Consider the following 461,373-nt stretch of genomic DNA (forward strand, 5'->3'; position numbering starts at 1 on the left):
TGGGCAAAGAAGGCGTTTTACATGGTAGCAGAAGTATTTTAATGCAAACTGAAGATGGGCAGGTGGTAGAACCACATTCGGTTTCGGCAGGATTGGATTACCCTGGCATTGGACCACAGCATGCACATTTGTTTAAAACAGGCCGTGGCCAATATGTTTCCATTACCGATGAAGAAAGTTTAGAAGCGGGTTTGCTTTGCACCCAATTAGAAGGGATTATCCCGGCGATTGAAAGTGCACATGCATTGGCTTACTTGGAAAAAATGGAATTTAAAGGTGGCGAAAACGTAGTGGTTTGTTTATCTGGTCGTGGCGACAAGGATCTGGACACTTATATTAAATATTTTAATCTTTAGAAGAATCGTCATTGCGAGGCACGAAGCAATAACGGAAAAAGAAAAAACATGAACAGAATCAAAAAACTCTTCCAAGAGAAGAAAAATATATTATCAATTTATTATACCGCTGGTTATCCAAATACTGGCGATACTATTCAAATTGCCGAAGCACTGGAGAAATCGGGGGCAGATATGCTCGAAATCGGTTTCCCTTATTCCGATCCAGTTGCCGATGGACCGGTTATCCAGGCCAGTAGCAAACAATCGCTCGATCAGGGTATGACACTTAAGCTGCTTTTCGAACAGTTGAAAGACTTGCGCAAGAAAGTTACCATTCCTGTTTTGTTAATGGGCTACGTGAACCCGGTTTTGCAGTTTGGAGTAGAAAAATTCTGCGAAGCCTGTGCCGAAGTAGGGGTAGATGGCTGTATTGTTCCCGATCTGCCAATGGTAGAGTATGAGGAGTTCTATAAAGATTGCTTCGAAAAACATAACCTGAGCAATGTATTTTTAATTACGCCCCAAACGGCTGAGGAACGGATCCATAAAATTGACGGTTTAACTAATGGATTTATTTATTTGTTGTCCTCATCAGCCACAACGGGTAAAAACCTGGAAGTGGGTAATACTACTGAGGCTTATTTTAGTAGGATTAAAAACCTGAATCTGAAGAACCCAACAATGATCGGTTTCGGGATCAGCGATAAACAAACTTTTGATAAAGCCTGTTCTTATGCCAACGGAGCTATTATTGGTACTGCTTTCGTTAAAGCCATCGCTGATGGAAATTTAGAAGAAAGTGTGAGTAACTTCATGAAGAAGTTTAAAGCTTAGCGGTTAGTGCTTTTTTATCAATGAATCGTCATTGCGAGAAGGCTTTTTCAGCCGACGAAGCAATCTTTAAAACGAGGGTTCACTAGCATGAAAGATTGCTTCATCGTTCCTCTTCGCAATGACGATTACTCTTGTGGTTCGTCACCCTGAACTTGTTTCAGGGTCTTAGTTGTTAAAACCTATAATAGTTTGCCATATAGGGCATGTAAGAACATACATATAGGCTATGGCGCTTATAGGCACTTTATATCTTATAGGATTCTGTTTTGGTCGTTATTTCTCACAATCTGTCACCCTGAACTTGTTTCAGGGTCTTAGTTGTTAAAACCTATAATAGTTTGCCATATAGGGCATGTAAGAACATATAGGCTATGGCGTTTATAGGTACTTTATATCTTATAGGATTCTGTTTTGGTCGTTATTTCTCTCAATCCGTTACCCTGAACTTGTTTCAGGGTCTTTTATTTAAGATTAAATTTTCCCCGATTCAGTTTTTTTGTACATTAGTATTATTAAAATCTCTTTATAAAATATAACTCAAACAGAATTCAATTCTGAAATTCCCTTATTGTTCTGATAACAGGGGAACAAGCCATTATTTTCCAAAATTTTATAAAGAACATTATGCAAGATTTAAAAATTGCTTTAATCGGTGCTACAGGTAAAGCTGGTACTTATATTTTAAAAGCGCTATTGGCGCAAAAATTCAAGGTAAAAGCCTTGGTTAGAAATCTAGAAAAACTTCAGGTCCATCACGCCTCTCTTGAAGTTACAACAGGCGATGTTAGCGATGCCCAAGCAGTATATCATTTTATAAAAGGTTGCGATATCGTTGTGAGTGCCTTGGGGATGGGACAACCAGCCAGCGAAAAAACAATCTTTACGCAATCGACAGGTAACATCCTAACGGCGATGAAAGGCCTTGGTTTGCAACGTTATATCGTGATTACAGGTATTAACGTAGATACACCTTTTGATGATAAAAATGCAAAAACCAGATTTGCTACCCAATGGATGTATGAGAATTATCCGGTTTCTACAGCAAATAGGCAAAAGGAATACGATATCCTGGCGGAAAGTGATCTGGACTGGACCTTGCTCCGTTTACCTTTGATTATCCAAACCGACGAAAAAACGGACATAGGAACAAGCTTGATTAATTGCATTGGTGATCAGATTAATGCAGCTAATATCGGCCAGTTTATAATTGATCATTTAGAGGGCGGTAAGTTTGTAAAACAGGCACCTTTTATCTGGAATAGTTAGATTGTTTTGCCACGAAGGCACCAAGACACCAAGAAATAAACTTCGTGTTCTTTGTGTCTTCGTGGTTAGTAATGCTCAAAGCGCTACAATTAATGACAGCTGAGTTTAAACGATTATTCAAAAGATTTAAGCATGGATTCTATTTGCTGGTTGATTTTTGCAATGTCAGCATCATATTTATGCGAATTTTCGTCTACAGCTTTATACATCAGTTCGTAAGCCTTAATCCGTAAATTGCAATATTCTTTTAAAGTCTTATCGCGCTCCCTAACAAATGGTGGAAGGTTCAATTGCTCTAAACTGTCCAGTAAACTGATGTTTTCATTCCAGTAATAAATTCCGCGGTCGCGGATTTCGTATAATACATCTTCCTTTTTTGCATCTGCTTTAAGCGTATAAACGCCAAGGGCCATTGTTTCCAAAGTTCTGAAACGCTCAAATCTTTTGTCGTATGTGGTTAAACTTTCTGTATTCGGGATCGATTTAATCACACCAAAAGATGAAAAAAGCATTAATATACATAATGCAGCAATAGATACAATCCCTAATGACGGCTTTTCAGGGTTCCTTAAGCTGGGAGTTAAAGCATAGCCGATTACCAGGCCTGAAACCAATCCGCCGATATGGGCCGCGTTATCAATGCCTCCTTTCATACCATAAGCGAGGTTATAAACCACAAAAATGCCGATACTCGTTAACAATTCTTTTCTCGTTTCTTTTTCGATCAGATCAGTGGTAAGTAAAGCAAGAAAAACACCATACAAGCCAAAAATTGCACCAGAAGCACCTGCACTGATCGTTTGTTCGTGCCACCAGGTACTTGCCAGGCTGGCTCCTATACCCGTTAATAAGTAAGCAGCAATAAACTTGCTTTTTCCAAGCATAGGTTCCAACAGTACACCAACATAAACTAATGCGTACATGTTAAAAAGAAGATGTAATATACCGATATGTAAAAAGCAATTGGTGATTAACCGCCAATATTGCCCTATGGAAATTAGTGGACGGAAATTGGCGCCCCAGTTAATGAGGATTTCAGAACTTGGCGAAAAAATGTTTGCGCCACCGATAGCCATCAGAATAAAGATCAGAATATTTAGGTTGACCAGTATTGGTGTGAAGAAAAAATCCCTTTTAGGAATAAACAGCGAAAAGAAATTTTTAACCTTTTGTGTTGCAGATTCTGCAGGAATTTTTAATAGATCAGCAGCAGATAAATCAAGCGAATTGTGTAATTCCTGCGATTTAACCGAAAGTTCATCAGGTGAAATTTCTGCCTGCACAGTATCAAAAGCAGCTAGAAAAGCTTGAACGTTCTTTTTGTTCTTATTAAAATCAATCATTTCGCCTCCAGTCGATTCACTCGAAATGGTGGCCGTTTGTTCTTCAATAATCAGTTTGATTTCGCTGCTTGAGTTAATGGCGGAAGTACTGCTTTGTGCAATAAAGCCGCTTGCACTTTGATAGTGAATGCTCCAGTTGAGCCGTGCTACTGCCTCGGTGGCTATTGTTAAAAATTCTTGTGCTGTTAGTGCATGAAGTGGAATTTCTTCCTGGTACTTAGGTGTAATGCCTATGGCCATATAAAGAGAGTTAATGTTTCAAGTTCACAAATATAAACGATTGATTTATATTATATAAGTTTTAAGCCGGCCTGGCCACTATTTAAACAATAGACTTAAACTAATCTCTATTGGCACTAAGAGAATTTATTACCTAGGGATTAAGAAACGATCAGCTTTGTGCTTTAGCGCCTTTGTGGTCAATATTTAGGTGATGGTTTCTCCAATCCTCGTAACTCATTTCAAATTTCACTTCTCCTTTATTTACAACGCCCACTTTTTTCCAGCCTTGCCGGGTATAAAATTCTTCAGCACGGGTATTGGGCGATGTACCCAGCCAAACCGGCTCACGCGTTTGATCGAAATACCAGTCCATCATCAAGCGGTGCAGTTCTTTGCCAATGCCTTTGCCTTCAAATTCTGGTCGCAGGAATAAGGCCCAGATGTTACGCTCCTTTAAATCTACGATGGAGAACCCAACTATTGCTCCGTCTATTTCGCAGACCCAGCCTTTACCGCGTTGCGTAATAAATTCTTCGCAATCTTTGTCAGTAACCAGCGCCGGATCTGACAAAATGTTCTCTTTTACCGTATGTCTGACAATTTGTATGGCAGTTATGTCAGTTGTTTTTGCAGGGCGGAAAATCATGGCCTATTATTTTATTGAAATTAACTTAAGTAAAAATGTTCGTTTAAACACTTTAAACATTAATTGTAAGGCATAAAACTAGGCAATAAAATGTTTATGACAAATGAATGATTGTCAATTCTGCAATTGGTTCTACATTTGCTTAACGGTGTTAGATTATTTACACCTTATATTCTGAGTGATGGGAAGTAAAGAGAGAATTCTACGTTTAAAAGATGAAACCAGAACAAAAATTCTGGATGCTGCCTTGAATATTGTTCAAACAGAAGGCTGGCAGGCATTGAGTATGCGTAAAATTGCCGACCAGATTGAATATACTGCACCAATTATTTACGAGTACTTTTCTAACAAGGACGGTATCTTACTGGAACTTACCAGAAGGGGATATTTAATGTTGGCGAAAGATATCCGAGAAGCCAGGGATAAACACGAATCTCCGGAAGATAAAATGGAAGCCATGTGGATTGCCTACTGGAACTTCGCCTTTGCCCACAAAGAATTTTATCAATTGATGTACGGGGTAGATATGGTTTGTTGCAGCGTTAAAAAGTCGATGCCCGAAGCCGAAAACGTGGGGGGATGTTAGGGGATGTAATCGAATCTTTATTCGAGAAAAAACCAGTATCTGAAGATGATATCTGCATGAAGTATTACACTTACTGGTCCATCATCCACGGTTTAATTTCCATCAACCTGGTTCGCCCCAATGGCAGAACTACCGACGAGTTAAACCAGCAAATTTTAAAAGATGCCATCAAGGGCATTACATTATCTATTAATAGTTAATTTTTTTTTACACGATAATTTAACACTGTTAAATTATTATACACCATAAGTCCAATTAAATTTAATCATATGAAATCTCTACATCGCTTGTACCCTTTACTTAACGCTGTTAAACAGTTTAATAGTATTAAGTTATTGTTAACAATTTCTCTACTATCTATAATTCTGGTGAGTTGTAAGTCGTCTCCTGACCAGGCTGCAGCTGCACCACCGCCACCAGCTTTACCTGTAAGCGCAATTAACGCGAGCACAGAAACTACGTATATTGAATATCCGGCTTCTATTCAGGGGGCTGTTGATATCGATGTGCGTCCGCAGGTAAGTGGTTACTTACAAAGTGTTTTGGTTAACGAAGGCGCTTATGTAACCGCTGGGCAAACCCTGTTTAAAATTAACGAAAACCCTTATCGCGAGGCTTTAAACAATGCTAAAGCGAGTTTACATGCAGCAGAAGCCGCTATCTTAAACGCTCAGTTAGAGGTTGATAAGTTAACACCACTTGTTCAGAATAAAGTTGTTTCTGATATTCAGTTAAAAACGGCAAAAACAGCTTATAAAATTGCGCAGGCAAATGCCGAACAAGCTAAAGCCAGTGTTGCTGCAGCACAGATAAACTTAGGTTATACCAATGTTAAGGCTACTGTTAGCGGTTACATCGGCCGTATTCCTAAAAAACAGGGAAGTTTAGTTTCTCCGACAGATCAGGTTGCTTTAACACAGTTATCCGATATCCACGAAGTGCATGTTTATTTCTCCCTTGCAGAAAACGACTTCAACAGTTTTAATGCAAACTACCCGGGTAAAACACCTGCCGACAGGATTAAACATTTGCCAGCGGTAGAACTTTTATTGGCTGATAATTCTGCCTATCCAATTAAAGGCAAGATCGATATGATCGATGGTCAGTTTGATAAAAACACAGGTGCCATTACGCTTAGGGCAAGTTTTCCTAATGCAAGTGGCGTTCTTCGCTCGGGTAATACCGGTAAGATCCGTTTAGGTTTGCAGCACGATAATGCTATTCTGGTGCCTCAGTCATCAACGGTAGAAATGCAGGATAAAGTATTTGTATTTACTGTAGGCGACAGCAGTAAGGTGAAAAAACAAGCTATTACCATTGTTGGTAAAGCCGGCGAAAATTACCTGGTTAAAGACGGGGTAAAAGTTGGCGACCAGATTGTGTTAAGCGGCGTTGATAAATTACAGGAGGGCATGGTGATCCAGCCTCAAAAAGCAGCAGATAAAGTAGCTGTTGCAAAAACAAAAAATTAATAAGACCTAAAATCTAAAAAGTCATGTTTCAGAAATTTATAGACAGGCCTGTACTTTCGACTGTTATTTCCATCTTACTGGTAATAGTTGGTATACTTGGCTTAACAAAGTTGCCCTTAGAGCGCTTTCCAAATATCGCACCTCCGTCGGTATTGGTAACAGCGGTGTATCCTGGGGCCAATGCCGAAACGATTTTACGTTCGGTAACTCCTTCATTGGAGGAAGCAATTAATGGTGTGGAGAACATGACATACATGACCTCCAGCGCCAGTAACGACGGTACTTTGGCTATTACAGTTTACTTTCAACAGGGTACCAATCCCGATCAGGCAGCTGTTAACGTGCAGAACCGGGTTTCGCAGGCCACAAGCCAGTTACCTGCAGAGGTTGTACAATATGGTATCACCACCACCAAACAGCAAAACAGCTTTATTGGCGCTATCGGTGTTTACTCAGAAGATCCTAAAAAATACGATGCCGTTTTTGTGAATAACTATGCGCAGATCAATATCATTCCCGAACTTAAACGTATCCCGGGTGTAGGTTCTGCCAGTGTATTTGGTGGTATTAAAGATTATTCAATGCGTATCTGGTTAAACCCAAGTCAATTGGCCACTTACAAAATTACACCCAATGAAGTGATCACCGCCATTCAGGACAAAAACCTGGAAGCAGCACCTGGTCGGTTTGGGGAAAGAAGCAACGAAGCCTTTGAATATATCATTAAATATAAAGGTAAACTGACCAAACCAGAGGAATATCAGAATATCGCGATCCGTTCTAATGCTGATGGTTCTATATTACGTTTAAAAGATGTAGCCCGTGTAGAATTGGGTGCTTATAGTTATGGTAGTGTAAACCGTTTAAACGGACATGATGGTATTACCATTGGTATAATCCAGTTATCAGGCTCAAATGCCAACGAAATCCAGATTGCCATTGATAAACTGATGGCAAAACTATCTAAAGATTTCCCTGCAGGTATTAAGTTCAATCAGTTTTACCGTACCAAAACCGATCTTGATGAATCCATCAATCAGGTGGAGCACACTTTGATAGAAGCCTTTTTACTGGTATTTATCGTTGTATTTATCTTCCTTCAGGATTTCAGGTCTACTTTAATTCCGGCTATAGCCGTTCCGGTTGCGATTATCGGTACTTTCTTTTTCATGCAGTTGTTCGGCTTCTCTGTTAACCTTTTAACCCTGTTCGCGCTTGTACTGGCCATAGGTATTGTGGTAGATGATGCGATTGTGGTGGTAGAAGCGGTGCATGCCAAAATGGAAGAAAACCCTTCGCTTAGTCCGAGGGCGGCAACTACCGAGGCGATGAATGAAATTACCGGGGCCATTATATCGATTACATTGGTAATGGCGGCCGTATTTTTACCGGTTGGTTTTATGACCGGCTCAACAGGTATTTTCTACAAACAGTTCGCCTTAACCATGGCTATTGCCATCATTATATCGGCTGTTAACGCCTTAACCTTAAGTCCTGCGCTGGCGGCCTTATTTTTAAAGAACAAACATGCCGAAGGTGGACATAACGCACCTAAAAAAGGTTTTGTAGAAAAGTTTTATGCAGGTTTTAACGGTGGCTTCAATTATATGACCAACCGTTATGTTGGCGGCTTAAAAGTGCTTATCCGCAACAAATGGATCAGTATGGGCGGGCTTGCCTTAATCGTTCTGCTTACCATTTTCCTTGTAGGCAGAACAAAAACAGGCTTTATCCCGACAGAGGATCAGGGTTTTGTGGCTATCGCGGTTGCCAGTCCATCGGGAACATCATTGGCCAATACCAATAAAATATTAAAACAGGCCGAAGCAGAGTTGAGAGCAATGCCATCAGCAAGATTTGTGATGTCGTTGGCTGGTTATAACTTTTTAACCGCATCAAACAGTCCTTCAGCCGGCCAGATTTTCTTATTGTTAAAACCAAACGAGGAAAGAGGGGCGGTTAAAAATATCGATGAGATACAAAATATCGTAAGGGCTAAAATGGCAGCCATATCTGCCGGTACCTTCTTTGTATTCAGTTTCCCTACGGTTCCGGGCTTTAGTAACGTAGAGGCCATGAACGTAATGTTACAGGATAAAACGAATGGCAGGCTGGATAAATTTAGTGGTGTAGCAAATAACTTTATCGGAAAGTTAATGGCGAAACCGGCTATTGCTTATGCTTTTACTTCTTATAAAGCAGATTATCCGCAGTTACAATTGGATGTTAACGACGAAAAAGCCGATCAGTTGGGCGTAAGCAAAAAAGATATCCTACAAACCATGCAGACTTATTTTGGTACTGCGCAGGCATCAGATTTTAACCGCTTTGGTAAATATTACCGGGTAGTGGTTCAGGCTGATGTGGCCGACAGAACCGATCCGGCAAGTATCGACCGTGTGTTTGTTAAAAACAAAAATGGAGAAAGTGTGCCGATTAGTACCCTGGTTAAATTAACCCGCGTATATGGTTCTGAAACGGCTTCGCGTTATAACCTGTTTAACTCTATCGAGGTAAATGCGATCCCTAAACCGGGCTTTAGTTCTGGTGATGCGATTAAAGCGATAGAAGAAACTGCCAGAGAACAATTGCCAACGGGTTATGCTTACGAATTCTCCGGACAAACACGTGAGGAGATTTCTTCAGGCGGACAGTCTACTATAATCTTCCTACTTTGTTTAGTGTTTGTTTACTTCTTATTATCAGCACAGTACGAGAGTTACATCTTGCCATTGGCAGTAATACTTTCTATCCCTACAGGTGTATTCGGTGTGTTTGTGGTATTGGGCTTAACCGGTATCGAAAATAACATTTATGTACAGGTAGCGCTGATTATGCTGATTGGTTTGCTGGCTAAAAACGCCATCCTGATTGTGGAGTTTGCCGTGCAGCGACGAAAGGCAGGTCTCAGCTTGGTTGATTCGGCTATAGAAGCAGCGCGATTGAGGATCAGGCCAATTATTATGACATCACTTGCCTTTGTGTTTGGTTTATTCCCGATGAGTATTGCAACAGGTCCATCGGCTCAAGGTAACCACTCTATCAGTATTGGTGCTGCAGGTGGTATGGTATCGGGTGTAATTTTAGGTTTGTTCATCATTCCGGTACTGTTCGTCATCTTCCAGGCCTTACAGGAAAAAATATCAAAAAAATCAAGAAATGAGGTTGTTCACCACAATGGAGAACCTGTAAATAATAATCATGTAGTTTATGAAACGGTTTAATATCATTACCATCCTGCTCCTTGCTTTAATCTGGAGCGGATGTTCGGTTTCGAAAGATACAGCCTTACCCAATATTGCGCCAGGCTTATTTAGAAACAGTTCACCACAAGACTCTTCGAGCATAGGCACAATGCCCTTAAAGAGTTTTATCAACGACCTCACTGTTCAAAATTTAATTGATACAGCTTTGGTTAAAAATTACGATATGCAGATTGCATTGAAAAATATCGATGCAGCCGAAGTATTGTTTAAACAATCGAAACTGGGTTATCTGCCTGAACTGAAACTGCAGGTGTCGGCAAATTCAAGCCGTCCGAGCGATAACAGTTTAAACGGATTAAGTCTGAACCAGTTTACAGGCTCAACACACATTGAAGATTACAATGCAAACCTGGGTTTGGTTTGGGAGGCCGATATCTGGGGCAAAATCCGCAACCAAAAGGCTGGCGCTTTAGCCAGTTTTTTGCAGACAGAAGAGGCACGTAAAGCCGTTCAAACGCGTTTGGTGGCCAATGTTGCACAAGGTTATTACAATTTGTTAATGCTTGATGCACAATTGGAAATTGCCAAAAAGAACTTAAAGCTGAACGATAGCACGCTGAGGATTATCAATTTACAGTTTGATGCCGGACAGGTAACTTCGCTGGCCATACAGCAAGCCCAGGCACAACAGCTGGTTGCCGCGCAGCTAATTCCCCGTTTAGAGCAGGGTGTAACCTTACAGGAGAATGCTTTAAGCGTACTGATTGGTACTTTGCCTAAAGCCATTAACCGCGAGAGCCGTTTAGATAAAATGAATATCCCACAGAACCTGAATGCAGGTTTTCCTTCGTCGATGTTAAGCCGCAGGCCTGATATTAAAAGTGCCGAACTGGCTTTAACCATTGCCAATGCAAAGGTTGGTGTAGCGAAAGCCAGTTTATATCCATCGTTGGTGATTACCGCAAGCGGAGGCATCAACTCTTTTAAAGCAAGCAACTGGTTTAATGTGCCGGCATCTTTATTCGGATTGGTTGGGGCAGGGATTACACAGCCGATTTTTCAGAGAGGACAGCTGAAAAGCAATTTAGAGCTGGCTAAAATCGACCGTGAGAAATCGGTGATCCAGTTCCGTCAGTCGGTATTGAATGCTGTTGGCGAAGTGTCTGACGAGTTAACGAAAGTAGAGAAGTTAAAAACGCAATACAGCATAGCTGAAAAAAGGACACAAACTTTGCAACAGGCCTCGCGCAATGCCAATTTGTTGTTTAAAAGCGGTATGGCCAACTACCTGGAGGTAATTACGGCGCAAGGCAATTTATTGCAGAGCGAACTGGAGTTAACCACCATTAAAACAGAGCAGTTAAATGCTGTTGTTGGTTTGTACCGCTCGTTAGGGGGTGGGTGGAATTAATTGAAATATCTAAACCTATAAGGTCTTAAAGACCTTATAGGTTTGTGTATAAATTTAGGCACTAAGGGCGCGATGTTCTTGGTGCTTTTTTGTTAATAAATGTTTCTATGGCGCTTTGCTATATCATCCGATCGTCATTCCCGCGCAGGCGGGAACCTTAAAGCGCTTTTAATTTTAAAACTATGGGTGGGAACTCCCCTCCTTCAGGAGGGGTTGGGGGAGGTTTTGCCTTCCGCACTATCTTGCCTCGGCTCACCGCCGCCGAGGGCTCTTACTTTTGGCTTGGCCCAAAAGTAACAAAAACCCAAGGCTTGCATCCTTTCTTGTAAAAACCTACGGAAATCTTAATTGCGGCAGTATCGAGGCTCTTAGGCCTGGCTTATCCCCATCGCTCTCGCTTTGATCCTGCCTTAGGTTGTGGGTTATGAGGGGGAGTGCAAAGATTTCCGTGCTTTTTCCGGCGGAAATCTGCCAGGCCGGATAGCAGGGTGCAGATAGCATGGAGCATATTGCAGGATGCGGTAATTTGTTTTTTAGCCCTTTCCCTTTCAGGGGAAAGGTGACGATAGGTGGATAGGGGTTTAAGGCGCTCGCTATAATCCGATCGTCATTCCCGCGCAGGCGGGAACCTTAAAGCGGTCGCTATGTTGCTGCCTTCTGCCCGGGCTTGCCTCGGCTCACCGCCGCCGAAGGGCTCTTTCTTTATCCTTGATGATAAAGAAACAAACAATCAAGGCTTGGATCTGATGTCGGATAAATTCGTCAAAGCTTTTTTGGTCGTCAGCACAAGCCCCCGATGAAAAATCGGGAGGGCGTGCTGCCTCAAGGTAGTAGTAGGTTGAAAGGAGGTGCAAAAGCTTTAACGTTTTCTCCTTCCATCATATCCCAGGCCGGATAGCAGGGTGCAGATAGCATGGAGCATATTGCAGGATGCGGTAATTTGTTTTTTAGCCCTTTCCCTTTCTGGGGAAAGGTGCCGATAGACAGATAGGAGTAAGGCGCTCGCTATAATGCGGTCGTCATTCCCGCGCAGGCGGGAACCCTAAAGCGCTTTTAATTTTAAAACTATGGGTGGGAACTCCCCTCCTGAAGGAGGGGTTGGGGAGGTTTTGCCTTCTCCACCATTTCCATACCCCAATACCGACACAACTGTGCTCCAAAATAACTCTAGGCTATCTTTCTCTTCACCTTTTATTTAGCTATTGTTAACCCGCAAACCGAAAGCGATGCAAGTCTTTAGTATCGCTGACCTTTAACGTGGCGCTGTTTCAACCAAAGCAAGTCCGAAGCAGTAGGCAAGTAGGTGTACGGCAGGGTGCAGGCAAGCCTGGTCGAAAGGTGGCCTAAACGTGGGGTAAATGTGGCGTAAAGGTGGGCTTTGGAATATTTTTTTTGGGATTTTTAGTCAGATTGACTAAATTGGGTGATCATCCCTTTTGTTTAACCTAATATACTAAAATTATGGCTATCCAAAATGGAATTATCAAAATTAATGGGCAACTGGGCGATCTTGTTTTTTACAAACGCGGAAGTAAGGATGTTGTCAGACAAAAAGTTGCGCACAAACAACAAACCGAAGCGAGCAAAAAAAGCAGTCGCGATTTTGGCACGGCCAGCAGAAATGCCGCTTATATCCGTAAAGCATTTGCACCGCTCGTAAAGCTTTACGCTTATGGCGATCTCCTCAACCGCTTGAACAAACGTTTTATCGAAATCTTTAAAACCATCCCGGCCGAACATGCAGGTGATAAAAGGTTGATTAATGGTGATATCACTTTGCTTAAGGGTTTCGAATTTAACAGCAGCAAGCCCCTCGGAACTTTATGGCTTAGCGAAACCGATTTGCGCATAGAACCCGATGGATTAGTAAAATTGATGCTGCCTAAGGGCGAAATAAAAAACCTCCTGAAACCGCATCCTAAGGCTACCGAAGCCCGATTGCAGGTGATGGGCTTTTATTTCGAACTGGATGCTAACGGTGACTACGAAATTATTGAAGTAAATGACCTGGTGATCCCTTTAAGCAACAGCCATTTTCCGAAAACAATCTTGACCTTACACCTAAATCACCAGGGTGATAAAGCCTTGATTTTCGCCATGGGCATTTCATTTTTTACGGGTGCTGCCCGCTATGCCGACCGGCGTTATTATGCGGCTAAAATTATTCACGCCCTGCATTTAAAGGATGGCTTGGTCGTCGATTTTGTGGGGCAACCTAAAGTGGAAAGGGAGGTAGTGGAGCAAGGAAATAAGTTAAGCTGGGTGGTTGAGGAAGGTTGAGTTTGCTGTTATTTTAAGCTGAATTTTTAGGTATTTAATCAGGTTGGTGGTGCTGTGAATCTGTACCTGAATTATTTAATGCACCGATGAGTTTGGTCAATCTTGAAATATTTATAGGATTGCACTTCCCAAATCAACAGTATATTCTTAAATTGGGCATCATTAGCCTTATGACCGAAGAGATAACAGCAGCATTACTAAAGTTTAGAGACGAGCGCGATTGGGCGCAGTTTCACAATCCTAAGGATTTAGCCCTTGCCTTAAATATAGAAGCGGCTGAGTTGCTTGAGCTATTTTTGTGGAAGAATGCCGAAGATGCTAATGTTGATAAGATAAAAGAGGAACTGGCAGATGTTTTCTCTTACGCGTTATTGTTAGCCGAAAAATATAATCTGGATGTTAAGCAAATCATTCTGGATAAAATTAAACTCAACGATAGCAAGTACCCAGTAGATAAAGCAAAGGGAACGGCTAAAAAGTATAATGAACTATAAATGAGTAAACGTTATCTAATTAGCACCTCTAAATTTTCCGAAGAAAGTTTAACAGATATAAGTTTAAAACATCAGAATTTTTTATCCTGGCCATTAGTTTACTTTTTAAGTGAAAACAATGAGCATGAAGCTTATGTTGGGGAAACTACCGACCTTGTTAGTAGGATGAAAGCCCATTTAAAAAGCAATCGTAAAAAAAAACTTAACTCAGTACATTTAATTTCTAGTAATCTTTTTAACAAATCTGCAACGCTAGATATTGAATCGAATTTAATAAAATACATAGCTGCCGATGGCCGCTATAAGTTACAAAATGGTAATTTAGGCGTTATTGACCATAACTTTTACCAAAAGAAGGAACTATATTGGGATATTTTTAAAGATATCTGGTCTGAACTCCGAACGTTGGGTATTACCAGACATTCTTTAGAATACATAGATAATAGTGATCTTTTTAAATATTCGCCTTATAAAAGTTTGTCGGAGGATCAGGTTAGTAGTCTAAAAGCGATACTTAAATGTTTGTTGGATGATCGGGCAAAGGTGAGTTTAATTGAAGGTGGTGCTGGAACAGGAAAGAGTATTTTAGCTATATTTTTATTTAAACTCTTAAAAACAGATACCGAAGATTTTAATTTTACTGATTTTGACGAGAATGATCTGGAACTTTTTGATTTGTTTAAAAAAGTTAAGGAACAATACGGTCATTTGGAAATGGCTTTAGTAGTGCCTATGTCCTCGTTTAGAAAAACAATAGAAAAAGTTTTTAAAGGGATTAAAGGGTTAAAATCAAATATGGTTATCGGGCCTGCTGATGTGGCTAAAAAGAAATATGATTTATTAATTGTTGATGAATCACATCGTTTAAGGCAAAGAGTGAATTTGGGCGCTTATTTTGGTGCCTTTGATCAAAACTGTGAAGCACTAGGTTTCGATAAAATGACGAGTTCTGAGCTGGACTGGGTTTTAAAACAAGCCGATAAAAGCATCTTATTTTATGATGAGCAGCAAAGTATAAAACCTTCTGATGTGTCGACCATTGCTTTTAATAATTTAAAACAAAAAGCCGGTATCCGTTACGAAATATTGAAAACTCAATTTAGGGTAAAGGGTGGTGCAGAATACGTAAAATTTATTCAAGGTTTGTTTACTGAGCAAAATAAGGCATTAAAACCTTATACACCTGGTTTAAACTATGAGTCATATCTCTACGAATCTCTAGATGATATGGTGAATGACATCAAATTGAAAGATCAGCAATTTGGCTTATCCAGATTAATTGCAGGTTTTGCCTGGAAATGGATTTCAAAGAAAGATAAAAGCAAATTTGACATTGTTATCGAGGATACAAAGTTGCAATGGAATGCCGTAACCGTTGATTGGGTAAATACACCAAATGCCATAAATGAAGTTGGTTGTATACATACTATTCAAGGTTATGATCTAAATTATACTGGCGTAATCATTGGGCCTGAAATTAGCTATGATCCTATAACAGAAAAACTAATTATTCATGATCAACTATATCAGGATAAAAATGGCAAAAACTCTATTAAAGATCCTGAAATATTAAAAAACTATATTATTAATATTTATAAAACCATTTTTTTAAGAGGAATTAATGGAACTTTCGTTTACGTTTGCGATCCAGTACTGCGTAACCATTTTAAAAAGTTTTGGCGATTAAAAGAAACCATAGCTGAAGTTAAGCCGCTAAATATATATCCGAACAAAGCCAACGGGCAATGCATTCCTTTTTATGATTTAAATATTGCTGCGGGTTCATTTTCCTATTACCAGCAAGTTGAAAATATTAGCTTTTTGGAATTGCCTGAAAGCTTAAAGGCAAATGCCGATCTATTTGCTTGCAAAATTGTTGGCGAATCTATGAATAAAATTATCCCTAACGGATCAATTGCGTTATTTAAAAAATATAGTGGAGGCTCACGTAATGGATTGATTTGCTTAGTCGAATCAACCAATATATATGATAAAGATTTAGGCGGTCAATATACTATTAAAGAATACAGAAGCAAGAAAGCCCAAACTGATGATAGTTGGGTGCATGAAGAAATTACCTTACATCCTTTATCTACCGATGAGTATTTTAAGCCCCTTGTTTTAAGAGATGAAGAAACTATTGATTTAAAGGTTATAGGGATTTTTCAAAAAGTGTTGCCTTAACAGATTATTTTAAATAAAAATTTTCTCTCCGATACGGAAACCCGTAATTTTTACCTCTCGCGGCCCGCTATCTTGGTGCCATGAAAAGATTTTATTACATCCTGTTTTTAAGTATAGGTATACTGGCCTGTAGCAAACAAAATGAACTAGGACGAGATACAGATACCGAAACTTATACCCCATGTGGCACATATAAATCAGGCCAAAAATTATATCAGGGCTCTAAAGGCGGGTGCTTTTACTATAATAGTAAGGGGAATAAGGAATATGTAGAGCGGAGTGCGTGTAAGTGTTAGTAAATCTTTATATTTTAAGAAGTGATTTTGGAAATTCAACTTATTCGTTTATCTTGTGATATCTAAATAATTCTAGCTCTGTTCCCTTCGTATTCTATCAAAACCTTCTTTATAAAAAATCATATAATAGTGTATCGTCATAAGTGATGATTGTTAGCTTCTAGTTATTTTAAATACTATGTCGTTATAATTCATGCCACCAGTGCATTTGTGTACACTATTAGTTAACCAACGTTAAACTAAAAGTGGATATTATGTCCGAGACCAAGAATGTATTTATTAGCCATCATCATAAAGATGATAAATCAGTAACTGATTTTACGAATCTATTAGGAGGCAAGAATTATAATATTAGGAATAGTTCTATCAGAATTAATAAAGAAAAAAATAGGGAGCGGTTAGAAAAAAAGCAAATACCTCAGCAAACCTTAGAGCGACTTTTAAGGATGAAAATGCGCTGGGCAGGAACCGTAGTAGTATTAATTGGTTCGCAAACTCACTCAAGAAAATGGGTGAATTGGGAAATAGAACAGGCCGCCAAGTTAGGTAAAAGAATCATCGGTGTTTTTATGCAAGGTGGTAAAGATGCTGATATGCCAGAGAATTTAGAAAAATTTGGTGACGGTGTTGTTGGGTGGAATTCAAATAAAATAATAGATGCTTTAGAGGGTAAAGATGTTGGATGGTGTAATTCTGATGGTGCGCCTAGAAAGCCAGAGAATAATGTTATAAGAATAGGTTGTCAATAATGGCAGTTTATGCATATAAGATTACTAGGGATTATGGATTTGCTCCAAATCCATTTGGAGCATATTGCTCTTTAGCTTGTTGTAAACCACACATTAGAAAAAAAGCTAAGATAGGTGATTGGATTATTGGTACTGGTGCTGTAGAAAATGGATTGTTAAATCATCTAATTTTTTTAATGAAAGTAACGGATAAATTAACTTTTCAAGAATATTGGTTGGACGAAAGATTTAATTATAAAAAACCTGTTTTAAATGGAAGTTTGAAGCAAATTCATGGAGATAATATATATAGTAATAAAGATGGAGTTTGGATTCAGTCAGACTCACATCATAGTCTACATGATGGACTGCTTAACGAAAAGAATTTAAAGCAAGACTTGAGTGGGGAATATGTCTTGGTATCAGATCATTTTGTATACCTCGGAGATAAATATTTCAAAGTTCCTAACGAATATTTAGATATATGTCCCGGTATTAGACATAGAGATTATATAACCGTTCATAATGAGCAATTGGCTAGAGAATTTATAGACAAGGTAATTAGTAAATATGATTTGGGCTTAACTGGTTTGCCTCTTAATTGGAAAGAGTATGGACAAAAGAGAATTTTTTAAAGATGGCACTAAATAGATATTATTATCCAACAAAATATGAATCTAGAGCAAAGGTCATTTCTTTAGGGGTAAAGTGTGTATTTATATCACATCAACAGAATGATAAGGATGCCGCTAGAAAAATAGCAGATTATTTAATTAATGCAGGAGTTGATGTTTACTTCGACGAGTATGATGGTGATTTAAGAATTAGTCATCAATCTAATAATGCTAGAGCCGTTACTGATTCTATTAGAAAGGGAATAAATAATAGTTCGCACATGTTAGTTTTAGTATCTCCAAATACATTGCGATCTACTTGGGTTCCTTTTGAAATAGGCTATGGTTATGATAAAACAGATTTAAGTGTGCTGTGTCTTAAGGGAATTCCAAAAGGCTCTTTGCCAGAATATATTAGAACAGCTAATATTATCCGAGATATATATGATTTTAACATTAAAATCAGTAATGTTTTAGAGAAAAGCCAATCGTTGTTAGAAGAAACTAAACTGATGAGTTCTTATGCAAATTCGGCAAATCCTCTTTCCAATGTAATGGATGCTATGATAAATGATCCGTATAATTAATTTGAAATAGAGTAATATGGCTAAATGGGCAGATTATTGTGTTAGCAAATTATCATTAAATGAAAATGGATTTATTGATAATATTATTTATTGTGAAGATTTAGGAGATTCTTTAGGTTACAAGTTTGAAAGAAATAGAAGCTGGATGGTAGAACAGGTCTCGAAAGGTAAAACATTTTGTTCTATAAAGAGTAATGAGAAAGGTGGATGGAATAATATTGGACAGTTTTCGTATGATGGAAACATCTTTAGTTGGAAGAAAGTACCTAAAAATATTACTCAAAGAAAGACATTCATAAGCTATTACCATTACGAGGATCAAGATTACAAGGAGAAATTTAAGAATTTATTTGGCGATTTAATTACTCATAAATCTGTAGAAGATTGTGATATAGATTCTGATAATTCTGATGGGTATATAAAACAGTTAATTCAGAAAGGTTATCTATCAGACACAACTGTTTTAGTTGTTTTAATAGGTCCAAATACAAAACATAGAAAACATATAGATTGGGAAATCTCTGGTGCATTAAATTACAAAGTAGGTGATAAGTATTCTGGTATTTTAGGATTGAAGCTACCAAGTCATTCTGATTATGCAACTGGACACCATCATTATGATCTATTGCCTGATAGGGTATCTGATAATCTTAAATCAGATTATGCTATAATAAGAGATTGGACAGATGATAGAGTAAAGATGCAAGAATATATCGAACTCGCTTTTGAAAGGAGATATACTCACTCTGATAATATAGATAATACCAAAAAACAAATGACAGAAAATACAAATGAGTAAATATGAAGTATCCTTTAAATATATATATAGTTTGGCATCCAGACTCATTGGTTGGAGAAGCTATTGCAAAAGAGTTATATAACACTTTTTGTAGAGATTATAAAACCCCTCTTTCTAGAGGTTTGGGTATCCCGGTTTACTTTAGAAGCGCAAAATTAGATAATAATAAGCCCGTTGCTGTTGATTTTTCAGGCGCTGAAAAAAATGCAGTCATTTGTTTAATTGATGATGTTTATTTTTTAGATGATTATTTTAAACAATTTACTTCTGAAATAGTAGGTAAACTTGACGATAATAATAGAATTTATCCCATTAAACTATTTGAAAAAGCCCATAGTATTGGATGCGGGCTATCTAACTTACAATTTGTAGATGCCATGGTTTTCTTTAAAGATAAGCTAGATTTTCAGAGAGAAGAAGATTTATCAAAAGCTATTAAAAAGATAAAATCGGAAGTATTGCATGATTGTGCTAGATTGTTAATGGAATACCATCCAATTTTTAAAGACAAAGAAAAACATAGAATTGGTTCTCCTGTTAAACTTTTTTTAAGTCATGCGAAATATGACGGACAAAGTACAACTATTAAGTTCAAGCAATTTATAGAGAATAATCTCAAGCTAGATGTATTTTTCGATACGGTTGATATTGCAAATGGTTACGACTTTGCTAAACAGTTTGAGCAAGAGATTTTAAATTCTGCACTTGTAGTTTTTCATACTGATGAATACTCTAACAGAGAGTGGTGCCGTAGAGAGGTTCTCATAGCCAAGAGGCATAAATCTCCTATTGTAGTAGTACATAAAATCACAGAAGGAGAAAAACGGGCTTTTCCATATTTGGGGAACGTGCCAACGACCGTGTTGAATGATAATGACGAAGAGTTGAGTTTTTACAATATAGTGTATTTAACACTATATCAGGTGCTTAATAATCTATATCAGTACAGATTACTTTCGAACCATAAAGTACTTAAGGATATAGATGCAGAAATAAAAGTGATAACTTCTCCTCCTGAACTATTCAATTTTGTAGACATAAAAGCATATCAGAAAGAGATTGATAAGAAGTTAATTATCTTATATCCAGATCCTCCATTGGGTTTAGAAGAGTTGTCTATCTTAAATGAAGTGGATTCTGATGTAGAGTTTATAACACCTATTAATTTGCATTAATATTATGGACGAATTAAATATTACGGGAATAGACAGTGCTTTAGTTGACGAAAAATTTGCCGCTGTCGACAAATATTTGCAGTTAAAAAAGAAGAAAATCGCCATTTCAGTTTCTATAAATGAAGATTTAGAACTTTTAGGATTTTCTGAGCAACATTTAAATGATATTTCTATTGAAATTGCTCGTTATATTATTGCAAATGGAGGCACAGCACTTTATGGAGGAGATTTAAGGATAAATGGATTTACGTACTATTTCTCTGAGCTAGCAAATTTTTATAAAAAGAATGATGATCCCTCATCGGGGTTTATCAATTATTTTGCGCCTCCAAATTTTAAACAATTAGATAGAAATGCATTAATAGAGTTTAAAGCAAAGCAAATTGGAGTTAAAAAGGTTGAATCTGGGGAAGGTATTATATTTGATGAAAGTATCAAATATAATCCAAATACAGTTGTAGCGGACAGATATCTCTACGCCGAATGCTATAAACGGATGAGAATCAAGATGGCTAAGGACAGTGTCGCTCGAATTCTTGTAGGGGAAAATCAAGTAATTACGTGGGATATATTCCAGGAGTAATAGAAGAAGCATTATTGACATTAAGGGAAAACAAACCTGTTTATTTAGTAGGCGGATTTGGGGGAGCAACGTTACATCTGATAAACCTAATAAAAGGAGAAGAAGTTAAAGGGCTTACAAATGAGGAACAATATCAGGGCGACTTTCTAAAAAGCTTCCAAGAATTTGTAAAAGATAAATGCGAATATTCTGACTTTGAAAGTCTGAAGGCAGAATTTGAGAAATATGATTTAAATAAACTTTCAGAACTTAATAAACTTAGTATTGAAGAGAATGAAATCTTATTTTCTAGCAAAAATATTCACGAAATAGTTTTTTTATTGATGAAAGGACTAAAGGCTATTAAAAATTAACAGCATCACAATTATGGAATTTTCATCATATCAAGAACAAGCAAAAAAAACTATACAAGAATATATTCAGGGAAAGGAAGCTAATAAACTAGTTCCCTTTTTAGGGCTAATCGGTGAGGCAGGCTCTGTAATTACAGAACTAAAAAAAAGTCTAAGAGATGGGAAAGCTTATACTAGTTATAATAAAAAGCTTAAAGAAGAGCTTGGTGATTTGTTATGGTATATAGCTACAATAGCTACCGAAAATGGATTGAAGCTTGATGAAATAGCATCAGGAAATCTCTTAAAGATTAAGGATAGATTTGATATTGATCAATCCGAGAATTTTATTATATATGATGAACAATATCCAGAAAGTGAGCGTTTTGCTAGAGAATTCGAAATCCAGTTTGATGTGATTAATGAGGGAGGAAAAGAAAAGGTTAAAATTACCAATAATACAACGGGAGAGCAACTAGGAGATATTATCTCGGATAATTCCCATCAAGATGATGGGTATAGGTTTCACGATATTTTTCATTTTGGATATGTAGCTTTTTTAGGTTGGTCGCCCGTTGTGAGAAAACTAATGAAGAATAAAAGAAAAAGTGATAGTAATACAGATGAGATAGAAGACGGAGCAAGGGCAGCTATTACAGAAGAATTAATTAGCCTTTACATTTACAGTCATGGCATGGACCACCAATTGTTCAAATATAGTAATAGCGTTGATACAGAAGTTTTAAAAACTGTTCAAAAATTAGTTAGTGGTATAGAGGTAGAAAATTGCACACAGAAGCAATGGGAAACTGCCATTATAAACTCATATAAAGTTTATGATGAGTTAAGAAAAAATGGAGGTGGCAGAGTATTAGTAAGCATTAAAAATAGAAAACTTACTTATTTGGGGAAGAACTAAATTCCTACATTTGAATAAATTCATATATACCGTTGATACTTAAGAAAAAATCGCAACCGAAGCCAAGTGTAGTTTTTGATACTTACTGGAAATTTGCAACTGAACGTCAAAATATCTTTTTTAATAGGATTGCAAAACAAGAAGTTTTAACTGATGATCCAATATTTCTAAGGCATAAATTTACGAATGTTTATAGAGCATCTGATAGGGTTAGTCAATATTTGATAAAAGATATTATCTACCAAAAAGAAAATTATTCTCGACAAGATATTCTTTTTAGAATTATACTCTTTAAAATATTTAATAAAATAAGTACTTGGCAGCTGCTTGAGGAAGAGATCGGAAATATCTGTGTTGAAACATTTAATTTTAACGAGTATTGTACTATTTTAAGCGAAGCGAGAAAAGCAAAAGAAGCTATTTATTCTGGCGCTTATATTATGACCTCTGGTAAAAGTATTTTCGGCTATGACTTTAAGCACGAAAACCATCTAAAATTAATAGAACAATATATATTAAAACCTAGATTTTTGGAAAGTATTCAGAATTGTAAAACGTTAGAAAGCTTATATTCTCTGTTACGAGATTTACCCACTATAGGTAATTTTTTAGCTTATCAATACGCAATAGATATCAACTACAGCGAACTGACTAATTTCAGCGAGATGGACTTTGTAATGCCTGGTCCGGGTGCTAAAGATGGGATTAAAAAATGTTTTACTAGTTATGGTGATTACTCAGAGGCTGACATCATACGTTGGGTTACAGATAATCAAGAAAGGGAATTTAAAAGGCTGGATTTGGATTTTAAGAGTTTAGGGCTACGGCCTTTGCAGTTGATTGACTGTCAGAATTTATTTTGTGAGACCGATAAATATGCTAGGGTAGCTCATCCAGATATTATCGGTTATTCCGATAGAAAAAGGATTAAGCAGGTTTATAAGTCAAGCAAGAATGAAATAGAATACTTCTATCCACCTAAATGGAAATTGAAACTTCCTTAAGTGGCGGTACTTAGATTTTTTTCCAACAGGATTCGGACATGTAGTGCTCACTTCTAGAAACAAGCATCTTCTATAAGCTTACTATTTATCTCCTAATTTAGAAAATCCAACAATTCCTTTGGGTCAATCCCCAAACCTTTTGCTAAAGAAAGTAATGTAACCAGAGAAGGTGCTGTTTCACCTTTTTCAATTCTATGAATTTGACTATAATCTATGTTGGAAAGTTGCTCAAGTACACGTAGACTAATCTTTTTCTCATTCCTAATATTTTTCAAATGAGTGCCGAATAATTTAAGTATTTCTTCTTTTTTGAGTTCTTCCACGTAACAAATAAAAAGAAACTATATAATTTATTTGTGGGATTATTTGCATACAAAATAATTACTTTTTATATTTGGTATAGTTAAAATAGGTATTAATAAAAGTCTTGTGATTACAAAATCTGACGCCGTTAACACAAGACAGCAGATTAATGCCCATATCTATGTGTAGATGTATATATTTGTACATCGAAATAGATGTGGGGCTGCTGTAAAACCATGTTAACGTAAGGCGTCAGAAACTTTAGTGTAATCATGGTAAGCAGTCCCACATTTATTATTTGGGGCTGTCCTGCCCAACAAGACTCGTAAAACCATACGAGTATGATGACTAAACCCATTACCATTGCAGGGAAACCGCTTTCGCGGTTTTATCAGTTGCCTTTAGAAAAGGGGAGCAGGGTGTTAAGCTTAGCGGTGCTGGATCAGGTAGCTAGCGGATTGCACAGCACCTTTGGCATAGGTAAAAAGCCTGATCTGCCAGTTATACAATCGCTTTCTTTTGATCAGGGTTTGTTAGTCGTTAATGTTATATTAGGTAAGGAAGATGTAGCAAGGGTTTACATTGGGGTAGAATACGATTGCCTGTTGGTGAGCTGTAGTGTTGATACTGATGAAACCTACCTTGGGCATTATGCTTACCTTACTTTGCGGGCCATGATGCGGAGCGGTTACTGCGATTTTCAGGAATATTACTGGCCGGCATGTTTTGCTTTGGGTACCAAGCGGTCGAGCTATGTAGATGTGGTTAAAAAACCTGGCGGTTTTACCATCACCTTGAAGAAAAAGTTTAGCGGTTTGTTTAGGCCTGGTGATGATTTGCCGGATGTTACGGAACGTGTGGTGGTACCGCGTGAAAGGCTGTCGGGTAAATATGTTATGGCACGGTTGGCCCCGGTTAGCATTGGCTATTGTTTTGCCAATACCGATCTGCAGCATTTCCACAGCAACCATTATCCTTTTTTAATTCCTTATGTTTTTGCAGCCACGGCTTACCTTAAAACGGTAAAATCTTTTAAACGTTTCGTGTTAAATCCGCACGATGTGGATGGTATAAGCCTCTCGCCCCAACAGGAGGAACTGAACAGTATTTGCTTCGCCATGAAACCGCTAGCGGCCATACGCTTTAGCGCCAATGGCCACCTGCCCGAAACTAATGCGATTAATGATGCCAACCAGCTCATGCTTTTTAAGTTATGGAACAAGGCTTTGCCATTATTGATGCAGCAGCATTTTACACATTATTGCTATACTTATGGCATGCGCAATGTTACCGGCAAACCTGTAACGCGGGATATGAAACTGGTTGAATTCTCGATGGAGGTACCTGTTTTAAGCTTTGTATTAAAAGATGAGGGTGATTATTATGAACTGCAGCTTAAAATTAAGGTGAAAGGGAAAAGCCTGCATCTGAACAGGGATCAACCAGGGTTATTTTTGGTTTGCGATAGGGCTAAACCGTATTTATGGTATTTGCTTAAGGCGGAAATGGATTATAAACTGGTTTGGTTTTTTAGCAGGGTAAATTTTAGGGTGCAGGTACTGAAAGGGTATTATAAGGAGTTTTTTGAGGGGTTTGTTGAGGGGATGGAGAGGTGGTATGAGGTGAAGAGGGGGTAAGGGGGGCATCATTAATACGGTCGTCATTCCCGCGCAGGCGGGAACCTTAAAGCGGTCGCTATGTTGCTGCCTTCCGCACTATCTTGCCTCGGCTCACCGCCGCCGAGGGGGCTCTTTCTTTTGGCTTGGCCCAAAAGAAACAAAAACCCAAGGCTTGCATCCTTTCTTGTAAAAACCTACGGAAATCTTTATAGCGGCAGTATCGAGGCTTTTACCATTGCTTATCCCATCGCACCCGCTTTGATCCTGCCTTGGGCTGTGGGTATGAGGGGGAACTGCAAAGATTTCCGTGCTTTTTCCGGCGAAAATCTGCTAGGCCGGATAGCAGGGTGCTGATAGCATGATATATAGGGATAATTTCTAATACGGTCGTCATTCCCGCGCAGGCGGGAACCTTAAAGCGCTTTTAATTTTAAAACTATGGGTGGGAACTCCACTCCTCCAGGAGGGGTTGGGGGAGGTTTTGCCCTCTGCTCGGGCTTGCCTCGGCTCACCGCCGCCGAGGGGGCTCTTTCTTTTGGCTTGGCCCAAAAGAAACAACCTGAGCGCAGCGAAAGCATGCCTACCTTAACAATAAACAAGGCATAACTGAAAGGCTTGGATCTGATGTCGGATAAATTCGTCAAAGCTTTTTGGGTCGCCAGCACAAGCCCCCGATGAAGGATCGGGGAGGGCGTGCTGCCTCGGGGTAGTGGTAGGTTGAGAGGAGGTGCAAAAGCTTTAACGTTTTCTCCTTCCATCATTTCCTAGGCCGGGTAGCAGAGACAGGCATACGTATATTGATTCCTCTGGAGATTTGAGGGGTCGTTGTATCGTCATTGCGAGAAGGCTTTTTCAGCCGACGAAGCAATCTTTATAGCAGGGATCACTAGCAGGAAAGATTGCTTCGTCGTTCCTCCTCGCAATGACGAACTTTTTATACAAAACCTCTTATTGGTATTAACCTTGCGCTGAACGACACCAAAATGAATTCGTGATAGATTTCAGTCATTTTCACTTCGCGTTCTTTGCGAAAAACTTTGCGTTCTTTGCGGTTAAATATTCACTTAATCTTTATAACGAATCTAAAAAATCTAAATACAAAGGAATGCTTTCTTCTACCCATTTTTTTGATGTGTTATGCTCCATTCCATAATAAGCAAACAGGGGACGGTAATCGGCTTTTACATATTCAAATGAAAGTTCGAACGGACGGGTTAATTCTGCTAATGTATATTTATACTTTTCTGATGGACGCAGTTCGTGTTCTTCAACGCCCAAAGAAATGGCCAGGGCAATTTTCTTGTCAGCCAATTTATAACCGCTTTTGCTGCCGTAGGCCCATCCATGAGTGAGCACTTCATCCATCCATTTTTTTAAAAGTGGGGGGCAATTGAACCAATAATAGGGAAACTGGAATACGATTTTATCATGTTGTTCAATCAGCTGTTGTTCTGCCAGTACATCAATCTTTTCATCAGGATAGGCCTCATACAGTTGATGGACCAGATATTTATCAGGGTATTGAGTTAATTCTTCTATCCACCGTTTGTTGATTAGGGAACTTTTAATATCGGGATGTGTTACGACGATTAGTGTCTTCATTTTTACAAATTTTGATGATTATAAAGCACAAAAATAGAGGCATAACCGCTTATTTTGTACATTAGCGACCAATTGTAAGGTACTATAAAAAATGTAAGCATGTCTAAAATCAAGGAAACCTCTACCAACTACGCTAACAAACAAGCTTTAGCTGATGAGTGTTTAGAAGTTTATGCGGCCAACATTATTGGCGGGCAATGGGCTTTAGTAATCTGTTCGTGGTTAATGAACGGTAAACTCAGATTCGGAGAGTTAAAACAACGTTTGCCCAATATTACCGAGCGAATGTTAACCTTACAGCTACGCAAATTAGAAACAGATAAAATTGTTAAGCGAACCATCTACGCCGAGGTTCCGCCAAGGGTGGAATATGAACTAACCCCCATTGGCCTTGAATTGAGGCCGATTATTAATGAACTGGAAAGCTGGGGCGTAAAGCATAAAAGTCTGCTAGGGGAGTTTTGATCTGGTTTATTTAAGCGCAGCATCCAAAACGCGATGCTTATCTATTTTATTCGAAGCGCATATCTTGAGGGTAAAGCGGAAGGTTTGAAAATGATAGGTGGATAGGGAGTTAAGACGCTCGCTATTATACGGTCGTCATTCCCGCGCAGGCGGGAACCTTAAAGCGCTTTTAATTTTAAAACTATGGGTGGGAACTCCCCTCCTTCAGGAGGGGTTGGGGGAGGTTTTGCCCTCTGCTCGGGCTTGCCTCGGCTCACCGCCGCCGAGAGGGCTCTTTCTTTTGGCTTGGCCCAAAAGAAACAAACCTGAGCGCAGCGAAAGCATGCCTGCCATTAAATAACAAAGACAAAGGCATAACTGAAAGGCTTGGATCTGATGTCGGATAAATTCGTCAAAGCTTTTTTGGTCGTCAGCACAAGCCCCCGATGAAGAATCGGGAGGGCGTGCTGCCTCTGGGTAGTGGTAGGTTGAAAGGAGGTGCAAAAGCTTTAACGTTTTCTCCTTCCATCATTTCCTAGGCCGATAGCAGGGTGCAGATAGCATAGGGCATATTGCAGGGTGCGGTACTTTGTTTTTTAGCCCTTTCCCTTTCAGGGGAAAGGTGCCGATAGTCGGATAGGGGGTAAGGCGCTAAAAAGTAACGCTTACACTTCGCGTTCTTTGCGAAAAATTTTGCGTTCTTTGCGGTTAAATATTCGCTAAATCCCTCTTCACCGATTTCAGAAACACAAAACCCACCACACCGGATAGGATCGAAGCGGTTAGAATCGCAAACTTCGCTTCCGAAACATGCAGCACCTCGCTAAAAGAGAGTAGGGCAATAAAGATCGACATGGTAAAACCGATGCCGGCGAGCATGCCCAAACCTAAAATGTGTTTCCAGCCTGCTCCGGTGGGTAAATCGGCCCATTTTAATTTCACGGCTAACCAGCTGAAAAAGGTTACGCCGATGGTTTTACCGACAAATAAGCCAACGATAATACCGAGACCGAGGGGTGAAACCAGTCCGGCGAGCATTTCTTTTTGGAAAGTGATGTTGGTATTCGCCAATGCAAAAATGGGCATAATGATGTAGTTTACCGGAGTGGTTAAAAAATGCTCCAGTTTTTCTAAAGGTGATTCTTCATCCGTTTCGTTGGTAGGGATGGTGAAAGCCAGTAGTACCCCTGCAATGGTGGCATGGATGCCCGAGTGGTGGATGAAATACCAAAGGAATATGCCCGGGATAAGGTAAAATACCAGTTTCTTTACGCCGAAATAATTCATCAGTCCTAAAAGAACAAGGATACCCCCAGCCATGGCCAGGTATTCGAAATGAATCTGGTGGGTATAAAAGATCGCGATGACAAGGATGGCACCAAGATCGTCGACAATGGCTAAAGCAGCCAGGAATATTTTTAAACTGGTGGGTACGCTTTTACCCAACATGGCGATAATGGCGAGGGCAAAGGCGATGTCGGTTGCCATGGGGATACCCCAGCCAGATGCCGAAGCTTCGCCTTTGTTGAATAAGGCATAAATCAAAGCTGGGACCAACATTCCGCCCAGGGCCGCAATTACGGGTAAGGCGGCGCTTTTAACAGAAGATAATTCGCCTTCTACGAGCTCGCGTTTGATTTCGAGCCCTACGAGCAGGAAAAATATTGCCATTAAGGCATCATTTATCCAGGCCAGGATGCTATAGTTTACCGGACCAAAACCCAGTTTAATTTCGAGGAAGTTGATAAAAGTATCTTTAGCAGATGAATTGGCAATAATTAGGGAAATGGCAACGCAGATTAATAATATAAATCCGCCGATCTGTTCTGAGCGGAAAAATCTTTTAAAAACGTCCAGGTTGATGAGTTTTGCCATGAAGGTAAAAGTAGTGAAATAAGGGGGAAAGGGGTGGTTTTTGTGAGGAAATCTGTTATTTAATGATGCGGTTTTAGGTTGCTATTGGGAGTTAACTAATACGGTCGTCATTCCCGCGCAGGCGGGAACCTTAAAGCGCTTTTAATTTTAAAACTATGGGTGGGAACTCCCCTCCTTCAGGAGGGGTTGGGGGAGGTTTTGCCCTTCGCGCAGTCTTGCCTCGGCTCGCCGCCGCCGAAGGGGCTCTTTCTTTTGGCTTGGCCCAAAAGAAACAAAAACCCAAGGCTTGCACCTTTTCTTGTAAAAACCTACGGAAATCTTGATAGCGGCAGTATCGAGGCTCTTACCCTGGCTTATCCCATCGCACCCGCTTGATCCTGCCTTGGGCTGTGGGGTTACGAGGGGGGACTGCAAAGATTTCCGTGCTTTTTCCGGCGAAAATCTGCTAGGCCGGATAGCATGATGCCAATGGCATGGCGCATATTGCAGGGGGCGGTAATTTGTCTTTTAGCCCTTTCCCTTTCAGGGGAAAGGTGCCGATAGGCGGATAGGGGGTTAAAGCGCTCGCTATAATACGGTCGTCATTCCCGCGCAGGCGGGAACCTTAATGCTTTCGCTATTCTGCTGCCCTTTTTTCTATTTTGCCTACTTCACAGTCTTGCCTCGGCTCACCGCCGCCGAGGGGGCTCTTTCTTTATCCTTGATGATAAAGAAACAACCTGAGCGCAGCGAAAGCATGCCTACCTTAACAATAACAACAAACAAGGCATAACTGAAAGGCTTGGAACTGATGTCGGATAAATTCGTCAAAGCTTTTTTGTCGCCAGCACAAGCCCCCGATGAAGGATCGGGGAGGGCGTGCTGCCTCGGGGCTGTGGTAGGTTGAAAGGGGGGGCAAAAGCTTTAACGTTTTCTCTTTCCATCATTTCCTAGGCCGATAGCAGGGAGCAGATCGCATGGTGTACATTGCAGGGTGCGGTAATTTGTTTTTTAGCCCTTTCCCTTTCAGGGGAAAGGTGCCGATAGGCGGATAGGGGGTAAGACGCTCGCTATAATACGGTCGTCATTCCCGCGCAGGCGGGAATCTTAATGCTTTCGCTATTCTGCTGCCCTTTTTTCTATTTTGCCTACTTCACAGTCTTGCCTCGGCTCGCCGCCGCCGAAGGGCTCTTACCTTTTTCTTGATAAAAAGGTAACCAAAAATCAAGGCTTGGAACTGATGTCGGATAAATTCGTCAAAGCTTTTTTGTTCGCCAGCACAAGCCCCCGATGAAGAATCGGGGAGGGCGTGCTGCCTCTGGGTAGTGGTAGGTTGAAAGGAGGTGCAAAAGCTTTAACGTTTTCTCCTTCCATCATTTCCTAGGCCGTATAGCATGGTGCCAATAGTATGGAGCATATTGCAGGGGTGGTAATTTGTTTTTTAGCCTTTCCCTTTCCGGGGAAAGGTGCCGATAGGCGGATAGGGGGTAAGGCGCTCGCTATAATACGGTCGTCATTGCGAGGTACGAAGCAATCTTAATGCGGTTGCTATTTACTTGCCCAGGCTCGGGCTTGCCTCGGTTAGCCACCGAAGGGCTTTTACTTTTTCCTTGATGAAAAAGTAACAAACCTGAGCGCAGCGAAAGCATGCCTGCCTTAAAAAACAGCAACAACAAGGCATAACTGAAAGGCTTGCATCCGTTTTTTATGTGATTATATTGTTTTTTATAGGCATAAAAGATTGCTGCGCAATTCTTGTAAAAACCTACGGAAATCTTGATAGCGGCAGTATCGAGGCTCTTTCCCTGGCTTATCCCATCGCACCCGCTTGATCCTGCCTTGGGTTGTGGGGTTACGAGGGGGGACTGCAAAGATTTCCGTGCTTTTTCCGGCGAAAATCTGCTAGGCCGGACAGCATGATGCCGATAGTATGGTGTACATTGCAGGGTGCGGTAATTTGTCTTTTAGCCTTTCCCTTTCAGGGGAAAGGTGCCGAAAGGCGGATAGGGGGTAGGCGGATTGGTGGGAATGCAATCTATAAAAAAGCCGCAGATATTTAAATCTGCGGCTTTTCGTTTGTTGCATTAAGATTCCCGCCTGCGCGGGAATGACGACCCTTCTTTTAAAAGAAAAATTAAGGCTTCTTGCCAATATTAACCCTGATATTTATTTCAAAATCGCCATCGGTATAACCACTGATTGCGGAAGTTGCGGTGTTGTAATAAGCCATAAAATATAAGGTCGATTTGTAATTCATGCCAAAACCGAAGGTAGCATTCTGGGTATTGTGGTACATGGCCATGGCGTACAGTTTATCGTTGGCAAAATTGGCATTCAAGCCGGCATCCCATAAATTTTTGTAATTTTTTATACCCCTGAATACACCTTTTGGCTCCAGGCTGATTCCGTTTATACCCGATCCCAGCATGAACTTATAACTCACCGCCGAATAAAACGTGGGTTTATCAGCAAAGTTTAAATCATCTTTTCTGAAAACAGAACGCATGTTGGGCACGGCACCTTCAACGGTTAATCCTTTTGAGGTATATGAGATACCGAAATCGCCATCTAAATAATATCCCCTGTCGTTAAAACGGGCAATGGACGGATCGTTAATATCGCTGTTTCTTACACTACTTAAATCCAGTTTATCCTGACTGGCGCCAAAAGAGATCCCGAAGTTTAGTTTCTGATCGTCGCTGTTTAAGGGCAGGTGATAGGCAAAGGTACCCACGGCTTTGGTACGCTGGATTCCGCCCGATTTCTCGTTGTAGATGTTTACACCCCAACCCACTTTGTTTACCTGCTGATCTAAAGTTACACTTTGGGTAATGGGGGCACCCGGAATGTTCGACCATTGTTTGCGGAAACTGCCGTTAATGTTAAAACCTTCGTTAATACCTGCCATTGAGGGGTTAACCAGGTAACGGTTCTGGAAATATTGTGCATTGAGTGGAAGGATCTGTGCTTTAACAGATCCGAAAAATAATGTGCTTGCAGCAAATAGAAACGTTACGCGACGCATTTGCTTTATGTTTTTTGTAATTGCTCTCATGTCTGTAATTAGTCTCTAATGATGTTGATAAAACCTTTGAATGTACCGATGCCGCTACCTAAATCGATGATGTAATAGTAGGTTCCTTCGCTCAGCGGACTACCGTTTATGGTTCCGTCCCAATCGTTGGCATAGGTATGTTTGGTATATAGAATCCGCCCGGCCTTATCGAATATCTTCAAGGTATTGTTCGGATAATAATCGATGTTCTTCACGATAAATTTATCGTTATACCCATCACCATTAGGCGTAACTACAGTACTGGCTTCGAGTTTATAATCGTCTATTACGGTAATGGCAATGCTTTGATCGCTCACACAACCGCTGGCATTGCTTACGGTAACACGGTAAGTACCACTCTGTTTCGGTCGGATGGTTAAGGCAGGCGTGTTTTGTCCGCTAATGATATCCGAGCCTGTCCAGCTGTATTGCGTACCACCGGTAGCCGTTAAAACGATGGCATCACCTTTAGAAATCGATAAACCTTTGTTGCTGCTGACGGAAACTACTGGTAAAGCATTTACCGTTACGGTTGCTGTTCCGGTTTGTAATTGATTGGCATAAGCATCGGCCACACTTACTAAAGTGTACGTAAATGTACCTGCGGCATTGGTTGGTACACTAACTGTAGCGGTAGTAGCATTGGTGCTTACGGTGCGGTTGCTGCCTCCGTTTACGGTATAAGTAAAGGTGTAAGGTGCTGTGCCAACCGAACCTGTGAAGGTGATGTTTGGTGATGAACCGAAGTTACATACGGATGTAGTACCTGCAATGGTAGCTACTGGTAATGGACGTATAATTACGGTTGCCGAACCCGTTTGTGGCTGTGCACAGTTTACATCGGCCACGCTTACTAAATTGTAAACAAAGGTTCCGACTGTTGAAGTTGGTGCAGAAACGGTTGCCGTATTGCCTGTTGAAGTGACCGTTCTGTTTGCTCCGCCATTAATATTATAGGTGAAGGTATATGGAGCGGTTCCGTTGGCACCGGTGAATGTAATATTAGGTGCTGTGGCCAGGTTTGGTACCGCTGTTGAACCTGAGATACTTGCTGTAGCCAAAGACCTCACAGTGATGGTCGCTGTTCCACTTTGTGCCTGGCCCGCGTTTACATCGCTAACATTTAATAAGTTGTAGTTAAAAGTACCTGCAACGTTTGATGGAGCGGTTACCGTAGCGGTGGTATTTGTACCGGCAGTACTAACCGTTTGGCTTGTACCACCATTAATATTATAGGTAAATACATAAGGCCCTGTTCCGTTACCACCTGTAAAAGTTACGGTTGGTGCAGCTCCGTTTAAGCATAAAGCGGTAGTTCCGGCAATGCTGGCTACTGGGATAGGATTGATCTTAACCGTGGTGGAGATGTTTTGAGGCTGTGTGCTGTAAGCATCTGTAATGCTGGTAACGGTATAAACAAAAGTACCTACGGTATTGCTTGGCGGGGTAATGGTTGCCGTACCTGTTGTTGATGTTAACGTTTGGTTTACCCCACCATTAATGTTATACGTAAAGGTAAATGGTGCAGTACCTGCGGTTGCGGTAAAAGTAATTGCCGGAGCAGTGGTATTAAGGGGGATAGAAATATTGCCGCTTAATGCTGCAACTGGTTTAGCATAAATATGTAATTTGGCTGGCGTATAGTTAACCGTGTAATTGCTGCTTAAAGCCAGCGTTCCCTGTTGAATGTCATAATCGCCTGCGGTTTCGCCCGCCACACGGCTTAATGTGCCTGTAAAAGCATCGGTACCAATCAGTGTAGGTGTGGAAACATAGGTAAATGCCGGATCAGCTGTTCCTCCTACCTTGCTTTTGGCATCTGCGGTTACCGTAATGGCTTTAGGGGCAATGGTTAATACCTGTTGTTTGGCAACTGCGGGTTAAAGAAAGTATCGCCCGGTTGATTGGCCGTAATGGTTACCGTACCTGCTTTTACAATGTGGATATCGTTATTGCTGATGGTGGCAATATTGGTATCGCTGCTGGTATATTCGATGTTAATGGCTGTATTGTCGCTCGTAGCCCCTGCAACTAAATCAGGATCGCCGTAAGTAGCCGTTCTGGTGGCGGCAAAGGTAATATTCTGGTCTTTCTTAACCGTTGCATCATCCCTGGTATACCAGATGGGAGAGGTAATGATCCGGCTTCCGTCTGCTTCTACAATATCGGCATAATAATAACCTGTGGCCAGGTTGGCCAGGGCATTATCGGTATAGGTTAAACTTGCAGTTGGGCTGGTGGTTAATTCTACCGGATTAATGCCGTTTCCAGGTGTACCATATAAAATTTTAATGCTGGTTACAGGGCTGGTGGTTATTGAACTTACGGAGATCTGCGGCGCACCGGCGGTTTTAAATACACTGCCTACAGGTTGTTTGTTAATGGTAAAAACAATTTTAGCTGCCGAATCTTGTGAGGCATAAAAACGCATCTTTTTAATGGCATCCAATAAATCGTTCTCGGTAAGGGCAGGGGCCATTACCACCAATCTGGAGCGGGTGTGCTTACCAAAAGTCATGTTGTGGTTATCATGATCGATGGTTGCACCAAGGTGGTAGCCCTTAGCCAGCATGCGGTTATAATAACTTAAATAACTCATCGAGCTGGCGGGATCGGAATAGGTAACATTGGTCGAAAATGCAGGACCACTTTCTAAGGCTGCACCTACAATGGCGCTATCGGCACTTAAATCGTAAGTGGCCGAGATGTTGTTAAAATCGGTCGTATTAGGGTGAGCCAAAGTAGCTATGGCATTTAAACCATGGCGGTTAATGATCCTGAATAAACCCGCAGGACCTGTATAAGTGCTTTTAGGTACATAAATCTGGTTTTCGCCCGGCTCCCAGCCGATCAGTGAATCGATACCATACACAATTACGTGTCCGCCGCCACTAATTACGCCCCATTCCATACCGTGCATGGCAACGAAAGTAGAAGTGGTTGCATTTTTGGCTGCAATGATACCCGGTTGCCAGTTGGCTAAAGACATACCGGCCTGTGTGTGGTTATGCTCCGATATCCCAAGGAAATCGAGTTTCATTGCCGTTTTGGCAAAAGCATAATCATCTTCTGGTTTTTTGGTTAAATCGTCTTTATTTCCGTCAGAATAACTGCTGTGGCTATGTAAGTTACCATAATAGAAATTGAGTTTGTTTACATCAAGGATACCGGTTTTAAAGTTTCCTAAAAGGGGCTGTGTGGTTAAATATAAAGGCCCACCGCTGCAGGCACTGTTTACGGCATAGGTGAAAAAGTAATAATTGGTGTTCTGGGTTAAACCATTTCTGACAAATGAAGTGCCCGTTCCTCTTTTCACCACGATACCACCACCTAAAGCATCGCCTACATTATAAACCGTTTGGTTTACCGGTGCTGCGGTTAAGGTATTGCTGGTACTCATCACCACCAGGTATTCATCAGCTGCGCTGGCGGCGGTGAAAGAGGCCTGGATAAAGTTATAGTTGGAAGAAGTAATGGTAAAACTTGTAGGCTGTGCGGTTGGCGTGGCACAGGGCAATAAGGTTTTAGTGCTTTGTGCTGCGGTTAAAATATTGGTGGTTAAATATTTCGGTCCGCCGGTACAAGAAAGGTTGTTCAATGGAACAATAAAATAGTTGTACGTAGTAGAACTGTTTAAACCGTTATCGGTAAAGGTATTGCTTACAATTTTATTGATTACCGTGCCCCCACCTAAAGCAGAACCAATGGCATAAGCGGTACCATCAACAGGAAGCGCGCTTAAAGTAGCGTTTAAACTTCTGATGATCAGGTATTCGTTGGCATCGGCCGATTTGGTAAAGGTTGCGGTGATGCTGCCTGTGGTAACAGCACTAAAAGTTAATGCAGTTGCAGGGCTGCTTGGTGCCGCGCAGGCAGGTAAATTAGGTGGGAAATGTACCCCCAACCTATTGGCATCGTCATCATCAATGGCATTTTGAACGGTAGCTAGCGGTGTTCTGGTCCAATCGTTGTCTATGTAGGTAGGACTAGGTGCAGTTACATTTAAACTTCTTACATAAGAAACATCTTTGGCGTTAACCCCCTGCCCAAAAGCATCGATAATGTTGTTATTGGCATCTAAAAGGGCCACACCATCGTTGCCGTTAAAGTTGATTACGGTATTGCTGTTTAAAATGGCACTGGCAGGAGTTAAATAAGGAACTTCGGTACCATTACCTGTATTGCCCAAAAGTACGGAGCCGTGGGCCGGGATGGTAAAGTTTAAATTTACAGTTTGCGATGGTGCTCCTGTGATGTTGATGTTACCCGCATCGCCAGAAATATTGTATAGCGCTAATTTTAACTGTGGCGATGCGGTATTAATTGGTGCATTGCTCAAATTGGTTAATTCGATCCATTTGTTTACCGAGGTGCCTTCGTAATATTGACTGATGATTACAGGTGCGCTCACCAAGGGCGGGTTAGCAGTTGTGGCATCAACCGAAGCCACTGTAGTTTGTAAATTACCGGCAGCATCTTGCGCCACTACATATAAAGTATAACCAGTGCTTATTGTTAAACCGGTGATGGATGCGCTGGCATCGGTATTGGCCGTATTGGCAAATGAGCCCGATTTTAAAGCGGCAGCGCCCGTTCCGTCCTGTGCGGCTTTTACCTGTGCGGGTGTTGGGGCAGTACCTCCTGAAAGGGCCAAAACATAATAGGTGGTACCGGCCTCGTTAATGTTGTTTGCAAAATCGACTGAGGTAGTGGTAACCGTTGTGGTTTTTGGGTAAGTTGCTGTGGTTACAGGAGGAGTGATATCACCCGCTACACCTGTACCGCTTAAGGCAACACTTACAGCTGTTGCACCAGTGCTGGTAATTTGAACATTGCTTGCTGATGGACCAGTAACCGTTGGGCTGTAGCGTACATAAACCGTTGGCGAAGCTGAAACTTCGGCCACGCTATAGGCAATAGCCGTAGTAAAAGTGCTATTGTCTTTAGATACTGTAAAGGGTAAAGTTGTGGTAATATTGGTGTTTGCTGTGGTATTGCTACCGCTTAAAGTAAAACTCTGCGCAGTAGAATTTGTTGCTATCGTTTGGTTTCCAAATGCCAAACCGGTAGGCGATGTTGATAAAACTGGTGTAGCAGGTCCGCCGCTTTTTGGTGTGATGCTAAAATTGTCGATGGTATAAATACCGTCGCTTCCTGAATCATCAGTATCTGTCCAGCGGATATAAAGTGTGGCGCCATTTGCCCAGGTAATGGTGGTGATACTTCCAGAAATAGCCGTTTGATTTGCAGGTAGGTTCCCATCAACACCAGCCGCCACGGTAGTTGTGGTTAACTTTTCGTTAAGGTCCATGCCGGTGAGGGGTAGCCAGGTGGCCAATGCATCGGCAATGCTTGTGGCATTGAAACTGTATTCGAAATTTAGTTTTTCGTTAACTGTAGCTGATGAACCGCTTCTCCACTGTTCCATCACACCCGATAAATCGATTGAAGTTACAGTTGCGCCGGTGTTATTCTGGAATCCGGCACCAAATCTTGGTACCAATGAACCAGAAGCCAGGCTTCCTAACGAACGGTCGGCCGCTCCGGCTGTTCCTGCGTTGTAAGCAGCGCCAGCATTTGAAGAAGCGGTGTAAACCGATAATGTTAAGGCCGAACCAACGGCTGCACCGCTTGTGCCACCGGCTTTAACGGCGCTCCATCCGGTAACTGTTGATGTCCCGGTTGCAGTCATGCCATCAAAATTTTCTAATTTAGCTGTATTTATTGTCGTTAGTGAGACTTGGGCAGATAAATAATTCGAGAAAATCAGAAAAAATAAAATGAGAAGTAAAGGTCTTTTCATATAATAAGTTTTGTTTACAACAAATGTATATGCAAAAGCCTTATAATCAGATTAACTTAATGTTAATTTGGGCGATTGTGGAAAAATAAACATAATAAGGGATAATTTTTTGATTGGGACGACGTTGTCCTGCGAAAATCTGCCAGGCCGGATAGCAGGGTGCAGATAGCATGATATATCGGGATAATTTCTAATACGGTCGTCATTCTCGCGCATGCGGGAACCACGACGTGCTCAGCAAAGCTAATCTTAATGCACTCGCTATTTTCTTGCCCTTCGCGCAGTCTTGCCTCGGCTCACCGCCGCCGAGGGGCTCTTTCTTTTGGCTTGGCCCAAAAGAAACAAAAAACCAAGGCTTGCATCCTTTCTTGTAAAAAGCTACGGAAATCTTGATAGCGGCAGCATCGAGGCTCTTACCTTGGCTTATCCCAGTGCACCCGCTTGATCCTGCCTTGGGCTGTGGGTTAATGAGGGGATTGCACAGATTTCCGTGCTTTTTCCTACGAAAATCTGCTAGGCCGGATAGCAGGATGCAGATCGCATGGGGCATATTGCAGGGTGCGGTAATTTGTCTTTTAGCCCTTTCCCTTTAAGGGGAAAGGTGCCGATTGGTGGATAGGGGGTAAAGCGCTCGCTATAATACGGTCGTCATCCGATAGCTATCGGATCTCGCGCAGGCGGGAACCTTAAAGCGGTCGCTATTCTTGCCCCTTGCGCAGTCTTGCCTCGGCTACCGATGAAAAATCGGTACAGGTCTACCGACGCCGAGGGGCTCTTTCTTTTTTCAGTTTTGTATATGTTTTTATAGGTCTTCAAGCTTGCTTCGCAGGTTGGCTTGATAGAAAATGAAATTACAAATATGATACAACCTGCTTTAAGCACTAAATATTATTCATCTTCGGAGCGCCCGCCCACTTTGTTACTAAGCCGGATTGAAACGGAAAGCCCGCATCCCGATTTTAATCGGGGAGGACTTGAAGTGTAAAGCAGGGCTGGAGGCCGCAACAGAGAACTGAAATCGTCACTTCCAAAAAAAAGTAATCTAACAGGCCTGATAAAATAGGCGATCTGGCTTATACGATAATAAGCTTACAAATACTCCTCAATATTTCCCTTACCCTCACGGATCACTTCGAACTCTCCTGTTGTACAGTCGATTACGGTAGAGGCTTCATTATCACCAAAACCTCCATCGATGACCAGGTCGACTAAATCTTCATATTTTTCGTGGATCAATTCCGGGTCGGTAGAATATTCAATTACATCATCATCATCCTTTATGGAAGTAGATAGGATAGGGTTGCCCAATTCTTTAACAATACAACGGGCAATGTTATTATCGGGCACACGGATACCCACCGTTTTTTTATTGGAACTTAATAATTTGGGTACGTTGTTGTTCGCGTTAAAGATAAAGGTAAACGGCCCGGGCAAAGCTTTCTTTAACACCCTGAACGTGGTATTGTCAATCGGTTTAATGTAATCGGATATATGCTTTAAATCGTGACAGATAAAAGAGAAATTGGCTTTTTCGGGTTTAATACCACGTATTCTGCATATTTTTTCGATGGCTTTCGGGTTGGTAATATCGCAGCCTAAACCATAAATGGTATCGGTAGGGTAGATGATTAAACCACCTTTCTTCAATACTTCAACAACTTGTTCAATGGCTCTTTCGTTGGGGTTTTCTGGATAGATCTTAATAAGCATAGCGTAAAAATAACAAATTAATGGTGTCAGTTGTTTAATAATCCTAATCTTTGTACCAACAAAACATATGCTAATCTATTATTATGAGAAAAGCTTTCGTCGCAATTGCCGCATTTTTAGTTGCCCTGACCATTATGCTGGGCCTTTACCATCCTTTTTTGTGGTGGACATTCATTTTTACAGGTCCTTTTGTCATTCTTGGTGTATACGATTTATACCAGCCCAAACACAGTATTGTAAGGAACTACCCGGTTTTTGGGCGTTTAAGGTATTTTATGGAGGAGTTAAGGCCGAAAGTTTACCAGTATTTTGTAGAAAGCGATACGAACGGTACGCCTTACAGCAGGTTAAACCGCTCTTTAATCTATCAACGTGCAAAAAAAGATAACGATACCATTCCATTCGGAACGCAGTTAAATGTTTACGACAATGGCTACGAATGGTTAAGCCATAGTATTGCGGCCATTTCTCACCACGAATTAAATTTAGATCCGCGAGTTATTGTTGGCGGACCAGATTGCAAAAAACCTTACTCTGCCAGTATTTATAATATATCGGCCATGAGTTTTGGCTCATTAAGTCAGAATGCCATTCTCGCTTTAAACGGTGGTGCTAAAATGGGCAACTTTGCCCATAATACCGGCGAAGGTGGAATAAGCGATTATCACCGTCAGCCAGGTGGCGATTTAATCTGGCAGATTGGTACCGGTTATTTCGGTTGCCGTAATGCCGATGGTACCTTTAATTACGATGCTTATGCCGAAAGGGCACAAACCGACCAGGTAAAAATGATCGAAATAAAACTTTCGCAAGGTGCTAAACCTGGGCATGGTGGGATGCTGCCGGCCAGTAAGGTAACACCAGAAGTCGCCAGGATTCGTTTAGTGCCCGAAGGTAAAGATGTATTGTCGCCACCTGCACACTCGGCATTTAACACTCCGATCGGTTTATTGGAGTTTGTGAAGAAACTTCGTGATTTATCGGGCGGTAAACCTGTAGGATTTAAATTGTGTATCGGTCGCAAAAGCGAGTTTTATGCCATTTGTAAAGCCATGGTAGAAACCGGAATTTATCCTGATTTTATTACTGTTGATGGTGGCGAAGGCGGAACAGGTGCTGCCCCACAGGAATTCTCAAATTCGGTAGGTATGCCTTTGCGCGAAGGTGTGGCATTCGTATATGATGTTTTGAATGGTTTTGACCTGAAAAAACACATTAAAATTATTGCCTCGGGTAAAGTGGCAACAGGTTTCGATCTGGTTAAAAATATAGCATTGGGTGCCGATATGTGTAATGCTGCCCGCGGAATGATGTTCGCTTTAGGCTGTATCCAGGCTTTAGAATGTAACAGCAATACCTGCCCAACAGGTGTGGCTACGCAAGATCAGAGCTTAATGAAAGGCCTTGTGGTAGAAGATAAAACCGTTCGGGTTAAAAACTTCCATAACTTAACTGTGGCCAGTGCCGTTGAATTATTAGGCGCTGCGGGTTTAAGAGAGCCGCATCAGTTAAGCAGGGCATACATCAATAGGCGAGTGAGCCCAAGTGTAATGCAAAGCTATTTGGAAACTTTTCCATATATCCCGGCAGGTAGTTTATTAAAAACGCCATATCCAACACGTTACGAGCTGGGTATGGCGCTGAGCACTTCGGCCAGTTTTGCACCAACCGATTATAAGGTTTCGGCGGTAGATTATGCACATGCCAACCCGTACGGTGATACGATGCATGATGATGGGCGATAAAGGCGAGGGATAACTTACGAAGTTTAAAAACAGACTAAGCGTAGGTAGAACTTCGGAAGTCTGGCATATGGCAACTCATTGGTTTTTTGGAAAGCAGGGGCAGTGGTGCTTGGGTTTGGGTAGTCCTGCTTTTTGCTACAAGTCCTCACTCGTTCCTCGCTCCGGGCTTTTCGCGTCAATCAGGTTTAGGTGGCCAGAAATGAAGGGGTATTAATGGATTAATCAGCAAATGTCTGTACAGAATGATTTCTGATTTTTAAACCATTTCTAATCCCTTGGATAATGTCGTATCATCAATTAAACTTAGATATTGTCAGTCTGAGCTTGTCGAAGACCTTTACCTGTTTCAACCCTAATAGTAATTTTGCTAACCATATAATTGTTATTTTAAATCATTTACCGTTGCATTTGGGCACCGGGCAGATAAAAAAATAATATATTGTTTTTGATTAATCAGGTAAAATGAAAATTGAGCATTTAAAGCCTTTTGACGGACAACACTGCGAAACCACTGCAACGGGAACCTTATTGCTGCAACTGGGGATTGAACTCTCTGAACCCATGCTTTTTGGACTTGGTGAAGGGCTTGGGTTTATCTATTGGAATATGAAAACAATGGATTTTCCATTTATAGGAGGAAGAATAAAAACCGATCTGCTTACACAAAACATCGCTAAAAATTTAAATCTCGAATTAACTGTTAAGGAAACTTCTTCAAAACAAAAAGCCTGGGATAATGTAAAGCAGCTTCTTGATAAAGGGCAGGTTGTAGGACTGAAATTAGATTGCTACCATTTGGAATATTTTTCGAACCCTTTTCATTTTGCAGGACACTACGCTGCAATTTATGGCTATGACGATGAAAATGCTTTTTTAGTGGATACAAGACAGCAAGGTGGGGAGGTAAAAACTTCTTTAGAAAGTTTAACATTGGCGAGGGCTGAAAAAGGACCTATGGCTTCGAAAAATCTGTATTATACACTCAAACAGACTAAGAAAAGGAATAATCCAGATCTGAAAGAGATCATACCAATAGCGATTAAAAATAACGCCATCGAATACCTGAACCCACCCATTACGAATATTGCCTATAAAGGGATTTTGAAAACAAGTACTGAAATTGTGAAATGGTTTAATGCGAGTAAAAACATTGTGCATGAATTTAAACTATCTGCCATGATTATGGAAAAAGCAGGAACAGGTGGCGCATTGTTCAGGAATTTGTATCGTGATTTTTTAAAAGAAAGTTACGAATTGCTGAAGCTTGATAAGCTAAAAACAGGATGGGAGGCATTTGCAGAAATTGCAGCACTCTGGACAACTGTATCACAGCTATTCGAAAAAGTAAGTGAAACAAAAGATTTTAAATACATTGAACAAGCATCCAATATCTTAAAGATTATTTCGGAAAAAGAGAAAAAGACAATGGAGATGTTGGCCACCATATAGTTATCCAGTTGGCAGCAGATTAGATATACCAAAACAATAAATCTCAAACTTTAATGCAGAAATTTTTAGGTAAAAAAAAGGAGTCGAGTTTTTAAAACTCGACTCCTTTGAGAATGGGTTATTTATTTTGCCTAAACCCTAAACCTTCCTAAAACTCTGCGTTTTTCGGGAATCTAGGGAACGCAATTACATCACGGATGTTCGTCATTCCGGTTACGAACAATACCAAACGCTCGAAACCTAAACCAAAACCCGAGTGCGGAGCTGATCCAAAGCGGCGGGTATCTAAATACCACCACAGTTCCTCTTGCGGAATGTTTAAAGCTTCCATGCGTTGTGTTAAACGGTCTAAACGTTCCTCACGTTGCGATCCGCCAATCATTTCGCCAATACCCGGGAATAAGATATCCATTGCCGCCACCGTCTGTCTGCCTTCAGCATCTGGTTCATTCTGGCGCATATAGAACGATTTAATATCAGCAGGATAATCTGTTAAGATTACCGGTTTTTTAAAGTGTTTTTCTACCAGGTAACGTTCGTGCTCACTTTGTAAATCGGCACCCCATTCATCAATCAGGTATTTAAATTGTTTCTTCTGGTTTGGTTTAGAAGATTTTAAGATCCTGATCGCCTCCGTATAGGTTAAACGTTCAAATTCATTGGCCAAACAGAAATCCAATTTCTCCAACAAGCTAAATTCGCTGCGCTCGTTCTGCGGTTTTTGTTTATCCTCTTCAGCTAAACGGGTATTTAAGAATTCTAATTCATCTTTGCAGTTGTCTAAAGCATATTTAATCACATACTTCATCATATCTTCAGCAAGTTGCATGTTGTCTTCTAAATCAGCAAAGGCAACTTCAGGCTCAATCATCCAGAATTCGGCCAGGTGACGCGTTGTATTCGAGTTTTCTGCCCTAAACGTTGGGCCGAAAGTATAAATCTTTCCGAAAGCCATTGCTGCCAATTCACCTTCCAACTGACCGGATACGGTTAAGTTGGTTGCCCGGGCGAAGAAATCCTGTGAGAAATCTACTTTACCATCTTCGGTGCGTGGTGTATTGTCGAAATCTAAAGTGGTTACTTTAAACATCTCACCGGCACCTTCTGCATCACTAGCGGTAATTACAGGCGTGTGCATATACACAAAACCGCGTTCGTTGTAGAATTGATGGATAGCGAAAGCCAAAGCGTGGCGTACCTTAAAAACGGCATTAAAAGTATTGGTACGGAAACGCAGGTGTGCAATTTCGCGTAAAAACTCTAAACTGTGTTTTTTGGGCTGTAATGGGAATTTTTCAGGATCACTATCACCCAAAATTTCTACACTGGTAGCCTTAATCTCTACGGTTTGACCTTTACCAAGCGATTCGACTAATTTACCTGTGGCAGAAATGGCCGCGCCGGTTGTTATTCTTTTCAACAGCTCATCAGGCAAATTATTAAAATCGATTACAACCTGGATATTGCTCATGCAAGACCCGTCATTTAATGCAATAAACTGATTATTACGGAAAGTTCTAACCCATCCCATAACCGTTACTTCTGTGTCAAATGCTGTCGACTTTAATAAATCTTTAATTTGCTGTCTCTTAATCATATTGTTATTTGTAAAAGGCGCAAATTTAGAAAAAAAATGTATCAGTTAGCAGTTTTCGGTATACTGTTTTCAGTTTTTTAGATTGGGTAGCTGTCAACTGCGAACTGTCAATTGCAAACTGCCTACTGTTGTTGCTGCTGCTGTTGTTGCTGTATCGCTTCCATATATTGCTGATAGCTATTTTTCGTTCTGGCTGTGCTTATAGTTTCCGAAGCTTTGGTATAGTTTACCTCTTTTGGCTGGAAGTAAGTTTCATTATCATTGAAATCTTCATCGTTATAACCTACTGATACATTCACTTCCATAATATGTTCGAAACCACCTTTGTAAACGCCTTTTACGGGTGAGCAATCGGCGAAATTCCGGCCTACTGCCAGGCGGACATGGTTTTCGTTAGCAATACAATTATTGGTAGGATCTAGGCCCAGCCAGCCATATTCTGGTAAATAGGCCTCGGCCCAGGCATGGGTAGCACCTTCGCCACGCATACCATCCCTGTTGGGGCAGATATAACCGCTCACATACCGTGCAGGGATTCCGGTTAAACGCAGCATAGCTGTTAATACATGGGCAAAATCCTGGCAAACTCCTGCTTTAAGATTTAAAATTTCATCAATGGTGGTATCAACCGCTGTTACACCTTTAATGTATTCGAAGTTGTTGAAAACGTGCGCACAGTACCTGATAGCGGTTTGGTAGGGGGTATCTTCGGTGCCTTTAATTTCTAAGGCTGTTTCCCTTAACTGGGTGATACCATCAAAACTTTCCTGCCGTAAATAATCAATATAGGGTACTTCAAATTTTAAGGCGCTTAAACTGTTCCATTGCTCGCTACTAAACATATCATCTTGCGGTAATGGCTTCGGAAAGGTTTCTACAGTTACCTTCGAAAAGATTTTAAGTTGGGTATGGGGTTCGTTTTGGGTAAAAGTGCCTACTTCGTTGCCGTAATAATCGATAAAAATTTCAATTTCAGGGCCTCCGGATATATTCAGGTCGTGTTTAACCACTTTTTGAAAATCATCTTTAATCGGAAAAAGGATAATCTGGTTAGCGCTATCGCGCACCGGCGATTCGTATTTGTAATTGGTGATATGTTTGATTTTGAAAATTGGCATATAGGTTTTTGTTATTTATATGTTACCGCAAGTTAATGGAGTAAAAATAGGTGTAACGGTTAAAAAATAGTACCTGTGTTAATCTATGGTTAAAAATTTAGTTGTTTATGAATTTGCGAAATAATATTCATTTAACAGGTTTCCGATACCGAAAAGCTCGGCCCTGATCTCGGTAAGGTAATGATGCAATTGCTCTTCGTTCATGGTATTTACCGAGCTATAGGTAATCATACTTTTTAAACGCCCTATTTTAAAAGACAGGTTGTTGTAATGTTCGATATTACTTTCGCTCTTTAACCGGTTAAAATATCTTTCAATATTATTCATGGCGTATAATGCCGACCGTGGAAAATCATTGTTGAGCATAGCCAGCTCAATGATGTTTTTTGCATCGAAACCCTGCCTGTAGGTTTTAAGATAAAGTTCATAACCGCCCAACGAAAGTAGTAAATGTTTCCAGTAGGATATATCGGTCAATAGATCAGGGTTACTGCTTATCGAGCTGAATTTAATGTCCAGAATATCAATCGATTGGATGCTTCTTTCCAGGTGTTTGCCAATATTCATAAAACTTCTGCTTTCTCCGCGCTCCATTGCGCTATCGGCCGTTCCGTTATACAGCATTACCTGTTTAATCAAGATATCTAATGCGGTAACAGGATCGTCTTTTTGTACATACCACAATAGCTTTTCATCTTTAACAGTGTGGTAGTATTCGTTCAGGCATTGCCATAAATCTTTTGGGATATGTTCCTGAACGCTCCGTGCATTTTCCCGTGCCAGGGTAACGATGTTTAAAATCGAATTTGGGTTTTCGCGGTTTAGCAGGAGGTATTCTATCACCGCCCGGCTATCGTGCTGTATATTCAATAGTTCATTTTCATCATCTGACGAAAAAATCCTGATTACGGGCTTCCAGGTAAATTCCTGTATCGTGTCTTGTGAGGAAGCGTAATTTATTTTTAACATGCGCAGCATACCGTCGCTTCGCTCAACATATCTGCTTAACCAATATAAGCTTGATGCAACTCTACTTAACATATTCTGTATTCTAAGAAGTTAAAACCCATGTATCTTTACTGCCACCGCCCTGCGAGCTGTTTACCACCAGTGAACCTTCTTTTAAGGCTACCCTGGTTAGTCCGCCGGGAACAATTGAAATGCCATCTGGTCCGTTTAAAGCAAACGGGCGGAGATCTATTCTGCGCGGAGCCAGTTTTCCGTTAATAAAACACGGCGCAGAAGATAGGCTGATGGTAGGTTGGGCTATAAAGTTGCGTGGGTCTTTCAGTATTTCAATTTTGTATTCTTCAGTTTCCTGCTCACTGGCGGCATGCCCCATTAACATGCCATATCCACCGCTTCCATTGGTTTTTTTAATGACCATTGTATTGATGTTTGCGAAAACATAATCAAGCTCATCTTTATTGCTGAGCTGGTAGGTGGGCACATTCTTTAATATGGGCTCTTCGTTCAGGTAATACCTGATCATATCTGGCACATAGGTGTAAACAGCTTTGTCGTCGGCTACGCCATTGCCTACTGCATTAATAATGGCTACATTACCTTTGCGATAAGCGCCCATCAGGCCTGCCACGCCCAGCACGCTATTCGGATTAAAAACCAGTGGATCGAGATAGTCATCATCTACACGACGATAAATTACATCCACCTGCTGCAGGCCAGTAGTGGTTTTCATAAATACCTTTTGGTTTTTAACCACCAAATCGCGCCCTTCTACCAATTCTACCCCCATTAAACGGGCCAGGGTAGTATGTTCGTAATACGCAGAATTATACATGCCCGGACTTAGCAGCACAATTGTTGGGTTTGAAACCGCCCTGGGAGAGAGGCTCATTAAATTTTTATATAATATAGCAGGATATTCGGTTACGCTCCTAACGCCACATTGCGGAATAAGATCGGGGAATAGCCTTTTGGTAATTTCCCTGTTTTCGAGCATATAACTTACGCCTGATGGTGTCCGAAGATTATCTTCGAGTACATAAAATGTTCCGTCGTGATCTCTGATCAGGTCTATTCCGGCAATATGGATATAGATATCGTGTAATACATTTACATTGTGCATCTCTCTTAAAAAATGCGGGCAAGAATAAATTACATTTATAGGTACAATCTGGTCTTTTAAGATAAATTGATTGCTATAAATGTCTTTTAAGAAAAGATTTAGCGCCTTTAACCTTTGTTTTATTCCTTTTTCTATGAAAGACCACTCTGTTGAAGTGATAATTCTCGGGATAATATCAAAAGGAAAGATTTTTTCGATGCCTTCGCCACTATCATAAACGGTAAAGGTAATACCCTGGCTCATAAATAGCTTTTTAGCGAGTTCTTCCTTTTTGTTCAGGTTCTCGAGCGACTCTTTAGAGAAATTGCTGATAAAATTTGCATAGTGATTTCTGTAATTATCACCATTTAGAAACATTTCATCGTAAGTTTTGGGATGATTAAAGTAATTTTTTATAAAATCTTCTATCATTTTGCTTAAATATTTCCTTAAATTATGATTTTGTAAGAATAAAACTATTTTTTTTGTGATAAAATTTAATATTAATGTGTTTTATGTTTGTTTGTTTTGGTTTTTGTGTCTGAATTTTAGTGTTTTATGTATTTTTTATTAAAAATTTTAATTTTTTTGATAAAAATACTTGCTAATATGAATAAAGTTTGTACTTTTGTAATGCTCGTTAATTATTATTATATATTTGGTTTAAAAAAAGCGCTGGTAACGGCGCTTTTTTTATAAAACTTTCAAGACTTATTCATAATCAACATAAACCAAACAATTTAAACCAAGAAAGCTCCAGTTTACTGGGGCTTTTCTTTTTTATTATCGGTCATGGTCTCGATCCGATAGCAATCGGATGAAGTGTAGCGAAATGGAGCGTTCTCAAAGAAAAGTCGTCATTGCGAGAAGGCTTTTTCAGCCGACGAAGCAATCTTACAGCTATGGATTGTAGCGATCGTAGTAAGATTGCTTCGTCGTTCCTCCTCGCAATGACGACTCCTCGCGGCTTGAAGTACCGGAAATGAAAATCATTGCATAAAAAAAAGCTATCCTGATTTTAATCGGGATAGCTTCCAGTATATGTTTTGTTGTTGTTATTCTTCTGAGTAGGTAATTTTATTTACGTGTTTATCAATTTCCCATCTTCCTGTGCCTTCTTCACCAATCACTTCGAATAATTCTAATGCCCTACGCGCTTTGTATTCTTCTTCGCGTTGCTCTTTCAAGAACCAGTTTAAGAATTCCATGGTTACAAAATCCTGTTCTTTATGGCATTTAGCAGCCAGGTTTTTAAAACTTTGGGTAATGGCGATTTCTGCTTCTAAAGCATCCTCGAAAACTTCTCTAAATCCGGCAAAATCAGTTTTAATGCCTGAAACTTCTGGAGATATTGCATTTCCACCCATATCCAAAACATATTTGAACAATTTTAATTGGTGTACTCTTTCTTCTTCAGATTGCTTTAAGAAATAATCTGCTGAAAAATCGAACCCATTTTGGTCGCACCAAGATGACATTGCTAAATATAGTGATGAAGAGTGAGCTTCTTTTTTGATCTGCTGATTTAATAATGTTTCTATATCCTGTGATATTAAACATTTAATGCGCATTAAGTCTTTCATAATTTTCTTTGCTTAACTAATGATACAAATGTAACATCAAATTAACCAAATGGTGTGATTTATTTGCTATATGAAATTAGTCTAAATTGCTGATAATTAGTTATTTGTAATCAGTTTAAATAAGGCGGCTAAGAGGGGAAATGTCCGAATAACGCGAAACGGATTGTGGTTGAGGATCAGAAGGATAGTGGGCAGTTTTAAGTTTTTAGTTTTCAGTTGGCAGTTTTACTCTCAATCGTCATCCTGAGTTTATCTCAGGATCTTTTTGGTATGAGATAGATACTGAAGCAGTCCGATAGTTCGGGTTCAGTATGACGCTTCGATTGGAATTGAGCGAAAAATGGATGTAATTAATACAGTACAGTTTTCAGTTGGCAATTAACAGTTGACAGTTTCATGTAAGCAGTTAACCAGTTTAGACAATTAACCGATTAACCAATTTATGCAGTTAAGCTATTAGCCAATTTTAACTAACCAATGAACTAATGACTAATGAACCACTGACTAACGACTAATAAACCAATCTATACAGGCAGTCGCTAATGATATGGTTAAGCTTAAACATGGTAAAAGTACCTTGTAGTAAATCTTTTAAAGCGATGATTTCTAAAGCACTTAATAAATAGATGTGTTCGCAGCCATTAAAGGTAACCAATTCGAAATCGGCTTTGTGTGTATTTAGCAGGAGTGCTTCAATATCAATCTGTTCTACAACAGCTTTTAATTTTTGAAGGGACAGGCAGTTGAAGCGTGCAAACTTGCCGCCAAAATCTACATAAAAGCAGTTTAACTTATCTGATTGATAAATAGAACCATGTGTATTTGAGAATACGTTAACCAGTTCATTAATATCGATACATGCTTTTTCCATCGGTTACAAAAATTGGCATTATTTAGATTAAATACAAATAAAAACGAAAATAAATTTGAAGAGCGCTGAGCATGGAGCGTTTAGCGGTGCAAAATTGTATGGGGGTAGGGTGTTATTTGAGCTTAAAGACCATGTGATGGTATAGTCCACCCATAAATTCTTTTTCATTCTGCACCGAAAAGCCCATTTTTTCGTAAAGCTTTAATGCGTTTTCGTTATTCTGTTCTACCAATAAACCAATGGCGTGGTGGTCAAGTTGTTTAGCCCAATCAATTCCTGCTTTAATGAGCTGTTTCCCTATTCCCTTTCCCTGGGCCAGTGGATTAACACTGATGGTATCGAGGTAAAATTCCCCGCTTTGTGTCTCGGTACTTGGGTTGTTGTTATTTGTCTGGTAATGTTCAGCCAGGTAGGCTAAAAAGGGCTGGCGAAGCATTAGGAGTTTTTCGCCATCATAGGCATTTAAAGAGCCTAGAATTTTGCCTTCATTTTCAAAAACCAGGGTATTCTCGTAACTGTATTGGTTGTTCTTTTGTTGGAAAAAATGTTTAAAGATCCGATTAATTATTTCATCATCTTCTACATTGGTTAATTTCTTCGCCAGCTTGCCCATCGCCTGGATAATCAGCGGTACAACTTCTTCTGTATCTGCGGGCTTGGCTGGTCTGATCATCTAAATATTACTTAGGTTAAAGGTTTCTGCCACGCGTATGCCTTTTTCTGTGCGCTGTAGGGTGCAGCATTCGTTAATGGGATCGTGTTCTAAGAATAATATATAATTGTTGTTAACAGCTTCTTCTAAAAAGGCCTGCTTTTCGGTTAAGGTTTTTAAAGGAAACATATCATAAGCCATTACATAGGGCAGGGGCAGGTGGCCAACAGAAGGTAAAAGATCGGCCATATATACGATGGTTCTGCCTTTGTAGCTGATTTTGGGTAACATCATAGCATCGGTATGGCCGTATGCAAAACTGATATTGATGTCTTTTTGCCATTCGATATTTTCTTTTTCGGCTACAAATTTAAGCTGTCCGCTTTCCTGGATTGGAAGGATGTTCTCCTTTAAAAAAGAAGCTTTTTCCCTTGCATTCGGCTCTACAGCCCATTGCCAATGTTTTTCGTTGCTCCAATATGTGGCGTTTTTAAAGGCTGGTATCAGTTTCTCGTTTTCTCTTACAATGGCCCCACCCACATGATCGAAATGGAGGTGTGTGAGGAATACATCAGTAATATCGGCTGTACTGAAGCCTAATTGTACCAGCGATTTTTCCATCGAGTCGTCCCCATGCAGGTAGTAATGACTGAAAAACTTTTCGTCCTGTTTGTTTCCTATCCCGGTATCCACTAAAATTAATTGATTGCCTTCTTCGATCAATAAACAACGCATGGCCCAGGTACAGAGGTTATTGGCATCGGCCGGATTGGTTTTTTGCCAGATTACTTTGGGCACTACGCCAAACATGGCACCGCCATCGAGTTTAAAAAAGCCTGTGTTTATGGTATGGAGTTTCATTTTTGTAGTATCAAGTGATTTGTAGTATCAAGTAATTAGTATCAAGTAATTTGTAGTATCAAGTAATTAGTATCTAGTATCAAGTAGTATCAAGACTGGAATTGGCTAAAAATACAAAAACCCTTCAGTTTTAACTAAAGGGTTTTTGTTATTTGGATCATGGACTATAGACTTTTGACTACAGACTCAAGACCTATAAGTGTATTACTTCTCCGTATGCATCAGCAGCAGCTTCCATAATAGCTTCGCTCATGGTAGGGTGAGGGTGAACTGATTTAATCATTTCGTGTCCGGTTGTTTCTAATTTACGGGCCACTACAATTTCGGCAATCATTTCGGTCACGTTGGCACCAATCATGTGTGCACCTAATAATTCGCCGTATTTGGCATCGAAAATTAATTTTACAAAACCATCTTTTGCACCGGCAGCACTTGCTTTTCCTGAAGCTGAGAACGGGAATTTACCTATTTTCAATTCGTAACCTGCTGCTTTTGCTGCTTTTTCGGTATAACCTACTGAAGCAATTTCTGGTGTGCAATAGGTACATCCCGGGATATTGTTGTAATCTAAAGGCTCTACATGCTGACCCGCAATTTTCTCCACACAGATAATGCCCTCTGCAGAAGCCACGTGCGCTAAGGCTTGTCCGCCAACTACATCGCCGATTGCATAATAACCTTTAACTGAAGTGTTATAGAATTCATCGGTAACGATTTTACCTTTTTCGGTTTTTATGCCGGTTTCTTCTAAACCAATGTTTTCGATGTTGGCCACAATGCCAGCGGCTGAAAGCACGATATCGGCCTCGATAGTCTGCATACCTGAAGCTGTTTTAACCGAAACTTTGCAGCCTGCACCGCTGGTATCAACAGATTCGACACTGGCTGATGTCATGACATCGATACCGGTTTTTTTCAGGCTGCGTAATAATTGTTTAGACACATCTTCATCTTCTACAGGAACAACGTTATCCATAAACTCTACGATGGTTACTTTTGTGCCCATGGTAGCATAGAAATAAGCAAACTCTACACCAATAGCGCCAGAGCCTACCACTACCATGCTTTTTGGTAATTCGGGAAGTACCATGGCCTGGCGGTAGCCGATAATTTTTTTGCCATCCTGTTTCAGGTTAGGTAATTCCCTTGAACGGGCACCTGTAGCAATGATGATATTTTTAGCACTTAGTTCCTGCTGAGAACCATCGGCACCTTTAACTTCTAATTTGTTTCCTGGTTTTACTTTACCAGTGCCCATAATGACGTCAATTTTATTTTTTTTCATTAAAAATTGAACGCCTTTGCTCATGCCATCGGCTACACCACGGCTACGTTTTACCACAGCAGCAAAATCGGCAGTAGCACCCGAAGTAGTAATTCCGTAATCAGCAGCATGATTAATATATTCGAAAACCTGAGCACTTTTTAAAAGTGCTTTAGTAGGGATACAGCCCCAGTTTAAACAAATACCACCTAATGATTCACGCTCAACAATTGCAACTTTTAGTCCCAATTGAGAAGCTCTGATTGCAGCTACGTAACCACCTGGGCCGCTGCCTAAAACAATAACGTCGTAATTCATCTGTTTTTTAATCTATTTTAAAGAGATTTGTTTTTAATTGTTTTGTATTATCTGTAATCGTCTGGCTTCATCCCTTAATAGCGGTTACCTATATTCGGATTACAAAAAGTTAAAAGATCTTCATCCTGCAACAATCGCTCAAAACTAAAAAAAAAATGTCAATTGGCTAGCTCAATGTTGAGGTAACCGCTAAAATTTACAATGATTGAATATTGTTTTGACCCCGATGTTTAAAAATGACGGCTACAATTAGGTGGGTTTGCAGAATAATATATGGATAAGCTGACGAAAACTTGGATAATAGCTATGTTTATGATTAAAAAAATGTTGTGGATATGTATTATTTAAAAAATACCAATGTTAATATAAATTTCATGCTTAAATTATAAGCAACTGTTGGTTTTATTATTAAAAATTTAGTTTTATAAACAATGTATTGATAAACTGAAAGTTATAATTCATGTAATATGTGTTAAATGTTGAAAAGTTTTGCCTGACTTAATAATTATTTAACATTGGATGTTAAAATGTGTTAAATTTTATTAAGACATTTGCAGCAATAAAATCCCCTTTTAGATTATTATTCAACAACAAAAAACATTTAAAAAACAAAGTATGAAGAAATCTTTACTTTTAAGATTAGTACTGGTTATTGTTGCATTTGTAGGTATTACATTGGGTGTTAACGCACAGGTAACCACATCATCAATGACAGGAACTATTAAGGACGCCAAAGGCGCCTTGCCTGGTGCAAGTGTTAAAGCAACACATACACCAACTGGGACTGTTTATTCGGTATCTACAAACAACGATGGTCGTTTTACCATCGGTGGTATGCGTGTTGGTGGTCCTTATACCATTGAAGTAAGTTTTGTTGGTTACAGGCCAGAGAAACAAACTGAAGTTTATTTGAAAATTGGTGAACCTTATTTGTTAAATTTAGTATTAACTGATAATAGTTCAACATTAGCCGAAGTTAAAGTTGTTGGTCAAAGTGCTAACAGTATTTTAAATTCAAATAAAAATGGGACTTCAACTGTAATTGCTAGGCAACAAATTCAATCCTTGCCAACAATTACTCGTAGTGTTAACGATTTAACCCGCTTAACACCACAGGCTAATAGTACATCAATTGGTGGCGGTAATTACCGTTCAAACAACTTTACTGTAGATGGTGCTAACTTTAATAACCAATTTGGTATTGGTCAGAATATCCCCGCCGGCGGTTCGCCCATTTCAATTGATGCATTAGAGCAGATTTCAATCAACGTAACACCTTATGATGTTCGTCAGACTGGTTTTACTGGAGGTTCTATAAGTGCTGTAACCCGTTCTGGTACGAATACCTTCCAGGGTAGTGCTTTTTATACCATGCGTGGTGAAGAACAACAAGGTAAAAGAATCGGAGAAACTTATCGTATTCCAGATGCAGCAATTCAGAAATTAGATGAAAAAAACTTTGGTTTTAGTCTTGGTGGTCCAATTATAAAGGATAAGTTATTCTTTTTTGCTAATTATGAAAAGAAACACACTATCCAGCCAGGAACAACAAGAATTGCATCTTCTCCTTCATTGCCTTATGGAGCTCCAGGTACCCCTAATACTGTTGTGCCAGCTAGTCAATCGCTTTTGAACGAAATTTCTTCATATTTAGATGCTAAATATGGTTATAAAACAGGACCATATCAAGGATATTCAAATGTAAGTGATAACGAAAAAATGTTTGCCCGTTTAGACTGGAACATTACTAAAAATCATCGTTTTAGTGTTAGGTATAATCAGGTAGAAAGTCAAAGCCCTTCTCCAGCTAGTACATCTGTAACCAACTCAGGAGTTACTGGCGCGTTGAGTTATAACAATAATAGGTCGGGTACTGCAAATAATGCTGGATTACCTTTTTATAATTCTAACTATTACCAGGCGGCAAACCTATATTCTGCAGTGGCAGAGTTAACGTCGAACTTTGGTAGCAAACTAACAAATGTTGCACGTGCTACTTACTCGCACCAAAACGATCCAAGAAATTCAGATAGTTCTCCATTTCCTTTAGTTGATATCTTGGATGGAACCCAAAATGCTTCAAATGCAGGAAATGTTTTGACCACTTTTGGGTATGAACCATTCACTTACGGGAATTTAAGAGATGTTAAAGGATATACTTATTCTGATGACTTGAGCTTAGCTTTAGGAAAGCATAATATTACCTTAGGTTTGCAAGCTGAATTCAGTACTACCAAAAATGGATTTCAGCGTTTTGGTACTGGTTTCTACACTTTCAAATCATGGGATGACTTCAAAAATGGAGCTAAGCCGCTGCAATATTCTGTAACTTATCCATTAACTGCTGATGGTTCTCAAGCTTTCCCTAGCTTTAAGTTCGCTCAATATTCAGCCTATTTACAAGATGAATTTACCGTTTCTGACCGTTTAAAATTAACAGCCGGCTTGCGTATTGAACAAGCAACTTATCCGGATGCTCCAGAAATTAAAACGCACCCTCTTGTAGCTGCTCAAACTTTCCATGATGGAAGAAAAGTAGATACAGGTGTTTTACCAGAAAATAGATTATCATATTCTCCACGTTTTGGCTTTAACTGGGATGTGATGGGAGATCGTTCATTCCAAGTTCGTGGAGGTACAGGTATTTTTACCGGTCGTGTTCCATTTGTATGGATTGTATCACAATCAAGTGATGCAGGTTTGTTACAGTATTTACAAACTTACTCTAGTCTTAATGGTGGGGCTGTTCCTTCATTTAATCCAAGTATTGCTCCAAATTTACTTACAGCAACTAAGCCGGCCGCAGGGACTAGTATCCCAGGAACCATTAGTATTATGTCACCGGATTTAAAATTCCCTCAGACTTGGAAATCAAGTTTAGCATTTGATGTTAAATTGCCTTGGGGAATAGTAGGAACATTAGAAGGTATTTATGGTAAAGATTTAAATGTCGCTGTCGCTAAAAACATCAATCTGGTGAATCCAACTGCAACCAATATTGCTGGTTATCCTGATAATAGACCATTGTATCCAAACTCTGTTGCCGGAAGACAAGAAGTAGATATTAATGCAGCTGGTATCCCTACTGCTAATGGAACATCTTCATTAAATGTTACCGAGATGACAAATGCAAAAGGTGGTTATAACTGGATGATTACTGGTCAGTTAACTAAGCAGTTTAACAGCGGAATATCAGCAATGATTGCTTATACACGTTCAGATCAACGTAATTACGGTGATGGTGGTGGGGATCAGCTAGGTAACTTATGGTCAATTCCTGCTACATCTACTAATCCAAATATTCCAACATTAAGTTATTCTCAAAACTTAAATCCAGATCGTATCATTGCAAGTGTTTCATATAGAAAAGAGTATCTTAAAAACTTAGCTACTTCATTCTCATTGTTTTATGAAGGATCTCAACAAGGAAGATATTCATATGTATATGGTGCTGATTATAATAGAGATGGTGTTTCTGGAAATGACTTGATTTATATTCCTAAAGATGCATCTGAAATAAATTTTGTTGCTGTACCGGCAAACTTAGTAAGTACCTCTACTGTAACTAGAGCATATCCTAGATCATATACTGCAGCAGAACAAAGTGCTATTTTTGAAACTTATATAGCGCAAGATCCATATTTAAGTAAACATAGAGGAGAATATGCACAGCGTAATGCTGCAACTTCTCCATGGAGAAATCAATTCGATTTAAGAATTACTCAACAAATCTTCAAGAATTACGGTAAGTCAAAAAATACTTTTGAATTTACAGCAGACATTTTTAATGTTGGTAATTTGTTAAACCGTAAGTGGGGTAATGTAAATTTTGTTAATAATGCTAGTATTTTGGTTCCTCAAAATGCATCAGCGATTAATGATACTACTAAACCAACATTTATTCTTGCTGCTGCCCAAGGTGATATAGTTAGAAATACTTTTGGTACTTCTCAAACTATTTCTTCTACTTATTATATGCAATTTGGTGTTCGTTACATTTTTAACTAACACTCAAAATGATAAACGTCAAAGCCCCGATCATTCGATCGGGGCTTTTTGTTATAAAGCTGAATACTAATGGGATTTATTGAAGCAAACTATTCAGATTACTATCCTACCTCTTTTTTAACCTTTGCCGGCACACCCGCAACCATCACATGTGGCGGAACATCTTTTGTAACACAAGCGCCAGCGGCTACATAGGCTCCTTTTTCAATGGTTACGCCTGGGATTACCGTTGCGCCAGCACCTATAAAAACACCTTCGTTAATGTTTACGTTTCCGGCAATGGTTACGCCGGGAGAAATGGTCACGTAGTTTTCTACTATGCAATCGTGGCTGATGTTGCAGTTGGAATTAACAATACAGTGGTTACCGATACGCACATTTGCATTGATTACACAGCCTGGTGCAATACAGTTGCCATAACCAATTTTAATAGAGGGACTGATATAATTGTGCCGATGGATGATATTGATGAATTGATAGCCTTTGTTTTCTAATGGCTTAATGATCGATTTTCTTTCATAAGTGCCTATTGCACCAATTAATGCAATATGTAAAGCAGCAGGATGTTTTTCTAAAAAGGATGGTAAAAAAATAACTGGCTTGGCTATATTTGGATGATTAACGGCATTATCCAGGTTTATTACATATCCTGCTAATTGATATTCGTTATTGCCGTTTAAATATTCGCTAAGCTCTGTAGCATGTTTGCCTGCACCAAGAAGATATACATTGATCATAACATTATTCCTGTTTGGAGTAATTTGTTTAAATCCAATATACATTTATATCAGCAAAATTAAATGATGTATCGATAAAGATATAATGTTGAGCGACAGGTATTTTAACGAATGTATTTTTAAAATGATATTTCATGTAATAAAGTAACTACTTGATGTAAAAAAATAACCGCCTTAATAGTTGATAACTATTTTTATAATGGAAAACAAAAAAATCTATCTATGAAACATACACTCTCTCAGAAAAAGATCTTTTCATTGAACTAGAATACCTTAGAACCGTTTTTTAAACAGTTTATCCCTTCAATTCTAATTCTCTTTTAATCCCTAAACTTTTGTGCTTTTATAGTAGGCCAGCCATTGTTTTACGTAATAATTAATCAACATGAATTAAAATTAAAACATCTAAACATGAAAAAAGTCTATTATGCTATTGCAGCGCTTATTGTCTTTATCAGTGCCTGTAAAAAAGAAGCTTCTGTTAATGAGGCACAATCACAAAATACTCCGGGTAAAGTAATTACCTATCATTTAAAGAACGGTGGGCAGGTTACTGCTCAAATTAACAACAGAGGAGAATATGTTGTTGGGGGCGATGTTATTTTATCAAAAGACCAGATCGCTTATTTAGAATACAATAAAGTATCAAGCGATAAAACATCCACTCCAAGAAGCACTTTTACCACTGAATTTCAAAAGCTTTGGCCTGGTGGCGTAGTTTATTATACGATTAGTAATACTATCAATAGTAGTAATATAGGACTAGCTATAAATGAATGGGAGTCTAATACCTCAATTCGTTTTATTCAACGTACTAATCAAACAAATTATGTGGATTTTAGTTATCCACCTACTCAGGGTTCTGGCTCATCTCAATTAGGGATGATTGGGGGTAGACAAGAAATAAAACTAGTGAACAATGCGAGTTTTAGGACGGTGGTACATGAAATAGGACATGCGGTTGGCTTAATGCACGAACAAACCAGATCAGATAGAGATCAATACATTAATGTTAATTACGGAAACATAAATAACGATTGGAAGTCTCAATATGATATCTACAATTTGGGAGCTGGCTATCAAACAGGAACTTTTGATTTTAATTCTATTATGTTATATCGCTCTTATGCAGTTGAAGCCAGCGTAAACGGAAATCCATCACCGCAAATGACAAAAAAAGATGGCTCTACATGGAGCGATAGCTATTACCTTTCGCAAGGAGATATTGATGGTGTTAATTATTTATATATGCCAATTAATATTGATATGTTTTATACTGATGAGTATGTAAACGAGCAAAATGAGTATGTAAATCGGTCTACTCGTCAGGCAAAGATTAAATTTTATGATATTAATTTTAACCAGATGGGGTTACCTAAACCAATTAAAATCAAAATTGTATCAACTAGGAAAGAATATAATAATCATAATTATGTTTATGAAGTTCAAGAATCAATTCAGACACTCTCGGTTAATACACAAGAGTATTTTTTAGGTACAGAAATTTTTCAAGAACAATATGATCAAAACATGAATGAAGTGGATGGGTCTTATAGTATAACTTATTACGCAATTAGAATCCAATGATAATTCCATTTTTATTCTAAATTCAAGATCAAAATATTAAGCTAAATATCTTAAATAATGAGAGATAATTTAGTGTCGCTTTGTTTTAAATAAGGCTTTTACTATATTTTAGTAGGATTGAGTTATCATTCTAATAGGTGTATTTTATTGATATCTGAGGTTGCAAAGAGAGGAAAGTACCTTTCATAAATTTGTAGACCGTGAATAACAAAAAAGGGCTGAAATACAATTTCAGCCCTTTTTTGTTATTTTTTATTCCTTAATTATAAACAAAAGTACCCTTTTCGCTTTCGATAGTCACCTGTTTCTGATCGCCTTTTTCTACGCGGCCGATAATCTTCGCATCGATATTAAAGCTTTTTGATATTTCTATAATGCTTTCGGCGATTTCTTGTGGTACGTAAAGTTCCATTCTGTGTCCCATATTAAACACTTTGTACATTTCTTTCCAATCGGTACCCGATTGTTCTTGTATCAGTTTAAATAGTGGTGGAACAGGGAATAAATTGTCTTTTATAACGTGAATATCATCATTGATGAAATGAAGCACCTTGGTTTGTGCGCCACCACTGCAGTGCACAATACCATTGATCTGGTTACGGTAGCTTTCTAAAATCTTTTTGATTACCGGTGCATAGGTACGGGTAGGAGAGAGTACCAGTTTACCAACGGTTATTTTACCAAAACCATCGATTTCAATTTCGTCGGTTAGTTTTTTACCGCCCGAAAAAACCAGGTCGAAAGGCACTGCCGGATCAAAACTTTCAGGATAGTTATTGGCAATAGACTTCTCAAAAACATCGTGACGGGCAGAGGTTAAGCCATTTGAGCCCATACCGCCATTATATTCGGTTTCGTAAGTGGCTTGTCCGGAAGAAGCCAGTGCCACAATTACGTCACCAGGTTTAATATTATCGTTACTGATGATCTCTTCGCGCTTTAAACGGCAGGTCACTGTAGAATCGACAATAATGGTCCTCACTAAATCGCCAACATCGGCAGTTTCGCCGCCGGTAGAATAAATTGAGATGCCTTGCTCGCGCAGATCGGCTAAAATTTCTTCCGTTCCGTTAATTACAGCAGCAATTACTTCACCAGGAATCAGGTTTTTATTGCGGCCAATGGTTGATGACAGGAGGATATTATCGGTAACACCAACGCAGATTAAATCGTCGATATTCATGATAATGGCATCTTGAGCAATCCCTTTCCATACGGAGATATCGCCGGTTTCTTTCCAGTATACGTAAGCTAATGATGATTTGGTGCCTGCGCCATCGGCATGCATGATGTTACAGTAAGACGCATCACCACCTAAAATATCAGGAATGATTTTGCAGAATGCTTTTGGGAAAATTCCTTTATCGATGTTTTTGATGGCATTGTGCACATCTTCTTTTGAGGCAGAAACGCCACGTTGATTGTACCTGTTATCACTCATGTTGGCGCAAAGATAAGGTTTTAAGGGGAAAGACTAAAGCTAAATACGTAAGGTTTTTTATGGCTAAATGGCAAGGCTTTTTTGCGCCTTAGGCACCAGGGTTTGTTTGCCACGAAGGCACAAAGATTTAAAGTTGTAAAAGGGATGGTTTCATTTTTTTTGAAAGTGATGTCCGTTTTTCATGGCGGTCTGCAGCCCCGCTTTTCCTCCTGCCGTTTTAAATTTCTTAGATTAAAAAAAACTGTCGATTAAAACGGCATCCGTTCAATCGGGCTTAGGGTACTGAGAATTGCGCGTGATGGCGGTTTTTTTCCTTGCACGAGCCTATGTTAAATAAACCTGATTGCATGGATGCTGTAAACGGTGGATTTAAAAGTTGAAGAAAATTTTACAGCAGGAAAGAAAGCAGGACTGGATTAACCAATGAGCACTGGGACTGCTTTCCTGGAAAAATATTAGCTTACTAAGCCACTAACCATGATGAAAATAATGTAATTGGAAAAGGTTTTGGAAGTGAGCGTTAGTTTTTCATGGCGGTCTGCAGCCCCGCTTTCCCTCCTGCCGTTTTAAATTTCTTAGATTAAAAAACTGTCGATTAAAACGGCATCCGTACAATCGGGCTTAGGGTACTGAGGATTGTTCGTGATGGCGGTTTTTTCCCTTACACGGGCCTATGTTAAATAAACCTGATTGCATGGATGCTGTAAACGGTGGATTTAAAAGTTGAAGAAAATTTTACAGCAGGAAGGAAAGCAGGACTGGACTAACCGATGAGCACTGGGACTGCTTTCCTGGAAAAATATTAGCTTACTAAGCCACTAACCATGATGAAAATAATGTAATTGGAAAAGGTTTTGGAAGTGGAAGGTAGTCTTTCATGGCGGTTTTCAGCCCCGCTTTTCCTCCTGCCGTTTTAAATTTCTTAGATTAAAAAAAACTGTCGATTAAAACGGCATCCGTACAATCGGGCTTAGGGTACTGAGGATTGCGCGTGATGGCGGTTTTTTTCCTTGCACTGGCCTATGTTAAATAAACCTGATTGCATGGATGCTGTGAGAGATGGATTAAAGAACTGAAGTGAAGTTTACGGCAGGAAGAAAAGCAGGACTGGATTAACCAATGAGCACTGCTATTGCTTTCCATAAAAAAGAAGCTATCAGATCCACTGTGAATAGATCCTGAAACAAGTTCAGGATGACGGTATGTAGGAATTTCAATTAAACGATTAACCAGTTTGCAATTTTCAGTTGTTAAGATGACCGGACCAATTGAACCAACAAAAAAGGGCGTAAGGTTTAACCTCACGCCCTATACCTTAAACCTTACGGCTTAAAATCTATTTCATGAATAATAATTCTCTGAATTTTGGTAAAGGCCAAACGCTGTCGTCAACAATTTGCTCTAATTTATCAGCGTGGTAGCGGATGGTATCGAAGTAAGATTTAACTTTCTCATCGTAGGCAATCGCTTTTTCGCGGGTATCTTCGATTTTGTTGGTTAATTTACGTTCTTCTAACATCGCATCGATATTGGTTTTCACAATTTCTAAATGCTCTGATAATTTTTTCACGATATCAAGAGAAACTTTGCTGTCTACACCGATTGCTTTTAATCCTTGTACGTTTTCGATCAAAGCGTTTTGGTAAGCAATTGCAGCTGGGATAATGGCGGTGTTAGCCACTTCGCCCATTACGCGTGCTTCGATCTGTAATTTTTTATAGAAGTTTTCTAACATGATTTCATGACGGGCATGAATTTCACGTGGGCTGTAAATACCTGTTGTTGCAAATAACTCAGCTGATTTTTCAGTTAAGTAAGCATCTAAAGCTTTTGGTGTAGTTTTGATGTTTGATAAACCGCGTGCAGCAGCTTCATCTTCCCACTCCTGGCTATAACCATTACCTTCGAAACGGATATTTTTAGATTCCTTGATGTATTTTTTGATCACGGTTAATAAAGCAATGTCTTTTTTATCACCTTTTTTGATCAATTTATCCACTTCAGTTTTAAATTTAACCAATTGCTCGGCCATGATCGCATTTAAGATCGTCATTGGAGCAGAAGAGTTTGCTGAAGATCCAACAGCTCTAAGCTCAAATTTGTTACCTGTAAATGCGAAAGGAGAAGTACGGTTACGGTCGGTATTATCTAATAAAATCTGAGGGATTTTAGGGATACCTAACCAAAGTGCGTTATCTTCTTTGATTTTTTTGCTGATACGTGAGTGCTCAATCTCATCTAATACATCATTCAATTGAGAACCTAAGAAGATAGAGATAATTGCTGGTGGCGCTTCGTTAGCACCTAAACGGTGATCGTTGCTTACTGATGCAATACTTGCACGTAATAAATCGGCATGCTCGCTAACTGCTTTAATGGTATTTACAAAGAAAGCAAGGAACATTAAGTTATTTTTAGGTGTTTTACCTGGTGCCAATAAGTTTTTACCGGTATCGGTAATTAGCGACCAGTTGTTGTGTTTACCTGATCCGTTGATACCTGCATATGGTTTTTCGTGTAATAAAACACGGAAGTGGTGACGGCGGGCAACTTTCTCCATCAAATCCATCAACAATTGGTTGTGATCGATAGCTAAGTTGATTTCTTCATAAATTGGTGCACACTCAAATTGAGAAGGGGCAACCTCATTGTGACGCGTTTTTAATGGAATACCTAATTTTAAGGCTTCGTTTTCGAAATCTACCATGTAGCTGAATACGCGTTCAGGGATAGAACCGAAATAATGATCTTCTAATTGTTGGCCTTTAGCAGACATGTGTCCGAATAAAGCACGGCCTGTTAACAATAAATCGGGACGAGCATTGAACAATGACTCATCAACCAAGAAATATTCTTGTTCGATACCTAAAGAAGCATTTACTTTAGTAATGCTTTTATCGAAATACTGGCAAACATCAACAGCAGCTTTATCAAGCGCAGCTAATGCTTTTAATAAAGGTGCTTTATAATCCAAGGCTTCTCCGGTATATGATACGAATACTGTAGGGATACATAGTGTTTTACCTGCTTTGCTTTCCATGATGAAAGCTGGAGAAGAAGGATCCCAAGCAGTATAACCACGAGCTTCGAAAGTATTACGGATACCACCGTTAGGGAAACTAGAAGCATCTGGCTCTTGTTGAACTAATGCGCTACCTGCAAATTTTTCGATAGCACCATCGCCGCTTGGCTCAAAAAACGAATCATGTTTTTCAGCAGTTGTGCCAGTTAATGGCTGGAACCAGTGCGTGTAGTGCGTTGCGCCAGCGCTCATTGCCCAAGCTTTCATAGCTGTAGCAATTTGGTTAGCATCGTCAGAATTGATTAACTCACCCTGGTTGATAGATGAAATTAATTTTTCATACACGTCCTTAGATAAGAAATCTCTCATTTTTTTCTTATCAAATACATTCGAGCCGTAAAAATCAGAAATTTTCGCTGAAGGAGATTTAACTTCAGGTGAAATTCTGTTTTGAGCCTCTTTTAATGCGATGGTTCTTAAGCTTTTCATTAATTTGTTATGTTTTTTGTCAAAAATAGTATATTTTATTAATTTCAGTAAAAGAATCGTATTATTTTTATCAATTTTATTGAAAATGAAATAAAAAAATGTTTTTCGGATGAAAAATTTCATTTTTTGTAAAGAAAATAGATTTTTCGAATGTTTTATGGAATTGAGGATTTAGCTGCATCATGCTATAAAAATAAAAGCTATGTTCAACTCCTCAATTAACGTATACAAAACCGAGTGGCTCGATCTTGTATTTGCAAACCGCAACAAAAACTATGGCGCTTATGATTTAAGATCGAAATCTTCATCGATTATGACGAGAGCGCTTTTCGTATCTGGAAGCCTTTTTGTACTCTTGTGTTTCTCTCCCTTAATCTATGCAAAGCTCTTTCCTAAGGAAATTATCGTAGAGACTCCGCCAAAGGTTGTCAATTTAACTGATGTGATCCATCAGATGAAACCAAAAACTCCCGAACCAGAGAAAAAAGTGGAGCCTGCAAAAGCTGATCCGGTAAAGGTTAAAACAGTAGCAATTCCATCACAAGTGGTGGTGGTTAATAAAATAGAGCTTCCTCCTCCTCCAACAGTTGATGATATAAAATTGGCAGTGATCAGTACCAAGACACAGGATGGGGTAGTGGCTCCCGCCGCAGTAGTAACCGACAATAAAGGTAAAGGTAGTGGTGATGGCTCAGGAACAGCTAAAGAAGGTACAGGAACACCCGAAGATAAAGAGATTTATTTAGGTGCTGATGAATACCCTGAATTTAACGGTGGTGCCAAAGCCTGGTCTAAATATATGGAACGTAATTTAAGGTATCCATCAAGAGCACAGGAAGAAGGTGCCGGAGGTAAGGTATATGTAAGTTTTGTGGTAGAGAAAGATGGCTCGATTACCGATGTAACTGTAGTTAAAGGGATTGGGTTTGGTTGTGATGAAGAAGCGATTAAAGTGATTAAAAAATCACCACTGTGGAAACCAGGGAAAAATAAAGGGGTTCCGGTGCGTGTAAGGTATAATATGGCAATTAACTTTCAGATTTCTAATTAAGCCGCTCCGTATGAAAAAGCCCGTTTTAATATTGATATTTATTTGCTTCGCAACACTTCATTTAAGTGCTAAAGTTGTAAGGCATGTAGATACTGCAAAAATATATAGCGTTAAACTGGCGAATACCGATTTGAAAAATGGAAAGATTAAATTTCTAATCCGTGGTGGTATAGTAGCTACATATATTAAAGGACAGGAACTATTTGAAAAGAAATATGGTGTAGATTATTATGATTTTGGATGTGTAATGCCTTCAGGCTTTTCTATTGAGGATTATAATAAAGTTGTGGCTTCTTTTATGGACAGGAAATATGGAAAGGTTTGGCGCAAAGAAGTAAGGAAGGATATTCGGGGGATTTAGCGGAGATAAATTCGTCACCCTGAACCCGTTTCAGGGTCTATCAAGGAAAGATGCTGAATCAAGTTTAGCACGACGACTAAATAAATTTTCTATTAATGCGCTCTCAGAAAAATGTGAGGTTGGGTAAATTGAAACGGTTTAGGCGAAAGCTTAGACCGTTTTTTTTGTTTCCGCGATTTTATTATTGCTTTTTTTTGGAAAGCAAGGACAGCACCTTTTTGTAATTGTAGTCCCGCCCTTTATTTCAAATCCTCGCCCTCGTGCCTCGGGCTGCGGGTTTTTCACTTCGGTCGGGTTTAGGTGGCAAGGCCGGTAGCAGCTATTAAAGATTTAATCCGGGTGTAGAAAACAGACCTTATATAGAAGAACAAACCTTTGTTCAATAAACCTGACAGAGCGGTTAGCCCACAGTGAAGCGCAGCGGAACGAGGAAATAAGCGATGGCGGGAGTACAGCAGCGATGAAAAGCAGGACGCTCATTTCATCATGAAGAAATCATTTAGAATAATACAAGAAAACCGTTATTTCGACTGAAGCTTATCGGTTTTTGTAAACAAAAAATGGATGATGGTTTTTTATTCCATCATCCATTTTACATCTTCTATCAATTGATTATCCTTGTTGTTCAATCCATTTTCTGGCATTTACAAAAGCTTCCATCCATGGCGAAACTTCATCTTTGCGGCCTTGCGGGTAATTTGCCCAGTGCCATTGGAACAATGAACGCTCAATGTGCGGCATCATGACCAGGTGGCGACCACTTTCATCGCATAACATTGCGGTGTTGTAATCTGAACCATTCGGACTAGCGGGATAAGTTTCGTAAGCATATTTGGCTACGATTTTATATTGATCTTCTGCATATGGTAGTGAGAATCTGCCTTCGCCATGTGATACCCAAACGCCTAAAGTGCTTCCTGCCAATGTAGATAACATAACCGAATTATTTTCCTGTAAGGTTAAAGAAGTGAAAATACTTTCGTGTTTGCCACTTTTGTTATGCAACATTTTAGGTTTATCGGCGTGGTCTTTATTAATTAAGCCCAGCTCAACAAATAACTGACAGCCATTACAGATACCTACAGATAAAGTATCGGGACGGGCAAAGAATTTTTCTAAAGCAATTCTCGCTTTTTCGTTGTATAAAAATGCACCTGCCCAGCCTTTAGCCGATCCAAGAACATCAGAGTTAGAGAAGCCACCTACTGCACCAATAAACTGAATATCTTCTAAAGTTTCTCTTCCGGTGATTAAATCGGTCATGTGTACATCTTTCACGTCAAAACCTGCTAAATACATGGCATTGGCCAATTCGCGCTCTGAGTTACTTCCTTTTTCGCGGATAATAGCTGCTTTTGGACGTGGTTTGCTGGCATCGATTATCGGTTTCTTACCATCAAATTGCGTTGGGAAAGTATAATTTAAAACCTGGTTTTTATAATTGTCGTAACGCTCTTTAGCTAAGCCATTACCAGTTTGTTTGCTATCTAATAAATATGAAGTTTTGAACCAAACATCGCGTAAATGATCAATATCAAAACTGAAGCTGTCTGCACCATTTTTAACTTCCAATTTAGCTGATGTATTTACTTCGCCAATTTTGTGGAAAGCAACACCTGCCTGTGCGAAAGTTTCTTCAACCGAAGCATCAGCCTGGAAAACGATACCAATGTTCTCTGCAAATAATACTTTAATGCTATCGGTTTCTGCCAGTGAAGATAAATCGATCGATGCACCTAAATTGCGATCGGCAAAACACATTTCCAATAGGGTAGTAATTAAACCTCCGCTACCAATATCGTGACCGGCCTGTATTTTATCAGCCTTAATTAATTGCTGTAGTGTATTGAAAGCTGTTTTAAATTGATCAGCTTGTTTTACATCGGGGTTTCAGTGCCGATTTTGTTTAAAATCTGGGCAAAAGATGAACCACCTAATTTATAAGTATCATTTGAAAGATTGATGTAATAAACCGATCCACCATTTTTTTGTAGCACCGGTTCAACCACTTTGGTAATGTCGCTACAATTTGCTCCGGCAGAAATAATTACAGTACCAGGTGCAATTACATCACCGTTTTTGTATTTCTGTTTCATTGATAAGGAATCTTTTCCGGTTGGAATATTGATTCCTAAATCGATGGCAAAATCAGAACAGGCCTTTACTGCGGCATATAAACGGGCATCTTCACCTTCGTTTTTACAGGCCCACATCCAGTTGGCAGAAAGTGAAACACTTTTTAAACCATCTTTTAAAGGGGCCCAAACAATGTTCGATAATGATTCGGCAATGGCATTGCGGCTACCAGCTGCCGGATCGATCAAAGCCGAAAGTGGCGCATGACCAACCGAAGTGGCAATACCTTCTTTACCCTGAAAGTCTAAAGCCATTACACCACAGTTGTTTAGCGGCAATTGTAATGGTCCTGCACATTGCTGTTTGGCTACACGGCCACCCACACAACGATCTACTTTATTGGTTAACCAATCTTTAGCTGCAACCGCTTCTAATTGAAGCACCTGTTCTAAATAGGTGTTTAATTCAGTTTTATTATATTCAACAGCTTTGTATTTACGATCAATGGTTTGATCGTCCATTACAATTTTTGGAGAACTTCCGAACATGGCAGCCAACTCTAAATCCATTGGTTTTAAGCCTGTTGTTGCCGATTTAAAGGTAAAACGGTGATCGCCGGTTACTTTACCTACGGTATACATTGGTGAACGTTCGCGGTCGGCTATTTTTTGTAGGGTTTCGATATGGTCGTTACCGATTACCAATCCCATTCTTTCCTGCGATTCGTTACCGATAATTTCCTTAGCCGAAAGGGTAGGGTCGCCAACTGGCAATTTATCAAGGTCTATTAATCCACCGGTTTCTTCAACCAGTTCTGATAAACAGTTTAAGTGGCCGCCCGCACCATGATCGTGGATCGAAATAATTGGATTATGATCGCTTTCTACCAAACCACGTACTGCGTTTGCGGCACGTTTTTGCATCTCAGGGTTCGACCGCTGGATGGCATTTAATTCAATACCGCTTCCGTGCTCGCCAGTATCTGCAGATGAAACTGCTGCACCACCCATCCCGATTCTATAATTTTCTCCACCTAAGATCACGATATTATCGCCTTCTTTGGGTTTAAGTTTTTGTGCCTGGCTGGCTTTGCCGTAACCAATACCGCCGGCAAGCATAATTACCTTATCAAAACCCAGTGTACGGTTATCTTCTTCGTGTTCGAAAGTTAAAACCGAACCTGTAATTAGCGGCTGACCGAATTTATTTCCAAAATCGGTAGCACCATTTGATGCTTTGATCAGGATATCCATTGGTGTTTGGTACAACCATTGTCTTTCTTCAACACCTTTTTCCCATGGGCGGTTATCTTCCAAACGAGAAAGTGCAGTCATATAAACTGCAGTTCCTGCCAAAGGCAAAGAGCCTTGTCCGCCTGCCAAACGGTCTCTGATTTCGCCTCCAGAACCTGTTGCAGCACCGTTAAAAGGCTCTACAGTAGTAGGGAAATTGTGTGTTTCTGCTTTTAGGGAGATGACAGATTCGAAATCGCTTGTGGTATAATAGTCAGGCTCATCGGCACGTTTAGGTGCAAATTGCTGTACTTTAGGGCCTTTAATAAAAGCTACGTTATCTTTATAAGCAGAAACAATATCATTTGGGTTTTCTTCTGATGTTTTGCGAATCAACTTAAATAAAGAAGTAGACTGCTCTACGCCATCGATTACAAATTTGCCATTAAAAATTTTATGGCGGCAGTGTTCCGAATTTACCTGAGAGAAACCAAAAACTTCAGAATCGGTTAATGGTCTTTCTAGTTTTTGTGCTAACGTATTTAAATATTCAACTTCCTCATCACTTAAAGAAAGTCCTTCCTGTTTATTATAGGCTGCAATATCGGTGATTTCTAAAATCGGCTCAGGTTTGATGTTGATGGTATAAACCTCTTGATCGAGCTTGTTGTATTTTTGAGAAAGCATCGGATCGTAATCAGCAAAACTTTCGTCAACCTGCTTAAATTCTTCAATTCTGATGATTCCCTGCATGTCCATGTTTTGGGTAATCTCTACTGCATTGGTACTCCATGGAGTAATCATTGCTGCCCGTGGCCCAACGAAAAAGCCTGCTAAAGCTGTTTCTTGCGAGATTTTGGCGCCGCCAAATAACCATTCGAGTTTAGTAATATCAGTGGTAGAAAGCGTTTTGTCTGTTTGTAAAACAAAAATCGCCTGCGATTGACTAAGGAAGAAATGAATCATGCTTTTTTTTTGAAGTTGCAAAAATAGCGTTTTTATATCAAAAAACTGGTGTACTATGGTGATTGAATGAGAGAATTTTGAAGATAAAATGATTAAAGGTGAATTATTGAATGATGGAGTTTTGGGTGGGTGGTACCTTAATGAAAAGATTTTGATTAACTGATGGGTATATTTTGCAACTTTGCTGGTAATTCAATCATACACTCATTAATTCAATCAATCGTTATTTATGCTACGTATCCATCATATTGCCATTATTTGTGCTGATTACGAGAAATCGAAAGATTTTTATGTGAATAAGCTGGGTTTTACTGTTTTGGCAGAGGTTTATCGGGCTGAAAGGAAATCGTATAAGTTAGATCTTGCCGTAAATGGTGTATACCAGATCGAGCTGTTTTCTTTTGAAAATCCTCCTGCGAGGCCATCGCGGCCAGAGGCGCAGGGTTTACGCCACCTCGCCTTTGAGGTAGCGGATATTGAAAAGGAAATTTCACGGTTAAATGATCGGGGAATTGTTACCGAACCAATTCGTATTGATGAATTTACGGGTAAGCGTTTTACTTTTTTTGCTGATCCGGATGGTTTGCCTTTAGAATTGTACGAAATTTAGGATGAGTATTTTCAAGTTCAAACAGTTTGAAGTTGACCAAAGAGGCTGCGCCATGAGGATTAACACCGATGGCGTATTGCTTGGTGCAACAGTTAAGCATGCTTCGCCTACAGCTATATTGGATATTGGAACAGGTACCGGTGTGATTGCCCTGATGTTGGCACAGCGTTTTCCTGAAGCAAACATACATGCTGTAGAAATCGACCAGCAAGCTGCGGAAACCGCTGAAAAAAACTTTCAATTTTCAGCTTTCAGTGAGCGGTTAACCATTAAGCACACATCAATTGAACAATATGAGTATGCTCAGCAATTCGATTTGATTGTCTCTAACCCACCTTTTTTTGTGAACGATTTAAAAAGTGAGGAACTTAGAAAAGGAATAGCCCGGCATGCAAATGCAGGCTTTTTTGGCATGCTCATTAAAAAATCGAGTGGGTTATTGGCAGATGAAGGTATGATTTGGCTGATCCTTCCAGTAAAACAAGCCGATGAGGTTATTGGTATTGCTGCACATTATAATTTATCGCTCGCGGAGCGGATCCATATCCATTCTGATCAAAGCAAACCAACCTTTAGACAGATGATCTGTTTGAAAAAAGGTGAAGCGGTTTTGAAGGAAAATCATTTTTATATTTATGAATCTTTAAAACAGCATACGCAGGAATATAAGCTTTTGCTCAGAGATTTTTTTATGGCTTACTAAGAAAATAGTTGAATTTAATCATTTTCTGATGTAATCCTCATGATCATTTGTAATTTAGGCGTATAAATTATCTCACCTAAATTAAAATGAAACGTAGCCTAAATCTGTTCTTATTGTGCTTAATGGCACTATCTGCTCTTGCTCAGTCGAAAAAACAAAAAACAGTAGATCCTTTAAAAGGGATTGATACATTATTAAACAGGATATTGAAAGATCAGCAGGTGGCTGGTTTTGCGGTAGCTGTGGTAAAGGGCGATCAGGTAATCTACAGTAAGGGTTTCGGTTATCGTGATGTGGAAAATAAAAAACCGGTAACCCCAAATACGCTTTTTGCCATTGGTTCGAGTACAAAAGCCTTTACGTCAGGTCTTGTTGGTTTGTTGCAAAAAGAGGGAAAGCTTTCTTATGATGGTATTGCAACCTCTTATTTGCCTCAGTTAAAGTTTTATAATGATAATATGAACAACCAGATTACTGTGCGCGATATGATGTGCCACCGCACAGGTTTATCGCGTTATGATCTGTCGTGGTTTATATTTAATACTTCCAACCGCGATAGTATTATACAAAGGGTGCGATATATGGAACCGACTGCTGCTGTGCGTGAAAAATGGCAGTATAATAATTTTATGTTTTTGGCACAGGGCATGATTGTTGAAAAACTGACCGGAAAAACATGGGAGCAGAATATTAAAGAAAAGTTTTTTGATCCTTTGGAGATGAACCATTCCAATACCAATATTTTTGAGTTTGAAAAAGATAGCGAAGCTTCGTTGCCCTACACGATAAACAATAAAGGCGCTATCGAAAAGATTGATTATTTCAATATTGACGGAATGGGGCCTGCCGGAAGTATAAACAGCAGTGTAAACGATATGACGCACTGGTTAAAAGTGTGGATCAGCGGCGGATCTTATAAGGGGAAAGAGATTCTGCCTACTTCTTATATAAGAGAGGCTGCAAGTTCTCAAATGGTAATGGGGAGTGCTTTACCCGAAAAGGATAAGGATATTTACCTGTCTACCTATGGTTTTGGCTGGATGATCAGTTCATACCGTGGGCACTATATGGTAGAGCATGGCGGTAATATCAATGGTTTTTCGGCAAGTGTATCCTTTTTTCCGACCGACAATTTGGGTATTGTGGTGTTAACCAATCAAAATACCTCAAGTGTTCCGGAAATCGTATACAGTAGTATTGCAGACAGGATGTTAGGACTGAAAAATATCGATTGGAACGGTAGGACCAACAAAGAAAAAACTGCGGCGAAAGAAAGGGAGAAGGCTGTGAAAAAAACGGTTGAAAATGCAAAAGTTTTAAACACCAAACCTTCACATCCCTTAAAAGATTATGATGGTTTGTTTGATAATCCTGCTTATGGTGTAATTAATGTAACGTTCAAAAATGATTCACTTATTGCCCTGATGGGTAAAGAGAAACTTTTGCTTAGGCACTATCATTACGATGTGTTTAGCATTAGTGGTATAGATAAAAACGGTAAAATTGACACAGCAGAAAGTGATCTGCGTTTTAACTTTATTAGCGGGCAGGATGGCAAGATAGAGGGGATTAGTATTCCGCTCGAACGGGGAATGAAACCTACTGTGTTTGCGTACAGGGCAAGGGCAGTTGAATTAAGCGCAACAAGTTTAGCTGGTTACATTGGCAACTATGGGGAGAATGGAATGAGTAAAGTTTATTTAAAAGGTAAAGTTTTATTTGTTTCGGTACCTGGCCAGCCAGAGTATGAAACCATTTCTGTAGGAAACGATACTTTTAACTTTAAAAATCTGAAAGGATTTAGCCTAAAGTTTGAAAAGAAAGAAGGAACAGAAAAGGTTATATCTGTTTCGTTTATCCAACCTAATGGAACATTTAAACAAGTAAGAAAAGATTAAATAGCCTGATTTGACAAGTAACCGCTTGAATGTTTATGTGTTTTTTTAGCTGGCGTAAAAGTAATTAGCTAAATTTTTATTGTTACGGATGGTAATATCCTATAACTTATAAATGATGATTTCTTTGGTTTTGTTTATTACTTATGTTGAAAAAACGCTTTTTTCTGATTTTTTTATGCGTGCTAAAAATATTTTTGAGGTTAGTAAATGTGTAAAGATGGAGGGTATTAACTTTACAAAATGAAAAAAATAGGATTAATTTCTGATACCCATGGTTTTTTGGATGAAGCGGTTTTTAAACACTTCGATGGAGTGGATGAGATTTGGCATGCCGGCGATTTTGGACCCGATGTTGCCGAACCTTTGGCAGCATTTAAACCTTTGCGCGGGGTATTCGGAAATATAGATGACGCAGCGATCAGATCTGAATTCCCGAACAAAATCGATTTAGCTGCGAAAGGGTTGATGTTTGGATGACGCATATAGGTGGATATCCAGGAAGATATTCATCTTATGTGAAGCCAGAAATATACACTAACCCTCCGAAATTATTTATTACCGGGCACTCGCATATTTTGAAAGTGATGTATGACGATAAAATAAAATGTTTGCATATAAACCCTGGTGCAGCGGGAAAACATGGCTGGCACAAGGTGAGAACCTTGGTTAGATTTTGCATTACTGATGAAAATATTCATACCTTAGAGGTCATAGAATTATCAGGTAGATAATGTAAAATATACACTAAGTATGGTTTGTGGCGTAAAAACACTAGGGCAATTTATTATAGAAAAACAAGCAGATTTCCCTTATGCTAAAGGAGAACTTTCGAGGTTATTGAGGGACATTGGTATTGCTGCAAAAATTGTAAACCGGGAAATTAATAAAGCTGGCCTGGTTGATATTTTAGGCGATATGGGAACCACCAATATTCAGGGCGAAGAACAAAAGAAGTTAGATGTTTATGCCGATGAACAGTTTATTGCAGCTTTAACCAGTGGTGGCGAATGCTGCATTGTGGCAACTGAAGAAGAAGACGAAATTATCCATATCGAATCGCCGGTATCTCAAAATGCAAAATACATTGTCTGCATCGATCCTTTAGACGGTTCATCTAATACTGATGTGAATGTTGCGGTAGGAACTATTTTTTCTATTTACAGGCGAAAGTCAGTAGAAGGCCGGGCCAGCTTGGCTGATGTGCTGCAAAAAGGCACAGAACAGGTTGCGGCTGGCTATATCATTTATGGTTCGTCTACTATGCTTGTTTACACTACAGGCAAGGGAGTGAACGGTTTTACGCTCGATCCATCGATCGGTGAGTTCTGTCTTTCGCACCCACAGATGAAAATTCCTGAAACCGGTTATATGTACTCTGTAAACGAAGGGAATTATGTACATTTTCCGGATGGGGTAAAAAAATACATTAAATATTGCCAGGTAGAGGATGAGGCTACCAAACGCCCATATACCTCGCGTTATATTGGCTCAATGGTAGGCGATATTCACCGCAATTTAATTAAAGGTGGTATTTATATTTATCCAACAACTGCGCGCTCACCAAATGGAAAATTACGTTTGTTATATGAATGTAACCCAATGGCCTTTATTATAGAGCAGGCAGGGGGGAAGGCCAGTACGGGGTTCGATCGTATATTGGATATTCAGCCAACCGAATTGCACCAAAGGGTGCCGGTATTTATCGGGTCGAGAAATATGGTAGAAAAAGCTGAAGAAATGATGCTTTTATATACGGCCAAATCAATTTCGCTCGAAGCTAAAGCAGAAAATACGCTGCAGGATTTGGGTGTAGTTGGTGGAGTTGATTAAACTCCTTTAGCTCTTTCTACTTCAAATACGGTATCTATAGCAAGATTCTGTTTGTCTTGCGAGGCAAAAACCGCTAAACGGTCGCAACGCTCATTCTCCGGATGGTCGTTGTGGCCTTTAATCCAAACGAATTTCACTTTGTGAAGTTTGTACAGTTCAAGGAATCTCAGCCACAGGTCTTTGTTTTTTTTATCCTTAAAATTTTTGGTTACCCAGCCGAAAACCCATTTCTTCTCTACTGCATCTACTACATATTTCGAATCGGAATAAACGGTTACCTGTTGGTTTAAGCTTTTTAATGCTTCTAATCCTTTTATTACAGCCAATAGTTCCATACGGTTATTAGTGGTCATTCTAAAGCCACCGCTTAATTCCTTGTAATGTTGTCCTGCCCTTAAAATTGTACCCCAACCGCCTGGTCCGGGGTTTCCGCTAGCTGCTCCGTCTGTATAAATTTCGATCATAAACGCTGTAAAGTTATGTTTTTAGGTTTAAAATTGCTTGTTTTATCTACATCTCGAATTTTGTTTCAATTTCAAATAATTGAATGTTAAGGAATTAAAAATTTGTTGTAAAAACTTTGAAAAAAATATTTGCAGGAAATATTAAAAGTCGTACTTTTGTGACATCAAAAAAACGGTGGCTGTAGCTCAGTTGGTTAGAGTATTGGTTTGTGGTGCCGAGGGTCGTGGGTTCGAGCCCCATCAGCCACCCCAGTGGGGCAAAGATTTTTTCGAAGATTTTTGCCCCATTTTTTTTGCTCCTAATTCTTTGTTTTTCAGATAGATATGCTCGGCAACTTCATTGGCTAAAAGTGTTCGATATCAGTCTCCATCGTATTCCATTTTTTCAGGAAAAAGCGTACCTATCAAGTATCTCTTCTCTTCTACACTAGAATTTTCATAAAAAAGATCTAATTGCTTTAAATTGTTAATAGCGCACTCTGCTACAGGTTTAATGTTTAAAATTTCTTTATTCTTCGTGTTTATTAAGACCCCAGAAAGATTGCTAAAACATCAGTCATTTTGGAGAAGAGTATGCTCAGGATATTGAAATAAAAAATCTATATATACCGATGACGTAGTAAGTATAAACATCGTTGGAAAATATATCTGCATTTTACATACAAATAAAGATAGCCAACGGATGCTGCTTTTTGATTCTATAGCTATTGACGACGTGGCTGTGGTTGAGACTTTTTGATTGAAATTATTCAATAAAGCTATGTGAAAAAGAGTTTCTGTTTTTTAATATGCTTTACCCTTGGTTAAATTAAATACTGAGGTTCTTTTTAAAATCTGATGGGCTGATTTTAATAAAACGTTTAAAGTTTCGGTTAAAGTTGGTGAGGTTATTGAAGCCGCTTTGAAAGCAGATCTGTGAAATGGACAAGTGATCGTTATATAGCAGTTTACAGGCATGACCGATCCTTATTTCGTTTACAAAATGCGTAAAGGTTTTTTGGGTTCTACCTTTAAAGTATTTGCAAAATGCCGTAACGGTCATGTTTGATAATGCTGCAGCTTTTTCAAGCGTAAGGTCCTCCGTAAAATTATTCATTATATAATTGTAGATCTTGTCTATGCGTTGTACATCCTTTTGATTATAAGGGTTGCTATATCCTATACTTGAAAGACATTTATATTCCTTGGTTTCCGATAGCAGTTCTAGTATTGTAAGTAAGTGTATGATTTTTTTTAGTCCGCTGCTAAGGAGTAATTCGTTCAATATTTTTACCACCTGCTTATGTGAGGTTCCTGATATATGTATACCTCTGTTAATGTCTTTAATCAGTTCGTTGAATTTAGTGGCCTCATTGGAATTTAAAAAATTATCATTTAACCAGTCCAGCCTGAAATAGGTGACGATCGCTCTTACCTCTTTTGTCGATTCAGGAAGGTAATACTCTTTATCATTATACATTACATGAGGCAGATTGGGTCCCATGATTACCAAGTCACCTTTAACAAAGTTTTCAATGCTGTCCCCAACGATTCTTCTGCCATTGCCTTTGTTAATCAGTACCATTTCGTATTCGTTGTGAAAATGCAATGGGTTACTGAGATTTTTGACATTCACCTCTTTCACAAAGATGGTATGCTGTAGGACTGTTTTCGTTTCGATCAGGAGTGGCTGCATAACCTAAATTTGGCAATTTTATTTTGATATACCAAAATAATGGATAATATGGTGTCAGTTTCTGACAATGTAGGTAGAGTTAGTGGTTCTTAGAGATGATAACTTTAAACATCTGTTCATTAGGTTATATAGAGATATAGGCCGGACAATCAACTATAACTAAAAACCAAACATTATGATTCATTTACGTTTACTATTATTTTCCGTTTTTCTTACCTGCAGCATTGTTCAGGCTCAGGTAAAGATCATCACGGGGAGGGTGTTGGATAAAACTAGCAATACACCAATACCAGGTGTCTCCATTGTTGTTAAGGGGACGAAAACAATAACCCAATCTGATGCCAAGGGGAATTTCACCATTGCTCCCGGATCAATTCAGTCACCCGTATTAGTATTTAGCTATGTAGGCTATGATAATCAGGAAGTTGAGATAGGGAATAGGGCAGAAGTGGATGTTTATCTAACAGAAGCAAACAAAGGCCTGAATGAGGTAGTTGTAGTAGGTTACGGCACCCAGAAAAAGGTTAATCTTTCGGGAGCGGTAAACACAGTAAATACAAAAACGCTTGTTAACAGGCCGGTAACCTCTTTAACAAATGCTTTACAGGGTGTTGTACCAGGCGTAGCCATTAAATCTTCTCCAGGCGATTTAGGAAGCGACTTAGGTAGCATTAATGTACGGGGACGTGCAAATTTAGGGTCATCTTCTCCATTATTTGTAGTTGATGGTGTGGTAGTTACACAAGGAGATTTTGCCCGTATCAACCCTAATGATGTGGCCGCAATTTCGGTATTAAAAGATGCTTCTGCATCTTCAATATATGGTGCCAGGGCAGCTAACGGTGTAATTCTTGTAACAACCAAAAAAGGAAATGGTGCGCCAGCAATTAGTTATAACGCGTACTACGGTAGACAATCGGCCACTTATCTGCCTGATTATACCAATGCTTATAATTATGCCATTTTACGCAATGAAGCAGAAACCAATTTGGGCAGAACACCACTTTATGATGCAACAGCTTTACAAGCAATACAAAGCCAATCCAATCCGGATCTTTATCCTAATACCGATTGGTATGCGTTAATCTTACGTAAAAGTGCGCCAATGATGGAACACCAGTTAAGTGTATCTGGAGGTGAAAAAACAAAGTATTATTTAAGTGGAACCTATTTTGACCAAAACTCCTTAATTCCGGGCAAAGATTTAAAACGCTACTCGTTAAGGGCTAATACGGAAACCCAAATTAGCGATAAATTTAAAGTCGGCAGTAATTTATCATTTATCAGGGATGGATATAGTAATGATAATTTAGAAATAGGTTTTACCGGTATTGGTAGATCTATTCCGCTATCTGTAGCTAAACAAAGTAATGGCGAGTGGGGTAGCGTAACCGCTGGAAAAGAAAATGCGACCATAGCTGGTCAAAATCCATTACGTTTATTGCAAGATGGTGGTCGAACAAACTACAACACCAATCGTTTTATCGGTAATTTAAATGGAACCTACACACCAGTTAAAGGTTTGGATATCTCTGGTTTGTTTTCTTACAATGCATATAACTACTTCAATAGTTCTTTTGTCAATACCATAGACCCTGTTACAGGATTTATTACCAAAAAATCTTTAGGGAGTACTGCTGTATTAACCAACCAGTTAACTGAAGCATGGCAAAGCACCTCAAATATATTATCTCAGGCTACAGCCAGTTACGAAAAAAATATAGACAAACATTATTTTAAGGTTTTGGCTGGAGCATCTTACGAAAAGGCACAAAAAAGAACTTTGAGGATTATTCGTAAAGGTTTTCCAAATAACGACCTGAATGCTATTAATGCCGGTTCTACGCTTCCCGCAAATACAACAGCATTTAATGATTTAGGTGATAATGTAGCTGGAGTGGGAGAAAGTGCATTGGCATCTGTATTCGCGCGTGTAAATTATGCTTATGCTGATAAATATTTGTTTGAAGCGAGTGCGAGAAACGATGCTTCATCAAGATTTGCTCCTGGTCATCGTGCTGCGTGGTATCCATCAGCGTCGGTAGCCTGGCGGATATCGCAAGAAGATTTTATGAAAAATCTTACTGCTGTTAATGAATTAAAATTACGTTTATCAGCAGGTAAGCTGGGTAATATTAACAACGTAGGCAATTATGATTTTTATGATGGGTTAAATGTCGGTAGTACAGTAATTTTGGATCAATCGAAACAAGATGGGGTAACACCTGGTAAATTGGCAAACCCATTATTAAGCTGGGAAAAACTAACCACCTATAATGCCGGTCTAGATGCAACTTTATTTAAATCGCTTACCTTGCAGTTAGACGTATTTAGCCGCATTACCAAAGATATTTTATTGCCAGATCCAAATATTCCGGCTGAAGCAGGTTTAGGGGATGGAGAATCGCCATCTGTAAATTTAGGCCAAGTTAAAAACAACGGATTTGAACTTTCGTTGAACTACAACGGAAAAATAAACGATTTTGGCTATTCTATAGGCGGTAACGTAAGTAAAATATGGAATAAAGTAACCGATTTGGGTGGTGCAAATGAAACCGCTCCAAGCGGTTATTACATTAACAGGATCGGCCAACCGGTAGGTTCATTCTACATGTGGCAGGCTGAGGGCTTATTTGTTAACCAGGCCGATATAAATAGCCATGCAAAACAAGCCAATAACCCAAAACCGGGAGATATCCGATACAAAGATCAGGACGGTAATGGCGTAATAGATGGTAACGATAGAGTAATTAACGGTAATGATGTACCATACTTTACCTATGGTTTAAATCTGTCGGCCAATTACAAAGGTTTTGATTTCAGTGTATTAACGCAAGGGGTGAGCAATGTAAAAGTTTACTTGGAAGCTGAGGCTTCACAAGCCTTTTTTAATGGCGCAGGTGTTAAAAATTATGTTTTAGACAGGTGGACAGTGAGTAACCCTGATCCTAATGCGGCATACCCAAGGGTAACCAACGATACCCAGAACTTTGGCATGTCTAGTTTTTGGCTGTTCGATGCTTCATACTTTAGGGTAAAAGCAATTACTTTAGGCTATACCATTCCTCAGAATATATTGGATAAAGCGAAAATCAAAGGATTAAGAATTTATGCATCTAGTAATAATCCTTTTACCATTCGTGGTGATAAAAGGTTAAAAGATTTTGATCCTGAAGCTCCTTCAGCTAGATCTGCATACCCGTCTTTAAAAACATTTTCTGTCGGCTTAAATTTAACTCTATAATCATCATGAAAAAATTTATATATAAATCGCTTTTCGCTCTTACAATTTTAGGAGGCTGTAAAAAGTCGATAGACTTTGTTCCGCAGGATAAACTTTCCGCCGGTACTTTTTGGAAATCGCAAAATGATGTGCAGCTTGCTTTAACGGGCTGTTACGGATATCTAGCCAATGCTTATAACTATGCATATGACGATGGTGCCGCTGATAATGCATATTGTCAATATCCATGGGAAAGCAACGCCACCCGGATATCTGCGGGCAACATTGATGCGACATTAGATGCCGGGTATAATAGCCGTTACGTTTTTATACGTCGCTATAACTATTTTTTAGATAACATCGGTAAAGCGACCATGGATGAAACAGTAAGAAAACGTTTTATTGCCGAAGCTAGGGTTTTAAGGGCCTTTACTTACTACGAACTGGCACATTATTTTGGGCCAATACCTTTATTAAAAACAGCATACACAGATCCTGAAGAAACGGCTGTAGTACCAAGCCCCGCTGCTACTGTAATCCAATTTGCAATTGATGAGATTAAAGCCGTTGCAGCCGATTTACCAGCGAGTTATGCCGGTGGTGCACCAAATCAAACCGGCCGTATTACCAGCGGCGCTGCTTGGGCTATATTAACACGTATTCAATTAGAATATGGCAAATATGATGATGCTGTAGCAAGTGCCCAAAAGGTAATGGCAGCAGGTTACCAGCTTTTTAGAAAAACCGTTTTAAGTGCTAACGATACAAAGGATGATTATAGCACATTAATAACTTTTGCCGATGATGCCGCTAAGCAGAAATTTTATAAGGGGCTGGCCAGTTATCAACAACAATTTTGGGCAGCCAATGAAGGTAACAAGGAAGCAATCCTCGTATCACAGAATATTCAGGAAAACCAAAGTTATGCACCTTATGGTAACGGCTTAAGAACTTTATTAGCTACCGCAAATATGGGTGGTTGGAGTTCTATTACGCCTATTCAAAGTTTGGTTGATTCTTACTGGAAAAGTGACGGTACAGCTTTTACACCGCCAACACCAGAGCAGAGGGCCGCCGATTTTAACATTAAAAAAATGCCAACAGCTAGCTACATTAATGAATTTAAGAACCGTGATACCCGTTTGTATGCCAGTATATTATTTCCTGGAGCAACCTGGAACGAATACAAAGATGGGTATGTCTTTACCTGGGCTGGCGTGGCGGGTAGTGAAAGCTCGACCGGTTACAATTTTAAAAAGTACTTAGATCCTCCTTCACTGGTAAGTGGTTTAGAATTTGATGCACCGCAGGATTATAGCATTATTAGATACGCTGAAATACTGCTGGCCTATGCAGAAGCTAAAAATGAAGTAAGTGGTCCGGATGCAACTATTTTTGCCGCTTTAGATGATATACGCGATCGTGCAGGCATGCCTCCGATAAATCAAGCTGTTAACAATACAAAAGAAAAACTAAGAGAAGTTATCCGTAACGAACGAAGAATAGAATTGGCAGGCGAAGGACAAAGGTTTTTCGATATCAGACGCTGGAATATTGCGGCGAATGTAATGAAAACCCCTAAAGATATTGCTAATGTAATTGTTCAGGAGCGTAATTGGAATCCTAAATTTATGTTAATGCCTTATCCGCAAGCGGCTTTAGACAGAAATACAAATTTAAAAGCGCAACAAACAGCTAAAGGTTATTAAACACTGCCCAATAAATAAACAATGATGAATAGCGGCCAGTTCTTTACTGGCTGCTTTTTTACCAGATTTTGATTGCGCACAGTCACTTATTAGTAATAGATGAATTATTAGTCATTACAATTACTTTTAATATCAATTTCATGGTAAAAAAAATAATAATAAGTAATAACTATGCCTGAATGTTTTTTTAGACATTATACATTTTTGGCTAGTTAATATTAATATGATACAATAGAATCATCCCAATTTCTACAAACAAAATGACAATCAATACTATGGAGTGGCAAAATGACGACGAACTTTTTAAGACCATAAAAACAGAACTTTATACAGCTGTTATTGGCGATATCATGGATAAAATGGGCCTGCTAGATCAGTTTTTACCTCCTCAGATACAACCTTTACACCCTGATATGTTTGTGGCAGGAAGGGCTATGCCTGTATTGGAGGCCGATGTATTAGAGTGTGGGCAGTATGACAGTAATAACCCTATCTTAAAAAAGCCATTTGGTTTAATGCTCGAAGCACTTGATGATCTTAAAAAACATGAGGTGTACATCTGTACAGGCTCTTCTCCCAATTATGCACTATGGGGCGAACTGATGAGTACAAGAGCACAGATTTTAGGTGCAGCGGGTGCAGTTGTAGATGGCTACTCGAGAGATACCAAAGGAATATTGCACCTCAATTTTGCATCATTTTCTTATGGTAATTATGCACAAGACCAAGCACCGCGGGGTAAAGTTATCGATTTTAGGGTACCTATAGATATTAAAGGTGTTTTGGTTAATCCTGGCGATATTGTAATTGGTGATATAGATGGTGTTTGCATTGTGCCAAAACAACACGAAGTAGAAGTGGTAACCCGAGCACTTGAGAAGGCTAGGGGAGAAAAAATGGTGCAGAAAAAAATTCTAGAAGGCATGAGCGCTAAAGAAGCCTTTGATAAATACGGTATTATGTAAAAGTAATTCAAAGATAAATCAAACGCATACATGAAATTATTTTATAAAATTTTTACCCCCATGTCCAAACCAAACGATCGACAATTAAATGTCCTATGGAATAATTACAGCAACTTAAATGCAATTTGCGATTGTAGAATGTACTACAAAATAGTAGTCACCTTTATTTTGGTATGCTGTACCGCTTTACCGCTATTGGCACAAAACAGTGGCATAGCTAGTGCACTTTCGCCAATTCCATCGTCGCTGCTCAACAGCAATAAGCCTGTTATTTCTTTAAATGGCGATTGGAAGTTTGAACAAACCAATAAAAAAGGAAGTATTAAAGTGCCAGGGGAGTGGGTAATGCAAGGCTATACGGTAAACACAGGAGAAACGGCTACTTACACCAAAACATTTTCGATACCTAACAACTGGAAAAGGAATCGCATTAAGCTGCGTTTTGATGGGGTAAGTTCTCACGCAATAGTTAAAATAAATGGTAAACAATTAGCAGAACACGAAGGGAGCTTTGTTCCCTTCGAAATCGATATTACCGATGCACTTAAAAGTGGCGAAAATCTGCTCCAGGTGGATGTACAGGCCAATACCATCAGCGATATTTTGGCCTGTACCTCTCAATATGCGGTACATACAGTAGGGGGGATATTACGCAACGTAACTTTGTTTGCCCTGCCAGACGTTAATATAGCCGATTTTACGGTGGTAACTACACTTGATAAGAACCATAATAATGCTATTCTTAACCTTAACGCTTTGGTCAATAATCAGGGGCAAAAGGCCACATCAGGAGAGATGATCTACACACTAACGGATGCTGTCGGAAAAAACGTCGCTGCGGTTAAAACCCTGTACCAGCAGTATCTGGTCATAAATCGACTTTGATTCATACCGATATTCCGGTAAAAAATCCAATTAAATGGAATACCGATAAGCCATATCTATATACTTTAACCACAGCATTAATTATTGACGGAAAAACGACCCAGAGCCATCACCAAAAAATAGGATTTAGGCAGGTTGAGGTAAAGGGAAATCAGGTATTCGTAAATGGAATGCCAATTAAATTAAGAGGAGTTAACCGCCATTCGGTGCATCCACTTACCGGGCGGGCAATAAGCGATGATCTGGAATTGAAAGATGCTGAATTGTTTAAACAGGCCAACTGTAATTACATCCGTACCTCTCACTACCCACCAAGCGAAAGGTTTTTAGCAATAGCAGATAGTCTTGGTCTGTTTGTAGAGAATGAAAGTTCTTTAACCTGGATACAGCACCATGCATCCCCAATTTGGAAATTATGGAATTATAAGGACGAAAAATTTTATCCTTATATGCTTGCGGCGAATATCGAAAAAATGCAGGCTGGCAAAAACCATGCATCGGTTATTATCTGGAGTTTAGGTAATGAGAGTTACTGGAGCCCGCTATGGGATAAAGTTTATCGAGAAGCTAAAAAATTAGATCCTACACGCCCTATTTCTTTCCACGATCAATGCTGGGGTGGTTTCAATAATGGAGGCAATAAAGTTGATATAGCCAATTACCATTATCCGGGTATTAATGGACCTAAAGCAACGGATACAATGAAAAGACCAACTTTATTTGGCGAATACGCCCATTTAAGCACTTATAACCGCCGCGAATTAATAACCGATCCAGGTGTAAGGGCAAGTTATGGTCCTTCACTAGTTAAAATGTACGATAGCATGTACGTGCATAAGGGCAATTTGGGTGGTGCCATTTGGAGCGGCATTGATGATACTTTTCACTTGCCTGATGGCAATATTGTAGGTTATGGCCCCTGGGGGCCAATTGATGCATGGCGCAGACCAAAACCCGAATATTGGGGGATGAAAAAAGCCTATGCCCCGGTAGTAGTGAAAAATGTGCTCCGGCCAGCCATTAAAAATGGTAAATTGGTGCTGGAAATAGAAAACCGTCATGATTTTATTTCACTGAGTGATGTAGATATTAATGCTAAGGTTGATGGTGTACCAGTTAGGTTAACATCATCTATCAAACCGCATGGCGAAGGCCTGTTGCATGTCCCTGTAAAAGATGGAACAAAAGAAGTATATATCTCATTTAAAGACCCTTCAGGTAATGTGGTGAATGAAGAACTTATTGTTTTAAAACCGACCGAAGAAAAGGTAAGTGAAGGCAAGCTGGCATTGTCGTTTACAGAAAATGAAATGGCCTATTTTGTAACACAGGGAGATGTAAATTATACCATTAACAAAATTACTGGTGTAATATCTGGTGCAACAAACAAAGGCATAAAAGTTTTAGAACAGGGCCCTGTATTTAGTGTGGTGGCCATGAACAGTGAGGATGGTGGTAAACCCAATGTAGCTGGCGAAACGTATCAGAATAACATCTATCCGATTAAAAATTATCCATCGTACACCATTTTTGCAAATGCGATTAAGGTAGATCAGACGAATGATGCAATTATCTTCACTATAAAAACAACATATACCAATGGTGATGGTAATATAACTTATACCTTTTTTGCCAATGGGAACACTCAGGTAGGTTATGAAGTGAAAACTACTTTGGAAAAACCTTATCAATATGGTATGCTTTTCCAGCTACCCAACACTTTTGACGAATTAAGCTGGAAACGCAAAGGCGAATTTACCGTCTACGCAGCAGAAGATATTGCCCGCAATAACGGAACGGCTAAATTAAATGCGAAATGGTTACCCGCTGTAGAAGAGTTTGGAAAGCCTGCCGCTAAACAATGGAAAGATGATGCTAACGAAATGGGTTCGAACGATTTTAGATCAACTAAACAACAGATACTTCAAACCCAGTTAAGTAATGGAAGCGAGGGGATAGTGATTAAATCCAATGGTAAACAGGCATCGAGAAGTTGGTTGCAGGACGAAAAAATCCAGTTATTGATAGCAGATTATTGGAACAATGGCTCTGAACCTTTTTATGGTTCACCTTTTACTGATGGACGAACCAATATCAAGGGGAAAATGTTAAAAGGAAGTGTGAATTTTAGGCTGCAGTAAAAATCGTCATTGCGAGAAGGCTTTTTCAGTCGATGAAGCAATCTTGCAACTATCGCTGTGTGCGCTTTAAGATTCTCGCCTGGCTGGAATGATAATTAATAAAATAATATGTTAGTGGCCGACAAGCATAGGAGATGAAAAACAACAATTAAAAGTTGGTAGTAACGCTAACAAAACAAAAATAAAACCACAATAAGATGAAAATAACAGATGTAAAAGTATGGCTGGTTGAGGGCGTAAAATACAACTGGACATTATTAAAAATATACACCGATACCGGGCACACAGGCGTAGGCGAGGCCACAAACTGGCCAGGCAGTCCGATTGTTTTTGAAGCAACCAAACACGTAGGGCAGCGTATTATTGGCTTAGATCCGATGAAAACAGATTTTATATGGACTAAACTCTATAGAGATTTAAACTGGATGGGACCATTTGGTGCCAGCATGTGCGCCATTAGCGGGATAGATATGGCTTTGCTCGATTTAAAGGCAAAAGTGTTGGGGGTACCTTGCTATGAGCTTTTAGGTGGCGCTTTCAGAAAAGACATTTTGCTTTATGCCAACTATTGGTTTACAGGTGGCGGCCACAATACAGAAGATTACGCTGCTCAGGCCAAAAAGGTTAAAGAAGCAGGTTTTACAGGCTTAAAATTCGATCCATTTGCACATACCAATTATTTGTATGGCGAAGATCTATCCTCAAATCTTCAGCTTACGGCTCCTCAACAGGATTTGGCATTCAACGTAAGCAAAGCGGTACGCGATGCTGTTGGGCCTGAATTTGACATCATGATCGAAACCCACGCCATGTTGAATTACCGTGTGGCTGTAACTATGGCCCAAAGGCTTTCGGAATTAAATATTACCTGGTACGAAGAGCCTGCTGGACCAGAAAATGCCAATACCTTAAAGGCCATGAGAGATCGGATCCCTTCCAATGTTTCCATTTGCGTAGGCGAACGCCACTATACCCGCCATGGTATCCGCGATGTATTGGAAAAACATATCTGCGATATTATGATGCCTGATATTACCCGTTGCGGAGGCCCTTCGGAAATGAAACGTATGGCAACTATGATGGAAGCGTATAATGTGCTCCTGGCACCGCATAACCCAAACGGACCGCTATCTACCTTGGCCTCGGCACAGGTTTGTGCTTCGGTACCAAACTTTTTCAGACAAGAATTTATGTTTAACGATGTGCCTTGGCGTGATGAAGTGATTTCGCATCCAATTGCTGATATGGTACAACAAGGACATTTGAAACTGAGCGACAGGCCGGGTTTAGGCGTTGATCTAATTGAAGAAGAAATGGAAAAACACCCCGGCATCTTAACGCCAAGGGCTGGTTTTTATGTTTAAATATAAATACCTACCAGGTTTTTAACTCCCGATAGGTTTTAAAATGGATTTTATGGCACTAACAATAGATTTAAAAGGAAAAACAGTCTTGGTAACGGGTGTTACTTCGGGTATTGGTTTGGGCATTGCCAAAATGATGGCCAAAGCGGGCTGCACCGTTATAGGTTGTGCGGAACAAAGTGAAATAAGTGATGTAGCCCAGCATTTTTTGGCTGAAATGAATTCCCTTGATGTAGAAACCGATTATTTTAAATCTGATATAACATCAATTGAAGATATAGAGTCGCTGGTTTCAGACATTACCATTAATTACGGACGCCTGGATATTTTAGTTTCAAATGCAGGTCAGAATGTGTTTAAGGGTTTAGAAAATTGTACAGAAAATGACTGGCAGTTTAATTTGGATTTAAACCTGTCTGCACATTGGCGCCTGGCCAAACACTGCAGGTCTTTATTATCGGCAAACAATGGAGTAATCATTGTAATGGTTTCTAACCATGCTTTTGCCAGCATTCCGGGGTGTGCGCCATACAATATTGCTAAAACGGCTTTAACAGGTTTAGTCAGAAGCCTGGCTATTGAATGGGGGCCCGATATCAGAACGGTCGGTATTGCGCCAGGTTTTATCGATACGCCAGGCAATCAGCAATGGTTTAACTCCTTTGAACAGCCTGATGAAGAAAGACAGCGTACCATAAACCTGCATCCCGTAAAAAAATTAGGTACAGTAGAAGAGATTGGAGGATGGTGCGTGTTTTTATCAAGCGAATACGCTGCTTTTGCATCTGGGACTACCTATTTAATTGACGGAGGCCGAAGTGCAATGATGCAGGACAATTGATTTGAGATTTGCAATTTGAGAAAAAAGGGATACTTAAATAGGGGTAATTTTTTAGTAATACGATGGATATTTGGAAGCCAGATGTGCTTTATAAAGCAGGTTTAATTTTAGGAGAAGGTGCTCGCTGGCATGCCGAATGGCAAAAATTCTTGTTTATCGACATCAAAGGCAAATTAATTGGTACCTGCAACCCGATAGATGGAAAAGTAGTAACCCACAAAATATCTGCTATGCCCGGTATGCTGGCACCTGCCGAAAATGATCAACTCTTAGTGGCTTTACAAGGTAAAATTGTGTTACTTAATTTAGCAACAGGTAAAACGGTAAATCTGGCAAAATTTAAAGAGGATGCCGAAAACCGAAGTAACGATGGTGCCTGTGATGCTTTAGGCAGACTTTGGGTGGGAACAATGGATGTTACAGCCAAACATGGTGCCGGTAATCTTTACTGTTACAATGGGAAATTAGTAAAGAAAATTGCAGGTACAAGTGTATCTAATGGCATATGTTGGTCGCCAGATAACCGCACCTTATATTACGTAGATAGTTTTCTGTACCACATTAAAGCCTTTGATTATGATTTGGCTACTGGGAATATCAGCAATGAAAGAATTGTGGTAGAAATAACTGGTCCCAATATGCTGGCTGATGGGATGTGTATCGATAATGAAGGAATGCTTTGGGTAGCCATTTGGGGGGGCGGTTGTGTAAATAGGTATAACCCACTTAACGGGGCCTGCATAGGGAAGATCGAAATCAATGCACCTAATGTAACCAGTTGTGCTTTTGGTGGCAAGCAAATGAATCAAATGTTGATTACGACAGCAAAAGATGGACTAAGTGCAGAAGAATTAAAAAAATACCCGTACAGCGGATCCTTGTTCATGGTAAAATTAAATGTATCTGGGCTGCCAACAGCTTTTTACAAACAACTATAGTGATCGGTATTTTACCGGAACACAAATAATACTGACCAAATAATACTTCCTATTTTGTTATGAAACTAGAATTTATAGATTACCTGATTATTGCCATTTACTTTGTAATTGTAATGGGCATTGGTTTAGTGCTCAAAAAGAAAATAAAAACAGGTAACGATTTTTTATTAAGCTCACATAATATACCACTATGGATTACCTGCTTAGCATTTATCTCCGCCAATTTAGGTGCGCAGGAGGTTTTGGGCATGGCCGCTAATGGTGCAAAATATGGTTTGTATACCATGCATTTTTATTGGCTCGGTGCTGCTCTAGCGATGATTTTTTTAGGGGTTTATATGATGCCGTTTTACTATGGTAGTAAAGCCCGAAGTGTACCCGAATATCTGAAATTACGGTTTGATGAGAAAACCAGGACTTTTAATGCGCTTACTTTTGCTGCAATGACCGTCTTCTCTTCTGGCGTTTCATTGTATGCACTGGCCATGTTGATGGAGGTTATTTTAGGCTGGGATTTTGATTTCTCGATTTGGCTAGCGGCAGGTGTTGTGTTAATTTATACCTTCTCTGGAGGATTAACCGGTGCAATTTATAACGAAGTTTTGCAGTTTTTTCTGATCATTATTGGTATAGCACCATTGGTTTATATTGGTTTAGATAAAGCGGGTGGGATTGCTGGTATTATTCAGCATGTTGATGATGCGAAGCTTCATGTTTGGAAAGGTCTAGACAGTCCGGCAAATAACCCAATGGGTGTAGATGCTTTTAGTATGATTTTTGGATTGGGCTTTGTTCTGGCCTTTGGCTATTGGTGTACTGATTTTTTAGTGGTACAACGTGCCATGGCTACCCGAAACCTTAATGAGGCACAGCGTACACCTATTTTGGCCGCCTTCCCTAAAATTCTGATGCCTGCAATTGTGATTCTTCCGGGGATCATTTTATTAGCCTTGCAAGGTCAGTATACAGGGTTCGAATTGCCCGTTAATGTAAATGGTGATAAAGATTACAATATGGTACTGCCTTTATTGTTGCAGAAACTTTATCCAAGTGGTTTGCTTGGTTTAGGCATAACGGCATTAATTGCTTCATTCATGAGCGGTATGGCGGGCAATGTGACGGCTTTTAATACGGTATTTACCTACGATATCTATCAAACCCATATCAAGAAAAAAGCTTCTGATTTACACTATTTAATGGTTGGTAAGGCTACTACCATTGCCGGAATCCTCATTTCTATCGCTACGGCTTACGTTGCCCGAGGTTTTAACAGCATTATGGATTTATTGCAACTGGTATTCAGTTTCGTTAATGCGCCCTTATTTGCCACTTTCTTTTTGGGCATGTTCTGGAAACGTACTACAGGTCACGGCGCCTTCTGGGGATTGCTTTTAGGTACAAGTGCTGCAGCAATAACACACGGTTTATCGGTGGCAGAAGGCAAAGGTGGATGGCTAGTGCATTTATTTGACTTTTATTCGGCAACTGGGCAAGCCTTTACCATTGCTTCGATCTCATTTACGGTATGTTTAGCATTTACCATTGTAATTAGCTTATTTACCAAGGCAAAGGACGAGAAAGAACTGGTTGGCCTGGTTTACAGCTTAACACCAAAACAAGATTTAAAGAGCAAAACCTGGTATACTAATCCATTGTATTTGGGAGTTATTGTGTTGATTATTACGGTAGTATTTAATGCCATCTTTTTTTAATAGACACATCAAAATTCAAAAAAGCTGATGTTTCCATCAGCTTTTTTGAAATATTAGGTTTTATTTTTTGACAAATATCTTTAGCTATCGCTATTTCCTGCACCATGTAAGTAATAAAAGAGCTATATAAGTAAAATAATACATTTTGTGGTATCAACATTTTTCGGACGATCAACCGTCAATAGGTCCGTTATCCTTTGTCCTTTAAATTTCTGAGGTAAGTCATCATAATTGACTTCAAGGGCCAAATGACTTAAATCGGTGTCTTCCACACCGGTGTATTTGATCGATGGCGCGAAGTCTATAGGAATGGGAAAACGCTCAATGCCCCAGTTATCCAGTTCAAGTTGATAGGGCGGTTTCCAGGATGGACCGTCAAATGCCGGCTTGGCTTGCGCATATGTTTTTGAGCACAGGCAGCCGAGGAGCAATACAAGAAAATAACTGTTAATCCGATTCATGTTTTTTTGATTTGAAGTACCAAAAACTCTTCTCTGATTTTTTTATGACAAACTCTTAAAATAAAGATAAGAAAATAGCCAGAATCTGCATGGAATAAATATCAGATCAAAACCAAAACCGGGTGGCTAAGAGTGAAACTGTTTTCATATTGTTGATCCTTGTGATGATTGCCCTTTCCCATTGTATTGGAAATAAAGTATAGATCATTATGATTTTGTGAAGTCAGTTGATGCCGCTACGATCCCTTAGGTTTAGATATCAAGGCTGATGTTTCCATTCGTTGTAACATTAGACCGAAAGGGTGTCAAACCTTGGGGTGTAATTGTTTATGAATCAGATTTTTGAATATAAACGATCCCGTTTTTGTGTCAAAACCCACCTAAATCTTGTTTCAAGTAAATGTTAAACCTATCGACCAGTTCAAAAATTATCAGAAATATTAATCATCCACTTTTTAAGTAATACTTTTCTAGATTTTCTTTTAGCTCTAATTTTCTTCTTTTTGTCGATAACTTTTGGGATTAACGCTTCTTTTTCTTTTCTCAATTTTATTAATCTTCCGAGTTCATCATACTCTGTCATCTTAGTGTCTAGTTCTGCTATTCGCTTTAAATCAGCAATAAATTTATTGCTTATCCGAACTTTTGCCGACCCGTAAAGGGGCAAAGATTTTTTTGAAAGTTTTTGCCTCTTTTTCCGTCTTTAACTATTTGTTTTTCAGGCAAATATACTGGGTTGTTTCGTTGGCTAAAAGTGTTCGATATCAGTCTCCATCGTATTCCATTTTTTCAGGAAAAAGGCAGTAAACTAGGTATCGCAGATTACATAGCGGATAAGCCTGAAATCGATCAGGCTTATCCGCAAAAAAAAATTAATAGCCTGGGTTTTGAATCAGGTTCGGATTTCCAAGTTGGTTATCAGGAATGGGAAATAGCAGATATTTTGCTTCGCTGGCGGGTTTTTCCTGCCAGGCGGTCAGGAATTTCCCGAAACGGATCAAATCCTGCCTTCTAAAACTTTCCCAGTAAAGTTCCCTTCCTCTTTCATCAAGGAGATTATCTAAAGTAAGGCTGGTAAATGCAGAGGCTCCCCTTGTGGTTCTGATCAGGTTAACGATGGTGAGTGCCTGAGCTGTTTGCGAGGTGCGAAGCATAGCTTCCGCTTTCATTAACAATACATCGGCATAGCGATAATAAACCCAATCATTATCAGGTTTCTTAGAGCCTGTATTGGCATAATCGATTGGATATTTGATTACCCTTATCCCCGCAACTTCCAGGTGGTTCGGATCACGTTCGATGATACTCACCTCAGGAGTGAGAGCTAATGGATTGCCTTTCCTGTCTTTCAGCGCTACCCCGTTCTGATCAAACTGCTGGCCGACTAAAAAACCTACCCTGATGCCTGATACATTGGTTTGCCCGGCATAAGTGCCACCTCTTCTGGTATCGCTTGCTTCGAATTTATTGTAGAAGTTGGATAGGGTAGAAAAACCGTTATAGCCGTTCGGATTTTGGTTGTAATGGAGGGTACATTTCCACATCCCATCCAGGTCGCTTCCCGAAGATCCTGCAATATTCTGCGCGGTAAATATATTTTCTTTCGATAGAATATCATTGGTAGGTGCAAAATTGTCGAAGTAATTTGCCGTCAGTGTATAACCCCCTGTTGCTATTTCATCTGCAAGCGATATTACCTTTGCCATATCTGCAGCATCAAAAGTTGGTGCAGCGCGATTTAAAAAAGCACCCTTGTTCAGGTATACTTTCATCAGAAGTGTTCTGGCGGCATTTTTGTTTGCCACATTTGCAGGTCCGGCAGGTAGGTCCGGGATTATTGCCGTCAGCTCGCTGATTAGGTAATTTACCTCATCAGCTGCATTTCTAACCCTGGATGGTTTGGTCACGTCTTCACCTGGGTCCCGATAAGGTACCTGCCCCAGCCATCCAATATAGAAAATTGGGCAAAAGCACGCAAGAAACGAGCCTGTGCTGCCTGGCTTGGTGTAGGGTTGCTACCCAAAACACTTGTTGCAACATAGCTGATGCTGTTTAAGTCTCTAAATACATCAGAAATCCTGGAATGATCGGGAGCCCATTTATGCAGATGCAGTGCGCGCCAGGCACCGTTATCATCCCAATCGCCTGCCCGCGTAGGTACTATTGTCTCATCTGAGGTTACTTCCTGCAGGGCAGACCAGTTCCATGGTGCCTGATACGGGCCGATCATGGCAGCATATGTCGCGCCCAATACACTGGCAACATTCCCTGATGTTACCCCCGAATTGCCCACCTGGCCATTCAGATCTTCGTTTAGTTTGGTACAGCCCGATAAACTTAAGGTAACCGCTACAAAACCGATAATATATTTATTTTTCATGTGCTTACAATTAAAAATTAAAGAGAAAAATTAACACCAAAATTGAAAGTCCTGGCAGTAGGGTAGGCCGTATAATCTATACCGGCAGAGGGCACTCCACTTACACTTTTGTTTACGTTTACCTCAGGATCGAAACCCGTATAGTTGGTAATTACAAAGAGGTTTTGTCCGTTAACATAGATGTTCAGGGATTTGATCGACTTGCCGATGTTGCCGATATTATAACTGATGGTTGCATTGGCCAGTTTTACATAGTCTCCTTTTTCGATATACCTTGATGATGCTGCAATAGGGTTGGCAAGTGATTCTGTAATGGATTGGTTAACCAGTGCAGCGGAAACATTGCGCGTGCCTAAATTTGAAATGGCCAACACCGAATTTGCCGTATTATTGTAAATGCTCTGACCGAATGCGCCGTTAAAGTTGGCCGAAAAAGAAAGTTTCTTATACCTTACATTTGTGCTTAATCCCATAATTACCTTAGGGTTGGGGTTGCCTACATAATAATTGGTAAAACCATCATCGGTATACTGGGAGAATCCATTTGCGTCTAAACCGTTATACTGTCTGGTAACCATTGCAAACAATGGCAAGCCGTTTTGGATTACTTCAGTAGTTACCCCGCTCAAACCCTGGCCGTTTAGTGCACCTGTTTTGATAATTCCCGATATGTTCTGGACTTTGTTTTTAATGAAAGTTGCATTACCGGCTAAACTCCATGTAACGTTGTCGTTGTCGATAATCGTTCCATTAAGGCTCAACTCCAGCCCTTTGTTGATGATCTGCCCAGGCAGGTTGACCCATGTAGGTACATTCCCCCCGACAGCAGGTACGAACGAAATCTGGGGAAATAACAAGTCGTTGGTGGTTTTGTTAAAATAATCAATGGATCCGGTAAGCTTATTTCCCAGAAAACCAAAATCAACCCCAACGTTTGCCTGTTTGTCAGATTGCCATTTTAGGTTCGGGTTTGCATTGTTAATGGCAATTAAGGTCGGCTGGCCATTGGTGTTGCCAAAATCATAACGTTGTTGTGCAGATCCTGATGGGAAATCCTGGTTACCGGTCTTGCCATAACCAACCCTGAATTTCAGCTGGTCTAACCAGCCAGCATCACTAAGGAATGCTTCTTTTTTGATATCCCAGGCAGCGGCAAAAGATGGGAAATAACCATAACGGTTAGATTTTCCGAATTTGGTCGAACCATCTGCCCTGAAAGTAGCTGTTAATATATATTTACTGTCGTAATTGAAGATCGCCCTTGCAAAATAAGACTGTAATTGGGTTGTGGGATTGTTAAAAGCCGCAAATGTACGGTTTGCAGGCGCGGTAGTCTGGAATGCATCTGTATAATCCGCCGCGATATCGCCAAAGCCCGTAGCGGTATTGATTGTTCCTTTATTGATGAAATTTGAATATTCATAACCGATGATGGCATTTAGATTCAGTTTGTTTACAACTTCTTTGTTAAAGTTCAAGGTGTTTGTGAACTGCTGGGTAATAAGTTCGGTGGTTGAATAACTTGCAAAACCGCCAAGGAAATTACCATCTGGCTGTATGCCCTGTAAGTTAAGAAAACTTCTTGTCGACGCCCTCCTTATCCCGCTACTGTAATTTACGCTTGCCAGCATCCGGTATTCCAGCCATGGGGCGATTTTGTAATACGGAGAAACACTGCCCAAAATGGTAGATACCTTGGTCTTATCACTGTTTGCGGCCAGGGCAGCAAGTGGATTGATAGTTGTAGAGCCATAATCTATGAACAGGCTACCATCCGGTTTGTAAAACGACTGTGTGGGGTTCCAGGATAAAGCCTGACTGATCAGACTACCTGTAAAACCCGCATCAGTAGTGATTGGGGCAATATTCTCTAGGTACTGGTTGCTGATCATGTTAACATCCAGCCCCAGTTTTTTACTTTCCAAAAATTTAAAATTACCGTTAAAGCCTGCGCTGTACTTTTTAAAATCGGTGGATCTGATAATTCCCTGTTGGTTCTGATAGCCCAGTGATGCACGGAAAGTATTCCCGTTGCTGCCCCCGCTAATGCCTACAGAATAATTCTGATTGTAAGCCGTACGGGTAATGGCATCCAATGCATCTACGTTAGAGCCAAAATCGCCAGCGGTGAGGTTGTATTTTTTCAATGCTGCCCGGTATTCATCCCCGCTTAAAACATCTACCTTTCTGGCGATACTGCCAACGCCGGCGGATGCGCTGATATCAATTTTCGTTTCTCCCGATTTTCCTCTTTTCGTGGTAATTAAAACCACACCGTAAGCCGCACGCGAACCATAAATGGCAGTTGCCGATGCATCTTTAAGGATTTCCATCGATTCGATATCGGCCGGGTTGATAAAGTTTAAAGGGTTGCCATCCGGGGTGGTTCCGGTACCTGCGCTGGCAGTTAAACCTGCAACACCCGCATTGGTTGATGGCCTGGCCGATCTTCCGTCCAAAGCAACACCATCTACCACATACAGCGGCTGTCCGGTACCGGTTATAGCAGAGTTTCCTCTAATACGGACAGTTGATGCACCGCCTGGCTGGCCACTATTGTTGATCATCTGCACACCGGCAACTTTACCCTGAATCAATTGATCAGGTGCATTTAGCGGCCCTTTATTAAAATCTTTTGCCGAGACAGTTGTGGCAGCCCCGGTCAAATCATTTTTCCTTACTGAGGCATAACCCACAACTACAACTGCCTCCAGGTTATTTAAGGACGCCATGGTGATATTGATCACGGTTTGGTTATTAATGCTTACTGTTTGGGTTTCCATACCTACAAAGCTGAAAACAAGCTGTGAAGAGCCCGCTGGGGCAGTGATGGAATATTTTCCCTCAGTATCTGTCTGTGCCTTTGCAGTGCCTGGTTTTACCTGTATGGTTACACCGGCCATAGGTAATTTATCACTGTCGAGCACGGTGCCTTTGATTACACTTTGTGCAAAAGCCGATGCGCTGAGCAGCAGCATGCAGCAACTTATCACAATAAGTTGCTGCAAAAAATACAATTTGGGTTTGTTGGATTGAACGGCCCAATTGCTTTTTGGTAAAGTAATGTTCATAGTTGATTTATGATTTTGGTTAGAAAAATTAACTGATCTTATTAAGGTGGTCAGTTAAACCTAAGGTGATTTGTTTTTTCTGCTCTTGTTCATGATGTTTAGTTTTAGTTAGTTAATATTGTGTTTGCCTAGATTTTAGCAATGTGCTCGGTTTTGTAAAGTGCTCCAGCGCTTTCTATTTTTTTTCTGGCAATTGAAAGCGCATGATCTATGCACTTTTCAATGGATTTTTCCTGGATGAAATGAGATAAAAAACCTGCCCAAAATGCATCTCCTGCGCCTGTAACATTTACTACCGATGGTACGGTGAGTGCCGGTTTGTGGATCCATGGGCCATTTTTCGCTTTATACCAAACGCCATCTTTTCCACAGGTAAGGCAGATTACCAGAGCATTTAGCCCATTAAGTGCGTTGATTGATTCTTGTACAGTTAAATTCCTATCCAAAAATCTTTCCATATCATCCATACTGATCTTTAACAGTGGTTTAAAACCGCATATCTGATCAAACACTTCCCTTCCGTTATCGTCATTCCATATGGCGGGCGAATAGTTCCAATCTATTGAGACATACTTACCAGAACGGTATGCCTTTGCAAAGGCTTCCAGTATATGGCTTTTAGCGGGTTCCTTGCTCAGTGCAAAGGCCGTTGTATGGAGCAATGCTGAGGATTCGATCAGTTGATCATCAATCCGGGCAATATGCATGTCGGCATGGCGATAAGCAATAAAATCAGGCGTTCCGGTGCTTTTTCCAACCAGTACGATACTGGTCTGGTGTTTGGGTATGCGTTGTAAATATTTAGGAGATAGCCCCGCCATTTCCATTTCATTGATGAGGTAATCACCCAATCCATCTTCACCCACGCAGCTAACCAGCTCGGTATGGTTTCCGAGCCATTTTAGGTTAGCACTTAAATTGGCCGGGCTCCCACCTTGGTTGATTATAAAATTGGAAGCGAAAGCCAGCGATTCGATGTTGTTTTCTGAAATAAGGTCTGCAAGCAGCTCCCCAATCACCAGGATCGTTTTTGCAGGCGTATTGTTTATGAGGGCATCTTTCATGTTAGTCGGCAAATAAAGTTTTAAATAATTCACTTGTTGCTGCCTGTTCGGCAATAATTGCCCCTGCAGCACTCCAGGTGCAGTTGGGTACCCCACAAGGTTTTTGGCTTACCCCATGCAAGCATTCGTTAAATAAGCTGTCTTTAGCATTAGCTGCATGGATATTCAATGTGATTGCTTTAGCAAATTCAGTTTCACCATGTTTTGCCAATGCTGCTGCCAAGCAGCCATTCCAAACGGGCCATAGGCCCCCGTTATGAAAATAATCAGGGTGATTTCTAAAGCTGTAGGCATAGTTGTTTTTAAGCTCGTTCATATCTGCATCCGTATCCCTAATAGCTGGATAAAATGATGGTAGAAGTAGGTTTTTTTGCTGGTAAAGCGCTTTAAAGTAATGGATTACAGATTCGTTTTGCTTGGTGTCTCCCAAATTCAGTAACAGGGCGAAAACGTTCGCCTGTAAATCGAAATAGGTATAAATTCTGGATGGGTTAAAACCCATTAACCAAAAATGGTCTGGACCATCTTTCATCTGATGATTTAAATTTACCGTGTAACTGATCTGTTGATCGTTATGTTTCCAATAATTCTGTCTGATGGTTTTAATAATATGTGCGCTTTTATCGGTCCATTTTTTGTTTCCGCTGATGGACGAAGCCAGTTTCAGTGCCCATACCCTTAAAAGCTGGTCAAAGAGAATATAACCGTGTTGGATATACTCATCTGCCCAGTCTCCACTTTGTGGCACATACATTAAATGTTTACCGTTAAATTCCCAGGCCTCCATTACCTGAAAACATTTATCGATTTCATTTTGATATTGCTCATAAAGTGCTTTTTCACCAGTACAGATGGTATAGGCACAAATACCGATTACTGCCCATGCTGGGTTATCCGCACGGCCTGTTGTACCACCAAAACTCACCGATCCGTCAGCAGGGGAGACATTGGATGGCATAAAACCGTTGGTGTGCTGATTGCTGAAGAGCGTTTTAATAGTTAATTCTGCTGTTTCAATTAATTTTTTCTCGCCCGTAAGCATTGCTGCAACGGCCGTAATTACACCATCCCTGGTCCACACGCGCTTGTAGTTATCATGTTCCTGCACGGCAGCAACAAAGCCAAAAGGTGTTGACGCCTGGTGCAAAAGGTTTATGGCTCTATGGTATGCAATTTGATCAACCATTATTTAAAGTTTACTTTCTGTTTTTTTTATCGATAAAACCATTACGCCGCTAATGGCAATAAGCACCCCGGCAAATAAAATGGCATTTCCAGGGTTGTATTGCAGCAGGTAACGGTAGATGTATTTGAAACTAATGGTTTCCAGTAGCATCGGTAAAACAATAAACATGTTCAGTATCCCCATAAAAATGCCCGTTTTTTCTTTTGGGATACTTCCGGCCAACATGGCATAGGGTGTGCCCATCATACTTGCCCAAGCAATCCCCAGGCCTATGATCGGTATAAATAATAGCCCCGGATTACTGACCGTAGGCAAGGCCATTAAGGAGAGGCCTCCCAGGACAAGGCTTAAAAAGTGGACTTTCCGTGAAGTAATTTTTCTGGCAAAAAAGGCCAATGGGAAAGCCACCAGGAAAGTAACCACATTATAACCTCCATTTACCGTTCCGGTGAGCAGTTGGGCAGACGCAAATCCATCTGATGCCGGATCTGTGGTCTTATAAATTGTTTTAGCGAGGCAGAGCGTAATAAATTGCCAGTAAACAAACATGCCGTACCAATTGAAGAGATAAACTATACCAAGTTTCCGCATGGTGATGGGCATCACTTTAAATGCAGCAATAATATCTTTGAAAATACTGGCCACCCCGTTTGGAAGTTGTTTGATTCTTTGAATTTCTGCATCGGGGAGCGGTGCTTCCTTAGTTGTTAAACAGCTAAACATAATCGAGCCGATTGAAACAATGCCGCCGATAAAAAAAGCAGCATAAGTAGTATAGGGAATATGGTTTGAACTTCTGTCGTTTATGCCCAAAATGCCAAGGGTTATTAAAATGCCCGGGGTAAGGTTGGCCAGGGTTATGCCCAATCCGGTAAAGAAACTTTGAGTTAAAAAACCAAGCGCATGCTGCTCTGGTGGAAGTTTGTCGCTCACAAATGCGCGATAAGGTTCCATAGTGATGTTATTGCCGGCATCTAAAATCCATAAAATACTGGCCGCCATCCATACCGAACTGCTGTAAGGCATGGCAAACAGACAGATACTGCAGATTATTGCACCGATAAGGAAATATGGTCTTCTGCGGCCAAACCTGCTGGTGGTTTTATCACTCATGGCGCCGATTATCGGTTGAACAAGCAGACCGGTCATCGGTCCGGCTAAATTTAATAGCGGAATCTGGTCAGCATTGGCACCGAGGTAAGAATAGATCGGCGTCATATTGGTCTGCTGTAGGCCAAAACTGTACTGGATCCCAAAAAAACCGAAATTCATGGCGATAATGGCACCAAAATTTAGTTTGATTCCTGATGAAATACTTTTTGCCTTTTTTTCTGTAGCTACAATCATGGGTTTTTCTAAATGTTAATTGATTTTATACACTACAGATTGCCACGGTAACAGATCGATTTTGTGATCCTTTATTTCGGCGGTTTTATAGTTGCTGAGTACCAATTTGGATAAACTCGTATTGATGCCCTTATCAATCGGATAATTCACATTATGGTTGGAGAAATTTAAAATAACCAATATCTTTTCGTTCCCTTGGCTCCGGAGATAACAGTAAACCTGCGGATGATCGATATCATAGATCTTATACGATCCATAAATGAGGGCAGGAGAGGATTTACGGAGTGCAACTACCTTTTTGAAATACGCCAGCACACTGTTCGGGTCTCTTTCTTCGCGCTGTGCATTAACTTCTTTATAGTTTGGGTTCACCTTAATCCACGGTTGTCCTGTGGTAAAGCCTGCATTTTCACTGGCATCCCACTGAAAAGGAGTGCGTGTATTATCCCTTGAAATGAACTTTTCTTTATTCATAAATGCATTCAGGTCTTCTCCTTTGGCAAGCACATTCTTATAGGCATTTAAAGTTGCAATATCCCTGAAGTCTTCAATTTTATCGAACCTGATATTCGACATGCCCAATTCATCACCATTAAAATAAAAAGGGGTACCGCGCATGGTCATAATCAAAGTGCTCAATAGTTTAGAAGAAGTTTCCCTAAACGCCGGGCTGTCATTTCCGTATTTACTTACCATTCTTGGCACATCATGGTTTGCAAGAAAAATGGCAAGCCAGCCTTTATTGGCAAAAGAACTGTCCCATTTAGTGAAAACTTTCTTTAGGTCAGGTAAGTTGTAGCCTTTGGGATCGTTCCCGATATCCATTACTTCAAAATGGTAGGCCATATTCAATTCTTTTCTGTCTTCATCTACAAGTGAGTGTGCATCTGCCAGGGTACTTCCTGCGCCTTCAGCAACGGTCATTACGTTATATTTGCCAGTTACTGAATCGTTCATCTCACGAAGATAGCTGTGAAGGTTAGGGCCCATACCATAGTATTTGATGATGTCTTTTTCATAACCATCAGGGTATTTTTTCCATAGGGTATCCTTCGAAACATATTGAAATGCATCCATACGAAGACCGTCAATTCCCTTGTCCAGCCAGAACTTCATCATGTCGTAAATTTCATTTCTGAGTTTGTGGTTCTCCCAGTTTAAATCTGGCTGCTTTTCAGAAAAATAATGAAGATAATAGGAGTCCGTTATCTGATCATATTTCCAGGCATTGCTGTTTACATCAAAGAAACTGTATCTGGGGGTTGGTTTGCCTTTTTCTGCAGTCCACCAATGGTAGTAATCCCGATAAGGGCTGGTTCTTGAAGATCTTGACTGCTTAAACCAATCATGCTCGTCGCTGCTATGGTTAAGCACCATATCCAGTACCAGTTTAATATTTCTCTGGTGTAAGCCCTTTAAAAGTCTGTCGAAATCGTCCATTGTGCCGAACTCTTTCATGATGTTTCGGTAATCACTGATGTCGTACCCATTGTCATCATTGGGAGAAGAGAAAATAGGATTTAACCATACCACATCTATTCCCAAGCTCTTAATGTAGTCTAGCTTAGAAATAATTCCGTTCAAGTCACCGATTCCATCGCCGTTGCTATCCTTAAAACTCCTTGGATAAATCTGATAAACTATAGCCTCTTTCCACCATGTACGGTTTTTGATTGCTGTAAATGGCGATTCTTTCCTTTGGTTTGGTACACCAGCTTTTGGTATTTGCCCAAAAAGAGTTATTGAAACTGCCACAAATGAAAAAATTAAAAAGGATTTTATATATCTCATAACTTATTTCTTGAATACAGTTTTTGTTAAATTACTAAAAATGTAGTACATGTAAGTATGTATTGTATTTATTAATTTAACTTGTCTGTAACTTTTGCTTTGTCTATTTTAAAGCATAATAAATAGTATTGTTACTTGGTTAGTAAATCGGGTTGATTCAGCTTAATTGCTGCTGTATAAACATTTCCACGATCTTATAACGAAGATAGTGCAGATCAATAGTTTTAAACCTGGATTTAGGGGTAAGTCGACTGCAAACGTTTGCGGAAACATTTGCGGAAATGTTTGTTGTTGAAAACTTATATTTGGGTAAAAAAATATATGACGATGAGGCTGAACCCTACGCTTAAAAAAATTGCCGAAAAATTAAACGTGAGTATATCAACGGTTTCAAGGGCACTTAAAGATCATCCAGATATTTCCCCGGAAACAAAAAGGAAAGTGAATGAACTGGCAAAGCTGATCGAATATGATCCCAATCCATATGCAGTTAACCTCCGTACGCATAGCAGCAAGGAATTTGCTATTGTTGTGCCGAGTCTCTCCAATTATTTTTATCATTCATTTATTAGCTCAATAGAAGAAGATGCACGGATTTATGGCTATTCAGTTATTATTTACCGCTCTTCCAATGATCCGGCAATAGAACTCGAAATATTAAAAAGCTGTAGGCATAAAAGGGTATCAGGGATATTTATAGCCATAACTGCTCAGACAAAGGATATGGAACCTTTTCTCAAACTTGATGTACAGGGAATCCCTGTTATTTTTTTTGATAAAGTGCCAAATTACGAATCCTGTAATAAGATATGTGTAGGTGATGCCCATGCTGCTGAACTGGCTGCGGGTGAAATTTTAAAAAAAGGTAAAAAAAACATCATGGCAATTTTTGGCGATCGGAATATGTCGATCACCAAAACGCGTTTGGAACGGTTTACCGCCTGCATATATGATCGAGATCCCGATATTTCTTTAGAGATTATTCATGCCTCGAGTTCAGAAGAAACTGAAAAAAAAGTATTGAAAGCGCTTTCCACAGGTATAAAAAAAGAGTTTGTGGTTTTCTGCATGAGTGATGAGATACTGGCTGGAGCAATGAAGGCGATCCAAAGAATAGGGGTTAAAGCGCCCGAAGATTTAGGGGTTATTGCCATAAGTGATGGAATGATCCCGCAAATTTTTTATCCCGAAATCACTTATGCCGAAACCAGCGGATTTAAGCTTGGTAAGCTGGCTTTTAGTAGAATGATGAAATGCATTGCCGGTAGTTCATTCGTGCAAACCATAATTGATGAATCAATTTTGGTGCCAGGAGGCTCACTCTAATTTGTATTCTGCAATGCAACAAGCTTTGCTAGCTGGATACCTACTGTCCTTTGTACCGTTCTGCTTTTTTACCCATAAGTGGCTTTTGGCGAAATCATAAGGTATTTTTCGTCAATTTCAACACTCTTAACACTGTTTTCGAAAGGAAAAAATATTTCAGATAAAGACCAACTCAGTATCTTGCGGACAAAATGTTAAGCTATAATGAATGTATTTCTCTTTTTATAATGTGCATTCATCTGTTGGTATAGGCTTATGTTTTGTTTGGTGCCGCTCGTCGGTATAAATGAGGTGCTCGCGAGTAGAGAACTGGCGACCCTCTTTATGAAATACGGACTTGTTCAATTCTCAAGCAAGGTTTTGAAGCGATTGGTGAGCTTATAGCTTTCCGGATGGTCGTCGTTTTCATCTTCAAGCTGCTGCCTTTTATAGCTTCTTTTCGCTTCTAGTAACAATAAATACAAATATATCTTGATTGCCTTTTCCCTTCCTACTTTTTCACCCTGTAGTTCATCATTTATTTTCATCAGCAGTTCAAGCATTACATCCAGTTCTTCAGCTGCGACCTGAAAAACAGGTTTGCCAAAAGAATGGTAAAATGGAAACTCATCGGCTATTTTAATGGCAGGAATTATATCGTTCAGAAAATCGGAATTAAAAAGTATATAATAACCGAACGCGTCCGATGCAATATTTTTTTTTGAAAAAATCTGGTTGGGAAACGTGAACGCTAAGGTTAGGGGTTGATGGCGAAAATTCTCTAAACCAATCTTCATATCCAGGGAACCTTTGACGGTAATGCTTACACGATAAAAATCTGATTTTAATGGCCCTATAGAATTTACAAGACCTTCACTGGAATACATTTCAAAGCCGCGTACAATTTTAGAATCCTGAATATGGTTGTAACCAAAAGGAGAAGTTTTTTCTTTTTCCCTGTGAACAGTTTTAAAATTCTTTAGGTCATACTTAGGAATATCTTTGATAAAGTTTTTCATGACTCATTTTTATTCGTTTTTCGTTTATCAAAAATACCATTATTTTATTCGACCTTTTACGGCTATTTAATGAACTGTCTTGTTCTAGATTTACTGGACGAATAATTTTGGTTCTTCTAGGTAATTGCCAGGCAATCAAATTCGCGTACAGTTTAGTTCGAAACGGACTGATTACTTTTGTTGAAATACACACCCAAAAATACCAGTTGAAAAATGAACAAACGTTTGCGTATTTCATTATCAAAGCAATGTGTTAATTTGTTTGCGGTTTTACAAGCCACTAGGATAATTTAGGATCTAACTTTTTGTTATTGTTGCAGATACACGTGAGTAGCTGCAGGGGAGTAATCTCTCTGGCAATCTTTGCCCCAACTTAATTGGCAGATACGAAGTTTGTCACGGATCAATTTATTAACAAAAATTTAATGTTCCGGTTTAATCCTCTAAACCTAGTAAAGCCGTAATTTCCCACTTTAGTTACTTAAAAAAAAATGGAAAAAATCAATGCCCTGAAAACCGGATCTGATGTTGCTTTCAAAGCAGTATTCGAAAGCTCATGGGAAAAGGTCTATCGTTATTTAGTAAACAAAACAAGGGATGCTGACCAGGCAAAAGATCTGACACAGCTGGTTTTTATCAAGCTATGGACCTACCGGATCAGTTTGTCAGATGAAATTCCATTAGATACCCAAATATTCCGCAAAACAAAACAGGTACTGATCGATTGGCTAAGGGCAGAAATGCGAAAAAGGGAATATATTTTCTCAAATTCCCCTGAGGCTACAGATAGTAGCTGGGACCAGATCAATCATCAGACCGATATCACAAACCATCTTTATTGGGCAATAGACAAACTACCGCCAAAGAGAAAAGAAATATTTGAGCTAAGGCATATACAAGGTTATTCCTATAAGGAAATAGCAGAAAAGCTCGGTATTTCAACAAAGACCATAGACAGCCAGCTGGTTAAAGCCAATATCCAGCTGCGCAAGATTCTGCAACTCTCTATCTGGGCAGCCATCACAGGTTCTGGATTTCTAAATTAATTTTTTTTAATCCCCGGTAGGGAGATCGTCAAAGTCCAGCGTACATGTATCTAAAAAGCTTCACATGGACCAAATAGAGCTGATCAAAAAATTCTTAAGAAATGAATGCAGCAGAGAGGAAGAGATTCTTATTGACCGCATCCTCATGGAAAATCCCGATTTAGTTGACGAACAGCTAAACGCCAAAGAATGGGATAAAGCCGAAGTCCTTTCCGGCAAATCCGATCAGCTAAAAGATGAAATATGGGCTGGCGTTTACGCAGCTACTCGTCCAAGAAAGAAAATAATACAGTTATGGAAACCGCTAAGCCTTGCGGCAAGTCTCGTACTGGTTTTGGGCTTAATTTATTTTCGCTTACCCTCAGGCGATAAAAACCACGGCGATATTACCAATAGCCAGTTAGCGCTAAAGACAGCGAGCAATAAAACAACTGGATACCTGAAGTTTAGCATGCCTGATGGTAGCATAATCACCTTGTCCCCAGGTGCAGCTATTTCATATCCGGAAAACTTTGGTAGCAATAGAAAAATATTTTTAAAAACAGGAAAAGCAGCCTTTGAGATTGCAAAAGATAAGGTGCATCCATTCACTGTATGGGCAAAAAATATTGCCACCACAGCCCTGGGTACGAAATTTACAGTTGCCGAGTTAAAAAGCGGCGTTGATGTTAAACTCTATGAGGGGAAAGTGGTAGTAGATGCCTTTGATCAAAAGAGCAAGAAACGTTCAGACTTTTTAAAGCCCGGCCAGCGCTACACCACTAGTTTAGATAAGAAAACCCAGAGGTTATCAACCTTTAGCGGAGATTTCGATGGTGCTATAGACAAACGCCTGGGGGTGATCAGTAATCTTGTTCCCGGGCTTTGGCTAAGGGTATGAGGATCGTAAATACCCCGCTAAGCGAGGTGTTTAAACAGATGGAACTCGCCTATCAAATCAAAATAGATTTCCAACAAAGCGAGGTCGAGAATAAATACTTCACAGGAAGTTTTAGTGGAAAGGAAACCCCAATGGAAATTTTAAAAATCATTGCTTCCATAAACGAAATCACCGTTCAACGCGATGGATTAGGATATCAGATCCGTGGCCAAATAGAAAAGGCTAGTAAACCTGAACGTTAGCAGCTCGGAATCATAAGCCGAGATAGCAGCCAAACCAGAAACCAAAAAAACTATAAATAAGACTAATGAAAACCCGAAGAAAAACGAGGTGGAAGCAGATCAATTGTCTGCTATTGCTCATGCTATGCCATCTTTGCCTATATGCACAGAAAAATCCAAAAATTACAGGTAAGGTTCTTGATGATAAATCGCTGCCCATACCTTTCGTCACAGTTAAAATCATAAAGGATACTGATACTACCAAGCAGACGAAGGTATTAACAGATTCTCTGGGTGTCTTTTCATTTTCCAACCTGCAGCCCAATGCCAGCTATTCCTTAATTTTTTCCAGTATTGGATTTGAAAACCAGCAGCTCAAAAACCTGAAAGTATCAGCGCAGGGAAACAGCTCAATAGTTATACGGCTGGAAACAGCGGAAACTACCAAACTTAGCGAGGTAGTAGTGGTTGGCTATGGGACACAGAAAAAAGTAAACCTGACGGGCGCAGTAAGTGTAGTTGATGGAAAAGCGCTACAAAACAGACCGGTAAATAATGTCAGCCAGGCACTCTACGGCAATACACCCGGGCTTACCATAGGCTATGGCAATAACGGATTTGAACCAGGTGCTGCCCCGTCGGTTCAGATCCGCGGACAGGGCTCCCCTTATGTGCTTATAGATGGTACCGTTGGAGATATCAATGCCCTAGACCCAAATACCGTAGAGAGTATCTCGGTATTAAAAGATGCAGCTGCATCAGCCATATATGGGGCCCGTGCGCCATACGGCGTCCTGCTGATTACCACAAAATCAGGAAAAGCCAACCAGGCTCCACAGATTGATTTCTCCATCAATGGCGGACCAACTACTATTATTAATAAACCCCGTATGGTTGACTCTTATACCTTTGCCAGAGCTATTAATGAAATGCATGATAACCAGGGCGTGGCCAGGCTATTTACAGGATCCACAATAGATAGGATTATCGCTTATATCAATGACCCTACACTTCCCGAGACAGTCCCCGATGCCTCAAACCCGACCAAGTGGTCAACTTACCAGCTGTCAAATGGCAATAACGACTGGATAAATATTCATTTTGGTTCAGGCTATAGGACACAGGAAAACCTTTCAGTCAGAGGCGGCTCAAAATCCATGGCCTATTACCTGTCTGCAGGGCACGCCAGCGAAAAAGGACCGTTAAAAATGGTCGATGATAAATATGGCCGTTATAACCTTACGGCAAAACTTGACGCCGATATCACCCCATGGTGGAAAATTAGCTCCAATACCCGCCTGACGAACGAAAACCGAGACAGGCCTATTTACAATGGCGAGGGAGGATATGGTATGATCATCCACCAGATATTCCGCACACATCCAGAGGTTTTCCTCAAATCACCAAACGGATATTACTCACAACTATCCCGCATACCGCAAATGCAGGCCGGATACGAACGCTTTACAGATAACGAGCTCATGCAGCGCCTTGCAACTGAAATCCGACCAGCTAAAAATTGGTCTATAAACGCAGATTATTCCATCAATTATAACGTTAATAACTTCGAAGGCGCAAACCTGGTTGCCTATGAAGACCAGGTAGACGGTAGCTTACTACCCATATCGCTCACAGTGCCGTCCTCTATCTCGAAAGATAAAGCAAATACCACATATAAAGCGCTAAATATCTTCTCGTCCTATAAATTTAATATTGGTCCAAAGAACTGCTTTGAGCTAATGGGAGGATATCAACAGGAATCTAATAAATATGATTACCTAAGCGGATTAAAAAGAGAGCTGATAACAAAAGAGGTTATCTCTATCACTACCGCCACCGGCGAGATGCAGGTATCAGATGCCATATCACATTGGGCAACCCAAGGCTTTTTTGGACGGCTAAACTATAATTTCAATGATAAATACCTGCTTGAATCAAACCTTAGGTATGATGGAACCTCAAGGTTTGCCGATAGCAAAAGATGGGGCTTTTTCCCTTCGCTGTCAGCAGGATGGGTAGTATCCAATGAAAAGTTCTGGTCAGCCTTTAGCGGTAAAATCCAATACCTGAAATTGCGTGGATCATGGGGAATGCTCGGCAACCAAAATGTAGCCTCATATCAGGATCTTGCCCTAATAGGGGTTAGGACAAACCTGGACTGGATACTCAATGGCAAAAGATCTGCCTACACGCTAGCCCCAAACCTTATCAATCCATACCTTACCTGGGAATCATCCAGAACTACAGACTTGGGAATTGAATTCTCAGTTCTCAACAACAGGTTAAAAGTAGAGTTTGATTACTATCGCCGCTTAACATTAGATCGATTAGGTCCTGCCAAAGCATTGCCCGCAGTGCTGGGAGCAGCTGTCCCACGAGAAAATAATTCAGAGCTACAAACAAAAGGCTGGGATTTGAGCATCACATGGAAAGGAAAAGCCGGCAGCGACTTCAACTATTCGGTTACCGCAAATGTATTCGATAACATCAATACGGTGAGCAAATACCCAAATCCTACGGGAATTTTAACCACCGATTACACCGGAAAAAAAGTAGGGGAGATCTGGGGATACCAAACAGTGGGCTTAATCCAGAGCCAGGCACAGGCCGATAGGATAAACAGCAGCAAATCGCAGAACTTTATTAACGGCCAGCTATGGAGAACAGGCGATGTCGAATACCAGGATTTAAATGGCGACGGCATTGTCAATAACGGAAAGAATACGACGGGCGATCATGGAGATCTAACGGTAATTGGCAACAATACGGCCAGATACCAGTTTGGATTAAACCTCTCGGCAAGTTATAAAAACTTCGATCTGGGTGTTTTCTTTCAGGGGGTAGCTAAAAGAGACTTATGGTTAAGCGGCAATATCTTTTGGGGATTCAACCAGTGGAACCAATCCTCGTTGTTTCCAAACCATTTGGATTATTACCGCGATAGTGAGGCATCCAAATACTCTGGACTCGGAGTAAACACCGATGCCTACTTTCCACGTCCTTATAGTAATGCAGCCCAGTATGCGAAAAACCAGCAGATACAGACACGTTATCTCCAAAATGGCGCATACATACGCTTAAAAACCTGCAGTTAGGTTATACCATGCCTGAAAGCCTAATGCGTTGGGCAAAGCTAAAAAGAGCCCGGATATACTTCTCGGGAGAAAATATTTACACCATTTCAAAGCTGCCCATAGGTTTTGATCCAGAGACGGCAGCCCTGGGTGAGCTTGGCAATGGAAAGAGCATGTTTTCTCAGGCCATCTGGGCTTTCGGACTGAATGTTTCATTTTAAGGATCGGCTAAAACAAACAGCTAAAAAACAAGCGACAAACAAAACTGACCAAGACGGCTATTCATTAGGCAATGAAAAATAAAAAAGTTATAAGATGAAAAATAAAACGCTAATCATACTCAATGTGGCGATGCTGCTGCTAGCCGCATCTTGCAGGAAAGACTATTTAGATAGGCCACCGCTCACCCAGATAGAAAACGAGGCATATTGGAAGACAGCCAGTGACCTGGAGAAATATACGCTACAATTCTACAATACCTTTCCAGGCTATGGAACGGTAGGGAGTTATATGGGCTATATCGGCTGGGACGGAACAAGAGGATCTGACACCCAGATTTCGGCATCACCGAGCACGCTTTGGAATGGAACGAACCAACCGGTGACTGCTACTGGAAACTGGAGTTGGGAGAACATCAGAAGCGTAAATATATTTTTTAAAAACTACCGCCGCGCTCAGGAGCCATTCGAAAAGATCAAACACTTTGTAGGCGAGGCCCATTTTTTTAAAGCCTGGTTTTATTTTGAAAAAGTCCGCCAGTATGGCGATGTACCCTGGTTTACGGAGACACTGGATATGGAGTCTGAAGGTTTATATAAAGCAAGAGACCCAAGAACATTAGTAATTGATTCAATTTTAGCTAACCTGGATAAAGCCATCGAATACCTCAAGCCCATCTCGCAGGCGGATGGCGGAAACAACAGACTTTCGAAAGAAGCCGCCTTACTTTTCAAATCCCGGGTAGGCTTATATGAGGGTACATGGCAAAAATATCATAAAGGCACCGCCTTTGGAACAACAAATGCGGACCCAAATAAGTACTTAAGGGCTGCAGTAAATGCCTCAGAAGAGTTAATGGTTGCCAAATACGGCAGAGCGCTTTATTCCAACAATAATCCAGACAACGACTATTGTAAACTGTTCTCATTAATCAACCAATCAAACAATAAGGAAGTTATTCTATGGAAAGCCTATTCAGCGAACCTCCAGTCATCGCATTCCTTTCAGATCTATGTATCTGACCGTACCGCAGGGATCAGCATTACCTTACAGCAGGTCTATCAATACCTTGGTAAAGATGGCAATCCTTATGATTATTTCACAATCGGAAAAACCACTAAGGGAAGCGGCTTTTTATCTAAGATAGCAAGCGAATGCGACCCCCGCTTGAAGCAGACCATTTGGACCCCGGGGGAGACCATGTGGGACAATAGCTTCGGAAAAGGTATTTTTGATAAACCCTTTTTAGATAAATCAGGCGAAACGCTAAACAACACAGGTTTCCAGATCCGAAAAGGAAACGACCCCAAAGACCCGCAGGCAGGCAGCGGCGTTTCATGGAACACCAGTTGTGAAACAGGAGCAATTCTTTTCCGCTATGCCGAGGCCCTGCTTAATTACGCCGAAGCCAAAGCCGAACTATCAGAGGTCGTAGATTATTCAAAATCCATCAACCTGCTAAGATCCAGGGCAGGCATGCCCAATTTCAAGGTACAGGCCGATCCCAATAGATCCCGTTATGCCGATTATGGATATACCATAACAGACGAACTACAGGAAATACGCAGGGAACGCACTGTAGAGCTAGGTGCTGAAGGCTTCCGATTTGACGATATCAGGCGATGGGCTGCCCATAACCTGCTAAAAGGCAAACGCCCAAAGGGCTACCCTTACCAAGCCAGTGAGTGGACTGGAAAAAACATCAGCTATAAAGCAGACGCTGATGGATTTCTGGATCCTTTCGTTTCGCAAATGACCAACGGTTATGGCTTCAATCCATCCAGAGATTATCTGGAATGCATTCCACTAAACGAAATTACCTTGAATCCAAAACTTAAACAAAATCCGGGATGGTAAGCACTATGAAAAGAAAAGAAACAATAAAAAACAAAGAAACTCATCAGGCAGGTCAGGTCAGGCAAAGCGCACAAATGGGCAAAACCAAACAAATAAATGAAATGCCCTGCAAACAGAATCCCTTAAGAGTATTAATGCTAATGCTCTTTTGTATCTGTTTGCTCGTTCCAGGCGCCAGTGCACAGAGCGAAAAGCCAGACTTAAGCTTCGGGATCATCGCCGATATTCAATACGCCCAGGCAGCTAGCCGCGGAACAAGATTTTATAAAAATTCACTATCAAAACTCTCCACTGCGATAGGGGAACTCAATAAAGAGAAGCTTGCTTTTCTCGTTAATTTGGGCGACGTGACGGATAGAAACCCAGAAGACCTTAAGCCGGTACTAAACGAGCTTGATAAGTTCTATAACAAAGTCTACAACCTGGTTGGAAACCATGATTATGCCGGGATAGAGAATAACCAAAGTCTTTACAAGGCATTAAACATGCCAGGGGAATACTACGCCGTTAAAAAAGAGGGATGGCGTCTGCTGATGTTAAACACCAACGAGCTTTCCAGTTATGCCAATATAAAAGGCACTTGGAAAGAAGCCGAATTCGATTCGCTCTCAGTAAACGCAAGAAAAGCAGGTAGTAAAAATCTGGAGTCTTACAATGGAGCATTAAGCAGCAGACAAAAGTTATGGTTGGAAAACAATCTGCAGCAAGCGGTATCAAAAAATGAGAAAGTAATCATTTTTTCACACCACCCTTTTAGCTGCGCGGATGGCCTGGAAGTCATCAATGGAAAAGAACTAATCACTTTGGTTTCCAGATACCCCTGTGTAAAAGCACTCATTGCTGGCCATCACCATACCGGTGGATATTGTGAAGAATCCGGCATTCCTTCTGTCATTGTCGAAGGGATGGTAGAAACAGAACAGGAGAATGCATGGGGCGTAGTAGAGCTATATAAAGATAAGATAATGATAAAGGGAAAAGGCAGAGTGACTTCTAGAACCATTGAATTTAAATAATAACCATAATAACCAATAAACAAGAACCAAAATCAAAAATCAAAAAACAATGTTAAACAAAAACCTATTTAAAATCTACAGTGTAGTTTTTGCACTAACACTTCTTTTTACAGCCTGTAAAAAGAATGTATCCGAAAGTCAAAACGAGCTATCAGGGCCTGGAAAACTATCAGCCAAGCAAAGTTCGCAAACGCTAACCGCAGGCCCGGCAATAGTAAGTGCCCACCGCGTAAACGACTTAATCAAGGTCGATGAGATTAAAAACGCCGGAATTAACAGTCTGGAAGTAGATATTTTTGTCGGCACTAAAAATGGTCAGCCAACTTGTTTGATCGGCCATGAGGCAGCAACAGCCACTGGCCAAACTTTGCTGGAATATTTTGCAAACCTCAATCAAAAGATGAGCGGTTTTGAATTCGTGTGGTTAGATTGCAAAGACCTTAATAGTACAGCCAATGAACAGCTTTTCAAAACCACGCTTGAGCAACTGGATAACCTCTACGGAATCAAAAATAGAGTCCTGGTTGAAAGCCGTTACATCTCTTATTTGGTTAATCTAAAACAGGACGGCTGGAAGGTAAGCTATTATTGCAATTGGGAAGATGTGTATGGAAAACCAGCCGCACAGCAACAAACCGCAATGGCCGGGATGTACAGCCAGCTTACTACCTATGGTATAGATGGCATTAGCTACGATGCAGCGGCCGACGATCCTATGAAAAACTATTTTTCATCTAAAACCATAGGGGGCGTACCCGTTAAAATGTATGCATGGGCGCTCTCAAGATATTACGGCGAGACAGACCTTACAACAAAATTAGCTGGCTACAGCCATTTGAGCGTATTATTAATTGCATTTTACCCTCAGCAGATTACATTAGTTAATGGCGCAAATTATAAGCTTGTATCTGCTTTGACTAATGAACCTAGCAAAGTGGTCGACGTTAATGACAGCCCACCTGTTAACGGATCAGATGTATCGCTCTGGACAAACAATTATCCTACATCAAACAACCAGGTATTTAAGCTTAGATCATTAGGCGGAGGATATTACGCCCTGAAAAGCCTTGCAGATACCACAAAAGCCCTCAATGTACTTGGTGGAGGATCAGCCAATAGTACGGCAGTACAGGTGTATGATTTTACCAATACCACAGCCCAGCGTTGGCAGATCAATTATGCCGGCAGCGGATATTATAACCTTACTCCAGCCTGTGCCTCAGGGAAAAACCTCGATGTAAACGGAGGAAGTACAGCCAATGATACCCCAATCCAGATCTACAGCGCACATACTTACAATTCACAGAAATTTAGATTAGTAAGGCAATAACGGCAATTTACATCTAAAACGCCTCCACAAAACGAGTCTCTACCGGGTCAGCAAAACTCGGTAGAGAATTTTTGAAAATTTCATGGAAAGATAGCTAGTAGAGAAGATTCACCAAATTCCAAAAGCTTCGCCCAAAGGTTTATCAAGCGTCTTACGCTGTACCATACTGAATTTACATACTTTCGCCGAAATAAACAGCTACCTTTCTTCATCAAAATATCTAATAGTGATAAAATAATATACCTTGTCCTTTTTCAGGTTAGCGGGAACTAAGACTTAAGTTGTACTTATTATGCTACGGGTAAAAAACTGATTAAAATAAGTGGGGTAAGTGCAGGGTCGATTAAACGGGGTATCATAGTGTTCCAGCATAACTGGACGGTTTGATAATCGCCATGGATTAATACGATGGGTTTGCCCTGTCCGTAAATTTCGTAGTACAGCTTAAGCCCATTAACAGGAGCATAACCAGAAGTATCCGGTTATTGCGCGTGAGCTTTTGTATCATGGAGTTTACATTAATTAAGTTCATTAGTGCTAACATGATTATTTTAATTTTCTGGTTTTATTTGATGGGTTTATATTGCATCCACACAATGTCACAGGTAAATGCTCTTGATTGCAACATTTCCAGGTTTACTCTATCTATAAATGGGGTTAAACCTTTGCCAATCGCTGTGGGATGAAAGTACAGGTTATATTCGTCAATCAGGTTTTCCTGAATGAGGCTTGAAACAAAATAGTTACCGCCGTACACGATTATATCGCCTTTGTTTTGCCTTTTTAATGCCTTAATTTCTTTAGCAATATTATTCCTGGTTATTCTGGTGTTTTTCCAATCATTTCGTTGAAGTGTCTTTGAAAAAACAATTTTCAAACAATCGTTCATCTTAGCCACAAACCCGGGGTCTTCTCCTAAGGGGTCAGTTTTTCTGGCATCCCAGGCCGGAATAAATTCTTCTGCCAACTTTCGCCCCAGTAAAATGCAGTCAACTTGGGCGGTTTGTTGGTTTAGATGTTTTTTTAACTGATCATCAAAATTCCAGGTCATCCAATCCGTTTCGCCATTAGGTCCTGCACAATATCCGTCAAGAGATAGTTGCATTTGTAGTTTCAGTTTACGCATAACGCATTAATTAAATAGTAATCATGTTAAATTAAGCCAAGATCATGTGATGGTACATGCAAAAGCAATAGCAAACTATAGGTGTAAAGTACGCAATAAAGAACTGTGCTACGGTTTAGACTTTATTTATTAGCAAGCTTACTTTTTTAGATAGAATAACCCCCACACCAACTGAGGTTAACAATATGATGGTACAGTATACAGGATCTGGCTTTACCGTCATTAAGAAAACAATGCCAAACAGGATGCTTGTTCTTAACCAGATGGACAGCCGTAGTTTATTGGTGTTTCCGAAAAAACCGATCAGATTCCCGTCAGCATTTTTGATCATTTTCTTGGCACTTTTCATCCTTTTTTCAGTAAACGACCCGCTTGTTAACGCTATAAGAAAGAAGCCAATCAGACCCGATATTACCCAGCTGGTACCCTCCCAAACAGTAGCAGCCATGTATATGCCTGACAGCAGTGTCATTGCTGCACCTATACCAGCTATGGATAATTTTGTGTAAATAGTAACCGCTTCTTTTATTTGCTCGTTTGTAGCGGCGTTACTAAGTTTAAGGATACAAATCCATTCTACACCGAGGCCAGCAAAAAGGAGCAGCACCCCGGATATATGGATAAACAGAACGATATTGTAAATCATGATTCGTTTTTTTTAATTGTGAAAAATCTTAAAGCAATTACTTATAGCTCCGCGCTATCGACTTGTTGAAGCAAGAGCTGTAAATCGGTAAACACCCAGCGTTCCTGCACTTTATCGTCGGCTATCCTGTAAATGGCTATGCCGTTTAAAGTGATGGGTTTACCTGTGGCAGCGATACCTTCAAAATCACCTTCCTGTGTGCCCTGCAACCGCCACCGAACTGCTACCTTATCATTTTCGGCAATTATGTCTTCTGTATGGTAGCTGGCATCGGGCAAGGTTACTTTAATTTTTGAATAGAATGCCTTAAAAGACTGGGGCCCGGCAGGTGTACCTTTCGGCCAATCGTGGGAAATAAAGTTTTCTGCAACTAATTCATCTACCATGGGCATATTCCAGTCTACCAAAACATCTTTGTAGAGTTTTAGGATGATCGCCTTGTTTTTCTCTGTGATATTGTTTGTTTTCATAAAAAAAAATGATTTGTGCTAACTTTTAATTTATCCAACCGGTTTACTCATTAAGCAGGCTACAGTATACAGTTTAGGTAGCATTACAACAGTCAGCTTTATATGAATACTGGGGCGTCTGCATGCTTAACTGATACAGATAGTCACTCCCGGTTTTTCAGATAATTATTAATATCACAAAATTAGAGGGGGGAAGGGGAGAAAATTGTATAATCCTGCTAACTTTTCATTGCAAATGACGGGCGAACCCCAAACATTTTTTTAAAGGTTTTGATGAAGTGTGATGAGTCTGTAAAACCGGCATGGTGTGCACTTTCTGTAAGGGAACAACCAGTTCGGGATTTTATTGCCGCTATTTCTATCTTTTTCCACAGGATGTATTGGCGAATGGATATATTCATATCTTGTTTGAAGATATGAGCCAACCTGCTTTCTGAAACAAACACCTGGCGGGCAAGCTGGTCAATGCTCCAATCTTCTTCGGCTATGTGCTCATGTATCAGCTTTATACATTTGCTGGTGTAATCGCTTATCTTTTTATCGCTTTTTTTATCGAAACCAGGTAGTGAAAATTGTCCACCGCTTTTATAGTGGTCAATTTCTTTCGCATCGAAAACAACAATAGGCCTGTTTTCTAAATTATACAGGTTGATCAGGTGTTCTCCAACTGTAGTGGTTGGGTCAATAAAATAGATATACGATTCACCATGCGAGCAGTCAAACACATGCGGCGTGTTGGGTGATATAATGGCAGCCTGGATGTTTTTAAAATCCTGGTCCCCGGTGGATATATTCAGGGAACCCGAGTTGGCAAAAGCCAGTTCCAGTGCATAATGCGAATGCATTGCTGCGCTGTAGTTTTTTTTAGAGAAGGAAACAATCCCGTCGTCTATGAAAGTAATTGCCATACAGGGTAAGGAAATTTTAATACACGAAGGTACTCTTTATGCCGCGTATTTTTTAGGAAATAAGATGGCGTATTTCTTTCCTGAACAATCTGGATATTAGGGAGAAGTAATGTTGAAAATTGACAGGATTGTACAATTTTCCCACTTATAAACTGCCGTATTTTGCAAAATAGTCTTTTGTTAAAAAAAAATCGTGATATGAAAAAAATAATTATTGCTGTATTGATGGGGTGTTTGTTCCAGGTAATTAAGGCCCAGGAACCCGGCCAGAGTTTGGTTGGGATTTATAAGTCAACAACAAGTCGGGCCTGTATTGTGCTCTATATGTCCGATACACGGCTCCGCGCCAAAGCCTATGAAGATTTGGCTATCATAAAAAGAAATGTTTACACCAGGGAATACCTATCGGGATTGCTGGCCGACAAAAATTGTCCTGATTTTATAGTCAGCTACAACGAATCCGTTTTTGAAAATTTACTTAGCTGGAATGACCCGATAGAATTTACAATTCCTCAAAACAATGCGATTAACAAGGCGATATTAATTTTTTTTACCCATGCCGGTACGAAGTTTAAGCCATTAAAAATAAGATTGTGACGGTTCAAGGTTTTAAGTTTATCAATGTCGGACTGATATCGGGAAATTCAGGTCGGAAGATTTATCGTGTGAATATTTGTAAAGCTCAATTAAAAATCCTTAAAATTAAATGCTTTAGGAACCCACTGCGGGGTTTGATATTTTTTTATCGATTTTTGTTAGTTGCGCCTCAGTTCTGACAATGTAGCCTTCACATTCTTTCTTAAATCAGATGCTGCATCATTGGAGAGCGTAAGAATAGTTTCTACTTTTGATAAAAATTCAAGTTTTGACAGGCGGTTATTGCTTATATTTATCTATTGAACACCATTTAATATATAGCCGTGTATATGATGAATTTGGAAAACAAAAGACAAGAAGGTTAGTTCTATTTCATCAGCACAGCCCCAAAAACTAGCTATGCCCCAAAATTTACCATTGAAAAATATAGAAGCTATAAGACGTGTATTGCCAATGATATTGGCTACAGCCATTTTTATGCAGATGCTCGATTCGACCATACTCAATACATCTCTGCCTGCCATTGCAAAGGATCTCCATCAATCTCCATTGAATATGCAAAATGCCATTATTGGCTATGTATTAACCCTAGCTGTTTTTATGCCAGTAAGTGGTTTCTTATCCGATAAATTTGGTACAAAGAAAGTGTTTATTCTGGCCTTAGTACTTTTCAGTGCGGGGTCACTTTTTTGTTCGCTTTCTGGAAATCTAACTCAACTGGTAATTTCAAGAATAATACAGGGCGTGGGGGGAAGTCTGATGACACCGGTTGGGAAATTAGCGCTGGTTAAGAGCTTTCCAAAGAAAGATTTATTGAAAGCAATGAATTTTGCAATTATACCCGCACTCATCGGACCTGTTTTAGGCCCACTTGTTGGGGATACATGGTAGATTATCTATCCTGGCACTGGATATTTTTGATTAATATACCGATGGGAGTTTTGGGTATTGTGCTCAGCTTGCGATACATGCCTGATTACAGATCTGCTGTGATTGATTTTGACTTGCGGGGCTTTTTAATTTTTGCTGCTGCATCATTATTGCTCTCCATTTCTCTCGAACTCCTTGGGGATGTTGTTTATACTACACCTGCCTTGGCAATTTTGTCACTTGGTGTGTTAATGCTTTATTTTTATTATCGGCATGCTGTAACAGATAATAATCCTATTTTTCCATTGAACTTATTTAAGGTAAGAACTTTTAGGGTAGGCATACTTGGTAATCTTGCTACTCGATTAGGTATCAGTGCAATACCTTTATTGTTACCCATGATGATTCAGATAGCTTATGGTCGATCTGCAGTAGTTTCAGGCTGGATTATAGCACCAATGGCACTAACTGCTATTATTGCAAAATCGCAGGTAATAAAAATTTTAAATAGGTTTGGTTACAGAGCAACATTGATGGCCAATACTTTTATAATCGGGAGCCTGATCTGTGCGATGGCTATACCTGCCATCAGTTCGTCCATTTATTATTATGTACCAATCATTGTGATCATGGGTTTTTTTAACTCTATTCAATTTACAGCCATGAACACCATTTCAATTGCTGATCTGCGTGAGTATCATACCAGTAGTGGTAATTCTTTAATCTCCGTCAATCAGCAACTTGCAATCGGGTTTGGCGTTGCCTTCGGACTAATTATCTTGAAGTTATTTCGCGGGGACGTAAAGCTTATACATGATGATATCCATAATGCATTCAGGTATACCTTTCTTGTAGTAGGTATTTTGACCATACTATCGGGCCTTGTATTTAGAAGGTTACATTTTAAGGATGGTGAGAATTTAAAATAATTGCAGTAAGGTTATTTGGCCCGACTTTTCCTTTTTAAAGTTAACTTTGGGCGAATTAAATATTTTGTTTCTTTTGTAGTTTATAAGAACTTCAAATTCCCTTTAATCAAGCCTGCTACGAGCCCATGTCGCAAATTTTCCGCCAGCATTTAGAAAAATTCATCAAGGTCTCAGACGATCAGTTCAATGAAATCATGGGATATTTCGAAACCAGGATAGTTGTTAAAAAAGAAAATGTACTAGTAAAAGGAAAAATCTGCAAGCATCATTTCTTTGTGCTGGAGGGACTTTTGCGAAAATTCTACATTAACGAAAAAGAAGCCGAACAGACTGTAGAATTTGCCATCGAAACCTGGTGGATTACAGATAACATAGCCTACGAACGGCGGGCAAAGACACAGGCTAACGATCAATATAGGTTAATTGGTGTTATTTGAGGAATTCTAAAAATTCAGAAAGAAATATTTCAGGGTTTTCTTCAACTACCCAATGTGCAGTATTGGGGATGCGCACAGCAGTAACATTTGTTGCTACCTCCTTCATCATTTCCTCCATTATAGCGCCGCTTGTACTTATTGCACCGCCAACTGCTAATACAGGTATCGAAAGTTTTCCATTTTTAGCCAAATATGCACGGTTGTCTGTAACATCCTGATCAAAGGCTCTATATACTTCCAATCCAGCTCTGATTGCCCCTGGTGCAGCGTAAGCAGTGGTAAATATATTAATATCGTTATTGTTAATAGCGTCGGTATTGTATATTCTGTAGTTGAAAAAAGATTGCAGGTATTGTTTTTCACGCCCTGATATTAGCATTTCGGGCAAATCGGGTACATTGTGAAACGCGAAGTGCCATACCCTGTGATCTGTTCGTATCACATCAAAAGCCTTTGTGCCTGGCAAGGGAGCATCTATAACTACGAGGTGCGATGTATGTTCCCTGTATTCCTGTGCATAAGCGTAAGCAACCATCAATCCAATGTCGTGTCCCACCAGGATAGCCGGGCCTTCTATTTTAAGATGTTCTTTTAAAAGATAGTGAATGTCGCCGGCCATTGTCCGTTTATCATAACCAGAAGCAGGCCGCCATGAATCGCCCGCACCGCGATAGTCAACCGCTATTACCCTAAAGCCAGCTTCTGCCAATTTGGGGATAATGAAACGCCATTCCCACCATGTTTGCGGAAAACCATGAATGAGAATAATTACACTTTCTCCATTTCCAGCTTCAACATAATGGATGCGCAATGTATTATCAATCACTGCCATTCCGTGCCTTACCGCTAAATTATTCGAATCTTTTTCTGTCATTACGGATTAATTTATAACAAAGGTCGCAGATCAATTGTCTAAATTTGCTTTACTTTCTAAGGAATAACTACGCTAAACTTTTGAATCGAAGGTTTTTAATTTTTAAATATGCAGGCAGACGAATTACACCATGCGATACTAAATGAATTGCAACTTGATGCAAGAATGAGCAATGCCGAAATTGGCAGGAGGGTTGGTCTTTCGGCTCCGGCAGTGGCAGAAAGAATAAAGCGGATGCAGGACGAAGGGATAATAAAAGGGTTTTTTACAAGCATTGAGTTTTCAAAACTGAACTATTTGCAAAAAGTGCTGATTGCTGTAAAATTACCGCCTGTTCAAGTGAACGTTTTTTTAAAGGAAGCAAAAAAAATTGAAGGAATAACCAACGTAGTTCATACCACTGGAGAATATTGTTTTTTTGTGAGTATGACCCTCAAATCTACAGAAGCGCTAAACACTGCGTTAGACCGGTTAGGGAAACTTGGGGCAACCATCACGTTTTCAGTTTTATCAACCCCGATTGAACATAAATCAATTAATTTACCAACAAAAAAATAGGTTTGTACCTGATTATTATCCTCAGGTAATTAAGGAACTGCGCGAACAGGGAATGATCGGCCAGGCCATTGTGAATGTAAAGGGAAGTACGACACTATTCCAGATAGAACAGGAGGTAGGTAGGATTGAGGAATACATTACCATCATGCCAGTAGTGGATATGAAAAGAGCTGATGCTTCAGCAATTATTGTAAGTTATAACCCCCATCAAAAAACATTATTTAAGCTAACTTCAACACGGATACCTGAAACGAGTTTAAGGTGACAACATTGCGTTAAAATTATCTGCCGAAGACTTTTAAGGCATATTATTAATCGAGTTCGGGTTAATAGGCTATAGACTGCGGTTTGCTATTGCTAAGGAAAAGTAAAAGAATATTTTAAACCCAATCCGTTATCACCTATTAAGTGGAAGTTGATTCGGAGAGACTCCGTATTTCTTTTTGAATATATATGAAAAATGGGAAAGGTCTTCAAAACCGACTTCGAGGTAAATCTCAGTCGGTTTTTTCTTTTTCTCGGCCAAATGATAGTAGGCCAGTTCCAACCTTTTATCTGTTAGCCATTTTTGAGGTGTGGTATCAAACAGCTTTTTAAAATCCCTGTTGAATGTTGATAAACTTCGGCCGGTTAAGTAGCCTAGTTTTTCTAAAGGCATATTGAACATAAAATTGCGCTGCATAAAATCGACCAGGTCGATCTTACCTGGAGCATCAAAATTGGCAAGGATACCGTCTACGCTGGGATCGATCAACCGCAGGATATTAATGGCCTCTTCAATTTTAATGGTAGCCAGACTTTCTGGAAATTCATCCTCCATATCAAAATAAGGAATCAGCGAATTCAGGCAGCTTTCCAGTAGTGGATGGTTGTTAAAACGGTATATTTTCTGCTGTGGTTGTATACTCTTTTTATACTCGGTTTTTTCATAGAACTTCTTCAGTCGCTCGGTCGACAGATGCATCACCACAGTTTTATGTGGTAGGCCATTTTTCGGATAGTTGATAATCGTGGCCAGTTCGTTTCTTGGAATCAGGAAAGTATCACCCGTTTTAAAAATGAAAGTCGATTCCGCCTGAATGATTTTGGTTTCTCCGGAAATGAACCATACCAGCATATGGTCGTCAAACATCAGGTCGGATTTAAACAGCTTATCTTCATAGCTGGAAAGTTTGATTTCCTTGGTCAGGTATTTGGATATATGTTCCATTGTGATAAAGTTATTGGTTTTTGCGCTATTTCCATCATATGCACTGGCCGCCATCGATCAGATACTCCGAACCCGTAATGAAGGAAGCTTCATCACTTGCAAGGAAAGCTATCAGTTTGGCCACTTCTTCTGCCTTCCCAAACCTGGCTAGGGGAATAGTGCCGATCATATGGTCTTCCATAGACTGGGTCAACTCAATCTTATCCATGATCTCTGTTGCTACTGGTCCTGGACTAACCGCATTTATCCTGATCTTACGGGCAGAAAGTTCCAATGCTGCTATTTTCATGACCGCATTTAAGGCTGCTTTACTTGCTGCATAAACAGAAGCCTGGGGAGGGGAGATGTGCGCCGAGGTGGAGGAAAGCAAGATTACAGATGCATTTTCGTTTAAAATTGGGATGAACTTGCTTAAGGTAAAATAGGCACCTTTGAAATTAACGTTCATTACCTCGTCGAAAATAGCTTCTGGCATGTGCTCAATCGGCGAAAATTTGGTGACACCTGCATTTACCACCAAGATATCGATCTTGCTGAATCTTCCGCCAACTGCTGCGGCCAGCGCTTCGATATCCGTTAAACTTGATTGATTTGCAATAAAGCCTGTTACCCTAAGGTCTGATGCTGCCTTTTCTACTGCATCTTTTCTTCTTCCGGTAATGATCACCTGTGCACCGTTTTCTTTCAGCTGTTTGGCTGCAGCATAACCAATACCACTGTTGCCACCTGTAATCAGGGCGACTTTTCCTGTTAAGTTTTTCATGATCTGGTTAATTTAAATTCAATGCCTGTCATTTTTTCTGTTAATTCCCATAGTCTTTTGGCGCTACTTTCATCCAGCGAATAGTCCATTACACCACTTTGATGCAATTTAGCGTTGGTTTGAATGGAAGTATCGTCTGATAACAATTCAGCGATATCAGCATCTTCACAGTAAACGCCGCCAATGTGATTAAGCAATGGGCTGGTGGCTACCCATACCGAAGTTGCAGCACCCTGTGGAATAGTTTTAAGGCTGGCCAATATTTCTGGGCGGATGTTCCCGTTTTCATCAAAAAAGCCCATCTGTTTAAATAATTCTATGTCGGCATCTCTGGCCAGTTCAGTTCCGGCAATCGATCCAGGATGCAGCGAGTAGGCCCTTACCTGATGTGCTTTTGCACGGTTATCCAATTCCAGAGCAAACAGGTTACTGGCTGTTTTTGACTGGCCATACCCAAGCAGTGTTTGGTACTCCCTTTGTTCGAAATTGGGATCATCGAAATTAAAAGCTGCCATATGATGCCCCAGTGAGGAAACATTAACTACGCGAGCGCCTTTAGCGTTCTTAAGTGCCGGCCATAGTTTTGCAACCAGTTGAAACTGTCCAAAGTAATTTGTTGAAAGTTGAGATTCAAATCCGCGGCTATCCCGTTGTAAGGGCACCCACATGATTCCAGCATTGTTGATTAAAATATGGAGCGGTCTGCCTGTTGCCAAGAATTTTTCAGCAAAAGCATGAATAGTTTCGGGCTTTGCAAGATCCATTGCCTCAATTTCTACGTTTGGAATACCTTCCAGGTTTTTCTTTGCTTTTTCAATATCTCTGGCTGGTACAATCACAGTTGCTCCTGCTGTTGCCAATACTTTTGTAGTTTCCAGACCGATACCGGCATTACCGCCGGTTACAATGGCAATTTTTCCTTTAAGATCAATGCCTTTGATGACTTCTGTTGCTGTAGATGTGGCGCTAAAACCTGAACCCAGTGGGTGTTGTAATGCGCCTTGATAATTGTTTGTTTCCATTATTAATTTAATTAAATGTATAGGACAAATTTAGGCGGCTATCCTTAAGCAGATTTTGTTTAGCGTGTCAATTTACTTTGTTTAGAAGGTCAGTTTTTTTGTTTAGCGTGTCAGATATAGGATGATTTATGACCAGGCTACTTTTCTGCTTTCAAGATTCGAAAAACTGTCTTTTTCAATCAATTCACCTGCAAAGTGGTTTTAATTACGCAGAACAAAACGCTCGGATTACCCTTGGTAGGGGGGTAAATTTTAGTATTCCAGCTGTGTAGCACATTTTGACTCTGTTTTAGGATGAAGTGTAATAGCTAAAATAACATGAGTTCAGGATAAAGAAATAGTTAAAAAACAAGAGTAAAAGGTGTTGTTTTTGTATTTTTTAATATTTGAAAATCAATTTATTAACAATTAAAATTTAGCTTAGGTAAGCACAAAAGGACTTTTCGAAACTGCGTTATAAAATTGAAAACGGGACCAGATAGATGGAGGTTCAATGATTAAAATCTTCCGCTTACAGTTGGTTCAGCCTTGAATAAAAGTGAGCTATGAGTGGATAAAACACCCAGTGTGGGCCCTTCATAGGGCAAAGAATATCCAAAGATCTTTTGTCCTTTTTTATTGTCCCAAATTTTCAGCTTGATCCCAAATTTGGTTTTACAGGCTATAGGAGCTTTAACTGCAGGTGCTACTACTAACAAGGTTAGCTAAAGCAGTTTAAAGGATTTTGTATTTGCCCAAAAAGCAGGTGCGAAACATCAAACGACCAACTTCCATTTTAATTCAAAATTGTATTAATCACTAAATCTGGCCGGAGTCGTTTCTATAAAACCAATACTGCTTTCTAATAATGGATAAATTTACACAATCGTTTGCGCAAAAAAAATACAAATATATTGTTGTAAATTTAGCTTACTATAGATTTTTAAAGAGTTTGATTGTAAAACTTATGGAGCTTTATGAGTATCAATATGATCATAGTTCAGACGTGAAACGTTTGATTAATTAGTATTATTACAGTGTCTATGCCCAATAGAAGTTCTTTAAGCGACAATGAGTTAATTGAGTTGATAAAAATTGGCGATCAAGCAGCATTTGCTGAAGTTTATGAAAGATATTGGACAATGTTATTTTTGCATGCCCGCAACCTTTTAAGGCAAAATGAGGAGGCTGCAGATATTGTACAGGAGTTGTTTACAGGTTTATGGTTAAAGTGTAGATCGTTGGAACTGAATACTTCTCTTTCTTTTTATTTATATAAGGCGGTTAGAAATAAGGTTTTCGATCACCTTAAGCATAAAAAGGTGATGAATGATTATCTAAAATCTATAAATGATTTTATGCTTGAAGAACATTTTACTTCTGATCATTTATTAAGAGAAAGGGAATTGGGTATTATTATTGAAAATGAAATTAATGCACTTCCTTCAAAAATGCGTGATGTATTTGTACTGAGTCGCAAGCAACACCTTTCCTATCAACAAATTGCAATTGAATTAAAAATTAGTGAGCATACCGTTAAAAGTCAAATAAGCAATGCTTTGCGGATTTTACGAAAAAAAGTTGGTGCATCTTCATTCTTAATCTTCTATCTAATACATCGTTAGATTATTTTTTAATCTTTTTTTAACATTCATCTCATACTCGGGTAAAAGTAAATCGTCTTAACGTGAAATTAAGCGAGAAACTTTCTGATGAACCAAATAGAACTACAATCTTTACTCGAAAAATATTTAAAAGGAAACTGTACTCCTAACGAAATTGTATTGCTAGAAAGTTGGTATCTCGCTAAATCCAAACAAGATAAATTACCAATAGAGGAGAAAGAACTCCTTTTATATAAGGAGCTGATCTGGCAAAATATTCAGCCGAATATAGATGTTATAGAAAAGCCGGCAACAAACCATTATCGCTTTTGGATAGGAATATCTGTGGCCGCCTCTATTACTTTTGCATTATTTATTGGAGGTTATTATTTAATTAGATATCAATCAAAAGAACGCGCCAGCGCGCAATTAAAGCAAGATATTTTACCGGGAACAAATAAAGCAATACTGGTTCTTTCAAATGGCAAGCAAATTAGCTTAGCCAGTGTACAAGCAGGAGTTATTGCACAGGAAGGAAGCATTACTGTTAAAAAACAGGGCACAAATATTTTAAGTTATAAACAACTTTCCAGTGGTAATATTGGTAAGTCGCTTGCTTACAATACAATAAGTACTCCTAATGGTGGCCAGTGGCCTGTAATTGAACTGCCAGATGGAACAAGGGCCTTTCTCGATGCCGCATCATCCATTTCTTTTCCAGTGTCTTTTAGCAAGGAGCGCAAAGTTGCCATTACCGGGCAGGTCTATTTTGAGGTAGTTCATGATTCGAAAAAACCTTTCCGCGTAACCGTTAAAGGTATAACTATTGAAGATTTAGGTACATCTTTTAATATAAATGCATATGATAACGAATCTGCGATTAAAACAACCTTAATAGAAGGGAGTGTAAGCGTTGCGAAAAGAAATCAAACATTAATAATAAAACCTGGAGAGCAGGCGCTAGCATCCGCCGGAAATGAAAACATTCTAGCTAAGCAAGTAGACGTTGATGAAATAATTGCCTGGAAGAATGGATTATTTCAGTTTAACCATACGAATATTGATGTGGTTATGCGACAGATTGCAAGATGGTATGATGTAGAAATTGTTTATAAAGAAGATGTTTCTGACATCTCTTTTACAGGTAGCCTCTCTCGCAACTTAAAATTATCCAAATCGTTGCAAATACTCAGTATTACTGGCCTTCACTTTAAAATAGAAGGCGAAAAAATTATAATAACAGCCTAACTTAAAAACAACTAAACTAACCAAAATAAGAACTATGGAAAAATAAATACCAAACAAGTAAAGGTTAAAGAAAAATACCGGAAAGTGGTGGAACACTCCCCGGCAAAAGATCTGAGTTAACCTTCCTGTTTCGTTTGAGCTAGAACAGGTAAAATTATAGAGCAATATCCCTAAACATTAACCCAAACCGAACAAAAGTAATGAAAATTTTCTCATTCAATTTGGTCATAGTACGCCTATGGCTACCACCCAAGCTATTAATGGTTATGAAATTAACCCTTATAATATTAATGATAGTGCTTACACAGGTAAGTGCGAAAGTATTTAGTCAGCAGATTTCGCTAAATGAAAAAAATGTGCCTTTAAGTAAGGTTTTGGAATCTATTAAAAAACAAAGTGGATTTTTAGTGCTTTACCAGGATCGTGTAATGCAAAAGGCTAATCTGGTAACCGTTCGTAAAAAGAATATTTCATTAAAGGAGGCACTTGACCATTGCTTTTCGAACCAGTCTTTAACTTATGAAATTTTAGAGAATACGATTATTGTTAAGTATAAACCTGCAGTAGAAAAAAATAAGAATCAAGAGCCTGTTAACGCTAGGTTAAACGTAAAAGGAAAAATAGTTGATGAAAGTAATAACCCTTTACCGGGTGCAAGTATTAAAGTAAAAGGTACAACCATCTCAACAGCTTCAAGTTTAAATGGAGAATTTGCGCTGAATAACCTGTCAGAAGATGCAGTTCTTGTGATTTCTTTTTTAGGTTATAACACCAAAGAAGTTCCTGCCAAAGCAAATCTTGGTACTATACAACTTGTTCCATCTCACTCTAGTTTAAATGATGTTGTGGTGGTTGGTTATGGTACTCAAAAAAGACTAAATGTTACCGGATCTATTGCCCAGGTTAAGGGGACTGAACTGGCAAAAGCACCTGTAGCTAATATTAGCAATTCGCTTGTTGGGCGTTTACCGGGTTTAAGAGCCATTCAAAACAGTGGAGAACCAGGGAATGATGGCAGCACAATAGATATACGGGGTTTTGGAGCCGCACTTATCATTGTAGATGGTGTGCCAGCAGATTTTTCTCAGATAGATGCAAATGAAATAGAAAGCTTTTCAATTTTAAAGGATGCATCAGCCGCGGTATATGGTGTAAGGGCTGCTAATGGTGTAATATTGGTTACAACCAAAAAAGGAGAAATGGGAAAACCACGCATAAACTACACAACCTATTATGGGTTGCAAAATAATGCTACAAAATACCCTGAGCTGGCCGATGCAGGTACTTTTGCCGAGCTTAGTAATGAAGGTGCCGTAAATGCATGGGTAAAATTAAATAATCCTTCGGCCGCTTTATCATTGCCTTTTACAAAAGAGCAGGTAAGTCAATATAAAAACGGCACTTTACCATCTGCAGATTGGTTTAATTCTACTATTCGCAAAAATGCACCTCAATACTATCAAAATTTAAATGTAGATGGAGGAACGGAAGATGTTAAATACTTTTTTAACGTTGGCTACCTAAATCAGGACGCTATATGGAAAAGCAATTCTACCCAGTTTAAACGGTACAATATTCGCAGCAACATAAGTGCTAAGATTAATAAACGCCTTACCGCCGAACTTAATCTTAGTGCCCGATTAGAAGACCTTAAAACACCTGGTGTATCTTCTGGCTCAATTATGGCTACACTTAAAAGAGAAAGTCCTGTTTTTCCTATTTATGCTAATGATAATACCGATTATTTGGCTCCCTCTAATGTACAGCAAAACTCTCTGGCTCAGTCTGATAACAAAATATCAGGTTATGGCACAGATCGTACAAAGTTTTTTTCGGGCATTGCCAGGTTAACATACGATTTACCATGGGTTGATGGATTAAATGCAAAGGTTACTTATTCTTATCAAAATTCGGATGAGGCTTATAAAAGCTATATAAAGAAGTATAATTTATATAAATACAATACCGTTACTAAGACTTACGATGTTGATTATACAGCTAATGATCCAAGTAATTTAACTGTAACTGATAATCATAATGATAACCAGGCCTTACAGCTATCTTTAAACTATGTCAAAAAATTCAATAATAAACATAATGTTTCGGGTTTGCTGTTATTTGAAAGAACGCAAACAAACAGTTCTTTTCTTTCAGCATACAAAGAATTTCTGTTAGATAATTTAGATGAGTTATTTGCAGGTGTATCTAATAATCAGAGCAATGATGGAAGCTCTGCACAAATTGCACGTGAAGGTTACGTAGGAAAGTTTAATTATGATTACTCAGGGAAATATTTGATTGAACTGGGGTTTAGATATGATGGAACTTATAAAGTAGCACCAGATCATCGATTTGGTTTTTTTCCAAATGTTTCTGTCGGATGGAGAATCAATGAAGAAAACTTTCTTAAAGACAATAAAACTATTGATAATTTAAAGCTTAGGGCTTCTTTCGGAAAAGTGGGAGATGATGGTGGAGATAACGCAGGGGCAGCTAATTACATTATACCATTTCGCTATATCCCGGGATATAATTATCCAAATAACAATTATATTTTCGGCACTCAGCTTATTCCTGGTTTAACAACCAGCGGTTTAACCAATCCATTACTTACCTGGTATACTTCTTATACGAGCAATTTAGGAGTTGATGTTTCTTTATGGAAAGGAATGTTAAGCGCTTCTGTTGATGTTTTTTACCGTAAAAGAGCAGGGTTGCTGGCTACACGGGTTTTAAGTTTGCCTAATACATTTGGTGCAAGCTTACCACAAGAAAATCTTAATGGCGATAATACCAGAGGTTTTGAAATTGAGGTTACACACAAAAATAAAGTTGGAGATTGGAACTATAGCATTTCGCCAAACTTAACATTTACGCGTAGTAAAAATGGTTATTTAGAGCAGAGTCCACAAACCAGTTCACTTGGTAATTATCAAGGAAATATGACGGATAGATGGATTAATATACTAAGGGGTTACCAGGCCATCGGACAGTTTCAATCTCAGCAAGAAATTAATACTGCACCTGTACAGGACACTCAAGGCAATAAAACCCTTTTGCCGGGAGATATTAGATACAAAGATTTAAATGGCGACGGTGTTATAGATAGTAGAGATCAAACTGTAATTGGCAGAGGCGCAACGCCCGAGATATTTTTCGGACTTAATCTTAACGTTAATTATAAAGGTTTTGATCTTTCGGTATTGTTACAGGGTGCATCAAATTTTAACAGGTATTACAGTGAAGAGTTGCAAAATCCGTTTTTTAACAATGCCAATACCTTATCTATGTTTAGTGATCGCTGGCATAGGCAAGATCTTTACGATCCAAATAGTGCCTGGGTTCCTGGAAAGTATCCTTCAACAATGATTTCGGGATCGCCAAATAATCAGCTTTTTTCTACTTTCTGGTTGCAGGATGCTACTTATTTAAGAATAAAGAATGTGGATTTTGGTTATACTTTTCCTAAAGAATTAATTGGAAAAATTGGCATGCGCAAGGCAAGGATATATGTGTCAGGTCAAAATGTATTAACCTTTAGCAAGGTTAAGTTTATTGACCCTGAGCAGCCTAGCGGAAGAGGTAATTTTTATCCTCAGCAAAAGTTATGGTCGTTAGGTTTAAATGTTGGTTTTTAATCAGAAAATTATGAAAAAATTAAAATATATAGCCTGTTTTTGATATTGCTAACAGGTATAATATCTTGTAAAAAAGACTTTTTAGATAGAGAACCGAAAAATTTGGTTTCAGAAAATGTTGCTTATGGAAGTATAAGCGGTGTTACTGCATTAACCGTAACACTGTACGATGGCTTGCCAACAGAAGATTTTGATTACACTGTGAGCGATGAAGCTGGTTTTCCATCAACAACTACCGATGAGGCTGTACGATCTTATGTTTGGGGCAGTATTAACAATGCTGTTATGGGAAACTGGTATGGCAATTGGAATTATTCGAGAATAAGAAGAGTAAATGATTTTATAGAAAAAATACCAAATGCAGCTATAGATAATGATTCGAAAAAGCGCTTTTTGGCAGAAGCAAGGTTTATCCGTGCTTTTGAATACTTTTCTTTAGTAAAACGTTATGGAGGTGTTCCGCTGGTTACCAAAGTACAGGAATATAAAACCGGAGATGATGTAGCGGGTTTAATTGTTCAACGAAGTAAAGAACAGGATATTTATGATTTCATCTCAACCGAATTAGATGCTGTTGTTAACGATTTACCAGAAGATTATGGCAATGACCCGGCTAATGCTTTCCGCGTAAATAAATATGCTGCACTTGCTTTAAAATCAAGGGCGATGCTTTATGCCGCATCAAGTGCTAAATACGGAACAGTTCAGCTTAACGGATTGGTAGGAATTACACCAGGTTTAGCCAACGCTTACTGGCAGAAAGCTATGGATGCAGCCGATTTAATTATTAAATCAGGTAAATATGAATTATATGATGTTAATGCAGATAAAGCGGCCAATTTCCAGCAGTTATTTCTAACATTGGGTAGTTCTGAAGCTATTTTTACAAAGGTTTATCAATCGCCGGATAAAGCCCATAGCTTCGATTTTTATAATGCTCCGCAAAGTTTCAGGGTAGATTATGGAAATGCAACTAACCCAACCCTCGAAATGGTTGAGGAATTTGAATATAAGGATGGCTCTCCTGGTATATTGAAAGTAAATGATGCTGCAGGAAATCCGATTGTTTATAACAAACCTGCCGATTTATTTAAAGATAAGGATCCAAGGATGTTTGCTACAATTTTAACACCTTTTGATTCGTGGCAGGGTGGAGTGGTCGAAATCAGAAGAGGAGTAATTGATAATGGAGTAAAGAAAACATCCGAAAGTCTGTCAGCAGTTTATCCGGCTGGAGGTACTTTTAACATTGTTGGTAAAGATGGCCCTTTAACCACCAATGACCCTACTAAAACAGGGTTTTATATTAAAAAGTTTATGGATCCTGTAAACCGTGTTCCTTATGGAAGGTCTACCACGCCGTGGATGATTTTTCGCTATGCTGAAGTGCTGTTAAATTATGCGGAGGCTGCTTACGAACTGGGAAACAGTTCTGCAGCCATAGATGCTGTGAATCAGATCCGTAAAAGAGCTGGAATAGCTACAGTAGGTTCCATTACGATAGATAAAATCAGGCATGAACGGAAAGTAGAACTTGCGTTTGAAAATCATCGTTTCTGGGACATTCGCCGATGGCATAATGCAACCACAATCTTGACTAATACACAATTTCATGCCCTTTACCCGTGGATTATGTGGCAAAATGGAGTTGATCCGGGCAATATGAAATATACTTTCGAAAAAGCAATAGCTCCAAAACTTACACGTACTTTTCCTGAAAAATTATATCTGGAGCCAGTGCCACAGCAAAACCCGCCATATATTCAAAATCCAGGTTATCAATAAGATGAAAATATTAAAAGATATAAAATGAAAAAATTATTTATATGCTTCTCTTTTTTATTGGTCGTGTTTTTAAATGCGTGTAAAAAAGACAACTACAAATCGCCAGATGCAGAACTTTATGGAAATATTGTTGATGCAACCACAGGTAAAAATGTACCGCAACAAACAAATGTAAGTGGCGGTTATCTACAACTTTTCCAAACAGATTATCCTAAACCAACCGCAATACAAACGGCGTTACATGTTGATGGGAGTTATACCCGCGGATTTATGTTTAGCGGTCATTACAAAGTAGTACCAACAGGTCCTTTTTTCTATCGGGATACACTAAATGTAAATGTAAATGGATCAACTAGGCTGGATATAAAAGTGATTCCATACCTTACCGTTACAAGTGAATTACTTAGTAAAACGGCTAAAAGCATTACCATTAGGGTGAAAGTTACCCAGCCCGCGCAAAACACTCAAAAAATAGCCAGAATACTGGCTGTTGCGGCAACATTTAATACAGTTGATGTTAATAACTATAATAGCAACAGGGGGCTAACCAATACGGAAGCCATTGATAATGCAGTGGTTGTAAATACGAGTTACGATTATACCATTACAGATTTAAAACCTGGTACCCTTTATTATGTTCGCGGTGGGGCCAGAACAATAAACACCGGAAGTTATTATAATTATGCACCTATGTTAATGGTCACAACTAATTCCCAATAAATTAGCAGCTCAAATGTAATGAGCTTCGTAAAAAGAGCTCATTACTTTAATTTTTAGGCTTCATTGGGCATTCTGTTTACGATGGATTAATAATTCTTCAGTCTTCGTGGAGAATGGGCTTAATTCTTGCTGCTTTAAAATGGATGTTTTTATTATACTGAGTAAATTGCCTGCACATAAATATGACCAGTTATGCTTTGCTCACTTAACGTTCGGGACCCATATGAATATGAATGATTAGCATTCAGAACTTAACTATTGAATGCGTATCTGATAAAATACCTGAAGTTGTATTTTTTGATACCATTCGCTGTCTCTCCAATTAAATAGATCTTCTAGCTAAAATTTAACTGCATTCCTTTATCTTTGCCGCGAATTTAATATTCTTAATTGTGATTAATGTAAATAATATCTCCGTTTCATTCGGTGGAACTACCCTTTTTAGCGACGTAACCTTTTCGATAAACGAGAACGATAAAATCGCTCTTATGGGTAAAAATGGTGCAGGCAAGTCGACCATACTAAAAATAATTGCTGATGTAGCTAAACCTACTTCTGGTAGTGTAACAGGTCCGAAAGAAGCTGTGATTGCCTATTTGCCCCAACATTTGCTCACTCATGATCATGTTACTGTTTTTGAGGAGACCATGAAAGCTTTTGCAGAGGTAAACCAGATGCAAAAAGAGCTTGATGAGCTGAATGAGCAGCTTACTATCCGTACCGATTATGAAAGCGACGATTATATGAAGCTTATCGAGCGTGTGTCGGAGCTAAGCGAGAAATTTTATTCTATTGAAGAAACCAATTATGATGCGGAAGTAGAGAAAGTATTAAAAGGTTTGGGTTTCGAACGCAAAGACTTTACCCGCCAAACGTCTGAGTTTTCGGGCGGGTGGCGAATGCGTATTGAGTTGGCTAAGATTTTATTAAAGAAACCTGATCTCATCTTATTGGATGAGCCTACCAACCATATGGATATCGAAAGTATTCAATGGTTGGAAGATTTCCTGATCAATTCGGCAAAAGCCGTAATGGTCATCTCACACGATCGTACATTTGTAGATAATATTACCAATCGTACCATCGAGGTAACCATGGGCAGGATATACGATTATAAAGCCAAATATACCCATTATCTTCAACTGCGTGCTGAGCGCCGTATACACCAATTAAAGGCTTACGAAGAGCAGCAGCGTTTTATTGCCGATAATCAGGAATTTATCGATCGCTTTAGAGGAACATATTCTAAAACCTTACAGGTGCAATCGCGCGTAAAAATGCTCGAGAAACTCGAAGTAATCGAAATTGATGAAGTGGATACATCGGCATTAAGATTAAAGTTTCCGCCATCACCGCGTTCAGGTCAGTATCCGGTAATGGTAGATGAACTGACCAAAACTTATGGCGATCATGTGGTTTTCGAAAAAGCATCTATGGTGATCGAACGGGGAGAAAAAGTGGCTTTCGTTGGTAAAAACGGCGAAGGTAAATCGACCATGATTAAAGCCATTATGGGTGAGATTGATTTTGAAGGTAGTTTAAAGGTTGGGCATAATGCTAAAATCGGGTACTTTGCACAAAATCAGGCTGCTTTACTTGATGAGAACCTTACGGTATTCGAAACCATTGATCAGATTCCATTAAGCGATGGCACGATAAAAATCAAAGACCTTTTAGGTGCCTTTATGTTCAGCGGCGATGATACCACTAAAAAGGTTAAAGTACTTTCTGGCGGCGAGAAAACCCGTTTGGCCATGATTAAATTGTTGTTAGAGCCTGTAAATGTATTAATTCTGGATGAGCCAACTAACCACTTGGATATGAAAACCAAAGATATTATTAAAGACGCGTTGAAAGATTTTGATGGTACTTTGATTTTGGTATCGCATGACCGGGATTTCTTAGATGGATTGGTACAAAAAGTATTTGAATTTGGGAATAAACGTGTGCGTGAACACTTTGAAGATATTAAAGGGTTCTTAGCTTATAAAAAAATGAATAGCTTGAAGGAAATTGAGCAAAGTTAAATAGGGTTTCCAACACTGTATTTTAAAAGCAGTTCTGAAAAGAGCTGCTTTTTGTTTTCAGGCAGGGGCTAGCCTCATAAAAATAAAACTTAACAAAATAACTAGCTACACTTATGGAAAACAAGCAGTTCTGAAAAGAGCTGCTTTTTGTTTTCAGGCAGGGGCTAGCCTCATAAAAATAAAACTTAACAAAATAACTAGCTACACTTATGGAAAACCGGATTGATGAAATGCTAAAAAAATATAACTTGAACAAAGCAAACAGTATTTTATCTTTTTTAGATGATTTTAGAGATGAGGCTGAGGTTAGGGGATATTGTATGAGGGTTTTACAGGCTTATTCTGATTTGAAAAAAGAAGACTGGATAATCGGAATAGAAGGAGGAGACTACATTTACAGTTTTGATGGCCATTTGATTTTTATCACAGATGATATCTGGAGCTTTAATTTAGTGGCAACGCAACCCGTATTGGAATTGTTGGCGGGAAAAATGCGAATGCTGAAGCAATCGGGGCTTTGAAATAGGTAGCGTAAGCTAAAGGAAAAAGAGTCGTCTTAAAAACTTTTCCCTTTTTTATCATTTTTAAGCAAATGGCATATTTGGAATCAATAACTTCTTCATGTGCATTTTTAATTAAAACACTTGAACACTTTATTCAGAAATAAGATTACTATTTAGCGCTAATCGATGCTTTTAGTGGGATTTCTAAATTTTTTATAGCACCAATTGGAGCAATCTTAATTGATCTGTTTCCTTTGGCTAGGTAGAAATAATAAATACTATTTGTGCTAATCAAATAAATGTCTTCAGATTCGCCGTTCGAATAATTCAGTTTGCGGTCGTATTTGAGTTCGTTTTTGCTGATGTGTTTCGATAAGTTTTTCCCTTGGCCAAGTCCAATTCCCAAAAACAGTGATAGTAGCCCAATGGCAAAAACAATAGTGAAAAGTTTCGAAAAATGATTTCCTACTTCCTCTTCACTAAGTGTTTCAGGATTTTTTAGGCCAGAAAGATTTTGTGCCCACTTTTTATCCCTTCGCTTTGCCAGATAGGTTGGGTAAGCATAAGCGAGGATAATAAAACCTGTTGTAACGATTAATACCACCGGATGAGATGTTAATGTTGCCACCGGACTGATTAATACATCCATAATTGTAGTGTACTTTAAAATGTTTATACCAATCTGATAGTAAAAAATGCTTTCTTTTAATATACCCATCACCACAAGGAACAGGTAACCATATGGTAATAACTTTTGTAAGTTTTCTGAGAGTTTCATTTGCTAATGATGTTATTTAGTCTAGAGGCAAACTTTATTTTGAATGCAAAATAGAAAAAATAACTGTTCCATTGGTTGTTTTGTGTGACAAGCAAAATTATGGGTCAAGATGATTTACTTTTAAAGCTGCTATCATTTATTGAACTGGGATGGAACAAGCGCAACAATTTCTTCTTTTGTAACTCCTCCCACCTGCTTAACGTCTGTTTGGGCGGCAGAAAAACGATCTATGGTTAAATTTGTTGCTTTGCCCATAACCAATGTATGACGATTGGTACTCCCTTTGAGTTTTAATGTACTATTGTCGAGGATTTCGGTATATAAGCCCTCACTACTGGTGTCGATGTCGGCAAAGGCATTTTCCTTAAGAATGATCTGGAGAAATTTGGTGCTGAGTTTAACTCCTGTTTTCACTACTGCATTTTGATCAGCCTCGATGCGATAGATATCGTTTACATAAACAACAAGTTTACACTTTTCATTATGGAGGTTGGTAATACGTAATACTTCGCCCTGCTGGATAACTTTCACATTTCCAATGTTATCATCTGCATAAGATATTCCGATGGTGGGCTGCTGCACCAATATCACTTCTACATTGCCTTTTATCACTATCTTTCTAAAGTTTTGAATCTTGTAAAGGATCGTTCTGTTTTTTTCTGTAGCCCTTAAGTTGTTAGGAAAGATAGCCGTTAAGGTTATCACGGCAGATACCATGGTGATTAGCGTTTTAATTGAGGTTTTCATTGTGTTTTTAATTAAATGTTAAATTTGTTATGCTCATGGTGGTGTGCTCATGCGAATCAGTTTGCACCAATATGATTCAGTTTCGTGGTTAACCAAGCTGATGCCAAAAAGCGAATATCTCCTTAATCGCTCTCTAACAGTTGTTTTTGCTTATTTATGTTTAAGTTGTGTTCATTTCCGAACAGTCGATGTGCGGCAGCGAACACCGCAAAACCCTTTATTCACTGTGTTAAGTCAATCTGGAATTACTATTTCAGTTGTTAAGCACAGTACATATAGGATTATATTCATTATTTTAGTGAAATTTAGGGTATATTGAGTCAGTTGTTTTGAGTAAAAATTACGATGTCAGTAAAAATTAATCGCCAAACACAGCAGAAATTTCAACAATTGCTGGTTATTATTCTTTCCTGGATGATGACTGGAGTTGTAATTGCTATTTTTGAGGATCTTGTACTGCATACCCGAAATTCTTTAGGACCAGTACCTGGTTATACATTAATTTCTTCAATTGCACTAAATGCAGTTATTGGCCTGTTTGGAGCCCTGTTAGGGGGGAGTTTGCTTGTATTCTTTGTAAATGTAAAATACAACGATAAGCCTTATGGTTATACCCTTTTAATTGTGGCCGGATCTTTTTTAGGTGTTATTTTAATCGTAAACGAAATACTGAGTCTTTATGAATTAGGGGATTCAAAAAGATTTTTGAAAAATGGATTGGTATGGGCCATTGTGGTTTCCATTACACAGCTGCTGCTACAGATAAACAGTAAGTTTGGACAAGGGATTTTCTGGGATATTATTAGTGGAAAATACAATACACCTAAAGAAGAATCACGGATTTTTATGTTTCTCGACTTAAACTCATCAACCGCAATTGCCGAAAGTCTTGGAGATAAAAAATACCATGAATTGCTAAAAGATATATTTATAGATATTACCAATCCTATTTTAGAAAACAGGGGAGAAATATACCAATACGTAGGCGATGAAGTAGTAATTGCGTGGCGCTATGATGAAGGGTTAAGAAACAATAAATGCATCAATTGTTTTTTCGATATTAAAGCGCATCTGTCTTTTTTGAGAGATAAATACATTGGAAAGTATGGTTTAATACCTGCTTTTAAAGCAGGTATTCATTGCGGAAAAATTATAGCAGGCGAAGTGGGGATTATAAAACGGGATATTACCTACTCTGGTGATGTACTGAACACCACCTCAAGAATCCAGAATATGTGTAAGGAGTTTAATCAAGAAATGCTGGTATCAATAGCACTGATTGAAGAACTTCAGTTAACAGATCATTATACCACCCAAATGTTAGGTGCAATTAAACTCCGCGGAAAGGAAAAAGAAATGCAGCTGGTAGCAGTAAAGCCTGTTTAATACACCCAATTGGCAACTACAAATTGAAGGATAGCTTTAATATTTTGTCTTATTTCTTGTACTGTTAACGTTTTTTTTGATTAGAAATGTCGGTATTGTTTTTTTTTAAAATGTATTTATATGTTATTAAAACGATTTATGTGTGTTGCAGGCGTATATTATTTTTTTATGATAATATTTTATAGTAAGAAGACAGGATAGTACAGGATGGGAATTTTGTTCCACCTTTATATATTTATGAAATAATTTACTAACCAAATAACTTTTTAACCAACTATTTAATTAACGAACGTTAATACATTTTATGCAATAAAAATCTACTCACCCCTTTAAGTCAGTTTGCGCATTTTTTTAATTTCTAATTGATTTAGATCCATAGCTTTTTATTGCCCAGTATTTTAATGGCCGTTTATCCAATGAAATTGCTATGAGTAAAATTTTACAGAAATTTTTAATCGTTAATTTGACGATTATATTCATTCTCAGCGCTTGCCGGAAAAAAGAATTTGATGAGTTCTATGGCCGTCCTGAAACGTTAGCCGATCCAATTTATCAGCAACTTCAGGCCAAAGGGAATTTTACCAGATTTTTAGATTGTATCGATAAATCGGGCTATAAAGAAACCTTAAGCAAAGCTGGTTCGTGGACGGTTTTTGCGCCAACAGATGCAGCTTTTGCCACCTACATGTCTGAAAATAACTTAACAGAGATAAATGCAACACTGGCTTCGGCAATCGTGCGTTATTCAATGACTTATGACGGGGAGAAAGTAGAACGTTTAAGCGATAATTTAACGGCAAAAGGGTTTGTTAAAAATGTTGGTTTTAGGCGACGTACCGTTTATTACGATTTTGTTTACGATGGGATAGACAATGATGGTAAAGCAATAAAGGTAATTGCGGGTAACCGTAATGGAAGTTATTTGCCAACTGATTTTAACAATAAAAACCTGCCCTTTTTCCTTACACCCTTCGTTACTTTTGCAGGAATAAGTGCTTTAGATTATAACTATTTTTACCCCAATACCGAGTTTACCGGAAAAAATGTGGGTCCTGGAAAAATTATTGAGCAGGATATTGTAGCCGAAAATGGTGTAATCCATATTGTAGATAAGGTGCTTACCCCACCTCAAAGCATCGATCAATATATCAGCACTAAAGCACAGTATGGCGCCTTCAAATCCCTTTTAGACAAATATGTAAGCTATAATTTAAATACTGATATTACCCATCGTTACCAGGTATTAACAGGTAAAAGCGATAACGTTTATGCGAAAAACTATAGTGCATTGCTTGGTTTTTCGCCCAATAACGAGAATTACCTAAAAGAAGATGCCAACGATGCACAGATTGGGATGTACACCATTTTTGCACCAACTGATGATGCGGTAGAGGCTTATGCAAAGGTGCTGTTAAAATATTATGCAAAAAACAGGTTACAGCCCGGAAACTACAAGGCACAGCTGAACGAACTTTTTTCTTTAAGGTCTGATATCATCAGGGATTTTATCAACTCCCATTTATACAGAACTACGGTATGGCCAAGCAAGTTTAATGCGGTTAACAGCTTTTTGGGCGAAGCGACCAAACTTACGCCTGCCAACGTGGTAGATAAACAATTTTTAAGTAATGGATTGTTTTATGGTGTAAATGCTGCTCAAAATGCCAATGTATTTTCAACAGTTTATGGTAAGGTAAATTTAGATCCTACCTATTACATTATGAAACAGGCGCTTGATGTATTGGGTTATGCCATTCCAATTAAAACAGCCTCTTTAAAGTATATTGTTATTCCCATTCCCGATGCCACTTTGGTAAGTTTAGGATTTTCATACGATCCCTTTTATCCTTCAGCACCTATTAGGGGCGACCTCAATATTTTAAGGAGATTGCTGCAAACGCATATTATCCCTCTGGGCGATCGTGCTGTGCCAAATTTTGCCACATCATCTGGTATTTTAGAAACTTCGGGTGGCGAATACATTAAGTACAATAATGGGTTTTTCTCTTCAGCAGGTACAGAAGATTTACCAGCCGCTGCCGATAAAAGCATTAAGATCGATTCGGTTGCCACTGCTGTTAATGGTGCTGATGCCTATGCTGCCAAAGTACTCATGTATACCGTACTTCCGGTAAGCAAGCATATCGAAAAATATGGCACGCTAACTACCGATCCTTATTATTCTTTCTTTCAATATCTTAAAAATAATGTAACCCTTTATACGGCTGCTACAGGTGCAATCCAGGGGGTTACTGATGGAACTCCTTACACCGTTTTTATCCCAACAAATGCGGCTGTACAAGCTGCGGTAACCGCCGGACTATTACCAAAATTAGCCAATGGAACGCCTAACTATGTACCAACAGATCCTGTAGAGATTAGTAAGGTATCGAAATTTATCCAATACCACATTATTAAGAATACAGTAGCTAGCGATGGACAGAAGACAGGTTCTTTTGAGAGTTTGCTTAAAAACGATTCGGGAGATGCAGTCAAGGTTACTGTATCAACCAATACCACAAACACACTCACGCTAAGAGATGTAACCAATACTTCTGTAAATGTTTTACTGGGCACAACCGATAGAAGCAACGTGTTATCTAACAGAACGGTGATCCACCAAATCAATTCTTATTTAAAATATCAATTCTAAACCGAGATGACTAAAAGATATAATTATAGTTTTTTTATTTTACTATGCTGTTTGTTGGTATCGTCGTTAACCTATGCACAACAAATTAACTATGTAAAAGGTAAGGTTATTGATAAAAAAGATAAACAGCCCATTATTGGTGCATCTGTTGTAATTGTTGATAAAGATAAAAGGGTAATTAAAGGTGTTTCAACAGATATTGATGGAAATTACTCTTTACCGGTAGCCGATAAAACCTATAGGATCTCGGTTTCCTATATCGGTTACAGGTCTTCAGCACCTATTAGTATTGATAAGGCAGTAATCAATTTCCAGCTTGAACCTTCTGAAAATCAGATGGATGAGGTTCAGATTGTTTCGAGAGCAAAAACGAACAACGGAAGTGGAATGACCATCGATAAACGCGATCAGACCTCGGCTACGGTTACCATAGATGCTAAAGAACTCGAAGACCTCCAGTCGGCATCAATCGATCAGGCCCTGCAAGGCCGCATGGCAGGGGTTGATATAACAGCCAGTACAGGTGATCCTGGTGCGCCGATGCAGATCCGTATCCGCGGTACATCTTCTATTAATGGTGCTACCGATCCATTAATTGTATTGGACGGTATGCCTTACGATATTACCATTCCTTCTGATTTTAATTTTGCCACCTCTGATGAAAATAATTATGGTCAGTTATTAAATATTGCCCCTTCTGATATTAAGGAAATTAGTGTGCTCAAAGATGCTGCAGCTACAGCTGTTTGGGGATCGAGGGCAGCAAATGGAGTATTAATTATTACCACAAAAAGAGGTTCAATTGGTCCACCAGCTATTTCCTATAACTTTAAAGGTTCATATTCTAAACAGCCAAGTCCGATCCCGATGTTGGATGGTAACCAGTATTCATCACTCGTTTTAGAAGAATATTATAATGCAGGCCGTCAGTTCTCCACTTCAGAATTTGCAAAGCAATTTCAATATGATCCGAACGACCCTTATAATTATTATAACTACAGCAACAATACCGATTGGTTGTCGGCCATTACCAGGGTAGGTTACTTGCAAGATCATAACCTGTCTATTTCCGGTGGTGGTGAAAAAGCCAGGTACCGTGCTTCGGTAAATTATTTTAACCAAACAGGTACTACCATTGGCACCGATTTAAACCGTGTTTCGGCTAGGGTGAACTTAGATTATATGGTGTCGAACAGAATCAGGTTCAGTTCTGATATTTCATACACGCACATCGATCAGAATGGGCTTTTTACGCAGAATGTAAGGGATGTAGCTTATACTAAAATGCCTAACCAGAGCATTTATGAGTACGATGAATATGGTAATTTAACTTCAAACTTTTTCAGTCCTGCAGCAACCGCACAAGGTTCATTCTTCTATAATTTTGATAATAAAAAGGTAACTGGAACTTTTAACCCTTTGGCCATGGCTACTGCGGGCAGTAACCATCAACTAGGTGAGCGTATTACACCAAAATTTAGTTTACAATACGAAATTTTGCCAAGTGTGTTACGTCTGAACGGAAGTTTTATGGTAAATATCAATAATACCAAGGTAAAAACTTTCCTTCCACAGATTGCAACAGGTCGTCCTTATACCGAATCGGTAGTTAATACGGCCTCAGATGCTGATGGCGATTCATTTACCATGAACACCAGTATGACATTGGCCTATACGCCGAAATTGAACGATAAACACGATATCATAGGTTTTTTACGCTTTGATAGTGAAGATAGCCGTCGCACAGGTCAGTACCTGTTTTCAACAAATACGGCCTCATCGTATTTATCCGATCCTTCTGTTGATAGCCGTACCAATTATACAGGTTCTGCAACCTCGTCTTTAGGTCAAACCAGGTCAGTTGGTTTATTGGCTAACGTTCAATACAAATTTTTAGACCGTTATATTATTAATGGTAGTATCAGGGGCGATGGTAACTCCAGGTTCGGTGCAGCTAACCGTTATGGTATTTTCCCTTCGGTTTCTGGCCGTTGGCGCATATCGGGCGAACCTTTTATGAAAAAGGCAAATAAATATATAGACGATTTTAGTTTAAGAGCCAGTTACGGTAAAAGTGGTAACGTTCCTCGTAATGATTACTCTTACTTTAATATTTATCAGAATTATGGTTTTAGCTATCTGGATAATGCTGGCGTATATTCTACCAATATGGAATTAACCGATTTAAGATGGGAAACCGTTACCCAATCCAATCTTGGTGTTACCTTAAATTTATTTAAAAATTTAAATATCGATTTCGATTTATACCGTAAACGTACTACCGATCTGTTTTATCCAGGTTTGCAGGTAGCGAGTTATAATGGTTATGGTGGTGTTGATATGAATGTGGTACCATGGATAACCAGGGTTGGGAAGTAAACCTGAATGCTACTGTTATCAAAAAGAAAAAAATAAGATTAGATCTCTCTTTCAATATTGCACATAACGAAAACGTAATTCGTGAGGTTTCGCCTTTATACCCAAGAGAAAACAAGGCTAAGGTAACCAGCAACAACGTTTACAAAGTATTTGTACAGGAAAATAATCCTTTTGGCTCGTTTTACGGTTTCAAGTTTAAAGGTGTATATCCGGATAAAAACTCAACAGTTGCATTGGATGAGAACGGGAACCAGATTGTTGGGCCGAACGGCGATAAAATTTATATGCGTTTTGCTTATCCATCTATCGATTATGTTTTCCAGCCAGGCGATGCTATGTATGAAGACATTAACCATGACGGGAACATCGATTATAAAGATATTGTATACCTGGGTAATGGTAATCCCAAATTAACCGGGGGATTTGGATCTAACCTTACCATCAACGGAAACCTTCGTTTAGGCTTTAACTTCACTTTTCGTACCGGTTACGATATTATTAACGGTACTAAAATTAACACCACTAATATGTACGGCTTTAATAACCAAAGTACAGCGGTACTACGCAGATGGAAAAAAGAAGGAGATATTACCGATATGCCCAGGGCCATGTACGGTGCGGGGTATAACTTTTTAGGTTCCGACCGCTACATCGAAGACGGCTCGTTTTTAAGATTGAGCTCTGTGGTGTTAAGGTACGATTTTGCCAAAAAACTTTATGAAGCGCTTGGGAATGAAATCGCTTACTACAAACCTTACCGTTCAGAATATTTTAACATTTACCAAATATACTGGTCAAGACCCTGAGGTGCCAATTAAGTTAAATGGGTCGAACACGGTGATAGATAATTCTACCACGCCACCAATTAAAACAATCACTTTCGGTTTAACTGCTAATTTTTAATTCAAAACTGATGAAAAATATTTTATATAGCACTTGTTTAGTAATGATGCTGGTGATGAGCAGCTCTTGCAACAAATGGCTCGATCTTCAACCCCGAGATGGGATTACCAGACAGGAATTCTGGAAAACAAAAGAAGACGTTTTAGCGGCAGTTTCTGGTTGTTACACCTCTTTACTGGCACCTCCTCCGGGTGTTGGTGATAAATCTTTGTTGGAATACATGTTTATGTACGGTGAGCTTAGGGCCGATATGATTGCTGGTGGGCCTAGTATTACAACGGAAGAAACGGATATTATTAATGTAAATATTACCCAGGATAATACAACAGCAAGATGGGCAGCATTTTACCGTACCATTAACTATTGTAATACGGTACTAGATTTTGCACCTGGCGTTAAAGCTACCGATCCTACTTTTACCGATGAGGCATTGAACGGTTACGTGGCAGAGGCCCTTACGTTAAGAAGCCTCATGTATTTTTACCTGTTGCGTACTTTTAGAGATGTACCACTAAAATTAACCGCCACCGTAAAAGATACCGATTTACAGGATCTCCCGAAAACCAAACAGGCCGATATTTTAAAACAGATTGTAGCCGACTTAAAAAAAGCAGAACAGGGAGCGGTTACCACTTATGGTAGTACCAGGTTTGATAAGGCTAGGGTAACCAAATTTACCGTAAATGCTTTGTTAGCTGATGTGTACCTGTGGATGGAAGATTACCCGAACTGTATTGCAGAGTGCAATAAAATCATCAGTTCGCAAAGATTTGCCCTGGTTGGTGCTGCCGGCTGGTACAATAATGTGTTTTTTAAAGGTTCATCCATCGAAACTATATTTGAATTTGACCAATCGATAGAAAATCCGTTTTTTACTTTATTGGTAACTCCCAGACGGCGTTTTATCGGTTCTCCGTTTTTGAGTACCGAAATCTTTATTCCAGATGATGTTGATCCGGATAATAATTATGATATCAGACCGGGCTCTTATTATAATTCGGCTTTTACCATTCAAAAATATGGTTTAGAAAACCCTTCTTACGTAAAATGGCAGGCATACCGTTATTCCGATATCATGATGATTAAAGCCGAAGCTTTGGCCTTAACAGGAGGCGGTGTAGAAGCTTTGGCATTGGTTGATGAACTGCGATCAAGACGTAATGCTGTAAATGCTACGAAAGTTACTGTAGATCCTTCAGAAACTGAAGCTTTGTGCGATTATATTTTGGCTGAGCGTGCCAGAGAATTTGCTTTTGAAGGCAAAAGATGGTTCGATCTTTTACGCCATGCCAAACGTAACAACTATAGCCGCATTGATATTTTGTTAGATCTTGCTGCCAAAACAGTATCACCTACACTTCAACAATCGGCCATTACAAAATTTAGAGATCCCAATAGCCATTACTTGCCGATTTATCAGAGTGAGTTGTTTACAGATCCTAATCTGGTACAAAATCCATTTTACACTAAATAGAATAAGTGATATGAAAGTGAAATTAGACATCCGAAACATTACCTATTTGGTTATACTCAGCGCATTTATAATTTTCGTGCTTAATGCCTGTAAAAGAGAAAGTTTAACATTAAGTACTACTGATGATGTTAACATTACCGGGTTTTTGGAGAAAAATCCCGATAAATTTTCTTTGTTTACCCAAATCTTAGAAAGATCGGGTACAAAAGGTTATTTGGCAGCTTATGGTAAATACACCATATTTACGCCTGATAATAATGCCGTTAACGATTGGTTGAAAAGTTTAAATAAAACAGCAATCGATCAATTATCAGCTACAGAACTGAAAGACGTTGTTCGTTTCCACGTTTTGCCTGATACCGTTGCTACAGGCAAATTTACCGACGGGAAGTTAACCCAGATCACCCTCTATGGTCAGTATCTGCAAACAGGTGTTACGTTTAAAGATGGTGTAAGTAGTTTTATCATCAATAAACAGGCATTGATTACACAATCTAATGTTCGCGTAGGCAATGGAATTATCCATGTTATCGATCATGTATTAATCCCTTCAACTAAAACACTGGCTTCCACCATCGAAAGCAATAACAGATATGGTATTTTTACCCAGGCTTTAAAAGAAACAGGTTTTTACGACTCGTTAAACTATGTACAATCGGCAATTCCTGATACTACACGTCGTTTTCAGACGGTAATTCTCGAATCCGATTCGGCATTGCAAGCTGCGGGTTTTAACAATTATGCTGCTTTAAAAGCCAAACTTTCAAAAACAGGCAATCCGAAAAGCCATACCGATAGTTTGTGGATGTATGTAGCTTACCATATTTCAACCGGAGCAAGTTATACACCTGATATTGTTTCTTCACCTTCATTGACAACGTTGGTGCCAAGCGAAATTATAACCACCAAATTAGTGGGAACGAAAATCTTATTAAATGATGATGAATTTAATGGGGTGATAGAACCAGGTGTAGAAGTAAACAGAACTTTTAGCAATGTTACTACTTCGAATGGGGTTTTACACGAATCGAAAGGTTTTTACAAAATTAAACCGAGGGTTCCTACTGGTGTTTTCTTCGATATAGGCGATCAGCCAGAGTTGAAATTATTAGCTGCCTGGCGGGCACCCGGACAAAGCATTCCGCTTTTACAAAATGGAAAGTTAATTACTGCAGGTATTAGACTTGATGCTTACCGGTCAAACACAATAGGCCCTGTATATGCTGTTTCTTCAACACCAATCGGTGCATCTGATGGTAGGAGTTATGCCAATAGAGATGTAATTCAATTTAACCCAACCACCAGTAATACCGCACGTTCTATCTGGATGGAAATCAGAACCCCTATGCTGGTAAAAGGTAAATACAAAGTTTGGATCTGTTATACCTACAATGGCTCCGGGCCGCTTACACAGGTTGGGGTAGATGTAGGAACAACACAAGAACAATTATTGCCAAACTTAGTCGATTTCGCCCAAACATTAGTTAGTTCTGGTGTACCTACCGCCAATGCTGCTTTGGCCTCTGCAGATGGATTAATGTTAACCAACGGTTTTAAACGCTATATGGCTACAACGGCTGATGTAAGTAGCGGTGTAAATGGTTTACAGCCCATCTCACAGAATAATTTATGGTCGGTTATGGTTGGTAAATTGGCCGGTGTAGTAGATATTAAAACAACAGATAAACATTGGGTTAGGTTTACTACACTGCGTGGTAATGGAACCGGAGTTATGAATATGGATATGATTCACTTTATCCCGATTGATGATGATCAGAACTATCCAAGATTTAGTCCGTCGGGCCTTATTTATAAACGACCATAACTAATTGAGCCATTGAACTAATAATAAAAATAATGACTAGAAAATATATAATATATGTTGCCCTGCTCAGTATCTGCACAGTTTTGTATTCCTGTAAAGATAACCTGGAATTGCATAACGAGCTTACCAATGTAGATAACAGTTTAGATCTTGCTCAAAAGCTCGATGCTCAGGCTAACCTAAGTGTTTTTAACGGTTATGTTAAAACTACGGGTTATGATAAGGTGCTTGCAAGTGCACAAAATTATACGGTTTGGGCACCAACCAACCAGGCTTTAGCCAATTTAGATATGGCAATTATTTCTGATCCTGCAAAATTGAAAGATTTTGTAGCCAACCATATTGCGCTATCTACTTATCCGCTAAACAAAGAAGGCGATACCACAAGGTTAAAACTGCTTAACAATAAGTTTGGTGTTTTTACCAGCACAAAATTTGAAGAAGGCACTGTTTCGGGCGCTGGCCAGTTTGTAAAAAATGGGGTGTTATATGCCGTAGATCAAGCTGTTCCAACCAAACAGAATATTTGGGATTATATGCTAACCAGTACCGATGGTACTTTGCAAAAAACTATATCAATAATCTATCGGTTACCGTTATCGATACTGCAAACGCCACTATTATTGGTTATAACAATTTAGGTAATCCCATTTTTGCACCTAACCCGCCAATGATATCCAGAAACACTTATTGGGTAAATGTAGCCGATCTAAGAGATGAAAGTCAACAATATACTTATTTTATACTACAGGATGCCGCCTTTACAGCCGAATCATCAAAACTTTCAACCTATTATCCAAGTATAAATCCGAATTTAAATGCTTCGTTCTTTCTGGTTAAAGATTTAACCATAAAAGGAGTTTATCCGATTGAAAAGTTGCCAGATACACTTATCTCTTTAAAAGGGGTAAAAGTGCCAATCAATAAAGCCAATATTATCCGTTCCTATCGTGCCAGTAATGGGATGGTGCATGTGGTAAATGCATTGCCTTTCCGTTTAAAAGATAAAGTGCCAGAATTTAAAATAGAAGGTGAAAAACCACAGTCTTTCAATGCTGCTCGAACGGTTTTATACCGTACCAAACTTGATAATTTAGGGAAAACCTTTAACGATATTGAGGTTTACGACCATAAGTATGCCGAATTTGGTGTGTTTTATTATAAAGCCAATCTACCGGTTGTAAAATACAAAGTATATGCAAGAGCTATTTCTGGTTTACCCGGCGACCCACAGGTAACGGCATTTACGCAGCGTTACTTCTTTTATAACCCTGCCACATTAAGTTATACTTTGTTTTATACCCATTTGGTAAACCCCTTAACCTATAACGAAGCCTACTTAGGCGAATATACGCCTTCAGACTTTGGCAATTTTCAAGTGAGGTTAACCGCTGCAAACAGTACGAGTGTAAATGTAAGTACACTCATATTGGATTATCTCCGCTTCGAACCAGTTTTACCTTAATTATGAATCTTGCTTTCAAAAAAATACTATGTATAATTTTACAACGATAAAAAAAGTTTGGGGCATATTGATTTGCTTACTGGTGTTTGGCTTAGCCGCACAGGCACAGGAAGTAGATTCGATGAAAACCGAAACGGATACCACTACCATAAAAGTAAAGGCCCGCGCAGTTAAGGGTGAAAAAATAAGGGGAGTTGTACTCGATGGAAATACCAATAAGCCTTTAGTGGGCATTAACATTACAGTTACAGGATTTAATGCCGCCATTACCGACGAAAAAGGAAGGTTTACAGTAGTGGTATCCGATTACAAGGCCAGTATTATTATTTCGGGCAATGGTTTCCAAACTAAGGTACTACCCGTTTACAAAGACAAAGAAATCAGAACTAAACTTTACCCGCTATCATTTACCTCGGTTTATAATGAGGTGGTTACGCCTATAGGTAATGTTTCCCAGGCACGGGCAATACCAGCCGTAAGTAATGTAAGTGTGCAGGGCAATTGGGCAAGTAACTCCGAAAGTGTAACGAGTTACATCCAAGGCAGGGCCGCAGGGGTTAAAGTTACCAGGCGTTCCGGAACACCTGGAGTAGGTGCCGATGTGCTCATCAGAGGATTTAATTCTTTGTACGCTACAAATCAACCTTTATATGTGGTTGATGGGATGATTTTCGATGCCAATAATTACGGTACTTCGCTCATTAAAGGTCATGTTAACAACCCGCTTCAATTTATCGATGTTCGGGATATTGAAAATATCAGTATCATTAAAGATGCAGCTTTGGCAGCAACTTATGGGGTAAAAGCGGCAAATGGAGTGGTATTAATTACCACCAACCGGGCGCACGATCTGGCCACCAATATCGATTTTTCTGGTTACGCAGGTTTCAATTTCAAACCTAAAAACTTACCGGTAATGGGAGCATCTGATTACAGGTTATATCTTTCTGACATCTTAAAAAGCCAGGGATTAAGCAATAGCGCTATTGCTTCAAAACCTTATATGAACGATAGTCCAACCAACCCCGATTATTTTAAATACCACAACGAAACCAATTGGCAGAATGAAGTATTAAAAAGCAGTTTCGATCAGAATTATTTTTTAAAGGTAACCGGTGGTGATAATATTGCGAAGTACGCACTTTCTGCCGCTTATGCCAGAGATAGGGGCGTAATTGATAGCACCGATAATTTAAAATACAGCACACGCTTTAACAGTGACTTAAACCTGACCAAAAAGCTGCAGGGAAGCACCAGTTTATCGTTTACCTATACCGAGCAGCGCTTAAAAGATCAGGGAATTGCGCCCGTAACCAATCCGCTGTTCTTAGCTTTGGTTAAATCGCCTTTTATGGCCAGGAATGAAATAAACTCAGCTGGGGCCGTTTCGCCAAATTTAGCCGATTATGATACCTTACAGGTGAGTAATCCAAGAGCCTTAATCGAGAAGGGGCAAAATTTGAAAAAGGCTTATCGGTTTTATGGTAACATCAACTTCGATTTTACTTTCAACAAAAACTTTAAACTATCTAACCTCAGCGGTGTAACCTACGATAAAACACAGGAAACACTTTTTATTCCAAGAAAAGGAGTAACCAACGATACACTTTCCAATTATGTAGGTGATAGCCGTTTAGGTACACAGGTAGGAAGATTTTTCAATGTGTTTAACGATCTGCGCTTAACTTACGATCAATCTTTTGGTTTATACAGCAAACTGCATGCAATTGTAGGTACACGTTATTCGCGGAGCGAAAGCGAGCAGGACTATGCTTTGGGTTTTAACTCGGCAACAGATGAGTTGATCAGTATTGGGAACAGTAATGCGGCTTTTAGAACATTTGGTGGCGATATAGGGAAATGGCGTACGCTAAACAATTACCTGTCTGCCAATTATAGTTATGCCGATAAATACCTTGCTAACTTCTCCATGGCTGTTGATGGCTCCTCGCGCTTTGGTGCAAAGACCGGTCAGGGTTTCTTAAACTTCGACAATGGTTTGAGAATCAATGGAAGCCGTTATGCCGTTTTACCTGCTATTGGTGCTGCCTGGATAATCTCTTCAGAGAAATTTATGCGCAATTTACACCGTGTTGACCTGTTGAAATTAAGAATGAGTTATGGTTTAGTTGGAAATGATGATGTAGGGAATTATACGGCAAGAAAATATTATACCACTCAAAATGTATTGGGTATTAGGGGTATAGTAACAGGTAATTTTGCCAATCCCAATCTGCAATGGGAAACCGTACGCAAGTTTAATACTGGTATTGATGGTTCCTTTTTTAGCGAACGCCTAAGCATCAGTTTAGATTATTGGAGAAACAGCACCAAAAATATGTTAAGCTATCAATTGCTAAGCGTTGTTACGGGTACTGCTTCTTTTATCAACAATAATGGTGGCATGCAGACAAATGGTTTAGATTTAGCCTTAAATGGCCGGATTCTAAATAAAAAAATAAAATGGGATGCAGGTTTAACCATCGGTACATCAACCAATAAAATTACCAGTTTACCTGATGGAAATTCAGTGATAACCAGTTATGCAGGCGGTGCTTATATCAGCCAGGTTGGTCAGTCGGCCAATCAGTTTTACGGTTATAAAACCAATGGTGTTTTTGCGACCAATGCAGAGGCCGCCGCCTCAGGCTTATCTAGCCGCAACAGTTCTGGAGCGCTGGTACCATTTACAGGAGGTGATGTTAGATTTATCGATAATAATGGCGACAAAATCATTGATGATGCCGACCGCACCGTTATTGGCAATCCTAACCCTAATTTATTTGGAAGTCTTAACAATACCTTCACTTACAAAAACTGGAGTTTAGATGCTTTAATCACTTTTGTTAGCGGTAACGATGTTTACAATTATACCAGGGCACAGCTTGAATCTGGAAGTACTTATTATAACCAAACACCAAATATTAGCAACAGGTGGAAAGGTGATGGACAAATTACATCAGTACCAAAGGCTGCTTATGGAGACCCGGTGGGGAATGCCCGTTTTTCTGACCGCTGGATAGAAGATGGCTCTTATTTACGTTTGAGAACCGTTAATGTAACCTATAACGTACCCTTAAAACTGAAGGCCATTAAGTACGCGAAAATTTATGCTACGGCTAATAACCTATTTACCGTAACCAATTATTTAGGCTATGATCCAGAATTTAGCAACTCAGGAAGTTTATTTAGCCAGGGTGTAGATACCACACTTGAACCGCAGTTCAGGTCATTTCAACTAGGCGTTAGAGTTGGTTTATAATTAAGAAAGATATACTCATGAAAATGAACATAAATAAAAAAATTGCATCCCTTTTACTGTTGGGTATTTTATCGGCAGGTTCGTGGTCTTGCAAAAAAATGCTTGACGTACCAACCGAAGATAAATTGGATAGTGTAAATGCTTTTAAAACAGTATCCGACGCAGATGCTGCGGTTATTGGTATTTACGGTCAATTTTTGGGCTTGGAAAAACTCTACATCCTGCAGAACGAATTGCGTGGCGATTTAATGGATGTTACCTCCAAATCAAGTACCGATTTGCAGGAACTATCATCGCATACTGAAACAAAAAACAATCAATATGTTGATCCAAGGCCATATTATCAGGTGATTGTGAATTGTAACGATGTGCTCAAGAACTTTAAAATGATGGTCGATGATCGCCGGATGAGTGTTGATGATTACAACAAACGCTACTCAGATATTGCCACATTAAGGAGCTGGATTTACCTGCATTTAGGTATTCAATATGGCAGCATACCTTATATTACCGATGCGATTGAAACAGTAGATGACTTAAAAAACCTGTCTAATTATCCGAAAACACCATTTGACCAGCTCTTGGATAAATTAATTGCCTTTAACGAGAGCCTGCCATATAAGGAAGCTTATGCATACCCAGCAGGAACATCCTTGCTGGTTACCATTGATGCTAACAGTACCCAAAAATTGTTTGCTTCTAAAGCCTTTCTGTTAGGCGATCTTTATTTGTGGAAGGGAAATTACATTAAAGCGGCAGAAAATTATGCCAAATTGATGAATGCTGAAAACAATAACGGAAATGATAACTTTAGATTTAATTTTTATAAAATCAATAACTCCGGAGATCCTGCTTATGCGAATTTAGCCATCTTATTTAGCAGAAGCGGACAAGATCCTACTAGTTTAATCAACAGTGTAGATGCTGGCTGGAGGGCTATCTTTGGTTTGCCAACAACTTCAAGCGCGTGGAGTTCGGAATGGTTTTGGGCTATGCCTTACAATACCGCATTTAAACCTGTAAATCCTATGATTGATTTATGTTCGCCGTTAAAAAGTTATCAGATTAAACCCTCGCAAGCTGTAAAAGATCTCTGGAACAGCCAAATTACCTATGGTGGTGTTCCATTCGATCCAAGAAGCAAATTATCATTCAATACTTCTGCAATGGGTGATGAAATTACCAAACTAACCGATAATGGCGGTAAATGGGGGATTTATAGAGCACCTTTATTACACCTTCGTTTTTCTGAAGCGGCTAATAGAGACGGACAGACCAAGTTGGGCTGGGCATTGTTAAACACGGGGATTAGGAATACTTATTACGTAGGTACCATTACTGCCGGAGCCCAAGCGCCTGTTTCGGTAGCGGAGTTAAATACTATGATTACACCTTATCCGCAAACTTCACCTTATTATTTCGATGCCAGAAAAAATAACGATGTTTCGGGTACCTGGTACCGTAACTGTGGCATTAGAGGTAGGGCAGTAGTAAATGCTATCGATGTAAGTTACCAAACGGATATGGTTGGTTTAGAAGGCAAGTTAATTGATGAAGCTGCATTAGAGCTTGCTTTTGAAGGTAATCGCTGGCCAGATTTAGTTCGTATTGCCCGCAGGCAGAATAACCCGGCCTTTCTTGCAGATCGCATTTATCAAAAATTGTTAAAAGCAGGCAATCCTAATGCCAGCCTTACCAGGCAAAAATTAATGGATCCGGCTAATTGGTATTTGCCATTTGATTGGAAATAGAAAAATATAATAAGCAGATAATCTGACTAGATCATCTGCTTATTATGTTTAAAAAGCTTCGAGACTCAAAATCTGCGCCTTGTACGCTGCCGGGAGAATCAAGTTTCTTAAAGGTTTGTTTATCTTCAGTTTCCTACTTAATTTGTATAAAGTAAGTATTGGTTTAATCGGTTTTCCTTCCCCCAGTTTAAGTAATTCATTTACTTTGAATGGAACGATGAGTGCCTGAATTTTTCGCATTAAAGAATATCGCAGAGAACCCAGGTGTTTTTTATACTGATCATAAAGATCATGAGAAAAGCAGCTATAAATTAAGTTTTCCTGCAGCTGTTGCTCATGCATCATTTGCCATGCCGCAAAATCGGTTGGGAGCCCGTTTATTTCCATGCGATGCCCAACTCGATAGAAAGTAGTAAATATTTCCTCTTTTTCTGTTAGCGTGAGTTTTCTTTCCAGCACTTCGAAGGCTCGGATAGAATAGTCAATCAGCATAAATAATACATCTCTATAGGCCCAATCTGGAATTTTAGCACTTCTTCCTGCTTCAACATGCTGATGGATCATGGTAATCTGATCTATCGCTGCATTGGCTTCAGCTAAAGTGGAAAATACGATTTTTTGCGCGTAGGCAACAGTAGAAAACAATCTTCCCAACGGATCTTTAGGCAGTTTGCCTGTAAAATACAACCAATCAACAGCTTTATTCAGGCTAAATTCTGCTGCGGCGCCGGCAAAAATAAAAAGAACAACATCTGTGTTGCCCCATATTTTCCTTACGATAGAATGTTTACCTACAAAGTTCATAATCCATAATGCTCTTCTAATATTTCAATTTTTTTGATGTTGATACGGCATAGTATCAGCGGGATAATGCCAATGATGCCAAAAGAACAGTCTATCATTTGCCAAAATATTGGAATGTGACGAATATTTCCGGCAATTAAGGCCAATGGAATAATCGCGATACAACAAATGATACCAAATTCGATTACCCATTTGTTTTTGATAGGATCTTTTAGTGGGCCGATAAAAAGTACGGCCAGCATGATGTGTGCAAAAGCTAACCAATCAGTGCCATAACTTAAAAATGGATAGTGCAGGTTTGTATTTTTAAGAGCCTGATAAACCGCTCCAAGCCAGATTTGAAGACTACGTGGTAAAATTGCACCGTATTTAATTAGATAAGCCATTTCTGTCTCTAATGGGAAAGCGGTTAATCCGCTTATGGCCAACCCTGTAATGATCGTATAGACATATATTTTTGAACGTACTCTTAATTTTAATTCTTCGGCGCCCATGTGTCTGTTAGTAAGGGAGTGGAATAGATGTATTTTTGTTTTGTAAAGTACTTTGTATTTCAAAGTAAAAGCTAAAAATTGAATATTCCAAAAAAAGTTAAAGATTTTCGACACAATGAATTTTTTATCTTCTGTATCCAGTTGGAAATAGAAGCTCAGTTCAGCTTAGATCTTGTAGAGTAGGGAGGCGATTTATTGCAAGTTTATACTGAGTAATAATATGCTTTTTAAAAAGCAAAAGCGCCAGCATCGCGCTGGAGCTCTTGTTATCATTAACTAAACTAAATTAACGCATTGCTTCTCGCAATTGTTTCATTCGTTAAACAAATATCTGTCACATTGACAATTAAAACGAAGATGGCTGATAAATACGGAAAATGTCCTGTTGGATAAGTTTTTGCGGAATTTAATTCTGCTGGTAGTTTTAATTATACTTACGATCGAAATTTTGTTCTTTTTTTTGTGCGCTGCTTAAGGGTTTAATGGAGCGTATTTTATATATTTGGATATTCATTATAAACTAAGCCTAGAAAAAAAATAAATAGACTAACCACTATAATGGAATTATACACCCCTGACCAAACTGACAGAGATATTTTAACACTATTACAAAAAGATGCAAGGCTAACCTATAAGGAATTGGCTGCTATGCTGCATTTGTCAAAATCGCCCATTCAGGAACGTGTAAAACGCTTAGAACGTTTAGGATTTATTTCTTCGGTAGTGGCATTAATTGATCCCAATAAATTCGAGAACTGTATGATCTGCTATTTGCAGGTTCAGCTTACCAACCATTCTGTTAATACCTTCAGGTTATTTCAGCAGGAAGTAAGCAAACTCGATGAGGTACTGGAATGTTACCATACTACCGGAGGCTTTGATTTTATGTTAAAAGTTGTTGCAAGAAATATGATTGCTTATAACGATTTTCTGATTAATAAATTCGGTCGTTTGGATAATATTGGTACTCTTAATAGTTCACTTGTAATTACGCAGGCTAAACGCGAAACCGCTTTGCCTGTATGACAAGATCATTAAGTTTATACGTCAAAAAAGCACCCCAATTTTAATCTGAAGTGCCTTTTTGATTTTTATAGCTTATATAACCACATTGATCTGTACATTAATATTACCACGGGTAGCTTTAGAATACGGACAGGTTTGGTGCGCGGCCTCAACCACTGTTTTTGCTTCTTCGTAAGTAAGTCCGGGTAAAACTACATTTAATCTTGCCTGAAGGCTAAAACCACTATCGGCCAAAGCCAGATCAACTTCTGCATCGATTGCAGCATCAGCAGGAAGTGCAATTTTAAGTTGAGGCGCATTATGTTTCATGGCACCAATAAAACATGCAGCCCAGCCTGCAGCAAATAATTGCTCAGGGTTGGTTCCTTTTCCTGTACTGCCAGGAGATGATAGTGCGGTGTCAAGCGCTCCATCACTACTTTTTGCGAAGCCCTCGCGGCCACCACTTACATGAACTTTTCCAGTATAAAGCACTTTGTTGATGACTACATTTAAAGTATTTGCGGATTCGATTACATTTTGATTTTTCATTTTTTTAAATTTTATTGTGAATATTTAAATTTTTAAGGCGAATAGTTTAGGCCATCATTGCCGCTTGGATAATGGCATCTGCAAATGCTTTAGGTGCTTCCTGAGGAAGATTATGGCCAATGCCAGCACTAAGATTGTAGTGTGCATATTTACCTTTAAACTTAGCTGCATAATCACTTGGATTACCATGTGGCGCGCCATTGGCATCGCCTTCTAGCGTAATGGTCGGAACTGTTATTGCTGGAAATGTGGCTAATATTTTTTCATATTTATCGTATTTCGCTTCCCCTTCTGCCAGCCCCAATCTCCACCTGTAATTATGGATTACAATAGCAACATGATCTGGATTATCCAGTTCAACTGCCGACTTTTCGAAAATGGCATCAGTGAATTTCCATTCTGGAGATGCGGTTTGCCAGATCAGTTTTGCAAAATCTTTTCGGTTAGCTTCATATCCTAAACGGCCGCGTTCAGTTGCAAAATAGAATTGATACCACCATGATAATTCTGCTTTAGGCAACAGTGGTTTTTGGTTTACTTCCTGGCTTCCAATAAGGTATCCGCTTACGGAAACCATTGCTTTACAGCGCTCAGGCCATAATGCTGCCATAATATTTGCCGTTCTTGCTCCCCAATCAAAACCGCCAATTACTGCTTTATCTATCTTTAAGGCATCCATTAAGGCAATAATATCTGCAGCAATGGCCGATTGTTGTCCATTTCTTGGCGTTTTTGGTGAAAGAAACTGTGTACTGCCATGGCCACGAAAGTGTGGAACAATTACCCGGTATCCTTCTGCAGAAAGCAAAGCTGCTACATCAGCATAACTATGAATTGTATAGGGCCATCCGTGTAACAGTATAATGGGCTTGCCATCTGCTGGGCCACTTTCTGCATAACCCATATTTAGCACGCCTGCATGAATCTGTTTTATCGTATCAAAAGATGTATTGCTGTGCGTTTTATTATTGTCGGTTTTGTTTTTGGTAGTTTCTTTGGCATTCAAAAGGTTTAACCCCCCAAGTTCTGCCACGGCCACGGTTAAAGCGGCTAGACTTAAAAAGCGTCGGCGGCTATAATTATTTTGATTTTCCATTTGTTAAAATTTGTTGATAATTAATGTTTTACTCCGTTAGGTATGTCAAAATTAATGCGGTTGGAAAGAGGAGATTAGCCTTTTCGGGATGAAATAGACAAATTAGGTTTTGATTTATACATTTTTAAGCCTGGGCAGGACTGTAATTGAATCCAAAGGGATGGTCATCATTTTGTGTCGGCTATCGTGTTGATACATTTTTATTGTTAACCTCTTATACGTTTTGCTAATTACTTTAACCAAACACAGATCTTACCGAAACAAAAAATACAATTCTTGTGCTGATTTAAATCTGTATTGTCTACTTAAGCGCCAAATCTGTCTGGTTCAAGCCTAAAATTGTTTAACTATAAGATTTGTGTGATTATTTTAGGTGAAAAAAGAAGAGATGCGTGTGGTGCAGCCATCATATTTAAAAAAATATTATTTTTGATTATCCCAACCTACCTAATTAGCCTGGCTAAAAACTGCTATGACCAAAAACCCTTTAAAGATTTCGCCTGCTATTATATGGGTAAGTTCTATTTTTCTTGGACTTTTATCTTCCGTTCCCCAAATAGCAGAGCATCATTTTAACGCTGCCGAAGCCGCTGTTAATGCAGGTATTACTTCAGTATTCGCATTGTTGATGTGGTATTTGAATATTTATATGCTGTCGCGAAAGAGCAGCAGGCCTAACAAACAAGGGATTTCCTACTCCAGGTTATTTAAAAGTCTTTTAATTGGTATTGGCGTTATGCTTTGCCTTGCATGGATTCAGCAATTGATCCTTTCGCACATTAATTTCGGTCCGGTGATGTTGATGGTTGAAGTAAGGGGAATATTGATCAATTTAATTTTTTATATGTTTCTCCATCTGTTACAGCAAAATTACGAAAATCAGCAGGTGAATATGGAATTAGAGAAGATCAAAAGTGATAGTTTGGGCGCTCAGTACGAATTGCTTAAACAGCAGGTTAATCCTCATTTCCTTTTTAACAGCCTCAATACACTAAAGGCTATGGTAGAAATCGGCGATGAAGAAGCTGTCGATTTTATCCTTAAGCTTTCTAATTTTTATCGATATACCCTCGAGAGCCGTAAATTAGACCTGATTCACGTTTCGGAAGAAATGGAAATACTCAATGCATATCTATTTTTACAACAAGCAAGATTTGATGGTGGTTTTAGTTTTACTTCTACTTTAAATGAAGAAATATTGCACACCTTAATTCCTCCCTTTACGCTGCAGCTGTTAATCGAAAACTGTATCAAACATAATGTAGTTTCGCTGGATAAACCTTTACACATCAGCTTGTATGCCGAAGATGGGCAAATTATTTTGGAAAACCCTATCCGTTTAAAAACAGCCAATAACAACTCGTTGGGAGTTGGACTAAAAAATATCACATTGCGCTATCAACATCTTCTCGAAAAGCCAATCGAAATTATTAACGATGGACAAATTTTTAAAATTAAACTCCCATTAATTCATGAACATCATCATCATTGAGGATGAGCTGAAAACAGCTAAATCACTCGAAAATATAATTTTGAGCCTGAGGCCCGATGTGAAAATACTAGGGCACTACCAGAGCATCGAAGGATCGGTAAAAGCGTTGTCAGAACAGTCACAGCCCGATTTGATATTTATGGATATTCAATTGGCAGATGGATTATGTTTTGAAATATTTAAACAGGTTAAAGTAAATAGTCCCATTGTGTTCTGCACAGCCTTCGATGAGTACTCATTAGAAGCTTTTAAGCGTAATGGAGTAGATTATGTGTTAAAACCATTTTCTAAAACAGATATTCAGGAGGCTTTTCAAAAGGTAGACGGTCTTCAGAATTTTTTTCAGCAAAAGGTAATCCCTGATTTAAGTAATTTATTGACAAAATTGAGCAGCCCAGCAGGAAAAGAGAGCTTTTTAGTCTTTAAAAACCAGAAATATACCACTGTTCAGACTGAGAATATTGCTTTCTTTTATATCAGGAATGATGCTTCAACCATTATGTGCTTCGATAAACAAGAGTTTGCATTAAGTCAATCTCTTGATCAGATTATGGCAATGGTATCGTCTAAACAGTTTTTTAGGGTTAACCGCCAATATTTAGTGAACTTTAAAGCCATTAAAGAAATAGAACATTATTTCTTAAGAAAATTGTTTGTTAAGCTGGTGATTGAAACTCCAGATAAATTGCTGATCAATAAAGAAAAAACACCTGCTTTTCTTTCCTGGATGGAAGATAGGTAAAGAAAAAACATGTTCATCAGCAATTAATAACAAGCTTGGCCAGAAACAGATATCCGTTTCTGGCCTTTTTTCTTTAGGACATACTCGTAGCTAATTTGTCTTACTTATCGGCTCCCTGTCTAACCCTTCCACCAATTTGTCTGGTTCGGCTATTTTCCATCCAATTTCAGGCATACTACCCGCTTATTTTTGATAAAAAAGAATAGAAATTATGAAAACACTTAAAAGAATAGCGATCGTAAATGCGGTCATTGTAGTAGTAATAGCACTTAGCGCATTTATTTGGGTAGGATCTGCACAAGAAAAAAAAGTAGAACAGCCCGTTGATGGAAAAGGCTTTGCCGTTTTGGAATTATTTACGTCTGAAGGATGTTCAAGCTGTCCGCCAGCGGAAGAACTGTTGACCAAAATAGAGAAAGAATCTAATGGGAAACCGGTGTATGTACTTGGATATCACGTCGATTATTTTGATAATTTAGGCTGGAAGGATGTTTTTGGGAGTCCGGAAAATACAAAAAGGCAAAAAAAATACAGTGCCTGGCTAAATGCACAGGTTTATACGCCTCAATTGGTTATTAACGGCGCTCAAGAATTTATAGGATCCAATGAAAGTGACGTAAGGAATGCCATTAACAAACAGCTTCTGAATACACAGCATAAAGCCAGTTTAGCCTTCAATACCAAGAGAGATGGAGAGGTATTGACAATAAATTATGAAGCCAAAGATACTCAGGCTAGCGACGATCTTCTTTTTGCATTGATACAAAAGAGCGGTAGCACCGATGTACAGCGTGGAGAAAATGCAGGACTTAAATTATCTCATATCCAAATTGTACGGAAAACCTTAACAATGTCTCTAAAGGATGCAAAATCTGGAACAGTAGTATTGAATATCCCTAGAGGCAGCGGTGCTGAAAAATGGGAGGTAATCGGAATGGTTCAGCACAAAACAACAGGCGCAATTTCGGCAGTAAATGCATCAACAACTTTTTAATCATACTTATCATCATGGAAAATCATCAAAATACCACAACCAACAGTTTATTAATTGGATTGGCAAGCTTAATGTCGACACTTTTTCTGGTTAGCCCTCCATTTGAAAAAAATCCACAGCAATGTGAAATGGTGCAAAGCATCGGAAAGAAAAAACAGAAAGAACTGGAGAATGAGCCAGTTGTATAACATAAATCCAGTCGCAAATTCATAAACAACGTTTATTAGTTAGGAGGTCGCCATATACTTGGCGACTTTTTTATTTAAAAATAATTCACGCTGTGCTTTAGCATCAAACAAAGAGTAGTAAAGCGCTCGAGACCTTGGAGGTTTAGCTTTTGTGTAGATTACCGATTCTGGGCCAGGTAAATTTCTCACTAATAAAAAAGGCGCTACTAGCGCCCTTTTTATATGAAAAACTGATTTAATTAGAATTTATTCAAACCTTAAATAGCAGTTAAATTTGAATATTTGATAGGATAAAGTTTTTGGAACATCACATAGGTTATTGTAACTATAGCAAAGGCTATAATGGCATCGGTAGTGGCTAGCGGACCGATCACAATGAGTTTTGAGCAGAATGCAAAAATGATATCAAAGAATATCCCTGCAAATACCCATTCTTTTAACCTTAACAATTTGTTGGGGATTAGTAGAACTGCGATTCCGGCTAATTTAGCAACCCCAAGTACATAAATAAAGTATGCAGGATATCCCAGTTGTAATGTAATGTCCCAAACAATAGGATTTTTTGTGAGTTCACAAACTCCGCTGGTGCCAAACCATAACGAAGTTAGTGAGGCGCCGATCCAATAAATAGTTTTTGTCGTTTTGAGTGTCATAATATTTTTTTTTAGTGTTACCCAAAAATGTTGCATAAACATTCCAAAAACCAGTTGAATGGATCTGAACCAGACAAATTAAATCCTGAATTAGACAATTGAATGATTTTTTTAAGCCATTGGTTTGAGATACGTTTTTAACTTAAAGAGCTTCTTAATAAAAATGTCCAGGTGAAGTCAGATATTTGTTACGGATAAAATCCTTCTGAATATTTACTTTAGTTCGATATTGGATATTCGTTTACTGTTTAAGTAATTATTTCCATCAATATTTTTAGAATTGAAATTAAATTAACATCATAAATTAATCAACTAATGTCGAATCGAAACAACGTAGCCGATACTACTGGAGCCTTAACAGATGCCGGGATAAGCCAGGATAAGAAAACATTTTTACAATCGCTCACCGAAGATTGGTGGGCAGTTATACTTGGGGCAATTATTATTGCCGCTGTACTTTACTTAACCAACAGCGGCACTGTAATCAGTTTACCTGCATTTAAATGGGCAAATAGTGAAGATCTTTTGGGTAAGGTATTATCAGCAGCTAACTTATTGTTGATTGTTGAAATGGGTGCAGTTTTTCTGACCTTAGCTTCAATAGCCATAGGTTTATCAGGAGGTAATGTTGCAAGGTTTGCTGGCGGTTTTGCTGTGATCTATTTTTTTGCTATCCTTTCCTTTATTATAGGGGGCAATAAAAGTGTATCCTATTTTGGGTTAGAATATGTGGTATTTGCATTACTTATTGGTATTGTATTGGGTAATTTAATCAGGTTGCCGGATTGGCTAAAAGAAGCGGTGCGGTCTGAGTTTTATATTAAAACAGGTTTGGTGATATTGGGTACCACTATATTATCCGCCGATTTAATTAAGGCAGGTTTACCCGGTATAATACAGGCGGTTATTGTAGTTACCGTAGTTTGGTTTTTTTCGATGTGGTTAAGTCGCAAGTTAAAAGTTGATGATGAATTTGGCGTAATATTGGCCTCAGCAGTATCTATTTGTGGCGTTTCTGCGGCTATTGTAGCTGCTGGAGCCATTAATGGCGATAAACGTAAATTATCTTACGTAACTACTTTAGTATTAATCATGGCTATCCCGATGATGATTATTTTGCCTTGGGCAGTGAAGTATTTTAATATACCAGAGGTGATTGGTGGAGCATGGCTAGGTGGTACTTTAGATACAACGGCAACAGTAACTGCTGCAGGCGATTTGGTTGGACCAATTGCCGTTAAAGCAGGGGTTATTGCCAAGTTTTCGCAAAATGTTTTTATTGGTGTTGCTGCTTTTTTTATTGCAATATGGTGGGCCTATAAAAAGCCTAAAGGTGAAGATGGAGTGCCCTTCAAAGCAGAGCGTCCGGGATTGAAAATTGTGTGGGAGCGATTCCCGAAATTTGTATTGGGTTTTGTTGCAGCATCTTTGGTTTTTTCTTTTCTGTTATCGGCCACAACTGCTAAAAGTGTTGGGCCAACCTTAAACGGCTTACGCACAGTATGGTTCGCAATCGCATTTATTTCGATTGGTATGGAAGCTAAATTTTCATCGCTGGTAAAACTTCAGGGCGGAAAACCTGCATTTACATTTGTTACTGCACAAATATTCAACATATTCTGGACACTCTTGTGGTCGTATATTTTATTTGGCGGGTATCTACTCCCTGTGCCTGATTTTAAATAGGCGAGGAGCTAAATTGTCAACGAACTGGATTTAAAAACTGCACCATGGTCTAAGTTATTTTGGTATTCGATTGTGATATGCGCTTCTGTTTATTCAATTTCCTCCAATCGTTTATTCTGTTAAAACAAAATTTAATGGTCAGATTATATTATCTTTAATAAAAATTCTCAAATGCTCATCAGTTAGTTATCCGGTTAGTTAGGAGAATCCTGAGATCTAATTTTTTTTAACCAAATCATTTTAATAATATGAGAACTACGAAACTTAGCTATTCAGCTTTTTTTATTTGCCTGATTTATATTGGTTTTTGTGGTTTTATTTCTGATAAAGAAGAATATCCGCGTTTAGGTATTGTATCTGGTTTAACACAGGACAGTTTAGCGTATGCCGCAGGTTTTAAAATGATAGGCGAATCGGTTCCGAAGATACTGTCACCCGCATTAACAGATGATCAGTTTAATGCCAATTTGAAAAAGATTAAAGCCGCAAAATGTAAAGTGTTAACCTGTAATCTTTTTTATCCGGCGAGCATAAAAATAGCTGGACCTGAGGTAGATGAGGCAAAGGTTTTAACTTATACCGAAACTGTTCTTTCAAGAGCCGAACAGGCAGGGGTTAAGTTTATTGTGTTGGGCAGCTCGGGTGCGAGGAGCATTCCTACAGATTATGATATCGTTAAGGCAAAAACTGATTTTGTTAGTTTATGCAAAAAACTAGCACAAATTGCCGGGAAATATAAGGTTACAATTTTGTTAGAAAACCTCGAAACTACCGAAACAAACTTTATTACTTCGCTAAAGTCGGCAGCAGATATTGTAAGGAAGGTTGATCATCTAAATTTCAGACTTAATGCCGATATATTTCATATGATGCGTGAAGGAGAATCTCCAAGTGAAATTATTGAAGCTGGTACATTGATTGGATTTTCGGAGGTTGCTGAAAAACAAAACAGGTCATTACCAGGCGTTATGGGCGATGATTTTAAACCTTATTTAAAAGCTTTGCACAAAATAAATTATAGGGGTTTCATCTTTATAGAAGGAAGCATCAAAAATGCGGCTACCGAGATGCCATTGGCTTTCAAATATCTTTCGGCTCAGATTGCAGAAGTGTATTCAGAAAAAAAAGTGGATTGATTCAGTGCCAACCTCTTCTGAAAAAAAAAGCTGTTATTTAGCTAATGATACCAATGATTGGGTGCTTGACTTTTCTGCAGCTTTATCCACATTTGGTAAACGCATTTTTGCAACATTGGTCTCAACAGTTAAAGATGGGTTTTCATTTTTAGCCAGTGCAGCTATATCTCTCACCGTACTCGATAACATTTTGAGCGTAAGCATAAACTGACGGTCGATATTCCTGATTTTTTGAAAATCAGCGTTTGGACTAACGTATTCTATATTTGAACGCTCACTTTGGTTGAATTGGATACTATCTAAAAGAACCAGTTTATCTGTAATTTGGTTTAATACTTTATCCGAAAGATTTAACCCCTGAATGCCTATCACCCTGTTGTTTTTTACATAATAATCTAAGCCATTAAAACTAATAAGGGTTAAGTTATTTCTATTGATGATGTACTCTGCCTTTGGAAGGTTATCTTTTAAATGGGTTTTATTAAATGCATTGCGCTGAGCGGCTAGTCGCTCAATCATATCGTTTCCATTCAGTTTGTCTATATGCTCGAAAATATCAGCTTGTTTTGTTTGCTTGTTTTGAGCAAGAACACAAATAGATAAGCAAGAAAATGAGGTGATTAAAAGAAATACTAAGACAATTGATTTGGCACTTTTCATGTGACAAAGATACAGCTGTTTTTGTTGAAATTAAATTTTTTGTAGGTTTAATATTACGTTTTTTGAGCATTTTTGTAATTTACTTGATGATAAAAATCAATTTTTTCTTTAACAGTTATTTAATGTTTAAAAAATATACAAATTGTGTCGCTTTGTATTTTGAAATTTTATGGAGCCTAACTAGTAATTAAGCTTTTAACTTTGAGTTTTTTGTGCTTTAGAAATAGTTCAATACTTTTGATTCTGCGATATCTGGTATCGCCCCATTAGTGATGATCGAGCTCGACTTTTTCTTTAATCTGCCTAATCGCGATATCATGCATTTTCAGCTTATCCAGCTTTCGAGAGAGGAGCCATGGACCGTGTTCTACTGTGATCATGTACTGGCAGGGATAATAAAAGAAGGGAAGGAATGGAAGCAATTATCAGGCGAGGTTTTACCTGAAGAACTATTACAAAATATAGGATTGTTTATTGATCGGCAGCAGTATCGAAAATTGCCGGATGAACTTAAATGGAGATGGCCAAAGCTCATAGAAGAAATTATTGTGAATTCAGATTCTGAATATATGGTGATCTGCAAACCTTTTGTAAATTTCAGATCATTTGAAAAAATGTTTGAAAAATTTGTACCAGCCATGATAAAAGATGAGTGGGCAATCAATTTTAAAGTGTATAGTCATGATTTTGAAGAGGACTTTTTAAAGCAACTTAGCCGCAAGGATGAAAAATCCGGTTATCAACCTATTCAGAAATGGTAATCTTTATCAGGATTAAAGATTTTACCTCATGTTAAATACCAGGTATTTAACGCAATCTTAATATTGGGTTTATATGATGTCTATATTTTTGCGGTGTAAATATTTGGTTAGTATTATACACGTTTAGTTAGTTGATAAGGAGAGGCCCCAATGGATATTGTGGCCTTTTTGATTTTAATACTTCGCTATCTGAATCGTACACGAGTACTAAATGTTATTGCTATAGTTATTGAGTTTGAATTGGGGTGCTATTGTGGTGTTAATTCTATCGTGCTAACAACATGTATTTTTGTTGCGGCGAGTCCCTTTGCCGTAAGCTCAATTTCAAATGAAATTTTATCATTGAGCCTAATTTCTTCCTGATGATCCATTAAAAAGAATTGAATTTTCTGCTCATTTTCATCTTTAATAATACCATGTACACCATTTTGATCTACATAACATATTGTACCCTTTCTCATTTCTAATCTGTTTAGTAAAGATTTGCACTTAATCCATAAACGAATTATCTAAATGCTAGAACGTCAATTAGATGATTTAATGTAGTAATAATTTTGTTACACTAAGTTAAGGAAAGTGATAATATTCTTCCTGGATGCGAAAATGCCTTATGGGAAGTTTTTACGTAAAAAAATTTAATTGCTAGACAGCGATAGTTTGTTCAGTTTTTTTATCTTCAGATTCTATTGTTAGCGCATTTAAAGAAATACTTATGTTTAAAGTATAGAAGCCTTCTTCGTCAATTCCTGCAGTCATTTCGGCATTTTGATGGTAAGCATATTTTAGTCGGTTACTAATATTGTCCATTCCGGAGCCAAAGCCTACTTTGCTTTTTACTAATCTGGGTAAATTACGGCTTTCGATACGCAGTTTGCCATCAAAGGTATAAACATCTATAGTGGCCTTATTTTCTATATCATTAAGGTTTCCGTGTTTAAACATGTTTTCCAATATAGTAAGCAAAACAAGTGGAATTAATTTAATCTCACCAAGATCAGGACCGCTGGCAATCTCAATATAAATTGCGCCTTGCGTAATGCGGTGCAAGCCAATCAGGTTTTCGCATTGTGCAATTTCTTCGCTTAAATATACATAGCCTTCATTGTGTTGAGTATTAGCAGCAAAACGCATCATGTCAGAAAGATAAAGCATTACTTTGGCATCTTCTGGAGAGTAGGTGCTTAGTTTCTGATGTACAAACTCAAATGTGTTAAAAAGCAGATGTGGATTGATCTGCGCTTTCATAAAAGCATTCTTAGACATGGCAAGCTCCTTATCCATTTTTTCCTTATCAATAAGCATTTGAAAACGCTGTTTTTCGATACGGGATTTTTCTGCTTTTTCTCTAATGAACCGCTTTAAGAAATAATAACCTGTAGAAAACAGCATAAAAAAAGATGACCTCCATAATAAAGTAAGTATCCGGGTATTTGTTGATGCAGGCGGAGTGGGAATAAAATTAGTGTATTGCCTTAAAAAAATATCAAGATAGTAGACAAAGCCAACATACACGCAAAGTTCTAAAATAACGAATAATGGAACTTTATAAATGACTTGTCGGGGAAAGGTAGTGGCTTTTTCTAGTAACCATACATGAAGATAAAAAAAGGTTATATGCACGATATAGTGCACAACATAGTTGCCAAATTTACCAAAAGAACCCGAAGCGAGACCAATAATTATAGATTCCCAAAAAATAAAGGAAATCCAAGCAATTAAATGCACTCTGTATTTGTAAAGCCAAGCGAATAAACTATCTGTTTGCAACTTCAAACTATCCATAAAGATAAACTTACTATTCATGTAACAACTAAAATTATAGGGTACAGCTAATGCTAGTTTTCAAAAAAAAACAAATATGAAAACTAAAAACCTTATTAAACGAACCCTGTTTGTATTCAAAAAAAACTATGCAAACCATATCAAAATAGAAATGGTACTTTCTTCTGATCCAACAACTAACTCTCTTACCTCTTCTACAAGTTCTGGTATTGCATTTAACTGAAAAGATCAGTAGCCGTTATTTTTTACGGCTACTGATAATTAGCCTTTCAGAAATAAAATTTTTAAATTCATTATAATAAATATCTCCAACGGTAAAGCTAATGTGGTTGTTCATGGTAATCCTGTTGCCATCCACATATAAAATCTTATCAATAGCAATAATATATCCACGGTGTAACTGTATAAAACCATTCTTAATGCTAAGCTGTTCCCGAACATCTTTTAAACTTAAATAAGCAATAATTACTTTTCCTACAGTATGTATTTTAATGTAATTATGAAAACTTTCAAAAGCGATAATATCCTCATATTTAACCATTACCGCACGGTGATCTTCTTCTTTGTTTTTAACCAAAAAATAATCCTCGTTGGCACCACCTGTCATTTCTAGCCCAAAAAGCCTGGTAATGGTAGTAGCAAATTTGGCATAACTATATGGTTTAAGCAAATAAGCATCTCCTGCGGCTTCAAAAGCATCAAAAGCATACTCCTGGTGGGAGGTGGTGAAAATAAGCTTTCTGGTTCTGGAGCGGATGGCCTTAGCCAATTCCAGACCGGAAATCTGAGGCATTTCCACATCCATAAAAATTACATCAACCGTTTCTGAGCCGGCTAGCTCCCTTAAAGCAGTAATTGGATCGGTATACTGCTGCACGAGTCGCATATTTGGAGTATCCTCAATATATTTTTGTAGCCCCGCTAAGGAACTGAACTGGTCGTCTATGGCTATGCACTTAATCATCTTCAAAAAATCTGTTTCTCTTATAACGAAATTACGCCTTTTCGTACCGAAAAGGGTGCTATCTGTACGGATTAATTTTAAATCTTTTCCTTATTTACTAATTTAACACAAAAATGTGTCAATTAAGTTTACAAGATGCTGGCAGTAGCTACAATCCATAAAATATTCTAGAATACCTATAAAAAAATATACCCCCACCTTGAATGGACTTGTTAATCGAATTATAAGCTTTAATCAAGCTAAGATCACGGGCCAATCTGTTTTGTTACAAGAATATATATACTCCTACGCCGCTGTAGTCGGAGCTGTCTAAGTTGGTGCTTTCGTTTTTGTATGGCTACCTTGGTACTCGCCATATCGATTATGTTGGCTAAACGTCATATATATTCATTTAAACAAGACTTAGTTTTATTAAGGATATTTTTGCAACATAAATCTGATCCTTTTAATTTATGGCTGATCACTTATTGAAAGATGTACTTTATTCCGTTCTCGATCTTGCAACTGTTTTAGAAGGCTTTACTGCTGCAGATAGTTTTAAAGCAAGCCTTGATTTAGCTAAACAGTCTGAAACTTTAGGTTATACACGGTATTGGTTTGCCGAACACCATAATATGGCAAGTGTTGCCAGTTCGGCCACGGCCGTGCTTATTGGTTACATTGCTGGCGGTACCAGTAGCATTCGCGTAGGTTCTGGAGGTATTATGCTACCCAACCATGCACCATTAATTGTAGCCGAACAATTTGGTACATTGGCTTCGCTTTATCCCAACCGTATTGATTTGGGGTTGGGCAGGGCACCAGGAACCGATCAGGTTACGGCAATGGCTATCCGTGGCGAAAACTTTAATACAGTTCATAGTTTTCCCAGAGATATTGAGAAGTTACAACAGTTTTTCTCTGCCAGTAATAGCCGGGCAAGTGTAAGGGCCTTTCCGGGAGAAGGGTTGGATATCCCGATCTGGATTTTAGGTTCGAGCATTGACAGTGCACGCTTGGCAGCAGAAAAAGGACTTCCTTATGCTTTTGCAAGTCACTTTGCACCGACCTATTTCGAGCAGGCGATTTCCATTTATAGAAATAACTTTAAACCATCTGAATTTTTACAGGAACCTTATGTAATGGCCTGTGTAAATGTGGTTGCTGCCGATACTGATGCGGAAGCAGAACGTTTATCAAGCTCTATAAAACGTATGTTTTTAGGTGCTATAACGGGTAAAAGAGGATTACTGAAGCCTGCCGTTGACGATATAGATGTTTATTGGGACCAGTTGGAAAAAGAAGCGGTAGAACAGATGTTATACTATTCATTTATTGGCAGTGTAGAAACCATTAAAGAAAATTTAGCTGCTTTTGTTGCCAAACACGGTGTAAACGAGATAATGAGTACCTCGCATATTTACGATCATCAGGCAAAATTGCATTCGAATAAAATTTTTGCGGGGTTGTTTGGATAAAATATAATTAACCCTGTCCAACTTTGTGTTCAACTCTGTCCGTAGTGTTAAGCGCAGCGTCGCTATGGCTTGATAATATTGCGTTTAAGCTTAATATTAATAATGAGTCAGAGACTCTTTTTTATTAATAATCCCTAGCACCTTTCAGAACTCTACAGACAGATGTAATGCGCGTAGCATTCTGTCCAGTTTCCATGTTATATTTTCCATTATCCGACTACATTTCACCCCTCCATCACTTTCTCTTTAAGATTTATTAATACTAAGGGAATATTGGACTACTAGCTTTGCTGCGAAAAAAAGCAGCATCCCTTGAGCAAAACTTTACTTTCATCTTTACAGTGTGGAAGCCATCGGGCCATGGAAGAAATCTACCAGGTTTATTGGGAAGATATATTTGATGCTGCGCTAAAAAAAACGGGTGATGAAGCCCTTGCACAAGATATTACCCAGGAGATTTTTATTTCGCTTTGGGAAAATCATAAAACGATTAATCTGTCTGGGAGCCTTGGTGCTTATCTACACGGAGCTGTAAAATATAAAGTGATTAATTATTTCAGGTCGGGCAGTATTAAAGAACAGCACCAAACAGCACTCACAGCCCTAATGGATGAGCAGCATATAGCCGCCGCCGATGATAAACTAATTTTAAAAGAGCTCCATCTGGAAGTAGATGCAGCCATTGCACTTTTACCAGAAAAAATGCAATTGGTATTCTCAATGAGCCGAAAACAGGAAAAATCCATCAAAGAAATCGCTGCTGAACTTGATGTTTCTGTACAGACGGTAAAAAATCAGATCTCTGCAGCGTTAAAGCTTCTTAAAAAAAGCCTTTCCTATATCCTGTTAATTGCTGTATTGATCGGCTTAACATAAAGTTAATTTATAGATAACATTTTTGGTTAGTACCGATCTGCTTTTCAACTGACATGTATTTAAATGACAGAAGAACAGGCAAAAGAACTGCTGCAGAAATATCTCGATCAGCAGGCAAGTCCGCAAGAGCAAAAAACAGTTGAAGAGTGGTACGCCACACTTCATGCAAAAGACGTGGTGTTACCGGCCGATAGGAAAGTAGCGATAAGGGAGCAAATGTTTATTCACCTTCAGGCTGCTATGTATCAGAAGCCAAAATATGGCAAAGTATTCAAACTCCAATCTTTTATCAGAATTGCTGCTGCCGTAATCATTACCATTACATTGGGAATAAGCGTTTGGAAACTCAATACCCAAGTGGCCTCTGAAAATCAGATTACTGTAGTTACCGGAAGTACACAAAAGAAACGCATTACTTTACCAGATGGTTCAGTGGTTTTGTTAGATCCATCTGCCAAACTCTGTTATCCTAAAGCATTTGCTTCAAACAACCGCCAGATCTCATTAAAAGAAGGTGAAGCTTTTTTTGAGATTACCCATCAGGAAAAAAGACCATTTACGGTACACACCACATCTGGAGTCGATATCCGGGTGCTGGGTACTTCTTTCAAGGTTAAGTCGTATCGGGACAGTAAACACATCGAAGTTGCCGTAGTTACCGGAAAAGTTGCTGTAAGCGACAGAAAAGGAAATCTCGGTACATTGATTAAAGATGAATATTTAACCTATGATAAAAGTGCCGGTCAGGCTGCTATTGGCAAAACCAAAGCTACCGCCTTTGTCGAACTCGCTTTTGATGGTGCAAGTCTCGATCAGGTCATCAATAAACTCCAATATGTTTACAGCATTAAAATTTTGCTGAACGATAGCACTTTGGGTAAACTTAAAACTACTGCTTCTTTCAGTAGCAAACAATCTGCTGAAGAGATTTTGGATATTATCTGCAGTCTGCATCACCTCAAGTTCAATGCATCAAAAAATCATAAAACATTTAATATATACAGATGAGATAGGGATATGATATAGAAATTATCTATGGTACCGATCAGATCGGTTGCCGTAATCTTTCTTCCTGGCAACAAAAGCCAGTATAATTAAAGCTTTACAGAAATAAAATCAAACAAATTAAGCAATGAAAACAACCTCCGCTAAGAGGACACAAGCTCTACATAAGATCATGAAATACTCATGTTTAACATTTACAATCCTTTGCATTTTTTGCAGCTCTATCCTTGCTTCGTCAGGAATGGCGCAAAAATTAGAGAAAACCACGGTTAACATTACCATAAATAAAGGCCGTAAAATGACCGAGATCATCAAAGAAATCGAATCGCGTACCGGGCTTAGTTTTGTGTACAACCCAGACCAGTTACAACAAAAAAACATGCTCGTAAGCGGCGATTTCACTACCGAGCCTGTAAGGTCGCTTTTAGACAGGCTGGGCTTACAGGTATTGGAAAAAGGCGAATACGTAATTTTAAATAATGCCGTGCTAAACAAGCCAGACCGGATCATCACCGGAGTAGTAAGAGATACTGCAGGTTTGGCGCTTCCAGGTGTTTCGGTAAAAGTGCTGGGCACTCAAAGTGGCACCATTACCGACGGAAATGGTGCCTACCGCATTGAAGTCGGTGCAGATGCCGTGCTTTCGTTCTCCATGATTGGTTACCGTACCAAAGAGGCGAAAATTGGCGATAGTCAAGTAATCAACATGGTTTTGAGTGAAGAACGTTCTACGCTTGCAGATGTAGTGGTGGTGGGTTATGGGACCCAGAAAAAAGAAACACTTACAGGGGCAATCAGTATTGCATCATTGGATAAACTTTCTTCCAGGTCGCTCAATAGCGTGGGCGAAGTTTTGGCAGGAAAAACGCCAGGTGTAATTGTAACCAACGAAGGTGGCGATCCGACTTCTACACCACGTATCAACATCAGGGGGTCGGGTGGTCTTAATGGCGAAAGTGTACTTTATGTAATAGACGGTTCTATCTTTTTGGGAGTACCTCAGCTTAATCCTAACGATATCGAATCTATTTCTGTATTAAAAGATGGATCTGCAGCTATTTATGGCGCAAGAGCATCGGGCGGAGTGGTATTAATTACCACTAAGAAAGGTAAAAATGGCAAAATGCAGATCAGTTTTGATGCTAAATTAGGGCAGCAGAGCGCCTGGAGAAAACTACAGCCATTAAATGCTCAACAACGTGCACAGGTTGCGGCAACGGCAGCTAAAAATGGTGGTAATACCATATTACCTGCTTTTGACCCATCTAAATATCCTGACGGACAGATTACCCGTACCAATTGGATGGACGAAGTGTTTAGAGATGGTTTATTGCAGGATTACAACGCCGCTATTAACGGAGGATCTGAGAAGTCGAATTATTATTTAAGTTTCAATTACCGCAATGCTGAAGGGATTGTATTAAATACCAATACCAAACGTTACAACTTCCGTATCAACACTGAGCATGAGGTAAGCAATTGGCTAAAAGTTGGCGAAAACTTCTCGTATAGCAGCACAAACGGAAATGGTGCCAACACCAGCAGCGACTATACTGGAGCTTTACTTTCTGCAATTTACTATCCTACAAACGGAACACCTTACAACCCTGACGGAAGTTTTGCCGGTTTGCCAGGTGGGCAATTCGCCGGTGATTATGGCGATATCATTAACCCAGTGGCCGAATTGATGCGTATAGATATTAATAATCCTTCAAACATTATGGTAATCAACCCATATGTAACCTTAAAACTGGCTAAAGGCTTAACCTTTAAATCTAATTTAAGCATTACAAAAAAAGATACGCAGTTTAAGGGATTCACGCCAAAAAGGCCTGAAGTTGGGAAACCGGTATTAAGCAATAGCTTACAACAAAACAGTTTCCAAACAAACGATTTTCTTGCTGAACAGATATTAAGCTACAAACAATCGTTTGGTAACCATAACTTAGATATCACTGGCGGTTATACTTTCCAGAAAACAAAGAATTATAGCTTATATACATCTGGTGCTGGATTTGATGATGAATCTCCACAATACAGGTACCTTACTAATGCCACTATTGTACAGCCATCAACTAGTTATTTCAGTGCAAATGCCCTATCGTCATTGCTTTTTAGAGCCAATTATAACTACAAAGAGAAATATCTGGTGTCGTTAATTGGACGCAGAGATGGTACATCGATATTGATGAAAGACAACAGGACAAGGGATTATTTTTCTGCATCTGCAGGTTGGCTGTTAACCAAAGAAGATTTTCTTAAAGATATTACCTGGCTAAATGAATTGAAATTGAGAGGAAGTTATGGTGTTTTAGGTAACCTGGCCAGTTTGAGACAAGAAGACGTAAACCCGCTTTTAGTAGCAACACAAAGTTATTTTGGTCAAACACCAACTTTACAAACAGGTTATGCTTCAACAGTATTGCCTAATCCAAATATCAGATGGGCCAAAAGTAAGCAAACGAATATAGGTTTAGATGTAACGGTATTGGGCAGTTTGAGCTTAAATGCAGATTACTTCATTAAAGATATCAACGATATGATCTTAACCCGTCCACTTCCAGGTACCGCGGGCCTAAATTCGCAAACGATTAATGCCGGTAAAGTTAGAGACAAGGGAGTAGAGTTGGGTTTAACTTATAGCAGCAATAAAAACGCAGAATTTACCTATTCGGTTAACGCAACGCTTACAAAAGTAAATAACATGGTACTAAGCTTGGGCGAAGGATTGGAAAACATGCCATTATCAACCAATTTCCGTAATGAGCTTGCTCCATTAGTAAATAGGGTTGGTCAACCTTTGTACAGTTACTACGTGTTGAAAACAGACGGTATTTTTCAGAGCCAGGCAGAAGCCGACAACTATAAAAATACTAAGGGAACCAAGATTCAGCCGAACGCAAAAGCAGGTGATTTTAAATTTGTAGATATCAATGGCGACGGATCTATTGATAGCAAAGACCGTTATTTTGCAGGCAGTGCTTATCCTGATTTCTCATATGGATTAAGCTTTAATGCAAGCTATAAAAATTTCGACTTTAATATTTTTGCACAAGGCGTACAGGGCAATAAATTATTCAATGCCGTAAAACGTACAACTTATAGTGCAAGTGGTCCTTCTTACAATAAACTGGTAGGCATTCTTGATGCCTGGTCGCCAGAGAATCCAGGTGGCAAAGTGCCGATTATTTCAACCAGCGATGCCAACGGAAATTTTGCAGCTTCTGATTTTTATGTAGAAAACGGTTCTTATCTGCGTATCCGTAATGTAACCTTAGGTTATAGCTTGCCAAATAAATTAACCAATAAGTTAAAAACAGGTGCAGTTAGGATTTATGCTTCTGCTAATAATTTATTTACCATCACTAAATACTCAGGCTTTGATCCGGAAATAGGAATGGATAACTATGGATTGGACGTTGGTCGTTACCCACAAGCCAGAAGCTTTATCCTTGGTTTAAGTGTAAATTTATAATCACAACAATAATGAAAACGAATTTTAAATATATGGCATTTGCCGCCCTTGCTGTTTTTTCATCATGTACCAAACAGCTTGATATTACGCCCGAAGGCTCTCCATCGGCACAAAATTTTTGGAAAACAAAAGAAGACGCCATCAAGGCTGAAGCAGGAATGTATGAAAACTATAATGCTGAAGACTTTTATGGGCGTGGAATGTTCTGGTTTATCAATGCCAGTGATGATATGGTTACTGGCCGCAACAAGCCCGAGGCCGATAACATTAAAAACTTTAACCGCACTTATGTAGGCGGTGGTTATACCGAATCGCAGTGGAGTATGCGTTATGCCATTATCAAACGTGCCAACGATATTATCAACAATGTGCCTAAAATTACTATGGATGAAAGTTTAAAAAACAGATTATTGGTGATGCTTATTTCAATGCAGGTTTGGTTTATTTTCAGCTGGCCGCAAATTATGGCAACGATAAAGCTGGTGTGCCGATTGTAACGCCCGATGCCAATCCTGCCATTGCCGTTCCACGTGCTAAAAACGTAAACGAAAATTACGACTACATTATTTCGCTTCTGTTAAAGGCTGCTGATAACCTTCCGTTCTTTTCGGCAATGAAACCTACTGATTATGGTAAAGCACATAAAACTGCTGCATGGGCCTATCTCTCAAAAGTTTATCTTTATAAAAAAGATTATGCAAATGCTGCTAAGTATGCTGATATGGTCATCACTTCAGGTCAGCATGATTTAATCAATACGGGGTTTGCCGATGTATTTAAAGCAGCTAATAACTGGTCTAAAGAATATATCTGGTCTGTAGTTTGTACACCAAGCGGTGGCGGAACAGGCTGGGGCAGCAAGCTTCCGGGCGTAATGTTAACCAACAAAGCATGGGGGATTTACAATGGATGGGGTTATTACCTGCCAACCAAAGAACTTTACGATTCTTACGAGGCTGGCGATCAACGCAGGGAAGCTACTATTTTAAAACCTGGCGATAAATTTATGTTCTTTGGTGCCGAGCGTAGTTTTACCAAAGATGGAGGAGCGACTTCAAATTACCAGTTTAAAAAATATATGGAGCCTTTTTCTTATGCCAACCCAATTCCAACGCACGTTAACCCTAATGGTGATAATGGAACAACAGATCTAAATGTACCCTTAATGCGCTACGCAGAAGTATTGCTGATCAAAGCAGAAGCTGTAATTAATCTTAGCGGTGCAGGGGCAGGTGATACCGAGCTGAACAAAATCAGACTTCGTGCAGGTTTAGGTGCCAAAACAGGAATGACTATCGATGACCTTAAGCGCGAACGCCGCAACGAACTTGCCGGAGAATGGGCTGATCGTCACCGAGATTTGGTGAGATGGGGCGATGCACAGGCCGCTTATGCAAAACCTTTACACGATTTTGATGGCACTGTAATCTGGCCGGCAAGAAACTTCAATCCACAAGTGCATGATGTATGGGCGGTGCCACAAAGAGAAATTGATAACAGTGGGGGTGTAATTAAACAGAACATAGGATGGTAAAATCGAATAAACTGACCCTCCTTTTATTATTGGGTTTAGGCGTACATTCAGTTTCTGCTCAGCAGAAACTGAATGCCAGTAATGGGCACAGCCATAATGATTATAAGCAGCAGATACCTTTATTGGAAGCCTATTATGCCGGTATGGGATCAATCGAGGCAGATGTGTTTTACCGTAATGGAGAGTTGTTTGTTGCCCACGAAAGCAGCGAAATCGCCCCGAGTAAAACATTGAAAAAATTATATATTGATCCACTGGTGGCATTTTTTAAAGATCATGCCAACCATCCTTATCCTGATCCGAAACAAAAACTTCAACTGGTAATTGATATAAAGGAGGATTATGAACACGTGATCCCGAAATTGCTGGCCGATTTAAAAGGTAACGAACCTGTTTTCGATCAACAGATCAATCCTTCGGCCATTAAAATTGTAATGAGCGGGGCTGTTCCGCCTGCCGGAAAGTTTAAGGATTATCCATCACTCATCAGTTTTGATGGCCGGCCCGCAAATCAGTACACGAGTGATCAGTTAAAACGCATTGGGATGATCAGCGATGATATTTCTCATTATTCGGTATGGAACGGAAAAGGTACACCAACGCCAACCGATTTAGAAAAAATGAAAGCGGTGATTGCAAAAGTACATGCATTAGGCAAACCCTTTCGTTTTTGGGCAACCAAAGATAGTCCGAACAGTTGGAAAGAATTGGAACATATGGGGGTTGATTGGATCGGAACCGACCATCCGGTGGTGTTGAAAGATTTTTATCAGAACAGGACTAAACTAGAGTACAGCAATCCGAAAGCATATAAGCCTTACCAGCCAACTTACAAGAGCGATGGATTAAAAACCAAAGCTAAAAATGTTATTCTTCTAATAGGAGATGGAATGGGACTGGCACAAATTCAGGCAGGGTTGAGCGCTAATTTTGGTCAATCTAACATCATCACGATAAAACATCTGGGCCTTTCACGTACAGAAGCTTCGAATTCAGATTTTACCGATTCTGCAGCGGGTGCAACGGCCATGGCTACAGGGCATAAAACCAATAACCGCTATATCAGCATCGATTCTACAGGTAAAGCACTTCAATCTATTCCTGATATTTTGGCTCCCTATGGTCTTACAAGCGGAATCATCAGTAGTGGTGATATTACCGATGCCACACCAGCAGCATTTTATGCTCATCAGCTTGAACGATCTATGACAAAGGAAATTGCAGCCGATTTTCAGAACAGTCATGTTGATATTCTGGTTGGCTCAAAACGTAAAAGTTTTACCGAAAACCCAGACCAAAAACTGATGGATAAAATCTTGGCCAAGGGTTATATACTGCAGAAAGACCTAAAAAGTTTTGTTGCCTCAAATGCGAATAAGCAAGTGGTACTTTTAGACGATTCTGCCACGCGGAAAATATTGGAAGGCCGTGGAGAAATGCTGAAGACTTCGTTCTTAAAAACGGTTGAATTGCTCTCAAAAAATAAAAAAGGATTTTTCATCATGGCAGAAGGGGCACAGATTGATCATGGCGGGCATGCAAACGATTTGCCTTTTGCGGTAACCGAACAACAAGATTTCGATCGCCTGGTGGGTGAAGCCTTAAAGTTTGCTGATCAGGATGGCGAAACTTTGGTAATCGTAACTGCCGATCATGAAACCGGAGGACTGTCGCTACTGGATGCCTCTTATCGAAAAGGAACCATTCGTGGCAATTTCAGTACAGACGATCATACCAATATCATGGTGCCGGTATTTGCTTACGGCCCCGGCTCGGAAGCCTTTATGGGGGTATATCCTAACCATCAGATTTTTTATAAAATCATCGAGGCTTATCGTTTAAAGAAAACGCAATAAAAAATGGGATAAGTGCTGCATTGATCAGCGGGAAACATTGAGCAATTGGTTTCCCGCTGATTTAATATGGTAGCCACAGTTGTTGTATTCGGTTTTTATTACGAAAGAGGTACAAGATGTGATATAATGTCTCATTAGTACGCTCAATTACTACCGTACTTTTACCCTTTTTGTGTCTGCCTATAGGAATTAAGATTAACATTCTTAAGCTTTGTGCAGCCTATCTTAATTTGCCTATGTATTACAGCTGTGCAATTGTTGATGATGAACAGCATGCGATTGATTTACTTCATGATTATATTGAAGACACCTGTTTTTTAAAACTGTTTAGCACCTTTAATAATCCCATTGATGCATTAAAAACAATTAGTGGTGGCGATAGAATCGATTTTCTTTTTTTAGATATAGATATGGATGGAATGAAAGGGACTGAATTGTCTCAGCATCTTCGTTCCAAAGCCAGATTTGTGATTTACGCATCTTCCCACCTTGAAAATGAGGTGAGAGAAATAGATTCTCACTTTGAATGTTATCTTGGCAAACCGATATCAATGAAACGTTTTGCCGGCACTATTCATAAACTGATGCGGCTTAATAATCTGCCGATAAACAATTGAAAATAGCTTATGATCGAACTTACGTACGTTTTTGAACAGGAATTTTTAGAAGATGTACCCTACCAGTTAATGAGGGCCAGTATGGAAGATCCATGGTTGGTGCTGTCCGGGTGTAAAGTGCTGGGTATTATTGATGAAGTTGAGAACAACTGGACCCAGATAGTTGGTGAAGATATTCCTCCGATGGCAATTGAAGGGATGGGAGATTTGATTAATATGCAGCAGTTTAGCTGGTTGCCAAATTTGATTAAAAAACAATGGCCTAAGTATGTGCTTGATGTTGTTGTAGAAAATGCAGGTTGTTACGAAATAATTTGCCATAAAGAGGCTTGTCTTAAACGTTTTCAAGAGCGCTTTACACTAGGTATTCATGCGCTGGCTCAAAGAGAATCTGCTCTTGTTTTTAAAGTACGGTGCTTTCAGAAATCGGCTAGTTATGAGGTGGTTAAATCTCCCGCAATCGATCGGTACGTTTAGTATTTATTCTACCTTTTTTAAAGGTAAACACAGATTCTGGCGAAATCAGAATCTGTCGTGCCTTCAAATTTTACATTAATTCTTGTTTGTTCTAAACACTAATGCCAATGTAATATTTAAATTTGGCCCAACAAAAACTCTTCTTCAACATGACCTTTGTAGAAAAATTGCAGGCCCTGCGCCAATTAATGGCTGCTCAAAAAATAGATGCTTATGTTATTACGGCTGCAGATCCACACATCAGTGAGTATTTACCTGCGCATTATAAAGCCATTCCTTTTGCTTGCGGCTTTACAGGGTCAGCCGGTACGCTAGTCATTACTCAGGGTTTTGCGGGGCTATGGACTGATTCACGGTATTTTACGCAGGCAGAAACACAATTAAGTGGTTCTGGTTACGAATTGGTAAAGTTGAAAGTGCCGCATACCCCCGAATATATCGATTGGTTGCTCCAGGCTTTGCCAAAGGGTGCAAAAGTAGGCTTTAACCACCAGCTGATTACGGTAGGTTTAGCTCTCGAGATGCAGAATAGTTTAATACAACGAGAAATAGCGATAATTGATGTTGATTTTATCAGCACTATCTGGCTGGATAGGGTAGGGCTACCTAAAGAAAATGCCTTTTTAATTAGCGAAGAAGCTGCAGGACTTACCATTTCGGCTAAAATAAAAGAGGTAAGAGCTGCTTTAAAAATAAATGGGGCAGATTATCATTTCATTTCATCGCTTGATGACATTGCCTGGCTATTTAATTTAAGGGGAAATGATGTAGATTATAATCCTGTAGTTTTAAGTTTTGCTTTAATAACACCTGTAGAGGTAAAACTCTTTATGGATAAACAAAAGTTGACGCAAACTGATATTGAAACTTTAAATCAGCAAGGTGTAACTTTACGTCCCTATGCTGAAGTGGCCGAAGCACTAAAAAATTTACCAAAAGCTACACAGATTTTTATCGATCCAAAACGTACCTGTTTCGGTTTGTATGAATGTTTACCAAGTGGTTCCAAAATAATTTCAGGTATTAATCCAAGTACACATTTAAAAAGCTTAAAAAACAGTACTGAAATTAATCATATCCGCAGGGCGATGTTAAACGATGGGGTAGCTTTAACTAGGTTTTTTAAATGGATGGAAGATCATTTTGGAAAAGAAAAGATTACAGAATGGTCTGCAGCAGAGAAATTAGCTGCGTTTAGGGCAGAACAAACATCTTTCGTGGGTTTGAGTTTCAATACCATAGCTGGTTATAATGCAAATGGTGCATTGCCACATTATAGCATAACGGCAGAAAGCAATCAGGAAATTTTAGGTGATGGTTTGTTTCTTGTCGATTCCGGAGGTCAGTATTTGTATGGCACAACCGATATTACCAGGGTAATGCCTATTGGTAATTGCTCATCAACCCAGGCCGATGATTATACCTTGGTGTTAAAAGGCCTGATTGAGGGTTCTAAACTTATCTTTCCGGAGGGTACCAAAGGTTATCAAATCGATTCTATCTGTAGAAAACCACTGTGGGAACAGGCTATAAATTTTGGACATGGAACTGGGCATGGTATTGGTTTTTTCCTGAATGTACATGAAGGACCTCAGAATATTAGTCCAGCTAATGTAGATGTTGTCTTTAAGCCAGGAATGGTAACTTCCATAGAACCTGGGATTTATCGGCCAGGAAAACATGGTGTTCGTATCGAAAACCTGGTTTTATGTATTCCTAAGGGAAGTAGTGAATTTGGTGATTTTCTCACTTTTGAAACCTTAACTTTATGTTTTATCGATACCGCTATCATCAATAAAACACTTTTAGCGGCAGATCAAATCGCCTGGTTAAATCAATATAATCAGCAAGTGTTTGAGCAACTTGAGCCGCACCTTTCAATAGCAGAAGCAAGGTGGTTAAAAGAGAAATGTAGATCCATTTAATCATTGTCTAGAGGTATCATCATTGCTGAAGCCGATTTTTCATTAGATGAAGCAATCTTCATGCATCCGCTAGCGGTAGGGGCCTCAATATAATGGTTATCAGTCTGAACTTGTCGAATACCCTTATCGCTATTTTTTATAACATAAGAGCTTAAATGATCTTATGGTTAATAACGCTTATGCAGCCAATGTAGTACCAATGGGCTAGGTTTCTCCTCATGTGGTATTAATATGCCTGCTTTGCGTAATCTGGGAGATCACAGAACTGATCATCATATCTCACTGTAAACTTCCCGTAAATGCACCAATTCTTTACCGATTTTGCGCTATTTTCAACTTAGATACCCGCTTTACTTTTTAAATTTTATTTTTGATTTTAACTACATTCCTAAATCTCATTTATCATCATGATTGTTAAATCACAAAAGAAGCGCGCTTTATCTATAATAACTTTTAAAGCAATATTTTGCTGTATTTTATCTTTTCTAAATATTGAGGTAATTCAGGCCCAATCGCCGTGGATTGCTTTAGGTAAAAAGCCGTCCACTTTAGGTTTGGAAAATGGTTTTTCAATCTACAATGCTGGGGCATTTAATCTAAAGCTTGTTAAATCGTCACAAACTGTGGCGGGTCTTCAGCCTAAAATGGTTAAGGATTTCGATTTTGTACCCAGCGATAGTTTAAAGGTGCGTAGTTCTGATGGTTTATATCATTTGGGTGATATCAATTTAAGATTACGTTATATTGGCGATGAAACCTGGAAAGGCTACAGCACTGCGGCAAAACGGAGCCCTGTGAAAAACATTTCTATAGGTAAAAATGTACTTGCTGCTGCCGATCTTGCTGCAACACTTCCGGCCGATATTCCATTGCAGGTTAAACGGATCTGGGAAATGTTGAACGGAAAACTGGTACTGCGCTTCGAGCTGAAAAACAAGACTGATAAAAACGTAGAAATTGGTGCGCTTGGCATCCCGATGATTTTCGATAATATTTTAGAAGGCCGAACATTAGAGCAAACGCATGCCAAAAATGTATTTTATGATCCCTACATCGGAAAAGATGCTGGCTATTTGCAAGTTACCCGGTTAAGTGGCCATGCACCTTCTTTGCTTGTTGCACCATTGGGGCATACACCATTTGAGGCTTATAACCCACTTAATGATGACCGGACACCTAGGGGGATTGCTTTTGAAGGTTTTTACGAATGGATGGTGTACAGTAAAGCCTATGCCGAAAACGAATGGAAAAATGCTGAACAATGGAATATACCAACTTCGACTATTTTAAAGCCTGGCGAAAGCCGGAGTTACGCCCTCCAGTTTATCCTTTCAGGAGCAGCAAAAGACATTGAAAACAAACTGATCGAAAACAAGAAACCAGTAGCCATATCTGTTCCAGGTTATGTACTGCCTAAAGATGCGGAAGGGAAATTGTTTATTAACTACGCTAAAAAGATCAAAACTATTCAGATCCAACCTGAAAATGCGCTAAAAGTAAGTGCTTTAGGTTCAACCAAAAATGGTTGGAAAAGTTATTCTGTAAAGGGGAATACCTGGGGAAGGGCAAGATTGTCTATTACCTATGAAGATGGTTTGGAGCAAAGTATAAATTATAAAGTAATTGAAGCCGAAAGTGATGTGATTGCGAGTTATGGCAATTTTTTAACAACCAAACAATGGTTTAACCAGGCTGATCCTATTTTTAAAAGAAACCCTTCTGTTATTACCTACGACAATGAAAAACAACAGCAGGTAACACAGGATAACAGGGCCTGGATTTCGGGTTTGAGCGATGAAGGCGGTGCAGGCTCGTGGTTGGGGGCAATAATGAAACAATTGGTACAGCCGAAAAAAGAAGAAGTCGACAAGCTAAAGCAGTTTGTAGATAGCGTAATGTTCGGGCGGATACAACTTAAAAACGGCCCTCAGAAATATGGCGTAAAAAAGAGTTTGTTTTATTACGCACCCGATTCACTTCCTAAAGATACTTATGCCGAAAATATCAATTTTAAAACATGGTCTGCATGGCCAAAAAAAGAAGCCGATAACCTGGGCAGATCTTATAACTATCCACATGTTGCAGCGGCCCATTGGGTAATGTATCGGTTGGCACGTAATTATACTGGTCTCGTAGCCGAGCAAAGCTGGAAACAACACCTTATCGATGCAGCAGAAACAGGCATGGCGATGGTTAATATCGCTCCTTATTATGCACAGTTCGGGCAGATGGAAGGTACGGTCTTCTATCTCATTTTAAACGACCTTAAACAGGAGGGATTAACAGCAGAAGCAACCAGGTTAGAAAATGAAATGAAAAAGCGGGCCAACCACTGGCGTTCTTTACAATATCCCTTTGGTAGTGAAATGCCTTGGGACTCTACAGGTCAAGAAGAAGTTTATGTATGGTCTAGCTATTTTGGCTACCAGGATAAGGCAGATGTAACGCTTGATGCTATATTGGCCTACATGCCTGTGCTGCCGCATTGGGCCTATAACGGTAATGCCCGTCGGTACTGGGATTTTCTTTACGGAGGTAAACTTTCGCGTATAGAACGGATGATCCATCATTATGGTTCTGCGCTCAATGCCATTCCAGTATTAATGGATTACCGTAAAAATCCCAACGATTTTTATCTTTTACGTGCCGGCTACGGTGGGTTATTGGGCGCAATTTCCAATATCACGCAAGAAGGTTTTGCACCTGCAGCATTTCATGCTTATCCATCAACCTTAAAAAATGATGGTATTACCGGCGATTATGGATCTGGTTTTTTTGGCTATGCAGTTAATACTTCATCTTACATTTTACAGCATCCTGAATTTGGTTGGTTAGCTTTCGGCGGAAATGTGAATAAAATGGGTAATATCATCAATGTTAAATTAACAACAGCGGCAAAATCTGCAGTTTACATCGCTCCTGTGGGCCTTTGGATTAGTCTTGATGCCGGAACCATTGACGAAGTAAATTACAATACCATAAATGGAGAAATTCGTTTAACACTAAGTAAAGCAAATGAATATTCACCTAATGCCCTGTTGAGGTTGTCGCAGCCGGCAAAGGTTAATGGGATTGGTGTTTATTCAATAAAAGGTAATGGTTTTAAGAAGAGGGGAGGATACGAGTTTCCTCTGGCAAAAGCACATACCACTGAAGTCATTCTTCAAAGATAGTATCAATTCATCTCTGTCTGGGCCCCGTGAAATAAAAATACGGGGCTTTTTTGTGATAATTTTATTCTGATATTCAGTAGTATATGGTGCTTATTGATATACTTTATTAAATTATTTTATTTTAATTATCTGTAATTGATTTGATTAAGATTTTAGATGTTGTTTTTTAAACTTATCAATAAGAATTAATATGATCAAAATGAGCTTAATAATAGCTGTATTTTTACTTTAAATAAAATACTTTAATTTATTGTTTAAGATATTATTATGATATATTATAGTAATATTATCCATTTAATTTGAGGAAGGTTCTTCACTACACCTAAGAATGATAGATTTCTTTGGAAATATCGTTGCTGCTTCATCGCCTGAAGAGGTCTTCTTACAACAACGATATTTTTTGCAGATTGTCATCTTTCGAAAAAGTTTTTCCAATCGTCTTCGTTGCAAACGAGGATGAATGAGAATTTCATCGCCCGTATAGCAACTGTTATTGCCACATTACAAATGTCGATTTTAATAATCCGCGTTACAAACGCGGACTATATCTATCTCTGTGTTTCCGTGGCTAAAAATTATTTATAAACTTTCCTTAATCACCCTTAACTTATAAATGGGACCTGCGCTGTTTTTTGCTTTAGGGAATAGTTTTATGGTTACTTTATTTTTGCCTTTAGTTAATTCGACAGGGATTTTATAAGAGATATCATAAAAACGGCTTTCTTTATATCTGTTCAGATCTTCGGTAGCAATGTTTACACCATCAACCAGCACATCAAAATTCCGACCGCGGTTATCCATGCCCCAATAAGAAGCAATTATGGTGTTCTGCAAAGCTGGATCTACTTTTACCTCAAATTGTAAGAAGCCATTTTCTCCTGCAATACGCCATTTACTGCCATGGTCTTCGCCCATGTATTCTTTGGCTGCGGTAAAGTTATGGTCGCGCTCTGGCTGCATTTCGCCAAACCTGAACACATCAGTAGTTTTATCTTCTAATTCTTTCTGTTTACGTTTCTGCTCATCGTATATTTTTTGTTGTACCGTCCATTTTTCTGGGGTAAATACATCCCAGTAAACACTATAATACTGGTTTTTGGTTTGATAAAATGGAATAAGTGTAACATCTTGAGGCTGAGCAATATTCTTGGTTTTAAATTGAAGTTCTTGTTTATTTACTACACCTAGCCAATCTTTAGGGTCGTTGTTGGCACTTACAAACACAGGAACACCTTTAATAGGATCGGGTTCTGTTACGCCTAAAATACCAGCCAATAGCACCGGACCATAAAAAACAGCCCTACGGTCAGCATTATCCGGCATGGCCTCTGTATAAAGTTTTTCTGGAGTTACATAAGTGATTTTATCATTGTTTTTCCAGCTACGGGTAATTACGTAATAGCCGGTTTCATCCGGAGTAATTTTTTGTAGTTGCCCATTCACCGCGATTGTGGTTTCGGTAGACCACTTTGGTTTTCTCACTCGTATAGAAAATCTTGAAGTTTTGGCTACACTAATGGTTAAACTCGTTTGGTCGCCTTGCGGTAAAGCTGTTTGCTGCATAATTTTTATTCCTTTTTCTTTCCAATCTAAAACCGACGGAATAAAAAGATTCACATATAAACTCCCATCACTTCCTCTCGAATAAATGCTTTCATTGTATTTAACATGATTTTCCATGCCGGTACCTACGCAACAGGTAAAAGTGTTAAATTTATCGCTGTATTCTTTTTTTCCGCCCATGCGTAGCGGTACAAAATAACAGGTCATGCCATCGTCGTGGTTCTGCGAAGCCAGTATATGATTATACAGCGCTTTTTCATAATAATCGAATAGTTCGGCCGATGGATTTTCTGCAAACAGGTGCCCGGTAAGTTTGAGCATGTTGTAAGTATTGCAGGTTTCGGTGGTGTTTTCTGTGAGCTTATCATTCAATTTATCCGGCTCACTCAGGTATTCGTAATTACTGTTTCCGCCAGTTACATAAGAGTGGTGGTAAACAATGGTTTTCCAAAAGAAATCGGCAATGGTTTTATCTCTTTGGTCGCCTGTAATTTCGTAGCGCCTGGCACTGGCAATAATTTTAGGGATCTGTGTATTAGAATGTTTTCCCGGAAGAATATCTGTTTGCTGTGCCAATGGATCAAGTATACGCTTGTCGTAGAATTTGTAAGATAAATCGAGGTATTTTTTTTCTCCGGTAATAGAATAGAGATTAACTAAAGTCTCTGCCATACCACCATATTCACAGAACAACATTTTTTGTAAAAGTTCGTCATTTAAGCCGCCAATGGTAGTGCCTGTCCAATCGGCCAATGCCACGCATGAGCTCAAAGCTTTTTTATTGTTGGTGTACAGATAGGCATCTAGTAAACCTGCCATAATTTTATGTACAGTGTACCATGGTGCCCAGCCGCCATTCAGGTCGAATCCCCCGGTTTTAACATTGCCTTTTGCCAGTTCACCCCAAATTTTGTCTTCATTGGTGAAGGCACCTAAATAGCCGTTTTTTCTGGCTTTCTGGCACTCAGCCAGTTCATCTACAATATAATTTGCTTTTTTTAGAAATGCAGGATTTCTGCTCGAAGCATATTGCATAGATATTGCCGAAAGGTAATGCCCCAGCGAATGCCCGGCCAAACCATCTCCTTCCCATCCGCCATAAATTTTAGCCTTTGGTGTTAAACCTGCGTTCTTTCTAAAGCCTGAAAGTAAACGGTCAGCATCAATAACCGATAGGTAAGCTTCATCGGCTTTCATAGCCTTTTTAAAAGTGCTTTCCAAGAGGCTTACCTGCGAAAGATCGAAGGCATAGGCTTTAATTGGCGTAGTGTTTTTAACCTTTACGCGGCTATCGTTAAAATGAGGGACATAGTTTTGAGCATTAGCACTAAGCGCGAAAAAGAGCGCACAGCTGAACAGGCTTTTGCCAAGGTGATAATTCATAATTGTTAGGTTGTTTTTGTAATGTTTTTACTGCTTAAAATTATGCAATTGCCAACAAGATAAAGGCCCTATAATTTGCCGTTATTGTGCAGATTTTACCTTTCTTTTTCGTTAAGATGAAATTTATTGTGATTTTTATGCCATATCCATAGCTTATAATTTGCAGATACTCCTCATATTTTAGCCATTACATTTAATTGTTATTGAATAAAATTAGCTTTGAGGATATTTGCCTAACAATTAAAAATATGTTCGAAAAGAAAGTTTACATCCAGAGAAGAGCAGCATTAAAATCAAAGATAGATTCGGGAATATTACTCTTTTTGGGTAATGAAGAGAGCCCGATGAATTATAAAGACAATGCCTACCATTTTAGGCAGGATAGCACCTTTTTATATTATTTTGGGATCAGTGAGCCATCATTGGGCGCTATTATTGACTTGGATGAAGATCAGGTAATACTTTTCGGCGATGAAATGGGAATTGATGATATCGTATGGATGGGAGGCAGAAAACTCTTGAAGAAAAAAGTTTGGATGTTGGTTTGACCAAAGTTCTGCCTTTAGCGCAACTGGATGCTTATCTTAAGCAATACCTGGACAAAAAGCGCCAGGTTCATTTCTTACCTCCCTACCGCTCAGAGAATAAAATTAAACTGGCCAATTGGCTTAATTTGCCTATCCATCTGCTTAAAGAAAAAGCATCGCTTAGCTTTATTAAAGCTGTTGTAGCACAACGATCAATTAAATCTGTCGAAGAGATTGAAGAACTGGATCGTGCAGCATCAATATCGGCCGATATTCATTTAATGGTAATGCAACAGGCAAAACCTGGTATGTATGAACGCGAACTTGCAGCTAAAATTCAAGGAGCTGCGTTGGCTTCTGGCGGTAATCTGGCCTATCCGGTTATTCTGACTGTTCGTGGCGAAATTTTGCATAACCATTACCATGGTAATCAGCTTAAAGACGGGCAGCTGGTTTTAAACGACTCTGGTGTAGAAACCGCTTTAGGCTATGCTGGCGATCTTACGCGCACTTTTCCTGTAGGCAAGAAATTTAGTGCCGAGCAAAAAGATGTTTATGATATTGTATTGAATGCTTATACGCATGGCAAAAACCTGCTGGCACCGGGTGTAAGGTATTTAGATGTGCATTTGGCTTCGTGTAAAATGCTGGCACAAGGTTTAAAGGATATTGGCCTGATGAAAGGTAATATAGACGATGCTGTGCAGGCTGGTGCGCATGCCATGTTCTTTCAATGTGGAACAGGGCATATGATGGGGCTGGATGTGCACGATATGGAAGATTTGGGCGAACAATATGTAGGTTATACCGATGAGCTGATTAAAAATACTACGCAGTTCGGGTTGAAATCGTTAAGGCTGGGCAAAGCGCTCGAAGCAGGATATGTGTTAACGGTAGAGCCAGGTGTTTATATCATCCCTGAACTAATAGACCGTTGGAAAGCCGCTAACCAGTTTGCCGAATTTATTAACTACGATAAACTGGAGCAGTTCAGAAACTTTAGCGGCATCAGGGTAGAAGACGATTTTTTGGTTACCGAAACCGGCAGCCGGATGTTAGGGAAGCATTTAGCTTTAACTACAGATGAAATTGAATCCATTAGGAGCGAAGCTTATTAGTAACGTTGGTTATTTGAAATAGCTGTTGCTTTTTGTTTTGGAGCGCAGGTTCATTCGATTTTTTTTAAAGAATGTTCCTGCCATCCGCTTTATTCCGATGAAGGATCGGAATGCCCGCTGCTGTCAGGGCTAGAGACCTCGGCAGAAGCACAGAACCAGGGTTCAATAAACCTGATAGAACGGATGCTCCCGATTTTTCATCGGAGCAGGAGGGATAGCAGGACTGCTGTAACCTATGAAAAGCTGCATTTGCTTTTCAAATTAATATTTTGCTAAAATAACGACATCACAAATAGTAAAGAGCCATTAAAGAGAGCATAGATCTTTTAAAATAACCGATATTTTTTTGGAGCGCAGGTTCATTCGATTTTTTTAAAGAATGTTCCTGCCATCCGCTTTATCCCGATGAAGGATCGGAGTGCCCGCTGCTGTCAGGGCTAGAAACCTCGGTAGAAGCACAGAACTAGGGTTAAATAAACCTGATAGAACGGATGCTCCCGATTTTTCATCGGAGCAGGAGGGATAGCAGGACTGCCGTAACCGATGAAAAACAGCAGCTGCTTTTCAAATCAATAATACACTATTTCAATATGATAATTATCAAAAGATGAGAAAATTAATACCTATAACCTTAATAATTAATTTAATATTATTTAGTACAATACTTTTTGCACAAAGCCCCAAAAAGGTTTACACTTTGGCCGATACTTTAAGGGGAAGCTTAAATGCCGAACGGACCTGGTGGGATGTACAGCGTTACGAACTTTCGGTTAAGCCCGATTATAATGATAAGAGTATTACAGGCTCAAATAAAATCGTATACAAGGTAATGCGGAGTAATAATGGTAATACCCGTATGCAGATCGATTTGCAGGAACCATTAATTATTGATAGTGTTGTATATAACGGAGGTAACAAGTTAAAATTTGAACATGTTGGCAGTGTTTGGTATGTGCATGTCCCGGCGCAAAAAATATCGGCACTGAATAACGTTCATATTTTTTACCATGGAAAGGTACATCAGGCCAAAAGAGCACCTTGGGATGGCGGTTTTATCTTTACTACCGATTCGCTTTCACGTCCTTGGATGACGGTGGCCTGCCAGGGCTTGGGCGCTTCGGTCTGGTATCCAAATAAAGATCATCAAAGCGACGAACCTGACCTGGGCGCTTCCTTAACGATGACAGTTCCTGATACATTGGTAGCGGTGGGTAATGGCCGCATGGTATTTAAAAAAGATAACCATGATGGCACCACAACCTACCAGTACAATGTTAAAAATCCGATCAGTAATTATTGCATTATCCCTTACATAGGCAAGTACGTTAATTTTAAGGAGAAATATGCAGGCGAGAAAGGTGCATTAGATGTGAATTATTGGGTACTCGATTATAATTATCCGAAGGCGAAGACTTACATGCCCGATCAGGTGCATAAAATGATGAAAAGCATGGAATATTGGTTCGGTCCTTATCCTTTTTACGAAGATGGATACCAGTTGATAGATGCTTCGCATACCGGAATGGAGCATCAATCGGCAGTGTCTTATGGCAATGGTTATAAGTTTGGCTATAGAGGTAGAGACATGTCTGGCAATGGTTGGGGTTTAAAGTGGGATTTTATCATTATTCACGAAAGCGGGCACGAATGGTTTGGTAATAACATAACCACTAACGATTTGGCCGATATGTGGGTGCACGAAGGATTTACCAATTATAGCGAAACACTTTTTGTAGATTATATTTTTGGCAATAAAGCGGGTAACGAGTATAATTTTGGAATTAGAAAAGGCATCAAAAATGATAGCCCTATTATTCCGCCTTATGGTGTAAATGCCCAGGGCAGTGGCGATATGTATCCGAAAGGAGGGAATATGTTACACGCCATCAGGCATAGCTTAAATAACGACGTACTTTTTAGGTCGATATTGCGCGGGCTTAACCAAACCTTTTACCATAAAACGGTAAGCACAGCTCAGATCGAAAACTACATTTCTAAAAAAGCAGGGTACAATTTTTCAAAGGTTTTTGATCAATATTTGCGTACGGTGCAGGTTCCAATATTTGAATATTACCTAAAAGATGGTAAGGCTTTTTATCGTTATAGCAATTGTGTTAAAGGTTTCAATCTGCCTTTAACCCTTAAAAAAGTAGGCATTAAAACGCTTAAGATTATTCCTTCCTTAAACTGGCAGCAGGTTGCGTTGGGCAAAGGGCAGGATGCTCTTTTTACAACATCGGATATCGAATTTATGTACTACCTACAGGTGAAAAATACGAAATAATAGTAAAATAGACAGCGCAGGAGAAGTTATTTATCCGGCTGATTTTATTAAGGTATTCTTTTTCGGAAGGATGCCTTTTTTTGTTATATCTCATTTCCTTTACAAATACTCCTGGCTTTTCTTAATCAATTATGTCTGATTCAAATGGCATATTTATGGCCAATATCGGTTAAAATCCAATAATATTACTGCTTAGCAATCATCTAACTTTGAATATCGTTTATATGACTTTATCGCCGATAATTTGATTAAATGATGCTTGCCAATTACACCCGGTTTTGGATTAAAGGCCCGGATTAATTTTTTGAATCATAATTATTAAAAACATAACATTACAATGAGTATCAAATGGACTGGGGTTTTCCCTGCTGTAACTACAAAATTTACAGCAAATGATGAGTTAGATTTTCCGGCTTTCGATTTAAATATTGAAGCACAATTAGAAGCAGGTGCTGAAGGGATAATTTTAGGTGGATCGCTTGGCGAAGCCAGCGTGCTAAGCGATGAAGAAAAGTTTGGTCTGTTATCACACACTTTAAACTTGGTAAATGGCCGTGTACCGGTTTTGTTGAACATTGCAGAGTCAACTACAAAAAAAGCAATTGAAGTAGCTCAAAAAGCCGAATCGCTTGGTGCACAAGGTTTAATGTTGTTGCCGCCAATGCGTTATAATGCTGCTCCAGACGAAACTTTGGCTTTTTTTGGTGCCATTGCAGAAAGTACCAGCCTGCCAATTATGATTTATAACAACCCTGTTGATTATAAAATCGAAGTAACTTTAGATATGTTTGAGGTATTGACCAAATACGACAATATCCAGGCAATTAAAGAATCAACCAGGGATGTATCAAATGTAACCCGGTTGATTAACCGTTTTGGCGACCGTTTCAAAATCTTTACCGGAGTAGATCCATTAGCAATGGAAAGTATTGTGATGGGTGCACATGGATGGGTTGCGGGTTTGGTTGATGCTTTTCCAAGAGAAACCGTTGCCATTTTCAGATTGATTAAAGAAAACCGCATTGCTGAGGCACTAACCATCTACCGTTGGTTTTTACCTGTACTTGAGTTGGATATTCATGCAAAATTGGTACAGTACATTAAACTGGCAGAGGTAGCAACCGGATTAGGAACTGAAGCTGTTCGTGCACCTCGCTTACCAATAAGTGGCGCAGAAAGAGATAAAGTGTTGAAAATTATTAATGATGCATTAGCTGTTCGCCCGGTATTACCTGCAGGGAGCTGGGGGAAATAGTTTAAAAACCAAATATGAACGGGAAAAATATTGTAGCAAACACTTATGTAGAAGTTAGTGAAAGAAGCCTTAAAGCTGTTAATCCCGCAACGGGATTAACGCTTGACGGCGAATTTTTTAAAGCGAACGAGAACCTTGTTAATGAAGCTTTAATATCGGCAACATCAGCTTTTCAAAGCTATAGAAATCTGAACAAAGATCTTAAAGCGGCTTTTTTAAACGCCATTGCCGATGAAATCGCTAATCTTGGCGAGGAACTGGTAAACAGGGCTTCGGCAGAAAGTGGTTTACCTTTAGCTCGTTTACAGGGCGAATTGGGCAGAACTACTGGTCAGTTAAGGTTATTTGCCAATTTGGTTGCAGAAGGATCTTGGGTTGATGCGATTATTGATACGGCATTACCTGAAAGACAGCCTTTACCACGGCCAGATATTAGGCGAATGCTGATCCCAATCGGTCCAGTAGTCGTTTTCGGTGCCAGTAATTTTCCGCTTGCCTTTTCAGTAGCCGGTGGCGATACCGCATCAGCATTAGCTTCTGGTTGCCCGGTGGTTGTTAAAGCACATCCTGCACATTACGGAACCAGTGCTTTGGTAGGGGGAGCTATTGTTAAAGCCGCCGAAAAAACGGGAATGCCTAAAGGTGTGTTCTCTTTGTTGTATGATGATGGTTATACTATTGGAGCTGGCTTGGTTCAGCATCCGTTAACTAAAGCTGTAACTTTTACAGGTTCGTTTAAAGGCGGGATGGCCTTAATTAACCTTGCACAACAGCGTGAGCAACCTATCCCGGTTTTTGCCGAAATGGGAAGCATTAATCCGGTAATCTTTCTTCCAAAAGCGATAGAAAATCAGTCAGAAGAACTGGCTAAAAAATATGCTGCATCAATTACTTTGGGTGCCGGTCAGTTTTGTACCAACCCGGGTTTATTATTAGCGGTTCAATCGCCGGCACTAGAAAATTTTAAGACCTTTTTAAGTGGGGCAATTGCAGCTGTTCCTTCAGCAACCATGCTTACCGAAGGCATTGCCAATAATTATGGTAAACTTTCTGCTGAGGTAGTAAATGAAAATGGGGTTGCACTTTTATCGGCGTCAACAGTAAAAAATACTGAGCTACAAAACCAATCGGAAGCAAAAATTGCTCAGGTAAGTGCAGCAGATTTTATTAAAAATCCAAAACTTCGTGAAGAAATTTTCGGTCCGTACTCGTTGTTGGTTGTTGCTCAGGATATTGCTGAACTCGAAAAGGCCGTTGATGTGTTGGAAGGGCAACTTACTGTAACCTTAATGAGCGAAAAACAGGAACTTCAGCATTACCAGGCTTTGGTAAATAAGTTGACTGATAAAACCGGAAGGATTATTTTAAACGGTGTGCCTACGGGCGTAGAGGTTTGTGCAGCTATGCAACATGGCGGGCCATTTCCTGCTACTAACGATAGCCGTTTTACTTCTGTTGGCTCTACTGCAATCAATCGTTTTGTAAGACCATTGGCTTATCAGGATTGGGAGCAGGAATTGTTGCCAGATGAATTGAAAGATGGAAATCCTTTGGGTATTTTCAGAACAGTAAATCAAAAATTAACGAAATCTCATGAGTAAAACTTTTTTTTGTGTAGATGCACATACTTGCGGAAATCCGGTTAGGTTAGTTGCGGGCGGCGGCCCCCAGCTTATTGGCTCGAATATGAGTGAAAAACGTCAGCATTTTTTGAAGGAATTCGATTGGATTAGAACAGGTTTAATGTTCGAGCCACGCGGGCATGATATGATGTCGGGCAGTATTCTTTATCCGCCTCATGATCCCGCTAATGATGTAGCGGTGCTTTTTATCGAAACCAGTGGCTGCCTCCCAATGTGTGGCCATGGTACTATAGGTACTATCACCATCGCTATAGAGGAAGGATTGATCCAGCCCAAAGTACCAGGTGTGATTAGAATGGAGGCCCCAGCCGGATTAGTCTTAATTGAATATAAGCAGAAAGGTAAAAAGGTTAAATCGGTTAAGTTGAAAAACGTAGCTTCTTACCTGGCTGCAGAAAATTTAGAAGTAGAATGCCCGGATTTAGGTACGCTTACTTTTGATGTAGCTTATGGTGGTAACTTTTATGCCATTGTAGACCCACAGGAAAATTTTCCGGGGCTGGAAAACTATACCGCTTCGCAACTGATTACCTGGAGCCAGACCATTAGAAAACGCATTAACGAACAATACACTTTTGTACATCCGTTAGATCCGACGATAAATGGCTGTAGCCACGTATTGTGGACCGGAAAAACAATCGATCCCACATCAACCGCTAGGAACGCGGTTTTTTACGGCGATAAAGCCATTGATAGGTCGCCATGTGGAACAGGTACCTCAGCACGTTTGGCACAGTGGTTTGCAAAAGGAAAACTAAAACAGGGAGAAGACTTTATCCACGAAAGTTTTATTGGCAGCAAGTTTATTGGAAGAGTAGAAGAAGTTGTAGACCTGAATGGAATTAAAGCCATTATACCAAGTGTAGAAGGTTGGGCAAAAATTTATGGCTATAATACCATTAAAATAGATGCCGAAGATGATCCGTATGCATTCGGATTTCAGGTGATTTAGTGAGTTTTTAAAAAGAATATCAGCAGTATAAATTAAAAGAATGTCGAAAGTATTAATTATAGGTGGTGGAATAGTAGGTTTAACTTCAGCATATTATTTGCAGAAAAAAGGCTACGAAGTAACAGTTTTGGATAAAGGAGATATTACCGACAACTGCTCATTTGGTAATGCGGGGATGATTGTACCAAGCCATTTTGTACCCTTGGCTGCACCGGGTATGATAAAACAAGGTATCCGTTGGATGTTTGATAGCAAAAGCCCTTTCTATGTTCGTCCGTCTTTAAATGGAAACCTCATTAACTGGGGCTTGAAATTTATGAAACATGCCACGGCAAAACATGTAAATCAATCGGCAGCACCATTACGTGATTTATCGTTACTGAGCAAAAAACTATATGAAAGCCTGGCAAAGGAGCCAGATTTCGAATTTGAATTAACCAATAATGGTATTCTGGCATTTTACAAAACAGAAAAAGCAGGAGAAGAAGAGGCACATTTAGCTGCAAGGGCAATTGAGTTAGGCTTAGATATGGCTGTGTTAACTGCTGACGAATGCCGTGCGCTACAGCCAGATTTAAAGTTAGATGTTTTAGGAGCGGTACATTATCGTTGTGATGCACACCTTTATCCAACAAAATTGATGAATGCTTTGCTTAAGTATTTACTAAACAATGGTGTAAAGATAGAACGTGGCAGAGCGGTCGATAAAATTGAAGTGGCTGGCAATCGTATTACGAAGGTTTTTACGGGTAATACCGCCTGGGAAGCCGATCAATATGTTTTGGCAACTGGTTCATGGTCGCCTGTGGTGGCTAAAATGGCCGATGTTAAAATATCTTTAATGCCAGGTAAAGGTTATTCTTTTATGGAACCAGAACCTCAGCAGCGTTTAACTATTCCTGCATTGTTATGCGAAGCCAGAGTGGCCATAACACCAATGAACGGCCAGATTAGATATGGCGGTACAATGGAGTTGGATAAAATTAACACCCGTATTAATATGCAAAGGGTTAAAGGGATCGTAGAATCGGTGCCAGCGTATTTTCCAGATTTAAAACCTGCACTTCCTTCAGAAAAAGATATCTGGTATGGTTTCCGTCCTTCATCACCTGATGGTTTGCCGTATATAGGCAGAAGCAAAAAAAGAGAAAATCTAATCATCGCTACAGGCCATGGTATGATGGGTTTAAGTTTAGGCCCGGCAACAGGATTGTTGGTTAGCCAGATTGTTTCGGGCATGACTACTGATCTAAAAATAGAGCCTTTTGCAGTGGTTCGATAATACACAATACATTGGTCCGGATTATAAATCCAGACCAACTTATCGGGCTGTTTAACCTAAAACCTCCATATTTGGCTTAATACAAATTCAATTAATCGATTTAGATGTTGTTATACAGTGGTTTAACTAAATATATAGTGATGTAGGAACTACCGAATTCTTGCTAAAATCCGTCGTATATTATCAAATTATAGCAGGATTTTAACCTTATTTAAGTTTTATTGGTTTATTTGAGTTAATATTCATACATTCAATTCATAATCAGTAACCAAACCAAACTAACTTAACCATGAAAGTATTACCATTTACCATGCTTGTTCCTGATGATAAAAGTGTGATATCGGAACATATTGAATTGCCTTATTTTTACCAATATCTACACCGCCATGATGAATGGCAGGTTACTTACATAGAAAAAGGAGAGGGGACGTTAATTGCGGGGAATGATATGCATGCTTTCCGGTCAGGCGATATTTTTGTAATCGGGGCAAAACTTCCGCATCTATTTAAAAGCAACCCCGAATATTTCTCGGCTGATAGTAACAAAACCATTAAAGCATGTTCTATTTATTTTAATCCGAACGGTATTTTAGCTGCTTTGTTTAATCTTCCCGAAATGAAGATGGCCAGCGCTTTTTTAGCTAAAAACAAACATGGGTTCAAAATTCCTGCTGCTTTTACTAAGAATATAGTAACCAAAATTTTCAATGTTCACCAGGCATCGGGAGTTGATGTATTGTTTAACTTTCTGAAATTGGTTAACAGTCTTCAGGATTTAAATGAGAATGTAGAATCCTTATGTTCGGATATGTATTCTTCTAACGTAACCGAAAACGAAGGTATGCGGTTAAGTAAGATCATTAACTTCATTACCGAAAACTACAATAATCAAATTTCGTTAGAAGACGTAGCCAATGCTGCGTTTATGACTCCACAGGCTTTCTGCAGGTATTTTAAGAAACATACCGGACATACTTTCGTATCATTTTTAAATGAAGTGAGAATTAACGATGCCTGTAAAAGTCTTATATCAGGAGAAAAAGCCGATTGTATTTCAGGGGTGGCCTATAAAGCTGGTTTCAATAGTATTACCAACTTTAACAGGGTATTTAAAAGTATTATTGGTCAATCGCCAAGGGCATATATCGATACCTATAATAGTGTAAGCAGGGTGAGCTATATAGGCGCTTAAGCTAGAAACTTTTTTTTTATATTAAATAAGTTAACCATTTTTTCAAATGGGGGCAGATGTTATTTGCCTGTTTTAACCAATTCCAAATGCAAACCAAATTAAACTTTTTTGCCATTTTGTTAATGGTAAGCCTGTTATCAGGCACTTTTGTATTGGCTCAAACACCAAATGAAAGCCTGTACGAACAGACTAGCGAAATGGGTACGCTGATTGTAGGTTACCAAAGGGATGTTGATGCCATTAATGATTTTTACTATCCTTATTCGGCAGGAGGCACTTATTCTTTTCCGATGACTACTTTTAAAAGTCCGGAGCAAAGAAAACGACTGCAGGATATTAATAACGATTACTTAAGCAAGTTAAAATCTGCCAAGTTTGAAGGCTTTAGTATTTATGGTAAGGTAGATTATATCCTCCTTAAGAAGCAGATAGAATCTTCGATATGGCTCTTAGGTAAAGAAGAAACAGATTATAATGCCCTATCGAAGTATTTTACCTTTGCTGATGCAATTTATACCCTCGAAAGACTAAGAAGAAGGGGTACCTATAAAGAAGGGGCTTTATTGGCTGCCCAGATAGATGAAATTGCCAAGCAGGTTGATATTCTTAATCTAAATTTTAAGAAAGGAATATTAAAACCCGACCAGCTTAAAATGGCAACGGCCATAACCTTAAGTTTAAAACACCGTTTAAAGGGTTTTTACCAATTCTATATGGATTATGAGCCTGGTTTTACCTGGTGGGTACCTAAACCTTATGAAAGGTTAGACCTCGCTTTAACCAATTATGCTAAACTTTTTAACGATAAAGAAGATACCGTTCTTTCTATAAAATCAAATAAACCGGAAATTAAGGGGAATCCCATTGGGAGGAAAGAGCTGATCAGGCAATTGAATGTAGAGCTTATTCCGTACACACCAGAAGAACTGATTAAGCTTGCCGAAAAAGAATTTAAGTTTTGCGATGAAGAACTTTTAAAAGCATCAGCAGCAATGGGTTTCGGAAATGACTGGAAAAAGGCCCAGGAAAAAATCAAGAATAGTTATGTGCCTTTAGGTAAACAGCCAGAGTTGATTGTAAAACTACAGGATGACGCTTTAAATTTTATAAAAGCCAACGATCTGATCAATATTCCACCGCTTGCAGAAGAAACCTGGGGTATGGTAATGATGTCGGCCGAACGCCAGTTGGTAAATCCATTTTTTACCGGTGGCCGCGAAATTAGTATTTCCTACCCAACAAATTCGATGGAGGAAGATGATAAGTTAATGAGTATGCGCGGTAATAACCCTTATTTTTCAAGAGGAACGGTGCAGCACGAACTCTTACCAGGCCATCATTATCAGTATTTTATCAATAACCGTTATAAAAGCTATCGCGATTCTTTTAAAACGCCCTTTAGCGTAGAAGGCTGGCCATTATATTGGGAGCTTTTACTCTACGATAAAGGTTTTGCCAAAACTCCTGAAGAAAAAATGGGGATGCTTTTCTGGCGGATGCACCGTTGCGCCAGGATTCTTTTTTCGCTGAACTTTCACCTGGGTAAATGGACACCTCAGCAGTGTGTCGATTTCTTGGTCGATCGTGTAGGACACGAACGTGCCAATGCCGAGGGCGAAGTGCGTAGATCTTTCAAAGGCGATTATAGTCCTTTATACCAGGTTGCTTATCTTACCGGTGGTCTTCAGCTTTTTGCACTGAAAAAAGAACTGGTTGATAGTGGTAAAATGAGCTTTAAAGCTTTTCATGATGCCGTAATTAAAGAAAACTTAATTCCTGTAGAAATGATCAGGGCTACTTTAACCAATCAGCCCTTAACACGCGATTTCACCACCTCGTGGCATTTTTACGACCAGCTTAAATAAATAAACCAACTAAACCATTAGAACCACCAAGCAACAGAACATATGATTGAAAAAGAAACCACACAATTTAAGCCCTCACTTAAACTAATGGATGCAACAATGCTTGTAGCCGGAAGTATGATCGGCTCGGGTATTTTTATTGTAAGTGCCGATATTACCCGAAATGTAGGCAGCGCTGGCTGGCTCCTAGTGGTTTGGCTAATTACAGGCTTCATGACACTTACTGCTGCATTGAGTTATGGCGAATTAAGTGCGATGTTCCCTAAAGCTGGCGGACAGTATATTTATTTAAAGGAAGCATACAACCCGCTGATTAGTTTTTTATATGGCTGGAGTTTTTTTACGGTAATTCAAACTGCAACTATTGCCGCAGTAGGTGTGGCATTTGCTAAGTTTACCGCGTACCTTGTGCCTGCACTAAGTGAAGATTTAGTTGCCTTCGATCTGGGTTTTTTTACGATCTCACCAGCGCAACTATTGGCCATTGGGGTAATTATATTGCTTACCTATATTAACAATAGAGGGGTAAATGGTGGTAAAGTGATCCAAACTACCTTTACGGTGGCCAAATTGTTAAGTTTGTTTGGCCTCATTGCTTTTGGACTTTTCTTTTTAGATAAAGGTATCTGGAAAACCAATTGGGGAAATATGTGGACTTTAGGACCACTATCTGCCGATGGAAATATTGGCTCTTATACCACTTTTGCTGCCTTCGGAGCTATTGCTGCCGCGATGGTAGGTTCGATATTCAGTAGCGATTCCTGGCACAATGTTACCTTTATTGCAGGCGAAATTAAAAACCCAGCACGCAATATTGGTTTGAGTTTAGCCTTAGGAACCATTATCGTAACAGTACTCTATATTCTAACCAATGTGATGTACACAGGTGTACTTTCATTACACGATATTGCCTATGCCGATAAAGACCGGGTAGCGGTTTCTGCTGCGAACCATATTTTCGGTACAGCAGGCACCATCATTATCGCATTAATGATTATGGTTTCAACTTTCGGTTGTAATAACGGTTTAATTATGGCTGGTGCCAGGGTATATTACTCAATGGCCAAAGATGGGCTTTTCTTTAAGAAAGTAGGTACACTCAACAAAAATGCAGTTCCTGGGGTTGGATTGTGGATACAGTGCATTTTTGCGTGTTTATGGTGTATTAGTGGAAAATATGGCGATCTGTTAGATATGATCTCTTTTGTAGTGGTAATGTTTTACATGCTCACCATTTTCGGAATTTTTATCCTTCGTAAAAAACGGCCGGATGCCGAAAGACCTTATAAAGCCTTTGGTTATCCGGTATTACCCATTATTTACATTGTAATGGGACTGGCTTTCTGCATCCTCTTGATCATATTTAAACCTAAATTTACATGGCCAGGATTAATCATCACTTTAATTGGCATCCCGGTTTATTACCTGATTAAAGGAAGTATAGCCCGTTATGATTTGAAGGCAAAAGGTGCAGCTGATGCGAACGGTTAAAATATTGATGTTATTCATCAAAATCTAGAGGAAGTCTGCAAAGCTGTAGCACTATATTTACCACAAAAAATCTGTAATGAGTATTTACGCAACCGCAAAAAAATCAGTAGCCTTCATCTTATTAAGCTTTGTTTCCGCTCAATTGCTGGCACAGCAGGCCAGATTGCAGCCATATGCACCGAGTGCTGCTGAAATGGCAGATGCTTATCAATTATCCGTGAAAATGGATACCGCATTGCGCAATATTCCAACCAATAATGATATTATTCCTTTCTGGAAAAAAGATGGCACCGCATTTTGGTATAAAAAGAATCTTCCAGGTAGAACATGGGAATATTATTATGTAGATGCTGCATCAGGCAAACGTAAAGCTGCATTTGACAACGATAAACTGGCCGAAAATATAGAAAAGATAACGGGTAAAAAGCAGAATCCATTAAAACTTCAGTTTGCTGAATTGTGTTTTGCTGATAAAGGGAATACGGCAAAACTAAAAATACAGGGGAACTGGTATCTGTTAAACCTGAACGATTATAGTTTAACCAATACAAACGATACCAGTATTTACAGCTACAATGCCAAGAGGCCTTTACAGCAACGGAGATCGCGCTGGCAAGGAAACCGCGAATCAAGAAAATCGCCAGATGGCAAAAGTGAAGTCTTAATTCGGGGTGGTAACCTGTTTGTAATTGATTTAGCAACAAAGGCAGAAACCCAATTGAGCACTGATGGTAATACCGATAAACCTTATGGTGAATTTGCATGGTCTCCTGATGGAAAAAATATTGTTGCTTATAAAATCGATCCGAAAGAAATTAAAAAAGTACATTATGTATTAAGCGCTGTTCCTGGTACTACACGCGGTGAATTAAAATCGAGAGAATATATGCAGCCTGGTGATGACTTTACCGCTTATCAACCCTATGTTTTTAATATTGCGACAAAAACTGCCATTAAAGTAGATGCCGATCCGATTGATTTCTTTGGTGCACCAGAACTGCATTGGCGGGGCAATAACAGCAGGTATTATACTTACGAGAAAGTAGACCGCGGCCATCAGCGTTTCAGGGTGATAGAAGTGGATGTTTTAACAGGAAAAACTAAAAATATTATTGATGAGAAAACCAAAACCTTCATTTACGAAAATCGCATTTATACAAGATATTTATCGAAAACAAACGAAATATTATGGACGAGCGAGCAAGATGGCTGGCGACATCTTTATCTGGTGAATGCTTTAACCGGAAAGCAGCAGTTAATTACAAAAGGAAATTATGTAGTTCGGGATATTGATAGCGTAGATATCGTAAAACGTCAGGTTTGGTTCAGGGCGAATGGAATGTATGCTGATGAAGATCCTTACTTTATTCATTATTACAGGATCGGGTTTGATGGAAAAGAGCTGGTAAACCTCACACCGGAAAAAGGCAACCATAACCTTAGCTTTTCGCCTGACCGTAAATACTATATTGATACCTACTCTCAGGTAAATGTACCACCCGTTACCGAGTTAAGGCTAACTGCGAACACTAAAAAAATAAGCGAAATAGAACATGGAAAAACAGATGCTTATCTGGCTACGGGTGTTAAACTGCCCGAAGTGTTTGTAGCCAAAGGAAGAGATGGTATAACTGATATTTGGGGCATTGTTTGTTTCCCTTCAAAAATGGATCCCAACAAAACTTATCCTGTTATCGAAAATATTTATGCAGGTCCTCATGATAGTTTTGTGCCTAAAAGTTTCTTACCGGCCAGTGAAATGCAGAGCATTGCCGAATTAGGCTTTATTGTGGTACAGATTGATGGAATGGGAACTGCCAACCGATCTAAAGCTTTTCATGATGTATGTTGGAAAAACATAGCAGATGCCGGGTTTCCTGACAGGATATTGTGGATGAAGGCTATGGCGGTTAAATACCCCAATGCTGATATTTCTAAAGTAGGTATTTATGGCACTTCGGCAGGTGGGCAAAGCTCAACAGGTGCGCTGTTATTTCACCCAGAGTTTTATAAGGCCGCGGTTTCTGCCTGTGGTTGCCACGATAATCGTATCGACAAGCAGTGGTGGAATGAGCAATGGATGGGCTATCCGGTAGGACCGCATTATGGAGAACAGTCTAACATTACAAATGCAGGTAAATTGCAGGGTAATCTATTTTTAATTGTTGGCGAAGCAGATGAAAATGTGCCACCAGAATCGACCTATCGACTTGCCGATGCATTGATCAAAGCAAATAAAGATTTCGATATTTTAAGCATTCCAGGTATGGGACACAGTGATGGAGGTATTTACGGACGTAGACGTAAACGCGATTTCTTTGTGAAACATTTACTAAATGCCGAACCGCCTAATCCGAACCTTTCTAAATAGATTGATTGGTTATTGGACATTAGTTTACCAGTCATTGGTTCATTAGTAAATTGTAAACGGTTTACTGGAAACTGCCAATTGCAAATTGTCAACTGGTTCATGAGTATATTCAAAATTCAATCATTAAAAAATAAATTGTTACTTTGGTACATTGCACTAAAACATCCTTTAACCATGTTACCAAAAATTAAAATATTCTGTCTGTTTTTACTTGTATTATTATCTAGCACATTTGCTGCTCATGCATCGATAGATTTCTACCAGATCAAAATTTACCACTTAAAAACCGATGCTCAAGAAAAAACAGTAGATGATTATTTGCAGAAAGCATATTTACCCGCATTACACCGCAGTGGAATTGCGAAAGTAGGCGTGTTTAAACCAGTTGTAACTGATCAGGCTTTAGTTACAGAAAAACTGATTTATGTATTTATTCCAATAAAATCATTTAACGGAATTTTGGAACTGGATAAAAAGTTAGCAAAAGACAAACAATACGCAGCTGATGGTAAAATTTATCTGGATGCAGTTTATACAGATGTTCCTTTCGAACGGTTAGAAACCATTGTGTTAAAAGCCTTTGAAGATGCACCCCATTTTATGCTGCCTAATCTAAAATCGCCGATGAAAGAGCGGGTGTACGAATTAAGAAGCTACGAAGCCCCCACAGAGAAATATTTTCAGAATAAAGTTCAAATGTTTAATAAAGGCAATGAAATCGGTTTATTTAAAAGGTTAAATTTTAATGCCGTATTTTATGGCGAAGTAATCGCTGGTAGTCGCATGCCTAATCTCATGTATTTAACCACTTTCGAGAATAAAATAGATAGAGATGCGCACTGGAAGGCATTCTCGGCAGATGATTATTGGAAGAAATTATCGGCAATGCCAGAATATCAGCATAATGTTTCTAAAAACGATACTAAATTTGTTTACCCGACAGACTATTCTGATTTTTAGGAGTATAAAAGCTTAAAGTAAAAAGGCAAATAAATTCCGTGCAAGCCCGCGCTTCTGTAGAAGAAACTAGCAAATAGATTCTGAAATAAATTCAGAATAACACATCTTCTTCGACTTTGGGTAAAACCTTAATATTCTTAATTTCTAAATGGTAGAAAGGTAAAGCAGCTATCATTAGTGAGCCACTCACAAAAGCATTTCTTTGTTTTTATGTTCAGCCAGGATCAACTCATTTACCATGTCTTCAAACTTTTTAAAATCGAAGGGTTTAAATAGAAAATAGTTGTTTTTATCAAAGGCATCTATAGCCTTATTATCATGGGCACTTATAAAAACAACAAATTTTACACTGTTTCGAAGCATTCTGGCTAAATCAATTCCTGATATTTCCATTTGGACATTTAAAAAGAGAAAATCAATTTTTCTGTAAGTCCAAAAGGCAGCCATGGCATCTATTGTATCCGTAAAACTTCCTTTAAGTTGGAGCTTGTCTATTTTGGAAATAAAGTGTTCAAGTGTTTTTATACTCGTTTGGCTGTCATCTATAATTACACAGCTATAAGGTTGCAATGTTGGGGAATTCATTTAATCGGCAATTTTACAAACACTTACAAAATGCTTGCCATTCGATCCTTTTTTAACGTTTGTAATGCAAAAATGCTTTGTTTAAAATATAACTAATCAATGTTTTATGGTCAAGTAGTACTAAAAATAAACTATTTGTGCACTTTGTATTTTTTTTGATAGTATAGGCCAAACCGTTCTATATAAAGCTATGGCTAAAATACTTCAATGCTTTTGTTTGTTAGTTATTGGTTCTTAATAATTGGATATTGATCCTTCTAAGCCTTAATGCCTTTAACTCCTTAATCCCAGAAAAACATCACTCTATTTCCGGTAAAAAATTAGATAGGCAAACGATTGCGCGGTTTTTGTCTGCAAAAACGCACTGGTTACTTTAATGTGTTTGTTAACTTTATCCCACAGCAAACTACTGTTTAGCTAGTTCAACATATAAACACATAACCAAATCAAACTTTTAATGACACCGCATTATTTTTTTAAAAACTTTAAAATAGTCAGTGCTAAAAATCAACCTAAAAGCGTTGTGTTAGCATTTGCATTTTTTTTAGTTGCCGCTCCGTTTTTTGTTTCTGCCCAGGCAGCTGCTCAGAAAGCCGATCAGGTAGCACAAAAGATTACCAAAGTGCTTAGCGCAACAAAGATTAATACCACTACAATAGAATTATTGCTTTCTGATAACCAGCGTTTAACCTTAGATTTTTATGGCGATCATATTTTCCGCCTTTTCGAGGATCCTACGGGAGGCTTCATTCGCGATCCGGAAGCAAAACCAGAAGCTAAAATTTTAGTAGAAAATCCACGTAAACCTGTTTCAAAATTAGATATTAAAGATGAACATAATCAACTATTCATATCTACAGGTAAAATCACCGTTCTTATCGATAAAAATACTTCGCTGATCAAAATTATCAACCTTGCTACACAGGCGGTGGTTTTAGAAGAATTAGCACCGATTCAATTCGAGAAAGGAAAAGTAACCCTTAGTTTAAAAGAAAATCCACAGGAATATTTTTACGGTGGTGGGGTACAGAATGGCCGTTTCTCACATAAGGGAAGAAATATTTCCATCGAAAACCAAAACTCCTGGACAGATGGGGGGTAGCCTCGCCCACACCTTTTTATTGGTCTACTAATGGTTATGCTGTAATGTGGTATACCTTCAGCAAAGGAAATTACAATTTTGGTGCTAAAGAAAAAGGATTAGTAAAACTGACACACGAAACCGATTATCTGGACGCTTTTTTTATGGTTAATGATGGAGCAGCACCTTTATTGAACGATTTTTACCAATTAACCGGAAATCCGATTTTATTGCCAAAATTTGGTTTCTATCAAGGACATTTAAACGCCTATAACCGCGATTTTTGGAAAGAAGACGAAAAAGGAACCTTGTTTGAAGATGGTAAACGTTACAAAGAAAGTCAGAAAGATAATGGCGGCATAAAAGAATCGCTTAACGGTGAAAAAAACAATTATCAATTTTCAGCGCGTGCCGTGATTGATCGTTATAAAAAACACGATATGCCTTTGGGCTGGGTACTTCCAAATGATGGTTATGGTGCAGGTTATGGCCAAACCGAAACATTAGATGGCAACATTCAAAATCTAAAGAGTTTTGGCGATTATGCTCGTAAAAATGGGGTAGAAATTGGCTTGTGGACACAGTCTGATCTTCATCCGAAACCAGAAGTAAGCCCGTTATTACAGCGCGACATTATTAAGGAAGCCCGGGATGCAGGTGTTAGGGTATTAAAAACCGATGTAGCATGGGTTGGTGCCGGTTATTCGTTTGGGTTAAATGGCGTTGCCGATGTAGCACAGATTATGCCTTATTATGGCAATAACAGTCGTCCGTTCATCATATCATTAGATGGCTGGGCTGGTACACAGCGTTATGCCGGTATTTGGTCAGGTGATCAAACCGGTGGCGTTTGGGAATATATCCGTTTCCATATTCCTACTTATTTAGGCGCTGGTTTATCCGGTCAACCCAATATTACTTCCGATATGGATGGTATTTTTGGCGGTAAAAATCTAACCGTTAATACCCGCGATTTTCAATGGAAAACCTTTACACCAATGGAATTAAATATGGACGGTTGGGGAGCTAACGAAAAATATCCACACGCACTGGGCGAACCTGTAGCTTCGATTAACCGCAATTATTTAAAACTGAAATCGGAGTTGATTCCATATACTTATAGCATAGCCAGAGAAGCAGTTACCGGATTGCCCATTATCAGGGCGATGTTTCTGGAATATCCAAATGCCTATACCAAAGGTATTTCTACACAATATCAATACCTGTACGGACCTTCTTTCTTAGTGGCGCCAATTTATCAGGCAACTAAATCAGACGAAAAAGGTAACGATATCCGTAATGGTATTTATTTGCCGGAGGGAACATGGATTGATTATTTCACCGGAGAAAAATATACTGGAAACAGCATTCTGAATAGTTTTGACTCGCCATTATGGAAACTGCCAGTTTTTGTGAAAAATGGTGCGATTATCCCAATGACGAATCCAAATAACAATGTTGCTGAAATTAATAAAGCAAACCGTATCTATGAATTATATCCTTTTGGAAAAACATCATTTAATGAATATGATGATGACGGCACAACAGAGGCTTATAAATTAGGAAAAGGCGCTTCTACTTTAATTGAATCAGCACTAGATGAGAAGAACAATGCTTTGGTTACCATTCATCCTGCAAAGGGTGATTTTGATGGTTTTGTGAAAGAAAAAACAACTGAATTTGTAATCAACCTTAGCGAAAAACCAAAAAGGTTAACAGCAAAAGTTGGCAGTAATAAAGTGAAATTGACAGAAGTAAGCTCAAAAGACGAGTTTTTAAAACGGTCTGACGTTTATTTCTATGATGCCGCACCAAATTTAAACCGTTTTGCTACAAAAGGAAGCGAGTTTGAAAAAGTGGCAATGGTTAAAAACCCTCAATTGCTGGTTAAACTTCAATCTACCAATATTACCGTTAATCCAATTACACTTAGTATAAACGGATTTAAATTCGAGCCTGTAGATAAACAACGTTTGTTAACAGGGAAATTATCGGCGCCAGTGAATGCTCGGGTAAATGATAAAAACAGAGAAGCTTATACGCTTACTCCAAGCTGGAGTAAAGTGAGCAATGCAGATTTTTATGAGATAGATTTTAACGATATGCATTATACCACCATCCGCGATACCGCTTTATTATTTGATGGCTTATTGGCCGAAACGGCTTACACATTTAAATTGCGTGCTGTAAACAAAGATGGTTTCTCAGATTGGACCGAGATTAAAGCAACAACCAAATCTAATCCGCTTGAATTTGCCATTCAGGGTATAACAGCCGAAACTACTGCCGAAAACCAGGGTGGCTCTGGTATTGCCGATCTATTCGATTTTGATGAAGGCAATATGTGGCACACCAAATGGGGTGCTAAAGCAATTCCGTTTGATATGGTTATAGACCTTAAAACCATTAACCAGCTTGATAAATTCCATTACCTGCCGCGCAATGGAAGGGGAAATGGCAACTTGCTTAAAGGAACTGTATTTTACAGTAACAACAAAGAAAGCTGGACTACAGCAGGCACCTTCGAATGGGCTAACAGTGGTGATGTTAAAATATTCAATTTCAATGGTCACCCGAGTGCCCGTTACATCAAAATTGCTGTCGCCGATGGTGTAGGAGGTTTTGGATCAGGTAGAGAGCTATACGTATTTAAGGTGCCTGGAACGGAAAGTTATCTTCCGGGCGATATCAATAATGACCGTTTAATTGATAAGAACGATTTAACCTCATACATCAATTATACTGGTTTAAGAAAGGGTGATGCCGATTTTGAAGGTTATATCAGCAATGGTGATATCAATAAAAATGACCTGATTGATGCTTACGATGTTTCTGTTGTAGCTACACAGCTTGAAGGAGGGGTAAGTAGCGCTAAAACTGATAAAGTTGCGGGTAAACTAGAAATCAGTACGGCTAAACAAACTTACAACAAAGACGAAATTGTAGAAATTAAAGTAAAAGGAATAAACCTGAAAGCAGTAAATGCTTTAAGTTTTGCGCTGCCATATAATGCACAGGATTATGATTTTGTAAGCGTTCTGCCTTTAAATACGAAACAGATGGATAATTTGACCAACGATCGCCTGCACACCAATGGCGCTAAGGTTTTGTATCCAACCTTTGTAAACGTAGGTAACAAAGATGCTTTAAACGAAACTACGGATCTGTTTATCCTGAAACTAAAAGCAAAACGTAAAGTACAATTTGGACTTAAGGTTAGTGAAGGCCTGTTGGTAGATAAAAATCTTAATTCTGTTAGATTTTAAACAAGTTAATATGAACAACGCGAATGCGGGGCTGATTTTTTATCAGTCTCGCATTTTTTGTTTCTGATGTGCATCTTTTTCGAATAAGAGGCCTTGTGGATTGATATGTTTGGATAAAACAATAGTTTAACAAATTGTATATTTACACCCGCTAAACTAATTTTTTATTCGGCTATCCCCATCGGCTTGCCCCTTATTATGCGATTTATTAAAGCATTTGGTTTTATTGTGCAATTCTGGCTGTTCTTTAACAGCGTTAATGCGCAAGTTGTAGGTAAAACCGCTATTCCAGAACATTATGTGCTTAAAACATATGGTATTAACGATGGCCTTCCATCTAAAAATACAACGGTTGCTTTAAAAGATAAAAGAGGTTTTGTATGGATAGGTACAGAAAATGGGCTTTGTAAGTACGATGGATATTCCTTTAAAGTTTATGTAAATATTGCTGGCGATAGCACCTCTTTAACCAATAACTACATCAATGCTATGGCAGAAGATAGCGATGGGGCCTTTTGGGTGGGAACCATGAATGGTTTAAACAGGTTTGACCCGGTTACTGAAAAATTTGAACGTTTTTACCATAAAGAAAACGACAGAACTTCGCTAAGCAATAACAAAGTATGGTCTATACTGATCGATAAAACAAATAAATTGTGGGTAGGTACCGATGATGGATTTAACCTTTTTAACAAAAAATCGAAGACTTTTAAGGTTTATCAACCTGATGCAAAAAATCAGTATGCCATTAAAGGAAAATCGGTTAATGCTATTGCAGAGGATGCATCTGGTAATTTATGGTTGGGTAATTGGAGTAAGGGACTGAATAAATTCGATCAAAAAACAAAGCGTTTTACCAATTACGTACAAAAGGAAATTGCCAATCAAAAAAATCCAAACGATATCTGGACCCTATGCATTGATCGCGATGGCATGATATGGATTGGATGCTATTGGAAAGGTGATCTGTTCCGCTTTGATCCGAATAGTGAAATGTTTACTACCTACGCAAGCGGAGGGACAGGTAACGCTTCTGTATTTAATGTTTTAAGCTTAGGTGCCGAAAAACTATTGGTAGGTGGCAGCGCTGGAATATTCTGGGTAAACACAAAGCTAAATAAATGGCAAAAAATAGATGAGCTCGAATTTTTTGCCAACGGAGGTTTATACCGCGATAAGACCGGAATGATATGGCTCTGCGGTAAAAATGGCCTCAGCAAAATTGATTTTAACCAATATAAATTTAATTTTATTTCACTTCCATTCGGACAGACGGAAATCAAATCGATGATTAGTGATGGTGACAATTTTTGGCTAGGAACCAATAAGGGCCTTTATAAGTATAATACGAATAATCGCTCTATTACCAGACTTTCGCACTCCAATAACTCAAACAGTTTATCCAGTAACGACATTATTAACTTATCTGCTGATTTAAAGGGCCGATTATGGGTAATGAGCGAGAATGGATTTGACTGGTACAACGAAAAGGAGAATAAGTTTATACATCATCACCACCGTTCGGCGCTTGGTAGTTTTTTTAACGAAGATGTTTTTAGAGATCTGATAGAGGTAAACGATGGCGAATATTATTTAGCTACAGATGCAGGCTTAAAAATCTATAACGATAAAACCAAGACTTATACGCATTACTATAATGATCCTAAAAATTTGGGCTCACTAAGTAATAACCATTTATATTGCCTTTTGAAAGATGCGCAAGGCAATATCTGGATAGGAACGTACGGTAGCGGTCTAAGCCGTTTTAATCCTAAAACCAAAAAGTTCAGCAATTACATGATCAATAATTCTAAAACGGGTGGTATTAGCAATAACATTGTTAACAGTCTTTACTTGGATTCGCACCAAAATGTTTGGATCTGCACCCGCGATGGATTGAATAAATACGTAGCTAAAACAAATACTTTCGAAATATATTCAAAACAAAATGGTTTTGCGAGCAATGTTTTTACCGATCTGGTAGAAGATAATAGTGGCAAGCTATGGGTAACTACCGAGCAAGGTATTTCACTTTTCGATCCTGTAACCAAATCTGTAAGAAATTATGATGAAAAGGATGGTGTTTATGCCAATGCTGCCATCTGTAAAAATAAAAAAGGAGAAATTTATCTGGCAGGCAATAAAGGCCTGGTTTACTTTAATCCACAACAACTTAAATACAATAAAGAAGCCCCTGCAGTTTACTTTTCTGATTTTTCGGTTTTTAATAAACTGATCCTTCCTGGCAAAGATTCTCCTTTAAAATTGCCTATTTATATGACGAAAAGCATCACCTTGCCTTACGATCAGAGTGTGCTTTCTTTTGGTTTTGTTGCCCTGAATTATACACTTTCAGAAAAAAACCAGTATGCTTATTTCCTCGAAGGTTTCGATAAAAAATGGAATTATAGTGGCAGCGAACATAAAGTTACCTATACCAATTTAAACCCTGGTAAATACATCTTAAGGGTAAGAGCATCAAACAACGATGGCGTTTGGAATATGGAAGGAAATTCGCTGCAAATCATAATTACGCCACCTTGGTACCGCACCTGGTGGGCTTTTTGTTTTTATGGTTTGGCTTTCTTTGGTGTTGTGTACGCCTATCTTAAATATCGTGAGCACCAGTCTAACTTAAAATTTCAGATTAAACTGGCCCATATAGAAAGCGAAAAAGAAAAAGAGCTTAGTGAGAAGAAACTGTCGTTTTTTACCAACGTATCGCACGAGTTCCGTACACCGCTTACCTTAATTATCAATCCGGTTAAAGAGCTTTTGTATAAGAATGATAATAATGTTGATACTACTGATTTAAATATTGTATACAGGAATGCCAAGCGGCTTTTAAGTTTGGTAGATCAGTTGTTGTTGTTTAGAAAAGCAGATACTTATGGCGAAAAGTTAAAAGTAGCACCGATAAATCTGGTGAGTTTGTGCAAAGAGGTATTCCTTTGCTTTATACACCAGGCCCGGTCAAAAAATATAACGCTCGAATTTAGCTGTACCGATGAGGTGATTGCTTTTTATGCCGATCGGGAAAAAATTGAAATCGTATTTTTTAACCTGCTTTCTAATGCCATAAAATTTACGCCAGAAGGTGGTCGTGTTAAGATGCTTGTAGATAACAGCAAGGAAAATGTAATCATTAGTATCGAAGATTCAGGCTGTGGTATCACCGATATGGCAGGAGAAAAATTGTACGAGAAATTTTATCAAGACCCTGGTAACAAATCAGCTAAGGGCGGTTTTGGAATTGGGTTATATCTCGCTAAAAATTTTATCGAAATGCATGGAGGAACGATTAACTATACCAGTATAGAAAATAAGGGTACTACCTTTAATATTGCTTTGTTAAGAGGCGTAAGTCATTTTAAAGAGGCCATCATATTGCAGGAAGAATTAATCGATACCGACTCTTCATTGTTTAAAGAATTGATAGAAGATGAAATAAGCGCTAATAAAATTGTAGAGGCTGCTGAAGGGCAAATAGTAGATAACCAGCTCGCCATAGAATTAAAAAGCATGCTTATTATTGATGATAATATCGAAATAAGGGAATATCTTAAACAGGTTTTTAGAATGGATTATCACCTTTACGAAGCCAGCAACGGCGAAAAGGGCTATGAAATGACAAAAGAGCTACTTCCCGATATCGTAATCTGCGATGTGATGATGGACGGCATAACGGGTATAGAGCTATGCAGTAAAATAAAAGAAGATGTTTCCATCTCTCATATTCCGATTATTTTGCTTACAGCTATTTCTGCACCAGAAGTTAAGCTTAAAGGAATAGAAGGTGGCGCCGACGATTACATTAGTAAACCTTTTGATAAGGATTTTTTAAAGGCAAGGGTTGCCAGTATATTAAAGAGTAAAAATGCACTGCAAAGGTACTTTTACAATGAAATTACACTTAACTCAAACAACACCAAAATCTCGGCAGAATACAAAGAGTTTTTAGATAACTGTATCCGTATTGTAGAAGAACATCTTACCGACCCTGATTTTAATATCGATGCCCTGTCAACTGCCCTGGGCATGTCGAGATCTAATTTATACCGCAAAATAAAATCCATTTCAGGCCAGTCTGCCAATGGGTTTATCCGTTTTATCAGGTTAAGGAAAGCGGCCGAAATTTTTATCAATACAGATAAAACCATTCAAGAAACTTCTTATATGGTAGCCATTACCGATCCTAAATATTTTAGAGAGCAGTTTTATAAACTATTTAACATGAATCCATCACAGTATATTAAAAAATTCAGGAAGCCCTTTTCTAATCATATCCAATTAAATTCAACTGGCAAAAAAGATAAATCATAACTCTATTTATCTGCGCGTTTTTCTTTAATATGCCTTAAAACCTCATTTAGGCCTTAATTAGGTCTGTTTACCCCTCAAATTTGGATTGTTTGTACCCTTTTAATATTGTTTGTTGGCGCTAATTTAGACCTCTACAAAGCAGTTCTATAACTATAAAATCTAATGGCAAACTTTTGCTATCTCAGATATAGATCTGACCTGCTAACCAAATATTAATGTGCAAACCAAAATGAGAAAAAAAAATCTGAAGGAATTTTCGCCTTTAAAATTCTTTAAAATTAAAGCATTGGCTTTTCTATTTATCCTATCCATTAGTTTACCGGTAACCGCTTCTTCTTTTTCCGCATTAACGGGAAAAATAAAACTGGCGCGCGAGATTGTGGTAACAGGTACCGTAACAAACGAAACCGGAGCTACATTTCCGGGGGTAGCGGTTAAGATTAAGGGAACTGAAAAAGCAGTCCAAACCGATGCAAAAGGTAAATTTAGTATCAGTGTAGCAGCCACAACAGACGTACTTGTTTTTTCTTACGTAGGCTATACCATCCAGGAGCAAACGGTTGGAGATAGAACAACCATTAATGTTCAGCTTTCGGCTGATACCAAAACATTAAACGAACTGGTGGTGGTTGGTTACGGAACACAGAAGAAAGCAACACTTACGGGATCAATATCGCAGGTAAAGGGAGCTGACTTGGTGAAGAGTCCGCAACCGAACTTATCCAATTCGTTGGCTGGCCGGTTTTCTGGGGTAGTAATTAACAATAGGAGTGGCGAGCCTGGTTACGATGGTTCGAACATTACCATCAGGGGTTTGGCTACTACCGGTAGCAATAATGTATTAATCGTTGTAGATGGAATTCCCGGGCAGATCGGCGGACTAGAGCGTTTAGATCCCAACGATATTGAAAGCATTTCGGTATTAAAAGATGCCTCTGCAGCTATTTACGGTAACAGAGCAGCCAATGGGGTAATTTTGGTGACGACTAAAAAAGGAAAAACGGGTAAACCAACTATCAATTATAGTTTTAACCAAGGTTTTAGCTCGCCAACAAGATTGCCTAAAATGGCTGATGCGGCAACTTATGCACAGATTATGAACGAAATTAGTTTCGATTCTAATCCTGCAGGAGGTCTTAATCAATCTTATACGGCAGATCAGATTGAAAAATTCCGTAATGGTTCCGATCCATTGTTGTATCCTAATACCGATTGGACCGACCAAACTTTAGAGAAAACAGCTTTACAAAGCCAACATAGCCTTTCGATTAATGGTGGCGGACAAGATGTGAAATATTACATGTCGTTAGGAACTGTTTCTCAGGATGGCTTGTACAAAAATGGAGCAACTAAATATAATCAATACAATTTCCGCACGAATGTAGACGCTAATGTTTCCAAATATCTTAAAGTTGGCTTATCGGTATCCGGCAGACAGGAAAATCGTTTGTTCCCTCAGGTTGCAGCCGGCGATATTTTTAGATCTATTTATAGGGCAAAACCTATTGTATCTGCTTATTATCCAAATGGTTTGCCTACAACAGGTATAGAAAATGCCAACCCTGCGGTGCAGGTTACCGATATAGGTGGAACCAGTAAATCTCCAACTCAGGTTTTAAACGGTATTTTAAGAGCTACTTTTATTATTCCTGGCGTAGAAGGCCTTTCTGTTGATGGTTTCTTTTCTGCTGATAAATCTAATGTATTTACCAAAAGCTTCAACAAACCATATCTGCTGTACCAGTACGATCCAACATCTAAAACCTATAATAGCGTGATTACAGGTGGTAACAATCAAAAAGCGACATTAATCGAAAAACACCAAAACGAATCGTTACTTACTTCGAATATCAAACTAAATTATGCACGTCGTTTTAATTTACATGATATAAACGCTTTTGTAGGGTACGAACAAAGTGAAAATCATTTAGAATATTTCGATGCACAACGCTTTAATTTCTTATCTACCAATTTGCCCGAACTTTCACAGGGAGGTGCGGCGGCTACCGATTATCTGAACTCGGGCTATAGCTCAAACTATAACCGTAAAAGTGTAATCAGCCGTTTGGCTTACAGTTATGATGATAAATATTTATTTGAAGGACAGTTACGTATCGATGGTTCATCTATATTTCCGGAGGGTAAGCGATTTGGCTATTTTCCTTCTGCATCTGCAGGATGGGTGATGTCAAAAGAAAAATGGTTTAGCGATAATGTTAAATTTGTTGATAATTTAAAAATCAGGGCCTCATACGGAGCATTAGGTAACGATAACGTAAAAGGGTTCCAGTATTTTGATAACTATGTACTGGTTGGGAACGGGTTTGTGGCCCAAAGTCCGGGAGCTGCATCATCATCCATACAACCAGGCGTAAACCTGGTAAAGCTTGCAAATCCAAACATCACTTGGGAAGTGGCAAAAAAGCTTGATATTGGTATCAATGCCACTTTGTTTAAAAACTTTAGCATTGAGGCCATTTATTTTCAGCAAAAAAGATCTGATATCTTAACCACCCGTAATGCCTCATTGCCTGGTTCTTCAGGTATTGTAAATCCATTTGATGATAAGAGTGTGAACTATACGCCGTTAGTACCTTCAGAGAATATTGGAAAGGTGAACAGTAATGGTTTCGAAGCTACTTTAGGTTATAACCACAACGGCGAAAACTTTAAATGGAATGCATCGGGAAACTTTACTTATGCTAAAAGTAAAGTGATATTTATCGATGAAGCTAGCGGTACGCCAGATTATCAACGCAAAACAGGCAGACCATTAAATGTTGATCTGCTTTACAATGCCATTGGCATATTTAGAACACAACAGGAGTTAGATGCTTACCCACATGTTAGTGGGGCTAAAGTTGGCGATCTTAAATATCTTGATTACAATAATGATGGCAAAATAACTGCCGATGACCAAACCAGAACGCCATATAGTAACATCCCTCAAATTACTTATGGATTTACACTTGGTGCTTCTTATAAAAACTTTGATTTATCAATGGTATTAGCCGGACAAACCCAGGTAAGCCAATATGTTCTACCAGAATCAGGAAGCATTGGTAACTTTTACAGCAGCTGGGCCGATAACAGGTTTAGTGCTGCAAACCCGAACGGAACTTATCCAAGGGTAACCGACCGTGCTTCAAATGCCATTAGTGGTGGGCAGTTTAATAATACTTTCTGGTTAAATGATGCCTCATTTTTAAGGCTTAAAAATGTAGAACTTGCCTATAACATTAAGGCCAGTTTCTTAGAACGCATCAATGTATCGGGATTAAGGATTTATGCCAGTGCCTTTAACTTATTTACGATTTCTAAAGTAAAGGATTACGATCCTGAAGGAACCAGCGGTAGCGGACAGTTTTATCCGCAGCAACGCATTATTAACTTGGGCGCCAATATTAAATTTTAAACGTCATGAAAATCAAATCAATATATAAAATATCATTCTTGTACCTATTTTTGGTTGCAATAGGCATTACAGGCTGTAAAAAAGACATTCTAAATGTAGAACCAACCGATATTCTTTCGCCTGCTACTATAGAAACCGATACAACCGCATTAGAGGCTTATATAACCAACCGCTATCTTGGTACACGTTTGCAGGATAAAGAAGCTGATGGATCTGCCCAGGTTTTGGTAGAGGTTTTGAATATAGCATGTGGAGCTCTTTTACAGATGAATCTATTTATAATAATGATGATGCAACCTGGTTGATCCAAAGAGGACAGCTTGCTCCAGAAAACCTGGGTAGCGCCGGTGTATATTGGGGCAGGAGTTATCGGGGGATTAGAGAGTGTAATTATGCACTGGGCGTGCTGTCTAAGATTGCAATGAGCGAGTCGCATAAAAAGAAGTTAATAGCAGAACTTAAATTTATAAGGGCTTTCCGTTATCAGGATTTGATCAGAAACTATGGTGGAATCGTTTTGATGGGCGATAAGATAACCGAACTTTCAGATAACCTGCAAGATCCGGCATTGTTTCAACGTGCCTCGATTAAAGAATCTATAGATTATGTAGCAGCACAGCTAGACCAGGCTGCGGCAGATTTACCTTTAGATAACAGTAATAACTGGCTAATTGGTAGGGCAACTAAAGGTGCGGCACTGGCACTTAAATCGCGCTTACTGTTATATGCAGCAAGTCCATTGTACAATGCTGGTACCTGGCAGGCGGCTGTTACTGCAGCTCAGGCCGTTATTTCTTTAAATAAATATGGAATATATACTGGTGGATATGCAAACTTGTTTTTAACTGACCAAAGCAATGAAGTTATTTTTGCAAGATTGTTTACCAAAAATGCCAACCATACCCATTTAGAAATTGCAAACGGACCAAACGGTTATGGCGGTTGGGGCGGCAATTTGCCAATGCAGAACCTGGTAGATGATTACGAAATGGCCAATGGAAAACCGATTACAGATCCTACTTCTGGTTATGACAGTAATGAACCTTACAAAGGCCGTGATCCGCGTTTTGCAGCGACCATTTTATACAATGGAGCAGCATACCGCGAGCGTAATGTAGAAACCTTTATTCCCGGAGGAAAAGACAGTAAAGATGGAAGTGACAACTGGAACACCACAAAAACCGGATATTACCTTAAAAAATTCATGAATGATGCTTATCCATTGCAAAACCCTTGGGGCAACGCAGGTTTTCAGCCATGGATCTATTTTAGATATGCAGAAATTTTGCTTAACTATGCTGAAGCTGCGAATGAAGCTTATGGGCCTGACGCTGTTCCTGCCGGATCGACAATGTCGGCCAGACAAGCCATAAATATGGTAAGGGCAAGGCCAGGTGTTAATATGCCTGAATTGGCTGTTGGGCTTACACAGGCACAAATGCGCGATGCAGTCCGCTATGAGCGTAGGGTAGAGCTTGCTTTCGAAGAACATCGCTTTTATGATGTTAGAAGATGGAAAATTGCCGATGTAACGGAAAATAAACCTGCAGGCGGAATAATTATTACCAAAACAGGTACTGGGTTTACCTACACGCCTAAAGTTGCTTTAGATGGGCGAAAATTTGAAACCAAACACTATTGGTTACCTATACCTAGAGCCGAAATTTTAGCATCAGGTGGTAAATTGCAGCAAAACCCTGGTTATTAATAAATAGAAATTAAGTTTTTGCATGATAAAGCCATATCAACATCTTAACCGTTTTTTTATTTGCCTTGCTGTGTTTTTCTATGGCGAAACAGCCCTTGCACAAGAAGCTGTTGTAAAGATAGAGATCGATCCGGCAATCACATTCCAAACTATAGAAGGCTTTGGTGCCTCTGATGCATGGACTTGTCAATTTGCCGGATTATGGCCTGCAGAGAAAAGGGAGAAAATGGCTGATTTGCTTTTCAGTACCCAAACTACAAAAACGGGTCAGCCCCTAGGTATTGGCCTTAACATGTGGCGTTTCAGTATTGGTGGCGGCAGTGCCGCCCAAGGTAAGGCAAGCGATATTGGCGACGAATGGCGTCGTCAATACGCTTTTCTGCAACCAGATGGTCGTTATGATTGGAATGCAATGCCAGGGCAGACCTGGTTTTTAAAGGCCGCTAAAACCCGTGGCGTAAAACAGTTTATCGGCTTTGTAAACAGTCCGCATGTGCTTTTTACCAAAAATGGAAAAGCCTATTCCACAGATGGTAACTGCAACCTGAATTTTGATAAACTGCCCCAATTTGCAGAATACCTTGTTACTACCATAAAAGGAATAAAAAAAACAACCGGAATAGAACTAAATTACCTTAGCCCTGCAAACGAGCCACAGTGGAAATGGAATGAACACAACCAGGAAGGTTGCCCATATAACAATATCGAACTTGCTCAACTTTATAGGGGTGTTAATGAGGCTTTTGTTAAAAATCAGGTTAAAACCAAAATACAAATAGGAGAGGCTGGCCAACTCGATTATTTATATGATAATGGAAATGCCACAAAGGGAAATCAGGCATATCAATTCTTTAATGCTTCATCTCCGAATTATGTTGGCAACCTTTCTCATATAGATCAATCTATTTCTGGTCATAGCTATTTTACAACAAGTCCTGAACAAAAATTTATTACTGTCCGTAAAAAAACAGCCGAAGCAGTAGCGCAAATAAAAGGTTTAAGATATTGGATGTCTGAATATTGTGTACTTGGAGATGATGTGCTTAAAGGCGAAAAACGTGATTTGGGTATGGTAACCGCCCTTTTTATTGCAAAGTTGATCCACCACGATCTCGTTTTATCAAATGCTACATCATGGCAGTGGTGGTTAGCCGTATCGGCAGGCGATTATAAAGATGGGCTGGTTTATATTGATAAAAACAAAACAGATGGGCAGGTGTATGATAGTAAATTGTTATGGGCTTTAGGTAATTATAGCCGTTTTATTGGTGCTGGCAGTAAACGGCTTCAGGTTAAAACAATTGAAGAAAAAGTGCCACAGGTGTATGTATCATCTTACTTGCAAAATAAAAAGCTCGTAACGGTAGCCGTTAATCCTACAGAAAACGATCTCGATCTGGATATTGATGTAAAAGGGAATGAGCAAAGTTTTGTACAAACCTATGTTACTTCAGCCGAATACAGTTTGTCGCCCTACAAACAATATCAGGATACGAAACGTGTTCGTGTTCCTGCTAAATCTATAACCACCATACTCAGTAATTAATTTTCTTAGTCAGGAATTATAAAGCGCCCTATTTTTTTATACCAATCATTTTGTTTTGTGCTGAAAAGCATTTTACAAATCGATATGGGAAAACTATGCTTTCGATTTTTTAAATACTTAATACATCTTAAATGAAATCTACCCTTAAACACGTAATGATTAAAGTAATTTTAATTACTTGTTTTGCCAGCTTTGGTGCGTTTGCACAGGTTAAGCATACTTTTAAACTCGCAGACTCCGTTTTTCTGCTCGATAATAAACCCTTTCAGATCATTTCAGGAGAAATGCATTACCCCCGTATACCAAGAGAAGCCTGGCGCGATAGAATGAAAATGGCTAAAGCCATGGGCTTAAATACCATTGGTACCTATGTATTTTGGAATGTGCACGAACCGCAGAAAGATCAGTTTGATTTTTCTGGTAATAATGATATTGCCGAATTTGTCCGTATTGCAAAAGAAGAAGGCTTATGGGTATTGCTTCGCCCTAGTCCGTACGTATGCGCCGAATGGGAATTTGGCGGTTATCCATTCTGGTTACAGAACATTAAAGGCTTACAGGTAAGGAGTAAAGAAGCACAATATTTAAAAGAATATAAGGAATATATTACCGAGATCGGTAAACGTTTGGCGCCCTTGCAGATTAACCATGGTGGCAACATTTTAATGGTGCAGGTAGAAAACGAATATGGTTCTTATGGAAACGACAAAGAATACCTGAAAATTAATGAACAACTCTTTAAAGATGCCGGTTTTGATGGTGTACTTTCTACCTGCGATCCGGTTCCGGCATTAGACGGTGGACATTTAGCGGGCTTGCTTCCTGGAGTTAACGGTATTGATAATCCTGCTCAGATCAGAACACTGATCAATAAATATAACAATGGTACCGGACCTTACTTTGTGCCAGAATGGTATCCGGCCTGGTTCGATTGGTGGGGAACAAAACATCACCAGGTAGATCCGAAAACGTACGCCAATAAACTAGATACTGTACTCAAAGGAGGGGTTTCTATTAACATGTATATGTTTCATGGCGGTACAACAAGAGGTTTCATGAACGGGGCAAATTATAACGATTCTACAGCTTACGAACCGCAGATTAGTAGTTATGATTATGACGCGCCCTTAGATGAAGCGGGTAATGCAACGACAAAATTTATGCTTTTCCGCGAAGCGATTAAAAAGAATTTACCTGCAAACCAGACACTACCCGAAGTACCCGCGGCCAAACCTGCTGCGGCATTGCCTGTAATCACCTTTACCAAATCAACTGATATCTTTAACCTGGTTGGCAAGCCAAAATTAAGTGAAAAACCATTAACCTTCGAAGCCCTTAACCAACCTTATGGTTTTGTACGCTACAGCAGTACCATAAAAGGTGGACGTAAAGGTGTAATTAAAATCAATGAGCTGCGCGATTACGGATTAGTATATATCAATAAAAAACTTGCAGGTGTTTTAGATAGAAGACTTTATCAGGATAGTTTAATGGTCAATCTTCCTGCAGGTAACGTACAATTGGATATTTTGGTAGAAAACATGGGGAGAATCAATTTTGGCCCTTACCTGCTTAAAAATAACAAAGGGATTACTAAAAATGTAACTTTTAATGGCAAGGAGATTAAATCGTGGAAAATGTACCCTTTGCCATTTGATAAAATAGATACCCAAAAAATACCTGCTAAAGTAACAAGTCAATCGGCAGCAGTGCTAAAATCGGCCTCATTTAATTTAACAAAAGTTGCCGATACTTACTTAGATATGCGCCAATGGGGGAAAGGACTGGTTTGGGTTAACGGACATAATTTAGGTAAATACTGGGGTATTGGACCACAACAGACCATTTATTTGCCAGCAGAATGGCTTAAAAAGGGAAAGAATGAAATTGTAGTTTTCGAACTGCTTAAACCTAAGCAGAATATATTAACCAGTTTAGATAAAGCCATTTTAAATGAGTTGAAAGGTAAATAATATCTTGATTTTCTTCTGGTCAATGCATCAGCAATATTAATTACAGGGCTTGAAAAAATAAAATTTCAATCTAACAATAGCCATTATGTGAACCAGGTGCATAATGGCTATTGCTACGCTATCTTCAGCTGTTGACCACTTATTTGAGTAGTGAAAAATTAAGGGGTTGTTCTGACTGATAATTTTTACTTAACTAGAAACTACTATAAAAATAGATTTTTTAGTAGACATTGGTTTTAAATAAGGGCACAAACATTTGTTGCATGATATCATTTATAATGGCCAGAAATAATATCGTAATGACCACAAGAAGGCTTTTTATCTTATTTATCCATTTTCGCAACGAAGCAGCCGAAGAGAAAGAAAAAAGGTGTTTTTTTTATGGTGCTTAACCATATGAATTATAAATATTTAACTGTTTTTTATTTCGTTAATGTTAAGTTTTTATTAAATAGATTGCCTTTATTCTTTGCAAGAATGAATTTAATTCCTAACTTCGCAGCCTCGAAAGGGAGAAAATGATTCCGTAGCTCAGCTGGTAGAGCATTACACTTTTAATGTAGTGGTCCTGGGTTCGAATCCCAGCGGGATCACAGAAAACCTCACAGAAATGTGAGGTTTTTTTGTTTTATGCCCGCTGGGGTTCGAACAGAAGGGGAGGCCGGGTTCGATTCTGGAAGGCTCAAGCAATGCGTTCGGGCCTAAAGCGACTGAGCCAATCCCAGCGGGATCACACCAAAGACTATCAAAATGTATAAAACCCTGCAATCGCGCGATTAGCAGGGTTTTTGCTTTTAGGGAATTGCCAAAAACTACACCTGGCTAATCCTTTTCAGAAGATCCACCTAGAAACAAAAATATCAGGCCTTTTAAAAAAGTCCAGCCTATAAAACCTATACATAAATCAAATATTTTTTATATACGAAATATTTCGTATATTGAGGTGTGTTATGAAAAATATAGCCTTATTGATCTGTTTTCTATTAATAAGTGTTTGTTGTTTTGCACAAAGCAGCGACAATCCGATGAGATCGCCAATCGACTCTGCGGTGGCTAAATTAATGGCCGCATACATGCAGGAGGGGAGGCGGGTGGGCATTTCTATCGGGATCAACTACAAGGGGAAATCCTATACCTACAATTATGGCGAAACGGCGCCAGGATCTAAAAAACTCCCCAGCAGCAACTCCATCTATGAGATCGGTTCGATCACTAAGACCTTTACAGGATTACTTATCGCTCATGCGATTACGGAAGGGAAAATGTCTCTAAATGATGATATCCGTAAATTTCTACCAGGCAATTTTCCAAATCTCCAGTATAAAAATGGCGGTCCGGTAAAAATTGGCTATCTATTGGCACATACTGCCCAGTTTCCCAACAGTTTTGGTAATGTATCCGGTAAGCCAATAGAAACACCGACTTTTTTGGATTCTCTTCATCAGGTAAAGCTCGATTCCTTAAAATCTTTCCGTTACGCTTATTCAAATGTGGGCTACCAGCTGCTTGGACTAATCTTGGAAAATATTTATCAAAAGACCTATTATCAGCTCATCAGCCAGTATATTACTTCTCCCTTGGGCATGGTACGAACTGCTCTTAATTACAGTGTAAAGTATGCTGACGGGCAACTTAGCGGCTACGACGCAAATAGAGAAGCGGTCGGCAATATGCCCAGTACCCTCCCAGGAGCAGGAAGCCTTCACTCTTCAGTAAGCGATATGCTCAAATACCTTAAGTACCAGAACGTAGAGAACAATCCTGCGCTCAAACTAAGCCACCGTATCATTACGGGAGACATCGATAACGTTGCGCATGCCTTCCAATGGGAGATCGGAAAGACTTGGAACTGGGACCAGTACCTTAGAGTTGATGGGGGAACAAATGGCTTTCGCAGTTTCTGCCTCATCTATCCGCTAAGCCAAATCGAAATTGTTATTCTTTCAAACCAAAAGGACGACTCGGCAGGTGTCGGACTTTATAGAGTGGCAAGCGGTATATATAAAGTCGTTAAAGAAATCAAATAGATACAAGGGATTAAGGCCAAAAACAACGCCCATCAAAGCATTAAAAAGTTATGCGGGAAAAGGAATAGATTCGTCAACCCAATATTATAGTCTTAGTTTTTCCATCAATAGCTGTCTATAGTTTGCACCTATCGGGATTTCTTCTGTGCCTAATGTTAAAGTATTTCCTTTTAATGTTTTGATTTTGGAAAGGTTAACCAAATAGGAGCGGTGAACACGGAGGAATTTGTTAAGTGGCAATATTTCTTCAAACATCTTCAGGTGCTTGGAAACAAAGTATTTAGTGCCGCCCGAGCAGAAAATCCAGCAGAAATCTTTTTCTGCATGGATAAATTCAATATCAACATGGTTAATGCGCACCAACTTCGAATCCTGTTTAACAAAAATGTAATCAGGAGTATCTGGTATCGGTTGGGGATGAAGTGGTGTTTTTCGATCTATCGCTTTCTGTACAGCCTGGTAAAACCGCTCAAATGTAATGGGCTTCAACAGATAGTCTACAGAGTTCAGTTCAAAGCCTTCTACTGCAAAATTGGCAAAAGCGGTGGTAAAAATAACAAGGGGTGCCCGGCGCAATGACCTTAAAAATTCTGTTCCTGTAATGGTTGGCATTGCAATATCCAAGAAAATGAGATCAATGGGCGTTTCATACAAAGCTTCATAGGCTTCGGTTGCGTTCTTGCATTTTTTGATAAGCGATACCTCTGGGATTCTCTCTATATATCCCTCAAGCAATTTTCTTGCAATGGGCTCATCATCCACAATAAGACAATTTAGTTTGATCATAGCTGGATAGTTAAATTTACAGCGTAAACCCCATCTAAAACTGAAGTTTCATACCAATGATTATTCTTGTAATAAAGTTCCAATCTCTTTTTCAGGTTGTTAATACCTATACCACCAACTGTACGCCCTTTCTGTCCTTCGCCTATACCGTTCTCAATGGTAAATCTGAACCGTCCCTGTAGTACATCCAAAAAAATGTCAATATACGAACCCTCTTCATCATTATTGTATTTAAAAGCATTATCAATTAACGGCATTAACAATAAAGGGGCGATGTGATAATCATTATGGTCCAGTTGCCATTTAAAATTCACCTTGGTGTCATTCAGTCTTACCTTCTCCAGCTCGATATAATCACTTATCAGTTTCAGTTCTTTTTCTATTGGCATCAAGTCTTCGTTGGAATCATATAGGGTATAACGCAACAACTCAGAAAGCCTCGATACCAATCCTGCCGATTTCTCTTTATCACCGCTAAGAATGAGCCCATAGATATTGTTCATGGCATTGAACAGAAAATGTGGATTTAACTGTGCCTTTAAGAAGTTGAACTCAAGTTGCAGATTTTCTTTGGCCAGTTCCAAGGCCCGAATGTTGCTTCTAAAGGACTGAATAGCCATTTTGATACTGAATGGAATGCACAGTGCAAACAAGAGTAAGATGGGGGTACCAAAGCCTAAAAGTCTTGTCAGTATTATATTGATAAGCCCCCTTTCCAAGTAAGCTGCATAGGCTGCATTCTCGTGGTTCAGTATCTCTTTGCATCCCTCACACGTGTTTATTATTAATATTTCAAGGTAAGAGTCCAGTACCGTATAGCAAACCAATGCAACAAGCAGATAAGTTATCCCGATTGCATAACGCCTTTTGTGTAATATCGGCAATATTCCATATACCGCTACGTAATAAAATGTAGCTAGAACAATGGTGCTAATTAAGGTTAGAAGTAGATATGCCGCTAATGGGAAGGATTTATATACATTGAATGAAACATTTGTAAGATAGAGTTTTATCACGAAAAGCACAGCCCAAAAGAGAAGGTGTAAGCTTATCCTGATGGTTGGCCTAGCATATATTTTTTCAATGAGCTTAAAGGTCTGCATGTGTTAAATATCTGTTATTCTTTACACTAGCGCAAATATTAACGACCAACAGGCCAAATTCACCAACTAAACCCTGTCATTGCCCAATGAGTGATTTTTCTTTAGGCAATCCTTACTTTATTGCTTAAAAACAGACTTTAATATTGATTTTTTCCTATTCTGTCGATTAAAGTTGCAGGGGAAAATTAAAATTAGGCTATTTATATAAAAATCACAATTATGAAAATGATTGCAAATCTGCCACCATGGCTTAAAGTAGTATGTTATTTCCTATTCATGTTTCTAGCAACAGTTATTGCAGGAGCTGTTCCAGTGCTCAACGATTTTATTTTCTTTTTTATTATTGCACTAATAATGAGCTGGATATTGCTTAAGTTAGAAAACAAGTCCCTATCTTCCTTAGGTTTCTGGCCACGAGATAAGCGAACAAGCGCTGATTTTTTTAAAGGGCTTGGTATTGGGATTGGGATGCTGATTGTAACTTTTCTTTTAACCGTCTTACTCACCAAAGACAACTGGAAACTGAACAGTCATATCGATCCAATTTTGTTGATGGTTACTTTTCTGATGTGCCTGTGGTCGGCATTTGTTCAGGAATTTGTTTTCAGAGGCTATCCGTTCCAAGAGCTTTTATCAAAATATCGCCCGTGGCTTGCACAATTACTAATCGCTATCCCATTTGGATTAATGCACGTTAATAAGGGGATGGCGACGGATGATATTATCCTGGTTATGTTGTCTACCGGGGCCGGCTCGGTGCTCTTTGGTTTGGCCTATATCAAAACTAAAAATTTGATGTTCCCCATCGGAATCCATTTGGGATGGAACTACGCACAGGAGCTTATTCCACGAACTGCAGGAGGGAAAAGCTCTGCTTTGGTCATCTTCAACAACAGCCATGCCACCTATAATATGTTCAATGTATCTTTCCCTTATTTCCTAGTGATAGTGATAACCATTATTGTCATTTGGAAAATCAAAAAGCCCCTAGGACAAAACAGGGCTTATTGATGACCGGCAAATTTACCAGATGACATTTCATAATTTATATCAAGTCATTAGGATACAAAACGCCGGATCAGATATGCAAAACATCCTTGCCAATATTACTCGACAAGGATTATATTATGGGGAAACTTTGTCCTATTTAAATTTTCTCTGTCTGTTTTTTTCTTAATAATATACTGGTGGAGCTGTTCCAGCCAGAATATACCCTCAAGTCATCAACTTTTTGCATCAAACCCATTGTTTATTGATCATTTCGTAAATTTTCGTCGGGTGATTTTTATGGCATTCCATATGCTTCAATAATCCGTTTAAAATCGGATGGAACTTCTTCCGTATTTGCTGTCTGCCCGTTTTTTTTTGCGCCTTGACTGTGATTTAAAACGAAGCAACAGGGCAAAATTTTAATCAGCTCTTTTTCCTTCCCGGGCCGCTCCGACATCGCTGTAGACCAACCATACACTAAGATAGCCTTCCCTTTACCTTTTATTTAGCTATTGTTAACGCGCTGATCGACAGCGAAGCAAATTATTGACCTACCTGATCTACAACTGGGCCATCATTCAACCAAGGTAAGTGCGAAGCGGTAGGCAAGCAGGTACGAAGCAAGTCATAAGCAAGCCTGGTTGGAAGGTAGCATAAACGTGGGGTAAATGTGGGGTAAATGTGGACTTTGGAATAATTTTTTTGGGATGTTGAATCCGGTGGATTCATTTGGGTTATCATTCCTTTTTATTCGCCTAATATACTAAAATTATGATTTCGCTGCAAAGCTGTGTCTATATGTCTTCAAAGCCTGTATCATTCCTTGTAAGTGGTTTATTGGCTTTATCTTTATAAGCTAACTCAAATACAACTTCTGGTATTTTTCCACTTATATCAAGTCTGGCTTAAATTATTCGTAACTTTCTGAAACTGAAAAATTAGAGGGTTACTGAATTATGGAGCAATATCCAAAAGTTTACCTATATAGACGGATTGTTCAAGCAAAACTTTTCATCGATAAAAATTATGCAGAAAGAATAGATCTTGGTTACATTTCTGATGAAGCTTGTTTTTCTAAATTTCATTTTACCAGGCTTTTCAAAACCATTTATGCTAAAACACCACACCAATGCCTTACGTGGGTAAGAATCGAAAAAGCCCAGCAGCTGCTATCAAAAGACAACAAACTCAAAACACTGGCTGCATAAATATCCCAACCTATATAAAAATCGGAAAGCTGTTCGTAAAGTGTCAACCTATTTTAGGACTAATCATGTTGTATTTCTGTTATTTACTTTTTTGGCGGGAAGTTGATTAAAGCCTAAAGCTGTAAAGTAATGGATTTTGAACATACAATTGAGTTAGAAAGATCATATCCCACCATTCTGATAGACTGCTTTCTTTCATGGAAATAAAATTCCTACACGGCTTGCAGTAAGTCGTAACAGTTCATGATTATATCTCAGCTCAGATAGCTGAGGTGTCTTTTTGTAGTTTGGAACACTAATCTTCCGAACTACTTTTAATGATCGTGTCGTTTGTTTTAATAATCTTGATCGCTTTTTTTTTGACTATGAATATTTATGCTAAATTTGTGAGGTACGAATATTTCTTAATCAATAATTAACACTCTCGATAATGTTTTTTCTGCACTGACTCATCTTGCACTGAACTGGCCTTCTGTCTTTCAGTGCTATAATCGATTTATATTTTCATTAGCTGATTATTTCATATTCATTATGACAGGTGAATAGAGATGGCTACAACTTAACCAACAAAAACGCTTCGTTATGTGTCTAAATAAACGTCTAAAATTTAATTTAAAATCCTCGGAAAAAGTAATTAGAAGTCAATTGTTTTCAATATGGGGAAACTTTGTCCTATTTAAATTTTCTCTGTCTGTTTTTTTCTTGATAATATCGTTCGGATCATACGCACAAAAACCAAATATTAGTTATACAAGTCCACAAACAGTTTTTCTTGAAAAAGAAATCACACCCGTTAATGTTACAAATACTGGTGGAGCTGTTCCAGCCAGAGTATACCCTCAAGTTCATCAACTTTTTGCATCAAACCCATTGTTTATTGATCATTTCGTAAAATCTTCGTCAGGTGATTTTTATGGCATCCAATACGCTTCAATAATCCGTTTAAAATCCGATGGAACTTCTTCCGTATTTGCTGGAAGCATAACTTACGGTTACGCCGATGGAATAGGTACATCTGCACTGTTTGGTAAAATGAATGATATTATAAAAGATAATGCCGGAAATTTGTATGTGGCTGAAAATAATAGCAGGGATGAAACAAATGGGAGAATAAGAAAAATAACGCCGGAAGGTGTAGTATCAACTTATGCGCAAGGGCTGTTTATTCCAAAAGCACTTGCTATGGATGCGAATGGTATAATCTATGTTGCTGAAGCTCCAGGTAGGATAATGAAAGTTGCTACCGATGGTACTGTCTCTTTTCTTGCTGGCAAGTCCGGAGTTTCAGGAAAGGCAAACGGTACGGGTGCCGCTGCTTCATTTTACGATGTGGTTGCCATAAAGGTAGCTACTGACGGGAATATATATGCATTAGAATCGGGCAATAGTTTGATTAGAAAAATCACACAGGAAGGTGTTGTGACAACCTTTGCTGGCTCAAGCTTTGGTAGTGTGGATGGCAGCGGGGCATCTGCTTCTTTTTGGGCTCCAATCATGATGCAAATGGATTCGAAAGGTAATTTAATCGTTGCGGATGGAAATTCATTGTTTCGCCGTGTAAGCCCTTCTGCAGACGTCGTTACTATTGGGGGACCAGTATATTATGATCCGAATGGACAAACGAAAGCTCAAACCTATTATAATAACTTCATACTTGATGAGGATGATAATATTTTATATCTCACTGCAGGTCTTTATAAGATTTTAACAACGGGCTTTACCATCACCCCAACACTACCAGCGGGGCTCTCTTTGCGTACAGATGGTACTATAACCGGTACACCAAAGGTACTTTCTGCTGCCACCAATTATAAAATTTCCGCATCAAACGAACTCGGAATAAGCTCCTATAGTTTAAATCTCACAGTCGCTGTTTCTACAGAACCGCCAGTAATTACTTCCTTTTCACCAACATCGGCATACACAGGGCAGGGGGTTACTATTACAGGAAGTTATTTTACAGGCACAACTGCGGTAAGTATAGGTGGAAAGCCCGCTTCGAGTTTTTATTTAACATCTCCAACCAGCCTTTCTGTAAATGTTGCTGCCGGAAGTTCGCTATCAGGAGATGTTACAGTTACTAATCCGTACGGAACAGCCAGTCTATCAGGATTTACCTTTATACCTCCGCCTACTATTACAGCTATTTCTTCCTCTAGCGGGGCAGCAGGTAGTATTATAACGATTACAGGTGCAAATTTTAGCGGAGTATCTCAGGTTAATTTTGGTGGATATTATGCTGCTTCGTTCACAATCGTTTCGCCAACACAAATAAATGCAGTAGTAGGAAATAGTGGAGGTACGGGGTCGGTGACTGTTTATGCCCCTGCTGGAAGTGCAAATTTTCCTGGCTTTACTTATATTGCTACCCCAAGTATTAATGCCATATCTCCCTATAGTGGTGGCACAGGTGATAATATAACAATAAGCGGCAGTAATTTTAGTAATGCAACAAGTGTAATGTTTGGAAACACTGAAGCAAGTTCGTTTACTGTAATTTCGCCTACAACAATTAAGGCGGTAATTGCAGCCGGTTCGGGTAATGGTGTTATGGTAACTACACCCGGAGGAAAAGCAACATATAATAATTTTACTTATATTTTACCACCAGCTATTACGCAGATATACCCACTTAAAGGTGGATTAAATAGCGGAATTACAATCATTGGATCTAATTTAAATAATTCGCAGGTAAATATAGGTGGTGTACCGGCCCGTATCAGTTACAGTAGCAGTAATCAGATTTTTGCTTATGTTGGTGTTGGTGCTTCATCAGGCGATGTAACCGTTACAAATACCTATGGAACAGCGTCAATATCAGGATTTATCTGGCTACCTGCTCCAACTATTACCTCTTTTACACCAACAACAGCGTCAAGTGGAGATATTATAACAATTAGCGGTACAGATTTAACAGAAGTAGGTGCTGTAACAATTGGTGGTGTTAACTCATTATTTACCATTTTATCGCCTACTTCAATACAGGCTACTGTTGGAGCAGGAGCCAGCGGTGCTGTTGGTGTTAGTTCACCAGGCGGTAATGCAAGTTTACCTGGTTTTAGTTATTTAGGGCCTGCTATTACTTCTTTTACACCAACAAGCACTGGTGTTGGTCAAACTGTTGTTATTACCGGGAATAACTTTACAAATGCTTCCGATGTTTATTTTGGTGGTGTGCCCGCTACTTCGTTCATTGTCAATTCGTCAACTCAAATTACTGCCGTTGTAGGTTTAGGTAAATCAGGTAGTGTAACTGTGGTAACGCCTTTAGGACGGGTTTCTGCACCTGGATTTACCCATCCAGGTCCATCGATTTCTTTTTTTAATCCGCAATATAGCGGTACATTATCAACATCACCGGTAATTATTAGTGGTGCAAATTTTACAAATGCAACTTTGGTGAGTTTTGGAGGGGTACCAGCCGCATCATTTACCGTATTGTCGCCAACAACTATAAGCGCTGTACCAACCGTATCCTCGTCAGGTGATGTGGTAGTTGTAACACCATTAGGACGTGATAGTAAACCAGGCTTTGTTTGGGCTCAACCACCAACAATTACAACATTTTCTCCGGCAGCACAACAAAGTGGCGGACAAATAACCATTACCGGAACAAATTTTATTGGTGTTAGCAGCGTTAAAATTGCAGGTATTGCGGTTTCATATTCTACGATTTCTCCTACTTCTATTGTTGTTTATATCAATAATGCAGTTGTAAGCGGTAGTATCACTGTAAGTACCATCAGCGGTACCGCGTCAATAGATGGATTTATTTACAATTCACCGGTTATCCAAAGCATTAGCCCGCTAATAGCTGCAGCCGGCCAAACAGTTACCATTACCGGTAATAATTTTAATGATATACAAGCAGTAAACTTTGGAGGTGTTAATGCAATATCATTTTCAGTTGTTTCGTCAACTACTATTACCGCTACAGTTGGTACCGGTAATAGTGGAACTGTAACTATTAGTGGTCAGGGCGGAACAGCAAATTTTGCTGGATTTACATTCTTGCCACCACCGGTATTATATTCATTTACGCCTTCCTCTGGCGGTTTGGGTACATCGGTATCCATCAATGGTACAAATCTTCTTACGGCATCGGCTGTAACAATAGGTGGTGTTGCAGCAACAATAACGAGCGTAACCAATAATGTTGTAGTGGTAACAGTAAATGCCGGAGCCAGTGGCAAAATTTCTGTAACAACGAATGCAGGTACTGCACAGATTGATGGTTTTACCTGGTACGCTCAACCAACCATTACCAGTGTAAGCCCGTTAACTGCCAATGCACAAACCCCAGTTACCATAACAGGAAGTAATTTTATTGGAGTAACAGGAGTTAAATTTGGGTCATCCGCTGTTGCGTTTACGGTGATATCGCCAACTCAAATTAAAGTGTCGCCCGCAAATGCCTCGAGTGGAACTATTACGGTAACAAATCCTGGGGGGACGGCTTCTTTTCAGGGATTTGTTTTTTTGCCTGCTCCGGTAATCACTTCATTCACAAAAACTGGTGAAGGTGCTACAACAGAAGTCAAAATCATTGGTACTAATTTTACTAATGTTACCAGTGTAAAATTTGGTGATGTAGAGGCAAGTTCATTTACCGTAAATTCGCCAACCAGTATTCAGGCTATACCAGGTTTGGGTGAAGCCGGATTGATTACCGTTACAACTAGTGGCGGATCAGGAACAATAGCTGGATTTTTATATAATAATCCACCGGAGGTACTTTCATTTTCACGAACATCAGGGCCAATTGGAACAGCATTAAGCATAACAGGAGATAACTTTAATACAATACCCGAAAAAAATGTGGTTTATTTTGGTCCTGTTAAAGCTCAGGTTACTGCTGCAACCAAAACAAAGTTGGATGTGGTGGTACCAGCAGGAGCAAATAATTTAGTTACAGTAACCAATATAGATAAAGGATTAACCGGATATTCGAATCTGCCATTTTTGGTTACCACTACAACAGCATTTTCGGGCTATTCGAACAAGTTTGATCTAAATTTCAACGCGGCAGTTTCTTCTATAGCCGTTAAAGATTTTGACGGAGATGGTACTTCTGATTTTTTGATTGCGAAAGACGATTCGTTATATGTTCTATTGCATGGTAATGATAAAATTTTATCTAGATCATCGTTTACACAAAAAATTAATTTAATAAGCGGAAAGCGGGTTATAAATATGGTGGTGGATGATGTAGACGGAGATGGAAAACCAGATATTTTATTTGGTACAGGACTCAGTATTGTTTTTTTACGTAATACATCAACTGGGGGTAATATATCTTTTAGTACAACGGCACTTGAATCATTAAACAATTCAGATGCGGGCATGACGCTTAGAGATATAGATATGGATGGCAAGCCAGATTTACTTTTAGGTAAAATAGGAACTTATTATCTTAATACTTCAAAAGGGGCCTCAGTATCTTTTGGGCCAGCAGGATACTTTACAAATATCTCATCGAGCAGCAATATATCATCTACTTTAACTGATATTGATGGTGATAATAAACCCGATCCTATATACGGAAGTTCATATGATGGATTTACGATATTTAAAAATAATACAGTACCTGGTAGTTTAAATCCGTCGCTGTTTCCAACTACATATATCCGGCACTCCAGTTATTATTCTTGGTCGTTACTATCTGCCGATTTTGACGGAGATGGTAAAGTGGATGTATTTGAAAATGATTATGGCTATAATAGTGGCAGCGTATTTCTGATTTCAAGAAATACAGCAACAAAAGGAACGATTAATGCCGAATCGCTCGCAACACCTAGCGTATTTTCGAATGCCGGGCTATCTTTTCAAAATAGTTTGGTTGATGTTGATGGCGATGGCAAGATAGATGTTTTGGGGCTGGCAGGTCGTGTTATTAGCTATTCGCGTAATTTATCCGGTGTTGGTAATATTTCGTTCGCATCATCTGCTCCACTGATTACGAGTACCAACGATAATGTTAATAATTATAAAGTAATTGATATGGATGGTGATGGCAGGAATGATATGGTGGTTTTAGATCCCATTAAAAAGAAATTAACCATTTATAATAACGGCCCTATACCTGTACCGCAAATCACTTCAGTATCCCCCCTTATTGGAACAAAAGGCTCAACTGTTACTATTACTGGTAAATATTTTGACCAAACATCTGTTGTAAATTTTGGTGCCAAGGCGGCAAAATCATTTACGGTAGATTCTCCCCAAAGTATTATTGCAATTGTAGGCGAAGGTGAAAGCGGAAGCATAACTGTTCAAAATCCCGATGGTCAAAATTCATTTCCTGGTTTCACTTTTGTAAATCTTCCGGTTATTACTTCTGCAGTGGCAGCAAACGATGGCACCGGGCAATTATTAATATCTGGTAGCAACTTTAACCAAACTAAAAATGTATCTATCGCGGGATACCTGCAGTGTCGTACATTGTTAAATCTGATACGCAGATAGAAGCGATCTTTACAGGGATAAGCGGAACATTATCGGTAACGAATATAGCAGGCACTTCAACTTTTACTGAACGGATTACCATTGTGCCTACACCGATTATCACGGCTTCAGGTCCACTTGAATTTTATCCAGGAGGTAGTGTATTGTTAACGGCAAATTCGGAAGCAGGCTATACCTACCAATGGTTGAAGAATGGGATTAACATTGTAGGGGCAACTTCGGGTACTTATACAGCCAGCCAAAGCGGGGCATATACTGTTACTGTAACGTTGGATGGGGTGAGTAAAACATCGGCAGCTACTGTAGTTACCTCAATATTTGCATTGCCCGCTTCTAACTTTACGATAACGGCTAATAGTGCTACTTGTTACGGATCGGCCAATGGTACAATTATGATTAACGCTGCGCAAAGTTTGAATTATACTGCCACAATAACTGGAGGAAGTGTAAATGCTAGTTATCCTTTTACCAACACAACCAGTATTAACAACCTGGCATCGGGCAGTTATAATGTTTGCTTTACTATCGCCGGCCAAAGCAGTTATCAGCAGTGTTTTAATGTGGTAATAACCGAACCTAAAAGTTTAGCTGTATACGCTGCTGTTAATCATACTGCACAAAGCTTAAACCTTACCTTAGATGGTAGTAGTACTTATTATGTTACCCTGAATGGGATAACCACTACAACTACAGCAGGTAATATCACACTTAGCCTGAGAAATGGTGTAAATGATGTGACCGTGGCTACAGATAAATCTTGCCAGGGTATTTATCAAAAACGTTTCGATCTGTCAACTGGAATTGTAGCCTATCCAAACCCGTTTACATCAACATTTAATGTAAATCTGGGCAATGAAGAGATTCCTTTGGCAACCATTGAATTATTTAAAATTACCGGTGGAAAGGTCTATAGCAAACAATTTACCAATACTTCTGGCACGGTGCCGATCGAACCCCAGAATCTTACTCCTGGAGTTTATCTGCTTAAGGTGAAAACCGGCCAAAGTGAAAAAACACTTAAAGTTGTGAAATTATGAGAAAATACATCGTCGTTATATTACTAACCGCTGCCTTATTTACATGCTGCAGCAAAAAAGACACTACGGATATTAAACCTGCTCCTCAACCTGCAATACTTACCTATCCTGCTCAAAATTCAGTATGTACATCCGGAACTGTTATATCAACTACTCAAAGCACCATAACCTTTACCTGGAATAGCGCAAGCAATACTGATAATTATGAGATAAATATCAAAAACCTGCTGACAAATGTTGTTACTATAGTAACGACTTCTACTAATCAACTATCGGTAAATCTCGATCGGGATATGCCTTATTCTTGGTATGTTTTGTCAAAAACTAGTTCATTATCAACAACGGCTAAGAGTGAGGTGTGGAAGTTTTATAATGCAGGTACAGGTACTGTATCCCATCCTCCGTTTCCAGCAGACAATCTTTCTAATATTTTCGGGCAAGGCACTGCAACTGGCACGGTTAACCTAACCTGGACAGTAAGTGATCCGGATAATGACATTTTGGGCTACGATGTATATTTTGGTACAAGCAGTACACCGTCATTCTATAAAACTGGTATTACCGACAAATTTCTGAACGGTATAGCAGTAACTTCAGGTATAACTTACTACTGGAAGGTGATCACGAAAGATGTAGCAGGTAATACTTCAGATTCTGGAATATTCCAGTTTAAGGCAAATTAAGATGTGGTATAGAAGTAACTAATGCCGGATATTATCCGGGGGGCATCCACAAGCAACAATTGAGGAGAAAACTGGAGTACAAACTAAGCTTCCGAATTTCAATAGGAATTAAACGGCACTTAAGGATCTTTTAACAAGCTAGAAAGATCTTACGGTCTTAAATTGACGGTGTTACCTTTATAGGCACACCTAAATTAATAGATATATAATGGTACAAGTTGAGCGGCATTTTATTTAATAATATTGCCAAATCTATTCTTTTCATCATTTATATCAAGTAGCGCTTAAAATTATTCGTAACTTTCTGAAACTGAAAAATTAGAGGGTTACCGAATTATGGAGCAATATCCAAAAGTTTACCTATATCGACGGATTGTTCAAGCAAAACTTTTCATCGATAAAAATTATGCAGAAAGAATAGATCTTAGTTACATTTCTGATGAAGCCTGTTTTTCTAAATTTCATTTTACCAGGCTTTTCAAAGCCATTTATGCTAAAACTCCACACCAATATCTTACGTGGGTAAGAATCGAAAAAGCCCAGCAGCTGTTGCGCGAAGATAAAAGCGTTTCTGAAGCATGCTTTCTAGTTGGATTTGATAGCTTAACTTCTTTTAGCGGACTTTTCAAACGCATGGTAGGCATATCGCCATCAAATTATCAGGCACAGATGCAACAATTAAAATTAGCCATTAAAAAATCGCCTATTTCTTTTGTGCCCAGTTGTTTTGCCTTACAACACGGCTGGCTAGAAAAATAGCAATTATGAAGAAGTGATTGTTTAAATCATTGCTCAAATTTGGTTCAACATTTATAAAATTAAACTGAGAACCATGATTACCAAAATGACCATCACAAACATTCACGTTCTGAACCAGGATAGTGCTTATGACTTTTACGTAAACAAACTGGGATTTAGACTGGTAGATGATATCCCTATGGGGCCAGAAAGCCGTTGGCTAACCGTGTCGCCACCAGAGCAGCCTGATCTGCAGCTGGTATTATTTCCTGTTACAGTGAGTAAAATGTTTCCAAAGGATGTAGCAGAAACATTAATATCGCTGATCAAAAATGGAATATTTGGTTGTGGCGTACTTACCTGCAACGATATTTTTGCAACTTATGAAGAGCTAAAAGCTAAAGGAGTTGAATTCATAAAAGCACCTACTAAAGAGTTTTATGGAACTGAGGCGCTATTTAAAGATGATTCGGGAAACTATTTTTCATTACAACCACTAAATAATTTTGGTAATGAAAACGGTATTTGAGCAATCAACAAGAAGTGAATTAATAGATAGGGTTAATTCGCTAACCGAAAATAGCAACCGCCTTTGGGGTAAAATGGATGTGTATCAAATGGCAAAACATTGTACCATCTGGTTCGAATGGGTTCTGGGTAAAGATAAACCAGCTTATAAAGTCGATTTTTTAGGTAAGATATTCGGCCGGATGGCGCTTAAAAGTAATACGAAAGATGATACACCGATAGGTAAAAATATGCCTGCAGGAAAGTTTGTGGTTAAAGAAAAACAAGGAGATTTGAAACAACAGCAAATAGTTCTGATTAAGCGCATCGAAGAATTTGGAAACTATGATAACCCTGGTTTTGTCCACGATTTTTTTGGTCAGATGACAAAAGAACAAATCGGTGTTTTTTCTTATAAACATGCTGATCATCATTTAAGGCAGTTTGGTGTTTAACTTCAGCTTAGCAAAGTAAAATATTAATCATTCGGCAGCAGGAGCATGTTGCCTGATGATTTTAGATTACTATTTCCTTATTGTACCGATTTCGATATTCCAGGGGAGAAACTCCTGTAATTTTCCGAAAAACTTCTCTGAAAGCCTTTACATCTGCATAACCAACCTCATACATTACTTCGTTAACGGTTTTTCTACTGGTTTCTAAGGCTTTTTTGGCCGATTCGATTTTAGCACGTTGCAAATATTCTATTGGTGTGTTTCCCGTTGCCTTAATAAATCTTCTATCAAAACTTCTCCTGCCAACTGCAAACCTGGTCGATAAATCTTCTACAGATATTTTTTGTTGGAGGTTGTTCTCAATATAACTTTGTGCTTCTTTTATCATTTCATCGCCATGCAATTTTTGTCCTTTAAAAATAATAAAGGTAGATTGGCTTTGCCTGTCCATCTCTATCTGGAAAACTTTCGAACAAAAGATAGCCGTTTGCCTATCAAAGTATTTTTCTACCAGATAAAGAAGTAGATTTAAAAAAGAATAAGCCCCGCCGTTAGTATATATACCATTTTCATCGGTAATCAGTTTATCTGGTTGTAAGTCTACTTTTGGAAACATTTTGCTGAAATGATCAGCTACAATCCAATGTGTAGAACAGGTTTTGCCATCTAATAAACCAGTTGATGCTAAAAGGTATGCCCCAGTACAAACACTTGCTATTTCGGCACCATTTTTATATTGCGTAGAAATCCAACCAATCAGTTCTTTGTTCCCTTCCATTGCCAGTTGGTAATTGTGATTTAAAGAAGGGATAATTACAAGATCAGTTTTGGTTATAGATGAAATATGTTTGTGCGGTTTCACTGAAAATAAACCCTCATAAAAATCAACTTCTTTAGAAATACCTGCCAGCTCAATTTTGAATAGCTGTGTATTGCCTTTTTCCTGCCAGTATGCATTGGCCCTGCTTAATATTTTATATGAACCAACAATACTACTTAAGTTGTTTGGTCCGTCAGGCACAAGGATGGTAATGTGTTTCATCTTAGTGGTTTTATATGATGCTGGTTTAGTATTGATCTGCTAATTTTTTGTTTAAAGATAAAACTTAAAGCTGTCCAAATCAACCCGCTATAATGTCTATTTTGCACCCTGTTTGCAACATATATTGCTGTTAACTTTGTTTTATTCTAATCAATCTTAAATTTAAACAACAGCAGAACCCATGGAAAAACAAGATTTTACAGCCACCATTTTGGTCGATCAAAGTCCGAATGAAGCATTTAATGCCATCACCAATGTTAGTCAATGGTGGTCGGAAGCCATTGAAGGAAATACCGATATTCTTAACGCCGAATTCGTTTATCATTATAGAGATATTCATTATTGTAAAATGAAGTTAATTGAACTGATTCCAGATCAAAAAGTGGCTTGGCTAATATTAGATAACTATTTTAAGTTTACAACCGATAAAAGCGAATGGATTGGTACAAAGCTGGTTTTCGATATTTCTAAAAAGGGTACACAAACCGCTGTAATTTTTACACACGAAGGATTGGTGCCTCATTACGAATGTTATGAGATTTGCAGGGAAGCATGGACCAACTATATTAAAGAAAGTTTGTATAAACTAATTACTACAGGGAAGGGGAGCCAAATCCTAAAGAAAATGATGGTTTTAATACCAAACTGGCAAAAAAGTGGAAACTGGAAGCCTAATAAAGACTGCAGCCAGTTCAATTTTTAATGAATAGGCTGCAGTTAATATATACATGCTAAATTTTCTTCTTTAAGGTAGCATTCTTAAAAAAATAATGCCTGGGTAATTGAGATCCGTGTTACAACTGGTATCTATCAAGGCCGATACTCGGCAGCATTTGCTAACACTTATTTGCTCGGCAAGTTGATCTATACTCATCGATTTTGCTTTTATCTCTTTTCAAATCAGCAACCCCGGTATTTATGCTCATGGGTAAATTTATTAGGGTTTCTTTTTAGAGTCAAAACCGTACAAACCATTTTGGTAGAGGTACGAAGCCATTTGGTAATTGGATATAGCTTCATTAATCAATTTCTGGTCTGCGGGTATGGCTACAGCACTTCCGGTAGTAAAATCGGGCTTGTATGTGGTCGCTTTTTTATTTGGATCGAGAATAACCAGCTTGTTATTTTTAATGTAGCCTAAACTCTGGTATGTGCTTATAAATGCCCTTTCTTCGCTATCTTTCATCTTAAACACATCCTGACCAAAAAACTTACTATTGTAACTAAAATTCAGATAACCCAAAATGGTGGGGCCGATATCAATCTGTGCAGTGAGCTTCTCGAATTTGCCGGGTACAATGTGTCCCGGGCTATAAAAAATCATCGGGATATGGTATTTATCAACCGGTAACTCAACTTTACCTGCACTAGAAGCGCAATGATCAGCCACAATTACGAATAACGTATTAGCAAACCAAGGCTTCTGTTTTGCTTCGCGTATAAATTTGCCAATAGCGTAGTCTGTGTATTTAACTGCACCCTCTCTACCTGTGTGCGAGGGAATATCAATTCTACCTTCAGGGTAAGTATAAGGACGGTGGTTCGAAACCGTCATAATCTGTGCGAAAAAAGGTTTCTTGTCTTTATAATCTTTATCCAGTTCGCGTAACGAAAGTGTAAATAGATCTTCATCGGCAACGCCCAGATGTTTGAATAATGGATTTCCGAATCCTGAAGTGCACTTCTATCTGTTACCTGGTAACCGTTGTTAGAAAAGAACTCGTTCATATTATCGAAATAGCCGTAGCCACCATAAATAAACCTGCTGTTGTATCCTTTGGAGCGAAATATGCTACCTAAGGTGAACAGGTTTTTATTATCAGGACGTTTAACGATCGATTGTCCGGGGGTAGGCGGGATGCAAAGCGAAAGTGCTTCAAGGCCCTTACGGTACGCGTACCGGAAGCGTATAAATTATTAAAGAGCAAACCTTCTTTTGCCAGCGAATCGAGTTGTGGGGTAATGTGCTGTGTATTGCCAAAAGTACCTAGAAACTCAGCGCTTAAGCTTTCTACACTAATCAGTACTACATTCATCTTGTTTTCAGCTCCGGGATTATTGATCATTCTGGAGGTACTGATATCGGTTCTCGCAATAGAATCTGCCGGGAGTAGGTGCTGAATAATATTGGCAGCGTTTTTAATTGGCAGCGTTTTATAAAAGGCATCATAATCGAGCTGATTATGCCAAAAAGCATAGCCAAACTCGTACATGCCATTGCCCGAAAGTTCGTTTACATATTGGTTGCTGCTGTTGTTTTTCCACTTGTGGCTTACACAGAAATAAGTAAATACGGGCAGGCACAGCAAAATGAGTGCAATTTTGGTTCTTTTGCCAAATCGTGCCTGCTGGTACGTAGATACTGTAATTAAGTTTCTTAACAGGTAAACAACACCCGCAGTTAAAATAACCAGGACAGCTAAAATGGTATTAATGGGATACGATTGGCGGATATTTCCGATCACTTCGGTTGTGTATACCAGATAATCGACAGCAATAAAGTTATAACGTACAGAGAATTCTTCCCAAAAGAACCATTCGGAAACGGCATTGAAAATGAGCGTTAAAATAACAACGAAAAAATAGATAAACAGTAATACCCTGCTTGTTTTGCCCGTATAGCCTTTGGCTGGGAATAGCCACAGGTAAATAACCAGCGGTATAATAGCAAAAGAGGCCGCAGCCAGATCGTAAAACAGACCGATGAGCAAAACTTTTAAGAGGTTTAAAATAGACCAATCGAAAGAAGCCGCACTATAAATTAATAGTGTAATGCGGGTTAATAACGAAATGCTACATAATAACAATGTAGCCAGAAAAACAGGACCGAACCTGTTTTCTAATAGTTTACTTGTTTTTTCTTTAATGCTCATAATAGGGGACTATTCCAACAGTTGAAAATTATCTGCAAGACCTTAGTTTTTTGCAAAGAGCAAATGTAAGTTTTCAATTCTGAAGGAATTCTGAATATTGGCTGGCAAAATGAAATTAGTATTAATGCGTTAAATTAGCAATTCATTAATATTTGGCTAACCCTGTATTGTTATTGCTTCGAAAAATCAACACTCAATGTTGAAGTAAAGCGGGCAACCAATTTTTCATATAATGCTCTATTAATGGTACTCGAAACAATAATCATGTTATTTGTTCCGGTTCGTGTGGTTTGTCCGAAATCGCTCGCGGTTAGGCCAGTTACCAGGGCATTAAGTTGTACCTTAACTTTAGCCACGTAAGTTCCGGCAGTAACTTCCACTCGCTTCGCTTCAAGTTTAACCACTTGCGCCTGGTTCATTTCGAACCTTACCGGAATTTTTGTTCCCGAAGCTTCAATATATGTTCCGGTTAATAACAAAGGCGGGTTGGTTAATGAACTGGCCAAGGTTAGATTAAATTGGTTGTTCTCGTACACACCCGAAGCTATATTAACGGTGCCAGATAAAGAATCGGGTTTTAAGGCATTAACCAGGTAAAGGTTTTTAGTTTCGAGATTGATTGCCCCACTACCTGATTTGGTTGCGCTGAATTCAATTTTGGCAACATTAACACTTGCGGTAGTCCAGTTTATGCTTCCGTTTGTACCAGCAGCTACCACAGCGCCACTAGCGCTTGCATTGCTGCTTAACGAAGCATTTAAATTGCTGGCGCTAAAACTGTAGCTCAATTTGGTATCGGTAGCTACTTCTTTTTTTGTACAGCCCATAAAAAGCACTAGCATGAATAGTGCGCTTGTAGTTTGGTAAAGTTTAGTCATTTTGTTTGATTTTAAGGATATCAGATTTGGTTAGTGATAGACCTTAAATATAAGTTTCAATTCTGTAGCAATTCTGAAGTTGATCGAAAGCCGTGGTTCATGCCGCCACGAACCGCTTATAAACTGGTTTACCGCTGTCAAACTGATTTGGATTTGTCTTAAAATTTATAGTTGCAACCTAACCTGAACACTTGATAGAAAAAGAGAAAATTTTGAACAGGAAAAAAAAGATGCTACAGTTTTTCTTCAGATTTGACCTATAATATTGTTGTATCTATTTTTTGTAAGTGGAAGAGGAAATATTGATCAGTCGGGTATCAGATTATGTTCAGGAGCTTTTAGAAAATGAGCTTCCTGGGCACATGTATTTTCATAATTTCGAACATACCTTGCTGGTAGTAGAAGGGGTGAAAATAATTGGGGCGCACAGTGCTGTAAGCGAACACGAAATGTTGGTACTTACTTTGGCTGCCTATTTACATGATATTGGTTACACCCGGCAATATATAGGGCATGAAACTATCAGTGCCGAAATGGCCGGCACTTTCTTAAACACGAATGGTTTAAGTAGTTTGGATGTAGAACAGGTTAAAAACTGTATTTTAGCTACTAAATATCCTCAATTGCCCACAATAATTTAGAAAAAATAATATGCGATGCTGATTTCTATCATTTTGCATTGCCAGTTTATACCGATTTTGCTGTAAGGTTGAAACGGGAGTGGGAAGAAAATATTAATTTGGCTTACAGTCATAGGGAATGGGATGCTATTAATATCAAAATGCTTATAGGCCACCAATATTTTACCGATTATGGCAAGCAGTTTCTGCAAAAGAAAAAAGACCGGAATATAGAAAAGCTTATCCAGCGTTTTACCTGATTTAATTAAAACCAGATGTTTAACTTTCGGGTTTTAATGGTTACTTTAAAAGCATAAAAAAGATACAAAATGAAAATTCTGGTCATTGAAGATGAACCCGCTTTACTGGAAAGTATTTTGGCCTATTTTACAGGTGAAGGAAATATATGTGAGCATGCTTCAGATTTTGCATTGGCCAGCGAGAAGATAGCAGTTTACAGTTACGATTGCATTCTTTTGGATTTGGGGCTGCCAGGTGGGGAGGGGCTGGAATTGCTGACGAAACTCAAACAGCTCAAAAAAAGAGATGGGGTACTGATTATTTCTGCCAGGCACTCTTTAGATGATAAGTTGGCAGGGCTTGATTTGGGTGCCGATGATTACTTGGTGAAACCTTTTCATTTATCGGAACTTAAGGCGCGTGTAAGTGCTATTGTTCGGCGTAAAAACTTTGATGGCGACAATGTAATTCATTTTAATGAAATGGCTGTTGATGTTTCGGCGATGAAAGTAACGGTTAAAGGCAATCTGGTCATATTAACCAAAAAGGAGTTCGATCTGTTGGTTTATTTCCTTTCTAACCGCAATAAAGTAGTAACCAAAAATGCCATGGCCGAGCACCTTTGGGGCGATGAAATGGATTTGTCGGATGATTTCGATTTTATTTATACCCATGTTAAAAATCTCCGGAAAAAACTACTTGAAGCCGGGGCTGCCGATTATCTCAGGTCAGTTTACGGAATAGGCTATAAATTTGGTGATATATGAAACTGGCTAACCGGTATAACAGGGTAAATATTTTAACCTCTATAGTGGTTTTTGCCATTACCGGCTTAATTTATTATGTGGTTATCCATTTTATTTTAACAGAAAAACTGGATCGGGATCTGGTGGTTGAAGAAAATGAAATCCGTCAGTATGTAGATACCTACCACAAGCTCCCATTGCCAGCGAGTTACCTTGATCAAAAAATTGCTTATAAAAACCTTTCTGGCCATGTGCCAGAGCGGGAGTTTTTGTATACCCGCTATTACAATGCCAAAGAGCAGGAAAATGAACCCGGTAGAAGTTTAATCACCGTAGTGTATCTAAATGGGAAAGCCGTTGAAGTAACCATAACCAAATCAAGGGTAGAGTCGGAAGATTTGGTGAGGATTATCCTTTTAATTACCATTGGCATTACATTGATTTTGCTTTTATCGCTGTTGTTAATTAACAGGTTTGTGTTGAACAGACTCTGGCGGCCGTTTTATGCTATTTTAAATGGGATGAAATCGTTTGAGGTTGCCCGTATGGATGCCATTGCACACGAAGATACCCGGATTGATGAATTTAACGAGCTCCATCAATCTGTAAATGCCATGGCTGAAAGGGTAAGGCGCGATTATAAAGAACTTAAAAGTTTTACCGACAATGCTTCGCACGAAATGATGACACCTTTGGCGGTAATCAATTCCAAACTCGATTCTTTGCTTCAAACGGAATCATTTACGGCGCAGCAGGGCGAGCTGTTGGCCGATGTTTACCATGCTACAGGCCGCTTATCCCGCCTGCACCAATCGTTGCTATTGCTGGCCAAAATTGAAAATAATCTGATTCCCGATTTTCAGGAGATTGATCTTAAAGAAATGGTGGAAGTAAAAGGCCGTCAGTTTCAGGAACTGTTTGAAAAAGATGGGCTAAGCCTTACTACAGATTTACAGGTTGTTGAAATAAAAATGAGTCGCTATTTGGCCGATATTTTACTGAATAACCTGTTTAGCAATGGAGTAAGACACAATATTACAGGCGGATATATTCGTGTTGAACTCAGTTCAGTTGCATTGATTATGGCAAACTCTGGAAAACCTGGTAATATCCAAAGCAAAATTTTCGATCGCTTTTCAAAATCTGCCGATTCAGAAGGAATGGGTTTAGGTTTGGCCATTAGTAAACAAATCTGTAACCTTTATGGCTTCCGGATTAGTTATCAGGAAGAAAATGGCGAACATATTTTTGCTGTTTATTTTGGTGGCTGATGTGATTGTCGCACAAATAATTAATTGCCCACGTTTATAAGGGGGATAATTGATTAATGCGATTGTATCGCATTAATTAAAATCCACCAAGGCACGTGTCGCCACCAACCTTACGTCCTGAAAATAAACTACAGAATTTCTTCATAATTCACTTTTAGTTTTGATTTAAAATTTAAAAGCGATGAAAAGAATTTTTATAATTTTATTACTTGTCGGTACCATGTTTACATCGGTTAGCGCACAAAAAATTAGTGCCGTTAAAGTACCGGTTGAAGTAAAGGGCGCATTCGCAAAACTTTATCCTGGAGTAAAAGCAAATTGGGAAATAGAAAAACAAGACTATGAAGCTGGATTTACGCTAAACGGCAAAGCAACTTCGGTAGTTTATACAGCAAAAGGTGTGCTGCTGGAAACTGAAACAGCAATTAAGCCCAACGAATTGCCAGCAGTTATACTTGCCAAACTGAAAGGTAATAAAATAGCAGAGGCTGCTAAAATTACAAAAGCCGACGGATCTATCCGTTATGAGGCCGAAGTGAATGGAAAAGACCTGTTATTTGATCTGAGCGGAAATCCTGTAAAACCCTAATCATGCGAAACATATTGATATGTGCTTTGTTTTTCGTCGTTTTTACTACATCGTGTGCTGCACAAAGTATCGATTCGGTTAAAAATGCCAATACCGATTCATTAGCAAGGTGGTATAGTGGAACTCCTATTCCAAAACAAAAATTTAAAGCTACGGCATTTATTGCACCCGTGGTATTAATGGGTTATGGCTTTGCAGCAGTTTACGATCATGGTGCTTTAAAACAACTGGATGAAAGCACCAGGGCAGAATTACAGGAAGATCATCCTTTATTTGCAGCCCATGTTGATGACTATCTTCAATTTGCTCCGGCAGCTGCAGTATATGCGCTTAATTTATCGGGTATAAAAGGTAAACATAATTTGTTTGATGCCTCTATGTTATATGTTACCTCTGCTGCAATTATGGGAGTTTCTACCCATTTTGTGAAACGGGGCATTGGTAGAGAACGGCCTGATGGGTCGGGATTCAATTCCTTTCCTTCAGGACATACAGCCTCAGCTTTTATGGCTGCAGAATTTCTGCACCAGGAATATAAAGATGTGAACCCCTGGATTGGTTATGCAGGTTATTTCGTAGCTACCGCCACCGGAACGCTAAGGATGTACAACAACAAACACTGGTTTAGCGATGTAGTAGCCGGGGCAGGGTTTGGAATTGCCTCGACTAAAATATCCTATCTGGTTTATCCTTACATTAAGAGCCTTTTTACCAATAAAAAGGGGGGCAATTTTACATTTATGCCTTTCTACCAACAGGGAAGTACAGGCTTAATGTTTTCGGGTAGGTTTTAATGTCAGCGGACCATGAATAATAAAATGAAATGCCTGATTTTATGCATCGTTGCTTTTTCTGTAACAAGAGCAAGGGCACAGGTGGTAGCTAAAAATCTCGATTATTATTTAAAACAGGCCGAATTAACTAGCCCTGTGCTTAAAGATCTGCATAATCAGCAGCGTGCTGCCGGGATTGATAGTTTAATTATTCGTGCTACAGGCGGGGCTCAGGTTACCGCCAGTTCTGCCGGAATGTATGCACCTGTTACCCGTGGTTACGGTTATGATGAAGTATTAACCAACGGGCAGGCACTAGAAGCTTTGCTGAATGTGAATTACGATTTGTTGAACAGGAAACGCATCAACAATCAGCTGGAAGGTGTTAAAATTCAAAGCGATTCTATTCAATATGCTGGGCAGCTTTCCCTGTTTGATTTACAAAGGTCTGTTGCTGATCAGTATATTTTAGCCTACGCCAGTCAGCAGCAAGTTGGTTTTAACCGTGACGTGGTTACTTTACTTGAACAGGAAGAAGTATTACTCAAAAAACTTACCCGCAGCAATATTTATAAACAAGCAGAATATTTGACATTCCTGGTTACATTGCAGCAGCAACAACTTGCGCTGCAACAGGCCGAACTGCAGTTTAAAAACGATTATGCTACTTTAAATTACCTGGCTGGTATTGCCGATACTGCCCAGGTTAAACTGGCAGATCCAAAATTGCAGACCGATAATTTAGTCACTACGCCTCACTTTTTTAATAAACGTTTCGATATTGATAGCTTAAAGAATAGCAACCAGAAAAACGCTGTAGATCTTAATTATAAACCTAAACTGGGGATATATGCCAATGGTGGCTATAATTCTTCATTTATTTTGCAACCTTATAAAAATTTTGGTACTAGTGTAGGCTTCACTTTCTCTGTACCTATTTACGACGGGCACCAGAAAAAAATGCAATACAATAAACTTAGTCTCGCAGCTAAAACCATTGTTAATTACCGCGATTTTTTTAGCAGGCAACAGCAACAACAGTTAAACCTGATTAAGCAACAGCTTGAGCAAACCGATGCGCTTTTTCCGAAAATAAATGAGCAAATCCGCTTTAGTAAAGGTTTAATTGAAGTAGACCGGAAACTGATGCATACAGGCGATTTAAAAGTGGCCGATTTCGTAATTGCGATTAATAATTACCTGGCAGCCCAAAACCTGTTGCGACAAACTCAAATTAACCGTTTAAAACTGATTAATCAATTTAACTACTGGAACCGATAACCATGAAGAGCTATCTAAAATTAATGTGTGGTGTTTTCGCCATGCTGTTTGTTTTTTCGGGATGCAATCCTTCGGCCCCGGCAGAAAATGTATCTGAACCCTCGCCAGTTACTCCTGTTCAGGTAACTACCGTGCGCGACAGCTCCCTCTCTGAGTTTATAGCGTTTTCGGCAGTTTCGGCCTATTTGGAGAAGAGTTATGTAAAAGCAAATATTAATGGTTATATACAAAATGCCCAGGCCATAGTGGGCAAGCAGGTGGGGAGCCATCAGTTGCTGTTTAGTTTAATTACCAAAGAAGCTAAATCAATAGGGAATAGCGTAAATAAGCTCGATGCAGGTTTTAAGTTTTCTGGAATTTCCGATATCAGGGCCGATCAGGCAGGTACAATTATCCTGGTAAACCATCAGAAAGGAGATTATGTACAGGATGGGGAGGCACTCGCCGTCATCAGTAACCGCAATAGCTTGGTTTTTTTACTCGATCTGCCTTATGAATATAATCAGCTGATCAATCAGAACAGAAGCCTGGAGGTACTGTTACCAGATGGGAGCAAAATGACAGGTACAGTTTCGGGAACAATGCCGTCAGTAGATTCTTTGGCACAAACCCAGCGTTATGTACTTAAAGTGACCGCAAGTAAGGATATTCCGGAAGGTTTAATTGCTAAAGTAAAGTTAACAAAAGTTAACCATGCACAGGCTCAGGTACTACCCAAATCGGCAGTATTGTCCAACGAAACCGAAGATGAGTTTTGGGTAATGAAACTCATCAATGATTCTACCGCAGTAAAGATAAACGTGAAAAAAGGCATCGAAAACGAACATACAATTGAAGTGCTTGAACCGAAATTTTCGAAAACAGACCGGATTATTACAGCTGGAAATTATGGAATAGCAGATACGGCCAAAGTTAAAATCCAGAAATAGCCATGAACAAGTTTTTTATTTCCCATAAAAACCCTATCCTGGCGGTGTTGCTCATTATTTTAGTGGGTGGAATATATTCTTTCAGTCAGTTAAAAACGGGGCTTTTTCCTGAAATTACCTTTCCAAAGATCAAGATTATTGCCGATGCAGAACTACAGCCGGTTGATAAGATGGTGGTTACCGTAACAAGGCCTTTAGAAAATGCAGTAAAACAGGTGCCCGATCTTCAATTGGTTAGGAGTAAAACCAGTAGGGGCAGTTGCGAACTTTCTGCATTTATGAACCCTGGTGCCGATATTGATCTTAGCCAACAGCGCATAGAAGCACAAATTGCCAAAATAAGTGCTTCATTACCCGTTGGTGTTAATATTTCGGTCGAGAAAATGAATCCATCAATCCTTCCGGTAAGTGGATACAGCCTAGAAAGCCATAATTATTCATCTGCCGAACTGAAAAAAATCGCAACTTATACGGTAAAACCCTTTCTTTCACAGGTTGATGGCGTTTCCGAAATCCGCGTAATTGGTGGTAAAAATAAAGAATATTGGCTGGAGCTTGACGCACAGAAAATGCAGACGCTTGGTATAACTCCAGATCAGATCAGCAATGCACTTAGTCAAACCAATTTTATTAAATCTAACGGCTACCTGGCCGATCACAATTATCTGTACCTATCTGTAACAGATGCTACTGTAAAAAACAAAACCGATCTGGAAAACCTGGTATTAAGCAGAAAGGGCAACCTGATTGTTAAAGTGATGGATATTGCTAAGGTAAACATCCAACAGAGTGTAGAGTACACGCGCATTAATGCCAATGGTAAAGACGGGATTCTGATTGCTGTAATCAAACAGCCAAATGCCAATCTGATCGATCTTTCGAACGAGATGTTTATCAAAGTAGAACAGTTGAAACATATTTTGCCTGCCGGAGTAAGCATTAAACCTTATTATGTACAAGCAGATTTTGTAAATGAATCGGTAAAAAGCGTACGCGATAGTTTATTGATCGGTTTAGCGTTAGCCATTATTGTTGCTTTTATTTTTCTAAGATCTTTCAAAGCAAGTGTAACACTTTTAATTACTATTCCAGTTACGCTTTGTTTAACCATAATTGTAATTTATTTTATTGGTTATTCGCTCAATATCATGACACTTGGGGCCATTGCAGCTGCCATAGGTTTAATTATAGATGATGCCATTGTGGTGGTGGAGCAAATTCACCGTTCACATGAAGAACACCCGGAAGAGCTTACCATGAGGTTGTTGAGCAAGGCTGTTGGATATCTTTTTCCGGCCATGTTGGGCTCTTCAATCAGTACCATCGTTATATTCATCCCCTTTGTATTGATGACAGGAGTGGCCGGATCTTATTTTCAGGTGATGACCAATACCATGATTATTACTTTGGCCTGTTCCTTCTTTGTTACCTGGATAGGTTTACCGGTGATATATCTTTTGTTAACCCGTAAAGGGGGGAGTCATGCAGCTTCTGGCAAAACCGTAGTAGTACACGAGGTTAAATCGCAAAGCTGGGTCCGTTATTTTATAAAGCGGCCTTATATCTCCATTGTGTTTACACTGGTGCTGATCACGTCGATTGTACTCATTTTTCCCCGGTTAGAGACTGGATTCCTCCCCGAAATGGATGAAGGCAGCATTGTTATGGACTATGCTTCGCCACCGGGCACCTCGCTAGAAGAAACCGACCGGATGCTAAGGGAAGTGGAGAAGGAGATTGTTAAAATCCCTGAGGTGCAGGCTTACTCCAGAAGAACCGGAACCCAGATGGGCTTTTTTATTACAGAACCCAATACTGGCGATTATCTAATTCAGCTAAAACATAACAGGAAAAAAAGCACCGATGAGGTCATTTCGGAGATACGCTCACATATCGAAAATACACAACCAGCGCTTGTGGTAGACTTTGGGCAGGTAATTGGCGACATGTTAGGCGATTTAATGAGCTCGACACAGCCCATCGAGGTGAAAATTTTTGGTAATGATCAGGAAAAACTCCAGTCCTTATCAAAAAAAGTGGCCAATATTGTTTCGCACGTGGGGGGCACAGCTGATGTGTTTGATGGCATTGTCCTTTCAGGACCAGCGGTTAGTATTCAGCTTAATTTTGCTTTGCTGGCTCAGTACGGCATTAGTCCCTTGTCTTTCCAATCGCAGCTTCAAACAGCTATGCAGGGGACTTTAATTGGCGATTTATGTGATAAACAACAGCTTTCGCCCATTCGTATGGTTTACCCTGGCAGCCGGACTTTTAGTGTTGCCGATATTAACAAGCTTAAAATTTTCTTGCCAAATGGCAAAGCGGTCCCTATCAATCAAATGGCAGAGGTAGTGCTTAAATCAGGCAACGCCGAAGTAGAAAGAGAAAATTTACAAACCATTGGCGTGGTTACGGCGAGGCTCGATAACCGGGATCTGGGCAGTGTAATGAAAGATCTTCAGGAAACTATAAACAACAAAGTAAACCTTCCTTCTGGTTATCATATCGAATATGGCGGTGCATATAAAGAGCAACAGCAATCGTTTTCCGAATTGCTAACCATCCTCATTGCCTCGAGTTTGCTGGTGTTTAGTGTAATTTTGTTCCTGTTTAAAGATTTTAAAATTGCCTTTCTCATTTTATTAATCTCGGTGCTGGGCATTTCAGGGAGTTATTTAGCTTTGTTTTTAACCCATACACCACTCAATGTAGGCAGTTACACCGGGTTGATTATGATTGTAGGCATTATTGGCGAGAATGCCATTTTTACCTTTCTGCAATTTAAAGAATCATTAATTAATCAAAGCGTTGATGATGCAATAACATTTGCCATCTCCACCCGGCTACGACCAAAATTAATGACTGCATTGGGTGCCATTATCGCTTTAATGCCCTTAGCCATGGGTATAGGTGCTGGAGCACAACTACATCAACCACTGGCCATTGCTGTTATTGGCGGCTTTATTGTAGCCTTGCCTTTATTGCTGGTGGCCTTGCCCAGCCTGATCAGAAAATTATACCAATCGGCTAAAGTTGAAGGAGATTAAGCCTAAGTGTAACAGATTTAATCCATAGCCTAAAAATATTTAAAACTAAATAAATGAAAAGGAAATTATTAAGTATTGTGGTTCTTTTTGCAATGTCAATGGTTGCAAATGCCCAACAAAAAAGTGGCCTGCGTGTATTGGCTGTTCATAAAATACAAAGCGATGGAGGTTGGGATTATGTAAGTATCGATCAACAGCACAACAATCTTTATGTGTCACATGGCAACCAGGTAAATATATTAAATAAGAACAATGGCGACTCGGTAGGCGTGATTCGCAATACACTCGGTGTACACGGAATTGCAATTGCAGGTCCGTTCGGGAAAGGATACACCACCAATGGCAAAGCAGGTACTTGTACGGTTTTTGATCTGAACAATTTTATCGTAACTGCACAAATTAAAGTAGGACAGAATCCTGATGCCACTTTCTTTGATGATTATAGCAAAAAAGTAATCGTATTTAACGGCAAAAGTAACGATGCCAGTATTATCAATCCACAAACTGATCAGGTTATCGCAACGATTCCGTTAGGTGGCAAACCCGAAGCAGGCGTGTCTGACGGGAAGGGAAAAGTGTATGTAAATATCGAAGATATCGGAGAAATTGTTTGTTTTGATTTGAATACCAATAAAGTTTTATCAAGGTATAAACTAAAAGGAGGGGAAGAGCCTTCTGGATTAGCTATAGATCGTGTAACATCAAGACTGTTTACCGTTTGTGCTAACAAAGTGATGCTTATTCTGGATGCCAAAACTGGCAAACAGATCACTTCTATAGCGATAGGTAATAATTGCGATGGTGTAGTTTTCGATCCGACCACTAAATTAGCTTATAGTGCCAATGGTGAAGGTAATATTACAGTGGTAAAAGAAGTTTCAGCCAATCAGTTTATTGTACAGGAAACGATAAAAACTGAAGTAGGCGCAAGAACCATTGCCATTGATTTCGCCAGTCATCATCTTTTTCTACCAACAGCGGCTTTCGAAAAAAGTACAGATGCCAACCAACGCCCACATCGTGTTCCCGGAAGTTTTAAAATTCTGGAAGTGGGTAAATAGGTAAGTAGCGCTATTTTAATTTTTATTGGATTGTCGAGGATACATTCGTGTTTTCTCGATTTTTTTTGTTTAATCTTAATTATTAAAAGGTATTTATTTAATGATTTTTCATGTTAAAGTGTTTATAAAGAATGAAGTATAATAAATAAAATTATATTAAACTATAAATTCTATAGGATTTATAGAATTTAATATTATATTTGCTGACCACCTGCAAATAACGATATGAATAAATTTTACTTTCTTTCATTTTCTACCTACGCTATCCACTGTTCCAATCATAACAGATCAATGCGAATGTGTTGTTGTTGCGCATAAACTTATCATCACTATGGCTTTCTAAATGGCCGGGCGCTCAACAATAATGCTTTGACTTAACTAGTCAGATACCCAATACATCCTTATTATGAACTTTGCCTTATTTTACAGGATCTCCCTTGTAATCATTGCTTTGTCTGGGCTTTTAGTACCAGATCCCACTTTGACTGCAAAAGGTCCCCATCCTAAAACCCCCATTTATCCGCGAGTTGCAGTTTGTTGTGCAGCTAAATTGCCTAATCGTTTTGGCACTTCCAATGCTTTGCCAAAATTGGTAAATGATCTAAGCAAAGCCCCATCAGTTAAGCATCATGCAGGAATGGTATGGATAAGCCCAGGAACTTATCGCATGGGCGGTGACAATGCACAGGCATCGGCCGATGAATTTCCAAAACATAAAGTAAGTGTTAAAGGCTTTTATATTGATGTTACAGAAGTAACAAATGCACAATTTAAGCAATTTGTAAAGGCAACTGGTTATGTTACCACAGCAGAGCAAAAGCCAGATTGGAATATACTTAAAAAACAATTGCCTCCGGGAACGCCTAAACCTGCTGCAGATGTATTGGTAGCAGCTTCGTTGGTTTTTGTGCCTGCAAAAGGCCCTGTAGATATTAATAATTATGCACAATGGTGGGCCTGGAGTAAGGGCGCTGACTGGAAACATCCTCACGGACCAAAAAGTAATATTTTAGGTAAAGATAATTTTCCGGTAGTACACGTTTCTTATTTCGATGCCCTTGCTTATTGCAAATGGGCCGGAAAAAGATTACCAACTGAAGCCGAATGGGAGTGGGCAGCCAGAGGTGGATTGAAAGATAATGTTTACCCATGGGGAAACGAATCTGTAAATATTGGTAAAGCAAAAGCGAATATTTGGGAAGGCGATTTCCCTTATAAAAATGTACAAAAAGATAAATTTTATTACGCAGCACCTGTTAAATCTTTTGCTCCGAATGCTTATGGCCTTTATGATATGGCCGGAAATGTTTGGGAATGGTGCTCAGATTTTTATGATAACAACTATTATGCAAGTGTAAATAAACCAGAAGGAATCAGCAACCCTCAGGGGCCAGCTAAATCTCACGATCCAGACGAGCCTTATGCCATTAAACATACCGTTAGGGGAGGATCTTTTCTCTGTAACGATAGCTACTGTTCTGGTTATCGGGTCGCAAGAAGAATGAAAACATCAGAAGATAGCGGTATGGAACACCTTGGTTTTAGGTGTGTAAGCGATAAATAACAAAGCAATTAAACAAGAGGAGGGCAGCAAATAAAAACTTTACAAACTATATAAGAATCGGGGAAACACAAATGTATCTCCCCTAGATTAAATCATCGAAACAGGTCTTCAATTGGCGTTGGCACCTGAATCAATTTACCACTTAACCTTTAACAAAAGTATGCAAAAATTTGAAGAAGTCAGGTGGCCCTATGGGTCGGCTTCGCAAGTCTCATTACCAGTTTTCGGACAGGAAAAGTCCGTTCGACACAGATTGTCAGTCCGTTTCTTACGCTTGTTGCGTCATTTAGGAATGTTAATTATCGCTCAATTTATTTTTTCAATTGCGGTTAAAGCGCAAACAGTACCACTCATTAACTCAACCCTTACTGGTTTGGTTACCGATTCCAAAACCAAAGAGCCCATCCCAGGTGTGGTAGTCCGCATTAATGGAACCACTCACTCTGCAGCAACTGATAATGAGGGTAAATTTAGGTTCGTAACCGGACAAAAGTTTCCTTATACCTTAACAGTGAGTTATATCGGTTATAAAACCATCGAAATTATTGCAAATGGAAGCCCGATTGAAATTAAACTAGAAGAAGCCGCTAACCAGCTCGATAATGTGGTGGTAGTGGGTTATGGTACGCAGAAGAGAAGCGACATTACAGGTTCCGTTTCTTCCATTTCTAAATCGGCATTGAAACAACCCTTAAGCTCGGTAGATCAATTGTTAAAGGGCGCTGCTGCCGGTGTGCAGGTTACCCAAACATCGGGTCAACCGGGTGGTGGCGTAAGCATCCGTGTAAGGGGAGGAAGTTCGGTACAAGGCGGAAATGAACCTTTATATGTGCTTGATGGATTCCCTTTGTACAACAGTTCAGCTTCGGCAGGTACACTCAGCGGTACACCACTTAACCCATTGGCCAGTATCAATCCTTCTGATATTGAAACGGTTGATATTTTAAAAGATGCTTCTGCAACTGCGATTTATGGTTCGAGAGGAGCCAACGGTGTAGTGATCATCACGACCAAAAAAGGGAAAGCAGATCGTAGTGCGATTACCTATGAAGGAAGTTATGGTACACAATCGTTAAGAAAGAAGTTAGACCTCTTAAATGCACATGATTTTGCATTGCTCCGAAATGATGCGTTATACGATACCGACCCAAGCAAAGGCCATTTCCAGTATTTGAGCCAGGCAAAGATTGATCAGTTGGGTGCGGGCACAGATTGGCAGAGCGAAGCATTCGAACGTGCGCCAACACAGAACCATCAACTCACCATAAGTGGCGGGAATCCGAAAACAAGATACCTTATTTCAGGGAATTATTTTGATCAGGATGGTATTTTAAAGAATACCGATTATTCGAGGATCAGCATCAGGGCCAATGTAGATGCCCAACCTTTCGAAAAATTTAAGGTAAGCGCAAGTATTACTGGAAGTAAGGCTGATGCCAATGTATCTCCTTCGGGCATTATTAACGGCCTGTTAATTATGCCTGCTACTGCTTCTATTTACGATGCTTCTGGTGCTTACACGCTTCGTAATCCATTTGAAAATATATTTGCCAATCCAATTGCTTCATTAAAAGAGCAGATCAACAAATCAACCACCAATAAGTTTTTGGGAACAGCATTTGGTGAATACACGATTATTGAAGGGCTAAATCTTAAAGTACTGCTTGGTGCCGATGTAAACAGCGTAAACGAAAAGAACTATATCCCATCAACAATTTATGAAGGAAGTACTATTGGGGGCGCTGCCGGAAAAGGCACTTATAATTCTTATTCCTGGTTAAATGAGAATACCCTTTCGTACAATAAAGCTTTTGGTAAACATGCTTTAGATGCTGTAATCGGTTTTACACAACAGGAATTTTCGAGCGAAACCACAAGGGCAAATGCCCAAAAGTTTGTAACCGACGATTTAACCTTTAACAGCCTGCAGAGTGGGGCAACTTTGGTAGCGCCTTACTCTGATGCCTCAAGATGGGTATTACATTCTTACCTGGCCAGGGTAAATTACAGTTTCGATAACCGTTATTCCTTAACTTCCAGCATTCGTACCGATGGATCATCACGCTTTGGGAAAGGAAACAAATGGGTTATTTCCCTTCGGCGGCTGCTTCATGGAAAATCAGTAACGAGAAATTTTTTGAGCCTTTGCAAAAAACAATCAGCGAGCTTAAAGTACGTGCCAGTTTCGGTACAACAGGAAACCTCGAGATCGGCCAATACCAGTCTTTGGCAACTTTATACAGTCTCAATTATGTATTTGGTGGTGCTACTGCAACTGGTTTTGCACCTAACCGCATTGCAAATGATAAACTGGGCTGGGAAACTACCCATCAATACGATGCCGGCTTAGATATCGGCTTTTTCAACAATAGGATCCAATTAACGTTAGATGCCTACTACAAGAAAACCAAAGACCTATTGTTAAATGTAGAAATCCCCTGGACTACTGGTTATGGTACATCGCTCCAGAATTATGGATCAGTATTAAACAAAGGGTTTGAAATTGGCCTGAATACCCGTAACCTTATCGGAACATTTATCTGGAATACTAATTTAAACTTTTCTGTTAACCGGAATAAAGTGTTAAGTATTGGCAATGGTGCACAATCGTACATCAGCGGAAATTACATTGTAAAAGTTGGCGAACCATTGGGTAGCTTTTATGGCAATGTAACCGATGGAATCCTGCAAACAGGGCAGGAAGCAGCTAAAGGTAAATATACGGGTAATGCCGTGCCAAAACCTGGCGATAGATTGTACAAAGATATTAATGGCGATGGCCAGTTTACCACTGCTGCAGATAAAGCCATTATTGGCAATGCACAACCCGATTTCATTTTTGGCGTAACCAATAATTTCGAGTACAAAGGTTTCGATCTGTTAATATTTGTACAAGGATCATATGGTAACAGTATTTTGAACTCGAATATGCAAACCCTGGAGCTGTTTACCGGGCAACAAAATGCGTCTGCTACCGCTTTAAACCGATGGACACCAAGCAATCCAAGCCAAACCATTCCAAGAGCAAAATTGGATCCTGCACCTGTATTTTCTGATCGCTTTATCGAAAGTGGTTCTTTCTTAAGGTTAAAAGATGTATCACTGGGTTATACCTTGCCAAAAAAGATCTCTGCTAAGGCAAAGTTATCAAATGTATATTTCTATGTAGCCGGGCAGAACCTCCTTACCTGGACAAATTATTCAGGCTTCGATCCCGAAATTACCTCTGGAAGTAATGTATCGCCAGGAACCGATGCCGGGATTTATCCCATCGCCAGATCGGTTAGGGCTGGTTTAAGGTTAACATTTTAATCAATCGATATTTCAATGAAAAAGATAAACTTATTATACCTTTCTATTTTAGCTGTAGCACTTTCGGCCTGCTCTAAGTTAGAAGAAGAGCCAGAATCGGTACTGGTTACGGAACAGTTCTACCAAAATGAAAGTCAGGCGGTTTCTGCCGTTACGGCCAATTATCGCAAACTTTATGAAAGTGGTCAGTCGCTCTATAATAGCCTAATACAGATTGGGGTAGAAATGGCTACCGACGATTATGAGGCTGGTCCAAGAGCCAGAAATGCACATGTTAGGGCCATATCAGGTTTAACACACGATTCATCAAATGACAGGATGGAGCAGTTATGGAAACAAAGTTACGATGCCATTAATGCTTCGAACATTGCCATCGATAAAATTGCTTTAATTGACGAGACTAAAATTAGTTCGACCATTAGAAAACGTTTAATTAACGAATCGAAGTTTTTAAGGGCACTACACTATTTTAACCTGGTACGCTGGTTTGGCGATGTACCCATTGTATTGCATGAAAATACTTCTTTAGCACCCGAAGATCTTTATGTCTCAAATGCGCCCGAAGCTGCGGTTTATGCACAGATTATTCAGGATTTAAAAGATGCAGAATCGTTACCTGCACCAGCAGAATATAGCAGCAAAGATTTAGGGAGGGCAACTTCGGGTGCAGCCAAAAGTTTGTTGGCAAAAGTATATCTTACCCATAAAGAGTGGGCAAATGCAGTGCAAAAAAGTAAAGAGGTAATCGATAGTAAATACTATTCACTGTTTGCAAATTTTGCAGATGTGTTTAATGTAGCTACTAAAAACGGTAAAGAACATATTTTTTCTGCACAGTTTGTGGGCAATGCCGGCTACCAGGGTAACAGTTTGGCCAGTCGTTCGGCACCTGCAGACGTACCCGGTATTAATGGCGATTATGCTGATGCTCTGCATACTGCGGGCGGTTTATATAACAGCTTTGCTGATAACGATACCCGAAAGGCAATTACCTTTGTTACCCAGATGGTGAGCCCTACAAATGGCCAGTTATATACCTTTTCGCCACAGTTTAATAAGTATTACGATCCAGCCGTGGTGGGTAATCAATCTCAGTCTTCAAAAAATCTGCCAATTATCCGCTATGCAGAGGTGCTTTTAATTTATGCTGAAGCCTTAAATGAAGTAAACAATGGGCCAAATGCAGCCGCATATACTGCCATAGATGAAGTGCGCCAGCGTGCAGGTATTGCCAAACTAGCGGATATTGCTCCGACATTAACTGTAGATCAGTTTAGGGATGCTGTTTTTCAGGAGCGGAGAAAGGAACTGGTTTTCGAATATCAGCGCTGGTTCGATCTGGCCAGGCGTGGAGCCGATTATTATGTGGCGACACTTAAAGCAGCCGGAAAAACCCTGGCAGCGAAGCGTCATATTCATTTTCCCATACCACAACGCGAACTTAACCTCAACCCTAAATTAAAACAGAACCCAGATTGGGTAAATTATTAACCGTTTTATACTAAAATTTAATCACATGGATTTTAAACAAAGATATTCCCGTTTGCCCATCCTGAAAATATGCCTGTTGGCTGCTGGTTTACTGACTGTACAGGTTACTTTGGCGCAGGAAAAGCAAAAACCAAATATCGTGCTGGTACTGGTTGATGATCTTGGCTTTTCAGATATTGGCCCTTTTGGTGCAACAGAGATAGAAACACCTAATTTAGATAAACTGGCAGCTGGTGGCCTAAAGCTGAAAGAATTTTACAACAATTCGATCTGTGCACCTACCAGGGCATCGTTGCTTACAGGGCAATATCAGCACAAGGCGGGTGTTGGCTTTTTTAATAATAACCTTGGGCTGGCTGCTTACCAGGGTTTTTTAAACTGCGAATCGCTTACCTTGGCCGAGGTGCTTAAATCTGGTGGTTACACCACGCTCATGGCTGGTAAATGGCATGTGGGCGACGATCGGAATCAATGGCCAAACCAACGAGGTTTCGATCATTTTTTTGGTTTTATTGGTGGCGCCAGCAACTATTACGAAATCGGGGAAAAAGGCAACGAAACAGTACCCTTGATTAAAGATAACGAACCGTATTTTCTGGAGCCAGGGAAATATTTAACTGAAGAGATTACCAATAATGCATTGGGATTTTTGGATGATCAACAAAAAGCTAAAAAACCTTTCTTTTTATACCTGGCCTACAATGCTCCACATTGGCCACTTCAGGCACTCCCGGCCGATATTGCTAAATACAAAGGTAAATATAAACTAGGCTGGGATTCTTTGCGCGTACAACGTTACCGCAATGCCATTAAAAAAGGACTTATTAGTGCCGATCAGAAAATTGCCGCTCACGATGACCAGGTAAAACCCTGGAACAAGTTAACGTATGATGAGCAGGAGTACTGGCAAACCCGTCAGGAAGTTTATGCAGCCATGATTGATCATGTAGATCAAGGTGTTGGCCGTTTGCTTGCTAAATTAAAAGAGTTGAAACAAGATGAAAATACCCTCATCATTTTTATTTCAGATAATGGTGCTCAGGGTGGCAATGGTACAAGACCCTATACCCAACGCACCACCGGGCCAGTTGGCACTGCTGGATCTTACGAAACACAGAACAGTAATTGGTCGCAAACCGGCAATTCGCCACTGCGCAATTATAAAGGGGCACCATACGAAGGTGGCATCAGTGCACCTTTTATTGCCTGGTTTCCGAATAAAATTAAAGCCGGAACAATTGCCAAAGGCACTGGTCATTTAATCGATCTTGCACCAACTTTTTACGAGCTGGCTGGCATTAACTATCCAAAACAGTTAAACGGAATAAGCAGCAACGCCCTCCCTGGTAAAAGTTTATTGCCGCTACTTAGCGGATTAACAGATACCGTACAGCGTTCGGTGCCTTTATTTTGGGAGCGTGGTGGTAACAAAGCTGTACGTTGGGGTAAATGGAAACTCATTTCTCCTGCAGGTTTAACCGAAAAATTTGAGCTTTTCGATATAGAAAAAGATAGGGCCGAAAATGCCGATGTAGCTGCTCAACATCCCGAAATAGTGGCACAGTTAAAAGCCGCATATGTAAAGTGGGCAGCAGAAAATGGGGTAGTAGATTACGAAACGCTTAAAACAGCACCTACCCGGCCTGCACAGGGAAACAACAGAGGTAATCAGAATTTTTAGTATTAATAAAGAAAAAGATGAACAAAGTAATATTAACATGTTTAGGTGCATTACTGACCATGCAGGGTTTTGCGCAAAATGCCAAGCCTGCAAAGCCCAATATTATTCTTATCCTGGCCGACGATCTGGGCTATTCAGATCTTGGTGCTTATGGCTCAGAAATTAAAACACCCAATTTAGACCGTCTCGCCAACGAAGGCCTTCGGTTAAAAGAATTTTATAACAACTCTATTTGTGCGCCAACGCGGGCTTCCTTATTAACTGGGCAGTACCAGCATAAGGCTGGGGTGGGGTATTTCGCGAACGATCTGGGGATTCCGGCCTATCAGGGTTATCTCAATAAAGAATCGCTTACCCTGGCTGAAGTATTAAAAACACAAGGTTATAGTACTTTAATGTCTGGTAAATGGCATGTGGCAGGTAAAGAGGTAAGTTTCCCTTGGCAGCGTGGTTTCGATCATGTTATGATGTCGGAAAATGGAAGTTATTTCGATCAGGGCGATTTCGAAGGAGGTAAAAAACGTGCCTATACCATCGATGGGAAACCTTATCCTTTAGAAGCTGGCAAATTTTATCAAACCGATGTAATTACCGAAAATGCGGTAAAGTTTTTGGATCAAAATCCTAAAGACAAGCCTTTCTTTCTGTATTTAGCCTATACCGCGCCGCATTGGCCGCTGCATGCATTGCCAGAAGATATTGCCAAATACAAAGGTCGTTACGATAAAGGTTGGGATGTGCTCCGTGCCGAAAGAATTAAAAAACAAAAGGAACTGGGCATTATTGATGAGAAATCGAGCATTTCTGAAAAGGATGCTGATATCTATAACTGGAACAAACTATCTTTCGATCAGCGTAGCCAGTGGGCTAAAAAGATGGAGATTTTTGCAGCAATGGTCGACCGTTTAGACCAGGGCATCGGCCAGGTTTTAAATAAGTTAAAAGCAACCGGAGCCGATAAAAATACCATCATCTTGTTTATTTCTGATAATGGTGCCCCTGCAGAAGATCTAGTGAAGTGGTATAAAGGTGCCGTACGCAATTCGGGCCCTGTGGGTACCATTGGTTCGTATGAGTCGCAAAGCAAAAACTGGTCTTATGCCTCCAACTCACCATTAAAAGCCTTTAAAGATTACATGTACGAAGGTGGCATCAGCTCGCCGTTTATTGCCTGGTATCCGGCTAAAATTAAACCGGGCACCCTAAAAAAAGGTACAGGCCATATTATCGATATTGCCCCAACATTTTACGATCTGGCAGGGGCTACTTACCCAAAAAGCTATCAGGGCATTACGCCGAATACATTGGCGGGTAAAAGCTTGCTGCCTGTGCTGTTTGGTAACGATAACGAACTGAAACGTGATGAACCATTATTTTGGGAACGTGCAGGCAACCGCGCAGTGCGTGCTGGCAAATGGAAACTGGTATCTACCTGGCCAGGCTACAATTGGGAACTGTACAATTTAGAAACCGACCGCGGCGAAACCACCAATGTAGCCAGGCAAAACCACGATGTAGTGAGCAGATTATCTGTAGCTTATTTCGACTGGGCCAAAAGAACAGGTGTAGTAGATTTTGCCACGCTTGAGGCCAAAGAACCACAATCAATGAAAGAGTTTAGAAAAAGTAAGGTACAGGAAGCTGTATCAGAAGGTTTTGGTTTTTAATGTTTTATCATAACATCAACTCCCCTCCTAATTTAGGAGGGGCTGGGGGTGGTCTGTAATGAGTTTATACATTTTCATTCGAAAACGAGCACTCATACCGCTGTGGGTACTGCAGCCCCGTTATTCACTCCAATCTTTTTATTGCAAATTTTACGCAACCAGCAGCAAGAATAGGAGGGATTACGCTTAAGCAATAAAAAGGATTTCCGTTGCTACCGGGTTTAGGAACTAAGGGTTGTGGTTCTTGGTCATATAACCCACCCTGTTAATAAACTTATCATTTATCATAGTTAATTATTTCTCAACTCGAAGTTGCTTGAGCATGATTGAACTTAAAAGCAACTATTTTTAGCTGCTATGGGCCAGGTTTTGCTTATAAATTTCTGTTTTTTACATACGTGCTCTAAGGGTATATTCTACTATTTATCGGCACTGCACAATTAGCTTTAATTAAAAGCTTAAAAGAATAAACTCATTAAACATGCATATGGATTTATTCTCGTTAATAGTTTCTCTATTCAGGGTTTGTACCTGTAGGCGGTGCCTCTTCCCGTAGTTTTGCAATAATCCCGTTCATTTATAGTTGCGTTGCACTAGGCGTTAATGTGAAATAAAATTTAAACAGTTTATTAAAATTAGTCAATCGTTTGCGCTGATATTTATGTTGTAATGCTCATTTGCTTGTTCTACTTTTAAAAATACAAATCAACAAAACCAAAAAAGAACCAGCACAAATGCATACCCGTTTGCTTAAAAAAATACTTTTTTTAGGGCTATTAATTGCTTTATCTATTAATAGCTGGGCTCAAAAAGAAAATACCTTTGCAATAGGTACCGAATCTTTCGAGCTTAATGGCAAGCCATATATAATACGCTGTGGTGAAATGCACTTTGCCCGTATACCAAAAGTCGAGTGGAAACAACGTTTGCAAATGGCCAAAGCAATGGGGTTAAATACTGTATGTGCCTATTTATTTTGGAATATACACGAAAAACAACCCGATCAGTTTACCTGGACAGGGCAGAGCGATGCTGCCGAATTTTGTAAACTGGCAAAAGAGGTTGGTTTGTATGTAATATTAAGGCCAGGACCATATTCTTGTGCCGAATGGGAATTTGGCGGTTTCCCCTGGTGGCTGCTTAAAGATAAAAGCATCCGTTTGCGCACGCAACATCCATATTTTTTAGAAAGAGCCAAAAAGTACCTTTTAGCTGTAGGCAAACAGCTTGCCCCATTGCAGATTAGCAAAGGTGGCAACATTATTATGGTGCAGGTAGAAAACGAGTACGGCAGTTATGGCAACGATAAAGATTATATGAACATCATTAAAGCCAATCTGCAAGAAGCTGGCTTTACTGTTCCTTTATTTCATTGCGATGGACCCTCGCAGTTAAAAAACGATCATCCTGAAGGTTTGTTCGCGGTTGTAAATTTTGGCAGCGGACCAGAAGCTAATTTTAAAGCCTTAAGGGCCATACAGCCTACAGGACCATTAATGTGTGGCGAATATTACCCGGGCTGGTTCGATAGCTGGGGCAGGCCACACCATAAAGGCGATACCCAGCGCATTGTAGGCGAGTTAAAATACATGCTTGATAATAAAGCATCGTTTAGTATTTATATGGCGCACGGCGGAACAAGTTTTGGTACTTACAGTGGCGCCAATGCACCACCTTACCTGCCACAAACCAGCAGTTACGATTACGATGCTCCTATTGATGAAGCTGGTAATGCAACAGAGAAATTTTATGCCATCCGTAAGTTATTTGCCAATTACCTGCAAGATGGAGAGGTTCTACCAGATGTGCCTGCTGCAAACAAGATCCAGAAATTACAAGCGGTTACGTTCTCCTCAATAGCAGTACTATCTAAAAACCTACCTAAGCCTGTTTTAGCCGATACCGCAATGCTAATGGAAGATTTAGATCAGGATTTTGGCTGTGTAGTGTACGAAACCAATTTAACAGCAGGCCAAAAATCGAGTCTGGTGTTTAAAGATGTTCACGATTATGCATTGGTATATATTGATGGTAAAAAGATTGGCGAACTGGATAGAAGAAAAAACAAATTCAGTATTGAAATTCCCGCCAGAACGCGCAAAAGTGTACTGCGGGTTTTGGTAGAAGCCACAGGCAGGGTAAACTACGGCTACCAGATGCATGATCGGAAAGGAATTCATGGGGAGGTATATTTATCTGAAAATGGAAAACAGACCGCTTTAAGGAGCTGGAAAAACTATCCGATAAGGCTTGGAGAAGTAAATATTCCGCTTCGTTATGAAGCACTTAGCAATCAACCTGCTACAGCTGCTTTTTATAAGGGAAGTTTTAGTGCCGATAAATTAGAAGATACTTACCTCGATATGGGTAAATGGAATAAAGGTTTAGTTTGGTTAAATGGAATGTGTTTGGGTAGATATTGGAATATCGGCCCAACGCAAACCATGCTTATACCAGGGAGTTGGCTTAAAAAAGGCAAAAATGAAGTGGTGGTATTCGACCTCTTCGGAACTGAAAAGCCGGAATTAAGCTTTTTAGATAAACCAATTTTAGATGTGGTGAACGAAAAACAGCCCGAACTGCACAAAAAAGATAACCAAAAATGGGTTGCAGATGCAGAACAAGCTTATGTTGAAGGTAGTTTTGCAAATGATAACAAATGGCAACAGGTTGTTTTTAAGCCTGTAAGCGCCCGTTATTTTTGTTTGGAAGCGCTATCTGAACAGAAAGGACAGCCTTATACCACGGTTGCAGAAATTGTGCTGCTTGATGATAAGGGGAATGAAATTCCGCGTAGTGATTGGAAAATAGTTTATGCAGATAGTGAAGAACTGGGCGGTGATGATGGAAATGCCGCTAATGTTTTCGATTTGCAGTTTACCAGTATCTGGCATACACAGTGGGAGTCTAAATCGCCAAAACCACCACACCAGATTGTAATAGACCTTGGTAAAAACTACACCATCAAGGGATTAAAGCTATTACCCCGACAGGATAATGCCAATGGAAGAATTAAAGATTACAAATTATATTTTAGCCAAACGCTCTTTAAAAATCTTTAGCCTATTAAGGTGCTGTAGATGAGTGGATTTTAGTGTGTGGAAGTGCAAAAGAATACCTAGTAAAACGTATGTTCAGTATTAACCGGATCAATTAAAAAACTAAACAATAAATATTAAAAAACACAAATGGAACGTAGAGAATTTATCAAAAATGGTGCATTCACGGCTGCTGGTTTAACCGTCCTGCCAACCGGAAGTTTATTTGCGTCATCAGACAGCGGAAAAGTAAGATTAGGTTATATCGGTGTTGGTGCACGTGGTATGAGCCATATCTCTGAAGGTGCTTTAAGAGATGATGTAGAAATTGTGGCTATTTGCGATACCCAGGAAAGCTCACTTAAAATCTGTCGCAATTTTATAGCCAAAAAAGGTAGACCTGCAGCAACAGAATATACCGGGGGCTTAGATGCTTACAAAAAACTTTTAGACCGTAAAGATATTGATGCTGTAATTATAGCAACACCATGGCAGTTTCACCGCGATCAGGCAGTGGATGCCATGAAGGCTGGTAAATATGTAGGCTGCGAGGTAATTGCAGGTTTAAGTGTTCAAGATCATTGGGATATTGTAAACACTTCTGAAAAAACAGGAATGCCTTACATGACATTAGAAAACGTTTGTTACCGTAGAGACGTAATGGCGGCTTTAAATATGGTTAGGCAGGGTCTTTTCGGCGAATTGGTACACCTTGAAGGTGGTTACCAGCACAACTTAAGAAATGTGCTTTTTAACAACGGCAAAGATTATTATGGGGGTGGGGTAGAGTTTGGACCAAAAGCACTAAGCGAGGCACAATGGCGTACGCAGTTTAATATCGATCAGGATGGCGATTTATACCCAACCCACGGCGTAGGTCCGTTGATGCAATATGCAAACATTAACAGGGGAAACAGCTTTACCAGTTTGGTTTCGTTCAGCTCTAAGGCCAAAGGTTTGGCAGCTTATGTAGAAGAAATGTCGCCAGGCCACCCTAATGCCAAAATCAATTATAAAAATGGTGATGTTACCACTACATTGATTAACTGTGCAAACGGCGAAACCGTATTGTTAAGTCACGATACCCACCTGCCTCGTCCATATTCTATCGGTTTTAGGGTTCAGGGCACAAAAGGACTTTGGATGGATGTAAACAAATCGGTTTATATCGACCACAAATCGAAAAAAGACGATGTATGGGATCCGGCTCAGGAATGGTTTGCTAAATATGATCACCCCCTTTGGAAAAAATACGAAGCAGATGCTGTAGGCGCAGGTCACGGTGGTATGGATTGGTTTGTATTTAATGGCTTTATCCAGGCGGTAAAACAGAAAAAACAAACACCAATTGACGTATATGATTCAGTTACTATGAGTGTAATTACACCACTTTCTACCAAATCGTTAAAAGAAGGAAATATGCCACAAAAATTCCCTGATTTTACCAAAGGAAAATGGAAAGATCGTAAAAATACTTTCGCTTTAGACGATAGCGGTTTTTAGTCTCGATTGCGGGTATTGCTTATGGCTTGCCCGCATATTTTAATACGCAACTTTATTCAGGTTGATCAAATGGTTTGCCTGGAACAATTTTTATTCAAATATATATTAACATCTTATGTTTAAAGCAGTTTTAGGTGCTTATGGACTTAACGCAGAAAAAATTAAAATTGAACCTTTTGGCTCGGGTTTAATTAACCATACCTGGAAAGTTTACGGTGAAGGATTAGCCTATATCTTGCAAGAGGTAAACACAGAGGTTTTTCGCCAGCCTCAAAATATTGCTCAAAATATTGAGACAATAAAAAAATATCTCGATCAAACTGCCCCTAAATATCTATTTGTTGCCCCAATTGCGGCATCAAACGGAGATGATTTTGTGGTTATTGACAATCATTTTTACAGGGTTTTCCCATTTGTGGAAAATTCTTGCTCTATTGATTTTGTACATCAGCCTGAGCAGGCTTATCATGCTGCCAAGCAATTTGGTAAATTTACCAGGATGCTTTGTGCCTTCAATGTGCAAAAATTAAAGCCCACTATCGAAGATTTCCATAACCTGCCTTTGCGCGTAGAGCAGTTTAAAAAAGCATTGGAACAAGCTAGCGACGAAAGAATTTTTGAAGCAAAGTTTGCTGTTGAAGAGATTATCAGGCATTACGATATAGAAGAGCAATATGTGCATATGGTAGATAGCGGTGCGCTTAACTTACGTGTTGTACACCACGATACTAAAATTAGCAATGTATTACTACAGGCCGAAACCGGCGTGGGTTTATGCGTAATCGATTTAGATACAGTAATGCCCGGATACTTTATCAGCGATGTAGGTGATATGATGCGTACCTATCTCTCAGAGGCTAATGAAGAAGAAAAGGACTTTAGTAAAATAGCCATAAGAGAAGACGTTTTTGCCGCAATACATAAAGGTTATATGGAAGAAATGGATCAGGTTCTGACCTTTACCGAAAAGCAGTTCTTTATTTATTCGGGTAAATTTATGATCTACATGCAGGCGGTAAGGTTTATAGCCGATTTCTTAAACGGCGATATTTACTATAAAACTAATTATCCTGATCACAACTTGGTGAGGGGCTTAAATCAGATCGATTTACTGAATAAGTACATAGCCAAAGAATCGGAATTTGAAGGAATTATTAAGCAGATTAATGAAAATAGAGTGAGCGACTCTAAAACAATATTAAACTAATAAGGTAAAGGCAAGGTGTTCAGTTTTTATGCTTCATCGTTTAGGCTGGACATTCCTCTTACCTTTTTTATAGTTGCTTCGTATTCCGTTATCTCTTAATGGATTAGGTTTATGTTGAATAACGCGCAAACGTTTGATAAAGGCAAATATCAGCATTATTTGCTTTTATACTATTTGGTGTAAGATTTACCCGTTTAAATTATTTGTTTCTTGCTAAGGTCGAAGCAATCGCTTGGCCTTTCAGGGCAGGCAGCCTCCAGGCTATTAATTTTAAATACCCAATACTTCATTAGCGGATAGTTAAAACCATAGGAAACTACACTATCAATTAAAAGTCTACCGAGTTTATAATCTACGTGTAAGCTTTGCTGCAATAAATAGGTACCTGCTGATTTTAACGAAATACTTCCCAAAACCACGGTAAAAAAACGGACAAGCTGCCCACTGGTAGAGCTGTGGTAGCCGTCGTTACTTTTAAAAGCCCAGAAACGGTTAATACAGAAGTTAACCAATCCGCCAAGGGAACCTGAAATTAAAATAGAAATGGTAAAGTGGATATGCAGCCATTCGGTTAGTAGTATCATTAATCCATAATCGGTAATTCCGCCTGAAAAAGCCGATACCTGAGCTTTCAGAAAAAGCTTAACAGATGCCCAACTGATCATTCTTTTTCCTCCCGGTCTTTAGTGTCGCCTGCTTTTAAAAGTTTTAGTGTATCGATAATATTGATTAGCAATAACAATATGGTTACGGCAATGGCAAAATAGGTGATACTGCCTACAAACAGCGTTTCAGTAATAAGAATAAGTGAAATAATTACGCGTAACTCCGTTGGCCCTAAACGGCCTGAATCGATTTGATAAAAACCTGTTATTTTATAGCGTAGTTGACTAATGATCATCGACCAGCCATAAAGCACCACGAATAAAAATGCAAAAACCTGTGTTGTTTGGCTTGCGTAAAAGTAGTAGCCTAAGCCGATAAGAATAATGCTGAGCCAATCCATCACAATATCCAATGCAAATCCATACCATTTTCGGGCTATCTTGCGGTAATAAGCCAATCTGCCATCAAGTGAATCGCCAAGCCAATTGATGATAAGGCCTAAAATGCCTACCAATAAATAATTTCTCGAATGAAATCTGCCTAAAATAAAAGCCGAAAAAACGATTAACGATCCGAACATGCCAATACCTGTCATGATATTTGGCGTAATCCAGCCTGGAACTTTCTTAAGCAAAAATAAGATCAGCCTTTGTTCGCCCTTAAGTAGAATATTGGTTCGCTCGCGGTCTGAAAATACCCTTTTGTTATCTGCATTACCTTCTTTCTCTTTAATAATATCCTCCAATTTAATATCCCATTAATACAAAGCCGAATAACATAGCGGTTTCTGGTCGGTAAAATTTTAAACTGATTTTCTTAGGAATACCCTTAGCTAAAATACTTAGCCGTTTTAGTTTCCCTGATCTGACCAGGTAACTGAATAATAGAACAAATAACATAAATTATTTTACAATGCCCGCAAAACGTTGATAAAATACGGTCGGACTATTTTCATTTTTTGGCGCATATTTACCGGCAATAATTGGAATATAGATTACACGTCTTCTGCTTTCTTCACCTCGAATGGCCGATTCTGCAACTCTGTGCCACAATCGTCCATCATGGATGGTTAAATCTCCCGCTTCTGGCAATATTGATACTTCCTCAGCATCAGGTTTATTATCCAGGAAGTATTTTTTGCGAAAGAGCATTTGGTATATACTTTGTTTATGGGTGCCAGGGATAATTTTTAATCCGCCATTTTCAGGTTTTAAGGTACTGAGGTGAATCCCCACATTCAACATTGGGTTTAGTTTGGTGCCGTAGAAAATATCCCTTAAACCATCTGTGTGCCAGCCCATTTTGCTAAACTTACTTTCTGGACCGTTAATATAGTGGTTAAACACCATGCCATCTTTTTCTTCAGTGCCTAAACGTGCACCTTCACCTGCCAGTTGAAGCAAGGCGTTAAACCTTGGGTCTAATAACAGACCACTTAAGGTTTGGTGCTGTTGGTTTATAAAGGCAAAGCGCTGCACAATTGCCGAGCCATCAAGATCTTTTCCGTATTTAATCGGAACCCCATTTATTTTTTTGATATCTTGTTCGATCCATTTTTGTTCAACCTGTTTAGAGGCATCAATAATGGAATTAACTGTTTCTGGTTTGATGAAATTCTTAAAATGGATAAACCCATGTGTGTTAAAAAAATCAAGCTGTTCTTGTGTTAATTGTTCAGATAAGGTAAAGGTTGGATACGATGTGGCCATGTGTAAAAATTTAAAAGATTTAGGAAAAAGAAAATTGGAATTAGAATTATGCGCAGCAACAGCACATTCGCATTCGCGAGTGGTTTGGTACTGAAGGAAAATAAAACACGTTTGTTTTATTCGACATAATCTATAGAATTAGTAGTATTTAATACAAACGTAACATATTTTTAATATTCTAAAGAATTTTATTAGAAATATTTTAAAATATTTTTTTGAGAAGAGGAGTTCTAATCGTAGAAATCTAATAATAAGTGCAAATAGGGCAGGTTTCGGTCAATTGGTTAGCTTGTTATCACCTTGCTCCTCATACTTATCCGTGGTGTTGGATGTTCCCATCTGACACTCAGCTTTATTTTAAATGAAATAGATTTTTTTATTATTGGAGCGCAATTGCAGTAATCATAGGTTACTTTGTTCCCGTGTTTCGCTTTACGCTTCGCTTCGTCGTACTTCCTTGCTGCAGGGTAACGCTGCACCCGAGGCTAGATGGCCTAAACAGTATTTCATTTTTAGGGTTGTATAGTGTACCCACCTTTGTTTCTAAACCCGAATGTAATGAAAAGCCCGTAAACGAAGAATGAGTGCGGACTTGGAATGAAAAGCGGGACTGCACACCGCCAAGAACAACTGAATGTTCATTTCCTAATACCTGTCGCATTTGCTGTTATCGCCTTGCACCTCATACTTATCCGTGGTGTTGGATGTTCCCATCTGACACTCAGCTTTATTTTAAATGAGATAGATTTTTTTATTATTGGAGCGCAATTGCAGTAATCATAGGTTACTTTGTTCCCGTGTTTCGCTTTACGCTTCGCTTCGTCGTACCTCCTTGCTGCAGGGTAACGCTGCACCCGGGGCTAGATGGCCTAAACAGTATTTCATTTTTAGGGTTGTATAGTGTACCCACCTTTGTTCCTAAACCCGAATGTAATGAAAAGCCCGTAAACGAAGAATTAGTGCGGACTTGGAATGGAAAGCGGGACTGCACACCGCCAAGAACAACTGAATGTTCATTTCCTAATACCTGTCGCATTTGCTGTTATCGCCTGGCAGCTCATACTTAAACTTATTTCATTTTTGAAGTTGAGAGGTGCAGAATCCGCTGTTCTTAAACCCGATTGCAATGTAAAGCCCGGATCCCGATTTTTTCAATCGGGAGAGGACTTGAAATGAAAAGCAGGACTGCAGACCGCCAAGAGTAACTGAATGTTCATTTCCTAATACCTGTCGTATTTGCTGTTATCACCTGGCAGCTCATACTTAAACTTATTTCATTTTTGGGGTTGTATAGTGTACCCACCTTTGTTCCTAAACCCGATTGCAATGTAAAGCCCGGATCACGATTTTTTCAATCGGGAGAGGACTTGGAATGAAAAGCGGGACTGCACACGGCCAAGAACAACTGAATGTTCATTTCCTAATACCTGTCGCATTTGCTGTTATCACCTGGCACCCGATACATAAAATGAAACTAAGTCATATATGATCATTTGTATAGAAACATCTGACTGCGCCTAAACCGTAAACTTAAGTCTTATAAATGCCTGCGGCCATTTTTTCAATAAATCCTTTTGGTAAAATCCTGTTGGCGTATACACTGATGATATTGGTAAAACCCGGAATAATTTCAGATTTTTTGGCAAACATTCCTTTTATTGCAATTTCGGCCACTTCTTCAGGCTTCATGTTAAACTTTTCGGCCATTTTGTTAAATGCATCTAATCCGGCCCGGTGCGCAAAACCTGTATCAACAGGACCGGGGCTCAGGCAGCTCACTGAAACCGGGCCATCTTTAAGCTCGAATCTTAGTGCCCTCGTAAAAGATAAAATAAAGGCTTTAGTTGCCGAATAAATAGCCAAAGTTGGTACCGCCTGGTAGGCTGCAGTACTGCAAACGTTAAGGATGTATGCTTTTTTTTGTGTTGAAAGGATAGGAAGCAATAAATGGCACAATGAGGTTACGGTGGTCATATTTAATTGACACATTTCTAGCTGAGCACTTAAATCCAGTTCTTCAAATTTCCCCCATAGGCCATAACCTGCATTGTTGATCAGGATATGGATGGCATAATTTTCTTCAGTTATCCAGTTATATACTGCTTTTGGGGCTTGTGCCTGGCTAAGATCAATCGCCAGGATATGCACTTCAACCTCATATTCGTTTTTAATTGCTGTTTGTAAAACACTTAATTCATCAGCCGAGCGGGAAATAAGCAACAGGTTGATTTTTCTCTTGGCCAGTGCAATGGCCATCGATTTGCCAATACCTTTGCTGGCTCCCGTTATCATGGCGTAGGTAATCTTTGTTTCTGACATCTTTTTACTCAAAACGATTTACCACAAATATCAAATAAATTAAATCTTATGTCTCATTTATTTTAAAATGGCGCATGACTAAACACCAGTTAGCCATCTTTTTTGATTTATTATTTTTAATGAGTCTAAATAATGTTAGCTTTGCCGAAATTTAAAACTGCATGAAGCATCCTTACATAAAATTTTTTGCCATAGCTCTTATTATACTATCTACAACCACTCTCTTTGCTCAAACTGGAAAGGGAACAATTTGCGGAAAAGTTGTCGATTCGTTAGGGAACAGCATACCTTTCGCCAACATACAGGTTAAAAAGCAGAATCTTAAAACCACTTCTGATAAAACTGGAACATTTAAATTAACAGCTGTTTCTGTCGGAAACCAACAGGTTAAGGTTTCGATTACAGGTTACGATCAGCTTGAACAGGGTATATCAGTTACTGCAAATGATACAACCTGGGTAACATTAGTTTTAAAAGAACAGCGTTCAGATCTTAACGATGTTATTGTTTCGGCAAGCAGACGGCCAGAATCATTATCACAAACACCATCATCGGTAACTGTACTAACCGCAAAAGAATTAAATACACAATCTGCTATTAGTCCGAATCTAGCCAATATACTTTCTTACAGCGTACCTGGATTAGGCTTTTCTACCAATCAAACGGGTAACTCTGGTCAGACTTTGCGGGGTAGGAATGTTTTGGTACTAATTGATGGTATTCCACAATCTACCCCATTAAGAGCAGGAGGAAGGGATATCCGTAGTATAGATCCTTCAGTTATCGAGCGTGTTGAAGTGATTAAAGGTGCCACCGCCATTTATGGTAATGGTGCAGAAGGTGGTTTAATCAATTATATTACTAAAAAAGCCGATCAAGGAAGATCATTCGGAGGCTACACTCAAGCCGGAATTACAGGAAACCTAAAAGGCGATAGCACCATTGGCTACCGCTTTTCGCAACAGCTTTACGGTAAAGCAGGTAAATTTGATTATCTGGTAAGTGGTATGTTCGAAAAAACTGGTGTTTTCCGCGATGCTGAGGGTTTAGTGATCTCACCAGAATATGGTTTAGGCGAAACCGAATCTTACAACGGTTTTGTAAAGCTGGGTTATAATTTTACTACAAAACAACGTTTGCAGCTGATGTATAATTATTTCAGCTCGCGGCAGCATTCTAAGTATATAACCAAAGATGGCATTTACGGTCAATCGCCAGCTATTGGTATTTACGGAACAAGATTGGGTGAAGAAGAAGGGACAAGGTTTAACCACAATGCTAATTTACAATACACCAATCAGCAGATTTTCGGTAAAACTGATTTAACAGCCAACCTATATTACCAGGATTTTTATACCATTTATTCGAACTCGGCATCATTTTTCGGAGGCGGCCAATCAGCCATTACCTCTACCAAAAAAGGGGCAAGGGTAAACCTGAATACCCCTTTTAACGTTGTGCATCAGGTACCAATGCAATTAAATTATGGTTTGGATTTAATGAACGATAAAACTGCTCAAAGTTTAACTGACGGTCGTTTGTGGGTGCCTAATATGAATATGGTAAACTTTGCACCTTATTTACAGGCTTCTGCAATTTTTATTAATGATTTAACCATAAAAGGAGGTTTAAGGGTAGAAAATATTAACATTGATGTAGACGATTTTAATACCCTGGCTACCGGAGCAAACGGTGCGGGCAGCATAGCGGTGCAGGGCGGTAAATTAAATTACAACGCTTTGGTGTTTAATGCTGGTGCACGTTATTCTAAATTCAGGTTTTTTAATCCTTTTATCAGTTATGCACAATCGTTCTCGGTATTTGAGTTAGGCAGGGTGCTAAGGGCAGCAAAAAGTAACACTTTATCGCAATTAGAAACTAAACCTATTATTGTAAACAATTATGAAGCTGGTTTTAGCAGCAGCCTAGGCAAACTGAATTTCAGCGCAGCATATTACTACAGCACTTCTAAACTAGGCGCTAATCTTTTAGAAGTGAATGGTACCTACATCTCGCAACGTATTCCAGAGCGCGTATATGGATTCGAAATCCAGGCTGATTATCAAGTTTTAAAAGAGCTGAGTATCGGCGGTAACTATGCACAAGTAGAAGGAAAAGGAGATGTAGATAATGACGGTAATTTTAACGGAGAGAAAGATGTGTATTTAAATACAACGCGTATACCACCATCAAAAACCACTGTTTACCTTAAATATTCGGGCATTAAAAACTTAAGTTTGGATGTAAACTGGATGCGTGTAGGAAACCGTGACCGTTTTAAAACCAATGCTGCAGGTAAATATTTAATTGGCGAAGGTCCGGTAAAAGCCTTCAATTTATTTAATGTGGCAGCAGTATATCAGGTTACACAGCCTTTGAAACTATCAGTAGGCATAGAAAATTTATTGAATAAAGTTTATTACCCTGCTATTTCGCAGTTTTACGGCAGTAATGTAAATTATGTACGGGGTAATGGACGCAGATTTAACCTATCGTTAGGCTACGCTTTTTAGGTAATGAAGAACAGGGATTTTAAAAATGCCATCAGGAACATTCACCTGTGGTTGGGCCTGGCAACCGGTCTGGTAGTCATCATCATCAGTATTACCGGAGCGCTTTATGTTTTTGAAGAAGAAATCAGGGATTTTACACAAAAAGATTTCCGCTATGTAAATCTCCAACAGCAGCCTTTTGTAGGTTTAGATAAAGTTATTTCGGGATTCGAAAAACTTTCGCCTAAAGATGAATTAAGGCTGATCAGAATTGAAGATGCACGGCCAAATGCAACAGTCGAACTGACCAGTAAAAAGGGAATAGTCTATTATTTTAATCCCTATGATGCCACTTTAATAAAAAGAGGAGGAGAAGATTGGCTACAGGTTGTAGAGCATATCCATACCTCGCTATTGTTAGGTAAAACCGGGAAGTTTATTGTGCAGTGGTCGGTGGTTATTTTTGTACTGATGCTGATAACAGGATTAATACTTTGGTTCCCTGGCCAAATGCGGTTATTAAAACAATCGTTAACCATTAAGAGAAAAGCTTCATTTAAAAGACTAAATTACGATTTACACAACGTGTTGGGCTTTTATGCATCAGTTGTGCTACTGGTTACCGCTTTGAGCGGTTTGTACTTTGCTTTTAAAGAAGTAAAAAATGCAGCTAGCTTTTTTACGGGGAGTAAATTTGGACAAGGCAAAGCTATTGTTTTAGCCAAACCTACGCATATTGAGCCCTTACCTATACGCTATAATAAAATTTATACCGAAGCCAAAATTAAATATCCTGGTGCTATCTCCACTAGTTTTTCGTTGCGTGGTAAAGGCGAACTGCGGTTAAGAATGATTTACCCGTACCGTTGGGCACGCAGGCAAAATACCTTTTTTTATGAGGAAGGCACAGGCAGAATGATTAGGGCCAAACTGTATAAAGATTTTAATGGCGCCGATTTAATAGAAGCCACCAATTACGATCTGCACACGGGCAGGCTTTTAGGGCTCCCAAATAAAATCCTTTCTTGTTTAGCGGCTTTGGTTGCGGCGAGTTTGCCAGTTACCGGTTTTATCATCTGGTGGAAAAAAAGAAAAAAGCGCAAAAAGAAATAATAAAAGCTATAAAGCTGATTCGGCATACGCTTTAAGCTGGTTCAGCCCCGATTGGCAAAACTTCTGCTGCATGGCGAAATCAAGATCTGCAACAGGTTCAAAGATTTCGGTAAGCGTAACAGGGTTATTTCCTGTAAAGGTGATCAGGCTTTTCCGCTTATCGTCTAGTGTATAAGCAATTCGCTCATGCTCAATAACTTCGGTGTAAGTTCCGCTAAAGTCAAAACTTTCTGTTCCATCTTTTCTGGCCATAACATATAAAAAGCCACCTCCTAATACCAGGTTGTTTTCAATTTTTTTGCTAATCCATTCATCTGATGGAGCATTCCATTTAATGATGTGCTCGGGTTCATTCCAGATTTTCCAGATCAGGCTAATTGGCTGGTTTATTTCAACGCTGGCAGTTAAAGCATTCTTGTTCATACAAGCTAAATTAATTGTTTAAAGTATGCCTTTAGATGGTCATTAGCGACAAATTAAAGGGTGATTTGAGCGGAATTAAAGATATTGTTTAAAGAAAACAGGAATCTTTTTCATCTGTTTTTCAGATATAAGGTGTATGATTATATAGCTAAAGCAAACAAAAATTGCTTTACTGGTGTAATTATAGTTCCTCTAACACGGGAGTAATTGGAAAGGGGTAAACATGGATGTGGCTACCCTTTTCTCTTTTAACAACATTTTAAGCAGCAAACTTGTTTCGTTCATTTTGTTCAGTGTGGTTTGGCAGAATTTGAAATAAAAAGAAGTGTTTTTGCAAAAAACAAAAGAGAAGTTCTATGTGCTTAACTTTAGCTCTGTTATTATATAACATTTTCTATTTTTCATCACTTTATATTTTTTGTACCCTTGTAAAAAAATACAATGGAAAAACCACTGATATGCATAACCTATTGCCCCAAATGTGGCTGGATGTTACGATCGGCTTACATGGCGCAAGAAATTTTAACCACTTTTGTAGATGAGGTAAAGGGGGTAACGTTAATCCCCAGTGAAACATCAGGCGTTTTTACTGTTCACGTTAGCGATAAACTAATTTTCGACAGAAAGAAGATGCAACGCTTTCCTGAAATCAAAGAATTAAAACAGCTTATTCGAGATGAAGTGAATCCAAGCATGAACCTTGGACACTCTGATATAAAATAATCCATTGATGATAATAAGCTAATAGAATTGTGGAGTTTAGCTTTATTGAGCAAGAAGCTGATTACCTACATGATAATCCGATAGTGGCAGGTTTTGTTAACGAGGCCTGGCATTGGAAATATAGCAGCGTAATAGATTATAGTGAGGGTAAGGGGCTGATAGACTTAGAAGAGTTGTAGTAAAAATGGCACACGCGGCACGCGTGCGCCAGCGAGGGGACCTGAGAACAGGTAAGGAGATAATAGTTGATCCATCTATTTTCAAATTGAAAATAAAAGATTCCTATAGCATAGCTGATTTTTCTAAATTTGATCCTGAAACCTTAGGAACAACCAAAGAAGCTTTATTTAAAAGTTCATATCATTCATTTAAAAATAAACTAAAATAACATGGGTAGGACAAGAAAGGTAGAATTTATATACGGCGATATATATAAAGATATAGATTTTGGTACTTATGCCTTAATGATGTATTATGCTAAACAATTAAATTCAACGAAAGCAGAAATTTTTTTTAATGCCACGTTAACTGAATATGGGTTTAGGGCAGAGCATGATTTATCAACAGGAAATTTGGATGGTATTGATGATTTAGAAGCACATTTTATACCTCAAGAGATAAGGGACTCTATTATTTTTATAGATAATGAACTTATACCAGCACTTAATAATGAAACTTTGAATCTAATTGAAAAATATGGTGGTAGAGATAATTTTTATAAACTTTTCTATACTAATCCTGGTTATTTGATTGCCTTGGGATTAAATGATGATGAATTTTATTTTGATATACCAAGCTCAATTGTTGCTTTTTTAGGTCGTTTAAAAGTTGTTTTGGAACTTGCTTTAAATGCCAATACACCTTACGAAGTTTTTATTCATTAAATCCCGCACGTGTACAGTATTAAACCCTCTGTGGCTTACACGACCATATGTGTAATATATTAATTACAACAATTCACTACTTTTATCAAAGAGCTCGTAATTCCAGCGGTCCATTACTATCCCTCGCTAGCGCAAGTCTTAGCGGGCAAGGCGGTGCGCTGTATGACTTGTGCTTTTAAATGCTTTATTATCTCTTGTAATCATTTATCTTTAATCATGAGTATAAAATATAAGTTTCATGATTCAACAGCAATATACTTTGTTTCTTTTGCAGTTGTGGGCTGGATTGATGTTTTTACACGTACGGTTTACAGAGACCTCCTACTGGAAAGTTTAACTTATTGTAGAAAAGAAAAAGGCCTTAATCTGCATGCCTGGGTAATTATGAGCAACCATGTACATTTAATTGTGAGTAGCAGAGAGGGATATTTATTGGCTAACATTATGCGCGATTTAAAGAAGTATTCAGCAGTTAGGATCTTAAAGGAAATAAAAGACTGTTCGATTGAAAGCAGAAAAGAATGGATGCTTTACTTGTTTGCTAAAGCCGGGCAACAAAACAGCAATAATAAAAACTTTCAGTTTTGGCGGCAGGATAATCATCCCATTGAATTAGATCCTTATTCGAATATGTTCGAAGAACGGATTAATTATCTGCATAATAATCCGGTTGAGGCTGGCTTGGTGGCAAATGCCTCAGACTATTTATACTGTAGTGCTATAGATTACGAAGGAGGGAAAGGATTGTTTGGAATTGATCTATTGGTTTAACCACGGCACAAGTCGGGCCGCTGCTTAGGGCCGGGACGCTAAGACTTGCGCCAGAATGGGTTTTGCAGTTTTGTTAAAGGGTGAAAATCGTTTTGATAATTTTCCTGAGCTTCCATTTAAATTTTAATATAAAATGAGCGTACAAATAAGATATAAAAATATTGCGGGTAACTTAATTACCTCTCAGCAAGTACAAAATTTAGATTATTTTGATAAAATAACTTTTGTAGATGATCAAATAAAAATGATTGAGTCTAAAATTAAAATAAAAAATGGTTCACGCACTACAATTTCATACTATTTGAGCAATAGCGAGAATAAGCAGGAAATACTTAATAAATTCACCGATGCTGATAAAAATCAAAATTGTAATATAAGTTTTAACAAACAAAGTTTCGGAGACTTTAGTATTTGGGATGAAGAAGTATATTCAAAAGAAGGTGTTTTAATGCATATAGGTAAACATACTTTAGACGTCAGGGGAGAGTCATCTTTTCATGTGGTTTTGATCTCCAAACCAATCAGTTACTGGATAGATCATTTAAAAGTTACTATTTGGGAGATGATATAATTTTTACTTTTACTTATGATAATGATGGTAGTATAATAACTATAACAGATCATGAAGATCGATTTGGTTATTATGCCGCGCTTGATTTACAACAATTCACAGAAGAACCAATGATTCAGGACAGTTTTTTTCCATGGAATGAGCATCCTTATTATCATTCTGCCTATCCTTTTTTACCTAATACACCAACTATTTAACTATGCCAAATCTATTAGATAAAATAATTATCATTGATGTGGAATCTACCTGTTGGGAAGGAGCACCCCTGCGGGTATGGAAAGCGATATTATAGAAATTGGTATCTGTTTACTGGATATACAAACTGGAGAGATAACAGACAACAAAGGGATTTTGGTCAACCCGGAACGGTCTATTATCAGTCCTTTCTGTACCGGACTTACCACCATTACACCAGAAATGGTTGTTAAGGATGGAATATCATTTAAAGAGGCCTGTTCCGTATTAAGAAAAGAATATATATCCCAGAAAAGGGTATGGGCAAGTTTTGGCGCTTACGATTTAAAGCAATTTCAACGTCAGTGTTCGGCAATGGGTGTAGGATTTCCGTTTGGGCCATCGCATATAAATGTTAAAACTTTGTTTGCCTTAAAAAACAAATTAGGAAATGAAGAAGGCATGGCTGGTGCACTTAAAATGTTGCAGATCCCATTAAAAGGTACCCACCACCGTGGAATAGATGATGCCTTTAATATTGCAAAAATTTTAAACTGGATTTTAAATAATTAATTATTCTTTTACTACTCCCTACTAGCGCAAGTCTTAGTGTCGAGGCTAGCGGGGCTGGATGACTTGTGCTATCATTATTGATCTTAATAAGTATATATGTTGTTAACTGCGCTGATATAACTGTTAACTGCAAGCATAAACCTACCAACTGCAAGTATAATGTTATTAACTGCGCTGACAGAACTATCGACTGCAAGTATAGAACTATCGACTGCATTAATAAAGTTGCCTACCTCTCCGATAAAGTTGCTAACTGCGTTTATAGAACTGCGAACTGCTAGTATAATGTTATTAACTGCGCTGATAGAACTATCGACTGCAAGTATAGAACTATGAACTGCAAGTATAGAACTATGAACTGCAAGTATAGAGTTGTGAACTGCAAGATCAGAACTATGAACTGAAAGTATAGAACTATCAACTGCAAGCATAAACCTAACAACTGCAACTATAATGTTGTTAACTGCGCTGATAGAACTGTTAACTGCAAATTCTGAACCATCAACTGCAAGTTCTGAACTACCTTCATTTATGCCTTATCTGAGCAAAAATATTTTGTAGATTGATTTATTGTATTTATCTTGCCTATGCTAAATGATAATTAACATATTTTACTAATCTTAACAAGAGAAGCAATTAAGTAAGCAATTCAATTTTTAACAATATTCCTGAGACGAGCGGTAGTCCCGCATCTATATTTTCTCTGTAAAGAGTTAATTGTCGTTTAGCAGCGTCTCAGGATCTTTTTATCAATGTTATGCTAAACGACAATTGTAAAAACCCAAGCACACAGCTCCCAAATGAGGTAGCAGCTGTAACAGAATTCAGGAAACTGATGGAAACCTATTTCGATATGATTAGTTTATCGGATGTGAATCAATTCCTTACTGAAATGCTTAGCGCAGCTATCGGGCCCGATCCGCGCTCTGGCAAACACAAACCCATTACTATTGCCAACGCCCTTTATGATGTAAATAATATCATCAGCCTGCTTACCAAAACAAAACTTTTGGCCAATGAAGAAACCTTTCAGCGTTATGCCATAAACCTGGGTTATCACCTACAAGCTGTTGGCAAATTTGATGTGGAGCATCTTTCTGAACTATTATATGTTGGATTAAATGCCTACATCTTTCAGGATGATGATTTTGAAGGTGCAACCTTAAAATTTTCTGCCGAAATTACTACCGCATATAAAATGATTTATGATTGGCTGTCAGACTGCGATGCCTGGTGTAAGTCTGTTGAGTGTGATGAATGTGATGAAACTATCGGTTTAGCAGCTACACTATAACCGTTCAAATTTTAATTGGCCATTTAACTTATACAGCTATGAGGGAAAATACCCCTCCTAATTTAGGAGGGGCGCCCAACCAGCTTATTTTTTACCCCCCCCTCGCTGGCGCACGCGTGCCGCGTGTGACAATTTAAACCAGAAATATATTTTATTTTTTCAAATCTAAGTAAGCCCCTACTTGCTACAATCATCTATTTTTGGTTTACTATAGTTTATTCATGTTTTGAACAGGCATTAAGCGTATGAGAAGTTATACTGTTTTTGCTATTTAATCCTAAGCAATAGTGCTTAGCTGAGTTTTAGGAAAATATGTATATTCGTTTCGTACCAAGTAATACTACGGTACTGTTTTCTCTATGTTCCTTATTCAAAAAAAAACGGCCTGCTTCATACTCTTTTTATGTATGGGTGCAGGTATTTGTTTTGCCCAGTCTCCAGCTGTTCCCCTTAAATACTTGGGGGTAGAAAGTGGTCTGTCTAACAATGTGGTAAATTCCTTGTATCTAGATCATTTCGGGTTTATGTGGATGGGTACCTATGACGGATTAAACCGTTACGATGGCTATCACTTTAAGGTTTTCAGGAATGGATGGGGAGATGAACATTCATTGGTAAATAACCATATTACCGTACTGAATGGAGATGCGAATAACAGGGTTTGGGTAGGTACACAAAAGGGCATCTCATATTATGATTATGCTGATTCCAAGTTTCATCAATTGATTTATCTGGATAAAGGCAGAAAAAATGAGGTAAGCTATGCTATTAATTCCATTGCAATAAGTCAAGCTTTAGTTGTTTATGTGGCTACTGAAGAAAAAGGCCTGTTCATGCTCAAAAAGAATAGTGGTGCTGCAGAACGGATACCATATGGGAAAAATTTCGATTTTACTGTAAAAGCTTTATATATAGATGAAGATCAAAACCTTTGGCTTTTTATAAAAGATGTAGGGCTTTGTAGGTATGACAGTGATAAAAATACACTCCGTTTAGTAACCACTGCGGTACGTTCGGTAACTAGCATTACAAAAGGTACTAACCAAATGCTTTGGGTTGGAACAGAGCGGGGACTTTTTAAGTTCGATAAAGCAAAAAGTATTCTTACCAAATTTGACCAGCATTTAAGTAATGAGAATATTATGAGTTTGCTGTTTGATCGGAAACAAAAGCTCTGGATTTCGACTGATGGGGGAGGGATTACCGTTTATGACACAAAAAATCAAAAAACAGATTACCTGTCTGCAGGAAAAGAAAAAGGTTTATTGAGCAGTAATTCTATTGCACAGGTTTACGAAGACCGCGAATCCAGAAAGTGGATTGCGACCTTACGAGGTGGGGTTAATATCATTGATCCGGAAAATGAGCAGTTTACCACCATTAAACATGATCCATTAAAAAGTAATTCCTTAATTAACAACTTTGTACTCTCCTTTTGTGAAGATGAGAATAAAAATATTTGGATTGGGACTGATGGGGGTGGCTTAAGTGTTTGGAACCGAAAGCAGAACACTTTTGCTAATTATGCTAAAACCAGCGATCCAAACTCTTTAACCAGTAATTTTGTGACCAGTATTTTAAACGATGCAGATCACAACGTTTGGGTGGCCAGTTTTAGCGGAGGGATAGATCGTTTTAATAAAACAACCGGAAAATTTGTTCACTATAACTGTTATAATACTTTTAAAGGTATCGATGACATTAATATTTGGAAGCTTTATCAAGATAAACAACAAAATATTTGGGTAGGCACCACAAAAGGCGGCGCATTGTATCGTTATAATAAAAGCGCTGATAAATTTGAACTTTTCGACCATAAATTAAAGGATATTCATAGCTTGTTCCAGGATTCGAAAGGCAGACTTTGGGCAGGTAATTATACCGAACTGATTGAAATAGATCCAATAAACAAGAGACATCGTTATACGAAGATCAACTTTGCCATTAGGGCCATTCAGGAAGATTTTAATCATCAAATATGGATCGGCACAGAGGGTGGAGGTTTATTGCTTTTTGACCCCGAAACCAAAAAAATAAAGCGATATATCCAGAGTGATGGATTGCCCAGTAATTCGGTGCTTAATATCCTTCAGGATACAAAAGGTAATTTGTGGTGCAGTACCTACAATGGCTTATCGAAATTTGATGTTACGCACCATAATTTTAAAAACTATTTTGCTACTGATGGTTTACAGAGCAATCAATTCAATTATAATGCAGCATTAAAGCTTACCAATGGTGATTTTTTATTTGGTGGAATTGGTGGTTTTAACTTGTTTTCGCCCGATAGCATCAAGAAAAATAAAAGGATACCTAAAATGGTGCTGACTGATTTTAGGATCAATAATATCCCGCTCGATCAGGATTCGAGTTATAACGATATTTCTATTGTTAATTTAGCACGTATCGAAATCCCATTTAATGCTGCAGTGATTTCTATTGATTATGCAGCTATAGAATTCTCTTTTCAGGATCAGATTTCTTACGCCTATTACCTGGAAGGTTGGGACAGAGACTGGAATTATGTAAACAAATTAAGTACAGCCTATTACTCAAGGTTAAATGAGGGCGAGTATAAACTGCACATTAAAAGTACCGATACCGAAGGTGCCTGGAGCAACAATGAAAAAATAGTAATCATTAAGATTTTACCACCTTGGTACCGTACCTGGTGGGCTTATACCATTTACCTCATTCTAGGATCGTCATTATTTTATCTTTTTCAAACCTATCGTAACCGCCAGAGAAGGTTAAAACACGAGGTGGAGATTACCAACCTTAAAATGGAGCGTGAAAAGGACCTGAATGAGAAAAAATTAAGTTTTTTTACCAATATTTCGCACGAGCTGAGAACGCCGTTAACCTTAATCGTTAATCCGATTAAAGATATTATCCATAAAAAAGACCCAGGGCCTGAAAAAAACGATTTAAATGTAGTTTATCGCAATTCGAGACGTTTATTAAGCCTGGTAGATCAGTTATTGCTATTTAGAAAGACTGAAAGTGAGAATGATACCTTAAAAATTGTAAGGATCAACCTGTACAGATTTACCAACGAGATTTTTCTCTGCTTTAATTATTTGGCAAAGCAGAACCACATCGAATATACTTTTGAGTGCGAAGAAGAAGACCTGGATATTTATGCCGATAAGGATAAACTCGAAATTGTTTTTTTTAACCTGCTCTCTAATGCACTTAAGTTTACTCCAAAAGGTGGTTTTGTGAAATTTAGTGTTAAAACCATCGGTATGCGGGTGCATATTGAGGTGAGTGATAGTGGTCCAGGCATACCTGTAGATGTGGGTGAAAAATTGTTCGATAAGTTTTATAAGGTGATGTCAAACGAATCGTTAAAGATGGGGTTTGGCATTGGGCTTTATCTGGCCAAAAACTTTGTAGAATTGCACAAGGGTAAAATTTCGTTCCGCTCCAATCAGGGGATGGGCACCATATTTTTGATCGATATTCCGGTTGGGGAACCAAACTTGCAACAAAGCGGTGTTTTCCAGAACGAGTTAACCTACGTAAACGAGCTCATTGCACAAGAGGAAGAAGCAGAAAATAACGATGCCGAGAATGTGGGCAACCTCGAATTGCTCATCTCAGATTTGCACTCGATTTTGGTTATTGATGATAACCCCGAAATTATCGATTACATCAAGCACATTTTTCAGGATAATTTCAAAATTTACAAGGCCGAAAATGGTACAGATGGACTAAAACTCTGTAAAGAATATTTGCCTGATATCGTTATATCTGATGTAAATATGGATGGCCTTAACGGTATCGAACTCTGTAAGGCGATTAAAGACGATTCTGCCCTAAGCCATATTCCGGTAATTCTGTTAACTGGCGACCCTAGTCCGGAGATAAAACTTAAAGGAATTGAAGTTGGTGCCTACGATTTTATAGGTAAACCATTCGATAAAGAACTCTTTACGGCCAAAATTAATAGCATTATTAAAAACAGGACCAATCTTCAGTCTTATTTCTACAATGAAATAACCTTAAAAAGTGATGCCCATAAAGTATCACAAGAAGATAAGGGCTTTCTTCAAAAATGCATTATGATTATTGAAGAAAACCTGATGGAAGACAGCTTTAATGTAAAAACACTGGCATCTGACCTTGGAATGAGTCATTCTAATCTCTACAAAAGGATCAAAGCCACTTCAGGCCAATCGATAAATGGTTTTATCCGTTTCATCAGGTTAAGAAAGGCTGCCGAGTTGTTAATTAATACCAATTTAAATATTAACGAAGCTGCTTTTAGAGTGGGAATAAATGATAGTAAATATTTTAGAGAGCAGTTTCAAAAGTTGTTTAAACTAACACCTTCTGAGTTTATTAAGAAACACAGGAAAAGTTTTCATAAATACTATAATATTAATGCTACAACATAAAAGTTACCCTAATTTAGGCTTTTAAAGGCATTTATCTTAAAACGCCCCCTGCAAAGTGTGATTTAGCCCCCTGTATAAAGTTTAAAAATTTCGGTACTTCGGCTTTACCAAGTGTAAGCGACTGAGCAGCCTAAACCATATAATGTATCAATCACTAAATAAAAGTATATTTCTAATCTGCACATTCATCGGCATCACCCTGATGAGTGTTGCGCAAGAAACGCAACTGAGTACCATTGCCAGTAATGGCTGGGCTAATAACTCAGTAAATACTGTTATTTTCCGTAAAAATTCTTTAATTAGTTTTAAAGGTAGCCAGTACGCCGCTTATTATGATGATGAACAAAATGTGGTATTAGCCAAACGTAAAATTGGGTCAAGCCGCTGGACATTAGTTACTACGGCCTATAAAGGTGATGCAACCGATGCCCATAAGTCAATTAGCATCATGATAGATGGCGATGGTTTCCTACATATTGTTTGGGGCCAGCATAACAACAATTTAAATTATGCTAAATCGGTTTCAGCAGGTTCGTTAACCTTAGGAGATAAGGCCGTTATGCTTTCTGCAAAGGAAAATAAAGTCAGTTACCCTGAATTTTATAAGTTGACAAATGGCGATTTACTGTTTTTTACCGCGATGGTGGCTCTGGAAATGGAAACCTGATGATAAACCGTTATAGCCTGAAGACCAAAAAGTGGACACGTGTGCAGGATGGAATGATTAATGGCGAAGGTGAACGAAATGCATATTGGCAGGTTGCAGTAGATCAGGCTGGAACCATCCATTTATCGTGGGTGTGGCGCGAAAGCCCTGATGTAGCCAGTAACCATGATTTATGTTATGCTAAATCTACTGATGGAGGTTTAACCTGGTTAAAATCTACCAATGAAAAATATAGCCTTCCCATTACTGCCGCTAATGCAGAATATGCACTTAAAATTCAGCAAAAAAGTGAGCTCATCAACCAAACGTCAATGTTTGCTGACGCCAAGGGTAATGTATTTATTGCTGGTTATTGGCGAGATATGAATGAAACCATACCGCAATATCACTTGGTTTTTAAAACGGATAACCGTTGGGAAGTAAGCAACCTTAATTTTAGAAAAACAGCTTTTAGTTTAAGTGGAGGAGGTACCAAACAGATTCCGATTTCGCGGCCACAGATTATCGTTTGGCCAAATGGGAAACATTATGCCGCAGGATTGTTGTTTAGAGATGCTGAACGAGGTAACAAAGTTTCAATCGCGTTGAACGATCAGCTTGGATCAGGAAATTGGAAGATTAAAGACCTTACTCAAAAAAGCGTTGGCGATTGGGAGCCCACTTACGATACTGAGCTTTGGAAAAGCAAAGGAATTTTGAGCCTTTTTCTGCAGCATGTTACTCAGGTAGACGGAGAAGGAAAGGCTAACCAGGCACCGACAATTGTACAGGCCTTAGATTGGAAACCAAAAAATAAATAGCGAATTAACCTTAAAATGAAACATCTTATTATAAAATATAGCCTTTCTTTACTTGCTGTTTTGTTCTTGTTATCAATAAATATGGTAAAGGCACAAAACAAAAAAACAGCTAAGATCGCTCAAGAAAATACAGCTTATTTATTTGCTTATTTTACCGGAAACAGTAAAGCAGAAGAGGCGATACGTTTTGCGGTGAGCACCGATGGATACCATTACAAAGCATTAAACAATAATAATCCAATTATTTCTTCAGAAAAGATCAGCAGTACTGGTGGTATACGCGATCCACATATTTTGCGCGGCGAAGATGGCAAAACTTTTTACATGGTAGCAACAGATATGGTTTCGGCCAATGGCTGGAACTCGAACAGGGCAATGGTATTGCTTAAATCAAATGATCTGATCCATTGGACATCGGCAGTTGTTAATATTCAAAAACGTTTTCCAAATAACGAAAATCTGTTACGCGTTTGGGCGCCGCAGACCATTTACGATAAAACGGTCAAAAAATATATGGTTTATTGGTCGATGAAGCATGGCGATGACCCTGATAAAATCTATTATGCTTATGCAAACGCTGATTTTACCGACTTAGAGACTACTCCGAAGCAACTATTTTTTAGTCCTACCAATGGCTCTTGTATTGATGGCGACATTATTTACGATAAAGGGAAATACAATCTGTTCTTTAAAACAGAAGGTAATGGCAATGGCATTAAAAAAGCAGTTTCTAATCAACTAACAGAAGGTTACGTACTACAGGATAAATACCTGCAGCAGACCAAAGAAGCGGTAGAAGGTGCGGGCGTTTTTAAGTTGAATCATAGTGATGAGTATATTCTGATGTATGATGTATATATGAAAGGCCGTTACCAGTTTACCAAAAGCAAAGACCTGGCAAATTTCAGTCTAGTAGATCAAGATGTTACAATGGATTTTCATCCTAGGCATGGAACTATTTTGCCGATTAATCAGCAAGAGTTAAGCCGGTTGCTTAAACAGTGGTATACAGTCGAGTCTGTTCTATACACCGCAAAAAATAAGGCAATCAACCAAAATAACGTTGTTCTGGATAGTGTGAAAAAGAGACTTTATCTACCTGTAAATTATGGTACAGATCTAAAGGCTTTTGATCCGCAGTTTAATACCTTTAATCAAATCAGTATCGCACCAAAAGGAAAATTAAATTTTACTAAAGGCCTAGTAAAAATTAAGGTGAACATTCCCGGTAAGCAAGTTAAAACCTACGAGGTTAGCGTTGAAGTAGCCAATAACCCAGTGCTAAAAGGCTATTATGCCGACCCTGAAATTTTATATTCCAATAAAACTTCAAAGTATTATATCTATCCAACCAGTGATGGTTTTAATAACTGGAGCGGTACATATTTTAAGAGTTTTTCATCAACCGACCTGGTTAACTGGAAAGATGAAGGGAAAATATTAGACCTTGAAAAAGATGTTTCATGGGGAAAAGGAATGCCTGGGCACCTACCATTATCGAAAAGAAAGTAAATGGAGTATATAAGTATTACTATTATTTTACCGCTGCACAGAAAATTGGTGTTGCTATTGCTGATCATCCGGCCGGACCGTTTAAGGATAGTGGAAGGGCTTTAATTGCGAGCAAACCAAAAGGAATAAAAGATGGTCAGGAGATTGATCCAGATGTATTTAACGATCCTAAAACCAACAAAAGTTATTTGTACTGGGGGAATGGCTACATGGCTGTTGCACCACTAAATGATGATATGATTTCGATTGATACCAATGCGATTAAGATGATAACTCCAGATAAAAGCTTTAGAGAAGGTACCGAAGTTTTTTACCGTAATGGAAAGTATTACTTCTTATGGTCGGAAGATGATACCCGAAGCGAGAATTACAGAGTAAGATATGGTTTTTCTGACTCACCTACAGGAAAAATAACTATTCCAGAAAATAATCTGATTCTGGCAAAAGATGTAGCACAAGGTATTTACGGAACTGGGCACAACAGCGTAATTAAAGTTAACGGAAAAGATGAATGGTATATGGTTTACCATCGTTTTACCCGACCAAAGGGAATCTCTATGGGAAATGCTGCTGGCTACAACCGTGAAGTTTGCATCGATAAGATGGAATTTAATACTGATGGAACCATTAAACCTGTAATACCAACTGTAAAAGGCATTAAACCAATACACTAATGAATTTAAAATTGTATCAAGCATTTTTCTTATTGTTGTTTTTTAGCTGTACAGCTGTAAATGCACAAACTTCAACTTCAAAAGAGGAAGTGCTCGAAATGATCGACCGTGCAAATACCTACTGGCAAAGCAACAATAAACCCGAAGTACGTGCTTTTTGGGATCATGCTGCTTACCATACCGGAAATATGGAAGTTTACAGCATTACCAAAAACGAAGCTTACCGTAAATATTCAGAAGATTGGGCCGTTCATAACCAATGGATGGGTGCAAAATCAACTGATAAATCCAACTGGAAATATAAATATGGCGAAACGGATGAACATGTGCTATTTGGCGATTGGCAGATCTGCTTTCAAACCTATATCGATTTATACCACTTAAAACCTGAAGAATATAAAATTGCAAGGGCAAAAGAGGTAATGCAATACGAAATGAGTACACCCAATAATGATTATTGGTGGTGGGCCGATGGTTTGTACATGGTAATGCCTGTTATGACCAAACTTTATAAAGTAAGTGGCGACCAAAAATACCTGGATAAACTATACGAATATTTTATGTATGCCAACAGCATTATGTACGATAAAAAGGAAAAACTTTATTACCGAGATGCTAAATACGTTTATCCTAAACACAAGAGTGTAAATGGCAAAAAAGATTTTTGGGCAAGGGGAGATGGTTGGGTGTTTGCAGGTTTGGCGAAAGTGTTAAAAGATCTGCCACTTTCAGACCCACACCGTAACGAATACCTAACAAAATATCGGAATATGGCCAAAGCAATTGTTAAAAGCCACCAGGCAGAAGGATATTGGACGAGAAGTATCCTCGATCCGCAACACGCGCCAGGACCTGAAACAAGCGGGACAGCCTTTTTTACTTATGGTTTGTTATGGGGGATAAACAATGGTTATTTAAAAGAAAAAAGCTATTTATCAGCGGCACAAAACGCGTGGACATATTTAACTAAAATCGCATTACAACCTAATGGTAAACTGGGATATGTACAGCCAATAGGTGAGAAAGCTATCCCTGGCCAGGTGGTTGATGTAAATTCTACAGCAAATTTTGGTGTAGGTGCATTTTTATTGGCTGGATGTGAGATGTATCGCCATTTATCAAACAAAAATTAAATTTTAACACTAAATGAAATTAAGAAATATCTACATTACAACTTTACTCATTATATTGATTGGAGGAACTGCTTTTGCTCAAAAAAAGAGTAAAACCCCAAAAAATGTAGCGTTAAGCGATCGGCAGTTTTGGTTGCAGCAGATGGACAAGATGGTAAAACCAGTTTTGTATAATCTGGCTAAAGACAGCCTACGTATTGCAATGCCAAAAGTCACTTCTATCCATATTGATAATAAAGAACATCGTATTAAAGTACAGTATGTTGAGGTTTTGGGTAGAGTTTTAAGCGGTATTGCACCGTGGTTACAGCTAGAGGGAGGTTCGGCAGAAGAAGTGGCTTTAAGGAAACAATACCGCGAGTGGGCTATTAAAGGATTAAAAAATGCATTGGATTCTAATGCCAAAGATTTTATGACTTTCGATATCGGTGGGCAGCAACTGGTAGATGCTTCTTATATCGCGTTGGCTTTGGTACGCGCACCGTGGCTTTGGGAAAACCTGGATAAGAAAAACCAGGAACTGATGATGCAATCTATTGTGACAACCAGGAGATTCAAACCTGTTTTTTCTAACTGGTTATTATTTTCAGCCATGAACGAAGCCTTTCTGGCCAGGTTTGGATATAATTGGGATCCTATGCGTGTTGATTATGCCCTGCAACAAATGGAACAATGGTACACAGGTGATGGAATGTACACGGATGGAACATCTTTTGCCTTCGATTATTACAATAGTTATGTTATCCATCCTTATCTGGCTACCTTGGTCAATATTATTGGTACTAAAACGAACAGTTATAAAGAAATGTTCGAAAAGGTTAAAAAGCGTAATGAACGATATGCCATTATTCAGGAAAGATTAATCAATGCTGATGGTACTTATCCTGCAACCGGTCGCTCTATTATTTACCGTGGTGCTGCATTTCATCATTTAGCCGATATGGCCTGGAGAAAAGCATTACCAAAACAGTTAAGTCCGGCGCAGGTACGTTGCGCATTAACCGCTGTAATCAAAAAAACTTTAGAGAGTCCAAGCACTTATAAAAACGGTTGGTTAACCATTGGTTTGTATGGTGATCAGCCAAATCTTGGCGATTTCTATAACAACCAGGGTAGTCCATACATTGCATCGAATATCTTTTTGCCTTTAGGTTTGCCAGAAGGTGATCCTTTTTGGGCCAATCCTGCTGAAAAATGGAGTGCGCAAAAGATCTGGAGCGGTGAGAATTTTGAAAACGATCACAGTGCCAGTTTAAAATAAATAGCAGCTAGCTATACAATTAAAAAAGATGTAAGTAAATTATCGTCTTTATAACGTTAAAAAATTATTTGATTAAATGATGAATAAGAGAATCAGTTTTGTTTTAGGATTTATCGCCTTTAGTTTGAGCTTAACCAGTTATGTTTCTGCACAGCAAACTTATACTTCTTTTACCCCGGGTAAAATTTGGAAGGACGATAAAGGTGTTCACATCAATGCTCATGGTGGCGGAATCGTTGAATATAAAGGAGTTTATTATTGGTTTGGTGAGCATAAAATTGAAGGCGAAAAAGGAAACACCGCACAAGTAGGTGTGCATTGCTATTCATCGAAAGATTTATACAATTGGAAAGATGAAGGCATTGCGCTTCCGGTTTCCGAAGATCTGAAAAGTGATATTGCCAAAGGTGCTATTCTAGAGCGTCCGAAAGTGGTGTACAACAAGAAAACCAAAAAGTTTGTAATGTGGTTTCACTTAGAGCTTTTAGGCAAGGGTTATGCGGCAGCAAGATCGGGTGTTGCAGTGGCCGACCGTCCAACCGGGCCATATACTTTTATCAGAAGTTATCGCCCAAATCCGGAGAAAATGCCTTTCTATCCGGCAGAAACAGCAGAAAAAGATATGGTAAACTGCCAGCAACCCGCCAATAAAAGTGATGGCTTTTTCTGTAGGGATTTACCTGGCGGGCAAATGGCAAGAGATATGACCGTTTTTGTAGATGATGATGGAAAAGCCTATCATGTATTCTCTTCAGAAGAGAATTTTACGCTGCATTTGGCTGAGTTAACCCCCGATTATTTAGGGCATACCGGAAAATTTATCAGAATTTATGTGGGGCAACAAACAGAAGCACCGGCTTTGTTTAAGAAAAACGGAATTTACTACATGATTGGTTCGGGCTGTACAGGCTGGGCACCAAATCCGGCAAGATGGTTCAAAGCAAACTCCATTTGGGGGCCTTGGACTTACATGGGGAATCCCTGCCAGGGCGAAGGAGCTAAGCTAACCTATGGCGGGCAGAGTACACATGTATTACCTGTACCAGGTAAAAAAGGAGAGTTTATTTTTATGGCAGATAAATGGGAACCAAAAAACGCCATTGATGGCCGTTATTTATGGCTGCCAATCAAATTTGAGAACGATAAAATTTCGATAAACTGGGCAGACGAATGGGATCTGAGCGTGTTTAAAAAGTAAGAAAAAAAGCAAAATTTTTATATAAACCTGGATGATGGATTGCGTAAAAATACGCAAAATGGGGATTTTTTTGCCCAAAATTTCAATCGTCTTCAAAACAACTTTTAAAAGATGAAAGTAAAATTACTATGGTTAGTGGCGATATGTTTCTCCTTATCGGCCTTTGGCCAGCAAGCTAAACATACGTTTAAACTAGGAGAGACAAACTTTTTATTAGATGACAAACCATTTCAGATTATCTCTGGTGAGCTGCATTATCCACGCGTGCCCAAAGAGGCCTGGAGGGCGCGTATGAAGATGGCTAAAGCAATGGGCCTAAACACCATCGGTACCTACGTATTCTGGAACCTGCACGAACCACAAAAAGGAAAATTCGATTTTTCGGGGAACAACAACATTGCCGAATTTGTTAAAATCGCCCAGCAAGAAGGCCTTTGGGTTATCTTAAGACCAAGCCCTTACGTTTGTGCGGAGTGGGAGTTCGGTGGTTATCCATATTGGCTTCAGAATGAAAAAGGTCTTGTGGTAAGAAGTACCGAAAAACAATATTTGGAAGAGTATAAAAAATATATTGTTGAAGTAGGGAAACAGTTGGCCCCATTGCAGATTAACCATGGTGGTAACATCATTATGGTGCAGGTAGAGAACGAATATGGTTCTTACGCTGCTGATAAAAGCTATTTAGATATCAATCGAAAAATGTTTATTGAGGCTGGCTTTGATGGATTGCTTTATACCTGCGATCCTGCAGCAGATGTAAGGGACGGACATTTAGATGGATTACTACCGGCACTAAACGGGATTGATAATCCAGCAAAAATTAGGCAGTTGGTAAATGAGAATCATAAGGGCAAAGGGCCGTATTTTATAGCAGAATGGTACCCTGCATGGTTCGATTGGTGGGGAACGGCACACCACACTGTTCCGGCAGAACAATATACAAACAGGTTAGATTCGGTTCTGGCAGCAGGTATTTCGATTAATATGTACATGTTTCATGGAGGTACCACCCGCGGTTTTATGAATGGAGCTAACTACAAGGATATTTCACCTTACGAGCCACAAACCAGTAGCTATGATTATGATGCACCTTTAAACGAAGCGGGTAATGCTACCGATAAATTTATGCAGTTTAGGGCTGTAATCGAAAAACACCTCCCGGAAGGGCAAAACTTACCAGTAGTAGCAGCTGCCAAACCTAGTATAGCAGTTGCACCTTTTAAACTGGGGAGTAAAGTAGCTTTGTTTAATGCACTGCCAAAAGCTGTAAAAAATATTACGCCCTTAACTTTCGAAGATCTTAAACAAGATTATGGTTACGTATTGTACCGCACTACCATTAAGGGAGGGAAAAAAGGTGAACTGCAGATTAAACAATTGCGCGATTATGCCCTCATTTTTATCAATCAAAAAAGGATAGGGATTTTAGACCGCAGGCTAAACCAAAATACATTAGCATTAGATCTTCCGGCAGGAGAGGTACAGCTTGATATTTTTGTTGAGAATATGGGACGGGTAAATTTTGGAAAGTATTTGTTAGAAAATAAAAAAGGAATTACCGAGCAAGTAACTTTTGATGGTACCGAGGTTAAAAACTGGTCAATGTATGGTTTCCCTTTTAACAACGATAGTATTACCATTACTAATCCTTCAAAAGCAAATGGAAACGGACCGTCATTACAGAAAGGATCCTTTCAGATTTCAACCGTTGCTGATACTTATTTAGATATGACTGATTGGGGAAAAGGAGTAGTATGGGTTAACGGACATAACTTAGGGAAGTACTGGGCAATTGGTCCACAGCAAACACTTTATATCCCTCAAGAGTGGTTAAAAAAAGGTAAAAATGATATTGCCGTTTTAGAACTGATTAAACCTGATCAAAATATTTTGAAAGCAATTGATCAACCAATTTTAAATACGCTTAAAAAATTAAACGTAGATTAAACGTTTAAAAAATCAAAAAATAGGGGTTAAAGGCAGAAATTTAACAAAAAGTAACAATTTAACCCCTATTTATTACTGTATTACCCCTCAATTGAGGGGTAATTTAATGGTTACTTTGTTAGAACCAAACAACAGGATATGAGCAAAAACAAATGACTTTATTAAACATTTTACTCTACAAACTGAAAAGTATTTAACTAGTACTTCCTTTAATTAACCATTAAACAAACCCGCTCACCTGAGCAGAATTTTTAACTAACCATCCTTTAGCATGCAAAAAAAATTACTACTGAAATTTTCAGCTGTGTTTTTATTGTTGCTTAAAATTATCCCGGCAAACGCTTCTAACGAAGCTAAACTTGCCCTGAATTTTAAGCAGAATATTGATACACTGCAGAAAGCTCCATCCCTCTACCTTGTTGATGAAAACCAGCTTCCACTTGTAGGCATTAAACTGGTTAATACCAAGAACAAATTCAGCGCTGTTACCGATATGAATGGTATAGGTCAATTGAGCTATAGCACTGGCGATGTGATTGAAGTATATGCTTTAAATTCACTCGTGCTAAAAGTCGAGATCAAGAAAAACGAGAGCATGATTATGGTAAGCAGCAAAAACCCTGGCGTTGCTTCACTAAAGCCAATACGTACACTATACGACCAAACTGTTAAACCGTCGCTTTCTACCATGGCAACTGATGTCGTGTACAATACAGATTTAACTAAAACTCCAGTAACATCTATTAAATCATCTATTACAGGACGTTTGGCGGGTTTATATACCAATCAGAATTCTGGAAGATTGGGTTCTGAGGGGCGAACAGATGGAACGGCTTCGCTAATCTCACTGGGTTCACTAGGCTCTGATGCCGTTACCATGTCGTTAAGGGGGCAAAATCCAGTCGTTATTGTAGATGGTATACCAAGACCACTTACTATTTTCAATATGGAAGAGATCGAATCGATTACGGTATTAAAAGATGCTGTTTCTACCGCAATGTTAGGCGTAAAAGGTGCAAGTGGTGTTATTTTGATCACCACCAGAAGGGGAGCAAAGGCAAAACAGAGTATTTCATTTACAGCACAAACAGCATTTCAAAAATCACTTAAACTTCCACAAGCATTAAATTCATTTCAATATGCCACTTTATACAATGAAGCAAGATTAAATGATGGCTTAACACCAGTTTATACTGCTGCCGATCTACAAGCCTACCAAACAGGAAGTGACCCACAAGGCCACTTTGATGTAAATTGGGCCGATCTGGTAACCAAACCTAGCTCACGTTTTAACCATTACACCTTAAACGTTTCTGGTGGAAACGATTTTGGGAAATATTTTGTAGCTGTTGAACATGTAGATCAGAATGGACTTTTCAGGACATCCGATCTTAATACCTATAATACCGACAACAATTACAAAAGTTATGTAATCCGTTCTAATGTAGATCTTCAGATAAATAAAAAACTTTCAGCAGGCATTAATTTGATGGGTCGTTTGATAAATGGAAACGAACCTGGTTATGGTTCTCAATCTATTTTAAATTCCATTTATGCTACGCCAAACAATGCCTATCCTATTTATAACCCGAATGGAAGTTTTGGTACTACTTCATCGTACCAGAACAATATTTATGCGCAAGCCATTTCATCAGGTTATATCGGGACATATAAAAGAGATGTATCAGCCGATCTATTCTTAAAAAGAACATTCGATGAAATTACAAAAGGACTTTGGTTAAAAGCTAAAGCATCAATTTATGCTACATTATCAGAAAACACTTATAGGAATAAATCATTTGCAAGTTTCTTCTATAATCCAACTACCAAAGCCTATACACAATATGGCACCATTGGTACACAAAATAACTATACTGGGATTAATTATCAAGGCCACTCTGATTATGAAGAGCTAACGCTTGGTTATGACCGCAATTTTGGTCAACATGGAATAAGTGCAGTTTTATTGGCCAACCATGACAATTCATTCACAGGTTCTGATCTTCCTTATACGGTTCAGGGAATTTCGGGCAAGGCATCGTATAATTTCGATGAGAAATACGTTGCCGATGTTGCTTTTGGATATAATGGTTCAAATTATTATCCACCATCGGGCAATTATAAATATGGATTTTTTCCAGCTATGGGCCTGGCCTGGAATATTAACAAAGAAAACTTTTTGAAAGATAGCAAATGGTTAAACAGCTTGAAGCTATATGGTTCCTATGGTAAAACCGGAAATGATAATCCTGGCTATTTTGTGTACATCCAACGATATTTTGATGGTACGGCCACTTATTTTGGTTCAACACCAGGCTCAAATACGAGTATCTACGAACAACCTTTGGCCAATCCGAACATTACCTGGGAGAAAGCGAATAAATTTAATGTCGGCTTGCAAGGTGCCATTTTAGATAATAAACTGAGTTTTACTGCCGAGTATTATCGAGATAAATATTATGATCTGTTGATGCAGCGAGGTAAAAATTCTGCGCTTATCGGGCAGAATTATCCATTGGAAAACATAGGTCAGAGCAGGTATACCGGTTGGGATTTTAAATTGAATTTCCAGCAGACAGTTAACGATTTTAACTATTATGTTGCAGCTACTGGAGGTTTACAGCAATCGAAAGTGCTTTACCAAAACGAAGTGAATCAGCCATTTCCTTGGATGGCCAGAACAGGACAGGCTGTTGGTCAGCGCTATGGGTACGTAGCCGATGGTTTATTTCAAAATACAGCTGAAGTAAACAGCAGTGCTAAATTAGAAGGTTATACCGCACAACCCGGTGATATTAAATACCGCGATTTAAACGGAGATGGCATCATCAACCAGTTGGATCAAACAGCTATCGGTAATGCTAAACCATTGTTCTACTATGGTTTAAATTTTGGCTTCCAGTTTAAAGGATTTGATTTCAGTGCATTAATACAGGGAGCTATGAACCGTACCATTTATCTGAATGGAAATACGGAATGGGCTTTTCAGAACAACGGTTTCGGACAAGCATGGGAACAGAATCTTGATCGTTGGACGCCTCAAACAGCTGCTACTGCAACCATGCCAAGGCTATCGGTAGGTACAAATATCAATAACGAAGCGACCTCTACTTTCTGGCAGCACTCTGGTAATTATGCACGCTTAAAAAATGTTGAGGTGGGTTATACTATACCAAATCATTGGGCCAGGAAAATCGGATTACAAAGCATCAGGGTATTTGGCAATGGAACCAATTTGCTAACATTTTCCGCTTACGACCGTGTAGATCCTGAGGTTTACAATGGGAACTATCCGATCCAGCGATCGATCAACATGGGGATTAATATTAAACTTTAACAACATGAAAAATTTTAAACAACATATCATACTAGCCCTCTTTGGTTTTCAGGTGGCCATGGCCATTACCTCATGTAAAAAGGTAGAAACCGAACCACGCGATTGGATTCAGGCCGATCTAGTTTGGGACGATCAGGATAAAAATGGAACCGTTGCAGGTTTTTTCTTAAACAGCGTGTATAATTATATTCCAGGTGGCTTCAACAGGATAGATGGTGATTTTTTAGATGCTGCCTCGGGTGACGCCATTCCATCAAGAAACAATACCCAGGTAGAGTATTTTACAAACGGAAGGATCAGCACACTTAACAATCCAGATCCTTATTGGGGCAACAGTTACTATGGTATTAGAGCGGCGAATATTTTTCTGGCGAATATCAATGTAGTACCTATTGCAGCATTAACCAAACAATATTGGAGAGCAGAAGCACGATACATCAGGGCATTATTGTATTTCGAACTGTTGAAAAGGTATGGCGGTGTGCCCTTGATTGGCGATAAGGTTTTCACTCTTGAGGACAATCTCGAAATACCTAGAAACACTTTTACAGAATGTATGAATTATATCATTAGTGAGTGTGATGCTGTTAAAGATAGTTTAAGGTTAGAAACCGGTGCAAATTATACAACTTCCGACTGGGGAAGGATTCCGAAAGGGGCAGCAATTGCTTTAAAATGCAGGGCTTATTTGTACGCTGCAAGTCCGTTGTATAATGGAGGAGGTGTAGAATCGAATGGTACCTTGAAAAACTTAACAGGGTATCCAACTGCTGACGCAAGTCGCTGGCAAAAAGTAATAGATGCCGCAGTAGAACTTAATGCATTAAATTATTACCAGTTACAGCCCGTATATAACAATGTTTTCCTTACTAATAAAAATACGGAGGTGATATTGAGTAAACAGGCCGCGGTAAATACAGGGATAGAAACTACCAATGCGCCATCGGGTTATGGAGCACCGGCTTTAAGTAACGGTAGAACAAGTCCAACAGCCGATTTGGTGAATGCATTTACCATGAGAAACGGCTTGCCTATTACTGATGCGGCATCAGGCTATAATCCTGCAGCACCTTATGCTAACCGAGATCTCAGGTTGGATTACACTATCTTTTACAATGGCGTAAACTGGTTAAATAGAGGAGTGCAAACTTATGAAGGCGGTTTGGATAAACCAGGTGGAACAACCATACAAACACGCACAGGTTATTATATGCGCAAGTTTATGGGGAATTTTGCCACCAATAGTACTTATACCAATCAATCGCACAATTTCATTCTTTTTAGGTATGCCGAAATCATCCTGAACTATGCAGAAGCTTTAAATGAGGTTGGCCGAACAGAAGATGCTGTTAAGCAGATTATTCTTTTACGTACCAGGGCTGGTATCACTGCAGGAGCAAATACCCGCTATGGTATTCCAACAGGGATTTCTGCAGATGACATGAGAATACTGATTAGAAACGAAAGAAGGGTAGAGCTGGCTTTCGAAGAACACCGTTTTTGGGATATCCGCAGATGGAAAATCGCACCAAGTGTGCTAAATGGTACTTTAAGTGGCACCAGGATTACCAAAAATGCGAATAATACATTCACTTACGAAAATGTTCCGGCAGTAACATCAATTTTTACCAATAAACTCTACCACATGCCTGTGCCTTATGCCGAGACAACCAAAAATAGTCAGTTGCTTCAAAACGAAGGTTGGTAAACAGTTCAGTGCAAAATCCAATATAAGATCATAACATGAAATATATATATCAATATTTACTGGTGTTGTTTGTACTTTTAACCTCCAATTTGGTTATGGCACAGAACCAGGTCGTATCCGGTACTGTTAGCGATGCTACAGGCCCATTGTAGGCGCTTCTGTAAAAGAGAAAGGTTTGGCAACTAATGGGGTGGTTACCGATGGAAAGGGAAATTATACCCTTCGTTTAAAAGGAAGTAGTGGCATCATCGTGGTTTCTTTTGTAGGTGCAATTCCAAAAGAGGTTGTAGTTGGCAATAGAAAAACCGTTAATGTTCAGTTGGAGGATGATGTGCAGGGCTTAGAGCAGGTAGTGGTTATCGGGTACGGTAAACAGAAAAAAATAACCCTCACCGGATCTATGAGTACCATTACAGGTGCAGATATCCGTCAGAATCCATCTGCCAGTTTACAAAATACATTGGTGGGCAGGTTACCGGGTTTCTTCTCTCAACAACGTTCTGGTGCGCCTGGTTCCGATGGAGCTACATTTTTTATTCGAGGGATAAGCTCATACAATGGCGGTTCTACTACACCTTTGATCATCGTTGATGACATTGAATACAGTCCTGAACAGTTTGCCGCAATTGATGCAAATGAAGTAGAAAACATCAGTATACTTAAAGATGCTGCAACTACTGCAATTTACGGTATTAAAGGTGCAAATGGTGTAGTAGTGGTTACCACGAGAAGAGGTAAGTTGGGAATACCACAGATTACTTTCAGAAGTGAGTATAGTGTAATGCAACCTACGGTTATGCCAAAATTTTTAGATGCTTACGAATCTGCAAAATTGTATAACCAGGCCAGGGCAAATGACGGGCTTGCACCAAGGTTTACTGAAACAGACCTGCAAAAATACCAGGATGGATCTGATCCATACGGACATCCGAACAATGATTGGAAAAAGATTCTCTTCAAAGATTTCAGCAGTCAGATAAAAGGTAATTTCGATATCTCTGGAGGTACCGAAAAAGTAAAATATTTTGTTTCCGCAGGTTTTCTCTATCAAGATGGGATGTTGCGCAATTATGGCGAGGAACAGGGCGTAAATTCAAATTTTTATTATAATCGCTATAATTACCGTTCAAATCTCGATATCAAAGCGACCAATACAATGGATATCAGAATCGATTTATATGGTAACCTGGGGGTAACTAATACCAATAACATCGGTAGTGCCTTTGGTTATAACGATATCTTTTACGATTATGTAAGTTTCGCTTCGTTAGCCCCATTCAATTATCCAGTTTACAATCCTGATGGAACTTTTGGTTATAGCAAATGGCAACGGGATGAAAATCCAAACTACAATCAGAATAATATTGTTGGAAGGATTACTCACTATGGTTATAATCGTAAATATGGCAACAACATGAATCTGGTTGCCAATGTGAACCAGAAATTGGATTTCATTACCAAAGGCTTATCGATAAAGGGAGTGCTCTCGTATGCGAGTACATATGATTATACCAGAAGTATGACAAGAGATCAGTTCCCATCCTTTATTTACAATTCAGATAACAACACTTACGAGCCAAGAGATCCGAATATTTACCGTGTTAGAAGATATTTTATTGGTTACAACGCTGGTAGTACCATTAGAAACTTAACTACTCAGGCCATTTTAAGTTATGATAGGAGCTTTGGTAGCCACCACGTTTATGGAACAGCATTAACCAATATCAATACCGTAATTAAATACAATGATAATGCTGTATATAACTTTGTTCCTAATAATTTTAAAGGTTATACGGGACGGGTAGGCTACGATTATGCAGATAAATATTTATTTCAATTTAATGCCGCCTATAATGGTTCAGATCGCTTTGTAAGTAAGAAAAAGTATGGGTTTTTCCCTGCTGCATCTGCAGGATGGGTGGTGTCGAATGAGGAATTCTGGAAGGATAACGTAAAATTTGTCGATTTCTTAAAGTTTAGGGGCTCATATGGTATAGTAGGTAATGATCGTATAGGAGATGGTTTTAACTATTATTATCAGCAAAACTATAGTGGTGGTAATAATGCATCATTTGGCTATTCAGATAATACACAGACTGGTCTTGTGGAAGGTACCTTGGGTAATGATGATGTTACCTGGGAAAAGGAAAAAAAAGTAGATGTAGCCATGGAATTTGGCTTGCTTGGAAGTAAAATCACAGGTTCAATAGATTTATTCCACAATGTGAGAAGTGATATTTTAACTTCAAGAGGAACGGTTTCATCAATTTTTGGTGTTGGCCTGCCTCCGGTAAATCTGGGTAAAGTACAAAATCAGGGTGGTGAGATCGAGATCAGTTATAGAGATAAGATCGGCAATGTCGATTTTTCTGTAAGGGCAAATTACTCGCTGGCCAAAAATAAGATTCTTTACCGCGACGAACCTACTCCTGCTTATCCTTACCAAGCATTTACAGGTAACAGTATTGGCCAGATCTTAACCTATCAATGGATTGGTTTTTATACCTCTGCTGCTGATATTGCTTCAAGTCCAGTTCCACAAACTACACCAAGAATCGGTGATTTAAAATATGCCGATTTAAACGGTGATGGTAAAATTGATGGTTATGATATGTCAATAAACGGAAACCCTAATCTACCGAACACAAATTATGGCCTGGAACTTCGCACCAATTATAAAAACTTCGGTTTAAGTTTGTTATTCCAGGCAGCTACGAACTTTAACGTACGCGGGGTAGCAGAAGCCATTCAGGCATTCGCTTCTAACCTTACATCGATCCACCAAAACTCGTGGACACCGGCCCTTGGCGATGCAGCACAATATCCGCTGCTTTCTTTAAGCCCGGGTTTAAGTAGTCCTTCTGCTTATCCATCAACATTCTGGCTGGTTTCAGGAAATTATCTTCGATTAAAGAACGCAGAGTTCAGTTACAATTTTCCTCAAAAGCTTACCGAAAGATTAAAAGTGCAGAGCATCCGTACCTATATCAATGGTTATAATCTCCTTACTTGGTCTAGCCTAGATAAACGCTATCAATTTGATCCAGAGTCAAACTCAGGGCAGGATAGGATTAAATATCCACCGCAAAAAATGATCAATTTAGGTTTAAGTGTTACATTTTGATAATTAATTGACATGAAAAGAATAATATTAATGATATGTGTATGTGCTTCAATTGTGGCATGTAAAAAAAACAGTGATTTTTTAGATAGTAAAGCTGATACGGGTGAAACAGAAGCTACGGTATTTTCGGATAGTTTAAAATCTATGCGTTTTCTTACCCAGATTTATAGTTCGGCATCCTATAGCTTTGCAAAAGGCCGCTTTAGTAGCCATGGCAATACCGAAATGGCTACCGATGATGCAGAATACGCATATTCAGGACCAACGCAAAATGCCGTGATTATGTATAACGGAACACTTTCGCCCACTAATTTTTGGAGTGGCGGCGGCTTGCCCGATTTTTGGACTACCCCTTACACAAATATCCGTAGAGTAAATCTAATGTTGTCTAAACTACCGATTATTCCACTTTCTGAAGCCAAAAAGAAACGCATTACTGGCGAATTGAGGTTTTTACGGGCATGGTATTACCATTTATTATTGATCAATTTTGGCGGAATTCCACTTGAAGGCGATAATGTTTATGGCATTACCGATGTGATCGATCTTCCACGTTCAACATTTGAAGAATCGGTTAATTATATCACTGCCGAACTGGATGCGGCTGCAAATATTTTACCCGTTACCACTGATTATGCTGAGCAGGATTATGGTAGAGTAACTAAAGGCGCATGTTTAGCCTTGAAATCGAGAGTTTTATTATATGGGGCTAGTCCATTGTTTAATGGTGGAGCCATTTCGCAGGCCTCAGCCGCAGTAAAACCAGTTGTTAGTTATCCAAGTTATAGCGTGGCGCGTTGGCAAAAAGCAGCCGATGCGGCAGAAGCATTAATTAATACTGGTACTTACAGTTTGTTCGAAGACAATACAACCGCACCAGGTTATGGTTTTTACAATGTGTTTTTGAAGAGGGTTAATTCGGAGTATATTTTTACATTTAATAGGCCCTCTAACCGCGATTTCGAAGGGTATTATAATCCACCTTCAAGGGGAGGCGCAAAAAACTCTACACCAACCCAACAACTGGCTGCAGCTTTCCCAATGAAAAATGGAAAAGCAATTACGGATCCTACATCTGGATATGATGCCACAAATCCTTATGCAAACCGCGATCCAAGATTTGGCTATTCCATTATTTTTAATCAGTCACTATATTACAGCACTACAACGAGTACCAAAATTCCGGTAAATACCTATAATGGAGCTGCAACCGACGGTTATACTTCGAACGGAACAGGACCAACCACTACAGGTTATTATGCCCGCAAAATGTGCGATGAAAACATTTCAAGTAACAGTTCTTTCAATACCGAAAGAGGCTGGCCACTGATTCGCTATGCAGAAATTTTGTTGAATTATGCCGAAGCCATTAACGAAACTGGGCAAACAGCATTGGCTTATCCAAAACTGGTAGCCATCCGTAAAAGAGCAGGTATTACTGCAGGTGCCGATAATTTATATGGTTTAAAAGCCAACATGACCGTTGATGAGATGAGAGCGGTAATACAGAACGAACGCCGCATTGAACTGATGAACGAAGATCACCGCTGGAACGACATTAGAAGATGGAAAATCGCAGTGGATGTAAACAATGGCTATAATAAAGCGATTAACATTACAAAAACGGGCAACGTGTACACTTATCAGGTGGTAAATACCATCCGCATGCACGTTTTTAATCCTCAACATTATTTAATGCCGATTCCACAATCGGAAGTTTCCAAAATGCCTTCAATGTTGCAGAATCCTGGCTATTAATTTAATATGGTTAGTGGATCGGGTCGCCATAATTGACGGCCCGATTTTTTTATGGTCTCGAATGTTCCAATATGCCTATTTTTATTAAATTGAAATCTTAGTGTAAAAATTTCCAATGCAAAATAAAATCAAGCTTTTTGTTCTTTTATTATCAGTTGCTTCTATATCTTCCTGCACCATTAATAAGGAACAGAATTTTTCGAATGCCTATGTTAAGGAAGGTTATAAACTGGTTTGGAGTGATGAATTTAATAAAGATGGTGCTCCCGATCCAGCCAATTGGGATTATGAGAAAGGTTTTGTCCGTAACGAAGAGCTGCAATGGTATCAACCAGAAAATGCTTTCTGCAAAGATGGTAAATTGATTATTGAAGCTAGAAAAGAAGTAAAACCTAATCCGCTATATGTAGAAGGGAGTAAAGATTGGCGTAAAAAAACTCAAAATATCGAATATACCTCGGCATGTATCATCACTAAAGGTTTACAGAGCTGGCAATATGGGCGATTTGAGATGAGAGGAAAAATTGATATCTCGGATGGGCTCTGGCCTGCATTTTGGACACTGGGTGTAAAAGGCCGCTGGCCTGCAAATGGGGAAATCGATATTATGGAATACTACCAGGGAAAATTATTGGCCAATATCGCAAGTTTAGGACCCGATAAAAAGGCAAAATGGTTTAGTAATACAAAACCTGTAGCCGGATTGGGCGGTAAAAAATGGGCAGCTGAATTTCATGTATGGCGCATGGATTGGGATGAGAAAGCTATTAGTCTGTTTGTTGATGGAATGCTCTTGAATAAAACCAATTTAAGCGACCTTAAAAATGATGATGGTTTAGATTTTCATCCTTTTAAACAAAAACATTACATCTTGTTCGATCTGGCTATGGGTGGCATGAACGGTGGACCATTAAATAATACTAAATTCCCTAATAGGATGGAGATAGATTACGTTAGAGTATACCAGAAATAGATTTTAGATTTCACAGGTTTTTAAACGGCAGCCCACAATGAGGCCCATTAAAAACAATATTGACACCTGTGAGGTCTTGAAAATAGAAAGAGCCATGGTTTAATTTTCATGGCTCTTTCTATTGTATTTTTTTTAAGCATTAATTCTGAACTTTTATTTCAGTTCTTCTGTTCAGTATTCTACCTTCTTCGCTGGCATTGCTGCTAATAGGTTCTTTTTCGCCATGGCCAACAACTGTGAAATTATTTCCGTTTAAGCCGGCGTTTATAAAGTACGATTTTACTGCGTTTGCACGATCAACAGAAAGTTGCATGTTGTGCTCTGGTGTACCTTCGGCAGATGAGTGGCCATTAAGGATAAATTTTGTGTTTGGCGATTTTTTCATTTCTGTAACGGCCTTATCCAGGATAGAGAATGATGATGTTTTAAGTACAAATGAATTAAACTCGAATTGAATATTATCTAAGTTAAAATTGGGCTTTTCTGCTGGAGCAGGAGCTTCTTCTTTCTCTGGTGCTGGCGCTGGTTTTTTCTCTTCTACCGGTGGCGCTGGTTTTTCAACAGGTGCTGGAGTAGGTTTTGCTACCAGTTTTTTTGTTTTACAAGAGTACATCGTAAGGGTAAACAAAGCTAGGAACGTAGTAAATAAAAGGTTTTTGATAATGTTCATGTTTAAGATTAATTTAAGTTTATCGTGTGTTTGTTGCCCAAACATACTAATAAATGATTTACAGCTATAACGATGTTTTTTTTAAGAACTTATGTTTATCCTCTTAATCCCCAAAATTTAATAAACATTTTCTGAAGCGGTTTTACCTTATGGTAATGATGAACAGTATTCTTTTCCATAAGTCTGGACATAGAAATTTAATCAGTTTACGATACAAACTGATTAAATAAATTGATCTGGAAAAAAATGATTAGGCCTTTAAATTTGGCATTAAGTTTAAGAATGCCTGCGAATTAGCATTGTATTTCTTTTTATCTAATTTAAAATAGAATGCTCCCTTTTTAGAGCCTGTTCTATCTTTTTCGGCCAGTTTAATTAATAATCCCGTTGAAGTAATTTTTCGACTGAAATTTCTGGTATCGATTTTAGTATCGTTTACCTCCTCAAAAAGAATATGCAACTGTGGAATTGTAAATTTTTTAGGCAGCATCTCGAACAAAATAGGATGGAGGGCAGCTTTATATCTTAGTTTTTTTCGTGCATCAGCAACCATTTGGTTATGGTCGAAAATAAGTTTCGGCTTATCATTGATCAAAAACCATTCGGCCTTATAGTCGTCGTTTAACTGTGCCTCGTATTTGTGTATGTCAATAAGGGCAAAATATCCAACAGAAAGTGTTCTTTCAATTGGGTCGCGGCCAGGTTCTCCATAAATCTGCATCTGCTCCAGGTAAACGCCCTCTAAACCTGTCATTTTTTTGAGCACCCTATTTGCCGCATCATCCGGGCTTTCATCAGCGCCTACAAAGCCTCCCATTAAACTCCATTTGTTTATTTCGGGTTCTAAACCCCGCTTAACCAATAGAATTTTAAGGTGTTCACCATCAAATCCAAACACTATACAATCAACAGCAACAAGATAATGCGGTTGCCTGGAATATTCAATCATTTTTTATCAAGATTTTAATGGGCTTAATATGTTCAAATTTTCACGAAAATAAAAATTATTATTAATTGTCGTTTTGACAATTAATAATAATTTTATAATTTGGCGCATTGGATAGGTTAAGCCATGTGGCTTCCTTTTTCTAACCAATTGAAAACATAAAATGAACCAAACATTCGAATTAGACAGTAACCCACATACCAGGCTTAACATATTAACCGGCGAGTGGGTTTTGGTATCACCACACCGCACTAAAAGGCCATGGCAAGGCAAGGTTGAAGACATCACACCAGATAACCGCCCCGAATATGATCCTAAATGTTATTTATGCCCTGGAAATGGTAGGGCAGATGGCGACAGTAACCCGGAATATACCGATAGCTTTGTTTTTAACAACGATTTTGCTGCTTTGTTGCAAGATACACCAGCTGGTGAAATGAATGAAGGTGATTTATTGGTAGCCAACAACCAGCGTGGTCTTTGTAGAGTAATCAGCTTTAGTCCTAAACATAATCTAACTCTTCCCGAAATGAGTGTAGAGGCCATAACAGCTGTGGTTAACGTTTGGCAGAATGAATTTAATAGCCTGGCGGAAAACGACTGGATCAAATACATTCAGATTTTCGAGAATAAGGGCGAAATAATGGGCTGTAGCAACCCGCATCCGCATGGACAAATCTGGTCGCAGGGCGATATTCCTTTAGAAATTGCCAAAGAAACCGAACGCCAGAAAACTTACTATGCCATTCATAGAAGAAGTTTACTTGCCGATTATTTAAAGCTGGAGCAAAAGAAAAATGAGCGCATTATATTTGAAAACGATCATTTTGCAGTGCTTGTGCCTTTTTGGGCAGTTTGGCCATACGAAACCATGATTATCAGCAAACGCCATGTAAATAGCATTAAATTGTTTACAGCGGCGGAAAAGAAATCGCTGGCAGAAGCCATTAAAATACTCACCACAAAATACGATAACCTGTTCGAAACCTCATTCCCATACTCTGCAGGTATGCATCAGGCACCGGTAAACAATAGTTATTACCCTGAATGGCATTGGCACATGCATTTTTATCCACCATTATTGCGCTCGGCATCAGTTAAAAAATTTATGGTGGGTTACGAGATGCTGGCTAACCCTCAGCGTGATATCACTCCCGAGTTTGCGGCAAACCGCCTGAAAGAAATGTCTACTATACACTATAAAACCAGCAAGGCTGAAGACTAAAATTATTAAACAATGAATGCACAACATTTTAAAAGTACGTTTAAAAGACTTTTTAATGCCGAACCTATTTTGGTCCGTTCGCCAGGAAGGATTAATATTATTGGCGAACATACCGATTACAATGGTGGTTTTGTAATGCCTGCCGCCATTGATAAGGCCATTTACGTGGCCATATCAAAAAGAGAAGATGATGAAATTCATTTGTTTTCAGAGAGTTATCAGCAGTTTGATATCTCATCGATAAAAAGCTTAAGCAAATCAGAAAATAGTTGGGCAAACTACATTTTAGGTGTGGCCGATCAGTTAAAAGAAAGAGGCTATCAATTGGGAGGCTTTAACTTTTATATCGATGGCGACGTGCCTTTAGGTGCAGGTTTATCATCATCAGCAGCTGTAGAGTGTGCAACGGGTTTTGCACTCGATCAGCTTTTTTCGCTTGAAGTTTCCAAAATGGATCTTGCTTTAATTGCCCAAAAGGCTGAACAGACTTTTGCTGGTGTTAACTGTGGTATCATGGATCAGTTTGCCTCTGTATTTGGCAAGAAAGATCAGGCCATCATGCTTGATTGCCGATCGATGAAACACATTTATATCCCTTTAAAATTAGATGGTTACAAACTGTTGCTTTTAAATACGAATATAAAGCACGCCCTTGCAGATTCGGCTTATAATAAAAGAAGAGCCCAATGCGAGCAAGGTGTAGCCTGGGTAAAAGAACATTACCCTAACGTAAATACATTACGCGATATAGATCTAAGTATGTTAGAAGTTTATGTTAAGCCAAAAGATGAAGATGTATTCGCAAAATGCAGTTTTGTAGTGAAAGAAATCGGGCGTTTACTTACAGCGGCAGAACAACTTGAAAACGGCAATCTGCAAGGTTTAGGAAATTTGATGTTCGAAACACACGAAGGTTTAAGTAAAGATTATGAAGTTAGTTGCAAAGAATTGGATTTCTTGGTTGAAGCGGTTAAACCACTAGACTACGTACTGGGTGCCAGAATGATGGGCGGTGGTTTTGGTGGTTGTACCATCAATATTGTTAAAGAAGAAAAAATTGCAGACTTAATTGAAGCGTTATCTTCAAAATATTTATTGCAGTTCGGCCTCAAGCTTGATTCTTACACTGTTCAAACCGATAACGGAACCAGTTTATTCAATTAAAATTTAAACAATCCAAGGTATACTAACCAAATAAATCAATGAAAAACAATTTATTAGACGCGAAGGATTACATTGTATTTGCAATTTACTTCGTTATTGTGGCCGCTTATGGGCTTTACATTTACAACAAGAAAAAATCAGAATCTACCGGTTCTAAAGATTATTTTCTTGCCGAAGGCTCTTTAACCTGGTGGGCCATCGGTGCATCTTTAATTGCATCAAACATTTCTGCTGAGCAGTTTATTGGTATGAGTGGATCAGGCTTTAAAATGGGATTGGCCATTGCAACCTACGAATGGATGGGTGCACTTACACTGGTAGTGGTCGCTGTATTTTTCATTCCCGTTTACTTGAAAAACAAAATTGCTACAATGCCGCAATTTTTGCATCAGCGTTATAACGGAACAGTTGCTATGATTATGGCAGTTTTCTGGTTATTGTTATATGTTGTGGTTAACCTAACTTCTATTCTTTATTTAGGTGCTTTAGCGGTGAGTAGCATTTCTGGTTTCGATCTGCAGTTCTGTATGTATGCCATTGCAATTTTTGCTATTATCATTACCCTAGGCGGAATGAAAGTAATCGGGTATACGGATGTAATCCAGGTATTTTTCTTGATTTTAGGTGGTTTGGCTACAACTTATCTGGCTTTAAATCTGGTTTCTACACATTATGGTACAAGTGGTGTATTTGAAGGTTATAGTTTAATGACCTCTAAGGCATCGGAGCATTTCCACATGATTTTCAAGCCAGATAACGAAAATTACATCAATTTGCCAGGTTTAAGTGTATTAATTGGCGGTATGTGGATCGTAAACCTAAACTATTGGGGCTGTAACCAGTACATCACACAACGTGCTCTGGGGGCCAATTTAGAAACTGCCCGTGGCGGTATTCTTTTTGCGGCTTTCTTAAAACTGCTAATGCCAATCATTGTGGTATTGCCTGGTATTGCCGCTTATGTGTTATATAAAGATGGTGCATTCCAATCTGAAATGATTCAAGGTGGTTCTGTTAATCCTGATCGTGCTTACCCTGTATTGTTAAACTTGCTTCCTGCCGGATTAAAAGGTCTTTCATTCGCGGCATTAACCGCTGCGGTTGTGGCATCTTTAGCCGGTAAAGCAAATAGTATTGCTACCATTTTTACTTTGGATATTTACAAAAAAGTATTAAATGTTGAGGCATCAGAAAAAAACCTGGTAATGACTGGTAAAATTTCTATTGTTGTTGCCATGTTCATGGGTGTAGTAATTGCACCATTATTGGGTATCGATAAAAAAGGTGGTTTTGAATATATTCAAGAATATACCGGTTTTGTATCTCCTGGTATTTTTGCCATGTTTATTTTAGGTTTCTTCTGGAAAAGAACCACTTCAAGTGCCGCACTATTTGCGACGATTGGTGGTTTCGGTTTGTCAGTTTTACTTAAATTCTTACCTATAATAGCCGATCTTTCCTGGTTGTCGGGAATGGGTTTCTCTGTTAAAAACGCAGATGGGGTGTACGAAATTCCATTTTTAGATCGTATGGGCTTTGTATTTGTATTCTGTATCCTTGGTATGGTGATCATCAGCTTAGCGAGCGATAAAGTTAAAGCAGAAGCTAAAGGATTGGCTATCGATGCTAAAATGTTTAAAACTACTACCAGTTTCGCAGTAGGCGCTTTAATTATTATTGGCTTATTGGTTGCACTTTACAGTGTATATTGGTAAAGAATAAGTTATAGTAATGAAAAGGGGGATAAAATCTGACGATTTCATCCCCCTTTTCATTTAAATGCGATTGCTTTTAAAATTTAGACTCTGAATCTTTATGTCTTAATTCCTTAATGCTAAAACTGTTATGCTGATCTGTAGCGAAGCGGAAAGCTACGAAGTAAACCGAGTCTTAAGCGAGCTCACCGAAAGTAATTTATTTCAGCATCTTTCTATAAATTATTAGAATTGATTGCCTGCTACTAATCCTCCTCTGTTGCCAGCTTTTTCACCAACCAAGGTAAAGTCAGCCCTTGTCCAATTAAGGTAAACAACACCACTACAACTGATATAAATATAATCGCATTTCGCTGTGGAAACGCACTTCCATCAGATAAGGTGGCCGGTAACCCAATAGCAATGGCCAGCGAAACAATACCTCTCATGCCCGACCAGCTGATAATCAAACTGTTCTTGAAATCCAGCAATGCGCCCTCTGTAATACGGTGCTTCCCTTTCTGAAAAGCTTTTTGAAGATTAAATTTTTGTAAGAAAACACGTGCCATCCGCAATAGTAAAGCTATAATGGTAATCACCAGTGAATAACCGATATAAGGTAGAATATCGGTACCGCTAATGTTTTTGTATACATAAGGAAACTGTAAGCCAATTAATATGAAAATTAGTCCATTCAATAAAAAGATAATAATATCCCAGATGTTTTTAGACTGGTTTTTAAGCTGCTCCGGAAATACCTTGTTGCTAAACCTGGATATTCCCAGCCCTAAGATAACAACTGCAATAACCCCTGAAACATGTACTTGTTCTGCAATTAAATAGGTAACAAAAGGCATTAACAATATAAAGCTAATGGTTGCCAGGCGGTTATTATGAATCCGCTTAATAATAAATGCTAAAATTTTCGACATCACCATGCCGGTTAAGAATCCGCCAGCCATTAAAAGGACAAATTCGAGAGATGCCTTCCAAAATACGAAGGCTGTTCCAGTTACTGCGGCAACCGCAAAACGATAAGCTACCAGCGCAGAAGCATCGTTAACTAAACTTTCACCCTCCAAAATGGTGTTGGTTTTGTGAGATAAACCCAGTCCCTTAGTAATACTCATAGCAGCAACCGCGTCAGTAGCAGAAAGAATTGCACCTAACACAAAAGATACCGGCCAACTCATCCCTGGAATTATATAGTGGGCAACTACAGCAATGCCAATAGCGGTGATAAAAACCAACGTAATGGCTAGGGTTAATATGGTGTTAATATTTGTTTTAAATTCTTTAAACGAGATATTAAAGGCAGCATCGTAAAGCAATGGCGGTAGGAATATCAAAAATATAATTTCGGGATTAATATCAATTGGCGGTAAAGAAGGTATAAAACCTACTGCAATTCCAGCTATAATCAAAAGGATAGGATAGGGGATTTTAATTCGGTCTGCAATAGCAGAAAGGCCAATCATCACCGCTAAAATAAATATTACAATGGCATAATTTTCCATATCTGTAAATGCGTTTTTAATAAATGTGGAAACACTTATTTGCAAAATATATGTTTAGAACCGAATTAAAAAGCTCCTAATTGAACTAAACTGGTTAACGAAATAAAAGGATAAATAATCCTCCTAGAATAAAGAAGAAACTTTAATTAATGCTGAAATGAAATGAGGAAATATCGTTGATGTGAAAACTACCGTTGTAACCTAGGTCTTTTACTTTTAAAAGCTGGGTTGGCTTTTGGCTTTGTTGTTTTAGCCCCACTTTCCTCTTCCGATATCTTAACAGTAATTATATTACCTTTAAATGTTTCGCCATTTAAGGTTGATACGATGTTTTTGGCATCAGGAAGACTATAAATTTCCAGAAAAGCATAGCCTTTACATTTGCCAGTAGCCCTGTCGCGAACAATTTTAATTGTTTCTACCCTGCCATGCAGGCTAACCAATATTGCCAAATCCATCTCTTGGATATTGTCAGGAAGGCCACCTATGAAAATCTTAACCATTAATTCTTTAATTTGAGCGAACATTTGGATTAAATCCAGAACTGTTCTTTTAGACCTGCAAAATAAGCAAAATGATATTGTTACCCAAACTAATTAGCTGAATTTTGCTTCATTTTTTATCATAAATTTGTGAAGAGCAGATATATATATTGATGTTAACAGTCAGAAAATGTACATTCGCTTTCTAATCATCCAAAAATAGTTAAAATATGAGCATTCACAGGTTAAGATCTATACTTCTCATCGTATTATTACTTTTCACATCTCAGTTTATTCAGGCTAAAATTTTATTGCCCTCGGTTTTTGGCAATAACATGGTTTTACAGCAAAAAACCAATGCAGCCATTTGGGGCCAAGCAGACGCTGGTAAAGCAGTTAAAGTAACGGTTTCGTGGAATAAAATTAACTATGGTGCTATTGCAGATGCCAATGGTAATTGGAAAATTAAAGTAGCAACACCAGGTTACGGAGGACCATATACCATCACCATATCTGATGGAGAGTTATTGGTGCTTAACAATATATTAATTGGCGATGTATGGATATGTTCTGGGCAGTCGAATATGGAAATGCCGCTGGCAGGCTGGGGCAAAATCCTAAACTACGAAAAAGAAATTGCCGAAGCTAAATTTCCAGATATCCGTTTATTGCAGGTAGATCATGTTACCAGCAATTCACCTATTAATGATGCCAAGGTAGCAAATGATGGCTGGCAGGAATGCAGCCCGAAATATATAGCCGGGTTTTCTTCCACCGCATATTTCTTCGCACGCGAAGTGTACGAGAAAACCAAAATCCCTATCGGCCTGATTCATACTTCATGGGGCGGAACAATTGCTGAAGCCTGGACCAGCGCCGAATCATTAAAAAAAATGGCAGATTTCTCTGCTGCAGTTGATAAGTTTCAGAAATCAGCTAAAAATCCCTCAACAGTTTCTTACGAAGAACGTTTGCAGAACTGGACTAAAATGACCATGGATAAAGATTCTGGTAATCTTGATGGACAAATGAAATGGGCGCTAACAGAAAGTGCTGATTGGAAAAATATGACTTTGCCAACCCTTTGGGAGGACGCAGCACTTAAAAACCTCGATGGTGTGGTTTGGTTTACAAAAAAGATCACGATTCCAGAAAACTGGAAAATAAATGAAGCAAAGCTTAATTTGGGCACTATTGACGATAACGACATTACTTTTATAAACGGGGTAAAAGTTGGCGAGACGGTAGGGTATAATATTGGAAGAACATATGGAATACCCGCTAATTTGCTCAAAGTGGGAGAAAATGTGATCACTGTGAGGGTTTTTGATAGTGGGGGCGGGGGCGGCTTATATGGCGACCCTAAAGAGTTAAATTTAACAAATGGTTCTACCGAGAAAATTTCATTGGCTGGTGAATGGAAATATAAAATAGGCTTGGATTTTAAAAATATCGAGCCAAAGCCCTTTGAAGAAAATGGTCCCAACCGCCCAACAGTTTTATACAATGCCATGATTCACCCTTACCAACAATTTTCGATTAAAGGGGCTATTTGGTATCAAGGAGAAGCTAATGCCGATAGGGCCTACCAATACCGCGAGTTGTTCCCAACAATGATCAAAGATTGGCGTCAGAAGTGGGCACAGGGCGATTTTCCTTTCTATTATGTTCAATTGGCTAATTTTATGCAGGTTGATAATGTGCCTGTAGAATCTGCATGGGCAGAGCTTAGGGAGGCACAGCAAAAAACACTTGCTTTGCCAAATACAGGCATGGCAACCATTATTGATATTGGCGATGCAAAAGATATCCACCCAAAAAATAAACAAGAGGTAGGCAGAAGATTGGCATTAATAGCCCTGGCTAAAACATATGGCCAAAAAGTAAATTACTCAGGCCCTGTTTATCAATCAAGTAAAATTGAAGGAAAACAGATTCTTTTAACGTTTGGCAATAGCCAAAATGGATTAAAAGCTGCAGATGGTGCAGCGTTAACAGGTTTTGCCATCGCGGGAGCAGATAAGAAATTTTATTGGGCCAAAGCAAGTATTCGGGGGAATCAGATTATCGTAAGTAGCGATCAGGTGGAAAACCCCGTTGCTGTTCGTTATGCATGGGGAAATAATCCTGTTTGTAACCTGGTTAGTAACGATGGCTTGCCAGCTTCACCATTCAGAACAGATACCTGGCTGGGCCTTACCTTTGGAAAGAAATAATCGATAAAAATTGTGCAATGTGTGTGCTTAAATCCGTGCAATGCAGGCAATATTTAAAGTAGCGTTATTTTTTGTGGCTTACTTTATATTTTTACTGGTTAACCGGAAATTATGCCAAATATCTTATCAGACCAGGAAACCATTCTCCTGATTGCTAACCTGGAAGAAAAATTATTAGATGGGTTTAAAAAAACAGACCTGAACACGCTCGATTTGTTGTTTGCCGATGGGATGCTTTTTCACGATCAGTACGGGAATGTGTTGGATAAAGAAATGGACATGGATGCCTACCGGACGGGTATGATAAAAATCACTAAAATCAATGTATCCAAACGGGAAATACGTGTTTTTGAATCTATTGTTATCGTTTCTGCAAGTCTTTTTATTAAAGGTAAATACGCCGATATTTTGCTGAATGGCAAATATCGATGGCTGAGGGTTTGGGGCAAAGTGAAAGAAGATTGGAAGGTAATTTCTGCCAGTTGTACAAGCATTTCAGTTTGAAATTTTTGTCTAAAAATAAGAACGGGGAATAACCAATGGCTATCCCCCGATTCTAAATTAACGCTCTCTGGATCTAATATAGAACTATTCTCAGTTTCCATCAAGAGCTGGTGGGCAAACAAAGGTTGATGCTTGCCTTGGCCCGTTAAAAATTGGAACATATTCCAACATTGGTGTAAACATGCTGCTTTTCAAACTGTATAATTTTTTTACCCTTCGGTTTGTTATGTCCATAGTTTTGGTTTGCACTAGCAATTTACGGTGTTTTTTTATTGTTTAAATCTGGATTACTAAATCGTTTTAATATTCATTCATATTTATTATTTTTATAAAATATTATCTAACCAATTGTCCTTTTATGAAAAGAATACCTGCCTTAATCTATTTTCTGGTTTCCTGTCTATCCATGCATACTTTGTGTGCCCAAAATTTAACTGACTTTAATAAAACGCCTTTAAAACAACATGTTTACGTGCAATTGCCAGTTGGTAGTATTAAAGCTAAAGGGTGGCTGCTAAAACAGTTAGAGCAACAAAGAGATGGTGCAACAGGAATGGCTGAAGAGTTGTATCCGGAAAAAGATAATTTGGGTAAAAATTCCGATTGGTTGGGCGGTGACGGAAATGGGTGGGAGCGGGTACCCTATTATGTTAAAGGTTTAGCCGCATTAGCCTATACCTTAGACGATCCAATGCTAAAAGCGAAAGCGCAAAAATATATCGATTGGACTTTAAACAATCAGCAAGCGAATGGATTGTTTGGTCCGCCAAAAATGAAAGATTGGTGGCCACGCATACCCATGTTGTATGCCCTGCAGAGTTATTATGAAGCTACAAATGATAAAAGGGTTATTCCGTTTCTATCAAAATATTTTAAATACGAGCTTAATAATCTCGATGCTGATCCATTAAAAGATTGGGCTAAAGCAAGAGCAGCCGATAATATGGAAATTGCCATTTGGCTTTACAATAAAACCGGCGAACAGGATTTATTAAAACTCGTAGAAAAGTTAAAACAACAGGCATACCCTTGGATTGATATTTATAGCAATAATGGATTTTACTTTTTTGGTGATGATTTTCAGCCTAAACATATGGTTAATGTGGCTCAGGCATTAAAATTCCCTGGAGTTTATGCGCAACTTGAAGATCACCCCTCTAATTTGGAAGCACTTTCTAAGGGCATAGCACATATTATGCACGATCATGGTCAGCCCCAAGGTTTAGGCTCTGGAACTGAGTTCCTGGCAGGTACAAGCAGTATTGAAGGGGTAGAAACCTGTACTGTGGTAGAATGGATGCAAAGTTTAGAAACAGCGGCAAAGGTTATTCATGATGCAAAAATTGGCGATCAATTGGAAAAAGTGGCTTTTAATGCTTTGCCTGCACAGTTTAGTCGAGATTTTAAAAACCATTCATATTATACACTACCCAATCAGGTTCAAAGTATTCATGGCGAGCAAGGCTTTAATCAAGATTATGCCACAGGTATCATTTCCAGTCCATATTCGGGTTTTGGCTGCTGCCGCTATAACATGCACATGGGTTGGCCTTATTTTGTAAAAAGTAGTGTAGTAGCTACTCCAGAGAAAGGTTTGGCTATAATTACCTATGGACCTATGGAAATAAAAACTGTTGTGGCCGAAAACAAAAAGATAAAAATCACTGAAGAAACCAATTATCCCTTCGAAGAACAGATCAGATTAAAAGTAGAACTTGCTGCTGCAACCTCCTTTCCGTTAATTTTAAGAATCCCAGCTTGGAGTATAAAGCCAAGTATTAAACTAAATGGAATTATATTAAAAGGAGTAAAAGCTGGAGAAATGTTTACCATCGCCCGCGAATGGAATAATCAGGACCAATTAGAACTGAATTTTCCAATGGAAATTACCACCCATGCCCAGGTAAACAATTCTATAAGTGTAGAACGTGGACCTATTGTTTATGCACTAGAAATTAAGGCGGTAAATAAGGTAACCAAAACGCATCCTGTTGCTGGTTTTACAGATTACGAAATCCACCCAGAATCGGCATGGAATTATGGTTTAATGATCGGTAAAAGTGGCTTAAACAATGCTAGCGTGCTAAAATCGAAAATGCCAGAAAACCCTTTTATTGCAGCAAGCGCACCGGTTAAAGTAAAGGTTCAGGCAAAAAAGATTCCATCGTGGGGCTTAGATTACAATAAACTGGCTGCTTTTGATGTGCCCTTTAGTCCAATTGTATCAGCTGAGAAACAGGAGGAAGTTATGTTGGTGCCATACGGATCTGAAAATATTCGCCTAAGCTGTTTCCCAGTAATCGGTGAGCCCAAAAAAATAAATAAAACTTTAGTTGAAAACTTTGATCGCGGAATGGCCCGCAATTGGGTTTTTTATGGAGGCGGCTGGTTTTGGAAAGATGGGCAGGTTAACGCGGCATCAAATTCAGGTTCTGGTGGTTATGGTATAAATGGATCTAAATATGTGGCTAATGGAACAGATTTTAAAGATTTTATTTATCAGGCAGATGTTAAAATCAATACTGCAGGCGATGCTGGTTTAATGTTCAGGGTTTCTAATCCAGCTATTGGCCCCGATGCTTACCAAGGCTATTATGTGGGATTAGATCAATTAAATGGGAACATATTATTAGGAAAAGCTAGCGGGCAAAAATGGACCGTCATAAGTTCAGGAAAATATCCTGTTGAAATGAACAAAATGTATACCTTAAAGATAGTGGCAAAGGGAGATAAATTTGACATTTTTATCAACGGATCAGCTCAGCCTGTTCTTTCAGCAACAGATAATCAATACACCTCTGGTAGTATAGGATTAAGAGCGTATAAAGCATTGGCAAGCTTCGATTCGGTAAAAATTAACGCCTTTTAACATCTGCTCAGGGCGATTTTAAACTTTACGGCAAGGAATTTGTTAACTATAGCAGTAATAAATAAAGTAAAATTATGAAATTATACAAATCAATTCCCATAATGCTCTTTACCCTTGCACTTGCTGCGGGTTGTGTAAGTAATAAGAAGTATGCCGAACTTCAGGATACTTATACTAAGTTAAGAGAAAGAAATCAGGAGCTAAGTAATAAATACCAGGATAGTCAGCGTGAACTTAGTGGAAGTACCAGTAGGGTTAAAAGTTTAGAAGAGCAGATTGCGTCAGAAAAGGCCAACGTAACGGCATTGCAAGAAGCTTTAAACAAATGTTTAAATTCTAGTAGTCAGGGAAATGTTAATATTTCGAAACTGGTTGATGAGATTAATAGTTCAAATAAATACATCAAACAACTGGTTAATGCCAAAAACAAAAGCGATTCGCTTAATATGGTGTTAACTAATAACTTAACACGATCGTTGAGCAGGGAAGAATTAGGTGACGTTGATGTACAAGTACTTAAGGGTGTAGTATACATCTCTTTAGCTGATAATATGTTATATAAATCGGGCAGCTATGAAGTTTCTGATAAAGCTGGTGAGACTTTAAGCAAAATTGCCAAAATTATTAAAGATTACGATACCTATGATGTGTTAATAGAAGGTAATACTGATAATGTGCCTATTGCTCAAACAAATATCCGTAACAACTGGGATTTAAGTGCCTTGCGTGCCTCGTCAGTAGTCCAGGTATTGCAAAACAAGTATGCTGTTGACCCTAAACGTTTAACTGCCGGTGGGCGTGGAGAATTTAATCCAATTGCTGATAATACTACGGCAGGAGGAAAGGCGAAAAACAGACGTACACAAATTATTATTACGCCTAAATTAGATCAGTTTATGGACCTGATCGGAAAAGCACCTGAGCAATCTCAAAAATAAAAGCATAAAATAATTAAACATATAAAGGGCTGGAATTAATTTTTCGAGCCCTTTTTTGTATAGAAAGCTTTCCTCTTGCTTTCTAATATTTGTTTATTCTGCCCGCGCTCCATTATGGGTTATGAGAAAACGGATAAGAAGATACCTTCGAACAGCAAAATATATTGCTTATAAAGAAACTTTAGTTAGTTTTAAAGAACATATTTGGACATTTTATCTTCTGTCTTGTCGGTTTTCTTATCTATTGTATTAATGCAGATTACAAAAATACTACATCCTCCAGGTGGGGCTACCGCACTTAGTGCCAATATAAGAGGCTAAAATCCAATCGCTAGGCTACCTTTATGTACTATGCCCCGTTTTATCTGGTGTCTTTATTTTGCTTCTGATGGCTATTATAATAAAAATAGCACAGCAATCGCACTTACCCTAACAATAAAAATGGTATAGGATTTGGCACCGTTACCGCAGATAAAAGAGCCGACCGTATTTAAATTTCAGCTCCATAAAAGGCTAAGAAATACTGATTTTTTTCTTTTGCTGGTTTAAATAAGCTGTGATCTGATTTAACATGATACTTCTTGTTGCCCTCACAGCAGATTTCAAAACTTCAGAACTTACACCTAAACGTTTAGCCCAGTAATTTCGGTCTGTTTCTTCAGATAATAAAATGATTTCTTCTTTGATATTCAGGGTTTGGGTGAGATTTTTCATAATTGTGATCATTAATTCAATTATTAGCACGCAGAAGCTCGATTTAGTTCTATAAAAATAGTTTTTTTTATTTGTAATAACAAGTTGTAAAACAGCTGATTAAAAAAAAATATTGTTTGTATTTCATTCACAAAGTATAACATCGAAAGCGTTTATTCTCTTAAATTAAATCGTTTTAGTAATAAAAAATGCAGATTCAGTAATTTGTAATTATTCAAAAAAATGATTTTATGTATTTTTAATTATACGTAAATTGACTATAATTGCTTGTTATTTATAAAAAAGTATTTTGTAATGGGCGATATGAGAAAGGGAGAAGTTACTCAGATTGACTTTGAATATGGACTAGGTATCATTATTGATGAAAATGGTCAAGATATTCACTTTCAATTAGATAATGTATCTGATCAAATTAATATAAATTCGAAAGTAATTTTTGAAATAGAATTAAACAAGAGCGGCTTAGTAGCAGTTAACGTTAAATTAGAAATGGAAGAAATAAAGGTCTAATTTCGCATACTTTAAGCAAGTGGTATTATTGATTATTTGAAGTAGGTAAGCTGAAATAAAAGGTAGAACCTTCCCCGAATTTACTTTTTGCCCAAATTTTTCCTTGATGCCTTTCAATTATTTCGGCACAAATGTACAGGCCAACTCCAAATCCTGCAATTGTTTTAGTATCAGGGCTCTCTACACGGTAAAAGCGATCGAAAAGTCTGGGCATATCATTTTCTCTAATGCCTATCCCTTCATCTTCTACACTCACAATGGCATAACCCTTTTGCATTTCGCATTTTATTGCAATTAATGAGTCTTTTTTTGAGTATTTGGCTGCGTTACCAATCAGGTTATTGATCACGTTACCAATTTTCTCTATATCGGCATTTACAATCATTTCTTCCGAACCAATTACCTGGATAAAATGGCTAGGTAAAACCATTCCATTTTCATCAGCTATAGTTTTAATTAAATCAACAAGATTAAAATTTGTTTTGTTCAGTAAAATTTTACCCGATTCTAACAAGGATACATTTAAAAAGCCATCAATCATTAACGACATTCTTTTTAATTGAACATTTATCTTATCGAGTATCTGGATGGGAAAATCATTATCAGTTTCTTTAAATTTATACTGTAAAAGTTGCACATAAGCGCTTAAAGATGTTAGTGGAGTTTTAAGCTCATGACTTACCATGCCGATAAAGTCATTTTTTCTAATTTCATCCTGTTTATGTTCCGTAATATCCAAAACAGCCCCTGCGATATAAACGGCTTTTCCATCTTCATTATAATAGGCTTTTCCTGCTGTTCTTAACCACTTGCTTTTAGCACTTATTCCATTCAAGTTAATTTGGTATTCGATGTTAAAAGCACTTCTGTGATGTAAGGCACGCCTGATACCACTGGTAAGATGACCAATGTCTTCCGGGCTTATCAATGATTTGGCTTCCTCAATGCCCAGCCTGTTATTTTCCAGTTCATAAATTTGTTGTGCCCTTTCTGATAAAAGTACCTGTTTACTTTCCAGATCGATATTCCATGAGCCCATTTCCGATGCATCCATGGCTATTTTTAAAATATCTTTAGCTTTAAGTAGTTCTTTTTTAAAGTTTACCTGCTCTGTAATATCTTTAATAATCACTAAAATTCTGGTTACTTCGTTTTTATCATTTTTTAAGGGCTCATAAAAAGCAATGAAATAACCATCAGAAACCGGTGTCGAAAGTTTTAATTCATTGATCGTTAAGGGCTGTTCATTTTTAAAAATATCTTTTACACGTTTTACAAGTGCTTGCTGTTTTTCGAGTTCAGGCCGTGCCTCTTCCTGGGAAATCCCGATAACCTCTTTTCTGCTTTTACCCCAAAGTTTTAATATGTTATCGTTTGCATACTCCGTAATAAGTTCCGGACCTTTTAATACACACATGCCTAAAGGTGCCTGCTCAAAAAATCCCCTAAAACGTGCTTCACTTTCTGAAAGTTCAAATAAAATATGTTCAAGGTCATTTTCATCTATTGGAATTTCCCTTAATGAACAGATGAGGTATTCAACCGGACGATCATTTTGTAATACTGGCGAAAATTCTAATTCCCATTTTACGTTGGGTGAGTTTGAATAGATGGGATGAATAACCAGCGTCTGCTTTGCCTTAAGCTCGCTTACTTTCTGAACTGTTTTAATCAGAATATTTTTTTCAGCATCAGATAATAGGTTTGGGATAATGTCGATATCATAGAATTTTAATTTTCCACCCACGCGCGCTATTAAAGCCTGATAAGCATCATTATGTTCTACCACCACTAATATTGGCTTTACTTTAAAAATGACTATTGGACTCTTAGAATGTTTTAACAGTGCTTTTAAGAATGGAGAGGCTAAATCTATCATAAATTTAAGTTGACACTTCCCAAATATAATTCTTAAACATTTAATCGCCAACCGATTTGTAAGGATATTATAATATTTATCATACAAAATAGTATAAATTATAATGGGATTGTTTTTTTGCTTGTGCATTGTTGTATTCCAGCATTGTTTTAGAGTCTTTAATCTGCTATCGTTAAAACATTTCAGGTAAAGTTTGATGAATTTGATTTTGTTTTATGTTATATCAAGATCAAAAAATTGTAAAGTCAAAAGCGTAAAATGCATAGTGAAAGTGTAAAGTGAGACCTTACTTGGCAATTACGACTAATTTGTAAGACAATTTGAGGCTGTTTTTTGTTAAAAAATTTGTCTTTTTAAGCTAAAAAAAAGTTTTTATGTATTTTTATTAAAAATTATTTATTTGATAATCAGTGTGTTGTGTTTGTTTTTTGAATTAAATATTTGATTTGAGCGATTTAACATTTCACACTTACATTTTTTTAAAAATTTATATATATTTGTTCTTACCCTTTCGAGGGTATGTTTTTCATAGGTAGATGTAGGGTCAGAACATTGTTCTGGCCCTTTTTTGTTTTAATGGATTTAGAAAAACTATTTTTGTGTTATGATGAAAAAGAAAGTGATTGTTGCAGTTACTGGTGCCAGCGGTTCTATTTATGCAAAGGTTTTATTCGATCGGTTATTAAAATTAAAAGATCAGATTGAGACCGTTGGTATAGTAATGAGCGATAACGCAAAGGCAGTGTGGCAATTCGAACTGGGAAACCAGGATTATAATCATTTTAAAGATTTTACCTTTTACAGTAAAAACGATTTTAATGCCCCTTTTGCATCGGGGTCGGCAAAATATGATACGATGATTATCATCCCATGTTCTATGGGAACTTTGGGTAGGGTAGCACATGGAATATCTAACGATTTGATTTCGAGGGCGGCTGATGTGGTGTTAAAGGAGCGTAGAAAATTAATAGCTGTAGTTAGGGATACCCCATTTAACCTGATTCACATTAACAATATGAAAACCGTAACTGAAGCGGGAGGAATCATCTGCCCAGCTAATCCGTCTTTTTACAGTTTGCCCCAGACGATTGAAGAAGTTGCCGGAACAGTAATTAGCAGGGTATTGGATTTAGCGGGCTTCGAACAGGAAAGTTACCGGTGGCAAGAAAGTAATTGATATTTGCTGAATTTTGAATATTTTTGTTCGATTAAACCAATATCATGAAACTATTTTTACGCTCTATCTTATGCTGTGTAGTATTATGCGCATTTTTTTCCAATGCAAAAGCTCAACAGGATTTTCTGGTTAATTCAAAAAACGATACTTTAAAAGGTGAATTTAAAAAACAATTTATCGGCTTTTACAAGTTTAAGCCCGAGGGATCAAACAAATTCAGTAAAATCAATATCGATAGTACCAAAGAGCTTTTTGTTGCAGAAAAAAGTATCAATTATTTAGCCAAATACAGGCCGGAATTAAATGAACCAGAGTTTTTGCTTAGGCTCGAAAAGGGAAAAATCAATCTTGTTCAGTACTATTATGCTTATGGTAATAACAATTATACTTTAATTTGGTATGCCTATAAAGGCGAAGGACCACTTCTTGAAATTAAAAGTAACCAGATTTTCGGAACGAGAAAAGAACGTAAAGAGCATTTTTTCGATCTGATAGGCGATAATGTTTTACTTACCGATCAGTTTAAAATGAATGATAGCTATTCATTTGATACCATCAGAGCTTACATAAAATCGTATAATTCCAGCAATAAATAATGATGAAAAGATATACCTTAATATGCATTTTTACTTTGTTATCAGTGTTTTGTTTCTCTGGTTGTGAGAAAAGAAGTTGCCCTGACGGAATGAAGGAGCAAATATTAAAAGACGGTACAAGGATTTGTATTCCTAAAAATTTATAGTCGTTAATTTGTCAGTTCTGTAAAGGGCAAACATTTAACTCCGAACAAATTTCCTATCTTTGCAGCCTCAATGAAAAAGGTAGCATTTTATACATTAGGTTGTAAACTCAATTTCTCCGAAACATCAACAATCGGTCGTTTATTTACCGATGCAGGCTATGCCGTAGTAGAATTTCAGGATCAGGCTGATGTTTATGTGATCAATACCTGCTCTGTTACTGAGCATGCTGATAAAAAATGCCGTAAAGTGGTTAAAGAAGCTTTAAAATATTCTCCAAACGCCTTTGTAACCATTGTAGGTTGTTATGCCCAATTAAAACCACAGGAAATTGCCGAAATAGAAGGCGTTGATATGGTTTTAGGCGCTGCAGAAAAATTCAGAATTGTTGAATACATCACTGACCTAACAAAACAGCCAAAAGCACTCGTTCATCAGCAAAATATAGAAAAAGTTAATCATAATTTTATTGCTTCTTATTCAATTGGTGATAGAACACGTACTTTTTTGAAAGTACAGGATGGTTGCGATTATCCTTGTACTTATTGTACCATTCCATTGGCGCGTGGTGCAAGCCGTAGCGATACCATTGAAAACGTGGTAAACCGTGCAAAAATGATTGCAGAAAGCGGTGTTAAAGAAATTGTATTAACCGGTGTAAATCTTGGCGATTTCGGAATCAGAAATGGCCAACGCGAAGATAAATTTTTTGACTTGGTTAAGGCTTTGGATGAAGTAGAAGGAATTGAAAGAATCCGAATTTCATCTATTGAGCCAAATCTGTTAAGTAATGAAATTATTCAGTTTGTATCCACTTCTAAAAGATTTGTTCCGCATTTTCATATTCCACTACAGTCAGGTTCTGATAAAATTTTAGGCTTAATGCGCCGTCGTTACCGTAGCGATTTGTATGTAGAGCGTGTGGCCAAAATTAAAGAAGTAATGCCACATTGTTGTATAGGTGTAGATGTGATTGTGGGTTTCCCTGGCGAAACGAAGGAAGATTTTTTGGATACCTATCAGTTTTTAAACCAACTTGATATTTCTTATTTACATGTATTTACTTACTCTGAGCGCGAATTAACAGCTGCAGCCGAAATGAAGGGTGTTGTGGCAGGAAGTGAGCGTAATGAGCGCAGTAAAATGCTTCATATCTTATCTGATAAAAAGCGGAGGGCTTTTTACGAATCTCAAATTGGTGCTGAAGCTGAAGTGCTTTTCGAAGCAGATCAGAAATCTGGATACATGCATGGTTTTACAAAAAACTATGTAAAAGTACGTGCCAAATACGATCCGGTTATGGTAAATGAATTGAAAGCAGTTAAGCTTTTAGAAATTACTGCCGATGGAGAAGTAGAAGTAGCCGAATTGGAAACCACTCATGTGCACCATTAGTTTATTCCGAAGTCATTAATCGGAAGTCCTACCTCCATATTTTGAACTATCGTTCTGAACGTCGAAGGAAGACTTATTTTTGGAATCTGTTTTTAACACCTGATAATCCTCCAAGAACTTCTCCAGTAAGTTAGTAAAACCTGACCAGAGCGGGCACGAATCCCGGTCTAAAAACAGTTTTTGCTTTTTTATGGTGTGCTTGCTTGTTTCACAGGTTTTCAATCGGGAGAGTAAATTGGAGCGCAGGACTGGAATAACCGATGAAACATGGTACTGCGCTTTTCAAAAACAAAAAAAGAGTTTTTTTAGCTTTTAATCATCTATTTTGGTCGTTCAGCTTAGCGCCTGAAGCCTTTCCATTTTTAGTCTTTAAGCTTTGGTTTTTAATCTTTCAGCTTTGGTCTTTCTTTCCTATCTTCGCAACAAACTATTTGTATGTTTCCTACCGTTTCACATTTTTTAGAATACTTATTCGGTATTAATTTACCGCTTCCGTTTAATACTTTTGGTGTTTTTGTAGCACTGGCTTTTGTTGCCGGTTATTGGGCTTTTACCAAAGAGCTTAAGCGTAAAGAAGCGTTGGGCATACTCCATCCAATTAAAAAAACAATTGTGGTTGGGAAACCTGCTACCACATCAGAGTTGATCATGAATGGCCTTTTTGGCTTTGTTATTGGTTATAAATTGGTTTATGCACTATTAAACTACAAACTTTTTGTAAATGACGCACAGTCGATTTTAATGTCGACCAAAGGAAATATAATTGGTGGTTTGTTTTTTGCAGGTTTATTCGCCTATTGGGATTATACCGAAAAAAATAAACATAAATTAGATAAACCAAAAGAAACACAGGTAACCATTCACCCATACCAAACGATGAGTAATCTGATTGTTTGGGCAGCTATCTGGGGCTTTTTAGGGGCAAAATTCTTCGATAATTTAGAGTATTGGGATGATTTTGTTCAACATCCTATAGAGCGCTTATTATCGTTTAGTGGTTTAACTTTTTATGGTGGTTTAATTTGTGGCGGTGCGGCCGTATTAATTATCGCTAAAAGAAATGGAATTAAGCCCTTGCACATGCTTGACGTAGGTGGGCCTGGAATGATGCTGGCTTATGCTGTAGGTCGAATCGGTTGCCATTTAGCTGGCGATGGGGACTGGGGTATTGTAAATTCAAATCCAAAGCCATTTTCGTGGCTGCCAGATTGGTTGTGGTCTTATAAATACCCGAACAACGTAGTAGGAGAAGGTATCCCGATTCCTGGTTGTACCGGCAAGTTTTGTAACGAATTGGCGCAAGGCGTATACCCAACACCGATTTACGAAGTAATTATCTGTTTAATCCTTTTTGCCTTTTTATGGCGCATCAGAGATAAAATAAAGGCACCAGGTTTAATGTTTGGTATATACATGATATTAAACGGTATTGAGCGTTTCTGTATCGAATTAATCCGTGTAAATTCAAAATACCACGTTTTTGGCTTGCCTCCTTTTACGCAGGCAGAAATGATATCTACTTTTCTTGTAGTAGGTGGTATAGCACTCAGTGCTTATGCTTTAAGGAACAAGAATCAACTGGCTTAAACTTTAATAAGTTCATCTTTAATCCAATAAACGCCTCGTTTGTTAAATAGCTATGAATTACGAATTATTATGCAATAAGATAATCTCTATTGTTAAACTTACCGGAAATTTTATCCGCAAAGAGTCGATGCAATTCGATGCCCAAAAAATTGAATATAAAGGGTTAAATGATATGGTTTCTTATGTTGATAAAACAGCAGAGCAGAAACTGGTTCAAAACCTCGAAAAATTAATTCCTGATGCAGGTTTTATAACCGAAGAGAAAACTATTAATAGAACAGGTAAAACTTATACCTGGATCATTGATCCCTTAGATGGTACAACTAATTTTATCCATGGTATTCCAACCTATGGCATTAGCGTGGCACTTTATGAAGATGGGTTACCTGTAATTGGTGTAGTTTACGAATTAAATAGGGGAGAAATGTTTTATTCATATAAAGGCGGACCTGCCCTTATGAATAAAAAAGAAATTAGGGTTTCCATCAATCCTGATCTAAAATCGAGTTTATTGGCTACAGGTTTTCCATATTATCAGTTTGATAAACAGCCTCAATATTTAAAATTATTGACGGAAATGATGCAGAAAAGCCATGGAGTGCGTAGAATTGGTGCCGCGGCGATAGATCTTGTATATACGGCCTGTGGACGTTTCGATGCTTTTTTTGAATATAATCTGCAGCAATGGGATTTTGCAGCCGGATGTTTTATTGTTCAGCAGGCAGGAGGAGAGGTGTACGATTTCGCTGGAGGTCATGATTATTTTGAGAAAAGAGAGATATTGGCCACCAATGGTAAACTAACTGCTGAAATGCTAACTGCGATTAAGCAGTATTTTTAGTAGAAGTAACGTTATGCTGAATTTATTCCAGCATCCTTTTCGCATGAAGACCCTGAAATAAATTACTTTCGGTGAGCTCGCTTAGGCTCGGTTCAGGGTGACGGTGGTGTACAACAAAAAAGGTCCCGATTCTCATCAGGACCTTTTCACTATATACTATGAAAAATGCACAATTTTAAAGCGCTTCTGAAACGACTTCTGTAACTTCCGGTACCATTCTCTGCAATAAGTTTTGGATTCCTGATTTAAGCGTAATGGTAGATGATGGACAGCCACTGCAAGAGCCTCGCAGCTCTACCGTAACCACACCTTCATCAAAAGATTTGTACGTAATGGCACCACCATCCTGTTCAACAGCTGGGCGTACATAATCGTGCAGAATCTGTTGAATTTTAACTTCGGTTTCTGTACCTTCAAAAGCAGGCGCTTCTTCGGCGGTTGCTTCTTTAATTTTTAATTCAGATTCTACAGCACCCTTTACAAATTCTTTTAGAATGGCTTCAATATCAGTCCATTCTGCATCATCTGTTTTGGTAATGGTAACAAAATTACTGGCGAAAAAAACACCAGAAACAAAGTTGAACTTAAATAACTCTTTAGCAAAAGGCGAATGCTCTGCACTCTCTTTAGTTGCAAAATCCTCACTGCCATTTATTAACAGTTTGTTTACCATAAATTTCATGGTAGCTGGATTTGGAGTCTGTTCTGTATATACGTTAATCGTCATGTCTTAATCAATTTGAATAAACAAAATTAACAATTAGTCACCAATAAAACCCTTGTTAGCTGTCTGCTTAACGTCAATTTAATTTGACTAGAAAACGCCAGTATAGTTAAAAGGCGTAATGGTTCTCAATTGCACTTTTATAGCTTCCGAAACCGCTAAACCTTCAATAAATTCGGCAATACTTGCTGCATTGATTTTTGCGTTTGTTCTGGTTAATTCTTTTAAGGCTTCGTAAGGGTTAGGATAGTTCTCTCTTCTTAAAACCGTTTGAATTGCTTCGGCAACAACTGCCCAGTTTTCATCTAAATCGGCATGTAAGGCAGCTTCATTTAACAAAATCTTGTTTAATCCACGTAAAGTAGAATTTATAGCAATTAAGGTATGTCCAAAAGGAACACCTACGTTCCTTAAAACAGTAGAGTCGGTTAAGTCTCTCTGTAACCGCGAGATTGGTAATTTAGCAGCGAAAAACTCGAATAAAGCATTGGCAATTCCAGCATTTCCTTCCGCATTTTCGAAATCGATTGGGTTAACCTTGTGTGGCATAGCTGATGAGCCAATCTCTCCGGCTTTTATTTTCTGTTTGAAATAGTTTTTAGAAATATACGTCCATATATCTCTGTCTAAATCTATAATAATGTTATTTATCCGTTTTAACGCATCGCATTGTGCAGCAAATTGATCGTAATGCTCAATCTGTGTAGTATGTTGTGCACGGGTTAAACCTAAAGTTTCGTTAACAAACTGGTTGGAAAAATTAACCCAGTTTACTGCCGGATAAGCAATAAAGTGTGCATTGAAGTTTCCGGTAGCACCACCAAATTTTGCGCTATTAGGGATGTTTTTTAAACTCTCTACCTGAATAGCCAAACGCTCGGCGAAAACTAAAAACTCTTTGCCTAATTTGGTAGGAGAGGCTGGTTGGCCATGTGTATGTGCCAACATTGGAATATCCTTCCACTCGATTGCCAGCGCATTTATTTTTTCAATTAAAGTGTTAATTGCTGGGTAATAGCTGTTATTCAAAGCCAATTTTATTGAATATGGAATGGCCGTATTATTAATATCCTGAGAGGTTAAGCCAAAGTGGATAAACTCTTTGTAGTTTTGAAGAGATAAGGTGTCGAATTTATTTTTAATAAAATATTCAACAGCTTTAACATCGTGATTGGTTACTTTTTCAGTTTCTTTAATTTCTAAAGCATCAGCTTCTGAGAAATTTTCGTGAATTTTGCGTAATTCAGCATAAAGATTTCGGTCAAAATTTTCTAAGCCAGGCAAGTTGATTTCGCAAAGTGCGATAAAGTATTCGATTTCTACAAAAACACGGTATTTAATCAGTGCTTCTTCCGAAAAGTAAGCAGCTAAACTTTCGGTAGTTTTTCTGTAACGACCATCAACAGGTGAAATAGCTTGTAGTGATGTTAAATTCATTATGCGGATTATATTTTTGCCGCAAATTTACTACAATTGATGGATTTTAAGGTCTTGATGTCTAAATAAAAAAAGCCTTAGGTTACTAAGGCTTTTTTTAAATGGTTTGATAAAACTATTTTTTAACTTTAGTAGTATCAGTTTTAACTGTAGTGTCTTTAACTGTAGTATCTTTTTTAGTAGTGTCTTTCACTGTAGTATCAACTACTGTTGAATCAACTTTAGATGAATCAGCTCCACCTTCTTTTTTCTCTGATTTACAAGCTACAACTGATAAAGATAAAGCTAGAGCTAAAAAGCCCATTTTGAATGCATTTTTCATTTTTTTTCTAATTTGTTTGGTTTCAAAAATTAATTACTTGCTAATTTATACAAAAAACTTAAAAAGGTAACCCAGTATTTTAAAATAAAAAAGGTCGCGATGTGAAATAGCGACCTTTTTACTGTAATTAGTTAATTAAATTAGTGTTTTACTTCGGTTTTTTCTGTTTTAGTTTTAACAGTGGTGTCTTTTACGGTAGAATCTTTTACTAATGTGTCAACTTTGGTTGTATCAGTAACAATTGTAGAAGAATCTGTAACTGTTGTATCTGTGCCATCAGCTTTTTTGCCTGATTCACCACAAGCAGCCACTGTTAAAGATAAAGTTAGGGCTAAAAAGCCTAATTTGAATGCATTTTTCATGTTAATATATGTTTTAGGGTTAATATATACTATTAATACCCAAAATATAAAAAGGTAACCGCCTGTTTTTTATAAATAAAAAAAAGCCTTTGAAAAATGAATTTCCAAAGGCTTTTCTTATAAGTAAGTTAGACTAGTGTTTAACTTCAGTTTTTTCTGTAGTAGTTTTTACAGTTGTATCTTTTACTGTAGAATCTTTTACTGTAGTATCTTTTTTAGTAGTGTCAGTAATTACAGTTGAAGAATCAGTAGCTGTAGTATCAGCACCTTCTGCTTTTTTCTCTGAGTTACAAGCAACAACTGATAAAGATAAAGCTAAAGCTAAAAAGCCTAATTTGAATGCATTTTTCATTTTTGAGTATTTTTTTTAGTAATTAATTAATTTACCTCTTAATACAGGTAAATGAAAAAGGTAACCCAATAAATTAAAAAAAATGAAATAAAAATAAAAAAGGCCTTAAAACTTAATTTAAGGCCTTTTTTGTATGTTAAAGTTAGACTAGTGTTTAACTTCAGTTGTAGTAGTTGTAGTTTTTACAGCTGTATCTTTAACTGTAGAATCTTTTACTGTAGTATCTTTTTTAGTAGTGTCAGTAATTACAGTTGAAGAATCAGTTAAAGTTGTATCAGCACCTTCAGCTTTTTTTTCTGATTTACAAGCAACAACTGATAAAGATAAAGCTAAAGCTAAAAAGCCTAATTTGAATGCATTTTTCATTTTTTGAATTTTTTAAGTAATTAATTTCTTATTAATGCCGCAAAGGTAAAAAGGTAACCCGACAATTTAGAAAAAAGTTAAAATATTTTTTTTTGAGATTTGGGTTACCGTTTGCTTTAAGTTTGTATTAAGCATTTATAGTAGCTATAAATATTTTTTGTCTAATATTGGGTTACTATTTATAGAAAAATGTATTAACTAGTGAATAACAGTTTAAAGAGTTCAGTTCCAACAGATAGAGAGGTTATTTTAGGTATCCTAAATAACTCAGAAGATACACTTAACAAGTTATACAAAGCTTATTATGCGATGGTTTTGCAGTTTATCCTAAACAATAATGGTGATGAGGATGATGCAAAAGATGTTTATCAAGAAGGCATAATCATTTTATATAACAAAATTAAAGCTGGTAATTTTGAGCTCAGCAGCAAACTGAAAACTTATATTTATTCGGTTTGCAGGCGTATTTGGCTAAAGAAACTTAGCTTAAACAGTAAAAAAGCCGGTAATATTACCGATTATGAAGATGTATTTGCTGTTGAGGAGGATGTAGAGCACCACGAAGAGAAAGACGCTGCTTTTGTAAAAATGCAATCGGCACTCGATCACCTGGGTGAACCTTGTAAAACCATTATTCAGGATTTTTATATCCACAATTTATCCATGCAGGATATTTGCGAAAAGTTTGGCTATACCAATACCGATAATGCAAAAACGCAGAAATATAAGTGCCTGCAAAGGTTAAAGAAAATATTTTTTCAACCATAATTTGAAATGAGAAACGATTTGGAATTAGATGCAATTATTGAAGATTATCTTTTAGGTAAACTTAATGCACAGGAAACTGAAGCTTTTGAACAGCTGCGCCTTAATGATGCCACAGTAGACCATAGAGTAGTTTCGCATAAGTTCTTTTTAGCATCTATGGACGCATTTGCTGAACAATTGCGCTTAAAAGAACAGTTAAATCACATTCATTCAGAAATTGATGTAGAAGGTTTAGCTGATACACTTAAACCCCATCCTTCAAAAATTATTCAACTTTGGAGAAAAAATAAATCAGTTGTTGCAGTTGCAGCTTCTTTTATTGTTCTGTCGCTTATATCAATTTACTCTATTCAACATAATAACAAGCAGGAAGCTATTTATGAGCGAATGAGTAGAGAGATCTCGCGTGTAAAACAATCTCAAAATAACCTTGTTCTTGATGTTAAAGCAAATACACTGCATAACTCACCTAAAAAGCCTAATTCGGGTAATTTTGGAGGAACCGGGTTTGCTGTTTCTACAAACGGATATATATTAACGAATCTTCATGTTGTAAACGGTGCCGATTCCCTGTATGTACAAAATAGTAAGGGAGAATCTTTCAAAGTAAAATCAGTGTATACTGATCCGCAAAACGATATTGCTATTCTTAAAATAAGTGATAAACATTTTAGCGGCTTATCTACAATTCCTTATACAATTAAAAAGAGCATCAGTAATATAGGCGAAAACGTATACACTTTAGGATATCCTAAAGATGATATTGTGCTAGGAGAGGGTTCAGTAAGCTCGAGAAGTGGCTTTATTGGTGATACTACCCAATATCAGGTTTCGATTCTGGTTAATCCGGGAAATAGTGGTGGACCACTTTTAGATAATAATGGTAATTTGGTTGGTATTATCAGTGGTAAGCAAGATCAGACAGAGGGGGCGGCTTTTGCCATTAAATCAAAATATATTTTAGAAGCCATGAGAGCGATTCCTCAAGATTCGTTAGGTGTAAATAGATTAGGTACAAATAAGAAAAGTTTACTTGCTGGTTTAAAACGTACCAAACAGATCGAAAAACTAGAAGATTATGTTTTTATGATCAAAGTTTATTAAAAAGCAACACCCCAAACAAATTAATATTCTTAAACCCTGAAGATTGTTTCTTTAGGGTTTTTTATTGGAATTGTAATTTTGGGGTCTTAAATTAATATTAAATCTATGTATTTACTATACTATTGTTTAGATTTGTTTTAGTCAAATTTAAATTAATAATATTATGAGTATAAGATTAGGCGATACCGCACCGAATTTCAAGGCCAACACATCCATTGGCGAAATAGATTTTTACGATTATTTAGGCGATAGCTGGGGCGTGTTGTTTTCTCACCCTGCTGATTATACACCTGTTTGTACAACAGAATTGGGTAGAACTGCAGCTTTAAAAGGGAGTTTGAAAAAAGAAACGTTAAAGTTCTTGCACTAAGTGTTGATTCTGCCGAGTCGCATAAAGGATGGATTAACGATATAAATGAAACTCAAAATACTTCTGTAGAATTTCCAATCATAGCAGATCCAGACAAAACAGTGGCAAATCTTTATGATATGATCCACCCAAATGCTTCAGAAACTTTAACAGTCCGCTCATTGTTCGTCATCAGTCCTGATAAGAAAGTGAAATTAACCATTACGTATCCGGCATCAACCGGAAGAAATTTTAATGAAGTATTACGCGTGATCGATTCTTTACAACTTACTGCAAATTATAGTGTAGCTACGCCAGCCGACTGGAAAGATGGAGAAGATGTAATTGTAGTAAATAGCATTAAAACCGAAGATATTCCGGCTAAATTTCCGAAAGGACACCGTGTAATTAAGCCATATCTCCGTACAACTCCTCAGCCAAATAAATAATTCGATTTTTTTATGGCAACGCAACATTCTTGTTGAATGGACAGAAATGACTTGCTTTATATCTATAAATTATTATATTTGGTAGTTTTGTTTCAAAATTAACGCTTAAACTGGTTGTTTTATTCATAATAATAGTCAATTGGTTAAATGAAATGATGATCAAGGCGTAAAAGGTTTATTTATTTTATACAATTTTTTATTTTTTTATGGCAACCGGAAAAGTTAAATGGTTTAATACTCAAAAAGGCTTTGGATTTATTGTGCAAGAAGACAATAAAGACTTATTTGTACATTTTAAAGATGTTTTAGGTGGAATCGAAAGCTTGAAAGAAAACGATACAGTAGAATTTGAAGTAGCTGAAGGCCGAAAAGGTTTACAAGCAGTAAACGTTAAGAAAGTTTAAGCAATAATATATTTGATTATTTTTTCGTCCCTACAAAAGCCTTTCAAATAGAGAGGCTTTTTGTATTAATTATTCGTTACCCTGAATTTATTCTCGGGTCTGTTACATGAGATCATGAAATCTGGATGAGGGACTGGTTACAGTTAATAATACTGTATAATGGAGGCCTTTAAAATTACATTTTCTCCATTTGCAATCTTTGTAAAAATTAAAAACTGATCCTGATCTGCTTTTATTTTATATTTCTTAACTAAGTCTTCAGGCTTTGCAGGATAATTCCGAACAATTACATTCCCTTTTAAATTTGACGCCTTTTTCAGCTCACCTGTGCTCAGTATGGCCTCAATTTTAAATATACGGCCTGGGAAATCTGCTTTTATAATATTAGTACTAAATAGCTGCGTTTGAGGATGTAATTTTAAGAGACTGTAAGTTGTCCCAATTAAATTAAAAGCTCCTGATTTTAATAAAGCCGCATCTGGTTCGTACAAGTAATCACCTTGACTTAAATTATCTGTAAATAGCACTGAAGCATTTGAAGATGATCTGTGAAAGGAAAAATCTTTTTCAATCCCGTTATTTAAAGTTACAGCCCTAATTTTAGTGTCATCTTGGTAACCTTTATCTATTATCCATAAAAGTTCTTTGCATTCGTTTTTTATGCTTACAATATGGATCTCGCTAACCTGTTTCAATTCTGATAATCCCGCTGAAATATCGAGTAAAGGAGCGGTTTTGACGATTATTCTTGACGATTTTTCTAATAAGGTATCCAGATTACTTACAATGTCGGGGGTACAATCTTTCAGCATAAAAACTTTACCCTTTTCGGCTCTTCGTGCTGGATCTACATAAATGGTATCGAAAGAGGCATCACTATTTTGGATATAAGCAATGCCATCTTCAGCTTTAAATTCGATATTGGTTGTATGTAAAACCCTGGCATTGTGTTGGGCTATTGCCGATAGTTCGGAATTGATTTCGCAATGTGTAACTGCTTTTACCTTTCGCGAAAAGTAATAACTGTCAATTCCGAAGCCTCCGGTGATGTCAATCAATGTATCACCTTTAGCCAGTTTGGATTTATATTCCGCAGTAATTTCAGAAGAAGTTTGTTCAATAGATAATACTGGGGGTAATAAATATCTTCAGTATTAAACCAGGTGGGCAATTTCTTTTCCGATTTCTTTTTGGAAATAATTTGCGTAGCTAGCTCGGCAGGAGTAATGCCTTCGAACGGACTTTTTGCTAAAGCAACCTGGTTTACATCGGCATTTAAGTTGGCGCTGATGTAATCTTGTACTGCTTTGGCTAAAAGATTATTGTTCATTGTTTTAGGCGTATCAAGTATTAGGTAGCAGGGATCGAGATAAACACTAATCTTCCGACCCCAGAACTTCTGACTATTTATTCTTCATCACCATCTGGCAAGTGTGGCGGCTCTTTACTTCTAATAAAATATCTTTATCAACTGTTACACGATCAATAGTTTGTTGGTTGTAATAACGGATGGTAACCAGTTCAAGGCCCTTATTATACTTTACGGTAAATTCTTTCGACAGATCTTTGATCAGTTTTTCAATCTGAACAGGATGATCATCAACGCTTACGGAAAAGCTGATGGCAGAGTTGAGCATGGTATTGATTTTGATCTTGTGTGTATGGAAAAGCTCAAAAATATTACTCAGATTTTCTTCGATAATAAAGGAATAGTCTTTAGGAAAAATAGAAATCAATGCCTGGTTTACCTTAAAAATAAAAGATGGGATAGGCAATGGGTTATTTTCTTTGGTAATTGCTGTTCCTGAGCCTTCTGGCTGTATAAATGACCTTACAAAAAGTGGAATACCTTTATTTTGAAGCGGTTTTATTGTTTTTGGATGTATCACCGTAGCACCATAATAAGTAAGTTCTATCGCATCATGATAAGAAAGCTGCGCAATCTTCTCTGTTTCATCAAACCATTTCGGATCTGCATTTAGTACCCCTGGAACATCTTTCCAGATCGTTAATGCAGCAGCATCTAGGCAGGACGCAAATATGGCTGCCGAATAATCAGAACCTTCCCGACCCAAAGTTGTGGTGTAGTTTTCGCTTGTACCGCCAATAAATCCTTGTGTTACAATAATGTTGTCGGCTAAAAGCGGTAATAAGTCTTTTTGTATAATCTGATTGGTTTTAGGCCAATCAACTTTTCCTTCTTTATAAGTATTATCGGTCTGGATGTAGTTACGTGCATCGACCCAAAGGGTTTTATTCCCTGTTTCATTTAACCAGGCTGCTACAATTTTAGTAGAAACTACCTCACCTATAGATACAATCTGATCATAAATATAATCAGGATTGTTATCGGGTTCATCTTCAATCAACCAATCAATTTCGACAAAGGTATTGGCCACATCATCATAAACCGGGTGGTGTTTTCCCTGAAATAGTTCGTCTATAATGCTGAAATGGAAATGTTTAATTTCTTCAAAAATTTCATGGGCCTCATCATTTTGCGAGAGGAAAGCATGAGTTAGGTCTTCCAATCTGTTGGTGATTTTGCCCATGGCAGAAATTACGATCAGTAGATTCCCTTTTTTGTAATCGCGTACAATATTGGCCAGATTTTTTACACCTGCCGCATCTTTTACCGAGGCACCTCCAAACTTAAAAATATCCATATTAAAATGCCTTGATCTGTTCTTTAGAGAAAGCCGCATTTAGCCAGCCACTTTCCAAATGTGCTTTATATTTATTGTAGAAGTTGATAGCTGGTTCGTTCCAGTCTAATACTTGCCAAACCATGCCACTATAGTTGCCGTTTTTGGCCTCTTCTATTACTTTTTCGAATAATACTTTACCCAGGCCTTTCCCTCTAAATTCTTCTGTTACGATAAAATCTTCGAGATATAACCTGCATCCTTTCCATGTAGAGTAGCGTGTATAGTATAATGCAAAACCGACAATAGTATTATTTACTTCGGCTACGTAAGCTTTCCATACTGGCATTTTGCCAAAACCAGCATCGATAAAGTGCGCTAAAGTAACCGTTACTTCTTCGGGAGCACGCTCATAAACGGCCAACTCATTAATTAATTCCAATATTCTTGGACAATCTTCTGCAGTAGCAAATCTGATGTTAAAATCCATATTAGTTGGCCGTAATGTTGTTTTTGAAATGTTTGATTACCCTTTTTCCGAAAATACTGCTACCAATGCGTACCATTGTACTGCCTTCTTCAATTGCGATTTTATAGTCGGCACTCATTCCGGCCGATATTTCTTTAAAAGCATCATCTTTGCGAAAAAAACTCATTTTAATTCCATCAAAAAATACTTTTAGTTCGTTAAACTCTATCCTAATCTGCTTTTCATTCTTGGTATTAGTAGCGATGCCCATTAAACCTACAATACGGATGTTTTTCAATTCGGCTAACTCTTCATCCCGCAACAATTCAACCACTTCGTCAAAACCAAGCCCAAATTTGGTATCTTCATCAGCAATATAAACCTGTAATAAACAGTCAATTACTCGGTTATTTTTTGCTGCCTGTTTGTTGATTTCCTGTAGTAATTTCAGGCTATCTACCCCATGAATAAGTTTAACAAAAGGGGCTATATATTTTACCTTATTGCTTTGTAAATGGCCAATAAGATGCCATTCGATATCGTTTGGTAATTGTGCCTGTTTATCTACCATTTCCTGCACATGGTTTTCTCCAAAAATGCGCTGTCCGGCATTGTAGGCTTCTAAAATTGATTCTACTGGTTGTGTTTTTGAAACTGCAATTAGTTTAACCCCGTCTGATTCAACTTCGCTTTTATATTGTTTAAGATTATCAGCTATGCTCATTTATAACTATTTTTGGTAAAATTAATAACCTTGCCGCAATTTGGGCAAAAAATAATATTTAAATTAAGCATGAAGAGATTAATATGGGTTTTAATGACAGCTATATTATGGTTTGGTTGCAAGCCTGGCATACCTGATGGCATTATTAAACCTGATAAAATGGAGAAGATTTTATACGATATGCACATTGTAGATGGGTACCTTTCTAGCATTTACGAAATAGACTCGGCAAAGAAAGTAGCGGCAGCTTACTATAAGGGGATTTATAAAAAATTCGGTACAGATTCTGCTGAATATAACAGGAGCTTAATTTGGTATAACACCAACCCTGTACCATTAGAAGCGATGTATAAAAACATACAAAAAATGTTAGCCAAGCAAAAAAAAGGAACGGAGTTAGCCGATTTAATGATTAAGAAAAAGGAATTTAAAGCCGATTCACTGGTGATAGCAAAGAAATTCAAGGCCGATTCTCTTGCGATCAGAAAAAAAATGAAACCAGATTCTTTATCAAAGGTTAAAGCTGTGGCGGCAATTGCCAAAAAGAAAAAACAGGCCGATTCACTTATAAATATAAAAAAAGCTGGTGTAGTGAGTACAGTGCCCACACCAGCTGTAGTACAATAATATGTTATATCCCGAAAATTGTTTAGAACGTTTAGGTTTTGTCGAAATCAGGCAACTGATTAGCAAACATTGTTTGAGTCCTATGGGCCAAACGATGGTGGGAAAGATGCAGGTGATGAACCGTTTTGATCAGATTGATAAGTTTTTACGACAAACAAACGAATTTAAGAGTATCCTGCAAAATCAGGAACCTTTACATATTAATACCTTTTTTGATATTAAATCGCTGGTTGAGAAAATCAGGGTTGAAGGCACTTATCTGTTAGAGGACGAGTGGTTTCAGGTATATACTTCATTGCATACTGTTTTCTCTGTACTCCGCTTTTTTGAAGAGCGTGCAGAAGTATACCCTACGTTAGAAGCTTTATTTGAGCACTTGCCGATTGAAAAAAATATCCTTCGTAAGATAGAAACGGTAATTGACGCCAAAGGAAAGATTAAGCCCAATGCATCGAAAGAATTGCAGGAGATTACCGCTGCGATTTCGAAAACGGAGCAAGACGTGCGCAAGCGTATGGACTCGATCTACAAGCAAGCTATTGCTAATAATTGGGTTGCAGACGGTAGTTTAACCATTCGTGATGGCCGGATGTGTATCCCAGTTTTGGCCGAGAATAAACGTAAGCTAAAAGGCTTTGTACACGACGAATCGGCTACGGGGCAAACCGTTTATATTGAGCCGGAGGAAGTTTTTACTTTAAATAATAAGTTACGCGATTTAGAATTTGATAAACGCCGTGAAATTATCAAGATTTTAATTGCTTTAACAGATGACTTGCGGCCATATTCGCCATTATTGCTTTCTTACCATGGTTTCCTTACGAAACTGGATTTTGTTCGTGCTAAGGCTTTATTTGCAATGGATATCGAAGCTGAAATGCCAGGTTTGTTAAAAGAGCCTAAAACCAAGCTGATTAATGCAAGGCACCCTTTGTTATCAATCTCATTTGCAGCAGAAAAGAAGACTGTTACCCCTTTAAATATTCATATAGATGCCGAAACTCGCGTAGTGCTGGTATCAGGACCAAATGCGGGCGGTAAATCGGTTTGTATGAAAACAGTTGGCCTTTTGCAGATTATGTTACAAACCGGACTGTTAATTCCGGTTGATGCTAATAGTGAAGTGGGGATTTTTGAAAACATTTTTGCCGATATCGGTGATGATCAATCGATTGAAAGTGATTTAAGTACTTACAGTGCACACTTGAAGAAGATGCGGTATTTTGTAGAGCATGCCTCACCGAAAACGATGGTGCTGATTGATGAATTTGGTACCGGTACCGATCCACAGTTTGGCGGGCCAATGGCCGAAGCTGTTTTGGAGGTATTGAACAATAAAAAGGTAAGGGGGGTAATTACTACCCACTATTCTAATTTAAAGCTTTTTGCGGGTAATACGCCTGGTTTGGAAAATGCATCAATGCTTTTTGATAATACCAAAATGAAACCGCTTTATGTTTTAGAAATTGGTAAACCTGGCAGTTCTTATGCATTCGAAATTGCACAGAACATTGGTTTACCAAAAGAAGTAATTGCACTGGCTAAAGAAAAAACAGGTTCTAACCAGAATAGGGTAGATACCATGCTTGTTGATCTGGAGCGCGAAAAGAAAAACGTTTACGATGCCAAAGTAAGCCTGGCCAATCAACAGAACAAGGCTAAAAACCTGGTTGCCGAAAATGAAAAGTTAAAAAGCTTTTTAGAAGAGAATAGAAAGGTATTGATTAAAGAGGCAAAACAAGAGGCACAGAATATTATTAAAAATGCCAATAAACTGGTAGAAAATACCATTGCCGAGATTAAGGAAAAACAAGCTGATAAGGAAGCAACTAAAGAACTTCGCCAGAATTTGCAAAAAGAACTGGTTAAAAATACTGTTCCTAAAGAGCGCCCTAAACCAGTGCAGGTAGTTGTTGGCGGTGAGATTGAAATTGGCGATTTAGTGAAATTTACCGATAGTGAAACCATTGGTCAGGTTTTAGAAATTAACCGCAATGAACTGGTTTTGGCTATTGGCGATTTACGATCAACGGTTAAAAAGAACCGTGTACAAAAGGTGAGTAACCGTGAAGCTAAAAAGGTAATTCAAAGCAGTGCAAATTCTTTTGCAGGGCGGATGAATGATGCCGTATCTGGTTTTAGGGCAGAACTTGATCTCCGTGGGAAACGCACGGAAGATGCCCTCTTTGAAGTAGAGAAATATTTAGATAAAGCCATTATGCTTGGTTTTCCATCTATTAAACTGATTCATGGTAAGGGGGATGGAATTTTGAGAAAAATGATCAGGGAATATCTACGCAAATATAGTCAAGTAAATAGGATGGAAGATGAACATGCTGATAGGGGTGGAGATGGCATTACCTATGTATATTTGAATTGATTGTGGTGTCAGATGTTACCATCTGACACTGTAAATAATATTTTGCGATAAAATCGCAAGGCTATTTATGCACTCGTTAAAAACGAGTGCAGGCATAAGTATGGTTATGGTGTCGGATGTTACTATCCGACACTAAATCATTTTTTTGAAAATCTGTCAGATGATAACATCTGACAGCACATCAACATGGAATAGCACGCTAAAAAACAAAACTTTATAGCCGTAACGTTGTTATTTTTAAAACGTTATGGTTATGAGAGCAATACTACTCTGCTTATTTGTAATGTTATTCGTTACAGCTTGTAAAAAGAATGGTGATGATAATGACGATCCAGGTACTTTACCTGATGTAGAATTAAAATCAAAAGTAGTTGTATCCGGATTGAGCTTTCCCTGGGAAATGGTTTATGGACCTGATAATTTCATTTGGTTTACCGAAAAAGCAGGTAAAATTAGTCGTTTAAATCCTGCCAACGGGCAAGTAACACCTTTACTTACCATAAGCGAAGTACGTACCAATGGAGAAGGCGGCTTGCTGGGAATGACGCTACATCCTGATTTTACCAGTAATCCTTACGTTTATGTGGTTTATGGCTATGGTAGTACCTATAAAGCTAAAGTTGTACGTTATACTTACAATGGAGGAAATTTGACGAATCCACAAGTTTTATTGGATCAGATTCCTGCGGCTTCAATCCATAACGGATCGCGTTTGCTGATCAACGGCGGTAAACTATTTATCAGTACTGGCGATGCTGCTGATACTGGCAATCCTCAAAATGTTAATTCTTTAGCCGGGAAAATTTTAAGAATAAATTTAGATGGTTCTATCCCAGCTGATAACCCTTATCCAAATAATCTGGTTTGGTCTTTAGGTCATCGAAATGCGCAGGGATTGACCCAAGTAGGCAATAAAATTTTCTCTTCAGAACATGGCCCGGATTCTGATGATGAGATTAATATTATCGAGAAAGGAAGAAACTACGGATGGCCAAATGTTAAAGGTTTTTGTAATGAAAGTGGAGAGCAGTCATTTTGCAGTTCGAATAATGTGGTAGAGCCATTAATTAATTGGACACCAACCATTGCGCCAAGTGGTTTAGCCTATTACAATTCAGATTATATTCCTCAATTTAAAAATTCGTTGCTGCTGGCTGTATTAAAAGGAACTAAATTGATGCAGCTTAAATTAGACGATGCACAAACAAAAATTACAGGAACAAAAGATTTTTATGTCAATACATATGGTAGGATCAGAGCCGTTTGCCAATCGCCAGAAGGAAAAATTTATATCTGTACCAGTAATGGAAGCGACGATAAAATTGTGGAAATAGCGAAGTAGGCTTATTTCTTTTTATTGCCCGGACACTTTTTACAGCGTTTACCTTTCTTAAATTTCTCGCAACACTTTTTGTGCTCAGCCGTACAGCTGAAAATAAAACCCATGCCTTTTTGAAATTCAGGATCGGTGGGTAATATGAATAGACTTTCTTCTCTCTCGTAAATCATTGCAGCACAAAAATAATAGTTATTTAGATTAATTCCAATTAATTAGTATTCCGCAAAGATTTAAAAAATTATAATGCTACATTTCTGAAGGCAATTTGTAATTTAGCGAACTAACCAAAAAATTCATAAGATGATAAATAAAGTGGTATCTGGAGCTGAAGAGGCTATCAAAGATATATCAGATGGTGCTACGCTCATGCTCGGTGGTTTCGGGCTTTGTGGCATTCCCGAGAATTGTATTAATGCTTTGGTAAGTAAGCAGGTAAAAAATTTAACCTGTATCTCTAACAATGCAGGTGTTGATGATTTTGGTATTGGTTTAATGCTGAAACAACGCCAGGTAAAAAAAATGATTTCTTCGTATGTAGGTGAAAATGCTGAATTTGAAAGGCAATTGTTGAGTGGCGAACTCGAGGTAGACCTTATCCCACAGGGCACTTTGGCCACCCGTTGTTTGGCCGCTGGATACGGTATGCCTGCAATTTTTACGCCTGCAGGTGTGGGTACCGAAGTGGCAGAAGGCAAAGAAGTACGCAATTTTGATGGCAAGGATTATTTAATGGAATATGCTTTTGATGCCGATTTCGCTATTGTTAAAGCTTGGAAAGGTGATACCGCGGGCAATTTAATCTTCAGGTCTACCAGCCGGAATTTTAATCCAGTGATGGCTATGGCAGGTAAAATAACCATTGCCGAGGTAGAAGAGTTGGTGGAAGCTGGTGAATTGGATCCGGATTATATTCATACGCCCGGTATTTATGTCCACCGGATTTTTCAGGGCAAAGACTACGAGAAAAGAATTGAACAGCGTACTGTAAGAACAAAATCGTAATGAAGAAAATTATTGCAATTGAAGAAATAGGCATGTTTTTGCTAGCAATATTTGCCTTTTCTAAACTATCGTTTCATTGGTGGGTATTTCCGGCACTTTTGCTTGTGCCGGATTTAAGTATGTTAGGATACGTTGCAGGCCCGAAAGTAGGTGCATGGTTTTATAACGTGTTTCATCATAAGACGATAGCGATAGTAATTTTCTTGATCGGATTTTATGATCAGTTACCCATATTACAGTTATCTGGCATCATCTTGTTTGCCCATTCTTGTATGGATAGGGCACTTGGCTATGGTTTAAAATATAGCGATGCATTTAATCACACACATTTAGGCTTAATCGGAAAAAATAAATAATGGCATTTTCAAAAGAAGAGATCGCACAGCGTATTGCTAAAGAAATAAAAGATGGATACTATGTTAATCTTGGCATTGGTATACCAACATTGGTTGCTAACTATATTCCAAAGGGAATTAATGTAGTGTTACAGTCAGAAAACGGTTTATTGGGTATGGGGCCATTTCCTTTTGAAGGAGAGGAAGATGCCGATTTAATTAATGCAGGGAAACAAACCATTACCACTTTGCCAGGATCATCTATTTTTGATTCGGCCATGAGTTTTGGGATGATCCGTGCACAAAAAGTAGATTTAACCATTCTGGGAGCCATGGAGGTGTCAGAAAATGGCGATATTGCCAACTGGAAAATTCCAGGTAAAATGGTAAAAGGAATGGGAGGAGCGATGGATTTAGTGGCATCGGCCAAAAATATTATTGTGGCGATGCAGCACATTAACAAAGCTGGAGAAAGCAAGTTATTACCGAAATGTACCTTGCCTTTAACCGGCGTAAAATGCATTAAAAAAATTGTAACTGAACTGGCTGTTTTGGATATCCTGCCAGAAGGCGGTTTTAAGCTTTTAGAACGTGCGCCCGGTGTAAGTGTGGAGTTTATACAGCAATCTACAGTTGGGAGATTAATAATAGAAGGAGAGATTCCGGAAATGAGATTGGATTAAGGCTTCGATTACACTCAGCCTTACAAAACGTATTATCAAAAAGAAGTCAAGCTTTAAAAGCTTGACTTCTTTGAAATTTATTCGGTGTCTACCAAAATACTATTCCTTAAATCATTCGAAATATCTTCTGTGATGGCAATGATTTCTTCAGGCTCGTTGGTGTTATTCATTACCACCTTATTACATTGTTCGCGATAAGGCAATAAATATTCTTTATAGGCAGGAACCACATGGTTGTGCCATTTGTACAATACATCTTCTTCCGGGTAACCACGCTCTAAACCATCACGTTTTATACGGCGATCTAAAGCTACCAGTTCATCTGCATCAACAAAAATGGTATGATCCAACAGTGCGGCAATTTCTTTGAAGTGGAGGATGAAAAGACCTTCTACAATAATGATCGGTGCCGATTTAATCTCCAGAATTTTAACTACAGCTAATGGGTTATTGAAGTTATATTCTTTTTTGTAAACTACCTCACCACTGATTAATTGCTTAATGTCTCTCAAAAACTGCTCACTATCAATAGTAGAAGGGAGGTCGAAATTGTATAATTTGTTCTCTTCCTGTGTCATCTCACCTGCAGGGATGTAATAATCATCTTGTGATACGAGCGTTACTTCATCCTGTTTAAAATGATGAAGAAAGCAGTTTAAGAAAAATGTTTTACCCGATCCGCTACCACCGGCAATACCAATTATAAATGGTTTTTTGTTTAAACTCATTGAGCACTATATGTTAAATTGCAGAAAAAACGTTTGTCTAAAGCGCCTAATGAATCAGCTACAGCTTTAGTCATTACAATTATAACATCTTTTGTGGATTCGTTCTCTGTAAATTTACCAACAACTTTGGCAAAGGTAGTGCGGTTAGTCATTGGGTTGGTAATCTTAATTACCCTGCCAACAGGGGCTGTACGGTGTAAAACCAACATTTTTGTTCCATCAAGATCTTGGTCTGCAATCCAAACGGCGGTACCTTTTTCTTCGATCTGACTTAAACCATATACGCTCGGATCGCGGCGAAGTTTAGGATCTTTAACCATAGTACTGTCTGGTTCATTTTCTTGTTCTTCTTTTGATAGATCATTTACCGACTTAGGTTGCGGTGGTTTAGGTATAATCAGTTTCTGATCAACCTTAATGGCATTATCTTCCAGCTTGTTTGCTGATCTGATCTGATAAGCGGTTAAATTATATTTTTTAGCAATGGTAAATATGTTTTCTCCGGTAGCTACAGTATGGATAAAACTCTCTTCTTTTGCTGCTGGTGTTTCTTTAACTTTTGTTTCTGCCTGCTTTTCTTTCGGGACCTGAACATCTGTAATAATACCACCGGGAACTTTTAAAACCTGACCAATGGTAATGGCATTATCGGGTAAGTCATTCAGTTTTCTAATCTGGTAAGCGGTAATTCCGTATTGTTTAGCGATGGTAAAGATGGTCTCGTTTCTTAAAACCGTATGTGTACCGGCGGCATCTGTAGATTTGTTTTCCTGAACAGGTTTTTCTTCGGCAGCTGCTACTTTATTCTCATCTATATTTTTGGTTGCCGGAATTTTAAGTTTCTGCCCAATGCGCAGATTGTTTCCCGAAAGGTTATTGGCTTTTTTTACCTCTTCAACAGTAGTACCGTACTTCTCTGCAATTTTTCCTAAAAACTCTTTAGGCTGCACAGTATGTTCAATCATGGTCTGATCTGATGGTTGGCTGTTCTCAGCTACCCGCTCGGTATTGTTTTTTGCTGGTGGTATTGCTGGTGCTGCTGTATTGCTTTGGTCTGCGTTTTTTGCTGGGATTTTTAAAACCTGACCAATGCTTAAATTATTTCCGCTTAGGTTATTTAAAGTTTTAATCTCGTTTATAGTTGTGCCATATTTTTCGGCCAACATGTTTAAATTTTCTTTTGGCTTTACAATGTGTTCTATCACATTTGATGTTGATACACTTTGTGTAGTATTTGATGAACCATTAGCCGTAAAAGGGATATTTGTAGGTACCTTGATAATTACCCCGATCTGAAGGTACTTGTTATCATTAAAGGCCATGATATCTTTTGGCGAAACATTATATCTTCTTCCTATGGAATAATAAGTGTCTTTAGCCACGGTTTGGTGCACGATTAGTTTTTTGCCTTTATTATTTTCTACACCGATAGAGTCTCTCGCTGTATTGGCTTTGGCATTTGCAATGTTTAAAGCAAATAACACTACAGCAGATAAATATATTTTATGCATTTATTTTTATGTAAATTTCTAAGTCAAAGAGAGCAATTATACGAATAATATTGTTAACCATCTTATGTTCTGTTGCCCGTTTTTAAGTAAAAATTAGATGACTTTAACAATGTAATATCGATATGCTATTCATTAACAAATGTTTATAAAATTGTTATTTAGTACAATATTGAATATTAAACGATCTAATAAATAACGTATTGTTCAAAAGACAAAATAGGACAAAACTTTTCTAAATTTGGGTTGTTACATAGATATTAAAATACATTCCTAAAAAGTAAAAAAATGGACGCTAAAGAAATAAGCTTAAACGAAAAAGAGGTTAAACCAGTTGTAGATCTGTTAAATGATTATTTGGCAAATTATCATATTCATTATCAAAAATTAAGAGGTTGCCACTGGAATATTAAAGGACAGAACTTTTTTACTTTACATGTTAAGTTTGAAGAATTATATACCAATGCACAACTAACTATCGATGAGATAGCTGAGCGCGTATTAACCTTGGGTAAAGCACCGCATAGCCGTTTTGCTGATTATATTAAAGAATCTAAAATTAAAGAGATTGACACGATTGGACTGAAAGACCTTGATATGGTAGATGCGGTTTTGGATGATATGGCCGCATTGATCGAATTGGAAAGAGAACTTTTAGAAGCTACAGATGCGGCCGGAGACGATGGCTCTAACGATATGGTTAACCGTTTCATGCAGTTTAAAGAGAAAAATACCTGGATGTTACGTTCTTTCGCAGGGAAAAAGTAATACCATCCCTTAGGTTAAAAGCCTCGTGTAAGTAGCTTTATTGTAAAATCTGCTTATATGAGGCTTTTTTGTTTCGTAGAAAATCTAATTATTTATCTTTGGGCATGGCATACAAAAGTTTAGCAGAATGCGTATCCGATCTCGAAAAGCACGGTCATTTAATCAGGATAAAAGAAGAAGTAGATCCCTATTTAGAAATGGCAGCCATCCATTTAAGGGTTTACGAAAATAAAGGGCCAGCTATTTTATTTGAAAAAATTAAAGGAAGTCCTTTTCCTGCAGTTTCGAATTTATTTGGAACCTTAGAAAGATCGAAGTTTATTTTTAGAGATACCTTACCAAAAGTACAACAGCTGGTATCGTTAAGAAATGATCCCATAAAAGCATTAAAAAATCCATTTAAATATGCAGGTTCGGCAATGTCGGCTTTATCGGCCTTGCCACTTAAAACATCTTCGGCAAAAAATAAGTTTTTAAAAACAAGTATCAGTCAGTTACCACAGATTGTAAACTGGCCTATGGATGGAGGACCTTTTGTTACCATGCCCCAGGTGTATACGGAAGATGTAGACAAGCCGGGCGTACTAAATGCCAATTTGGGTATGTACCGGATCCAGCTGGCCGGTAACGATTATATTCAGGATCAGGAGATTGGCTTGCACTATCAGATTCATAGGGGGATTGGGGTACACCAATCTAAAGCCAACGCACTAGGTAAACCCTTAAAAGTGAGTATCTTCGTTGGCGGACCTCCATCGCATCCTTTAGCTGCAGTAATGCCGTTACCTGAAGGTTTATCTGAAATGACTTTTGCTGGTGCTTTGGGCGATAGGCGCTTCCGTTATTTTTACGATGATGAAGGTTTTTGTATTTCTGCAGATGCCGATTTTATCATCACGGGCACCGTTTATCCAAACGAAAATAAACCAGAAGGGCCTTTTGGCGATCACCTGGGGTATTACAGTTTAACACATCCTTTCCCTTTGATGAAGGTACACCATGTATACCATAAAAAGGACGCTATTTGGTCGTTTACGGTTGTTGGCCGCCCACCGCAGGAGGATACCAGTTTTGGGGCTTTAATCCATGAGATTACCGGTTCTGCCATTCCGCAAGAAATACATGGTTTAAAAGAAGTTCATGCGGTTGATGCAGCTGGCGTTCACCCTTTGCTTTTCGCCATTGGTAGCGAACGTTATACACCTTATTTAAAAGTGCGCAGGCCTCAGGAAATTTTAACCATAGCCAATCACATACTGGGAAAAAACCAATTGAGTTTAGCCAAATATCTGTTTATCGCTGCCAAAGAGGATGACCAGCATTTAAGCACGCACCATATTGAAGCCTTTCTTACCCATATTTTAGAGCGGATCGATTTAACAAGGGATGTTCATTTTTATACCAATACCACGATTGATACGCTTGATTATAGTGGTGATGGATTAAACAGTGGATCGAAAGTTGTAATTGCTGCGGCAGGGGATAAGCAGCGCGAACTATGGGATAAGCATCCTGAAGGACTGAAACTGAGCGACGGATTTTACCAACCCAAAATAGCCATTCCAGGGGTTTTAGTTTTAGAAAGTGACAAATATTTAAACCCGGAGAAAACAGCCGCAGAAATTGCTTTGTTGAATATGGCTTTAATGGATCAGGATTTATCTGGCCTGCCTTTAATTATATTGGCTGATGATGCAGAATTTACAGCGGCCAATATTGATAATCTGGTTTGGGTAGCTTTTACAAGGAGTAATCCGGCAGCCGATATTTATGGAATCAACGATTTTACCATTAATAAACATTGGGGATGTAAAGGTTCGTTGATTATTGATGCAAGGAAAAAGCCCCACCACGCGCCTGAATTGATCAAAGACCCTGACATTGAAAAAAAACTGGATGCTTTGGCTCAAGAGGGTGGAAGCCTGCATGGAATAATTTAGTATCGAATAATTCCGATTTACTCCTGTTAATTTTGTGATGAACAAAAAAGGCTTCAGTTGATTCGCTGAAGCCTTTTTTTAGATAAGTTTTATATTAGTACCTAAAATCTTACACCAAAAGTTAAGAATACATTATTTCTATTGCTTTTAACATCCGCAACAGGTTCTGAATAATCGTCTAATAAATAAGGGCTAGAGCTGAAGTTTGTTTTGTAATTCTGATATGCTAAATCGAAGTAATAGTTGTCGATGCGATAGCCAAGTCCGCCAGTATAATATTGGCCTTGGTAAAATTTATTATCGCCACCTTTAACACCGTTTCCATTTACGCCATAACCAGCACGTAAGCTAAATTCGTTTGTTACTTTTACTTCAGCACCTACTCTATAATTAATCGCTTCCTTATAAGATGCTTTAATAAAAGCATTATTATCACTAATGGTTTTACGGTCAGATCCGTTAGAATCAGAAAAGCGCATAGAGGCATAATCTACATAATCTACATCAGCTGAGATTAATGCAGTACCAGCAATTACATAACTGATACCCGCTGAAGCTTTTAAAGGCGTACGCAGATTATAAGTGAATGAATAATACTGAGTAGGATTATTTGATTTGGTAGGAGGGGTATTGGCATTTCCTGCAGTAGTAGCCTGTAAGGTTTCGCTGGTATTATCTTCAATATTCATCCAGGTTGGCGTCTGGAAATTTAAACCGATTCTCAGTTCGCTCACCGGTCTAAAAATAGCACCCAATTTTAAATTAAAACCGCCGCCTTTGGTTTCCTGGTTTCTAAAATGGGTAAGGCTATAATTTTCGTTTCCATTGTATGTAGGTAAGGCATCCCCATCATTATATGAGTTAACAATACCTGATTCCGTGAAAGTAGCATCGCTTGTATATTTCACGTTTACAAAACTGGCTGTTGCGCCAATGTAAACTTTGTTACCAAAGTTCAATGCACCCGCAACGTTAAATTCTGATGTAGAACCTAGACGTGCTTCATCCCAGTTTTGATTAAAATTAGCATTGTTATAAGGTTCTGCAGAAAACTGATTTGGAAAAGTAGGAGTGTTTTTATTGATCAAATAACTTTTATAAGCATCACCTGCAATGCTGTTATCAACTCCATAATTGTTAGCCTGATCCACGTAAGAGTCTCTGATAGAGCTGTTTGTGTTGATGCCACCATAGTTAATATTATTTAAAAAATCGTTGTTACGGGTATAGCTCAATCCGAAAACGGTACTTACTAATCCTTTATTTACATCAGCACCTTTTACTCTTGCCGCTGGGCTGTAAAATACAACACCAATGTTATTCAGGTTAATCTGGTTTTTATTTGCTTTTGTATTATTGCCTAAATAGGCACTATTATTAGAAACTGAATTAAACTCTGGTGTAAGAATAAATTCTGATTTAGTAAACAAACCTAATCCGGCAGGGTTCGCGTTAATTGAGCCGACATCACCACCAACGCCAACCTGTGCACCGCCCATTCCTTTAAATCGGGCAGAGCTACCATAATTGGTTTGTGAGAACCGGAATGCATCTGGTGCATAACTTTGGGCATACGACGTTCCTATAGCGGCTACTGTAGCTACTAGTGAAGCTAAAATATATTTTTTCATGTTGTGTGTTTAGATTTAAATTAACCTCTTCCTGCTCTAGATGGTCTTGAGCCACCACCACCGGTTGAACCACCACCACTGTTTCCGCCGCCATTTGATGGTGGAGGTGAATAACTTGGCCTGCTCTCGGTTCTTGCAGGAGGATTGTAGCTCTCGTTTCTGGTAGGTCTGCTGCTTTGTGTACCTTGTTGAGGTGAATAGTTGTCATTTCTGGTTGGTCTGCCAGCTTGGGTACCCTGAGGTTGATATCCGCCATTACCCTGGCTTCTGGTTGGTCTTCCTGCGTTAATATTTGGAACATAACCTACACCGTTTGGATTTGTAACACCAGATCTGCTCGGCCTGCCCGCGTTTCCGGCATTGCCGTTTCCGTATCGTGGTGTGCCTCTATCGTCACTTCCAGGTCTTGGTCTGCTATAACCTCTATTGGTATACACACCGCCACCATAGTATCCGCCGCCGATACCCCAGCCACCGCCGTAATATCCACCGCCCCAACCGTAACGGTCATAATAAGAATAAGGGCCCCATGAATTCCAACCATAAGGATTATTCCATCCGTAACCAAAGTTGCCATAATAGAATGGATTGTTCCAGATACTGCCATAACCAAAGCTTCCGCCCCAGCCACCTAAACCGTATCCACTGTTCCAGCCTAAGCCAAACCCCAAATAGTTAGAAGGACCATAACTGCTTCCGTAGTAATAATTGTCAAAATAAGGGTCATAGTAGCCTTGAAAGCTGTAGCCATTATAAAAACGGTTTATTCTAGACGAGTAATCCATGTCGTAATAAGGATTACTAGTTCCATAATATTCGTCATATTCTTCTTGTCCTTGCGCCTGGTTTTGTGCTTGTTGGCGTTGTGAAGGAAGTACCACTTCGATCTCTCTAGCTTTTGCTACAGAGTTATAAACATCATCAGCTGGCTTAGTTTGAGCCAATTTTGATGTAGAGCATGAAGCCACCAATCCTGCGGCGGCAATCATAACAATGGGTAAAAATTTAATTGGTTTCATTGTGTTTATATTTAGTTGTGTGTGTTCACGAATGTAATAAACAAGTTTCAAAAGTAGTTAATTCCTAACTATTTACTTAGTCTAAAAATGTTAAATCACAATTGATGTCAATTGTTGATCGTTTGTAGGCATAAATTTATAAATTTGCCGTCGGATTTTACACTTTTTAACATACAAATTACGTTCCAAATACATAAGATGAGCAAAGAAATTACAAGTAGAGAAGCAGATTATTCCCAGTGGTATAATGATATTGTGTTAAAAGCAGATTTAGCAGAGCACTCTGCAGTGCGTGGCTGTATGGTTATAAAGCCAAATGGTTATGCTATATGGGAAAAAATGCAAGCTGTTTTAGATAAGATGTTTAAGGATACAGGGCATCAGAATGCCTATTTTCCATTATTCATCCCAAAGTCATTTTTCTCTAAAGAAGCTTCTCATGTTGAGGGTTTTGCGACAGAATGTGCAGTAGTAACGCATTACCGGTTAAAAAATGATGGGAATGGAAATATTGTGGTTGATGAAACTGCAAAATTGGAAGAGGAATTAATAGTTCGTCCAACATCCGAAACCATTATTTGGAATACCTATAAAGGTTGGATCCAATCGTACCGTGATTTGCCAATACTGATCAATCAATGGGCAAATGTGGTAAGATGGGAAATGCGTACGAGGTTGTTTCTGCGTACAGCCGAATTTTTGTGGCAGGAAGGGCATACTGCACATGCTACAGCAGAAGAGGCGATTGAGGAAACAGAACGTATGTTGCATATTTATGCCGATTTTGCCGAAAATTGGTTAGCAGTTCCGGTAATCAGAGGCCGTAAATCGCCGAATGAACGTTTTGCCGGTGCTTTAGATACTTATTGTATTGAGGCCTTAATGCAGGATGGTAAAGCTTTACAGGCAGGTACATCTCACTTTTTGGGTCAGAATTTTGCCAAAGCTTTTGATGTTAAGTTTACAGGTAAAGATGGGAAATTAGATCATGTATGGGCTACTTCGTGGGGTGTTTCTACACGCTTAATGGGGGCTTTGATTATGGCGCACAGCGATGATTCAGGATTGATTATTCCACCGAAATTAGCACCAATCCAGGTCGTTATTGTTCCAATTTATAAAGGAGATGAAGATTTAACCAAAATATCAACTTATGTAAATGAATTAACCATGCGTTTAAAAGGCATGGGGGTTTCTGTGAAATATGATGATAGAGATACACAGCGCCCTGGATTTAAGTTTGCAGATTATGAGTTGAAAGGTGTGCCAATCCGTATTGCCATTGGTGGCCGTGATTTGGAAAATAAAACGGTAGAAATTGCCCGTAGAGATACAAAAGTGAAACAGACTGTACCTCAGGAAGGCTTGGATATTTACATCATCAAGCTATTGGAAGATATTCAGCAAAGCATGTTCAATAAAGCTTTGGCTTATCGTGATGAGCATATTACTGAAGCCAACAGTTACGAAGAGTTTCAGGAATTGTTAGATACCAAAGCCGGTTTTATTTCTGCACATTGGGATGGAACGCCAGAAACGGAGCAAAAAATAAAGGAAGAAACGAAAGCGACTATACGTTGTATTCCGTTAAATAATAAATTGGAAGATGGTGTTTGTATTTATTCAGGAAAACCATCTATACAAAGAGTACTCTTTGCCAGAGCGTATTAAACAGTCTTGAGTCGGAAGTTCGGAAGCGATAGTTTCCTTTCTACTGCTTTAAAAATAAGTTTAAAATCGTTTTTAGAAGGACTGGTTCTTCTGGCGTACAATTTAAATATTAATGTAAAATAGTATCGGGGATGTAGGTGTTTTGGAATCTTATCTCGATACTTGGTACTTGTCAATCTTGATACTATAAAAATGAAATTCGCAACTAAAGCTATACATGCAGGTCAAGAGCCTGATCCAACCACAGGTGCGGTAATGACACCGATATATCAAACCTCTACCTATTGGCAGAAATCTCCTGGAGATAACAAGGGTTATGAGTATTCAAGAGGAACAAACCCAACGCGTAAAGCTTTGGAAGATTGTTTAGCTGCTTTAGAAAACGCTAAATATGGTTTGGCCTTTTCGAGCGGAATGGGGCAACAGATGCCGTATTAAAATTATTGCAACCGGGCGACGAAGTGATTACCGGAAACGATTTGTATGGAGGTTCATACCGGATTTTTACCAAAATCTTCACTAAATACGGAATCAAGTTTCATTTTCTGGATCTTTCTAAGCCAGAGCATATATTGCCGTATATTAATGATAAAACCAAATTGGTTTGGATAGAAACACCTACTAATCCTACCATGCAGATTATCGATATTGAAGGGGTAGCTAAAATTACAAAGGAGAAAAATTTAATCCTTACGGTTGATAATACGTTTGCATCACCTTATTTACAAAACCCGATCGATCTGGGTGCTGATATTGTAATGCACTCGGTAACCAAATATATCGGTGGCCACTCTGATGTGGTAATGGGCGCTTTGGTAACAAACGATGAGCAATTGTATAAAGACCTTTGGTTTATTTATAATGCCTGTGGTGCAACACCTGGTCCGCAAGATGCTTTTTTAGTGTTGAGAGGGATTAAAACGCTCCACCTTCGAATGAAGGCACACTGTGAAAATGGGGAGCGCATTGCACATTATTTAAAAACACATCCAAAAGTTGATAAAATCTATTGGCCAGGTTTTGAAGACCATCCTAATCATGATGTAGCTAAAAAACAGATGCGTGGTTTTGGCGGGATGATTTCGATTACACTAAAAGGTGCTGATCTGGAAGAAACTTTTAGAATCTCTTCTAATTTTAAGGTATTCACCTTAGCTGAATCATTAGGTGGGGTAGAATCACTAATTAACCATCCGGCAACGATGACACATGGTTCTATTCCGAAAGAAGAAAGAGAGAAAGTAGGTGTTACCGATAACTTGCTCCGTTTAAGTGTTGGAGTAGAAGATATTGATGATCTTTTGGAGGATCTAGCAAATGCATTAGTATAATATTTCGAGCGGGCAGATAAAATATTTGCCCGTTTTTTTGTAAAGCAGGTCTTATTCTAAAATTAATGGTAGCCCGGCTTTACACTAAATCTTTTTTGTTTAGGTATCTGCTTCATTAAATTAGCACAAACAAAAAAGGAAACCGTTTCAATCCGGTTTAAATGGCAACGATTGTGCTGCTATTTACGTCTAAAAAAAAAGCTAACGATGCAGTTTTTGGAGTTAAAGAATTTTCTGGATAGTAAAGTTGAACAATATAATCAGCCAAATTTTATAGCAAACGATCCGGTTTGTATTCCGCATCTTTTTGAAAAAAAACAGGATATAGAAATTTCGGGCTTTTTTGCAGCGGTTTTAGCCTGGGGCCAGCGGAAAACAATTATTAATAAATGTAAGGAACTGTTGGGGCGTATGGATAATGCGCCTTATGATTTTGTTGTTAATCATACCGATACCGATTTAAAACGGCTGCTGAATTTTAAACACCGTACATTTAACGATACCGATTTACTTTATTTTATTTCGTTTTTTAAACAGCATTATCAAAACTTCGATAGTTTGGAGCAGGCATTTGTACCAAAACAAAATGTCTTTAGGTCAGAATATTTAGAAGTATCAGCGGCAAAAACTGAAATAAGCTACACTTCTGAGCTATGTTATGCTGCTGCGCTTAATTTCTCGATAGAGCAAGCCCTGAACCATTTCAGACAATATTTTTTCTCCTTGGAAGATTTTCCTCACCGGACGAAGAAACACATTTCCTCGCCAAAGCAAAAATCTACCTGTAAGCGTTTAAATATGTTTTTGCGATGGATGGTTAGGGTAGATCAAAATGGTGTCGATTTTGGTATCTGGAATACGCTTCAGCCAAAAGATTTAATCTGTCCCTGTGATGTACATGTAGATAGGGTAGGGCGACTGCTCGGACTGATTAACAGAAAACAGACTGATTGGTTGACTGCAATTGAATTAACGGACAATCTGAAACAGTTCGATCCTTCAGATCCGGTGAAGTATGATTTTGCACTATTTGGATTAGGGGTAGAAAAGTTATTTTAAAGTTTGTAAAATTTAGAAAATTCAAAAAAAAGATCATTTTTCAATTCAATCTTCCTATACTTACATAGTAATCCTGTTTAGATATATATAGCAGGATTGCGCCTATCCTAATTTCTTGCTATGATCGCAGTTAATTTATCTGATGGAGATAGGTGGAAGAAATACAACGATTTTTCTCCACTAATCTCAGTTTTTAAGAAATTCCATCCGCTTAATAATGAAATAGAAAAGCGGATTAACCAGCATACCTTTCCAATTAGCTACAAAAAAAATAAATATCTGGTTTCACCAGTAGACCGTAACAAGTTCCTTTTTTTAATTGTTAAAGGTGTAGTTAGGGGTTTTATTAAGGATGGAGATAACGAGATTACCACATGGATCGCCAAAGAGAATGAAGTTGTAGGCACTATACGTAATTTGTGGATAGATGGCGAATCGGATGAGTATTTACAGGCATTAGAAGATGTTGATTTAGTTGCTATCCCACATGTATTATCAGAATATCTTTACGAAAATTTTCCTGAAGCCAATATTGTTGGCAGAAAGATGATGGAATTATATTATCGTTCGGCAGAGGAACGTGCTTATCTTTGCCGGATTTCATCTGCCGAGAAAAGATATAAACGTTTTTTAATCTCATTTCCTGATTTGATTAACCGTGTTTCTTTAAAATACATTGCTTCTTTTTTAGCCATCCGACTTGAAACATTGAGTAGGATCAGGGCTAAGATTTAATTCCTTTAATTTGATTTTATTTTCTTGTTTTTTAAATAAAGGATTTAGGATTTTAACAGATCTGAAGTTCCTTCGTGAAAAGGAAATACGCTGAACAAGCAATTTTATATAGCCGAAGCCTTATTATTATTGAGCTGACGAGACATTGTTTCTGCTTTCTGAAGATTTTCAGGCTAAACCTACTTTCCTGTTAAAATACGGCCTGGGAGGCCCGACGAGCTTGGATCTGAATGCATTTTTGATGATCGAAGATTTTATCTGGCTTGACTGTTCCTACCAGACAGGAGTAAAGCTGTATGATAAAAACTATTTGCAACATGATCTTACATCCTGGAACGCTGTTGTAGGAGCAGTACATATTTTTTCATCAGAAAAACTCAGAATTGGTTTATGGTACGGTTTTTCAATTGACCCGCTAGAGGGCAATAACAGCGGCAAACATGAGATTTTCTTTCCATACCGTTCATTAAACCAAAGATCAGATTAGCAGGTCTCAAGACGTTTTAAACAAAACTGTGAACTTGTGTATAATAATATTTACACATTTAAACGAAAAATTAACTACAATTGCGTACAAAAAAATAACTTTTTATTAACTTGCAGAATATTCTTAAAATAATGAAAACAAAAAATGCCGTAAGTACTTTTACTGTGCTCATCGCTGATGATCACGAGATCATCCGTCGTGGATTAAAAGGTTTAATATCAGACTTTTGGCCTGGTGTTGAAATCATTCATGCAGCTAGCTTAGAGCAGGCGCTTGTGGAAACAGAAAAATCACCAAGTTTAATCATCATTGACGTGAATTTGCCCGGAGGTAACAATCTTAAGGTAATCGACCAAATTAAATTGGTTCAGCCGAATGCGAAAATCCTGGTATTTTCATCTTTGAATGAAAACATTTATGCTGTTCCGTATTTAAAGTCTGGTGCATCGGGTTACTTAACCAAAAATGCAGAAGAATCAGAAATTGTAACCGCCATTACAACCATTTTAGCAGGCAGTCGCTATTCGAGCAGAAATGTTAAGGAAAACATGTTCAACAGCATATTGGGGAACGATGCCGATAATCCTTTTACCAAACTTTCGGGTAGAGAATTAGAAGTAGCAGAATTATTAACTAAGGGGATTGGAGTATTAGAAATTTCTAATCAGCTAAATCTTCAAATGGGAACAGTAAGTACTTATAAATTGAGGCTTTTTCAAAAGCTGAAAATAAAAAGTATTATAGAACTAGCTGAAAAGATGAGTATCTATGAAAGATAAAAAGAGTATTTTACTCTTTTTATCTTTTCTAAGCCTTCCTGTTTTTATTTACCGTACCAAGCCCACTCGCTCCTGATTCGTTAGGTGTGGAGCCAGCCTGACCAAATTTATCTGAAGAACCCTTTCCGTTTTGATCGAAGGAAGCCTTTCCCTTTGAGCTTCCTTTACTTTTATGCTCTTTTTCAGCTGTGTTTTTATCGTTTCTGGTTTTCATAACATAAATATTTTATTACTCACTCAACATTTTAAAACGGTCAAAGTTTTATTTAATTCTTGCCATTCGAACTACTTCTAATTAAAATAATTTCTGATTATTTAAAATGAACGGCCCATATAATAGCTGTATTTGATATTGTTTGGTATAAGCATAGCTATAGGTTGTATTTATTTATTTGATTAATATCAAAACATCTGATTGATAGGTGTTTGTGAAATATGTTAATATATGCTTTAAACCAATATTTTAATTGATAAATATCAAATTATTGATTTTATGTATAATTAATTATACTTATTTTGCACCTAACTTGAAAAAAGTGACCGTTAATAATATATCTTTGCGCATATAAATAAATAATAAAGTGCGCTACTAAAAATAATGCTCGTAAAATTTTCTGTTTTTGAAACCATGGGTTTTAAGATTACGTAAATACTTTTTTGAAATAAAACAGCATTATAAAAAGGTATCATTCCCCCTAATGATACAAGCGCATGTCGTCTCAGCCTATGAATAAAAAATTACACTCTCCGTCTCGCTATTTGCGTATTTTTTTTGGTAAGGAAATTAATTTAAGAGCACAATTTCGCTCCATTAACCGTGCATTTTTCGCTATTTCTGTCTTGCTTTTTGTGTATCTGTTTCAAATGCACAAACGCCTATATGCGCTACACCTGGTGCAGATGGTGCAGCAAATTTAAGTACCGCTGCAAATACATTTTATCCTTCCAAATCTGGAAATATTACTTTGAACTCTGGAAGTACTTCTTTAGAGTTGGATCCAGTACCGGCTTCATTTCAGGTAGGTAGCACTGTATTTTCTTTTGGTAACACACAAATAACCAAAGGTAATTTGTTGTTAATCATTCAGATGCAGGGTGCTGATGCCAATACAACCAATACTTCATCATATGGATCAGGCATAGCTGCCAATAATGGTTCTGGTTATACGGGAACAGTAACGGCTGGCCGTTATGAGTATGTAGTTGCACTTAATGATGTAACCACTGCAGGGGGAACATTGCAATTTAAAGCATCGGGAACAGGCGGCGGATTGGTAAATAGTTATGTGAATTCGGATGCAACTGCTACAAAGGGGCAAAGGCGTTTCCAGATTGTGCGTTTAATGCAATATTCTAATCTGACGATGACCACCGATATCAAAACCATTCCCTGGAATGGTAAAGCTGGTGGTTTAATTGCAATTGATGTTGCCGGAACTTTAACCATGAACGGTCGTGTAATTGATGCAAGTGCAACTGGTTTTCGGGGTGGTTATTTATTACCTAGAACCATATTAAATAAGCAAGAGAGTTTATACGTCACCACAGATCCCTCCTTGGCAAGTACAAAGGGAGAAGGTATTGTAGGTACGCCACGTTTTATGTGGGATGGCTATAACCAGGTAGATAATGGTGTGCAGGGTTATCCGGATGGCGATTATGGCCGAGGTGCACCGGGTAACGCTGGTGGAGGCGGTAACGTGCACAATGCCGGTGGAGGGGAGGCGGTAACGGCTCTGCAGGTGGATTAGGCGGATGGGCTTGGGTTGGTGCAACTGGAGACAACACACTTACGGGTGGCCGGCAAGGTTCTACCGTTCCTTATGCAATAAACAGGTTATTTCTTGGAGGTGGCGGAGGTGCGGGTGATGCCAATAATGCAACTAATGGTGTGAGAGGTGGGGTTGGTGGTGGTATTATCCTCATCACAGCCAATAAAATAGACGGAACAGGAACTATCCTGGCCAACGGAGGCAGGGGTGAAGCAGGTGGTTTAGGCAGCGCTGCAGATGGTGCCGGCGGTGGTGGCGCAGGTGGAACAATATTTATTAATGTAGCCAACCCAAGCCCAACAGCTACCTTAACTATCCAAGCAAAAGGTGGTAATGGAGGAAATTCTTTTACTACAACTGCACATGGTCCTGGTGGTGGTGGTGGCGGTGGTGTAATCCACTATAAAATCCCTAATGCTACCGTAACTACTAGCACTGCAGGTGGTTTAAGTGGAAGAACAAATGATGGCGTTACACAGGCTGGAAATGCAAATTCTAATGTTCCTTATGGTGCAACAGATGGTTCAACTCCTGGCGTGGTGAATCAGTTCACTTTTAATGATTTACCTCCGGAGCTTCAGGGTGTAAGCTCAACCTGTTTACCAAATTTAGTTATCACCAAATCCAGAGCTAATCCAACAGTTTCAGTACCTGCTGGTTCTACCACGGTTTATACGATCAATATTAATAATACGGGTGGTGGTGCAGAAGGCGTTAGGATAAATGACCAACTGCCTGCAGGTTTAACATTTTTATCAGCTACGATTGTTTATTCTACCAGTCCATCAACCGTAGTTACAGTAACCAATAGTGGAACAGCCACTTCACCGGTATTGGGGAATTTTAATATTCCTGCTGGGACGTCGGCAACTATTCAACTGACGGTTACTATCCCAGCTGCAACGGCTCCTGGTACGTATAGCAATCCGGCCCAGGTAACTTATCTTGATCCGACACGTACTGCTGCAAACCCTACCAGGTTAATTTCTCCTGCATCCTTTGCTATAGCAGGTACAAATACCACTTATGAAACTGGTGGAACTGTTGGTGGAAGCAATTATAACCCTGCTTTACCAGATGAAGATTTACTGTTAACCAAACCCAATATATCAATCGTAAAAACGGTTAGTCCAACCTGTATTGCTACCGGTAGCAATGCTACTTATACCATTACAGTTAAAAATGAAGGTACTACAACCTTAAATACATTTTCTGTAACAGATGTAATTCCGACCGGAATGACATTTGTAAGTTCAACGGGAACAACTGCTCCCTGGACTATTTCGAATGCTGGTACAACTTATACCTTTAACTACAATTCAGGTACTGGCCTTACAACGGGACAAACGGTCTCTTTTACTATTACCGCAACGGCAACAACAGTACAACCTTCTGGCAATTGGTCTAATACGGCATCGGTAAGTGGGGGAAGTAATTCGACTGTTTTACTTTATGCAAATCCTACTACGGCCACATCATCAATTACTTCTGGTGGTACGGCATGTAACGACGGTACATTTTTTATTAGGGGGAATACCCCGACAGTAGGTACCGGGCAATGGAGTCTTACTGCGAATCCAGGTGGCTTTGCCACACTTAATAACCCTAACCAGGCAAATGCAACTGTGGTGGGGGTAAGAAATGGCTCGCCTGTAACTGCCCGTTGGACCATTACCAATGGTACCTGTAGCAGTACTTCAGATTTGGTATTAACCAATAATAGTGTACTACCTACTGGTACTTTAAGTATAGTTGGTAACGCGAGTGGCACTGTTTGTTCTCCTTCACCAACACCTAATCTTCAGGTTGCATTAACCGGAACGCCTAACTGGAGTATCAGCTATAGAAACCCTACAGGTTTATTAGTGAATGTACCAGGAATAACAACAAGTCCGTATATCATATCTTCAACAACAGTAGGTACTTATACTTTGGTTTCTGTAACTGATAATACAGGCTGTAGCGGAACCGTTAGTGGTACCGTAGTGCTTAATCAAAGTCCGGCAACAGTTGCTGGTACAGTAAGCGGAGCACAAAGCATTTGTTTTAATACTGCACCAACGGCATTGTCTATAAGTGGACAAACCGGTAATGTTGTTTTTTGGCAATCTTCTCCAAATAACAGTACGTGGACGGATATTGCAGGAACGGAAAACTTAACTTCGATCACACCAGGTGCTTTAACCGCAACTACTTATTATAGGGTGAGGGTTAAAAGCGGTGCCTGTGGCGAAGCCATAACACCTGCCATTACGGTTACGGTAAACGCATTGCCAACCGGATCGGCAACACCAGCCAGTCAGAATATTTGTAGTGGTGCAGCCATTGCTACCGTTAATTTTAGTGGGGCAACAAGTTATACCTGGGTACGGGATAATAATACCAACGTAACCGGGATCGTAAGTAGCGGTTCGGGGACGAGTGTTAGCGGAACTTTAACGAATACAACAGGTTCGGCACAAGTGGTTACTTTTACCGTAACACCAATTGCCAATGGCTGTTCGGGCAATACCTTTACTTTTACGATAACCGTTCAGGGTATTGTAACTGCCGGATCTATTGGCAGCAATCAGTCGATTTGTACCAATACTCAACCAGCGGCATTAACTTCGGTAGCTGATGGGACAGGATCGGGTACCATTAGTTATATTTGGGAAAACTCTACAAACGGAACAACATGGTCCGCTATTTCAGGTGCAAATGCTGCAACTTTTCAGCCCCCTGTTTTAACCACCACTACTTTATACAGAAGAACAACTGTTTCAACTGCTGCAACGGCATGTTCGTCAGCGCCATCGTCTCCTGTAACCATAACCGTTAGTGCATTGCCAACAACGGCTAATGCAGGTGCCGATCAAACACAATACAATTCAGGAACATTTACTTTACAAGGAAATGCGCCAACTTCGGGTACCGGTGTTTGGACAGTTGTTAACGGATCGGCCGCAATTACTACACCAACAAACCGCAATACTACCGTAACAGTTGCAAAAAATACCTCTGCCACCTTACGTTGGACAATTACAAGCTCTCCTTGTGCATCTTCTGCCGATGATGTTGTAATTACATATACTGAAAGTACCGATTTACAAATTGCAAAAACAGTAAATAAAACAAACCCTACAGTTGGCGAAAATGTAACTTTTACCATTACCGCAACCAATAACGGGCCAAGTAATGCAACAGGCGTACAGGTGAATGATCTATTAAAATCAGGCTATACCTTCGTAAGTGCAACGCCAGGAACCGGAACCTATAATTCGGCTACGGGTGTTTGGACTATTGGTGCGTTAAATAGCGCATCTTCGCAAACATTAAGTATTGTTGCTACGGTTAACGCCAATGCCACAGCGGCCAACTATGGTAACGATGTGAATATTACAGGTACAGAAACAGACCCAACACCTGCAAATAATTCGACATCTATTACCAATATTGTTCCGGTCCCTTCAATTGATTTATCCTTAACTAAAACTGCATCACCGAAACCAGCTGTTGCAGGTAACGCTTTAACTTATACCATCACTTTAACCAATAACGGTCCGAGTACTTTAAGATCGACGGATGTAGTAAAGATTACCGACAATCTTCCAGCCGGATTTACTGCAACTACTTTTACAGCATCAACAGGTACTTTTACCAGTGCAAACGGTAATTGGACTGGCTTAACTTTAGCAACCGGACAAAATGCAACCTTAACAATTGCGGGTACACTTGCTGCAACAGCAACTGGTACCATTAGCAATACTGCGAGTGTAACTGCTCCAACTGGCACGGTTGATCCGAATTTGACCAATAACAGCCAAACAGATAATACCACTATTAACAGACAGGTTGATTTAGTGCTTGCAAAAACTGCATCACCCAAACCAGTTGTAGCTGGTGGAGCATTAACCTATACCATTACCTTAACCAATAACGGAAGCAGTGCGCTACTCTCAACTGATGTTGTAAACGTGGTAGATAACCTTCCGGCAGGATTTACTGCAACAACTTTTACTGCTGCAACAGGTACTTACGACCAAACCAACGGAAATTGGACAGGCTTAACCTTAAGCAACGGTCAATCTACTACATTAACCATTGCCGGAACCGTTGCAGCCAATGCAAGCGGAACCTTAAATAACTCCGCTACAGTTACTGCGCCATCAGGAACAACTGATACTAATACTGGTAATAATACTGCAACAGATGCAACAACAATAAACCGTTCAATAGATTTTGCTATTGCAAAAACCGCTACACCAAATCCGGTAATTGCAGGCGAAGCCTTAACCTATACCATTACGCTTACCAATAACGGAACCAGCCAGTTATTAAACAGCGATATTGTTAAAGTAGTAGATGTTTTACCTGCTGGTTTTACCGCAACGGGTTACAACACTTCATCAGGGACTTATACCAGTACAAATGGAAACTGGACAGGCTTAACTTTAAGCAACGGACAATCGGCAACTTTAACCATAGCCGGAACAGTAGCTGCTGCTGCAACAGGAAGTTTAAGCAATACGGTAACTTTAACCCCTCCAACGGGTATAAGCGATCCAAATACTACAAATAACACCGCTACGAACAATACTACTATAAATGCTAAACCAGTACTTGCCATTACCAAAACAGGATCTTCAGGTTTAACAGCTGGTTCGGCAGTAACTTATACTTTAAGGATTGTAAACAATGGAAGCAGCAATGCTGTAAATGCCGACATTACTGATGCCGTACCTGCAGCCATACAAGGCGTAACCTGGACCAGTACCGCTGAAGGTACAGCTGCTGTTACCACAGGGGCATCGGGTAGTGGAAATACCGTTAATTTAAAAGTTAATATCCCGGCAGGAAGTGCGAATGCTATAAATGTAACCATACAAGGTACGGTAAATCCAGGAGCAACAGGTAGCATCACCAATACTGCAACCGTAACTCCGGCAGAACCACAGGGAACGGGAAGTACCTCAAGTGTAAATTCGAATATTACCAGTACATCAGGTGTAACGATTTCAAAAACTGCGGTATCATCAGCAACTGCAGGAAATACACTTACCTACCAGATTCAGCTTGCAAACAATGGCCCAAGTAATGCAACAGGTGTACAATTGACCGATGTTGTTCCTGCTTCTTTAACGAATGTGACCTATACAAGCCAGGTATTGGGTACAGCTGCTGTAACTGCAGGTGCAACTGGTACTGGGAATAATATTAGCCTTACCGGTAATATTCCGGCAGGGGCAGCCAATAAAATCATCATTAATGTTACCGGTACCATCAAACCAGATTTTGAAGGAACCATCACCAATACTGCTACGGCAACACCACAGGAAAGTGGAAGTACACCTGTAAATGCACAGGCCATAACTGCAGTAAGTAGAAACCCGGTATTTACCATTACAAAGAGTGGCCCAAGTACTGCCATTGCCGGTAATAATATTGTTTATTCGATAACCGTAAAAAACACAGGACCATCAAATAGCTTAAATACAGTAATTACAGATGCGATACCGGCATCGATAACGAATACCAGTTGGACAAGCGCCGTAACGGGGGGGACGGCAACAATATCTGCCGGGGCAACGGGTACGGGTAACAACCTGAGTTTAACCGGAAGTTTCCAGGCAAACAGTACGGTTCAGATTACTGTATCTGGAAAAATCGCAAGCAATGCGTCGGGTAGTATTACCAATACCGCAACAGTTACTCCAGCAGAAAGCGGTGTATCTCCAATTACCTCGAGCCCGGTTAACACTTCGTTAACAACTCAATCGGGTTTAACGGTATTGAAGAGTGCGCCTTCCACTATCATTTCTGGCGCAAACATTAGCTATACCATAGAAATAGGAAATAACGGACCAAGTGATGCCATTAATGCAACGTTAAATGATGCCATTTCTGCTCAGGTTTTAAACCCGACATGGACATCAACCGCTCAAGGTGCTGCAGTAATCAACGCTGGCGCAACAGGCAGTGGCAATAACTTGCAAACAGGGCTAACCATCCCGGCAGGTGCAGCAAATAAAGTAATTGTAACTGTTACTGGAAAAGTAAATCCGGCATTTAACGGTACCTTAAGTAATACTGCGACCGTAACTGCCACTGAAACTGGAAGTCCTTCTCCGTCATCAACAACCAATACAACGATTAATAGAACACCAACAGTAGCAATTACTAAAAATGGTCCTACGGCTTTAATAGCAGGAGAGAACATTACTTACACGCTTGATGTATTTAATACCAGTACAGCCGATGCGCAAAATTTAAGCATAGCCGACGTGGTTTCTAACCAGATTAGTAATGTAAGCTGGACGGCTACTGCCTCAGGTACTGCGCAGGTATTAACAGGGGCAAGCGGAACCGGAAATACCGTTGCAATTACGGGTAATATACCTGCAGGAAATGCAAACCATATTACAGTAAGCATTACGGGTAAGGTTAGTGCAGCATTAAACGGTAGTTTAGCTAACACGGCAACGGCTACGCCATCAGAAAGCGGAACAACACCTGCAACATCAACCATTAGCACTACTGTAAGCAAAATCCCTGTTTTAGCGATACAAAAAAGCGGACCATCATCTATTAATGCTGGCGAACAGATCAGTTATAGCATTACCGTTACCAATCAAGGTACGGCCAATGCGAATGCATCAGTAATTACCGATGCCATTCCGGCAAGTATTTTAAATCCATCATGGACCACTGCAGTTTCTGGAACAGCCATAGTTACTGCAGGTGGCACAGGAAGTACAAATGCATTAAGTGTAACAGGCGATATTCCGGCAGGAGCAGCAAATAAAATTGTAATTACCGTAACCGGAACTGTGGATGCAGGTACTGCGGCAACAAGTATTGCAAATAGCGCTACTGTTACACCTGCAGAGAGTGGAGCTACAGCTCAAACATCCAATACCGTAACTACTTCGGTAAGTAAATTACCATCAATTAGCTTAACTAAAACGGGACCAGCAACAGCTAAGGCTGGCGAAACCGTTACTTATATTATAGAAGCCATCAACAATGGCCCTTCTAATGCCAGCAATTTAAGTATTACAGATGCTATCCCAACACAGTTAACAGGTGTAACCTGGACAGCTGTAGCTTCGGGAACATCTACAGTAAATGTAGCTTCAGGCACTGGAAATGTGAGTTTAACCAGCAACTTAAAGGTAGGTGCTGCAAATAAAGTGACTATAACAGCCACAGGAACAATTGCTGCAGGCCAAAGTAATGTAACCATTACGAACCAAGCGGTGGCTACACCTACCGAAGCAGGAGTAGCACCCGTTAACTCAAATGCGGTGAACACTGCGATTTCTAATAAAAGTACAATCACTATCGTTAAAGCAGGGCCTTCATCTGTTAATGCTGGTGAAAATATAACCTATACGTTAAACATCAAGAATGCGGGTCCAAGTAATGCGGTTGCTGCTGTAATTGCAGACAATATTCCAAGTGGCATAACTAATGTAAGCTGGTTTACTGCTGTTACAGGTACTGCAAGTATTACTTTAGGTGCATCAGGAACAGGAAACAACCTAAGTATTACAGGTGATATACCTGCTGGAGCAGCAAATGCTATTAATGTAACTATTACGGGTAAAGTAAACACCGCATTTACAGGTAGCTCTTTATCAAATTCGGCAACTGTAACACCATCAGAGGCTGGTAATCCGGTTGTAACTTCGAATACCGTTACTTCTGCTGTTACAAAACAGGCTGACTTAAGAATAGAAAAAACCGGACCAACAGCAGCAATTGCTGGAGAGCAGGTAAGTTATACCATCACGGTAACCAATGCCGGACCAAGCGACGTTACTGCCGCAAGAATTGTGGATACTTTTGATGCAAACCTTTTAACACCAACCTGGACGGTTGCTACACAAGGTGCGGCAACAGCAAGTGTAGGTAGTGGCTCAGGAAATATCGACATTACAGGTAATCTTACAGCAAATGCAGCTGATAAAATTATCATCACAGTTACAGGCAGGATTTCGCCAACACTAAGCACCAGTATTTCTAATACTGCAACAGCAACTCCACCTTCAGGTGTAACCGATTTGACGCCTGCAAGCAGTACCGTTACAACCACTACTTCAAGAAAAGCAAATGTGCGTATTACAAAATCTGGTCCAGCAAATGTTGGAGCTGGAGAGGTAATTTCTTATACGTTGCGTATTGTAAACGATGGACCAAGTACGGCTACCACAACTTCAATACTCGATAATATCCCATCCGAAATTATAAGTGACATAAGTTGGAATGTGGTTGCTTCAGGTGGTGCAACGTCAACGATAAGTGGAAACCAAACTTCAAGAAATGTAAGCTTCGATGCAACAATTCCGCCAACAACCGGGCTTATTCTGGTCAATATTACCGGAAAAGTAGACCCAGCATTAACGCAAGGGCAAACCATTTCAAATACAGCAACAGCTACCGTAAGCGCTGGTATTACTGATCCGGATCTTTCTGATAATACTTCAACAAAAGTAACAATTGTAGATAACGATCCGGTATTCAGGGTTTCAAAATCGGGTCCGGCGAATGCGAATATAGGAGACCCGATAACCTATACTATTGTGGTGAATAATACGGGTGCCGGAAATATTACCGATGCCTTTATTATTGATAATGTACCAGTAGATGTGCAGGTAAACAGCTGGACTGCAGTGGCTACCGCAGGTGCTTCAGTTACAGGAACAACTTCTGGGTCAACAAATTCGATATCAACTAAAGGAAATATTAATTCTGGAACAGGAACGATTACTGTTACGGTGAATGGTATTATTAAACAAACCGCAAGAGCGGTGTTTACCAATACCGTTGAAGTAACCGCTAGTGATGTTAAACAAAGTTCTGTTACCACAAGCATAAATAAATCAACAGATATTGCAATTAGCAAAACTGGTCCTCAAACCATATCTGCTGGAGAAAATATCAGCTATGCTATTAATGTAGTTAATAATGGTCCTGTTGATGTTAGCGGATTAACTATTGCAGATGTGGTACCAGCAGGCATTACCAATGTAAGCTGGTCGGCAACTGCCAGTGGAACTGCAGTTATAACCGGCCCTACAACAGGTAATGGAAATAATATTTCTGTTGGTGCGAATATCAACGCAGGAAGTACAAATTTTGTTACCATTTTGGTGAGTGGAAAAGTACCATCGAGCACCGCTGCATCAACCTTAACCAATACGGCAACGGTAACTTTACCGACAGAAATAGCAGATTTTAATACCACAAACAATTCATCAACAGTAAATACAACTGTGGTAAATTCACCTAGTTTAGTGGTACAGAAAAGTGGCCCTAGCACTGCCGCTTCTGGAACGCAGATTAATTATACCCTTACAGTTAGTAATAACGGACCAAGTGATGCAGCAGCAGTAAATATTGCTGATATAATCCCAGCAGATATTACCAATGTAAGCTGGACAGCTGTAGCAAATGGTACAACTTCCATTACCTCAGGTGCAAGTGGTAGCGGAAATAATGTAACGGTAGTTGGAAATATTCCTTTTGCTTCTGGCAACTCTATTACCATCAATGTTGTTGGAACCATAAATCCTGCTTTTGCCGGAAATATATTAAATACCGCATCGGCAAAAATTGGTGCAGGTGGGACTCCGGTAAATTCGCCAACGGTTACCACAGTAGTGGCTAAACAAACCAATTTAAGTGTCATTAAATCAGGTCCAGCAACTTTAAGTGCTGGTTTACCAATAAGTTATACCATAGAAGTAACCAATGCTGGCCCAAGTAGTGCAAGCGGAACAGTAATTACCGATGCAATTCCTGCAGCAATACAAAATGTAACCTGGAGTACAACAGCTACCAATGGTGCAACTGTGAGTGCAGGGGCTACTGGAAGCGGAAATACGCTATCTGTAACAGGAAATATTCTAGCAGGTGGTAATTCAAAAATATTGATTACCGTAAATGGTGTTGTGGCCTCTAATGCAACTACAAACATTGTAAATAGTGCTACAGCAACTCCTGCAGAACCAGGTAACCCACCCGTGGTTTCTACACCAGTAACTACGGTGTTACAGAAAACACCTGGATTAGCGCTTTCTAAATCAGCACCTGGTACAGCATCTAGCGGACAGCAGATTACGTACACTTTAAAATTAACCAATACAGGGCCATCTGATGCAGTAAATACTACTATTGCCGACGTGGTTCCTGCTGATATTAGTAATGTACAATGGACAGCTACGGCTAGCAATGGAGCGGTAGTTAATGGAACAGCTTCGGGCACAACAAATAATGTGTCTACCGCTGTAGATGTTCCGGTGAATGGTGTAATCAACATCGTTATAACCGGTACCATTAATCCAACTTATGTTGGCACCATTGTAAATAACGCTTCAGCAACTCCATCAGAACCTGGTGTTGCGGCTAAAACAGCCAGTGCTGCAACTACGGTTTCGGCTATGGTTAGTCCGGTAATAACCAAAAGTGGTCCAACTACAGCTTTAGCTGGGGAGGAAATTAATTACCAGATCCGGGTTCGGAATAACGGCCCAAGTACTGCCTTAAATGCGGTAATTACAGATGTGCTTTCGAACAACTTAACCAATGTTCAATGGACAGCTACGGCTCAGGGTAATGCAATCATCAACTCTGGGAATTCAGGAAATACCGGTTCAATCAGTATAAATGCCAACATACCGGCAGGTACAAATGATGTGATCATCATCAATGTTAAAGGAACAATAGCCAGTTCATTTTCAGGTACGATTTCGAATTCTGCTACAATTACGCCATCGGAAGCTGGAAGTACACCAGTTACTTCTGCTGCAGTGGTAACCACAGTAAGCAGAAAACCAATATTAAAAATTAGTAAAGTTGGCCCTGCAACCTTAACAGCTGGCAATAACATTAATTACCTGATTAATGTAAGCAACGAAGGAACAGGTAATGCTGTAAATTTAAGTGTAACTGATGTTGTACCAGCTGCGATTACAAACGTTGCAATTACAGTAAGCAGTACGGGTAATGCTACTATTGCCAATAGCAGTGTTACCGGAAATACCGTTTCGGTAACGGGCGATATTAATGCAGGTAATGGCAATGGTTTTACCATTTCGGTAACTGGAAAAGTTCCGGCAAATTATACCGGTACATTGGCAAATACAGCAACAGCTACACCTTCAGAGGCTGGAGCTGCGTCGTCGTCCGCTACTGCAAATACAGTAGTTAGTAGGGTACCAGTCCTCGAAATTATTAAAACCGGACCAGCTATTGCAAACGCAGGTGCGGCAATAGAATATATTATTACGGTACGAAATACCAGCACCAGCGATGCCCTGGCATCGGTAATTACAGATGCTGTACCATCAGGAATCCAAAATGTAAGCTGGACGACAAGTGTTGCCGGAGCTGCAACTGTATCTTCTGGAAGTACAGGAACAGGGAATTCGGTTTCATTAACGGCCAATATACCTGCCGGATCAGGCAATACGGTAAGCATTTCTATAAAAGGTGTTATCCCTTCTGGTGCAGCAGGAAGTTTAACCAATGCGGCTGTAGCTACACCTGTTGAAGCAGGAACCACTGCTGCGACATCGGCAACAGTAACAACCACAATCCAAACCAGTACCGACCTCTATGTAACCAACGCTGTTGCTAATGCTTTCTTAAAAGTTGGCCAAAATGCGGTATTTACCATCACTGCAGGTAATAATGGTCCAAGTGATGCAACAGGAGTTAACGTTGCAGATTTATTGCCAGTTGGATATCAGTTCGTATCTGCTTCGGCAACACAAGGAACCTATAATCAATCTACAGGTGTATGGACTGTTGGTAACTTAAACAGTGGCGCAAATAGCGTGCTAACCATTACTGCAACGGTAAAATTAGGAACCGATTATAACACAACCGCCACTATTTCTGGGGCGCAAAATGATCCTGTTACCAATAACAATAAAGCATCTGCCGGAATAACTATTGTAAATAGCGATCCGGTTTTAGTTGCCGATACCAAATCAACCAATGAGGATGTAACATTAACCGTTAGTGCCGCAAATGGCGTATTGAGCAATGACAGCGATATCGATAATAATACCTTAACCATAACTAAATACAGTATTGCAGGTGTTGATTATACTCCGGGTTCTTCAAACCTGATTACAGGTGTGGGTACCATTACGCTTAATGCCGATGGAAGTTATGTATTTGTACCTGTAGCCAATTATAATGGTACAGTTCCGGCTATTACCTATACAGTAAGTGACGGTAATGGAGCTGCGGTAAATAGCACTTTAACCATAACGGTAAATCCAATAAACGATGCGCCTTCATTTGTAAAAGGCGCAGATCAGCTCGTAAATGCGAACGCTGGTGCACAAACAGTAAACAACTGGGCTACAGCTATTGTAGCTGGTCCTGCTGATGAAGTTGCAAGTCAAACGGTAAACTTTGTGGTGAGTAATAACAGCAACACATCGTTTACAGTACAACCTGCTATTGATGCCTCAGGAAAGCTAACTTACACACCTTCAGTAAACTTTGCAGGCAAGGTTACTGTAACTGTAGTATTAAATGATAATGGAGGTACAGCAAATGGAGGTGTAGACCAAAGTGCAGCACAAACTTTTATCATTTCTATTAAACCTGTAGGTTTAACTGATAACGTAAATACTTTGGTTAATACCCCTGTAACTACCGATGTTAAAGCCAATGATGGGGCAACCGCTAGCAATACAACTGTATTAGCAGGAAATGGTGCACACGGTACAACCACTGTTGATGCAACAGGAAAAGTTACCTATACCCCAAATGCAGGTTATACCGGAACGGATAGTTATACCTATACCTTAACAACAGCTGATGGAGTAGTAAGTGATCCGATTACGGTTAATGTGAGTATCTATCCAACAGTGGTATTATCAGGACCGACATCCGTTAACGAAAATGCAGGTGTAGTTAATTATACCGTTACCCTTACTGGAACAGCCGGAACAACCCTGGCATCGCCAGTAACTGTAGTCACCGGAATAACACCGAATACTACAAATGCCGCAGATTATAACTTTAACAGCTCGACCATTACTTTCCCGGCGGGATCGGTTGTTGGTGCAGCCAGTGGTACCATTACTTTCCCTGTGACCATTGTTGATGATAATCTGCTTGAAAATACAGAAGATTATACCGTTTCTATCGGATCGATTACAGGTCCGGCATCTTTAGGAAATGCAAGTGTAAACACATCTATTATTGATAACGATAATGCTTCTGTTGCCATCAATAATATTTCAGTTGCAGAAGATATAACCGGTGGTTTAGCTACCTTCACGGTAACCTTAACAGGAGCGGTGCAGAACAGCTTTACAGTTAATTTTGCGACTGCCGATGGTACAGCTGTTCAACCGGGCGATTATACTGCAACCAGTGGAACCATCACTTTCCCGGCAGGGTCGGTAAGTGGTGCTACGCAAACTTTTACCGTTCCAATAATAGACGATAACATTGCCGAAACAACCGAAACCTTTACGGCCACACTTTCGGGAGTAACGGGGCTGGTAACCATTGCGACAGCAACTGGAACAGCCACCATCATTGATAACGATAGCTCGATTGCAAGCATCACAGCTGGTACACCTGGTAACGAAAACGGTCCTGTTAACGGAACCTTTACGGTAACATTAAGCAACCCATCATCACAGCCTACTACCATTACCTATACTTTAGGTGGAACGGCTACCGAAGGAAGTGATTATAGTACTATTGTAACCAAAACCATTACCATCCCGGCTGGTCAGACCACCGGAACGATTACCATTCCGGTATTAGCCGACAATATTGTTGAGGGTACCGAAACGGTTATTGCTACTTTAACCAGTTCTGGCAATCCGTTGGTAACGGTGAGCAATACACCTGCAAGCATCAATATTCTTGATAACACGACTGCAACGGTCACAGTTGCTGCCACTAACGATGGTGCAGAGCCGAGCACACCAGGCCTGTTCACCTTTACCTTAAGCAATGTATCTGCAACCGATACGCAGATTACTTATAGCGTAACAGGAACAGCAACAAGCGGTACAGATTATACATCGATCGGTACCACGGTGACAATCCTGGCCGGGCAGACCACTGCAACGGTAAGTGTACCTGTATTGGATGATAACATTGCTGAAGGAACAGAAACGGTGATACTGGCCATGACTGCTGCCACCAGCAATCCATCAATTACCGCAAATACGGCACCAGCAACGGTTAACATTACCGATAACGATAGCTCGATTGCAAGCATCACAGCTGGTACACCTGGTAACGAAAACGGTCCTGTTAACGGAACCTTTACGGTAACATTAAGCAACCCATCATCACAGCCTACTACCATTACCTATACTTTAGGTGGAACGGCTACCGAAGGAAGTGATTATAGTACTATTGTAACCAAAACCATTACCATCCTGGCTGGTCAGACCACCGGAACGATTACCATTCCGGTATTAGCCGACAATATTGTTGAGGGTACCGAAACGGTTATTGCTACTTTAACCAGTTCTGGCAATCCGTTGGTAACGGTGAGCAATACACCTGCAAGCATCAATATTCTTGATAACACGACTGCAACGGTCACAGTTGCTGCCACTAACGATGGTGCAGAGCCGAGCACACCAGGCCTGTTCACCTTTACCTTAAGCAATGTATCTGCAACCGATACGCAGATTACTTATAGCGTAACAGGAACAGCAACAAGCGGTACAGATTATACATCGATCGGTACCACGGTGACAATCCTGGCCGGGCAGACCACTGCAACGGTAAGTGTACCTGTATTGGATGATAACATTGCTGAAGGAACAGAAACGGTGATACTGGCCATGACTGCTGCCACCAGCAATCCATCAATTACCGCAAATACGGCACCAGCAACGGTTAACATTACCGATAACGATAGCTCGATTGCAAGCATCACAGCTGGCACACCTGGTAATGAAAACGGTCCTGTTAACGGAACCTTTACGGTAACATTAAGCAACCCATCATCACAGCCTACCACCATTACCTATACTTTAGGTGGAACGGCAACAGAAGGAAGCGATTACTCAGCTATTGTAACCAAAACCATTACCATCCCGGCTGGTCAGACCACCGGAACGATTACCATTCCGGTATTAGCAGATAATATTGTTGAGGGTACCGAAACGGTTATTGCTACTTTAACCAGTTCTGGCAATCCGTTGGTAACGGTGAGCAATACACCTGCAAGCATCAATATTCTTGATAACACCACGGCTACGGTAACAGTTGCTGCCACTAGCGATGGTGCAGAGCCGAGCACACCGGCCTGTTCACCTTTACCTTAAGCAATGTATCTGCAACCGATACGCAGATTACGTATACCGTAACAGGTACGGCAACAAGTGGATTGGATTATACATCGATCGGTACCACGGTGACGATCCTGGCCGGGCAGACCACTGCAACGGTAAGTGTGCCTGTACTGGATGATAACATTGCTGAAGGAACAGAAACGGTGATACTGACCATGACTGCTGCCACCAGCAATCCATCAATTACCGCAAATACGGCACCAGCTACGGTTAACATTACCGATAACGATAGCTCAATTGCAAGCATCACAGCTGGTACACCTGGTAATGAAAACGGTACTGTTAACGGAACCTTTACGGTAACGTTAAGCAACCCATCATCACAGCCTACCACCATTACCTATACTTTAGGTGGAACGGCAACAGAAGGAAGTGATTATAGTACTATTGTAACCAAAACCATAACCATCCCGGCTGGTCAGACCACCGGAACGATTACCATTCCGGTATTAGCAGATAATATTGTTGAGGGTACCGAAACGGTTATTGCTACTTTAACCAGTTCTGGCAATCCATTGGTAACGGTGAGCAATACACCTGCAAGCATCAACATTCTTGATAACACCACTGCAACGGTAACAGTTGCTGCCACTAACGATGGGGCAGAGCCAGCCACACCAGGCCTGTTCACCTTTACCTTAAGCAATGTATCTGCAACCGATACACAGATTACTTATAACGTAACAGGTACGGCAACAAGCGGTACAGATTATACATCGATCGGTACCACGGTGACGATCCTGGCCGGGCAGACCACTGCAACGGTAAGTGTACCTGTACTGGATGATAACATTGCTGAAGGAACAGAAACGGTGATACTGGCCATGACTGCTGCAACCAGCAATCCATCAATTACTGCAGGTACGGCACCAGCTACGGTTAACATTACCGATAACGATAGCTCAATTGCAAGCATCACAGCTGGCACACCTGGTAATGAAAACGGTCCTGTTAACGGAACCTTTACGGTAACGTTAAGCAACCCATCATCACAGCCTACCACCATTACCTATACTTTAGGTGGAACGGCAACAGAAGGAAGCGATTATAGTTCTATTGTAACCAAAACCATAACCATCCCGGCTGGTCAGACCACCGGAACGATTACCATTCCGGTATTAGTAGATAATATTGTTGAAGGTACCGAAACGGTTATTGCTACTTTAACCAGTTCTGGCAATCCATTGGTAACGGTGAGCAATACACCTGCAAGCATCAATATTCTGGATAACACCACTGCAACGGTAACAGTTGCTGCCACTAACGATGGTGCAGAGCCAGCCACACCAGGCCTGTTCACCTTTACCTTAAGCAATGTATCTGCAACCGATACACAGATTACCTATAGTGTTGGCGGAACAGCAACAAGCGGATTGGATTATACATCGATCGGTACCACGGTGACGATCCTGGCCGGGCAGACCACTGCAACGGTAAGTGTGCCTGTACTGGATGATAACATTGCTGAAGGAACAGAAACGGTGATACTGACCATGACTGCTGCCACCAGCAATCCATCAATTACCGCAAATACGGCACCAGCTACGGTTAACATTACCGATAACGATAGCTCAATTGCAAGCATCACAGCTGGTACACCTGGTAATGAAAACGGTACTGTTAACGGAACCTTTACGGTAACGTTAAGCAACCCATCATCACAGCCTACCACCATTACCTATACTTTAGGTGGAACGGCAACAGAAGGAAGTGATTATAGTACTATTGTAACCAAAACCATAACTATCCCGGCTGGTCAGACCACCGGAACGATTACTATTCCGGTATTAGCAGATAATATTGTTGAGGGTACCGAAACGGTTATTGCTACTTTAACCAGTTCTGGCAATCCATTGGTAACGGTGAGCAATACACCTGCAAGCATCAACATTCTTGATAACACCACTGCAACGGTAACAGTTGCTGCCACTAACGATGGGGCAGAGCCAGCCACACCAGGCCTGTTCACCTTTACCTTAAGCAATGTATCTGCAACCGATACACAGATTACTTATAACGTAACAGGTACGGCAACAAGCGGTACAGATTATACATCGATCGGTACCACGGTGACGATCCTGGCCGGGCAGACCACTGCAACGGTAAGTGTACCTGTACTGGATGATAACATTGCTGAAGGAACAGAAACGGTGATACTGGCCATGACTGCTGCAACCAGCAATCCATCAATTACTGCAGGTACGGCACCAGCTACGGTTAACATTACCGATAACGATAGCTCAATTGCAAGCATCACAGCTGGCACACCTGGTAATGAAAACGGTCCTGTTAACGGAACCTTTACGGTAACGTTAAGCAACCCATCATCACAGCCTACCACCATTACCTATACTTTAGGTGGAACGGCAACAGAAGGAAGCGATTATAGTTCTATTGTAACCAAAACCATAACCATCCCGGCTGGTCAGACCACCGGAACGATTACCATTCCGGTATTAGCAGATAATATTGTTGAAGGTACCGAAACGGTTATTGCTACTTTAACCAGTTCTGGCAATCCATTGGTAACGGTGAGCAATACACCTGCAAGCATCAATATTCTGGATAACACCACTGCAACGGTAACAGTTGCTGCCACTAGCGATGGTGCAGAGCCAGCCACACCAGGCCTGTTCACCTTTACCTTAAGCAATGTATCTGCAACCGATACACAGATTACCTATAGTGTTGGCGGAACAGCAACAAGCGGATTGGATTATACATCGATCGGTACCACGGTGACGATCCTGGCCGGGCAGACCACTGCAACGGTAAGTGTGCCTGTACTGGATGATAACATTGCTGAAGGAACAGAAACGGTGATACTGGCCATGACTGCTGCCACCAGCAATCCATCAATTACCGCAAATACGGCACCAGCTACGGTTAACATTACCGATAACGATAGCTCAATTGCAAGCATCACAGCTGGCACACCTGGTAATGAAAACGGTCCTGTTAACGGAACCTTTACGGTAACGTTAAGCAACCCATCATCACAGCCTACTACCATTACCTATACTTTAGGTGGAACGGCAACAGAAGGAAGCGATTATAGTACTATTGTAACCAAAACCATAACCATCCCGGCTGGTCAGACCACCGGAACGATTACCATCCCGGTATTAACCGACAATATTGTTGAGGGTACCGAAACGGTTATTGCTACTTTAACCAGTTCTGGCAATCCGTTGGTAACGGTGAGCAATACACCTGCAAGTATCAATATTCTTGATAACACCACTGCAACGGTAACAGTTGCTGCCACTAACGATGGTGCAGAGCCGAGCACACCAGGCCTGTTCACCTTTACCTTAAGCAATGTATCTGCAACCGATACACAGGTTACCTATAACGTAACAGGTACGGCAACAAGCGGATTGGATTATACATCGATCGGTACCACGGTGACGATCCTGGCCGGGCAGACCACTGCAACGGTAAGTGTACCTGTACTGGATGATAACATTGCTGAAGGAACAGAAACGGTGATACTGACCATGACTGCTGCAACCAGTAATCCATCAATTACTGCAGGTGCAGCACCAGCAACGGTTAATATTACCGATAACGATAGCTCAATTGCAAGCATCACAGCTGGTACACCTGGTAATGAAAACGGTCCTGTTAACGGAACCTTTACGGTAACGTTAAGCAACCCATCATCACAGCCTACCACCATTACCTATACTTTAGGTGGAACGGCTACCGAAGGAAGTGATTACTCAGCTATTGTAACCAAAACCATTACCATCCCGGCTGGTCAGACCACCGGAACGATTACCATCCCGGTATTAACCGACAATATTGTTGAGGGTACCGAAACGGTTATTGCTACTTTAACCAGTTCTGGCAATCCGTTGGTAACGGTGAGCAATACACCTGCAAGCATCAATATTCTTGATAATACAACGGCTACGGTAACAGTTGTTGCCACTAACGATGGGGCAGAGCCGAGCACACCAGGCCTGTTCACCTTTACCTTAAGCAATGTATCTGCAACCGATACACAGGTTACTTATAACGTAACAGGTACGGCAACAAGCGGATTGGATTATACATCGATCGGTACCACGGTGACGATCCTGGCCGGGCAGACCACTGCAACGGTAAGTGTGCCTGTACTGGATGATAACATTTCTGAAGGAACAGAAACGGTGATACTGACCATGACTGCTGCCACCAGCAATCCATCAATTACCGCAAATACGGCACCAGCAACGGTTAATATTACCGATAACGATAGCTCGATTGCAAGCATCACAGCTGGTACACCTGGTAATGAAAACGGTCCTGTTAACGGAACCTTTACGGTAACGTTAAGCAACCCATCGTCACAGCCTACCACCATTACCTATACTTTAGGTGGAACGGCTACCGAAGGAAGTGATTACTCAGCTATTGTGACCAAAACCATTACCATCCCGGCTGGTCAGACCACCGGAACGATTACCATCCCGGTATTAACCGACAATATTGTTGAAGGTACCGAAACGGTTATTGCTACTTTAACCAGTTCTGGCAATCCATTGGTAACGGTGAGCAATACACCTGCAAGCATCAATATTCTTGATAACACCACGGCCACGGTAACAGTTGCTGCCACTAACGATGGTGCAGAGCCGAGCACACCAGGCCTGTTCACCTTTACCTTGAGCAATGTATCTGCAACCGATACACAGATTACTTATAGTGTTGGCGGAACAGCAACAAGTGGTACAGATTATACATCGATCGGTGCCACGGTGACGATCCTGGCCGGGCAGACCACTGCAACGGTAAGTGTGCCTGTACTGGATGATAACATTTCTGAAGGAACAGAAACGGTGATACTGACCATGACTGCTGCCACCAGCAATCCATCAATTACCGCAAATACGGCACCAGCAACGGTTAATATTACCGATAACGATAGCTCGATTGCAAGCATCACAGCTGGTATACCTGGTAATGAAAACGGTCCTGTTAACGGAACCTTTACGGTAACGTTAAGCAACCCATCGTCACAGCCTACCACCATTACCTATACTTTAGGTGGAACGGCTACCGAAGGAAGTGATTACTCAGCTATTGTGACCAAAACCATTACCATCCCGGCTGGTCAGACCACCGGAACGATTACCATCCCGGTATTAACCGACAATATTGTTGAGGGTACCGAAACGGTTATTGCTACTTTAACCAGTTCTGGCAATCCGTTGGTAACGGTGAGCAATACACCTGCAAGCATCAATATTCTTGATAACACCACTGCAACGGTAACAGTTGCTGCCACTAACGATGGGGCAGAGCCGAGTACACCGGGCCTGTTCACCTTTACCTTAAGCAATGTATCTGCAACCGATACGCAGATTACTTATAGCGTAACAGGTACGGCAACAAGCGGATTGGATTATACATCGATCGGTACCACGGTGACGATCCTGGCCGGACAGACCACTGCAACGGTAAGTGTGCCTGTACTGGATGATAACATTGCTGAAGGAACAGAAACGGTGATACTGACCATGACTGCTGCAACCAGCAATCCATCAATTACCGCAAATACGGCACCAGCTACGGTTAACATTAGAGATAACCGTGCGCCTGTTGCAAGTGCACCTGCCATCACTACCCCTGAGGATACCCCTGTTAACGGAAAAGTTACAGCGACCGATGCTGACGGCGATCCGCTTACTTTTGCGGTAACTACACCTCCAGCACACGGAACAGTAGTGGTGAATGTTGATGGTACTTATACTTATACACCTGTTGCAAACTATAACGGTCCTGATACTTTCACCGTGACCGTTAGTGATGGTAAAGGTGGCACCACTACGGTAACTGTTCCTGTTACCGTAAGTCCGGTTAACGATGCTCCTGTTGCAACTGCTCCAGCCATCACAACCAATAAAAATACCTCGGTTAACGGAACTATTACAGCAAGTGATATAGATGGAGATCCATTAACCTTTACGGTAACTACATCTCCTGCGCATGGTACTGTGGTAGTTAACCCAGATGGAACTTATAGTTATACACCGGCCAATAACTACAGTGGTACTGACGTGTTTACCGTAACTGTAAGTGATGGTAAAGGTGGAACTACAACGGTAACAATCAACGTAACCGTTAACCCGACCAATGTTGCGCCTGTTGTAACTGCACCAGCAGTTACTACCCCTGAGGATACCCCGGTTAACGGAAAAGTTACGGCGACCGATGCTGACGGCGATCCGCTTACTTTTACCGTAACTACACCTCCAGCACACGGAACAGTAGTGGTGAATGTTGATGGTACTTATACGTATACACCTGTTGCAAACTATAACGGTCCTGATACTTTCACCGTGACTGTTAGTGATGGTAAAGGAGGCACCACTACGGTAACTGTTCCTGTTACCGTAAGCCCGGTTAACGATGCACCTGTTGCATCTTCGCCAGCCATTACCACACCACAAAATACAGCAGCCAACGGAACAATAACCGCTAGCGATGTAGATGGCGACGTTTTAACTTTTACCGTAAGTACTCCGCCTGCACATGGTACAGTAGTGGTAAATGCTGATGGTACTTACACCTATACACCAACTCCGGGTTATGTGGGTAACGATACTTTCACAGTAACCATAAGTGATGGCAAGGGTGGTACTACAACGGTAACTATTCCCGTAACGGTAACTTTGGTACCAGCACCAGCAATGAGCCTGACTAAAGTAGCCACCAATTCGGTGAGCAAGGCTGGCGATGTAATTAATTACAACATTGTAGTAACCAATACAGGTAATGTAACCCTAACAAACATTACAGTTACAGATGCCGGTGCCGATGCAGGATCGATATTACCAGCTGGTATTGCGAGTTTACTGCCGGGTGCAAGTGTAACGGTTACAGCTAAACATACGGTTACCTTAACCGAGGTAAATGCCGGTTCGTTTACCAACCAGGCTTCGGCAAGTGCCCAAACACCAAATGGTGGTACTTTAAACAAACCTAAATCTGATGATCCGAATACATCGGCTGTTGATGATGCAACAGTAACAGTAATTGCTCCGGCATCGACCATCACTTTGGTTAAAACAGGTACCTTAAGTAGCGATGGAAATAGCATTACTTATAATTTCAGTGTTAAAAACACCGGAAATGTAACCCTGCATATTATTACGCTGGTAGATGCGAAACTTGGACTGAACAAGGTAATTCCTGGTACACTTGCTCCGGGCGCTACTGTAACCGATAGTTATGTTTACCAGTTAACACAAGCAGATAAAGATGCCGCAAGTGTAACCAATAGTGCAACCATTACTGGCCAAACACCAGCAAATGTTTCCGTTAGCGATATCTCTGGTACAGCCGAAAACAACAATACACCAACCGTAACACAGATTCCGGTTATGGGTGCTATAACTTTGGTTAAAACAGCATCATTTAGCGGTAATCAGGTAACCTATACGTTTACAATCAAGAATACAGGAACCAATACTTTAAATAGCATTACCTTAACCGATGCCAAAATTGGCTTAAACAATAAGGTAATCACGGTACCTGGTGGTCTGGCCCCTGGAGCCACTACAACCGATGTTGAAGTATATACCTTAACACAGGCCGATAAAGATCTGGGAACTGTAACCAATACTGCAACCGTAAATGCCAAAACGCTTGGTGGCGTTAATGTAACTGATGTTTCAGGGACTTCCGAAAACAACAATACTCCAACAGTTATCGCATTTCCTAAATCGCCAAAAGCTGTTGATGATGTGGCTGGTACAGTGGCAAATAAACCAGTTATCATTAATGTATTGGCAAATGATGATCCTGGAAATTCTACCCTTGATAAATTAACCGTAGAAATTGTAAGTCAGCCGCTACATGGTAAAGTAACGGTGAACCTTGATGGTACAATTACCTATACGCCTGATCCTGGTTACACTGGGGATGATACCTTTACTTATAGGGTAAAAGATGCTTTTGGCTATTATACCAATGTGGCAGCAGTAACCTTAACGGCTAATTTTGCAGGTCTTACCATACCTAACCTGTTTACACCAAACGGTGATGGTATAAACGATACCTTCGAAATATTGGGAATTAACCAATACCAGGTTAACGAACTGCAAATTGTTAACCGTTGGGGCAATGAAGTATTCCATGCCAAAGGCTACCAGAATAACTGGACGGGCGAAGGCTTGAACGAGGGTACTTACTACTACTTACTACGGGTTAAAAAAGCAGGAAGCGATCAGTATGAAGTGTTTAAAGGTTACATAACCTTAATCAGAGCGTTTAAAAAATAAGATATGAGGCTTTGTACAGTCTGGTTTTAACCAGACTGTACTTTAAGATATTAAGATGATGAAGAAATTAATATGGTTAATAGCAGGTTCGTTTTTGTTGCTTGCGAGGCAGGCATCTGCACAGCAAGATGCCCAGTATAGCCAATATATGTTCAACGGGATTTATATCAATCCAGCTTATGCCGGGTATAAAGAAGTGCTGAATGTGCACAGCTTTTACCGGAGCCAGTGGACAGGTATTACCGGGGCACCACGAAGCATGTCGCTGGCGGTAGATGCCATTGCAAACAGCGGTAACGTAGGCTTGGCCCTTCAGGTGGCAAGCGATAAACTTGGCGCACAGACCAACCTAAGCATTTATGGCAACTATTCGTACCGAATCAGAATGAACGATGATGGTAGCTCGAGGTTAGCGCTCGGTCTTGGCGTTGGAATGGTGCAGTTAGGGATAGACGGTTCGCTGCTGAACCCGAACAATCCGGAGCCTAACCAGCCAGTTGGCATGCAGAGCACCATTGTGCCAGATGCAAGGGCAGGTATCTACTTTGCCAACGATAAGTTTTATGCCGGTTTTTCTGCCGATAACCTGATTGCCACTTATATCAATATAGACCGCTACGCCTTTATTCCACAGCCAAAACCGCATTACTACCTTACCGCGGGGGCATTGTTTCCGCTTTCTGAAGATTTTCAGGTTAAACCTTCTTTCCTGTTAAAAGACGACCGGGGAGGCCCAACGAGTTTGGATTTGAATGCATTTTTGATGATCAAAGATTTTATCTGGGTTGGCGGTTCGTACCGCACCGGAGTAAAACTGTATAATAAAAGCTATTTGCAGCGCGATCTTACGCCCCGCAACTCTGCCGTAGCAGCGATACAGATTTTTCCATCACAAAAACTCAGGATCGGCTATGGTTACGATTTCTCAATCGGTCCGCTACAGGGCTACAGCAGTGGAACACATGAGATTTCTATCGCTTACTCTTTTATCAGACAAAACGTAAGATTGGCAACTCCAAGGGTATTTTAAATTAACTATATTCGGCATTTTTGACCAACTATTCCTACAACATAATGAAGAAAATTTTAATAGGTACTTTCCTTTCTGCATATTGTTTATTTGCATTCAGTTTTTCGGCAAATGCGCAGTATGTATTAAAAGATGCCGATAAGCAATACGAACTGTTTAATTACAGCAAGGCAATAGATTTATACGAACAAGCCTATAAAAAGAAAGAAACTTTACATGCCGCAGAGCGATTAGCAAATGCTTATACGTTTGTTTATAACTACAAACAGGCCGAAAGCTGGTATGCCATTGCAGCTAAAATGCCAGGTAGTAATCCTGAGAATATTTTGGGTTATGCCAAAGCTTTACAGAGTAATTCGAAATATAGCGAAGCAAAAAACCAGTACCTCAATTACATCGATAAAAAGAAAAATGTATCAGAAAAGCAGCAGGCTGTTTGGCTTGCCTCTTGCGATTCTGCTTTGAAATGGATCAGAAATCCAAAGAAAATTGAGCTCATCAACCAAAAAGCTTTAAATAGCGCACAGTCAGATTGGGGTGCAGTTAACTACCAGGGAGGAGTTGTATTTACTTCCGATAGATTAAACAGTAAATTAAACTCTTCAGAAAGTAAACCATTTTTAAAATTCGACGGATCTAAAGAACCCGATAAAAAAGTGTACGGCTGGACGGGTAATGGATACCTGAAACTATACATCAAACCGTCGCCAAGCGATAGCCTTCAGTTATTTCCTATAAAAGCAGGTACTAGCTACCATGTGGGTTCGGCAAGCTTTACAGCTGATGGCAAAACCATGTATTTTACGCTAACCCGTATTACCGATGAGCTGGAGCGCTTAAAAAAACAGCCAACAACCGTTAATGTAGAAATTTTTAGTAGTACAAAAGGTACTAATGGTATTTGGGGCGAACCGGTTTCATTTGCTTATAATAATGTAAACGGTTACTCCGTAGGTGATCCTTTTATTACCAGCGATGGAAATAGTCTTTATTTTGCTTCAAATATGCCAGGTGGGTTAGGCGGTACCGATATTTATGTTTGCCTAAAAACAGATGCTGGTACATGGGGTAAGCCCATTAACCTGAAAGACGTAAATACCGAAGGTAACGAACGCAGCCCGGTTTTTGATGGAAAGAATAACTTCTACTTTTCTAGCGATGGTAGAATTGGAATGGGCGGATTAGATGTGTATCGGGCTTTAAGAGAGAAAGACGAGATTAGCCAGATCGAAAATATGGGTTATCCTTTCAACTCCCCACAGGATGATTTTGGCTTTAGTTTAAACGAAAAAGGTAATATTGCTTATCTTTCTTCTAATCGCGAGGAGGGAGTAGGTAGCGATGATATTTATACCATCGATCAGAAAATGATCCTGGCTTTCAAATTAGAAGGCAGGGTGTTTGATAAAGATAGCAAGCAGCCTATTGCAGGTGCATTGGTAACGTTGGCAAAAGTAAACGGTAATATTTTAAAAACCGAAACCGATGAGAGTGGAGCTTATCAATTTAACTTGACAAAAGAATCTGAATACAATGTTTCGGCAGAGAAAACCAACTATAGGTCTGATATAAAAAACCTGACAACCACTGGCTTAACAACTTCGAGTGTACTTACACAAAACCTGCATTTAGAAGCTGTTGTAATAAATAAAGCAATTAAGCTGGAAAATATTTATTACGATTTCGATAAGTGGAATATTCGTGCTGATGCTGCCATAGAATTAGATAAACTGGTTAAAATCATGACTGATAATCCCACCATCTGGATCGAATTAAACTCCCATACCGATAGCAGGGGCAAGGATAGTTATAACTTAAATCTGTCACAAAAAAGAGCCGAATCTGCTGTACAGTATATCATATCAAGAGGTATTAATAAAAACCGAATTGCTGCAAAAGGTTATGGCGAAACACAACTGTTGAACAAATGCGGCAACGGGGTAAACTGTACCGAAGAAGAACACCAGCTCAACAGAAGAACGGAGTTTAAAATTGTAAAACAATAAGCACAGTTAAGATTTACAATATATTTTAATTTTTTAGTTCTATGCCTCTGATGAAAATTGGAGGCATTTTTTTGTTTGTGCGATCGTAATCCTCGTTTTCTGTCATTCTGAACACAGCGAAGAATCTTCTAATTCTGATGTCATGGCCTGTGTCTTCACAAGCTATTTTTCTTAAGGGTTTCTTTTGACTGAAAAACTAAAATTGTTAGTATTTTGTTTAAAAATAATCAATCTTGATTTTTTATAAAACTAAAAATATTAGTATTTTTGATCTTGATCATCCTTATAATACGAGAATGGATAAAGAAAGGCAGATTATTCATATGGATCAGGATGCATTTTTTGTATCTGTAGAAATCAGAAAAAATCCCAAGCTGTTGGGTAAACCCGTAATTATTGGTGGTGGTGGCGATAGGGGTGTGGTAGCCTCTTGTAGTTACGAAGCACGCCAGTACGGCATACATGCTGCAATGCCCGGCAGGACGGCAAAATTGCTGTGTCCACAGGCTATATTTTTAAAAGGTGATATGGAAGAATATTCCAAGGCATCACATGATATTACCGAAATTATTGCCGATAAAGTCCCCCTTTTCGAAAAAGCCAGCATTGACGAACATTATATCGATATGACGGGCATGGACCGCTTTTTTGGCTGTATGAAATTCGCATCAGAACTTAGGCAAACTATTATTAAACAGATGGGATTACCCATTTCCTTCGGTTTGTCTATCAATAAAACCGTAGCCAAAATAGCCACGAACGAATCTAAGCCTGGTGGCGAACGGCAGGTTACTTTTCCTGAATTGCGGCCCTTTCTCGATCCTTTGTCTATTCATAAAATTCCGGGTATTGGTCATGCTACCTATAAAAAATTAAGCGAAATGGGCGTTCGCGAAATCTTTACGCTTACACAGATTCCTCAACAGCTCATGTTTAAAATTTTAGGCCAGCATGGTTTAAGTTTATGGCAAAAAGCAAACGGTATCGATCTTTCGCCTGTGGTGCCTTACCGAGAGAGAAAATCAATCGGTACACAGGCCACTTTCGAAAGTGATACTATGGATATGGCCAAACTAAAAGCCATTATTACAGGAATGGTTAGCGGACTAACCTTCCAGCTGCGTAACCAGAAAAAACTAACGGCCTGCATTACCGTAACTGTACGTTATACCAATTTCGAAACGGTTACCCAGCAAGAACGCATTCCTTATACCTCGCTTGATTCGTTTCTGATTAACAAAGCACATAGCCTGTTCGAGAAGGTATATTCAAAACGGATGTTGTTGCGGCTGGTAGGCGTGAAACTTTCGCACTTGGTAAGCGGCTATGAGCAAATTGGTTTATATAATATCGCCGAAGAAGAATATAGCCTTTACCAGGCCATGGATAAAGTACGCAACCAGTATGGTGCCGAAGCGGTGGTAAAAGCCTGTATTGTTACCCAACCCCCCCGCGATGAAACGGGGAAAATAATCAAGTACAATCCCCGAAAAAAGAAAATATTAATCGAAAACCAAACAGAAGAAGAACAGCAGGAAGTAAGGAAACGCTCAAAAATCAGAAGCTTTATGAGCGAAAAAGGAACAATAGGTACTAAATCTTATGATTAGCGATGTTTTTAAATGTACATTCTTCTTATAGCCTAAAGTATGGCACACAGAGTATCGGTCAGTTAATTGCTACTGCCCGGCGTTTAGGTATTCACCAAATGGTACTCACTGATATCAATAACTCAACCGGTGCAGTAGAGTTTATTCGCGAGTGTTACAAACAAGGCATTGCCAAAGAATCCGACGAAATACATAAAGGCAATATTCCGTATCAGATTAAACCGGTATCAGGGATCGAATTCCGGATCGATAACAGATTGTTGTATGTTGGTATTGCAAAGAATAAAGAAGGAATGCGTGAGTTGAATGAATTTTTAAGCCATCATAATATTTACAACACTCCGCTGCCAGAAGTTCCGCCCGAAATGGAGAATGTCTACATCATTTACTCCTTTCAAAAATCTTTTAACCGAGTACTAAAAGCAAATGAATTTGTAGGCATCCGGGCCAAACAGCTTAATCTTTTATACCAGCACCCGCTTTTAAAACAAAAAGAAAAATTGTTGGTGTGGCATCCTGTTACCGTTAGTGATAAGATTACCTATCGCCTGCACGAATATTTTAGGGCGATCGAGCTAAATACCCTTTTAAGTAAAGTACCCGATGAGCAGAAATGCGATTCGGATGAATTCCTGATTCCGGAAGTAGAATTAACCCAGCAATTTGAACAGTATCCTTTCATCGTTCAGAATACACAGAAACTGATCAATAGCTGCGATTTAAGTGTTTATTTTGAAGATAAACCCACGCCTACTTCTAAAAATAAATACTACTACACGAAGCAAGGCATGTTAGGCGATAAAAAAATGCTACGTAACCTAGCTCAGATAGGCCTGAAATATCGTTATGGAGAAAACAATAAGATTGCAAAAGAGCGGCTGGAAAAAGAATTGCGCATCATCGAACTTAAAAATTTCTGTGCCTATTTTCTCATCACCTTCGATATTGTAAGGTATGCCATGAATAAATGCGGTTTTTACCATGTGGGCCGTGGCTCGGGTGCTAATAGCATTGTGGCTTATTGCTTGCGCATTACCGATGTAGATCCGATCGATCTTGATCTGTATTTCGAGCGTTTCCTGCACGAAAAACGGACGAGTCCGCCAGATTTTGATATCGATTTCTCCTGGGACGAAAGGGAGGTGATACAACGTTATATTTTTGAACGCTATCCCAAATGGCATGTTGCTTTTTTAGGTACCATGAGCACTTTTAAAGACCGGGCAATTATCAGGGAGATTGGTAAGGTTTTAGGTTTGCCCAAAGGCGAAATAGATAGTTTTACCGACCCAACCAAAGAACACGAAAATTTAATGAATGTTACTTACCAGAAATTATTGGCTGTACACCATTACATGAAAAGTATGCCCAATCAGCGTTCTATCCATGCCGGAGGGATTTTGATTTCTGAAGAACCGATTACCTATTATACCGCCTTGGATATGCCACCAAAAGGTTTCCCAACCGTACAATGGGATATGTACGAAGCCGAAGCCATTGGTTACGAAAAATTCGATATTTTAAGTCAACGGGGTATTGGCCATATCCGCGAAGCCGTGCAGCTCATTAAAAAAAATAAAGGAAAGGATATCGACATTCACGATTTTAAAACTTTTAAAGAAGACCAGAAATTGAACGGTATCCTTAAAGAAGGGCAGCCCATCGGGTGTTTCTATATCGAATCGCCAGCCATGCGGCAATTGCTCAAAAAACTGAAATGCGATAACTACCTTACCCTGGTGGCAGCCAGTTCCATTATCCGTCCAGGGGTGGCCAGTTCAGGCATGATGAAATCCTATATCGAACGTTACCATGCCCCCGATAAAGTGGTGTACCTGTGCGATGTAATGAAACAGCAGCTTAGTGAAACCTATGGCGTAATGGTTTATCAGGAAGATGTAATCAAAGTATGCCATTATTTTGCAGGCTTAGATCTGGCCGATGCCGATATTCTCCGTAAAGCCATGAGTGGTAAATACCGGTCTAAACTGGCTTTTGATGAATTGGTAAATAAGTTTTTTGCCTCAGCCAGAAAGGAAGGGCACTCAGAAGAACTCATTACCGAAGTTTGGCGACAGATTTCTTCTTTTGCCGGTTATAGTTTTTCTAAGGCACATTCTGCCTCTTTTGCAGTAGAAAGTTATCAAAGTTTGTATCTCAAAACCTATTACCCCATGGAATTCATGGTAGCCGTACTGAATAACTATGGCGGTTTTTACAGTCGATGGGTTTACGTACACGAACTGCAAAAAACAGGAGCTAGGGTACATTTACCCTGTGTTAACCATAGCGATGAGGTCGTGAATATAAATGGCGAAGATACTTATCTGGGCTTTATTGGTGTTCAAGGACTGGAAGAAAAAAACATCAAAATCATCCCGCACGAACGCAGGACGAATGGCCCGTATCTTGATCTCGAAGATTTTGTAAAAAGGAGCTGTATTTCGCTGGAGCAAGCGATTATTTTAATCCGTTTGGGTGCCTTGCGCTTTACCGGAAAAGATCGGAAAACCCTGCTTTGGGATGTGCACAACTACCTTGGCTTTAAACAGAAGAAAGTGAACCACGCCGAACTGTTTAAGTTAAGCTACAAAACCTATCAGCTCCCCGCATTGGCCGATTCGGAACTGGAAAATGCTTATACAGAACTGGAGTTATTGGGTTATCCGCTTAATTATAAAATGTTCGATTTTCTGAAAACCCCTTATCGTGGTGATACCATGGCAGCCGATATGCATAAACACTTAGGTAAAACGGTAAAGATGGTAGGCAATTATGTATGCGAAAAAACAGTGCATACCATTAAAAATACCAAAATGTGGTTCGGTACTTTTTTAGATGCCAACGGCGATTTTTTTGACACAACCCATTTTCCAAATACCACGCCCATGTATCCTTTTAAAGGAAAGGGCTGTTACCTTATTCTGGGCAAGGTGGTTGAAGATTTTGGCTTTCAAAGTATAGAGGTTTTAAAATTTGCCAAATTGGATATTCAAATGAACCCGGTAGCAATTGATTAAAATAAAAAAATATGAATTTAAAATTAAAAAAAGACTGGTATTCAATAGTTGTTTACCCGCAAAGAGAAGTTATTAATGATGTTAAAGTTTTAAAAGATAGGCTAGCAGCTAAAATAGGATGGTATGCCAGTAGAAATTCGGAGGCACACATTACCGTAGTTACGTTTTTAGCAGATCGATATGAATTTGGTTTTTACAAAAAATGCATTGAGAAAATTTGTTGCTCACAACGGCCGCACAAAGTAATTTTTGACCATGTAAACGTATCAAAATTTAGCCATGCCATTGTTCTGCTTCCTAATGATTCATGCAAGTTATATTTAAAAGATCTTTTAAATGTATTTCGGGAAAGGCTTAAATCTAAAAATACTGTAAATGGGGCTAACGCGCATATATCAATAGGACGTGACCTGAGTTCGGTTCAAATTGATCGGGCAGCGCATTTGTATGGTAACATTAACTTAGAGTTTAACTGTGATACAATTGCCATTCGTAAACTTGATAAAGTTAAACAACAATTTGTGGTAATTAATGAGTTTAAATTGTTGGGTAGCCCTTTAAATCATTATCAATATTCTTTATTATAACTAGTTTATTTTGGTCATGAGCCGATTAATCTTGATAATCGGCTCATGATTTGGGTTGTTTTTGAGCCGATTAATGTTTTCTTTATGAGATCGTCATTCCCAACTTGATTGGGAATCTAAAGTTTATTGCATTAAGATTAGCTTCGCTGAGCACTGCGTGGTTCCCGCCTGCGCGGGAATGATGATCGATTATAGTTTGCGCTCGTTTCCAACGAGCGCACAAATAGCCTAACGATTTAATCGTTTACTTGTTTAAACATAATTTTTATATTTAAACCATGATCCACTTTAAAGCAGAAATAGAACGTTTCGACACCATGGGCGAAAAAACCGGATGGAGTTATGTATTTATTCCCGAAGCTTTAGCCAATGAAATTAAGCCCGGTTGTAAAAAGAGTTTCAGGGTAAAAGGAAAGATAGATCAGCTGGAGATTAACGGTATGGCAGCCATGCCAATGGGAGCGGGCGATTTTATTATTGCCTTAAAAGGCGAAGTCCGTAAAAAACTAAGAAAAGAAGCGGGAGCAGCGGTAGAACTTTATTTAGAAGAGGATAAAGATTTTAAAATCGAAATGCCCGAAGACCTGGAGATTTGCCTGTCAGAAGAAGAACATTTAATCGAGAACTTTTTAAAACAGCCTAAATCGCATCAAAATTATTATATCAACTGGATTAACCAGGCTAAAACCGAACCTACGCGCACCAAAAGAATTGTAATGACTGTTAAGGCGATGGATAAGGGCCAGGATTTTGGGGCAATGATACGGGAATCGCAGGGGAAGCCTTAATTTATAGTTCCTAAGTCTATAGTCCTTAGTCGGAAGTTAATAGAACTAGGCGATGTGGACTTAAGGCTCTGGACTTAAGACTCCCTATTATAATTCCTAAACCAACTCCAAACTTTCATCTGGATTACACCTAAAAAAGCTTCTCTGAAAATACGGGTGCTCATTTTTGATGTTCCTTCCGTACGATCGGTGAAGATGATCGGAACTTCGACTACTTTAAAGCCAAACTTAATGGCGGTGAATTTCATTTCGATCTGAAAAGCATAACCAACAAACTTAATTTTATTTAACGGAATGGTTTCCAATACAATTTTGCGGTAACATTTAAAGCCGGCAGTAGCATCCTGAATGTTGATCCGGGTAATCATACGCACGTACATTGAAGCAAAATACGACATTAAAACCCTGCCCATTGGCCAGTTTACCACATTTACGCCTTTAACATACCTGGAGCCAACGGCTACATCGGCACCATTTACACAGGCTTCGCGCAAGCGCGATAGGTCATCTGGGTTGTGTGAGAAATCGGCATCCATTTCAAAAATGTAGGCATAATCGTGTTTTAATGCCCAGTTAAAGCCATAAATATAGGCTGTACCCAAACCTTGTTTACCAGCACGCTCTTCAATAAATAAATGCCCTTCGTATTCTTGTTGCAGCGATTTTACAATTTCAGCAGTTCCATCAGGAGAACCATCATCAATAATTAAAACATGAAAAGGCTGTGTTAGCGAAAAAACCTTTCTAATGATTTTTTCGATGTTTTCCTTCTCGTTATAGGTGGGAATGATGACTAAACTATCTGACACGTTTGTTGTGGTTTTTATAATATAAGCTTTTGGCCTTTATATGTGCTATGCTGTGCTTATTTGTGCTTGCAATTGCTTTTAATGTGCGAAAGTAAATATTTAATATGAAACCTTTATGAATTTTCGTTAATTCGGGATAATTCGTCTTCCAGAACTTGTTTCAGGATCTATCTTTTGATGTTATAGCATGTAGGATTTTCTTTTGGTCCGGAACTTCGTTCTACAGATCTGTAAATTGGTTTAGCAGCACGAACCATTGTTCCTAAACCCGGCAGCAGCGGCAGCTCCCGATTGAAAAGAGGGACTATAGCGAATGGCGGGACTGAAGATGCCAAGCACTCCAGTCCGTTCCTTTCCAAATTTTATTGAATATGCTTCTTAAAACAATATCAGTCTGGGGGCGCTCCAAAACCTTCTATTTACACTTTTAGTACAAATATTTACTTCGCAGCACCTTTGTGTTCTTCATTGCATTCAGAATGACAATATTACCTCACCTCCTGCATTAACTTTTTAACCAACCGCGAAAAAATAATTAATGCCAAACCTGCAATTAAAGAATATAAAGCTAGGGCCTTATAACCCTCGGTGTACGCCATTAATTTAGTCTGTAAAGATGCATTATCGATACTCGACATTTCTGCACCCAGTTTTCCGGCAGCCAATTGTCCGAAAGCACTCGATAAAAACCAAAGTCCCATCATCATCCCGAACATTTTTTTTGGCGATAGTTTAGTAATGATCGACATGCCTATCGGGCCTAAACAAAGTTCACCTAATGTAAATAATAAGTAGGCTAAGGTAAATACATTTAACGAGCTAATGCCCTGAGTATTGGCGAAGAATCTTGTCGCATAAAAAAGATAAAAACCTAAAGCCAATAGAATGAAACCAAGTCCAAATTTTACCACGGTATTCGGTTCAATTTTGCGCTTGTACAAGCCAAGCCATAAAATACCTACAATTGGACTAAAAACAATAACAAAAAACGAGTTAACGCTATTGTTTACCACATTCGGATCAATATTGAAAAAGAGGACTTTATGATCAAGATTATCTTTCGCAAATAACGATAACGAGCCACCGCTCTGCTCAGATATGGCCATGAAAATGAAATAACAGAAAATAAAAACGAAAGCTGCCAGTAGTTTATACTGTGCTTTTTTATCTTTTATTTTAAAGGTTTCGTACAAGAAATAGATCAATGCAATAATACCTATCGTGTACATGAAATAATCAGTAAAGGTGGTGTTTTTCACCATAATATAAATCAATGGGATACAAAGTATCGATCCCACATAAACAGCTGTTTCCCATAGCTGCTGTTTTGATTTTTTAAGGTGCAGCAAAGGCGAATTCCCAATCGGACCTAAATGTTTTTTTGTGAAAATGAATGTGCCTAAACCGAACATCATTACCAATGCGGCTGATAAGAAACACAAGTGCCAGTTGTAATATTTACCTAAATAAATACACATGGCACCGCCCAATAATCCACCTACGTTAATACCCGCATAAAAAAGCCCATAACCCGCATCTCTACGGTTGTCTTTTTCGTGGTATAATTCGCCAACCATCGATGAAACATTGGGTTTGAAGAAACCGGTTCCAATAATAGATAAGGTAATTCCTGCATAAAATAAATCGTGTGGAGAGAAGGCCAAGATTAAGTTTCCGGTAATCATTAAAGCCCCGCCCCAAAAAAGAGATTTTCTGAAGCCTAAAATTTTATCGGCAAAAATACCGCCTATAAAAGTAAAAGCATAAACAAAGGCTTGTATGGCACCATACTGTAGGTTCGATTTTTGGTCGCTTAAACCCAGTTGCTCTACCATAAAAAAAGCCAATACCCCGCGCATGCCGTAAAAGCAGAAACGCTCCCACATTTCTACCAATGATAGATGCCAGAGCTGTTTCGGGTATTTTCCTTCAAAATTTTGAATATCTTCTATTGAAACTGTTTTTTCCATTAAATAGGTTTAAAAATTAAAAGCCCGATGGAGATCGGGCTTTTTGTTAAATTTATTTTTTGATTAGTGAACACCATGCATCCATTTGCGCAATAATGGGCTTAACGCAAACATAATTAAGCCTGCAACAATAGGAATAATGGTAAATATTAAGAAGAATGTAGAAATTGAATATGCTGAGCTGATTTTATCAATCAGCGATCCTGTTGCACCAGCGAGGTAATTACCGATAGCGGTGCAGGTGAAAAATACACCGAACATCAAGCCGACTAAATTTGAAGGGGCAAGTTTACTTACATAAGATAAACCAACCGGAGAAATACATAGTTCACCAACAGTGTGGAAAAAATAAGCAAAAATTAACCAGAATAAACTTACTTCTGCCGAGGTTGCCCCTTGCGGAATCGACGATCCGCCATAAGCTAAACCAGCGAAACCAATTCCAACGAAAATTAATCCAAAACCGAACTTTACAGGTCCGCTTGGGTTGAATTTGGTTTCCCATATCTTCGAAACAATAGGTGCCAGTGATACAATAAAAAAAGAATTTAACACACTGAACCAGGAAGCTGGAACTTCGGTGCTTACTGACCCCATTTCCCTGCTTACTTTCCAGATAGCCAGCACCCAGATAATGGCAAAACTCAATAATGTAAACAAAATGGTTGCAGGGTATTTTTTGAAAATTTTGCCCGCCAATGAAAGCAATACGAAAGTTACGGCTACCAATGGAAATATGGTAAGGATAGCATCTACCCATTTAAAGGTTGTAGCTGCTCCACCTGTTAAGTTTCTTAAGGTATAATCTTTTGCGAAAATGGTCATCGAACCACCAGCTTGTTCAAATACCATCCAAAAGAAAATGGTAAAGATAGACAGAATGGCAATTACCCACAAACGCTGGGTTCTAACTTTTTTAGGGATTACTTCTACTGTAGGGTCTGCTTTTTCTACTGCTTTTGCTTTATCAACAGCAGCGCCAATTACACCAAATATTTTCTGCCCGAAATAGAACTGTAACATACCAAAAAGCATAAAAACACCAGCTAAGCCGAAACCGTAATGCCAGCCCACTTTTTCGCCGATATAACCACACATTAACATGCCGATAAAAGCACCAGAGTTAATGCCCATGTAAAAAATAGCATAGGCACTATCTTTTTTGTCGCTGATAGGAGGGTAGAGTTTACCTACAATTGAAGAAATATTTGGTTTGAAAAATCCGTTACCAATTATTAGTAGCAATAAGCCAACATAGAAAAAGTTGGTGCTAAAGCCTTCTAATGCCATCGCTGCATGACCTAAGGTCATAATAAAAGCGCCGATGATAACAGCTCTTCTATATCCTGTAAATCTATCGGCAATTAAACCACCAAGTATTGGGGTAAAGTATACTAAACCTGTATAAATAGCGTAAAGCTGTAAAGCTTCTGGTCGTGGCCAGCCCCAACCGTTTTTACTTAAATCACTAATCAGAAATAAAACCAAAATGGCCCGCATTCCATAGTAACTAAATCTTTCCCACATTTCGGTAAAAAAGAGTACAAAAAGGCCAACTGGGTGGCTAAATAATTTTTCAGGGGAAACGCCTTGACTGTTTAAGTGAAGGTCTAGTTCCTTATCATGGTCAATACTAATGGTTTCATTAGAAGTTTGCATAAAACATTTGTTGGTTTTAGTTTATGAATTCAGAATTTGTGTGTTGTTTAAGTTAGTTTAGCAGGGCGCAATATAGTCAGCGGATGCCAAACTCACAAATTTTTAAATGATGTATCAGGTAATGAAGTTGTTAAGTTTTGTTAAAAATTAAAACTTTCTGATGGGTTTAACATTTTTCTTCGGATCCGCGTAAAGTTCATCGTTCGAATTAGGATCGTTGTTAAGCGTAAGTTCTTCCTGTAATTTTAATTTGCCGCCAATAATTTTGAAGCCATCAAATGTGCCGTCCGACCCGTGATATTCAAAGGTATCTTTCATTTCCGGATTGAAGGATGCTAAATGGTCAAACACAATCATACCGGCTTTTGCATCACTTTTTAACATCATGGCATTCGATTTGGCATATTCAAATATAACCCTGTTTTTCCCTTTCAGGTCTTTTCCATCAAAAACCGGGGCACCAAAAGTAATATTGTCCTTATTAAACGAAAGGATTTCGATGACTTTTTTGGTTGTGTACGGTGTATTGCCTTTCCATCCCAGTAGTACGTAATAAGGTAAGCGGTTTCCACTGGTTACCGGAATAACTTCATAATACCTGGCGCCGAACCATTTCTGGTTATTCGTGATGCCATTAGGGTCGCTAAGATTATCGGTCTGATCGATTAAGGGATAAAGTTTCAATGGGCCACTTTGGGTATTCATCTGGATGGCACCATAATAGCGGTAAGAGCCATCTGCTAATGGGAGGTACCAGCTCAAAATCCTGAAAGCCTGATCGGGTGATTTAATTACCGATACATTTTTAAGTGAATCGAAGGGGTAAGAAAAAGAATTGGGAGCTTTTAAAGCCTCTACAAGGGTTTTTACAAAATTGCCGTTTATTTCTAATTTTTGCGCATCGCTTTGAGCAGCAATAACCCTTGCCGATATTTTAATCAGTGTATCTTGAAAAACGGCCAATTTGTTTGGCGTTTGCTGCGCTTTTAGGCTAAAGCTTAGCGTTCCAAAGATTAAAAGGATATAAAATCTGAAAAGTTTCATGTATGATCAAATGCGAAGATGCTGCAAAAACAAAATTATAATTTCTCGATAACAAGGGCACTTGCACCACCACCACCATTACAGATTCCGGCTACACCAATTTTTCCGTCGTTTTGTGCCAGTACCGAAAGCAAGGTAACTACAATCCTGGCACCCGATGCACCAAGCGGATGACCTAATGAAACGGCACCACCATTAACATTAACCTGGCTGTCGTTTAGCGCCAAAAGTTGATTATTAGCGATAGAAACTACAGAAAAAGCCTCGTTGATCTCAAAAAAATCTACATTCTTTATATTTATATTGGCTTTGTGTAAAGCTAATGGGATTGCTTTTGATGGTGCAGTTGTAAACCATTCAGGTGCCTGCTGTGCATCAGCATAACTTAAAATTTTAGCTAAAGGTTTTAAGCCTAGTTCTTTCGCTTTATCGGCACTCATTAAAACCAATGCCGCTGCACCATCATTTAAAGTTGATGCATTTGCCGCAGTTACAGTCCCATCTTTTTTAAACACTGGTTTTAATGTAGGTATTTTATCGAACTTAACAGCCGTAGGCTCATCGTCGGTATCAACCAAAGTAATATCTCCTTTACGGTCTTTAACCTCTATGGCTACAATTTCGTTGGCAAATTTACCTGAGCTTTGTGCAGCCTGCGCTCTTTTGTAAGATTCGATAGCGAAATTATCCTGTGCCTCGCGACTAATGTGGCATTCGGTAGCGCAAAGCTCGGCAGCCGATCCCATGTGGTAATCGTTGTAAACATCCCAAAGGCCATCTTTTACTAAGCCATCTGTAATCTGTCCGTGCCCCAGGCGATAGCCGTTTCTTGCCTTATCCAGATAATAGGGAACATTACTCATGCTTTCCATGCCACCGGCTACAATAATTTCATTATCGCCATTTGCAATACTTTGTGCAGCAAGCATTATTGCTTTTGTGCCCGAAGCACATACTTTATTTATGGTTGTGGCAGGTAAATCTGGTAAACCTGCAAGTTTTGCAGCTTGTGTAGCTGGCGCTTGACCTAAGTTTGCAGATAAAACATTACCCATGTATATTTCTTGGATCTGTTCTGGTTTTAATCCAGCTTTTTCAATGGCAGCCTTAATGGCAAAGCCGCCAAGCTGGGTAGCAGAAAATTGAGCTAATGAGCCTCCAAAACTACCAATAGGCGTTCGCACAGCTGATACAATTACAACTTCTTTCATGTATACTAAATTTTATGAATTTTTGGTTAGGCCGCTAAGTTATACATTTTTAATATTGCAATAACGTATCATTGTTAGTTTTTGCATATTTCAATTGAAAAATAAAGAAGAGTTGTTTGGGAACACTAATTCATTTGGATTAAAATAAAGCTTGTTTTTTTTTTTGAAAAGTGATATCAATAGGATTTAGGAGGGCGTTGTTACTCCCATCCTTGTTTTAAGGAGGGGTGCTCGTAGGACGTGGTGGTTAAATCATGTCAATTTATTTGGAAAGGTACTGTAGCATTGCTTGGGTTTGTCAAGCCCTGCTGTTCGCTGTAGCCCTCATGCTTCGGGGCTGTCGCTGCCATCAGGTTTAAATTACTTGGGCTGCTGGTTCTTTGGCTAAGTTGCCTTTCTAGCGGTGATTATTCCCATCCTTGTTTTAAGGAGGGATGCTCGTAGGGCGTGGTGGTTAAATCATGTCAATTTATTTGGAAAGGTACTGTAGCATTGCTTGGGTTTGTCAAGTCCTGCTGTTCGCTGTAGCCCTCATGCTTCGGGGCTGTCGCTGCCATCAGGTTTAAATTACTTGGGCTGGTGGTTCTTTGGCTAAGTTGCCTTTCTAGCGACGATTATTCCCTTCTTGTTTTAAGGAGGGGTGCTCGTAGGGCGGGGTGGTTAAATCATGTCAATTTATTTGGAAAGGTACTGTAGCATTGCTTGGGTTTGTCAAGTCCTGCTGTTCGCTATAGCCCTCATACTTCAGGGCTGCCGCTGCCATCAGGTTTAATTAACCTGGGTTAGTGGTTCTTAGCTTAGGTTGCTGGGGGCAGAAAATTTATTAATATACATTAAAATATACAAACCTATCAGGTTTTAGAAACCTGATAGGTTTAGATTAGGGATCAGTACCGGTTCTTCACTGGTACCAGAGCGGAGCGCAGCCCTGAAAAGCCCGACCCTTGCGTAGCTTGGGGAACGCCCATATTATCACAATTCTCAATTTGCAGTTGGCTAATGCTCTGGGCTTTTGAATCTTCGGAAGCCTTGCTGTTATTCCTCTTTTGTTTTTCCTTTTTTTCTCGATTTTATAGCCTGCGTAAGTAAAAACTCAATCTGCCCGTTCGTACTTCTAAACTCATCGGCAGCCCAGGTTTCTACTTCTTTTAATAAAGCAGGGCTAATTCTTAATACAAAAGCTTTTTTATCTTTCTCCGCCATTCTTTTACTGTATTGCTTGTATATTATACTTTGTTTTTAAATTAATAAGGAACATTTCCAGCTCATCTATTTTATTGCTGCTAAATAATAGCCTTTTGCCATTTTTAAATTCAATCTGTAAACCTTTATCCTTATCATTTAAGATATAAGCTTTATCGTTAAATTTAAACCAAAGCCTGCTGCGAACACCAAATCCACCATAATCTCCTAAAGCGTTGTATTTATTGATATAAACTTTCTCGATGTTGCCCCAACTCAATAGCTTCAGTTTGGTTTGAAAAGGGAAATACTTGTAAGAAATGCCTTCGGTACCGATCTGCAAAGTCATTTTATTTTTTTGAAGCAGGTAGATAATTGCAAAAGGAAGGAGAACTGCCCAAAATGGAGCAAAATAATTGGCTTTTAAAGTTTCAAAGCTCATCCCACCTTTATCGAAAAGCACAATGCTCAGCACTATAACCGCATCAATAGCCAGCAAAATATAGAGCCACCAAAGTTTTAAGCTTTGTTTTTCCTCAAATTCCATTTTACTTAGTTATATAAGGTGCCGGTGTTTACTACAGGTTGTACATGGCGGTCGCCACAAAGCACCACCAGCAAATTACTTACCATAGCTGCTTTACGCTCTTCATCCAGGTCAACAATTCCTTTTTGCGATAATTTCTCTAATGCCATTTCTACCATACCCACGGCACCTTCAACAATTAATTTACGGGCGGCAATAACCGCTGTAGCCTGTTGGCGCTGTAACATGGCGCTGGCAATTTCCGGCGCATAAGCCAAATGCGAAATTCTGGCCTCCAGAACTTCGATACCTGCGCGCGATAAACGCTCATTCAGCTCGTTTTCTAAAAGTTCACTTACTTTTTCAGCGCCGTCTTTTAAAGTAATGCTGGTTTCTTCACCTTCAGCATGGTCGTACGGAAAAATGTTGGCTAAATGCCTTACAGCCGCTTCGCTCTGGATATTTACATATTGCATGTAATTTTCTACAGAGAAAACAGCTTTAGCCGTTTCGTTTACTTTCCAAACCACCACGGCAGCAATTTCGATCGGGTTACCCAGTTTATCGTTAACCTTTAACTGCTGTCCGTTTAAGTTGTTCGCTTTTAATGATAAGCGCCTTTTAGTAGTTAAGGGATTTACCCAAAAAAAACCGTCGGCTTTTACTGTGCCAATATATTTTCCGAACAGGGTGAGCACCATCGATTGGTTGGGGTTGATGATTAAAAATCCCGGAAATATCAAAAATATATCTATGGCTAGTAAAATCCCTCCCCAGAGAAAAATTTCTGAAACAAAACAGAAAATGGATGCGCCTAGCAATGTTATGCATAGTGCGAATGTTAGATAGCCCGATGGCGGACTGATAATTTTTTCTTGATACATAATTGATATTAATTTGATATCATAAAGTAAAATATAAAATCTGGTAATTGCAAACAAAACCCGTAAAATGTATATTAGATAAAAATGTTATTTTTGACAATACAATAATTACATCGTTTTGGCCAAAATCAAGAGAAATTCCCACAAGATCCTTTACCGGAAGTATTCATCAAACCTAAAATATGTGATGATGATATTTACCGTTTTCATTATTACGCTATTCCTGCCTAAACAACCCCGGTTTAGATATGAGTTTGAAAAAAATGCGGTATGGAAAAATAAGGACCTGATTTCACCTTTCAGTTTTGCTATTTTAAAAACCAATCCGCAGGTTAGCGCTGATAAAAAAAATGCCTTAAAAGATATTTTGCCGGTTTACCAATTCGATAGGGGCATTACTGCAAATGCGCTGGAAGAGTTTGCCAATGAATTTGATGTGAAATGGAAATCAAAACAACTTAACGAAAAGGATAAAGATATATACAAAAGTGCTGCCTATAAATTGTTGCAGAGTATCTACCAGAAAGGAATTATTGGCTTAAATGTGAAACACCAGGCAGGCGGGAAAAATTACGACTTTTCTTTGCTTGAAAATAATGTGGCTCAGGAGAAAAACACACAGGATGTTTTTACTGCAGAATCGGCCCTGAAGTTTTTCAAAGATAATTTTAAAGCACCAAATCAGGTAATGGGCGATCTGATTGCAAACCTCGCAATTGATCATATTACCCCAAATATTGTATTTGATGAGCGGCTGACGCAAACCATACAGGATAATACGGTTAACAATATCTCCACAACCAAGGGTATGGTACAAAAAGGAGAGCTAATTGTGGCCAAGAATGATGTTATTGATGAAGAAATTTATCAGAAATTAGAATCTTATAAGGCAACCTACGATGCACAAACCAAAACAATTGGTAGCAGGGCATTGGTTTATCTGGGGCAGGTTATATTGGTTGGCTTTATACTCGCTATTTTAATGTCGTTCCTTTTTCTTTTCCGGAAGGATATTTTTGCCGATAACCGTCAGCTTTCCTTGATCCTTATTGTAACCACAGGAATGCTACTTGCATTGACCTGGGCTATTAAGATGGAAATCCCGAGTTTGTATTATATACCTTTCTGTGTGGTGCCCATCATCATTAGGATTCTGTTTGATACGCGTTTGGCACTTTACCTCCATATGCTGGTCATTTTAATTGCCGGCTTCTTTGTGGCCAATAGTTTCGAATTTGTGTTTTATCAGGTTACCGCAGGGATGGTTGCCATATTCAGTATTAAAAATTTTGTTAAGCGCGAAAGATTCCTGGTTTCGGCCTTGTTTATTCTATTGGCTTATTTAGTTTCTTTTGTAGGCATTGCTCTACTGCGCGAAGGATCTTTCCGCGAAATAGAATGGATGAATTTTATTCCTTTTGTTTTTAGTGTACTTTTATCACTTTTAGCTTACCCCTTAATTTACCTGTTCGAACGTATTTTTGGTATCACTTCTGATGTGGCTTTAATTGAGCTGACCAATACCAACAATAAATTGCTAAGGGAACTTGCTTTTAAAGCGCCCGGAACCTTTCAGCACTCTTTACAGGTGGCAAACCTTGCCGAGGCTGCAATATTTAAAATTGGCGGTAATTCTGTGCTGGTTAGGGCAGGGGCTTTATATCATGATATCGGTAAAGTAGACAATCCACAGTATTTTATTGAAAACCAGAATACGGCTGTGAGCCCGCACGATAAATTACCTTATGAGCAAAGTGCGCAGATTATTATTCAGCATGTGCACAAAGGAATCGAGATTTTAAGAAAGAACCAGATTCCTGAAGCAATTATCGATTTTATCAGAACACATCATGGAAATACCCGGGTTGATTATTTTTATCAGTCTTTTTTGAAAAATACACCTGAAAAATTTGTCGACGAAAACATTTTTCGCTATCCCGGCCCCATACCTTTTAGCAAAGAAACAGGGGTGTTAATGCTCGCCGATTCTGTTGAAGCTGCCTCAAGAAGTCTGAAAAATCCCGATGCGCAGAGCATAAATGATATCGTTGAACGTATAATTAACTACAAATTGGAGCAAAATCAGTTAGACGACTGCGATTTAACGTTAAAAGATATTGAGACTATCAAATTGATATTCAAGACAATGCTGATGAGCATCTATCATGTGCGCATAGATTATCAACAAATTTTGTAATTTTTTTTGTTGGATAACTTGTTTTACTATATTTGCAGACCTCAAAACAACGCCGGTAGGGCAGAAAATAGAGGTTTGAAAGGAGAGGTGCCTGAGTGGCCGAAAGGAACAGTTTGCTAAACTGTCGTACTGGTAACGGTACCGCGGGTTCGAATCCCGCCCTCTCCGCAGAAAATAAAAATTTGCAAATAAAAATGGAATTATCAATTTAAAACCGTTACTTTGCAATCCCTTCGAAAAAGGGAGTTAAAAAAAGAAGATACCAAGTTCGGGATGTAGCGTAGCCCGGTATCGCGCCTGCTTTGGGAGCAGGAGGTCGTAGGTTCGAATCCTGCCATCCCGACAAAAAGTTGATCCACTTTTAAAACAGGATAAAAAAAAGATCGATACCAAGTTCGGGATGTAGCGTAGCCCGGTATCGCGCCTGCTTTGGGAGCAGGAGGTCGTAGGTTCGAATCCTGCCATCCCGACAAACGAAAGCCCTTTTTGCATTGCAAGAAGGGCTTTTTGTTTTTATGCAGGATCAAGCGGAAAAATTGGGAGGAGTTATTCTCTAGGCATATATTTTCCTTAAATTAGCTTATTATTTAGTTCTTTTGAGATACATCAATCCGGGTCAAGTCATTCGGGAGCCTACTTGATCATATTGATGAAAATAGCTAACATCGCGCCTTTAAGATAAAAAAATGATCCCAGCGGGATCGAATGATACTTATTCCTTTAAAATGCCAAGTTTTGATAAAGAATTACAAATAACCTACATCAGCAGCCTTAATAAGGCGCTACAATTTATAGATGAAAATCTAGATACAAGTTTGTCTTTAGAAATGATTTCAAAAGTAGCTTGTTTTTCACCGTTTCATTTTCACAGGATATTCAAGGCTATTACAAATGAGACATTAAATGCTTACGTCAATAGAAAGAGAATTGAAAAAGTAGCTTCTGTTTTAATGCATAAGCCGGAAGCAAGCATTACTGAACTTTCACTTTTGTTCGGTTTTAACAGTAATTCTTCCCTTACAAGATCCTTTAAAAAATATTATAATATAAGTCCATCCGAATTCCGTAAACAAAAAAAAGGGAAATTTAGCAAGATCAGTAAAATTGAAAGCAAGAATGGACAAGAGTTGGTCGCTTTTGAGGAATACATTTGCAGCATTGATAATCTTAAAAATTGGATAGAAATGAATGCAAAAATTGAAATCAGGGAAATGGCTAATTTAGAATTGGCTTATGTAACAAGCATTGGAGAGCAGGGAATTGCTACATCTTATGACACTTTAGTTAAGTGGGCAACCCCATTAGGTTTACTGAAAAATCCTGAGACAAAAATGGTCACTATTTATCACGATAGTTTTAAAATCACAAGTCCAGAAAAAGTTAGAATAAGCGCTTGCATTACGCTAACGGAACCAATTAAACCATCAGGAAATATTGGGAGAACCTCCATCGAAAAAGGGAAATTTATTGTTGGAAGTTTTGTAATTGGGATTACGGAGTTTGAAAAATCCTGGAATAGCCTTTTTGTATGGATGGCCGAAAATGGATATAAAAAAGCTGATCGAGATCCTTTTGAGATCTATCATAATGATTATAGGGTACATCCAGAGAAAAAATGTATTGTAGATTATTTTATACCGATTTCGTGATATAGCTCAAAACTTCTTCTTATTCCTTATTTTGTATAGCAATGGAATAGCAAAAGAACTATTGGGCTCGAACCAAAATCAGCTTTAAATAACTATTAGGACAGAAATTTTCCAGTGAAAAAGCAAACCCTCTTTACGGACTGTAAAGAGGGTTTGTGAACCCAAGTGGGCGCTTCTCGAACCATTTTCTGTCCGATTTGCGTTTAATCGTGGATTTTTTTGATAATAAGATAAGTGTAGGAAACAGGACATCGTTTCCTTTTGCTGGGTAACTGATTTCGGGGGCTCGATCCAGGTCACTGATAAAAAGAGCAAAGCTTTTATGCGTATTTCAATGAAACTGCCGAAATACTCACATAATAGCCTATTTTAGGGTGTTTTAGCATGCACTCATTTGTGTTAAAATCCTATTAGAGTAAACAATGTCATCTGCATCCATCATAAAGATAAATTTTCCACCGGACCTTTTGATGCCTTTACTTCTGGCCGCGTAATTTCCGGAAGGATACACTATATGTTTACTGCATCGCTCAGGTTGTGTTGGCGTTATTTTTGCAGGCCTGCAGGGATATTTTGAATTGAGCACTTTGCTCATCGGCATTTTTTCTATTTAATATGGGAAGATCAATTGATACTTTACAGAAATTATTGTTTGATTTAGCAGGTGTACTGCCTGCCGATACCGCACCATTATTTGCCATGGCGACTCCGGTATCGCTTGAAGCAAATGAAGCCTACATCCGCGAAGGAGAAAACAGCCGTCGATTGGCTTTTATTGAACGAGGTGTCATCCGGGCGTACACCATTAAGGAAAATGGAGATGAGGCTACACTTCTGCTGCGCTGGGAGGGCCAGTTTATTGCCTCACATGATACCATTATTAACCGCCAACCTTCACGGTTTATTTACCGTGCACTGGAGCCTGTGGAGTTACTACAGATCGATTATGATATTTTGGAAGAGGTTTTGAAAATCCACCCAGAGTATGAACCGCTCCGAAATTTTTTCCTGATGAAAATGCTGGCCGAATCTTTAAAAATGCTAGAATCCTTTGTTACACAATCGCCAGAAGAGCGTTATCGGGAACTACTGTCCGAGCGTTTTGACCTGGTAAACCGCGTGCCTGATAAATATATCGCATCTATGCTCGGCATCACCCCAGTGTCATTAAGCCGAATTCGCAAAAGGATGCATACAAAAGGAAAAACAATAACATAAATTATCTTTTGTTAAGCCCCTAAATTATCTTTTGTTAACGGTGCAAAAACCATTTGCTTTATACTTTTGGAGTATAAAAATAAAATAGATATGGAAAAGATAATAGAAACCATAGTGGGGATTTTTAGCGCTTCGGTTATCCGGTATTTTATACTTGCCGGAATTCCTTTTGCGCTGTTTTATCTGTTTATGCCTGTTAAGCTTGGTAAATTTAAAATTCAGCAAAAACTAGCCACAAAAAAAGATTTCATCCGTGAGGTGTGGCATTCCATGCAGAGTACACTGGTATTTTCAATCATCGCAGCTGGGCTGGTTTTTACACCTCTGCATCAATACACCAGAATTTATACACACATCAATGATTTTCCAATGTGGTACATGGGGGTTGCGCTGGTACTGAGCTTGATTATACATGATACTTATTTTTATTGGATGCACCGATTATTGCATCACAAAAAATTGTTCAAACTTACCCATCTGGTCCATCACAAGAGCACCAATCCTTCACCATGGACATCCTACAGTTTTCATATACTGGAAGCCATCACCGAGGGACTTGTTTTAGTGCCAATCGTGATCCTGCTGCCGATGCATCCCTTAACAATATTACTCTTTACCGTAACCGGTTTCATCATTAATGTGTACGGACACCTGGGCTATGAAATTATGCCTAAATGGTTCCGCTTTACCTGGACATTCGAAATCCTGAATACTTCGGTACACCATAACCTCCATCACAGTAAATTTAAGGGGAATTATGGCTTGTATTTCAGAATCTGGGACCGGTTGATGGGCACAGAACATCCAGATTATGTAAAGGAATATGACCGCTTGCAGGATCAGCGCTTCAATTAAATTATATTTGTTTGGAGGGAAAGAACCTTTAGCGCTTCAGCACAACGGGTTTAACCAATTGAATAACAGTAAGGTAAACGACGGTACGTAAAGCCTGTAAAACTGCCTGGCGGTGATCGTTTTTACATGAAAGATTTACTGGCTGCCTAAAAAAAAAGCCAGTGAAAGGACCATATTTGATTACCCTTCCTTTACCTGTTGTTTACCCTTTCTTGCTACCAGGTTAACCCCAGGCTTACCCCAGGGTTACCCCGGCTTTACCTTTTCTTTACCTAAAAGGTAAAGCCAGTGCCTGTTTTTGCAGAATGCCGCCACCACCTATGGTTATGCTGCCCTTAAGCAGGCTGCCACAAACCCCAAGCCCTTGTATCATTGCCCGACAACTGTAATGGCTCATTTTAGCTCAATAACGGTCTTATATAGCTCAATTTGGTTCATTTTAGCTCAAAATCAGGCGCCAATGCTGCTCAACCGCTAAGTTTGGGCATGGATTTAAACATACCGGTATAAACAGAAATCCTTTTTTTGAACAAACATTTTTTCAATAAAAAACAAAAATGATGGTAACTGTCGAAAAATCTTTCTATAAAGGTAAAAATGCCTTAGTCCTGCAGATAAAAGTTGAGGCTAATGGAGACAATACACTTACAATCTTGAAGGATATTGAATTTCATAATGGGGTAATTGAAGCTATAATTTGTGGACAACCACTTGCAAACGCTGCAGAAACAGCCCGTGGCTTTGTAGGTATTGCGTTCAGACCGGCTTTAAGCATCCTGTTCAAAATATCTATACCTGTTGTGGATTCCACTAAGAGACGAAAACTGATCACATCTGTTTTCCTGGTCTCATTATGGTCATTCAGCGTATCTAGTATATAAAACCACTCCATCTCCGGGATCTGCCTTAGTGCCAGGCGGTAATTAGTTTTACTAAAGGTTTCATGTTGCTAATCTAAATCAATAGATATTATATTCCGTTGTATTTGCATCGAATTCGTTTTATTTTTACTGAAAATATTTTTTTATGAAAGATTATATCATTTTATTCCGCGAGCCAGATGGAAGAATGGATGAACATCCTGCTGAATATTTGCAGGTTCATCAGCAGCGTTGGAGCAATTGGCTGACCCGGTTAAAAGCTGAAGGCCGTTTAGCCGGGGGGAGTTCCTTAACACTGGAGGGGAGACTCATCACTGGGGATGGCACAACAATCAGCCATGCCACTCATAAAGTAGGAACGGAGATCGTGGGTGGATTTTTATTGTTAAAGGCAAACAGCCTGGATGAGGCGGCAGAGATCGCATCGTCATGTCCAATCTATGAATCTACCGGTTATTCGGAAGTCCGCGAATTTAAGAATTAAGCCAGGCTGGTATGGGCGAAACTGGCTAATATGGCAGCATTGACTTTATGAAATAAATATTAGGCAATATTGAACAGAGATTTTATGTTTCAGTTCAATATAGCCGGTACTTCCAGAATTGTAAGGAACCTTCTTCATTGTTCATATCAGCTTTCTCTTAGCATCGTGTATCTTTAGCGCCCAGCTGAAAGATGCCAATGTATCAAATACTTGAGAACTGTATTTTATATTCCAGCGGTTTTTTATTCATAATTTCCTTAAACTGCTTGTTGAAATTGGACAAGGTGTTAAATCCACTTTCATAGGAGATTAAAGATACAGGCATATTGGTTTCCATCAGTAGTTTACAAGCGTATTTGATGCGTAGTTCCATAATAAATTTGGAAAATGTCCTGTTGTTCCTCGCCGTAAAATATCTGCTGAATGAGGATGGAGTCATACACAATATTTCTGCCAGTTCCGGCAAGGAAATCCTGCTCCGAAAGTTTGCGAGTGCATATTCGTAAACTTTGTTCATCCGGTCGGTCTCATTCTCATTAACAGGATCACTATATGCTGTATGTGAGACGTAATGATAAGTTTTCGAATTTGCCAGTACTTGAAGGATTTTGAGTAGTTGGATTAAGCTCTCTAATCCACTCATTAGTGTGAGCGCTTTCATCATACGGGTAACAAGGTCTTTGCATTCCCCGTAGAACTCCAATCCTCTGGCCGATTTTTTTAATAACTTTTTGATCAGCAGCATTTCTTCCTTTTGCATCATCTGTTCACCCATGAAGTTTTCCTGTAGGTAGATGACAATCCCATGGACGCTCAATTGACTATCCTTTTTGAAATAAGCCTCATCACTTCGCCAAAGATGCGGCAGGTTGGCACCTGTGAATACCAGGTCGCCACGCCCGAAGGATTTAATACTATCGCCGATAAATCTCGTTCCTGTACCTTCTAACACCACAAATAACTGGTATTCGCAATGCGAATGCCAGACTGGATCGAAATGTTTGTCCTCCAGTTTTTTGATGATAAACATTTGTGTTTCGGGGATCGTAGATTTTTGAACAGCTGCTTTCATATTCGACTCAATAACATTAATACATCCTTTTTGTTGACATGTTAGTGGTCAAATGTAATAAACTGATTGATAAAATACAGTCAGTATTGGACAAAAAAGTAGGAGGCATTGTACGCTTATTTCTAGATATTAGCTTTTAAATGCTAACCAAAATAGACACACACAATGAAAAAGTACTTAGCGATAGGCGTTATTTGCCTGGTCGCACTATTCAGCTTTAACGCTAGTTTAATAACAGATATAAAATCGCCGCGATTGGAGATCTTGCTCCTGGGGCACGACAGCCAGCACCATAATTCTGAAAAATTTGCAGAAATCATTTCCCAGGAATTCTTTAAAAATGGAATTAATATTTCATATACAACTGATGTAAATGATCTGAATGCAGAAAACCTGTCAAAGTACGACGCACTAATGATCTATTCAAACCATGATCAAATCACAGGGCCACAGGAAAAGGCTCTTCTGGATTATGTGAAAAGTGGTAAGGGATTTATTCCCGTTCATTGTGCATCCTTTTGTTTTCAAAACTCAGCTGCTTATATCGATATGGTAGGCGGACAGTTCAAGAGCCATAAAACAGGCGATTTTTCTGCAACAATTGTAGATGCCCAACATCCCGTTATGGAAGGCATAACGTCATTTAGCACCTGGGACGAAACTTATGTGCACGATAAGGTTGCAAAAGATATTCATGTACTTACAGAGCGGGTGGAAGGCGATCATCATGAACCTTATACCTGGGTTAAGAACTATGGTAAAGGCAAAGTGTTTTATACTGCTTATGGCCACGACGAACGTACCTGGAAAAATCCATCTTTCCTTAAATTGCTGGAGAACGGGGTATTATGGGCCGTTAATGATGAAGCAAAAAAGCGATGGGAAGAATTGCCTAAACCAGCTCCGGAATATAGTGATGCCAAACTTCCAAATTATGAAAAAAGACCTGGTGGCTTTAAACTGCAAGCTGCGCTGAGTCCCACAGAATCGCAATTAATGACCCAGATTCCGGTTGATTTTAAGTTGGAGATGTTTGCTTCGGAGCCTGATATATTGAAACCAATTGCCATGGCCTGGGACGAGCGTGGCAGGTTATGGATCGTAGAGACAGTTGACTACCCAAATACCGTTAGAGATATTAAGGGCGAAGGGCATGACAGGATTAAAATTTGTGAGGATACAGATGGAGACGGCAAGGCTGATAAATTCACCATTTTTGCCGATAAGTTAAATATCCCAACTGGTATTGTTTTCGCTAACGGAGGAGTCATTGTTGCTCAGGCACCTGATTTCATTTTCCTGAAAGACACAAATGCCGACGACAAGGCTGATATCAGGGAAACGATAATTAGCGGATGGGGCACATTTGATACCCATGCCGGTCCTTCAAGTCTACATTATGGATTCGATAATAAAATTTGGGGTACAGTAGGCTACTCAGGTTATAATGGAACGGTTGGTGGTAAAGCAATCAAATTTGGTCAGGGTGCCTTCCGTTTTGACGGTGACGGGAAAAATCTGGAGTATTTAGGTGGTACCAGTAACAATACCTGGGGCCTGGGATTCTCCGAAAACAATGATGTATTCCTTTCTACAGCAAACAATACCCATAGTGCTTTTTTAGGTATTCCGAGTCCTTACCTTGATAAAATCGGTGTTCTGGCTAACCAAGCCATAGATAAGATAGACGGACACTATGCTATGCATGTGGTGACCAAAAACTTACGTCAGGTGGATGTTTTTAACGGTTTTACCTCTGCAGCAGGACATAATCTATATACGGCCAGAAATTTCCCTAAAGCTTACTGGAACCGGATTGCTTTTGTTAATGAACCAACCGGACGTGTAGTTCACCAGGCCATACTGGAACCTTCCGGATCCGGATTTAAAGAAAAAGATGGCTGGAACCTGGTAGCCAGTGCCGATGAGTGGTTTGCGCCTGTGCAGACTGAGGTTGGTCCTGATGGTGCTGTTTGGCTGCTTGATTGGTATAATTTCATTATCCAGCACAACCCAACTCCTCCAGGTTTTGAAACTGGTAAAGGAAATGCTTACGTTAATCCGCTCAGAGACCGCGTACACGGACGGATCTATAAAGTGGTCTATAATAAAGCAAAGCCATCAGCCATCAAATCATTGGATAAAAATGACCCAAAATCACTATTAAAGGGTTTACAAAGTGATAACCTATTCTGGCGTATGACGGCACAGCGCCTAATTGTTGAAAAAGGGGATAAAACATTGGTGCCTGATTTATACAAAATGATCCGCAATCAAGAGGTGGACGAGCTCGGGATCAACGCACCGGCTATACATGCCTTATGGACATTGCATGGCTTGGGGATGTACAGCACAACTGAAGCTTTCCAGGTAGCAGTGCATGCATTGCATCACCCTTCTGCCGGGGTTCGAAAAGCAGCTTTACAGGTATTGCCTAATACGGCTGCCGCTCTGGCGGCTATCCAAGGAACAGGCTTGTTAAAAGATAAAAATCTAAATACCCGTTTGGCTGCATTTTTGAAAATTGCTGACCTGCCGGCATCGCCATCTATTGCGAATGACCTGCTTGTCGCTCAAAAGGATTCTGTAAACACTGGCGACAGATGGATTAAAGAGGCACTAAAAATTGCGGGTTCAAAACAGGTTAAAAATGCTTCGGAGTTAGCAAAAACACCAGCTACAAAACCTGCAGATAAAACGAAAGCAGACCAGGTGATTATCATAAAACCTATTGTAAATGCAATGAAGTTTGATAAAAAAACTTTTACAGTAAAAGCCGGGACAACAGTTGAGCTGGTGTTCGATAATATTGATTTTATGCAGCACAATTTGCTCATTCTTAAAAAAGGGAGTATGGAGAAAGTGGGGGCAGCCGCAGATAAACTGGCTCGGAATCCTAAAGGTGCAGAAATGCAATATGTACCTAAAATACCTGAAGTATTGTTTTATACACCCCTGGTAAATCCAGAAGCGAAGTTCAGATTGAGATTTAAAGTACCGGATGCAGTGGGCGACTATCCATATATCTGCTCTTTTCCTGGCCACTGGAGAATTATGAATGGGGTAATGAAAGTAACTAAATAACCAAATATAAACTAAACCTCTTCATCATGTCAAAATTAAGTGCTGAAAATTCCGGGGCTCAATCTGTTCCGGATATGAAACTCTTTTATGCCTGCTTTATATCACTGGTTACCACAGCATTCGGATTTATTCTGAGGGCTTTGATTTTACCTCAATGGGGCATTGACTTCAATTTAACCCAGACTCAGCTGGGTGAGATTGCGGGAGTGGGCTTATGGCCTTTCGCCATAAGTATTGTGCTTTTTAGTCTGGTAATCGATAAAATAGGTTATAAAACAGCCATGATATTTGCTGTAGTGTGTCATATATCCTCGGCATTTCTCACCATATTTGCTAGTGGATACTGGATGTTATATCTGGGCTCTTTCATTGTAGCCATAGGCAATGGTACTGTTGAAGCGGTAGCGAATCCGGTAGTGGCCACGATGTTTCCCAAACAAAAGATCAAATGGCTCAGCATCCTTCACGCAGGCTGGGCAGGTGGCTTAGTTTTAGGAGGCGTAATGGCACTGACATTAGGTGTTGAAACCAGGTGGGAATATAAAATAGCTTTGATATTGATTCCTACGTTGATTTATGGAATCATGATACTGGGTCGTAAGTTCCCGTTAAACGAAAGGGTTCAGGCAGGAGTGTCTTACAAAGAGATGCTTCAGGAAGTGGGGGCAGGTGGAGCACTGATTATTGTTACCCTGATTATTTTTCAACTTGGTGCCGTATTTAGATGGTCTATCCCAACCAATGTAATCATTACCCTGTTGATTACTGGAGGATTTTGGTATTACACCAGAAGCTTCGGCCGTCCTTTGTTTATTATTCTACTATTGGTGATGATTCCTCTGGCTACTACAGAACTGGGTACAGATAGTTGGATTACTGATTTGATGACTCCCGAAATGACCAAAATCGGACTTCAAGCCGGTTGGGTACTCGTTTATACTTCAGCAATTATGTTTGTATTGAGGTTTTTTGCGGGGTCGCTCGTGCATAAGATTTCCTCATTGGGCTTGTTGTCACTATGCTCCGGAGTTGCTGTAATTGGCTTATATATGCTTTCTGCATCTACCGGAATGATGATACTCGTAGCTGCTACCATTTACGGATTAGCTAAATCTTTCTTTTGGCCTACCATGTTGGGCCTCGTTTCAGAACAATTTCCAAAAGGGGGTGCGCTGACACTAAATATTACCGGCGGACTAGGAATGATTGCCGCAGGGGTAATCGGCGCAGGGATTCTTGGTTTTATCCAGGATAAATCTGTAGATAGGAAAATTGCACAATATGATGTTGTAAACCACACGGTTATCCATAATACCTATGTAACAGAAAAGAAAACCAGTTTATTTGGCGACTACGAAGGGTTGGACCAAACTAAGCTTTCAGGAGCTAGCCCTGAAGATCAGAACACTGTAACTGCCATACGTGATGGCGCAAAGAAAGAAGCCCTTCGTTACATTGTCATCTTTCCGTTAATCATGTTGGGTAGCTACCTTTTGCTGATGCTGTATTTCAGGTCAAAAGGAGGATACAAAGTTGTGCTGTTAGAAAATCGAACGACACAGGAGAATTAAATATGGCGGTAAATATAAAATATGGAGCAAGTACCTGGTTGTGGACTTCTCCATTCCAAACCTCATCTGTCGAAGAACTATTTTCTAAAATTTCGGCGCTCGGATTTGATGCGGTAGAGATTGCTGTCGAAGATCCGTCCCTGGTTGACGTAGAAACGGTACGTTTAGCGCTTCAGAAATATAAGTTAAAGGCGGTTGTTTGCGGTGCTTTTAGTGCTAGCCGTGATCTGACCAGTGAAGATCCAGATGTTCGGCAAAACTGTTTGAAGTATATTGAAACCTGCCTGGATTTATGTGTATCCTGGGGTGTTTCCATTTTTGCGGGCCCAATGTATTCTGCAGTAGGCAAAGCCAGGATGGTACCGCCAGAACAGCGTGAAAAGGAATGGCAATTAGCCGTTTTTAACCTGCGGATTGCTGCTGAAATGGCTGAATCTAGGGGAGTACGTTTGGCTATAGAACCGCTTAACCGATTTGAGTCGGATTTGGTAAACACTGCCGAAGATGTACTGCGCCTGGTAAAGGATATTAACCATCCTTCAGCGGGAATATTGCTCGACGGATTTCACATGGCCATAGAGGAAAGGAATATAGAAACTGCGATTAAGTTGGCTGGTGATCAGCTGCTGCACCTGCAAGTTTCAGAGAATTACAGGGGATCACCTGGTACAGGACAAACACCCTGGGCTGCCTATAAGGCAGGACTAGAAGCTATAAACTACCAGGGGATAGTCTCGATAGAGAGTTTTACACCAGCAAACCAGGATTTGGCGGCAGCCGTATGTATCTGGCGTCCATTTGCTGATAGTCAGGATGATTTTGCCAGAGAAGGACTTGAATTTTTAAAATCACATTTCAATAAATAATGGAGCAAAGAAAAATAAACATTGCCATAGTAGGCCTCGGTTTCGGTGCAGAGTTCATACCGATTTACCAGAAACATCCCAATGCTAACATGTATGCCATTTGTCAAAGAGATGTGGAGAAACTTAACCATATCGGGGATGCCTTTGGCATTGCTAAAAGGTATACCGACTTTGACGAATTACTGAAAGATCCGGATGTAGATGCGGTACACATCAATACGCCGATCCAAAATCATGCTGAGCAATCGTTAAAAGCGCTTAGGGCAGGTAAACATGTAGCATGTACAGTTCCTATGGCTACCAGTGTAGAGGAGTGCCGGCAAATTGTTGCAGCGGTTCAGGAAACAGGATTAACTTATATGATGATGGAAACGGTGATCTACAGCCGTGAATTTTTATTTGTAAAGGAGCTTTATGAAAGCGGTGAGCTGGGCAAACTACAATTTTTACGGGCCTCGCACCAACAGGAAATGGCTGGGTGGCCAGGGTATTGGGAGGGTTTGCCTCCAATGCATTATGCTACACATTGTGTTGCACCAGTTCTGGCATTGGCCAAAGCCGACGCCGAATATGTATCTTGTTTTGGTTCAGGAACAATTGATGCACATCTAATCTCTAAATATGGATCCCCATTTGCTGTGGAAAGCTGTCATATTAAATTTAAAGACTCAGATCTGGCGGCTGAAGTAACCAGGTCATTGTTCAATACAGCAAGACAATATAGGGAGAGCTTTGATGTTTATGCATCGAAAAAGAGCTTCGAATGGACGCTGATAGAGCACGAGCATTCCGTGATTCATACCGGTGAAACTCCTCAAAAAGTAGCCATTCCAGATTATGCACATTTGCTCCCAGAAGAGATACAGCACTTTACTACTGGTGGTGTGTACGATGGAGAGAACAATCAGCACTTGTCATTTATTCAGGGAGCTGGCCATGGTGGCTCTCACCCTCATCTGGTACACGAGTTCATCTCTGCATTGATCCAGGAGCGTGTACCTTTCCCTGATGCAAGGCAATCGGCAAATATTACCTGTGTAGGCATCCTTGCCCACGAAAGTGCGATGGAAGGCGGTCAGAAAATAAAACTCCCAGACTTCACAATCTCTTAAATCGGAACTTATTTAAAATGGGGTTCAGACAGCCGTTTGTAAAAATAGCAGCTGTCTAACCCCTTATTAATTATGAATGGACAGACAACGAATACTCAAAATGAAAACCATGCAATCGAAGAACTGCTGACTGCATATGCTCTGGCAATAAATAAAAACAGTAGGGATTTTTTCGTTCTTTTGTCCAATCAATATTAGTAATCGATATTTCCATTCTCCAGATGAGCGATACGGAATATTTCTCTGGAAATGATGGCAATATTTTCTTTTAGCTCATCCAAACAGCAATTTATTGTGCCTATAGGAACGGGCAAGCCTATAATTTCTTCCAGAAATTCTATTTTTAATGAACATCCGGGTGCATCTTCTGCGCTACCCTTTAAAAGTAAAAAAATTTCGGTGGCTTGCTTTTTATCCCGGCCAAGAGAAAATTTGCCATAGGTAATTTTTCCACCCGGTCCCTGAAGGCTGATATTGATGGTGAAACGGGTTTCCATAGCTAAACTATTGTATTTTTTCTAAAGGGATTTCAATACATTATTAATAAAAAGTGCCGCAAAATGCGGCACTTGAGAGTTTACTGTATTTCGATCTGTCTGGAGATCGCTTTGGCTTCTTCTTTTTTGGAATATTGAGTTTGAGTATGCCATCTGTATAAGCGGCCTCGATACGCTCTACATCAGCACTTTCTGGAAGGGTGAATGCCCTGCTAAATGAAGAATAGCTATATTCCCTTCTGTTATAGGTTTTACCCTCCGTATTATTTTCGGTATGCTGTCCCGTAGAAATTGTCAGCATATCCCGCTCTACCGATACCTTGAAATCTTCTTTTTTTAATCCAGGTGCCGCCAGTTCGATGTGGTATTCTTCATTAGACTCGGAAATGTTGACTGCAGGTACGCTGCTTAAACGACGGTCGTTAAAAAAGGTATCCCCTAATACGGATTCAAAGATATCATTAAAGCCTGGCAATAATGAACTGTTCTTTTTTTCTGGATTGAATTTAACCAATGTCATAGTGTTTTCTCCTTTTAATGTTTTAATAATAAATGGACTATAAATCAATTAATTTAACGTTTTAACCTTCTTTCAAAGGTTACACCTCAAGGGGATCAAGTGCTGTGCCAAGGCGCTTACAACGGTCTGGCAAACGGTTTTTACTGAAAAAATTTCATTTTTTATGAAATTTTTTCAGTGCATTTGCTGAAGTTTTTTCAGTTTTGGCTATGTGGATCAACACTATTGGTGAGCAGGTGGGGACAGAATGATTACAAGGTTATTTTGGCGTTTTGAGCGAAGCTGGCCTGTAAATTGGTTCAGGCCAGCTTGTTCTATTATTCAGAAACCGCTTGTGCGTTTACTGCTCCCACTGCAATTTCAGTTAGCGTAACGTCTGTTGCTTTTTCATTTTCCAGTGTTTGGCTCAAAAGGTCCACAATATCATCACGGCCAATGTTTTGCGCAAATACCCGCAAGGTTCCATAAGTGGCAATTTCATAGTGTTCTACCTTTTGTGCTGCTAAAATGAGCCCGGCATCACGTATCATCGTTCCCTTATCTGTGTCCGAAATAATCCCATTTGCTTCTTCCAGAAGCCCAGCCATCGCATCACATTTTTTTGCAACAGGTTTTTCTTCCAACAGTTCAAATACTTCTTCAAGTGTTGCAACATGTCCCTCTGTCTCTACCGCATGTTTTTCAAAGGCTGCCGCAAGTTCGGGGCTTGTTGATGCCTTTTGAAGTTTCGGTAACGCTTTCGCCAAGTGTTTTTCTGCCCAATAAATATCCTTTAACTCATCAACAAAGAATTCATGAAATTCAGTGTCCTCAATTTTTCCGGTTTTTGCTGCGCTCTTAGCAGCTGCTTTTGTACTTGCCATAATTACTGTTTTTTAAAAGGTTGATATCTAATGAACAAGGCGAGTAAGCCAATGGTTTTGACCAATCGAAATATTAAATGATAAACCAATTGAAATGGCTGATGTCGGAGATTGAGCCAATTCTGAAAAATACCTGTGGCAAAAAAATGCCAATGGTACTAAAACTGCTGCAAAAGAAAGTTTTGGAAGACTTAAAAGGGAGTTATATTTGTTGGGGAAATAGATGATGTGATTAAATACATCATTTAATTTAATATCCATTTGATAATAGCAGATCATTAATCATTCAGTATACCATTCATGCAACTCTCCAGATTCATCGTAGTTCTTTTACTTGTTTTTTTTAGCCTGGCCATTAAGGCTCAAAATGTTACCATTAAAGGTATTCTTATCGATCAGCAGACCAAACAGCCGCTCGAATATGCCAGTATGGCGCTCTTAAAAAAAGCAGATTCGACAGTAGTTGGAGGTGTATTAACCGGGCCAAACGGATCATTTGAGATCAGTAAGCTGCAGATTGGCCAATACGTACTGAAAATAGCTTATATTGGATACAAGAACAGGTTTATTCCTGTAAACATTAACGATACAAGAATGGTTAACCTAGGTTCGGTTACGCTCACACCAACGAGCGAGTTGTTAAACCAGGTGAACATTAGCAGTGGAAAGGTTAATGCCTCCAATAAAATCGATAAACAATCTTATCGCGCAGACCAGTTTGAAAGTGCAAAAGGTGGAACTGCAATTGATGTATTGAAGAACCTGCCTTCTGTCGCGGTTAACGGAGAGGGGCAGATTAGCGTTAGGGGATCGACCGGATTTCTTGTCCTGGTAAATGGCAAACCAGTACTTACTGATGCACAGACTGTTTTAAGCCAGTTACCTGCCAACAGCCTGGAGAATATAGAACTGATTACCTCTCCCTCTGCAAAATATGATCCCGATGGAAAGGCGGGTATTATCAATATCGTTACCAAGAAAGGTGCTAACGACGGATTTACCTTGACCGCCAATGCCCAGGCCGGACTTCCAAGTACCACCGACTATGACAACAAGGAAAAGCCCAAGCGCTTTGGTGGCGATGTTACGCTGAATTTCAGAAAAGATAAATGGGATATTTCTGTTGGTGGAAATTACCTTAGAAATGATAATGCGGGCTACCGTGAAGGAGATGTGTACACCAAGAATTTTACCAATAATACCATTACACGTTTTCCTTCTAACGGTGAGCGGAGTTTTGATAAATATAACTACGCAGGCAGATTATCTGCCATTTATGCTCCAAACAAAAACAACTCCTTTTCTGTTGGCTTTTTCAGTGGGAAGCGTTACCAGGCGCGATTGGCAGACCTGGTTTACACCAATAGCACGTCAGATCTTTTAACAGGGGTTCCCATTAGATCAACCACTTATTACAACTCTAACCTGCAAACAAAGGAAGGTACTTTTACACTGGGCAATCTGGATTATACCCATACTTTTGCAGATAAATCCTCATTGACAGCTTCGTTATTATATGAAAATGCTAATCTTTATGGCAATACCAGGAACAGGAATCTGGGATATCCCAATACAACAGACACGATTCAGTATGTTTTTAATCCCTATAAGAACCCGATTAATGGCTACAGGTTTAAGTTAGATTACGCTGTTAATGTTGGTAAAGGGAAATTCGAAAGCGGTTATCAGTTCAGGTATGATACCCAGGATGGACAGTTCGATTATTTTGTAAGCCCTGCGATTTCGCAGCCGGATGCCAACCGGTTTAGAGGGACTGCCGGCGCAAAGAACCAGATCCATTCGGTTTATTCGCAGTATTCTGGAAAAGAGGATAAACTGGAATATATTGGAGGACTGCGTTACGAATATGCCACCAGAAGGTTAAATCTTTCTTACGATCCTGCAGTACATAAGCTTAACCTTTCCAATCTTTTTCCTTCTTTAAACCTGCTTTATAATATTAACGACGGATTGAAACTAAAGGCTGGCTATTCCAGAAGAATTCAGCGTACCAATAACTATGAGCTTAACCCTATACCCGAACGAGAACACTCAGAAACATTAGAACAGGGCGATCCAGACCTAAAGCCGTCTTTTATCGATCTTGTAGAACTCGGACTGACCAGAAACTTTAAAAAAGGATCTTTTTTTTCAACCCTCTACTATCAGAACATCAAAAATCCTATACAGCGCGTAAATAGTGTTTATGCCGATACGATCCTGAACAGGGTATTTACGAATGCAGAAAAAGCACGTTCCTTTGGCCTTGAGCTGGGAGCCAATCTACAGCCAGTTAAATGGTGGTCTCTATACCTGGGAGGCAACGTTTATAATTATAAGGTATCTGGAGATTTAAATGTACTGGGTAGCAGTTCGGTAATAAATAATGCTAACTGGGTATTTTCTATAAACGCCAATACCAGTTTCAAACTGAGCAAAACCTGGAGTGTGCAGGGAAATGTGAATTATTTATCGAAGCGGCCAACTGCACAGGGCGAAGATTCGAAGTTTCTGGTTCCGAATACCGCTGTTAAGAAAACATTTATGGATGGACGTTTTTCTGCAACGCTGCAATGGCAGAACATGGATCTTGGCATGAACCAATCGAACAGGCAAAGGATAACAACATTCGGAAAAGACTTTTATACTACCACCAACTATATTTATGAAACCGATGTTTTTTTACTGAATTTCAGCTTTAACCTAAATAAGCTTACCGGTAAAGCTAAACTTCCTACCAGTGAATTTGGTGATAAAGAATTTTAAGCTCTTGATAGGTGGGTATTTTTGGTATTATTATTAATAATATGGACTTGCTAAATGGTAATGAGAAGTGAATTCAAGGTGTAAACCGGGTTATATCTGTATTGTTATAATCTTTTTTTTGCCTTGCAGAAACTGTGTGTTTAGCCCTGGGCGAAGCGACATCCCTGAAGCGTAGTGAAGGATATAGCAGAGAACGGGAACAGACTTAAATTTTGCTAAGCCAGTACGCTCCAAAAAATGCTTAACATATAGTTTTTGGGAAAGCAAATGTAACATGCTTCGGTTTAGGCAGTCCTTCTTTCCGCTTTTATCTTTTTGTGAATGTTATTGCTCGGTTGTTTATCTGCGCAACAAAAAGGATAGCCGCAACAATAAGGTTTATTTGGCAGCAGGCAGTACCAAAAAATAGATGAACCCCTGATTTGACCCTGCATGCCATTTTAGTTCCAATATTTTATAAAAACCGGTGAGGGAGAACGTTCTCGATCAATAGTATGTTTCTATGATGATGTGCCATGATCTACGGTGATAATTGTTAAAAATTGTTAAAATATTTTGAAAAAAATACAACTTTTTTTTGTTTTGGGGCCTAATCAGATAACAAGATCAGAAAGCATTTTTTAGAGCAATTATTAATATTTTGGTTTAGATTATGTCAGTACAATTACTACCCAAACCCTTGCGAAAAGGTTTATTTCGCACATTTTTATTATTAACTTTTTTTGCTGCAACGAAACCCCTTCATGCGCAAAATCATGATGCCCCGAAAGAGACATCGGGATTTACGGCCAAGCTGGTCAACATCGAATCGGCTGTTAACGAGCCGTTCCGTTTTTCAGCTTCGCTGCACAATGGAACAGCTACTCAACAAGTTTATGAACTCAAGTCTGAATTGCCTATAGGGTGGCAGATTAGCTACCGTGTAGATGGCAGTCAGGTTACTTCTGTTAACTTAGCAAGTGGCCAAACGCGTGAAATAGCCATCGAAATTACTGCATCAGGTAACGCTGCTGTTAGGAAATACATTATTCCTATCAAAGCCGTATCATCTTCGCTGACATTGCCGTTGCAACTGGAAGCTGTTGTTAAGGGATCTTATGGTGCCAGCCTTAGTACGCCGAGCGGAAGGTTGAGTGAAGAGCTTACGGCCGGTTCTCATAAAGATATTGAGCTTGAATTGCATAATACAGGCACCTTGCCATTATCCTCGCTGAGTATTTCTTCTCAACTGCCAACCGGATGGGAAGCAACTTTTTCGCCAAGCCAAATTGAAAGGTTGGATGGCGGGAAGAAAGTAAGCATTAAAGCGACGCTAAAAGTGCCAGATAAAACAATTGCAGGAGATTATAGTGCCACTTTTACGCTTGGAGGTAACAACACCAACGCTCAGGCAGCCTTTAGAATCTTCGTTAAAACCTCTGTACTTTCTGGCTGGATTGGTATACTCATTATCGCCTTGGCAATTTCAGTAGTATATGTGCTCATCCGTAAATACGGTCGTAGGTAACCATTTTTTAAGAAACCTTAAAATCTTCAACCAAAAAGATGGAACCTATCATAGATTTAAAGAACCTATGCAAAAGTTATGGTTCGCATGTTGCCGTTGATAAGCTTAACCTAAAGATTTCCCAAGGCGAAATATTTGGGTTACTGGGGCCGAACGGTGCAGGTAAAACAACCAGTATACTCATGATGCTCGGCCTAACTGAGCCCGATAGTGGCTCGGCCATTGTTTGTGGCCATGATGCCACAAGAGATCCGATTGAAGTAAAACGAAAGGTGGGTTATATGCCCGATAACCTGGGCTTTTATCCGCAGTTAACTGGTCTTGAAAACCTGATATATATGGCAAGGCTTAATGGCTTGGCCGAAAAAAGCATCGTCGAAAACGCCCGTAGGGTAATGGAATTGGTAGGGTTGAAGGCCGCTTCAGATAAGCCTGCCTCTAATTATTCACGGGGTATGAGGCAAAGGCTGGGGCTGGCTGAAGTGCTCATCAAAAAACCGAAACTGATTATCCTTGACGAGCCTACTTTAGGACTAGACCCGAACGGTGTAAAGGAGTTTCTTGAACTTATCAAATCGTTGCAACAGGAGCAGGGCTTAACTGTACTGCTTTCATCACACCACCTTCACCATGTTCAGCAAGTGTGTGATAGGGTAGGTATATTCGTGGATGGAAAGTTGCTTGCTACTGGAGATCTGCCTACACTCTCCTCTGAGCTCTTCGGAAGCACGGGTGTAGAAACCAATATTCGGCTCACCAAAGTACCAACAGCTATTGATGTAATAAAGGATAAATTTAGTACTTATCCAGAATTTAATAGCCTTAATAGTAGCGGTGCGAACCTGCAATTTAATACCACTCAGAATATTATCCCAAAACTCATTCGCGGGCTTATTGAATTGGGAGCAGATATTGAAGCTGTAAGCCAAAAACAATACGGACTAGATGAGATTTATGAAAAATATTTCGAAAAAAACACAAATTTAATCCCAGAGCATGAAAGCGCTTAGCGAAAGCCATTTTTGGGCAACAAACAAAAATAATTCAAAGGAAACTTACCAGCTTAGTCCTTTTAAGGTGATGGTGAGAAAAGAGGTGTCGGACCACGTGCGTAGCTGGCGTTTTATCCTGCTGCTTGCGCTGGTGGTGCTTACATTTTTCGCTTCATTGTACATTTCCATGTCTAACATCCGGGCAGCCTTTACCAATGTCAATGACCCCGATCATGCATTTTTTTACCTTAAGTTGCTTAGTGCTACAGACGGATCTATGCCACCTTTTCATATCCTGATGAGTTTTTTAGCACCATTGCTTGGTATCACTATGGGCTTCGATGCGATTAATTCTGAACAGAACAGCGGCTCATTGACGAGATTGTTGGCCCAACCTATATACCGCGACAATATCCTGTTAGCTAAATTCTACAGCGCAATGCTGATTATCGCGACGCTATTTATTTCCCTTACATTGCTGATGATCGGCGGGGGACTGTTCCTTACCGGGGTAAGGATTGAGCCTCAGGAACTCTTGAGAATTCTTGGCTTTGCGGTACTCACCATGGTTTATGTTGGTTTTTATTTAAGCCTGTCTATCATGCTTTCTGTCGCCTTTCGGCATGCGGCTACCTCAGCCTTAACTGCCCTGGGAATCTGGCTGTTTTTTACGGTGTTTTATCCGATTGTAGTTAATCTGGCTATTAGGGCCTTTTTACCAGATGCTGCTTATCTAACTCAAAGTGAAACTATGGCTTATAATGAATTGATTATGAATGTTATGCGTGTTGCCCCTGGGCAGTTATACAGTGATGGCGCAACTACCATGCTTATGCCATCTATCAGAAGTTTAGGGCCAATGAGTATGGAGCAGCTTTCCGGTGCCATTCCATCGCCACTTCCGTTACGGGAGAGCCTGATGATTGTGTGGCCACAACTTACCGGGCTTCTGGCAGGTAGTATCGCCTTTTTTGCACTGTCTTATTATCTTTTTATGCGCAGGGAAATCAGAAGTTAATATGAGGGGATGAATCAGTCTGTATTTTTGCTTAATTCCTAATTACAGATCGCATATATAGTTGCCTAAAACTATATAAACCAGCTTAATGTGTTGCTTAGGTTATTTAATTTTGCAAACAAGCACCAGATCGGTGATGATTAAACCATCCTTATCTGGAGAACTATAGCGTTTTAAAATGAGGGTTTCAAAGTTATTCTCCCTGAGTGCAGTAGATAAGTAATCTTCCTTATGGTAATTTACATATACTTGGTCGCCTGTACTGGATATTTGATACCTTGATTTATTATTTTCGTCTTCCTCCATGGTGCTCAGATAAAAAACACCATTTGGTTTTAACAATTTCGAAACATTTGCAATTAGATTAATGGCTTCTTGCGGGGTTAAATAGGGCAGACAAAAGCCGCAGGTAATCCCGTTAAATTTCGTTCTTATGGTGTCAATCTCTCGGCAGTCCATAAGTTGGAATTGAGCTTTAGGATTGTTGATCTTGGCAAGTTTGAGCATTTTTGATGACAGATCGATCCCCAAAATTCGGTAATCAGGTTTCTTATCCAACAGGAATTTGGTGATGTTTCCAGGGCCGCAGGCAATATCCAAAATACTGGCATTGTTTGCCGATATATTATCGAAAAAGACTTTGAATGCTTCGGTATATAAGCTAACATCCATAAATTTTTCCTGGTATATTTTTGCTGATTTGTTAAATGCTTCAGCAGCTTTTAATATTTTCATCCCTTCATCAGATTGTAAATAATAGAATTAAAAATGGCGTATATCCGTTGTTATATTTTTTTGTTTTCGCTTGATCGGATCCTGCTCAGCGTTTCCAGCCGTAAGCCAAGGAACGAAGCAATATATCGGAGCGGTACACGGTTAATCATCCAGGGAAACGCCTGAAGCAGATGTTTATAGCGGCCAGTAGCAGATGGAATCTGGCAGATAAAACCCCTGTCATATGCTGCTCTGTAATAAAGCTCCATAATCTTTCTCCCAATGATGTTCGCTTCTGCAAAATTTTCATAAAGCATAGTCGAGAGTTCATGAGGTATGGCAATCAAATCTACATCCTCTATTGCCTGGAGGTATTCGTCTGATTCTGCTGCAGTCCAAAGATTGCGGATGGTTCCTACTATTTCATATTCCTGGCATATCCATGAAGTAATCTCGGTTCCCGAGTCCTTGTAAAATCCCCTTACTACTCCTTTTAAAATCAGGTAAAGATATCTATTGCGGTCTATTGGGGAAATAATATATCTGTTTTTACGGAAACTCACCGGAAAGGTGAGGGCATCGATAAGTGCCTCCATTTCTGTTGTTAGCGGGTGAAAGGTATTGTATAGGGCAATAAGTGGAGAAACGCCGTTATAAGAGTCCCATTTGCTGTTTTCTTGTGCTCCGGCCATGATATAGTAGTTTAGCTTTTTCAGATAGCATAATAAAAGTAATTAAAAGACCAAACTTTTCAAATTTTCGCGTTTAAGATTAGCCTGTTAAGCTGATCATTTTGCTGGCACCTGTACCTTTTTATTTACTGTTTTTAAAAGGTTGATTGCAAAAAAAAATATCCTGTTTTGAACCTCTTGTTTGGTCTGCAATTAGACCATGTATTGCAATTTAACACTTATTACGTTCAAAATAGATGATATTATTATCGAAGTTGCCCTGGTAAGGATTCCCTTTTGCTCGAAAACCATTGGCTACAAGAAAACGCTGACTGCTGGGGGTAGCTGTTGTAGAAAATACAATACCATGGTGATAACTGATTTTTTTGAGTAACATTCTCTTTAATGTGCTGCTGATTCCCTTTTTACGGACCGATTCGCGGGTGAAGGAATAACCAATCTCTAAAAACGGTTTATCTATGTTCGTAATAATTCCAGCTTTTTTATACACTTCTTGCAGGTAAGAAATAGTAGGCCTTTTAATAGCCGAAATGCCAACCAGCTTTTTGCCATTGTAGCAGAATGCAAGAAACGCTGCATTGAAAATCTTTAAGGGCAGATCAACAGGCGAAACTTTATTTCCCTTTCTCAATAGTAAATAAAAGTGATGGAGCTGGATCATCGAACAATCGCATGGCCTTTTGATTTCAAAGTAGCAATTGCCGAGAAAATTCGGTTGATCATTATAATCCTGATAAAATACCAGGCCGGTAGATATATTGTGGTTCATCAGAATAAATTTAGGTGAGGGTTGAATTTGCCTGTTTTTGCGGCAACTTATTTGTGTTTAGCACTTAACGATGTCCGCAAAGGACCTGATAAGGCAAGCATTTCGCATACTTTATCATTCCAGTCTATCAACGCATCTTCGGGCGAAGTTCCAAGACCTGAAACATCGTGTTCCTCTTCAAAGGATAATACCGCGTAAAAGCAATCGCCATCCTGATATACGGATGGTCTAAACTGCATCACAAAAGTGGGTAACCTGTACTTCTTATAATCAAAATCCACAAGTTTTCCCGGGATCGTTCGGGCCTGCTGTTTCATGGCTTGCTGTTTTATTGAAACGTTGTTGTTTAACTTTTTTCTTACGATAAACAAACGTACCTGTAAAATAGCCAATCAATGTTTCCTTAAGGTTAGCAGGTTATTGTTTGTTTGTTAAGTATTTGGTGGGCTGTGTTTGGCGAAAATAACAGGTTATATATTTCTGATAGGGTAGGTCATGTTGTATTACCATAACATGTTGAGCAGGAAAATAAAGGTGATAGATGTTTTGACCAATAAAAATAAAATTTTCTTCCGTTAATCTTTTTGGCATAGATATAGTCAAATCAATCTATACAGTACTGGCAATGAAAGTTGAAAAGAAAACTTTAAACACATCAGATAAAACCGAGAATGAGGTGGATGAAAGCGTCTTCCCTAAAGGAATGATATTTTTTATCCTTGGGCTAAGTGTGCTATTCATAATTTTGATCTTGTTTAAAGTTTAACAAGCTAAAATGTTTCTTGAGTATTTAGATGCCCGCTTTATTCTGGCTACGGTGTTTAAAGCGTGGCCGGCTCATCCTGGAGATAAAAGATCAGTTCCCCACCCTGAACCAGCAATTGATGTGTGATTTGGTTTTGGGTAAAAGGTTTTCCATTTAAAATGATTTTTGCGTTATAAATAGATTTTTTATTCTTTTTAATGGCTGTTATGGTTAATTTTTTACCGTTGTTGAAAGATATTACAGCCTGTTTAAATAAAGGACTGGTTAGCTGATAGTTTCCTGAAACAGGATCTACCGGGTAAAAACCAAGAGCTGCAAATACATACCAGGCCGACATCTGTCCGGCATCGTCGTTACCGCTTAATCCGCCTGCACCTTCACCATACTCTTCTGCCATAATGCGTGAGACCTGCAGCTGTGTTTTCCATGGAGAGGAGGTATAATTGTACAAAAATGGAATTTGGTGGCCAGGTTCATTTCCATGCCAGTATTCTTTTTTATGAAAGAGCGAATCGAGCTCGTTTTCGAGGTTTTTACGTCCACCCATCAACCTGATCAGTCCGGGCATATCATGCGGAACATAAAAAGTATACTGTCTTGGGGTTCCTTCTGTAATATAGGGTTCGCGATGATCGGGATGAAAAGGTTTATACCAGCTGCCGTTGGCAAAGCGCCCTCTAACCATTCCAACATTTGGATCAAAGATATGCTGGTAATTGAGTGATCGTTTAAGAAGTTGTTGGTAATCGGCTTCTTTACCCAGATCTTTCGCGATACTTGCTAGTGCATAATCATCGTATGCATATTCCAAAGTCCTGCTTACCTGTTCCTTTTTATGAAAAGCGTTAGGGATACTGTCTTCTAACGGAATATAGCCGTATTTTAAGTAACTGTTAATGCCACGTCGACCTTTTCCATTCAGATAATCGACAGAATCGGGCATTTGAAACGCATTTTGCCTCATCAATCGGTAAGCTTCATTAATATCATAATTACGGATACCTTTATTATATGCCGAAGCAATGAAAGCAGTAGCGTGATCACCGATCATGGCGGCAGTATAACTGTTCCAGCAGGGGAAAATGGGTAGCCAACCACCTTGTTGCCCTTTTAGTACCAATGAATTTGCGAAATCGTTGGCCAGGTTCGGTTTTAAAAGTTCTATAAGTGGTAATTGGGCACGGTAAATGTCCCACATTGAAAAATCATCATAATAGTTTCCCTTTTTTAAGACTTTTTTTATGTAGTTACCTGCAAATTGTGGGTATCCACCGTCTACATCATTAAATAAACGTGGGTGTTGCTGCGCATGGTAAAGTGCGGTGTAAAAAATCCGCTTATTTTTTTCATCAGGATCGCTAACCTTTATCTGGCCAAGCGATTGCTCCCAAACCTGGCTGGTTTTAGCCACAACTGTTTCGAAATCGGCTGTATTGATCTCGGTTTCGAGGTTAAGTTTTGCTGCAGTTATGCTGGTAAAAGAAGTGCCAGCGTAAATATTAATGGTTTCTCCTTTTTGTAGTTTAAAGCCCAGATAGGCACCTAAATCTTTTTGGTTTTTAATAGATTGATGTGCTGAAACACTGGCTCCGGTAAACACACCACTTGTTGTAAAGCCTTTGTTTATGCGAATAAAAAAATAGCCGCTAAAGCCCGCCGGCTGTCCCCAGCCCTGGTAAATACGATGAACAGGGTTATAACCCGAAATTTCGCCTTTCTGGCGGTCAATTTTGATATATCCTTTACGTTGATCACTATTTGGAGTAATTAACAGATAAACACTGTCTGCCTTTAGTGCTGTAATTTTAATTAGGCCACAACGCAAAGTTGCGGTAGCCTCAGTGAGCAGGTTATAACCTGGTAAATTGGTTTTGTAATACGCAGGTGTAGCTACTTCATCCGTATGTGCATAATCAACAGCGTAATCTGTTGGACTGGTTTTCAGTTTTCCAGCAATGGGCATAATGGTAAAGCTACCATAATCTTGCGTACACGAGCCGCTGATCCAATGACTGGCCCTGATGCCATAAAATTTCTTATTGTTGTAATAATAGGGGGCAAGGCATTTTTTTTCCGAAAGCTGGGTTTGTGGCGTCCACTGGGTCATGCTAAAAGGTGGCGCAACGGCTGGTATGGTGTTGGCCAGCCTTTCTGTTTTGTCTTCTACATGTTGGCTGGCCAGTGTAGTACTGATCGAGGTACCCGAAAATGGCTGTACATATTTGATAATAGATTGCTGCGCAAAAGCCATGCTACCGGTAAGTATGAAAAGCAATAAACTGGATAGGAAAAATGTGAGCCAGCGAATAGTATTCTGACCTCGCATTGTAAATTGGATAACATTTTTCATCGGTAAAACTATCATATAAAGCTTTTAATAACCTTTTTGCCATAGAGAAATTACTGGTGTATTATCCCCATGGTTTTGCGGTATTTCTGATACATTTCCAATGCTAAATTTACCGGATTCCCAATAGCCTTGGTTGGATAGTCTTTTCGCTGGTTTACCCATTTCCATTCCCAGTTGCTTACGTCTTCATTAAACTGGCTGCTATTAAAATCGCTATGCTGTTTTAAAGATTGTTCGGCGCGGGTAAAGAAAAGTTGCCACCTTGGTTTATAAAAATCAGTAAGCAAGCCACTCCACTGCCTGCAGGCATACTCGTTCAATGGGCTTTTGGCGTCACCCCAAAGGGTAATCAGGTCTTTTGCATTCATTTCGTAAAGTGCTTTTTCAGCTGGGGTTTCTCCCCATCGCCTGGCATCACTTACCCATGGCCCAAGCATAAAATCTTTTCTGCTGGACAAAAGCCTGTCCATATCATCAATCAACTGTATAAATTTGCTGCTTTCTTTTTTAAATGTAACCAGATCTTTTTTGCGATAAGCCGCAACAATGTTTTTTTGTATAGGCAGGGCGTAATTGGCCATTACCTGCCGGGTAATATCAACCAGATCGTATTGAAAGCCATCACTGGTTTTGCAAAGTGCTGCAGCTTTTACAAATTCATCCCAGCCGAAGAGCAAATCCTTTTCCCGGTAATTTAAGGTGGTTTTTGCCCAGCGGGTTAACGAATCGAAGGTAGGGCGTGCCTGAATAATCGATTCGGCACCATCTCTGATATATTTATCAGCCGGTACGTTGTAAACGGTTTTTCGTAATATTTCCCAGCCTTTTAAAGCATTTACATTACTTTTTCCGTAGCGGTTGCGTACGAATTTAGGTAACCAGGTTTTCAGATCTATAGGTTTAGCTTGCCAGACATTGTCCATCATCAGCTCATAAAGTACCGGATTTTGTTCTATACCTTCCATGCTGAGACCTATGCCTTTCATTTTGCCACTTTGTGGATTATTAAGGGCTTCGGCTGGCGCAGTTGCCACCACATCCATCCGGCCAAACAGGTTGGTGTTGCCACCAAAGTTGTGTAGCATATTCCAAATCCAGGGCTTGCCGTAAAAACCTTGTGTGCGTTTCCAAACCGGTTCAATTTCAGTTGCCAGGTCCAGTAAAATCATCTTATCGTTTGGCACCGCCTTTAATAAGGCCTCTGTTTGTGGCTCTTTCCAAAATTTTCGATCGCTGTAAAACAGCCATCCCTGCATCACCCATACGGCCTTCGGATCAGCCTGTGCCATGCCATCGTAAACCCTTGCACTCAGTTTGCCTAAAAAATCGGGATCGGCAGAGGGTGGCTCATTCTCGTTAAAGGTATCGGCCGAGTAAAGGTGATCGGTGCCTAATAATTCGGTTTGTTTCTGCAGAAATTTCTTCCCGATCTGTGCAAACATCGGATCTTCAGAATCAAGGATATAGGTGTCGGCAAAACCATTGGTCCAGTTGGTTGCTTTTAATTTAGCATTCGGGAATTTATTTTTGAACGCTGCTGGCACATGTCCGGTAAAGGCGGGCAGTACTGGTTTCATCCCCAGCGATCTTTGCCGGGCCAAAATTTTCTTTTGCAGTTCAAAGTGGCTTTTCATCCAACTTACCGGAAGCGGACCACCCCAACCATCAATATTACCCATCCAAAACCACGAGAAATAAGCAGGTCCGGTAAAAAAACCTTTAAGTTCTTCATCTGAAAAACCCATTTCTTTATATAAAAGGTACCAGGTATATTCTTCGCCTGTAATGGCAAGGGGCATGTTGATTCCATGTAAGGCCATCCAGTCTATCTCTTTTTCCCAACGCGACCAATCCCACCAGCTCATACTATAATTAAACGTACAATAGTTTAAATAGTAGCGGTAATCGTAAGGTGTTTCCTTTCTTATTTTCGTTTTTATAGGAGGTAGGGTAGCAGGTAGGTTTAAATTGGTGCCATTCCAGGTAATCTGGCAGTGCGCGTATTCGGTTAAATAATAATAAAAAGCCGAAGCCAGGGCAACACCGCTGCTGCCACTCAGGATGATCTTATTGTGTTTACTTTCAATTTCAAATACATCCTTACCGTTTACTTCGGCAATACTTTTGGTAACGAATGCCTGGTGTTGTTTTGGTAAAATCCGTGCAATAAGTTGATCAGAAGCGGATAGGTATGCCTGAGACCACAGGTTATTGAACGATAGTACGAGCAGTGCTACAAATAATATTTTTATTTTCATATTAAATTTTTAGGAACCACTTTTTATCAAGAGGAACTTTAAGCCAAACAATTGTATTAGAAGTACACCAGTCCATACGCCTGCCTGTTGCCATGCGGTAGGGATGGTATTAATGATTCCGCCGAAGAGGAAGTTGGAAGTAGATTCGAAATTAAACAGGCCGTGAGCAAAAATGTAAATTAAGATCGAATTGGTACCTATCCATACCATGGGCATGCACCATTTTTGATAACTGCACACATCGATAAAATAATAGAAAAGTGAAAAAAGTATCATGCTCCAGCCGCCCGCAAAGAGTACGAAGGTGCTGGTCCACATGGTTTTGTTGATGGGAAAAAGGAAGCTGCCAACTAGTGCAGTTAACAGTAGTGTAATGCCTGCAATAATTAAATACAATACTTTTTTATTGGGGTTGGGGCACACTGTTTTATTCTTTATAAATGAACCGGTAAATATACCCAGCATGGCCGAGCAGGTGGCTGGTATAGTGCTCAGTAGGCCTTCCGGATCGTAAACTGTACGGTGAAGTTTGCCGGGAAGTAATAAACGGTCTATATAGGCAGAAAGGTTGCCCTCGGGCGTGAATACGCCACTGCCAAAACCTGGAACAGGTACAAAACGCATTAGGAGGTAATAGCCAACCAGGATAGATACAAACCAGATTATCTGTTTTTTAAGTGGGGTATTGAGGTAAATTAAAGCCGCAAAAAAGGTTGCCAAACCAATACGGCCCAGTACACTAGCAAAACGGATATGCTCATAACCTTTCCATTGCAGCAGGCCGTTTACGACCATACCCAGTAAAATTAAAATCAGGGTTCTTTTAATCAGCGCATAATAAATCTTACCTGTTGAAGCATTTCCGGTCTCTTTATCCGTAAAATACTTCTGATAAGAAAAAGGCATAGATACCCTGAAATAAATATAAAAAGTGGGAAAATAAGATCGTAAAAGGTAAAGCCATTCCAGGGCGAGTGGTGTAGCTGGTTACTGATGCCTATCAATATCCTTTCAAATAAGGAAAGGCCCGGATTGGTTGCAATGGTCCAGTCGTATGGGTTTTGCACCAATGTATGGTCTTCTTTAATGCCATTGGCCAAACCATGAAAAATACCTTCGCCGCTCACAATCCAAAACATGTCAAAGCCACGTAAGGCATCGAGTGAAAGCAGCCGTTTAGGTTTAGCTGCTGGTTGGGCTGTTGAAGTAACTGTGCTGCTTGGTTGATCCATGGTGCTGACGACGCTTATTTTTGGATTATTTTTTAATTAGGGTGTTATAAATAATCTCACCCTGATCGTTAATGGCTTGTACGCGTAACTGGTTGTTGTTAACAGAAAATAACATAAAACCATATTCTGATGCCACCATTTCGGCATCGGTGATAAGTTTTACAGGTGTTTTTTCAGAAGCTGAACCAGAAATAAAATAATGTGTTTTTCCGGCAGGTTTAATGTACTGCATACTGTGTTCGTGCCCGGTAAGATACACATCTACGCCGTATTTTTCAAAAGTTGATTTTAATGAATTGCGTACTGCTTTGGTATCATATGCCTCGGTTCGGCTGCCGCCAGTATAAATAGGGTGGTGGCCTACCACAATTTTCCATTTAATTGCAGGGTCGGTATCTGCCAGTGTTTTAATCAGCCAGCGTTTCTGCGCTGTGGTATCTTGTCCTTTAACATTTGGACCATATTCGGCATTACTATAAAATTCGGGAATAAGTGGATTGGTGTCAATAAAAGCAATTAACACCTGGTAATTGAGGTCGCCATTGATGGGGAATTTTTTTGCATAATATCGGGCAGGCATTTTCCACCTGCGGCTGATTTTTGAGTAATCAACCTGTGCATCGGGGTTTGATTTATAATCGTGGTTACCCAGTACAGGGTACCAGTCCCATTGCAAAGAAAAGTCGGTATATATATCTTCGAAAGAATATTTAAAAGAGGGATCTTGCGCGCTGATTACGCCACTCGGATAAAAGTTATCGCCGGTAGAAATAATAAAATTAGCCTTAACATCGGATGCTGTAATACCCATCTGCTTGGCTACCTGCTTTTGATGATCAGCACCATTACGGCCCCAATCGCCCATGGCGATGAAATTTAAAGCATTACTTTCTTTAATCAGGTTTTTTGTTGCTGAAGAGGCCTGGGGTGAGTTTTTTATTAAAGTTTGTGCATGTAATACGGAAGGAAGCAACAGAATAGATAAAAGTAATTGTTTAATCATAAAGGGGGATTGAAATGTGTAAATGAGTTAGGCACCAATGCGAAGAAGAGGATGTATCGTAAATGTTGAATTGTCATCCTGAGTCTGTCGAAGGTCCTGTCTCAACAGCTTATAAAGCGTTTTGACAAGCTCAACGTGACAAACTTTTAGAGAAAATTGTGTTATGATACAACCTCTTCTAAGAAAAATATATATTAATTGTATCCGGGATTTTGTTTCAATTTAGGATTTAATATAATGGCTGATGCCGGTATTGGCATTAACCTATGGAAGGTCTGTGCATCTGTTTTAAAGCCCCATGTTCCTTCATACTTACCGAAACGGATCATATCGTTACGGTGCCAGCACTCCCAGGCCATTTCTCTGCAGCGTTCTTTATATAAATCGTCTAAGGTAACTGATGTCCATGCAGGTGAAGTTGTACGAACAGCACGTAACTGGTTTACCAATGATAAAGCCGTTTGACCTTGCGTAGGTGTTGCACCTCTTAATATGGCTTCGGCTTTCATTAATAAAATATCAGAATACCTAAAAACAGGTACATCGTTATTTTGGTTTCTGCTCGATGAGGTACTATCGCAATAAAATTTATTGTTTCTGTAACCCATATTCCAGGCTATTTCATCATTTCCGGCATCAAAAGGTCTGGATGCATCCTGAGGGTAACATTCGGCGTAATATCTACCTGGTAAGTAAGTGCAGCTGAACCATCAGAACCGGCATAAAATTGATCGTATCCTTTTTTAGTGGTAGCTACTGTTACTGGTCTGCCGTCATTCAAAAATTGTGGTCCCTTAATCCATTGTGCATTTCTTTTATCGTTAGGATCGTTGAAATTTGCATAAAATTCTGGTAAAGTACTCATCGGGGCACTTGGTGTAAATTTTAAGCTGTATTTTGCCTGTAGCGATCTTGGTAACGAATACCTCGAATAGATCATATATCCGTTACTAAATCCAGGATCGAAAGGGATAGCAAAGATAAATTCCTTTATCTGAGGACCATTATCAATGAAGAACATTTTTCTATAATCGCTTTCCAAGCTGTAAGGAGCTCCTGAGGCACCAATAATGGCATCACACATGGCCACAGCATCGTTATACCGTTGAGTCCCGGTATATACTTCTGCATTTAAGTACATCTTGGCTAATATAGCATAGGCTGTATATTTATTTGGGCGGCCATAAGTAGCTGTTCCTACAGCACTGCTTAAATTGGGCAATACTTCTTTAAGTTCCGCTTCAATAAAATTGAAAACTTCCTGGCGTGATTTGGTTTCGGGTGGGGTTGTTTGTCCGAAAGTGGTTACAATTGGGATATTACCCCATAAATCCATCATCATGAAAAATGCTAAGGCTCTTGTCGCCCTCACTTCAGCTACTGCTGCTGTTTTTCCTGGAGATTCAGCAGCGTCTTTCAATAAAAACAAGCTTTGGTTTGCCTTACTGATGGTTGCTGAAAGCCATCCCAACCGCTATTAATATGCCCATTGTCTTTAGTCCACGAGTGTTTGTGGTGCATTTCGAATACGCCACCGTCGTACCAGTTTCCGCCTCTGGCTGGCATAATGGATTCGTCGGTACTTAACGACTGCATAAAGAAATAATCGGTACTCCAGTTTTGACGAAGCTGTACATATACCTGACCGGTTAGCTGTATAAAGTGTTGGTCTGTTTGCGGAAATGTTTCAGGAGTTAGCTGTGTTTCCACTTTTAAATCCAGTTTATGGCAGGAAGTTAATACGCCTAGCGATAACGCAGTTCCTGCAATGTATTTGATAAGATTTTTCATCTTCTTAAGTTTTAGTTAAATGATACGTTTAACCCGAATAAAAATGTTCTGGTTTTAGGATAAAAGTTATTGGTATCTACCCCTGGTGCAGTACCACCCTGATTGATCTCTGGGTCTATTCCTTTATAACCGGTAATTACGAACAGGTTATTCGCTGTGGTGTACAATCGAATAGAATTTACACCAGGAATAAGGCCTTTTTTGAAAGTATATCCAAGTGTAGCATTATCTAAACGCAGGTAACTGCCATTCTCTAAGAATCTGCTCGAATATTTATAGGAGTTGAAATCAGATACTGATTCATTTTCAACCTCAACAGGGATATTGGTGAACTGGGCAGTGCTGGGGCGGAATAAATCAGCGCGTGTAACGTTCATAATTTTAACGCCTAATGCCGCTCTCATGAATACGCTTAAATCAAAATTCTTATACCTGATGTTGTTTGACCAACCTAATAACGCTTTCGGTTGTGCATTTCCAAGAATATAATAATCGGTTTTGGTGAGCGGGGTCTTTGTGAGGTTACCGTTAGCATCATAATACTGTGAAACACCATTTGCATCTTTACCTGCATATTTAAATGTGAAAAATGTTCCGATTGGTTGCCCTGGTTTAAGGGTCTGCAGTGTTAAACCACTTTGTCCGGCACCATCAGGAGAAACAGTCAATCGGTCTTCAATGTTAAATCTTGGATCATCCGATAGGGTAATAATTTTATTTTTATTATGCGCTAAGTTAAATCCGGTAGTCCAGCTAAAGTTGTCGGTGCTTACTGGCGTACCATTTAGAACCACCTCAATACCTTTGTTGCTCAAACTACCAACATTTGCTGTATAAGAACCTGCTGGAATAAGTTATTATCAACGCCAAATGTCAAAATCAAATCAGTTGTTTTTTTATCATATACGTCTACCGATCCGTTTAATCTGCCATTAAATAGTCCGAAATCTAAACCAATATTGGTCGTGGCTGTTTTCTCCCATCTCAAATCAGGGTTTTCGTTTTGGATGGCGCCATAAGCACCTTCTCTTGGCGAACCGTTATAATAAAACTGTCCTACCTGTCCGTAAATAAGTTTAGTGGTAAGTGGTGCAAATCCAAGCGAGTTACCTGCAATACCGTAACTACCCCTTAATTTAAGGGTTTTAAGAACGCCAGTGTTTTTAAAGAAACCCTCCTGATCAATGTTCCATGCTGCACCTACAGATGGGAAATAGCCCCATTTTTCGTTGGCACCGAATACATTCGACCCATCTTTTCTGATCGATCCCTGAATGAGGTATTTGTTTTTATAATTGTAATTAACCCTTGCAAAATCAGAAATCATTAAAATTTCCTGGTAAGTTACGTTTGGATTAAAATCAACTCTAAAATCAGGCACCGCGTATGGGTTTCCTAAACTTAAATTGTTATAACTAACCTGGTTGATCGGGAAATTTGTAGAAGTAGCCTGAAAACCATCGTTATTTAGCGATTGCTGATAAGAGTAACCCACTACGGCATTGATATCATGGTCGCCAAATTTTTTATTCCAGGTTAAGTACGTTTCTATAATTTTATTGGTGTTTTGATAAGCATTTCTTACCGCTACACCATCTTTACCCACCAGGTTTACAAAGCTTGGAGTTGCAGGTGGCTCTGGCGTATTACGAACATTGTTATACCTGGAAGTATAAATGCTGTTATAAAATGCACCATAAACGTTTTGGCTATTTTGGTAAGATGCAGAAACATCGTAAGAGAAGCCGAACGGTAATTTTAAGTTAACGGTTAAATTTCCTAGGATGTTTTTATTCTTCAGGTTCTCTGTACCGTTTTCGAGCATAGAAACCGGGTTATAGTAGCTGGTTTGGATTAAGTTATCAAAATAAGATCCATCCGGATTCTTTACCGGAGATGTTGGCAGGTAAGTAAGCATCTGTGCCAGTACCGTATTACGGTAAGGAACCAGGTTGGCGTTAGTTACCGAGTTGCTAATATTCAATCCAATCTTCAACTTGTCGTTTAAAGCCTTTTGTTCAATGCCAATGCGGCCAATAAACCTGTTTAAATCGCTGGTTTTAATAATACCATTTTGTTTAAAATAATTTAAACTGGCGTTGTAAGTGGTTTTCTCGGTACCACCGCTCAAAGATACATTGTGGTTGTACGATAAAGCATCACTGCGTTGTACCTCATCCTGCCAGTTGGTATTTGCTCCCTTATCATTTGCAGGGGTGAGGGCAGAATTATTTTTTGCCAGGAATGCCTTTAATTGATCGGCGTCCATCATGTCGTACCGGTTAGATACGTTTTCTATGCCAAAGTAACCATTATAAGCAATTTGTGCTGCACCTGTTGTACCTTTTTTAGTGGTTACCATGATTACACCATTGGCAGCCCTGTTACCATAAATAGCCGCAGCGGCAGCATCTTTTAATACGTCGATCGTGGCGATATCATCCGGTGCCAAATCGAAATGTCGGCACCAACTACACCATCAATTACAAATAAGGGCGATTGTGCACCGTCACGCAGGGTAGATGCACCACGCATAATGATTGCTGCGTTACGGTTCGGGTCGCCACTTCTGGTAATGTTTAAACCTGGAACTTTACCTTGTAACATCTGGCCAACATCGCTAATGGCACCTTTATTCAAATCATCGCCTTTAACAGTAGAGATAGAGCTGGTTAATGCTTTTCTTGAGCTTTTTCCGTAACCAACAACTACTACATCAGTAAGCGATGAACTGGCCTCGCTAATGATTACCTGGTAGGTAGATGCATTGGTTACGGTAAGTTCTTTTGTTTGATAGCCCAAAAAACTGAAGAGGATTTTATCTCCTGTTTTTGCAGAAATGGTAAAGGATCCGCCAGCACCAGTTGAGGTAACTTTAGTGGTTCCTTTAACGGTAACTGAAGCACCTACAATAGGCAGTTTAGTTTCGTCTATTAAATTTCCGGTAATTTTTCGTTCAGTTTGCGCAAAAGCAGTGTTGAACGACTGGCTGATCAGTAAAAGTAGCAAAAAGATGCCGGCATACTTTAAGCTCGTACATTTAAATCTCATAATTTTGTAGATTTAGGTTCATAAATTGGTTGTTTTGTTTAGTTATTGTTTTGAGATAGAATGTTAAAATTTAATAGTCGCTGGTAGATATTTGGCCACAAGTGCCTTGTAATAGGGCTCAAGCTCTGCCCAGCTTTTTTGATTTGGATTTTTAGAATACAGGTCGTATGGGTTAAACAGGTTAACCCATTTAAACATTTCATGATCCTTTTCATTCATCAGGTGATCGTAGGCATTTTCCCTGTGCTGTGAGTAAAAGGAATGGTAACGGAGCATGTATAAACCTGGCTCAGGGATGTAGGGCTTCATCATATGGTACACATATTCATCATGGCCCCAAGACATATCTACATTATCCAACCCGCAATTTTGAGTATAAACACCCAATTTGGTTTGATAAATTTCATTGTTGTAATCGGGATTCTGACTGAAAAATTCCGGATAAACAATTTTGTCTGAATAGGCACAACCTACAGGGAAAGTATCGCCCACTACAGCCCACTGTGGCTCGCCGAACAAACAAAGTACTTTACCCATATCGTGAATCAAGCCTACCAATACCATCCAATCCGGGTGTCCATCATTTCTGATGGCTTCTGATGTTTGCAGCAGGTGCTGCATCTGGTCTAGATCGGTATCAGGATCAGAATCATCCACCAACTTGTTCAAAAAATCAAAAGCACTCCAAATTGGCATCTCTTGTTTGTCGAACTTTAAATAATCTGCTTTTTTCTGTTTTACGAAATCGTATGTTTGATAAGTATGGTTTAGCCTGTAAAATTCTTTTACACTATCCTTTTCTGTTTCATCATAATTTCTGAACTGCTCTTCTTTTTTGTCAGCATTGATGTTTTTTGGATCTGGATAACGGATCAAAATATCCTCTTCCCACTGATCAAGGTTTTGCAACGGATTTTGGTTATCCTTTGCAGATGCGCTTTGGTTTCTCATAAGGCTAGAAATTGATTAGTTTAAAAATTTTAGTTGGTTAACTAGGTTAAAGTTGAGTTTTTGAAAGCTTAAAATTTTATGTTTTGCCAACTTTATTTACTTAAACGATTACGTAAATCCTTGTCTAGAATTGCGGAATATGAATTAAAATGTTTAAATTTAAATAGTTGATATAGGTTTTTGATCTCGCAGATGGCCCTTTTCTGCCTAAGGTGTTGGCGAGAGAAATACGCAAAAGAAAAAAAATAAACGTTGATATTACGATTATTTCATATTTTCGTTTGCGGCCTGATATTTATTCAAATAGGAAAAGATATCGGCTTGCTTAATCAGCTAAATGTTTTGAACATCAACTTCAATGGTTATATCCGTATAGCCAAAAAGCTGCTGTTTTTGATTAAGATGCTGGTAAAAAAGAGGAAGGCTTTGGTATATCGAATTCTCGCGGTAAAGGCCAGGTAAACCTCAAAAAACTAACAAACAAATTTTAAAGACATGGCAGAAGCAGTTAATATTAAGCGGTTGGCTCAAGAGTTGAATATTTCAATAGCAACCGTTTCTAAAGCTCTTAACGACAGCTATGAAATCAGTTTAAAAACTAAAAATAGGGTGTGGACCTTGGCTAAGGAACTGAATTACACGCCAAATCCGGCCGCCAGTAACCTCCGGAGCAACAAAACCAAAACTATTGCCGTAGTTATACCCTGCGTAGCAAATAATTTTTTCTCCCTATCCATAATGGGAATTGAAGAAATAGCCAGACAGTATGGTTACCATGTACTTATTTATCAAACCCATGAAAATATAGAAGCAGAAAAAGCCTTTACCAACAGTTTGTTAAACGGGCGGGTAGATGGCATTCTTACTTCAGTATCAAGCAGCGAATATAACAGTGAATATTATGCCAATCTGGTTAAGAAAATCCCTTTGGTATTTTTCGACCGGGTATATGAAAACCTGGATGCAGTTAGGGTAACTACTGATGATTATGAAATTGCTTTTCAGGCTACAGAACATTTAATTGAATGTGGCTGTACCAAAATTGCCTATTTATTTGGACTCGAAAATCTTCCGGCGGGCAAGGCAAGGTTTGCAGGTTATCTGGATGCACTGAAGACACATGGAATAACTTTTATGGAGCAACTTGTTGTTAAATATCATGACGGTGAAGAATTTAACCTGCAGCAGATAAAGGAATTGCTTGGGAAGCATAAACCAGATGCACTTTTTTCTTCTATTGAAGAATTTATTATTCCTGCTTACCGCGCCTGCAGGGATTTGAGTTTACAGATTCCAAATGATGTTAAAGTACTCAGTTTTTCTAACCTGAGTACCGCTGAGCTTTTAAATCCTTCGCTTACTACAATTTCGCAACCTGCTTTCGAAATTGGGCGTGAAGCAGCAAAATGTCTCTTCAAAATCCTTAACAACAAACAACTGGATGACGAACAGAATATCATATTGAAATCGGTGCTGACCAAGCGCGAATCTACAGGCGGTTAAGCGGATAAATCTATATTATTGTTGCCCGATGGGCGAAAACGTTTACGTAATTAAATAATCGAATTAAACCCTCAACATTGGGATTTTTTCTGATTTTTAGAAAAAACCAGATGTAAAAAAAACCTTATGAACCACTTGTCTGCATTCGATTATGCTGTTTTTTTGATGTATTTTATTATTGTTTCGGCATACGGCTATTGGGTTTATAGGAGCAAGAAAAAAAACGTACGGATACCAAAGATTATTTTCTGGCAGAAGGCTCACTCACCTGGTGGGCAATTGGTGCATCCATCATTGCTTCTAATATTTCTGCCGAACATTTTATTGGTATGTCGGGTTCGGGGTTTGCCATGGGGCTTGCCATAGCCAGTTACGAATGGATGGCTGCCGCCACGCTAATTATTGTAGCTATATTCTTTCTGCCTATTTACATTAAGAACAAAATTTACACCATGCCACAGTTTCTGTCTAACCGTTACAATAATACGGTAAGTACATTAATGGCTGTTTTTTGGTTACTTGTTTATGTATTTGTAAACTTAACTTCCATTTTCTTTCTTGGTGCCATCGCTATTGAAACGATTACAGGCATTCCTTTTAATATATGTATTATTTTCCTGGCCATTTTTTCTGCCATTATCACCCTGGGCGGCATGAAGGTAATAGGTTATACCGATGTAATACAGGTTTTTGTTTTAGTGGCAGGCGGACTGATTACCTGTTATATGGCGCTTAAACTTGTATCTGAGAAGTTAGATGCACCCAGTGTTTTGGCCTCGCTTCCTTTATTGCGCAGTGAAGCATCTGACCATTTTCATATGATATTTTCGAAAGGAGATAAATTTTATAGCGAATTGCCAGGTATTGCCGTACTGCTAGGCGGTTTGTGGATCAATAATTTAAATTACTGGGGCTGTAACCAATATATTGTTCAAAGGGCATTAGGAGCCGATTTAAAGACTGGGCGCAACGGCTTAATATTTGCCGCATTTTTAAAATTACTTATTCCGGTAATTGTTGTTATTCCTGGTATTGCAGCTTATGTGCTTTATCAGCGTGGTTATTTCCAATCCGAAATGCTCGATGCAGCCGGAACCGTTAAACCCGATCATGCTTACCCGGTACTCATGAATTTATTGCCTGCAGGGATAAAAGGACTGGCCTTTGCTGCGCTTACAGCCGCCATCGTAGCTTCACTTGCTGGAAAATGTAATAGCATTGCTACTATTTTTACACTGGATATTTACAAGAAGTTTATCAAGCCCGGAGCTTCAGAAACACGATTGGTTTCGGTTGGTCGCTGGTCTGTGGTTATTGCATCTTTAATTGCTATTGTTATTGCTCCGGCATTGCGTAGTTTCGATCAGGTTTATCAGTTCATCCAGGAATATGTTGGCTTTATTTCGCCAGGTGTTTTTGCTATCTTTTTACTAGGCTTTTTCTGGAAGAAAACCACTTCGCGTGCAGCACTTATCGCTTCTTTATTAACCATCCCTTTATCAACTTTTTTTAAATTCCTGCCTACTATAACCAGCGGTGCTATTGCGCCGATTCCTTTCTTGAACAGAATGTCGTGGGTATTTGTGATTATACTGGGTTTAATGGTTCTGGTAACATTAACCGATCCGAAAAGTAAAGATAATCCGCAGGGACTTGAAATTGACAGTAGCATGTTTAAGGTTACTCCGGCATTTACCATCGCTTCGGTTATTATCTGCGGTATTCTTGCAGCACTTTATACCGTTTTTTGGTAAGTGAATCTTTACTTAAGTCAGTTTATTGTACTTATTATTAATGAATTATAAAAAATGAAGGTTAAAATTTTACTCTTTTTTGCGCTGTTGATTTCTTTCGGTGCACTGGCCCAAAATAAATTATATAATATTAAAAACTATGGTGCGGTTGGCGATGGTAAAACCAACGATGCAGCGGCTATCCAGAAAACTATTGATGCCTGTTCGGCAGCTGGAGGTGGACAGGTAGTTATACCAGCTGGTTATGTGTTTTTAACTGGCCCGTTTAACTTGAAATCGTTCATTGATTTAAGGGTGGAAGGTGGTGCCAAGTTACTGGCAAGTCCTGACGAAAAGCTGTATACCCAAAGTGCTTTTAGAGAAAATAAAGGCGAGGGTACCATCTGGATTGGTGGAGAAAAACTTGAACAGGTAAGCATTAGCGGAAGCGGTGTAATTGATGGAAACGGGATTTCGTTTATGGGGGAGGAGCTTAGCGACTCCTATGTGTTAAAACCCTTTAATATTGTAGATCCCCGGCCGCATCTGCTTACTTTGATCGGTTGTAATAAATTGAATATAGATGGGGTAACTTTTCAGAATTCAGCGTACTGGACAGTTCATTTGGTTGGCTGTAATGATGTATCGATATCGAATATAACGTTATTAAACAGTATAAAGATCCGTAATAGTGATGGCATCGATCTAGACCACAGTAAAAACGTTCGGATTACCAATTGTTTTATCGAATCGGGCGATGATTGTATCTGCTTAAAGAACAGGCGCGAGTTTGAAGAATATGGTGCCTGTGAAAATATTGTGATCAGTAACTGTACCATGACTTCCAGCTCGTGCGCCATCAAAATAGGTTCTGAAAATATGGACAGGATCAGTAACGTACTTATCAATAATTGTAATATCAGGAAGAGCAACCGAGGCATTGGTATTCAAAACCGTGATGAGGGTACAGTAAATAATGTGATTTTCTCCAACCTGTTTATCGAGTCGAAACTCTTTTCGGATGTATGGTGGGGCAAGGCAGAGCCGATTTATATTACCGCTTATCCAAGAGCAACCAGCAACAATAAAGACGCTGGCTGGCGTTTGCCGAAGGGGCAAACCAAAGGCAGGGTTGGAGCGGTTAAAAATATTTATTTCAGTAATATCCGGTGTACTGGTGAAAGTGGTGTGTACATCAGTGGCGAAAGTCCTGATAAAATTTCTGATATCTATTTTGACCAGGTTAGTGTTTACCTTGATAAAACAACAAAAGAAGCAGGTGGAGTATATGATCGTAGGCCAAGCAATGTTGAAGGACTCGTTAAAAGTGCAATTGCAGGATTTTATTTTGAAAATACCGGGTACATCAGCTTACTTAACAGCAATGTAGTATGGGGTACAAATAAGCCAGACTATGCTGGGAAAGCCTTAGAGGGAAAGAATGTTAGTAAAATTAAAACGGTTAACTTTAGCGAAACTACAGTGGGTAAATAAAAAACAGAGGCTTAATTTATTAGATAAAAGCCAATATATGTAGCATAAGAAATAGATGTTAAAAAGGATAAACGTATTGGTTGATCTACCCGATTTTGGCACTATAGAGTTGCCCTTGGTTTATACAATGAGCATAGAAGGAAGTAAAAAAGGTACTTGTTTGGTCAACTGTAAGATAGTGCTTAGTGCCGAAAATTTGCCTGAATGGTTATTAACCACAACTTTTAGTATTGTTTATAGCCGGGCGGAGGCTGAAAATGCAAACATTGTTTCAGTGAGTGCCGATAGCGGAACCACAAACCGCTATCATGAAATAATGCTGAGCATTGTATCGTCGTATATTAAGCTTAAAGAAGATCGTGTTGGTTTAAATTAGCTTCTGGTGGTAATTTAAGTTATAATTGCTTAATTTATTGAAATTCAGCTTGTTGTTTAGTGTTCTTGGCCGGGATTTCAACCAATGCAGCATTAATTTCATTGATGGTTTTAATACTGAAAATATGTCGGCCCATAAACCATCTTTTGATTTCATCTGGATTAATATCCAATATATAAGCAAGATCGTTTTCTGTCGAATTCTTTTCTGCAAGTACTTTTATGGTTTTATTAGCAACCTCGAGGTTTAGTTGTTCTAGTTTCTCAATTGCAGGATTTCCGGTTTCTTCCAACCAGATAGAAACAAAATCGTTTTCTTTCATTTTATTCTTTTTTACCATTTAGCATAACAGCATGCTCAACCAGCGATTATCCGTTTGGGCGGCAAATTTAATGATTAGGCCCATTATTACAAACCAGAATCAAAAGAAAGATAATAATGCCGTTATTAGGGGTGTATGCTTAATTAACTGGATGATTGTACTTATCTTAGTGCTTAGTACAGCCAAAATTTATCCTAAAATAGGCTTCCTTTTCGATTATTTTTTTGGCCTTGCTTATAATTTCTAAAATTTAAATTAAATCAATTGTAAATGGCATCAGATCAGAAATTCGTAGACTTTATAATGGATCAGATCGATTATTCCGAACATGTTATCTATAAGAAAATGTTTGGCGAATATGGTTTGTATTTTGATGGTAAGCTATTTGCACTTGTATGCGATAATAAGCTGTTTGTTAAGCCAACTTTAGCCGGCAGGGCGTATATAACAGATGTTGTAGAAGCACCGCCTTATCCGGGTGCAAAAAACCAATTTCTAATCGAGGAACGGTTGGAAGATCGCGATTGGCTAAAAAAACTGGTAAACATCACAGTAGCTGAACTGCCTGAACCCAAACCCAAGAAAAAGAAATAAAGGCAGGGTTTAACTTTGTTTCTAATGCAGAGATTACTAAAAAACTGGTTAGTTGTAGTAGTGGTACTTAAATTAAGTAACAAGCTTGTTTTATTGCCCTGAATTAACGGCTGCAGAGCTGACACAGGATTACTGTAGTATATTTTTAGCTATATTGGAACTATGAAAAATTTATTCCTATTTCTATTATTATCACTTTCTCTTCGTCCTTTATTTGCACAACAAACGCAAAAACCGATGCTTTATGGCAACAGTTGGATGGCCATTACCGGAAAGCCAATGGCGGCCACAGCGGGGGCAATGGTTTTTCAGCAAGGAGGAAATGCAGTTGATGCGGCATGTGCTGTGTTGGCAGCCACTTGCACCATGTGGGATACCCTGAGCTGGGGAGGAGAAACACAAGCGCTGATTTATAACCCGAATACAAAAAAGGTGATTGCCATTAATGCAATGGGCGTTGCCCCAACCGGAGCTACCGTAGCCTTTTTTAAAGCTAAAGGTTATAGTTTCCCACCAGAATATGGCCCTTTAGCCGCCACTACACCAGGTACTCCCGGTGGGTTAATCTACATGTTGAGCAAATACGGGAGCATGAGCCTGAAGCAGGTTCTGGCGCCTGCCATGCACATGGCTGCAGGTTATGCCATAGAAGCACAGGCGGCAAACAGTATGGAGCGCGATAAAGAATTGATTAAAACCTGGCCTTACAGTAAAAAAGTGCTGTTGCCGCATTTTGGCGAAAAACGCGAAGCGCCAGAAGCAGGTGAGGTTTTTATTCAGAAAGATTTGTTGGCCACGTTAACCAAAATGGTTGAAGCAGAACAAGCGGCGCTGAAGAAAGGTAGTTCCCGACAGGAGGCATTAATGGCTGCTTATAATCGTTTCTATAAAGGAGATATTGGGCAAGAATTTGTTCGCGGAAGTAAAGAACAAGGTGGTTTAATTACCATGGACGACCTTGCTAAATGGAAACCGCTTGAAGAAGAAGCACTACGTACCGATTATAAAGGCATTGAGGTATATAAATTAAAACAATGGACACAGGGACCGGTTTTGCTGCAAGCTTTGAATATACTAGAGAATTTTGATCTAAAGGCAATGGGATATAACAGCTCAAAATATATTCATACTGTTTATCAGGCAATGAACTTGTCTTTTGCTGACCGTGATTTTTATTACGGCGATCCAAACCAAAATCCTGCTGAACCAATAAAAGGTCTGTTAAGTAAAGATTATGCCAAACAGCGTGCATCACTTATCCAGTTTGATAAAAATGATGCAAACATAGGTCCTGGCGATCCTTACCCATATGAAGGGAAGAAAAATCCTTACTTAAATCTGTTAAAAAGTAGAGGTTTTAACCTTGATACAGCTAAACGTAATTTTGCACCAAAGCACGACCTGGGCAACAATACGTCAAAAGAAATTTATGAAGACCGTTTATGGCGGGGAACAACATCCATCGAGGCTGCAGATAAAGCAGGTTGGGTGGTATCGGTTACCCCAAGTGGTGGCTGGCTTCCGGCCTGTATTGCTGGTAATACCGGTATTGGAATGAGCCAGCGTATGCAAAGCTTTGTACTCGATTCTACCCTAAACCCCTTTAATGTTGTCGCACCGGGCAAGCGGCCAAGAGTAACCTTGTCGCCTTCATTGTTTATCAAAGATGGTAAACCTTTTGTATCTGCCGCAGTTCAGGGTGGAGATACCCAGGATCAGAACTTACTGCAGTTTTTTTTAAACATGGCAGAGTTCGGTATGAATGTTCAAAGGGCAACTGAAGCAGCGAACTTTAACACCAATCAGCTCTGGCTTTCTCTCGGTGGCACAAAAACGAGCGATAGAGAACCGAAGCCTGGTCAGATCTTGTTAAATGCCAATACTAAAGAGGAGGTGCGGACTGAACTGAAAAAAATGGGTTATACACTTAGTTTCTCAGAACGTACCAGTGGCCCAATTAATGCCATTTATTTTGATTGGAAGCACAATAGTTTGCAAGGTGGCTCGAGTAACCATGGCGAAGATTATGGTATTGCCTGGTAGTATATTGGTTTGATGAATAATTGGCGCTACATTTTTTATTCATACCTAAAAATAACACTTTGGTCTTCGGCTCTTTTTGGTTTCGATATAGTAGCCAACTGAGATTTCGTGTGAGCCATAGTCATAATTACTCAGTTTGTTAAGGCTGTAATCATAACCATAGCCAATGCGCAGATTAGATCTTATAAACAATTCGCTGATGAAACCAACTGCAGCCCTACTGGTTAATCCAGACTGCAGGTTATCTTTTGGATAAATTTTTACTGAAGTGCGGTAAACTGCACCAAGCCAGAAACGCTCTTTCACAAGTAAAAAGGCATTTAAATCTAATGAGGTTGGTCCATGTAAATCGTCTTTAATTAAAAAGGTTGGTTTAAAAACAAAATCTTCATTTACGGGTAAGGCAACTCCTGCACTTAAATAAAAATGAGGCTGAATTTTAACGTTTAGCGAATTGTAATCGTCAAATACAGATAAGGTTTTTGATAAGAGATTATTTGCTGAAAAACCGATAAAAAATTTCTCATTTGAATAATGAATACCAGCGCGTATATCGGGCATGGTCTGGCTTATTGATCCAATTGGGATACGGTTATCGCCAGTTTCAATCGGATCTAACAAATTGCCGTTTAAGGCTGTCTGTATTACACCTATGCCTAAACCAAATGCGAGGATATTGGTTTCAGTACGATCGAGTTTTATCCTGTAAGCGAAGTTAGCTGATGCATTTAAAGTATTTTGTGCACCTATTTTATCTTTGGTTACAATCATCCCGAGGCCAATACTTTCGTCATTTATAGCTTCATCTGCTGATACAGACAAGGTTTGTGGTGCTCCCCGGACACCTGTCCATTGTGCTCTGGCAAAAGCCTGCAGGTAAAGCTCTTCCTTATAACCCGCATAGGCAGGATTGATGTACATACCATTAAAAATATATTGTCCAAACTGGGCATCTTGCTGTGCAAAAACTTTAACAGATGATATCGTAATGATCAAAACAAGAAATATCCTTTTTAAAATGTTCATGTCTGTATTTTGTTTTATTTACCTGATTACCGTTACATAACCTTTGTAATCTTGCCAGTCAGTTGTTCCATTTCTAACTTTAACCACATAGAAATAGGTTCCATCTGCTAATCCCGGAGCCGTCCAGTCGTTCTTGTAATAATTAGATTGATAAACCGTACTTCCCCAGCGGTTAATGATCGTTACTTCGTTCGATTCAAAAGATTCCAGATGTTCAATATAAAAAGTGTCGTTCTTGCCATCCCCATTAGGCGTAAAAACATTTGGTATTCTTAAACCTGAAATCTCTTTTTTATCGGTTGATGTATTATTGGCCAGGTTGGGGTCAAATTCTGTTGCAGTGACGGTTGCAGTATTGGTTACCATGCCCGATTGCTTGGATTTTACTTTGATGACCAGTTCGGCAAACTTTCCATTGGGCAGTAAGGGAATGCTCCAGTTAATGGTTCTGCTTAGCTGATCGTAGCTTGCTGCTCCATCAGTTGGTTGGGCCAGGCTTTCTAAAGAGAGGTTATCCGGAAGCGCATCCTTAATCGTTAGTTGGGTGGCATCATCTGTACCATTATTTCTAACGTTTAGGTAATATTCAAAAACCTGATCGCCCACTACAATTTTCGATTCTGATCGTTTTGTTATGGCTACATCAGCAATAAGTTGTGGTAATACAAGAACCTTAATTTCATCTGAAATCTCCGATGTACAGCCAAATTTATTTACAGTAGCTACTTTATATACGCCGGCAGTGGCTGTAATAAGCGTTGCTTTATTTTGCCCGTTTATGAGCACATCATCCTTATACCATATATATGAGGCTGCCCCAGCCGAATTTGCACGCAGAACCACTGACGACCCTTGCCTGATCGTAATGGTTTGCTGCCCATCGGAAGCAATATGGCACATTGCTGTTTGAATAAAAAACAACATCAAGGCCAATGACAGAAAGGAGGATATCCTTAACCTCATTTATATAATAATCAGAAAAATGAAAATCAGCCTAGAAAGTAACTGCTGTTGCTGTACCGGTAATGGTTCCTGGCGTAATGGTTGGTTTTACAGGCTTAGCCGTTACCGTAACATCATGATCTGCCCACTGTGGACAATATTTATTGCCATTAATTACATAACCTACTTTTAACCTATGTGTTTTTGTTCCAACAGTTGCCGGAGCCGATGGCGTATAATCTTTTGATGTAGCACCTGTTATAGCCGTTTCTACGCCTCCTGTTACCGTATACCATTGGTAGGCCAAATCCGGAATGTTGGTGGCATCAGGATTGGTAACAGAACCAACTTGAGCCAATGGACTTTCCAGACAGAAATCAGCGGGTGTAAAATTAACCACCAAAGGTTGAAGTACATATACCGGAATTTCCTGTAATTCAGATTCGCAGGATCCTGGCGTACTTGATTTAGAACTTAAATAATAATAGCCTGTGTTTAAATCGGCCGCTGCGATTTTATTTCCCGACGCTAAAGTAACACCTGTACTTGGTGTTGTGGTTTGTGTTGCACTATATTTAACAATCCAGTCTGCACCTGCTGGGGGCGTGGGCAAGGTAAGGTCTGATCCTTTGCAGAATAAATTAACGCCACTTGTGGTGGGTAATACCTGGGCCGATACGGTTGAAAATGTGCAGATTACCAAGAATGTAATGGCTAAAATTGCTTTTGTAATTGAATTGTTCATGGGGACGATTTTTTGTTTGATTAATATTGTGAACTAGTTTGTACCAGCACATGCGGTGCTGATGGTTTTGGATTTATTTTAATGTTGAAATTAATTTGAGTACTGCAACCCGCTGCATTTTTAATGGTCAATACACCAGAATGAACACCTAATGCAGCATTGGCTGGAATATTAAGCGGAATATTACCTGTTGGTAAAGGTTGATTGTTAACCGGATCAAAATCTAATGCATTCCAGGTAATGCTATATGTTGTTGGGTTGTTTAAAGCGTTGGTATACGGGAGAGATAATGTGGTAAAACCCTGGCATACTTCGGGATCGGCACCCAATGTTAAAGCTGGAAGCGCGTTTACGATTACAATAAAATCTGTTGTTTTCTCCGCGCAGCCCTTTGCAGTGGCCGTTATGGTGGCTGTTCCTGTAAATGTATTATCCCAGGTTACTTTACCACTGTTTGCGTCAATAATACCTGCCGATAAGGGTAATAGGGAGTAGACTATGCTTGTGGCATTTGCTGCTGTTGCTACGTAGGTGTCGGTTCCCGTACCAGCACAGCGTTTATCGGTTAATCCACTATTAAAAACCGGAGTACTTACATTTCCATTTACCGTTATTGAACCGGTTGTAGTAAATGAAGCTCCTGTAGTATTGGAAACAGTATAAGTTTTTGGTGGGCCTGCGGTAGTTGGCGTACCTGAAATGGTAACTTTTTTAGGAGATGAGCTATTGGTGTAGATTATCCCGGCTGGTAAACCTGTAACTTGAATACCGTTTGAACCTGATGGAATGCTGATAATAATATCGTTCATGGCTGTACCCACACATACTTCTCTATCTTTAGAACCAGTTATGGTACTTACCGAGCTCTGATCGTTAGTGGTTACCTGATCAGGCTGCGAGCCAGTAATCGTTGCGGTGTTAATATTAGTTCCTGTTGCTACAACTTTTGCTGTGATGCTTAAGGAGATACTGGCATTACTGGCCAAATCGCCAATAGTCCATATCCCCGAAATAGGATCATAACTTGTACCTGATGGTGCTACGCTTGATACATAAGTAAAACCGCTGGGAAGCAGATCCGTAACCGATACCCCAACTGCATTGCCCTCGCCCAAATTTTCGGCCTTAAGGGTAAATACTACGTTACTATTTAGCTCCGGGTAAGCAATATCAACGGTTTTGGTAATAGCACGGTCGATATTACAAAGTGAAACCTTTATTGGGAGAGAAGGTGCACTCAGCCCGCAATCTAAACTATAACTCACCGAATAATTGCCAGATGTACTAGCCACATAAGTATTGGTATTTGCACCACTTATCGGAACTTCGTTAAGATACCATTGATAATTGGAAGCATTTGGAGTTGCTGTAAGTGTTGCTGAAGTACAGTTGGTTTGTGATATCACTGGTTGAACACCCTTTTCAGGGAAACGTGAAATAAAGTTCGACATGGAGAACCTACCGTCTTGTTGCACCATAGAAACTGTAAGCCGTTCTGGGCTGGTAATGATGATTGTTTTTGGTGAGCCAATATCTGTTTTTGTAAAACTGATTAAATATAAGCCAGAAGTTCCCAGTGTTTTACGGATACCAATACCTGCTATTGCTTCAATATCATTATTTGTATAAAGTGGGGAGCCAAGTTGGGTTGTAAGGTAAATTTTAGCCGTACTTTTTGTAATGATGTAGCCAAAATAGGATAAATCACTGTTGTTATAAGCGGTGAATTTGCTGGTTTCGACTTTTTTAGATCCCGAACAGCTGGATATCGGTACTAAAGTAGCAACATCGACCTCACAACCACCTCCACTTGAAATTCCAGCTGTGCCTGAAAAAACTTCTACATTTTTAGTCGCCTCAATTCTTGATGATGAATATCGACCTGTGTTTATACCCGGTGGGTTTTTGTAACTATAAGTTCCATTAATATAGCCATGTTGGAAAGTTACAGTATCTCCGGCTTGGGCCAGGGGATAGGTAGTTACCCTTTTCTGGGTACCGTTCATGTCAAAGTCGGTAACTGTAACTACGGTGTTGGCCTCTGTTGCAATCACCGTAGTCTGCTCCGCGGTTGAATTACCTTCGCCTTTAACCACTACATACTCCTGCCCCAATGAGGCAATGGGCGGAATCGGATTGTAAGCACCATCTCCACAACCTCCAGGTGCGTCAAGGTCTGCTGCGGTATTCATTACAGCCGGCCCAGATGATTCTACCAAGTTCCCATTTTTGCATTGAACAAATAACTTTGTCCTGCGTTTAATGTTGCCTTTGCTACCCCGCTATTTTAACAATGGTGTTGTTTTCCGTAGCCATAATGCTATATATAGGAGCGTGTGAACCAGTTGCAAGATTGCCGCCACGATAGTAGCCTACGCGGAATGAGGTTCCGATTGCCGCATCACCAAAACTAAAAAGAGAGGCATTACCCTTAATATCCGTATCCGCACCGTCAGTTCCTAAATTATCTGAAGCAACATTTCTTAAATTAACTGAAATAGATCCGGTGGCTTCTATAATTAATCCGGCACCGCTTATAACGGTATTCAGCGGGTGCGCAGGTACATCTTTAGGTAATCCGCTAAAGCGTTGTACGTAGGGCGTGCCTTGCACACAAGTAAAGTTAAATAATATGGTACCATCACTTTTTTTTATTGTTCCTGTAACGGTTCCAACATCTGATGTAATTACAATCTCGTTGGCTTTGCTCCAGTATTGCCATGGTGCAGGGGCGATATAATGTTTAGAATAGCTGCTTGCAGGTAAACGTTTTGTGGTATTTATGCTGGCTTTTGAAGAAAAAGTGAAAGGTAAATTGTTAAAGCCAGTATTTGTTATGGTTTTGATTTCATTGCGCGCAAATGCAATATTTGCTGAGCAGAGCAATATTAATCCCAATAATCCGTTAAATAAAAATAGCAGAAAAGCCTTAATCATAAATAACCTGTTAGAACCCATACGTGGCTTAACATGGAACTTTAATTTATTAAAGGCGGAGTGCGTTTTAATAAATTATAGCATAATAAACCACTTACCTATGTAGGTCAGGTTTTGGTTTACTGTGTATTCTAATGTGTCAGTTTGTAGGGCTCTTTTGGTCGAAAGTAATTAAAAAAATGCACTAAAAAATACCCTTAATATTAATTTTTAATGCGCTTTAAAGCTGTTTAAACGTAGTTTTTGCATAAATTAAATTGCCTGTATTTCTACAGATACGCCTTTAATTAAAAACTGATTATCTTCTTTCCGGATATTTGAATTTTATTAATATGCAATTTGTTTGTAGCCAATTAATTATGACGTTTTTTGAGATCTAGGATTATAATAAAAAGCGTTTTAAGGGGAAAAAATGATTTTTCTATAAAAATGATACAATTGATGTGAAAATATTAACCTTATCTGTGACTTAAAATCTATATATCATCTTGTTTTGATCTTCATTTCAATCATGTGGTTGCTATTTGCTGTGAAAATTAAAAAAGACGTTTAACTATGGATAATATCATTGAGCACAATAATGTTCATGGTAAGGTAACGCCCGATAGAGTTAAGACTGGTGCTGAAAATATTTTGTAAACGATTGAACCCAAAATCTTCGAACTCGAAGGTTTTTGGACTTATCACTATATTCAGCATTAAATTTGCATTTCGAATAAACTAACTGGCTTATGATGATAATGTGCCGGAAGCTGATCGGTATTGCTTAGCTCATATAGTCCCAAAAAATCAAATCCAAATTTTTGATAGTGTTGAATAAGTCCCTCATTTTCACCAACCGTATCTAATCTAACAAAGCGTTTAGCATTTGCTTTGGCGTACTCTTTTGCCCAGCTTACAATCGTGCCAACCAGGTTCTGTCCTCTGAAATCAGGATTTGTGGCTATGCGGTGAATATAGATGGCCGGGTCGAGGTTCTTTTCTTCCCATATCTGCGGATCGCTAAAAGTAGTGGCCCAAATACAGGCTACCTGTCCGTTAATCATGATTTTCCATTGCCTGTTTTCCTTAATTTCTGTTTCGATCAATGAAAGTTCAAATTTGGGCCAATGAACGCTATATTTCGTTTTCTGGAAATCGGTTGCAATTTCGTATAAGCGGAAGATTTCTGCTATATCGTGTGTTGTACTATTTTCTATCTTCATATGTTTATAGCTATAGGTTTTTAATGAATGGAGCCAGCTCTCTTTCAACAGCATTGTTGCTATTCTCTAGCTGGGTTACAATGTTTTTTCGTTCCTGTTCTGATTTGTTCTGGCTTAATTTTTTAACTCCCTGAAGATTGTTTACCTCTATCTCGAAAGCTACAATTCCCTGCATCATACCTCGTTTAAATTTTTCTGAAAGACTATCCCATTGTACGAGATATTCTTTTTCATAGTACGTAATCATTTCTTTTAATGCCTGTTCTTTAGCTTCTTCATCGCTAATAATATTGGCTTTTCCATAAGCATGCACGCTAATATAATCCCACGTTGGTACACTTTCATTTTTTTCGTAATGGCTAGGAGAGATATAAGCGTGTGGCTCGGCGAATATAATAAGTGAAGTATGCTGTTCAATATATTTCACCTGTTCATTAGCTTTTGCAAAGTGACCGCTAATGAACACTTTCCCGTTTTTCTCGCTTACAACAAAAGGTAGTTGAGTGGCTATGGGTAAATTATTGTAACTGGTAATGATCGTGGCAAAGCTATATCTCTTCATAAAGGCAATTTGCTCACTTTGGTCATCAAACTTAAAACTATTGGATATTAACATTTTTATTAAATTTTGAAGGATAGATTATGATTATTTAGCAAACTTTTTTGAGCCTGCAACACAAAGAATTACGCCCATTGTAATAGCTAACATACCCATACTTACTTTTTCATGGAGCAGGGTGGTGGCAAGGGCCAATCCAAAAAAGGGCTGAAGGAGCTGGAGCTGTCCAACTGCTGCGGTTCCGCCCTGTGAGAGACCTCTGTACCAGAAAATAAACCCAATGAACATGCTAAAGAGCGAAATATAGGCAAGGCTTAGCCAGGCGGCGGTACCTACCTCGGCAAATGAAACTGGTTGATAAATGAACATTAAGGGTAACATTAATGGGAACGAGAGCACCAATGCCCAGGAAATTACCTGCCAACCGCCCAATGTTTTAGATAATTTTGCACCTTCAGCATAACCAAGTCCGCATAGGACTATTGCCAATAACATTAAAATATCGCCGACTGGTGCAGCATTAATCCCTTGATAAATGGCATAGCCAATCACCAGAAAGCTGCCCACAATTGAGAAAAACCAGAATATAGGTTTAGGACGTTCGCCTCCCCGTAAAACGGCAAAAGCGGCTGTAACCATAGGTAAAAGGCCTAAGAATACCAGCGAATGTGCCGAAGTAATGTGCTGCAAAGCAAGAGCACTTAACAGCGGAAAGCCAATTACTACACCCAGCGCTACAATTATCAGCGAGATTAAATGTTTGGTTGATGGTCGTTTT

341 protein-coding genes, 5 tRNA genes and 9 pseudogenes (2 of these 355 only partly in view) are annotated in these 461,373 nt (G+C 39.1%); 229 read left to right on the forward strand and 126 right to left on the reverse strand.

Annotated features, from left to right (window positions below; all coding sequences use genetic code 11):
- From trpB to H9N25_RS05310, 3 genes are all read left to right on the forward strand, one after another.
- On the forward strand, positions 1-356 hold the 3' end of the coding sequence (gene trpB / locus H9N25_RS05300; RefSeq protein WP_190328181.1) for a tryptophan synthase subunit beta. 826 nt of this gene lie to the left of the window's left edge; 356 of the gene's 1,182 nt are visible here — the last part of the coding sequence; the start codon falls outside the window, past its left edge; its stop codon occupies positions 354-356.
- A gap of 48 nt (positions 357-404) precedes the next feature.
- Positions 405-1,172 (forward strand): tryptophan synthase subunit alpha, encoded by a 768-nt coding sequence (trpA, locus tag H9N25_RS05305; protein ID WP_190328182.1) that lies wholly within the window; start codon positions 405-407, stop codon positions 1,170-1,172.
- A gap of 624 nt (positions 1,173-1,796) precedes the next feature.
- A complete protein-coding gene (locus H9N25_RS05310; RefSeq protein ID WP_190328183.1) occupies positions 1,797-2,438 on the forward strand; it encodes an NAD(P)-dependent oxidoreductase in 642 nt (213 codons plus the stop codon).
- Positions 2,439-2,551: 113 nt separating this feature from the next.
- On the opposite strand, the gene H9N25_RS05315 is transcribed toward H9N25_RS05310, so the two are convergent.
- Positions 2,552-4,021, reverse strand: a complete 1,470-nt coding sequence (locus H9N25_RS05315) for a rhomboid family intramembrane serine protease (protein ID WP_190328184.1) — start codon at positions 4,019-4,021, stop codon at positions 2,552-2,554.
- A 151-nt stretch (positions 4,022-4,172) separates the two neighbouring features.
- Positions 4,173-4,649, reverse strand: a complete 477-nt coding sequence (locus H9N25_RS05320) for a GNAT family N-acetyltransferase (protein ID WP_190328185.1) — start codon at positions 4,647-4,649, stop codon at positions 4,173-4,175.
- Positions 4,650-4,830: 181 nt separating this feature from the next.
- On the opposite strand from H9N25_RS05320, the gene H9N25_RS05325 reads away from it, so the two are divergent.
- From H9N25_RS05325 to H9N25_RS05395, 16 genes and pseudogenes are all read left to right on the forward strand, one after another.
- Complete coding sequence (locus H9N25_RS05325) at positions 4,831-5,235, forward strand: TetR/AcrR family transcriptional regulator (RefSeq protein WP_330221090.1); 405 nt, start codon at positions 4,831-4,833, stop codon at positions 5,233-5,235.
- Positions 5,229-5,435 carry a hypothetical protein gene (locus tag H9N25_RS25250; RefSeq protein ID WP_330221091.1) on the forward strand — a complete coding sequence of 69 codons (207 nt, stop codon included), beginning with the start codon at positions 5,229-5,231 and terminating at the stop codon, positions 5,433-5,435. The genes H9N25_RS05325 and H9N25_RS25250 overlap by 7 nt, the downstream gene beginning before the upstream one ends.
- Before the next feature lie 69 nt (positions 5,436-5,504).
- Entirely contained in the window at positions 5,505-6,707 is a 1,203-nt protein-coding gene (locus H9N25_RS05330; protein WP_190328186.1) for an efflux RND transporter periplasmic adaptor subunit, read from the forward strand.
- A gap of 23 nt (positions 6,708-6,730) precedes the next feature.
- Positions 6,731-9,931 (forward strand): efflux RND transporter permease subunit, encoded by a 3,201-nt coding sequence (locus H9N25_RS05335; RefSeq protein ID WP_190328187.1) that lies wholly within the window; start codon positions 6,731-6,733, stop codon positions 9,929-9,931.
- Positions 9,918-11,324, forward strand: coding sequence for a TolC family protein (locus H9N25_RS05340; RefSeq protein ID WP_190328188.1), 1,407 nt, complete (start codon positions 9,918-9,920; stop codon positions 11,322-11,324). Before H9N25_RS05335 ends, H9N25_RS05340 begins: the two co-directional genes overlap by 14 nt.
- Positions 11,325-12,785: 1,461 nt before the next feature.
- Entirely contained in the window at positions 12,786-13,604 is an 819-nt protein-coding gene (locus tag H9N25_RS05345; RefSeq protein WP_190328189.1) for a hypothetical protein, read from the forward strand.
- Between the two features lie 170 nt (positions 13,605-13,774).
- Entirely contained in the window at positions 13,775-14,098 is a 324-nt protein-coding gene (locus H9N25_RS05350; protein ID WP_190328190.1) for a nucleotide pyrophosphohydrolase, read from the forward strand.
- Positions 14,099-16,282 carry a DNA/RNA helicase domain-containing protein gene (locus H9N25_RS05355; RefSeq protein WP_190328191.1) on the forward strand — a complete coding sequence of 728 codons (2,184 nt, stop codon included), beginning with the start codon at positions 14,099-14,101 and terminating at the stop codon, positions 16,280-16,282.
- Positions 16,283-16,832: 550 nt separating this feature from the next.
- The gene (locus H9N25_RS05360) at positions 16,833-17,327 is read left to right on the forward strand and encodes a TIR domain-containing protein (RefSeq protein WP_190328192.1); all 495 of its coding nucleotides are present in this window, start codon (positions 16,833-16,835) and stop codon (positions 17,325-17,327) included.
- On the forward strand, positions 17,327-17,941 hold the full coding sequence (locus H9N25_RS05365) for an Nmad2 family putative nucleotide modification protein (RefSeq protein ID WP_190328193.1): 615 nt from the start codon (positions 17,327-17,329) through the stop codon (positions 17,939-17,941). Before H9N25_RS05360 ends, H9N25_RS05365 begins: the two co-directional genes overlap by 1 nt.
- Positions 17,908-18,507 (forward strand): toll/interleukin-1 receptor domain-containing protein, encoded by a 600-nt coding sequence (locus H9N25_RS05370; protein WP_223833597.1) that lies wholly within the window; start codon positions 17,908-17,910, stop codon positions 18,505-18,507. The genes H9N25_RS05365 and H9N25_RS05370 overlap by 34 nt, the downstream gene beginning before the upstream one ends.
- A gap of 16 nt (positions 18,508-18,523) precedes the next feature.
- Positions 18,524-19,306 (forward strand): TIR domain-containing protein, encoded by a 783-nt coding sequence (locus H9N25_RS05375; RefSeq protein ID WP_190328194.1) that lies wholly within the window; start codon positions 18,524-18,526, stop codon positions 19,304-19,306.
- Between the two features lie 2 nt (positions 19,307-19,308).
- A complete protein-coding gene (locus H9N25_RS05380; RefSeq protein WP_190328195.1) occupies positions 19,309-20,481 on the forward strand; it encodes a toll/interleukin-1 receptor domain-containing protein in 1,173 nt (390 codons plus the stop codon).
- Positions 20,482-20,485: 4 nt separating this feature from the next.
- Positions 20,486-21,417 (forward strand): annotated as a pseudogene (locus H9N25_RS05385) (hypothetical protein).
- 13 nt (positions 21,418-21,430) lie between these two features.
- On the forward strand, positions 21,431-22,315 hold the full coding sequence (locus H9N25_RS05390) for a nucleoside triphosphate pyrophosphohydrolase family protein (protein WP_190328196.1): 885 nt from the start codon (positions 21,431-21,433) through the stop codon (positions 22,313-22,315).
- A 32-nt stretch (positions 22,316-22,347) separates the two neighbouring features.
- Complete coding sequence (locus H9N25_RS05395; RefSeq protein WP_223833598.1) at positions 22,348-23,319, forward strand: nucleotide kinase domain-containing protein; 972 nt, start codon at positions 22,348-22,350, stop codon at positions 23,317-23,319.
- 92 nt (positions 23,320-23,411) lie between these two features.
- Here the strand turns inward: H9N25_RS05395 and H9N25_RS05400 are convergent, their stop codons facing one another.
- The gene (locus H9N25_RS05400; protein ID WP_190328197.1) at positions 23,412-23,642 is read right to left on the reverse strand and encodes a helix-turn-helix domain-containing protein; all 231 of its coding nucleotides are present in this window, start codon (positions 23,640-23,642) and stop codon (positions 23,412-23,414) included.
- A gap of 321 nt (positions 23,643-23,963) precedes the next feature.
- On the opposite strand from H9N25_RS05400, the gene H9N25_RS05405 reads away from it, so the two are divergent.
- A complete protein-coding gene (locus tag H9N25_RS05405; protein WP_190328198.1) occupies positions 23,964-25,259 on the forward strand; it encodes a hypothetical protein in 1,296 nt (431 codons plus the stop codon).
- 1,053 nt (positions 25,260-26,312) lie between these two features.
- On the opposite strand, the gene H9N25_RS05410 is transcribed toward H9N25_RS05405, so the two are convergent.
- Positions 26,313-26,843, reverse strand: a complete 531-nt coding sequence (locus H9N25_RS05410) for an NAD(P)H-dependent oxidoreductase (RefSeq protein ID WP_190328199.1) — start codon at positions 26,841-26,843, stop codon at positions 26,313-26,315.
- A gap of 99 nt (positions 26,844-26,942) precedes the next feature.
- On the opposite strand from H9N25_RS05410, the gene H9N25_RS05415 reads away from it, so the two are divergent.
- Complete coding sequence (locus H9N25_RS05415; protein WP_190328200.1) at positions 26,943-27,308, forward strand: winged helix-turn-helix transcriptional regulator; 366 nt, start codon at positions 26,943-26,945, stop codon at positions 27,306-27,308.
- Positions 27,309-27,995: 687 nt separating this feature from the next.
- On the opposite strand, the gene nhaA is transcribed toward H9N25_RS05415, so the two are convergent.
- From nhaA to H9N25_RS05440, 5 genes are all read right to left on the reverse strand, one after another.
- The gene (nhaA, locus tag H9N25_RS05420) at positions 27,996-29,162 is read right to left on the reverse strand and encodes a Na+/H+ antiporter NhaA (protein ID WP_190328201.1); all 1,167 of its coding nucleotides are present in this window, start codon (positions 29,160-29,162) and stop codon (positions 27,996-27,998) included.
- Positions 29,163-31,275: 2,113 nt separating this feature from the next.
- Positions 31,276-32,196, reverse strand: a complete 921-nt coding sequence (locus H9N25_RS05425; protein WP_190328202.1) for a PorP/SprF family type IX secretion system membrane protein — start codon at positions 32,194-32,196, stop codon at positions 31,276-31,278.
- Between the two features lie 8 nt (positions 32,197-32,204).
- A complete protein-coding gene (locus H9N25_RS05430; RefSeq protein WP_330221107.1) occupies positions 32,205-34,046 on the reverse strand; it encodes a T9SS type B sorting domain-containing protein in 1,842 nt (613 codons plus the stop codon).
- Between the two features lie 2 nt (positions 34,047-34,048).
- Positions 34,049-37,999, reverse strand: coding sequence for a CehA/McbA family metallohydrolase (locus tag H9N25_RS05435; RefSeq protein ID WP_190328204.1), 3,951 nt, complete (start codon positions 37,997-37,999; stop codon positions 34,049-34,051).
- 1,089 nt (positions 38,000-39,088) lie between these two features.
- Positions 39,089-39,709 carry an L-threonylcarbamoyladenylate synthase gene (locus tag H9N25_RS05440; RefSeq protein WP_167293758.1) on the reverse strand — a complete coding sequence of 207 codons (621 nt, stop codon included), beginning with the start codon at positions 39,707-39,709 and terminating at the stop codon, positions 39,089-39,091.
- A gap of 83 nt (positions 39,710-39,792) precedes the next feature.
- Between H9N25_RS05440 and H9N25_RS05445 the strand changes: the two genes are divergently transcribed.
- Together H9N25_RS05445 and H9N25_RS05450 are read left to right on the forward strand one after the other, a co-directional pair.
- On the forward strand, positions 39,793-41,454 hold the full coding sequence (locus tag H9N25_RS05445) for an FMN-binding glutamate synthase family protein (protein ID WP_190328205.1): 1,662 nt from the start codon (positions 39,793-39,795) through the stop codon (positions 41,452-41,454).
- A 462-nt stretch (positions 41,455-41,916) separates the two neighbouring features.
- Positions 41,917-42,903: a BtrH N-terminal domain-containing protein gene (locus H9N25_RS05450; RefSeq protein WP_190328206.1), complete on the forward strand. Its 987-nt coding sequence runs from the start codon at positions 41,917-41,919 to the stop codon at positions 42,901-42,903.
- Between the two features lie 148 nt (positions 42,904-43,051).
- Here H9N25_RS05450 and asnS read toward each other — a convergent pair whose 3' ends face one another.
- The 9 genes from asnS to lpdA form a co-directional block, all read right to left on the reverse strand.
- A complete protein-coding gene (gene asnS, locus H9N25_RS05455) occupies positions 43,052-44,500 on the reverse strand; it encodes an asparagine--tRNA ligase (RefSeq protein WP_167293761.1) in 1,449 nt (482 codons plus the stop codon).
- 122 nt (positions 44,501-44,622) lie between these two features.
- A complete protein-coding gene (locus H9N25_RS05460) occupies positions 44,623-45,618 on the reverse strand; it encodes a transglutaminase family protein (protein WP_190328207.1) in 996 nt (331 codons plus the stop codon).
- A 105-nt stretch (positions 45,619-45,723) separates the two neighbouring features.
- The gene (locus tag H9N25_RS05465; protein ID WP_167293763.1) at positions 45,724-46,659 is read right to left on the reverse strand and encodes an alpha-E domain-containing protein; all 936 of its coding nucleotides are present in this window, start codon (positions 46,657-46,659) and stop codon (positions 45,724-45,726) included.
- Positions 46,660-46,669: 10 nt separating this feature from the next.
- Positions 46,670-48,118, reverse strand: coding sequence for a circularly permuted type 2 ATP-grasp protein (locus H9N25_RS05470; protein ID WP_190328208.1), 1,449 nt, complete (start codon positions 48,116-48,118; stop codon positions 46,670-46,672).
- Positions 48,119-48,741: 623 nt separating this feature from the next.
- Positions 48,742-49,269, reverse strand: coding sequence for a ferritin (locus H9N25_RS05475; protein WP_167293765.1), 528 nt, complete (start codon positions 49,267-49,269; stop codon positions 48,742-48,744).
- 511 nt (positions 49,270-49,780) lie between these two features.
- Entirely contained in the window at positions 49,781-50,140 is a 360-nt protein-coding gene (locus tag H9N25_RS05480; RefSeq protein ID WP_167293766.1) for a hypothetical protein, read from the reverse strand.
- A gap of 112 nt (positions 50,141-50,252) precedes the next feature.
- Entirely contained in the window at positions 50,253-50,813 is a 561-nt protein-coding gene (locus tag H9N25_RS05485; RefSeq protein WP_190328209.1) for a GNAT family N-acetyltransferase, read from the reverse strand.
- A complete protein-coding gene (locus H9N25_RS05490; RefSeq protein ID WP_190328210.1) occupies positions 50,814-51,653 on the reverse strand; it encodes an MBL fold metallo-hydrolase in 840 nt (279 codons plus the stop codon). It abuts the gene before it with no gap.
- A 193-nt stretch (positions 51,654-51,846) separates the two neighbouring features.
- The gene (gene lpdA, locus H9N25_RS05495; RefSeq protein WP_169502079.1) at positions 51,847-53,235 is read right to left on the reverse strand and encodes a dihydrolipoyl dehydrogenase; all 1,389 of its coding nucleotides are present in this window, start codon (positions 53,233-53,235) and stop codon (positions 51,847-51,849) included.
- A 615-nt stretch (positions 53,236-53,850) separates the two neighbouring features.
- On the opposite strand from lpdA, the gene H9N25_RS05500 reads away from it, so the two are divergent.
- On the forward strand, positions 53,851-57,243 hold the full coding sequence (locus tag H9N25_RS05500) for a TonB-dependent receptor (protein WP_167293770.1): 3,393 nt from the start codon (positions 53,851-53,853) through the stop codon (positions 57,241-57,243).
- A 101-nt stretch (positions 57,244-57,344) separates the two neighbouring features.
- On the opposite strand, the gene H9N25_RS05505 is transcribed toward H9N25_RS05500, so the two are convergent.
- Positions 57,345-57,980 carry an acetyltransferase gene (locus tag H9N25_RS05505; protein ID WP_190328211.1) on the reverse strand — a complete coding sequence of 212 codons (636 nt, stop codon included), beginning with the start codon at positions 57,978-57,980 and terminating at the stop codon, positions 57,345-57,347.
- 411 nt (positions 57,981-58,391) lie between these two features.
- On the opposite strand from H9N25_RS05505, the gene H9N25_RS05510 reads away from it, so the two are divergent.
- A complete protein-coding gene (locus tag H9N25_RS05510) occupies positions 58,392-59,567 on the forward strand; it encodes a M12 family metallopeptidase (RefSeq protein ID WP_190328212.1) in 1,176 nt (391 codons plus the stop codon).
- 259 nt (positions 59,568-59,826) lie between these two features.
- On the opposite strand, the gene H9N25_RS05515 is transcribed toward H9N25_RS05510, so the two are convergent.
- Positions 59,827-61,008 carry an AIR synthase-related protein gene (locus H9N25_RS05515; protein ID WP_190328213.1) on the reverse strand — a complete coding sequence of 394 codons (1,182 nt, stop codon included), beginning with the start codon at positions 61,006-61,008 and terminating at the stop codon, positions 59,827-59,829.
- A 1,336-nt stretch (positions 61,009-62,344) separates the two neighbouring features.
- Positions 62,345-64,519, reverse strand: coding sequence for a glutamine synthetase III family protein (locus tag H9N25_RS05520; protein ID WP_167293773.1), 2,175 nt, complete (start codon positions 64,517-64,519; stop codon positions 62,345-62,347).
- 202 nt (positions 64,520-64,721) lie between these two features.
- Here H9N25_RS05520 and H9N25_RS05525 point away from each other — a divergent pair, with 202 nt between their 5' ends.
- Together H9N25_RS05525 and H9N25_RS05530 are read left to right on the forward strand one after the other, a co-directional pair.
- Complete coding sequence (locus H9N25_RS05525) at positions 64,722-65,570, forward strand: energy transducer TonB (RefSeq protein ID WP_190328214.1); 849 nt, start codon at positions 64,722-64,724, stop codon at positions 65,568-65,570.
- 10 nt (positions 65,571-65,580) lie between these two features.
- The gene (locus H9N25_RS05530; protein WP_190328215.1) at positions 65,581-65,931 is read left to right on the forward strand and encodes an FEKKY domain-containing protein; all 351 of its coding nucleotides are present in this window, start codon (positions 65,581-65,583) and stop codon (positions 65,929-65,931) included.
- Positions 65,932-66,543: 612 nt separating this feature from the next.
- Here H9N25_RS05530 and purL read toward each other — a convergent pair.
- Positions 66,544-70,205, reverse strand: a pseudogene (gene purL / locus H9N25_RS05535) (phosphoribosylformylglycinamidine synthase).
- 229 nt (positions 70,206-70,434) lie between these two features.
- On the opposite strand from purL, the gene gloA2 reads away from it, so the two are divergent.
- The 5 genes and pseudogenes from gloA2 to fbp all read left to right on the forward strand — a co-directional run bounded on the left by gloA2 (position 70,435) and on the right by fbp (position 75,246).
- On the forward strand, positions 70,435-70,815 hold the full coding sequence (gene gloA2, locus H9N25_RS05540) for an SMU1112c/YaeR family gloxylase I-like metalloprotein (protein ID WP_190328216.1): 381 nt from the start codon (positions 70,435-70,437) through the stop codon (positions 70,813-70,815).
- Between the two features lies 1 nt (position 70,816).
- Positions 70,817-71,518, forward strand: coding sequence for a tRNA1(Val) (adenine(37)-N6)-methyltransferase (locus H9N25_RS05545; protein WP_190328217.1), 702 nt, complete (start codon positions 70,817-70,819; stop codon positions 71,516-71,518).
- A gap of 86 nt (positions 71,519-71,604) precedes the next feature.
- The gene (locus H9N25_RS05550) at positions 71,605-73,416 is read left to right on the forward strand and encodes a serine hydrolase (protein ID WP_190328218.1); all 1,812 of its coding nucleotides are present in this window, start codon (positions 71,605-71,607) and stop codon (positions 73,414-73,416) included.
- A 240-nt stretch (positions 73,417-73,656) separates the two neighbouring features.
- Positions 73,657-74,147: pseudogene (locus H9N25_RS05555) on the forward strand (metallophosphoesterase family protein).
- A gap of 19 nt (positions 74,148-74,166) precedes the next feature.
- Positions 74,167-75,246 (forward strand): class 1 fructose-bisphosphatase, encoded by a 1,080-nt coding sequence (gene fbp / locus H9N25_RS05560; RefSeq protein ID WP_190328219.1) that lies wholly within the window; start codon positions 74,167-74,169, stop codon positions 75,244-75,246.
- On the opposite strand, the gene rnhA is transcribed toward fbp, so the two are convergent.
- The gene (gene rnhA / locus H9N25_RS05565) at positions 75,243-75,710 is read right to left on the reverse strand and encodes a ribonuclease HI (RefSeq protein ID WP_167293783.1); all 468 of its coding nucleotides are present in this window, start codon (positions 75,708-75,710) and stop codon (positions 75,243-75,245) included. The two genes, fbp and rnhA, sit on opposite strands and share 4 nt — an antisense overlap.
- Before the next feature lie 175 nt (positions 75,711-75,885).
- On the opposite strand from rnhA, the gene H9N25_RS05570 reads away from it, so the two are divergent.
- A tRNA-His gene (locus tag H9N25_RS05570) sits at positions 75,886-75,962 on the forward strand.
- Positions 75,963-76,518: 556 nt separating this feature from the next.
- Here the strand turns inward: H9N25_RS05570 and H9N25_RS05575 are convergent.
- The gene (locus H9N25_RS05575) at positions 76,519-77,385 is read right to left on the reverse strand and encodes an AraC family transcriptional regulator (protein WP_190328220.1); all 867 of its coding nucleotides are present in this window, start codon (positions 77,383-77,385) and stop codon (positions 76,519-76,521) included.
- Positions 77,386-77,560: 175 nt separating this feature from the next.
- On the opposite strand from H9N25_RS05575, the gene H9N25_RS05580 reads away from it, so the two are divergent.
- From H9N25_RS05580 to H9N25_RS05615, 9 genes are all read left to right on the forward strand, one after another.
- Positions 77,561-80,629, forward strand: coding sequence for a SusC/RagA family TonB-linked outer membrane protein (locus H9N25_RS05580; RefSeq protein WP_190328221.1), 3,069 nt, complete (start codon positions 77,561-77,563; stop codon positions 80,627-80,629).
- A gap of 5 nt (positions 80,630-80,634) precedes the next feature.
- Positions 80,635-82,317 (forward strand): RagB/SusD family nutrient uptake outer membrane protein, encoded by a 1,683-nt coding sequence (locus tag H9N25_RS05585; RefSeq protein WP_190328222.1) that lies wholly within the window; start codon positions 80,635-80,637, stop codon positions 82,315-82,317.
- Positions 82,318-82,577: 260 nt separating this feature from the next.
- On the forward strand, positions 82,578-83,282 hold the full coding sequence (locus H9N25_RS05590; RefSeq protein ID WP_190328223.1) for an RraA family protein: 705 nt from the start codon (positions 82,578-82,580) through the stop codon (positions 83,280-83,282).
- A gap of 138 nt (positions 83,283-83,420) precedes the next feature.
- On the forward strand, positions 83,421-84,167 hold the full coding sequence (locus tag H9N25_RS24370) for a sugar-binding domain-containing protein (protein ID WP_223833599.1): 747 nt from the start codon (positions 83,421-83,423) through the stop codon (positions 84,165-84,167).
- Positions 84,164-86,308, forward strand: a complete 2,145-nt coding sequence (locus H9N25_RS05595) for a glycoside hydrolase family 2 TIM barrel-domain containing protein (RefSeq protein ID WP_223833600.1) — start codon at positions 84,164-84,166, stop codon at positions 86,306-86,308. The genes H9N25_RS24370 and H9N25_RS05595 overlap by 4 nt, the downstream gene beginning before the upstream one ends.
- A 197-nt stretch (positions 86,309-86,505) precedes the next feature.
- Positions 86,506-87,672, forward strand: coding sequence for a mandelate racemase/muconate lactonizing enzyme family protein (locus H9N25_RS05600; protein WP_190328224.1), 1,167 nt, complete (start codon positions 86,506-86,508; stop codon positions 87,670-87,672).
- 52 nt (positions 87,673-87,724) lie between these two features.
- Positions 87,725-88,513: an SDR family NAD(P)-dependent oxidoreductase gene (locus tag H9N25_RS05605; protein ID WP_190328225.1), complete on the forward strand. Its 789-nt coding sequence runs from the start codon at positions 87,725-87,727 to the stop codon at positions 88,511-88,513.
- A gap of 62 nt (positions 88,514-88,575) precedes the next feature.
- Entirely contained in the window at positions 88,576-89,451 is an 876-nt protein-coding gene (locus H9N25_RS05610) for an SMP-30/gluconolactonase/LRE family protein (RefSeq protein WP_190328226.1), read from the forward strand.
- Between the two features lie 59 nt (positions 89,452-89,510).
- The gene (locus H9N25_RS05615) at positions 89,511-91,163 is read left to right on the forward strand and encodes a sodium:solute symporter family protein (protein ID WP_190328227.1); all 1,653 of its coding nucleotides are present in this window, start codon (positions 89,511-89,513) and stop codon (positions 91,161-91,163) included.
- A gap of 122 nt (positions 91,164-91,285) precedes the next feature.
- Here the strand turns inward: H9N25_RS05615 and H9N25_RS05620 are convergent, their stop codons facing one another.
- From H9N25_RS05620 to H9N25_RS05650, 8 genes are all read right to left on the reverse strand, one after another.
- On the reverse strand, positions 91,286-91,624 hold the full coding sequence (locus H9N25_RS05620) for a hypothetical protein (RefSeq protein WP_190328228.1): 339 nt from the start codon (positions 91,622-91,624) through the stop codon (positions 91,286-91,288).
- A gap of 872 nt (positions 91,625-92,496) precedes the next feature.
- Positions 92,497-93,531 carry a RagB/SusD family nutrient uptake outer membrane protein gene (locus tag H9N25_RS05625; RefSeq protein ID WP_223833601.1) on the reverse strand — a complete coding sequence of 345 codons (1,035 nt, stop codon included), beginning with the start codon at positions 93,529-93,531 and terminating at the stop codon, positions 92,497-92,499.
- Complete coding sequence (locus H9N25_RS24375; RefSeq protein WP_223833602.1) at positions 93,528-94,004, reverse strand: hypothetical protein; 477 nt, start codon at positions 94,002-94,004, stop codon at positions 93,528-93,530. Before H9N25_RS24375 ends, H9N25_RS05625 begins: the two co-directional genes overlap by 4 nt.
- A gap of 17 nt (positions 94,005-94,021) precedes the next feature.
- Positions 94,022-97,075 carry a SusC/RagA family TonB-linked outer membrane protein gene (locus H9N25_RS05630; protein WP_223833603.1) on the reverse strand — a complete coding sequence of 1,018 codons (3,054 nt, stop codon included), beginning with the start codon at positions 97,073-97,075 and terminating at the stop codon, positions 94,022-94,024.
- A 128-nt stretch (positions 97,076-97,203) separates the two neighbouring features.
- Positions 97,204-98,139, reverse strand: coding sequence for a carbohydrate kinase family protein (locus H9N25_RS05635; protein ID WP_190328229.1), 936 nt, complete (start codon positions 98,137-98,139; stop codon positions 97,204-97,206).
- Between the two features lies 1 nt (position 98,140).
- The gene (locus H9N25_RS05640) at positions 98,141-99,325 is read right to left on the reverse strand and encodes a glycoside hydrolase 100 family protein (RefSeq protein ID WP_190328230.1); all 1,185 of its coding nucleotides are present in this window, start codon (positions 99,323-99,325) and stop codon (positions 98,141-98,143) included.
- A gap of 3 nt (positions 99,326-99,328) precedes the next feature.
- Complete coding sequence (locus H9N25_RS05645; protein ID WP_190328231.1) at positions 99,329-100,672, reverse strand: MFS transporter; 1,344 nt, start codon at positions 100,670-100,672, stop codon at positions 99,329-99,331.
- Positions 100,673-100,687: 15 nt separating this feature from the next.
- Entirely contained in the window at positions 100,688-102,427 is a 1,740-nt protein-coding gene (locus H9N25_RS05650) for a glycoside hydrolase family 13 protein (RefSeq protein ID WP_223833604.1), read from the reverse strand.
- A 363-nt stretch (positions 102,428-102,790) separates the two neighbouring features.
- Between H9N25_RS05650 and H9N25_RS05655 the strand changes: the two genes are divergently transcribed.
- Entirely contained in the window at positions 102,791-103,789 is a 999-nt protein-coding gene (locus tag H9N25_RS05655) for a LacI family DNA-binding transcriptional regulator (RefSeq protein WP_167293794.1), read from the forward strand.
- Between the two features lie 341 nt (positions 103,790-104,130).
- Here the strand turns inward: H9N25_RS05655 and H9N25_RS05660 are convergent, their stop codons facing one another.
- Positions 104,131-104,787 (reverse strand): hypothetical protein, encoded by a 657-nt coding sequence (locus H9N25_RS05660; protein WP_167293795.1) that lies wholly within the window; start codon positions 104,785-104,787, stop codon positions 104,131-104,133.
- 491 nt (positions 104,788-105,278) lie between these two features.
- Here H9N25_RS05660 and H9N25_RS05665 point away from each other — a divergent pair, with 491 nt between their 5' ends.
- The 8 genes from H9N25_RS05665 (at position 105,279) to H9N25_RS05700 (ending at position 114,430) form a co-directional block, all read left to right on the forward strand.
- Positions 105,279-105,833 carry an RNA polymerase sigma factor gene (locus tag H9N25_RS05665; RefSeq protein ID WP_190328233.1) on the forward strand — a complete coding sequence of 185 codons (555 nt, stop codon included), beginning with the start codon at positions 105,279-105,281 and terminating at the stop codon, positions 105,831-105,833.
- Between the two features lie 64 nt (positions 105,834-105,897).
- Positions 105,898-106,713, forward strand: a complete 816-nt coding sequence (locus tag H9N25_RS05670; RefSeq protein WP_190328234.1) for a FecR family protein — start codon at positions 105,898-105,900, stop codon at positions 106,711-106,713.
- Entirely contained in the window at positions 106,710-106,955 is a 246-nt protein-coding gene (locus tag H9N25_RS05675; RefSeq protein WP_223833605.1) for a DUF4974 domain-containing protein, read from the forward strand. The genes H9N25_RS05670 and H9N25_RS05675 overlap by 4 nt, the downstream gene beginning before the upstream one ends.
- 65 nt (positions 106,956-107,020) lie before the next feature.
- On the forward strand, positions 107,021-110,029 hold the full coding sequence (locus H9N25_RS05680; RefSeq protein ID WP_190328236.1) for a SusC/RagA family TonB-linked outer membrane protein: 3,009 nt from the start codon (positions 107,021-107,023) through the stop codon (positions 110,027-110,029).
- 8 nt (positions 110,030-110,037) lie between these two features.
- Positions 110,038-110,229 (forward strand): hypothetical protein, encoded by a 192-nt coding sequence (locus H9N25_RS05685; RefSeq protein WP_190328237.1) that lies wholly within the window; start codon positions 110,038-110,040, stop codon positions 110,227-110,229.
- Positions 110,230-110,323: 94 nt separating this feature from the next.
- The gene (locus H9N25_RS05690) at positions 110,324-112,084 is read left to right on the forward strand and encodes a RagB/SusD family nutrient uptake outer membrane protein (RefSeq protein ID WP_190328238.1); all 1,761 of its coding nucleotides are present in this window, start codon (positions 110,324-110,326) and stop codon (positions 112,082-112,084) included.
- 5 nt (positions 112,085-112,089) lie between these two features.
- Positions 112,090-113,100 carry a metallophosphoesterase gene (locus tag H9N25_RS05695; protein WP_190328239.1) on the forward strand — a complete coding sequence of 337 codons (1,011 nt, stop codon included), beginning with the start codon at positions 112,090-112,092 and terminating at the stop codon, positions 113,098-113,100.
- 49 nt (positions 113,101-113,149) lie between these two features.
- A complete protein-coding gene (locus H9N25_RS05700) occupies positions 113,150-114,430 on the forward strand; it encodes an RICIN domain-containing protein (RefSeq protein WP_167293801.1) in 1,281 nt (426 codons plus the stop codon).
- Between the two features lie 565 nt (positions 114,431-114,995).
- On the opposite strand, the gene H9N25_RS05705 is transcribed toward H9N25_RS05700, so the two are convergent.
- From H9N25_RS05705 to H9N25_RS05720, 4 genes are all read right to left on the reverse strand, one after another.
- Complete coding sequence (locus tag H9N25_RS05705; RefSeq protein ID WP_190328240.1) at positions 114,996-115,556, reverse strand: dihydrofolate reductase family protein; 561 nt, start codon at positions 115,554-115,556, stop codon at positions 114,996-114,998.
- Positions 115,557-115,671: 115 nt separating this feature from the next.
- Entirely contained in the window at positions 115,672-116,202 is a 531-nt protein-coding gene (locus tag H9N25_RS05710; RefSeq protein WP_190328241.1) for a hypothetical protein, read from the reverse strand.
- A 41-nt stretch (positions 116,203-116,243) separates the two neighbouring features.
- The gene (locus H9N25_RS05715) at positions 116,244-116,672 is read right to left on the reverse strand and encodes an ester cyclase (protein WP_190328242.1); all 429 of its coding nucleotides are present in this window, start codon (positions 116,670-116,672) and stop codon (positions 116,244-116,246) included.
- Between the two features lie 218 nt (positions 116,673-116,890).
- Positions 116,891-117,580, reverse strand: a complete 690-nt coding sequence (locus H9N25_RS05720) for a helix-turn-helix transcriptional regulator (protein WP_190328243.1) — start codon at positions 117,578-117,580, stop codon at positions 116,891-116,893.
- A gap of 198 nt (positions 117,581-117,778) precedes the next feature.
- Between H9N25_RS05720 and H9N25_RS05725 the strand changes: the two genes are divergently transcribed.
- The 4 genes from H9N25_RS05725 to H9N25_RS05735 all read left to right on the forward strand — a co-directional run bounded on the left by H9N25_RS05725 (position 117,779) and on the right by H9N25_RS05735 (position 120,413).
- Entirely contained in the window at positions 117,779-118,177 is a 399-nt protein-coding gene (locus H9N25_RS05725) for a hypothetical protein (protein WP_190328244.1), read from the forward strand.
- Between the two features lie 417 nt (positions 118,178-118,594).
- Positions 118,595-119,068 carry an MFS transporter gene (locus H9N25_RS24935; protein ID WP_255524590.1) on the forward strand — a complete coding sequence of 158 codons (474 nt, stop codon included), beginning with the start codon at positions 118,595-118,597 and terminating at the stop codon, positions 119,066-119,068.
- Positions 119,062-119,976, forward strand: a complete 915-nt coding sequence (locus H9N25_RS05730; RefSeq protein ID WP_255524592.1) for an MFS transporter — start codon at positions 119,062-119,064, stop codon at positions 119,974-119,976. Before H9N25_RS24935 ends, H9N25_RS05730 begins: the two co-directional genes overlap by 7 nt.
- 125 nt (positions 119,977-120,101) lie before the next feature.
- Entirely contained in the window at positions 120,102-120,413 is a 312-nt protein-coding gene (locus H9N25_RS05735; protein WP_167293808.1) for a cyclic nucleotide-binding domain-containing protein, read from the forward strand.
- Here the strand turns inward: H9N25_RS05735 and H9N25_RS05740 are convergent.
- Positions 120,406-121,287 (reverse strand): alpha/beta fold hydrolase, encoded by an 882-nt coding sequence (locus tag H9N25_RS05740; RefSeq protein WP_190328245.1) that lies wholly within the window; start codon positions 121,285-121,287, stop codon positions 120,406-120,408. The genes H9N25_RS05735 and H9N25_RS05740 overlap by 8 nt on opposite strands.
- A 108-nt stretch (positions 121,288-121,395) precedes the next feature.
- Here H9N25_RS05740 and H9N25_RS05745 point away from each other — a divergent pair, with 108 nt between their 5' ends.
- The gene (locus H9N25_RS05745; protein ID WP_167293810.1) at positions 121,396-121,845 is read left to right on the forward strand and encodes an Lrp/AsnC family transcriptional regulator; all 450 of its coding nucleotides are present in this window, start codon (positions 121,396-121,398) and stop codon (positions 121,843-121,845) included.
- Positions 121,808-122,110 (forward strand): hypothetical protein, encoded by a 303-nt coding sequence (locus tag H9N25_RS05750; RefSeq protein WP_167293811.1) that lies wholly within the window; start codon positions 121,808-121,810, stop codon positions 122,108-122,110. The genes H9N25_RS05745 and H9N25_RS05750 overlap by 38 nt, the downstream gene beginning before the upstream one ends.
- A gap of 132 nt (positions 122,111-122,242) precedes the next feature.
- Here H9N25_RS05750 and H9N25_RS05755 read toward each other — a convergent pair whose 3' ends face one another.
- From H9N25_RS05755 to H9N25_RS05765, 3 genes are read right to left on the reverse strand one after another with little or no spacing between them, the layout of a single operon-like run.
- Positions 122,243-123,055: a helix-turn-helix domain-containing protein gene (locus H9N25_RS05755; RefSeq protein WP_190328246.1), complete on the reverse strand. Its 813-nt coding sequence runs from the start codon at positions 123,053-123,055 to the stop codon at positions 122,243-122,245.
- Between the two features lie 34 nt (positions 123,056-123,089).
- The gene (locus H9N25_RS05760) at positions 123,090-123,818 is read right to left on the reverse strand and encodes an SDR family oxidoreductase (RefSeq protein ID WP_167293813.1); all 729 of its coding nucleotides are present in this window, start codon (positions 123,816-123,818) and stop codon (positions 123,090-123,092) included.
- Positions 123,815-124,840 (reverse strand): SDR family NAD(P)-dependent oxidoreductase, encoded by a 1,026-nt coding sequence (locus H9N25_RS05765; RefSeq protein ID WP_190328247.1) that lies wholly within the window; start codon positions 124,838-124,840, stop codon positions 123,815-123,817. Before H9N25_RS05765 ends, H9N25_RS05760 begins: the two co-directional genes overlap by 4 nt.
- Positions 124,841-125,904: 1,064 nt before the next feature.
- On the opposite strand from H9N25_RS05765, the gene H9N25_RS05770 reads away from it, so the two are divergent.
- From H9N25_RS05770 to H9N25_RS05800, 7 genes are all read left to right on the forward strand, one after another.
- Complete coding sequence (locus tag H9N25_RS05770; protein WP_223833606.1) at positions 125,905-126,444, forward strand: RNA polymerase sigma factor; 540 nt, start codon at positions 125,905-125,907, stop codon at positions 126,442-126,444.
- Positions 126,445-126,531: 87 nt separating this feature from the next.
- Complete coding sequence (locus tag H9N25_RS05775) at positions 126,532-127,671, forward strand: FecR family protein (protein WP_169502106.1); 1,140 nt, start codon at positions 126,532-126,534, stop codon at positions 127,669-127,671.
- Between the two features lie 290 nt (positions 127,672-127,961).
- Entirely contained in the window at positions 127,962-131,309 is a 3,348-nt protein-coding gene (locus H9N25_RS05780; protein WP_190328248.1) for a TonB-dependent receptor, read from the forward strand.
- A 45-nt stretch (positions 131,310-131,354) separates the two neighbouring features.
- Positions 131,355-133,094 carry a RagB/SusD family nutrient uptake outer membrane protein gene (locus H9N25_RS05785; protein WP_223833742.1) on the forward strand — a complete coding sequence of 580 codons (1,740 nt, stop codon included), beginning with the start codon at positions 131,355-131,357 and terminating at the stop codon, positions 133,092-133,094.
- A 24-nt stretch (positions 133,095-133,118) separates the two neighbouring features.
- Positions 133,119-133,814, forward strand: a complete 696-nt coding sequence (locus tag H9N25_RS05790) for a DUF3823 domain-containing protein (RefSeq protein ID WP_167293819.1) — start codon at positions 133,119-133,121, stop codon at positions 133,812-133,814.
- 392 nt (positions 133,815-134,206) lie between these two features.
- The gene (locus H9N25_RS05795) at positions 134,207-135,841 is read left to right on the forward strand and encodes an ABC-F family ATP-binding cassette domain-containing protein (RefSeq protein WP_190328249.1); all 1,635 of its coding nucleotides are present in this window, start codon (positions 134,207-134,209) and stop codon (positions 135,839-135,841) included.
- A 209-nt stretch (positions 135,842-136,050) separates the two neighbouring features.
- Entirely contained in the window at positions 136,051-136,362 is a 312-nt protein-coding gene (locus tag H9N25_RS05800; RefSeq protein WP_167293821.1) for a hypothetical protein, read from the forward strand.
- Between the two features lie 151 nt (positions 136,363-136,513).
- On the opposite strand, the gene H9N25_RS05805 is transcribed toward H9N25_RS05800, so the two are convergent.
- Both H9N25_RS05805 and H9N25_RS05810 read right to left on the reverse strand, forming a co-directional pair.
- A complete protein-coding gene (locus H9N25_RS05805; protein ID WP_167293822.1) occupies positions 136,514-137,122 on the reverse strand; it encodes a hypothetical protein in 609 nt (202 codons plus the stop codon).
- Positions 137,123-137,254: 132 nt separating this feature from the next.
- Positions 137,255-137,869, reverse strand: coding sequence for a GIN domain-containing protein (locus H9N25_RS05810; RefSeq protein WP_190328250.1), 615 nt, complete (start codon positions 137,867-137,869; stop codon positions 137,255-137,257).
- Between the two features lie 345 nt (positions 137,870-138,214).
- Here H9N25_RS05810 and H9N25_RS05815 point away from each other — a divergent pair, with 345 nt between their 5' ends.
- The 10 genes from H9N25_RS05815 to H9N25_RS05855 all read left to right on the forward strand — a co-directional run bounded on the left by H9N25_RS05815 (position 138,215) and on the right by H9N25_RS05855 (position 154,967).
- On the forward strand, positions 138,215-139,255 hold the full coding sequence (locus H9N25_RS05815; RefSeq protein WP_223833607.1) for an adenylate/guanylate cyclase domain-containing protein: 1,041 nt from the start codon (positions 138,215-138,217) through the stop codon (positions 139,253-139,255).
- A 427-nt stretch (positions 139,256-139,682) separates the two neighbouring features.
- The gene (locus tag H9N25_RS05820) at positions 139,683-141,908 is read left to right on the forward strand and encodes a fasciclin domain-containing protein (protein WP_190328251.1); all 2,226 of its coding nucleotides are present in this window, start codon (positions 139,683-139,685) and stop codon (positions 141,906-141,908) included.
- A 6-nt stretch (positions 141,909-141,914) separates the two neighbouring features.
- Positions 141,915-144,287 (forward strand): SusC/RagA family TonB-linked outer membrane protein, encoded by a 2,373-nt coding sequence (locus H9N25_RS05825; protein ID WP_223833608.1) that lies wholly within the window; start codon positions 141,915-141,917, stop codon positions 144,285-144,287.
- Positions 144,263-145,093: a SusC/RagA family TonB-linked outer membrane protein gene (locus tag H9N25_RS24380; protein WP_223833609.1), complete on the forward strand. Its 831-nt coding sequence runs from the start codon at positions 144,263-144,265 to the stop codon at positions 145,091-145,093. The genes H9N25_RS05825 and H9N25_RS24380 overlap by 25 nt, the downstream gene beginning before the upstream one ends.
- A 107-nt stretch (positions 145,094-145,200) precedes the next feature.
- The gene (locus H9N25_RS05830) at positions 145,201-146,664 is read left to right on the forward strand and encodes a RagB/SusD family nutrient uptake outer membrane protein (protein ID WP_190328252.1); all 1,464 of its coding nucleotides are present in this window, start codon (positions 145,201-145,203) and stop codon (positions 146,662-146,664) included.
- Positions 146,665-146,674: 10 nt separating this feature from the next.
- Positions 146,675-148,489 carry a fasciclin domain-containing protein gene (locus H9N25_RS05835; RefSeq protein WP_190328253.1) on the forward strand — a complete coding sequence of 605 codons (1,815 nt, stop codon included), beginning with the start codon at positions 146,675-146,677 and terminating at the stop codon, positions 148,487-148,489.
- A gap of 32 nt (positions 148,490-148,521) precedes the next feature.
- The gene (locus tag H9N25_RS05840; RefSeq protein WP_190328254.1) at positions 148,522-149,130 is read left to right on the forward strand and encodes a fasciclin domain-containing protein; all 609 of its coding nucleotides are present in this window, start codon (positions 148,522-148,524) and stop codon (positions 149,128-149,130) included.
- Positions 149,016-149,954: a fasciclin domain-containing protein gene (locus H9N25_RS05845; protein WP_190328255.1), complete on the forward strand. Its 939-nt coding sequence runs from the start codon at positions 149,016-149,018 to the stop codon at positions 149,952-149,954. Before H9N25_RS05840 ends, H9N25_RS05845 begins: the two co-directional genes overlap by 115 nt.
- A gap of 28 nt (positions 149,955-149,982) precedes the next feature.
- Complete coding sequence (locus tag H9N25_RS05850; RefSeq protein ID WP_190328256.1) at positions 149,983-153,216, forward strand: SusC/RagA family TonB-linked outer membrane protein; 3,234 nt, start codon at positions 149,983-149,985, stop codon at positions 153,214-153,216.
- 23 nt (positions 153,217-153,239) lie between these two features.
- The gene (locus tag H9N25_RS05855) at positions 153,240-154,967 is read left to right on the forward strand and encodes a RagB/SusD family nutrient uptake outer membrane protein (RefSeq protein WP_190328257.1); all 1,728 of its coding nucleotides are present in this window, start codon (positions 153,240-153,242) and stop codon (positions 154,965-154,967) included.
- A gap of 48 nt (positions 154,968-155,015) precedes the next feature.
- Here H9N25_RS05855 and H9N25_RS05860 read toward each other — a convergent pair whose 3' ends face one another.
- Positions 155,016-155,771: an oxygenase MpaB family protein gene (locus H9N25_RS05860; protein ID WP_223833610.1), complete on the reverse strand. Its 756-nt coding sequence runs from the start codon at positions 155,769-155,771 to the stop codon at positions 155,016-155,018.
- Positions 155,768-156,265 carry a hypothetical protein gene (locus tag H9N25_RS05865; protein WP_190328258.1) on the reverse strand — a complete coding sequence of 166 codons (498 nt, stop codon included), beginning with the start codon at positions 156,263-156,265 and terminating at the stop codon, positions 155,768-155,770. Before H9N25_RS05865 ends, H9N25_RS05860 begins: the two co-directional genes overlap by 4 nt.
- 558 nt (positions 156,266-156,823) lie before the next feature.
- On the opposite strand from H9N25_RS05865, the gene H9N25_RS05870 reads away from it, so the two are divergent.
- Positions 156,824-157,291 (forward strand): Lrp/AsnC family transcriptional regulator, encoded by a 468-nt coding sequence (locus tag H9N25_RS05870; protein WP_190328259.1) that lies wholly within the window; start codon positions 156,824-156,826, stop codon positions 157,289-157,291.
- A 72-nt stretch (positions 157,292-157,363) separates the two neighbouring features.
- Here H9N25_RS05870 and H9N25_RS05875 read toward each other — a convergent pair whose 3' ends face one another.
- Positions 157,364-157,822: an organic hydroperoxide resistance protein gene (locus tag H9N25_RS05875; RefSeq protein ID WP_190328260.1), complete on the reverse strand. Its 459-nt coding sequence runs from the start codon at positions 157,820-157,822 to the stop codon at positions 157,364-157,366.
- A gap of 46 nt (positions 157,823-157,868) precedes the next feature.
- Entirely contained in the window at positions 157,869-158,918 is a 1,050-nt protein-coding gene (locus H9N25_RS05880; protein ID WP_190328261.1) for an alpha/beta fold hydrolase, read from the reverse strand.
- Between the two features lie 472 nt (positions 158,919-159,390).
- Between H9N25_RS05880 and H9N25_RS05885 the strand changes: the two genes are divergently transcribed.
- The 4 genes from H9N25_RS05885 (at position 159,391) to H9N25_RS05900 (ending at position 162,334) form a co-directional block, all read left to right on the forward strand.
- A complete protein-coding gene (locus H9N25_RS05885) occupies positions 159,391-160,410 on the forward strand; it encodes a sensor histidine kinase (protein ID WP_169502112.1) in 1,020 nt (339 codons plus the stop codon).
- Positions 160,391-161,152 (forward strand): LytR/AlgR family response regulator transcription factor, encoded by a 762-nt coding sequence (locus H9N25_RS05890; protein WP_190328262.1) that lies wholly within the window; start codon positions 160,391-160,393, stop codon positions 161,150-161,152. Before H9N25_RS05885 ends, H9N25_RS05890 begins: the two co-directional genes overlap by 20 nt.
- A gap of 211 nt (positions 161,153-161,363) precedes the next feature.
- Positions 161,364-162,146 carry a DUF1223 domain-containing protein gene (locus H9N25_RS05895; protein ID WP_190328263.1) on the forward strand — a complete coding sequence of 261 codons (783 nt, stop codon included), beginning with the start codon at positions 161,364-161,366 and terminating at the stop codon, positions 162,144-162,146.
- Positions 162,147-162,160: 14 nt separating this feature from the next.
- Positions 162,161-162,334, forward strand: a complete 174-nt coding sequence (locus tag H9N25_RS05900; RefSeq protein ID WP_169502115.1) for a Rossmann-fold NAD(P)-binding domain-containing protein — start codon at positions 162,161-162,163, stop codon at positions 162,332-162,334.
- Positions 162,335-162,591: 257 nt separating this feature from the next.
- On the opposite strand, the gene H9N25_RS05905 is transcribed toward H9N25_RS05900, so the two are convergent.
- Positions 162,592-162,987, reverse strand: a complete 396-nt coding sequence (locus H9N25_RS05905; protein WP_169502116.1) for a DoxX family protein — start codon at positions 162,985-162,987, stop codon at positions 162,592-162,594.
- Positions 162,988-163,302: 315 nt separating this feature from the next.
- Here H9N25_RS05905 and H9N25_RS05910 point away from each other — a divergent pair, with 315 nt between their 5' ends.
- Both H9N25_RS05910 and H9N25_RS05915 read left to right on the forward strand, forming a co-directional pair.
- Positions 163,303-164,673 carry a YeiH family protein gene (locus H9N25_RS05910; protein WP_190328264.1) on the forward strand — a complete coding sequence of 457 codons (1,371 nt, stop codon included), beginning with the start codon at positions 163,303-163,305 and terminating at the stop codon, positions 164,671-164,673.
- A gap of 248 nt (positions 164,674-164,921) precedes the next feature.
- Positions 164,922-165,809 (forward strand): sugar phosphate isomerase/epimerase family protein, encoded by an 888-nt coding sequence (locus H9N25_RS05915; RefSeq protein WP_190328265.1) that lies wholly within the window; start codon positions 164,922-164,924, stop codon positions 165,807-165,809.
- Positions 165,810-165,842: 33 nt separating this feature from the next.
- Here the strand turns inward: H9N25_RS05915 and H9N25_RS05920 are convergent, their stop codons facing one another.
- On the reverse strand, positions 165,843-166,469 hold the full coding sequence (locus tag H9N25_RS05920; RefSeq protein ID WP_190328266.1) for a hypothetical protein: 627 nt from the start codon (positions 166,467-166,469) through the stop codon (positions 165,843-165,845).
- 317 nt (positions 166,470-166,786) lie between these two features.
- Between H9N25_RS05920 and H9N25_RS05925 the strand changes: the two genes are divergently transcribed.
- The gene (locus H9N25_RS05925) at positions 166,787-167,230 is read left to right on the forward strand and encodes a hypothetical protein (RefSeq protein ID WP_190328267.1); all 444 of its coding nucleotides are present in this window, start codon (positions 166,787-166,789) and stop codon (positions 167,228-167,230) included.
- Positions 167,231-167,478: 248 nt separating this feature from the next.
- On the opposite strand, the gene H9N25_RS05930 is transcribed toward H9N25_RS05925, so the two are convergent.
- The 3 genes from H9N25_RS05930 to H9N25_RS05940 form a co-directional block, all read right to left on the reverse strand.
- Positions 167,479-167,691, reverse strand: a complete 213-nt coding sequence (locus H9N25_RS05930; protein WP_169502121.1) for a cold-shock protein — start codon at positions 167,689-167,691, stop codon at positions 167,479-167,481.
- Between the two features lie 181 nt (positions 167,692-167,872).
- On the reverse strand, positions 167,873-168,619 hold the full coding sequence (locus H9N25_RS05935; protein ID WP_190328268.1) for a histidine kinase: 747 nt from the start codon (positions 168,617-168,619) through the stop codon (positions 167,873-167,875).
- Positions 168,620-169,250: 631 nt separating this feature from the next.
- The gene (locus H9N25_RS05940; protein WP_169502123.1) at positions 169,251-169,976 is read right to left on the reverse strand and encodes a LytR/AlgR family response regulator transcription factor; all 726 of its coding nucleotides are present in this window, start codon (positions 169,974-169,976) and stop codon (positions 169,251-169,253) included.
- A 452-nt stretch (positions 169,977-170,428) separates the two neighbouring features.
- On the opposite strand from H9N25_RS05940, the gene H9N25_RS05945 reads away from it, so the two are divergent.
- The 11 genes from H9N25_RS05945 to H9N25_RS05990 all read left to right on the forward strand — a co-directional run bounded on the left by H9N25_RS05945 (position 170,429) and on the right by H9N25_RS05990 (position 186,371).
- Positions 170,429-171,433 (forward strand): LLM class flavin-dependent oxidoreductase, encoded by a 1,005-nt coding sequence (locus tag H9N25_RS05945; protein WP_190328269.1) that lies wholly within the window; start codon positions 170,429-170,431, stop codon positions 171,431-171,433.
- Between the two features lie 312 nt (positions 171,434-171,745).
- Positions 171,746-172,309: an RNA polymerase sigma-70 factor gene (locus H9N25_RS05950; protein ID WP_167293841.1), complete on the forward strand. Its 564-nt coding sequence runs from the start codon at positions 171,746-171,748 to the stop codon at positions 172,307-172,309.
- 63 nt (positions 172,310-172,372) lie between these two features.
- The gene (locus H9N25_RS05955; protein ID WP_190328270.1) at positions 172,373-173,317 is read left to right on the forward strand and encodes a FecR family protein; all 945 of its coding nucleotides are present in this window, start codon (positions 172,373-172,375) and stop codon (positions 173,315-173,317) included.
- A gap of 238 nt (positions 173,318-173,555) precedes the next feature.
- Complete coding sequence (locus H9N25_RS05960; RefSeq protein WP_223833611.1) at positions 173,556-176,789, forward strand: SusC/RagA family TonB-linked outer membrane protein; 3,234 nt, start codon at positions 173,556-173,558, stop codon at positions 176,787-176,789.
- Between the two features lie 11 nt (positions 176,790-176,800).
- On the forward strand, positions 176,801-177,286 hold the full coding sequence (locus H9N25_RS24385) for a hypothetical protein (RefSeq protein WP_223833612.1): 486 nt from the start codon (positions 176,801-176,803) through the stop codon (positions 177,284-177,286).
- Positions 177,226-178,323 carry a RagB/SusD family nutrient uptake outer membrane protein gene (locus H9N25_RS05965; protein ID WP_255524594.1) on the forward strand — a complete coding sequence of 366 codons (1,098 nt, stop codon included), beginning with the start codon at positions 177,226-177,228 and terminating at the stop codon, positions 178,321-178,323. The genes H9N25_RS24385 and H9N25_RS05965 overlap by 61 nt, the downstream gene beginning before the upstream one ends.
- The gene (locus H9N25_RS05970; protein ID WP_223833613.1) at positions 178,317-180,179 is read left to right on the forward strand and encodes an alkaline phosphatase; all 1,863 of its coding nucleotides are present in this window, start codon (positions 178,317-178,319) and stop codon (positions 180,177-180,179) included. The genes H9N25_RS05965 and H9N25_RS05970 overlap by 7 nt, the downstream gene beginning before the upstream one ends.
- 236 nt (positions 180,180-180,415) lie before the next feature.
- Positions 180,416-180,796, forward strand: coding sequence for a LytR/AlgR family response regulator transcription factor (locus H9N25_RS05975; protein ID WP_190328271.1), 381 nt, complete (start codon positions 180,416-180,418; stop codon positions 180,794-180,796).
- 9 nt (positions 180,797-180,805) lie between these two features.
- Entirely contained in the window at positions 180,806-181,273 is a 468-nt protein-coding gene (locus tag H9N25_RS05980; protein WP_190328272.1) for a hypothetical protein, read from the forward strand.
- A gap of 149 nt (positions 181,274-181,422) precedes the next feature.
- Positions 181,423-183,198 (forward strand): aminopeptidase P family protein, encoded by a 1,776-nt coding sequence (locus H9N25_RS05985; protein ID WP_190328273.1) that lies wholly within the window; start codon positions 181,423-181,425, stop codon positions 183,196-183,198.
- 407 nt (positions 183,199-183,605) lie between these two features.
- Positions 183,606-186,371: a DUF5695 domain-containing protein gene (locus tag H9N25_RS05990; protein ID WP_190328274.1), complete on the forward strand. Its 2,766-nt coding sequence runs from the start codon at positions 183,606-183,608 to the stop codon at positions 186,369-186,371.
- A 579-nt stretch (positions 186,372-186,950) separates the two neighbouring features.
- On the opposite strand, the gene H9N25_RS05995 is transcribed toward H9N25_RS05990, so the two are convergent.
- Complete coding sequence (locus H9N25_RS05995; protein ID WP_190328275.1) at positions 186,951-189,317, reverse strand: glycoside hydrolase family 127 protein; 2,367 nt, start codon at positions 189,315-189,317, stop codon at positions 186,951-186,953.
- 248 nt (positions 189,318-189,565) lie between these two features.
- Here H9N25_RS05995 and H9N25_RS24390 point away from each other — a divergent pair, with 248 nt between their 5' ends.
- From H9N25_RS24390 to H9N25_RS06050, 12 genes are all read left to right on the forward strand, one after another.
- On the forward strand, positions 189,566-189,865 hold the full coding sequence (locus H9N25_RS24390) for an aminopeptidase P N-terminal domain-containing protein (protein ID WP_223833614.1): 300 nt from the start codon (positions 189,566-189,568) through the stop codon (positions 189,863-189,865).
- Entirely contained in the window at positions 189,862-190,962 is a 1,101-nt protein-coding gene (locus H9N25_RS06000) for a M24B family metallopeptidase (RefSeq protein WP_223833615.1), read from the forward strand. Before H9N25_RS24390 ends, H9N25_RS06000 begins: the two co-directional genes overlap by 4 nt.
- A 607-nt stretch (positions 190,963-191,569) precedes the next feature.
- The gene (locus H9N25_RS06005) at positions 191,570-193,246 is read left to right on the forward strand and encodes a M1 family metallopeptidase (RefSeq protein ID WP_190328276.1); all 1,677 of its coding nucleotides are present in this window, start codon (positions 191,570-191,572) and stop codon (positions 193,244-193,246) included.
- 337 nt (positions 193,247-193,583) lie between these two features.
- Positions 193,584-194,501 carry a dihydrodipicolinate synthase family protein gene (locus H9N25_RS06010; RefSeq protein ID WP_190328277.1) on the forward strand — a complete coding sequence of 306 codons (918 nt, stop codon included), beginning with the start codon at positions 193,584-193,586 and terminating at the stop codon, positions 194,499-194,501.
- Between the two features lie 14 nt (positions 194,502-194,515).
- Positions 194,516-196,102, forward strand: a complete 1,587-nt coding sequence (locus tag H9N25_RS06015; protein ID WP_190328278.1) for an aldehyde dehydrogenase (NADP(+)) — start codon at positions 194,516-194,518, stop codon at positions 196,100-196,102.
- The gene (locus tag H9N25_RS06020) at positions 196,095-197,096 is read left to right on the forward strand and encodes a 4-hydroxyproline epimerase (RefSeq protein ID WP_190328279.1); all 1,002 of its coding nucleotides are present in this window, start codon (positions 196,095-196,097) and stop codon (positions 197,094-197,096) included. The genes H9N25_RS06015 and H9N25_RS06020 overlap by 8 nt, the downstream gene beginning before the upstream one ends.
- Positions 197,097-197,136: 40 nt before the next feature.
- Positions 197,137-198,378 (forward strand): NAD(P)/FAD-dependent oxidoreductase, encoded by a 1,242-nt coding sequence (locus H9N25_RS06025; RefSeq protein ID WP_190328280.1) that lies wholly within the window; start codon positions 197,137-197,139, stop codon positions 198,376-198,378.
- A 289-nt stretch (positions 198,379-198,667) separates the two neighbouring features.
- Positions 198,668-199,570 carry an AraC family transcriptional regulator gene (locus H9N25_RS06030; RefSeq protein WP_167293855.1) on the forward strand — a complete coding sequence of 301 codons (903 nt, stop codon included), beginning with the start codon at positions 198,668-198,670 and terminating at the stop codon, positions 199,568-199,570.
- An 86-nt stretch (positions 199,571-199,656) separates the two neighbouring features.
- Entirely contained in the window at positions 199,657-201,435 is a 1,779-nt protein-coding gene (locus H9N25_RS06035) for a DUF885 family protein (RefSeq protein ID WP_190328281.1), read from the forward strand.
- A 42-nt stretch (positions 201,436-201,477) separates the two neighbouring features.
- Entirely contained in the window at positions 201,478-202,926 is a 1,449-nt protein-coding gene (locus H9N25_RS06040; RefSeq protein ID WP_190328282.1) for an APC family permease, read from the forward strand.
- 76 nt (positions 202,927-203,002) lie between these two features.
- Entirely contained in the window at positions 203,003-205,297 is a 2,295-nt protein-coding gene (locus H9N25_RS06045) for a S9 family peptidase (protein WP_190328283.1), read from the forward strand.
- A gap of 99 nt (positions 205,298-205,396) precedes the next feature.
- Positions 205,397-206,257, forward strand: coding sequence for an NIPSNAP family protein (locus H9N25_RS06050; RefSeq protein WP_223833616.1), 861 nt, complete (start codon positions 205,397-205,399; stop codon positions 206,255-206,257).
- Positions 206,258-206,443: 186 nt separating this feature from the next.
- Here H9N25_RS06050 and H9N25_RS06055 read toward each other — a convergent pair whose 3' ends face one another.
- Positions 206,444-206,842 carry a LytR/AlgR family response regulator transcription factor gene (locus H9N25_RS06055; RefSeq protein WP_190328284.1) on the reverse strand — a complete coding sequence of 133 codons (399 nt, stop codon included), beginning with the start codon at positions 206,840-206,842 and terminating at the stop codon, positions 206,444-206,446.
- Positions 206,843-207,299: 457 nt separating this feature from the next.
- On the opposite strand from H9N25_RS06055, the gene H9N25_RS24395 reads away from it, so the two are divergent.
- The 10 genes from H9N25_RS24395 to H9N25_RS06095 all read left to right on the forward strand — a co-directional run bounded on the left by H9N25_RS24395 (position 207,300) and on the right by H9N25_RS06095 (position 226,181).
- Positions 207,300-207,944 carry an alpha-glucosidase domain-containing protein gene (locus tag H9N25_RS24395; protein WP_223833617.1) on the forward strand — a complete coding sequence of 215 codons (645 nt, stop codon included), beginning with the start codon at positions 207,300-207,302 and terminating at the stop codon, positions 207,942-207,944.
- Between the two features lie 44 nt (positions 207,945-207,988).
- On the forward strand, positions 207,989-211,189 hold the full coding sequence (locus tag H9N25_RS06060) for a TIM-barrel domain-containing protein (RefSeq protein ID WP_223833618.1): 3,201 nt from the start codon (positions 207,989-207,991) through the stop codon (positions 211,187-211,189).
- A 198-nt stretch (positions 211,190-211,387) separates the two neighbouring features.
- The gene (locus H9N25_RS06065) at positions 211,388-215,512 is read left to right on the forward strand and encodes a hybrid sensor histidine kinase/response regulator transcription factor (RefSeq protein ID WP_190328285.1); all 4,125 of its coding nucleotides are present in this window, start codon (positions 211,388-211,390) and stop codon (positions 215,510-215,512) included.
- 229 nt (positions 215,513-215,741) lie between these two features.
- Positions 215,742-218,927 carry a SusC/RagA family TonB-linked outer membrane protein gene (locus H9N25_RS06070; protein ID WP_167293862.1) on the forward strand — a complete coding sequence of 1,062 codons (3,186 nt, stop codon included), beginning with the start codon at positions 215,742-215,744 and terminating at the stop codon, positions 218,925-218,927.
- 5 nt (positions 218,928-218,932) lie between these two features.
- Positions 218,933-219,232: a hypothetical protein gene (locus H9N25_RS24400; RefSeq protein ID WP_223833619.1), complete on the forward strand. Its 300-nt coding sequence runs from the start codon at positions 218,933-218,935 to the stop codon at positions 219,230-219,232.
- Positions 219,175-220,635 carry a RagB/SusD family nutrient uptake outer membrane protein gene (locus H9N25_RS06075; protein WP_223833620.1) on the forward strand — a complete coding sequence of 487 codons (1,461 nt, stop codon included), beginning with the start codon at positions 219,175-219,177 and terminating at the stop codon, positions 220,633-220,635. The genes H9N25_RS24400 and H9N25_RS06075 overlap by 58 nt, the downstream gene beginning before the upstream one ends.
- A 22-nt stretch (positions 220,636-220,657) precedes the next feature.
- Entirely contained in the window at positions 220,658-222,181 is a 1,524-nt protein-coding gene (locus H9N25_RS06080; RefSeq protein ID WP_190328286.1) for a glycoside hydrolase, read from the forward strand.
- 131 nt (positions 222,182-222,312) lie between these two features.
- Positions 222,313-224,154: a glycoside hydrolase family 35 protein gene (locus H9N25_RS06085; RefSeq protein ID WP_223833621.1), complete on the forward strand. Its 1,842-nt coding sequence runs from the start codon at positions 222,313-222,315 to the stop codon at positions 224,152-224,154.
- 520 nt (positions 224,155-224,674) lie between these two features.
- Positions 224,675-224,747 (forward strand) — tRNA-Lys (locus H9N25_RS06090).
- A gap of 345 nt (positions 224,748-225,092) precedes the next feature.
- Positions 225,093-226,181, forward strand: a complete 1,089-nt coding sequence (locus H9N25_RS06095) for a serine hydrolase domain-containing protein (protein ID WP_190328287.1) — start codon at positions 225,093-225,095, stop codon at positions 226,179-226,181.
- An 84-nt stretch (positions 226,182-226,265) separates the two neighbouring features.
- On the opposite strand, the gene H9N25_RS06100 is transcribed toward H9N25_RS06095, so the two are convergent.
- Both H9N25_RS06100 and H9N25_RS06105 read right to left on the reverse strand, forming a co-directional pair.
- Positions 226,266-226,967: a LytR/AlgR family response regulator transcription factor gene (locus H9N25_RS06100; protein WP_223833622.1), complete on the reverse strand. Its 702-nt coding sequence runs from the start codon at positions 226,965-226,967 to the stop codon at positions 226,266-226,268.
- On the reverse strand, positions 226,964-227,587 hold the full coding sequence (locus H9N25_RS06105; RefSeq protein ID WP_190328288.1) for a sensor histidine kinase: 624 nt from the start codon (positions 227,585-227,587) through the stop codon (positions 226,964-226,966). The genes H9N25_RS06100 and H9N25_RS06105 overlap by 4 nt, the downstream gene beginning before the upstream one ends.
- Before the next feature lie 702 nt (positions 227,588-228,289).
- Between H9N25_RS06105 and H9N25_RS06110 the strand changes: the two genes are divergently transcribed.
- The 8 genes from H9N25_RS06110 to H9N25_RS06145 all read left to right on the forward strand — a co-directional run bounded on the left by H9N25_RS06110 (position 228,290) and on the right by H9N25_RS06145 (position 240,153).
- Positions 228,290-229,081, forward strand: coding sequence for a CPBP family intramembrane glutamic endopeptidase (locus H9N25_RS06110; RefSeq protein WP_190328289.1), 792 nt, complete (start codon positions 228,290-228,292; stop codon positions 229,079-229,081).
- 935 nt (positions 229,082-230,016) lie between these two features.
- The gene (locus H9N25_RS06115) at positions 230,017-230,268 is read left to right on the forward strand and encodes a helix-turn-helix domain-containing protein (RefSeq protein WP_190328290.1); all 252 of its coding nucleotides are present in this window, start codon (positions 230,017-230,019) and stop codon (positions 230,266-230,268) included.
- Positions 230,269-230,970: 702 nt separating this feature from the next.
- Positions 230,971-236,733: an IPT/TIG domain-containing protein gene (locus H9N25_RS06120; RefSeq protein WP_190328291.1), complete on the forward strand. Its 5,763-nt coding sequence runs from the start codon at positions 230,971-230,973 to the stop codon at positions 236,731-236,733.
- On the forward strand, positions 236,700-237,770 hold the full coding sequence (locus tag H9N25_RS06125; protein WP_190328292.1) for a T9SS type A sorting domain-containing protein: 1,071 nt from the start codon (positions 236,700-236,702) through the stop codon (positions 237,768-237,770). Before H9N25_RS06120 ends, H9N25_RS06125 begins: the two co-directional genes overlap by 34 nt.
- On the forward strand, positions 237,767-238,453 hold the full coding sequence (locus H9N25_RS06130) for a hypothetical protein (protein WP_190328293.1): 687 nt from the start codon (positions 237,767-237,769) through the stop codon (positions 238,451-238,453). Before H9N25_RS06125 ends, H9N25_RS06130 begins: the two co-directional genes overlap by 4 nt.
- A gap of 336 nt (positions 238,454-238,789) precedes the next feature.
- On the forward strand, positions 238,790-239,212 hold the full coding sequence (locus tag H9N25_RS06135; protein WP_223833623.1) for a helix-turn-helix domain-containing protein: 423 nt from the start codon (positions 238,790-238,792) through the stop codon (positions 239,210-239,212).
- Between the two features lie 73 nt (positions 239,213-239,285).
- A complete protein-coding gene (locus tag H9N25_RS06140; protein ID WP_190328294.1) occupies positions 239,286-239,720 on the forward strand; it encodes a VOC family protein in 435 nt (144 codons plus the stop codon).
- The gene (locus H9N25_RS06145; protein ID WP_190328295.1) at positions 239,704-240,153 is read left to right on the forward strand and encodes a DUF1569 domain-containing protein; all 450 of its coding nucleotides are present in this window, start codon (positions 239,704-239,706) and stop codon (positions 240,151-240,153) included. Before H9N25_RS06140 ends, H9N25_RS06145 begins: the two co-directional genes overlap by 17 nt.
- Positions 240,154-240,214: 61 nt before the next feature.
- Here H9N25_RS06145 and H9N25_RS06150 read toward each other — a convergent pair whose 3' ends face one another.
- On the reverse strand, positions 240,215-241,195 hold the full coding sequence (locus tag H9N25_RS06150) for a GlxA family transcriptional regulator (protein ID WP_190328296.1): 981 nt from the start codon (positions 241,193-241,195) through the stop codon (positions 240,215-240,217).
- Positions 241,196-241,376: 181 nt separating this feature from the next.
- On the opposite strand from H9N25_RS06150, the gene H9N25_RS06155 reads away from it, so the two are divergent.
- Positions 241,377-241,898 carry an SRPBCC domain-containing protein gene (locus H9N25_RS06155; protein ID WP_223833624.1) on the forward strand — a complete coding sequence of 174 codons (522 nt, stop codon included), beginning with the start codon at positions 241,377-241,379 and terminating at the stop codon, positions 241,896-241,898.
- 234 nt (positions 241,899-242,132) lie between these two features.
- Here H9N25_RS06155 and H9N25_RS24405 read toward each other — a convergent pair whose 3' ends face one another.
- Entirely contained in the window at positions 242,133-242,840 is a 708-nt protein-coding gene (locus H9N25_RS24405; protein ID WP_223833744.1) for an LTA synthase family protein, read from the reverse strand.
- Between the two features lie 11 nt (positions 242,841-242,851).
- On the opposite strand from H9N25_RS24405, the gene H9N25_RS24410 reads away from it, so the two are divergent.
- A complete protein-coding gene (locus H9N25_RS24410; protein ID WP_223833625.1) occupies positions 242,852-242,995 on the forward strand; it encodes a hypothetical protein in 144 nt (47 codons plus the stop codon).
- On the opposite strand, the gene H9N25_RS24415 is transcribed toward H9N25_RS24410, so the two are convergent.
- Together H9N25_RS24415 and H9N25_RS06165 are read right to left on the reverse strand one after the other, a co-directional pair.
- Complete coding sequence (locus H9N25_RS24415; protein ID WP_223833626.1) at positions 242,992-244,068, reverse strand: LTA synthase family protein; 1,077 nt, start codon at positions 244,066-244,068, stop codon at positions 242,992-242,994. The genes H9N25_RS24410 and H9N25_RS24415 overlap by 4 nt on opposite strands.
- Before the next feature lie 170 nt (positions 244,069-244,238).
- Positions 244,239-244,946, reverse strand: a complete 708-nt coding sequence (locus H9N25_RS06165) for a hypothetical protein (protein ID WP_190328297.1) — start codon at positions 244,944-244,946, stop codon at positions 244,239-244,241.
- Between the two features lie 287 nt (positions 244,947-245,233).
- On the opposite strand from H9N25_RS06165, the gene H9N25_RS06170 reads away from it, so the two are divergent.
- The 18 genes and pseudogenes from H9N25_RS06170 (at position 245,234) to H9N25_RS06255 (ending at position 270,966) form a co-directional block, all read left to right on the forward strand.
- Positions 245,234-245,587 carry an HD domain-containing protein gene (locus H9N25_RS06170; protein ID WP_190328298.1) on the forward strand — a complete coding sequence of 118 codons (354 nt, stop codon included), beginning with the start codon at positions 245,234-245,236 and terminating at the stop codon, positions 245,585-245,587.
- Between the two features lie 38 nt (positions 245,588-245,625).
- Complete coding sequence (locus H9N25_RS06175) at positions 245,626-245,826, forward strand: hypothetical protein (RefSeq protein WP_190328299.1); 201 nt, start codon at positions 245,626-245,628, stop codon at positions 245,824-245,826.
- A 69-nt stretch (positions 245,827-245,895) separates the two neighbouring features.
- Positions 245,896-246,573: a response regulator transcription factor gene (locus H9N25_RS06180; RefSeq protein WP_190328300.1), complete on the forward strand. Its 678-nt coding sequence runs from the start codon at positions 245,896-245,898 to the stop codon at positions 246,571-246,573.
- On the forward strand, positions 246,570-247,823 hold the full coding sequence (locus tag H9N25_RS06185; RefSeq protein ID WP_190328301.1) for a sensor histidine kinase: 1,254 nt from the start codon (positions 246,570-246,572) through the stop codon (positions 247,821-247,823). Before H9N25_RS06180 ends, H9N25_RS06185 begins: the two co-directional genes overlap by 4 nt.
- 181 nt (positions 247,824-248,004) lie before the next feature.
- A complete protein-coding gene (locus tag H9N25_RS06190; RefSeq protein WP_190328302.1) occupies positions 248,005-248,412 on the forward strand; it encodes a PepSY-like domain-containing protein in 408 nt (135 codons plus the stop codon).
- A gap of 2 nt (positions 248,413-248,414) precedes the next feature.
- A complete protein-coding gene (locus H9N25_RS06195; protein WP_190328303.1) occupies positions 248,415-249,206 on the forward strand; it encodes a phosphatase PAP2 family protein in 792 nt (263 codons plus the stop codon).
- Between the two features lie 12 nt (positions 249,207-249,218).
- Positions 249,219-250,466 carry a TolC family protein gene (locus H9N25_RS06200; RefSeq protein ID WP_190328304.1) on the forward strand — a complete coding sequence of 416 codons (1,248 nt, stop codon included), beginning with the start codon at positions 249,219-249,221 and terminating at the stop codon, positions 250,464-250,466.
- 2 nt (positions 250,467-250,468) lie between these two features.
- Positions 250,469-251,395 (forward strand): efflux RND transporter periplasmic adaptor subunit, encoded by a 927-nt coding sequence (locus tag H9N25_RS06205; RefSeq protein ID WP_190328305.1) that lies wholly within the window; start codon positions 250,469-250,471, stop codon positions 251,393-251,395.
- A gap of 2 nt (positions 251,396-251,397) precedes the next feature.
- Positions 251,398-254,442, forward strand: coding sequence for an efflux RND transporter permease subunit (locus H9N25_RS06210; RefSeq protein ID WP_190328306.1), 3,045 nt, complete (start codon positions 251,398-251,400; stop codon positions 254,440-254,442).
- A 53-nt stretch (positions 254,443-254,495) separates the two neighbouring features.
- Positions 254,496-255,503 carry a YncE family protein gene (locus tag H9N25_RS06215; protein WP_167293878.1) on the forward strand — a complete coding sequence of 336 codons (1,008 nt, stop codon included), beginning with the start codon at positions 254,496-254,498 and terminating at the stop codon, positions 255,501-255,503.
- Positions 255,504-255,909: 406 nt separating this feature from the next.
- The gene (locus H9N25_RS06220; protein ID WP_190328307.1) at positions 255,910-257,067 is read left to right on the forward strand and encodes a formylglycine-generating enzyme family protein; all 1,158 of its coding nucleotides are present in this window, start codon (positions 255,910-255,912) and stop codon (positions 257,065-257,067) included.
- 292 nt (positions 257,068-257,359) lie between these two features.
- Positions 257,360-260,379, forward strand: a pseudogene (locus H9N25_RS06225) (SusC/RagA family TonB-linked outer membrane protein).
- 15 nt (positions 260,380-260,394) lie between these two features.
- Positions 260,395-261,870 (forward strand): RagB/SusD family nutrient uptake outer membrane protein, encoded by a 1,476-nt coding sequence (locus H9N25_RS06230; RefSeq protein WP_190328308.1) that lies wholly within the window; start codon positions 260,395-260,397, stop codon positions 261,868-261,870.
- 25 nt (positions 261,871-261,895) lie between these two features.
- Positions 261,896-263,551, forward strand: coding sequence for an arylsulfatase (locus H9N25_RS06235; RefSeq protein WP_190328309.1), 1,656 nt, complete (start codon positions 261,896-261,898; stop codon positions 263,549-263,551).
- A gap of 17 nt (positions 263,552-263,568) precedes the next feature.
- Entirely contained in the window at positions 263,569-265,218 is a 1,650-nt protein-coding gene (locus tag H9N25_RS06240) for an arylsulfatase (protein ID WP_190328310.1), read from the forward strand.
- A gap of 734 nt (positions 265,219-265,952) precedes the next feature.
- Positions 265,953-268,280, forward strand: a complete 2,328-nt coding sequence (locus tag H9N25_RS06245; protein WP_190328311.1) for a beta-galactosidase — start codon at positions 265,953-265,955, stop codon at positions 268,278-268,280.
- 126 nt (positions 268,281-268,406) lie between these two features.
- Positions 268,407-269,759 carry a Gfo/Idh/MocA family protein gene (locus H9N25_RS06250; RefSeq protein ID WP_167293884.1) on the forward strand — a complete coding sequence of 451 codons (1,353 nt, stop codon included), beginning with the start codon at positions 268,407-268,409 and terminating at the stop codon, positions 269,757-269,759.
- A 115-nt stretch (positions 269,760-269,874) separates the two neighbouring features.
- A complete protein-coding gene (locus tag H9N25_RS06255) occupies positions 269,875-270,966 on the forward strand; it encodes a phosphotransferase enzyme family protein (RefSeq protein WP_167293885.1) in 1,092 nt (363 codons plus the stop codon).
- A gap of 194 nt (positions 270,967-271,160) precedes the next feature.
- Here the strand turns inward: H9N25_RS06255 and H9N25_RS06260 are convergent, their stop codons facing one another.
- The 4 genes from H9N25_RS06260 to H9N25_RS06275 all read right to left on the reverse strand — a co-directional run bounded on the left by H9N25_RS06260 (position 271,161) and on the right by H9N25_RS06275 (position 275,600).
- Complete coding sequence (locus tag H9N25_RS06260; RefSeq protein ID WP_190328312.1) at positions 271,161-271,631, reverse strand: GtrA family protein; 471 nt, start codon at positions 271,629-271,631, stop codon at positions 271,161-271,163.
- The gene (locus H9N25_RS06265) at positions 271,628-272,317 is read right to left on the reverse strand and encodes a CDP-alcohol phosphatidyltransferase family protein (RefSeq protein WP_190328313.1); all 690 of its coding nucleotides are present in this window, start codon (positions 272,315-272,317) and stop codon (positions 271,628-271,630) included. Before H9N25_RS06265 ends, H9N25_RS06260 begins: the two co-directional genes overlap by 4 nt.
- A gap of 157 nt (positions 272,318-272,474) precedes the next feature.
- Positions 272,475-273,281, reverse strand: a complete 807-nt coding sequence (locus H9N25_RS06270) for a phytanoyl-CoA dioxygenase family protein (protein ID WP_167293887.1) — start codon at positions 273,279-273,281, stop codon at positions 272,475-272,477.
- 1,530 nt (positions 273,282-274,811) lie between these two features.
- Positions 274,812-275,600, reverse strand: a complete 789-nt coding sequence (locus H9N25_RS06275) for an SDR family NAD(P)-dependent oxidoreductase (RefSeq protein WP_190328314.1) — start codon at positions 275,598-275,600, stop codon at positions 274,812-274,814.
- Between the two features lie 161 nt (positions 275,601-275,761).
- Between H9N25_RS06275 and H9N25_RS06280 the strand changes: the two genes are divergently transcribed.
- The gene (locus H9N25_RS06280) at positions 275,762-278,113 is read left to right on the forward strand and encodes a TonB-dependent receptor (RefSeq protein WP_190328315.1); all 2,352 of its coding nucleotides are present in this window, start codon (positions 275,762-275,764) and stop codon (positions 278,111-278,113) included.
- A gap of 3 nt (positions 278,114-278,116) precedes the next feature.
- Positions 278,117-279,205 carry a PepSY-associated TM helix domain-containing protein gene (locus H9N25_RS06285; RefSeq protein WP_223833627.1) on the forward strand — a complete coding sequence of 363 codons (1,089 nt, stop codon included), beginning with the start codon at positions 278,117-278,119 and terminating at the stop codon, positions 279,203-279,205.
- A 6-nt stretch (positions 279,206-279,211) separates the two neighbouring features.
- Here the strand turns inward: H9N25_RS06285 and H9N25_RS06290 are convergent, their stop codons facing one another.
- A complete protein-coding gene (locus H9N25_RS06290) occupies positions 279,212-279,628 on the reverse strand; it encodes an SRPBCC domain-containing protein (protein WP_190328316.1) in 417 nt (138 codons plus the stop codon).
- A 441-nt stretch (positions 279,629-280,069) separates the two neighbouring features.
- On the opposite strand from H9N25_RS06290, the gene H9N25_RS06295 reads away from it, so the two are divergent.
- The 20 genes and pseudogenes from H9N25_RS06295 (at position 280,070) to H9N25_RS06390 (ending at position 309,113) form a co-directional block, all read left to right on the forward strand.
- Positions 280,070-280,351, forward strand: coding sequence for a SelT/SelW/SelH family protein (locus H9N25_RS06295; protein ID WP_190328317.1), 282 nt, complete (start codon positions 280,070-280,072; stop codon positions 280,349-280,351).
- Between the two features lie 29 nt (positions 280,352-280,380).
- Positions 280,381-280,530: a hypothetical protein gene (locus H9N25_RS06300; RefSeq protein WP_190329226.1), complete on the forward strand. Its 150-nt coding sequence runs from the start codon at positions 280,381-280,383 to the stop codon at positions 280,528-280,530.
- 210 nt (positions 280,531-280,740) lie between these two features.
- Positions 280,741-281,235: a hypothetical protein gene (locus H9N25_RS06305; RefSeq protein ID WP_190328318.1), complete on the forward strand. Its 495-nt coding sequence runs from the start codon at positions 280,741-280,743 to the stop codon at positions 281,233-281,235.
- A gap of 216 nt (positions 281,236-281,451) precedes the next feature.
- Entirely contained in the window at positions 281,452-282,006 is a 555-nt protein-coding gene (locus H9N25_RS06310) for an REP-associated tyrosine transposase (protein ID WP_190328319.1), read from the forward strand.
- A 133-nt stretch (positions 282,007-282,139) separates the two neighbouring features.
- Complete coding sequence (locus tag H9N25_RS06315; protein ID WP_190328320.1) at positions 282,140-282,577, forward strand: hypothetical protein; 438 nt, start codon at positions 282,140-282,142, stop codon at positions 282,575-282,577.
- A complete protein-coding gene (locus H9N25_RS06320) occupies positions 282,562-282,774 on the forward strand; it encodes a hypothetical protein (RefSeq protein ID WP_190328321.1) in 213 nt (70 codons plus the stop codon). Before H9N25_RS06315 ends, H9N25_RS06320 begins: the two co-directional genes overlap by 16 nt.
- Before the next feature lie 76 nt (positions 282,775-282,850).
- Positions 282,851-283,324, forward strand: a complete 474-nt coding sequence (locus H9N25_RS06325; protein ID WP_223833628.1) for a 3'-5' exonuclease — start codon at positions 282,851-282,853, stop codon at positions 283,322-283,324.
- Positions 283,325-284,081: 757 nt separating this feature from the next.
- Positions 284,082-284,618, forward strand: a complete 537-nt coding sequence (locus tag H9N25_RS06330; protein WP_190328322.1) for a hypothetical protein — start codon at positions 284,082-284,084, stop codon at positions 284,616-284,618.
- A 407-nt stretch (positions 284,619-285,025) separates the two neighbouring features.
- On the forward strand, positions 285,026-289,021 hold the full coding sequence (locus H9N25_RS06335) for a two-component regulator propeller domain-containing protein (protein WP_190328323.1): 3,996 nt from the start codon (positions 285,026-285,028) through the stop codon (positions 289,019-289,021).
- A gap of 202 nt (positions 289,022-289,223) precedes the next feature.
- Positions 289,224-290,488, forward strand: a pseudogene (locus H9N25_RS06340) (BNR repeat-containing protein).
- Between the two features lie 81 nt (positions 290,489-290,569).
- Positions 290,570-292,674, forward strand: a pseudogene (locus H9N25_RS06345) (family 43 glycosylhydrolase).
- Positions 292,674-293,807 (forward strand): glycoside hydrolase family 88/105 protein, encoded by a 1,134-nt coding sequence (locus H9N25_RS06350; RefSeq protein ID WP_190328324.1) that lies wholly within the window; start codon positions 292,674-292,676, stop codon positions 293,805-293,807. Before H9N25_RS06345 ends, H9N25_RS06350 begins: the two are co-directional and overlap by 1 nt.
- A gap of 13 nt (positions 293,808-293,820) precedes the next feature.
- Positions 293,821-295,068 carry a DUF2264 domain-containing protein gene (locus H9N25_RS06355; protein WP_190328325.1) on the forward strand — a complete coding sequence of 416 codons (1,248 nt, stop codon included), beginning with the start codon at positions 293,821-293,823 and terminating at the stop codon, positions 295,066-295,068.
- Between the two features lie 76 nt (positions 295,069-295,144).
- Positions 295,145-296,266 carry a glycoside hydrolase family 43 protein gene (locus tag H9N25_RS06360; protein WP_223833629.1) on the forward strand — a complete coding sequence of 374 codons (1,122 nt, stop codon included), beginning with the start codon at positions 295,145-295,147 and terminating at the stop codon, positions 296,264-296,266.
- Positions 296,267-296,377: 111 nt separating this feature from the next.
- A complete protein-coding gene (locus H9N25_RS06365; RefSeq protein ID WP_190328326.1) occupies positions 296,378-298,213 on the forward strand; it encodes a glycoside hydrolase family 35 protein in 1,836 nt (611 codons plus the stop codon).
- Between the two features lie 271 nt (positions 298,214-298,484).
- Positions 298,485-301,550, forward strand: coding sequence for a SusC/RagA family TonB-linked outer membrane protein (locus H9N25_RS06370; RefSeq protein WP_190328327.1), 3,066 nt, complete (start codon positions 298,485-298,487; stop codon positions 301,548-301,550).
- 4 nt (positions 301,551-301,554) lie between these two features.
- Complete coding sequence (locus H9N25_RS06375; RefSeq protein ID WP_190328328.1) at positions 301,555-303,258, forward strand: RagB/SusD family nutrient uptake outer membrane protein; 1,704 nt, start codon at positions 301,555-301,557, stop codon at positions 303,256-303,258.
- Between the two features lie 175 nt (positions 303,259-303,433).
- Positions 303,434-306,382 (forward strand): SusC/RagA family TonB-linked outer membrane protein, encoded by a 2,949-nt coding sequence (locus tag H9N25_RS06380; protein WP_190328329.1) that lies wholly within the window; start codon positions 303,434-303,436, stop codon positions 306,380-306,382.
- Between the two features lie 12 nt (positions 306,383-306,394).
- Positions 306,395-308,140 carry a RagB/SusD family nutrient uptake outer membrane protein gene (locus tag H9N25_RS06385; RefSeq protein ID WP_190328330.1) on the forward strand — a complete coding sequence of 582 codons (1,746 nt, stop codon included), beginning with the start codon at positions 306,395-306,397 and terminating at the stop codon, positions 308,138-308,140.
- Between the two features lie 115 nt (positions 308,141-308,255).
- The gene (locus H9N25_RS06390; RefSeq protein ID WP_190328331.1) at positions 308,256-309,113 is read left to right on the forward strand and encodes a glycoside hydrolase family 16 protein; all 858 of its coding nucleotides are present in this window, start codon (positions 308,256-308,258) and stop codon (positions 309,111-309,113) included.
- 139 nt (positions 309,114-309,252) lie between these two features.
- Here H9N25_RS06390 and H9N25_RS06395 read toward each other — a convergent pair whose 3' ends face one another.
- Entirely contained in the window at positions 309,253-309,783 is a 531-nt protein-coding gene (locus H9N25_RS06395) for an OmpA family protein (RefSeq protein ID WP_167293906.1), read from the reverse strand.
- A gap of 250 nt (positions 309,784-310,033) precedes the next feature.
- Positions 310,034-310,732 carry an NUDIX hydrolase gene (locus H9N25_RS06400; RefSeq protein WP_190328332.1) on the reverse strand — a complete coding sequence of 233 codons (699 nt, stop codon included), beginning with the start codon at positions 310,730-310,732 and terminating at the stop codon, positions 310,034-310,036.
- A 160-nt stretch (positions 310,733-310,892) separates the two neighbouring features.
- On the opposite strand from H9N25_RS06400, the gene H9N25_RS06405 reads away from it, so the two are divergent.
- The 3 genes from H9N25_RS06405 to H9N25_RS06415 are packed head-to-tail and all read left to right on the forward strand — an operon-like array spanning position 310,893 to position 314,833.
- Entirely contained in the window at positions 310,893-311,954 is a 1,062-nt protein-coding gene (locus H9N25_RS06405; RefSeq protein WP_190328333.1) for a UDP-glucose--hexose-1-phosphate uridylyltransferase, read from the forward strand.
- Positions 311,955-311,966: 12 nt separating this feature from the next.
- On the forward strand, positions 311,967-313,118 hold the full coding sequence (locus H9N25_RS06410; RefSeq protein WP_190328334.1) for a galactokinase: 1,152 nt from the start codon (positions 311,967-311,969) through the stop codon (positions 313,116-313,118).
- 38 nt (positions 313,119-313,156) lie between these two features.
- On the forward strand, positions 313,157-314,833 hold the full coding sequence (locus tag H9N25_RS06415; RefSeq protein ID WP_190328335.1) for a sodium/sugar symporter: 1,677 nt from the start codon (positions 313,157-313,159) through the stop codon (positions 314,831-314,833).
- A gap of 245 nt (positions 314,834-315,078) precedes the next feature.
- On the opposite strand, the gene H9N25_RS06420 is transcribed toward H9N25_RS06415, so the two are convergent.
- A complete protein-coding gene (locus H9N25_RS06420) occupies positions 315,079-316,329 on the reverse strand; it encodes a Na+/H+ antiporter (protein ID WP_190328336.1) in 1,251 nt (416 codons plus the stop codon).
- Positions 316,330-316,517: 188 nt separating this feature from the next.
- Entirely contained in the window at positions 316,518-316,832 is a 315-nt protein-coding gene (locus H9N25_RS06425; RefSeq protein WP_223833630.1) for an RNA recognition motif domain-containing protein, read from the reverse strand.
- Positions 316,833-317,041: 209 nt separating this feature from the next.
- On the opposite strand from H9N25_RS06425, the gene H9N25_RS06430 reads away from it, so the two are divergent.
- The 5 genes from H9N25_RS06430 to H9N25_RS24420 all read left to right on the forward strand — a co-directional run bounded on the left by H9N25_RS06430 (position 317,042) and on the right by H9N25_RS24420 (position 323,659).
- Positions 317,042-319,027, forward strand: a complete 1,986-nt coding sequence (locus H9N25_RS06430) for a sialate O-acetylesterase (RefSeq protein ID WP_190328338.1) — start codon at positions 317,042-317,044, stop codon at positions 319,025-319,027.
- A gap of 111 nt (positions 319,028-319,138) precedes the next feature.
- On the forward strand, positions 319,139-319,531 hold the full coding sequence (locus H9N25_RS06435; protein ID WP_167293914.1) for a nuclear transport factor 2 family protein: 393 nt from the start codon (positions 319,139-319,141) through the stop codon (positions 319,529-319,531).
- A gap of 358 nt (positions 319,532-319,889) precedes the next feature.
- Positions 319,890-322,400, forward strand: a complete 2,511-nt coding sequence (locus H9N25_RS06440) for a beta-L-arabinofuranosidase domain-containing protein (RefSeq protein WP_190328339.1) — start codon at positions 319,890-319,892, stop codon at positions 322,398-322,400.
- A gap of 74 nt (positions 322,401-322,474) precedes the next feature.
- Positions 322,475-323,338: an OmpA family protein gene (locus H9N25_RS06445; protein WP_167293916.1), complete on the forward strand. Its 864-nt coding sequence runs from the start codon at positions 322,475-322,477 to the stop codon at positions 323,336-323,338.
- 252 nt (positions 323,339-323,590) lie between these two features.
- A complete protein-coding gene (locus H9N25_RS24420) occupies positions 323,591-323,659 on the forward strand; it encodes an HPP family protein (protein WP_255524648.1) in 69 nt (22 codons plus the stop codon).
- A 192-nt stretch (positions 323,660-323,851) separates the two neighbouring features.
- On the opposite strand, the gene H9N25_RS06455 is transcribed toward H9N25_RS24420, so the two are convergent.
- A complete protein-coding gene (locus H9N25_RS06455; protein WP_167293917.1) occupies positions 323,852-324,052 on the reverse strand; it encodes a DUF3606 domain-containing protein in 201 nt (66 codons plus the stop codon).
- A 303-nt stretch (positions 324,053-324,355) separates the two neighbouring features.
- Between H9N25_RS06455 and H9N25_RS06460 the strand changes: the two genes are divergently transcribed.
- On the forward strand, positions 324,356-324,562 hold the full coding sequence (locus tag H9N25_RS06460; protein ID WP_167293918.1) for a cold-shock protein: 207 nt from the start codon (positions 324,356-324,358) through the stop codon (positions 324,560-324,562).
- Positions 324,563-324,587: 25 nt separating this feature from the next.
- Here the strand turns inward: H9N25_RS06460 and H9N25_RS06465 are convergent, their stop codons facing one another.
- Complete coding sequence (locus tag H9N25_RS06465; RefSeq protein ID WP_167293919.1) at positions 324,588-326,441, reverse strand: PAS domain-containing sensor histidine kinase; 1,854 nt, start codon at positions 326,439-326,441, stop codon at positions 324,588-324,590.
- Positions 326,442-327,045: 604 nt separating this feature from the next.
- Between H9N25_RS06465 and H9N25_RS06470 the strand changes: the two genes are divergently transcribed.
- The 5 genes from H9N25_RS06470 to H9N25_RS06490 all read left to right on the forward strand — a co-directional run bounded on the left by H9N25_RS06470 (position 327,046) and on the right by H9N25_RS06490 (position 332,181).
- Positions 327,046-327,618 (forward strand): UbiX family flavin prenyltransferase, encoded by a 573-nt coding sequence (locus tag H9N25_RS06470; protein WP_190328340.1) that lies wholly within the window; start codon positions 327,046-327,048, stop codon positions 327,616-327,618.
- Positions 327,619-327,662: 44 nt separating this feature from the next.
- Complete coding sequence (locus H9N25_RS06475) at positions 327,663-328,214, forward strand: hypothetical protein (protein WP_190328341.1); 552 nt, start codon at positions 327,663-327,665, stop codon at positions 328,212-328,214.
- Positions 328,215-328,430: 216 nt separating this feature from the next.
- On the forward strand, positions 328,431-329,753 hold the full coding sequence (gene mtaB / locus H9N25_RS06480; RefSeq protein WP_190328342.1) for a tRNA (N(6)-L-threonylcarbamoyladenosine(37)-C(2))-methylthiotransferase MtaB: 1,323 nt from the start codon (positions 328,431-328,433) through the stop codon (positions 329,751-329,753).
- Positions 329,754-330,188: 435 nt separating this feature from the next.
- Entirely contained in the window at positions 330,189-331,340 is a 1,152-nt protein-coding gene (locus H9N25_RS06485; RefSeq protein ID WP_190328343.1) for a prolipoprotein diacylglyceryl transferase, read from the forward strand.
- A 52-nt stretch (positions 331,341-331,392) separates the two neighbouring features.
- The gene (locus H9N25_RS06490) at positions 331,393-332,181 is read left to right on the forward strand and encodes an inositol monophosphatase family protein (protein WP_190328344.1); all 789 of its coding nucleotides are present in this window, start codon (positions 331,393-331,395) and stop codon (positions 332,179-332,181) included.
- A 175-nt stretch (positions 332,182-332,356) separates the two neighbouring features.
- Here H9N25_RS06490 and H9N25_RS06495 read toward each other — a convergent pair whose 3' ends face one another.
- The 6 genes from H9N25_RS06495 to H9N25_RS06520 all read right to left on the reverse strand — a co-directional run bounded on the left by H9N25_RS06495 (position 332,357) and on the right by H9N25_RS06520 (position 335,744).
- A complete protein-coding gene (locus H9N25_RS06495; RefSeq protein WP_190328345.1) occupies positions 332,357-332,908 on the reverse strand; it encodes a NifU family protein in 552 nt (183 codons plus the stop codon).
- A gap of 87 nt (positions 332,909-332,995) precedes the next feature.
- A complete protein-coding gene (purB, locus tag H9N25_RS06500; RefSeq protein WP_190328346.1) occupies positions 332,996-334,342 on the reverse strand; it encodes an adenylosuccinate lyase in 1,347 nt (448 codons plus the stop codon).
- Positions 334,343-334,457: 115 nt separating this feature from the next.
- Complete coding sequence (locus H9N25_RS06505; protein ID WP_167293927.1) at positions 334,458-334,664, reverse strand: hypothetical protein; 207 nt, start codon at positions 334,662-334,664, stop codon at positions 334,458-334,460.
- A gap of 140 nt (positions 334,665-334,804) precedes the next feature.
- A complete protein-coding gene (locus H9N25_RS06510; protein WP_167293928.1) occupies positions 334,805-335,026 on the reverse strand; it encodes a hypothetical protein in 222 nt (73 codons plus the stop codon).
- 133 nt (positions 335,027-335,159) lie between these two features.
- Complete coding sequence (locus H9N25_RS06515; protein WP_116251789.1) at positions 335,160-335,378, reverse strand: hypothetical protein; 219 nt, start codon at positions 335,376-335,378, stop codon at positions 335,160-335,162.
- A gap of 147 nt (positions 335,379-335,525) precedes the next feature.
- The gene (locus H9N25_RS06520) at positions 335,526-335,744 is read right to left on the reverse strand and encodes a hypothetical protein (RefSeq protein WP_167293929.1); all 219 of its coding nucleotides are present in this window, start codon (positions 335,742-335,744) and stop codon (positions 335,526-335,528) included.
- Between the two features lie 201 nt (positions 335,745-335,945).
- Between H9N25_RS06520 and H9N25_RS06525 the strand changes: the two genes are divergently transcribed.
- From H9N25_RS06525 to H9N25_RS06540, 4 genes and pseudogenes are all read left to right on the forward strand, one after another.
- On the forward strand, positions 335,946-336,512 hold the full coding sequence (locus tag H9N25_RS06525; RefSeq protein ID WP_057934273.1) for an RNA polymerase sigma factor: 567 nt from the start codon (positions 335,946-335,948) through the stop codon (positions 336,510-336,512).
- Between the two features lie 6 nt (positions 336,513-336,518).
- Positions 336,519-337,616 carry a S1C family serine protease gene (locus tag H9N25_RS06530; RefSeq protein WP_167293930.1) on the forward strand — a complete coding sequence of 366 codons (1,098 nt, stop codon included), beginning with the start codon at positions 336,519-336,521 and terminating at the stop codon, positions 337,614-337,616.
- Between the two features lie 163 nt (positions 337,617-337,779).
- Positions 337,780-338,414: pseudogene (locus tag H9N25_RS06535) on the forward strand (peroxiredoxin).
- 206 nt (positions 338,415-338,620) lie between these two features.
- On the forward strand, positions 338,621-338,818 hold the full coding sequence (locus H9N25_RS06540) for a cold-shock protein (RefSeq protein WP_029276380.1): 198 nt from the start codon (positions 338,621-338,623) through the stop codon (positions 338,816-338,818).
- Positions 338,819-338,961: 143 nt separating this feature from the next.
- Here the strand turns inward: H9N25_RS06540 and H9N25_RS06545 are convergent, their stop codons facing one another.
- The 5 genes from H9N25_RS06545 to H9N25_RS06560 all read right to left on the reverse strand — a co-directional run bounded on the left by H9N25_RS06545 (position 338,962) and on the right by H9N25_RS06560 (position 342,656).
- Entirely contained in the window at positions 338,962-339,876 is a 915-nt protein-coding gene (locus H9N25_RS06545; protein WP_255524598.1) for a class I SAM-dependent methyltransferase, read from the reverse strand.
- A complete protein-coding gene (locus H9N25_RS24425; protein WP_223833631.1) occupies positions 339,873-340,148 on the reverse strand; it encodes a hypothetical protein in 276 nt (91 codons plus the stop codon). The genes H9N25_RS06545 and H9N25_RS24425 overlap by 4 nt, the downstream gene beginning before the upstream one ends.
- Before the next feature lie 73 nt (positions 340,149-340,221).
- Entirely contained in the window at positions 340,222-341,484 is a 1,263-nt protein-coding gene (locus tag H9N25_RS06550) for an aspartate kinase (RefSeq protein ID WP_167293933.1), read from the reverse strand.
- A gap of 1 nt (position 341,485) precedes the next feature.
- Positions 341,486-341,953 (reverse strand): GNAT family N-acetyltransferase, encoded by a 468-nt coding sequence (locus H9N25_RS06555; protein WP_167293934.1) that lies wholly within the window; start codon positions 341,951-341,953, stop codon positions 341,486-341,488.
- Between the two features lies 1 nt (position 341,954).
- Positions 341,955-342,656 carry a YggS family pyridoxal phosphate-dependent enzyme gene (locus tag H9N25_RS06560; protein ID WP_167293935.1) on the reverse strand — a complete coding sequence of 234 codons (702 nt, stop codon included), beginning with the start codon at positions 342,654-342,656 and terminating at the stop codon, positions 341,955-341,957.
- A 69-nt stretch (positions 342,657-342,725) separates the two neighbouring features.
- Here H9N25_RS06560 and H9N25_RS06565 point away from each other — a divergent pair, with 69 nt between their 5' ends.
- From H9N25_RS06565 to H9N25_RS06590, 6 genes are all read left to right on the forward strand, one after another.
- A complete protein-coding gene (locus H9N25_RS06565; protein WP_190328347.1) occupies positions 342,726-343,283 on the forward strand; it encodes a DUF4296 domain-containing protein in 558 nt (185 codons plus the stop codon).
- Between the two features lies 1 nt (position 343,284).
- Entirely contained in the window at positions 343,285-345,663 is a 2,379-nt protein-coding gene (locus H9N25_RS06570; protein WP_190328348.1) for an endonuclease MutS2, read from the forward strand.
- Positions 345,664-345,916: 253 nt separating this feature from the next.
- Positions 345,917-347,005: a PQQ-dependent sugar dehydrogenase gene (locus H9N25_RS06575; protein WP_167293938.1), complete on the forward strand. Its 1,089-nt coding sequence runs from the start codon at positions 345,917-345,919 to the stop codon at positions 347,003-347,005.
- Positions 347,006-347,302: 297 nt separating this feature from the next.
- Entirely contained in the window at positions 347,303-348,004 is a 702-nt protein-coding gene (locus H9N25_RS06580; RefSeq protein WP_167293939.1) for a CoA transferase subunit A, read from the forward strand.
- Positions 348,004-348,360: a DUF4260 domain-containing protein gene (locus H9N25_RS06585; RefSeq protein WP_167293940.1), complete on the forward strand. Its 357-nt coding sequence runs from the start codon at positions 348,004-348,006 to the stop codon at positions 348,358-348,360. Before H9N25_RS06580 ends, H9N25_RS06585 begins: the two co-directional genes overlap by 1 nt.
- On the forward strand, positions 348,360-349,022 hold the full coding sequence (locus H9N25_RS06590) for a CoA transferase subunit B (RefSeq protein ID WP_190328349.1): 663 nt from the start codon (positions 348,360-348,362) through the stop codon (positions 349,020-349,022). Before H9N25_RS06585 ends, H9N25_RS06590 begins: the two co-directional genes overlap by 1 nt.
- 77 nt (positions 349,023-349,099) lie before the next feature.
- On the opposite strand, the gene H9N25_RS06595 is transcribed toward H9N25_RS06590, so the two are convergent.
- Together H9N25_RS06595 and H9N25_RS06600 are read right to left on the reverse strand one after the other, a co-directional pair.
- Positions 349,100-349,750: a uridine kinase family protein gene (locus H9N25_RS06595; RefSeq protein ID WP_167293942.1), complete on the reverse strand. Its 651-nt coding sequence runs from the start codon at positions 349,748-349,750 to the stop codon at positions 349,100-349,102.
- Complete coding sequence (locus tag H9N25_RS06600) at positions 349,747-351,261, reverse strand: muramidase family protein (RefSeq protein ID WP_190328350.1); 1,515 nt, start codon at positions 351,259-351,261, stop codon at positions 349,747-349,749. Before H9N25_RS06600 ends, H9N25_RS06595 begins: the two co-directional genes overlap by 4 nt.
- A gap of 285 nt (positions 351,262-351,546) precedes the next feature.
- Between H9N25_RS06600 and H9N25_RS06605 the strand changes: the two genes are divergently transcribed.
- Positions 351,547-352,026 (forward strand): Dps family protein, encoded by a 480-nt coding sequence (locus tag H9N25_RS06605; RefSeq protein WP_167293944.1) that lies wholly within the window; start codon positions 351,547-351,549, stop codon positions 352,024-352,026.
- A 104-nt stretch (positions 352,027-352,130) separates the two neighbouring features.
- The gene (locus H9N25_RS06610; RefSeq protein WP_190328351.1) at positions 352,131-353,966 is read left to right on the forward strand and encodes a UbiD family decarboxylase; all 1,836 of its coding nucleotides are present in this window, start codon (positions 352,131-352,133) and stop codon (positions 353,964-353,966) included.
- A gap of 101 nt (positions 353,967-354,067) precedes the next feature.
- Here the strand turns inward: H9N25_RS06610 and H9N25_RS06615 are convergent, their stop codons facing one another.
- Both H9N25_RS06615 and H9N25_RS06620 read right to left on the reverse strand, forming a co-directional pair.
- Positions 354,068-355,597: an OmpP1/FadL family transporter gene (locus tag H9N25_RS06615; RefSeq protein WP_190328352.1), complete on the reverse strand. Its 1,530-nt coding sequence runs from the start codon at positions 355,595-355,597 to the stop codon at positions 354,068-354,070.
- 20 nt (positions 355,598-355,617) lie between these two features.
- Positions 355,618-356,616, reverse strand: coding sequence for a hypothetical protein (locus H9N25_RS06620; RefSeq protein WP_190328353.1), 999 nt, complete (start codon positions 356,614-356,616; stop codon positions 355,618-355,620).
- A 198-nt stretch (positions 356,617-356,814) separates the two neighbouring features.
- Here H9N25_RS06620 and proS point away from each other — a divergent pair, with 198 nt between their 5' ends.
- The 6 genes and pseudogenes from proS to H9N25_RS06650 all read left to right on the forward strand — a co-directional run bounded on the left by proS (position 356,815) and on the right by H9N25_RS06650 (position 362,678).
- Positions 356,815-358,287 (forward strand): proline--tRNA ligase, encoded by a 1,473-nt coding sequence (proS, locus tag H9N25_RS06625; protein WP_167293948.1) that lies wholly within the window; start codon positions 356,815-356,817, stop codon positions 358,285-358,287.
- Between the two features lie 192 nt (positions 358,288-358,479).
- Positions 358,480-359,618 (forward strand): annotated as a pseudogene (locus H9N25_RS06630) (cystathionine gamma-synthase).
- Positions 359,619-359,825: 207 nt separating this feature from the next.
- Positions 359,826-360,677: a TIGR02757 family protein gene (locus H9N25_RS06635; RefSeq protein WP_190328354.1), complete on the forward strand. Its 852-nt coding sequence runs from the start codon at positions 359,826-359,828 to the stop codon at positions 360,675-360,677.
- Between the two features lie 120 nt (positions 360,678-360,797).
- On the forward strand, positions 360,798-361,412 hold the full coding sequence (locus H9N25_RS06640) for a Crp/Fnr family transcriptional regulator (RefSeq protein ID WP_167293951.1): 615 nt from the start codon (positions 360,798-360,800) through the stop codon (positions 361,410-361,412).
- A gap of 145 nt (positions 361,413-361,557) precedes the next feature.
- Entirely contained in the window at positions 361,558-361,899 is a 342-nt protein-coding gene (locus H9N25_RS25405; RefSeq protein ID WP_190328355.1) for a type IX secretion system membrane protein PorP/SprF, read from the forward strand.
- Positions 361,900-362,030: 131 nt separating this feature from the next.
- Positions 362,031-362,678 carry a response regulator gene (locus tag H9N25_RS06650; protein ID WP_167293953.1) on the forward strand — a complete coding sequence of 216 codons (648 nt, stop codon included), beginning with the start codon at positions 362,031-362,033 and terminating at the stop codon, positions 362,676-362,678.
- 28 nt (positions 362,679-362,706) lie between these two features.
- On the opposite strand, the gene H9N25_RS06655 is transcribed toward H9N25_RS06650, so the two are convergent.
- Entirely contained in the window at positions 362,707-362,892 is a 186-nt protein-coding gene (locus tag H9N25_RS06655; RefSeq protein ID WP_167293954.1) for a hypothetical protein, read from the reverse strand.
- 751 nt (positions 362,893-363,643) lie between these two features.
- On the opposite strand from H9N25_RS06655, the gene H9N25_RS06660 reads away from it, so the two are divergent.
- The 9 genes from H9N25_RS06660 (at position 363,644) to H9N25_RS06700 (ending at position 397,102) form a co-directional block, all read left to right on the forward strand.
- Positions 363,644-364,429, forward strand: a complete 786-nt coding sequence (locus H9N25_RS06660) for a hypothetical protein (protein ID WP_190328356.1) — start codon at positions 363,644-363,646, stop codon at positions 364,427-364,429.
- A 140-nt stretch (positions 364,430-364,569) separates the two neighbouring features.
- A complete protein-coding gene (locus tag H9N25_RS06665; RefSeq protein WP_190328357.1) occupies positions 364,570-379,761 on the forward strand; it encodes a Calx-beta domain-containing protein in 15,192 nt (5,063 codons plus the stop codon).
- Between the two features lie 26 nt (positions 379,762-379,787).
- The gene (locus H9N25_RS06670) at positions 379,788-388,061 is read left to right on the forward strand and encodes a Calx-beta domain-containing protein (protein WP_223833748.1); all 8,274 of its coding nucleotides are present in this window, start codon (positions 379,788-379,790) and stop codon (positions 388,059-388,061) included.
- A gap of 55 nt (positions 388,062-388,116) precedes the next feature.
- Positions 388,117-389,091: a PorP/SprF family type IX secretion system membrane protein gene (locus H9N25_RS06675; protein ID WP_223833632.1), complete on the forward strand. Its 975-nt coding sequence runs from the start codon at positions 388,117-388,119 to the stop codon at positions 389,089-389,091.
- A 44-nt stretch (positions 389,092-389,135) separates the two neighbouring features.
- Positions 389,136-391,097, forward strand: coding sequence for an OmpA family protein (locus H9N25_RS06680; RefSeq protein ID WP_190328359.1), 1,962 nt, complete (start codon positions 389,136-389,138; stop codon positions 391,095-391,097).
- Positions 391,098-391,393: 296 nt separating this feature from the next.
- Complete coding sequence (gene dinB, locus H9N25_RS06685; protein WP_190329107.1) at positions 391,394-392,707, forward strand: DNA polymerase IV; 1,314 nt, start codon at positions 391,394-391,396, stop codon at positions 392,705-392,707.
- Between the two features lie 2 nt (positions 392,708-392,709).
- Positions 392,710-395,727, forward strand: coding sequence for a DNA polymerase III subunit alpha (gene dnaE / locus H9N25_RS06690; RefSeq protein WP_190328360.1), 3,018 nt, complete (start codon positions 392,710-392,712; stop codon positions 395,725-395,727).
- Positions 395,728-395,738: 11 nt separating this feature from the next.
- Positions 395,739-396,314: a hypothetical protein gene (locus tag H9N25_RS06695; RefSeq protein ID WP_167293958.1), complete on the forward strand. Its 576-nt coding sequence runs from the start codon at positions 395,739-395,741 to the stop codon at positions 396,312-396,314.
- 278 nt (positions 396,315-396,592) lie between these two features.
- Positions 396,593-397,102: a YdeI/OmpD-associated family protein gene (locus H9N25_RS06700; RefSeq protein WP_190328361.1), complete on the forward strand. Its 510-nt coding sequence runs from the start codon at positions 396,593-396,595 to the stop codon at positions 397,100-397,102.
- Between the two features lie 74 nt (positions 397,103-397,176).
- Here H9N25_RS06700 and H9N25_RS06705 read toward each other — a convergent pair whose 3' ends face one another.
- From H9N25_RS06705 to H9N25_RS06740, 8 genes are all read right to left on the reverse strand, one after another.
- Positions 397,177-397,911, reverse strand: coding sequence for a polyprenol monophosphomannose synthase (locus tag H9N25_RS06705; protein WP_167293960.1), 735 nt, complete (start codon positions 397,909-397,911; stop codon positions 397,177-397,179).
- A gap of 488 nt (positions 397,912-398,399) precedes the next feature.
- Positions 398,400-399,881: a peptide MFS transporter gene (locus H9N25_RS06710; RefSeq protein WP_190328362.1), complete on the reverse strand. Its 1,482-nt coding sequence runs from the start codon at positions 399,879-399,881 to the stop codon at positions 398,400-398,402.
- A 63-nt stretch (positions 399,882-399,944) separates the two neighbouring features.
- Positions 399,945-401,540 (reverse strand): peptide MFS transporter, encoded by a 1,596-nt coding sequence (locus H9N25_RS06715; RefSeq protein WP_167293962.1) that lies wholly within the window; start codon positions 401,538-401,540, stop codon positions 399,945-399,947.
- 147 nt (positions 401,541-401,687) lie between these two features.
- The gene (locus H9N25_RS06720; RefSeq protein WP_190328363.1) at positions 401,688-402,584 is read right to left on the reverse strand and encodes a hypothetical protein; all 897 of its coding nucleotides are present in this window, start codon (positions 402,582-402,584) and stop codon (positions 401,688-401,690) included.
- Between the two features lie 35 nt (positions 402,585-402,619).
- The gene (locus tag H9N25_RS06725; RefSeq protein WP_190328364.1) at positions 402,620-403,795 is read right to left on the reverse strand and encodes an acetyl-CoA C-acyltransferase; all 1,176 of its coding nucleotides are present in this window, start codon (positions 403,793-403,795) and stop codon (positions 402,620-402,622) included.
- A 1,035-nt stretch (positions 403,796-404,830) separates the two neighbouring features.
- On the reverse strand, positions 404,831-404,998 hold the full coding sequence (locus H9N25_RS06730) for an Arc family DNA binding domain-containing protein (RefSeq protein ID WP_167293965.1): 168 nt from the start codon (positions 404,996-404,998) through the stop codon (positions 404,831-404,833).
- A 4-nt stretch (positions 404,999-405,002) separates the two neighbouring features.
- Positions 405,003-405,524 (reverse strand): hypothetical protein, encoded by a 522-nt coding sequence (locus H9N25_RS06735; RefSeq protein ID WP_190328365.1) that lies wholly within the window; start codon positions 405,522-405,524, stop codon positions 405,003-405,005.
- Positions 405,525-405,529: 5 nt separating this feature from the next.
- Positions 405,530-406,387, reverse strand: coding sequence for an SPFH domain-containing protein (locus tag H9N25_RS06740; RefSeq protein WP_190328366.1), 858 nt, complete (start codon positions 406,385-406,387; stop codon positions 405,530-405,532).
- 190 nt (positions 406,388-406,577) lie between these two features.
- Here H9N25_RS06740 and H9N25_RS06745 point away from each other — a divergent pair, with 190 nt between their 5' ends.
- The 5 genes from H9N25_RS06745 to H9N25_RS06765 all read left to right on the forward strand — a co-directional run bounded on the left by H9N25_RS06745 (position 406,578) and on the right by H9N25_RS06765 (position 410,233).
- Entirely contained in the window at positions 406,578-408,584 is a 2,007-nt protein-coding gene (locus H9N25_RS06745; RefSeq protein WP_190329108.1) for an HD family phosphohydrolase, read from the forward strand.
- Positions 408,585-408,665: 81 nt separating this feature from the next.
- Positions 408,666-408,752 (forward strand) — tRNA-Ser (locus H9N25_RS06750).
- 101 nt (positions 408,753-408,853) lie between these two features.
- Positions 408,854-408,927, forward strand: a tRNA-Pro gene (locus tag H9N25_RS06755).
- Between the two features lie 53 nt (positions 408,928-408,980).
- Positions 408,981-409,054, forward strand: a tRNA-Pro gene (locus tag H9N25_RS06760).
- A 216-nt stretch (positions 409,055-409,270) separates the two neighbouring features.
- On the forward strand, positions 409,271-410,233 hold the full coding sequence (locus H9N25_RS06765; RefSeq protein WP_223833633.1) for an AraC family transcriptional regulator: 963 nt from the start codon (positions 409,271-409,273) through the stop codon (positions 410,231-410,233).
- A 379-nt stretch (positions 410,234-410,612) separates the two neighbouring features.
- Here the strand turns inward: H9N25_RS06765 and H9N25_RS25410 are convergent, their stop codons facing one another.
- A complete protein-coding gene (locus H9N25_RS25410; RefSeq protein WP_407947445.1) occupies positions 410,613-410,834 on the reverse strand; it encodes a glycosyltransferase family A protein in 222 nt (73 codons plus the stop codon).
- A gap of 14 nt (positions 410,835-410,848) precedes the next feature.
- On the opposite strand from H9N25_RS25410, the gene H9N25_RS06770 reads away from it, so the two are divergent.
- The 4 genes from H9N25_RS06770 (at position 410,849) to H9N25_RS06785 (ending at position 413,671) form a co-directional block, all read left to right on the forward strand.
- Complete coding sequence (locus H9N25_RS06770) at positions 410,849-411,451, forward strand: Crp/Fnr family transcriptional regulator (RefSeq protein WP_167293969.1); 603 nt, start codon at positions 410,849-410,851, stop codon at positions 411,449-411,451.
- A gap of 90 nt (positions 411,452-411,541) precedes the next feature.
- Positions 411,542-412,306: a sterol desaturase family protein gene (locus H9N25_RS06775; RefSeq protein WP_190328367.1), complete on the forward strand. Its 765-nt coding sequence runs from the start codon at positions 411,542-411,544 to the stop codon at positions 412,304-412,306.
- 557 nt (positions 412,307-412,863) lie between these two features.
- On the forward strand, positions 412,864-413,187 hold the full coding sequence (locus tag H9N25_RS06780) for a hypothetical protein (protein WP_190328368.1): 324 nt from the start codon (positions 412,864-412,866) through the stop codon (positions 413,185-413,187).
- 145 nt (positions 413,188-413,332) lie between these two features.
- Positions 413,333-413,671 carry a YciI family protein gene (locus H9N25_RS06785; RefSeq protein ID WP_190328369.1) on the forward strand — a complete coding sequence of 113 codons (339 nt, stop codon included), beginning with the start codon at positions 413,333-413,335 and terminating at the stop codon, positions 413,669-413,671.
- Between the two features lie 202 nt (positions 413,672-413,873).
- Here the strand turns inward: H9N25_RS06785 and H9N25_RS06790 are convergent, their stop codons facing one another.
- Complete coding sequence (locus H9N25_RS06790) at positions 413,874-414,743, reverse strand: AraC family transcriptional regulator (protein WP_190328370.1); 870 nt, start codon at positions 414,741-414,743, stop codon at positions 413,874-413,876.
- Positions 414,744-414,908: 165 nt separating this feature from the next.
- Here H9N25_RS06790 and H9N25_RS06795 point away from each other — a divergent pair, with 165 nt between their 5' ends.
- From H9N25_RS06795 to H9N25_RS06810, 4 genes are read left to right on the forward strand one after another with little or no spacing between them, the layout of a single operon-like run.
- On the forward strand, positions 414,909-417,827 hold the full coding sequence (locus H9N25_RS06795; protein ID WP_190328371.1) for a PVC-type heme-binding CxxCH protein: 2,919 nt from the start codon (positions 414,909-414,911) through the stop codon (positions 417,825-417,827).
- A gap of 26 nt (positions 417,828-417,853) precedes the next feature.
- The gene (locus H9N25_RS06800; protein ID WP_190328372.1) at positions 417,854-419,398 is read left to right on the forward strand and encodes an MFS transporter; all 1,545 of its coding nucleotides are present in this window, start codon (positions 417,854-417,856) and stop codon (positions 419,396-419,398) included.
- Between the two features lie 2 nt (positions 419,399-419,400).
- Positions 419,401-420,264, forward strand: a complete 864-nt coding sequence (locus H9N25_RS06805; RefSeq protein ID WP_190328373.1) for a sugar phosphate isomerase/epimerase family protein — start codon at positions 419,401-419,403, stop codon at positions 420,262-420,264.
- Positions 420,264-421,376: a Gfo/Idh/MocA family protein gene (locus tag H9N25_RS06810; RefSeq protein ID WP_190328374.1), complete on the forward strand. Its 1,113-nt coding sequence runs from the start codon at positions 420,264-420,266 to the stop codon at positions 421,374-421,376. The genes H9N25_RS06805 and H9N25_RS06810 overlap by 1 nt, the downstream gene beginning before the upstream one ends.
- A gap of 194 nt (positions 421,377-421,570) precedes the next feature.
- Here H9N25_RS06810 and H9N25_RS06815 read toward each other — a convergent pair whose 3' ends face one another.
- The 4 genes from H9N25_RS06815 to H9N25_RS06830 form a co-directional block, all read right to left on the reverse strand.
- Positions 421,571-421,873 carry a hypothetical protein gene (locus tag H9N25_RS06815; RefSeq protein ID WP_167293978.1) on the reverse strand — a complete coding sequence of 101 codons (303 nt, stop codon included), beginning with the start codon at positions 421,871-421,873 and terminating at the stop codon, positions 421,571-421,573.
- A gap of 43 nt (positions 421,874-421,916) precedes the next feature.
- Positions 421,917-422,393, reverse strand: a complete 477-nt coding sequence (locus H9N25_RS06820; protein ID WP_190328375.1) for an Hsp20/alpha crystallin family protein — start codon at positions 422,391-422,393, stop codon at positions 421,917-421,919.
- Between the two features lie 317 nt (positions 422,394-422,710).
- Positions 422,711-423,256 carry a ferritin-like domain-containing protein gene (locus H9N25_RS06825; protein WP_190328376.1) on the reverse strand — a complete coding sequence of 182 codons (546 nt, stop codon included), beginning with the start codon at positions 423,254-423,256 and terminating at the stop codon, positions 422,711-422,713.
- 27 nt (positions 423,257-423,283) lie between these two features.
- A complete protein-coding gene (locus H9N25_RS06830; protein WP_190328377.1) occupies positions 423,284-423,517 on the reverse strand; it encodes a hypothetical protein in 234 nt (77 codons plus the stop codon).
- 39 nt (positions 423,518-423,556) lie between these two features.
- Between H9N25_RS06830 and H9N25_RS06835 the strand changes: the two genes are divergently transcribed.
- From H9N25_RS06835 to H9N25_RS06850, 4 genes are all read left to right on the forward strand, one after another.
- Positions 423,557-426,022 (forward strand): outer membrane beta-barrel family protein, encoded by a 2,466-nt coding sequence (locus H9N25_RS06835; RefSeq protein ID WP_190328378.1) that lies wholly within the window; start codon positions 423,557-423,559, stop codon positions 426,020-426,022.
- A 652-nt stretch (positions 426,023-426,674) separates the two neighbouring features.
- A complete protein-coding gene (locus H9N25_RS06840) occupies positions 426,675-427,529 on the forward strand; it encodes a COG1470 family protein (RefSeq protein WP_190328379.1) in 855 nt (284 codons plus the stop codon).
- A 38-nt stretch (positions 427,530-427,567) separates the two neighbouring features.
- The gene (locus tag H9N25_RS06845; protein WP_190328380.1) at positions 427,568-428,539 is read left to right on the forward strand and encodes an ABC transporter ATP-binding protein; all 972 of its coding nucleotides are present in this window, start codon (positions 427,568-427,570) and stop codon (positions 428,537-428,539) included.
- Positions 428,526-429,539 carry an ABC transporter permease gene (locus H9N25_RS06850; RefSeq protein ID WP_223833634.1) on the forward strand — a complete coding sequence of 338 codons (1,014 nt, stop codon included), beginning with the start codon at positions 428,526-428,528 and terminating at the stop codon, positions 429,537-429,539. Before H9N25_RS06845 ends, H9N25_RS06850 begins: the two co-directional genes overlap by 14 nt.
- 102 nt (positions 429,540-429,641) lie before the next feature.
- Here the strand turns inward: H9N25_RS06850 and H9N25_RS06855 are convergent, their stop codons facing one another.
- From H9N25_RS06855 to H9N25_RS06905, 16 genes are all read right to left on the reverse strand, one after another.
- On the reverse strand, positions 429,642-430,274 hold the full coding sequence (locus H9N25_RS06855) for a class I SAM-dependent DNA methyltransferase (protein WP_190328381.1): 633 nt from the start codon (positions 430,272-430,274) through the stop codon (positions 429,642-429,644).
- Positions 430,275-430,324: 50 nt separating this feature from the next.
- The gene (locus H9N25_RS06860) at positions 430,325-430,945 is read right to left on the reverse strand and encodes a Crp/Fnr family transcriptional regulator (protein ID WP_190328382.1); all 621 of its coding nucleotides are present in this window, start codon (positions 430,943-430,945) and stop codon (positions 430,325-430,327) included.
- A 211-nt stretch (positions 430,946-431,156) separates the two neighbouring features.
- Positions 431,157-431,714, reverse strand: coding sequence for a hypothetical protein (locus H9N25_RS06865; protein WP_167293986.1), 558 nt, complete (start codon positions 431,712-431,714; stop codon positions 431,157-431,159).
- A 47-nt stretch (positions 431,715-431,761) separates the two neighbouring features.
- Positions 431,762-432,031: a hypothetical protein gene (locus H9N25_RS06870; protein WP_190328383.1), complete on the reverse strand. Its 270-nt coding sequence runs from the start codon at positions 432,029-432,031 to the stop codon at positions 431,762-431,764.
- A gap of 504 nt (positions 432,032-432,535) precedes the next feature.
- Positions 432,536-434,830, reverse strand: coding sequence for a GH92 family glycosyl hydrolase (locus H9N25_RS06875; protein ID WP_223833635.1), 2,295 nt, complete (start codon positions 434,828-434,830; stop codon positions 432,536-432,538).
- Positions 434,831-434,880: 50 nt separating this feature from the next.
- Positions 434,881-437,088: an alpha-N-acetylglucosaminidase gene (locus tag H9N25_RS06880; RefSeq protein ID WP_190328384.1), complete on the reverse strand. Its 2,208-nt coding sequence runs from the start codon at positions 437,086-437,088 to the stop codon at positions 434,881-434,883.
- A 9-nt stretch (positions 437,089-437,097) separates the two neighbouring features.
- Positions 437,098-437,994, reverse strand: a complete 897-nt coding sequence (locus tag H9N25_RS06885; protein ID WP_223833636.1) for an acyltransferase family protein — start codon at positions 437,992-437,994, stop codon at positions 437,098-437,100.
- Positions 437,916-438,320, reverse strand: coding sequence for a hypothetical protein (locus tag H9N25_RS24430; RefSeq protein ID WP_223833637.1), 405 nt, complete (start codon positions 438,318-438,320; stop codon positions 437,916-437,918). Before H9N25_RS24430 ends, H9N25_RS06885 begins: the two co-directional genes overlap by 79 nt.
- A 25-nt stretch (positions 438,321-438,345) precedes the next feature.
- Complete coding sequence (locus H9N25_RS06890) at positions 438,346-439,323, reverse strand: metallophosphoesterase (RefSeq protein ID WP_190328385.1); 978 nt, start codon at positions 439,321-439,323, stop codon at positions 438,346-438,348.
- A 194-nt stretch (positions 439,324-439,517) separates the two neighbouring features.
- Complete coding sequence (locus H9N25_RS24435; protein ID WP_255524599.1) at positions 439,518-439,931, reverse strand: RagB/SusD family nutrient uptake outer membrane protein; 414 nt, start codon at positions 439,929-439,931, stop codon at positions 439,518-439,520.
- 8 nt (positions 439,932-439,939) lie between these two features.
- Positions 439,940-440,743: a RagB/SusD family nutrient uptake outer membrane protein gene (locus H9N25_RS24440; RefSeq protein ID WP_255524600.1), complete on the reverse strand. Its 804-nt coding sequence runs from the start codon at positions 440,741-440,743 to the stop codon at positions 439,940-439,942.
- Entirely contained in the window at positions 440,740-441,114 is a 375-nt protein-coding gene (locus tag H9N25_RS24445) for a hypothetical protein (protein WP_223833639.1), read from the reverse strand. The genes H9N25_RS24440 and H9N25_RS24445 overlap by 4 nt, the downstream gene beginning before the upstream one ends.
- Before the next feature lie 11 nt (positions 441,115-441,125).
- Complete coding sequence (locus tag H9N25_RS24450) at positions 441,126-441,929, reverse strand: SusC/RagA family TonB-linked outer membrane protein (protein WP_223833640.1); 804 nt, start codon at positions 441,927-441,929, stop codon at positions 441,126-441,128.
- Positions 441,926-443,566, reverse strand: coding sequence for a SusC/RagA family TonB-linked outer membrane protein (locus H9N25_RS24455; RefSeq protein WP_223833641.1), 1,641 nt, complete (start codon positions 443,564-443,566; stop codon positions 441,926-441,928). The genes H9N25_RS24450 and H9N25_RS24455 overlap by 4 nt, the downstream gene beginning before the upstream one ends.
- Positions 443,530-444,165, reverse strand: a complete 636-nt coding sequence (locus H9N25_RS24460) for a carboxypeptidase-like regulatory domain-containing protein (RefSeq protein WP_223833642.1) — start codon at positions 444,163-444,165, stop codon at positions 443,530-443,532. The genes H9N25_RS24455 and H9N25_RS24460 overlap by 37 nt, the downstream gene beginning before the upstream one ends.
- 63 nt (positions 444,166-444,228) lie before the next feature.
- Positions 444,229-445,116 (reverse strand): inositol oxygenase family protein, encoded by an 888-nt coding sequence (locus H9N25_RS06905; protein ID WP_190328386.1) that lies wholly within the window; start codon positions 445,114-445,116, stop codon positions 444,229-444,231.
- A gap of 495 nt (positions 445,117-445,611) precedes the next feature.
- On the opposite strand from H9N25_RS06905, the gene H9N25_RS06910 reads away from it, so the two are divergent.
- The 4 genes and pseudogenes from H9N25_RS06910 to H9N25_RS06925 all read left to right on the forward strand — a co-directional run bounded on the left by H9N25_RS06910 (position 445,612) and on the right by H9N25_RS06925 (position 450,222).
- Complete coding sequence (locus H9N25_RS06910; RefSeq protein WP_167293994.1) at positions 445,612-446,619, forward strand: LacI family DNA-binding transcriptional regulator; 1,008 nt, start codon at positions 445,612-445,614, stop codon at positions 446,617-446,619.
- Positions 446,620-446,745: 126 nt separating this feature from the next.
- Positions 446,746-448,373, forward strand: a pseudogene (locus tag H9N25_RS06915) (sodium/sugar symporter).
- A gap of 54 nt (positions 448,374-448,427) precedes the next feature.
- Complete coding sequence (locus tag H9N25_RS06920; RefSeq protein ID WP_190328387.1) at positions 448,428-449,846, forward strand: glycoside hydrolase family 28 protein; 1,419 nt, start codon at positions 448,428-448,430, stop codon at positions 449,844-449,846.
- Between the two features lie 55 nt (positions 449,847-449,901).
- The gene (locus tag H9N25_RS06925; protein ID WP_190328388.1) at positions 449,902-450,222 is read left to right on the forward strand and encodes a hypothetical protein; all 321 of its coding nucleotides are present in this window, start codon (positions 449,902-449,904) and stop codon (positions 450,220-450,222) included.
- 34 nt (positions 450,223-450,256) lie between these two features.
- On the opposite strand, the gene H9N25_RS06930 is transcribed toward H9N25_RS06925, so the two are convergent.
- The gene (locus tag H9N25_RS06930) at positions 450,257-450,544 is read right to left on the reverse strand and encodes a hypothetical protein (protein WP_190328389.1); all 288 of its coding nucleotides are present in this window, start codon (positions 450,542-450,544) and stop codon (positions 450,257-450,259) included.
- A 270-nt stretch (positions 450,545-450,814) separates the two neighbouring features.
- Here H9N25_RS06930 and H9N25_RS06935 point away from each other — a divergent pair, with 270 nt between their 5' ends.
- Together H9N25_RS06935 and H9N25_RS06940 are read left to right on the forward strand one after the other, a co-directional pair.
- Entirely contained in the window at positions 450,815-451,138 is a 324-nt protein-coding gene (locus tag H9N25_RS06935; protein ID WP_190328390.1) for a TfoX/Sxy family protein, read from the forward strand.
- 162 nt (positions 451,139-451,300) lie between these two features.
- Complete coding sequence (locus tag H9N25_RS06940) at positions 451,301-453,181, forward strand: gamma-glutamyltransferase family protein (protein WP_190328391.1); 1,881 nt, start codon at positions 451,301-451,303, stop codon at positions 453,179-453,181.
- 45 nt (positions 453,182-453,226) lie between these two features.
- On the opposite strand, the gene H9N25_RS06945 is transcribed toward H9N25_RS06940, so the two are convergent.
- From H9N25_RS06945 to H9N25_RS06980, 8 genes are all read right to left on the reverse strand, one after another.
- Positions 453,227-454,207, reverse strand: coding sequence for a PorP/SprF family type IX secretion system membrane protein (locus tag H9N25_RS06945; RefSeq protein WP_223833643.1), 981 nt, complete (start codon positions 454,205-454,207; stop codon positions 453,227-453,229).
- Between the two features lie 18 nt (positions 454,208-454,225).
- Positions 454,226-455,170 carry a T9SS type B sorting domain-containing protein gene (locus H9N25_RS06950; protein ID WP_190328392.1) on the reverse strand — a complete coding sequence of 315 codons (945 nt, stop codon included), beginning with the start codon at positions 455,168-455,170 and terminating at the stop codon, positions 454,226-454,228.
- A gap of 31 nt (positions 455,171-455,201) precedes the next feature.
- Positions 455,202-455,894 carry a hypothetical protein gene (locus tag H9N25_RS06955; protein WP_190328393.1) on the reverse strand — a complete coding sequence of 231 codons (693 nt, stop codon included), beginning with the start codon at positions 455,892-455,894 and terminating at the stop codon, positions 455,202-455,204.
- 20 nt (positions 455,895-455,914) lie between these two features.
- Complete coding sequence (locus H9N25_RS06960) at positions 455,915-458,113, reverse strand: DUF11 domain-containing protein (protein WP_190328394.1); 2,199 nt, start codon at positions 458,111-458,113, stop codon at positions 455,915-455,917.
- 55 nt (positions 458,114-458,168) lie between these two features.
- Entirely contained in the window at positions 458,169-458,831 is a 663-nt protein-coding gene (locus tag H9N25_RS06965; RefSeq protein ID WP_190328395.1) for a hypothetical protein, read from the reverse strand.
- A 698-nt stretch (positions 458,832-459,529) separates the two neighbouring features.
- On the reverse strand, positions 459,530-460,036 hold the full coding sequence (locus tag H9N25_RS06970; RefSeq protein WP_190328396.1) for a GNAT family N-acetyltransferase: 507 nt from the start codon (positions 460,034-460,036) through the stop codon (positions 459,530-459,532).
- A gap of 10 nt (positions 460,037-460,046) precedes the next feature.
- Positions 460,047-460,652: an FMN-binding negative transcriptional regulator gene (locus H9N25_RS06975; RefSeq protein ID WP_190328397.1), complete on the reverse strand. Its 606-nt coding sequence runs from the start codon at positions 460,650-460,652 to the stop codon at positions 460,047-460,049.
- A 30-nt stretch (positions 460,653-460,682) separates the two neighbouring features.
- Positions 460,683-461,373, reverse strand: the 3' portion of a protein-coding gene (locus tag H9N25_RS06980; protein WP_190328398.1) for a DMT family transporter. Its footprint extends 200 nt past the window's final position; 691 of the gene's 891 nt are visible here — the last part of the coding sequence; its start codon lies beyond the right edge, outside the window; its stop codon occupies positions 460,683-460,685.

It is taken from the genome of Pedobacter riviphilus (assembly GCF_014692875.1).
Lineage (GTDB): Bacteria > Bacteroidota > Bacteroidia > Sphingobacteriales > Sphingobacteriaceae > Pedobacter > Pedobacter riviphilus.

Excerpts from the sequence above, each read along its gene's own strand:
- H9N25_RS06860 (WP_190328382.1), bottom strand. The coding sequence starts at position 430,945 with ATGGCCGGAGCACAAGAAAACAGCAAATGGGACTCTTATAACGGCGTT.
- H9N25_RS06065 (WP_190328285.1), top strand. The coding sequence starts at position 211,388 with ATGCGATTTATTAAAGCATTTGGTTTTATTGTGCAATTCTGGCTGTTC.
- H9N25_RS05670 (WP_190328234.1), top strand. The coding sequence starts at position 105,898 with ATGGACCAAATAGAGCTGATCAAAAAATTCTTAAGAAATGAATGCAGC.
- H9N25_RS05590 (WP_190328223.1), top strand. The coding sequence starts at position 82,578 with ATGACAATCAATACTATGGAGTGGCAAAATGACGACGAACTTTTTAAG.
- H9N25_RS06055 (WP_190328284.1), bottom strand. The coding sequence starts at position 206,842 with ATGAATTCCCCAACATTGCAACCTTATAGCTGTGTAATTATAGATGAC.
- H9N25_RS05575 (WP_190328220.1), bottom strand. The coding sequence starts at position 77,385 with ATGCAGCCACTCCTGATCGAAACGAAAACAGTCCTACAGCATACCATC.
- H9N25_RS05955 (WP_190328270.1), top strand. The coding sequence starts at position 172,373 with ATGACAGAAGAACAGGCAAAAGAACTGCTGCAGAAATATCTCGATCAG.
- gloA2 (WP_190328216.1), top strand. The coding sequence starts at position 70,435 with ATGCTACGTATCCATCATATTGCCATTATTTGTGCTGATTACGAGAAA.
- H9N25_RS06110 (WP_190328289.1), top strand. The coding sequence starts at position 228,290 with ATGAAAATGATTGCAAATCTGCCACCATGGCTTAAAGTAGTATGTTAT.
- H9N25_RS06655 (WP_167293954.1), bottom strand. The coding sequence starts at position 362,892 with ATGAAAACCAGAAACGATAAAAACACAGCTGAAAAAGAGCATAAAAGT.
- H9N25_RS06850 (WP_223833634.1), top strand. The coding sequence starts at position 428,526 with ATGAAAGCGCTTAGCGAAAGCCATTTTTGGGCAACAAACAAAAATAAT.
- H9N25_RS05985 (WP_190328273.1), top strand. The coding sequence starts at position 181,423 with ATGACCTTTGTAGAAAAATTGCAGGCCCTGCGCCAATTAATGGCTGCT.
- H9N25_RS06235 (WP_190328309.1), top strand. The coding sequence starts at position 261,896 with ATGGATTTTAAACAAAGATATTCCCGTTTGCCCATCCTGAAAATATGC.
- H9N25_RS06800 (WP_190328372.1), top strand. The coding sequence starts at position 417,854 with ATGTCAAAATTAAGTGCTGAAAATTCCGGGGCTCAATCTGTTCCGGAT.
- H9N25_RS06150 (WP_190328296.1), bottom strand. The coding sequence starts at position 241,195 with ATGAAACACATTACCATCCTTGTGCCTGACGGACCAAACAACTTAAGT.
- H9N25_RS05355 (WP_190328191.1), top strand. The coding sequence starts at position 14,099 with ATGAGTAAACGTTATCTAATTAGCACCTCTAAATTTTCCGAAGAAAGT.
- H9N25_RS06165 (WP_190328297.1), bottom strand. The coding sequence starts at position 244,946 with ATGACTAAACTTTACCAAACTACAAGCGCACTATTCATGCTAGTGCTT.
- H9N25_RS06605 (WP_167293944.1), top strand. The coding sequence starts at position 351,547 with ATGGACGCTAAAGAAATAAGCTTAAACGAAAAAGAGGTTAAACCAGTT.
- H9N25_RS05900 (WP_169502115.1), top strand. The coding sequence starts at position 162,161 with ATGGAAAATCATCAAAATACCACAACCAACAGTTTATTAATTGGATTG.
- H9N25_RS05640 (WP_190328230.1), bottom strand. The coding sequence starts at position 99,325 with ATGGTTGATCAAATTGCATACCATAGAGCCATAAACCTTTTGCACCAG.
- H9N25_RS06720 (WP_190328363.1), bottom strand. The coding sequence starts at position 402,584 with ATGAAACTTTTCAGATTTTATATCCTTTTAATCTTTGGAACGCTAAGC.
- H9N25_RS05380 (WP_190328195.1), top strand. The coding sequence starts at position 19,309 with ATGAAGTATCCTTTAAATATATATATAGTTTGGCATCCAGACTCATTG.
- H9N25_RS06350 (WP_190328324.1), top strand. The coding sequence starts at position 292,674 with ATGAATTTAAAATTGTATCAAGCATTTTTCTTATTGTTGTTTTTTAGC.
- H9N25_RS05665 (WP_190328233.1), top strand. The coding sequence starts at position 105,279 with ATGGAAAAAATCAATGCCCTGAAAACCGGATCTGATGTTGCTTTCAAA.
- H9N25_RS06730 (WP_167293965.1), bottom strand. The coding sequence starts at position 404,998 with ATGGCGGAGAAAGATAAAAAAGCTTTTGTATTAAGAATTAGCCCTGCT.
- H9N25_RS06445 (WP_167293916.1), top strand. The coding sequence starts at position 322,475 with ATGAAATTATACAAATCAATTCCCATAATGCTCTTTACCCTTGCACTT.
- H9N25_RS06415 (WP_190328335.1), top strand. The coding sequence starts at position 313,157 with ATGAAAAACAATTTATTAGACGCGAAGGATTACATTGTATTTGCAATT.
- H9N25_RS06815 (WP_167293978.1), bottom strand. The coding sequence starts at position 421,873 with ATGGAAACCCGTTTCACCATCAATATCAGCCTTCAGGGACCGGGTGGA.
- H9N25_RS06030 (WP_167293855.1), top strand. The coding sequence starts at position 198,668 with ATGAAAGTATTACCATTTACCATGCTTGTTCCTGATGATAAAAGTGTG.
- H9N25_RS06180 (WP_190328300.1), top strand. The coding sequence starts at position 245,896 with ATGAAAATTCTGGTCATTGAAGATGAACCCGCTTTACTGGAAAGTATT.
- H9N25_RS05365 (WP_190328193.1), top strand. The coding sequence starts at position 17,327 with ATGGCAGTTTATGCATATAAGATTACTAGGGATTATGGATTTGCTCCA.
- H9N25_RS05375 (WP_190328194.1), top strand. The coding sequence starts at position 18,524 with ATGGCTAAATGGGCAGATTATTGTGTTAGCAAATTATCATTAAATGAA.
- H9N25_RS05360 (WP_190328192.1), top strand. The coding sequence starts at position 16,833 with ATGTCCGAGACCAAGAATGTATTTATTAGCCATCATCATAAAGATGAT.
- H9N25_RS05655 (WP_167293794.1), top strand. The coding sequence starts at position 102,791 with ATGAGGCTGAACCCTACGCTTAAAAAAATTGCCGAAAAATTAAACGTG.
- H9N25_RS06270 (WP_167293887.1), bottom strand. The coding sequence starts at position 273,281 with ATGGCCACATCGTATCCAACCTTTACCTTATCTGAACAATTAACACAA.
- H9N25_RS05505 (WP_190328211.1), bottom strand. The coding sequence starts at position 57,980 with ATGATCAATGTATATCTTCTTGGTGCAGGCAAACATGCTACAGAGCTT.
- H9N25_RS06640 (WP_167293951.1), top strand. The coding sequence starts at position 360,798 with ATGATCGCAGTTAATTTATCTGATGGAGATAGGTGGAAGAAATACAAC.
- H9N25_RS05830 (WP_190328252.1), top strand. The coding sequence starts at position 145,201 with ATGAAAAATATTTTATATAGCACTTGTTTAGTAATGATGCTGGTGATG.
- H9N25_RS06355 (WP_190328325.1), top strand. The coding sequence starts at position 293,821 with ATGAAATTAAGAAATATCTACATTACAACTTTACTCATTATATTGATT.
- H9N25_RS06560 (WP_167293935.1), bottom strand. The coding sequence starts at position 342,656 with ATGAGCATAGCTGATAATCTTAAACAATATAAAAGCGAAGTTGAATCA.
- H9N25_RS06510 (WP_167293928.1), bottom strand. The coding sequence starts at position 335,026 with ATGAAAAATGCATTCAAATTAGGCTTTTTAGCCCTAACTTTATCTTTA.
- H9N25_RS06280 (WP_190328315.1), top strand. The coding sequence starts at position 275,762 with ATGAAGCATCCTTACATAAAATTTTTTGCCATAGCTCTTATTATACTA.
- H9N25_RS05315 (WP_190328184.1), bottom strand. The coding sequence starts at position 4,021 with ATGGCCATAGGCATTACACCTAAGTACCAGGAAGAAATTCCACTTCAT.
- H9N25_RS06230 (WP_190328308.1), top strand. The coding sequence starts at position 260,395 with ATGAAAAAGATAAACTTATTATACCTTTCTATTTTAGCTGTAGCACTT.
- fbp (WP_190328219.1), top strand. The coding sequence starts at position 74,167 with ATGGTTTGTGGCGTAAAAACACTAGGGCAATTTATTATAGAAAAACAA.
- H9N25_RS06250 (WP_167293884.1), top strand. The coding sequence starts at position 268,407 with ATGGAACGTAGAGAATTTATCAAAAATGGTGCATTCACGGCTGCTGGT.
- H9N25_RS05445 (WP_190328205.1), top strand. The coding sequence starts at position 39,793 with ATGAGAAAAGCTTTCGTCGCAATTGCCGCATTTTTAGTTGCCCTGACC.
- H9N25_RS05800 (WP_167293821.1), top strand. The coding sequence starts at position 136,051 with ATGGAAAACCGGATTGATGAAATGCTAAAAAAATATAACTTGAACAAA.
- H9N25_RS25410 (WP_407947445.1), bottom strand. The coding sequence starts at position 410,834 with ATGCCGATGAGCAAAGTGCTCAATTCAAAATATCCCTGCAGGCCTGCA.
- H9N25_RS05630 (WP_223833603.1), bottom strand. The coding sequence starts at position 97,075 with ATGAACATTACTTTACCAAAAAGCAATTGGGCCGTTCAATCCAACAAA.
- H9N25_RS05415 (WP_190328200.1), top strand. The coding sequence starts at position 26,943 with ATGTCTAAAATCAAGGAAACCTCTACCAACTACGCTAACAAACAAGCT.
- H9N25_RS05880 (WP_190328261.1), bottom strand. The coding sequence starts at position 158,918 with ATGGAAAATCAAAATAATTATAGCCGCCGACGCTTTTTAAGTCTAGCC.
- proS (WP_167293948.1), top strand. The coding sequence starts at position 356,815 with ATGAGCAAAGAAATTACAAGTAGAGAAGCAGATTATTCCCAGTGGTAT.
- H9N25_RS24380 (WP_223833609.1), top strand. The coding sequence starts at position 144,263 with ATGGATAACCAGGGTTGGGAAGTAAACCTGAATGCTACTGTTATCAAA.
- H9N25_RS06325 (WP_223833628.1), top strand. The coding sequence starts at position 282,851 with ATGGAAAGCGATATTATAGAAATTGGTATCTGTTTACTGGATATACAA.
- H9N25_RS05745 (WP_167293810.1), top strand. The coding sequence starts at position 121,396 with ATGCAGGCAGACGAATTACACCATGCGATACTAAATGAATTGCAACTT.
- H9N25_RS05825 (WP_223833608.1), top strand. The coding sequence starts at position 141,915 with ATGACTAAAAGATATAATTATAGTTTTTTTATTTTACTATGCTGTTTG.
- H9N25_RS05960 (WP_223833611.1), top strand. The coding sequence starts at position 173,556 with ATGGCGCAAAAATTAGAGAAAACCACGGTTAACATTACCATAAATAAA.
- H9N25_RS05405 (WP_190328198.1), top strand. The coding sequence starts at position 23,964 with ATGATGACTAAACCCATTACCATTGCAGGGAAACCGCTTTCGCGGTTT.
- H9N25_RS05530 (WP_190328215.1), top strand. The coding sequence starts at position 65,581 with ATGAAAAAGCCCGTTTTAATATTGATATTTATTTGCTTCGCAACACTT.
- H9N25_RS05690 (WP_190328238.1), top strand. The coding sequence starts at position 110,324 with ATGAAAAATAAAACGCTAATCATACTCAATGTGGCGATGCTGCTGCTA.
- H9N25_RS24430 (WP_223833637.1), bottom strand. The coding sequence starts at position 438,320 with ATGGATCAACCAAGCAGCACAGTTACTTCAACAGCCCAACCAGCAGCT.
- H9N25_RS05475 (WP_167293765.1), bottom strand. The coding sequence starts at position 49,269 with ATGAAAGACTTAATGCGCATTAAATGTTTAATATCACAGGATATAGAA.
- H9N25_RS05705 (WP_190328240.1), bottom strand. The coding sequence starts at position 115,556 with ATGCGTAAACTGAAACTACAAATGCAACTATCTCTTGACGGATATTGT.
- H9N25_RS06475 (WP_190328341.1), top strand. The coding sequence starts at position 327,663 with ATGAAACTATTTTTACGCTCTATCTTATGCTGTGTAGTATTATGCGCA.
- H9N25_RS06875 (WP_223833635.1), bottom strand. The coding sequence starts at position 434,830 with ATGAAAAATGTTATCCAATTTACAATGCGAGGTCAGAATACTATTCGC.
- H9N25_RS05545 (WP_190328217.1), top strand. The coding sequence starts at position 70,817 with ATGAGTATTTTCAAGTTCAAACAGTTTGAAGTTGACCAAAGAGGCTGC.
- H9N25_RS06515 (WP_116251789.1), bottom strand. The coding sequence starts at position 335,378 with ATGAAAAATGCATTCAAATTAGGCTTTTTAGCTTTAGCTTTATCTTTA.
- H9N25_RS06770 (WP_167293969.1), top strand. The coding sequence starts at position 410,849 with ATGGGAAGATCAATTGATACTTTACAGAAATTATTGTTTGATTTAGCA.
- H9N25_RS06530 (WP_167293930.1), top strand. The coding sequence starts at position 336,519 with ATGAGAAACGATTTGGAATTAGATGCAATTATTGAAGATTATCTTTTA.
- H9N25_RS06465 (WP_167293919.1), bottom strand. The coding sequence starts at position 326,441 with ATGATAGATTTAGCCTCTCCATTCTTAAAAGCACTGTTAAAACATTCT.
- H9N25_RS06865 (WP_167293986.1), bottom strand. The coding sequence starts at position 431,714 with ATGAACCACAATATATCTACCGGCCTGGTATTTTATCAGGATTATAAT.
- H9N25_RS05735 (WP_167293808.1), top strand. The coding sequence starts at position 120,102 with ATGTCGCAAATTTTCCGCCAGCATTTAGAAAAATTCATCAAGGTCTCA.
- H9N25_RS05810 (WP_190328250.1), bottom strand. The coding sequence starts at position 137,869 with ATGAAAACCTCAATTAAAACGCTAATCACCATGGTATCTGCCGTGATA.
- H9N25_RS05895 (WP_190328263.1), top strand. The coding sequence starts at position 161,364 with ATGAAAACACTTAAAAGAATAGCGATCGTAAATGCGGTCATTGTAGTA.
- H9N25_RS06710 (WP_190328362.1), bottom strand. The coding sequence starts at position 399,881 with ATGGAAAAAACAGTTTCAATAGAAGATATTCAAAATTTTGAAGGAAAA.
- H9N25_RS06190 (WP_190328302.1), top strand. The coding sequence starts at position 248,005 with ATGAAAAGAATTTTTATAATTTTATTACTTGTCGGTACCATGTTTACA.
- H9N25_RS06215 (WP_167293878.1), top strand. The coding sequence starts at position 254,496 with ATGAAAAGGAAATTATTAAGTATTGTGGTTCTTTTTGCAATGTCAATG.
- H9N25_RS05390 (WP_190328196.1), top strand. The coding sequence starts at position 21,431 with ATGGAATTTTCATCATATCAAGAACAAGCAAAAAAAACTATACAAGAA.
- H9N25_RS05470 (WP_190328208.1), bottom strand. The coding sequence starts at position 48,118 with ATGATAGAAGATTTTATAAAAAATTACTTTAATCATCCCAAAACTTAC.
- H9N25_RS06135 (WP_223833623.1), top strand. The coding sequence starts at position 238,790 with ATGGAGCAATATCCAAAAGTTTACCTATATCGACGGATTGTTCAAGCA.
- H9N25_RS05940 (WP_169502123.1), bottom strand. The coding sequence starts at position 169,976 with ATGATTAAGTGCATAGCCATAGACGACCAGTTCAGTTCCTTAGCGGGG.
- H9N25_RS06010 (WP_190328277.1), top strand. The coding sequence starts at position 193,584 with ATGAGTATCAAATGGACTGGGGTTTTCCCTGCTGTAACTACAAAATTT.
- H9N25_RS06675 (WP_223833632.1), top strand. The coding sequence starts at position 388,117 with ATGATGAAGAAATTAATATGGTTAATAGCAGGTTCGTTTTTGTTGCTT.
- H9N25_RS06360 (WP_223833629.1), top strand. The coding sequence starts at position 295,145 with ATGATGAATAAGAGAATCAGTTTTGTTTTAGGATTTATCGCCTTTAGT.
- H9N25_RS06330 (WP_190328322.1), top strand. The coding sequence starts at position 284,082 with ATGCTAAACGACAATTGTAAAAACCCAAGCACACAGCTCCCAAATGAG.
- H9N25_RS05635 (WP_190328229.1), bottom strand. The coding sequence starts at position 98,139 with ATGAAAGATGCCCTCATAAACAATACGCCTGCAAAAACGATCCTGGTG.
- H9N25_RS05775 (WP_169502106.1), top strand. The coding sequence starts at position 126,532 with ATGAACCAAATAGAACTACAATCTTTACTCGAAAAATATTTAAAAGGA.
- H9N25_RS06590 (WP_190328349.1), top strand. The coding sequence starts at position 348,360 with ATGGCATTTTCAAAAGAAGAGATCGCACAGCGTATTGCTAAAGAAATA.
- H9N25_RS06395 (WP_167293906.1), bottom strand. The coding sequence starts at position 309,783 with ATGAACATTATCAAAAACCTTTTATTTACTACGTTCCTAGCTTTGTTT.
- H9N25_RS05870 (WP_190328259.1), top strand. The coding sequence starts at position 156,824 with ATGGAATTATACACCCCTGACCAAACTGACAGAGATATTTTAACACTA.
- trpA (WP_190328182.1), top strand. The coding sequence starts at position 405 with ATGAACAGAATCAAAAAACTCTTCCAAGAGAAGAAAAATATATTATCA.
- H9N25_RS05855 (WP_190328257.1), top strand. The coding sequence starts at position 153,240 with ATGAACATAAATAAAAAAATTGCATCCCTTTTACTGTTGGGTATTTTA.
- H9N25_RS05905 (WP_169502116.1), bottom strand. The coding sequence starts at position 162,987 with ATGACACTCAAAACGACAAAAACTATTTATTGGATCGGCGCCTCACTA.
- H9N25_RS05890 (WP_190328262.1), top strand. The coding sequence starts at position 160,391 with ATGAACATCATCATCATTGAGGATGAGCTGAAAACAGCTAAATCACTC.
- H9N25_RS05805 (WP_167293822.1), bottom strand. The coding sequence starts at position 137,122 with ATGAAACTCTCAGAAAACTTACAAAAGTTATTACCATATGGTTACCTG.
- H9N25_RS06550 (WP_167293933.1), bottom strand. The coding sequence starts at position 341,484 with ATGGATATTTTTAAGTTTGGAGGTGCCTCGGTAAAAGATGCGGCAGGT.
- H9N25_RS06715 (WP_167293962.1), bottom strand. The coding sequence starts at position 401,540 with ATGCAAACTTCTAATGAAACCATTAGTATTGACCATGATAAGGAACTA.
- H9N25_RS05865 (WP_190328258.1), bottom strand. The coding sequence starts at position 156,265 with ATGGGCGCCGAAGAATTAAAATTAAGAGTACGTTCAAAAATATATGTC.
- H9N25_RS06650 (WP_167293953.1), top strand. The coding sequence starts at position 362,031 with ATGAAAACAAAAAATGCCGTAAGTACTTTTACTGTGCTCATCGCTGAT.
- H9N25_RS24375 (WP_223833602.1), bottom strand. The coding sequence starts at position 94,004 with ATGAAAAATAAATATATTATCGGTTTTGTAGCGGTTACCTTAAGTTTA.
- H9N25_RS05550 (WP_190328218.1), top strand. The coding sequence starts at position 71,605 with ATGAAACGTAGCCTAAATCTGTTCTTATTGTGCTTAATGGCACTATCT.
- H9N25_RS05715 (WP_190328242.1), bottom strand. The coding sequence starts at position 116,672 with ATGAAAACAAACAATATCACAGAGAAAAACAAGGCGATCATCCTAAAA.
- H9N25_RS24370 (WP_223833599.1), top strand. The coding sequence starts at position 83,421 with ATGTACTACAAAATAGTAGTCACCTTTATTTTGGTATGCTGTACCGCT.
- H9N25_RS05695 (WP_190328239.1), top strand. The coding sequence starts at position 112,090 with ATGAAAAGAAAAGAAACAATAAAAAACAAAGAAACTCATCAGGCAGGT.
- H9N25_RS06035 (WP_190328281.1), top strand. The coding sequence starts at position 199,657 with ATGCAAACCAAATTAAACTTTTTTGCCATTTTGTTAATGGTAAGCCTG.
- H9N25_RS05330 (WP_190328186.1), top strand. The coding sequence starts at position 5,505 with ATGAAATCTCTACATCGCTTGTACCCTTTACTTAACGCTGTTAAACAG.
- H9N25_RS06425 (WP_223833630.1), bottom strand. The coding sequence starts at position 316,832 with ATGGTTAAGATTTTCATAGGTGGCCTTCCTGACAATATCCAAGAGATG.
- H9N25_RS06145 (WP_190328295.1), top strand. The coding sequence starts at position 239,704 with ATGAAAACGGTATTTGAGCAATCAACAAGAAGTGAATTAATAGATAGG.
- H9N25_RS05730 (WP_255524592.1), top strand. The coding sequence starts at position 119,062 with ATGGTAGATTATCTATCCTGGCACTGGATATTTTTGATTAATATACCG.
- H9N25_RS05615 (WP_190328227.1), top strand. The coding sequence starts at position 89,511 with ATGAAACTAGAATTTATAGATTACCTGATTATTGCCATTTACTTTGTA.
- H9N25_RS06575 (WP_167293938.1), top strand. The coding sequence starts at position 345,917 with ATGAGAGCAATACTACTCTGCTTATTTGTAATGTTATTCGTTACAGCT.
- H9N25_RS06240 (WP_190328310.1), top strand. The coding sequence starts at position 263,569 with ATGAACAAAGTAATATTAACATGTTTAGGTGCATTACTGACCATGCAG.
- H9N25_RS05925 (WP_190328267.1), top strand. The coding sequence starts at position 166,787 with ATGCATTTTCAGCTTATCCAGCTTTCGAGAGAGGAGCCATGGACCGTG.
- H9N25_RS05945 (WP_190328269.1), top strand. The coding sequence starts at position 170,429 with ATGGCTGATCACTTATTGAAAGATGTACTTTATTCCGTTCTCGATCTT.
- H9N25_RS05860 (WP_223833610.1), bottom strand. The coding sequence starts at position 155,771 with ATGAACTTTGTAGGTAAACATTCTATCGTAAGGAAAATATGGGGCAAC.
- H9N25_RS06335 (WP_190328323.1), top strand. The coding sequence starts at position 285,026 with ATGGGTGCAGGTATTTGTTTTGCCCAGTCTCCAGCTGTTCCCCTTAAA.
- H9N25_RS06390 (WP_190328331.1), top strand. The coding sequence starts at position 308,256 with ATGCAAAATAAAATCAAGCTTTTTGTTCTTTTATTATCAGTTGCTTCT.
- H9N25_RS06490 (WP_190328344.1), top strand. The coding sequence starts at position 331,393 with ATGAATTACGAATTATTATGCAATAAGATAATCTCTATTGTTAAACTT.
- H9N25_RS06805 (WP_190328373.1), top strand. The coding sequence starts at position 419,401 with ATGGCGGTAAATATAAAATATGGAGCAAGTACCTGGTTGTGGACTTCT.
- H9N25_RS06615 (WP_190328352.1), bottom strand. The coding sequence starts at position 355,597 with ATGAAAAAATATATTTTAGCTTCACTAGTAGCTACAGTAGCCGCTATA.
- H9N25_RS06370 (WP_190328327.1), top strand. The coding sequence starts at position 298,485 with ATGCAAAAAAAATTACTACTGAAATTTTCAGCTGTGTTTTTATTGTTG.
- H9N25_RS06775 (WP_190328367.1), top strand. The coding sequence starts at position 411,542 with ATGGAAAAGATAATAGAAACCATAGTGGGGATTTTTAGCGCTTCGGTT.
- H9N25_RS05885 (WP_169502112.1), top strand. The coding sequence starts at position 159,391 with ATGACCAAAAACCCTTTAAAGATTTCGCCTGCTATTATATGGGTAAGT.
- H9N25_RS05485 (WP_190328209.1), bottom strand. The coding sequence starts at position 50,813 with ATGATCAGACCAGCCAAGCCCGCAGATACAGAAGAAGTTGTACCGCTG.
- H9N25_RS05930 (WP_169502121.1), bottom strand. The coding sequence starts at position 167,691 with ATGAGAAAGGGTACAATATGTTATGTAGATCAAAATGGTGTACATGGT.
- H9N25_RS06315 (WP_190328320.1), top strand. The coding sequence starts at position 282,140 with ATGAGCGTACAAATAAGATATAAAAATATTGCGGGTAACTTAATTACC.
- H9N25_RS05975 (WP_190328271.1), top strand. The coding sequence starts at position 180,416 with ATGTATTACAGCTGTGCAATTGTTGATGATGAACAGCATGCGATTGAT.
- H9N25_RS06890 (WP_190328385.1), bottom strand. The coding sequence starts at position 439,323 with ATGATTAAACAATTACTTTTATCTATTCTGTTGCTTCCTTCCGTATTA.
- H9N25_RS05980 (WP_190328272.1), top strand. The coding sequence starts at position 180,806 with ATGATCGAACTTACGTACGTTTTTGAACAGGAATTTTTAGAAGATGTA.
- H9N25_RS06835 (WP_190328378.1), top strand. The coding sequence starts at position 423,557 with ATGCAACTCTCCAGATTCATCGTAGTTCTTTTACTTGTTTTTTTTAGC.
- H9N25_RS24410 (WP_223833625.1), top strand. The coding sequence starts at position 242,852 with ATGGATTTCCGAATCCTGAAGTGCACTTCTATCTGTTACCTGGTAACC.
- H9N25_RS05645 (WP_190328231.1), bottom strand. The coding sequence starts at position 100,672 with ATGATTGTAGCTACAGAAAAAAAGGCAAAAAGTATTTCATCAGGAATC.
- H9N25_RS05525 (WP_190328214.1), top strand. The coding sequence starts at position 64,722 with ATGTTCAACTCCTCAATTAACGTATACAAAACCGAGTGGCTCGATCTT.
- H9N25_RS05515 (WP_190328213.1), bottom strand. The coding sequence starts at position 61,008 with ATGAGTGATAACAGGTACAATCAACGTGGCGTTTCTGCCTCAAAAGAA.
- H9N25_RS05320 (WP_190328185.1), bottom strand. The coding sequence starts at position 4,649 with ATGATTTTCCGCCCTGCAAAAACAACTGACATAACTGCCATACAAATT.
- H9N25_RS05995 (WP_190328275.1), bottom strand. The coding sequence starts at position 189,317 with ATGAATTATCACCTTGGCAAAAGCCTGTTCAGCTGTGCGCTCTTTTTC.
- H9N25_RS06080 (WP_190328286.1), top strand. The coding sequence starts at position 220,658 with ATGATAAAGCCATATCAACATCTTAACCGTTTTTTTATTTGCCTTGCT.
- H9N25_RS05350 (WP_190328190.1), top strand. The coding sequence starts at position 13,775 with ATGACCGAAGAGATAACAGCAGCATTACTAAAGTTTAGAGACGAGCGC.
- H9N25_RS06810 (WP_190328374.1), top strand. The coding sequence starts at position 420,264 with ATGGAGCAAAGAAAAATAAACATTGCCATAGTAGGCCTCGGTTTCGGT.
- H9N25_RS06790 (WP_190328370.1), bottom strand. The coding sequence starts at position 414,743 with ATGAAAGCAGCTGTTCAAAAATCTACGATCCCCGAAACACAAATGTTT.
- mtaB (WP_190328342.1), top strand. The coding sequence starts at position 328,431 with ATGAAAAAGGTAGCATTTTATACATTAGGTTGTAAACTCAATTTCTCC.
- H9N25_RS06275 (WP_190328314.1), bottom strand. The coding sequence starts at position 275,600 with ATGTCAGAAACAAAGATTACCTACGCCATGATAACGGGAGCCAGCAAA.
- H9N25_RS05345 (WP_190328189.1), top strand. The coding sequence starts at position 12,786 with ATGGCTATCCAAAATGGAATTATCAAAATTAATGGGCAACTGGGCGAT.
- H9N25_RS24400 (WP_223833619.1), top strand. The coding sequence starts at position 218,933 with ATGAAAATCAAATCAATATATAAAATATCATTCTTGTACCTATTTTTG.
- H9N25_RS06735 (WP_190328365.1), bottom strand. The coding sequence starts at position 405,524 with ATGGAATTTGAGGAAAAACAAAGCTTAAAACTTTGGTGGCTCTATATT.
- H9N25_RS06285 (WP_223833627.1), top strand. The coding sequence starts at position 278,117 with ATGAAGAACAGGGATTTTAAAAATGCCATCAGGAACATTCACCTGTGG.
- H9N25_RS06310 (WP_190328319.1), top strand. The coding sequence starts at position 281,452 with ATGAGTATAAAATATAAGTTTCATGATTCAACAGCAATATACTTTGTT.
- H9N25_RS06620 (WP_190328353.1), bottom strand. The coding sequence starts at position 356,616 with ATGAAACCAATTAAATTTTTACCCATTGTTATGATTGCCGCCGCAGGA.
- H9N25_RS05410 (WP_190328199.1), bottom strand. The coding sequence starts at position 26,843 with ATGAAGACACTAATCGTCGTAACACATCCCGATATTAAAAGTTCCCTA.
- H9N25_RS05335 (WP_190328187.1), top strand. The coding sequence starts at position 6,731 with ATGTTTCAGAAATTTATAGACAGGCCTGTACTTTCGACTGTTATTTCC.
- H9N25_RS06385 (WP_190328330.1), top strand. The coding sequence starts at position 306,395 with ATGAAAAGAATAATATTAATGATATGTGTATGTGCTTCAATTGTGGCA.
- H9N25_RS06195 (WP_190328303.1), top strand. The coding sequence starts at position 248,415 with ATGCGAAACATATTGATATGTGCTTTGTTTTTCGTCGTTTTTACTACA.
- H9N25_RS05725 (WP_190328244.1), top strand. The coding sequence starts at position 117,779 with ATGAAAAAAATAATTATTGCTGTATTGATGGGGTGTTTGTTCCAGGTA.
- H9N25_RS06290 (WP_190328316.1), bottom strand. The coding sequence starts at position 279,628 with ATGAACAAGAATGCTTTAACTGCCAGCGTTGAAATAAACCAGCCAATT.
- H9N25_RS06420 (WP_190328336.1), bottom strand. The coding sequence starts at position 316,329 with ATGGAAAATTATGCCATTGTAATATTTATTTTAGCGGTGATGATTGGC.
- H9N25_RS06405 (WP_190328333.1), top strand. The coding sequence starts at position 310,893 with ATGAACCAAACATTCGAATTAGACAGTAACCCACATACCAGGCTTAAC.
- H9N25_RS06375 (WP_190328328.1), top strand. The coding sequence starts at position 301,555 with ATGAAAAATTTTAAACAACATATCATACTAGCCCTCTTTGGTTTTCAG.
- H9N25_RS06075 (WP_223833620.1), top strand. The coding sequence starts at position 219,175 with ATGTGGAGCTCTTTTACAGATGAATCTATTTATAATAATGATGATGCA.
- H9N25_RS05685 (WP_190328237.1), top strand. The coding sequence starts at position 110,038 with ATGCCTGAAAGCCTAATGCGTTGGGCAAAGCTAAAAAGAGCCCGGATA.
- H9N25_RS06785 (WP_190328369.1), top strand. The coding sequence starts at position 413,333 with ATGAAAGATTATATCATTTTATTCCGCGAGCCAGATGGAAGAATGGAT.
- H9N25_RS06185 (WP_190328301.1), top strand. The coding sequence starts at position 246,570 with ATGAAACTGGCTAACCGGTATAACAGGGTAAATATTTTAACCTCTATA.
- H9N25_RS06505 (WP_167293927.1), bottom strand. The coding sequence starts at position 334,664 with ATGAAAAATGCATTCAAAATGGGCTTTTTAGCTCTAGCTTTATCTTTA.
- H9N25_RS06600 (WP_190328350.1), bottom strand. The coding sequence starts at position 351,261 with ATGCATAAAATATATTTATCTGCTGTAGTGTTATTTGCTTTAAACATT.
- H9N25_RS06795 (WP_190328371.1), top strand. The coding sequence starts at position 414,909 with ATGAAAAAGTACTTAGCGATAGGCGTTATTTGCCTGGTCGCACTATTC.
- H9N25_RS06205 (WP_190328305.1), top strand. The coding sequence starts at position 250,469 with ATGAAGAGCTATCTAAAATTAATGTGTGGTGTTTTCGCCATGCTGTTT.
- H9N25_RS24395 (WP_223833617.1), top strand. The coding sequence starts at position 207,300 with ATGACACCGCATTATTTTTTTAAAAACTTTAAAATAGTCAGTGCTAAA.
- H9N25_RS05610 (WP_190328226.1), top strand. The coding sequence starts at position 88,576 with ATGGATATTTGGAAGCCAGATGTGCTTTATAAAGCAGGTTTAATTTTA.
- H9N25_RS06455 (WP_167293917.1), bottom strand. The coding sequence starts at position 324,052 with ATGAAAAATCTCACCCAAACCCTGAATATCAAAGAAGAAATCATTTTA.
- H9N25_RS05675 (WP_223833605.1), top strand. The coding sequence starts at position 106,710 with ATGAGGATCGTAAATACCCCGCTAAGCGAGGTGTTTAAACAGATGGAA.
- H9N25_RS06130 (WP_190328293.1), top strand. The coding sequence starts at position 237,767 with ATGAGAAAATACATCGTCGTTATATTACTAACCGCTGCCTTATTTACA.
- H9N25_RS06260 (WP_190328312.1), bottom strand. The coding sequence starts at position 271,631 with ATGATCAGTTGGGCATCTGTTAAGCTTTTTCTGAAAGCTCAGGTATCG.
- H9N25_RS06825 (WP_190328376.1), bottom strand. The coding sequence starts at position 423,256 with ATGGCAAGTACAAAAGCAGCTGCTAAGAGCGCAGCAAAAACCGGAAAA.
- H9N25_RS06830 (WP_190328377.1), bottom strand. The coding sequence starts at position 423,517 with ATGGATATTAAATTAAATGATGTATTTAATCACATCATCTATTTCCCC.
- H9N25_RS05740 (WP_190328245.1), bottom strand. The coding sequence starts at position 121,287 with ATGACAGAAAAAGATTCGAATAATTTAGCGGTAAGGCACGGAATGGCA.
- H9N25_RS24445 (WP_223833639.1), bottom strand. The coding sequence starts at position 441,114 with ATGAAAAATCTTATCAAATACATTGCAGGAACTGCGTTATCGCTAGGC.
- H9N25_RS06700 (WP_190328361.1), top strand. The coding sequence starts at position 396,593 with ATGATCCACTTTAAAGCAGAAATAGAACGTTTCGACACCATGGGCGAA.
- H9N25_RS06580 (WP_167293939.1), top strand. The coding sequence starts at position 347,303 with ATGATAAATAAAGTGGTATCTGGAGCTGAAGAGGCTATCAAAGATATA.
- H9N25_RS06200 (WP_190328304.1), top strand. The coding sequence starts at position 249,219 with ATGAATAATAAAATGAAATGCCTGATTTTATGCATCGTTGCTTTTTCT.
- H9N25_RS06680 (WP_190328359.1), top strand. The coding sequence starts at position 389,136 with ATGAAGAAAATTTTAATAGGTACTTTCCTTTCTGCATATTGTTTATTT.
- H9N25_RS06460 (WP_167293918.1), top strand. The coding sequence starts at position 324,356 with ATGAGAAAGGGAGAAGTTACTCAGATTGACTTTGAATATGGACTAGGT.
- H9N25_RS24385 (WP_223833612.1), top strand. The coding sequence starts at position 176,801 with ATGAAAACGAATTTTAAATATATGGCATTTGCCGCCCTTGCTGTTTTT.
- H9N25_RS06400 (WP_190328332.1), bottom strand. The coding sequence starts at position 310,732 with ATGATTGAATATTCCAGGCAACCGCATTATCTTGTTGCTGTTGATTGT.
- H9N25_RS05425 (WP_190328202.1), bottom strand. The coding sequence starts at position 32,196 with ATGAGAGCAATTACAAAAAACATAAAGCAAATGCGTCGCGTAACGTTT.
- H9N25_RS06050 (WP_223833616.1), top strand. The coding sequence starts at position 205,397 with ATGAGTATATTCAAAATTCAATCATTAAAAAATAAATTGTTACTTTGG.
- rnhA (WP_167293783.1), bottom strand. The coding sequence starts at position 75,710 with ATGATCGAAATTTATACAGACGGAGCAGCTAGCGGAAACCCCGGACCA.
- purB (WP_190328346.1), bottom strand. The coding sequence starts at position 334,342 with ATGAATTTAACATCACTACAAGCTATTTCACCTGTTGATGGTCGTTAC.
- H9N25_RS06870 (WP_190328383.1), bottom strand. The coding sequence starts at position 432,031 with ATGAAACAGCAGGCCCGAACGATCCCGGGAAAACTTGTGGATTTTGAT.
- H9N25_RS06970 (WP_190328396.1), bottom strand. The coding sequence starts at position 460,036 with ATGAAGATAGAAAATAGTACAACACACGATATAGCAGAAATCTTCCGC.
- H9N25_RS06005 (WP_190328276.1), top strand. The coding sequence starts at position 191,570 with ATGAGAAAATTAATACCTATAACCTTAATAATTAATTTAATATTATTT.
- H9N25_RS06140 (WP_190328294.1), top strand. The coding sequence starts at position 239,286 with ATGATTACCAAAATGACCATCACAAACATTCACGTTCTGAACCAGGAT.
- H9N25_RS05915 (WP_190328265.1), top strand. The coding sequence starts at position 164,922 with ATGAGAACTACGAAACTTAGCTATTCAGCTTTTTTTATTTGCCTGATT.
- H9N25_RS06155 (WP_223833624.1), top strand. The coding sequence starts at position 241,377 with ATGGAAAAACAAGATTTTACAGCCACCATTTTGGTCGATCAAAGTCCG.
- H9N25_RS06105 (WP_190328288.1), bottom strand. The coding sequence starts at position 227,587 with ATGGCTATTCAGTCCTTTAGAAGCAACATTCGGGCCTTGGAACTGGCC.
- H9N25_RS06520 (WP_167293929.1), bottom strand. The coding sequence starts at position 335,744 with ATGAAAAATGCATTCAAATTAGGCTTTTTAGCTTTAGCTTTATCTTTA.
- H9N25_RS05780 (WP_190328248.1), top strand. The coding sequence starts at position 127,962 with ATGATAGTGCTTACACAGGTAAGTGCGAAAGTATTTAGTCAGCAGATT.
- H9N25_RS06555 (WP_167293934.1), bottom strand. The coding sequence starts at position 341,953 with ATGGATTTTAACATCAGATTTGCTACTGCAGAAGATTGTCCAAGAATA.
- H9N25_RS05580 (WP_190328221.1), top strand. The coding sequence starts at position 77,561 with ATGATTCATTTACGTTTACTATTATTTTCCGTTTTTCTTACCTGCAGC.
- H9N25_RS06365 (WP_190328326.1), top strand. The coding sequence starts at position 296,378 with ATGAAAGTAAAATTACTATGGTTAGTGGCGATATGTTTCTCCTTATCG.
- H9N25_RS06070 (WP_167293862.1), top strand. The coding sequence starts at position 215,742 with ATGAGAAAAAAAAATCTGAAGGAATTTTCGCCTTTAAAATTCTTTAAA.
- dnaE (WP_190328360.1), top strand. The coding sequence starts at position 392,710 with ATGTTTTTAAATGTACATTCTTCTTATAGCCTAAAGTATGGCACACAG.
- H9N25_RS06440 (WP_190328339.1), top strand. The coding sequence starts at position 319,890 with ATGAAAAGAATACCTGCCTTAATCTATTTTCTGGTTTCCTGTCTATCC.
- H9N25_RS05910 (WP_190328264.1), top strand. The coding sequence starts at position 163,303 with ATGTCGAATCGAAACAACGTAGCCGATACTACTGGAGCCTTAACAGAT.
- H9N25_RS06210 (WP_190328306.1), top strand. The coding sequence starts at position 251,398 with ATGAACAAGTTTTTTATTTCCCATAAAAACCCTATCCTGGCGGTGTTG.
- H9N25_RS05875 (WP_190328260.1), bottom strand. The coding sequence starts at position 157,822 with ATGAAAAATCAAAATGTAATCGAATCCGCAAATACTTTAAATGTAGTC.
- H9N25_RS05440 (WP_167293758.1), bottom strand. The coding sequence starts at position 39,709 with ATGCTTATTAAGATCTATCCAGAAAACCCCAACGAAAGAGCCATTGAA.
- H9N25_RS06015 (WP_190328278.1), top strand. The coding sequence starts at position 194,516 with ATGAACGGGAAAAATATTGTAGCAAACACTTATGTAGAAGTTAGTGAA.
- asnS (WP_167293761.1), bottom strand. The coding sequence starts at position 44,500 with ATGATTAAGAGACAGCAAATTAAAGATTTATTAAAGTCGACAGCATTT.
- H9N25_RS24425 (WP_223833631.1), bottom strand. The coding sequence starts at position 340,148 with ATGAACAATAATCTTTTAGCCAAAGCAGTACAAGATTACATCAGCGCC.
- H9N25_RS05435 (WP_190328204.1), bottom strand. The coding sequence starts at position 37,999 with ATGAAAAGACCTTTACTTCTCATTTTATTTTTTCTGATTTTCTCGAAT.
- H9N25_RS06820 (WP_190328375.1), bottom strand. The coding sequence starts at position 422,393 with ATGACATTGGTTAAATTCAATCCAGAAAAAAAGAACAGTTCATTATTG.
- H9N25_RS06845 (WP_190328380.1), top strand. The coding sequence starts at position 427,568 with ATGGAACCTATCATAGATTTAAAGAACCTATGCAAAAGTTATGGTTCG.
- H9N25_RS06595 (WP_167293942.1), bottom strand. The coding sequence starts at position 349,750 with ATGAGTTTAAACAAAAAACCATTTATAATTGGTATTGCCGGTGGTAGC.
- H9N25_RS05835 (WP_190328253.1), top strand. The coding sequence starts at position 146,675 with ATGAAAGTGAAATTAGACATCCGAAACATTACCTATTTGGTTATACTC.
- H9N25_RS05755 (WP_190328246.1), bottom strand. The coding sequence starts at position 123,055 with ATGGAACATATATCCAAATACCTGACCAAGGAAATCAAACTTTCCAGC.
- H9N25_RS05340 (WP_190328188.1), top strand. The coding sequence starts at position 9,918 with ATGAAACGGTTTAATATCATTACCATCCTGCTCCTTGCTTTAATCTGG.
- H9N25_RS06485 (WP_190328343.1), top strand. The coding sequence starts at position 330,189 with ATGTTTCCTACCGTTTCACATTTTTTAGAATACTTATTCGGTATTAAT.
- H9N25_RS05510 (WP_190328212.1), top strand. The coding sequence starts at position 58,392 with ATGAAAAAAGTCTATTATGCTATTGCAGCGCTTATTGTCTTTATCAGT.
- H9N25_RS05765 (WP_190328247.1), bottom strand. The coding sequence starts at position 124,840 with ATGGAAACAAACAATTATCAAGGCGCATTACAACACCCACTGGGTTCA.
- H9N25_RS06585 (WP_167293940.1), top strand. The coding sequence starts at position 348,004 with ATGAAGAAAATTATTGCAATTGAAGAAATAGGCATGTTTTTGCTAGCA.
- H9N25_RS05815 (WP_223833607.1), top strand. The coding sequence starts at position 138,215 with ATGTCAGTAAAAATTAATCGCCAAACACAGCAGAAATTTCAACAATTG.
- H9N25_RS06910 (WP_167293994.1), top strand. The coding sequence starts at position 445,612 with ATGGCAGAAGCAGTTAATATTAAGCGGTTGGCTCAAGAGTTGAATATT.
- H9N25_RS05990 (WP_190328274.1), top strand. The coding sequence starts at position 183,606 with ATGATTGTTAAATCACAAAAGAAGCGCGCTTTATCTATAATAACTTTT.
- H9N25_RS06470 (WP_190328340.1), top strand. The coding sequence starts at position 327,046 with ATGATGAAAAAGAAAGTGATTGTTGCAGTTACTGGTGCCAGCGGTTCT.
- H9N25_RS05605 (WP_190328225.1), top strand. The coding sequence starts at position 87,725 with ATGGCACTAACAATAGATTTAAAAGGAAAAACAGTCTTGGTAACGGGT.
- H9N25_RS05700 (WP_167293801.1), top strand. The coding sequence starts at position 113,150 with ATGTTAAACAAAAACCTATTTAAAATCTACAGTGTAGTTTTTGCACTA.
- H9N25_RS06780 (WP_190328368.1), top strand. The coding sequence starts at position 412,864 with ATGATGGTAACTGTCGAAAAATCTTTCTATAAAGGTAAAAATGCCTTA.
- H9N25_RS06040 (WP_190328282.1), top strand. The coding sequence starts at position 201,478 with ATGATTGAAAAAGAAACCACACAATTTAAGCCCTCACTTAAACTAATG.
- lpdA (WP_169502079.1), bottom strand. The coding sequence starts at position 53,235 with ATGAATTACGACGTTATTGTTTTAGGCAGCGGCCCAGGTGGTTACGTA.
- H9N25_RS06940 (WP_190328391.1), top strand. The coding sequence starts at position 451,301 with ATGAAAAATTTATTCCTATTTCTATTATTATCACTTTCTCTTCGTCCT.
- H9N25_RS05720 (WP_190328243.1), bottom strand. The coding sequence starts at position 117,580 with ATGGCAATTACTTTCATAGACGACGGGATTGTTTCCTTCTCTAAAAAA.
- H9N25_RS06020 (WP_190328279.1), top strand. The coding sequence starts at position 196,095 with ATGAGTAAAACTTTTTTTTGTGTAGATGCACATACTTGCGGAAATCCG.
- H9N25_RS05460 (WP_190328207.1), bottom strand. The coding sequence starts at position 45,618 with ATGCCAATTTTCAAAATCAAACATATCACCAATTACAAATACGAATCG.
- H9N25_RS06635 (WP_190328354.1), top strand. The coding sequence starts at position 359,826 with ATGCAGTTTTTGGAGTTAAAGAATTTTCTGGATAGTAAAGTTGAACAA.
- H9N25_RS06965 (WP_190328395.1), bottom strand. The coding sequence starts at position 458,831 with ATGATTAAGGCTTTTCTGCTATTTTTATTTAACGGATTATTGGGATTA.
- H9N25_RS06745 (WP_190329108.1), top strand. The coding sequence starts at position 406,578 with ATGATATTTACCGTTTTCATTATTACGCTATTCCTGCCTAAACAACCC.
- H9N25_RS06410 (WP_190328334.1), top strand. The coding sequence starts at position 311,967 with ATGAATGCACAACATTTTAAAAGTACGTTTAAAAGACTTTTTAATGCC.
- H9N25_RS05680 (WP_190328236.1), top strand. The coding sequence starts at position 107,021 with ATGAAAACCCGAAGAAAAACGAGGTGGAAGCAGATCAATTGTCTGCTA.
- H9N25_RS24460 (WP_223833642.1), bottom strand. The coding sequence starts at position 444,165 with ATGAGATTTAAATGTACGAGCTTAAAGTATGCCGGCATCTTTTTGCTA.
- H9N25_RS25250 (WP_330221091.1), top strand. The coding sequence starts at position 5,229 with ATGTTAGGGGATGTAATCGAATCTTTATTCGAGAAAAAACCAGTATCT.
- H9N25_RS06100 (WP_223833622.1), bottom strand. The coding sequence starts at position 226,967 with ATGATCAAACTAAATTGTCTTATTGTGGATGATGAGCCCATTGCAAGA.
- H9N25_RS06540 (WP_029276380.1), top strand. The coding sequence starts at position 338,621 with ATGGCAACCGGAAAAGTTAAATGGTTTAATACTCAAAAAGGCTTTGGA.
- H9N25_RS06950 (WP_190328392.1), bottom strand. The coding sequence starts at position 455,170 with ATGAGGTTAAGGATATCCTCCTTTCTGTCATTGGCCTTGATGTTGTTT.
- H9N25_RS06725 (WP_190328364.1), bottom strand. The coding sequence starts at position 403,795 with ATGAAAGAAGTTGTAATTGTATCAGCTGTGCGAACGCCTATTGGTAGT.
- H9N25_RS06085 (WP_223833621.1), top strand. The coding sequence starts at position 222,313 with ATGAAATCTACCCTTAAACACGTAATGATTAAAGTAATTTTAATTACT.
- H9N25_RS05500 (WP_167293770.1), top strand. The coding sequence starts at position 53,851 with ATGAAGAAATCTTTACTTTTAAGATTAGTACTGGTTATTGTTGCATTT.
- H9N25_RS05970 (WP_223833613.1), top strand. The coding sequence starts at position 178,317 with ATGGTAAAATCGAATAAACTGACCCTCCTTTTATTATTGGGTTTAGGC.
- H9N25_RS06565 (WP_190328347.1), top strand. The coding sequence starts at position 342,726 with ATGAAGAGATTAATATGGGTTTTAATGACAGCTATATTATGGTTTGGT.
- H9N25_RS05465 (WP_167293763.1), bottom strand. The coding sequence starts at position 46,659 with ATGTTAAGTAGAGTTGCATCAAGCTTATATTGGTTAAGCAGATATGTT.
- H9N25_RS05760 (WP_167293813.1), bottom strand. The coding sequence starts at position 123,818 with ATGAAAAACTTAACAGGAAAAGTCGCCCTGATTACAGGTGGCAACAGT.
- H9N25_RS06220 (WP_190328307.1), top strand. The coding sequence starts at position 255,910 with ATGAACTTTGCCTTATTTTACAGGATCTCCCTTGTAATCATTGCTTTG.
- H9N25_RS06295 (WP_190328317.1), top strand. The coding sequence starts at position 280,070 with ATGGAAAAACCACTGATATGCATAACCTATTGCCCCAAATGTGGCTGG.
- H9N25_RS06955 (WP_190328393.1), bottom strand. The coding sequence starts at position 455,894 with ATGAACAATTCAATTACAAAAGCAATTTTAGCCATTACATTCTTGGTA.
- H9N25_RS06925 (WP_190328388.1), top strand. The coding sequence starts at position 449,902 with ATGTTAAAAAGGATAAACGTATTGGTTGATCTACCCGATTTTGGCACT.
- H9N25_RS06115 (WP_190328290.1), top strand. The coding sequence starts at position 230,017 with ATGGAGCAATATCCAAAAGTTTACCTATATAGACGGATTGTTCAAGCA.
- H9N25_RS05850 (WP_190328256.1), top strand. The coding sequence starts at position 149,983 with ATGTATAATTTTACAACGATAAAAAAAGTTTGGGGCATATTGATTTGC.
- H9N25_RS24415 (WP_223833626.1), bottom strand. The coding sequence starts at position 244,068 with ATGAGCATTAAAGAAAAAACAAGTAAACTATTAGAAAACAGGTTCGGT.
- H9N25_RS06255 (WP_167293885.1), top strand. The coding sequence starts at position 269,875 with ATGTTTAAAGCAGTTTTAGGTGCTTATGGACTTAACGCAGAAAAAATT.
- H9N25_RS05790 (WP_167293819.1), top strand. The coding sequence starts at position 133,119 with ATGAAAAAATTATTTATATGCTTCTCTTTTTTATTGGTCGTGTTTTTA.
- H9N25_RS06840 (WP_190328379.1), top strand. The coding sequence starts at position 426,675 with ATGTCAGTACAATTACTACCCAAACCCTTGCGAAAAGGTTTATTTCGC.
- H9N25_RS05660 (WP_167293795.1), bottom strand. The coding sequence starts at position 104,787 with ATGAAAAACTTTATCAAAGATATTCCTAAGTATGACCTAAAGAATTTT.
- H9N25_RS06695 (WP_167293958.1), top strand. The coding sequence starts at position 395,739 with ATGAATTTAAAATTAAAAAAAGACTGGTATTCAATAGTTGTTTACCCG.
- H9N25_RS06975 (WP_190328397.1), bottom strand. The coding sequence starts at position 460,652 with ATGTTAATATCCAATAGTTTTAAGTTTGATGACCAAAGTGAGCAAATT.
- H9N25_RS05520 (WP_167293773.1), bottom strand. The coding sequence starts at position 64,519 with ATGAAAAGCTTAAGAACCATCGCATTAAAAGAGGCTCAAAACAGAATT.
- H9N25_RS06570 (WP_190328348.1), top strand. The coding sequence starts at position 343,285 with ATGTTATATCCCGAAAATTGTTTAGAACGTTTAGGTTTTGTCGAAATC.
- H9N25_RS05840 (WP_190328254.1), top strand. The coding sequence starts at position 148,522 with ATGACTAGAAAATATATAATATATGTTGCCCTGCTCAGTATCTGCACA.
- H9N25_RS06945 (WP_223833643.1), bottom strand. The coding sequence starts at position 454,207 with ATGAACATTTTAAAAAGGATATTTCTTGTTTTGATCATTACGATATCA.
- H9N25_RS05310 (WP_190328183.1), top strand. The coding sequence starts at position 1,797 with ATGCAAGATTTAAAAATTGCTTTAATCGGTGCTACAGGTAAAGCTGGT.
- H9N25_RS06880 (WP_190328384.1), bottom strand. The coding sequence starts at position 437,088 with ATGAAAATAAAAATATTATTTGTAGCACTGCTCGTACTATCGTTCAAT.
- H9N25_RS05450 (WP_190328206.1), top strand. The coding sequence starts at position 41,917 with ATGAAAATTGAGCATTTAAAGCCTTTTGACGGACAACACTGCGAAACC.
- H9N25_RS05585 (WP_190328222.1), top strand. The coding sequence starts at position 80,635 with ATGAAAAAATTTATATATAAATCGCTTTTCGCTCTTACAATTTTAGGA.
- H9N25_RS05620 (WP_190328228.1), bottom strand. The coding sequence starts at position 91,624 with ATGAATCGGATTAACAGTTATTTTCTTGTATTGCTCCTCGGCTGCCTG.
- H9N25_RS06905 (WP_190328386.1), bottom strand. The coding sequence starts at position 445,116 with ATGAGAAACCAAAGCGCATCTGCAAAGGATAACCAAAATCCGTTGCAA.
- H9N25_RS05480 (WP_167293766.1), bottom strand. The coding sequence starts at position 50,140 with ATGGAAAAAGCATGTATCGATATTAATGAACTGGTTAACGTATTCTCA.
- H9N25_RS24390 (WP_223833614.1), top strand. The coding sequence starts at position 189,566 with ATGTTCGAAAAGAAAGTTTACATCCAGAGAAGAGCAGCATTAAAATCA.
- dinB (WP_190329107.1), top strand. The coding sequence starts at position 391,394 with ATGGATAAAGAAAGGCAGATTATTCATATGGATCAGGATGCATTTTTT.
- H9N25_RS05820 (WP_190328251.1), top strand. The coding sequence starts at position 139,683 with ATGAGTAAAATTTTACAGAAATTTTTAATCGTTAATTTGACGATTATA.
- H9N25_RS05920 (WP_190328266.1), bottom strand. The coding sequence starts at position 166,469 with ATGAAAAGTGCCAAATCAATTGTCTTAGTATTTCTTTTAATCACCTCA.
- H9N25_RS06765 (WP_223833633.1), top strand. The coding sequence starts at position 409,271 with ATGATCCCAGCGGGATCGAATGATACTTATTCCTTTAAAATGCCAAGT.
- H9N25_RS06920 (WP_190328387.1), top strand. The coding sequence starts at position 448,428 with ATGAAGGTTAAAATTTTACTCTTTTTTGCGCTGTTGATTTCTTTCGGT.
- H9N25_RS06025 (WP_190328280.1), top strand. The coding sequence starts at position 197,137 with ATGTCGAAAGTATTAATTATAGGTGGTGGAATAGTAGGTTTAACTTCA.
- H9N25_RS06060 (WP_223833618.1), top strand. The coding sequence starts at position 207,989 with ATGTGGTATACCTTCAGCAAAGGAAATTACAATTTTGGTGCTAAAGAA.
- H9N25_RS06885 (WP_223833636.1), bottom strand. The coding sequence starts at position 437,994 with ATGCCTTTTTCTTATCAGAAGTATTTTACGGATAAAGAGACCGGAAAT.
- H9N25_RS05325 (WP_330221090.1), top strand. The coding sequence starts at position 4,831 with ATGGGAAGTAAAGAGAGAATTCTACGTTTAAAAGATGAAACCAGAACA.
- H9N25_RS06245 (WP_190328311.1), top strand. The coding sequence starts at position 265,953 with ATGCATACCCGTTTGCTTAAAAAAATACTTTTTTTAGGGCTATTAATT.
- H9N25_RS06435 (WP_167293914.1), top strand. The coding sequence starts at position 319,139 with ATGCCAAATATCTTATCAGACCAGGAAACCATTCTCCTGATTGCTAAC.
- H9N25_RS06495 (WP_190328345.1), bottom strand. The coding sequence starts at position 332,908 with ATGACGATTAACGTATATACAGAACAGACTCCAAATCCAGCTACCATG.
- H9N25_RS06430 (WP_190328338.1), top strand. The coding sequence starts at position 317,042 with ATGAGCATTCACAGGTTAAGATCTATACTTCTCATCGTATTATTACTT.
- nhaA (WP_190328201.1), bottom strand. The coding sequence starts at position 29,162 with ATGGCAAAACTCATCAACCTGGACGTTTTTAAAAGATTTTTCCGCTCA.
- H9N25_RS06305 (WP_190328318.1), top strand. The coding sequence starts at position 280,741 with ATGGGTAGGACAAGAAAGGTAGAATTTATATACGGCGATATATATAAA.
- H9N25_RS05490 (WP_190328210.1), bottom strand. The coding sequence starts at position 51,653 with ATGAAACTCCATACCATAAACACAGGCTTTTTTAAACTCGATGGCGGT.
- H9N25_RS06045 (WP_190328283.1), top strand. The coding sequence starts at position 203,003 with ATGAGTATTTACGCAACCGCAAAAAAATCAGTAGCCTTCATCTTATTA.
- H9N25_RS06855 (WP_190328381.1), bottom strand. The coding sequence starts at position 430,274 with ATGAAAATATTAAAAGCTGCTGAAGCATTTAACAAATCAGCAAAAATA.
- H9N25_RS05600 (WP_190328224.1), top strand. The coding sequence starts at position 86,506 with ATGAAAATAACAGATGTAAAAGTATGGCTGGTTGAGGGCGTAAAATAC.
- H9N25_RS24435 (WP_255524599.1), bottom strand. The coding sequence starts at position 439,931 with ATGGGTTACAGAAACAATAAATTTTATTGCGATAGTACCTCATCGAGC.
- H9N25_RS06610 (WP_190328351.1), top strand. The coding sequence starts at position 352,131 with ATGGCATACAAAAGTTTAGCAGAATGCGTATCCGATCTCGAAAAGCAC.
- H9N25_RS06740 (WP_190328366.1), bottom strand. The coding sequence starts at position 406,387 with ATGTATCAAGAAAAAATTATCAGTCCGCCATCGGGCTATCTAACATTC.
- H9N25_RS06935 (WP_190328390.1), top strand. The coding sequence starts at position 450,815 with ATGGCATCAGATCAGAAATTCGTAGACTTTATAATGGATCAGATCGAT.
- H9N25_RS06930 (WP_190328389.1), bottom strand. The coding sequence starts at position 450,544 with ATGAAAGAAAACGATTTTGTTTCTATCTGGTTGGAAGAAACCGGAAAT.
- H9N25_RS05935 (WP_190328268.1), bottom strand. The coding sequence starts at position 168,619 with ATGCTGTTTTCTACAGGTTATTATTTCTTAAAGCGGTTCATTAGAGAA.
- H9N25_RS05710 (WP_190328241.1), bottom strand. The coding sequence starts at position 116,202 with ATGATTTACAATATCGTTCTGTTTATCCATATATCCGGGGTGCTGCTC.